Source organism: Solibacillus sp. GQ1 (assembly GCF_059758555.1).
In genome coordinates, this window is sequence record NZ_JCAXEX010000001.1 from 1 (window position 1) to 461,373 (window position 461,373).

General features: G+C 38.5%; 418 protein-coding genes, 2 tRNA genes, 3 pseudogenes, 2 riboswitches and 2 other annotated features (1 of these 427 only partly in view). Of the genes and pseudogenes, 313 read left to right on the forward strand and 110 right to left on the reverse strand.

Annotated features, from left to right (window positions below):
- The first annotated feature begins 75 nt into the window (after window positions 1–75).
- The 3 genes from AC6CH1_RS00005 (at window position 76) to AC6CH1_RS00015 (ending at window position 2,047) form a co-directional block, all read left to right on the forward strand.
- Window positions 76–151, forward strand: a tRNA-Asn gene (locus tag AC6CH1_RS00005).
- A 1-nt stretch (window position 152) separates the two neighbouring features.
- Window positions 153–224: transfer RNA gene (locus tag AC6CH1_RS00010), tRNA-Glu, on the forward strand.
- A 254-nt stretch (window positions 225–478) separates the two neighbouring features.
- On the forward strand, window positions 479–2,047 hold the full coding sequence (locus AC6CH1_RS00015) for an S-layer homology domain-containing protein (RefSeq protein ID WP_498315868.1): 1,569 nt from the start codon (window positions 479–481) through the stop codon (window positions 2,045–2,047).
- Window positions 2,048–2,390: 343 nt separating this feature from the next.
- On the opposite strand, the gene AC6CH1_RS00020 is transcribed toward AC6CH1_RS00015, so the two are convergent.
- Window positions 2,391–3,692 (reverse strand): S8 family peptidase, encoded by a 1,302-nt coding sequence (locus AC6CH1_RS00020; RefSeq protein WP_498315870.1) that lies wholly within the window; start codon window positions 3,690–3,692, stop codon window positions 2,391–2,393.
- Between the two features lie 140 nt (window positions 3,693–3,832).
- Here AC6CH1_RS00020 and AC6CH1_RS00025 point away from each other — a divergent pair, with 140 nt between their 5' ends.
- On the forward strand, window positions 3,833–5,047 hold the full coding sequence (locus AC6CH1_RS00025; RefSeq protein WP_498315872.1) for a tetratricopeptide repeat protein: 1,215 nt from the start codon (window positions 3,833–3,835) through the stop codon (window positions 5,045–5,047).
- A gap of 158 nt (window positions 5,048–5,205) precedes the next feature.
- On the opposite strand, the gene AC6CH1_RS00030 is transcribed toward AC6CH1_RS00025, so the two are convergent.
- The gene (locus AC6CH1_RS00030) at window positions 5,206–5,532 is read right to left on the reverse strand and encodes a DUF779 domain-containing protein (protein WP_498315874.1); all 327 of its coding nucleotides are present in this window, start codon (window positions 5,530–5,532) and stop codon (window positions 5,206–5,208) included.
- Between the two features lie 71 nt (window positions 5,533–5,603).
- Window positions 5,604–7,124, reverse strand: a complete 1,521-nt coding sequence (gene exaC, locus AC6CH1_RS00035; protein WP_014824816.1) for an acetaldehyde dehydrogenase ExaC — start codon at window positions 7,122–7,124, stop codon at window positions 5,604–5,606.
- A gap of 435 nt (window positions 7,125–7,559) precedes the next feature.
- Here exaC and AC6CH1_RS00040 point away from each other — a divergent pair, with 435 nt between their 5' ends.
- A complete protein-coding gene (locus tag AC6CH1_RS00040) occupies window positions 7,560–8,579 on the forward strand; it encodes an AbrB family transcriptional regulator (RefSeq protein ID WP_498315876.1) in 1,020 nt (339 codons plus the stop codon).
- Window positions 8,580–8,753: 174 nt separating this feature from the next.
- Window positions 8,754–9,650 (forward strand): heme o synthase, encoded by an 897-nt coding sequence (gene cyoE, locus AC6CH1_RS00045; RefSeq protein WP_498315878.1) that lies wholly within the window; start codon window positions 8,754–8,756, stop codon window positions 9,648–9,650.
- A 655-nt stretch (window positions 9,651–10,305) separates the two neighbouring features.
- Here cyoE and AC6CH1_RS00050 read toward each other — a convergent pair.
- Together AC6CH1_RS00050 and AC6CH1_RS00055 are read right to left on the reverse strand one after the other, a co-directional pair.
- Window positions 10,306–11,688, reverse strand: a complete 1,383-nt coding sequence (locus AC6CH1_RS00050) for a dipeptidase (RefSeq protein WP_251689975.1) — start codon at window positions 11,686–11,688, stop codon at window positions 10,306–10,308.
- 62 nt (window positions 11,689–11,750) lie between these two features.
- On the reverse strand, window positions 11,751–12,152 hold the full coding sequence (locus AC6CH1_RS00055; protein ID WP_251689974.1) for a histidine kinase: 402 nt from the start codon (window positions 12,150–12,152) through the stop codon (window positions 11,751–11,753).
- A 272-nt stretch (window positions 12,153–12,424) separates the two neighbouring features.
- Here AC6CH1_RS00055 and AC6CH1_RS00060 point away from each other — a divergent pair, with 272 nt between their 5' ends.
- The 3 genes from AC6CH1_RS00060 (at window position 12,425) to AC6CH1_RS00070 (ending at window position 15,440) form a co-directional block, all read left to right on the forward strand.
- Window positions 12,425–12,979 (forward strand): glycerol-3-phosphate acyltransferase, encoded by a 555-nt coding sequence (locus tag AC6CH1_RS00060; protein ID WP_498315880.1) that lies wholly within the window; start codon window positions 12,425–12,427, stop codon window positions 12,977–12,979.
- The gene (locus tag AC6CH1_RS00065) at window positions 12,966–14,483 is read left to right on the forward strand and encodes an aminotransferase class V-fold PLP-dependent enzyme (RefSeq protein ID WP_498315882.1); all 1,518 of its coding nucleotides are present in this window, start codon (window positions 12,966–12,968) and stop codon (window positions 14,481–14,483) included. The genes AC6CH1_RS00060 and AC6CH1_RS00065 overlap by 14 nt, the downstream gene beginning before the upstream one ends.
- A gap of 411 nt (window positions 14,484–14,894) precedes the next feature.
- On the forward strand, window positions 14,895–15,440 hold the full coding sequence (locus AC6CH1_RS00070) for an RNA polymerase sigma factor (RefSeq protein WP_498315884.1): 546 nt from the start codon (window positions 14,895–14,897) through the stop codon (window positions 15,438–15,440).
- A gap of 274 nt (window positions 15,441–15,714) precedes the next feature.
- Here AC6CH1_RS00070 and AC6CH1_RS00075 read toward each other — a convergent pair whose 3' ends face one another.
- The 5 genes from AC6CH1_RS00075 to AC6CH1_RS00095 form a co-directional block, all read right to left on the reverse strand.
- Window positions 15,715–16,140 (reverse strand): MarR family winged helix-turn-helix transcriptional regulator, encoded by a 426-nt coding sequence (locus tag AC6CH1_RS00075; protein WP_251689969.1) that lies wholly within the window; start codon window positions 16,138–16,140, stop codon window positions 15,715–15,717.
- 24 nt (window positions 16,141–16,164) lie between these two features.
- Window positions 16,165–16,566, reverse strand: coding sequence for a transcriptional regulator SpxA (spxA, locus tag AC6CH1_RS00080; RefSeq protein ID WP_008404676.1), 402 nt, complete (start codon window positions 16,564–16,566; stop codon window positions 16,165–16,167).
- Window positions 16,567–17,174: 608 nt separating this feature from the next.
- Window positions 17,175–18,755, reverse strand: coding sequence for an ABC-F family ATP-binding cassette domain-containing protein (locus AC6CH1_RS00085; protein ID WP_427711537.1), 1,581 nt, complete (start codon window positions 18,753–18,755; stop codon window positions 17,175–17,177).
- Window positions 18,756–19,009: 254 nt separating this feature from the next.
- Window positions 19,010–19,195: an SE1832 family protein gene (locus AC6CH1_RS00090; protein ID WP_251689967.1), complete on the reverse strand. Its 186-nt coding sequence runs from the start codon at window positions 19,193–19,195 to the stop codon at window positions 19,010–19,012.
- 92 nt (window positions 19,196–19,287) lie between these two features.
- Entirely contained in the window at window positions 19,288–20,322 is a 1,035-nt protein-coding gene (locus AC6CH1_RS00095) for a PseG/SpsG family protein (protein ID WP_251689966.1), read from the reverse strand.
- 111 nt (window positions 20,323–20,433) lie between these two features.
- On the opposite strand from AC6CH1_RS00095, the gene AC6CH1_RS00100 reads away from it, so the two are divergent.
- The 8 genes and pseudogenes from AC6CH1_RS00100 to AC6CH1_RS00135 all read left to right on the forward strand — a co-directional run.
- Window positions 20,434–21,234, forward strand: a complete 801-nt coding sequence (locus AC6CH1_RS00100) for an NAD(P)H-binding protein (RefSeq protein WP_498315887.1) — start codon at window positions 20,434–20,436, stop codon at window positions 21,232–21,234.
- A 165-nt stretch (window positions 21,235–21,399) separates the two neighbouring features.
- Complete coding sequence (locus AC6CH1_RS00105; protein WP_008404666.1) at window positions 21,400–21,954, forward strand: NADPH-dependent FMN reductase; 555 nt, start codon at window positions 21,400–21,402, stop codon at window positions 21,952–21,954.
- 280 nt (window positions 21,955–22,234) lie between these two features.
- Window positions 22,235–24,427, forward strand: coding sequence for an RNA polymerase recycling motor HelD (gene helD / locus AC6CH1_RS00110; RefSeq protein WP_498315889.1), 2,193 nt, complete (start codon window positions 22,235–22,237; stop codon window positions 24,425–24,427).
- Between the two features lie 49 nt (window positions 24,428–24,476).
- Window positions 24,477–25,292 carry an undecaprenyl-diphosphate phosphatase gene (locus AC6CH1_RS00115; protein WP_251689963.1) on the forward strand — a complete coding sequence of 272 codons (816 nt, stop codon included), beginning with the start codon at window positions 24,477–24,479 and terminating at the stop codon, window positions 25,290–25,292.
- 294 nt (window positions 25,293–25,586) lie between these two features.
- Window positions 25,587–26,003 (forward strand): MarR family winged helix-turn-helix transcriptional regulator, encoded by a 417-nt coding sequence (locus tag AC6CH1_RS00120; RefSeq protein WP_498315890.1) that lies wholly within the window; start codon window positions 25,587–25,589, stop codon window positions 26,001–26,003.
- A complete protein-coding gene (locus AC6CH1_RS00125; RefSeq protein WP_498315891.1) occupies window positions 26,000–27,187 on the forward strand; it encodes an MFS transporter in 1,188 nt (395 codons plus the stop codon). The genes AC6CH1_RS00120 and AC6CH1_RS00125 overlap by 4 nt, the downstream gene beginning before the upstream one ends.
- A 150-nt stretch (window positions 27,188–27,337) precedes the next feature.
- A complete protein-coding gene (locus AC6CH1_RS00130) occupies window positions 27,338–28,504 on the forward strand; it encodes an aminotransferase-like domain-containing protein (RefSeq protein ID WP_498315893.1) in 1,167 nt (388 codons plus the stop codon).
- 115 nt (window positions 28,505–28,619) lie between these two features.
- Window positions 28,620–28,748: pseudogene (locus AC6CH1_RS00135) on the forward strand (LytTR family DNA-binding domain-containing protein); the annotation flags it as partial.
- Between the two features lie 431 nt (window positions 28,749–29,179).
- Here AC6CH1_RS00135 and AC6CH1_RS00140 read toward each other — a convergent pair.
- On the reverse strand, window positions 29,180–29,380 hold the full coding sequence (locus AC6CH1_RS00140) for a cold-shock protein (RefSeq protein ID WP_008404655.1): 201 nt from the start codon (window positions 29,378–29,380) through the stop codon (window positions 29,180–29,182).
- A gap of 533 nt (window positions 29,381–29,913) precedes the next feature.
- Between AC6CH1_RS00140 and AC6CH1_RS00145 the strand changes: the two are divergent.
- Together AC6CH1_RS00145 and AC6CH1_RS00150 are read left to right on the forward strand one after the other, a co-directional pair.
- Window positions 29,914–30,938 (forward strand): annotated as a pseudogene (locus tag AC6CH1_RS00145) (methyl-accepting chemotaxis protein).
- Window positions 30,939–31,026: 88 nt separating this feature from the next.
- On the forward strand, window positions 31,027–33,216 hold the full coding sequence (locus AC6CH1_RS00150; protein WP_498315895.1) for a DNA topoisomerase III: 2,190 nt from the start codon (window positions 31,027–31,029) through the stop codon (window positions 33,214–33,216).
- Window positions 33,217–33,308: 92 nt separating this feature from the next.
- On the opposite strand, the gene AC6CH1_RS00155 is transcribed toward AC6CH1_RS00150, so the two are convergent.
- From AC6CH1_RS00155 to AC6CH1_RS00175, 5 genes are all read right to left on the reverse strand, one after another.
- Window positions 33,309–33,893, reverse strand: a complete 585-nt coding sequence (locus AC6CH1_RS00155) for an SET domain-containing protein (protein WP_251689957.1) — start codon at window positions 33,891–33,893, stop codon at window positions 33,309–33,311.
- Between the two features lie 244 nt (window positions 33,894–34,137).
- Window positions 34,138–35,403: a saccharopine dehydrogenase NADP-binding domain-containing protein gene (locus AC6CH1_RS00160; protein WP_498315897.1), complete on the reverse strand. Its 1,266-nt coding sequence runs from the start codon at window positions 35,401–35,403 to the stop codon at window positions 34,138–34,140.
- 144 nt (window positions 35,404–35,547) lie between these two features.
- A complete protein-coding gene (locus AC6CH1_RS00165) occupies window positions 35,548–36,738 on the reverse strand; it encodes an amidohydrolase (RefSeq protein ID WP_498315899.1) in 1,191 nt (396 codons plus the stop codon).
- Window positions 36,735–37,442, reverse strand: a complete 708-nt coding sequence (locus tag AC6CH1_RS00170; protein WP_251689954.1) for a small-conductance mechanosensitive channel — start codon at window positions 37,440–37,442, stop codon at window positions 36,735–36,737. Before AC6CH1_RS00170 ends, AC6CH1_RS00165 begins: the two co-directional genes overlap by 4 nt.
- 19 nt (window positions 37,443–37,461) lie before the next feature.
- Window positions 37,462–38,172, reverse strand: coding sequence for a DUF5058 family protein (locus AC6CH1_RS00175; protein ID WP_014824803.1), 711 nt, complete (start codon window positions 38,170–38,172; stop codon window positions 37,462–37,464).
- Window positions 38,173–38,314: 142 nt separating this feature from the next.
- On the opposite strand from AC6CH1_RS00175, the gene AC6CH1_RS00180 reads away from it, so the two are divergent.
- Together AC6CH1_RS00180 and AC6CH1_RS00185 are read left to right on the forward strand one after the other, a co-directional pair.
- Entirely contained in the window at window positions 38,315–40,132 is a 1,818-nt protein-coding gene (locus AC6CH1_RS00180) for a helix-turn-helix domain-containing protein (protein ID WP_498315901.1), read from the forward strand.
- 221 nt (window positions 40,133–40,353) lie between these two features.
- A complete protein-coding gene (locus tag AC6CH1_RS00185) occupies window positions 40,354–41,784 on the forward strand; it encodes an alanine/glycine:cation symporter family protein (protein ID WP_014824801.1) in 1,431 nt (476 codons plus the stop codon).
- Between the two features lie 107 nt (window positions 41,785–41,891).
- On the opposite strand, the gene AC6CH1_RS00190 is transcribed toward AC6CH1_RS00185, so the two are convergent.
- The gene (locus AC6CH1_RS00190; protein WP_498315903.1) at window positions 41,892–42,872 is read right to left on the reverse strand and encodes an SMP-30/gluconolactonase/LRE family protein; all 981 of its coding nucleotides are present in this window, start codon (window positions 42,870–42,872) and stop codon (window positions 41,892–41,894) included.
- A 314-nt stretch (window positions 42,873–43,186) separates the two neighbouring features.
- Here AC6CH1_RS00190 and AC6CH1_RS00195 point away from each other — a divergent pair, with 314 nt between their 5' ends.
- The 3 genes from AC6CH1_RS00195 (at window position 43,187) to AC6CH1_RS00205 (ending at window position 46,111) form a co-directional block, all read left to right on the forward strand.
- A complete protein-coding gene (locus AC6CH1_RS00195) occupies window positions 43,187–44,035 on the forward strand; it encodes an MBL fold metallo-hydrolase (protein WP_498315905.1) in 849 nt (282 codons plus the stop codon).
- A gap of 336 nt (window positions 44,036–44,371) precedes the next feature.
- On the forward strand, window positions 44,372–45,235 hold the full coding sequence (locus tag AC6CH1_RS00200; RefSeq protein ID WP_340797783.1) for a glycine betaine ABC transporter substrate-binding protein: 864 nt from the start codon (window positions 44,372–44,374) through the stop codon (window positions 45,233–45,235).
- 330 nt (window positions 45,236–45,565) lie between these two features.
- Window positions 45,566–46,111, forward strand: coding sequence for a histidine phosphatase family protein (locus AC6CH1_RS00205; protein ID WP_427711503.1), 546 nt, complete (start codon window positions 45,566–45,568; stop codon window positions 46,109–46,111).
- Window positions 46,112–46,184: 73 nt separating this feature from the next.
- Here AC6CH1_RS00205 and AC6CH1_RS00210 read toward each other — a convergent pair whose 3' ends face one another.
- Window positions 46,185–46,340 carry a DUF6143 family protein gene (locus tag AC6CH1_RS00210; RefSeq protein WP_231918695.1) on the reverse strand — a complete coding sequence of 52 codons (156 nt, stop codon included), beginning with the start codon at window positions 46,338–46,340 and terminating at the stop codon, window positions 46,185–46,187.
- Window positions 46,341–46,689: 349 nt separating this feature from the next.
- Here AC6CH1_RS00210 and helD (AC6CH1_RS00215) point away from each other — a divergent pair, with 349 nt between their 5' ends.
- Window positions 46,690–49,050, forward strand: a complete 2,361-nt coding sequence (gene helD / locus AC6CH1_RS00215) for an RNA polymerase recycling motor HelD (protein WP_498315907.1) — start codon at window positions 46,690–46,692, stop codon at window positions 49,048–49,050.
- 91 nt (window positions 49,051–49,141) lie between these two features.
- Here the strand turns inward: helD (AC6CH1_RS00215) and AC6CH1_RS00220 are convergent, their stop codons facing one another.
- A complete protein-coding gene (locus AC6CH1_RS00220) occupies window positions 49,142–49,621 on the reverse strand; it encodes a GyrI-like domain-containing protein (RefSeq protein WP_498315908.1) in 480 nt (159 codons plus the stop codon).
- A gap of 108 nt (window positions 49,622–49,729) precedes the next feature.
- Here AC6CH1_RS00220 and AC6CH1_RS00225 point away from each other — a divergent pair, with 108 nt between their 5' ends.
- The gene (locus tag AC6CH1_RS00225; RefSeq protein ID WP_498315910.1) at window positions 49,730–50,692 is read left to right on the forward strand and encodes a helix-turn-helix transcriptional regulator; all 963 of its coding nucleotides are present in this window, start codon (window positions 49,730–49,732) and stop codon (window positions 50,690–50,692) included.
- Window positions 50,693–50,740: 48 nt separating this feature from the next.
- Here the strand turns inward: AC6CH1_RS00225 and AC6CH1_RS00230 are convergent, their stop codons facing one another.
- The 3 genes from AC6CH1_RS00230 to AC6CH1_RS00240 form a co-directional block, all read right to left on the reverse strand.
- Window positions 50,741–51,556, reverse strand: coding sequence for a murein transglycosylase (locus tag AC6CH1_RS00230; RefSeq protein WP_498315912.1), 816 nt, complete (start codon window positions 51,554–51,556; stop codon window positions 50,741–50,743).
- 11 nt (window positions 51,557–51,567) lie between these two features.
- On the reverse strand, window positions 51,568–52,011 hold the full coding sequence (locus AC6CH1_RS00235) for a GNAT family N-acetyltransferase (protein ID WP_498315914.1): 444 nt from the start codon (window positions 52,009–52,011) through the stop codon (window positions 51,568–51,570).
- A gap of 107 nt (window positions 52,012–52,118) precedes the next feature.
- Entirely contained in the window at window positions 52,119–52,580 is a 462-nt protein-coding gene (locus AC6CH1_RS00240) for a staygreen family protein (protein ID WP_498315916.1), read from the reverse strand.
- Between the two features lie 170 nt (window positions 52,581–52,750).
- On the opposite strand from AC6CH1_RS00240, the gene AC6CH1_RS00245 reads away from it, so the two are divergent.
- Window positions 52,751–53,125: a hypothetical protein gene (locus tag AC6CH1_RS00245; protein ID WP_427711489.1), complete on the forward strand. Its 375-nt coding sequence runs from the start codon at window positions 52,751–52,753 to the stop codon at window positions 53,123–53,125.
- Window positions 53,126–53,248: 123 nt separating this feature from the next.
- On the opposite strand, the gene AC6CH1_RS00250 is transcribed toward AC6CH1_RS00245, so the two are convergent.
- Together AC6CH1_RS00250 and AC6CH1_RS00255 are read right to left on the reverse strand one after the other, a co-directional pair.
- Window positions 53,249–54,178: an EamA family transporter gene (locus AC6CH1_RS00250; protein WP_498315918.1), complete on the reverse strand. Its 930-nt coding sequence runs from the start codon at window positions 54,176–54,178 to the stop codon at window positions 53,249–53,251.
- 148 nt (window positions 54,179–54,326) lie between these two features.
- On the reverse strand, window positions 54,327–55,097 hold the full coding sequence (locus tag AC6CH1_RS00255; protein WP_350478564.1) for an SDR family NAD(P)-dependent oxidoreductase: 771 nt from the start codon (window positions 55,095–55,097) through the stop codon (window positions 54,327–54,329).
- A gap of 200 nt (window positions 55,098–55,297) precedes the next feature.
- Here AC6CH1_RS00255 and AC6CH1_RS00260 point away from each other — a divergent pair, with 200 nt between their 5' ends.
- Complete coding sequence (locus AC6CH1_RS00260) at window positions 55,298–55,930, forward strand: nitroreductase family protein (RefSeq protein ID WP_251689937.1); 633 nt, start codon at window positions 55,298–55,300, stop codon at window positions 55,928–55,930.
- Between the two features lie 67 nt (window positions 55,931–55,997).
- Here AC6CH1_RS00260 and AC6CH1_RS00265 read toward each other — a convergent pair whose 3' ends face one another.
- Window positions 55,998–56,858, reverse strand: a complete 861-nt coding sequence (locus AC6CH1_RS00265) for an EAL domain-containing protein (RefSeq protein ID WP_498315920.1) — start codon at window positions 56,856–56,858, stop codon at window positions 55,998–56,000.
- A 271-nt stretch (window positions 56,859–57,129) separates the two neighbouring features.
- Between AC6CH1_RS00265 and AC6CH1_RS00270 the strand changes: the two genes are divergently transcribed.
- The 4 genes from AC6CH1_RS00270 (at window position 57,130) to AC6CH1_RS00285 (ending at window position 60,241) form a co-directional block, all read left to right on the forward strand.
- Window positions 57,130–57,744: a hypothetical protein gene (locus tag AC6CH1_RS00270; RefSeq protein ID WP_498315922.1), complete on the forward strand. Its 615-nt coding sequence runs from the start codon at window positions 57,130–57,132 to the stop codon at window positions 57,742–57,744.
- A 127-nt stretch (window positions 57,745–57,871) separates the two neighbouring features.
- Window positions 57,872–58,360 (forward strand): Cys-tRNA(Pro) deacylase, encoded by a 489-nt coding sequence (gene ybaK / locus AC6CH1_RS00275; RefSeq protein WP_251689934.1) that lies wholly within the window; start codon window positions 57,872–57,874, stop codon window positions 58,358–58,360.
- 14 nt (window positions 58,361–58,374) lie between these two features.
- A complete protein-coding gene (locus AC6CH1_RS00280) occupies window positions 58,375–58,992 on the forward strand; it encodes a YczE/YyaS/YitT family protein (RefSeq protein ID WP_340799992.1) in 618 nt (205 codons plus the stop codon).
- 58 nt (window positions 58,993–59,050) lie between these two features.
- Window positions 59,051–60,241 carry a glycine C-acetyltransferase gene (locus tag AC6CH1_RS00285; RefSeq protein ID WP_251689932.1) on the forward strand — a complete coding sequence of 397 codons (1,191 nt, stop codon included), beginning with the start codon at window positions 59,051–59,053 and terminating at the stop codon, window positions 60,239–60,241.
- Between the two features lie 196 nt (window positions 60,242–60,437).
- Here the strand turns inward: AC6CH1_RS00285 and AC6CH1_RS00290 are convergent, their stop codons facing one another.
- A complete protein-coding gene (locus AC6CH1_RS00290) occupies window positions 60,438–61,622 on the reverse strand; it encodes a pyridoxal phosphate-dependent aminotransferase (protein WP_498315924.1) in 1,185 nt (394 codons plus the stop codon).
- Window positions 61,623–61,774: 152 nt separating this feature from the next.
- Between AC6CH1_RS00290 and AC6CH1_RS00295 the strand changes: the two genes are divergently transcribed.
- The 5 genes from AC6CH1_RS00295 (at window position 61,775) to AC6CH1_RS00315 (ending at window position 67,557) form a co-directional block, all read left to right on the forward strand.
- Entirely contained in the window at window positions 61,775–62,566 is a 792-nt protein-coding gene (locus AC6CH1_RS00295) for a carbon-nitrogen family hydrolase (protein WP_251690053.1), read from the forward strand.
- Between the two features lie 177 nt (window positions 62,567–62,743).
- Complete coding sequence (locus AC6CH1_RS00300) at window positions 62,744–63,997, forward strand: Y-family DNA polymerase (protein ID WP_251689930.1); 1,254 nt, start codon at window positions 62,744–62,746, stop codon at window positions 63,995–63,997.
- A 12-nt stretch (window positions 63,998–64,009) separates the two neighbouring features.
- Entirely contained in the window at window positions 64,010–64,330 is a 321-nt protein-coding gene (locus AC6CH1_RS00305; RefSeq protein ID WP_251689929.1) for a YolD-like family protein, read from the forward strand.
- 391 nt (window positions 64,331–64,721) lie between these two features.
- The gene (locus tag AC6CH1_RS00310) at window positions 64,722–65,672 is read left to right on the forward strand and encodes an L-threonine 3-dehydrogenase (RefSeq protein WP_251689928.1); all 951 of its coding nucleotides are present in this window, start codon (window positions 64,722–64,724) and stop codon (window positions 65,670–65,672) included.
- A gap of 271 nt (window positions 65,673–65,943) precedes the next feature.
- Window positions 65,944–67,557 carry a long-chain fatty acid--CoA ligase gene (locus tag AC6CH1_RS00315; RefSeq protein WP_498317724.1) on the forward strand — a complete coding sequence of 538 codons (1,614 nt, stop codon included), beginning with the start codon at window positions 65,944–65,946 and terminating at the stop codon, window positions 67,555–67,557.
- Window positions 67,558–67,591: 34 nt separating this feature from the next.
- Here the strand turns inward: AC6CH1_RS00315 and AC6CH1_RS00320 are convergent, their stop codons facing one another.
- The 8 genes from AC6CH1_RS00320 to AC6CH1_RS00355 form a co-directional block, all read right to left on the reverse strand.
- A complete protein-coding gene (locus tag AC6CH1_RS00320) occupies window positions 67,592–67,822 on the reverse strand; it encodes a sulfate permease (protein WP_251689922.1) in 231 nt (76 codons plus the stop codon).
- A 149-nt stretch (window positions 67,823–67,971) separates the two neighbouring features.
- Entirely contained in the window at window positions 67,972–68,751 is a 780-nt protein-coding gene (gene trpA, locus AC6CH1_RS00325; protein WP_427711471.1) for a tryptophan synthase subunit alpha, read from the reverse strand.
- The gene (gene trpB, locus AC6CH1_RS00330) at window positions 68,748–69,935 is read right to left on the reverse strand and encodes a tryptophan synthase subunit beta (protein ID WP_251689920.1); all 1,188 of its coding nucleotides are present in this window, start codon (window positions 69,933–69,935) and stop codon (window positions 68,748–68,750) included. Before trpB ends, trpA begins: the two co-directional genes overlap by 4 nt.
- Window positions 69,932–70,549, reverse strand: a complete 618-nt coding sequence (locus AC6CH1_RS00335; RefSeq protein WP_498315926.1) for a phosphoribosylanthranilate isomerase — start codon at window positions 70,547–70,549, stop codon at window positions 69,932–69,934. The genes trpB and AC6CH1_RS00335 overlap by 4 nt, the downstream gene beginning before the upstream one ends.
- Complete coding sequence (gene trpC, locus AC6CH1_RS00340; RefSeq protein WP_251689918.1) at window positions 70,546–71,340, reverse strand: indole-3-glycerol phosphate synthase TrpC; 795 nt, start codon at window positions 71,338–71,340, stop codon at window positions 70,546–70,548. Before trpC ends, AC6CH1_RS00335 begins: the two co-directional genes overlap by 4 nt.
- Window positions 71,337–72,374, reverse strand: a complete 1,038-nt coding sequence (gene trpD, locus AC6CH1_RS00345) for an anthranilate phosphoribosyltransferase (RefSeq protein WP_498315928.1) — start codon at window positions 72,372–72,374, stop codon at window positions 71,337–71,339. The genes trpC and trpD overlap by 4 nt, the downstream gene beginning before the upstream one ends.
- Before the next feature lie 5 nt (window positions 72,375–72,379).
- Window positions 72,380–73,363, reverse strand: coding sequence for a metal ABC transporter ATP-binding protein (locus AC6CH1_RS00350; RefSeq protein ID WP_251689916.1), 984 nt, complete (start codon window positions 73,361–73,363; stop codon window positions 72,380–72,382).
- 121 nt (window positions 73,364–73,484) lie between these two features.
- Window positions 73,485–73,699, reverse strand: a binding site (T-box leader).
- 178 nt (window positions 73,700–73,877) lie between these two features.
- Complete coding sequence (locus AC6CH1_RS00355; RefSeq protein ID WP_498315930.1) at window positions 73,878–74,363, reverse strand: QueT transporter family protein; 486 nt, start codon at window positions 74,361–74,363, stop codon at window positions 73,878–73,880.
- A gap of 6 nt (window positions 74,364–74,369) precedes the next feature.
- Window positions 74,370–74,414: riboswitch (PreQ1 riboswitch) on the reverse strand.
- Between the two features lie 289 nt (window positions 74,415–74,703).
- Here AC6CH1_RS00355 and AC6CH1_RS00360 point away from each other — a divergent pair.
- From AC6CH1_RS00360 to AC6CH1_RS00370, 3 genes are all read left to right on the forward strand, one after another.
- Window positions 74,704–75,720 (forward strand): ABC transporter substrate-binding protein, encoded by a 1,017-nt coding sequence (locus AC6CH1_RS00360; RefSeq protein WP_251689914.1) that lies wholly within the window; start codon window positions 74,704–74,706, stop codon window positions 75,718–75,720.
- A gap of 96 nt (window positions 75,721–75,816) precedes the next feature.
- Complete coding sequence (locus AC6CH1_RS00365) at window positions 75,817–76,857, forward strand: ABC transporter permease (protein ID WP_498315932.1); 1,041 nt, start codon at window positions 75,817–75,819, stop codon at window positions 76,855–76,857.
- On the forward strand, window positions 76,850–77,644 hold the full coding sequence (locus AC6CH1_RS00370) for an ABC transporter ATP-binding protein (RefSeq protein ID WP_079524586.1): 795 nt from the start codon (window positions 76,850–76,852) through the stop codon (window positions 77,642–77,644). Before AC6CH1_RS00365 ends, AC6CH1_RS00370 begins: the two co-directional genes overlap by 8 nt.
- 81 nt (window positions 77,645–77,725) lie before the next feature.
- On the opposite strand, the gene ilvA is transcribed toward AC6CH1_RS00370, so the two are convergent.
- Window positions 77,726–78,994, reverse strand: coding sequence for a threonine ammonia-lyase IlvA (ilvA, locus tag AC6CH1_RS00375; protein WP_498315934.1), 1,269 nt, complete (start codon window positions 78,992–78,994; stop codon window positions 77,726–77,728).
- Between the two features lie 357 nt (window positions 78,995–79,351).
- Between ilvA and AC6CH1_RS00380 the strand changes: the two genes are divergently transcribed.
- Window positions 79,352–80,101, forward strand: a complete 750-nt coding sequence (locus AC6CH1_RS00380; RefSeq protein ID WP_251689911.1) for an SDR family NAD(P)-dependent oxidoreductase — start codon at window positions 79,352–79,354, stop codon at window positions 80,099–80,101.
- A gap of 67 nt (window positions 80,102–80,168) precedes the next feature.
- Here the strand turns inward: AC6CH1_RS00380 and AC6CH1_RS00385 are convergent, their stop codons facing one another.
- The 4 genes from AC6CH1_RS00385 to thiD form a co-directional block, all read right to left on the reverse strand.
- A complete protein-coding gene (locus AC6CH1_RS00385) occupies window positions 80,169–81,524 on the reverse strand; it encodes a YjiH family protein (protein ID WP_498315936.1) in 1,356 nt (451 codons plus the stop codon).
- 281 nt (window positions 81,525–81,805) lie between these two features.
- Complete coding sequence (bshB2, locus tag AC6CH1_RS00390) at window positions 81,806–82,483, reverse strand: bacillithiol biosynthesis deacetylase BshB2 (protein ID WP_427711454.1); 678 nt, start codon at window positions 82,481–82,483, stop codon at window positions 81,806–81,808.
- Between the two features lie 13 nt (window positions 82,484–82,496).
- On the reverse strand, window positions 82,497–82,847 hold the full coding sequence (locus AC6CH1_RS00395; protein ID WP_008404569.1) for a YojF family protein: 351 nt from the start codon (window positions 82,845–82,847) through the stop codon (window positions 82,497–82,499).
- A 219-nt stretch (window positions 82,848–83,066) separates the two neighbouring features.
- The gene (gene thiD / locus AC6CH1_RS00400) at window positions 83,067–83,915 is read right to left on the reverse strand and encodes a bifunctional hydroxymethylpyrimidine kinase/phosphomethylpyrimidine kinase (RefSeq protein WP_498315938.1); all 849 of its coding nucleotides are present in this window, start codon (window positions 83,913–83,915) and stop codon (window positions 83,067–83,069) included.
- Window positions 83,916–84,077: 162 nt separating this feature from the next.
- On the opposite strand from thiD, the gene AC6CH1_RS00405 reads away from it, so the two are divergent.
- The 6 genes from AC6CH1_RS00405 (at window position 84,078) to AC6CH1_RS00430 (ending at window position 88,754) form a co-directional block, all read left to right on the forward strand.
- Window positions 84,078–84,761 carry a uracil-DNA glycosylase gene (locus tag AC6CH1_RS00405; protein WP_251689907.1) on the forward strand — a complete coding sequence of 228 codons (684 nt, stop codon included), beginning with the start codon at window positions 84,078–84,080 and terminating at the stop codon, window positions 84,759–84,761.
- Window positions 84,762–84,826: 65 nt separating this feature from the next.
- The gene (locus AC6CH1_RS00410; RefSeq protein WP_251689906.1) at window positions 84,827–85,009 is read left to right on the forward strand and encodes a uracil-DNA glycosylase; all 183 of its coding nucleotides are present in this window, start codon (window positions 84,827–84,829) and stop codon (window positions 85,007–85,009) included.
- Entirely contained in the window at window positions 85,006–85,278 is a 273-nt protein-coding gene (locus tag AC6CH1_RS00415) for a YwdI family protein (protein WP_498315940.1), read from the forward strand. The genes AC6CH1_RS00410 and AC6CH1_RS00415 overlap by 4 nt, the downstream gene beginning before the upstream one ends.
- A gap of 82 nt (window positions 85,279–85,360) precedes the next feature.
- Window positions 85,361–85,741: a DUF423 domain-containing protein gene (locus AC6CH1_RS00420; protein WP_498315942.1), complete on the forward strand. Its 381-nt coding sequence runs from the start codon at window positions 85,361–85,363 to the stop codon at window positions 85,739–85,741.
- Between the two features lie 134 nt (window positions 85,742–85,875).
- Window positions 85,876–87,072, forward strand: coding sequence for an amidohydrolase (locus AC6CH1_RS00425; RefSeq protein WP_498315943.1), 1,197 nt, complete (start codon window positions 85,876–85,878; stop codon window positions 87,070–87,072).
- A complete protein-coding gene (locus AC6CH1_RS00430) occupies window positions 87,069–88,754 on the forward strand; it encodes a methyl-accepting chemotaxis protein (RefSeq protein ID WP_251689902.1) in 1,686 nt (561 codons plus the stop codon). The genes AC6CH1_RS00425 and AC6CH1_RS00430 overlap by 4 nt, the downstream gene beginning before the upstream one ends.
- Before the next feature lie 188 nt (window positions 88,755–88,942).
- Here the strand turns inward: AC6CH1_RS00430 and gerQ are convergent, their stop codons facing one another.
- Window positions 88,943–89,263 carry a spore coat protein GerQ gene (gene gerQ, locus AC6CH1_RS00435; RefSeq protein ID WP_251689901.1) on the reverse strand — a complete coding sequence of 107 codons (321 nt, stop codon included), beginning with the start codon at window positions 89,261–89,263 and terminating at the stop codon, window positions 88,943–88,945.
- 409 nt (window positions 89,264–89,672) lie between these two features.
- On the opposite strand from gerQ, the gene AC6CH1_RS00440 reads away from it, so the two are divergent.
- On the forward strand, window positions 89,673–89,861 hold the full coding sequence (locus AC6CH1_RS00440; RefSeq protein ID WP_008404557.1) for a hypothetical protein: 189 nt from the start codon (window positions 89,673–89,675) through the stop codon (window positions 89,859–89,861).
- A 96-nt stretch (window positions 89,862–89,957) separates the two neighbouring features.
- Here AC6CH1_RS00440 and hemQ read toward each other — a convergent pair whose 3' ends face one another.
- Window positions 89,958–90,695 (reverse strand): hydrogen peroxide-dependent heme synthase, encoded by a 738-nt coding sequence (gene hemQ / locus AC6CH1_RS00445; RefSeq protein ID WP_251689900.1) that lies wholly within the window; start codon window positions 90,693–90,695, stop codon window positions 89,958–89,960.
- Window positions 90,696–90,860: 165 nt separating this feature from the next.
- On the opposite strand from hemQ, the gene lipL reads away from it, so the two are divergent.
- Window positions 90,861–91,688 (forward strand): octanoyl-[GcvH]:protein N-octanoyltransferase, encoded by an 828-nt coding sequence (gene lipL / locus AC6CH1_RS00450; RefSeq protein WP_498315946.1) that lies wholly within the window; start codon window positions 90,861–90,863, stop codon window positions 91,686–91,688.
- Window positions 91,689–91,711: 23 nt separating this feature from the next.
- Here the strand turns inward: lipL and AC6CH1_RS00455 are convergent, their stop codons facing one another.
- Complete coding sequence (locus AC6CH1_RS00455; protein ID WP_251689898.1) at window positions 91,712–92,353, reverse strand: RsfA family transcriptional regulator; 642 nt, start codon at window positions 92,351–92,353, stop codon at window positions 91,712–91,714.
- A 231-nt stretch (window positions 92,354–92,584) separates the two neighbouring features.
- Here AC6CH1_RS00455 and AC6CH1_RS00460 point away from each other — a divergent pair, with 231 nt between their 5' ends.
- Window positions 92,585–92,809, forward strand: coding sequence for a YuzB family protein (locus tag AC6CH1_RS00460; RefSeq protein ID WP_008404549.1), 225 nt, complete (start codon window positions 92,585–92,587; stop codon window positions 92,807–92,809).
- A gap of 123 nt (window positions 92,810–92,932) precedes the next feature.
- Window positions 92,933–94,240 carry an HD domain-containing protein gene (locus AC6CH1_RS00465; RefSeq protein ID WP_251689897.1) on the forward strand — a complete coding sequence of 436 codons (1,308 nt, stop codon included), beginning with the start codon at window positions 92,933–92,935 and terminating at the stop codon, window positions 94,238–94,240.
- 148 nt (window positions 94,241–94,388) lie between these two features.
- Here AC6CH1_RS00465 and thmT read toward each other — a convergent pair whose 3' ends face one another.
- Window positions 94,389–94,574 carry a 2-hydroxymuconate tautomerase gene (gene thmT / locus AC6CH1_RS00470; RefSeq protein ID WP_079524602.1) on the reverse strand — a complete coding sequence of 62 codons (186 nt, stop codon included), beginning with the start codon at window positions 94,572–94,574 and terminating at the stop codon, window positions 94,389–94,391.
- 65 nt (window positions 94,575–94,639) lie between these two features.
- Here thmT and AC6CH1_RS00475 point away from each other — a divergent pair, with 65 nt between their 5' ends.
- Both AC6CH1_RS00475 and AC6CH1_RS00480 read left to right on the forward strand, forming a co-directional pair.
- Window positions 94,640–95,152: a YwhD family protein gene (locus AC6CH1_RS00475; protein ID WP_498315949.1), complete on the forward strand. Its 513-nt coding sequence runs from the start codon at window positions 94,640–94,642 to the stop codon at window positions 95,150–95,152.
- A 156-nt stretch (window positions 95,153–95,308) separates the two neighbouring features.
- On the forward strand, window positions 95,309–95,455 hold the full coding sequence (locus tag AC6CH1_RS00480) for a hypothetical protein (protein WP_251689895.1): 147 nt from the start codon (window positions 95,309–95,311) through the stop codon (window positions 95,453–95,455).
- A gap of 6 nt (window positions 95,456–95,461) precedes the next feature.
- Here AC6CH1_RS00480 and AC6CH1_RS00485 read toward each other — a convergent pair whose 3' ends face one another.
- Window positions 95,462–97,519 (reverse strand): transglycosylase domain-containing protein, encoded by a 2,058-nt coding sequence (locus tag AC6CH1_RS00485; RefSeq protein WP_427711437.1) that lies wholly within the window; start codon window positions 97,517–97,519, stop codon window positions 95,462–95,464.
- Window positions 97,520–97,836: 317 nt separating this feature from the next.
- Here AC6CH1_RS00485 and speB point away from each other — a divergent pair, with 317 nt between their 5' ends.
- The 3 genes from speB (at window position 97,837) to AC6CH1_RS00500 (ending at window position 100,263) form a co-directional block, all read left to right on the forward strand.
- Window positions 97,837–98,709 (forward strand): agmatinase, encoded by an 873-nt coding sequence (gene speB, locus AC6CH1_RS00490; RefSeq protein WP_340717263.1) that lies wholly within the window; start codon window positions 97,837–97,839, stop codon window positions 98,707–98,709.
- Between the two features lie 142 nt (window positions 98,710–98,851).
- On the forward strand, window positions 98,852–99,049 hold the full coding sequence (locus AC6CH1_RS00495) for a hypothetical protein (RefSeq protein WP_251689892.1): 198 nt from the start codon (window positions 98,852–98,854) through the stop codon (window positions 99,047–99,049).
- 503 nt (window positions 99,050–99,552) lie between these two features.
- Entirely contained in the window at window positions 99,553–100,263 is a 711-nt protein-coding gene (locus AC6CH1_RS00500) for a GDSL-type esterase/lipase family protein (protein ID WP_498315952.1), read from the forward strand.
- A 47-nt stretch (window positions 100,264–100,310) separates the two neighbouring features.
- On the opposite strand, the gene AC6CH1_RS00505 is transcribed toward AC6CH1_RS00500, so the two are convergent.
- The 3 genes from AC6CH1_RS00505 to AC6CH1_RS00515 form a co-directional block, all read right to left on the reverse strand.
- Window positions 100,311–101,366: an acyltransferase family protein gene (locus tag AC6CH1_RS00505; RefSeq protein WP_498315954.1), complete on the reverse strand. Its 1,056-nt coding sequence runs from the start codon at window positions 101,364–101,366 to the stop codon at window positions 100,311–100,313.
- Between the two features lie 223 nt (window positions 101,367–101,589).
- Window positions 101,590–102,669, reverse strand: coding sequence for a diguanylate cyclase (locus tag AC6CH1_RS00510; protein ID WP_498315956.1), 1,080 nt, complete (start codon window positions 102,667–102,669; stop codon window positions 101,590–101,592).
- Between the two features lie 34 nt (window positions 102,670–102,703).
- Window positions 102,704–103,783 (reverse strand): GGDEF domain-containing protein, encoded by a 1,080-nt coding sequence (locus AC6CH1_RS00515; RefSeq protein ID WP_498315958.1) that lies wholly within the window; start codon window positions 103,781–103,783, stop codon window positions 102,704–102,706.
- A gap of 192 nt (window positions 103,784–103,975) precedes the next feature.
- Between AC6CH1_RS00515 and AC6CH1_RS00520 the strand changes: the two genes are divergently transcribed.
- The 16 genes from AC6CH1_RS00520 (at window position 103,976) to pyrG (ending at window position 126,176) form a co-directional block, all read left to right on the forward strand.
- Window positions 103,976–104,413 (forward strand): YwiB family protein, encoded by a 438-nt coding sequence (locus AC6CH1_RS00520; protein WP_251689887.1) that lies wholly within the window; start codon window positions 103,976–103,978, stop codon window positions 104,411–104,413.
- Window positions 104,414–104,415: 2 nt separating this feature from the next.
- A complete protein-coding gene (gene argS / locus AC6CH1_RS00525) occupies window positions 104,416–106,083 on the forward strand; it encodes an arginine--tRNA ligase (protein ID WP_498315960.1) in 1,668 nt (555 codons plus the stop codon).
- A 329-nt stretch (window positions 106,084–106,412) separates the two neighbouring features.
- Window positions 106,413–107,582 carry an acyl-CoA dehydrogenase family protein gene (locus AC6CH1_RS00530; protein ID WP_498315962.1) on the forward strand — a complete coding sequence of 390 codons (1,170 nt, stop codon included), beginning with the start codon at window positions 106,413–106,415 and terminating at the stop codon, window positions 107,580–107,582.
- 103 nt (window positions 107,583–107,685) lie between these two features.
- Window positions 107,686–107,875, forward strand: a riboswitch (cobalamin riboswitch).
- Window positions 107,876–108,017: 142 nt separating this feature from the next.
- Complete coding sequence (locus tag AC6CH1_RS00535) at window positions 108,018–108,965, forward strand: ABC transporter substrate-binding protein (protein ID WP_498315964.1); 948 nt, start codon at window positions 108,018–108,020, stop codon at window positions 108,963–108,965.
- On the forward strand, window positions 108,958–109,956 hold the full coding sequence (locus tag AC6CH1_RS00540; protein WP_008404523.1) for a FecCD family ABC transporter permease: 999 nt from the start codon (window positions 108,958–108,960) through the stop codon (window positions 109,954–109,956). The genes AC6CH1_RS00535 and AC6CH1_RS00540 overlap by 8 nt, the downstream gene beginning before the upstream one ends.
- On the forward strand, window positions 109,956–111,422 hold the full coding sequence (locus tag AC6CH1_RS00545; RefSeq protein ID WP_251689882.1) for an adenosylcobinamide amidohydrolase: 1,467 nt from the start codon (window positions 109,956–109,958) through the stop codon (window positions 111,420–111,422). The genes AC6CH1_RS00540 and AC6CH1_RS00545 overlap by 1 nt, the downstream gene beginning before the upstream one ends.
- Before the next feature lie 100 nt (window positions 111,423–111,522).
- Window positions 111,523–112,083 (forward strand): cob(I)yrinic acid a,c-diamide adenosyltransferase, encoded by a 561-nt coding sequence (locus AC6CH1_RS00550; protein ID WP_498315966.1) that lies wholly within the window; start codon window positions 111,523–111,525, stop codon window positions 112,081–112,083.
- A 197-nt stretch (window positions 112,084–112,280) separates the two neighbouring features.
- Window positions 112,281–114,554, forward strand: coding sequence for a (Fe-S)-binding protein (locus AC6CH1_RS00555; protein ID WP_498315968.1), 2,274 nt, complete (start codon window positions 112,281–112,283; stop codon window positions 114,552–114,554).
- A gap of 320 nt (window positions 114,555–114,874) precedes the next feature.
- Window positions 114,875–116,065: an acetyl-CoA C-acetyltransferase gene (locus AC6CH1_RS00560; RefSeq protein ID WP_498315970.1), complete on the forward strand. Its 1,191-nt coding sequence runs from the start codon at window positions 114,875–114,877 to the stop codon at window positions 116,063–116,065.
- A gap of 13 nt (window positions 116,066–116,078) precedes the next feature.
- A complete protein-coding gene (locus tag AC6CH1_RS00565) occupies window positions 116,079–116,933 on the forward strand; it encodes a 3-hydroxybutyryl-CoA dehydrogenase (protein WP_251689878.1) in 855 nt (284 codons plus the stop codon).
- 9 nt (window positions 116,934–116,942) lie between these two features.
- On the forward strand, window positions 116,943–118,079 hold the full coding sequence (locus tag AC6CH1_RS00570; protein ID WP_498315972.1) for an acyl-CoA dehydrogenase: 1,137 nt from the start codon (window positions 116,943–116,945) through the stop codon (window positions 118,077–118,079).
- A 41-nt stretch (window positions 118,080–118,120) separates the two neighbouring features.
- A complete protein-coding gene (locus AC6CH1_RS00575) occupies window positions 118,121–119,257 on the forward strand; it encodes an acyl-CoA dehydrogenase (protein ID WP_251689876.1) in 1,137 nt (378 codons plus the stop codon).
- A gap of 3 nt (window positions 119,258–119,260) precedes the next feature.
- Window positions 119,261–119,896 carry a TetR/AcrR family transcriptional regulator gene (locus AC6CH1_RS00580; protein ID WP_251689875.1) on the forward strand — a complete coding sequence of 212 codons (636 nt, stop codon included), beginning with the start codon at window positions 119,261–119,263 and terminating at the stop codon, window positions 119,894–119,896.
- A gap of 92 nt (window positions 119,897–119,988) precedes the next feature.
- Complete coding sequence (gene icmF, locus AC6CH1_RS00585; RefSeq protein ID WP_498315974.1) at window positions 119,989–123,231, forward strand: fused isobutyryl-CoA mutase/GTPase IcmF; 3,243 nt, start codon at window positions 119,989–119,991, stop codon at window positions 123,229–123,231.
- A gap of 515 nt (window positions 123,232–123,746) precedes the next feature.
- Window positions 123,747–124,334 carry a DNA-directed RNA polymerase subunit delta gene (gene rpoE / locus AC6CH1_RS00590; protein WP_251689873.1) on the forward strand — a complete coding sequence of 196 codons (588 nt, stop codon included), beginning with the start codon at window positions 123,747–123,749 and terminating at the stop codon, window positions 124,332–124,334.
- 237 nt (window positions 124,335–124,571) lie between these two features.
- Window positions 124,572–126,176 (forward strand): CTP synthase, encoded by a 1,605-nt coding sequence (pyrG, locus tag AC6CH1_RS00595; RefSeq protein ID WP_251689872.1) that lies wholly within the window; start codon window positions 124,572–124,574, stop codon window positions 126,174–126,176.
- Window positions 126,177–126,519: 343 nt separating this feature from the next.
- Here the strand turns inward: pyrG and AC6CH1_RS00600 are convergent, their stop codons facing one another.
- Complete coding sequence (locus AC6CH1_RS00600) at window positions 126,520–127,092, reverse strand: DUF2529 domain-containing protein (protein WP_251689871.1); 573 nt, start codon at window positions 127,090–127,092, stop codon at window positions 126,520–126,522.
- A gap of 279 nt (window positions 127,093–127,371) precedes the next feature.
- On the opposite strand from AC6CH1_RS00600, the gene AC6CH1_RS00605 reads away from it, so the two are divergent.
- The 43 genes from AC6CH1_RS00605 to AC6CH1_RS00815 all read left to right on the forward strand — a co-directional run bounded on the left by AC6CH1_RS00605 (window position 127,372) and on the right by AC6CH1_RS00815 (window position 163,795).
- Window positions 127,372–127,743: a response regulator gene (locus AC6CH1_RS00605; RefSeq protein WP_251689870.1), complete on the forward strand. Its 372-nt coding sequence runs from the start codon at window positions 127,372–127,374 to the stop codon at window positions 127,741–127,743.
- A gap of 187 nt (window positions 127,744–127,930) precedes the next feature.
- A complete protein-coding gene (locus tag AC6CH1_RS00610; protein WP_251689869.1) occupies window positions 127,931–128,785 on the forward strand; it encodes a class II fructose-bisphosphate aldolase in 855 nt (284 codons plus the stop codon).
- A 220-nt stretch (window positions 128,786–129,005) separates the two neighbouring features.
- Window positions 129,006–129,656: a fructose-6-phosphate aldolase gene (gene fsa / locus AC6CH1_RS00615; protein ID WP_079524628.1), complete on the forward strand. Its 651-nt coding sequence runs from the start codon at window positions 129,006–129,008 to the stop codon at window positions 129,654–129,656.
- Window positions 129,657–129,725: 69 nt separating this feature from the next.
- On the forward strand, window positions 129,726–131,003 hold the full coding sequence (gene murA, locus AC6CH1_RS00620) for a UDP-N-acetylglucosamine 1-carboxyvinyltransferase (RefSeq protein ID WP_498315978.1): 1,278 nt from the start codon (window positions 129,726–129,728) through the stop codon (window positions 131,001–131,003).
- Between the two features lie 156 nt (window positions 131,004–131,159).
- Window positions 131,160–132,125, forward strand: a complete 966-nt coding sequence (gene glpX / locus AC6CH1_RS00625) for a class II fructose-bisphosphatase (protein ID WP_008404484.1) — start codon at window positions 131,160–131,162, stop codon at window positions 132,123–132,125.
- Window positions 132,126–132,315: 190 nt separating this feature from the next.
- Complete coding sequence (gene rho / locus AC6CH1_RS00630; protein ID WP_251689867.1) at window positions 132,316–133,599, forward strand: transcription termination factor Rho; 1,284 nt, start codon at window positions 132,316–132,318, stop codon at window positions 133,597–133,599.
- A 252-nt stretch (window positions 133,600–133,851) separates the two neighbouring features.
- On the forward strand, window positions 133,852–134,052 hold the full coding sequence (gene rpmE, locus AC6CH1_RS00635) for a 50S ribosomal protein L31 (protein ID WP_008404481.1): 201 nt from the start codon (window positions 133,852–133,854) through the stop codon (window positions 134,050–134,052).
- 411 nt (window positions 134,053–134,463) lie between these two features.
- The gene (locus tag AC6CH1_RS00640) at window positions 134,464–135,036 is read left to right on the forward strand and encodes a thymidine kinase (protein WP_251689866.1); all 573 of its coding nucleotides are present in this window, start codon (window positions 134,464–134,466) and stop codon (window positions 135,034–135,036) included.
- 192 nt (window positions 135,037–135,228) lie between these two features.
- On the forward strand, window positions 135,229–136,305 hold the full coding sequence (gene prfA, locus AC6CH1_RS00645; RefSeq protein ID WP_251689865.1) for a peptide chain release factor 1: 1,077 nt from the start codon (window positions 135,229–135,231) through the stop codon (window positions 136,303–136,305).
- Window positions 136,292–137,155, forward strand: a complete 864-nt coding sequence (gene prmC, locus AC6CH1_RS00650; RefSeq protein WP_498315981.1) for a peptide chain release factor N(5)-glutamine methyltransferase — start codon at window positions 136,292–136,294, stop codon at window positions 137,153–137,155. The genes prfA and prmC overlap by 14 nt, the downstream gene beginning before the upstream one ends.
- Window positions 137,156–137,198: 43 nt before the next feature.
- Complete coding sequence (locus AC6CH1_RS00655; RefSeq protein ID WP_427711392.1) at window positions 137,199–137,813, forward strand: stage II sporulation protein R; 615 nt, start codon at window positions 137,199–137,201, stop codon at window positions 137,811–137,813.
- A 31-nt stretch (window positions 137,814–137,844) separates the two neighbouring features.
- Complete coding sequence (locus AC6CH1_RS00660; protein ID WP_498315983.1) at window positions 137,845–138,876, forward strand: L-threonylcarbamoyladenylate synthase; 1,032 nt, start codon at window positions 137,845–137,847, stop codon at window positions 138,874–138,876.
- A 112-nt stretch (window positions 138,877–138,988) separates the two neighbouring features.
- Window positions 138,989–139,486 carry a manganese efflux pump gene (locus AC6CH1_RS00665; protein WP_427711388.1) on the forward strand — a complete coding sequence of 166 codons (498 nt, stop codon included), beginning with the start codon at window positions 138,989–138,991 and terminating at the stop codon, window positions 139,484–139,486.
- Between the two features lie 10 nt (window positions 139,487–139,496).
- Window positions 139,497–139,955 (forward strand): low molecular weight protein arginine phosphatase, encoded by a 459-nt coding sequence (locus AC6CH1_RS00670; protein WP_498315985.1) that lies wholly within the window; start codon window positions 139,497–139,499, stop codon window positions 139,953–139,955.
- A 1-nt stretch (window position 139,956) separates the two neighbouring features.
- A complete protein-coding gene (locus tag AC6CH1_RS00675; protein WP_498315987.1) occupies window positions 139,957–141,249 on the forward strand; it encodes a methyl-accepting chemotaxis protein in 1,293 nt (430 codons plus the stop codon).
- A gap of 291 nt (window positions 141,250–141,540) precedes the next feature.
- On the forward strand, window positions 141,541–141,900 hold the full coding sequence (locus AC6CH1_RS00680; RefSeq protein ID WP_498317726.1) for a c-type cytochrome: 360 nt from the start codon (window positions 141,541–141,543) through the stop codon (window positions 141,898–141,900).
- Window positions 141,901–142,190: 290 nt separating this feature from the next.
- Window positions 142,191–142,631 (forward strand): ribose 5-phosphate isomerase B, encoded by a 441-nt coding sequence (gene rpiB / locus AC6CH1_RS00685; protein ID WP_008404461.1) that lies wholly within the window; start codon window positions 142,191–142,193, stop codon window positions 142,629–142,631.
- Window positions 142,632–142,645: 14 nt separating this feature from the next.
- Entirely contained in the window at window positions 142,646–143,200 is a 555-nt protein-coding gene (locus AC6CH1_RS00690) for a TIGR01440 family protein (protein WP_498315989.1), read from the forward strand.
- 67 nt (window positions 143,201–143,267) lie between these two features.
- Window positions 143,268–144,512, forward strand: coding sequence for a serine hydroxymethyltransferase (gene glyA, locus AC6CH1_RS00695; protein ID WP_498315991.1), 1,245 nt, complete (start codon window positions 143,268–143,270; stop codon window positions 144,510–144,512).
- A gap of 220 nt (window positions 144,513–144,732) precedes the next feature.
- Entirely contained in the window at window positions 144,733–145,362 is a 630-nt protein-coding gene (upp, locus tag AC6CH1_RS00700) for a uracil phosphoribosyltransferase (protein WP_251689856.1), read from the forward strand.
- 109 nt (window positions 145,363–145,471) lie between these two features.
- A complete protein-coding gene (gene wecB / locus AC6CH1_RS00705; protein WP_498315993.1) occupies window positions 145,472–146,626 on the forward strand; it encodes a non-hydrolyzing UDP-N-acetylglucosamine 2-epimerase in 1,155 nt (384 codons plus the stop codon).
- A gap of 613 nt (window positions 146,627–147,239) precedes the next feature.
- Window positions 147,240–147,611 (forward strand): ATP synthase subunit I, encoded by a 372-nt coding sequence (locus AC6CH1_RS00710; RefSeq protein ID WP_251689854.1) that lies wholly within the window; start codon window positions 147,240–147,242, stop codon window positions 147,609–147,611.
- Between the two features lie 30 nt (window positions 147,612–147,641).
- Entirely contained in the window at window positions 147,642–148,367 is a 726-nt protein-coding gene (gene atpB, locus AC6CH1_RS00715; protein ID WP_251689853.1) for a F0F1 ATP synthase subunit A, read from the forward strand.
- A 77-nt stretch (window positions 148,368–148,444) separates the two neighbouring features.
- On the forward strand, window positions 148,445–148,669 hold the full coding sequence (gene atpE / locus AC6CH1_RS00720) for a F0F1 ATP synthase subunit C (RefSeq protein ID WP_008404451.1): 225 nt from the start codon (window positions 148,445–148,447) through the stop codon (window positions 148,667–148,669).
- Window positions 148,670–148,836: 167 nt separating this feature from the next.
- On the forward strand, window positions 148,837–149,358 hold the full coding sequence (atpF, locus tag AC6CH1_RS00725; RefSeq protein ID WP_251689852.1) for a F0F1 ATP synthase subunit B: 522 nt from the start codon (window positions 148,837–148,839) through the stop codon (window positions 149,356–149,358).
- The gene (locus tag AC6CH1_RS00730) at window positions 149,355–149,891 is read left to right on the forward strand and encodes a F0F1 ATP synthase subunit delta (protein ID WP_008404449.1); all 537 of its coding nucleotides are present in this window, start codon (window positions 149,355–149,357) and stop codon (window positions 149,889–149,891) included. Before atpF ends, AC6CH1_RS00730 begins: the two co-directional genes overlap by 4 nt.
- Window positions 149,892–149,920: 29 nt before the next feature.
- Entirely contained in the window at window positions 149,921–151,429 is a 1,509-nt protein-coding gene (gene atpA / locus AC6CH1_RS00735) for a F0F1 ATP synthase subunit alpha (protein WP_008404448.1), read from the forward strand.
- 99 nt (window positions 151,430–151,528) lie between these two features.
- Complete coding sequence (gene atpG, locus AC6CH1_RS00740; protein WP_251689851.1) at window positions 151,529–152,386, forward strand: ATP synthase F1 subunit gamma; 858 nt, start codon at window positions 151,529–151,531, stop codon at window positions 152,384–152,386.
- Window positions 152,387–152,435: 49 nt separating this feature from the next.
- Complete coding sequence (atpD, locus tag AC6CH1_RS00745) at window positions 152,436–153,851, forward strand: F0F1 ATP synthase subunit beta (protein WP_008404446.1); 1,416 nt, start codon at window positions 152,436–152,438, stop codon at window positions 153,849–153,851.
- 23 nt (window positions 153,852–153,874) lie between these two features.
- The gene (locus AC6CH1_RS00750; protein WP_079524653.1) at window positions 153,875–154,282 is read left to right on the forward strand and encodes a F0F1 ATP synthase subunit epsilon; all 408 of its coding nucleotides are present in this window, start codon (window positions 153,875–153,877) and stop codon (window positions 154,280–154,282) included.
- Window positions 154,283–154,410: 128 nt separating this feature from the next.
- Window positions 154,411–154,653: a DUF1146 family protein gene (locus AC6CH1_RS00755; RefSeq protein WP_251689850.1), complete on the forward strand. Its 243-nt coding sequence runs from the start codon at window positions 154,411–154,413 to the stop codon at window positions 154,651–154,653.
- Window positions 154,654–155,019: 366 nt separating this feature from the next.
- Window positions 155,020–156,321, forward strand: a complete 1,302-nt coding sequence (murA, locus tag AC6CH1_RS00760) for a UDP-N-acetylglucosamine 1-carboxyvinyltransferase (RefSeq protein WP_251689849.1) — start codon at window positions 155,020–155,022, stop codon at window positions 156,319–156,321.
- A 44-nt stretch (window positions 156,322–156,365) separates the two neighbouring features.
- Window positions 156,366–156,506 (forward strand): hypothetical protein, encoded by a 141-nt coding sequence (locus AC6CH1_RS00765; protein ID WP_498315997.1) that lies wholly within the window; start codon window positions 156,366–156,368, stop codon window positions 156,504–156,506.
- 236 nt (window positions 156,507–156,742) lie between these two features.
- Window positions 156,743–157,645 carry a stage II sporulation protein D gene (spoIID, locus tag AC6CH1_RS00770; RefSeq protein WP_498315999.1) on the forward strand — a complete coding sequence of 301 codons (903 nt, stop codon included), beginning with the start codon at window positions 156,743–156,745 and terminating at the stop codon, window positions 157,643–157,645.
- A gap of 49 nt (window positions 157,646–157,694) precedes the next feature.
- The gene (locus AC6CH1_RS00775; protein WP_251689847.1) at window positions 157,695–158,348 is read left to right on the forward strand and encodes a M23 family metallopeptidase; all 654 of its coding nucleotides are present in this window, start codon (window positions 157,695–157,697) and stop codon (window positions 158,346–158,348) included.
- Between the two features lie 149 nt (window positions 158,349–158,497).
- On the forward strand, window positions 158,498–158,764 hold the full coding sequence (locus AC6CH1_RS00780; RefSeq protein WP_008404436.1) for a sporulation transcriptional regulator SpoIIID: 267 nt from the start codon (window positions 158,498–158,500) through the stop codon (window positions 158,762–158,764).
- A 191-nt stretch (window positions 158,765–158,955) separates the two neighbouring features.
- Window positions 158,956–159,948 (forward strand): rod shape-determining protein, encoded by a 993-nt coding sequence (locus tag AC6CH1_RS00785; RefSeq protein WP_251689846.1) that lies wholly within the window; start codon window positions 158,956–158,958, stop codon window positions 159,946–159,948.
- 70 nt (window positions 159,949–160,018) lie between these two features.
- Window positions 160,019–160,861 (forward strand): flagellar hook-basal body protein, encoded by an 843-nt coding sequence (locus AC6CH1_RS00790; RefSeq protein ID WP_498316001.1) that lies wholly within the window; start codon window positions 160,019–160,021, stop codon window positions 160,859–160,861.
- Between the two features lie 63 nt (window positions 160,862–160,924).
- Window positions 160,925–161,764, forward strand: a complete 840-nt coding sequence (locus AC6CH1_RS00795; protein WP_251689844.1) for a flagellar hook-basal body protein — start codon at window positions 160,925–160,927, stop codon at window positions 161,762–161,764.
- A gap of 28 nt (window positions 161,765–161,792) precedes the next feature.
- Window positions 161,793–162,083 carry a DNA-directed RNA polymerase subunit beta gene (locus AC6CH1_RS00800; RefSeq protein WP_498316003.1) on the forward strand — a complete coding sequence of 97 codons (291 nt, stop codon included), beginning with the start codon at window positions 161,793–161,795 and terminating at the stop codon, window positions 162,081–162,083.
- A gap of 200 nt (window positions 162,084–162,283) precedes the next feature.
- Window positions 162,284–162,721, forward strand: coding sequence for a 3-hydroxyacyl-ACP dehydratase FabZ (fabZ, locus tag AC6CH1_RS00805; protein ID WP_079524660.1), 438 nt, complete (start codon window positions 162,284–162,286; stop codon window positions 162,719–162,721).
- Between the two features lie 193 nt (window positions 162,722–162,914).
- On the forward strand, window positions 162,915–163,298 hold the full coding sequence (locus tag AC6CH1_RS00810; protein ID WP_087615657.1) for a hypothetical protein: 384 nt from the start codon (window positions 162,915–162,917) through the stop codon (window positions 163,296–163,298).
- Window positions 163,299–163,402: 104 nt separating this feature from the next.
- Entirely contained in the window at window positions 163,403–163,795 is a 393-nt protein-coding gene (locus AC6CH1_RS00815; protein WP_251689842.1) for a hypothetical protein, read from the forward strand.
- A 170-nt stretch (window positions 163,796–163,965) separates the two neighbouring features.
- Here the strand turns inward: AC6CH1_RS00815 and AC6CH1_RS00820 are convergent, their stop codons facing one another.
- Window positions 163,966–164,916, reverse strand: a complete 951-nt coding sequence (locus tag AC6CH1_RS00820; RefSeq protein ID WP_498316005.1) for a nuclease-related domain-containing protein — start codon at window positions 164,914–164,916, stop codon at window positions 163,966–163,968.
- A 123-nt stretch (window positions 164,917–165,039) separates the two neighbouring features.
- Window positions 165,040–165,483 (reverse strand): YwpF family protein, encoded by a 444-nt coding sequence (locus AC6CH1_RS00825; protein WP_413079018.1) that lies wholly within the window; start codon window positions 165,481–165,483, stop codon window positions 165,040–165,042.
- A 256-nt stretch (window positions 165,484–165,739) separates the two neighbouring features.
- Here AC6CH1_RS00825 and AC6CH1_RS00830 point away from each other — a divergent pair, with 256 nt between their 5' ends.
- The gene (locus tag AC6CH1_RS00830; RefSeq protein ID WP_498316007.1) at window positions 165,740–166,150 is read left to right on the forward strand and encodes a single-stranded DNA-binding protein; all 411 of its coding nucleotides are present in this window, start codon (window positions 165,740–165,742) and stop codon (window positions 166,148–166,150) included.
- A 173-nt stretch (window positions 166,151–166,323) separates the two neighbouring features.
- Here the strand turns inward: AC6CH1_RS00830 and AC6CH1_RS00835 are convergent, their stop codons facing one another.
- Complete coding sequence (locus AC6CH1_RS00835) at window positions 166,324–169,101, reverse strand: DEAD/DEAH box helicase (protein ID WP_498316009.1); 2,778 nt, start codon at window positions 169,099–169,101, stop codon at window positions 166,324–166,326.
- 29 nt (window positions 169,102–169,130) lie between these two features.
- Window positions 169,131–170,705: an SWIM zinc finger family protein gene (locus tag AC6CH1_RS00840; RefSeq protein WP_498316011.1), complete on the reverse strand. Its 1,575-nt coding sequence runs from the start codon at window positions 170,703–170,705 to the stop codon at window positions 169,131–169,133.
- Between the two features lie 317 nt (window positions 170,706–171,022).
- Here AC6CH1_RS00840 and AC6CH1_RS00845 point away from each other — a divergent pair, with 317 nt between their 5' ends.
- The 28 genes from AC6CH1_RS00845 (at window position 171,023) to AC6CH1_RS00980 (ending at window position 201,374) form a co-directional block, all read left to right on the forward strand.
- Window positions 171,023–171,502 (forward strand): IDEAL domain-containing protein, encoded by a 480-nt coding sequence (locus tag AC6CH1_RS00845; RefSeq protein ID WP_079524668.1) that lies wholly within the window; start codon window positions 171,023–171,025, stop codon window positions 171,500–171,502.
- A 382-nt stretch (window positions 171,503–171,884) separates the two neighbouring features.
- On the forward strand, window positions 171,885–173,153 hold the full coding sequence (locus AC6CH1_RS00850; protein WP_427711354.1) for a nucleotide sugar dehydrogenase: 1,269 nt from the start codon (window positions 171,885–171,887) through the stop codon (window positions 173,151–173,153).
- An 80-nt stretch (window positions 173,154–173,233) separates the two neighbouring features.
- Window positions 173,234–173,968, forward strand: a complete 735-nt coding sequence (locus AC6CH1_RS00855; RefSeq protein ID WP_498316014.1) for a WecB/TagA/CpsF family glycosyltransferase — start codon at window positions 173,234–173,236, stop codon at window positions 173,966–173,968.
- Between the two features lie 678 nt (window positions 173,969–174,646).
- Window positions 174,647–177,187: an S-layer homology domain-containing protein gene (locus AC6CH1_RS00860; RefSeq protein WP_498316016.1), complete on the forward strand. Its 2,541-nt coding sequence runs from the start codon at window positions 174,647–174,649 to the stop codon at window positions 177,185–177,187.
- A gap of 293 nt (window positions 177,188–177,480) precedes the next feature.
- On the forward strand, window positions 177,481–177,975 hold the full coding sequence (locus AC6CH1_RS00865; protein WP_498316018.1) for a tetratricopeptide repeat protein: 495 nt from the start codon (window positions 177,481–177,483) through the stop codon (window positions 177,973–177,975).
- Window positions 177,976–177,994: 19 nt separating this feature from the next.
- Window positions 177,995–179,572, forward strand: coding sequence for an O-antigen ligase family protein (locus AC6CH1_RS00870; RefSeq protein ID WP_498316020.1), 1,578 nt, complete (start codon window positions 177,995–177,997; stop codon window positions 179,570–179,572).
- Window positions 179,573–179,629: 57 nt separating this feature from the next.
- On the forward strand, window positions 179,630–180,442 hold the full coding sequence (locus AC6CH1_RS00875) for an ABC transporter permease (protein ID WP_498316022.1): 813 nt from the start codon (window positions 179,630–179,632) through the stop codon (window positions 180,440–180,442).
- On the forward strand, window positions 180,432–181,703 hold the full coding sequence (locus AC6CH1_RS00880) for an ABC transporter ATP-binding protein (protein ID WP_498316024.1): 1,272 nt from the start codon (window positions 180,432–180,434) through the stop codon (window positions 181,701–181,703). Before AC6CH1_RS00875 ends, AC6CH1_RS00880 begins: the two co-directional genes overlap by 11 nt.
- Window positions 181,704–181,717: 14 nt before the next feature.
- Entirely contained in the window at window positions 181,718–182,620 is a 903-nt protein-coding gene (locus tag AC6CH1_RS00885) for a class I SAM-dependent methyltransferase (RefSeq protein WP_498316026.1), read from the forward strand.
- 15 nt (window positions 182,621–182,635) lie between these two features.
- A complete protein-coding gene (locus tag AC6CH1_RS00890; RefSeq protein ID WP_498316028.1) occupies window positions 182,636–184,099 on the forward strand; it encodes a hypothetical protein in 1,464 nt (487 codons plus the stop codon).
- A gap of 17 nt (window positions 184,100–184,116) precedes the next feature.
- On the forward strand, window positions 184,117–184,956 hold the full coding sequence (locus tag AC6CH1_RS00895) for a glycosyltransferase family 2 protein (RefSeq protein WP_498316030.1): 840 nt from the start codon (window positions 184,117–184,119) through the stop codon (window positions 184,954–184,956).
- Window positions 184,957–184,966: 10 nt separating this feature from the next.
- Window positions 184,967–186,070, forward strand: coding sequence for a hypothetical protein (locus AC6CH1_RS00900; protein ID WP_498316031.1), 1,104 nt, complete (start codon window positions 184,967–184,969; stop codon window positions 186,068–186,070).
- A 39-nt stretch (window positions 186,071–186,109) separates the two neighbouring features.
- A complete protein-coding gene (locus tag AC6CH1_RS00905; RefSeq protein ID WP_498316033.1) occupies window positions 186,110–187,627 on the forward strand; it encodes a glucosyltransferase domain-containing protein in 1,518 nt (505 codons plus the stop codon).
- Window positions 187,624–188,568: a glycosyltransferase family 2 protein gene (locus AC6CH1_RS00910; protein WP_498316035.1), complete on the forward strand. Its 945-nt coding sequence runs from the start codon at window positions 187,624–187,626 to the stop codon at window positions 188,566–188,568. The genes AC6CH1_RS00905 and AC6CH1_RS00910 overlap by 4 nt, the downstream gene beginning before the upstream one ends.
- Complete coding sequence (locus tag AC6CH1_RS00915) at window positions 188,543–188,956, forward strand: GtrA family protein (protein ID WP_498316037.1); 414 nt, start codon at window positions 188,543–188,545, stop codon at window positions 188,954–188,956. Before AC6CH1_RS00910 ends, AC6CH1_RS00915 begins: the two co-directional genes overlap by 26 nt.
- 40 nt (window positions 188,957–188,996) lie before the next feature.
- The gene (rfbA, locus tag AC6CH1_RS00920) at window positions 188,997–189,869 is read left to right on the forward strand and encodes a glucose-1-phosphate thymidylyltransferase RfbA (RefSeq protein ID WP_498316039.1); all 873 of its coding nucleotides are present in this window, start codon (window positions 188,997–188,999) and stop codon (window positions 189,867–189,869) included.
- A gap of 11 nt (window positions 189,870–189,880) precedes the next feature.
- Entirely contained in the window at window positions 189,881–190,444 is a 564-nt protein-coding gene (rfbC, locus tag AC6CH1_RS00925; RefSeq protein WP_498316041.1) for a dTDP-4-dehydrorhamnose 3,5-epimerase, read from the forward strand.
- Between the two features lie 3 nt (window positions 190,445–190,447).
- Window positions 190,448–191,470, forward strand: coding sequence for a dTDP-glucose 4,6-dehydratase (gene rfbB, locus AC6CH1_RS00930; protein WP_498316043.1), 1,023 nt, complete (start codon window positions 190,448–190,450; stop codon window positions 191,468–191,470).
- Window positions 191,470–192,327: a dTDP-4-dehydrorhamnose reductase gene (gene rfbD, locus AC6CH1_RS00935; protein WP_498316045.1), complete on the forward strand. Its 858-nt coding sequence runs from the start codon at window positions 191,470–191,472 to the stop codon at window positions 192,325–192,327. The genes rfbB and rfbD overlap by 1 nt, the downstream gene beginning before the upstream one ends.
- A 55-nt stretch (window positions 192,328–192,382) precedes the next feature.
- Window positions 192,383–193,345 (forward strand): glycosyltransferase family 2 protein, encoded by a 963-nt coding sequence (locus tag AC6CH1_RS00940; RefSeq protein ID WP_498316047.1) that lies wholly within the window; start codon window positions 192,383–192,385, stop codon window positions 193,343–193,345.
- 14 nt (window positions 193,346–193,359) lie between these two features.
- Window positions 193,360–194,223 (forward strand): glycosyltransferase family 2 protein, encoded by an 864-nt coding sequence (locus AC6CH1_RS00945; RefSeq protein ID WP_498316049.1) that lies wholly within the window; start codon window positions 193,360–193,362, stop codon window positions 194,221–194,223.
- An 18-nt stretch (window positions 194,224–194,241) separates the two neighbouring features.
- Window positions 194,242–195,651: an undecaprenyl-phosphate glucose phosphotransferase gene (locus tag AC6CH1_RS00950; RefSeq protein WP_498316051.1), complete on the forward strand. Its 1,410-nt coding sequence runs from the start codon at window positions 194,242–194,244 to the stop codon at window positions 195,649–195,651.
- A 22-nt stretch (window positions 195,652–195,673) separates the two neighbouring features.
- Window positions 195,674–196,558, forward strand: coding sequence for a UTP--glucose-1-phosphate uridylyltransferase GalU (gene galU / locus AC6CH1_RS00955; protein WP_498316053.1), 885 nt, complete (start codon window positions 195,674–195,676; stop codon window positions 196,556–196,558).
- Window positions 196,555–197,529 (forward strand): UDP-glucose 4-epimerase GalE, encoded by a 975-nt coding sequence (galE, locus tag AC6CH1_RS00960; RefSeq protein ID WP_498316055.1) that lies wholly within the window; start codon window positions 196,555–196,557, stop codon window positions 197,527–197,529. Before galU ends, galE begins: the two co-directional genes overlap by 4 nt.
- A gap of 87 nt (window positions 197,530–197,616) precedes the next feature.
- Window positions 197,617–198,891 (forward strand): glucose-6-phosphate isomerase, encoded by a 1,275-nt coding sequence (locus AC6CH1_RS00965; RefSeq protein ID WP_498316057.1) that lies wholly within the window; start codon window positions 197,617–197,619, stop codon window positions 198,889–198,891.
- A 4-nt stretch (window positions 198,892–198,895) separates the two neighbouring features.
- Window positions 198,896–200,587 (forward strand): phospho-sugar mutase, encoded by a 1,692-nt coding sequence (locus AC6CH1_RS00970; protein ID WP_498316059.1) that lies wholly within the window; start codon window positions 198,896–198,898, stop codon window positions 200,585–200,587.
- A gap of 237 nt (window positions 200,588–200,824) precedes the next feature.
- Window positions 200,825–200,956: a hypothetical protein gene (locus AC6CH1_RS00975; protein ID WP_498316061.1), complete on the forward strand. Its 132-nt coding sequence runs from the start codon at window positions 200,825–200,827 to the stop codon at window positions 200,954–200,956.
- A gap of 22 nt (window positions 200,957–200,978) precedes the next feature.
- Window positions 200,979–201,374 carry a S8 family serine peptidase gene (locus AC6CH1_RS00980; RefSeq protein ID WP_498316063.1) on the forward strand — a complete coding sequence of 132 codons (396 nt, stop codon included), beginning with the start codon at window positions 200,979–200,981 and terminating at the stop codon, window positions 201,372–201,374.
- An 87-nt stretch (window positions 201,375–201,461) separates the two neighbouring features.
- Here AC6CH1_RS00980 and AC6CH1_RS00985 read toward each other — a convergent pair whose 3' ends face one another.
- Entirely contained in the window at window positions 201,462–202,352 is an 891-nt protein-coding gene (locus AC6CH1_RS00985; RefSeq protein WP_498317728.1) for a sulfurtransferase, read from the reverse strand.
- A 459-nt stretch (window positions 202,353–202,811) separates the two neighbouring features.
- Between AC6CH1_RS00985 and AC6CH1_RS00990 the strand changes: the two genes are divergently transcribed.
- The 3 genes from AC6CH1_RS00990 to AC6CH1_RS01000 all read left to right on the forward strand — a co-directional run bounded on the left by AC6CH1_RS00990 (window position 202,812) and on the right by AC6CH1_RS01000 (window position 209,986).
- Complete coding sequence (locus AC6CH1_RS00990) at window positions 202,812–206,348, forward strand: chitobiase/beta-hexosaminidase C-terminal domain-containing protein (RefSeq protein WP_498316065.1); 3,537 nt, start codon at window positions 202,812–202,814, stop codon at window positions 206,346–206,348.
- 194 nt (window positions 206,349–206,542) lie between these two features.
- Window positions 206,543–208,108 (forward strand): sensor domain-containing diguanylate cyclase, encoded by a 1,566-nt coding sequence (locus AC6CH1_RS00995; RefSeq protein WP_498316066.1) that lies wholly within the window; start codon window positions 206,543–206,545, stop codon window positions 208,106–208,108.
- A 312-nt stretch (window positions 208,109–208,420) separates the two neighbouring features.
- Window positions 208,421–209,986 carry a sensor domain-containing diguanylate cyclase gene (locus AC6CH1_RS01000; protein WP_498316068.1) on the forward strand — a complete coding sequence of 522 codons (1,566 nt, stop codon included), beginning with the start codon at window positions 208,421–208,423 and terminating at the stop codon, window positions 209,984–209,986.
- A gap of 50 nt (window positions 209,987–210,036) precedes the next feature.
- On the opposite strand, the gene AC6CH1_RS01005 is transcribed toward AC6CH1_RS01000, so the two are convergent.
- The 3 genes from AC6CH1_RS01005 to AC6CH1_RS01015 all read right to left on the reverse strand — a co-directional run bounded on the left by AC6CH1_RS01005 (window position 210,037) and on the right by AC6CH1_RS01015 (window position 213,761).
- On the reverse strand, window positions 210,037–211,512 hold the full coding sequence (locus AC6CH1_RS01005) for an S-layer homology domain-containing protein (RefSeq protein WP_498316070.1): 1,476 nt from the start codon (window positions 211,510–211,512) through the stop codon (window positions 210,037–210,039).
- Between the two features lie 138 nt (window positions 211,513–211,650).
- Window positions 211,651–213,081 (reverse strand): HlyD family secretion protein, encoded by a 1,431-nt coding sequence (locus AC6CH1_RS01010; RefSeq protein WP_498316072.1) that lies wholly within the window; start codon window positions 213,079–213,081, stop codon window positions 211,651–211,653.
- Window positions 213,081–213,761, reverse strand: a complete 681-nt coding sequence (locus tag AC6CH1_RS01015; protein WP_498316074.1) for an amino acid transporter — start codon at window positions 213,759–213,761, stop codon at window positions 213,081–213,083. Before AC6CH1_RS01015 ends, AC6CH1_RS01010 begins: the two co-directional genes overlap by 1 nt.
- 241 nt (window positions 213,762–214,002) lie before the next feature.
- On the opposite strand from AC6CH1_RS01015, the gene AC6CH1_RS01020 reads away from it, so the two are divergent.
- The 11 genes from AC6CH1_RS01020 to AC6CH1_RS01070 all read left to right on the forward strand — a co-directional run bounded on the left by AC6CH1_RS01020 (window position 214,003) and on the right by AC6CH1_RS01070 (window position 238,397).
- A complete protein-coding gene (locus AC6CH1_RS01020; RefSeq protein ID WP_498316075.1) occupies window positions 214,003–215,187 on the forward strand; it encodes a chromate transporter in 1,185 nt (394 codons plus the stop codon).
- 506 nt (window positions 215,188–215,693) lie between these two features.
- A complete protein-coding gene (locus AC6CH1_RS01025; RefSeq protein WP_498316077.1) occupies window positions 215,694–218,396 on the forward strand; it encodes an S-layer homology domain-containing protein in 2,703 nt (900 codons plus the stop codon).
- A gap of 112 nt (window positions 218,397–218,508) precedes the next feature.
- A complete protein-coding gene (locus AC6CH1_RS01030) occupies window positions 218,509–218,757 on the forward strand; it encodes a hypothetical protein (protein ID WP_498316079.1) in 249 nt (82 codons plus the stop codon).
- Between the two features lie 31 nt (window positions 218,758–218,788).
- Window positions 218,789–221,563, forward strand: coding sequence for an S-layer homology domain-containing protein (locus AC6CH1_RS01035; protein ID WP_498316081.1), 2,775 nt, complete (start codon window positions 218,789–218,791; stop codon window positions 221,561–221,563).
- Window positions 221,564–221,740: 177 nt separating this feature from the next.
- Complete coding sequence (locus tag AC6CH1_RS01040; protein ID WP_498316083.1) at window positions 221,741–224,656, forward strand: S-layer homology domain-containing protein; 2,916 nt, start codon at window positions 221,741–221,743, stop codon at window positions 224,654–224,656.
- A gap of 298 nt (window positions 224,657–224,954) precedes the next feature.
- Complete coding sequence (locus AC6CH1_RS01045; RefSeq protein WP_498316085.1) at window positions 224,955–225,614, forward strand: S-layer homology domain-containing protein; 660 nt, start codon at window positions 224,955–224,957, stop codon at window positions 225,612–225,614.
- Between the two features lie 593 nt (window positions 225,615–226,207).
- Entirely contained in the window at window positions 226,208–228,781 is a 2,574-nt protein-coding gene (locus AC6CH1_RS01050; RefSeq protein ID WP_498316087.1) for an S-layer homology domain-containing protein, read from the forward strand.
- A gap of 407 nt (window positions 228,782–229,188) precedes the next feature.
- Window positions 229,189–233,223, forward strand: coding sequence for a hypothetical protein (locus tag AC6CH1_RS01055; protein ID WP_498316089.1), 4,035 nt, complete (start codon window positions 229,189–229,191; stop codon window positions 233,221–233,223).
- Between the two features lie 251 nt (window positions 233,224–233,474).
- On the forward strand, window positions 233,475–234,536 hold the full coding sequence (locus AC6CH1_RS01060) for a CAP and S-layer homology domain-containing protein (protein WP_498316091.1): 1,062 nt from the start codon (window positions 233,475–233,477) through the stop codon (window positions 234,534–234,536).
- Window positions 234,537–234,820: 284 nt separating this feature from the next.
- Entirely contained in the window at window positions 234,821–235,762 is a 942-nt protein-coding gene (locus AC6CH1_RS01065) for a C40 family peptidase (protein ID WP_498316093.1), read from the forward strand.
- A gap of 658 nt (window positions 235,763–236,420) precedes the next feature.
- The gene (locus AC6CH1_RS01070; RefSeq protein WP_498316095.1) at window positions 236,421–238,397 is read left to right on the forward strand and encodes an N-acetylmuramoyl-L-alanine amidase; all 1,977 of its coding nucleotides are present in this window, start codon (window positions 236,421–236,423) and stop codon (window positions 238,395–238,397) included.
- Window positions 238,398–238,698: 301 nt separating this feature from the next.
- On the opposite strand, the gene AC6CH1_RS01075 is transcribed toward AC6CH1_RS01070, so the two are convergent.
- Together AC6CH1_RS01075 and AC6CH1_RS01080 are read right to left on the reverse strand one after the other, a co-directional pair.
- On the reverse strand, window positions 238,699–240,708 hold the full coding sequence (locus AC6CH1_RS01075) for an S-layer homology domain-containing protein (RefSeq protein WP_498316097.1): 2,010 nt from the start codon (window positions 240,706–240,708) through the stop codon (window positions 238,699–238,701).
- A 315-nt stretch (window positions 240,709–241,023) separates the two neighbouring features.
- The gene (locus AC6CH1_RS01080; protein ID WP_251689799.1) at window positions 241,024–241,287 is read right to left on the reverse strand and encodes a multidrug ABC transporter ATPase; all 264 of its coding nucleotides are present in this window, start codon (window positions 241,285–241,287) and stop codon (window positions 241,024–241,026) included.
- An 853-nt stretch (window positions 241,288–242,140) separates the two neighbouring features.
- Between AC6CH1_RS01080 and AC6CH1_RS01085 the strand changes: the two genes are divergently transcribed.
- Both AC6CH1_RS01085 and AC6CH1_RS01090 read left to right on the forward strand, forming a co-directional pair.
- Window positions 242,141–243,631, forward strand: a complete 1,491-nt coding sequence (locus AC6CH1_RS01085) for an O-antigen ligase family protein (RefSeq protein ID WP_427711304.1) — start codon at window positions 242,141–242,143, stop codon at window positions 243,629–243,631.
- A gap of 207 nt (window positions 243,632–243,838) precedes the next feature.
- On the forward strand, window positions 243,839–246,112 hold the full coding sequence (locus AC6CH1_RS01090; RefSeq protein WP_498316099.1) for an S-layer homology domain-containing protein: 2,274 nt from the start codon (window positions 243,839–243,841) through the stop codon (window positions 246,110–246,112).
- Window positions 246,113–246,922: 810 nt separating this feature from the next.
- Here AC6CH1_RS01090 and AC6CH1_RS01095 read toward each other — a convergent pair.
- A complete protein-coding gene (locus AC6CH1_RS01095; RefSeq protein WP_498316101.1) occupies window positions 246,923–247,867 on the reverse strand; it encodes a nuclease-related domain-containing protein in 945 nt (314 codons plus the stop codon).
- A 364-nt stretch (window positions 247,868–248,231) separates the two neighbouring features.
- On the opposite strand from AC6CH1_RS01095, the gene AC6CH1_RS01100 reads away from it, so the two are divergent.
- The 4 genes from AC6CH1_RS01100 to AC6CH1_RS01115 all read left to right on the forward strand — a co-directional run bounded on the left by AC6CH1_RS01100 (window position 248,232) and on the right by AC6CH1_RS01115 (window position 252,922).
- The gene (locus AC6CH1_RS01100) at window positions 248,232–249,374 is read left to right on the forward strand and encodes a polysaccharide pyruvyl transferase family protein (protein WP_498316103.1); all 1,143 of its coding nucleotides are present in this window, start codon (window positions 248,232–248,234) and stop codon (window positions 249,372–249,374) included.
- Window positions 249,374–250,462: a glycosyltransferase gene (locus tag AC6CH1_RS01105; protein ID WP_498316105.1), complete on the forward strand. Its 1,089-nt coding sequence runs from the start codon at window positions 249,374–249,376 to the stop codon at window positions 250,460–250,462. The genes AC6CH1_RS01100 and AC6CH1_RS01105 overlap by 1 nt, the downstream gene beginning before the upstream one ends.
- A 31-nt stretch (window positions 250,463–250,493) precedes the next feature.
- Window positions 250,494–252,011, forward strand: coding sequence for a murein biosynthesis integral membrane protein MurJ (gene murJ, locus AC6CH1_RS01110; protein WP_498316107.1), 1,518 nt, complete (start codon window positions 250,494–250,496; stop codon window positions 252,009–252,011).
- Between the two features lie 314 nt (window positions 252,012–252,325).
- On the forward strand, window positions 252,326–252,922 hold the full coding sequence (locus AC6CH1_RS01115; protein ID WP_498316109.1) for a TetR/AcrR family transcriptional regulator: 597 nt from the start codon (window positions 252,326–252,328) through the stop codon (window positions 252,920–252,922).
- A gap of 46 nt (window positions 252,923–252,968) precedes the next feature.
- Here AC6CH1_RS01115 and AC6CH1_RS01120 read toward each other — a convergent pair whose 3' ends face one another.
- Together AC6CH1_RS01120 and brnQ are read right to left on the reverse strand one after the other, a co-directional pair.
- On the reverse strand, window positions 252,969–254,339 hold the full coding sequence (locus tag AC6CH1_RS01120) for a S41 family peptidase (RefSeq protein ID WP_498316111.1): 1,371 nt from the start codon (window positions 254,337–254,339) through the stop codon (window positions 252,969–252,971).
- Window positions 254,340–254,534: 195 nt separating this feature from the next.
- A complete protein-coding gene (brnQ, locus tag AC6CH1_RS01125; RefSeq protein WP_498316113.1) occupies window positions 254,535–255,854 on the reverse strand; it encodes a branched-chain amino acid transport system II carrier protein in 1,320 nt (439 codons plus the stop codon).
- A gap of 305 nt (window positions 255,855–256,159) precedes the next feature.
- On the opposite strand from brnQ, the gene AC6CH1_RS01130 reads away from it, so the two are divergent.
- Both AC6CH1_RS01130 and AC6CH1_RS01135 read left to right on the forward strand, forming a co-directional pair.
- Complete coding sequence (locus AC6CH1_RS01130; protein ID WP_498316115.1) at window positions 256,160–257,152, forward strand: C40 family peptidase; 993 nt, start codon at window positions 256,160–256,162, stop codon at window positions 257,150–257,152.
- A gap of 317 nt (window positions 257,153–257,469) precedes the next feature.
- Window positions 257,470–258,018: a C40 family peptidase gene (locus AC6CH1_RS01135; RefSeq protein ID WP_251689788.1), complete on the forward strand. Its 549-nt coding sequence runs from the start codon at window positions 257,470–257,472 to the stop codon at window positions 258,016–258,018.
- Between the two features lie 560 nt (window positions 258,019–258,578).
- Here the strand turns inward: AC6CH1_RS01135 and AC6CH1_RS01140 are convergent.
- On the reverse strand, window positions 258,579–259,484 hold the full coding sequence (locus tag AC6CH1_RS01140) for an accessory Sec system S-layer assembly protein (protein ID WP_498316117.1): 906 nt from the start codon (window positions 259,482–259,484) through the stop codon (window positions 258,579–258,581).
- Window positions 259,485–259,487: 3 nt separating this feature from the next.
- On the reverse strand, window positions 259,488–261,848 hold the full coding sequence (gene secA2 / locus AC6CH1_RS01145) for an accessory Sec system translocase SecA2 (RefSeq protein ID WP_498316119.1): 2,361 nt from the start codon (window positions 261,846–261,848) through the stop codon (window positions 259,488–259,490).
- Window positions 261,849–262,197: 349 nt separating this feature from the next.
- Between secA2 and AC6CH1_RS01150 the strand changes: the two genes are divergently transcribed.
- The 3 genes from AC6CH1_RS01150 to AC6CH1_RS01160 are packed head-to-tail and all read left to right on the forward strand — an operon-like array spanning window position 262,198 to window position 263,764.
- Window positions 262,198–263,253, forward strand: coding sequence for a glycosyltransferase family 4 protein (locus tag AC6CH1_RS01150; RefSeq protein WP_251689785.1), 1,056 nt, complete (start codon window positions 262,198–262,200; stop codon window positions 263,251–263,253).
- Entirely contained in the window at window positions 263,250–263,438 is a 189-nt protein-coding gene (locus tag AC6CH1_RS01155; protein ID WP_498316121.1) for a hypothetical protein, read from the forward strand. The genes AC6CH1_RS01150 and AC6CH1_RS01155 overlap by 4 nt, the downstream gene beginning before the upstream one ends.
- A gap of 56 nt (window positions 263,439–263,494) precedes the next feature.
- Window positions 263,495–263,764 carry a hypothetical protein gene (locus tag AC6CH1_RS01160; RefSeq protein WP_498316122.1) on the forward strand — a complete coding sequence of 90 codons (270 nt, stop codon included), beginning with the start codon at window positions 263,495–263,497 and terminating at the stop codon, window positions 263,762–263,764.
- A gap of 39 nt (window positions 263,765–263,803) precedes the next feature.
- On the opposite strand, the gene AC6CH1_RS01165 is transcribed toward AC6CH1_RS01160, so the two are convergent.
- A complete protein-coding gene (locus tag AC6CH1_RS01165; RefSeq protein WP_498316124.1) occupies window positions 263,804–264,853 on the reverse strand; it encodes an LCP family protein in 1,050 nt (349 codons plus the stop codon).
- A gap of 144 nt (window positions 264,854–264,997) precedes the next feature.
- The gene (locus AC6CH1_RS01170) at window positions 264,998–265,630 is read right to left on the reverse strand and encodes a YigZ family protein (RefSeq protein ID WP_251689782.1); all 633 of its coding nucleotides are present in this window, start codon (window positions 265,628–265,630) and stop codon (window positions 264,998–265,000) included.
- A gap of 161 nt (window positions 265,631–265,791) precedes the next feature.
- Here AC6CH1_RS01170 and AC6CH1_RS01175 point away from each other — a divergent pair, with 161 nt between their 5' ends.
- The 15 genes from AC6CH1_RS01175 to AC6CH1_RS01245 all read left to right on the forward strand — a co-directional run bounded on the left by AC6CH1_RS01175 (window position 265,792) and on the right by AC6CH1_RS01245 (window position 278,703).
- A complete protein-coding gene (locus tag AC6CH1_RS01175) occupies window positions 265,792–266,955 on the forward strand; it encodes a sensor histidine kinase (protein WP_427711277.1) in 1,164 nt (387 codons plus the stop codon).
- A 22-nt stretch (window positions 266,956–266,977) separates the two neighbouring features.
- Complete coding sequence (locus AC6CH1_RS01180) at window positions 266,978–267,652, forward strand: response regulator (protein WP_427711275.1); 675 nt, start codon at window positions 266,978–266,980, stop codon at window positions 267,650–267,652.
- 297 nt (window positions 267,653–267,949) lie between these two features.
- Window positions 267,950–268,468 (forward strand): nuclear transport factor 2 family protein, encoded by a 519-nt coding sequence (locus AC6CH1_RS01185; RefSeq protein WP_498316127.1) that lies wholly within the window; start codon window positions 267,950–267,952, stop codon window positions 268,466–268,468.
- A gap of 175 nt (window positions 268,469–268,643) precedes the next feature.
- Entirely contained in the window at window positions 268,644–269,486 is an 843-nt protein-coding gene (locus tag AC6CH1_RS01190) for a DegV family protein (RefSeq protein WP_498316129.1), read from the forward strand.
- A gap of 354 nt (window positions 269,487–269,840) precedes the next feature.
- Entirely contained in the window at window positions 269,841–271,175 is a 1,335-nt protein-coding gene (locus tag AC6CH1_RS01195) for an ATP-dependent helicase ComFA (protein ID WP_498317730.1), read from the forward strand.
- The gene (locus AC6CH1_RS01200; RefSeq protein ID WP_498316131.1) at window positions 271,168–271,773 is read left to right on the forward strand and encodes a ComF family protein; all 606 of its coding nucleotides are present in this window, start codon (window positions 271,168–271,170) and stop codon (window positions 271,771–271,773) included. Before AC6CH1_RS01195 ends, AC6CH1_RS01200 begins: the two co-directional genes overlap by 8 nt.
- Window positions 271,774–271,842: 69 nt before the next feature.
- Window positions 271,843–272,253: a TIGR03826 family flagellar region protein gene (locus AC6CH1_RS01205; RefSeq protein ID WP_498316133.1), complete on the forward strand. Its 411-nt coding sequence runs from the start codon at window positions 271,843–271,845 to the stop codon at window positions 272,251–272,253.
- Window positions 272,254–272,422: 169 nt separating this feature from the next.
- The gene (gene flgM, locus AC6CH1_RS01210) at window positions 272,423–272,683 is read left to right on the forward strand and encodes a flagellar biosynthesis anti-sigma factor FlgM (RefSeq protein WP_498316135.1); all 261 of its coding nucleotides are present in this window, start codon (window positions 272,423–272,425) and stop codon (window positions 272,681–272,683) included.
- Between the two features lie 36 nt (window positions 272,684–272,719).
- Window positions 272,720–273,223, forward strand: a complete 504-nt coding sequence (locus AC6CH1_RS01215; protein ID WP_498316137.1) for a flagellar protein FlgN — start codon at window positions 272,720–272,722, stop codon at window positions 273,221–273,223.
- Between the two features lie 93 nt (window positions 273,224–273,316).
- Window positions 273,317–274,963 carry a flagellar hook-associated protein FlgK gene (gene flgK, locus AC6CH1_RS01220; protein WP_498316139.1) on the forward strand — a complete coding sequence of 549 codons (1,647 nt, stop codon included), beginning with the start codon at window positions 273,317–273,319 and terminating at the stop codon, window positions 274,961–274,963.
- A 31-nt stretch (window positions 274,964–274,994) separates the two neighbouring features.
- A complete protein-coding gene (flgL, locus tag AC6CH1_RS01225; RefSeq protein ID WP_498316141.1) occupies window positions 274,995–275,918 on the forward strand; it encodes a flagellar hook-associated protein FlgL in 924 nt (307 codons plus the stop codon).
- 87 nt (window positions 275,919–276,005) lie between these two features.
- Window positions 276,006–276,572, forward strand: a complete 567-nt coding sequence (locus AC6CH1_RS01230; protein ID WP_498316142.1) for a DUF6470 family protein — start codon at window positions 276,006–276,008, stop codon at window positions 276,570–276,572.
- A gap of 11 nt (window positions 276,573–276,583) precedes the next feature.
- Entirely contained in the window at window positions 276,584–277,021 is a 438-nt protein-coding gene (gene fliW, locus AC6CH1_RS01235; protein ID WP_498316143.1) for a flagellar assembly protein FliW, read from the forward strand.
- A 4-nt stretch (window positions 277,022–277,025) separates the two neighbouring features.
- Window positions 277,026–277,235, forward strand: a complete 210-nt coding sequence (gene csrA, locus AC6CH1_RS01240; RefSeq protein ID WP_498316144.1) for a carbon storage regulator CsrA — start codon at window positions 277,026–277,028, stop codon at window positions 277,233–277,235.
- 226 nt (window positions 277,236–277,461) lie between these two features.
- A complete protein-coding gene (locus AC6CH1_RS01245) occupies window positions 277,462–278,703 on the forward strand; it encodes a flagellin N-terminal helical domain-containing protein (protein ID WP_498316145.1) in 1,242 nt (413 codons plus the stop codon).
- 439 nt (window positions 278,704–279,142) lie between these two features.
- On the opposite strand, the gene AC6CH1_RS01250 is transcribed toward AC6CH1_RS01245, so the two are convergent.
- Entirely contained in the window at window positions 279,143–280,000 is an 858-nt protein-coding gene (locus tag AC6CH1_RS01250) for a DNA endonuclease (RefSeq protein ID WP_498316146.1), read from the reverse strand.
- A 323-nt stretch (window positions 280,001–280,323) separates the two neighbouring features.
- Here AC6CH1_RS01250 and AC6CH1_RS01255 point away from each other — a divergent pair, with 323 nt between their 5' ends.
- The 12 genes from AC6CH1_RS01255 to AC6CH1_RS01310 all read left to right on the forward strand — a co-directional run bounded on the left by AC6CH1_RS01255 (window position 280,324) and on the right by AC6CH1_RS01310 (window position 292,703).
- A complete protein-coding gene (locus AC6CH1_RS01255) occupies window positions 280,324–281,754 on the forward strand; it encodes a flagellin N-terminal helical domain-containing protein (protein WP_498316147.1) in 1,431 nt (476 codons plus the stop codon).
- Between the two features lie 193 nt (window positions 281,755–281,947).
- Window positions 281,948–282,127 (forward strand): hypothetical protein, encoded by a 180-nt coding sequence (locus AC6CH1_RS01260; protein WP_498316148.1) that lies wholly within the window; start codon window positions 281,948–281,950, stop codon window positions 282,125–282,127.
- 165 nt (window positions 282,128–282,292) lie between these two features.
- A complete protein-coding gene (locus AC6CH1_RS01265; protein WP_498316149.1) occupies window positions 282,293–282,649 on the forward strand; it encodes a flagellar protein FlaG in 357 nt (118 codons plus the stop codon).
- Between the two features lie 57 nt (window positions 282,650–282,706).
- A complete protein-coding gene (fliD, locus tag AC6CH1_RS01270) occupies window positions 282,707–284,794 on the forward strand; it encodes a flagellar filament capping protein FliD (protein ID WP_498316150.1) in 2,088 nt (695 codons plus the stop codon).
- Window positions 284,795–284,812: 18 nt separating this feature from the next.
- On the forward strand, window positions 284,813–285,172 hold the full coding sequence (gene fliT / locus AC6CH1_RS01275) for a flagellar protein FliT (RefSeq protein WP_498316151.1): 360 nt from the start codon (window positions 284,813–284,815) through the stop codon (window positions 285,170–285,172).
- A gap of 44 nt (window positions 285,173–285,216) precedes the next feature.
- Window positions 285,217–285,624, forward strand: a complete 408-nt coding sequence (gene fliS / locus AC6CH1_RS01280; protein ID WP_498316152.1) for a flagellar export chaperone FliS — start codon at window positions 285,217–285,219, stop codon at window positions 285,622–285,624.
- A gap of 627 nt (window positions 285,625–286,251) precedes the next feature.
- Window positions 286,252–286,794, forward strand: coding sequence for a competence protein ComK (locus AC6CH1_RS01285; protein WP_498316153.1), 543 nt, complete (start codon window positions 286,252–286,254; stop codon window positions 286,792–286,794).
- 238 nt (window positions 286,795–287,032) lie between these two features.
- Window positions 287,033–287,410, forward strand: coding sequence for a PilZ domain-containing protein (locus tag AC6CH1_RS01290; RefSeq protein ID WP_413077627.1), 378 nt, complete (start codon window positions 287,033–287,035; stop codon window positions 287,408–287,410).
- A 160-nt stretch (window positions 287,411–287,570) separates the two neighbouring features.
- Window positions 287,571–288,128, forward strand: a complete 558-nt coding sequence (gene hpf, locus AC6CH1_RS01295; protein WP_079524740.1) for a ribosome hibernation-promoting factor, HPF/YfiA family — start codon at window positions 287,571–287,573, stop codon at window positions 288,126–288,128.
- A gap of 155 nt (window positions 288,129–288,283) precedes the next feature.
- Window positions 288,284–290,794 (forward strand): preprotein translocase subunit SecA, encoded by a 2,511-nt coding sequence (gene secA, locus AC6CH1_RS01300; RefSeq protein WP_498316154.1) that lies wholly within the window; start codon window positions 288,284–288,286, stop codon window positions 290,792–290,794.
- A 277-nt stretch (window positions 290,795–291,071) separates the two neighbouring features.
- Window positions 291,072–292,176 (forward strand): peptide chain release factor 2 gene (gene prfB / locus AC6CH1_RS01305; protein ID WP_427711655.1). Its coding sequence is split into 2 segments (ribosomal slippage): window positions 291,072–291,143 and window positions 291,145–292,176, totalling 1,104 coding nucleotides; the frame shifts between segments, so codons are not numbered across the junction.
- Window positions 292,177–292,349: 173 nt separating this feature from the next.
- Entirely contained in the window at window positions 292,350–292,703 is a 354-nt protein-coding gene (locus AC6CH1_RS01310; RefSeq protein WP_498316155.1) for a YhjD family protein, read from the forward strand.
- Between the two features lie 5 nt (window positions 292,704–292,708).
- On the opposite strand, the gene AC6CH1_RS01315 is transcribed toward AC6CH1_RS01310, so the two are convergent.
- Window positions 292,709–293,200, reverse strand: a complete 492-nt coding sequence (locus tag AC6CH1_RS01315; RefSeq protein WP_427711227.1) for a competence protein ComK — start codon at window positions 293,198–293,200, stop codon at window positions 292,709–292,711.
- A 187-nt stretch (window positions 293,201–293,387) separates the two neighbouring features.
- On the opposite strand from AC6CH1_RS01315, the gene AC6CH1_RS01320 reads away from it, so the two are divergent.
- The 7 genes from AC6CH1_RS01320 to AC6CH1_RS01350 all read left to right on the forward strand — a co-directional run bounded on the left by AC6CH1_RS01320 (window position 293,388) and on the right by AC6CH1_RS01350 (window position 303,638).
- A complete protein-coding gene (locus tag AC6CH1_RS01320) occupies window positions 293,388–293,627 on the forward strand; it encodes an IDEAL domain-containing protein (RefSeq protein ID WP_079524745.1) in 240 nt (79 codons plus the stop codon).
- 353 nt (window positions 293,628–293,980) lie between these two features.
- A complete protein-coding gene (uvrB, locus tag AC6CH1_RS01325; RefSeq protein WP_498316156.1) occupies window positions 293,981–295,963 on the forward strand; it encodes an excinuclease ABC subunit UvrB in 1,983 nt (660 codons plus the stop codon).
- A gap of 5 nt (window positions 295,964–295,968) precedes the next feature.
- Window positions 295,969–298,836, forward strand: coding sequence for an excinuclease ABC subunit UvrA (gene uvrA / locus AC6CH1_RS01330; RefSeq protein WP_498316157.1), 2,868 nt, complete (start codon window positions 295,969–295,971; stop codon window positions 298,834–298,836).
- 86 nt (window positions 298,837–298,922) lie between these two features.
- Window positions 298,923–300,137: a DUF4097 family beta strand repeat-containing protein gene (locus AC6CH1_RS01335; RefSeq protein ID WP_427711221.1), complete on the forward strand. Its 1,215-nt coding sequence runs from the start codon at window positions 298,923–298,925 to the stop codon at window positions 300,135–300,137.
- A gap of 505 nt (window positions 300,138–300,642) precedes the next feature.
- Window positions 300,643–301,329, forward strand: a complete 687-nt coding sequence (gene ftsE, locus AC6CH1_RS01340; protein WP_008403596.1) for a cell division ATP-binding protein FtsE — start codon at window positions 300,643–300,645, stop codon at window positions 301,327–301,329.
- Window positions 301,319–302,215: a permease-like cell division protein FtsX gene (ftsX, locus tag AC6CH1_RS01345; protein ID WP_251689746.1), complete on the forward strand. Its 897-nt coding sequence runs from the start codon at window positions 301,319–301,321 to the stop codon at window positions 302,213–302,215. Before ftsE ends, ftsX begins: the two co-directional genes overlap by 11 nt.
- A gap of 121 nt (window positions 302,216–302,336) precedes the next feature.
- Window positions 302,337–303,638, forward strand: a complete 1,302-nt coding sequence (locus tag AC6CH1_RS01350) for a murein hydrolase activator EnvC family protein (RefSeq protein ID WP_251689744.1) — start codon at window positions 302,337–302,339, stop codon at window positions 303,636–303,638.
- A 24-nt stretch (window positions 303,639–303,662) separates the two neighbouring features.
- Here AC6CH1_RS01350 and AC6CH1_RS01355 read toward each other — a convergent pair whose 3' ends face one another.
- Complete coding sequence (locus AC6CH1_RS01355) at window positions 303,663–305,360, reverse strand: sensor domain-containing diguanylate cyclase (protein ID WP_498316158.1); 1,698 nt, start codon at window positions 305,358–305,360, stop codon at window positions 303,663–303,665.
- Window positions 305,361–305,385: 25 nt separating this feature from the next.
- Window positions 305,386–308,355 (reverse strand): EAL domain-containing protein, encoded by a 2,970-nt coding sequence (locus AC6CH1_RS01360; protein ID WP_498316159.1) that lies wholly within the window; start codon window positions 308,353–308,355, stop codon window positions 305,386–305,388.
- A 390-nt stretch (window positions 308,356–308,745) separates the two neighbouring features.
- On the opposite strand from AC6CH1_RS01360, the gene AC6CH1_RS01365 reads away from it, so the two are divergent.
- The 10 genes from AC6CH1_RS01365 to AC6CH1_RS01410 all read left to right on the forward strand — a co-directional run bounded on the left by AC6CH1_RS01365 (window position 308,746) and on the right by AC6CH1_RS01410 (window position 325,307).
- Entirely contained in the window at window positions 308,746–309,318 is a 573-nt protein-coding gene (locus AC6CH1_RS01365) for a peroxiredoxin family protein (protein WP_251689740.1), read from the forward strand.
- Between the two features lie 118 nt (window positions 309,319–309,436).
- A complete protein-coding gene (locus AC6CH1_RS01370; protein ID WP_498316160.1) occupies window positions 309,437–310,864 on the forward strand; it encodes a S41 family peptidase in 1,428 nt (475 codons plus the stop codon).
- Between the two features lie 220 nt (window positions 310,865–311,084).
- On the forward strand, window positions 311,085–312,254 hold the full coding sequence (locus AC6CH1_RS01375; RefSeq protein WP_251689736.1) for a PDZ domain-containing protein: 1,170 nt from the start codon (window positions 311,085–311,087) through the stop codon (window positions 312,252–312,254).
- A gap of 140 nt (window positions 312,255–312,394) precedes the next feature.
- Window positions 312,395–313,018 carry a TVP38/TMEM64 family protein gene (locus AC6CH1_RS01380; protein WP_251689734.1) on the forward strand — a complete coding sequence of 208 codons (624 nt, stop codon included), beginning with the start codon at window positions 312,395–312,397 and terminating at the stop codon, window positions 313,016–313,018.
- A 126-nt stretch (window positions 313,019–313,144) separates the two neighbouring features.
- Window positions 313,145–316,786 (forward strand): helicase-exonuclease AddAB subunit AddB, encoded by a 3,642-nt coding sequence (gene addB / locus AC6CH1_RS01385; protein ID WP_498316161.1) that lies wholly within the window; start codon window positions 313,145–313,147, stop codon window positions 316,784–316,786.
- A complete protein-coding gene (addA, locus tag AC6CH1_RS01390; protein ID WP_498316162.1) occupies window positions 316,761–320,480 on the forward strand; it encodes a helicase-exonuclease AddAB subunit AddA in 3,720 nt (1,239 codons plus the stop codon). The genes addB and addA overlap by 26 nt, the downstream gene beginning before the upstream one ends.
- Before the next feature lie 11 nt (window positions 320,481–320,491).
- A complete protein-coding gene (locus tag AC6CH1_RS01395; RefSeq protein WP_498316163.1) occupies window positions 320,492–321,670 on the forward strand; it encodes a DUF418 domain-containing protein in 1,179 nt (392 codons plus the stop codon).
- Between the two features lie 116 nt (window positions 321,671–321,786).
- On the forward strand, window positions 321,787–322,689 hold the full coding sequence (locus AC6CH1_RS01400; protein WP_251689726.1) for a fumarylacetoacetate hydrolase family protein: 903 nt from the start codon (window positions 321,787–321,789) through the stop codon (window positions 322,687–322,689).
- Window positions 322,690–322,900: 211 nt separating this feature from the next.
- The gene (locus AC6CH1_RS01405; protein WP_251689724.1) at window positions 322,901–323,269 is read left to right on the forward strand and encodes a YisL family protein; all 369 of its coding nucleotides are present in this window, start codon (window positions 322,901–322,903) and stop codon (window positions 323,267–323,269) included.
- Window positions 323,270–323,855: 586 nt separating this feature from the next.
- Complete coding sequence (locus tag AC6CH1_RS01410; protein ID WP_251689722.1) at window positions 323,856–325,307, forward strand: alpha-amylase family glycosyl hydrolase; 1,452 nt, start codon at window positions 323,856–323,858, stop codon at window positions 325,305–325,307.
- A 54-nt stretch (window positions 325,308–325,361) separates the two neighbouring features.
- Here the strand turns inward: AC6CH1_RS01410 and AC6CH1_RS01415 are convergent, their stop codons facing one another.
- Window positions 325,362–326,168: a Cof-type HAD-IIB family hydrolase gene (locus AC6CH1_RS01415; RefSeq protein WP_251689720.1), complete on the reverse strand. Its 807-nt coding sequence runs from the start codon at window positions 326,166–326,168 to the stop codon at window positions 325,362–325,364.
- A 102-nt stretch (window positions 326,169–326,270) separates the two neighbouring features.
- On the opposite strand from AC6CH1_RS01415, the gene AC6CH1_RS01420 reads away from it, so the two are divergent.
- From AC6CH1_RS01420 to AC6CH1_RS01430, 3 genes are all read left to right on the forward strand, one after another.
- A complete protein-coding gene (locus tag AC6CH1_RS01420) occupies window positions 326,271–327,035 on the forward strand; it encodes a prolyl oligopeptidase family serine peptidase (protein WP_498316164.1) in 765 nt (254 codons plus the stop codon).
- 61 nt (window positions 327,036–327,096) lie between these two features.
- The gene (locus AC6CH1_RS01425; protein WP_039966323.1) at window positions 327,097–327,405 is read left to right on the forward strand and encodes a metal-sulfur cluster assembly factor; all 309 of its coding nucleotides are present in this window, start codon (window positions 327,097–327,099) and stop codon (window positions 327,403–327,405) included.
- Window positions 327,406–327,578: 173 nt separating this feature from the next.
- The gene (locus tag AC6CH1_RS01430; protein WP_251689716.1) at window positions 327,579–329,708 is read left to right on the forward strand and encodes an ATP-dependent Clp protease ATP-binding subunit; all 2,130 of its coding nucleotides are present in this window, start codon (window positions 327,579–327,581) and stop codon (window positions 329,706–329,708) included.
- A gap of 308 nt (window positions 329,709–330,016) precedes the next feature.
- On the opposite strand, the gene AC6CH1_RS01435 is transcribed toward AC6CH1_RS01430, so the two are convergent.
- On the reverse strand, window positions 330,017–330,214 hold the full coding sequence (locus AC6CH1_RS01435) for a YjzD family protein (RefSeq protein WP_008403579.1): 198 nt from the start codon (window positions 330,212–330,214) through the stop codon (window positions 330,017–330,019).
- Window positions 330,215–330,672: 458 nt separating this feature from the next.
- Between AC6CH1_RS01435 and AC6CH1_RS01440 the strand changes: the two genes are divergently transcribed.
- Together AC6CH1_RS01440 and fabF are read left to right on the forward strand one after the other, a co-directional pair.
- On the forward strand, window positions 330,673–331,608 hold the full coding sequence (locus tag AC6CH1_RS01440) for a beta-ketoacyl-ACP synthase III (RefSeq protein ID WP_251689714.1): 936 nt from the start codon (window positions 330,673–330,675) through the stop codon (window positions 331,606–331,608).
- 134 nt (window positions 331,609–331,742) lie between these two features.
- A complete protein-coding gene (gene fabF, locus AC6CH1_RS01445) occupies window positions 331,743–332,984 on the forward strand; it encodes a beta-ketoacyl-ACP synthase II (RefSeq protein ID WP_251689712.1) in 1,242 nt (413 codons plus the stop codon).
- A 246-nt stretch (window positions 332,985–333,230) separates the two neighbouring features.
- Here the strand turns inward: fabF and trpS are convergent, their stop codons facing one another.
- Entirely contained in the window at window positions 333,231–334,220 is a 990-nt protein-coding gene (gene trpS / locus AC6CH1_RS01450; RefSeq protein WP_014824616.1) for a tryptophan--tRNA ligase, read from the reverse strand.
- Between the two features lie 63 nt (window positions 334,221–334,283).
- Window positions 334,284–334,500 (reverse strand) — a binding site (T-box leader).
- 467 nt (window positions 334,501–334,967) lie between these two features.
- Here trpS and spxA (AC6CH1_RS01455) point away from each other — a divergent pair.
- The 4 genes from spxA (AC6CH1_RS01455) (at window position 334,968) to pepF (ending at window position 339,646) form a co-directional block, all read left to right on the forward strand.
- A complete protein-coding gene (gene spxA, locus AC6CH1_RS01455; RefSeq protein WP_008403575.1) occupies window positions 334,968–335,366 on the forward strand; it encodes a transcriptional regulator SpxA in 399 nt (132 codons plus the stop codon).
- Between the two features lie 313 nt (window positions 335,367–335,679).
- A complete protein-coding gene (gene mecA, locus AC6CH1_RS01460) occupies window positions 335,680–336,333 on the forward strand; it encodes an adaptor protein MecA (RefSeq protein ID WP_251689710.1) in 654 nt (217 codons plus the stop codon).
- 322 nt (window positions 336,334–336,655) lie between these two features.
- Entirely contained in the window at window positions 336,656–337,783 is a 1,128-nt protein-coding gene (locus AC6CH1_RS01465) for a competence protein CoiA (RefSeq protein ID WP_498316165.1), read from the forward strand.
- A gap of 54 nt (window positions 337,784–337,837) precedes the next feature.
- Window positions 337,838–339,646, forward strand: coding sequence for an oligoendopeptidase F (gene pepF / locus AC6CH1_RS01470; protein WP_498316166.1), 1,809 nt, complete (start codon window positions 337,838–337,840; stop codon window positions 339,644–339,646).
- Between the two features lie 1,029 nt (window positions 339,647–340,675).
- Here the strand turns inward: pepF and AC6CH1_RS01475 are convergent.
- From AC6CH1_RS01475 to AC6CH1_RS01490, 4 genes are all read right to left on the reverse strand, one after another.
- Entirely contained in the window at window positions 340,676–341,497 is an 822-nt protein-coding gene (locus AC6CH1_RS01475; RefSeq protein ID WP_008403571.1) for a DsbA family protein, read from the reverse strand.
- Entirely contained in the window at window positions 341,494–341,892 is a 399-nt protein-coding gene (locus AC6CH1_RS01480) for a globin domain-containing protein (protein WP_008403570.1), read from the reverse strand. The genes AC6CH1_RS01475 and AC6CH1_RS01480 overlap by 4 nt, the downstream gene beginning before the upstream one ends.
- A gap of 321 nt (window positions 341,893–342,213) precedes the next feature.
- Window positions 342,214–342,996 carry a lytic transglycosylase domain-containing protein gene (locus AC6CH1_RS01485; protein WP_285848815.1) on the reverse strand — a complete coding sequence of 261 codons (783 nt, stop codon included), beginning with the start codon at window positions 342,994–342,996 and terminating at the stop codon, window positions 342,214–342,216.
- An 8-nt stretch (window positions 342,997–343,004) separates the two neighbouring features.
- A complete protein-coding gene (locus AC6CH1_RS01490; RefSeq protein WP_251689705.1) occupies window positions 343,005–343,592 on the reverse strand; it encodes a CYTH domain-containing protein in 588 nt (195 codons plus the stop codon).
- A 104-nt stretch (window positions 343,593–343,696) separates the two neighbouring features.
- Between AC6CH1_RS01490 and AC6CH1_RS01495 the strand changes: the two genes are divergently transcribed.
- From AC6CH1_RS01495 to AC6CH1_RS01520, 6 genes are all read left to right on the forward strand, one after another.
- Window positions 343,697–344,143 (forward strand): UPF0738 family protein, encoded by a 447-nt coding sequence (locus tag AC6CH1_RS01495; protein WP_498316167.1) that lies wholly within the window; start codon window positions 343,697–343,699, stop codon window positions 344,141–344,143.
- A gap of 155 nt (window positions 344,144–344,298) precedes the next feature.
- Complete coding sequence (gene yjbM / locus AC6CH1_RS01500) at window positions 344,299–344,976, forward strand: GTP diphosphokinase (RefSeq protein ID WP_251689702.1); 678 nt, start codon at window positions 344,299–344,301, stop codon at window positions 344,974–344,976.
- Window positions 344,976–345,770 carry an NAD kinase gene (locus AC6CH1_RS01505; protein WP_079524781.1) on the forward strand — a complete coding sequence of 265 codons (795 nt, stop codon included), beginning with the start codon at window positions 344,976–344,978 and terminating at the stop codon, window positions 345,768–345,770. Before yjbM ends, AC6CH1_RS01505 begins: the two co-directional genes overlap by 1 nt.
- Window positions 345,771–345,781: 11 nt before the next feature.
- Window positions 345,782–346,666 carry an RluA family pseudouridine synthase gene (locus AC6CH1_RS01510; RefSeq protein WP_498316168.1) on the forward strand — a complete coding sequence of 295 codons (885 nt, stop codon included), beginning with the start codon at window positions 345,782–345,784 and terminating at the stop codon, window positions 346,664–346,666.
- Window positions 346,667–346,842: 176 nt separating this feature from the next.
- Window positions 346,843–348,213, forward strand: a complete 1,371-nt coding sequence (mgtE, locus tag AC6CH1_RS01515; RefSeq protein WP_427711181.1) for a magnesium transporter — start codon at window positions 346,843–346,845, stop codon at window positions 348,211–348,213.
- Window positions 348,214–348,253: 40 nt separating this feature from the next.
- On the forward strand, window positions 348,254–348,580 hold the full coding sequence (locus AC6CH1_RS01520) for a 4-diphosphocytidyl-2C-methyl-D-erythritol kinase (RefSeq protein WP_498316169.1): 327 nt from the start codon (window positions 348,254–348,256) through the stop codon (window positions 348,578–348,580).
- A 99-nt stretch (window positions 348,581–348,679) separates the two neighbouring features.
- Here the strand turns inward: AC6CH1_RS01520 and AC6CH1_RS01525 are convergent, their stop codons facing one another.
- The gene (locus AC6CH1_RS01525) at window positions 348,680–349,207 is read right to left on the reverse strand and encodes a CotY/CotZ family spore coat protein (RefSeq protein ID WP_427711177.1); all 528 of its coding nucleotides are present in this window, start codon (window positions 349,205–349,207) and stop codon (window positions 348,680–348,682) included.
- A 162-nt stretch (window positions 349,208–349,369) separates the two neighbouring features.
- Here AC6CH1_RS01525 and AC6CH1_RS01530 point away from each other — a divergent pair, with 162 nt between their 5' ends.
- From AC6CH1_RS01530 to AC6CH1_RS01555, 6 genes are all read left to right on the forward strand, one after another.
- Window positions 349,370–349,771, forward strand: a complete 402-nt coding sequence (locus AC6CH1_RS01530) for a YhcN/YlaJ family sporulation lipoprotein (RefSeq protein WP_251689692.1) — start codon at window positions 349,370–349,372, stop codon at window positions 349,769–349,771.
- 1 nt (window position 349,772) lies between these two features.
- Complete coding sequence (gene spoVAC, locus AC6CH1_RS01535) at window positions 349,773–350,228, forward strand: stage V sporulation protein AC (protein WP_251689690.1); 456 nt, start codon at window positions 349,773–349,775, stop codon at window positions 350,226–350,228.
- Entirely contained in the window at window positions 350,222–351,217 is a 996-nt protein-coding gene (locus tag AC6CH1_RS01540) for a stage V sporulation protein AD (RefSeq protein WP_498316170.1), read from the forward strand. Before spoVAC ends, AC6CH1_RS01540 begins: the two co-directional genes overlap by 7 nt.
- Window positions 351,214–351,588: a stage V sporulation protein AE gene (gene spoVAE, locus AC6CH1_RS01545; RefSeq protein ID WP_079524798.1), complete on the forward strand. Its 375-nt coding sequence runs from the start codon at window positions 351,214–351,216 to the stop codon at window positions 351,586–351,588. Before AC6CH1_RS01540 ends, spoVAE begins: the two co-directional genes overlap by 4 nt.
- 63 nt (window positions 351,589–351,651) lie before the next feature.
- Complete coding sequence (locus AC6CH1_RS01550) at window positions 351,652–351,804, forward strand: YjcZ family sporulation protein (RefSeq protein ID WP_079524800.1); 153 nt, start codon at window positions 351,652–351,654, stop codon at window positions 351,802–351,804.
- Window positions 351,805–351,822: 18 nt separating this feature from the next.
- On the forward strand, window positions 351,823–352,071 hold the full coding sequence (locus AC6CH1_RS01555) for a stage VI sporulation protein F (RefSeq protein WP_008403555.1): 249 nt from the start codon (window positions 351,823–351,825) through the stop codon (window positions 352,069–352,071).
- 94 nt (window positions 352,072–352,165) lie between these two features.
- Here AC6CH1_RS01555 and AC6CH1_RS01560 read toward each other — a convergent pair whose 3' ends face one another.
- From AC6CH1_RS01560 to AC6CH1_RS01570, 3 genes are all read right to left on the reverse strand, one after another.
- A complete protein-coding gene (locus AC6CH1_RS01560) occupies window positions 352,166–352,594 on the reverse strand; it encodes a GNAT family N-acetyltransferase (RefSeq protein ID WP_498316171.1) in 429 nt (142 codons plus the stop codon).
- 3 nt (window positions 352,595–352,597) lie between these two features.
- Entirely contained in the window at window positions 352,598–353,113 is a 516-nt protein-coding gene (locus tag AC6CH1_RS01565) for a YjcG family protein (RefSeq protein WP_251689685.1), read from the reverse strand.
- A 168-nt stretch (window positions 353,114–353,281) separates the two neighbouring features.
- Window positions 353,282–354,001 carry an alpha/beta hydrolase gene (locus AC6CH1_RS01570; protein WP_251689683.1) on the reverse strand — a complete coding sequence of 240 codons (720 nt, stop codon included), beginning with the start codon at window positions 353,999–354,001 and terminating at the stop codon, window positions 353,282–353,284.
- A gap of 241 nt (window positions 354,002–354,242) precedes the next feature.
- Between AC6CH1_RS01570 and AC6CH1_RS01575 the strand changes: the two genes are divergently transcribed.
- The 10 genes from AC6CH1_RS01575 (at window position 354,243) to AC6CH1_RS01620 (ending at window position 363,587) form a co-directional block, all read left to right on the forward strand.
- Window positions 354,243–354,824, forward strand: coding sequence for a phosphatidylglycerophosphatase A family protein (locus AC6CH1_RS01575; protein ID WP_251689681.1), 582 nt, complete (start codon window positions 354,243–354,245; stop codon window positions 354,822–354,824).
- A gap of 20 nt (window positions 354,825–354,844) precedes the next feature.
- Complete coding sequence (locus tag AC6CH1_RS01580; RefSeq protein WP_251689679.1) at window positions 354,845–355,480, forward strand: thermonuclease family protein; 636 nt, start codon at window positions 354,845–354,847, stop codon at window positions 355,478–355,480.
- A 229-nt stretch (window positions 355,481–355,709) separates the two neighbouring features.
- Window positions 355,710–356,153: a type II 3-dehydroquinate dehydratase gene (gene aroQ / locus AC6CH1_RS01585; RefSeq protein ID WP_498316172.1), complete on the forward strand. Its 444-nt coding sequence runs from the start codon at window positions 355,710–355,712 to the stop codon at window positions 356,151–356,153.
- Between the two features lie 339 nt (window positions 356,154–356,492).
- Complete coding sequence (locus AC6CH1_RS01590; protein WP_498316173.1) at window positions 356,493–357,263, forward strand: NEAT domain-containing protein; 771 nt, start codon at window positions 356,493–356,495, stop codon at window positions 357,261–357,263.
- Between the two features lie 20 nt (window positions 357,264–357,283).
- Complete coding sequence (locus AC6CH1_RS01595; protein ID WP_498316174.1) at window positions 357,284–359,083, forward strand: S-layer homology domain-containing protein; 1,800 nt, start codon at window positions 357,284–357,286, stop codon at window positions 359,081–359,083.
- A 205-nt stretch (window positions 359,084–359,288) separates the two neighbouring features.
- Window positions 359,289–360,194, forward strand: coding sequence for a heme ABC transporter substrate-binding protein IsdE (gene isdE, locus AC6CH1_RS01600; protein WP_498316175.1), 906 nt, complete (start codon window positions 359,289–359,291; stop codon window positions 360,192–360,194).
- A 138-nt stretch (window positions 360,195–360,332) separates the two neighbouring features.
- On the forward strand, window positions 360,333–361,286 hold the full coding sequence (locus AC6CH1_RS01605; protein WP_251689668.1) for a FecCD family ABC transporter permease: 954 nt from the start codon (window positions 360,333–360,335) through the stop codon (window positions 361,284–361,286).
- A gap of 8 nt (window positions 361,287–361,294) precedes the next feature.
- Window positions 361,295–362,065 (forward strand): ABC transporter ATP-binding protein, encoded by a 771-nt coding sequence (locus AC6CH1_RS01610; RefSeq protein WP_498316176.1) that lies wholly within the window; start codon window positions 361,295–361,297, stop codon window positions 362,063–362,065.
- A gap of 1 nt (window position 362,066) precedes the next feature.
- A complete protein-coding gene (gene srtB, locus AC6CH1_RS01615; protein WP_427711156.1) occupies window positions 362,067–362,756 on the forward strand; it encodes a class B sortase in 690 nt (229 codons plus the stop codon).
- Window positions 362,757–362,762: 6 nt separating this feature from the next.
- The gene (locus tag AC6CH1_RS01620; protein WP_498316177.1) at window positions 362,763–363,587 is read left to right on the forward strand and encodes an imelysin family protein; all 825 of its coding nucleotides are present in this window, start codon (window positions 362,763–362,765) and stop codon (window positions 363,585–363,587) included.
- An 80-nt stretch (window positions 363,588–363,667) separates the two neighbouring features.
- Here AC6CH1_RS01620 and AC6CH1_RS01625 read toward each other — a convergent pair whose 3' ends face one another.
- Both AC6CH1_RS01625 and AC6CH1_RS01630 read right to left on the reverse strand, forming a co-directional pair.
- Window positions 363,668–364,096, reverse strand: a complete 429-nt coding sequence (locus tag AC6CH1_RS01625) for a hypothetical protein (RefSeq protein WP_251689660.1) — start codon at window positions 364,094–364,096, stop codon at window positions 363,668–363,670.
- Window positions 364,097–364,282: 186 nt separating this feature from the next.
- Window positions 364,283–364,435, reverse strand: coding sequence for a hypothetical protein (locus AC6CH1_RS01630; protein WP_008403534.1), 153 nt, complete (start codon window positions 364,433–364,435; stop codon window positions 364,283–364,285).
- Between the two features lie 320 nt (window positions 364,436–364,755).
- Here AC6CH1_RS01630 and AC6CH1_RS01635 point away from each other — a divergent pair, with 320 nt between their 5' ends.
- The gene (locus AC6CH1_RS01635; protein WP_498316178.1) at window positions 364,756–366,144 is read left to right on the forward strand and encodes an aldehyde dehydrogenase; all 1,389 of its coding nucleotides are present in this window, start codon (window positions 364,756–364,758) and stop codon (window positions 366,142–366,144) included.
- Window positions 366,145–366,197: 53 nt separating this feature from the next.
- Here the strand turns inward: AC6CH1_RS01635 and AC6CH1_RS01640 are convergent, their stop codons facing one another.
- Window positions 366,198–367,775: a two-component system sensor histidine kinase NtrB gene (locus AC6CH1_RS01640; RefSeq protein ID WP_498316179.1), complete on the reverse strand. Its 1,578-nt coding sequence runs from the start codon at window positions 367,773–367,775 to the stop codon at window positions 366,198–366,200.
- 355 nt (window positions 367,776–368,130) lie between these two features.
- Between AC6CH1_RS01640 and AC6CH1_RS01645 the strand changes: the two genes are divergently transcribed.
- From AC6CH1_RS01645 to AC6CH1_RS01655, 3 genes are all read left to right on the forward strand, one after another.
- Entirely contained in the window at window positions 368,131–369,600 is a 1,470-nt protein-coding gene (locus tag AC6CH1_RS01645; protein ID WP_251689654.1) for a UDP-N-acetylmuramoyl-L-alanyl-D-glutamate--2,6-diaminopimelate ligase, read from the forward strand.
- Window positions 369,601–369,676: 76 nt separating this feature from the next.
- The gene (locus AC6CH1_RS01650) at window positions 369,677–370,237 is read left to right on the forward strand and encodes a VanZ family protein (protein ID WP_498316180.1); all 561 of its coding nucleotides are present in this window, start codon (window positions 369,677–369,679) and stop codon (window positions 370,235–370,237) included.
- A gap of 66 nt (window positions 370,238–370,303) precedes the next feature.
- Entirely contained in the window at window positions 370,304–371,875 is a 1,572-nt protein-coding gene (locus AC6CH1_RS01655; RefSeq protein WP_251689652.1) for a peptide chain release factor 3, read from the forward strand.
- Window positions 371,876–372,327: 452 nt separating this feature from the next.
- Here the strand turns inward: AC6CH1_RS01655 and AC6CH1_RS01660 are convergent.
- Window positions 372,328–372,981 (reverse strand): annotated as a pseudogene (locus AC6CH1_RS01660) (NRDE family protein); the annotation flags it as partial.
- Window positions 372,982–373,197: 216 nt separating this feature from the next.
- Between AC6CH1_RS01660 and AC6CH1_RS01665 the strand changes: the two are divergent.
- The 3 genes from AC6CH1_RS01665 to AC6CH1_RS01675 all read left to right on the forward strand — a co-directional run bounded on the left by AC6CH1_RS01665 (window position 373,198) and on the right by AC6CH1_RS01675 (window position 378,854).
- The gene (locus tag AC6CH1_RS01665; RefSeq protein ID WP_498316181.1) at window positions 373,198–376,245 is read left to right on the forward strand and encodes an efflux RND transporter permease subunit; all 3,048 of its coding nucleotides are present in this window, start codon (window positions 373,198–373,200) and stop codon (window positions 376,243–376,245) included.
- A gap of 390 nt (window positions 376,246–376,635) precedes the next feature.
- Window positions 376,636–377,400, forward strand: a complete 765-nt coding sequence (locus AC6CH1_RS01670) for a TerC family protein (RefSeq protein WP_251689646.1) — start codon at window positions 376,636–376,638, stop codon at window positions 377,398–377,400.
- Between the two features lie 104 nt (window positions 377,401–377,504).
- Entirely contained in the window at window positions 377,505–378,854 is a 1,350-nt protein-coding gene (locus AC6CH1_RS01675) for a TrkH family potassium uptake protein (protein WP_251689644.1), read from the forward strand.
- 67 nt (window positions 378,855–378,921) lie between these two features.
- On the opposite strand, the gene AC6CH1_RS01680 is transcribed toward AC6CH1_RS01675, so the two are convergent.
- Window positions 378,922–379,209 (reverse strand): transposase, encoded by a 288-nt coding sequence (locus AC6CH1_RS01680; RefSeq protein WP_498316182.1) that lies wholly within the window; start codon window positions 379,207–379,209, stop codon window positions 378,922–378,924.
- Window positions 379,210–379,351: 142 nt separating this feature from the next.
- On the opposite strand from AC6CH1_RS01680, the gene AC6CH1_RS01685 reads away from it, so the two are divergent.
- Complete coding sequence (locus AC6CH1_RS01685) at window positions 379,352–379,516, forward strand: hypothetical protein (protein WP_427711138.1); 165 nt, start codon at window positions 379,352–379,354, stop codon at window positions 379,514–379,516.
- A 59-nt stretch (window positions 379,517–379,575) separates the two neighbouring features.
- Here the strand turns inward: AC6CH1_RS01685 and AC6CH1_RS01690 are convergent, their stop codons facing one another.
- Window positions 379,576–381,309 (reverse strand): B12-binding domain-containing radical SAM protein, encoded by a 1,734-nt coding sequence (locus AC6CH1_RS01690; protein ID WP_251689638.1) that lies wholly within the window; start codon window positions 381,307–381,309, stop codon window positions 379,576–379,578.
- A 165-nt stretch (window positions 381,310–381,474) separates the two neighbouring features.
- On the opposite strand from AC6CH1_RS01690, the gene AC6CH1_RS01695 reads away from it, so the two are divergent.
- Both AC6CH1_RS01695 and AC6CH1_RS01700 read left to right on the forward strand, forming a co-directional pair.
- The gene (locus tag AC6CH1_RS01695) at window positions 381,475–382,935 is read left to right on the forward strand and encodes an ATP-binding protein (RefSeq protein WP_498316183.1); all 1,461 of its coding nucleotides are present in this window, start codon (window positions 381,475–381,477) and stop codon (window positions 382,933–382,935) included.
- A 300-nt stretch (window positions 382,936–383,235) separates the two neighbouring features.
- Window positions 383,236–383,682, forward strand: coding sequence for a MarR family winged helix-turn-helix transcriptional regulator (locus tag AC6CH1_RS01700; RefSeq protein WP_251689634.1), 447 nt, complete (start codon window positions 383,236–383,238; stop codon window positions 383,680–383,682).
- A 44-nt stretch (window positions 383,683–383,726) separates the two neighbouring features.
- Here the strand turns inward: AC6CH1_RS01700 and AC6CH1_RS01705 are convergent, their stop codons facing one another.
- The 3 genes from AC6CH1_RS01705 to AC6CH1_RS01715 all read right to left on the reverse strand — a co-directional run bounded on the left by AC6CH1_RS01705 (window position 383,727) and on the right by AC6CH1_RS01715 (window position 385,400).
- Window positions 383,727–384,455, reverse strand: a complete 729-nt coding sequence (locus AC6CH1_RS01705) for a chemotaxis protein (RefSeq protein ID WP_498316184.1) — start codon at window positions 384,453–384,455, stop codon at window positions 383,727–383,729.
- A 62-nt stretch (window positions 384,456–384,517) separates the two neighbouring features.
- On the reverse strand, window positions 384,518–385,129 hold the full coding sequence (locus AC6CH1_RS01710) for a CPBP family intramembrane glutamic endopeptidase (RefSeq protein WP_251689630.1): 612 nt from the start codon (window positions 385,127–385,129) through the stop codon (window positions 384,518–384,520).
- An 85-nt stretch (window positions 385,130–385,214) separates the two neighbouring features.
- Entirely contained in the window at window positions 385,215–385,400 is a 186-nt protein-coding gene (locus AC6CH1_RS01715; protein ID WP_008403508.1) for a YkvS family protein, read from the reverse strand.
- Window positions 385,401–385,573: 173 nt separating this feature from the next.
- Between AC6CH1_RS01715 and ykzS the strand changes: the two genes are divergently transcribed.
- The 11 genes from ykzS to AC6CH1_RS01770 all read left to right on the forward strand — a co-directional run bounded on the left by ykzS (window position 385,574) and on the right by AC6CH1_RS01770 (window position 397,157).
- A complete protein-coding gene (gene ykzS, locus AC6CH1_RS01720) occupies window positions 385,574–385,762 on the forward strand; it encodes a protein YkzS (protein ID WP_251689628.1) in 189 nt (62 codons plus the stop codon).
- 88 nt (window positions 385,763–385,850) lie between these two features.
- The gene (locus AC6CH1_RS01725) at window positions 385,851–386,036 is read left to right on the forward strand and encodes an aspartyl-phosphate phosphatase Spo0E family protein (RefSeq protein ID WP_251689626.1); all 186 of its coding nucleotides are present in this window, start codon (window positions 385,851–385,853) and stop codon (window positions 386,034–386,036) included.
- A gap of 330 nt (window positions 386,037–386,366) precedes the next feature.
- The gene (locus AC6CH1_RS01730) at window positions 386,367–387,233 is read left to right on the forward strand and encodes an NAD(P)-dependent oxidoreductase (protein WP_498316185.1); all 867 of its coding nucleotides are present in this window, start codon (window positions 386,367–386,369) and stop codon (window positions 387,231–387,233) included.
- A 93-nt stretch (window positions 387,234–387,326) separates the two neighbouring features.
- Complete coding sequence (locus AC6CH1_RS01735; RefSeq protein ID WP_251689622.1) at window positions 387,327–388,232, forward strand: chemotaxis protein; 906 nt, start codon at window positions 387,327–387,329, stop codon at window positions 388,230–388,232.
- A gap of 200 nt (window positions 388,233–388,432) precedes the next feature.
- Window positions 388,433–389,974: a Ppx/GppA phosphatase family protein gene (locus AC6CH1_RS01740; protein WP_498316186.1), complete on the forward strand. Its 1,542-nt coding sequence runs from the start codon at window positions 388,433–388,435 to the stop codon at window positions 389,972–389,974.
- 1 nt (window position 389,975) lies between these two features.
- Window positions 389,976–392,147, forward strand: coding sequence for an RNA degradosome polyphosphate kinase (locus AC6CH1_RS01745; protein WP_498316187.1), 2,172 nt, complete (start codon window positions 389,976–389,978; stop codon window positions 392,145–392,147).
- A 364-nt stretch (window positions 392,148–392,511) separates the two neighbouring features.
- Window positions 392,512–393,279, forward strand: a complete 768-nt coding sequence (gene fadH, locus AC6CH1_RS01750; RefSeq protein ID WP_251689616.1) for a 2,4-dienoyl-CoA reductase — start codon at window positions 392,512–392,514, stop codon at window positions 393,277–393,279.
- A gap of 535 nt (window positions 393,280–393,814) precedes the next feature.
- Window positions 393,815–394,258, forward strand: a complete 444-nt coding sequence (gene cbpB, locus AC6CH1_RS01755) for a cyclic-di-AMP-binding protein CbpB (RefSeq protein ID WP_008403498.1) — start codon at window positions 393,815–393,817, stop codon at window positions 394,256–394,258.
- A gap of 72 nt (window positions 394,259–394,330) precedes the next feature.
- Window positions 394,331–395,230 carry a transcriptional regulator CcpC gene (gene ccpC, locus AC6CH1_RS01760; RefSeq protein ID WP_353056559.1) on the forward strand — a complete coding sequence of 300 codons (900 nt, stop codon included), beginning with the start codon at window positions 394,331–394,333 and terminating at the stop codon, window positions 395,228–395,230.
- Window positions 395,231–395,306: 76 nt separating this feature from the next.
- Window positions 395,307–396,020, forward strand: coding sequence for a 2,3,4,5-tetrahydropyridine-2,6-dicarboxylate N-acetyltransferase (dapD, locus tag AC6CH1_RS01765; RefSeq protein WP_498316188.1), 714 nt, complete (start codon window positions 395,307–395,309; stop codon window positions 396,018–396,020).
- A 15-nt stretch (window positions 396,021–396,035) separates the two neighbouring features.
- Window positions 396,036–397,157: an N-acetyldiaminopimelate deacetylase gene (locus AC6CH1_RS01770; protein WP_498316189.1), complete on the forward strand. Its 1,122-nt coding sequence runs from the start codon at window positions 396,036–396,038 to the stop codon at window positions 397,155–397,157.
- 49 nt (window positions 397,158–397,206) lie between these two features.
- Here AC6CH1_RS01770 and AC6CH1_RS01775 read toward each other — a convergent pair whose 3' ends face one another.
- Together AC6CH1_RS01775 and AC6CH1_RS01780 are read right to left on the reverse strand one after the other, a co-directional pair.
- On the reverse strand, window positions 397,207–398,394 hold the full coding sequence (locus AC6CH1_RS01775; RefSeq protein ID WP_498316190.1) for an MFS transporter: 1,188 nt from the start codon (window positions 398,392–398,394) through the stop codon (window positions 397,207–397,209).
- 247 nt (window positions 398,395–398,641) lie between these two features.
- Entirely contained in the window at window positions 398,642–399,565 is a 924-nt protein-coding gene (locus tag AC6CH1_RS01780; protein WP_498316191.1) for a DsbA family protein, read from the reverse strand.
- 142 nt (window positions 399,566–399,707) lie between these two features.
- Between AC6CH1_RS01780 and AC6CH1_RS01785 the strand changes: the two genes are divergently transcribed.
- Window positions 399,708–400,268: a TetR/AcrR family transcriptional regulator gene (locus tag AC6CH1_RS01785; RefSeq protein WP_498316192.1), complete on the forward strand. Its 561-nt coding sequence runs from the start codon at window positions 399,708–399,710 to the stop codon at window positions 400,266–400,268.
- 14 nt (window positions 400,269–400,282) lie between these two features.
- Window positions 400,283–400,744: an 8-oxo-dGTP diphosphatase gene (locus AC6CH1_RS01790; protein WP_498316193.1), complete on the forward strand. Its 462-nt coding sequence runs from the start codon at window positions 400,283–400,285 to the stop codon at window positions 400,742–400,744.
- 36 nt (window positions 400,745–400,780) lie between these two features.
- Here AC6CH1_RS01790 and AC6CH1_RS01795 read toward each other — a convergent pair whose 3' ends face one another.
- Genes AC6CH1_RS01795 through AC6CH1_RS01815 form a run of 5 tightly spaced genes read right to left on the reverse strand, consistent with a single transcriptional unit; the run spans window position 400,781 to window position 405,109 of the window.
- Window positions 400,781–401,857: an ABC transporter substrate-binding protein gene (locus AC6CH1_RS01795; RefSeq protein WP_498316194.1), complete on the reverse strand. Its 1,077-nt coding sequence runs from the start codon at window positions 401,855–401,857 to the stop codon at window positions 400,781–400,783.
- Window positions 401,854–402,654 carry an ABC transporter permease gene (locus AC6CH1_RS01800; protein WP_251689601.1) on the reverse strand — a complete coding sequence of 267 codons (801 nt, stop codon included), beginning with the start codon at window positions 402,652–402,654 and terminating at the stop codon, window positions 401,854–401,856. Before AC6CH1_RS01800 ends, AC6CH1_RS01795 begins: the two co-directional genes overlap by 4 nt.
- Window positions 402,654–403,457: an ABC transporter permease gene (locus AC6CH1_RS01805; RefSeq protein WP_498316195.1), complete on the reverse strand. Its 804-nt coding sequence runs from the start codon at window positions 403,455–403,457 to the stop codon at window positions 402,654–402,656. Before AC6CH1_RS01805 ends, AC6CH1_RS01800 begins: the two co-directional genes overlap by 1 nt.
- The gene (locus tag AC6CH1_RS01810) at window positions 403,450–404,550 is read right to left on the reverse strand and encodes an ABC transporter ATP-binding protein (protein ID WP_427711109.1); all 1,101 of its coding nucleotides are present in this window, start codon (window positions 404,548–404,550) and stop codon (window positions 403,450–403,452) included. The genes AC6CH1_RS01805 and AC6CH1_RS01810 overlap by 8 nt, the downstream gene beginning before the upstream one ends.
- Before the next feature lie 16 nt (window positions 404,551–404,566).
- Window positions 404,567–405,109, reverse strand: a complete 543-nt coding sequence (locus tag AC6CH1_RS01815; protein WP_427711107.1) for a helix-turn-helix domain-containing protein — start codon at window positions 405,107–405,109, stop codon at window positions 404,567–404,569.
- Between the two features lie 224 nt (window positions 405,110–405,333).
- Between AC6CH1_RS01815 and AC6CH1_RS01820 the strand changes: the two genes are divergently transcribed.
- Both AC6CH1_RS01820 and AC6CH1_RS01825 read left to right on the forward strand, forming a co-directional pair.
- Complete coding sequence (locus AC6CH1_RS01820) at window positions 405,334–405,762, forward strand: redoxin domain-containing protein (RefSeq protein WP_251689594.1); 429 nt, start codon at window positions 405,334–405,336, stop codon at window positions 405,760–405,762.
- Window positions 405,763–405,822: 60 nt separating this feature from the next.
- A complete protein-coding gene (locus AC6CH1_RS01825; RefSeq protein ID WP_251689592.1) occupies window positions 405,823–406,485 on the forward strand; it encodes a potassium channel family protein in 663 nt (220 codons plus the stop codon).
- Window positions 406,486–406,586: 101 nt separating this feature from the next.
- On the opposite strand, the gene rnjA is transcribed toward AC6CH1_RS01825, so the two are convergent.
- The gene (gene rnjA, locus AC6CH1_RS01830; protein WP_008403476.1) at window positions 406,587–408,254 is read right to left on the reverse strand and encodes a ribonuclease J1; all 1,668 of its coding nucleotides are present in this window, start codon (window positions 408,252–408,254) and stop codon (window positions 406,587–406,589) included.
- 5 nt (window positions 408,255–408,259) lie between these two features.
- Window positions 408,260–408,469, reverse strand: a complete 210-nt coding sequence (locus AC6CH1_RS01835; protein WP_008403475.1) for a DNA-dependent RNA polymerase subunit epsilon — start codon at window positions 408,467–408,469, stop codon at window positions 408,260–408,262.
- A gap of 340 nt (window positions 408,470–408,809) precedes the next feature.
- Here AC6CH1_RS01835 and AC6CH1_RS01840 point away from each other — a divergent pair, with 340 nt between their 5' ends.
- Entirely contained in the window at window positions 408,810–409,580 is a 771-nt protein-coding gene (locus AC6CH1_RS01840) for a Cof-type HAD-IIB family hydrolase (RefSeq protein ID WP_251689590.1), read from the forward strand.
- A gap of 329 nt (window positions 409,581–409,909) precedes the next feature.
- On the opposite strand, the gene def is transcribed toward AC6CH1_RS01840, so the two are convergent.
- A complete protein-coding gene (gene def / locus AC6CH1_RS01845) occupies window positions 409,910–410,467 on the reverse strand; it encodes a peptide deformylase (RefSeq protein ID WP_498316196.1) in 558 nt (185 codons plus the stop codon).
- A gap of 383 nt (window positions 410,468–410,850) precedes the next feature.
- On the opposite strand from def, the gene pdhA reads away from it, so the two are divergent.
- The 7 genes from pdhA (at window position 410,851) to AC6CH1_RS01880 (ending at window position 418,128) form a co-directional block, all read left to right on the forward strand.
- On the forward strand, window positions 410,851–411,966 hold the full coding sequence (gene pdhA, locus AC6CH1_RS01850; protein ID WP_079524913.1) for a pyruvate dehydrogenase (acetyl-transferring) E1 component subunit alpha: 1,116 nt from the start codon (window positions 410,851–410,853) through the stop codon (window positions 411,964–411,966).
- A gap of 3 nt (window positions 411,967–411,969) precedes the next feature.
- Window positions 411,970–412,947: an alpha-ketoacid dehydrogenase subunit beta gene (locus AC6CH1_RS01855; RefSeq protein ID WP_251689586.1), complete on the forward strand. Its 978-nt coding sequence runs from the start codon at window positions 411,970–411,972 to the stop codon at window positions 412,945–412,947.
- Between the two features lie 18 nt (window positions 412,948–412,965).
- A complete protein-coding gene (locus tag AC6CH1_RS01860; RefSeq protein ID WP_498316197.1) occupies window positions 412,966–414,339 on the forward strand; it encodes a dihydrolipoamide acetyltransferase family protein in 1,374 nt (457 codons plus the stop codon).
- 4 nt (window positions 414,340–414,343) lie between these two features.
- A complete protein-coding gene (gene lpdA, locus AC6CH1_RS01865; RefSeq protein ID WP_251689582.1) occupies window positions 414,344–415,756 on the forward strand; it encodes a dihydrolipoyl dehydrogenase in 1,413 nt (470 codons plus the stop codon).
- Between the two features lie 301 nt (window positions 415,757–416,057).
- Entirely contained in the window at window positions 416,058–416,642 is a 585-nt protein-coding gene (locus AC6CH1_RS01870) for a hypothetical protein (RefSeq protein WP_498316198.1), read from the forward strand.
- A 420-nt stretch (window positions 416,643–417,062) separates the two neighbouring features.
- On the forward strand, window positions 417,063–417,476 hold the full coding sequence (locus tag AC6CH1_RS01875; RefSeq protein WP_498316199.1) for a CidA/LrgA family protein: 414 nt from the start codon (window positions 417,063–417,065) through the stop codon (window positions 417,474–417,476).
- Window positions 417,439–418,128 (forward strand): LrgB family protein, encoded by a 690-nt coding sequence (locus AC6CH1_RS01880; protein ID WP_498316200.1) that lies wholly within the window; start codon window positions 417,439–417,441, stop codon window positions 418,126–418,128. The genes AC6CH1_RS01875 and AC6CH1_RS01880 overlap by 38 nt, the downstream gene beginning before the upstream one ends.
- Before the next feature lie 36 nt (window positions 418,129–418,164).
- Here the strand turns inward: AC6CH1_RS01880 and AC6CH1_RS01885 are convergent, their stop codons facing one another.
- The gene (locus AC6CH1_RS01885) at window positions 418,165–419,634 is read right to left on the reverse strand and encodes an aminotransferase class I/II-fold pyridoxal phosphate-dependent enzyme (protein WP_251689573.1); all 1,470 of its coding nucleotides are present in this window, start codon (window positions 419,632–419,634) and stop codon (window positions 418,165–418,167) included.
- Between the two features lie 126 nt (window positions 419,635–419,760).
- Here AC6CH1_RS01885 and AC6CH1_RS01890 point away from each other — a divergent pair, with 126 nt between their 5' ends.
- Together AC6CH1_RS01890 and AC6CH1_RS01895 are read left to right on the forward strand one after the other, a co-directional pair.
- Window positions 419,761–420,720, forward strand: a complete 960-nt coding sequence (locus tag AC6CH1_RS01890) for an NAD(P)H-dependent flavin oxidoreductase (RefSeq protein ID WP_498316201.1) — start codon at window positions 419,761–419,763, stop codon at window positions 420,718–420,720.
- A 22-nt stretch (window positions 420,721–420,742) separates the two neighbouring features.
- A complete protein-coding gene (locus AC6CH1_RS01895) occupies window positions 420,743–421,012 on the forward strand; it encodes a UPF0223 family protein (RefSeq protein WP_079524933.1) in 270 nt (89 codons plus the stop codon).
- A 200-nt stretch (window positions 421,013–421,212) separates the two neighbouring features.
- Here the strand turns inward: AC6CH1_RS01895 and AC6CH1_RS01900 are convergent, their stop codons facing one another.
- Window positions 421,213–421,836 (reverse strand): YktB family protein, encoded by a 624-nt coding sequence (locus AC6CH1_RS01900; protein WP_498316202.1) that lies wholly within the window; start codon window positions 421,834–421,836, stop codon window positions 421,213–421,215.
- A 176-nt stretch (window positions 421,837–422,012) separates the two neighbouring features.
- Between AC6CH1_RS01900 and AC6CH1_RS01905 the strand changes: the two genes are divergently transcribed.
- Window positions 422,013–422,210: a YkzI domain-containing protein gene (locus AC6CH1_RS01905; protein WP_008403454.1), complete on the forward strand. Its 198-nt coding sequence runs from the start codon at window positions 422,013–422,015 to the stop codon at window positions 422,208–422,210.
- 142 nt (window positions 422,211–422,352) lie between these two features.
- Window positions 422,353–423,150 carry an inositol monophosphatase family protein gene (locus tag AC6CH1_RS01910; RefSeq protein WP_427711091.1) on the forward strand — a complete coding sequence of 266 codons (798 nt, stop codon included), beginning with the start codon at window positions 422,353–422,355 and terminating at the stop codon, window positions 423,148–423,150.
- Between the two features lie 187 nt (window positions 423,151–423,337).
- Here AC6CH1_RS01910 and AC6CH1_RS01915 read toward each other — a convergent pair whose 3' ends face one another.
- Window positions 423,338–423,553: a DUF5325 family protein gene (locus tag AC6CH1_RS01915; protein WP_008403452.1), complete on the reverse strand. Its 216-nt coding sequence runs from the start codon at window positions 423,551–423,553 to the stop codon at window positions 423,338–423,340.
- A 128-nt stretch (window positions 423,554–423,681) separates the two neighbouring features.
- Between AC6CH1_RS01915 and typA the strand changes: the two genes are divergently transcribed.
- The 3 genes from typA (at window position 423,682) to AC6CH1_RS01930 (ending at window position 426,718) form a co-directional block, all read left to right on the forward strand.
- The gene (typA, locus tag AC6CH1_RS01920; protein ID WP_251689565.1) at window positions 423,682–425,532 is read left to right on the forward strand and encodes a translational GTPase TypA; all 1,851 of its coding nucleotides are present in this window, start codon (window positions 423,682–423,684) and stop codon (window positions 425,530–425,532) included.
- 24 nt (window positions 425,533–425,556) lie between these two features.
- Window positions 425,557–425,955: a YlaH-like family protein gene (locus AC6CH1_RS01925; RefSeq protein ID WP_435368066.1), complete on the forward strand. Its 399-nt coding sequence runs from the start codon at window positions 425,557–425,559 to the stop codon at window positions 425,953–425,955.
- Between the two features lie 124 nt (window positions 425,956–426,079).
- Window positions 426,080–426,718: a fucose permease gene (locus AC6CH1_RS01930; protein WP_498316203.1), complete on the forward strand. Its 639-nt coding sequence runs from the start codon at window positions 426,080–426,082 to the stop codon at window positions 426,716–426,718.
- Window positions 426,719–426,755: 37 nt separating this feature from the next.
- On the opposite strand, the gene AC6CH1_RS01935 is transcribed toward AC6CH1_RS01930, so the two are convergent.
- Both AC6CH1_RS01935 and AC6CH1_RS01940 read right to left on the reverse strand, forming a co-directional pair.
- Window positions 426,756–426,959: a YlaI family protein gene (locus tag AC6CH1_RS01935; protein WP_251689561.1), complete on the reverse strand. Its 204-nt coding sequence runs from the start codon at window positions 426,957–426,959 to the stop codon at window positions 426,756–426,758.
- Window positions 426,960–426,971: 12 nt separating this feature from the next.
- Window positions 426,972–427,472, reverse strand: a complete 501-nt coding sequence (locus AC6CH1_RS01940; protein ID WP_251689559.1) for a peptidyl-prolyl cis-trans isomerase — start codon at window positions 427,470–427,472, stop codon at window positions 426,972–426,974.
- Window positions 427,473–427,642: 170 nt separating this feature from the next.
- Between AC6CH1_RS01940 and AC6CH1_RS01945 the strand changes: the two genes are divergently transcribed.
- Genes AC6CH1_RS01945 through pyc form a run of 3 tightly spaced genes read left to right on the forward strand, consistent with a single transcriptional unit; the run spans window position 427,643 to window position 432,609 of the window.
- Complete coding sequence (locus AC6CH1_RS01945; protein ID WP_251689557.1) at window positions 427,643–427,924, forward strand: Fpa/YlaN family protein; 282 nt, start codon at window positions 427,643–427,645, stop codon at window positions 427,922–427,924.
- Window positions 427,925–427,984: 60 nt separating this feature from the next.
- Window positions 427,985–429,157: an FtsW/RodA/SpoVE family cell cycle protein gene (locus tag AC6CH1_RS01950; RefSeq protein WP_251689555.1), complete on the forward strand. Its 1,173-nt coding sequence runs from the start codon at window positions 427,985–427,987 to the stop codon at window positions 429,155–429,157.
- Between the two features lie 17 nt (window positions 429,158–429,174).
- Window positions 429,175–432,609 (forward strand): pyruvate carboxylase, encoded by a 3,435-nt coding sequence (gene pyc / locus AC6CH1_RS01955; RefSeq protein WP_498316204.1) that lies wholly within the window; start codon window positions 429,175–429,177, stop codon window positions 432,607–432,609.
- 164 nt (window positions 432,610–432,773) lie between these two features.
- Here pyc and AC6CH1_RS01960 read toward each other — a convergent pair whose 3' ends face one another.
- Window positions 432,774–433,685 carry a COX15/CtaA family protein gene (locus tag AC6CH1_RS01960; protein WP_498316205.1) on the reverse strand — a complete coding sequence of 304 codons (912 nt, stop codon included), beginning with the start codon at window positions 433,683–433,685 and terminating at the stop codon, window positions 432,774–432,776.
- Window positions 433,686–434,580: 895 nt separating this feature from the next.
- On the opposite strand from AC6CH1_RS01960, the gene coxB reads away from it, so the two are divergent.
- From coxB to AC6CH1_RS01990, 6 genes are all read left to right on the forward strand, one after another.
- Window positions 434,581–435,648, forward strand: a complete 1,068-nt coding sequence (coxB, locus tag AC6CH1_RS01965; RefSeq protein ID WP_251689550.1) for a cytochrome c oxidase subunit II — start codon at window positions 434,581–434,583, stop codon at window positions 435,646–435,648.
- 39 nt (window positions 435,649–435,687) lie between these two features.
- Window positions 435,688–437,628 carry a cytochrome c oxidase subunit I gene (locus AC6CH1_RS01970; RefSeq protein WP_498316206.1) on the forward strand — a complete coding sequence of 647 codons (1,941 nt, stop codon included), beginning with the start codon at window positions 435,688–435,690 and terminating at the stop codon, window positions 437,626–437,628.
- Complete coding sequence (locus AC6CH1_RS01975; RefSeq protein WP_251689546.1) at window positions 437,628–438,254, forward strand: cytochrome (ubi)quinol oxidase subunit III; 627 nt, start codon at window positions 437,628–437,630, stop codon at window positions 438,252–438,254. Before AC6CH1_RS01970 ends, AC6CH1_RS01975 begins: the two co-directional genes overlap by 1 nt.
- Window position 438,255: 1 nt before the next feature.
- Window positions 438,256–438,603 (forward strand): cytochrome C oxidase subunit IV family protein, encoded by a 348-nt coding sequence (locus tag AC6CH1_RS01980; RefSeq protein WP_251689544.1) that lies wholly within the window; start codon window positions 438,256–438,258, stop codon window positions 438,601–438,603.
- A gap of 412 nt (window positions 438,604–439,015) precedes the next feature.
- Window positions 439,016–439,927 (forward strand): cytochrome c oxidase assembly factor CtaG, encoded by a 912-nt coding sequence (ctaG, locus tag AC6CH1_RS01985; RefSeq protein WP_498316207.1) that lies wholly within the window; start codon window positions 439,016–439,018, stop codon window positions 439,925–439,927.
- Between the two features lie 86 nt (window positions 439,928–440,013).
- Complete coding sequence (locus tag AC6CH1_RS01990) at window positions 440,014–440,475, forward strand: DUF420 domain-containing protein (protein ID WP_251689541.1); 462 nt, start codon at window positions 440,014–440,016, stop codon at window positions 440,473–440,475.
- 84 nt (window positions 440,476–440,559) lie between these two features.
- Here AC6CH1_RS01990 and AC6CH1_RS01995 read toward each other — a convergent pair whose 3' ends face one another.
- Window positions 440,560–440,916: a YugN family protein gene (locus tag AC6CH1_RS01995; RefSeq protein WP_008403436.1), complete on the reverse strand. Its 357-nt coding sequence runs from the start codon at window positions 440,914–440,916 to the stop codon at window positions 440,560–440,562.
- A gap of 148 nt (window positions 440,917–441,064) precedes the next feature.
- On the opposite strand from AC6CH1_RS01995, the gene AC6CH1_RS02000 reads away from it, so the two are divergent.
- The 3 genes from AC6CH1_RS02000 to AC6CH1_RS02010 are packed head-to-tail and all read left to right on the forward strand — an operon-like array spanning window position 441,065 to window position 444,167.
- Window positions 441,065–442,114: a CAP domain-containing protein gene (locus AC6CH1_RS02000; RefSeq protein WP_498316208.1), complete on the forward strand. Its 1,050-nt coding sequence runs from the start codon at window positions 441,065–441,067 to the stop codon at window positions 442,112–442,114.
- A 58-nt stretch (window positions 442,115–442,172) separates the two neighbouring features.
- The gene (locus AC6CH1_RS02005) at window positions 442,173–443,672 is read left to right on the forward strand and encodes a UDP-N-acetylmuramoyl-L-alanyl-D-glutamate--2,6-diaminopimelate ligase (RefSeq protein WP_285848812.1); all 1,500 of its coding nucleotides are present in this window, start codon (window positions 442,173–442,175) and stop codon (window positions 443,670–443,672) included.
- Between the two features lie 48 nt (window positions 443,673–443,720).
- Window positions 443,721–444,167 carry a YlbF/YmcA family competence regulator gene (locus AC6CH1_RS02010; protein ID WP_251689535.1) on the forward strand — a complete coding sequence of 149 codons (447 nt, stop codon included), beginning with the start codon at window positions 443,721–443,723 and terminating at the stop codon, window positions 444,165–444,167.
- A 42-nt stretch (window positions 444,168–444,209) separates the two neighbouring features.
- Here AC6CH1_RS02010 and AC6CH1_RS02015 read toward each other — a convergent pair whose 3' ends face one another.
- Window positions 444,210–445,118 (reverse strand): glycerophosphodiester phosphodiesterase family protein, encoded by a 909-nt coding sequence (locus AC6CH1_RS02015; protein WP_340800302.1) that lies wholly within the window; start codon window positions 445,116–445,118, stop codon window positions 444,210–444,212.
- Between the two features lie 276 nt (window positions 445,119–445,394).
- Between AC6CH1_RS02015 and AC6CH1_RS02020 the strand changes: the two genes are divergently transcribed.
- A complete protein-coding gene (locus AC6CH1_RS02020; RefSeq protein WP_008403430.1) occupies window positions 445,395–445,667 on the forward strand; it encodes a YlbG family protein in 273 nt (90 codons plus the stop codon).
- Window positions 445,668–445,674: 7 nt separating this feature from the next.
- Here the strand turns inward: AC6CH1_RS02020 and AC6CH1_RS02025 are convergent, their stop codons facing one another.
- Window positions 445,675–446,064, reverse strand: a complete 390-nt coding sequence (locus AC6CH1_RS02025; RefSeq protein ID WP_251689531.1) for a DUF7147 family protein — start codon at window positions 446,062–446,064, stop codon at window positions 445,675–445,677.
- A 55-nt stretch (window positions 446,065–446,119) separates the two neighbouring features.
- On the opposite strand from AC6CH1_RS02025, the gene AC6CH1_RS02030 reads away from it, so the two are divergent.
- The 3 genes from AC6CH1_RS02030 to coaD are packed head-to-tail and all read left to right on the forward strand — an operon-like array spanning window position 446,120 to window position 448,627.
- On the forward strand, window positions 446,120–447,529 hold the full coding sequence (locus AC6CH1_RS02030; RefSeq protein ID WP_251689529.1) for an RNA polymerase II: 1,410 nt from the start codon (window positions 446,120–446,122) through the stop codon (window positions 447,527–447,529).
- A gap of 43 nt (window positions 447,530–447,572) precedes the next feature.
- Complete coding sequence (rsmD, locus tag AC6CH1_RS02035; RefSeq protein WP_427711653.1) at window positions 447,573–448,145, forward strand: 16S rRNA (guanine(966)-N(2))-methyltransferase RsmD; 573 nt, start codon at window positions 447,573–447,575, stop codon at window positions 448,143–448,145.
- The gene (gene coaD / locus AC6CH1_RS02040) at window positions 448,142–448,627 is read left to right on the forward strand and encodes a pantetheine-phosphate adenylyltransferase (protein WP_251689527.1); all 486 of its coding nucleotides are present in this window, start codon (window positions 448,142–448,144) and stop codon (window positions 448,625–448,627) included. Before rsmD ends, coaD begins: the two co-directional genes overlap by 4 nt.
- Before the next feature lie 126 nt (window positions 448,628–448,753).
- On the opposite strand, the gene AC6CH1_RS02045 is transcribed toward coaD, so the two are convergent.
- Window positions 448,754–449,632: a hypothetical protein gene (locus AC6CH1_RS02045; protein ID WP_251690040.1), complete on the reverse strand. Its 879-nt coding sequence runs from the start codon at window positions 449,630–449,632 to the stop codon at window positions 448,754–448,756.
- Window positions 449,633–449,840: 208 nt separating this feature from the next.
- Here AC6CH1_RS02045 and AC6CH1_RS02050 point away from each other — a divergent pair, with 208 nt between their 5' ends.
- Complete coding sequence (locus AC6CH1_RS02050; RefSeq protein WP_251689525.1) at window positions 449,841–450,890, forward strand: SepM family pheromone-processing serine protease; 1,050 nt, start codon at window positions 449,841–449,843, stop codon at window positions 450,888–450,890.
- Here the strand turns inward: AC6CH1_RS02050 and AC6CH1_RS02055 are convergent.
- A complete protein-coding gene (locus tag AC6CH1_RS02055) occupies window positions 450,887–452,095 on the reverse strand; it encodes a nucleotidyltransferase (protein WP_427711069.1) in 1,209 nt (402 codons plus the stop codon). The two genes, AC6CH1_RS02050 and AC6CH1_RS02055, sit on opposite strands and share 4 nt — an antisense overlap.
- 184 nt (window positions 452,096–452,279) lie before the next feature.
- Here AC6CH1_RS02055 and AC6CH1_RS02060 point away from each other — a divergent pair, with 184 nt between their 5' ends.
- From AC6CH1_RS02060 to ftsL, 12 genes are all read left to right on the forward strand, one after another.
- Complete coding sequence (locus tag AC6CH1_RS02060; RefSeq protein ID WP_498316209.1) at window positions 452,280–452,813, forward strand: YceD family protein; 534 nt, start codon at window positions 452,280–452,282, stop codon at window positions 452,811–452,813.
- 23 nt (window positions 452,814–452,836) lie between these two features.
- Window positions 452,837–453,010, forward strand: coding sequence for a 50S ribosomal protein L32 (rpmF, locus tag AC6CH1_RS02065; RefSeq protein ID WP_008403415.1), 174 nt, complete (start codon window positions 452,837–452,839; stop codon window positions 453,008–453,010).
- Between the two features lie 155 nt (window positions 453,011–453,165).
- The gene (locus AC6CH1_RS02070) at window positions 453,166–453,930 is read left to right on the forward strand and encodes an enoyl-CoA hydratase/isomerase family protein (protein ID WP_251689521.1); all 765 of its coding nucleotides are present in this window, start codon (window positions 453,166–453,168) and stop codon (window positions 453,928–453,930) included.
- A gap of 255 nt (window positions 453,931–454,185) precedes the next feature.
- Window positions 454,186–454,572, forward strand: coding sequence for a transcriptional regulator (locus tag AC6CH1_RS02075; protein ID WP_251689519.1), 387 nt, complete (start codon window positions 454,186–454,188; stop codon window positions 454,570–454,572).
- A 134-nt stretch (window positions 454,573–454,706) separates the two neighbouring features.
- On the forward strand, window positions 454,707–454,919 hold the full coding sequence (locus tag AC6CH1_RS02080) for an acetyl-CoA carboxylase biotin carboxyl carrier protein subunit (RefSeq protein WP_079524997.1): 213 nt from the start codon (window positions 454,707–454,709) through the stop codon (window positions 454,917–454,919).
- A 17-nt stretch (window positions 454,920–454,936) separates the two neighbouring features.
- The gene (locus tag AC6CH1_RS02085) at window positions 454,937–456,475 is read left to right on the forward strand and encodes an acyl-CoA carboxylase subunit beta (RefSeq protein ID WP_498316210.1); all 1,539 of its coding nucleotides are present in this window, start codon (window positions 454,937–454,939) and stop codon (window positions 456,473–456,475) included.
- A gap of 69 nt (window positions 456,476–456,544) precedes the next feature.
- On the forward strand, window positions 456,545–457,438 hold the full coding sequence (locus AC6CH1_RS02090; RefSeq protein WP_427711062.1) for a ketopantoate reductase family protein: 894 nt from the start codon (window positions 456,545–456,547) through the stop codon (window positions 457,436–457,438).
- Window positions 457,435–457,830, forward strand: a complete 396-nt coding sequence (locus AC6CH1_RS02095) for a DUF3397 domain-containing protein (RefSeq protein ID WP_498316211.1) — start codon at window positions 457,435–457,437, stop codon at window positions 457,828–457,830. The genes AC6CH1_RS02090 and AC6CH1_RS02095 overlap by 4 nt, the downstream gene beginning before the upstream one ends.
- A gap of 109 nt (window positions 457,831–457,939) precedes the next feature.
- Window positions 457,940–459,556, forward strand: coding sequence for a bacillithiol biosynthesis cysteine-adding enzyme BshC (gene bshC, locus AC6CH1_RS02100; RefSeq protein ID WP_498316212.1), 1,617 nt, complete (start codon window positions 457,940–457,942; stop codon window positions 459,554–459,556).
- 175 nt (window positions 459,557–459,731) lie between these two features.
- On the forward strand, window positions 459,732–460,163 hold the full coding sequence (mraZ, locus tag AC6CH1_RS02105; protein ID WP_014824545.1) for a division/cell wall cluster transcriptional repressor MraZ: 432 nt from the start codon (window positions 459,732–459,734) through the stop codon (window positions 460,161–460,163).
- Between the two features lie 121 nt (window positions 460,164–460,284).
- A complete protein-coding gene (gene rsmH / locus AC6CH1_RS02110; protein ID WP_251689509.1) occupies window positions 460,285–461,235 on the forward strand; it encodes a 16S rRNA (cytosine(1402)-N(4))-methyltransferase RsmH in 951 nt (316 codons plus the stop codon).
- Window positions 461,236–461,238: 3 nt separating this feature from the next.
- Window positions 461,239–461,373 carry the 5' end (the start) of a cell division protein FtsL gene (gene ftsL, locus AC6CH1_RS02115; protein ID WP_498316213.1) on the forward strand. The gene runs 246 nt beyond the window's last position, so 135 of the gene's 381 nt are visible here — the first part of the coding sequence; it begins with the start codon at window positions 461,239–461,241; the stop codon falls past the right edge of the window.

Sequence of the window (461,373 nt, forward strand, 5' to 3'; positions counted from 1 at the left end):
AGCTGGTTAGAGCGCACGCCTGATAAGCGTGAGGTCGATGGTTCGAGTCCATTTAGGCCCACCAAATACAATTATTCCGAAGTAGCTCAGTTGGTAGAGCATCCGGCTGTTAACCGGCAGGTCGCAGGTTCGAGTCCTGCCTTCGGAGCCATGGCCCGTTGGTCAAGTGGTTAAGACACCGCCCTTTCACGGCGGTAACACGGGTTCGAATCCCGTACGGGTCATTTCTAAGCATGTAGCAGAGGCTACATGCTTTTTTGTTTGTAAAGGAATTTAAATTTTAATTTCCAATATAAATCCTCGAACTAGGAATTATCAATATTAGGTTGTTTAGAAAAAGACAAATCCCACTTCTAATTTTGAGTAATCATGAAAAGGATGATCAATCCATTACTACCAAAAAGATTTATTAGATACTATTCGAAAATAACTTCCTTTCTTTATTAAAAAACCTATAATGTATAAGGGAGGTTAGAAAATGAAAAAAGTATTTAGTTTATTATTAGTGTTTCTTCTAGTTATATCCACAATGTTACATGTTACAACGACGAGTGCAGAACAAGTGTTTACCGACGTACCGCCAAAACATAGTAATTATCAGGATATAGCTTATTTATTGAATAAAGGGATTATTAGTGCTGACAAAAAGACGTACGGTGTGAAAGATATTGTGACGCGCGAAGAAGTGGCTGTCATGGTTGCAAAAGCTGTTGGTCTTGATGGGACACAACGAGCGACAAAATTTAAAGATGTTCCGAAGTCACATAAAAACAGCGGATATATTCAATCAGCTGTAGAAGCCGGTATTATTAACGGCTATACGGATGGCACGTTTAAGCCGACAACAAAAGTGACACGTGGTCATATGGCGGCATTTATTGCACGTGCATTTGATTTACCGAAGGGTACGAAAACATTTAAAGATGTAAAAAAAGGGCATACGGCATATGAAGCGGTAAGTCAATTAGCTGCAGCAAAAATTACAACTGGTTATGAAGACGGTACATTTAAGCCTGCGAATAATTTAACTCGTGCTCATATTTCTGCGTTTTTAGCACGTGCGGTGAAATATCAGGAGAGCTTAGGATCATCATCTTCTAAATTGAACGTACATTTTTTAGATGTTGGACAAGGGGACTCGATTTTCGTACAAGCACCAAATGGCAAAACAATGCTTATTGATGCAGGGACGAAAGAGTATGGGAATACGGTTGTTGCTTATTTGAAATCTAAAAATGTAACGAAACTTGATTACGTAGTTGCAACACATCCGGATGCCGATCATATTGGTGGATTGGCTGCAGTACTGGAAAGCTTTACGGTTGGTGAATTTATTAACAGCGGAAAAGTCCATACAACGGCAACGTATGAAAACTTACTGCAGATGGTAGCCGATAAAAAAATTCCTTATACAGAGCCGAAAGCGGGAGACTTGATTTCATTGGATTCAAATATGAAGACTCAAGTTTTAGCTGTCAATGCACAAGCAAGTGATATGAATGATGCTTCGATCGTCTTAAAGCTGACGTATCAAAATATGTCCTTCTTATTGATGGGCGATGCGGATGCAGGAATCGAAGAGCAAATTGCGAAGAAATATGATGTTTCCGCAACGATTTTAAAAGCGGGTCATCACGGTTCAAGTTCAAGTAGTTCGCTTGGATTTTTACAAAAAGTAAATCCGAAAGCGGTTATTTTAAGTTATGAAGAAGGCAACAGCTATGGCCATCCGCATAAAGAAGTGCTTTCAAACATTAAAACGGTTGGTACGAAAGCTTACGCAACTGCACAGGATGGAACAATTGTTGTGACAACGAACGGTCAATCCTACTCGATTAGTGCGAAAGAGTTCATCGTGCCGAATACGACACCTGAAAAACCAAAAGGTGATGTGAATTCTGGAACGTATGTTATTCCAGGAGCACCGACTGCATTTAAAAACTGTACAGAAATGCGGGTTTATTATCCGAAAGGTGTCAGCTCATCGCATCCCGCTTACGCAACAGCAAGAGACGGCGATAAAGATGGCTGGGCTTGTGAATTATAATATACGTGAAGCAGCTTAAGTGATATTTACTTAAGCTGTTTTTTTATTGGGCGTTTTTATTAGAACAATGTTGCGGGATATTAGAAAAGTTGTAGGGGATATTAGAAGAAATCAGAAGGATATTAGAAGTTGCGCCGGTTTCATCTATTTTTTAGTCTTGTATGCGGTCGAATTCGCAAAACTGTAATGCGATCAGATTTATATTAGAACATTCTCGAACATATTAGAACACTGCGACCAACCTTAAAAAGTTTTACCGTTAAGGAAAGGGGGAGGAAAAAATAAATGAAAAAACGAAACACCAGCAGGACGTCCGGTGTTTCGTTTTTTATTACATCCTTTATTACTGAACGCGGGCAAACCCGAATCCTGAAGCGTAGTCATCGCCTGTAGCGGCACCGTAACCGCCTTTAATATCTACAGCTTTTGCGCGTGTTTGTAAGTTAGAACGCAGTTGCGTGTGTGACCAAGACGGGTTTTGCGCCCAGATTTTTGCTGCTAAACCTGATACGTGAGGTGTAGCCATCGATGTTCCGCTAATTGTATTGTAGCCGCCGTTATACCATGTAGAATAAATGGCTGAACCAGGAGCTGAAATTTCAATATCACCTTGTTGAATGACATAATCGCCATCCGTTGAAGCATAACCGCGTGAAGAGTAGTCAGCTACACGGTAAGTGCCGTTTTGCTGTACATTTTCCAATGCAGCTACTGCAATGGCGTTCGGTAATGCACCCGGATAGCCGATTGTTCCTTGTGCATAGCCTGAGTTACCAGCAGCTGCTACTACAAGTACGCCATTGCTGTATGCATAGTTGACAGCACTTGAAATTAGGCTGTTGTTCGCTGAAGAACCTAATGACATGTTAATAACTGTTTTCGTACGAGTAGATGTTGCTTGATCAGCCGCATGGCGAATCGCAGCAGCAATATCATCCGAGTAACCAGAACCGCTGTCTGTTAACACTTTGTATGCCCAAAGATCTGCATCTGGAGCAACACCGTAGACGCCACCTTGGTCGCTTCCACCATCTGCCAATGCTGAACCGGCAACATGCGTACCGTGGCCGTTTCTGTCAGTACAGCTATTGTTTACAACAGTTGTTGCAGTCGTAAAGTCTTTACATTGCTCCACATTGTTGGCTAGGTCAGGGTGGGACGTGTTCACTCCCGTATCAAGTACGGCGATATTTACGCCGCTTCCTCCAGATGTAGATGTTAATGAACTATTATTATAAATCGCTTTAATTCCCCATGGTACTTGCTGAGAAGCTCTTGCGTAAGCTGATGTATCCGGCGTTCTATCTTCTACTGTATAATCCTCGCCCAATTCCAAATTGATCGGATCTAAAGAAACGACAGGAACTTTTGTGACTGTGAAATTTTTATTCTTTTGTAATGCCTGAAATTGCTTTTCATTCATTTCCGTTGAAAATCCGTTCTCTGTTAATTCCCAACGAGCCGAATATTGTGCTTTTGCTGATTGTTTTGCAGACTGGTTGTTTGCTTCAATGTACACACGGAACTTTTCTTGGCCGACATTGTTTGCCGAATTGTCTTCGCTACCCAAAGTTGCCGCATGTGCTGGACTCATCAATGACCCTGCAATCAAAAGACTAAATAATGTACTCTTCACTTTTTTCATTTTTCCTGACCCCTTTTCAAAATATATTTGGATTACATATTGAATTTATCACATTAATAGTTTTTTGATTATTGGGAAAATATTAAGTATACTAGATAAACTAACTAACAAACGAACTTTAAAAGGGGTGTGGTATTTGAATGAAAATAGGTTCTTTAATAAAGTACTACCGTACAAAGCTTGGAATGACTCAAAATGAGGTAGCAGCGGGAATTTGCTCGATTCCACATATAAGTAAAATTGAGAATAACAATAAAGAAGCAAACTGCGAGACAATTCGACTACTCTTGGAACGTTTAAATATTAATAGCCGTGATGTAGAAAATAGCGAACACCATATCATAAAGTTATTGAAAGACTTACAAAAACAGATCAATTACCTAGAAAATGAAAAAGCTATTGCGACAATGGGGCTATTAAAAGATTATGAAGAGATCATTGGTTTTACAGAATCAGTTTATTTATATGAACTTTATAAATTACGTTACTACGTGTTTATTAACGATTACAAAATGGCGGAACATCAGTTGAAGTGGCTAAATGCCCACCGTCAGAATTTTTCCCAACATGAGAGATATTTACATTCTTACTATTATGCATTAGTTTTAATAACAAGGGGTAAGTATGCAGAAGCAGCTGTAGAACTAACTAATATACTTAAGACAAGCTCGGAACTTGGATCACTGGAAGGGGAGTTTTACTATCACTTTTCGTTAATAAAAGGCCGGATGGATGAACCGAACCAGGCGATTCTTTATGGGAGAAAAGCACTGCATTATTATAAGGATCAGTTTAATTTTAAGCGGATTATTTATACTTCCATGTCGCTCGCTCTTTATTACGCGCAGGGGAAAGTATACCATGAAGCAATCGAAATTTATGATCATCTCCTGAGAAATGTGGAACTGATGCAGCAACAGCAGTTATTGCCTGCTATATATCATAACCTTGGGGATTTATATCAAATGAGAGGCGAATATGAAAGAGCCCTCGTTTATTTTGAGCAAAGTGCTTCGTTAATGGAAAATAACAGCGATAACTATCTATTTTGTTTATATAATTTGGGCATGACGCAATTTCGCCTTGATCAAAAAGTAGAAAGTTTCAAAACCTTTACTATGTTAAAGGAAGAAGCAAAAAGTAAGAGAAAACTAAGTTTTAATTTATTTGCTTCTTTTTATTTATATTTGCTAGGTGGACAAGAAAAGAAAGCAATGGAATTTTTGGAGGGGAGGTTAATTCCGTTTACGGCAAACAGTGAAGAGTTTAAAGAAATGCACCAGCAGTTTTCTTATTTACTGGGCGAGTATTACAGGCAAGAAAAGAAATTTGAAAAAGCAATCCAATTCATTTAATTATAAAGGAGACGAGGAATATGAAGAAAAACGTTAAATTATCGTTATTATTATTAAGTGTGGCATTGGTGACATTGTCTATCCCAATTTATCCCCCAGTTTTATCATAATAAAAAGCGCCATTCAGAAGCTTTTAAGCTGCTGGATGGCGTTTTGCATTATTTCATAACCTTTGATTTCATCAAAAAAGCAAAGCCTTCCGCGCTCTCCAATGAAAAAGATGCGCCCTGACCTTCCATTACATCAACAAGAACTTGCATATGCTTTAAATACTCCGACTGATGCTTATCAATATAATACGGAACATCCGCAATTTCCCCGAGAAGTACAAGCTGGCTGCTAATATAGTGCCCGTCCTTTGTAAAACACATTGGCACCGTACCATCGCAGCAACCGGAAGACTGCTCAAACACCAAGTTTCCATGCTTTGCCTTCAACAGCTCGATAACCTCAATCGCTTTTTCAGTCGCGACTAACTTTTCCATAAAGCATCCTCCTAAAAAAAGAGGATGTACTGTAAAAGCACATCCTCTAATAGTTCGCTTCTCGCTTCGGCTTAGAAGAAACCTTGAGCGTTTTTGTTATAGCTTACTAACATACATTTTGTTTGTTGGTAGTGATCTAACATCATTAAGTGATTTTCACGACCGATACCTGATTTTTTATATCCGCCGAATGCAGCGTGAGCAGGGTATTGGTGGTAAGTGTTTGTCCAAACACGACCAGCTTGGATACCACGTACAGCGCGGTAAGCTGTATCCATGTTACGTGACCATACACCAGCACCTAGACCGAATTCAGTGTCGTTAGCGATTTCCATAGCTTCTTCGAAAGTAGAGAAAGTTGTTACAGAAAGAACTGGACCAAAGATCTCTTCTTGGAAGATACGCATTTTGTTGTGACCTTTGAATACTGTTGGTGCCACATAGTAGCCGCCTTCTTGGTCAGCATCTAATTGGTTTTGGTAGCCGCCGATAAGTAGCTCAGCGCCTTCTTCTTTACCGATTTCGATGTAAGATAAGATTTTTTGTAATTGCTCATTTGAAGCTTGAGCACCCATCATTACTTCTGTATCTAACGGGTTACCGATTTTGATTGCTTTAACGCGCTCTAATACACGTTCCATGAATTTGTCATAGATAGATTCGTGAACTAATGCACGTGAAGGACATGTACAAATTTCGCCTGAGTTTAATGCGAACATTACTAAACCTTCGATAGCTTTATCTAAATACTCATCGTCATGATCCATTACGTCTGGGAAGAAGACGTTTGGTGATTTACCGCCAAGCTCTAATGTTACAGGGATAATATTCTCTGTAGCATATTGCATAATTAAACGACCTACACCAGTAGAACCAGTGAACGCCACTTTGTTAATACGTGGATTCGTAGCAAGTGGTTTACCAACTTCGATACCTAAACCATTAACAACATTGAATACGCCTTTTGGTAATAAGTCTTGAATTAATTCGATTAATACCATGATTGAAGCTGGTGTTTGTTCAGCAGGCTTCATTACGATTACGTTACCAGCAGCTAATGCCGGAGCAATTTTCCATGAAGCCATTAATAATGGGAAGTTCCAAGGAATAATTTGACCGACAACCCCGATTGGCTCGTGGAAGTGGTATGCTACTGTATCGTTGTCGATTTCAGAAATTCCGCCTTGTTGTGCACGAATCGCACCAGCAAAGTAACGGAAATGATCCACTACTAAAGGAATATCAGCGTTTAATGTTTCACGTACTGCCTTACCGTTGTCCCATGTTTCAGCAACAGCGATTTTTTCTAAATTTTCTTCAATGCGGTCTGCAATTTTATTTAAAATATTCGCGCGGTATGCAACAGAAGTTTGTGCCCAGGCACCTTTAGCTGCATGTGCTGCGTCTAATGCTAATTCAATATCTTCTTCAGTTGAACGTGCAACTGAGGTAAATACTTTACCAGTTACAGGTGATTTTACATCTAGGTATTGTCCTTTTACAGGAGCTACCCATTCGCCACCGATAAAGTTATCGTATTTTTCTTTAAAGTTAACTACTGCACCAGCAGTATTAGGGTTTGCATAGATCATCTATTAACACCTCTATTATTGTTTTAAAGTTATAGTAACTTTATGTCTTCATTATGCAACTAAGTAAGTAAAATAGCAAATGAAAATGCTTACATACTTAGTTATGTCGTTATACTTGTAAAATGAAATCGCATGAAAAAATCATTTTTGGTGAAATTGTTTGTGTACTGATACAGTGGTTTTAGGTGGGTTAGGTGATGAAAAAAGTGGATTAAACCTTATATTATTATAATGAATGGTTATTATATAACAAAAATATATAGTGGAACTATATGTATAAAAATTCATGAACATTTATAAAAATTTTTTATATATTATATTTTCTATTTAATTAGTAGCTTTATAAGGGGTGTATTACCAGTTTAATAAGTTGTTCGCATTACGAAATAATTTGAGTTAAAATGAACGTATTCATCAAAGAAAAGGGGAGAAGTTATGCTTCTTGTATTCGTCATTGCACTTATTGGGGCACTTCTATTCTCCGCGCTTTCACTGCCGATTCCATGGCTGATCGGTCCTATTTTTTCGGTACTGGTTGCCCAGTTTTTCATAAAAGATAGGCTGAGATGGCCAGCAGTTTTGCGTAATACTGGACTTATAATCGTCGGTGTCGCGATTGGACAGCAATTTGATTTCTCGCTATTTTCCGATTTCAAATCATTGCTGTTCTTTATGGTCATCGTCAATGTTCTATTGTTTGCGTTTTGTTTAGGTATTGCATGGATTATTGCCCGATCAACGGGTCTTACATTTAAAACAGCCGTCGCTGCCAATGTGCCAGGTGGATTATCTCAGCTTGTATTGTTTGCAGAAGAAGAAGGGGACGTCCATTTAACAGCAGTCACTTATTTTCATATTGTGCGTGTGTTGGGGGTCGTGCTGCTCATTCCGTTTTTAGTATCTGGTCACGTTGTTGGGGGGGCGAGTATTCCGTTAACATGGGATGTTTGGCAAGTGATCTTGGTCATTTTGCTTGCTGCTGTTGCCGTTCCGCTTGGCAGAAAATTAAAGCTGCCTGTCGCGCACTTTTTAACGCCAATCATCATTGTTATCGGATTAAAATTCTTTGGAATTGAAGCGCCGACAATGCCAAGTGATGTTCTTCATATTGCGCAAATTTTAATCGGTGCCTATATCGGGCTGTTATTAAAGCCGGAAACATTGCGTCTTCCATTGAATGTTTTGATCGGTGGGATTGCCAGTACGGTTGCGATGATTATTCTCACATACGGCACAAGCTTGCTCATCGCCCGGTTTTTAGATTTAAGTTTTGCGACAAGCTTTTTAAGTACAGCACCTGGTGGACTCGATCAAATGGGGCTTTTAGCGGCTGCGGTTAAGGCGGATATTTCCGTTGTAACGGTTTTCCAGCTGTTTCGTTTGCTGTTTATATTCTTATGTATATTACCTATTATTAAGTGGGTTTATCGAGAGCGGGAAGAGTCTGTACAATAATGAATGATAAGCCGTTTCGTTAATTGTCTGCCCAGCAATCCAATCATTAATTGTGACAGGATTATCACGACATTTTAAATGGGAAAATGAGAAAAAAAGCCTGGATGCTAACCCTTTACGTCCTGATTAGGTTATACTAGAGAAAGTGATTAATTAGGAAGTAGGATTAAGAACATGCAAACGCAATCGAATCGACAGTTGTGGGCGCAAGCAGTGAAGACCGGCATTATAAAATCTAACTTAATTCCGATGATCGCGGCATTAATGCTCGCCCTGTATACGTATGAATTAAATTTTATTGATCATATTCCCGCTATTATTTATGCAATTATTGGTTCTGCGGCCGTCATAGCTGCTGCAGGTGCATATAACAACGTATATGACCGGGATATTGATCAAATTATGCCCCGTACAAAAACACGTCCAACCGTTACTGGAGAACTTTCTGCGAAGTTAGTGCTAATTGTTGCGACGATTTTATTAATACTAGGATGTACGTCGCTTTATTTAGCATCACCGTTAGCTGCTTTGTTAGGGTTTTTAGGTGTATTTTTCTATGTTGTCCCTTATACAATGTGGACAAAACGCCGTACGATCTGGAATACAGAAGTTGGTAGTATTTCAGGCGCTATGCCCCCACTTATTGGATGGGCAGCCGTCGCTCCGGATCTTTGGCATCCGGCTGCATGGGCACTGTTTCTAATTATGGTCATTTGGCAAATGCCGCATTTTTATGCCATCGCCATTCGTAAAAAAGAAGACTACGCCGCGGCGAATATCCCGATGCTACCTGTAGCAAAAGGGGAGCAACGCACATATATTCAGTCGAATATTTATCTCGTGCTCCTAATTTTATCGAGCTTTTTATTTTTACCGCTTAGCTTAGGTTTAACAATCGTTTCTCTTGTCCTTGGTGTCATTTGGCTCTGCATGAGTATTGCGGCATCAAAAAAACAAGGTGAGAAGAAATGGGCGAATATTATGTTCGGCTATTCGCTCTTCCATATGATGGCTGTATTTGGGACAGTCTTTATTTATGCAACAGTTGGCATGATTTTAAATGCGCTTTAAAGTTGTAGAATTAAAAACTCATTCATTTTCTTATAGGGAAAATGGATGGGTTTTTTGTTTATAGAGGCTGAGCGCATGCATAGGTTTGTTCCTTTTTTTAGTGAAAAGTACTTATATATAATGAATTTCTCTTTTAAATTATAAAATTTCATCAAAAATCAACTAAATAATATCAAAATATTATTATTTTCTATCCGCTTGTTGAGAAATTGTGAACAGAAAATGTGAGCATAATATGACAATGAGAACCCTCGTATTTTTTGATGGAAGGGGACATGTTATTATTGGTTTATCAAGTAGAGCGGGTTGCATGGTAGGCAGACTTGCTCACTCATTGATATGCTATGTTACTCATAAATCTCGTACATGACTTCGACAACATATAAAACCCCCCTATTTTTTATATGGTCTCGTACGGATTACAAAAGACTCCAATGCTGTAGTGGGCATTGGAGTCTTTTTTGTTTAAGGCTAGGCTAAAGAGCCAACTCCTCGCAACATTTCGGTCCCTCGTGCAAAAGTGGTGAAGCATTTACTTTTGCACGAGGGCCCTCCAATGTCAGAGGCTCACATGATGTGGGTCATTATGGGAATGCCACAGGGACATGGCGTTTTGCCCACTAGGAGTTGGACTGGCGCTTTAGCACTTTTATCTTTAAAATTTAATTGTTGCTACTTCATGCATGTAATCGCCAAGTACTCGCAAGCCTTGGTCGAAGTTTTCAAGATGGAAGTGTTCGTTTGGTGCATGGAAGTTTTCACTTGAAAGACCGAAGCCCATTAGCACAACAGGCAGGCCTAAAATTTCATCGAATGCTGCAACAATCGGGATTGATCCGCCACCGCGCGTATAAGCTGTAGGTACTTCGTATACTTTTTCATATGAACGACCTGCCGCCTGAATTGCCGGGTGGTCAAATGGTGTTAAATAAGGTTTTCCTTTATCAAATTCAGAAATCGTTACTTCGACACCAGTTGGTTTATGCTTTTCAATATGCGCTTTCAGTAAAGAAACGATTTCTTCAGGGTCTTGATCCGGTACTAAGCGGCATGTAATTTTTGCACCCGCTTCAGCAGGTAATACTGTTTTAATGCCTTCACCAGAGAAGCCGCCAAATACGCCGTTCACTTCCAATGTTGGACGTGCCCATGTTTGTTCCAAGTAAGAATAGCCAGCTTCACCGAATAATTCTTTCACACCGACTTCTTCTTTTAATGCTTCTTCATCAAAGTTTAGGTCACGGTAAGCTTGACGCTCTTCTTCAGATAGGGGACGCACTGAATCATAGAAGCCTTCCACTTGAATTGTCCCGTGCTCATCACGGAAAGATGCTAAAATTTCGGCAAGTGCATGGATCGCGTTTTGAACACCGCCGCCATAAAGGCCAGAGTGCAGGTCACCTTTTGCACCGCGCACATCAATCTGCACACCTGTTAGTCCGCGTAAGCCATAGCATACTGCCGGTTTTCCTTTTGCGTATAGACCTGTATCGGAAATGACGATCAAGTCTGCAGCTAATTTTTCTTTATTGTCCTCAGTATACTGTGGAAGAGACGGACTGCCGATTTCCTCTTCACCTTCATAAATGAATTTCACGTTTACCGGTAATGTACCTTCTGTCGCAAATAACGCTTCGATCATTTTTAAATGCATGAACACTTGTCCTTTATCGTCCGAAGAACCACGTGCAAACAGTTTATTGTCGCGGATGGCCGGTTCAAAAGGAGGTGTTTCCCATAAGTTTAACGGATCAACTGGTTGTACATCATAATGACCGTAGAACAGAATCGTCGGTTTGCCTTCAGCATGAAGCCATTCCCCATAAACGACCGGATGACCAGCTGTTTCATCTACTGATACGTTTTCGATGTTTAATGATTTTAAGTGGTCTGCCAGCCAGTTTGCCGCTGACAACATATCTGCCTTATGCTCAGATAAAGCGGAAATACTAGGAATGCGTAAAAATTCGTTTAACTCCGCTAAATGACGTTCACGGTTTTCTGTGAAGTAAGCATCTAATTTTTCTAAATGACTCATATGATTGAGTGCCTCCCTTTATTTCGGTTGTAGAAATAATTATAGCATAGAACGAATGGAAATCAGCTTCTCATCTTTCCTTTTTTTGAGCCTGCGTCAAACACCCAATACATTGTCGCTGTCGCAATGGCAAAGACAATTCCGCCATATAAAGGCAAGTAAATGGATTCCATCATGAGGGAAATTGTCATTAAAAGCGTGAAGGAGATGAGTAGATGCGCAAAGTATTTATGGAACCGTTGATGCAAAGTTGTTTTTAATTCAATCAGGACATCGGATACCATGACAAGCCCAAACTCTATAATCCCGTAAATTAGGATGAACCCAATTAAGTTGCCCCAACCTTCAAATTCAATTCCGACAAGCAGTAAAATTCCTACTTCCACGGAAATTGCGATTCCGATGATCGCTATAAATAGTAATCCGATAAAAATAAAGCCGATAAAACCTCCGAAATTCTTCATATAAACTCCTAACAAATTTGAATAGATAATAGTTAGTATAAATGAATTTTAGAAAAAAGAGGGAAGCACGCTCCGTGAGAGAATATAAAAGCAAATTTTTTTCAATTGATTCTCTAAATGATTATATGGAGTACCCGCGAATAATCATTTTATAAACCCATTTAAAGTTAAGAAATACTGTATTGTGTTTTTGATAAATATGGAAAGCAATCGGTGCAACTTCTGCTCAAATACGCTACGATAAAAATAATAAATCCAAAAGGGTGATCAGGATGTTCTATATATTGCTAAGTTATTTATTCGGTACAATCCTTTTTGCGGTCGTTATAGGGAAAATAAAAGGAATTGATCTGCAACATGCAAATAGCGGCAATCTTGGAGCGCGAAATGCCGGACGCACATTAGGTAAGTGGGCTTTTATCCTCGTGGCAGTGGGGGATGGTATGAAAGGGCTGATCGTAGTAGAAGCAGGGCGTATGCTGGAGCTTCCTGAACTGACGATTGCACTTGCTGTCATTGCTGTAGTGCTTGGTCATTTGTACCCGTTTTGGAATCGCGGAAAAGGCGGAAAAGGAGTAGCAACGGTAATCGGAGCAATGGTCGCTTTTTCGCCGTTACTGATATTAGTATTTTTAACCGGCTTTTTATTGAGCCTGCTCGTAACAAAAAGTGCAACACTTAGTATGACAGGCGGATTCATCGTGTATGGACTAGTCTCGAGCGTATATATGGATGCAGGGTTTATCGTAACGATTGCACTTGTTCTCGTTATTTGGAAACAGCGTCATAGCATTGTAGAGAGGGTGAAACCAAATGTACTGGAGTAAAATTGCAGCAACAGATGAAGAGTTCGACGCAATTGCAGCATTAAATTATGAAACATTTGTGGAGGAAATTCCTCAACATGAGCACAATCCTTCGCGTCGTCTCATCGATAAATTTCATGAAGAAAATGTATATGTGATAGTTTATAAAAATACGGAAATGGTTGGTATGGTAGCATTCCGCGATACACGACCATTTTCAATCGACCGTAAAATCGGGGATGTAGAAAACTATTTGGATGCAGAAGTTTGCGAGCATTTATGCGAAATCCGGCTGCTCGCGGTGAAAAAGGATCACCGGAACGGACGTGTTTTTACAAAGCTTGCAACAGCGATCTACCGTTATTTTTATGATGAGGGTTATACGGCATGTGTCATTTCCGGGACGGTACGTGAAGAGAAAATGTATACACAAATGGGGTTCAGACAATTTGCTTCAGCCGTCGGAACAGAGGAAGCACGTTATTTGCCGATGGTTTTAACACGGCAGGAAAGTGCGGTTTTCCGTGAGCGTCTGCGTGAACAGAATATAGTGTTTTTCCCAGGACCGGTTGCATTGGAAAAGCCGCTCATTCCATCAACGATTTCTCATCGCTCCGTAAAATTTCAACAAGAGCTTGATGAGATGAAAAATGAGTTATGTAAGCTAGCAAAGGCAAATTACGTAATACCGCTTGTTGGTACAGGGACACTTGCCAATGATGCGATGTTTGGCCAGATGAAAAGTGAATTTCCTAATGAAGCCGGACTAGTATTGGTAAATGGGGAGTTCGGCCATCGCCTTTATAACCAGGCAAAACAGTGGGGTCTACATATTGAAAAAATCGATGTTGGATGGGGAAATTTATTCGATATTGCGCAAATTGAAGCATATTTACAAATGGGCGGTTATCGATACATTGTATTTGTGCATGGCGAAACGTCAAACAGTATATTGAATCCGCTTGACGAGTTACGGGAGCTGGCGGATAAATATGATATCAAGTTATGTGCGGACTGTATTAGTTCGTTTGGTTCTGTGCCATTTTCAATGCAGGGGCTTCAGTATGCAACAGCAGTTAGCGGGAAGTCGCTCGGTGCGATGGCGGGACTTGCTTTCATCTTTTGTAAGGAACGGCCGTTTTCGAGTGCTGCGCCGTTGTATTTAAATTTGCCTTATTATATAGAGAAACAAATTCCATTCACATTGCCGCATTATTTTGTGGAAGCTGTCAGTGATGCACTAAAGTTGTATCCGGAGCGCTTTGAAGTATTGGAAAAGCGGATGGCAACAATTAAAAATTCGGCATTTAAAGTAACAGCAACTTATCCGATGATTGCTACATGGGAACACCCGAAAATGGCTGAAATTCTTACCACATGTGCATTGAACGGCTTTTTACTGCATGGTGACAGCGCTTATTTAAAGGAACGCAACATCGCCCAAATCAGCACAATCCAGCCAAGTTTTGAAAAGGATTTTAAAAGATTACAAGAATTGCTTACTTATGTAATGGAAACGTTGTAGGGGAAATTAAGGGATAGTTGATTGGAATGGACGGGAGGAGACTCCTAGGGGGCTAGCCCGAGTGAGAGCGCAAGGAACAAAAGCTAAGAACGCCACGTCCTGTGGCAACGCTTTTGTGACCAACATCGTGTTGGCCTCGGGCGCCTGGAAAGCGTCCGACCCGGAATGGAAATCAACCATACTATAATGAAGAGGCGTTTACTATCATATAGAATTTTATAATGCAGAAACATTTATTTCGTTCAAATGATTACAACCAATCTTACAGCATTGTAAGGTAATTGAAAGCCAATCCGATAGAGTGTAATAGTTTAATTTGGCACAATAAGGTCATAAGGAAATTTAACATAAACATACGATGTAACTATGCCAAGGGCGCACTTCATATAAAATCTATCGGAGGACTTTCAAATGAATGAATTATTAACGACTATTTATGATGAATACAACCGCTACATTTACCATCTTTGCTTAAAGCTTACACGCAATCAAAACGAAGCAGAAGATTTAATGCAAGAAGTTTGGGTAAAAGTTGTACGCTATGAAGAATCAGTATCAAAAGTAGACCATGTAAAAGCATGGCTTACAACAATTACGATGAATACATTCCGCGACCGCTATCGCAAAAATGTACGTCGCAGTAAATACATGATCAATCAACCTGAACAATTAGACGTGCCGATTTTAGATTTGGTTCCCAACAATGATTTTACGACAGAAGAGCTTGTGGAAAAAACAGAAATCACAAAAATCGTCCAAGAGAAAATGGGCCAGCTTGATAGCATTTACCAAAAAACATTATGGTATTTCTATGTGGACCAATTCTCACTAGCTGAAATTTCCGAGCTGATGAAAGTATCAATCGGTACTGTAAAATCTCGTCTGTTCCGCGCAAAAGCACGCTTGAAAGAAATTTTATTATCCGACAATGGTGTCGCAGAAGCAGTATTGGCTTAGTAAATTATAGGACGAAAGCTATGGCAGAAAGTTGCCATGGCTTTTTTTCCGTCTATGAATGGCGAATAAAAAATAAAAGTGGCCAATATATCAGGAAGTGGCGAATATTATTTTAAAGTGGCTATTTTTTCTTTGAAAGTGGAGAATACAGAGGCAGTTGTGGCGAATACGAAAGAAGAAGCGGCGATTATCACACTAAAATCGGCGAATAAAGTAAAACACGATTAGCAGAAGCCAAACAAAAGAACACATGAGCATATGCTGCTCATGTGTTCTATAACTTCGTACATTTATCAAAAATTGCCGTTAAAGTTTTAATTTCATCTTCTGTTAACATGCCGAACAGGTTTTCGAAAAGATTGTCTACTTGCTGTTGAGAGCGTTCGAGCACTTCGATTCCTGCTTCGGTAATATGAATTTGCGAAGCGCGGCGATCCGTTTCATTTTGTGTTTTTTCAATGAGCCCCGCCTTAATGAGCTTCGTCGTCAAAACCGTCACGCCACCTGTAGTCACTTTCAGCTTTTCTGCAATGGCAGAAGGGCGCTTGGGGCCATCTGTATGCAAGTAAGCTAAAATTAAAATATGTGATTTCGAGAAGCCTAACTGATTTTGACTGTTCCATTGATTAGCAATTTTGCGTTCCAACGATGTCATCTTTTCAAAAAGTTCGGTTAACTGCTCGCGTTTATGCTCATTCATCAGTGTCAACTCCAAATGTTATCACTATTCTACGGCTAATTTCTGGAGGGCATTTAATTCAAATGCACGCACTTTACGAGGGATGAAACGACGAATGTCCATTTCGTTATAGCCGATCTGAATGCGTTTTTCATCAAGTAAAATAGGGCTGCGCAACATACGAGGATGCTGCTGTATTAAGTTGTACAGTTCTTGAATGGATAACTGGTCAATATCAATGTCCAGGTTTTTGAAATCATTCGAGTTTGTCGCAATAATTTCATCCGTACCATCTTCTGTCATACTTAAAATATGTTTAAACTCTGCTAAAGTCAAAGATTGAGATGTTGTTCTTTTTTCAGTATAAGTAATATTATTTTCGTTTAGCCATTTCAATGCTTTTCGTGATGAGGAACAGCTCGATTGTGTATAGATTGTTACTGTCATAATTAATTTCCTCGCTTTCCCATAATCAATAATTTGGTGATAGCTTAGTTGTAAGACATTTACTTATAATAATATCTTACCAGTAAGCTATTTATAATGCAATAAGTTTATTATATGTTTCCCTTTAACTGTTTACCCATTCTTCTAATAATTTATACGTATAAAACTATAAAAAGTTTCTAATTTAATATTACAGTTTTGTAAAGTAGAAACTAGAAGAGGGAGGGGACCTGCTGGGCGCGGTTAGTTTTGAACAGGAAATTATTCTAATATGTAGTGGGAGTGCTCTAAAAGACCGCGACTTTTTAATATATTCTTGAAATATTCTATATAGAACTTACTATTTAAAAATTTTTTCTCGAATAAAGAGGTTGACTGCGATTACCCAATAAAACAGCATTTGTTCCAATAAGTATGGCAGTTTTTAAATAAGTGCTCGAACAATTTATATATTCTTCAGCTATACTAAAAAATCCTTGCGAAGCGCTAATATATTAACGGAAAATTCTAAAATTTGCATAGGATTTTCAAATATTTGCCATAATTCTTCTAACGCACTAAAAAAAACAGCGCACTCCTAAAAAAAGAGTGCACTGCTTCATTAAAAACTATTTAAATTCGTTTAATTCCTTCGTTTCACGAGTCGTAAACCAGTCTTGCACGTTCCACACTTTTGTCGCTAAACCTTCATAGAACTCCGGCTCATGCGATACTAGAACGATTGTACCTTTGAAGTCCTTCATGGCGCGTTTAAGCTCTTCTTTCGCATCAACGTCCAAGTGGTTTGTAGGTTCGTCAAAGATCAGCCAGTTTGTTTGATCCATCATCAGCTTGCAAAGACGTACTTTAGCCTGCTCACCACCAGAAAGAGAATTCAGCGGACGAGTAATATGGTCTGTTTTCAGACCAGCACGTGCCAATGCTGCACGAACTTGTGCTTGTTCCATAGAAGGGAACGCATTCCACACATCATCGATCGGTGTGATTTTATCTGCTTTTACTTCTTGTTCGAAGTATGACGGCTCCAGATAGTCGCCTAAAATCACTTTACCATCCAACGGTTGAACTTTGCCTAACATTGTTTTCAGTAAAGTCGATTTCCCGACACCGTTCATGCCGACTAATGCAATTTTTTCACCACGTTCGATTTGGAATGTAAGTGGCGGCAATAATGGTTTTTCTTTATCATAGCCAATTACTAAGTTTTCTGCTTCCACTATATAACGGCCAGGTGTACGCGCTTCTTTAAAGCTGAACTCCGGTTTTACGGCAGTTTCCGGGCGATCGATACGCTCCATACGGTCCAGCTGTTTCGCACGTGATTTTGCACGGCCGCTTGTTGAGTAACGTGCTTTGTTGCGCGCAATGAAATCTTCCTGCTGCTTAATAAATTCCTGCTGTTTTTCATATGCATCTATATGCTGGCGCTTATTGATTTCCGCAAGCTCGATAAACTTTTCATATGTCGCAGTGTAACGCGTCATTTTCGTGAACTCTAAATGTAGAATTACATCAACAACATTATTCATAAATTCCGTATCATGCGAAATTAACAGGAATGCATACGGATAGTTTTTTAAATAATTTTTCAGCCAAGTAACATGTTCTTCATCAAGATAGTTCGTCGGCTCATCCAGTAATAATACTTTTGGTTTTTCAAGTAAAAGTTTAGCAAGTAAAACTTTTGTACGCTGACCACCAGATAATGCGGCAACATCGCGCTCCAGACCAATTGCATCCAATCCTAAGCCACGAGCGATCTCATCAATTTTCATATCAAGGCTATAGAAGTCACCAGCATCCAATGCATCCTGGATTTCAGACATTTCTTCCAATAGGCTGTCGTAATCTGCATCAGGTTCGCCTAACTCAACTGAAATTTCATTTAAACGCTCTTCCTTCTTATATAAAGGTGCAAACGCGTCACGTAATGCATCACGCATAGAACGGCCGGCTGTTAAAACCGTATGCTGATCTAAATAACCGTAATGTGTGCCAGGCAACCACTCCACTTTTCCTTCATCGTGAATTGCTTGCCCTGTAATGATGCTCATCAATGTCGATTTCCCAACACCGTTTGCACCAACAAGTCCGATATGATCGCCTTCAACAAGACGGAATGAAACCTCTTTAAATAACGTACGGTCACCAAATGAATGACCTAAATTTTCAACAGTTAATATTGCCATATATAATCCTCCGAGTGTTTTAGTGTTTCCTACTAATAACGTTGATTTCCGTTTCGGCGGACGCTTTCCGGGGGCGTGGCCTGACACGAACGTCTCAGGCGTCACGCTTTTCCACCAGGAAGCTTTGAGTGACTTCTTTGACTCCGCTTCGCTCTGCAACGAAAGGCGGAGCCGGCAGTTGCACTCGCCGCCTACACTCCAATCAACTAGATTCTTGTTTATAAAAAATTTTATCCATTAAAAAACCCGCAACATTAAAGTGCTGCGAGCTGTTTGTTTAGTTCTGCTAGCCGTGCTTCCATATTTTCAAGGCGTGCGAGCGCTTGTTTTACTGAGTCTGCATGGCCAAGTGATTCTAGCTTTTCCATATCGCCTTGAAGATTGATGTAATCATTCTTTAATTCGGCGATTTCCTGCTGAAGCTGGTCTTTTGTTTGCATTATTAATTACTCCTTTATTTTCGGAAATTAATCTTTTCATATTGTAACATAATGCATACATTTATGTGATGGGGAAAGCCTAACTTTTTAAGTTAAATATGTGCCATATTATGACGGGCATAAGCTAAATCGAGCAGCAGGTTTTTAAGAATATCATTGTTTGTCAAAATTTCAAGACTGCGCTGCTTTCGGACAGCACGTTCACGGCGCTGCTCATGAAGCAAGAGCTCCATTACGGCATTTTGAATAATGGACTGCTTCATTTTTCGACCTAACCCGATATGGATAAAGCCGTTCATCTCGCGTGTAAATGCATAATTCAGTTCATTATCCTGTTGGGCCGTTGTAATACAAGGAATTCCTGCTGCCGCCACTTTATATGGCGTATAGTTGGCATTGCAAATAATCAAGTCTGCTTGCGGCATCAACTCGAGCAGGGCATCAGGTTTTTGAACGATGACGGTATTTTTCCGGCTTAACGCCATCATTTTTAGACTATCGATGTCATGATGATAGTCATCATCAATCGCAACTGAAATCTTTAAGGGAATTTGAAGTTGGGTTAAGTGGCGTAAAGTACGGTAAGTCAGGTTGTTGCTATCCCCATCTTCAAATGCGACAACAATATGCGGAAGTGAATCTTTAATTGAGCTATCGGGTTTTTCAAGGATTTGATGTGCGACTTTTTCTAAATTTGGCGTTACGGCAAACGCATAGCTGCCGGCAAGCTCATGTGTATGGGTCTCTTCATGGGATTCACCAAACAACGAAACGATATGACAGTCGCTAAGCTGTGCACCCATGCCAAAATCATCAAAATGAACAATCGTCGGGCAAAACGGTTTAATCATTTCAATTTGTTCAACTTGGGTATCTTTGCCTTCATGGATGATTAAATGAGGTTCCAATTCACGAATTTTCTTTTTGAGTTCGATAAAACGTTCAAACTTTACAATATTTAAGCCTGTTTGGGCCAATTTATCAAGAAGCTGTTCGTTTGCAGTTTTCACAAAGAGAACGACCTCTTCTTCCTGCAACAGATTTGCCAATGTTACTGCACGCTCAAAAGGATAAGTTCCTTTAATCTCACAATGCTCGATAATCCATATAATTTTTCTTTTTTGCACGTAAATCCCATCCTTTCCACTATCTCTATAAAATATGGTGGAATTGCCGAAATTATGAATGAGAGAGTTTTCTACATATACATACATCAAAATAAAGAAAAGAGGAAACATATGAAAACGATGCGCTCGGCGTTGGTCGTAGGTGCAACAGGATTGGTCGGTTCTTCGCTTGTGAAGTTACTATGCGAGAGTGAGGAGTATGCTGCAGTCAATGTCATTTCGAGAAGACCGCTTGATTTTACGCACCCGAAGTTAGTTGTAAAGCTGTGTGAATTTGATCAGATTGCCGACAAGGATATTGAATTTGCTCATGAAGTATTTTGTTGTTTAGGAACGACGATGAAAAAAGCGGGTTCAAAGCAGCAGTTTGAAAAGGTCGATTTTGAGTATCCGCTAACGATTGCAGCTATTGCAAAAAACCGCGGGATCGGCCATTTTATTGTTATTTCTGCAATGGGAGCAAATGAAAAGGCACTTGCTTATTATAGTAAGGTAAAGGGAAAATTGGAGGCAGAACTTATTAAAATGGATTTCCCTCGACTATCCATCGTACGTCCATCACTCATTACAGGGAATCGCCAAGAATTCCGTCTAGGAGAAACGATTGGCGATAAAGTATTAAAGATACTTAATCCGATTTTATTCGGACCGCTGAAAAAGATGCATTCCATACCAGCAACACAAATAGCATTGGCAATGAAAGTAATTGCACTTCACGGGAAAGAGCAAAATGTGGCGATTTACTTATCAGATGAACTGCTGGAAATGCAAATGCCCATGATTGAAAAGAGAGAAGCTTTAGCAGAAGAAGAAGTGACCTTTAACTGGGATAAATACAAGGAAGACACATTGCCGCCAGTAAATATTGAGGAAGTAGAGGGAAATCGGAAAAATGAAGAGCGGGGTAAATAAGGCTTAACAATCCTCACTTTTAGTTGGGGAATTATTGAAATCCCTTTCCCGATATAACAATGTAAGACGAAAGACTGAAATTAAACTTTACTAAGCAACTACCTATTAAAAAGGAATGTTATTCTGATACAATATGAGTACAATGATTTACATGGAGGAACATTTATGAAAATATTACTTGTCGATGGAACCATTTTTGGTCGTAAAACCGGCGTTCTTTTGGAACAGGTTCAACAATATATTCAAGCTTTCAACCCTTCGCTAGAATTAGAGATTTTATACTTCTCAAAATTACAGCATCAAATTTTAGACGGCAGTCCGCTAAATGATGATATGAAAAAAATGATACAAAAATTTGAAGAAGCAGATGCTTACATTTTCGCATCACCGATTTTCCAGGCATCGATCCCAGGCGTACTGAAAAATGCCTTCGATATGATTCCACCAAAAGCGTTACGTTACAAGCCGGCAGCTATTATCGGCAATGGCGGAACATACCAGCATCATTTAGTATTGGAAAACCAATTGCGCCCGATTCTTGATTACTTCCGCTGCCTAGTTACACCAAACTATGTATACACACATGCGGATCACTTTGATAAAGAAAATAAAATTATCGATGAAGATGTGCACAACCGCCTGCGCGAACTTGCACGAGTATTCGTTCAATATTGCGAAATGACAAAAACATTATCAAAACAAGCAGTTGATATGCAATAACCATTAGGAGCCTCCATTAATATATGGAAGCTTCTTTTTTATTTCTTCGGCAAACGCCTCATTACCCCTCAGAAAATTCATGAATATAAATTGGCGTATAATAAATTTCTTTAATCATCATAATTTAAAGTTAGGAAGATGCTATAATAGAATTGTTAAATTTTGTAATGACGAGGAAACGGAAAATAGTTTCAATTGAATCCAACGTCATTTTGAAGTACCATGAATATTTATGTAAAGAGAAGATTTTACTTCCGGAGCATTTGGAGGCGAACCAATAGTGGAACAAACGATATGGCAACAGGAAGAAACACACTTAAAAGAAATTAGTGCTCTTCTAAAACAACAAATAAAGATTCAGTCCAATCATTTAAAAAAGCAAAAAGGAGACATTGTTGAGGAACGCTCACAAGCATCTTCGGAGTTTAACGATGTTTCAGGGGAAAGTGCCATTCAGTTTTCGCAAATGCTGCAAACGATGCAATTGCGCGAACGGGAGTATCTGAATGCCAGCGAACAATTGAGCAAAATGCAAATTTTATATAAAAGTCCGTATTTCGGGCGTATTTCAATTGAAAATGAAGAAGGCGAGCGGGAACATTTATATATTGGCTTATCAACATTCCGCGAACCAAAAACGGATGATGTGCTGATTTATGACTGGCGTGCACCAATTTCAAGCCTTTTTTATGAAAATAAAGTCGGAAAAGCACGCTATCAAATTCCGGACGGAGAATACATTTCGGTTACGATTCAAGGCCGCCGTCAGTATAAAGTAAAGTACGATGAACTGTTGCAAGTGTTGGACGCGGATATATATGTAGGCGATGAAGTGCTGCAAAGCCTGCTGTCGGATACGGCAAAAGAAAAGATGAAATCGATTGTCGCAACGATCCAAAGTGATCAGAATATCGTCATTCGTTCTTCGAATAAAGATAATTTAATCGTACTCGGACCGCCTGGCAGCGGGAAGACATCTGTTGCGATGCAGCGAATTGCTTATTTACTGTATGAGTACCGCCAAACAATGAATGCACGCAGTATTCTGCTTATTTCACCGTCCGATTTGTTCAATGACTACATTTCGAACGTGCTGCCGGAGCTCGGTGAGGATAATGTTCAACATACGACGTATTACCGTTTGTTGCGCGATTTAAAGTTATCTTATTATAAAGCAGAATCAAGCTACGAAAATATTGAACGTCTTCAAAAGGCGAGCAAAGAGGAACGCGAGCACTATGCATTTAAAGGTTCGCATGCATACGTAAAGCAGCTGCTGAAGTATATTGAAAGTCTAAAGAAGAGCGGCATGCCGTTTTATAATTTAAAAGTTGAAGGAAAGCTGTTCGTTTCCGCCAAGAAACTGACGGATCTGTTTTATGACAAGTTCGGCGCATTGGATATTGATTTCCGCTTGAAAAAAATCCGTACAGTACTGCTGGAAAAAATAGAGCAGGAAAAAACAAAAGACCGCAAAGTATTGATGAAGGAATTAAAGTCAGTCAATACGTATATCGGGACAGATAAGGAAATCGAGCAGCAGGCAAATGAAAAGCTTCAAAAAAGGTACGGCAAACTTGAAAGTGCGATTCATCAGCTAGGGTTTGTAAATTTAAATAAAATGTATCTGCATACGTTAACATACCAAAATGATAATTTAAAAACACAAATGATTCAGGCTGCAACGACTGAAACGCTGAAACAACGCATATTATATTACGAAGATTTGGCACCAATCATGTATATGCAAGCTGTTGTAAAAGGCTTGTATACAGATAATACGATTAAACATATTGTCATTGATGAAATTCAGGACTATTCGTATTTGCAGTTGCTGACGATTAAAGCAATGCATCCAAAAGCGCATTACACATTGCTGGGGGATAAAAACCAGGTCGTGCATCCGCAAATGAAGGACTCACTTGCAGGTCCATTGTCCAAGCACTTTAAAGCAGTCGAGTTAAATAAATCGTATCGCTCGACAAATGAAATTACCGATTTTATGAGTGCGATTTTAAACAACAAGACAACCGAATCGCTTGGTGTATCAGGGGATAAGCCACAAATTATCGAAACGAATACAGTGCGCAAAACAATTGCCCAGCTTGTCGGCTTGCATTATAAAGAAGAAGAAAGCTTCGTCATTTTATGCAAAAATAAGCTGGCATGTGAACAATTATACAACGAATTAAAACCGCTTCTTCCACAGCTTCAGCTCGTTACAGAAGAACAGAAGGTATATATGAAGGGGCTGCTTATCATGCCCGGCTATATGGCGAAAGGCTTTGAGTTTACAACAGTTCTTGTAGCGGATGCCAATGCCCATATATACAGGGAAGATATGGATGCGTATTTACTGTATACAATTGCTTCACGTGCGACACGTCACTTATTTCTAGTAACGGACGGAACATTACCAAAAGCGCTTGCACACATCGGAGAACAGTATTATCGTAAAGAAGTGAACATTTAGCCGCCTTAATGCGTCTAACCGAAGAGGACTACTTTTTTAGGAGATACAAATGGAAAATTTTGATTTGATTTTAGTGTTAAAGCATTTTATTATCGGTATTGTTCAAGGTTTAACTGAACCGATTCCGGTGTCATCAAGTGGGCATGTCATGATTGTAAGTGAAATTCTGGGAATGGGCGAACAGGGCTTTACATTCGCAATCCTAACGAATACGGCATCATTGATTGCAATTATGTTTATTTACCGTGAAGATATTATTCGGTTAATTACTGGATTTTTACTGTTTATTAAAACACGTAATGCGCGATACCGTAAAGACTTTAATTTTGCGCTTTACGTCATTATCGGCTCGATTCCAGCAGGTGTTTTAGGGGTTTTGCTAAGCGATGTTATTGCAGACAGCGTGAGCATGACGACAATCGCGATTATGCTGTTCGTGACAGGGATTGCCTTATGGTTAATTCGTAATTTACGCGGAACGAAACGCGACGGGGATTTATCAGCAAAGGATGCCTTATTAGTAGGTTTTGGGCAGGCAGTTGCATTAACACCGGGGATTAGCCGATCGGGTGCGACAATTATTTCGGCAATCGCTGTCGGAATGAAACAGGAAACAGCACTGCGTTTCTCATTCATGCTGTATATTCCGGTGAGTTTAGGCGGTGTCGTTTTAGGGTTTACAGACTTCCTCGATGAGCCAAACAAAATGGATTTAGCCCTTCCGTATACAGTTACATTCCTTGCGACATTGTTTATGACATATTTCGCCATGCGCTGGTTCATGGGTATTATGAAAAACGGAAAGCTGCATTACTTCACGTATTACTGCTTTTTAGTTGGTATTTTATTATTAATATTCTTTTAGCATGGATAAACACGCTTGTAGTCTTAAAGGCTATAAAGCGTGTTTTTTAGTTCAAAGTAAGGTAGGGGTTACCGGTAATTTTCCATTTATTTTCCCAAATAAAACGGAATTACTTTCTCTATTTTTTCGAGTATTTGCATAACCTAATTTATCAGCCTTCCAAACCAATTTAGCACTCTATTTTTTGTCAAATTCAACTGGTCCAGTAAAAAAAGATTGACAAATGAAGCAGATTTTTATTTAATTAGTTAGGTTAACTAACCATTTTAGCAGAAATAGGGAGGTAATATAATTATGACTTTCTTTTTACAATTGCACCGTTTTCATAAACGATATACGCAGCGTCTTACTAATATATTGGCAGTGCATGAACTGTCTAATGCCAACTGGTCTTTAATGCATTATTTGGCGAATGAAGAGCTGGCAACAATGAGCCAGATTGCGAAATATTGGGATGTTGAGAAGCCGACTGTTTCCGCAAATGTTAAGACATTGACGAAACAAGAGCTTATTCAAATGAAACAAGGCAATGACAGACGGGAAAAATATATAAGTTTGACTGAAAAAGGAGAAAGATTGTATAAAAATATTTCCCCGGAAATTAAATTTCTACAAAATCAGCTATTAAACAACCTGTCAGACGAACAACAGGAGCTTTTCAAAAAAGCACTGTCTGATATGGAGAAAATATTGAAAGAAGGGCTAGAATGAAGGGAACAAAAGAGCCAATCTGGACGAAGGATTTTATCATTGTATCGATCATTAACTTTATAGCAATCTTAATATTCTTCCTGCTAATGGTGACCATTTCAAGTTATGCAGTAGACACGTATCAAGTTTCTACAAGTATTGCAGGACTTGTTTCAAGTATTTTTATTATCGGATCATTGATTGGCCGAATAGGGGCGGGACGTCTCATCGGCAGTATCGGACCACAGAAGATGCTTTTAATTGGTCTTATTATATTTTTCGTAACAACAACACTTTATTTAATGGAATGGGGCGTTGTTTATTTATTGATTATCCGCTTATTACAAGGGATAGCTGTCGGAACGGTCGGAACAGCTACAGGTACGATTGTTGCTATGATTTTACCCGCATCACGTAAAGGGGAAGGGATTGGATACTTTAGCTTAAGCGCTATTTTGGCGACAGCAATAGGGCCGTTTGTCGGCATGTTTATGCTGAAGCTTGAAAATGGCTTTAATGTTATTTTTTATATGAACACTGCGCTTTCGCTTATATTACTAATCGCTTATTTCTTTGTTAAAATTTCCTTACCACAACCGAATAAACAAAGTGGAAATCAGGAAGAAAAGCTTTCGTTTCTGGAAAAATTCATTGAACCAAAAGCGCTTCCGATTTCATTTATTGCCTTATTAATTGGCTTTGCGTACTCGGGAGTTATGACGTTCATTACGTTTTATGCAAGAGAAATCAATTTAGTGGAAGCGGCAAGCTACTTTTTCTTAGCCTATGCGGGGGTTGTCATTATTTCTCGTCCATTTACCGGGAAATTGATGGATGTGCGTGGTCCGAATATTATTGTGTATCCATGTATTGCCGTTTTCGCGATTGGAATGTTGCTATTCAGTCAGGCATCAGCAGGCTGGATGTTGTTACTTGCAGCTGTCCTTATTGGCTTTGGCTACGGGAACTTCAATTCCATTGCCCAAACGATTGCAGTTAAAGTAACGGAGCCACATCGATTTGGCTTAGCAACATCCACATACTTCATTTTGTACGACTTAGGATTAGGTGTCGGACCATTTATTTTAGGGATGATTGAACCTTATACAACATACCGTACAATCTTCGTATCGATGATTCCGCTAATTCTTGTCTGTATTCCGTTATATTATTTATTAGTAGGAAGAAAGCGAAAGCTGGCATAAGTTCTGTTAAAGTAATTATTCAGAATGACAGTTTCATGTCATTAACTTACTAGCAATAAGCATGTATCTTCTTAAATGGTACATGCTTATTGTTTATTCGTTTAAAAAGTGATAAAATTTTGAAAATTACAAAAAGGAAGAGAGTCTATTATGCAATATTCTGATAGCATTTTAAAAACACCATCATCATTCATCCGAAATATTTTAAAGGTAACGGATGCATACGACGTCATTTCATTTGCGGGAGGCTTGCCAAATCCAATCTCATTTCCAATTGATGAGTTAAAGCAGTCGGTAAATGATGCGATTGATGCAAATGGTGCAAAGGTATTTCAATATTCTACGACGCAAGGTTATTTGCCGCTACGTCAGTATATTGCAGAAAAATATAATAACAAGCAATCGAACTTAAATTATAAAGCAGATGATGTACTAATTACGACAGGATCCCAGCAAGCATTAGAGCTTATTTCCAAAGTTCTGCTGAACAAAGGGGACGGGGTTGTTATTGAGGAGCCCGGTTATTTAGGAGCGATCCAGGCATTTACATTACGTGAACCAAGTTTCTACGGTGTAACACTGGAAACAGAAGGACTGAATGTAGAACAGTTGAAGGATGCACTAAAACAGCCGAATGTGAAAATGGTATACACAGTTCCGAATTTCCAAAATCCTACTGGGTTAACGTATACGAAAGAGCGCCGTGAAGAAGTATTTGAAGCGGTAAAAGATCAAGATGTCATTTTTATCGAGGATGATCCATACGGTGAGCTTCGTTTTACTGGGGAACACTTGCCATATATCGCAGCTGGGAAGATGACAAACAGTGTCGTATTAGGTTCATTTTCAAAAACGGTTACACCGGGTATGCGCCTAGGTTATATTTTGACGAAAAATCATGAACTTCTAAATCATGTCGAAACAGCGAAGCAGGCAACGGATTTACATACAAACATTTTCGCACAATACATTTTGCAGCAGTATTTAACGACAAATGAGTATGAAGCGCATGTTGAGAAAATTATAGCGCTCTACAAAACGCAAGCAGATGCGATGCTGGCTGCAATGGAAAAGTACTTCCCGCCATATGTGAAATATACAAAACCTGAAGGCGGTATGTTTGTATGGGTAACTCTTCCGGAAGGCGTAAATGCGCTTGATAAGTTTTCGGAAGCGATGGAGAAAAAAGTAGCATTCGTGCCGGGAAATCCATTTTATACGAATAAAGAATCAGTTAATACACTGCGTCTAAACTATACAAATGCAACACCTGAAATTATTGAAGAGGGTATTAAACGTTTAGCGGAAATTTTATAAGTAAATTTAGGGAAGCTATTGCTTGGAGGAATCCGAGTAATAGCTTTCTCTTATATTGTAAGTTTCTAGAAGGAAAAAAGGGGAATAATAATATAATTATATTAATTGAGAGCACACGTTGAGTGAACTAGAGAAGCAATTGCACCATTTCAGGTTTTTCCGCTGTCACCGGTCCTATATCGTCAATTTACATAAAGCAAGGGAAATCATTACGTGGACCTGCAACAGTTACAGCTTATCCCTTTAAGGTACAAACAAATCATAAGTACCATTATCACGCACAAAACTTACGGAGCTATAAGAAATTGTCGGAATATAGATTTCCTGGGAAATAGCCCGTGCAATTCATCGAATTTTAACACCAAACACCTTCAATTTGCGACAATTCACCCTCAAAATAATGCTGTCATTTCCATTCTCCCTTAAATTAAAGGTAACAACGAAACCAAGGAGGAACAAATGATGACAAACATTATTGAGGTTCAAAATTGGCAAATGAAGTTTGGGAATTATTCAGGAAACGTACGAAAGATGAATAGGCTTGGAAATAGAAATGGCTGTGCCGAAGTCTAAGTTTCGGCACAGCTGTTTTTTATCGTTATGAAACTATAAAAAGAAGCATACCCGATAGAGTATGCTTCTTGCAACTAACTATGTGAACTTAATTCCTTAGAATTAAAGTTTTGTTACGTTAGTAGCTTGTGGGCCACGGTTGCCTTCTTCAACGTCGAATTCAACTTTTTGACCTTCGTCTAAAGTTTTGAAACCTTCGCCTTGGATAGCTGAGAAGTGTACGAATACATCGTTACCGCCTTCAACTTCGATGAAACCGAAACCTTTTTCTGAGTTAAACCATTTTACTGTACCTTGTTGCATGAGAGAAAACCTCCAAAAAATTAATTAATTGAATTGCTAAATGTATAAAAAATTCACACATTAAAAAAGGGAGCGTACACGTTCACTTTTTTAATATGTGAATTGATCGTAAACAGCTTAAGCAATTTAATTAACTTTATTGTATAACAACATTATCCAAATGTCTACTAAAAATTCTCCAAATACAGAAGAAAATTTTGATTTTTCGTACAAATGAAGGGAAAGTACGATTATCAGGAAATAAATTAACAGTATTTTACTAGCTACTTTCGGAATAATAAGTAAATTTTTGTGAATTTATTAAATTTCATTTAGATAACTCGGTGTTTGTATAATTAAAATGAACTGAATGGATCAATTGGTTTATGGGAATTAACGTGTCCTGTATGTACTGCTTTCATCCCTGTATAATTAATTGTTCCCCCTATTTTGAAGTTTTAAACATCATTGTTGTAATTATTTTTATTGAAGTTACCTGAACAAAATCGAATGATTAGTTCATAATCTCTAAAAAAGTTGAACCAGTAAGCCAGGTGACGAAGGCTCAAATTGCTCAAGGAAACTTATCGATACAACCATTGAAAATTAAAAATAAAGACGAAGTGGGTATGATGGGGCAAAGTTTTAATGAAATGCTGACAGATCTTCGAAGTATTGTCTCGAATGTAAATGAGTCGTCTATGCAGGTGGCTGCAAATGCTGAAGAACTTTCGGCAAGCTCGCAACAAAGTTTGGCCTCATCACAGATGGTGGCAAAATCAGCCGAGAATCAGTTGACTACAAGCACAGAGCAAGCGCACCATATGAATGCATCGATTGGTTCAATGGAAGAGTTGCGTACAAGTGTTGATCAGATTTCAGGTGACAATGAACAAATGCTGAATGCCACTACTGATGTCAAAGATTTAATTGATCAAGGAGCGACAACGATTCAAAATGTTGTGGACCAAATGCAAACTATTCATACGACGTTTAAAGATACTACACAAATGATGAATACAATGTCCCAGCATTCGAGCAGCATTCAAAATATTACAGGTATTATTACAGACATTGCTGACCAAACAAATCTGCTAGCATTAAATGCTGCAATCGAAGCAGCGCGTGCAGGAGAGCATGGAAAGGGTTCGCAGTTGTAGCGGAAGAAGTACGGAAGTTAGCGGAGCAATCGAAAAACTCAGCGACAGAAATTGGCGGTATGGTACAGCAAATTCAACAGACATCGAGTACGGCAACGAAAACAATTGTGGACGGCGGTACAATGGTTGATGAAGGAATGGAGAAAACATCTGAATCACTACGTGTATTCGGGGATATTGAAAACGGTATTGGAGAAGTGGTTTATCGTGTGGAGTCTGTATCTGCAGCAATAGAAGAAATTCAGGCAATGATAGGCTCGGTAACAGAAAGCATGAGATCTGTTCAAGACCTTGCAGCAATAACAGCCGATAGTGCAAGCGACACGAGCGCGGCAACAGAAGAAATTTCCAGTAACGCTTATTCCCTATCTGAACTAGCTGAACAGCTGCAGCGAGAAGTTAGTCACTTTAAACTATAATTGGAAGGGGCCATTAGCTGATATCAGTTAATGGCTCTTTTAATTGTATGCTATAGTAAAAACAAGGATTTTTGAAAGGATGAAACATATGGTTAAAAGCTTAGTATTAGCAGAGAAACCTTCAGTTGCACGCGATATTGCGAATGTCCTGAAGTGTCATAAAAAAGGCAATGGATTTTTAGAAGGAGACAAATATATCGTCACATGGGCGTTAGGACATTTAGTAACGCTGGCAGATCCGGAAAGCTACGACGAGAAATATAAGAAGTGGGATTTAGCCGATTTACCGATGCTGCCGGAACGTCTGAAATTAACAACAATCAAGCAGACAAGCAAACAATATAATGCGGTTAAATCACAGCTAACGCGCAATGATGTTAATGAAATTATCATTGCAACAGATGCCGGTCGTGAAGGGGAGCTTGTTGCCCGCTGGATTATTGAACGTGCAAAAGTAAATAAACCGGTTAAGCGTTTATGGATATCATCTGTTACCGATAAAGCAATTAAAGAAGGCTTTGCGAATTTAAAGCCAGGGAAAGCGTATGAAAACTTATATTATGCAGCTGTTGCCCGAAGTGAAGCCGACTGGTATATCGGGCTGAACGCAAGTCGTGCATTATCGACGAAATTCAACGCACAGCTTAATACAGGTCGTGTACAGACGCCGGTTGTCGCAATGGTTGCGGCCCGCGAAGATGAAATTAAGCATTTTAAACCTCAAACGTATTATGGGATTGAAGCCCAAACGAAAGAGCTGAAATTAACTTGGCAAGATCAAAATGGCAATTCGCGCAGTTTTGATAAAGAAAAGATTGACCGAATCGTTAACACACTGGATAAGCAAAATGCGAAAGTAATCGACATTGAACGTAAACCGAAAAAGTCGTTTTCACCAGGGCTATATGATTTAACTGAATTGCAACGTGATGCAAACAAACTATTTGGCTATTCGGCAAAAGAAACGTTGAATATTATGCAAAAGCTTTATGAATCACATAAAGTGCTCACATATCCTCGTACCGATTCACGGTACCTGTCATCGGATATTGTCAGCACATTGCCTGAACGCGTGAAGGCATGTGCTGTTGGGGAATATCGCACATTAGCAAACAAAGTACTGACAAAGCCGATTAAGGCCAACAAATCGTTTGTTGATGATAGTAAAGTATCGGATCACCATGCCATTATCCCGACTGAAGAATATGTAAACTTTGCGAACTTCAATGATAAAGAGCGTAAAATTTATGATTTAGTCGTAAAGCGTTTCCTTGCGGTACTTTTCCCTGCACATGAGTTTGAGCAATTAACGGTTCAAGCCGAAATCGGGAAAGAGAAGTTCATCGCACGCGGTAAAACGGTAATTACTGCCGGGTGGAAAGAAGTGTACTCGAACCGTTTTGATGACGAGGAAACTTCAGAGGATGTAAAGGAACAGCTGTTGCCACGCCTTGAAAAAGGACAAGTGCTAAACGTGTCATTACTAGCCCAAACTTCAGGACAAACGAAACCGCCAGCACGTTTTACAGAGGCGACGATATTGACAGCGATGGAAAATCCGGCAAAATATATGAACACGCAAAATAGAGCTCTTGCCGATACATTAAAATCAACTGGAGGGTTAGGGACTGTTGCGACACGTGCTGATATAATCGATAAATTGTTCAATTCATTCCTTATTGAAAAGCGCGGAAAAGACATTCACATTACGTCAAAAGGCCGCCAACTGCTTGATTTAGTGCCGAATGAACTGAAATCACCGGAAACGACAGCACAGTGGGAGCAAAAGCTTGAACAAATTGCTAATGGCAAGCTGAAAAAAGATGTCTTCATTAATGAAATGAAACAACACACAAAAGCAATCGTTGCTGATATTAAAAACAGTGATAAAAAGTTCAAGCACGATAATATTTCAACGAAGACCTGCCCGGATTGCGGAAAGCCGATGCTTGAAGTAAACGGGAAAAAGGGCAAAATGCTTGTATGCCAGGACCGTGAGTGTGGTCACCGCAAAAACGTCTCACGCGTAACGAATGCCCGTTGCCCGCAATGTAAGAAAAAGCTGGAGCTGCACGGACAAGGCGATGGTCAGATTTTTGTATGTAAATGTGGTTACCGTGAAAAATTATCCGCATTTGAAGCACGCCGTAAAAAAGAAGGCGGCGGTAAAGTTGATAAGCGCAGTGTACAAAAATACTTGAAGCAGCAGGAAAAAGAAGTTGAGCCAATTAATAACGCATTTGCAGATTTATTAAAAGGCATGAAGTTTGATGAGTAATCATTTTGAATAATTAAATGCAAGATTGGAAAACCGTACTTTAAATAAGTGCGGTTTTCATGTTTTAAAGGGGTTCTGGAGTTTCTACTATATTAATCAATAAATAGCGTGAGAATGGAATCTATTGGAGCTTCACCATTCGCAACTGCCATCACTTTATCAACATACTGCTTGTCGATTAAATACTTTAACGGCTGCTCTACTGTATTAAAATGTTTGAATGTTTCCCGTGCTATCTCATCCCATTCTTTATAATAGGTTAAGTAGTCATTTGCCGTTACTTTTGTTCTTGATGTGCCTTCCTCAGGGATGCACTCAAAATCCTCATCATCTCCCAAAGTGCCGTAATCACATGTTAATTGCTCGCCAGGTTGAATGTCTTTTGCAGCCATTTGAAAATTATAAGCTGTATCGACACAATTTGGATTGAAACTGTGATTCATGTATTTTGCGTGATCCCAATGAAGAACATAAAGGCCGTCAGAATCTAAATATGCATATTTATAGACATCCGCTTTTTGCAAATCACCAAGGGTTTCAATGAATTCCTCTGTCAACATCAGGTCAAGGTCATCTTTAATCCAGACAATCGTTCCTTTAGGAATTAATTTTGTTGCAAAGACACCGACGCCTACCTCCTCACTGACGAATTGAATTTCTGTATCCGGGTGCATCATTTGTTATTCCTCCTAAAAAGTAATCCCATTCAAATGTTATGTTGGACGGGGGATAAGTCATTTCCTTGAAATCAGATTGTTTTAATATGTTTATGTCATTACTTTCTATTTGGAATAGGCTTTCGTCTTATTTAAAACGCTATGATGCACGTGAATTTCACGTTATATTGCGGAATCCATTTCATTAGAAAACCATGTAGAATAATTACTGTTCTACATGGTTTATTTCACAAGCCTAACGTGATTATTGAATTCTCTTTATTCTTTCGTGCAATAATCCATCCGAGCTGTTATTCTCACCAAAAACAAAATCCAGCATATAGTAAGCTAAATATTTTCCGTAATTACTTTCCGTCTTCATTAATAACTCATCGACATAATAGGCACCTAAAGGAATCGTATCTAATAGTAAACTTGCGGTACCTGCATATATTCCGCACGCTACCTGAAAGTATGTGGCACTTGTGTTGTATTTTTTGAATATATCTTCACTTTTCATCGTGTTATACATATAGATTTCCTTATCTTCGTAAACTAAAAGAACCCCGACAAGATCTTCTCCTTCAACTTCTCCCTCAGCAGGGTCGATTAACGCTTGATTCCAATTCCAAAGGTCATCCACATCATCTAAATTATTTCGGATTAATTCCGTTGTATGTTCATTAACCCGATAAAGAAAGCCCAACTCAAAATCAAACAGTTTTCCTAATGACAGTACTTCCTCATGGGGCATGAGACATCCATAAAATTCTCGATCTCTTAACGTAACCTTAAATTCGGTCGCATACACATGATCGTACATGTAGAGCGGAATCTGATCACGGACAAACATAGGATAGCTTAAAATAGCTTCATCGAGAAAACATTCAACAGACCATGTTGTATAGATCGTTTTAGGATCGACAAGGTTTTCGTCTTTATAAAAAGAACTGTCATGCTCAAAAATATAGCAAGCTAAAGGTGGGTCACTCGTATGTTCCTTCAATAGTTTAATTGCCATCCATTGCACGACACCGGGATTCATACCTGAGCCTATAATAGCTCTCGTATTGGTAATGGCATCTTTCTTTTTTTCGAACCGGGTATATCGTTCGGTAAGCGGAAAGCCATACAAGCTTTCGTCTAGATCAACTGCAGTGTTTTCTAAGGCTGAGTTTATATAATGAACGCCAAGCTTATTGCAGCATTCGACCATTTCGATGGTATCGGCCCAGGATACATCAATCACTAGTTTGGTGCTGGTTGATTGTAAATGTTCGATAAATTGATCAAGGTTATTCAAATCAAATTGAACGGTAATTATTTTATCCTTTAAATTAGGGAACAGTTGATGGTAGTAATGCATTGTTTTTTGTTTGATATCAATTAAGTAAAGCTTTGAAGTTACAATAAAATGGTGGATGGGATCATTTTTATCGGTAATCGAGTGATTTAAAATCGATAAGATAGACTTCGCAACACCACCCGTACTGCCAAGAATTGTGATTGTATATTCATTTAGTTGAACCATAGCAAAACATCCTTTACCTGTAATTCCTATAGCGTATGAAATTAAGGTGGGGGGTGTATGTATGACTAACTAGTTTAGAAAAATAAATTTAGTATGAAAAAAATACCATTTTCTCTTGTGGAGAATAATGGTATTTAAAAGGCTCTATTTTAAGCAATATTTAGCAACGACTTCAGCTCCAGCTTTTGCTGCAACTAATAGTGCCCGTTCGTCAATATCAAACTTTGGGTGATGGTTCATATAGGGTACATCTAAATACGTCGGTTGGCAGCCAATATAATAAAAAGTGGAAGGCTTTGTGAGTGCATAATAGGCAAAGTCCTCGGATCCGGAGAATAAAGGCGCTTCTTCAACGGCAATGATTTCTTCCTGTTCCGAAGCTTCCAGTGTTTCTACTACAAAGTTTGTTAAGTCTTCATCGTTTACTAATGGAGGGTAATCCTTTTCGTAAGTGAGCGTACAAGTAACACCAAATTGGATCTCCAAACCATCTACTAAACGTTTGATTTCCTGCTCAATCGTAGCGTGAACTGTATCGTTCATATATCGGACATCACCTTCAAGTGTTACCGCATCTTTAATAACATTGAACGTGCCTTTTCCATCAAAGGAACCGATTGTGACGACACCCATATCATACGGGTTTAACCGTCTGCTAATAACCGTTTGTACCGTTGTTACAAAATTCGAGGCTGCAACAATCGCATCGTTTGCCAGGTGAGGGGACGAACCATGCCCGCCTGTACCATGTACGACCAGTTTGAAAAATGAGCGACCGGCCATTGCAGCACCAGCACGGTAACCGATATGACCAACCTTAAATGTTGGAAATAAATGTGCTCCGACAATAATTTCACAGTCATCGAGCAAGCCGGAAGCCATCATACTTTTCGCACCACCAGGGGGTTTTTCCTCTGCATGCTGATGAATAATTTTTACTGTTCCGTGCAGTTCATCCTTTAATTGAATAAGGCAGTCCGCTAAAACAAGCAAATACGCAGTGTGACCGTCATGACCGCAAGCATGCATGACACCAGGGTTTTTCGATTTGAATGGGACATCTGTTTCTTCTTCAATTGGCAAGGCATCAAAATCTGCACGTATTCCGATGACGGGACCCGGATGACGGCCTTGAATTTCTACAATAATTCCGTACCCATTGCCGACATTGCGATGGACATTTACGTCTTTATTTTCATAGAAATCCGCGATATACTGCGCTGTTTGCTGTTCTTCAAAGGAAAGTTCCGGATTTTCATGCAAATGACGGCGAATTGCAATCATCTCATCGTTCCTAGTTGCTAACTTTTCCATTAACTGTTGTTTAATTGTCATGATGCTTGTTCACCTGCTTTCATTTTTTCAAGAATTACGGCAAAGAGTACTGTTCCTGCAATACAAATAAATGTTTGGAATGACGGCGGAACAGGACCAAGCGCTGCAAAAATACCTAACCCGATTGCACCGATTCCCCAAACAGGCTTTTTAAGGGCAAACTGTGCGAGCACGCCTCCAAAAATAGCTGGCAATACAAAGCTGAAGCTCGCGCGGATTGACTCAGGCAGCGCATTAATTAAGTAAGAACCACCTAAAATTACAGCAATTAGCATTGTTGTATTCACAATCGAAGCAGCAGAAATTGCTAATGTCGCTGTAACTTCACCTTTGCGTGTCCCTGGCTCTGCTTTTACGATGGATTGGGCAATAGATGCGCTAGGTAAGCACATATTTCCGATATTGCCTGTTAGAAAGGCCAAATACGTGCCCGACACACCTAAAATTGGGTAGTAGCTAATTGGCTCGACAAACCAGATGATCGATACAACGGCCCCGTAACTTAAAAAACCTGTTAAGATAACAGACCAACCTGGATGGTACCCTAGACCAAATGATAAATAGAGGGGAAGGGCAATCGTACAAATGATGACACTCCAAATAGTAAGACGCCCCCAGAAATGTGCCTGACTATGAAACGTTGCAAAGTTTTCCTCGCTTTTTGTAGGTGAAGCATCTGTTGTGTGACGCTCTAAAACGACCATTTTAATCATCCTCCTTCAATTAGATTAAGAAATACCCGACGCTCATACCGATTAAAATAACTAATCCTAGTGACCACTCACGGAGCCAATTCTGGTTAAAGCGTTGAGCTGCCCACATAATAACCGGCATTACAAGTAAAGCGACTATAAAAATAATCGTTTCATTCATACCTTTTGCGATCTGGCCACCACCAAAATATCCGAAAGCACCAATCATTGCTGCAGTCGAAATGACACTTAACCATTTTGCCCGATTGCCGCCACCGCTCGTTAACTTACTTTGAAGGCGACCAAGAGATTTCGTAAACAATGCTGTAACAATCAACCATCCCATGCCGCCTAAACACATTGTCCAAACTGCTGCTGTAAATGCTTGTGCTGAGAAGCTTTTGTCACTTAACTCTTCACCTGCTGCTTCGGCCCCAAGACTTGCTCCTACTGTTTCGATCGGTGCTGATCCGACAATACCAATTCGCATCATTGTCGTTGGTTCACCAATTAAAGTAATTAAAGAAATGGCCACGATAATAATGGCAAATGATGGACCTAATGAACTAATTGCACCTGTTCGAATAATTGAAGTGACTTCCTTGTTCGTTAAGCCTACTTCTGGTGCTACTTTCTTTGAAATCCGTATAAAGACAATGGCTTGGAAAATTACAATGAGTACAACGACAAATGCTATAACCCATAAAATCGGATGATCCATAATCTCTGATGCTAAGTTCATAAAACCCCTCCTTTAAATTGACGAACAATTCAGTTTTTTAATACTATACTTTGTTTTCTTGTTGCGAAACAATGTGTAATCCTCTATATTTATAAATAAAATTATGGAATATTCTATATATTTCAGAAAGAGGGGAATGTCTATGTCAGATGGACAAGAAGCAATTCTACGTCACTTAACACTTTCAAATAAACAGTTATCTATCCTCGTGGAAAGTATCCGGACAATCACTTCCAAACTTCATATTGATGAAGTATTACATACAATCATGCGTCATGCACTGAACGTTATTCCTGAAGCAGATGCAGGGTATTTAATGCTTTTTGATGAACAGAAACAGTGTCTAATTCCGAAAACCTATATTCATTTCCCACCACTTATTGAACAATTTCAAACAAAGCCGAATGAGGCCATTACTGGTCGTGTATTTGCGACAGGAATCGGTGAGTTCTTTAACAGTTACGATGAAATTATGGCTGCTATGTACCATCAAAATGTAAGCCCGCGTAATTTACAGACAATATTAAAGAGCGCACATGTTCCGCAAGCAGCTCTTTGTGTACCGATAACTGTTGATGCTAAGCCAATCGGCATCATGATCCTTCACCAACTTCGAAAGAAAAGAGACCTCACACAAGAAGATCTATTATTTTTTCAAGCCTTTGCCGATCAGGTAGGGGTGGCAATTCAAAAAGCCCAGTATTATGAACAGATGACTGAGAAAGTAAAAGAAGCGCACGAATTATCTCTGGCATTAGAGACAAAACATACCCTTCTTAAACAGCGCTATGATGTGCATGCTACATTAAATCAATTGCTCTTACAAAACGAACCGATCTCCGTCATTTTAAATGAACTAAAAAACTTAACACAATTACCAATTGGTTTTTATGATGCATATGATGATGTGTTTTTTGAAGATGACCAGTCCATTCCCCCTCACACAAAAGCTAAAATAAAAAAACAATTATTCTTGAAAATGAAGCCATTTGAGTATCGGCTTAAAAATGACCGCAGCTTTATTGTTTATCCTCTCTATAATTTGGATATTTGTTTAGGGAGTATGATTATTGAACAGAAAGGCATCATTTCCTACAAAGATCAGCAAACACTGGAGCAGGGGGCCAATATTTTAACACTGCAAATTTTACGCAATAAAAATGTTCTGGAGCACCATAACAAACGAATGCAGGAAACATTCCAGCATATCATCGATGCACCTAATCAAAAAACAGTTGCTTCTATGGCATATCAACTTGATCTAGATGTGCTGGACTACTACCGATTATGTATTTTCGAGTTCAAACAAACGGCCGACATGTTATCGATTGAACAATATTTACATCAGTTCATCTCCATGCTAAAGGAACAATTTACAGGTGAACGGAAATTACTTTTTTATGAAAAAAACAAAATCACTCTTTTAATCGGTGTGCCGTCACCAGCAATGCTTACAACATTAAACGAAACACTCTCGCGCCTACAAAAAAAGTGGCAATCACTGCATAAACCGCTTTTTCGGTGCGCAATTAGTAAACAATATAAAACCCTACAGACAGTTTCTTCTCTATACGAAGAAGCGCTGCAAACATTGCGCTTTTTACATGTACGTGATGAATGGACAATTACGAGCTACGATAAAATCGGTCTCAACCAGCTGATTTTACAAGTCCCGCCAAAAGACTTGGCAAACTTCATTCATGACCAAATCGGTGAGTTATTGACTAAAGCCAATAAAAGTCACCTGTATGAAACATTGTTGGCCTATTTCAGATTTAATCGCTCCGTTCAGCAAACAGCACAGCATTTACATATTCATACCAACACTTTGTACCAGCGATTAAGCCGAATTGAGCAAATATTAAATATCTCGTTTCAAATACAGGAAGATGCACTGAAAATACAATTAGCTTGTTATTTAAAAGAAAATTACTTAACACCTGTAAAAAAACGAGAGTAAATATAGGGAGTGAGGGGGATAACTGTCATGCTAGAAAATTAATACATCTTAATAAAAATGTATACTAAAATTTCAAGTGAGTATAAAATAGGACAAGTTAGCATGGGTGTAGGAAAGTGACTTTGTATTTAGGAGATGTTGGTGCAGAATTTTAATAGTTGACGAAGTAGCACGGCCTACATACCCACAGAAAAAGTTGAAAAAATAGAGGAAGTGAAACAATGGATTGGTTCGGTAATATATTGGGTGAAGTGAATACAATATTATATTCATATGTATTAATAATTTTATTAGTAGGAACAGGCATATTTTTAACAGTTAAAACAAAGTTTATTCAATTTAGATTAATAGGTGAAATGTTTAAACTTATAACAGAATCGGCGCCAACAGATAAGTCAGGAAAAAAAGGTATATCTTCTTTTCAGGCTTTTACAATTTCTGCTGCTTCTCGAATTGGAACAGGTAATATAGCGGGTGTCGCGACGGCAATTGCTCTTGGCGGTCCCGGTGCGATATTTTGGATGTGGATGATTGCGCTGATCGGAGCGGCATCTGCACTAATTGAAAGTACATTAGCACAAGTATATAAAGTGAAAGATAAGAGTACTGGATTGTTTCGTGGTGGTCCTGCTTATTATATGGAAAAAGGCTTAAATAAAAGATGGATGGGTATTCTTTTTGCTGTTGTCATTACAATTACGTATGGCTTTATTTTTAATTCTGTCCAGGCAAATACGATTTCCATTGCATTTGAAGAAAGTTTTGGTGCCAATCGATTTGTAGTAGGTTTAGTATTGGCTGCTTTAACAGGGATTATTGTTTTCGGTGGATTAAAGAGAATTGTTAGCTTTACTCAAATAGTTGTTCCTGTTATGGCAATTTTGTATATTATAATTGCTCTTATTGTTGTATTCCTCAATATTTCCGAAATTCCGAATGTATTTCTTCTTATCATAAAGTCTGCCTTTGGATTGGAAGAAGCCTTTGCGGGAATGATCGGGGCAGCAATTATGAATGGTATTAAACGGGGATTATTCTCAAATGAAGCAGGGATAGGTTCTGCACCCAATGCAGCAGCAACAGCAGCTGTTTCACACCCAGTAAAGCAAGGGTTAATTCAAGCCCTTGGTGTATTTATAGACACATTAGTCGTTTGTACAGCAACAGCGGCAATCGTATTATTAGGCGATGCATACCTTCAATCTGACGCAACTTCAGTCAATTTAACGCAAGCCTCTTTAGTCGGAAGTTTAGGTGATTGGGCAGGCAGCTTCTTAGCGATCATTGTATTTATGTTTGCTTTTAGTACGGTTATTGGCAATTACTATTACGGTGAATCGAATATTAGTTTTATAAAAGATTCAAAGACCGGTTTATTAGTATTCCGTATATTTGTCGTACTTTTTGTTATGTTTGGTTCCATTGCAAAGGTACAAGTTGTATGGGATTTAGCGGATCTGTTTATGGCCTTTATGGCGATCATTAACTTAATTGCTATTCTCCAACTTTGGAAAGTGGCCAAACCGGTTATTAATGATTATTTAACTCAACGGAAGCAAGGCAAAGATCCAGTATTCTATAAGAAAAACGTACCTAATTTAGGCGAGGTGGAATGCTGGGGCGAAGATGAAGAAATAGAAGGAAAACGTTAAATTTGAGCTTTCATTCAGGAATACTACTTCGTAAATAGCTATTAAAATTTAAAATGGGGCAATCACTAAATTGGTGATTGCCCCATTACATTATATTAGAAGCGAGTCTAGTTTAACCCGTATGGCTGTAGACCCTTCTTTTTTACTTGAATACGCCACACCTCGTTCTTTGATGATTCGGTTACGTACAGGTACCCATCATGAAAAGCTAAGTTTGTTGCGAATGTTCCTGCATCTCCAGGAAGGCGAATTGTTCCATATTTAAAACCATCTGCGTCAAGCACTACAACTTCTCCAGCTTGGAAATGGGCTACGTACAGATTACCTTCAGCATCTACAGCTAAACCATCCGGTCCAATTCCACCTTCAAAACGACCGAAAATAAAAGGTGATTCAGGAGAATTTTCAGCATTCACAGAAGGCACAGATAGAATTTGATTCTTATCAAACTCTGAAATATAGACGCGTTGGCCATTTGCTGAAATTGCGATACCATTTGGATAAGCGATATTCTCTGAGAAGAGGATTGCTTCAGTTTCGCCAGGAGGTAAGTAGAAGACACGACCTGTTGGATGAGTAGCACTAGAACCCATCGGCTCAGTAAAGTAAAGTCCGCCCGTTTCATCAAAAACAAGGTCATTTAAACCGTTTAAAGGTTTCCCTTCGTAAGAATTGACTACGGTTTTGCGTTCACCAGTTGCGGGATTGTAGGAATAAAGTTCTCCTTTCCCATCCGTAATAAATAGGCGACCATCTTTATGGAACTTTGCCCCAATTGGCATTAATTTATCTTTATCTCCTAAAACTGGTTTAACTTTATCTTCTTTTATTGTTAGAATTTCACCAGTTGTTGGGCTGACTAACCAGATATTTCCTTTACGATCAAAGTTAATACCTTCCATGAATCCACTACCTGTAGCAACCTTTTCCCATTTACTACTCTGATGAATGATTTCAGAAATGTCATGTCTTTCTTCTGCCGGCACTGGTTTTGTTTCATACAATGCCTTTGCACCAGTGAATGTAACCGTTATAAGGGAGAGAACAAGAACCAATATCCATACAAGTGCACCTTTTTTAGACCTCATAAATACCTCCTAAGTGACAGTGAATTTTTTTGAAACAGTATTCCTCAAGAAGAAAGAAGTAACTAATTTATTAACCTTTTTGAATATAAGCGCTTATATTCTTGGTATCATATCATTTGTTCAATGGTCTAAATAGCAGAAAAAGAACTCGAATGAAACTAATAAAAAGTAGTATTTTTAGCTATTTAGAAAATTCTTTATTTGTTATACTGGAAATTTAGACTATTATAAAAAATACTTGCTATATAATTGGACTTTTTAACAAAGAATGTAGTCTATATACATTTGACTAAAAAGAAAGGGGGACAACCTTTTTGCAATCTATACACAAATTAGGTAAAAGTTTTTGGTATATCACCCCAGTCTCGTTGACTGACCGCCCGATTTTAGGAATGGTGGTTGGCAGTAAAAAGACATTAATGATTGATGCAGGAAACTCGGAAGAACATATGCATTATTTTCTGAATGAACTTCAAAAAAGGGGAGTTCCTAATCCGGATTTAGTGGTCCTTACACATTGGCATTGGGATCATATATTTGGTCTTTCCGCATTACCCGATACTGTTTCTATTGCCTCCAAAGAGACTGAAAGGGAAATAGAGAAGCTTATTCCATTTTCATGGTCAGATGAAGCCATTGATGCGCGAGTAAATGAAGGCGTGGAAATTGAATTTTGTGCGAAAGCGATTAAGGAAGAATACACGAATCATCGAAACATTAAAATTACTTTGCCGGATATTACAATAGAAAAAAGGGCAGAGATAAATCTTGGTGATGTGACTTGTATCGTACAACAAGTTGGAGGGGACCATGCTGCAGATTCTGTCATTGTGTATATAAAAGAAGAGAAGATTCTTTTCTTAGGGGACTGCATTTATCCAAGAATGTATGCCGAAAAAGTACACTATACAATTAGTGAAACTTTACGGTTATTAGATGTATTAGAAACTTTTGATGCGGAAACCTATATCCCTTCCCATCAACAACCAATTTCAAAAGAAGCTTTCGATAAAGAAGTCGCCATGCTAAGAACGATTGCCAAATATACAGAGGTCTGTAAGGGAGATTTACCGATAATAGTGAAGGAATACGAAAACTATGTAAAAAGGGAACTTACCGAAGATGAATTAGAAACCATCTCCCATTTTGCCGATGGATACTAACTGATTGCGCTCCTTTACGAGAAAAATTATAATTTTGAAGAACCACCTAATTGTTGATATACAACGAATTAGGTGGTTTTTTCTAAAAAAACGTTGGACCAAAGAAAAATTAATAGAGAGAACATTTATAAGGTATTCTCTTTTTATTTCCCCCTATATAAGTCAGCTGTTTCCTGTACTGTGCAACCCAAAAACCCCTTTGATTCTTAAAATTTAAACCATCTGTATTAATTGCCAATTTGACAAAAGTAACAACCTATTTATAATTATAAGTTGTTAGATGTTAATTTTTACATATAACCCGCTCTCAGTAAAACAATCAGAAAGGAAGATTTTATGAAACTCATTAGTTTATCGAAGCTAGGATTAATTTTAGTATTAAGTTTATTATTAGCTGCATGTTCATCGGAGGCTGAAGGTACAGAAAAACAAGCTGTCAACTTAGCCTATGTTGAATGGGAGACTGAGGTTGCCTCCACTCATGTAGTAGGACAAGTTTTAGAAGATTTAGGATATGATGTAACGCTGACGCCTTTAGATAATGGAATTATGTGGGAAGCCCTTGCAAATGGAGAGGTTGATGGCATGGTTTCAGCTTGGCTACCGCAGACGCACGCCCCGCAAGTTGAGAAGTACAAAGGCCGTATAGATGATTTAGGTGAAAATTTGTTAGGCGGAAAAATTGGGTTAGTAGTCCCTAGTTATATGGATGTGGATTCCATCGAAGATTTAACAGATGAAGCGGGTAAAACGATAACGGGCATCGAACCAGGTGCAAATATAACAGGAACTACAGAAAAGGCGTATGAGATATATCCAAATCTTGAAGGGTGGACAGTACTAAGCTCATCTTCAGTAGCAATGACAGGGGCTCTTAAACAAGCGATTGAAAACAAAGAAGAAATCATAGTGACAGGTTGGTCTCCTCACTGGAAATTTAACTTATTTGATTTGAAGTATTTAGATGATCCTAAAGGGATGTACGGAACTGAAGAATATATCGGTACATTTGCACGTAATGGATTCAAAGAGGATAATCCTGAGGCATACAGTGTTCTAGATAATTTCCACTGGACTCCGGAAGATATAGAAAGTGTTATGTATGATATTATGGAAGGCATGGATCCGAAAGATGCAGCAAAAAAATGGATTGAAGAAAATGAAGCTAAAGTTGCCGATTGGACAAAAGATGTTAAATAAGTACCAAGTACCGGATGCACTCAATTTGCTTGTTTTCAGCATATAAGTATCATGCTAAGGAGCGCTGGTTAACGGGAATGCCTGCTAATCACATTTCTATCGCTTTTATTTTTACCTTAGCAGAAAACATACTCTTATCCCCATAAAAAACACCTCCATGTTGATTCTTGGTATTCAATACCCATTTTTCAACAAAAGGTGTTTTTTATTTGTATCATTATTTTAGGTCAGTGCAAAAATACATAAATTATTTCTGTTTGTTTTTTATTTCTAATAACCCATGTCATACATTAGGTGTATACTAGGATATTTATGGAAAGGAGACAAAACTTGAATAAAACCTTACTTAATGCACTTAGAAATGGGGGATTTATACTTTATGCAAGGCATGGAGAAGCGACTGTCGGAAGCGATTTAGCTAACTTAAACTTTCAAAACTGTTTAACTCAGAGAAATCTTTCTGAAATGGGACGTAGGCAAGCAATTTACTATGGAGAAATACTTCGGTATTTAAGAATACCATTCGAAATCCCTGTTTCCTCAAGTCCCTATTGCAGGACAATCGAAACAGCACAGTTAGCATTTGGTAGTGGTAATGTTCAAATTAATCCTTTTTGGGTTGAGATAAACAGGTTAAGCGAAAATTTACCAAGTAATGATAGGCAAATAATTTTGAGTAATCTTCAATCAATTTTAGAATATATTCCGGATAAGGGGAAAAATAAAATGATTGTTGATCACATTTTCCCTGCAAAGGTTGGATTAGGTCCAATCCCTTATATGGGGACAGTTATTATTAAGCCAAAAGGGCGAGGTAACGGCTATGATATTGTTGGTCAACTATCTTTAGAAGATTGGTCTACATTAGATAGTTAGAAGAACATTGTGTGAACAAAAAACCATGGAGACCTAAGCACGGTACTCTCGATTGAATGAACTGATTTACAAATTAGTTATCATCTATATTTAATTTTTCAAACCAGCCGAATGCAACTTCTGCTTTAACTATTTGATTATTAGGTGAAATTAAGAAAATTACAAATGAACTACCTGGTGGGAAAATAAATTTTCCATCTTCATCTAAATCTATATCTGAAAACCGCACTTAAATTTGTTACGGAAATGTACCGTATCATAAGTAAGTGCGGTTTTCTTTAATACCTTCAAGAAAATGAAATTTCTCCAATATAAATCTTAAAACCGATAATTTATGTAGATTTAGTAATGTACAGTAAATCTTCAATGTGTAAGCAATCGTTGTTTATTTTATTTCTGCTACTTTATTTAAGGCAAAAAAAATACACCTGCCAAATGCATTGTAAAAAATGCGGACACGTGGTAAGTTTATATAGATATACATAATTATTTGAACTTGTGTATATTATTCCTTACTTTAAGTATATATAAAAATTCTTTATTAGTCAACTCTTAAATATTTTCAAGGAGTGAATGTTATGAAAGCAGATTTCCTGAACGAACAAAAGAGGTTAAATAGCGTTGTGAACGTAATTAATGATCAAACACTTCAACTGGAATCAGAAACGTTAAAACTCCGAAATGAAGTAGTAAATACTCGTAAGCATTTTTGGGATGAAATAAAAGTTAATACGGATTCGTTTGATGACTTTTTGGAAACCGTGATTAACTTAAGACAAGAAGCACAGGCATTAGCTGTTGGCGAAAGTACGCACCATCACGCATCCAAAAGATTAGCTGTCTTGCATCGGATGAAGTCAGTCCCTTATTTTGGACGAATTGATTTTCTTGAAGAAGGTTTTTCAGAGCAGGAGAAAATTTATATTGGGATTTCATCTTTGATGGATGCAAGTGGTGAGGACTTCCTTATTTATGACTGGAGAGCACCGATTTCAAGCGTCTACTATGATTATGAGCCTGGTCCCGCACAGTATACAACGCCTGGGGGCAAGGTTTACGGTGATCTCAAGAAAAAGTGGCAATACGTTATTCGTGATGGAAAACTGCAATCTATGTTTGACACAAGTCTCACGATTGGTGACGAAATTTTACAGAAAGTGCTTGGAAAAGGCGCGGATAAGTATATGCAAAGTATCGTAGCAACGATTCAAAAGGATCAAAACCGTATTATACGCCATGATCAAGGGCGTATGCTCATTGTGCACGGTGCAGCAGGCAGTGGTAAAACTTCTGCTGCATTACAAAGAATCGCATTTCTATTATATAAATACCGGGACCGTATAAAAGCCGACCAAATTATATTATTTTCACCAAATGCTATGTTTAATAGCTATGTTTCCAACGTACTTCCGGAGCTTGGGGAAGAAAATATGCAGCAAGTTACATTTCAGGAATATTTGGATCACCGTTTAAGTAAAGATTTTCACTTAGAAAATCCATATCACCAATTGGAATATGTGCTGACTGCAGCAAATAGCCCTTCGTATAGCGCAAGAATAAAAGGCATTCAATTTAAAGCATCTGTTAAATATGTTGAGGCAATTAAATTATACCGTGAAACTTTGGAAAAATCGGACCTGCTATTTAAGGATATAAAGTTCAGAGGGAAAACAATCATATCAGCCCAGCAATTGTCAGAGAAGTTTTATGGGGATCATATTTCACTGAGCTTCCAAAGCAGACTTGAAAAACTGAAAGACTGGCTAATGAATAAAATTAAAGAAATTGAAAAAATTGAACGTTCTCAGCCATGGGTAGAGGAAGAAATTGAGCTACTAAGTGATGAGACATATCATAAAATTCACAAATATTTAGCGAAGAAAAAAGGCTTTGAACGAGAAGAGCAGGCAGATTACGAAATGGATCATGACGCACTTATTCAAGTAATCGTCCGCCTGAAATTGAAGGCAGTGAGAAAACAAATTCAAACACTCGACTTTATTGATTTAGAAGGCGTGTATAAACAGCTTTTTACAAATCCATTATTGATGCAACAGCGATTAAAAGTAGAAGTACCAAATAAGTGGGAAGCAATATGCGAAGATACACTGCAAATGATGGAGGCGGGAACGCTGTATTATGAAGACGCGACACCATTTCTGTTTTTGCAGGAATTGATTCAAGGCTTTCAAACGAACCGTTCGATCAAGCATATTCTCATTGATGAAGCGCAGGATTATTCGCCGTTTCAATTTGAATTTCTGAAGCGCTTATTCCCTTCTGCAAAAATGACAGTGCTAGGTGATTTTAATCAGGCTATTTTTGCTCATGCGAGTGGAGTGGTAGATTTTCAAGTACTTAACCACCTCTATGGAGAAGAAGAGACGGAAGTTGTCAACATGAACCGAAGTTATCGTTCGACAAAGCCAATTATTGAATTTACACGGAGTCTTATTGCAAATGGAGAAAAAATCATTCCATTTGTGCGCGCAGGCGAGTTGCCGGTATTAAACCAAGTAGAGAATCATACAGAATTGCATCAGCGTATTATGTCTAAAATTTCGGAATTGCAAAGTGAAGGTTATGGCAGTATCGCAGTTATTTGCAAATCAGCAGAAGAAAGTAAGACAGCATTTGAGGCATTAAATAAAATTGACGGGATTAAACTGATAAAAAGTGGTACAGCGGAATTCGAGCAAGGAATTGTTGTCATTCCTTCTTATTTAGCGAAGGGAATTGAATTTGAAGCGGTCATCATTTACGACGTATCCGAAAACGTATATGGAGACGAAAGTTTACGCAGAATTTTTTATACAGCCTGCACAAGAGCGATGCACGTGCTACAACTATATAGTGTAGGGAAACCGAGTCCTTTTATGCAAAAGCCTTTAAAAGAGAACCTTGTACAACTTGAGTTGAATTCAGAAAGCCTTAGGTAAACATAGTTGTTTCATTAAAACTTAAAGTAAACGGAGCCCGAGAGTGTACCGGGCTCCATTTTAATTTTGGGTCTAAAATCCATATTACCTGTTATTTCTTAATAACCGGAATCCACATTTCGCCGTATACCTGACCGTTTTGTTGATCCATTACAACTGCTGCGTTTGGACCTCCTACATAGGCATAATCTGTTGCTTCTTGTAATGCTTGTCCAAAGGCAATTCCAGTAACAGTATTGGCCAGCTCTTCTGCAGTAGGAGCTTCGCCTTTAACAACTACGTACTCACCTTTAGGAAATTGGATAACTCTAGTTGCCTCTGGTAATGTTTCATCAGTCAGAACCCCGGCATAATGCATCATCTTATTATTCACTGCTTCGTTCACGATAAAAATATAGTCGTTTGTGGCTACAGCCTTTAATGCATCCAGTCTTCCATCCTCACTGACCGCATGCCAAAAATCGGCCTTTTCTTTATTTATTCCCATATAGTCTGTGTAATCGCTCTTTAGTTCTGTTCCGAAACCTAAAACAACAAAGCTGTCCTTTTCTTCAATCGTGTAATTTGCCATATAAAACCCTTCTTTCAATTTTGTTTTAATCAAGATTTGTTTTTTTACTTGATAGGTTTATAATAGCCATAAATCATGTCAAAATATGATACTGTTTCGGAGGTGCCAATGAAAAAAGTTGAACGGATTAATACAATTATGCGGTATATCAACAACCGTGCTCACTTTACCATTTCTGAAATTATGCAAGAGTTTAATATCTCGCGTTCAACGGCTATACGAGATATTAGAGAAATTGAAACTATCGGGATGCCCCTTGTCGCTGAAGTTGGAAGAGAAGGGGGTTATAGTGTTCTGCATAATTCTGTGCTTCCAGCTGTTCGCTTTACAGATAATGAGATTAAAGCTCTTTTTATTGCCTTTATGGCGACAAGAAATCAACAGCTTCCATATTTAAAAAGTCGCCAGTCGTTAGCTGAGAAACTACTCGGTTTAATTTCAGAAAACCAGCAAGACGACCTTGTGCTGTTAAACCGAATCTTGCTTTTCGAAGGTACGAACCCTCACAATCCGGATTTGCTGGATTTATCCGATTTACCTGATCCTGTGATAGAAAAGCTTATACAAACACTTCTGATTGACCGCTATTTAATTATTTCAGTGAAAGAAGGGAAGTTAATAAAAACATATACAATTTATCTCTTGTATCTTCATCATAAAAAGGGGAACTGGCTGATAGAAGGCTTTGATGCAGGTGAGGAAAAGAATCGGATTTTTCCTGTCTCGCATCTTATCGATATAAAATCGGACGAGGGGAAAAATAGAATCAGTAAGAAGGAGATTTTAAAAAAGCTTAGTGAGCGGAGTAAAGAGAATAACCTTGTACTTGAGCTTGGTCCAAAAGCGATTGCGCAGTTTAAAAAATATCATCCTTTAAAGCTTTCTATTTCCTATACAAATCCTTACCAAACGACAGCCATTCTAGAGGCTTTCATCAATACTGAAAACGAGGAAGACATAGTAGAAATAACGAATTGGCTGCTGTTTCTGGGAGCGGATATAACAATTAGAAAATTGCCGGAAGAAGTGTTAAAAGGGATACAAGAGAGCGTGTCCGTATATTGCCGTTGAAAAACCCACTTAAACTGTATAAGTGGGTTTTATCATTGAAGACAAATTTCAATTTATATCTTTAACATATTGCTCCAGATCAGCGGGAGATTTTAGCTCATTCAGTTCTTTTACAGACTCCGCATCCTCTGATTCATACGAAAAATAAAATCGGGCAGTTCTATCATCCAAATGTTTGAAGTTAAACTCATTATAGGGTAGTTTGCGGTCCCTTTTCGTCAGCTGTTTTTGCACATCTTCATTAAAGAACACAATTTCAATGTTGAAGTAATTTAAATTCTGATTTTTAAAATGCTGAATCATCTTATAGGCTTTCTCCAGCTGGTCGTTTATATTGTTGGAGGATTCCAGAATAACATTTGCAAAGACAATATTTCCGATACCGTTAGCTTCTTTTTGCAAAATCTCTTCGTACGTGTCGTTATGGTCATATCGTGCTTCGATTTCATCCGAAAATGACACATTTACCATATAGGAGTATTTTTCAACCGTTCCATAAAGCTCTTCATACAGCAACCCGAATCGCGTATTCAGTTCATCACGCCAATGGATTTGCAAATACGTATCATAAAACGGCTCCATATCCTCATTTACCGAAACCGTAACTTCCAAATCAGGATTCTTTTTTGGATGAGCGATAATATGGTAATCCCCGAAATCATTGCCCAATGGTTTGGAGTAGGTAGATTCATCAATCACAAAGTCTTCGTTATATTTTTCTTCAAGAGAAGCTTCGGCGGCATTTTCTGCTTTGAAGCCGATAATCGGGTAGTAAAAATAATCAAATGAAGCAATCGTGAGTATTAAAATAAAGAACGCTGGAATCGCCAGTAACGCCAGTAACGCTATCTTTATTATTTGCATCGCTGTTTCTCCTAAAACGTATAGCGTGCTACTTGCTCACCATCAATAACAAGGCCGTCTATTTCCTGGAAGCCCATTTTTTTATAGATGCGCTTTGCATGCTCATTGTCAGGTTCATAGGAAAGGGTAATCGTTTGATGGTGAGGTTCTTTCATTTTCTGAATATCCTCTATAACGAGCTGAACCGCCTCTTTGCCATAACCTTTCCCCTGATGTTTTTGGTCAATCATCATACGGTAAATCCAGTGCTCATGGTCTTCTTCATCCAGACCATAAAGCGTGAACCCGACCATTTCCTCCCCATAGTAAATTCCTTTCGCATGGAAGTTTTGCAGAAAGTTCAGCTGTGCCAGTGATACCGCATTCGAGGCTACAAACTTCACTTGATCCTCCCGTACTTTTAGCGAGATCGCTTTTATCCAATTGTCTTTTGTAATCGTTTTTAAATGCAGCATTTTTTTCCCTCTCTCATTTAAAGTGAAGTATTGTGCGTTATACACTAACAATTAATACCATAAAAGGGAGTGGAGTTAAATATTACATTTTACCGCATTTCATTATATTAAAAGGAAGTGGAATAACTGCTGAAAATCCCAACAATCTCTTGTTTATATAACTGAGGGTATGTGGATATAAAGTTTACGATGATTAATCCATTGTCCAGAGCTGGATAGACATCGAATATAAAGCGGTCACCATACCGGATCGCCGTCAATGCAAGCGGCAATTCACGCCTGAATACTTCATAACGCCGCATTGCTGTATTAAAATCCTGTCCTTCTTTGTTAACCATTACATAGGCGTTGTAATAAATATAGTACCCATTCGTTTTCCATTCGCCAATTACTTCATCTCTCATATCATTATTCACTTTGTCCCACGCAAACTGTGTTCCGATTGTTAAAAATAATTCTCCGGTGTTATCAGAATGGGTGAGTGTATGATGTCTTGAAATAACAGGTTCTGTTGCGGTAATACCATCCCTGTATTCAACGGACAGCCTTTCGGGATTAAATTTGTTCATGTCATTGCTCCAATCTTTTTCTTTATTCATATGCATTCTTTTTATTGGGGGTGAAGGGGGCGTGACTATGAGTAATTAACGTTTCATCCAAGTATTTCAAATGTCTATATTGCGAAAAATCATGAACATATACTAGGTTAGAGTTCAAACTTAGTAGGGAGGTGAATCATATGCCATTTTTTGGGCAAAATTCTAGAGCGGGGATGTTTCCGCCAAATGGACAACAATTTGGTCCTCCACCGCAAATGGGCAGACAGCAGATGGGAATGCCTCGATCCAATGAATTTGCAAGACCGAGGGAAGCCTTTTATCCGCCATATCCAGTGAATCCTAGACAGGGGCGGCAGGGGCAACAGCAGTTCAATCCTTATCCCCAACAGCAGCAACAGCAGTTCAACCCTTTTCCCCAACAGCAACAACAGCAGGGGTCTCGCTTTAGCGGTCTATCTGATAATTTAAATACAATGATGGGCCATGTAGGGACATTAACTAATGGAATTAATACGATGAGACAAGTAGGCGCAATGCTGAATCTCTTTAGATAATTAAATATAAAACTCGAAATAACAACTTAGCCTATCAATAGAAAATTATTGATAAGCTTTTTTGTTTCTGTAAATAAAAAGACGCTAACCAACGGCTGTTTGCACAGTTGATTAGCATCCTAATTAATTTTTATTATGCTGATGAAGAATTGTTCTTTTTGATCGTTTTCTCATCCGAATGATGTTCGGGCCGATTTCATTTAATACAATCGCTATGAGGATCAGCACAATTCCGATCCATTGCAAAGCTGTGACCGTTTCAGCCAAAATAATGCTAGCCGATAAAATCGCGACAGGCAGTTCAACAGAAGTTAATATATTCGCCAGACCTCCTGAAATGAGTGGTGCACCGACTGCATAAAACAGTGGAGGCAATACCGCTCCAAACAATGAAACCCCGGCTGCACTCGTCAACAAGTTTCCTTCAAGAGGAAATACAGCAGGAATGTCCTTCATAAAGATAAGAAATACTAAAATCGTGGAACCTGTCACCATTAAAGATGTACGGGTTAATGGATGAACTTCAACAGCAACTTTCCCGCTGAAAAAGATAAAGGCAGCATATGTAAAGGCAGATAATATCCCCATAACAAATCCTTTAATCGGAAGGCCTTGCATATCGCCAGTTAAAATATTCGATGCGAAAAATACACCGATTAAAATAAGAACAATGGCCAATAGAGTAATCGGCGCGGGTTTAATTTTATTGAAAACCCATTCGAACAGAATGCCGATCCAAACGAACTGGAACATTAAAATGATGGCCAGTGAAGCAGGTAAATACTGCATCGCACCATAATAAAAAATACTTGTTAAACCGATAAAACATCCGGTAATCATAATTGGAATGATATTCTTTTTAGTCAGTCCTTTAATTCCGTCGCCTTTTAAGAAAGTGATTGACCACAAAAGCAAAAAGGAGATGATCATTTGGACAAGATTGATTTGTCCAAGTGAGTAACCGTGCCCAAACCCTAACTTAGCGAACACAGGTGTAAAACCAAAGCATCCTGCACCTAGCAGTACAAAGAATACGCCTTTATTTATCTTCATTTCTATAAACCTCCGATAGTGCTTGAGAATAACGATTTTATATTAACATATATAACTTACGGTGGCAGAGTTAACGGGTTTTGTAGGGAATAAAAAACTGGGAAAAAACCAAAAGAATGGGCTCTTTTGGTTTTCCTTTTCTTTACATTTAAACATTGTATAAAGCGCCGTCAATTGTGAACGAAGAAGAGCTTACATAAGAGGCTTCATCTGAAAGTAAGAAAGCAATAACATTTGCTACTTCTTCCGGTTCACCATAGCGTTTCATCGGTACAGCATCATTGTAGGCTGCTTGAGCTGCCTCAGCAGCGCCCGGCGCAACATTTGATTCAATTTTACGCATCATTTGTGTATTGATCACACCTGGATTTACCGTATTTACGCGAACATTATACGTTGCTGCTTCTAAAGCGGCTACCTTATTAAGACCCATTACAGCATGTTTAGAGGAATTATATAGTGCCATACTTGGAGAACCGATTAAACCGGCTACAGATGAAGTATTGACTATAGAACCGGATTTTTGCTCTTTCATTACCGGCAATACATATTTCAAACCGAACAGAACACCTTTTACATTAATGCCATATACAAAGTCGAATTCTTTTTCTGTAATTTCTTCAAGAGGTTTTGCTGGGCCTTCAACACCAGCGTTATTCACAAAGCCGTCGATCCGGCCGAATTTCGAAATCGTTTGATCCACATAGTTTTTTACATTGTCTTCTTTTGACACATCTGCTTTTACGATTAAGCTGTTTTCATCTGTAAGTGAGAGTTCTGTTTGAACGGATTTAATCGCGTCTTCGTTTAGATCGACCAATACAACTTTTGCTTTTTCATTAACCAGTTTTCTTACAACCTCTTTACCAATACCTCCTGCTGCGCCAGTGACAATGATGATTTTGTTTTCGAATTTCACTTTCTTCGTCTCCTTTTTCTTTCAAATATTTTTTATAAATAAAAATAATTGAATTCCTATAGAAAGTATGGACTTTCTACTACTTCTCAATCGACTAAAAGAAATGAAATTATTGACAACTAAATTTATAATATGGTAAATTTATCTCGAAATAAAGATACTTTAATTTGAAATAAATTACAAGGAAGAGGTAGCACAATATGAACTTTGAAGAATTAGTAAAATCTCGCCATTCCGCAATGAACTTTATTGAAAATGAACAAATGACAGAAGAGGATTTTAAAAATATATTTGAGCTGACAAAGCTGGCTCCAAGCGCATACAACCTTCAGTTTACGAATTACTTGGTTATTACAGATCAAGAGAAGAAAGAAAGAGTAAAAGAATTAAGCTACAACCAATATAAAATCCATACATCAAGCGGTGTTGTTATTGTTATGGGGAATAAAAACAGCATTGAAATGCCGGAAGTCGAAAAAATCTACAGTCCATTAAAAATGCTGAAAATGATGGATGAAGTGGAATATGATATGACGATGGAATTGATTAAAGGATATAGTGACGGGTTAAAAGACAACCCGCATGAATTAAATTTAGAATTGATGCGAAATGCAGGGATTCACGCCATGCTTTTTATGATGAGTGCCAAGCATTACGGATTTGATACATGTCCAATGCATGTCCATAATGTTGATGAATTAAGAAAAGAGTTCAATATTCCAGATCATTTAGAGCCGGTTATGATGATTACGATTGGAAAAAGCGTTGATAAAGTACGCGCACGAGGTTACCGTAAACCGGTTGGAGAATTTGTGAATTTCAATGGGTATTAGTTAATAAAAATTAGGCGACTGAACATCCGATAAGGGATATTCAGGCGCCTTTTATATTGTCCGGATTTCATTCAGAACTCGGATTTATTCCTTCTATTAAATCCGAGTGAGGGCGCCCGATTGCGTAGCCTTGCGCATAATGAACGCCAACTGATTGGATGAATTCATATTCCGCCTTTGTTTCAATGCCTTCAGCAATTACTCTTGTCCCCGATTCGATTGCATAATTTAAAATAACTGTTAAAAGCTGCTGCTGTGCTTTATGCTGATCGATATTTTGAATAAGTGAGCGATCCAGCTTAATGAATTCCGGCTTTAGATAAATTAATGTTTTTAAACTATTGTAGCCTGAACCGACATCATCAACCGCAATACGATAGCCTTGTGACCGGTAGTGGGAAAGGACCCGTGCAAATTCCTCGAAATCTCCGACAGCACTGCGTTCCGTCAGCTCAAATACAACTTGCTCAGGGGAAATATTCAATTTTTCCAGTAAAGCCCTTGTTTCGCCGCTATGATATTTTTTATCGAGCAAAACATTTGGATGGATATTGATAAACAAAGTGAAATCTTTCGTCGTATTGTAATTGAGCAATTTTTTGTGATAGCGCACGAGCGAAAGATTCCGGCAAAAGCATTCAAACAAAAATACTTTATCCGTTTGTCCAACAAATTCATAGAAAATATCGGCCGTTTGAAAAAGCTTTAGCGCAATAGGGCGGTTCAATGCTTCAAAACCAAATGTCGTGTTGTATCTTACATCATAAATAGGCTGAAAATATGTACTCATTGCCTCCTGTGCAATAATATTTTTCAATGCTAATGACCGGGATAGATGACGGATTGTTTTACTCTTTAACAGAAACCGCTGCATCACTTCCTTGAAATCAATTGAATTGTTCGGCTTTGAATTTACGGATGTTTTCATGGAATGCTCCTACCTGTAGTAATGATTCTTAATTTTAAACGGAGATTGTTTCCATACTATAAAGGCAGTGTAAAGATTGGTTTTTTTATTATAGGTAATGGGTACTTGAATTAAAACTAACAGATAGTCCATTTTGTAGATTGAGAGAGCAGAGAAGGTTGGTAAGAAAGTTCTGAATATGAACAATCGGTGAATATCTTCTATATAAAAGTGGTATATGTTGGTATATTAATAAAAAATTAATGCAACTTTTACAAAAGGGGTGAAGAAGATGAAGATTAGTAGCTTGGCACGAAGATTTAGTCCAGAGTTAGATGATAGAAAACGCTCCCAGCTCCGCAAAGAGGCGGGCGAAGCATATAAAAAGCATGCACAGTATACGGATCCAAGTAAAAATCCACTGCTAAAAGTGCTGGAAAACCTCCTTTCCGGTAAAACAGAAAAAGATTTGCTAACACAGGATAATGCCAATCTGGCCGAAAATCTTGCAGTGGTAAATGACTTCACGTATAAACAAACACCAACATTGGATAATGTGCGTCCAGCATCAGCTGTCCCTTCATCTCAAGATTTACTTACAGCAGCAAATGTATCAACTTCCATTCCGCAAATGCCGGCAAACACTCAAAACCAACATTCAGAGCAAGTACAATCAGAGGAAGCAATCTCGTTGGCTAACGAAAATCTTTCCTTTACAATACCGGAAAAGTTCCAACAAGATTTTGCACGTAATCCAGACGAGCAAACAGTATTTGGTCGAGGGTTGGAAAAGCAGTTATTTCAGCGTTCATTCAATATAGTTGCAGAAAAGTATAACTCACATATTGCAATGGTGAATAACGGTTACCGTTTGACAGAGGAATCGGTTTTCTCCCAAATTGCATGACACTAAGCCCGCTCATATGGAGTGGGTTTTTTACATTTAAGTAAATTATAAAATTGCTTTGAAGCAGCACTTAGCAAATCATTCAGTGGTATAATATTTCCAAAGTTGAGAATATGGAGTGGTCTTTTTGGCGAAGAAGCAAGCAAAAACAAATGCAGTTCGTTTAATAGAGCAGAAAAAAATCGCACATGAAATTTTTGAGTATACGATTAACGACGGGGAATCGGTCGATGGATTGACCGTTGCCGGCAAAATAGGCCAGCCTGTCGAACACGTCTATAAAACATTGGTCGCGACTGCAGGAAAGGGCAATTATTTTGTTTTCGTCATTCCGGTTGATGCGGAATTAAATTTAAAGGCTGCAGCAAAAGTGGTAAGGCAAAAGAAAATCGAAATGCTCCCTGTTAAGGAGCTGCTTGGCTTAACCGGTTATATTCGCGGAGGCTGTTCGCCGATCGGGATGAAAAAGCTGTTTCCGACTATTATTGAGGAAGCGGCGACTGCACTAGATTATGTGATTGTCAGTGCAGGCAAAATCGGGATGCAGATCAAGCTTGCACCGGAAGATTTACAAAAGGCAACGAACGGGCAATTTGCATCGATTGTCTCATCATAGAAAGAAGGATTGTTGTGTCGAAGAAATTTAAATGGCAATGGGGAAGTTTTTTTGTAGGAATGATGATCATGGCGCTTGGTATTACAATGACGATTAAAGGGAATGTTGTGGGTACAGCTCCATGGGATGTTTTCCATATTGGTCTTTACAAGCAAATTGGATTGACGATCGGTTCTTGGTCCATTTTAACGGGTCTGACGATTATTATCGGGACATCGATTTATTTGAAACGCATTCCGAAGCTTGCCACGTTTTTAAATATGCTGTTCATCGGTTCATTTATTGATTTGTTCAACTGGCTCTTGCCAGAGACGAGTATTTTTGTACTGGAACTTGCGTATTTTACAGCAGGATTTTTTGTAATGAGCATTGGCTGTGCACTTTATATTGCGGCAAGTCTTGGAGAAGGGCCGCGTGATACGATTATGATGATTATTGCGAGTAAAGGCTATTCTGTGAAAACAGGGCGGCTCGTAATGGAGGTATTTGCGACAGGTGCCGGATGGCTGCTTGGTGGTCCTGTTGGTTTCGGGACGGTTATTTTAGCGCTCGGCACAGGTTATGTTATTCAGCCTTCCTTGTTTTTCTTTAAAAGAAAGCTTGAGGAAATAATCGGAGAGCCGCTTACATAAAATTTTCATTCTCTGTGCTAAAATATAGTGGAAATAGATATCGAAAGGATGAACGCGCATGTCAAACGTATTAAACACCTTTTTAGATGAAAACTTACTGGCACTACAAGCACAAGGTTTATACAACGAAATCGATCCGGTAGAAGGAGCAAACGGCCCGATCATTAAAGTTGGGGGCAAACAGCTTGTAAACCTGTCATCAAACAACTACTTAGGTTTGGCGACGAACGATGAGCTGAAAAAGATTGCTCAGGACACAATCGCCTCATATGGTGTTGGTGCAGGTGCTGTTCGTACAATTAACGGTACGCTCGATCTACACGTAAAACTGGAAGAAACATTAGCGAAATTTAAAGGTACAGAAGCAGCAATCAGCTATCAATCAGGCTTCAATTGTAATATGGCGGCAATTTCTGCTGTTATGGACAAAAATGATGCGATTTTATCGGATGCATTAAACCATGCTTCAATTATCGACGGCTGCCGTTTATCTAAAGCTAAAATTATTCCATTTGCGCATGCGGATATGGATGATTTACGTGCAAAAGCAAAAGACGCAAAAGAATCAGGCCTTTACAATAAAGTAATGGTTATTACAGACGGTGTTTTCTCGATGGATGGCGATATTGCCAAGCTTCCTGAAATCGTGGAAATCGCAAAAGAATTTGATTTAATTACGTATGTAGACGATGCACACGGTTCAGGCGTTACAGGTAAAGGTGCCGGAACAGTGAAGCATTTCGGTCTGCAACACGACATCGACTTCCAAATCGGTACATTGTCAAAAGCAATCGGTGTTGTCGGCGGCTATGTAGCAGGGAAGAAAAATCTGATCGACTGGCTAAAAGTTCGCTCTCGTCCGTTTTTATTCTCAACAGCATTACCACCAGGGGATGTTGCGGCGATTACACGTGCGGTAGAGATGATTATGGAATCAACAGAGCTGCATGACAAGCTTTGGGAAAACGGTCAGTATTTAAAAGATGGCCTAGCAAAACTTGGCTTTAATATCGGGGAATCGGAAACACCGATTACACCATGTATTATCGGCGAAGAAAAGCTGACACAACAATTCTCGAAACGTTTACTTGAAGAAGGTGTGTACGCAAAAGCAATCGTGTTCCCGACAGTACCAAAAGGAACAGGTCGCGTGCGCAATATGCCAACAGCGGCACATACGAAAGAAATGCTCGATGAAGCATTAGCGATTTACGAAAAAGTAGGCCGCGAGTTAGAAGTAATTAAATAAGCGACGTTAAGCTCAGCACTGATTTTGATGGTGCTGAGTTTTGTTATGTTGAGTATTATAAATAGTAAACTGAGGATTAAGTAAGGGTAAGTGAGGATTATTGAGATGAGTTTGAGGATTATTTAACTGAAATTGAGGATTAAATAAAAATGCGGCGAATAAAACACCGCATTTTCGATAGCAGAGCATTCAAAAGTCATTTCAAAACCGTCTGCGCAAACAGACCAAGCTTCGCGACACGCTGTATGGCTTCGCGCAAACGTTCTTCATCGACGAGCAGCCCGACACGAATATAGCCTTCGCCGTATTCACCAAAACCATTACCGGCTGCAACGGCAATATCCGCTCTTTCCAGTAAAAAGTCAGCAAACAGTTCACTCGTATATGGTGCAGGTACATGGAGCCATGCAAAGAACGAGCCTTTTGGTGCTGTGATTTCCCAGCCGATTTTATGGGCTTCTTCAACGAGTACATTGCGGCGGCGCTCATATAATGCACGCAATTCTTCTACACAAGATTGCTCTTCATTCAGTGCAACTGCGGCTGCATGCTGGATCGCAGGGAACTGGCTGCAAAACAGATGGTCCTGAATAATATTGATCGCTTCAATCATTTTTGCATTACCGACAGCAAAGCCGATACGCCAGCCTGCCATATTGTACGATTTGGACAATGTATAAAGCTCAATGCCGACTTCTTTTGCACCGGGTGCCTGAAGGAAGCTTGGCGGGCGTTCACCATCAAAGCCTAGTGCCCCGTAAGCGAAGTCATGGGCAACTGCAATGTTATTTTCTCTAGCGAACTGTACGGTCTGTTCAAAAAAATCATGCGTTGCGACACCGCCAGTCGGGTTGTTCGGATAATTTAAATACATCAATTTGGCCCGGTTTTTAATGTCTGTGGACAATGCTTCGTAGTCTGGCAAAAAGTGATTTTCCTCTTGAAGCGGCATCGTATCAAACTTTACATCTGCAAGTGTGACACCGGATAAGTAATCCGGATAACCCGGATCTGGGAGGAGCATATAATCGCCAGGATTCAAGAGTCCAAGCGGAAGTTCGACTAAACCGATTTTTGTTCCGCCTAAGACGGCCACTTCTGTAGCGGGATCAATGTCGACATTATATTCACGTTTATAGAAGTCCGCAGCTGCTTGCTTGAGCTCTGCAATACCACGGAACGGAGAATATTTATGTGTTTGTGGATCATTTGCCGCATTTTGCAGTGCTTCCACAATATGTGCCGGTGTTGGCTGGTCCGGGTTTCCCTGACCTAAATTAATCACATCGCGCCCCTCAGCAAGCGCTTCATTTACTTTGTTTACAAGTGCTGCGAAAAACTGTTGTGGTAATTGCTGAAGCTTTTTCGAGAATTCAATCATTCTTTATCACCTCTGAAAAATAGTAAGGTTAATGTTAGTCTAAAACTTCACTTAAGTAAAGTGAAGATTTTGACAACTTGAAGTGAGATGTTACAATGAAGTACGAATATGCGAAAATAGATTCGCACGGAATTTTTAAGGCGGTGGCAGTTATGAAAATCGGTTGTATTCAATTAAATGTTGGTTTTGGCAAGGTAGATGAAAACTATGAACGCGCGGAGAAATTTATTCGCGAAGCGGTAGCAGGCGGTGCTGAAATCGTTGTATTACCGGAAATGTGGAATACAGGCTATGCGCTCGAAAAACTGGAAGAGCTGGCGGACGAAAATGGAGAACGTACGAAATCATTTTTAAGCAGTCTTTCAAAAGAATTGGCGGTACATATTGTAGGTGGATCGGTATCGGTGAAACGTGATGATAAGTTTTTCAATACGATGTACACATTCAATCGCGATGGTGAATTAGTCGGCGAGTACAGTAAAGTGCATTTATTCCGCTTAATGGATGAGCATTTGTATTTGGAATCCGGCAGTGATATGAACCGTTTCGCATTAGGTGAGCTCGAAGCGGGCGGAGCAATTTGCTATGATATTCGCTTCCCTGAATGGCTGCGTTCCCATGCGTTGGATGGTGCTAAGGTGCTGTTTGTACCAGCACAATGGCCGACACCACGTATCGATCACTGGAAAATATTACTGCAGGCGCGAGCGATTGAAAACCAGTGCTTCGTCGTTGCGGTAAATCGTATTGCCCGTAAAGTGGAAAATTTCAATGGTCAGTCAATGATTATCGGGCCATGGGGTGAAGTGCTTTGGACAGGTGCAGAGGATGAGGAACTGGCGATTATTGACGTTGATTTTTCAACAGTCGATGAAGTGCGCGGCCGCATTCCTGTATACGAAGATCGCCGTCCGGGTCTTTATGAAAAAGTAATAAAAGAATAAATTTTAAAAGCGTACCGGATGAATGTCGGTGCGCTTTTTTTGCATTAAGCAGCAAATTAACTCACTGATACAATAAAAAAATCCCTCTCAACCAAAACAGCCACTACTTTCCACTTGCCATCTCACACGTCTCATTTTAATATAAGAACAAATGTTCGATATAAGGAGATGAGCTTTATGTATGAAAATGTGCCGGAACGTTCGATTATTTGTATTGATATGCGCAGTTTTTATGCAAGCTGTATTGCATCGGTTGAAAATTTAAATGTAATGGAAGTACCGATTGCGATTGTCGGAAATTTTCAGCAAAAGGGAAGTGTTGTACTTGCAGCGTCCCCTCCGATGAAAAAGCGCTTTAATATTCGCACAGGTTCACGATTATACGAAATCCCGCCACATCCGGATATTCGTCTTTTTGAGCCGCGGATGTCATTATTTATACGCATATCAATGGAAATTACACGTCTGTTCAACGAGTTCGTTCCAAAAGAGGCCATTCATGTATATAGCGTCGACGAAAGTTTTATCGATTTAACCGGAACCGAAAAATTATGGGGGCCGCCTGAAGAAACGGCAAAATACATTCAGCAGCTCGTTTACAACCAATTTGAAATTCCATGTGCAGTCGGTTTTGGCCCAAATATGCTGATGGCAAAACTGGCGCTCGACATCGAAGCAAAAAAGACGGGATTTGCGAAATGGACATATAATGATGTACCGGAAAAACTGTGGCCGATCATGCCGCTGTCCACGATGTGGGGAATCGGCAGCCGTACGGAAAGAACGCTGAATCATATGGGCATTTATTCTGTCTACGATTTGGCGCATGCCGATTTAGCGTTACTTGAAAAGCGCTTCGGAATTCTCGGCAATCAGCTGTATTACCATGCATGGGGAATCGATCATTCGACAGTCGGTGCGCCGATTATGCAAGGGCAAATCAGCTTCGGTAAAGGGCAGATGCTGATGCGCGATTATCGCAGTAGAAAGGAAATTTTAGTCGTATTGCTGGAAATGTGTGAAGACGTGGCAAGGCGGGCGCGGGAAGCGAAGAAAATCGGTCGGACGATTTCATTAGGGCTTAGCTACAGTAAAGATGCCTTCGGGGGCGGATTTCATCGTTCACGTACAATCGATGAGCCGACAAACGATACACTGAAAATTTTCGAAGTGTGTAAGCAGCTGCTCGATGAATTTTATGCCGAACGGCCGGCACGCAAAATTACGATTACATTAAGCAATATTGAAAGTGAATATTCGATGCAGCTCAGCCTGTTCGATGAGATGCGTTGGCGTAACCGCAAGCTCGGAGAAACGATGGACCGTTTACGTACAAAATACGGTACAACAGCGATATTGCGTGCGGTTTCCTATACGGAAGCAGGTACTGCACTGACACGGGCTGAATTAGTAGGCGGGCATAAACAATAGGGAGTGAAGGCGATGAACAGAGATAGAGGAACAATTAAATGGAGCGCAATGATGTTGCCGGAGCATGTCCAACTATTGCGTGAATGGCAGGAAGAGGACGCAATTGTTACCCAACCCCAACTTGACGAAGCCCAGTTAGAACAAATTAACATCAATCTGCAGCGAGCCTACACAGAGCATTGCCCGATCCAACTAAAAGTATGGGAGCAAACTGGCCTCTATACAGTTTCCGGGGCAATCCAAAAAATCAATATCCACGAACAATATGTCAAACTGGCAAACAGCGAAAGAATTCAGTTCCACCATATTTATGAAGCACTCTTGGATGAGTAGACTTTCCAGTTGTCCAATAAAAATATTGAAATGGGGGAGGCAACTCCAGCGGAAAGCGTCCGACCCGGAATGGAAATTGACCCAATGTTAGAAAGAGAAATTAAATTTCACTTGATTTTACAACCAGAGCCACTCGTATAAAAGTAATCTTTCTATTCGAATATTTCACACGTACAAATGTATTGCTGAAAAAGAATATTTTTAACATATTGTTTTTTAGAAAAGAACACCATATAATAAATTTCATGAAAATGTTTGAACATCAATATTTTTGGATGGTTATATGTATTTTCCACAAGGACATTTGTTTTAATAGATGAGAAATAATAGACGGTATATTCAGCGGTAACAGGCTGAAAACATGTCTTTTAAAGGATAGGGAGGCTTCAGATTGAAGAAAATTATGGTGACCGGTGCTTTAGGTCAAATTGGTTCGGAATTAGTAGAGAAATTACGCCATACGTATGGCACAGATAATGTATTGGCAACAGATATTCGAAAAATTGATCAGCATGAAGGTCCATTTGAAGTATTGGATGTAACAGATGGGAAACGCATGCACACACTTGCCCATGATTTTGGTGCAGACACGATGATACACATGGCTGCATTACTCTCGGCAACAGCAGAAAAAAATCCGGTATTCGCCTGGAATTTAAATATGGGCGGTTTAATGAATGCACTTGAAGTGGCACGTGAACTAGATATGCAGTTTTTCACGCCAAGTTCAATCGGCGCATTCGGTCCTTCTACGCCAAAGGACAATACACCACAAGATACATTACAGCGTCCAACAACGATGTACGGTGTCAATAAAGTAGCTGGCGAATTATTATGCGACTACTACTACACACGCTTTGGACTGGATACACGCGGTGTCCGTTTCCCGGGGCTGATTTCTTATGTAACGCCACCTGGTGGAGGAACGACGGACTATGCCGTAGATATTTATTATAAAGCTATTGCGGAAGGACGCTACACATCGTATATTGCAGAAGGTACGTATATGGATATGATGTATATGCCGGATGCACTGCAGGCCATTGTTGATTTAATGGAAGCAGATCCGGCAAAGCTTGTGCACCGCAATGCATTTAATATTTCGGCGATGAGCTTTGAGCCGTCACAAATCGCAGCCGAAATTAAAAAGCATATTCCAAGCTTCACAATGGATTATGATGTGGACCCGATCCGTCAGGCAATTGCCGACAGCTGGCCAAATGCAATCAACTCATCGGCAGCGATTGAAGAATGGGGCTTCAAAGCTAACTACGATCTGGAAAAAATGACGGTCGATATGCTGGAAAAACTAAAAGTACGATTAGCACAAAACGCGATTTAACTTATAGAAGCGAGTGAAACTGTTGAAAAGCAGTTCACTCGCTTTTTTATATAGGTGCCTGTGGAAAGCCTCGAGGTGGGAGACCCTAAAAGCAAAATTTTGTAATATTCGTTTCTCTAGTAAAATGAAATCGCTGCATTATTGACAAAATATTTTCATTTTTCAGTATATTATATTAGAATGGTATTGTGGGAGAAATTAGGAGGTGTTTTATTGGTAATGGGGATTGCCGGTAAAGATAATGCCTCATAAAAGGGGGAAATATATAATGATGATGCAAACACCACTCGTTTTAACAGATATGGTCAAGCGTGCAGAGACGTATTATGCACACAAAGAAATTATTTCACGTACAAGTGAAAAGAAGGTTCATCGCCTTACATACGGGCAATGGGTAAAGCGCACAAGAAAGTTAGCGCACGCATTAACAAAGCTGGGCATGGAGCGCGGTGACAAAATTGCGTCATTTGCCTGGAATCAGCACCGCCATTTAGAAGCCTATTTTGCGGTTCCATGTACAGGCGCAATTTTGCATATGGTCAATATCCGCCTGTCACCGGAACATATTGCGTACATTATTAATCATGCAGAAGATAAAATAATTTTAATAGATGAAGATTTAGTACCGCTCATTGAAGAAGTGCAGTCGGAACTGAAAACAATTGAACATTATATTATTATGGCGGATGGGGAACTGCCGGAAACAACATTACCGAACGTACTGTCATACGAGGCATTGCTGGAAGGAGCAGATGAAAACTTTGAGTTCCCGGAAGATTTGGATGAAAATGCGCCGGCAAGCATGTGCTATACAAGCGCAACAACGGGAAATCCAAAAGGGGTCGTGTATACACATCGTTCGCTTGTGCTGCACTCCATGTCAATTTCAATGGTGGATACGATGGCAATCTCGGAACGTGACACAATTTTACCGATTGTTCCGATGTTCCATGTTAACGCTTGGGGGATGCCGTTTGCAGCAGTGAATGTAGGGGCTACGCAAGTATTGATCGGTCCTCAGTTTACACCGGCATTAATATTGGATTTCATTGAGCAATACAATGTAACGAAAACGGCAGGCGTCCCGACAATCTGGCTCGGTGCATTGCAGGAGCAAGAAAAAAGAGCACGTAATTTATCGACATTACAGGAGATTTTCTGTGGAGGATCGGCTTCACCAAAAGGCCTTATTAAAAAGTACGAAGAAATGGGCATCAACTATATTGTGGTATACGGCATGACGGAAACTTCACCGATTGTTTCGATGTCACGTGATATGTCACATATGGATGACTGGTCATTGGATGAAAAAATTGAAACACGCGCGATGCAAGGTTTAACGGTTCCGGGGATTGAATCAAGCATCGTCAATGAAAATGGTGAAGTACCTTGGGATGGTGAAACAATGGGCGAGCTGCGTCTGCGTGGTCCATGGATTGCGGCAGAATATTATGAGGATGAGCGTACAGCGGAAGCATTTTCTGATGGGTGGCTATATACAGGAGATATCGCGGTTCGTTCAAAAGAGGGATTCATTAAAATAACAGACCGAACAAAGGACCTGATCAAATCCGGTGGTGAGTGGATCTCGTCCGTTGATTTGGAGAATGCACTTATGTCGCATGAAGCGGTATTTGAAGCGGCAGTCATTGCCATTCCCCACGCGAAATGGCAAGAGCGTCCGCTGGCATGTGTTGTTCTGAAAGAGGGAGCAAATGCAACTAAAGAAGAGCTGACGGCATTTTTGGAAGGACAATTTGCGAAGTGGTGGCTGCCGGACGATATCGTTTTCTTAAAGGAAATTCCGAAAACATCTGTCGGGAAATTCTTAAAGGCAAAGTTACGTGAAAATGTGAATGAAATTTATCCACAGCTTCAACTATAGTGTGGAATGAAATAAAAAACGGGGACGCATCGGATTACCGAGCGTTCCCGTTTTTCGTCGTCCCGCCTACGAAAAAGCGTTTCATAAGGGAGAGTCCTAAGTTGAAAAGGAAAATAATGAGTGCAACACGAAAGAATGCGACAAAGTATTGCCAAGTCGTTGTACTGTCTATGAACAGCTTTGGCATGCTATCTACTAATACATACGTAAAATAACCGGCAATCGCGATAAAAAACAAACCACCAAAAAAGTCCTTTACATTCATCTTGAACCCCCACTAAATAGATTTAATCAAAGGATACCATATAAAGGGAATATAATATATATAGAAGAAAGTGGGATGTAAAGGTACTGAAAGGAAGAGATGGGGTCCTCCAATTCTTCAAGTCGTTGCATCCTCTTAATAAGTAGTGATTAAATCGCGGCCGATTTCTTCGTCGCCTGTACAAGCGCTTCGATTGTTGCCCAGTCTTGCTCGACGAGTGCCGTAACAATTTTACTGCCGACAATTACTCCATCTGCGATATCGCCAAAGCTTTTTACATGTTCAGTCGTTGAAATACCGAAACCTGCTAACACGGGAATATTGCTCGCTGCTTTCAAGTTTGCAAAATGCCCGGCAAGTTCCGCGGCAAAGCTTGCACGTTCACCGGTAATGCCATTTACCGTTACAGCATAAACAAAGCCTTCACTTGCAGCGGCTAATTTCTTAATACGTTCAGGGGGGCTCATCAATGATACGAGCTGGACAAGCGCAATGCCATTTACCTTTAAAGCGTCATGCAATAAAGCACTTTCTTCGTAAGGCATATCCGGTACAATCAGTCCTTGAACACCACTGCGTTTTGCATCCTCTGCAAATGCTTCAATCCCATAAGCTAAAATCGGGTTTAAGTAAGTCATGACAACGAGCGGAATATGGATTTCCTGTGCAAAGCTTTGCAGTTCATCCAGTACTTTTTTCAATGTCACACCTTGTGCAAGTGCACGTTCACCAGCTTGTTCAATCGTTGGTCCATCTGCTACAGGATCGGTAAATGGAATGCCGACCTCAATTGCGGAAACTCCGATTTGCTGAAGCTTTAGTATAGTAGGTTTTAATGTTTCAAGCCCGCCATCGCCTGCCATAATATAAGGAACAAATGCTTTATCTCCTGCTGCTAATACGTTTTCAAGCTGTTTTTGCAATGTCATTTCGCGCCACCTCCAAGTTTATCCATTAATGTGTGAACATCTTTGTCTCCACGACCTGATAAGCAAACGACAACAATTTCATCAGCAGGTCGGTCCTTGGCAAATTGGCTCGCATAGTAAACGGCATGCGCGCTTTCCAATGCCGGTAAAATTCCTTCCGTTTCACATAATAGCTTTACACCTTCAAGTGCCTGTTCATCGGTAACAGAAGGGTAGGCAGCACGACCTGTTTCATGTAAATGACAGTGCTCAGGTCCAACTCCCGGATAATCAAGTCCTGCTGAAATTGAATGGGCTTCTTGAACAAAACCGTTGTCATCCTGTAGTAAATACATGAACGCACCATGTAGGACACCTGTTTTCCCTACGTGAATTGCTGCCGCATGCTTGTCGGTATTGACACCTGAACCTGCAGCTTCCACTCCATATAATGCTACATCCTGATCTTCTACAAACGGATAGAACATTCCGATTGCATTACTGCCGCCACCGATACAAGCAATAACTGTATCCGGAAGACGTCCTTCCTGCTGTAAAATTTGGGCACGTGTTTCATCCCCGATGACACGCTGGAAATCACGGACAATTGTAGGGAAGGGGTGGGGTCCAAGTGCCGACCCTAAAATGTAATGCGTATCTTCTATATGAGTGACCCAGTGACGCAACGCTTCATTAACCGCATCTTTCAATGTAGCAGAGCCTTTTTCTACCGCAACAACTTTTGTCCCGAGCAACTCCATACGGAAAACGTTCAGTTGCTGACGGCGTACATCTTCTGCCCCCATATAAACGATACATTCCATATCAAGCAATGCACACGCAGTTGCCGTTGCAACACCGTGCTGACCTGCACCAGTTTCAGCAACAATTTTTTTCTTCCCCATACGCTTTGCTAAAAGTGCCTGGCCGATCGCATTATTTATTTTATGTGCGCCAGTATGATTTAAATCTTCACGCTTTAAATAGATTTTCGCACCGCCGACTTTATTCGTTAAACGCTCCGCAAAATATAGGGGAGTTTCACGTCCGACATATTGCTTTAAATAATAGTCAAGTTCTTCCTGGAAAGAGGGGTCTTTTTTTGCTTCCTCATATGCAAGCTCCAATTCCTCAAGTGAAGTCATCAATGTCTCGGGCACAAATTGACCACCGAATCGCCCGAATCGTCCTTTTACTGTCGTCATAAAATCAACTCTCCTTTTGCTGTTTCAATAAAATTCGTAATCGCTGCTAAATTTTTTCGACCATCTACTTCTACACCACTTGAAACATCTACTGCAAATGGCTCGACAAGCATAATCGCCAGTCCAACATTTTCTTCATTTAATCCACCTGCCAAAATAACCTTTTCAAGCGGGATTTTTACTTTATCAAGCAGCATCCAGTCAAAGGATTTTCCGCTTCCTCCACGAAAGTCAGTTCCAGGCGCATCGAACAAATAGTAGTCCACATCATACGTCGCTGCTCGTGTCACATCCTCTTCACTTCGAATCGAGAACGCTTTAATTGCCGGCAGCCCGATTTCTTGAATCTGTTCGGGTGTTTCATCACCGTGATACTGGATATAATCGAGTCCGACTTCTTTTACAATTTGACGAATAGTGGCTGGCTCTTCATTGACAAAAACCCCGACTTTTTTGACCGTACTCGGAATTGCCTTTGCCAGTTCCGCTGCTTCCTCTACCGTAATGCGTCGTTTACTGGGCGCAAACATAAATCCGATAAAATCAGCACCTGCTTTGACCGCTGTTTCTACATGTTCAATTTCTTTTAATCCGCAAATTTTTACTTTTGTCATCGATTTTCGCCAACCTTTGCTGTTATGTCGATTTGTAGTGCTTTTAGTGAATTTTTGACATCTCCGCTGCGCATTAAGGCTTCGCCGACTAATATTCCTTTTGCGCCAGCATTCGCCACAAACTTTGCATCTTCCGGACCTAAAATTCCGCTTTCACTAATAAATGCTATCGGTGATGGAGGAAGAAGCTGCGCAATTTCAAGTGTTGCTGATAGTGAAACATCGAATGTTTTCAAATTCCGGTTATTCACTCCGATAATGTTTGCCCCAATGGCAAGGGCACGCTTTAATTCATCGGCATCATGTACTTCAACGAGCACTTCCAGCTGTTGTTCTGTCGCATAGGCGTAAAGGGATTTCAGCTGGTCGTCTGTTAATGCTGCAACAATCAACAGGACAACCGATGCGCCGGCAGCCTTCGCGTAGTCGATCTGTACTTCATGAATGATGAAGTCTTTACATAAAACCGGTATGTTTACGGCATTGGCAACGGCATTTAAATCCGCATAGCTTCCTTTAAAAAATGCGCGTTCTGTCAATACGGATATACAGGCAGCACCTGCTTCTTCATATTGTAAAGCTTGCTCAACAGGGTCGACTTCTGTCGCAATATCGCCTTTAGAAGGGGAGGCACGCTTCATTTCCGAAATGACTTGCAATGAATTTGCTGATATTAATGTTTCGTATAAAGAAGGGCGGACCTTATCAATTGTTAAAAACACAGGCTTTGTCGAAAGCAATTGTGGCAGCTCAGTCTTTTTTTGGTCAATAATACGGTCTAAAATCGTCATTTTACGGGTTCCTCCTGCATCTGTTTTTGGCTATAAGCAATGATATTCTCTAACTTTTCATAAGCGCGTCCGGATAAAATGCTGTCCTTCGCCATATCGATACCTTCTTTCATTGTCTCGGCAAGCCCATATGCAAAGAAGCCAATGCCGGCGTTTAAAAGAACCGTATCAAAATACACGCTTTGTTTTCCTTTTAGTAAGTCACGCATAATATCCGCATTTTCTGCAGGAGTGCCGCCGCGAATTGCAGAAAGTGGCTGTGAGGCTAAGCCAACATCTTCAGCGCGCAGTTTAAATGGAATCATGTCCCCGCGGTCTAACAGTACAAAAGTGTTTTCACCATCCAGTGATGCTTCATCCATTCCTTGTGCACCAGATACGACGATTGCACGCTCACGTCCTAACAGATGGAGCACTTCTGCATAATCGGTCGTAAAGTTTGGTCGGTTAATGCCGACAAACTGTGTTTTTAGCGGAACAGGGTTTGTTAGGGGACCGACTAAATTGAAAATCGTCGGCTTGCCGATTGCCTGTCGTACTTCACCAATCCGTTTTAACTTCGGATGCATATTCGGAGCATGTAAGAAGGCGATACCGTGCTGTTTAAGCAATTCGGATGTTTGCTCGATATTCGGCAACAGCGTAATGCCAAGTGCCTCCAACACATCCGAACTTCCTGAAGCACTCGATACTTTCCGGTTGCCGTGCTTAGCTACTAAAATGCCGCCGCCTGCCAATACAAAAGCGGATGTCGTACTAATATTGAAGCTTTGAAGTCCGTCGCCGCCCGTGCCGCAGTTATCGATATAAATGCCTTCCGGTACGTCGACAGCAACTGCATGTGATTTCATAACAGAAGCTAAGCCTGCCACTTCATGTGCCGTTTCTCCTTTTGCACTCATCGCCGTTAAAAATGAGGCAATCTGTTCTTTCGGTGTTTGCTCATTAAAAATAAGCTGTGCCGCCTGCTGCATTTCCTCAAAAATTAAGTGCTCTTTTCGCTCAATCTGTTCAATGTATGGAAGTAAAGACATGTTCATCATCCTTTCAGTAAAGAGTGGAATGGCGCTTCTTCATCTGTCTCCGAGTGAAGCTGTGCGACATTTCCTTGAATTATTATTGTCTGTTCAGGTGTTGTGAAATCGACCTGACCATTAAAGCCGATATAGCCGATCAAGCCTTGTGCTGGTAATAGCCCTTTCACGACATCAATGGCATGAAGGGTAGGGCTTAACGTACTTGTTGTAACATTTGCAAGCTGCTGCACCGAATTTTCTGTACTATAGCGTTCGATTGACGGTGCATCATTTGTAACGGAAATATTCCCGTTCCTTACTTGCATGTAGTTTGATTTTGATGTACCGATTACTGTGCAATCATCAAATTCGACATAGTACATATATGGTGCAGCGTGCTCAATGCGCATTTTTCGATAAAGGGAAAGGGCCTCTCCGGAAAATTGTGCGCGATAACGTCCATTCCCCTCTTTTTCGACATGTTGTAATATATAGGAAGATTGTTCAGGTGTTGGTGTTGCAAACAGCTGTTCAATCAATTGATCAATGTTCGGTTCTACTTGCTCTGCTTCAATATTTGTATGGAAAACAGCGATTTCATCTGTTAAATGATCAAAAATAATGAGTGTATCGTAAACATGAAACTGCAGTTCAGGCAATGGCTTTTGCAATGCATGAATATAGCCAATTCCGCCACCTGTAAACGGATATTCCGTATGTGATGAGACACGAGGCATCACTTGCTTTAATAGTTGAACCAGCTCGCCTTCATATGTGTAGGCTTTATTGGAATGATGTGCATGATCTAAAAGTTGATCACCTGTCCCGATATACGTTTTACGAGGGTTGACCCCGATGAACGAATAGCGTCCATTCCCGTCATACTTAGAGGAACTTTCCAATAAAAACTTCCGTTCACCTTGCAGTCGCTGGAAAATAGAAATTGGTGTTAGTAAATCCCCATTTACTTTTTTCATTGATGTACGAAAATGTTGCTGAACTACCATATGAACAACTCCTTTTTTGAAATAAATTACGCCTTTACGATTCAGATTATTTAGCAATCTTGTAATTAATTTAAAGCTTTGCTGAACAAAAAAATCGCCCTCAGCAAAAGAATTAACTTTTGCTGAGGACGATCTGCACCGCGTTGCCACCTCGTTTGAAGCAAACCAAAAAAACCTTGCTTCCACTTAAACCTGATAACGGCAGGGTACCGTCCGCCGACTAACGCCAGCAGCTTTCATAAGGCCCATTCACATTTACCTTTTGGCGTATTTTCACCAGCCATACGCTCTCTTTACAAAACGGTAAATGCTACTCTTCTTATTCAACAATTTACTCAACTAAGCTCAACTAAACGAAAACGGTGGTCACGCTCCCGCAACCTGCTACCGTAAATAATAATTTGAATATGCTTTATTCTAACACTGAAAAACGAAATGTCAAACAATTCTAAAATATTTTCGCTGAATAAAAAACCAGCTGACGTTTTAAAACCAGCCGGTGAAAAAATCGATATTAAATTAATTTTTTGAAATTCAATCGTTTATTTAAAGTGTACATAATCGGTGCTCCAACCGCCAATACAACAAATTCGCCAAATGCTACAAACAGCCAAGTTTCCCAGAACGGGAAGCCAAGCACGATATTCAGCTGTGCTGCAATGATAAACATTGTAAACGTAAATAGTGTTGTATTAATAATCAGACGAGCCCAAATATTTTTCACAAACTTACAAATGAATATGAAAATTCCGAGTGTAATAATCGTATGTCCGACACCAAATACTAAATCAATTGGACCGATCGAAGACATCAGGAAATTGGAAATAAATACACCTAAAACAACACCTAACATATAGCGCGGGTTAAATGCGACTAAATGGTTAAAAATTTCGGCAATACGGAACTGTACTTGCCCAAAGCTAATTGGCGCAACAAGCATTGTGACAGCAATATATAATGCTGCAATAATGGCACTCGCTGCAATAAACTTTACCTTCATATGAAATTCCTCCTAGTTTTTTAACGTGGGATGGTTACGAACCACGCAAAGCAACTGCAATCATAGCAATATTGAAAATAAAAGTAAAGATTTATAGGACTTTTTTTTCAATAAATACTCAAAAAAATTCTAAAGAGTAAAAACTTCAACAAACCGCGTTGCTTAGCGGTTTGAAGTGTATCAACTAAATTCCGAAATGAGGCACATTACCTAGAATAAATTCAGAAGATTCTAAATGTTATTGACTATCTAAATACGACGCGGTAATATTATTTCAACACACTTCATCCAAATGAAGTTCGGTGCTTTAAATCGATAAAGTGAACTAGGGGGAAATAAGATGAGAAAAAATTTAATGAAGCTGTCCTTTTTATTATTCGGGCTTCTTTTATTATTAGCTGCTTGTGGCGGGGAAGAGAGCGAGACATCTTCGAACGAGACGTCAAATGGCGAGGCTGTAGATACAGCTAAAGCAGATAGCGATAAAACATTTAAAATCGGAACAACACAAATTGTTGAACATCCATCATTAGATGCAGCAAAAGAAGGATTTAAAAAAGCAATTGAAGATGCAGGTATTAAAGCAGAATACGTAGACAAATCTGCGAACAACGATAACAGTGCAAACATGACAATCGCCCAGCAGTTAGTCGGGGATAATGTAGATTTGATTTTCGCAAACTCAACACCTTCAGCACAGGCGGCAAAAAGCGCGACTTCTGATATCCCGGTTATCTTTACATCGGTAACGGATGCAGTAGGTGCGGAATTGATCGAGTCAATGGCAACACCTGGTGCCAACGTAACAGGTACGATTGATTTACATCCGGAAACAATGCCGAAAACAGTTGCCTTCCTAAAAGAATTAGGGGCAAAAAATGTAGGGATGGTATATAACGCTGGTGAGCAAAACTCAGTTGCACAAATTGCGGCAGTAAAAGAAATTGCAGCAAAAGAAGGCGTAACAATTGTGGAAGCAGCGGTATCTGCTTCATCTGAAGTACGTCAGGCAGCAGAATCACTAGTAGGAAAAGTAGATGCATTTTATATTATTACAGATAATACGGTCGTATCGGCACTTGAATCTGTAATCGAAGTAGCAGATGCAAACAAATTACCGCTTGTTGTCGGTGAGCTTGATTCAGTGGAGCGCGGCGGTTTAGCAGCTTACGGTTTCGAATACTACGATATCGGCTATGAAGCAGGGCAAATGGCAGCACAAATTTTATTGGAAGGTAAAACACCTTCAGAAGTTCCGGCTGCGTACCCGGCTAACTTAAAACTAGTAATCAATAAAGCTACTGCAGAAAACTTAGGCCTGGAAATTAAGCCTGAATGGGAAGCAGAAGTACAATAATTCATTATTTTTTATAAAAAAGCAGGTCAGCCTAAACAGGTAAATGTTTAGGCTGACTTGCTTAAAACTTTTGAAAAAGTCAGGAGATGATTCGAGATGTTTACAGCTATGTTTGGGTCAGTGGAGCAAGGGATCATCTATGCAATTATGGCACTTGGGGTTTATTTAACATTCCGTGTGCTGGATTTTCCGGATTTAACGGTTGATGGAAGCTTTGTAACGGGGGCAGGTACGGCAGCGATGATGATCGTGCTTGGCTATAACCCGGTCTTTGCCACATTGGTCGCAACAGTTGCTGGATTTATTGCTGGATGTATGACAGGAATTTTACACACTAAAGGGAAAATTAATCCTCTTCTTGCAGGGATTTTAATGATGATCGCCCTCTATTCGATTAATCTTCGAATTATGGGATTAAGCTCAGATACCGGTGTAACACGACCAAATATTCCACTATTAAATTCAGAAACAGTTTTTTCGACGTTCGGTTCATTCTGGTCGAATTTAGGTATTGATTCAGCAATTACAAATGTACTGAAATCAATGGGCTTAGCTTCTGTTCCAACAACTTGGGGAATTTTAATTTTAATGGTTGTTGTTACAACGATTATTAAACTAGTAGTAGACTGGTTCTTAAAAACAGAAATCGGTCTCGCGATTCGTGCAACAGGTGACAATAAACGAATGATTCGCAGCTTTTCGGCAAATACCGATTCACTGGTCATTTTAGGACTGGGAATTTCAAACGGTATGGTAGCATTATCGGGTGCATTAATTGCCCAATATACAAAGTTTGCCGATGTCGGATTAGGTATTGGTATGATTGTTGTCGGTTTGGCATCTGTAATTATCGGTGAAGCAATTTTCGGAACAAAGTCGATTGTTCGTGTCACATTTGCAGTTATTGCCGGGGCAATAATTTACCGAATGATTTACGCATTGGCGTTACGTGTAAAATGGCTTGACTCGGGAGATATGAAACTAATTACGGCGGTTATCGTTATTTTAGCGCTAGTAATCCCGCAAATCGTAGGGAAATATAAAGAGAAAAAGAGAAAAGCAAAACGTTTGGAAGAACGTCTCGCATTACAACAGGCAAAAGTAGATATTGAGCAGGGAGGGAAGAGCCTTGCTTAAATTAGATGGCATTAATAAAGTATTTAACGAAGGAACACCCGATGAGAAAATTGCACTGGACAATATTAATTTGCATTTGGCACCTGGTGATTTCGTTACAATTATCGGCAGTAACGGAGCCGGAAAATCGACAATGATGAATATGATTTCAGGAGCGTTAACACCAGATTTCGGCTCTGTCGAAATTAACGGCAATGATTTAACCCGCTTGCCGGAATATAAGCGTGCTGTACATATCGGCCGCGTATTCCAAGATCCGATGGCAGGAACAGCACCAACGATGACTATTGAAGAAAACTTGGCGATTGCCTATTCACGTAACACAAAGCGTTCATTGCGTTTTGGTGTTGATAAAAAGCGTCGAGAGTTTTTCAAAACGTCATTGGAAAAGCTGCATTTGAATTTGGAAAACCGTTTATCGGCTAAAGTCGGGCTATTATCGGGTGGGGAACGCCAGGCATTAAGTTTATTAATGGCGACATTTACGAAGCCTTCAATTTTACTGCTTGATGAACATACAGCAGCTCTTGATCCGTCCCGTGCAGAGCTTATTACAAAGCTGACAAAAGAGCTTGTCGAGGAAAGCCGGCTGACAACACTGATGGTCACGCATAATATGCAGCAGGCGCTCGATTTGGGGAATCGCCTCATTATGATGGATAAAGGGCAAATTATTCTGGAAGTCGGTGAAGACCGTAAACAGGACTTGACGATTCCGGATTTAATGCACGAGTTCGAACAAATCCGCGGTGAAAAAATGAATTCAGACCGCGCGTTATTAGGGTAAATGAAAAGTTCCGGAAAGATAAAGCAAAAACTCGATTTTCTCTGAGAGAAAATCGAGTTTTTTATATTTCAATAAAAGTATTTATACTAGCAACGCAAACAGTGTACTGTCATTATTTACTTCTTTATACTCGAAACCGTTTGCACGCATACGTTCAATTAATCCTGTGTGGTCTTCTCGATGTGCAAGCTCTATGCCGACCAATGCCGGACCACTTTCTTTATTGTTTTTCTTCGTATACTCAAACGTCGTAATATCATCATTCGGACCAAGCACTTCCGTTAAAAATTGGCGTAATGCTCCTGAACGCTGAGGGAAACTTACGATGAAATAGTGCAGTAGCCCTTCATAGATGAGTGAGCGTTCTTTAATTTCCTGCATACGCCCGATATCGTTATTTCCTCCAGAGATAATGATGACAACCGATTTTCCGCGAATTTGCTCTGCGTAAAAGTCAAGTGCTGCAACCGACAATGCTCCAGCAGGCTCGGCAATAATAGCATGCTTATTATAAAGATCTAAAATAGTCGTACATACTTTACCTTCCGGAACGGCGATAATATCATCCAAATAGTGACGGCATACTTCATATGTATCATGCCCAACACATTTTACAGCAGCGCCATCAACGAATTTATCGATCGTGTCCAGTGAAACCGCTGCTCCGTTTTGGAAAGCAGATTTCATACTTGCCGCCCCTGCAGGCTCTACACCGATAACTTTACTCGAAGGGGACAAGTTTTTAATGTAGGAAGAGACGCCTGACATTAATCCGCCACCGCCGATACTGCCAAATACATAATCGATCGGTTCTTCGATGTCATTCATAATTTCGACCGCCACGGTTCCTTGGCCAGCCATTACATCCGCATCATCGAATGGATGGATGAAAATGCGGTTCTCCTGCTCACAATAGGCAAGTGCGCTTTCCGCAGAGTCGTCAAATGTATCTCCTGCCAGTACAATTTCTACAAAGCTTCTGCCAAACATCCGCACTTGATCGATCTTTTGTTTCGGAGTTGTTTTCGGCATAAAGATTGTCGCTTTAATTTCCAGCTTTGCGCACGCATACGCAACACCTTGTGCATGGTTGCCGGCACTTGCACAGACGACACCTGAAGTACGAGCCTCATTTTCGATTTTTTTAATTTTATAATAGGCACCACGTAATTTAAATGAGCGAACATGCTGCAAATCTTCACGCTTAAAGTAAATTTTTGCCCCATACTTTTCTGATAAATATTCGTTTAATTGCAGGGGTGTATGTACAACAACATCTTTTAAAAAATGATGTGCGATTAATACGTTTTCGACTGCAATCGTATTCGGTTGAGTAACTCCCATTTCCATGTAACCTCCGTCATCTGATTAAAGATTATATTATTCTATCATAAATTTATGTCGTAATGGCGTAAAAATTCTGTAAATTATGAAAATTCATCAATACGTCATAATGAAAGCGGTTTAATAGAGAAATCAGGCATCGATTCAGACAAGATTTCCTTAAAACTGAAACGCGCACTATATCTCTTTGAAGTGCATATCAACGAACGGAACAGGAAAAGCTTATGTATGAACCAAGTCTTAAGTCACCTCCCAATGTTTATTTGAAAAACAAAGGGGAAAAATAAATTATTGTGGCAGGAAAATTTTGCGCATAGGAAAAACTTATTGGCAACGTCCAAAATCATTTTAGGAGGAATAGCTATGACTAAAACAGCGATTATTACAGGTGGAGGCAGCGGGTTAGGACAAGCAACAGCTATCCGTATGGCACAGGAAGGTATTAATATTGCGGTAGTGGATGTCAGTGAAAAAGGCGGAAACGAAACAGTTGAACAAGTGAAAGCACATGGCGTAGACGCTATTTTCATTAAAGCGGATGTATCAAAAGCTGAAGAAGTAAAAAATTATGTTGATGAAACAGTTAAGCATTTTGGAGCGATTGATTACTTCTTTAACAATGCAGGAATTTCCGGCAGCGGTAAATTCTATTTAGATACGACGATTGAGGAAATTGAACAAATTGTCGGTATCAACTTGTTAGGGGCACTTTATGGTGTACGCTATGTGGCCGAAGTAATGCTGAAAAACGGTGGCGGTTCCATTGTAAATACGGCATCAAGTGCCGGTGTAATTGGACAGGATTCCGTTGTTACATATTCAGCAACGAAACACGGAATTGTCGGGTTAACAAGAAGTATGGTAGCGGAATACGCAAAAGACGGGCTACGTGTAAATGCGATCGCACCAGGCCCGACTGAAACACCAATGGTAAAAGCCTTTTATGAAGCAAATCCGCAAATGAAGGAAAATGCTACTGGTGGAATCCCTCAAAAACGCTTAGGTACACCAGAGGAAGTAGCAGAGCTTGTAACCTTCCTGCTAACTTCAAAAGCAGAGTATATTAACGGGGAAGTCATTCGAATCGATGGCGGCTTCACAAGCACGAAGTAAATAGTAAAAAGGGCTGCCCGGAACGTCAGTAGAGAATCTGACTTTCCGGCAGCCCTTTAATGTTTAATTAAAATAAAAGATGCGCAATTGCTGCGATAATTGGAATTGAAATGATTGTACGGATTAAGAAAATGATAAATAGATCCCAGATTTTTAATGGAAGCTTCGTACCTAAAATCAGTCCGCCGACTTCTGACATGTAGATTAACTGTGTAACCGATACTGTCGCGATGAAGAAACGTGTCATTTCTGATTCAATGCCAGCACCTAAAACTGAAGGTAACAGCATGTCCGCAAAACCGACAATCATCGTTTGTGCAGCTTCACCGGCTTCAGGAATTTGCAGAAGCGCCAAAATGGGTTCAAATGGCATTCCTAGTATACGGAAGAAACTTGTAAACTCTGCTAACACTAATGCAATTGTTGCGAACGCCATAATAATCGGTGTAACCGCAAACCACATTTCCAGTACATTAATAAAACCGTTTTTGATCATTTTACCTAAGTTACGGTTAGAATCGGCTTTCGATAAAGCATTGTGCAATCCAAAAGAAAATACATTATATCCATCTTGTACATCTTCACGGTTTGCAGGCACTTGAGAGCCATCAATTAAAGTATCCGCTTTTTGTTTTAACGGGTAAATACGAGGCATAATGAATGCTAAAATTAAACCACAAATAATGACAGAAGCATAGAACTCGATGAAGTAATCACCAATGCCGATTGTTTCAACTACAACTAAACAGAAAGTAATTGATACGACCGAAAAAGTTGTTGCGATTGTTGCAGCTTCACGACCTGTATAATTTTTTTCTTCATATTGCTTGCTTGTAAGCAATACGCCGATAGTACCATCACCAACCCAAGAAGCAAGACAGTCAATGGCAGAACGCCCTGGGATCTTGAATAGGGGACGCATAACTTTCACCATCATTGAACCGAAGAACTCGAGTAAACCGAAGTCTGTTAATAAAGGCAACAACAAACCGGCAAATAAAAACAGTACAAACATGAAAGTTACAAGACCGGATGCCGGATCAAGCAGCACGCCTGTTGTAACGTCACTTGTTAAACTCTCAGGTCCGATTTGGAACACATACATACTTGCAAAAATGACTGCAAGCACACGCATAATTGTCCAGAACCAGTTTACACGGAATAATGAATCAGCGAGTGTACGTTGCTCTTTTTTTTGCGGAATAAACTGCATTACGACAGATCCTGCCGCCGCAATAATAAATACGATGAATGCGAACCAGTGAATGAATGGCTCCACTTTACCTGCCAAAAAGTTCGCAAGGATCGCAATTGGTACTTTTATGCCGTCTTCTGTATTAATCGGTGTAATAAATAAAAACACACCAAGTGCAGAAAGGGCAATAAACAGAAACCAAGTATAAGAAGAAAATTTTGTTTTCATATATGATAACCTCTTTGATTGTTAGTTTGAATATTTATACACTATAAAACGTGTTTATTCATTTGTCTACTGTTTTACATAAAGATTAATATTTCTGAAAACTATACCGATTAAAAAATGAATATAATTAGGCGGGCGAAAGGTTTAAACGTAATAAACATCATATTTTTGAAGAAATAAGCTAAAATTGAACCGAATAAAAATACAAGAAATGAATACGAGAAAAAAGGACGCCTGCAAATTCCAAAATATGCAAACGTCCTTGAAATTATAAATATACATTAATCATTGAATGTTACAGTATAAAATCTTTCGTGGCTTAACCAGTTATCTAGTGAGACATCTCCGGTATCTACCCGTTTTTCTGCGTCTTGTATCATCCAGGCAGTTTGAGAAGCATGCGCTTTTAAAGCTTTTAACTTATCTGCTTTGACAGACGAGATTTCGATTGTAACATCCGGCTCACCGTTTTTCTCGACTGTGTCATTCGCAAATGCACAAGCTAAAATACGAGGGCGATACTGTTTATCGATACGACGTACCGCTTCGACAACAGCGCGCCCAGTTGCTTCATGATCGGGATGGACAGCAAAGCCAGGTAAAAATGTGAAGATTAGTGATGGATTCAGCTCGACAATCAAATCATTAACGAGCTTGACCATTTTCTCATCGTCTTCAAATTCAACTGTTTTGTCACGTAAACCCATCATACGCAAATCACCGATACCCATTGCCTCACACGCTTCCATCAACTCTTTTCTGCGTATTTCCGGCAATGACTCGCGCGTTGCAAATGGAGGATTTCCTAAGTTTCGTCCCATTTCGCCTAATGTTAAACAAGCATATGTAACAGGAACTCCCATGTTATGGAATAAGCGTAGTGTACCTGCGACTGAAAAGGCTTCATCATCCGGGTGCGGATAAACGACTAAAACGTGACGTTCTTCTTTTAATGTCATATAAGCGACCTCCTTAATAAGCAAATGGCGTTTCGCTGATTTCTAATGCAACCGCCAGCTTTCCAGTATTATCTAAACCAGCCATTAGTAATCGGCCCTGATCGTCCAGTTCAAAATGTGTAATTCCTTGTGCGTAAACCCAGCCATGCGGCATTTTAAGTCCGACACGGTGTGGGGCGTCTCCTACAACTTTTCCCAATTCATAGCGGATTTGTACATTGCGGATAAATGCGCCTGCATTGAAAAAGCCTTCATTGTAATGTGTTGCATAAGAGCCGTTTGTAGTTTCTAGATGAATAAAAACGTCTTTGTTCGCAAAAGAATTAATTAACTCCTGGAGCTCGTTAGTATTTACTTCCTTCATCACTCTTATTAACTCCTTTCGAATCTTTCTATTAATAGTATAGTCAAATATATTCGACTGTGAAACGAAAAAGTCACACAAGAATTGAGTTCTTGTGTGACGCCAAATCAATTACGCCTCAGCGTAATTGCGTCCGGATTCGGCTTTGCGCTGACGCAAAGACCTCATTACCGGATCTGTGACATCCGCCGGAGGCAAAACTTCTACGTGTAGAAGTTTTTATGCATGTAGATAGTTTGGAATTGTTGTAACAGTAATTTCAGGTGCACCGAAACGTGGTTTTGCCCCGTGCATTACTGGTCCAACATGTTCATTTAAAGCCCATCCGTGTTTAATCGCCGCTGAAACGAATTCTTTCGCTTCAATAACCGATTCCTCAACAGAAAGACCATTTGCTAAGTTTGCACAAATACTCGCTGCAAAAGTACAGCCTGCCCCATGATTATAAGTAGAAGAAACTTTTTCTGTTTCTAATAATTTAAATTCTACTCCATTATAGAACAAATCAACGGCTTTATCATGTACTAAGGCTTTTCCACCTTTAATTACAACATTTTTTGCGCCAAGCTCATGAATTTTCACAGCGGCAGCTTGCATTTGCTCGATTGTTTTCGGCGTTGTTGTGCCTGCCAGCTGTCCTGCTTCGAAAAGGTTAGGTGTGACAACTGTTGCATAGGGTAATAAATATTTAATCATTGCTGTCGTGTTGCCAGGGTTCAATACTTCATCTTCGCCTTTGCAGACCATTACAGGATCGATGACAATTTTATCTGTGCCGGAAGCTTGAATCGCTTTTGAGGCCATTTGAATAATTTCTTCAGTTGAAAGCATGCCTGTTTTAATGGCATCGACACCTGTTGAAAGGGCTGTATCGATTTGCTTTTGTAATAATTCTGTCGGTAGCGGTGTGACTGAGTGGCTCCAAGTTTTCGGATCCATTGTCACAACTACTGTCAATGCGACCATTCCGTATGTGCCATGTTCTTGAAAGGCTTTTAAATCGGCCTGCATACCTGCGCCTGCAGAAGTATCAGAACCTGCAATTGTTAAAGTTTTTTTAAGTGTCATATAGCATATCTCCTTAAAGTGAAAATTCGAATTATAATTAGGTTAAGTATAACGCCTAGCTGACTATATAAAAATAGTCAGAAAACGAAAAATCTATAATGCCAGATAAATCACTTGAACTTCTGCAGCAAATTCACTAGCGTATAAAATGAGGTGGAAATTATGATGGAACAGTTGACGAATAGTTGGAAAGATTTATTGGCTCGAGAAGCAGAGCAGCCGTACTATAGACTTCTTGAGACATTTTTAGAGAGACAATACAGGGAAGAGACAGTTTATCCAAAGAAGGAGAATATTTTCAATGCCCTCCAGTTAACGGATTACGAAAATGTAAAAGTAGTCATATTAGGACAAGATCCGTATCATGGTCCGAATCAGGCACATGGATTAAGTTTTTCAGTTGAAAAAGGGCAAAAATTGCCGCCGAGTCTAAAAAATATGATGAAGGAACTGCAGCAGGACATTGGCTGCGAAATCCCGGAACATGGGGACTTAACGTCGTGGGCAAAGCAGGGTGTATTATTATTGAACACCGTTTTAACTGTACAGGCAGGCAAAGCCAATTCCCATAAAGGCCAAGGTTGGGAACAGTTGACGAATACTATTATTGAACATCTCGCAAAACGTGAACAGCCAATTGTATTTTTATTATGGGGAAAACCGGCGCAAAGTAAACGGATTTTAATTGAACAGATTTCAGATAAACATATTATTTTGCAATCGCCTCATCCGAGTCCATTAAGCGCACACCGCGGCTTTTTCGGAAGCAAACCTTATTCAAAAACAAATAAAGCACTACTGTCTTTAGGACAGCAGCCTATTGACTGGTGCTTAGCGAAGAAATAGAGAAACAAGCTAAACTTTTGCCTGAAAGCATGGTAAAGTAATGATAGAAAGAGAGGGAACGGCAAATGAAAGTAGATTGCTTTAAATGCCAGCATTTTCGTGTGACATGGGATCAGTTTAATCCGCGCGGTTGCACAGCATATGGCTTTAAAACGAAGCAGCTGCCATCTCTCGTTGTAAAACAGTCTTCGGGAATGGACTGCTTAAAATTTGTACCGAAAAATAGAGAAGGAGGGCAAATGCGATGATTACGTATGAATCGATTGTTAAGCAAATTGAAAAATTGACAACAGAAGCAGCACATGCGGCAACGGAACAACAAGCCCGTGAAAAACTTGCGGCAATTCGTGCGCTATGTGATGTCGTTTTAGACGAAAAAATCATTTCGCCAAAACCTGCTTCCATAAATAGCATGAGTACAACGATCTCGTCACCCGTATACACGCAACCGGTCGCAATTCCTGCACAAAAGCTTGAAGAAGACGATGCAAACGGCGACTCATTGTTTGACTTTTAACAGAGAGATACGCCTGTTCGGAATGAAATCCCCCTATTTATAGGGATGAAACTTGTATTAGAAAAAGAAAGAGGTAAAAGAAATGAAAGGTTCAATTATATCTGGCGCAATTCACGGTTTTTTAGCAGTTGCATTAGGCGCATTTGCAGCACATGCACTCGAAGATTTACTGGATGATTACAGCGCCGGTATTTGGGATACAGCGATCCAGTATCAAATGTTTCATGCAACAGCACTTATTTTGGTCGGTATTTTAATGTCAAAAGCTATTTTCGGTGAAGTGAAGCAGTTGAAAATTGCGATGTTCTGCTTTAATGCAGGTATTATAATCTTCGCGGGAAGCTTGATGGTATTAGCTTTAACAGGAATCGGTGTACTAGGCGCCATTACTCCTATCGGTGGGGTATTCTTTTTAGTGGGCTGGATAATGGTTATAACAACAGTAGTAAAAAAGACTCAATAAAATTTATAGCATATACTTCTTAAAAAGGAAGTATATGCTTTTTTTATTATTTTATTAGGAAAATTAAATCTTTTATCTAAATTATTTGAATTTATTGTATAGTTATAAAGTAAGAGAGTAAAGGGGTAAGGAAAATGGACCAATTATTATTAAAGTTAGAAGATAATTTTGAAGAGATGGTAATTATTCGACGCTATTTACATGAGCATCCGGAACTATCCCATCACGAAGTACATACACCTGCATACATTGCCAAGTTCCACCGTGAATTAGGCTTGGAAGTTCGAGAATATGTTGGAGGGCGTGGAGTTGTAGCCACATTAAAAGGGGCAAAATCTGGAAAGACGGTAGCATTACGTGCCGATTTTGATGCATTGGCAATTCAGGAACTAAATGATTTTCCTTATAAATCAAAAAATGATGGAGTGATGCATGCATGCGGTCATGATGGTCATACGGCAACATTACTCATTTTGGCGAAAGCATTGACAGAAATGCGGGAACATCTATCCGGCAATATCGTGTTTATCCATCAGCATGCAGAAGAGCTTGCTCCAGGAGGGGCAAAGGCAATGATCGAAGATGGCTGTTTAGACGGTGTGGACGTAATTTTCGGAACACATTTATGGGCACCGACTCCTTTAGGAGAAGTGCTTGTACGAGAAGGAGCCATTATGGCAGCGGCAGATCGATTTGAAATTGTGATTCAAGGAAAGGGCGGACACGGTGCAGAGCCACAGCATTCGGTTGACGCAATCGTTGTTGGTGCACACTTTGTCACTCAGTTGCAGACAATTATTTCGCGCCGTATTGCACCGCTTGAATCAGGTGTAGTGACGGTCGGACAATTTGAAGCGGTCAATCCGTTTAATGTCATAGCCGATACAGTGAAAATTCAAGGAACTGTACGTGCATTTGATGAACATGTTCGAAAACAGATGAAAGAGGAAATCGAATTATTATTGAAAGCGACATGTTTAGGAATGCATGCTGACTATCGTTTTGAATACTTCGATGGGTATCCGCCCGTAGTCAATCATGTATCGGAAACACAATTTGTTGCACAAATTGCAAAGGAAACACCAGGTGTTGAAAAGGTCACAGTCTGTCCTCCATTTATGATTGGGGAAGATTACGGCTACTATATGCAGCATGTTCCAGGAACTTTCTTCTTTACAGGAGCAAAGGATCCGGAATGGGAAACAGTTTATCCGCATCATCATGCCCGGTTTGATTTTGATGAACGGGCAATGCTTATCGCTGCAAAAGTTTTAGGACAGGCAACAATGGAATTTCTTTTAAATGAACAACGAGAAGAGGAATCAACATGAGTGTAGGGAAAAGGTTAAATGCTGCACTAATTATAATGATCATATTAATTATGATTACAGTAGTACTTAACTATATGAGTTTGAAAAATATACAGGGAAATATGGAAGAAGCACTCGACTACAGGGTAGAGCAGATTCGTTCCGTAGACAAAATCCGTTTTAATGTCGCGATGCAAGGAATGTATGTGCGGGCACTTGTTTTTGATGGAAAAGAAGAATCTGCCGAAAGCTTTAAGCAGTACAACGAATTACTGGATCAGGAGATTGAATATTTAAGTACGCTAGTATCAAGTGATACGATGACAGAACAGATGGAACAAATCATTAAGTACCGAGATGACTTTAATTACGGTTACCTTGATATGATGGATGCTTTCGAACGGGGCGATCAAATACTCGCAAACGGTTTTATAAATACAAAACTGCGCGCAGCAAATGACGGAATGTTCGATGCAACAGCTCAAATGGTTGAGCATCAGGAAAAAGAACTTGATGCAATTAAAACGAAAGCCGGTGATGCGATTGGCTTCTCCGTTTTAGTTGCAGGAATTGCTTTAGCAATCAGTGTTCTTATTGGCGTACTTGTTATGATTTATATTCGTAAAACAATCATTTCTCCATTAAATGGTATTGTAAATGAAGCGAATCTTATTGCAGCAGGGGATTTATCGCAGCAAGATATTCTAGTGAAAACAAAGGACGAAATTGGCCAGTTAGGCAACGCGTTCAATTCGATGAAAAATAATTTATCGAATCTGATTAAAAATATTCAGGTTAATTCAGAGCAAGTAAATGCGGCAGCACAGGAGCTTTCGGCAAGTACCGAAGAAATATCGGCGACGACGGAAGATGTAACGGTGCGTGTAAATGATACAGCTGAAAGAGCTCAAATTTCTGCACATGCATCAAATGAAAGTGCACGTGCTATGGAAGAAACAGCAGCAGGTGTACAACGAATTGCGGAATCAACGCAAAAATTGCTTGGGAATTCGGTTGATGCGACACAGACAGCTAAAGACGGTGGGCAAATTATTTATGATGCCCAACAACAAATGAGCATTATTAGTTCATCCACAAACTCTGTAAATGCTCTAGTGCAAAAACTGGCACAACAAACAGAAGAAATTAATAACATTTCCCAACTAATCACATCGATTACGGATCAGACGAATTTATTGGCATTAAATGCAGCGATTGAAGCCGCACGTGCCGGAGAACATGGAAAAGGGTTCGCTGTTGTAGCCGATGAAGTGCGGAAGCTGGCAGAGCAATCCAAATCATCCGCCAACTCAATTGTTAACTTAACACTTGAAATTAAAGCGGATACAGAAAATGTTGAACGCGCCGTATCGGATTCGTTAGTTTCTGTGGAAGATGGTGTGAAGATTATTGCAAATGCAGGGGAATCATTTACAACGATTGTAGATGCAGTGACACAAATGTCGATGCAAATCCAGGAAATTTCAGCTACTTCCGAAGAGCTTTCTGCAAGTGCAGAGCAGGTGACAGCATCGGTTAATGAAATTGCCCAAAGTTCAAATGAATCAAGCGGAAATTTGGAGATGATTGCGGCAGCAGTAGAGGAACAGACCGCTACAATGCAGCAAGTAAATGCAGTTGCCGTGACATTAAGCGATAATGCACAAACACTCCAACAGGAAATTTTGCAGTTTAAAGTATAATCCATTCCATAAGGGTGAAATGAGTGGAAACCTGCTTGAAAAAGAGTTAAGTACTCGTAGTAAGAAGCTAATATTTTTATTTACAGCAAAAACGTCATTTTTCTCCTGAGAAAAATGACGTTTTTGAGTTATGTCTGCTGCTTTTCTGCAACAAAAAAAAGGCGCTTTAAAAAAGGCGCCTTACTTATTTAAGGTTGTTGTGTGAAATAACTTAATTCTTCATCGAATTCCGCATAGTCAAAGTAAATCATCGGGAACAGGAATCGGTGGTTATTTTTTAAATCACGTAAAATTACATGGTCACGGCCGGCTGCTTCCACAACCCCACGGACCGCCCGTGTATTACTGCCAGCTACCGCATTATCAAATGAAAAATAAAACGTACCTGGTTTACCTCTGTTTAATCGTAAAATATTCTCGATATAGGATTCCTCACGTGGAAAGCCTACTCCTTGCATACCTGGTATACCCGAAGTCATCGGAACCGTCGCAGGATTCATTTGTTGCATTGGAGACGTCCAATAATAAGTCAATTTTGCATCCTTTCATAAAGAAATTTAATATACTGCAGTCATCGGCGCAAGAAACAGTAAACGAAGAAATGGCTGCTGTTTCTCTGTGTTCACAATAAGCAGGACACTTGCTTCACCTTCTGCCGCACTGTAACCGAAGAAAGAAGGGCGGCATGTAAACCTTTTATTTGAAGTTTAGGCGTTCGATGTGACCTCCTTTTTCGACTTAGTATATGCATAAATAAAAAAGTTGAACACCAAAAACAGTGTTGTTTTTTGAACAGGCGACATACTATAGGTTAATTAGTTCGGATATATGTAATAAATTTCAATGTATTGGGAAAGATAAAGTAAATAAATAAGAGATTGTTGCCGGTGTTGACGAAAAGCGCAGGAGTGGAACATCATGAAAATAGGAGTTTGGTTAGGCATAATAATTAGCGCATTATTGTCTTTTGCGGTTGCAATATTTTATGAACAGCCGATTCATTGGTATTTATTGGTTCTTCTAATCATCATCGGTTTCTTCATTAATACAATCATTATAATTTTAAAGTTGCAGGATGAATCAAACGTAAAAGATGAGCCGAAATAAATCGGCTCATCTTTTACGTTTCAGGAAAAAATAAACCCGTTCCACACTTTTGAAATTGGTTAAGCCAAACATCAAGTGGGGGAACGGGTTAAGACATTAAATTGCTAACAGTTTTTCTAGTTTTTCATTGTCCAGCAAGTTTCCTACTAGGAACTCACCGAATTCGCCGTAACGAGCTGAAACTTCATCAAAGCGCATTTCATAAACGATTTTCTTGAATTGAAGCATATCATCAGAGAATAATGTAACGCCCCACTCATGATCGTCTAAGCCGACAGAACCAGTTATAATTTGTTTGATTTTACCTGCATAGCTGCGGCCGATTAGACCGTGGTCATACATCAATTTTTTACGATCTTCCATTGAAAGCATGTACCAGTTGTCATTGCCTTCACGTTTTTTATCCATTGGATAGAAGCATACGTATTTTGATTTTGGCAGTTCAGGATATAAACGCGCACGAACATGCGGGTTTTGATATGGATCTTCATCTGACTTACCAGCTAAATAGTTCGATAATTCGACTACAGAAACGTAAGAATACGTTGGAATTGTAAAATCGGCAATCGCCAATTTCGCGAATTTTGTTTCGATTTCATTTAGTTCTTCAGGTGTTTCACGTAAAGTCATAATCATGAAATCCGCTTTTTGGCCAATAATTGAGTAAAAAGCATTCGAACCTGTATCTTTATTTAAGTCTTCTAAAAATGCGATAAATTCTTTTGTAGCGGCTTCGCGTTCTTCGGCCGAAACCAATTTCCATGATGCCCAGTCCATTGAGCGGAATTCATGTAATGCGTACCAGCCGTCTAATGTAATTGCTGCTTCATTCATCTGTTCAAACACTCCTTGTAAATGAAAATGATTCACAAGTAGTGTAGCATAGTTTCAGGAAAAAATATCATTTCAAAACCGTAAATTCCGTCAATTCACCAATTTGACATGACTTTAAAATACGGTATGCTAAAGTGAGGAAAAATTAGGCTAGGAGTATAAAATATGAATGATATTTTGCAGCAAACAGTGTGGCGTTTTATCGATCAGTCGATCAGCGCGAATAAACGCTCGCCATTAGAGTCCTTTGCAATGGATGATACACTATGTCATCTAGTCGGTCAGAAAATGACCAATTCGACAATACGAACTTGGGTCCATCATGATGCAGTAGTTCTCGGAATTCAAGATCATCGCTTACCTTATATAGAGCAAGGAATGGAAACATTGAAGAACAGTGGTTATGAGCCGATTGTCCGCAATTCTGGAGGACTGGCTGTCGTATTGGATGCAGGGGTTTTAAATATTTCAATTGTATTAAATGAGGACAAGCCTCTAAGTATTAATAATGCATTTGAAATGATGGTTGCATTGATTCGTCAGTTATTCCCTGAAATTGCAACCAAAATAGAAGCATATGAAATTGTTGGTTCTTATTGTCCAGGTTCATATGATTTAAGTATAGATGGTCAAAAGTTTGCCGGTATTTCACAGCGTCGCATGAAAAACGGGATTGCTGTTCAGATTTATTTATGTGTTGAAGGCAGCGGCAGTGAACGCGCGGAACTGATTAAACATTTTTATGAAAGTGGTCTGCAAGGCGAGAAAACGAAATTCGAGTATCCGGATATCAAGCCGGAAGTCATGGCTTCACTTCAACAACTGACAGGGCAAAACCTGACAGTATTTGAAGTGAATGAAAGACTTCGCAATCTATTGAAGCAAAAGAATGGCCAGCTATTTGAACTGCCATTGCAGCAAGAGGAAATGGAATTGTACAACTTCTATTTAGACCGCGTGTTCAAGCGCAATGAATCAATGCTAAGTAAATAATTAAATAAAAAGCAGGCGAGGTGCTAATATAGCGCTTCGCCTGAATCATTTAACGATGTTTGGGAAATCAAGTTGCCGTTACGCTCCATTTTGAATGTTGGCGTGGCCTCAGTATCTGTTTCTAGTGCTACAAGTCGTCTTGCGCGGTTCATAATAGAAACAAACTGCTCGTAATCTTCTTTAATCGCTTTATTCTCTTTTTGCAGTGCTGCAAGCTGTTGCTCGAGCTGGTTTTTCTGTTCCGTTAATAGTGATGTCAATTTGCGCCATTTCAATAGATCCTGCTCATTTGAATTCGAATGCTGCAGTTGTACTAAGTATGCAATGACGATATCGAGTGATAATGCCGATAATGGTATCGATGTTGGCTGATTTTCATTTGACGGCAGTAAGTATACTGGTGTAGTTCTGCGTTTTGTAGCCGTATTCATCATGCGCATACGTTCTTTACGTTCTTTTTTTGCTTGTGCCAAATCTTCTTCATAAATACGTCGGACTACGGCATTCCAGCGAAATCCGCAAGCTGCTGCTGTTCGATTCAGTAAATCCCCAGCTTCCTCAAATGCATTTAATTGTGTACTTCCTTCTTTTACATGGCGTAAAACAGCCTCTGCTAACAGCTCATCATTCTCTTTCACCCATGCATCTTGTCTTGTTTTTGTCATCAAAAACTCCCCCTGATTAATAATAGTTTTGTTGTTGTAAATCTATCATGTCCAAAGGGGAAAACATTTATTCAATATATCGTAAATTGTTGCTAGAATGATGAGAAATATGTTCCTAGCAGAACTTTGACCGGAATTGCTAGGATAATGCTTGAATGAAATAAGCAAAATGAGATACAATAGCAAATAGGTTAAAACAGCGAAAATAGCTCATAGAGAGGTGTTGACACTATGGCAAACTTATTCCACGTTTGCGATGAATGTCAGGCCGTTAATTTAAAGACGTTAATTCCAAAATTAAAGGAAATTGATCCAGAAGCAACGATTGAAATTGGCTGTCATTCATACTGTGGCCCAGGCCGCAAAAAAACATTTACATTTGTAAATAACCGACCAGTCGCCGCATTAACTGAAGAGGAGTTAATGGTAAAGGTACTGGACAAATTGAAAAAGTAACAGCGTAAAAAGGACGCGTTCTGAAATATATTCAGAACACGTCCTTTTTGCGTTTTCGGCGGATTCATTTCTATTTCAATGACAACTCACTTATAATGATGTTAAGAGATAAGGAGGTGGGCTATGTTGATGACATATGCAAAAACAAAACTGCAAGAGGAAAAAGTTTTTAAAGACCCTGTCCATCGCTATATTCACGTTCGGGATCAAGTCATCTGGGATTTGGTCAAAACAAGAGAATTTCAAAGACTGCGCCGTATCAAGCAGCTTGGTACGACGTATTTAGTGTTCCACGGAGCTGAACATAGCCGATTCAATCACTCATTAGGAGTATATGAAATTGTCCGTCGTATTGTGGATGATGTATTTAAAGGAAGAAAAGAATGGGATGAGTCTGAGCGGTTACTCGTATTATGTGCCGCATTACTGCATGATTTAGGGCACGGTCCGTTCTCCCATGCATTTGAGAATGTATTTGAAACAGACCATGAATATTTTACACGTCAAATTCTGCTGGGGGATACAGAGGTAAATGCCGTACTCCGTCGAGTGGCGGATGACTTCCCTGAAAAGGTTGCACAAGTAATTGAAAAAACGTATCCAAATGAATTGGTTGTCAGCCTGATTTCCAGTCAGATCGATGCTGACCGTATGGATTACCTGCAACGCGATGCGTATTACACAGGCGTCAGCTACGGACATTTTGATATGGAGCGCATCATGCGTGTTATGCGTCCGCGCGATAATGGAGTTGTTATAAAAGAAAGCGGAATGCATGCGGTCGAGCACTACATCATGAGCCGCTACCAAATGTATTTGCAAATATATTTTCACCCGGTATCAAGAAGTGCGGAAGTCGTGCTGAACCATATTTTGAAACGGGTAAAAGTGCTGTGCAAAAATGATTATCCATTTAAATATGAACCGACGCCTTTCGTATCTTTTTTCAGAGGGAATGTTACATTGGAAGACTATATTGCACTTGATGAAAACATCATGATGGCGTATTTCCAATTTTGGATGGAAGAAGATGATGAGATTTTACGGGATCTATGCCGAAGATTCGTCAACCGGAAACTGTTCCAATATACGAATTTGAATCCTTACAAGCAGCCGGAAGTATATGCACAGCTGCAACGACTATTTTTACAGGCGGGCATTGACCCGGAATATTATTTAGTACATGATTCTACATCAGATTTACCGTATGATTTTTACCGCCCTGGTATTGAAGGGACGAAGAAGCCGATTTATTTACTTATGCAGGACGGGATGCAGCGTGAACTATCGGAAGAAAGCCAAATTGTTGAAGCAATTGCCGGTCGTATCAAGGTGGACCATAAAGTGTATTATCCGGAAGAGCTATTTACAGACGAGCGGATCCCGGCCACGTTGCGTAATGAAATTAAGCAGCTTATTGAGGAAGTATAATGTAAGCAGAATGGCCGGCACATAGCCGGAAAAAGCCCGCTAAGTTACAGAAATCAATACCCGCAAAATTAAAAACACCTCATTTTCCATAGGGAAGATTGAGGTGTTTCATATTTATTAATTAACTGAAATTCACGCTACTCAACCATTATTGGTCACTATAGCGTACGCCACCTTTTGCGAAGTGGTTTTTAGACATTTCTTCAATAATAATTGATACATTTTCTACTGGTGCGTCAACTGTTTTAGAAACAGCTTGTGTAACTTCTTCAACGAGCGCGCGTTTTTGTTCATCTGTGCGGCCCTCAACCATTTTAATTGTAACGATTGGCATATTGTCGCCTCCTAGTTAAAATATAGTGTATAGTATTTATATTAGCGTATTTGGAGGGATTTACAATGGCAAATGAAGAAAAATCGAAACCGAAAATGGGTTTTACAATAATAAAAAATGATCCTACCGATGGGCATAAAGGATTCGGTATTGGTTCACTTTCTTTGGAAAACGTTTCACCGGTCATTGTCGATGTCACGGAAGGAACAGCAATTGTTGATATCGGAGCAATGCATGCGAAAAGTGAAGTAGAGCGCGGCATTAAGTTTACGATGAACCGTGAAGACTCAGCAGGCGGAAAAGATTACTGGCTCGTATGGGTTACAATTGACCATAAAGAGTCAGGTGCTTATTTTGCGGGGGTAACGGCTTGTGAAATGGTCGTAAATCGTGAAAAACGTCGTGGCTACAAAATTTTGGCAGAACATGTAAACAGAATGGATAAATCGATGAAGCGCCACATAATTGTGGACCATATGGATGCGCCATCAAAGAAAATACTGGCTGACTTCCTGAAAAGCCACAATGACGAAATGTGGAACAACAGTGAAGAAAAATTAAAACAGGATTTGGCATAATACTGCAATATTTAACGGAATCTATATTTTATTAGAAATATTACGCAATTCAGTGAACAATATGTGACATTTCAAAAACTACAAAAATCCATGGTTGAAACTGGTTCTAAAAGAAAGTAAACTGAATTTAAAGCTTGCGAAATAGTAGGCTAGGACATGTGGGAAATGAAACAGGTTGAGCAGTATGCGGCATTTGAACCTTCCCAAGCCGAATGCCCCATGGTTCTCAACCTTTCATTCACCACAAATAGAAAAGCTCTTTCGTGTCACGGACTAGAACCGGATACGAAAGAGCTTTTTTAATTAAATTTATTCCCAAAAGTTGCGCAATGCTTCAAAAGGCAATGATTCAAAGAAATTTCCCCAAGAATCCTGATTGAAGAGATCAAATGATGCACAAGATTCTTTTGGTATATCTTCTGTTTTCATGTAAATAATGCGCTGGCTTGAGCATGACTCATGCGCCAGTTTACCTGTACGAATATCGACAGTCACAGGCTCTACACCGCTTGGCATTGTAAATGTTTCGTTCGCCTTTCCATCAAGTGCTGTTTCCATAAAATCAATCCACACTTGCTTAGATGCGGCCATATCTGCCTGAACAGATAAAGTTTTACCTTGGTCATAGCCATTCCATACACCTGCAGTTAAACTCGGTGTAAAACCGATCATCCATTGGTCACTGTTTGTCGTTCCTGATTTGGCTGCATATGTGTGACTCATACGTGAACGCAATGATAACCCGGTTGCCGGAGAGTAATCACTGAATACAGGATCGAACATACCTGTCATCATTTGCGTTAAAATGAAAGCATCCTGTTCGGAAATGACTTGTTCTTCTTCAGGTTTCTTATATTTGTAAACGACTTTTCCTTTTGCATCGGTAATGGACAATACAGTAGTCGGTTGTCGTTTCTCTCCGCCCGCAGCAATGATGTTATAGGCATTTGTTAAATCATACAACGAGTTTTCTGCTGTTCCAAGTGCAATGGATGGTACATCTTTTTCGGAATAGTTTAGCCCGAAACGTTTCTGAACATCGCGGAAAGACCGGTAGCCGATGTTTTCCAGTGCTTTAACAGCATAAATATTGTCGGAAATCGCCAATGCCTGCGCCAGGGAAAGTTCGTGATCAGCGTATTTTTTATTAACGTTTTGCGGTGTATAAGTTGCTCGTCCACTATCATACGTAAAAGTTGTTTCACTTACATCTAGGAAGGACATCGGATTGAAATCCTTTTCCAGTGCTGCCGCATACAGTATCGGCTTGATGGCAGAACCCGGCTGACGGTTACCTAACGCAACACGGTTAAACGAACTTACACTGTAATCACGACCGCCGACAAGTGCTGTAACAAAACCTGTATCAGCTTCCATGCTTACAAAGCCAACTTGCAATTCGCTGTTTGGCATATTCGTTTTGATCGCATTTTCCGCCGCGCGTTGATGTGCCTGGTTGAGTGTAGTTTGAATCGTCCAGCCACCTTCACTAATACTCAGGTTTTTTTCTTCTAAAATATCGCTTGCTTCTTCCCATACAACATCCAGGAAGTAAGGAGCAATTGATTTTGTCGCAATCCACTCATCGCTTTTTAGGGCAACCTGCTCAGAAGTGGCACGGGTTTTTTCATCGTCTGTAATTTTCCCCTGATCATTCATTAACCGCAAAATCACTTGCTGACGATTTGTCGCCTTTTCCAAGTTATTAAGCGGCGAATAATACGTCGGTCCTTTTGGCACGCCTGCAAGCATTGAAGCTTCGGCCAATGTCAGATCCTTTGCGGATTTGCCGTAGAAGTAACGGCTTGCTGCTTCGGCCCCGTACATTCCGTGTCCGTAATAAACCGTATTTAAATAGCCTTCTAAAATTTCTTCTTTTGAATAAAATAACTCCAATCGATATGCAAAAAGGGCTTCGTTTAATTTCCGGTTCCAAGTTTTTTCATGGGTTAAATATAGATTTCGTGCATATTGCTGTGTCAGCGTACTGGCACCTTGCACTTTACTGCCGGCTTTAATATCCGCCAAAACGGCACCTGCAATCCGGGAAAAGTCAAAACCGCTGTGCTCGAAGAAATCTTTATCTTCTACCGCAACAGTAGCATCAATTAGGTAAGGCGAAATTTCATCAAGGTCTGTCCAGTAACGACGCTCCTTTGTAAAATAGTCACCTATCTGATTATGATTGCTATCTAAAAAAATTGAAGCTTTCGGAACGGTAAGTGGCGGTGCTCCGGCAACTTGTGCATATATACGTAATGAAAGGAACATAACAGCGAAAAAACATAAAAGGGCAATCATAAAGAGTCCGATTTTTTTTGCGAAATTTTTTCGCTTTTTTCGTTTTTTAAATTGCTGTCTTTTCAAGTTTTTCCACCTCATTTCTTATTTAATTGAGAGCAAAATAAATTTAACGAATTACAAAAAGTAATGAAAATTCTATTGCACTTTTAATGAAAACAACTATACTTTTTCGTAGCGTATATTACGTGTTTGCAGCTATTACAAAAGCAATTCATAATGTCGAATTATGTCAGTTGCACTTAATTATACGAAAATAGCGAAACAAAAGTTTCATATGTTAGATTTAGTATGAGCAACTTCTTCTATCGCTATGCATTCTAAATTAAGAAATCGATTTAAAATACACAATTTAAAATAGAGAAAGGTATGGGTGAATGTAAATGAGATTTGATGAAACTTATGCAGGGAATATGTTTATTAAAAGCCACCAAAACTATGAAGAAAGTAAAGCTGTTTTATACGGCATGCCAATGGACTGGACAGTAAGTTACCGTCCCGGCCAACGTTTTGGTCCGGCCCGAATTCGTGAAGTATCGGTTGGTTTAGAGGAATATAGCTTTTATTTGGACCGCGAGCTGGCAGATGTACCTTTTTTTGATGCGGGAGATATTCCATTGCCTTTCGGTAATCCGGAAAAATCATTAGCAGAAATTAAGACGTTTGTCCGCCAAGTACTGGCAGATGATAAAATTCCAGTAGGGATGGGCGGGGAGCATTTAGTATCACTGCCGGTTATGGAAGCTGTCTATGAAAAGTATGAAGATTTAGCGATCATTCATTTTGATGCACATACAGATTTACGTACAGATTATGAAGGGGAGCAATACTCTCACGCAACACCAATTCGTAAAATCGCGGATACAATCGGACCTGAAAATGTTTATTCATTCGGAATTCGTTCTGGCTTAAAAGAAGAGCTGCAATGGGCAAAAGAAAACGGCATGCACATTTCATTATTTGAAGTATTCGAGCCGTTAAAGCAAGTGCTGCCTACATTAAAAGGACGCAATGTTTATGTAACGATCGACATTGACGTACTGGACCCTGCACATGCACCTGGGACAGGCACTGTTGATGCTGGTGGTATTACACCTAAGGAACTATTAGCATCAATTCATGAAATCGCACGCTCTGAAGTAAATGTTGTTGGCTTTGACCTAGTTGAAGTGGCACCAATTTATGATCACTCAGAAATTACAGTAAATACTGCTGCAAAATTAATTCGCGAAATGATTTTAGGCTGGGTGAAATAGCAGGGGTTTAAGTTCATAATTTACACAAATAAATATCATATCAAAGTCGTTGGCGATTGCTGGCGGCTTTTTATTATTAGGAATATAGTAGTGACAATTATTTCCATGCACATTATGATTAGTGTGGAAGGGAGGTATAGTTATGAGTTTAATTTTACGTTTAAGTAATGGTGAAAAGATAGAGATGAAAGCCAGTCTTAAGGAATTTGAAGAAATGTATTTACAAGATGACGGTTACTTTCATTATGGTTTTATAAGATTCGTGTTAAATGATGGAAAAGAAGAGCAGTCAGAATTAATATTTACAAACCACATTGTTTCTATAGAAGAAGTAAAGTGATATTCCAATCGGTTGTGGCTTTTTATTATCAAAATCGTATTATGTCTCATTTTATATATGCTTACAATTGTAGGTAGATGGGAGGTGATATTATGGTTGATAAAGTATGGCTTGAAGCATTGAAAGAAGTTAATACTCAAGCTTAACCGCTAATGTTAATTTAAAGGTACTCGACGGAGTATCTTTTTTTGTAGAAGTTTCATTTAGACAAATACTGTAAGTTTGAAAAAATGTACCATGTTACAGTTCGATATTTACAGGGTAAAGAATAGTATGATGCCGCATGATAAGTGCTTCCGTTGATTCGGGTATTTCAAAGTATCCTGCTAGTGCATATATATTTTTAATAAAACAGAAAATAATACATAGGGCGTTGCATTATTTACGGGGGGCAACTGCCAGAGCGAGCTTCAGAAGGAAGGGTAATAAGGCGCTGTAACATTATGTGGAGAACTTTGCATTTTGTTCGGCTACTCAGAGCCAAGTTAGAAATAGGAGTGTTTATGTTGGAAAAGGGTTATTTTATATTAATTATTTCATTGATCTTCAATGTACTGTTATTAGGAACAGGAAGTTATGTGGTGAAAAATATCGGCGGATTAGAATTTATTAAAGCGAAAATGCAGTCAACGCCTTCTCCCAAAACGGATTCCGCCTATTACTTTACGAAAAAAAGTGTCTTTGAACAGTCATCAAGTACTAATATTGATAAAGTGTTCATAGGTGACAGTATTTCCGATTATGGAGAATTCCAGGAATACTTTCCCGATGAAGTTGTGCTGAATCGAGGAATTCGGAATGATTGGACAGGAGGGGTATTAAACCGTATTCAGGAAGTAGTGGACCGCAACCCAAAAGAGGCTTATTTAATGATCGGTGTCAATGATCTCCGTTACAAAACAGAAGACGAAGTATATAAACGTAATGTCGAGAAAATCGTGAATTCGTTTGAAGGAAAAGATACAAAACTCGCGATCCAATCAATCCTGCCTGTGAATAATGGGTTGTTCGGAAATGAAGTGGCAAATGATCAAGTGAAGCGGTTTAATATTATTTTGCAACAGATCGCGGAAGATAAAGGAATTGAGTATATCGATCTGCACTCAAGTTTTACTGATAATAACGGGCAACTGGATAAGCAATATACAGGAGATGGGCTCCATTTAAATGGGAAAGGATATAAAGTTTGGGTCGATAAGCTTCGCTCAAAATAAAATGAAATATATATAAAGCTGGACCTCGTGAGATGAGGTCCAGCTTTTTACGTCGATATAGGGGTCCTTTTTTTCTGGATTGAAAACCCACCAAGCAGTATTGTCCCGTTCGGTAACCACTTTTTTATTAAAATTGAAACAATGATAGGAATGAATATCCCAATCGTTGTGTAACCAATAAGCCCGTACGTCAAATAATCATTTAAAATAATATCTGCAAATATATGCAAATACATAATGGTAAGCGAGTGATTTTCTATTTTCTGCAGCCAATTGAGCGATAGTTTTGCTGCAAGCAACTGGAAGCAACCTACTAATACGATTGTAAATGATATAGGAATGACCAAATCCAATATAAAATGCTCATACCGTAAGAACTTCATACTCAGTCGATAATCGATGATATTGAACCGATCAAGCAACAACGTCGTCGCACTCATGAATACGGCCGCACCCATCCATCGTTTTGATATATCCATCCAAAATTCTTTGAAATAATATCCGATTGCAAAATAGACGATTGCCATCATCGCAACATCGATGTTCCAAATCATTGGAATCGATTGCGCTGCTTCAGAGGGCTTGCCGCTGATGACTTTCATAGCGATGATGCTCTCAAAATGTGCGATAACATAAAAGAGTCCTAGAATTATAAACTGTTTCACCCGAGTGAAGTAAGTTGTCAACCACATGAATAATAAATATGTGAAGAATAATGTCGTTACAAACCAGAAAACACCATATGCTCCGCGAATAAAACGCCCCCCTATGGCAAGTGTCCATAAGTCATTAAGATACCATTCTATATCCCAATTGCCTGAAAAGATCTCCATTCCATAACGGACTAGTGTAATACTGACAAGGAAAAATAGGTAAGGGAAGATTAATTGCATGAAACGCTTGTGAATTGTCAGCTTTATTTCCTTTTTATCTAAAATCGGCTTAAAGAATAAACCACTTAATATGAAAAATGCCGGCATATGAAACCAATAAATATATTTTGCGAGTGGAAATTCAAGCTCTCCTGGATAATGCCCGATGACGACAAGAATCATTAAGAATCCCTTCGCAATATCCACCCACGTTATCCGTTTTTTGTTCATCAATAACACCTCTAAAAAAATATGCTGTTATTATATACCCTTTACTAATGTTAAAAGTGGAATGTAACAGTAAAGATATGTAATTGATATATAAACGGGAAATCACGGATATAAAGGATTCTTGTGGTGTTTGAATTCATAAATTTTAAAAACTGGAAATCTTAGGTATGGGTAAATAAGAAAAAGGTGTGTTAAAAGTTACTTCGACTTTTAACACACCTTTTTAATTTCGCTGTTTAATTTGATTATAATGGCAGATTGGAACATTTGCCTGATGTTTTGCTTTCAATAAGGCTTTATTTGAAAATCGGTAAAGCTCTTTAACAGTTTGTCCGTTTTGCGGAAATGAGCAGATTCCAATCGCAAGAGTCAGTTGACAGGATGGATAATTTTCAAAAGTAAGCTGCTGTACAGTTATATTAATTGAATAGGCTAAAGTAATCGCTTCTGCAGGTGCCATTTGTGGCAGCACTACATAAAACTCATCACTATCAATTCGTCCGATAAGTGCCTTTTCCGGAAGCTGGTCTTTTATTAGTTGAGAGATTTGTACAAGTATTTCATCGCCGGCTTTATAGTGATACATATAATTCAATTCGCGAAACTGGCGAATATCGATATGAAGCAGTTCAAAAGGTATTTTTGCATTCACATAAGACAATAACTTCTGTTCAATCGCAATATTATTAGGCAGTTGTGTAAGCAAATCCGTTTTCTTTAGCGCATAGATTTGTTTAATTTGTTTATTTTTATCGTCAAGCTGCATTAATATTTTTCGGACTGCATAAAAAGTGAAGGTAGAAACAACAAAGTAAAGTATTAAATAGAACAGATTATTTACTTCGAATCGGTCATAAATAAGTAGGATGATAATGTGTTCGATTGTTATGATGAAAAAATAAATCGGTAAATTTTGAAACGTAATGGGACGTTTTAATGTAAAATAGCATGCAACGACGCTCATTACTAAAGTATTCAGCATGATAATGAAAGACAATATTGATGTGTACAATAAAACATACCGACTAATTACAATCATAAAACCTGTAATGAAAATTGAAACAGGTCCCCCAAGCAAACCACTGAATAGCACAAAAATAATCCGATTGTTTATTAGCATGCCGTGTGCATAGGGAGTAGCCAGTGCAGTCAAAATAAAGGCGGCACATCCGAATGTCACACCGACGATGATGGACTTATATTTATGGATGAAAGGGTTATCTTCATATTGAATGAAAGGCCAAAAAATTAAAATCGTAAAGCAAAACAGAATCGAAAAGTTGATTGTCAGCTCAAAAAACATGGCATCACCCACCTTGGTAATATAACACTACCCGTTATTTTAAATTATTTATATGGAAATAAGAAGATAGTTTTGTTTTTGCCTGCTGTTTTGCTGTAGATACATTTTCCAGGAGTTCCAAAGATGTTTGTCCATTATCAGGATAGGAACTGATTCCTACAGTTACGGAAATATGAATAGATAAATCTTTGGATACTTCGAACTGCTGTTGGGCAATCATATTAATTAGATTATTGGCCTCTACAATTGCTACAGCAGGAGGCACATCCTTTAAAACGAGAAGAAATTCCTCACCGCCCAACCGGCCAACATAAGCCCCATTCTTATTTGCATATTCCATCAAGTGTTGGGCAAGTTGTTTAATAACAAGATCACCTGTAGAAAAACCATACTGCAAATTGAGCATTTTAAAATTCCGAATATCCATGAGCATTAAATTGAAATTGGATTTCTTTTTAATCATGTTTTTAATATGCTTTTCATTCTCTTTATTGTTCGGCAACTGTGTTAAAAAGTCGATCTTTTTCAAATGAGTCGTCTGTTTTACCGTATCATTGGCAATTTTGACTTGGCGAATAACAATGTAAATGAAATAAAATGAAAAAATCGTAAATATGCCATAAAGCAATAAATACTCAAAGCTTTTATTATGGAAACAAAACCCGAGAAATAATGCAATTAATGTTTCAATAAAACAAGCCCAAAAAAATAAAAATATATTTTTATTGGTCATTTTATATTTCCTTGTGATAAAGAACAATGTCAGAACAAGAACAAGAAAATTAATATTCAGGATCATCGGTACCAATTCCAGATATGGCAGGAAAAACAATCCGATTCCTATGATCAGACCACTGATCAGAATAGCAAATGGCCCGCCTAATAGACCACTGTACAACACCGGAATGTACTGAATGTACATCATGAAATCATTCGTAAGGTGAACTGCCGAGAATGTCAAAACAAGGCCTGTTATACCAAATTTCACTCCGATTACATAAGGACGTGTGCGATGAATGAACGGTGTTTGTTTAAAGTGGTTAATAAATGGCCAATAAATTAAAAGTGTAAACGTAAATAATATACAGAAGTAAGATAATATTTCAATTAACATAATAAGCTCCTTTATACTTTAATCATTACAGTTCTGAACGAAAATTACTATAAAAATAGTGGAATTAAATAAAAATTGTTCAAATCAAGTTGATTGTAGGAGTAAGCGCAAAGTTAAGTTCGTTGTTGCTTAAAGATAGTTACTTATCCTATAATAAAAAGGTTATAGAAATATGTATAGGAGCTGACTGCTATGGCGAACGAGAGCGGGAAAACAGTCAAAATCAAACTAGTTTCCTCAATCATTCCAACCGAGGGCGAGCTTGAACAATATGAAATGTGGCTTGAAGGCAGTTGTGTAGAAAAAGGGAACAGTCATTATTTGCGCTATGAGGAAGTTCAGGAGGATCTGCAAATTCAAACGACGATCAAACTCAATGAAGCGAATTCGTTTATTATGCGAAAAGGCGGTGTGAACATGCGGTTGCCTTTAAATCCGGACTTACGCGAGAATGGTCATTATGATAGCCCATTCGGTTCATTACCTCTTGTTACCGATACACATCAGTTAGCCATTGAAGTAGTACAAAGCGAAAAAGTGTCAGGGCAATTTAAAACGCAATATGACCTTATCATAGGTGGCAATTCAGTTGGCCATTACAAATTAGACATTGAATTTACGGAGGTATAACTATGAATGCAGTAGAACAATTACAGCAATCGATTAAAGCAGCATTAAAAGCAGCAATCGATCAAGCAGGCCTAGTAGAAGCAGGCACGGAAATCAACATCCATTTAGAAACACCAAAGGATAAAGCAAACGGTGACTTTGCAACAAATATCGCAATGCAATTAACTAAACTGGCGAAAAAGCCGCCACGTGCAATTGCAGAAGCGATTTTAGAACATTTAACGACTGAAGGCACAGACATCGAAAAGATTGAAATTGCAGGACCAGGTTTCATGAATATTACAGTTCGTAAAGACTTCTTGGCGAGTGTTGTTACAGCAGCATTTGAACAAGGCGAAAACTATGGTCGTTCAACTGCAGGCGCAGGAGAAAAAGTACAGGTCGAGTTCGTTTCAGCTAACCCGACTGGCGACTTGCATTTAGGCCATGCGCGCGGTGCATCTGTAGGGGATTCATTATGTAATGTATTGGATTTTGCTGGTTTTGACGTATCACGTGAATATTATATTAATGATGCCGGCAACCAAATTAATAACTTAGCGTATTCTTTGGAAGCTCGTTATAAGCAAGCATTAGGAATGGAAGCTGAAATGCCGGAAGACGGATACCACGGTCCTGATATTATCGGAATTGCCGGTAAGCTGGCTGAAGAATTCGGTGCAACAATTTTGGACAAATCTGATGAAGAACGCTTTAAATTTTTCCGTGAGCACGGCTTGAAACTGGAATTGGCGAAACTGCAAAATGACCTTAAAAACTTCCGTGTTGAATTCGATGTTTGGTATTCAGAAACTTCTTTATATGAAAACGGTAAAATCGATGTAGCATTAGACAAACTAAAAGCAAATGGCCATGTTTTTGATGAAGAAGGCGCGACTTGGTTCCGTTCAACAACATTCGGTGATGACAAAGACCGCGTATTAATTAAAAACGATGGTTCATACACATATTTAACACCGGATATTGCTTACCATGAAGATAAATTACGTCGCGGCTTTGATAAGCTGATCAATATTTGGGGTGCTGACCACCACGGTTATATTCCACGTATGAAAGCGGCAATCGAAGCACTTGGCTATGACCGCGGTACATTGGAAGTAGATATTATCCAAATGGTACAGCTGTACAAAAACGGCGAGAAATTCAAAATGAGTAAACGTACAGGTAATGCTGTAACGATGCGTGAATTAGTAGAAGAAGTAGGCTTGGATGCTGTACGTTATTTCTTCGTTAAAACAGCAGGGGATTCACATATGGACTTCGATTTAGACTTAGCGGTATCACAATCCAACGAAAACCCGGTATATTACGCACAGTATGCACATGCTCGTATTTCATCAATTTTGCGTGCAGCAAACGAGCAAGGTTTCGAAGCATCATTGGTAAACCTGAACTTGCTAGTAGCAGAAAAAGAAGAAGATGTGCTTAAAAAAGTCGGCGCATTCCCGCAAATCGTGGCAGATGCAGCGAAACACCGCACACCACACCGTATCGCAAACTATATTCAAGACTTGGCTGCTGCATTCCATAGCTTCTACAATGCAGAAAAAGTATTGAACCAAGATAATAAAGAGCTGACAGAAGCTCGTTTAGCATTAATCACAGCTGTTAAAACTACATTAGCGAATGCACTGAAACTAATCGGCGTAAGCGCACCGGAAAAAATGTAATTTAACTTTTTAAAGCACTCTATTTCTATTTAAGGGAATAGAGTGCTTTTCATTTGAAATTGCTGTTGTCTACTTGAAAAGCGATTCGTTCTACTTTAGATGCAACAGTTCGCCTTTCGCGTCGTAACTTTTCACATTATGGCGAATAGGTTCTCCTTTTTCCCGCAAACGTTCCACTTTCGCCGGCAAAACTTTCAATTGTCGCGAAAATAGACCGCATGGAATCCCTATAAGGGGACTGGGGATATCTATTGACTTGTAATTTTCCGAAACGTACTATTAAATTTGACTTCTATATACAGGACAATAAATATGAGGTGGTGCTTTTCGTGAGCAAGGAATTATTTATTCAAACAGACGAGCAGCAACAATGGCTGAAAAAGCTCGAAATAATATCAGAGAGCGTGAAAGAACATGCTCAGCAAACGGATGAACAAGCGACATTTCCATTTGAAAATTTCCGGAAGCTGAGAGAAATCGGCTATACAAAAATAACATTGCCAAAGGAATATGGCGGAGATGGCTTTACAGTATATGATGCGCTGCTACTGCAGGAAACTTTGGCGAGCTATTGCGGAAGCACGGGGCTGGCTGTATCGTGGACAATTCAAAATGTAGGCGAGATTTTTGAAAATCGCTACTGGGATGAACAAAAGCTCGACTGGTTTGGCAAAGAGATCGCAAATGGAGCGACAGTCAATCGCGCGGTAAGCGAGTTTGCGATGGGAAGCCCGGTTCGTGGGGGTCGTCCGGGGACTTCAGCAAAACGTGATGGTGATTATTATGTAATTAATGGACGTAAAAACTATACGAGCGGTGCACCGGACCTCGATTATTTTTTAGTGTCTGCATGGATTGAAGATGAGGGTCAGTTAGGATTTTTCCTCGTTCCGAAAACGGCGGAAGGGGTATCGGTCGAAAATACGTGGGACGTTGCGTCAATGCGCGGTACGGGAAGCGATGATTTAGTACTTGATAATGTACGTGTTGATCAAACAAACTTAGTGGAAATCCCGAATTATTCAACCGGATTTAAACTGAACGGCTGGCTGCTCCTCATCCCGGCAACTTATTTAGGGATTGCCCAGGCTGCCCGCGATTACGCGGTCGACTTTGCGAATAGTCATTCCCCGAACAGTATTCAAGGAACAATTGCCCAGTTGCCAAACGTGCAAACGCTGATCGGAGAAATGGATTTGGCGTTGACGAAAGCACGCTTTACAATTTACGGTGTTGCGGGGCTTTATAATGATCCGATTAAAAAGTCGACATTAGTCAATGAAATCAATATTGCGAAACATGTCGTGACAAATACAGCAATCGAAGTTGTAGATAAAGCGATGCGTCTAGTTGGGGCAAAAAGCCTGCAAAGATCTAACCCGCTGCAACGTTATTATCGTGATGTACGGGCAGGTCTGCACAATCCGCCGATGGATGATATTACAATTAAACGATTGGCTGAAACGGCAATTGAAAAAAACCTGAAAGAGAAAGAATAAGCTGTTCTTTTATTCGTGATTTCAACAAATTAAGACAAATTATCAGAAATTTTAGCGAACGAGCATACATTTTACCGCATATCAGCTATAATAGAGCTATTAATTTTATATGGACGATAAAGGTTCTTACTCGTTGGATTGAGTAAGGAGTAAAAGGGAAATCGGTGCAATTCCGATGCGGTCCCGCCACTGTAAATGCTAGTTGAGAGCAGCATGCCACTGAAAAACTTTCGGGAAGGCGCTTATCAACGTTATGCATAAGCCAGGAGACCTGCCTTTATAATGCCCTAAAATAAACCTACGAGGATAGGATGTGGCGGATAAATTCTTTTTCTATTGAATTTTATTTGCATACGTAAAGCTTCCTTCATTTTTAGTAGGAAGCTTTTTATTTTTGTAGAAAATTATACAACGAAATTTTTGGAGGTTATTATTTTGAAAAAATGGCAACTGTTATCTTCCGCAGCATTACTTACATTAACATTGGCGGCATGCAACTCGGAAAAAGCAACAGATGAACAATCAGCAAAAGGCAATACAGAAGTAACTGAAGCAGCACAATTCCCGGTAACTATAAAAGATGCCTTGGACAAAGAAATCACGCTTGAAAAAGCACCGGAGCGCATTATTACATTGGCTCCATCCAATACGGAAATTTTATTCGGACTAGGGTTAAACGATGAAATTATCGCTGTGAACGACAATGATACATATCCTGAAGAAGCATTATCTAAAGAATCAGTTGGCGGCATGGAATTTAATCTAGAACAAATAATCAGCCTGCAGCCCGACTTAGTTGTCGCACATGAATCGGGATTGTACAGCTTCAATGAACAGGCGATTGCTCAGCTTGAATCAGTAGGAATTCCTGTATTTGTTGTAAAAGATGCGAAAACATTTGAAGAAACGTACGAAACGATCGAACAAATCGGGCAGCTGACAAATAAAGAACACGCAGCCGAAAAAATGATTGCATCAATCAAAGAGGGCATCGAAGAAATTGAAGTGAAAGTAGCCGACCTGGAAGAGAAGTCCGTATTTGTTGTTGTTGGGACAAATCCGGAACTATATGTTGCTGGACAGGAGACGTTCATTAGTGAAATGCTTGAAGTATTAAATGTTGAAAATGCTGTTCCGGAACTCGATTGGCCGCAGTACAGCTCGGAGCAATTTGTAAAGAGCAATCCGGATATCATTTTAGTAACATATGAAAACGACTTGGCAGCAATCGAGGAAAATGATGCATATGCAGAAATGGATGCTGTGAAAAACGCCAATGTGAAATTAGTCGATAGCGATACGACAAGTCGACAAGGTCCGCGTATTGTAGAAGGTATTGAATCAATTGGGGAAGCAATTTATCCAGAGGTATTCAATGAATAAAAAATATTCAATCGCCTATGTACTATCGATTGGATTGCTTTTAAGCAGTATATGGATTGGCATTTCGTTCGGGTCTGTTAATATTCCGTTTTCGACATTGTGGGATAAAACAACAGATCCGGTTGCATACAGTATTTTGTGGAAAATCCGAATGCCACGCGTCATTTTAGCCGCATTAATCGGGGCTTCTTTAGCAATTGCGGGGGCAGCATTCCAAGGGTTGCTTAAAAACCCTTTGGCAGATCCATACACATTAGGTATTTCATCAGGGGCCTCGGTAGGTGCGGTAATGACAATCTTTTTAGGCATTTCCATACCGGTGCTCGGTGTATTCACATTGCCGGTTTTCAGTATGGCTGGAGCTGCATGTACGATGATCATCGTCCTGACATTTGCCAGACTTGTTGACCGCTCGATGAAAATGGAGACGCTGATTTTGACGGGAATTATTTTCAGCTCGTTTTTAGGGTCCTGTATTTCCTTAATGGTCGCACTTACTGGTGAACAGCTACGAGAAATCATCGGCTGGCTTCTAGGAAGTGTATCGATGCGAGGGTGGCCATATGTCCGGATGGTTCTGCCATTTATGGTGCTTGGTACAGCAATTATTTGGCTGACTCGCCGTGAATTGAATGCGATGATTTATGGAGAAGAGCGTGCCCAGTATTTAGGGGTAAATGTTAAGCGCAGCAAGTATATGATATTGGCGGGTGGTTCCATTTTAACAGGAGCGGCTGTTGCTGCATCCGGGACAATTGGATTTGTCGGATTAGTAGTACCGCATATGATTCGCCTGCTAATCGGAGCAGACCATCGACATTTATTGACATTGTCGTTTTTGAACGGTGCAAGCCTGCTCGTCATTTGTGACTTAGTATCACGTACAATTATTTCCCCTATTGAACTGCCGATTGGTGTTATTACTTCCTTTATTGGAGCACCTGTCTTTGCCTATATCTTCTTCAAGCAACGTAGAAAGGTTGTTGCATAATGTTAAAAGTAAATAATCTATCCGGCGGTTACGGTGGGAAAACGGTTGTGAAAAATATGACGTTTCACGTGGAAAAAGGAAGAATTCTCGGGATTCTTGGTCCAAACGGCAGCGGAAAATCGACATTACTGAAGATGATCAGTGGTGTGCTGAAATGTGAAACAGGCGAAATTTTTATTGAAGAGAAACCGCTTAAAAGCTATGATAACAAGCAATTAGCGAAAAAGATGGCCGTACTCCCTCAATTAAATGCAAGCGCATTTACGAACAGTGTATATGATGCGGTTTCGTTAGGACGTTATCCCCATCAAAGCGGCTTCTTTTCTTCCTGGACCGAAGAAGATGAAAAGACAGTTCAGCGGGCGATGGAAAGCACAGGTGTGTCGCAATATAATAATCAGTACTTGGAGTTTTTATCGGGAGGCGAGCAGCAACGGGTATTTATTGCCCAGGCACTTGCACAAAATTCGGAACTGCTTCTATTGGATGAACCGACTAATCATTTGGATATCGCTCATCAAAAGCAGATTCTGGATATGATTCGGATGCAAGTTGAATTGCAAGGGCTGACAGTTGTCTCGATTTTTCATGATATTAACTTGGCATCGCTTTATTGTGATGAACTCCTTCTGTTGGAAAATGGTGAAGTACGTGCGTTTGGCGAGCCGCACGAAGTCGTGTTGCAAGAACAGATTGCCGATGTATATCAGGCTAGAATTGCGACATATCCTCACCCGGAGCTGCCAAAGCCGCAAATTACGATGTTGCCAAAGAATGAAATGGGACGAAAAGCTACGACAATCCAAATGGACCAGTTTCAAATAACGGAAGACTATATCGAATATCAGGCCCAGGCACCACTGAAAATAATTTCTTCTGCTGTGCATAATGCCGGCATAGGCTGGTATGACACATTACTCAACCGTTCCATTGCTCCAGAATACGATATTTATAATGTGAAGGAGGAAACGGAGCAATTTTTAATAGAGCGTAAATTTTCTCCAACAAATACAGTCGTGATGCTTACAGCAGTGGAAACAAGCTGTGCAGTAATTCGGCATTTCTCGAAAAATAATGTAGAAATCCTTGTCATGGTAACAGCAGGTGTAGGAAATAGTGTCGATGTTACGAAAACATATTTGCGGGAAGATGAGCCACATGTCGGTACGATTAATACATGGGTTATCGTTAATGGTAAGCTGACAGATGAAGCATTTATTCAGGCGATGATTACAGCAACAGAAGCAAAAACGAAAGCATTGGCAGATCAGCAAATAAAAGATTCAGTGACAAATACAATTGCAACTAGTACCGCTACCGACAGTCTATTGATTGCGGCTACCCAACAAGGGGATGAAATGCCGTATGCCGGACCTATTACGGAAATCGGCAAACTAATCGGACGGGCTGTTTTCGAAGTTACAATAGAAGCAATTAAAAAATATAAACAGCATTATAATAAGTAAAGTGGCTGGAAAAACGTCAGCTAAAAAAAGAGTGTAATTATACTAAAAGGGAATTTTTAAAAAACCTAGAAATACTATTAAATCGAAAGGGTGATTATTGATGAAATTATATACAAAGTCAGGCGATACAGGGAAAACGAGCATTATTGGAGGACGTGTCGATAAAGACCATCTGCGCGTTGAAGCATACGGCACAATTGATGAGCTGAATTCATTTATCGGTAAAGCTGTCAGTGAATTGGATCAGGAAAAGTTCAAGGATTTGATTGAAGATTTAACTGCCATTCAACACGAATTGTTTGATGGAGGCGGGGACTTGGCGAATGTGATGAAAGAACGTCATTATAAACTTACGGAAGAACCGATCACTGTTTTGGAAAACCGAATCGATGCACTTTCTGAAGAAGCACCACCATTAAAACGTTTTATCTTACCGGGTGGGGCGCCTGCAGCTGCTACACTGCATATCGCCCGCACTGTTGCCCGCCGCGCGGAACGGGAAACTGTATCTTTAATGAAAGAAATTGAAGATGTTTCTCCAGTTGTACAGAAATATTTAAACCGGTTATCGGATTATTTATTTGCTGCAGCACGTGTCGTAAACTACCGATTATCAATCCAGGATGTCGAATATATCCGTAGTGGTGACGTATTTAAATAAACGAAAAATGCTAGTTAAGACGATATATTTGTCTAACTAGCATTTTTTATATTTTGATTTAATTTTCAGAATTAATAACGAAATCTGTTGACTGAATGCTCATTCATAACTACAATGGGTTTATAGATTCATATAGTTTATCGGGGTGAATTGGATAAACAAAGGGGTAAAAACTTCGTATTCCAGGGGGGAAAACAATGAATACATTTTTAATTATTAACTGGATTGCATTCATCGCCGTGTTACTTTATGCGCTAGGGTTATTCGCATATTTATTAAAAACACGTTATGACTATATTCAACTTGGTCGTAAAGAAGAGTTCAATCATAAATTTTCTGAACGCATAGAAGATATCGTTGAGAAAGTATTTGGTCAATCAAAACTATTAAAAGATAAGAAGATGGGACTTGTACACGTTCTGTTTTTCTACGGATTTTTAATGGTTCAATTTGGGGCTATCGATTTAATCTGGAAAGGGCTCGCACCGGGATCACACCTTCCGCTAGGTGGTCTGTACACAGTATTTACATTTACACAGGAACTTGTTGTATTAACGATCTTAATCGCGGTAGCGGTTGCATTTTACCGTCGTTATATGGAGAAACTTGCACGTTTAAAGCAAGGTTTTAAAAATGGTTTAGTTTATATGTTTTTAGCTATTTTAATGTTTGCTACATTATTTGGCAATGGATTTTACTTAATTTGGCATGATCATGGTTTAACAGGATCAGAACCAGTAGCTTCTGCAGTTGCCTGGGTATTCCAATGGATGGATCCGACGATTGCTGCTGTTATGTTCTTCGTTATGTGGTGGGCACACTTGTTGGCATTATTAGCATTCCTTGTTTATATCCCGCAAGGCAAGCACTTCCACTTAATTACATCGATTTTCAACGTTTATTACAACCGTCAAGACCGTATTGGCACATTACGTCCAATCGATTTTGCTGCATTGGAAGAAGCGGAAGATGAGGAAAGTATGCCGCCGCTTGGAGTCGGAAAAATTCACGATTTCACGCAAAAGCAAATGCTTGATCTGTATGCATGTGTGGAATGTGGACGTTGTACGAATATGTGTCCGGCAACAGGAACAGGAAAAATGCTGTCACCGATGGACCTGATCGTAAAATTACGTGATCATTTAACATTTACTGGTGCAGTTGAGCTAAAGAAAAAGCCATGGGTGCCATTCTCATTCTTCAATAATACACAAGGTAACCAATTGGCAATGGCTGCTGGTGCTGAAGGTGCAGTAATTGAAGACATTTACAGCCCGTCATTAATCGGCGACGTTATTACAGAAGAAGAAATTTGGGCTTGTACAACATGCCGTAACTGTGAAGATCAATGTCCGGTAATGAATGAGCATGTTGATAAAATTATCGATTTACGTCGTTATTTAACGATGACAGAAGGTAAAGTGAATCCGGATGCTCAACGCGCAATGACGAACATTGAGCGACAAGGGAATCCATGGGGATTAAACCGTAAAGAAAAAGAAAACTGGAGAGAGCTTGACGAAACAGTTCACGTTCCAACAGTTAAAGAATTGAAAAAATCGGGCGAAGAAATGGAATATTTATTCTGGGTCGGTTCAATGGGTTCATTTGATAACCGCTCACAAAAAATTGCATTGGCATTCGCTAAACTAATGAACAAAGCAGGCGTAAAGTTTGCCATTTTAGGCAACAAAGAGAAGAACTCAGGGGATACACCGCGTCGTTTAGGTAACGAATTCCTGTTCCAGGAGCTTGCAACAGCCAACATTGATGAATTTGAGAAAAATGGTGTGACGAAAATTGTAACGATTGACCCACACGCATACAATATTTTCAAAAATGAGTATCAGGATTTCGGTTGGAATGGGGAAGTACTTCACCATACAGAATTGCTGTACGATCTGATTCAAGAAGGCCGTTTAACAATGGATCACCGTGTCGATGAAACGATTGTATTCCATGATTCATGTTACTTAGGACGCTATAATGATGTCTTCGATCCGCCACGCGAAATTTTAAAAGGTATTGCAGGCGTGAAGCTAGTTGAAATGGAACGTAATCGTGAAGACGGCATGTGCTGTGGTGCCGGCGGTGGATTAATGTGGATGGAAGAGCATGTCGGAAACCGTATTAACGTTGCCCGTACAGAACAGGCAATCGCAACACAGGCATCAGTAATTTCTTCAGGCTGTCCTTACTGTTTAACAATGCTTTCGGATGGAACGAAAGCAAAAGAAGTGGAAGATACAGTCGGTACTTACGATATTGCAGAAATTTTAGAGCGTGCGGTATTCGGAACACCGGAAAAAGCACAAGTTCAAGTTCAACAAGAGCAACAAGAAGTAGTGGAAGAAACAGTTGTAGCACCTGTAGAAACAATTGAAGCTGAGAAACAGGCATCACCTGTTGAATCTTCAACGCTTCCAGAAGAGCAGCAAGTAGCAACAGATGCAGCACCCGCTGACGATTAAAATAACGAACAAAACAAATAATCTATGAATTAACGAGAAATAAATTTATAGTCAGTATATTTGAATAATTGTTGCGAATTCAAAGAGGATTTAATACAATGAAAGTAAGCGAAGAAATGAGAGTAGTAAATACTCTCATTTTTTTCTAAAGAATGATTGAGCGAGCGTTCAGTCGAATTATTAATTACAGCCTGCAAGCAGTGTTTTTATTAGTAAGTGATGGGGATCGTTACTAATAGATTAATAGTCTGCAGCAGAACTTCACAATACGGATGGCGATGTATAAAATTCGGATTAATTCAAACAAAGGGGTGTATGGATTGTCGAGAACAGTCATTTTAGACGGCGCACGAACACCATTCGGAAAATTTGGTGGCGCATTAAGTTCATTAACAGCAAGTGATTTAGGCGGAATTGCAATTAAAGAAGCATTGGTGAAGGCCAATGTATCAGCAGATGAGGTAAATGAAGTCATTATTGGAACCGTATTACAGGCGGGGCAGGGGCAAATCCCTTCACGGCAAGCTGCGACAAAAGCGGGAATTTCGTGGAATGTGAAAACGGAAACAATTAACAAAGTATGTGCTTCAGGTATGCGCAGTGTTACTCTTGCTGATCAGCTTATTCGATTAGGGGACGAAGAAGTGGTCGTGGCAGGTGGAATGGAATCGATGTCAAACGCACCGTACTATATGCCAAAAGGTAGATTTGGTTTGCGTATGGGAGATGCGAGTTTAGTAGACGGCATGATTTATGACGGTTTGTCTTGTGCCTTTCATCCGAAACAAGTGCATATGGGCGTTTACGGTAATGACACAGCGAGCAAGTTTGAGGTTTCCCGTGAACAGCAGGATGCATGGGCAGTTCGCAGTCATGAAAAAGCACTTGCAGCAATTGACTCAGGTAAATTGGCAGAGGAAATCGTAGCAGTGGAAATTCCACAGCGAAAAGGCGACCCACTTCATATTAAGACGGACGAAGCACCACGAGCAGGAACTACTTTGGAAACGCTAACAAAATTAAAATCGGCGTTCAGCAGTGATGGCACAATTACAGCCGGAAATGCTCCAGGTGTGAATGACGGAGCGTGTGCACTTGTTTTAATGAGTGAAGAAAAAGCACAGCAGGAAAACCGTCAGCCGCTCGCAACAATTCTTGCACATGCGGAAGTTGGGGTAGCACCGGAAGATTTCCCTCAAACACCGGGACTTGTAATAAATGAGTTGCTTAAAAAGTCAGGTAAAACATTCGCAGACATTGATCTAATTGAAATTAATGAGGCGTTCGCAGCGGTTGCTCTAGTTAGCAATCAAATTAGCGGACTGGATGAGAGTAAAGTAAATGTTAACGGTGGTGCCGTAGCTTTAGGCCATCCGATTGGAGCAAGTGGTGCCCGAATTATTTTAACGCTCGCTTATGAACTGAAACGTCGTGGAGGCGGTTTAGGAATTGCGGCTATCTGTTCAGGCGGCGGTCAAGGGGATGCGGTATTAATCGAAGTTACAAACTAAGGGGATGAAATAAATGGCGATTCAAAAAGTAATGGTCATCGGAGCTGGGCAAATGGGTTCCGGGATTGCGCAAGTTTGTGCACAGGCAGGCTACGATGTCATTTTAAATGATATGAAGGAAGAGTTTTTCGAACGCGGTTTAAATACAATCACGAAAAACTTGGCACGTGATGTTGAAAAGGGCCGTAAAACAGAAGAAGAAAAAACGGCTGTGTTAGCTCGTATTACTAAATCATTGACGATTGAAGACGCGAAAAACGCGGACATTATCATTGAAGCGGCAGTCGAAAACATGGACATTAAACAATCGATCTTCAAGCAGCTTGATGAAATTGCACCAAAGCATGCGATTTTAGCAACGAATACATCAAGTTTACCGATTACTGAAATTGCGGCAGTGACAAAACGTCCGGAGCAAGTAATTGGTATGCACTTTATGAATCCGGTACCGGTCATGAAACTTGTGGAAATTATCCGTGGTTTGGCAACATCTGATGAAGTGTACGAAAAGGTTGCAGATATGACAAAGCAACTGGGTAAAACAGGTGTGGAAGTGAATGACTTCCCGGGCTTTATTTCAAATCGTATTTTACTGCCGATGATCAATGAAGCAATTTATGCATTGTATGAAGGGGTAGCAACGAAAGAAGCGATTGACGATGTAATGAAAATGGGAATGAATCATCCAATGGGACCATTAACATTGGCTGATTTTATCGGATTGGATACATGCTTGTCGATTATGGAGATTTTACACGAAGGACTTGGTGACAGTAAGTATCGCCCATGTCCGTTATTACGCAAATATGTGGCAGCCGGCTGGTTAGGCAAAAAGAGCGGTCGAGGATTCTACATATACGAAAGCTGAGGGACTTCTATGAATTTACAATTTACTGATGAGCAGTTGATGATGCGTAACATGGTCCGTGATTTTGCCAAAACCGAAATTGAGCCGTTTATCGAGCAGATGGAAGCGGGCGAGTTCCCGAGGCATTTGCTGACGAAAATGGGTGAGCTTGGGCTGATGGGAATTACGGCACCTGCTGAATATGGCGGGGCGGAAATGGATTTTACTTCTTATATTATCGCGATCCATGAACTATCAAAAGTAAGCGCGGTAATGGGCGTTATTTTGTCAGTGCATACTTCTGTCGGCACAAACCCGATTTTATATTTCGGCAATGAAAACCAAAAGAAAAAATATATACCGAAGCTGGCAAGCGGAGAATCGATCGGAGCATTTTGTTTAACGGAGCCTAGTGCCGGTAGTGATGCTGGTTCATTGAAAACGAAGGCAGTACGAGACGGCGATCATTACGTAGTGGACGGTGCGAAAGTGTTCATTACAAATGGCGGGGAAGCAGATGTGTACATCGTTTTTGCATCTACAAATCCGGAAGCCGGTTCACGCGGGATTTCAGCATTCATTGTAGAAAAAAATACACCTGGTTTAATAATCGGGAAAGATGAACGGAAAATGGGACTGCACGGTTCACGTACGGTTCAGCTAACATTTGAAAACATGCGAGTGCCTGCAGAGAACCTGCTCGGGCAAGAAGGAGACGGCTTTAAAATTGCGTTGGCCAACTTGGATGTAGGTAGAATCGGAATCGCAGCTCAAAGTTTAGGAATTGCCGAAGCTGCATTGGAAGCGGCAACTGCCTATGCAAAAGAGCGTATCCAGTTCGGAAAACCAATCGCCAAGCAGCAAGGGGTTGGCTTTAAGCTTGCCGATATGGCAACAGCAGTGGAAGCTGCGAAACTACTCGTTTACCGGGCTGCAAACATGCGCAGTGAAGGATTGTCATGCGGAAAAGAAGCATCAATGGCAAAACTGTTCGCATCTCAAACAGCAATGGATACAGCAATCGAAGCCGTACAAATTTTCGGCGGCTATGGCTATACTGAAGACTATCCGGTAGAACGGTATTTCCGCGACGCAAAAGTAACACAAATTTACGAAGGCACAAGCGAAATCCAACGCATCGTTATTAGTAAGCATGTGATTGGTTGACGTAAACCTTCTACTATATTTAAAAAAGGGGACATGGGGAAATGAACTTTCAATTATCAGAAGAACACCAACAATTACGCGAAATGATTCGCGATTTTGCAATCAATGAGGTAGCACCAACAGCAGAGCACCGCGACGAGCACGAAGAATTTGACCGCGGTATTTTCGATAAAATGGCCGAGCTTGGCTTAACAGGTATTCCTTGGCCGGAAGAATACGGCGGAGCAGGGTTTGACTACTTGGCATACTGTATCGCAGTTGAAGAATTATCACGTGTTTGTGCATCGACAGGGGTAACACTGTCAGCACACACATCACTTGCAGGCTGGCCGATTTTTAAATTCGGCAACGAAGAGCAAAAGCAAAAATATCTTCGTCCAATGGCAGAAGGTAAAAAAATCGGTGCTTACGGCTTAACAGAACCAGCTTCGGGCAGTGATGCAGGCGGAATGAAAACCTATGCAGTAAAAGACGGCGACGACTATATTTTAAATGGTTCGAAAATCTTCATCACAAATGGCGGGGTTGCAGATATTTATGTAGTATTTGCGGTTACTGATCCGGAAGCGAAAAATGGCACGACTGCCTTTATCGTTGAAGCGGACTTCCCGGGATTCTCTGTAGGGAAAAAAGAGAAGAAACTAGGAATTCGTTCATCTCCAACGACAGAAATCATCTTTGACAACTGCCGTGTACCGAAAGAAAACGTATTAGGCGAAGAAGGTCAAGGTTTCGTTATCGCTATGAAAACACTTGATGGTGGACGTAACGGAATTGCAGCTCAAGCAGTAGGTATTGCACAGGGTGCATTGGATGCAGCGGTTGACTATGCAAAAGAGCGTGTTCAATTTGGCAAGCCGATTACAGCAAATCAAGGTATATCATTCAAGTTAGCAGATATGGCAACAGAAATTGAAGCTTCTCGTTTATTGACGTATCAGGCAGCATGGCTGGAATCAAACGACTTACCATACGGAAAAGCATCGGCAATGGCAAAACTGCTTGCAGGTGATACAGCGATGAAAGTAACGACAGAAGCTGTTCAAGTATTCGGCGGCTATGGCTATACGAAGGATTACCCGGTAGAGCGTTATATGCGCGATGCGAAAATCACGCAAATTTATGAAGGTACACAAGAAATTCAACGCCTCGTAATTTCGCGTATGATTACGAAATAGCCTATGGCAAAAAATGATAAGCTGCACGTCCAATCGTCAATAAAAGATGAAAATAAAATTATCGCACGCCGTCAGCAAATTATCGATGCCGGTGTAAAGCTTTTCAAGGAAAAAGGATTCCATCGTGCAACAACAAGAGAACTTGCAAAAGCGGCCGGTTTTTCTATCGGGACTTTATATGAATATATTCGTACGAAAGAAGATGTTTTATTTTTAGTATGTGACAATATTTTCAATGAAGTAACGAAATGCTTAACCGATTTCCCTTCCGATACAGGTACAATCGAAGGTTTGAAACAGGCAATCCGTCAATATTATTTGCTTATTGATCAAATGCCTGAGGAGTTTACGATTATGTATCAGGAAACGAAGTCATTGCAAAAAGCTGCGATGCATTACATTCTCGATAAAGAGCTTGAAATGGTCGCAATCTTTGAACGTATATTAAAAGACTGTGTTGAAGCCGGTAATTTAACGCTGTCTGAAGATGCAATCTATTTAGCGGCAAATCACATCGTCGTACAAGGGCAAAGTTGGGCATTCCGTAAGTGGGCACTACAAAAAAGATATACGATCGATCAATATATAAAATTGCAAACAACAATGTTTTTACAAGGCATTATGCAGTTTGAAAATTAGGAAAGGAGAATCGCCATGTAGAGCAACTAGTTAAACAGTTTGCTTCGCATGGCTATTTTTCATTATTCCAACATAACAAAGGGGTTATTAAAATGGGGAAAACTGAAGTATACAAACCAAAAAATCATATTCGCTTTGTCACAGCATCGAGCCTTTTTGATGGGCATGATGCTTCAATAAATATTATGCGCCGAATTTTACAGTCAAGTGGGGCTGAAGTCATTCATTTAGGCCACAACCGTTCTGTAGAGGAAGTGGTTAATGCTGCAATACAGGAAGATGCGCAAGGGGTGGCACTATCTTCATATCAGGGCGGTCATATTGAATATTTCAAATATATGTACGATCTGCTTCGTGAAAAAGGGGCACCACATATTAAAATTTACGGTGGCGGCGGTGGTGTAATATTGCCGCGCGAAATTAAGGAACTGCATGATTACGGCATTGCCGGCATTTTTTCACCGGAAGATGGGCGCCAATTAGGTTTACAAGGGATGATAAACAAAAAGCTTGAAGGTGCAGATTTTTCTACACTAAAAGGAAATTACAAAGAACTTTTGGAAAAACTTTCGACCGATACGCCGGAAATTTTGGCGAATTTAATTACAGCTGCCGAAGTTGGCGGGGATCCAGAAATTGAAGAAATGCTGCAGCTTGCACGAACTAAAAGTTTAAACACACCGGTAGTTGGGATTACAGGTACAGGCGGTGCAGGGAAATCTTCGTTGACAGACGAACTGATCCGCCGATTCCTGCAAGAATTTCCGGATAAAAAACTTGCCATTATATCGGTTGACCCGACAAAACAAAAAACAGGCGGGGCTTTATTAGGTGACCGTATCCGTATGAATGCCATCTTTAATAACCGTGTTTATATGCGCAGTTTGGCAACACGCGGCTCGCATACGGAATTATCAAGTTCGATTGGTGATGTACTCGATGTTGTACGCACAGCAGGATTTGATTTAATCCTTGTTGAAACAAGTGGTATCGGGCAAGGCGATGCTGAAATTACGAAACATACAGACCTTTCGATGTATGTAATGACGAGCGAATTCGGTGCCCCGACACAGCTTGAAAAAATCGATATGATCGATTTTGCGGATTTGATTGCGATCAACAAGTTTGAACGAAAAGGCTCTGAAGATGCATTGCGTCAAGTTCAGAAACAATACCAGCGTTCACGTGAACTATGGGAAGAACCGCTTGATCATATGCCTGTATTCGGGACGATCGCTTCACAGTTCAACGATTTAGGTACGAACTCATTATTTGCGGCTCTTGTAGCGAAAATTAATGAAAAGTTCGGTTTAGATTGGGAAACTTCGTATGAGCAATTTGTGAAAACACAAAAGCAAAACATTGTTATTCCGAATGACCGTCGCTATTACTTGCGCGAAATCTCGGAAACGATCAGAAATTATCATAAGCATGCGGAACAGCAGGCATTACTGGCAACGAAGTGGTATCAGCTTGAAGGAACGAAAGCACTGCTTCCGGAAAGTGAAACAGCATTAACTGCATCAATTGATTCTTTACTGGAAGGCGTTCAAAATGAATTAACTGCGGAGTCGAAGCGTATACTGAAAAATTGGAATGAATTAAAAGAAGCTTACGCTGGCGACGAACTTATTACGAAAGTGCGTGATAAGGAGATTAAAACAATTTTACGTACCGAATCGCTTTCAGGCTTGAAAATTCCAAAAGTCGCGCTGCCGAACTTTAAAGATTACGGCGAAGTTTTACGCTGGGTGTATAAAGAAAATGTACCAGGTGAATTCCCGTATACAGCAGGGGTTTTCCCGTTCAAACGAGAGGGAGAAGATCCGAAGCGTCAATTTGCTGGTGAAGGAACTCCAGAACGTACAAATAAGCGTTTCCACTACTTATCAAAAGATGATGATGCGAAGCGTTTATCGACGGCATTCGATTCGGTAACATTATACGGGGAAGATCCACATACACGTCCTGATATTTACGGAAAAGTCGGGGAGTCTGGTGTAAGCATCTGTACATTGGATGATATGAAGAAACTTTATGCGGGCTTTGATTTATGTGCACCTTCTACATCTGTATCGATGACGATTAATGGACCTGCTCCGATTATTCTGGCAATGTTTATGAATACAGCAATCGACCAGCAAGTACAAAAGCGTGAACTGGAGTTGGGCCGTACTTTAACGGTGGAAGAATTTATAGAAACGCGTGAACAGACATTGCAAGTGGTGCGCGGTACCGTACAGGCAGATATATTAAAAGAGGATCAGGGGCAAAATACTTGTATCTTCTCAACTGAATTTGCGCTGCGTATGATGGGCGATATCCAGCAATATTTCATCGATCATAAAGTAAGAAACTACTACTCGGTATCCATTTCGGGCTACCATATTGCCGAAGCCGGGGCGAATCCGATTTCGCAGCTTGCATTTACATTGGCAAACGGCTTTACGTATGTTGAATATTATTTAAGCCGCGGTATGAATATCGATGATTTTGCACCGAACTTAAGTTTCTTCTTCTCGAACGGTCTTGACCCTGAATATACAGTCATCGGTCGTGTAGCACGTCGCATCTGGGCTGTTGTCATGCGTGAAAAGTACGGCGCAAATGACCGCTCGCAAAAGCTGAAGTATCATATTCAAACATCGGGCCGCAGTCTGCATGCACAGGAAATCGACTTCAATGATATTCGTACAACACTGCAGGCATTAATGGCATTACAGGATAACTGTAACTCACTGCATACGAATGCGTACGATGAGGCAATTACAACGCCTACAGAAGAATCGGTACGCCGCGCGATGGCGATTCAAATGATTATTACAAAAGAGCACGGCTTATCGAAAAACGAAAACCCGTTACAAGGGGCATTCATTATTGAAGAGCTTACACAGCTGGTGGAAGAGAAGGTGCTGGAAGAGTTTGATCGCATGAATGATCGCGGCGGGGTACTTGGTGCGATGGAAACACAGTATCAGCGCGGAAAAATCCAGGAAGAATCGATGCACTATGAGCATTTAAAACATTCAGGACAACTGCCGATTATTGGCGTGAACACGTATTTAAACCCGAATCCGCCATCTGAAGAAGCAATCGATAACATGGAGATCGCACGTGCTTCTAAAGAAGAAAAAGATTTGCAAATTGCAAACTTGGCAAGCTTTAAAGAATCAAATGCGGACAATAGCCAAAAAGCGCTTGATCGATTAAAAGAAGTAGCTAAAACAGGTGGCAATATTTTTGAAGAATTAATGGAAACGGTTAAAGTAGCGAGCCTTGGCCAAATTACACAGGCCCTCTATGAAGTAGGCGGCCAATACCGCCGAAATATGTAGGGGATAACAGATTTATTGTTTGTAGCATGCGGAAAACAACTTAATAACTAGCCTTATTTACTTAGTTATTAGTAAAAAATGCAAAAAAATGAACTTAGAATACCACGAGTGCGGAAATTTTCGTTATACTAGTAAATACATGGACGATCTGATGAAGGAAGGTGCGCAATAGTGCAACAGTATGTACATTATATTTTAATTTTAGCATGCCTAATCGCAACCTTCTTTTTATATAACCGACAACTAGCAGCAATCCCTTTGCTGCTTTTATCCTTCATTTTATTTTTTGTTGCCTATAAAAAAGTAACAAATTTAAAAAACAAGAAATGAAACTAGCATAGTGATAGCATGTTTGTATATAATGGGTATTATGCTTATATCCATCCAGTTGTTGTACAAGCAACGACAAGAGCGGGTATAAGATCTTCGGCAGATGTTAAGGATTTGGAAGACGAATCCAAACGCAATTACGCCGAGTCGTAATTGATAAATAGACATGTAAGAATGGAAAGGACGTGCACGATTTGAACTTTCGTGGTATGACAGATGAACAATTAGCAGAAGAGTCATTAATCGACTTAGCATACGCACTATTAGAAGATAAAAAACAAGCAATGCCGTTAAATGAATTATTAAAAGGTATTCAAGCATTAAATGGTATTTCGGATGAAGATTTAAAATCCCGTTTAGTACAATTTTATACTGACTTAAACGTAGAAGGCCGCTTTTTATTAAACCAAGAAAATGGCTGGGGTTTACGTGAGTGGTATAAAGTAGAAACAATCGAAGAAGAAACAGCGCCAACAATTAAGACACGTAAGAAGAAAGCAAAAGCTGTTGACGACGAAGATGAAGATGAAGTTATCGACCTTGAAGAAGAGGATGTATTATTCGAGGAAGATTACGATGAATTCGTTGACGACGAAGAAGAGGAAGAAGTGGATGAGGAAATCGACTTCGTAGAAGAAGATATTGAAGAAATCGATCCTGACATCGATGAAGAAATAATCGATGAAGATGATACATTTATTATCGAGGATGATGAAGAAGAAATAGACGAAGAGTTAGATGAGGAATTAGAAGAAGACGAAGATTTAAAGTAATCAATTTTCACATTGGAAATTGAAAGTGCTTGACTTCTATTTCAGTTCCGTATAATCTTTTACTTGGGCTCCTTTAAAGAGGAGATTGACCGTATAAGTTATACGCTCCCCCTGCAAAATAGTGCAGGAGGAGCGTTTTTTATTTTTTCATGCGTTTTTAATTAGAAAAACATTCCCTTGCATTTAGGAAGCAATAGAGTGTTTTTCTAATTTGTTTTAAAAGAAGGAGGAATTTGTATGACAAAGTATATTTTCGTAACAGGTGGGGTAGTTTCATCACTTGGTAAAGGGATTGTAGCAGCATCTTTAGGTCGTCTATTAAAAAATCGTGGATTGGAAGTAACAATTCAAAAATTTGATCCATATTTAAATATTGATCCAGGTACAATGAGTCCATACCAGCATGGTGAAGTATTCGTTACAGATGATGGTGCAGAAGCGGACTTAGACTTAGGTCACTATGAGCGTTTCATCGATATTAATCTTGGTAAACACTCAACTGTTACTTCAGGTAAAGTATATCAATCGGTACTAAATAAAGAGCGCCGCGGTGACTACAATGGTGGTACAGTTCAAGTAATTCCTCACGTAACAAATGAAATTAAAGAACGTGTACAACGTGCTGGCCGTGAAACTTCTGCTGATGTTGTTATTACGGAAATCGGTGGTACAGTAGGTGACTTTGAATCACTTTCATTCCTAGAAGCGATTCGCCAAATGCGCCGTGATTTAGGCCATGAAAATGTAATGTACATCCACTGTACATTAATGCCTTATATTGCAGCTGCTGGTGAAATGAAAACAAAACCGACACAGCACTCTGTTAAAGAGTTGCGTTCATTAGGTATTCAGCCAAATATTATCGTATTACGTACAGAACAACCAGTTCCACAAGACATGAAAGAAAAAATCGCGTTATTCTGTGACGTAAAACCTTCTGATATTATCGAATCACGTGATGCAGAACATTTATATGAAGTGCCATTAAATCTTCATGCACAAGGTTTTGACCAAATCGTTCTTGATCATTTCGGTATTACAGCGCCAAAAGCGGATATGACAGATTGGAAAGAGCTTGTACATTTAGTGAAAAACCTGGAGCACAAAACACGTATCGCTTTAGTAGGTAAATACGTAGAATTGCAAGATGCTTATATTTCAGTTGTAGAAGCGTTAAAACATGCAGGTTATGTATACAATTCAGATATCGCAATCGACTGGATCAATGCTGAGCACGTTACAGCGGAAAATGTTGATGAATTGCTAGGACAAGCAGACGGTATTTTAGTGCCAGGTGGTTTCGGCGACCGTGGTGTTGAAGGAAAAATCGAATCGATCCGTTATGCACGTGAAAACGATGTACCGTTCTTCGGTATTTGCCTAGGTATGCAAATGGCGACTGTAGAATTTGCACGTAATGTTATGGGCTTGGAAGGTGCACACTCAACAGAACTGGACAAAAACACGAAGTATCCGATTATCGATTTCTTACCGGATCAAACAGAAGATACAGATATCGGCGGAACATTACGTCTTGGTCTATATCCATGTAAATTAAAAGAAGGATCTCGTGCACGCGCGGCTTACAATGGTGAAGAATTAGTATACGAACGTCACCGTCACCGTTACGAGTTCAACAATGAATTCCGTGAAGCAATGGAAGCGGAAGGTATGGTATTCTCAGGATTATCTCCTAACAATAAATTAGTAGAAATTGTTGAGTTACCGGAAAAGAAATTCTTTGTGGCTGGCCAGTTCCACCCAGAATTAATTTCACGTCCACAACGTCCACAACCATTATTCCGTGAGTTTGTTGGCGCAGCGTTTAATAATAAAAAATAAAGAATTGGGGCAAAAGTAGCTCCAAAATTAAAAGCAGCTCAATTTTACGATAGTAAAGTTTGAGCTGCTTAATTTGTATACCTACTTTGTATCCGTTGTTCTCCGTTACGGCGGACGCTTTCCTGGGGGCACGAGGCCAACACGATGTTGGTCACAAAAGCGTTGCCACAGGACGTGGCGCTCCTAGCTTTTGTTCCAAGTCTCTCCCACGTGCTTGGCCCCTGGGAGTCGCCGCCTTCACTCCGAACAACTAATTTACCTTCTAATCAAAGAGAGGCACATATAAATTTAAAAATATAAAAGACGACCCCCATACCAGTATGGATTAAGAGTCGTCAATAAATTATGCGAATGGAGACGGATGGCTGTCCATTAATTCGTCGTCCTCTTCATCATCGTCCACGAGCATTTCGTCGAATTCCATCTTAATTGCTTCATAAATATATAAAGCTGCAATAAGATGTGGAAATACGATGCGTTCGCCGAGCTTTGTAGGATGCGGCAAAATGCCACCGCGCACTTTCAATGAAATATACGTATAAGCAAGATCGCTTAACGGATTTTCATCGCCGGCCATTTCACTTGCGACAGCCGCAAATGGGATAAATTCTGCATGCAGTTGCTGAGCAAGTTTTAATGCTTGTTCATCTGTTGCGTGTCGAGTAAAAATAATTACACGGTCAGCAGGCAAAAGTTCAACATTTTCTGTATAGCGTGCAAACTTAGCAAATTTACCTTCACCAAGCTCTGCATTTATTGCAACAGCTTTCATTTCACCAAATGCCGCAAAGTAAATTGTTCCTTGCCCAATTGCTGCCTGTGCCAATAATCTTGCAGTTTCTTCAATAGATTCTTCTTCAGTTTGCTGAATGCGCTGTAGAAGACCTGTTAATTGCGTAGTTAAAATTTTAGACATATTAACACCTCAAAGTTATTATAAAATTGTGCACATAAAAAAGCAAAAGCACAAACTCTCTCGATAAAAGAGGGGAAATCAATTTAGTAATAGAATGTAACTTATATAAAGTGAAACTTCAATCAGTGGGGGGTTCTTGCCCACTGATTGTTAGTTGAACCAATCGGGCATTTATGGGTAGTTGATCTCCCGCCTATCCTTTTCGCCCTTGATAAGTACAGAGGCGGGAGTCTTACTACCCGTTAATCCGGGAAATTATTATTATAATGGGGGATCACATTGAAGGGGATACTAATAGTAGATGATCAGCAGGGAATAAGGATGCTTCTAAATGAAGTATTTAAAAAAGAAGGATTCACAACTTATCTAGCGGCAAATGGATTTGACGCAATAAAAATTGCACAGGAAAATGCTCTCGATTGCGTCCTGCTGGATATGAAAATACCCGGAATGGACGGACTGGAGATTTTAGCCCGTTTGAAAGAAGATCACCCGGAGCTACCTGTAATGATGATGACTGCTTATGTGGAACAGCATATGATGGACAGAGCGAATGAATTAGGTGTGATAAAATACTTTACCAAACCTTTTAATATTTTTGAAGTACGTGATGAAGTTAATAAACTAGTAGAAAAGACTGAAAAAATATAAATGAAACAGGCGAGCAGGCAGTAGCGCATACTGTCTGTTTTTGTTATGATTAATCTAAATGTTTTTGTCAATTCATGTGATTTTGCATGGAATAGACGATGAAAAAAATACTTAAAAAAAGCATTTTGCGCAAACTATGTTTTTCTAGCAGCAAACTATTTATGTATCTTCGAGGAGGATTTTAATAATGGCATTAGTTTCAATGAAAGAAATGTTAATTAAAGCAAAAGCAGAAGGTTATGCAGTAGGTCAATTCAATATTAACAACCTGGAATGGACACAAGCCATTTTACAAGCAGCAGAAGAAGAAAAATCACCGGTAATTCTAGGTGTTTCTGAAGGTGCCGGAAAATATATGGGCGGCTTCATTGCTGTAGTAAAAATGGTTGAAGGCTTAATGGAAAGCTACAAAACAACTGTTCCAGTAGCAATTCATTTAGATCATGGTTCAAGCTTCGATAAATGTAAAGAAGCAATCGATGCTGGTTTCTCTTCTGTTATGATTGACGCTTCACACCATCCATTCGAAGAAAATATTCAAACGACTAAACAAGTTGTGGAGTATGCACATGCAAAAGGTGTATCTGTTGAAGCGGAACTTGGTACTGTAGGCGGCGAGGAAGACGGTGTCATTGGCGGCATTATGTACGCAAACCCACAGGAATGTAAAGCACTAGTTGAAGCTACAGGTATTGACTGTTTAGCTCCAGCATTAGGTTCTGTTCACGGTCCTTACAAAGGCGAACCAAACTTAGGATTTGCCGAAATGGAAGAAATCTCAACGTTAACAGATGTTCCGTTAGTATTACATGGTGGAACTGGTATTCCAACAAAAGATATTCAACGTTCAATTTCTTTAGGTACAGCAAAAATTAATGTCAACACAGAAAACCAAATTTCGGCTACGAAAGTAATCCGTGAATTTTTAGAAAATGATAAGAAAACATATGATCCACGTAAATATTTAGGTCCAGCTCGTGAAGCCATTAAAGCGACAGTAATCGGTAAAATGCGCGAATTCGGCAGCTCTGGAAAAGCTTAATTGATAGAGTGAACCTTCTTTCACGGGAGTCTTCATCTGCCGATACGTTTTCAAGGCAGAAATTCTACCTATTAATGCGGAATAATGAATCCACAAAAGAAAAGTGCACAAAATAAGCGTACTTTTCTTTGTGAACACGTGTTTTTCAACATAAGACATCTCGTTCACAAATTGAGCGAGATGTGTTTTTATAATCAAATGTAAATCGGAGGCTATTATAATGAAATTTTTTATCGATACAGCAAACTTTGACGAAATTAAAGAAGCATACTCTTGGGGGATTCTTTCAGGTGTAACGACAAACCCATCATTAGTTGCAAAAGAATCAGGCGTGAATTTCCACGACCGCTTACGTGAAATTGCTGAGCTGGTAAACGGCTCGGTTTCTGGTGAAGTAATTTCTTTAGATGCTGAAGGAATGATTCGTGAAGGGGAAGAATTGGCTGCGATTCACCCGAATATTACAGTAAAACTTCCAATGACACCGGAAGGATTAAAAGCATGTAAACACTTCTCTGAAAAAGGGATTAAAACGAACGTGACATTAATTTTCTCTGCTAACCAAGCATTGATGGCAGCACGTGCAGGCGCTTCTTATGTATCTCCATTCTTAGGACGTCTAGATGATATTGGTCAAGATGGCGTAGAATTAATCCGTGAAATTGCGGAAATGTTTGCAATCCACGAAATTGACACGGAAATTATTGCCGCATCTATTCGTCATCCGCAACATATTACGCAAGCTGCACTAGCTGGCGCACATATTGCAACAACTCCATACAAAGTTTTACAGCAACTGTTTAATCATCCATTAACAGACAAAGGAATTGAAGGATTTTTAGCGGATTGGGCAAAGCGTGAAGGGAAATAATAAGAATACCTCACAGCAGTTGCAGTCTACTTTACTGTGAAATTTGTCCAATGTAAGGGAGAACACAAAATGGATGTTTATAAAATACAAGGCGGAAATCGTCTAAAAGGTAAAATAACCGTTAGCGGTGCAAAAAATAGCGCAGTTGCTTTAATTCCTGCATCAATTTTGGCTGATTCTTCCGTTACCATTGGAGGAATTCCAGAGATTTCAGATGCATGGACGTTAAAGGCACTACTTGAAGAAATTGGCGGCGAAGTAACATTCGAAAATGGCAAGATGAAGATTGATCCATCAAAAATGGTTGCGATGCCGCTGCCAAACGGCAATGTTAAAAAATTACGTGCTTCCTATTATATGATGGGTGCCATGCTTGGACGTTTTAAACAAGCGGTAATCGGCATGCCAGGCGGATGTTTTTTAGGGCCGCGTCCAATTGATCAACATATTAAAGGTTTTGAAGCTTTAGGAGCAAAAGTAACAAATGAGCACGGTGCCATTTATTTACGCGCAGAAGAACTAATCGGTGCGAAAATTTACCTGGATGTTGCAAGTGTCGGCGCAACAATTAATATTATGCTGGCAGCAGTGCGTGCAAAAGGGAAAACTACAATCGAAAATGCAGCGAAAGAGCCTGAAATTATTGATGTTGCAACACTATTAACCAATATGGGTGCCAACATTAAAGGGGCAGGAACGAGCGTTATTCGTATTGAAGGTGTCGATGAGCTAAAAGGTACAAAACATACAATTATACCGGACCGGATTGAAGCAGCCACATTTATGATTATGGCTGCAGCAATTGGTGATGGTGTACTCATCGATAATGTTATTCCGCTTCACATGGAAGCCGTCACAGCGAAACTTCGCGAAATGGGTGTAACTGTGGAAGAGAATGAGGAAAGCATCTTTATTTCCAAGCAAACGAAACTGCAGGCAATTGATGTGAAAACACTTGTCTACCCAGGATTCCCGACTGATGTTCAACAGCCTTTATCTGTATTAATGACACAGGCAGAAGGTACTTCGATGATTACAGATACGATTTATTCTGCTCGTTTCAAGCATATAGATGAACTGCGACGTATGAGTGCAAAAGCTCGTGTTGAAGGCAATACTGCCATCATTCAAGGACCTGCATCTTTGGAAGGATCCACGGTAACGGCAACAGATTTACGCGCAGGTGCCGCATTAGTATTGGCTGGACTTATCGCAAAAGGTGAAACAGAAATTCACGATATTTACCATATTGAGCGCGGCTATAGTTCGTTAATCGAAAAGCTGTGTGCAATCGGGGCAAATATTCATAAAGAGTCCATTGTCATTAATACAAAGAATAATGCATAAATTTGCTATAATTCGTGATCAGAATCGCGTAACGATGAGAGTATGATAATATATATTTGGGTAATGAAAATATGTTAGTTCATAATACAATTCAAAAAAGCAGTTAATTTAGGCTGTTAAAATCGGTTTTAACCGATTACAGGAGGCAAACACAAAATGGAACGTAGTTTATCAATGGAAGTAGTACGTGTAACAGAAGCAGCAGCGATTGCATCAGCGAAATGGATGGGACGCGGACTTAAAAATGAAGCGGACGACGCAGCAACAACAGCGATGCGTGTTATGTTTGATACAATCCCAATGCATGCGACAGTTGTAATTGGTGAAGGAGAAATGGATGAAGCACCGATGCTTTATATCGGTGAAGAATTAGGGCTTCGAAATGGCGGACCTGAAGTTGATATCGCAGTAGATCCATTAGAAGGTACAAATATCGTAGCAAAAGGTACAAATGGCGCGATGACAGTACTGGCAATTGCAGACCGTGGCAATCTATTAAATGCGCCTGATATGTATATGGATAAAATAGCTGTAGGACCGGAAGCAGCAGGAAAAGTTGATATTAACGCTTCTGTTACGTACAACTTATTGCAAGTGGCAAAGGCAAAAAATAAAGATATTTCCGATGTGGTAGCAACACTTTTAGACCGTCCACGTCATCAGCATATTGTCGATGAAATCCGTGAAGCGGGTGCACGTATTAAATTCATCCAAGACGGTGATGTAGGTGCAGCGATTAACACAGCATTCGATGAAACTGGTATCGATATTATGTTCGGTATGGGTGGTGCCCCAGAAGGCGTTATTGCGGCAGTTGCATTAAAATGTTTAGGTGGCGATTTCCAAGCGAAACTAGTGCCTGAAGATGAAGAACAGCTTGCTCGTTGCGTAAAAATGGGAGTCGACGTAGATAAAGTATTAATGATGGAAGACCTAGTTAAAGGCGATGATGCTATTTTTGCAGCAACAGCTGTAACAGATTCGGAGCTTTTACGCGGTGTTCAATATAAAGGTTCCTATGCACTTACACATTCAGTTGTTATGCGTGCAAAAACAGGAACAGTACGCTTTATCGAAGGACGCCACAGCATTGATAAAAAACCAAAGTATGACCAAATTTAACTTCCCGTATAATGTAAGTAGCCTCAGATAGAAAATGCCCATTTTCAAATTACTTGCACTATAATATAATAAATGCCCAGTGTAAAAACTGGGCATCTTTCAAATAAAGTGTAGTATACTTCTCTTACACAAATTCCTAAACAATAACTTAATTTTTTCAAATTAAATTTTAATAGACTGGAGAAAACGTATGACAGCATTAACAATTGCTCAATTAGAAAGCATGACATTAAAAGAATTATATGCTTTAGCGAAGCAATACAAATTATCAAATGCTAGTAAGCTAAATAAAAAGGAACTAATTTTTGCAATCTTAAAAACCCGCTCTGAACAAGAAGGCTTCTTTTTCATGGAAGGTGTTTTGGAAATTATTCCTACAGACGGCTTCGGATTCCTGCGCCCGATTAACTACTCTCCTTCAAAAGAGGATATTTACATTTCTGCTTCCCAAATTCGTCGCTTCGATTTACGAAATGGTGATAAAGTTTCAGGGAAAGTTCGTCCACCAAAAGAAAATGAACGTTACTATGGCTTATTGCAAGTTGATGCTGTAAATGGCGAGGACCCTGAAGTTGCAAAAGAACGTGTGCATTTCCCTGCATTAACGCCGCTTTACCCGAATCGCCATATCAAATTGGAAACAGTTCCTACAAAACTTTCGACGCGTATTATGGATTTAGTAGCGCCGGTTGGTTTTGGTCAGCGTGGTTTAATTGTTGCGCCGCCAAAAGCCGGTAAAACATCTTTATTAAAAGAAATTGCCAATGCGATTACGACAAACCATCCGGAAGCGGAACTGATCGTACTACTTATCGATGAGCGTCCGGAAGAAGTAACGGATATCGAACGTTCAGTTAATGCAGACGTAGTATCTTCAACGTTTGATGAAGTGCCTGAAAACCATGTAAAAGTAGCGGAAATCGTTTTGGAACGTGCACGACGTCTAGTAGAACAAAAACGCGATGTTATTATTTTAATGGATTCGATTACACGTTTAGCACGTGCCTATAACTTAGTAATCCCGCCAAGTGGCCGTACACTTTCAGGTGGTATTGACCCTGCTGCATTCCACCGTCCGAAACGTTTCTTCGGTTCTGCCCGTAATATCGAAGAGGGCGGCAGTTTAACAATTTTAGCGACTGCTCTTATTGATACAGGCAGCCGTATGGACGAAGTAATTTATGAAGAATTCAAAGGAACGGGTAACCTTGAACTGCACTTAGATCGTAGCTTGGCAGAACGCCGTATTTTCCCGGCAATCGATATCCGCCGTTCAGGTACACGTAAAGAAGAGCTTCTTATTCCGAAAGACCAGCTTGATAAATTATGGGCAATCCGTAAAACATTCAGCGATTCACATGACTTCGGTGAAAAGTTCTTACGCAAAATACGCACAACAAAAACAAACGAAGAATTCTTTGAAAAGCTTGATACAGATATGAAGAAAGCTACGAACGGTAAAGGGTTGTTATAGAATTTTAGAAGATTGACCGGAATGAAAATCAAGTTCTTGATTTAGTGAGGAACTACATACATTCAATTTCGTAAAATAATATAAAATAGTTGCAACCTTTTTTAAAACTTGCTATACTTCTTTAAGTATGAAACGTGCACATATATAGCTGACCTCAACACATTACGTATGTAGTGACATATTCGGGCTATGTAAGGTGCAGTTCGAAAATACTCTGTTCCGGATGGTTCAGGGCGAGAGGAGAAAACGAATATGAAACAAGGTATCCACCCAGATTACAAAGTAGCAACAGTAACTTGCTCTTGTGGTAATTCTTTTGAAACAGGTTCAGTTAAAGAAAAGATCTCAATCGAGTTCTGTAACGAATGTCACCCATTCTATACAGGTCGTCAAAAGTTCGCTTCTGCAGACGGACGTGTAGATCGCTTCAACAAAAAATATGGTATGAAATAATACCTCTGCCCATTTCCGGATTTCCGGAAATGGGTTTTTAATTTTTGTAGAGCATTAATTTTGTTTTATTAGAAGATATTGCGCAGTTATTAAAAAAATTTTGCAGGTTATTAGAAAATCCGAAACGTTTATTTGAAAACCGCAATGCGATATTAGAAAATGTACATATTATATTAGAAGTTCAAACTTATATTAGAAGAAATAAAAATATATTAGAAGAAATTAGAAATCTTTCGCACATGTTTTTCTAAAGAGAAAGATTCTAATAAATAGAGCACCTTTTACAATAGACGAATGACAAAAAACTAGCTAAGATAAAAGAAGTAAAAGTTGACCTTGAGTTAGATACTCAAGGTTTTTTGTTGGTGAAAAAACGAACTTGCAATTTTAATTAGAAATGAGGAAATAGAAATGGCGCAATTATTTTATAAGCATGGGGCGATGAATAGCGGGAAATCGATTGAAATTTTAAAAGTTGCCCACAATTATGAAGAGCAAAATAAAGCGGTACTGATTTTTACTTCAGGAATTGATACACGTGATGAAGTCGGAACAGTTTCAAGCCGAATCGGTTTAAGACGTCCGGCGATTGCGGTGTTTGAAGATACAAACATATATGAAATAGTAGAAAAACACGAAGAAAGATTATATTGTGTACTTGTAGACGAAGTACAATTTTTATCAAAAGAACATGTATTGCAGCTGACTCAAATTGTCGATGAGCTGAACATTCCTGTTATGGGCTTTGGCTTGAAAAATGACTTCCAGAATGAGCTGTTTGAAGGCAGCCGTTATATGACGATATACGCGGATAAAATTGAGGAAATGAAAACTATTTGCTGGTTCTGTCATAAGAAGGCGACGATGAACTTACGAGTAGATGAAAATAAAAAGCCGGTCCGTACAGGTGATCAGATTCAAATTGGGGGTAATGATAGTTATTATCCTGTTTGTCGCAAGTGCCATTCCAATCCGCCACTATAATTTAGAGTGAACGGCACAACCAAATTTAAATATATGAATGCCAATGTGTAAATGATATGAAGAAAGTTCAACATAGATGTAGCAACAACCGTAAAATTTCTTTATACTAGTAAAGGTGCATTTTAACGTGACTCGTGAGAAGACGAGTGAAATACAACTAATAACAAAATAACTTTTAGAGGTGAAATATAGATGTTTGATCGTTTACAGGCGGTTGAAGACCGTTACGAAAGATTAAATGAATTACTAAGCGACCCGGATATCGTCAGCGATTCCAATAAGCTTCGCGAATATTCGAAAGAGCAATCCGATATTCAGGAAATGGTAGAAGTATACCGTGAATACAAATCGGTGAAAGAGCAACTGGCAGATACACGCGAATTAATGGAAATTGAAAAAGATGCAGATATGCTGGAAATGATGAAGGAAGAGTTTAACGATTTAAACAAACAAGTTCCAGAGTTAGAAGATCGTCTGCGTATTTTATTAATCCCTAAAGACCCGAACGATTCGAAAAACGTAATTATGGAGATCCGCGGTGCTGCTGGTGGTGACGAAGCCAATATTTTTGCTGGTGACCTATTCCGTATGTACACACGCTATGCGGAAACGCAAGGCTGGAAAGTGGATGTAATGGAAGCAACACCAAACCCGGCAGGTGGATTTAAAGAAGTAATCTTCATGATCAACGGTCAAGGTGCATATTCAAAATTCAAATATGAAAATGGCGCTCACCGTGTTCAACGTGTACCTGCGACAGAATCACAAGGCCGTATCCATACATCAACTGCTACGGTAGCATGTTTACCGGAAGTACATGTAGAAGATGTAGAAATTCATGAAAAAGATATTCGCGTTGATACATTCGCTTCATCTGGTGCAGGTGGTCAGTCAGTAAATACAACGATGTCTGCTGTTCGTATGACCCACTTACCGACAGGTGTTGTCGTTTCGATGCAAGATGAACGTTCACAAATTAAGAACCGTGAAAAAGCGATGAAAATTTTAGTAGCACGTGTAGCGGATAAACACCGTCAAGAAGCACAGGCTGAAATCGATGCAACACGTAAGACAGCAGTAGGAACAGGCGACCGTTCTGAACGTATCCGTACTTACAACTATCCACAAAACCGCGTAACAGATCACCGAATTGGTTTAACGATTCAAAAACTTGACCAAATCGTTGAAGGTAAGCTGGATGAAATCATCGATGCACTTATTTTAGATGAGCAGGCAACACGCTTATCAAATTTAAATGAAGATGCATAAAACCATTTTTGAGGCCCTGAATGGGGCTTCTTCTTTTTTAGAGGAAAACGGTCGCGAAGGAAATGCCGCACGGATTTTATTGCAGCATATTTTACAGACAAGCTATTCAGGATTAATGATGAAGATGCACGATATTCTACCCGAAGAGCAGCAACAGCAATTTGATGCTTTTATTCAAGAGCATGTGAAAGGGCGTCCTGTACAATATATAACGGGTGTAGAAGAATTTTACGGACGCTCATTTATAGTTGATGAATCGGTACTGATCCCTCGTCCGGAAACGGAAGAACTGATTGTTGGAACGATTGAGCGGATCCGCAAGTTATTCGGAGACAAGCAAAATCTGAAGTTTGCCGACATTGGGACTGGCAGTGGTGCCATTGCCATTACAATGAAAAAGGAATGTCCGCAGCTTGATGTAACAGCAACGGATCTTTCACCTGCAGCACTTGCAACAGCACAAAAAAACGCTGAGCAGCTGCAAGCGGAAATTGAATTTAAGCTAGGCGATTTAACAGAACCGATTGCAAATGAAAAATGGGATGTTGTCCTTTCTAATCCGCCGTATATCGCATATGAGGAAATGGAGGATATGTCCGATGTTGTCGTAGCGCACGAACCTCATCAGGCATTGTTTGCCGATGAAGAAGGACTCTTGCTTTATCGTAAACTAGCAGAAAATTTACCGGCTCTTATGAAGAGGCCGGCATTAATTGGGCTGGAAATCGGTTATACACAAGGAGAAGCCGTAGCGAATTTTTTCAAAAAAAGCTTTCCAAATGCCCATGTATCAGTCATTCAAGATATAAATAAAAAAGAACGTATTGTTTTTTGTGAGATTAGTGAATAAAAAATAGATTCCTTGTAAACAATGTTTGCAAGGGGGAATGATTATGTTACATGATTACGATATTCAAAATGAATCCAATCTATTTTTAGCGATTGCTAAATTACTAATAAGTGTTCTATTTTTATATTGCGCTGCTACGTTTATACCTACTTTCGTAGATGAGGTACGCATTGATCAGGGAGAAAGCAATGACCAGTTAAAGTTCCGTGTTATTGCAAACAGTTCGACAAATGCCGACCAGCTTATCAAATATGAGGTTGTGGAAACAATTCAAACTTATTTGCAAAATACACCTGAATTTTCAGAAGATATCCACAGTGTGGAAAACATGTATCAGGAAATTCAGAAAACTTACCCACAATTAAAAATCGCCTATAAGTTTGGGGATAACTTAATTCCCCCGAAATGGGTGGCTGGTCAGTTTTATCCGCAAAAAGAGTATTATTCTGTTAATTTCATTATTGGACAAGGTCGAGGCGAAAACTGGTTCTGTGCAGTGTTCCCAACGCTTTGTATAGTTAATGAGCCGGTGGAAAATGAACGGCCGCCATTTTTTATTGCTGAATGGTGGGAAAAACATATGGAAAAAAGTGATCCACAAAACACAGAAGAACTTGTAGAAAATGATCCAACTTACTCACAATTTGTGGATAGTTAACTCAAACATTTACAGAAAGGAGGAAAAAGTAATGCACACTTTCCAATTAAATGTGGATGAATTTGTGGATAATTCAGAAAATTATACACAGGCTGTGGATTTATTAAATAACGGCGAAATAGTCGCATTTCCGACAGAAACCGTATATGGCTTAGGTGCTGTTGCGACAAATGAGCTGGCCGTGAAGAAAATATATGCTGCAAAAGGACGACCTTCGGATAATCCCTTGATTGTACATATAGGAACAGTGGAAGAAGTATCGTTATATACAACAAATATTTCGGAAGTTGCCCAAAAATGTATGGATGCTTTTTGGCCTGGTCCATTGACACTTGTCATGCATGCAAAGCCGAATGTTTTAGCGTCAAGTGTTACGGCAGGATTAGATACGGTTGGTATTCGTATGCCCGATCATCCAGTAGCACTGGAACTTCTTCAAACATTAAAGAAACCGTTAGCAGCGCCTAGTGCAAATCGCAGCGGTAAGCCTAGTCCGACAAAAGCCGAACATGTATTTGAAGATTTGCAAAACATTATTCCTTGTATTTTGGATGGAGGAATGACGGGGATCGGACTTGAATCGACCGTTTTGGATGTCACACTGGATACACCCGTTATTTTGCGTCCGGGCGGGGTAACGAAAGAAATGCTCGAAGCGGTAATCGGACCAGTTATTGAGCCAAGTCTGGAACAGCAGAAAATTGAATCGACACCGAAAGCGCCTGGTATGAAATATACCCACTATGCACCGGAAGCTCCCGTCTATTTAATAGACGCAAATAAGGAAGCGATTGAAACGGCTATTGCCGAATTAAAACCGGAACATAAAGTTGCCTTATTGGCTCCGGAAAGCTTTAAAGAAATTAAGGCCGATTATTATTTCTCATTCGGGAATGCAAATGATCTTGAACAAATGAGTGCTTCGCTATATGATGCATTGCGTGCATGCGATAAAACGAATGCCACGATTATTCTAGCGACGGCAACATCAAAAACAGGTGTTGGTACAGCTATTATGAACCGTCTGGAAAAGGCGGCAGGCGGCAAATGGTACGCACTATAAGAATAAAACCACATCTTGCAACATCGGGATGTGGTTTTTGTGTATAAACAAAAGGATATTTCCCGGCCTAAAAGCATAAATTACAACAGCGCTTAGTGGAAGAGGGGAATAGATGCAAGAAGTAGTTGCCGGGATCTTAATGTCGTTCGATGTCGTTGCACTGTATTTAATTGCTACAAATGTTAAGGCAAAATGGTTATTAGCTTTATGGACGGCATTTTTACATATGCTTTTTCCATTACTCGGTTACCGCTTTGGGGAATGGCTTGCCGTCTATTTAACAAACTGGGCATCAGGCCTTTCTACACTGTTATTGTTTTTTGTTGGACTGCAATTACTGCTCTCGAAGAAAGATGAAAGTTTTCCGGCAATGTCTTTACCGATAATTGCGATTTTTGCAAGTGTTGACACCTTTTCAGTTAGCCTTTCTTTTGGTATGCTAAATTTACAAAAATATGTTTTTATTATCAGTGCTGGCCTATCAACATTTATATTGTCATATGCGGCATTGATAATAGCGCAAAAATCACCAATTTTTAAAAATAACGCATTAAAAAAAGTAGCAGGAATCCTCCTGATTATTATGAGTGTAATGCTACTAAAATGGTAAACTAGAGGGTGTGAGGAACATTAATATTTATTTTATTTGTACAGGCAACACATGTAGAAGTCCTATGGCAGCAGCAATTTTACAAGCAAAAAACTATGAGAATATTACTGTGCGTTCAGCAGGTATTTATGCGCACGAAGGCAGTGACATGTCCCTGAACGCAAAGGAAATATTACACAGAAAAAATATTGTGCAATCGCACCGTTCATCTCAATTTACGGTAGAAGATGCACAATGGGCGGATTTAATTTTAACGATGACGACCGCTCATAAAGAAATGGTCATCCGTTTAGTAGAAGAAGCGGCACATAAAACGTTTACGTTAAATGAATATGTTGCGATGGAAACAGGACTTGATATTCAAGATCCATTCGGTGGAAACCTGCAAGTATATGAACAAACATATGAGCAATTGAACGAAACAATTAACAAGCTGGAAACTAAATTGAAGTTGGAGGATAAAATTTAACATGGACTCTCAGAAAAAGATCTTTAGTTTGCGCCGGAAGCTCGTATTGTTTGTCGGGATATTAGCGCTAATTACCTACACTTGCAGTTTTGTATTTATCGAATATTTACACCCAATGTTTTTTGAAACGACTAGCACAAGCGTATTTCAGATTATTACCTATTTATTAGGAATCTTTTGGTCATGTGCATTGGCAGCTGTATTTGGTTTAGTCATTGTTCGCCCTTTACAGCAATTGGAGCGCAGTGCAAACCATGTAGCGGAAGGTAAAATCGGACAAGATGTCGAAATGCCGAAAACAAATGATGAAATCCGCTCTGTAGCAGAGGCATTCCAAACAATGGTGTTTAATTTGCGTAAAATGGTAAACGGCATCGAAGACAATTACAAGTCAACCGATGAAACGATTTTAAAATTGTCGGAAGAAAGTATCTCTGTTACGAACAATGCCGAGCAAATTACAAGCAATATTAGCCAAATTTCATTAGGGGCTGAATCTTCGGCAGTTGCCATTCAAGAAACAGTAGAAGCAATTGAAGAGGTTCGCACATTAGCCGCGGAAGTGAACAATAAAGCACTACATACGGCAAGTCGCTCAAAAAATCTTTTGACAAACTTAACATCTACAACGGATTCGATTCATGGTGTTGTAAACAGTATTAAAAAAATCGCAACCGATAATGAAAATTCATTAGTAAATATTCGCGAGCTGGAAAAAAATGCTGAGCAGATTGAACGGATTATAAGTTTAGTAGGCGATATCGCAGGACAAACAAATTTACTTGCTTTAAACGCATCGATTGAAGCTGCACGAGCAGGTGAGCATGGGAAAGGCTTTGCAGTTGTTGCAGAGGAAGTCCGTGGTTTGGCGGATGAAAGTGCAAGTGCTGTGCAGGGGATTACAACATTGATCCACACGATGCAGCAAAATGTTTCGGTAGTAGTAAAACAGATGAACGAACAAGTATCATTTGCGGTAAATGAATCATCACGTGTTTCTGAAACAACGTCAGCAGTTGAAGGTATGACAAAATCTGTTTATGAAATGGCCGATGATGTTGTCCAAATTTCAGAATTAGTCGCACAGCAAATGAAAAATATTGAACATACGTCACATCAATCACAGGAAGTGGCGGCAATTGCAGAGCAAACTTCTGCAAGCGCACAGGAAGTAACATCCGCTTCACTGGAACAGGCCGAAGCGATCAAGCAAGTAGAAGAACTGGCGAGCAATTTGAAACAACAGTCTGCAGAGCTGTATCGAATGATTCAACAATTCGACCGCACACAGTAGATTGGAATATAGGTTTAAAATACCTGATGGATAAACGGACATGTTTATCTGTTGGGTATTTTTATTTCGTTCGTGAGTGCATTTCAATGAAGTTTTCTAATATAAAGGGAAGATTGTCTAATAACCGTGTTAAAGTTCTAATAATATGTCGATCTTCTAATATCCGAAGCGAATGTTCTTATAAACAATACCAAGCTTCAAAATCATGTACACGTTTCGAAAACAAAAAGCCTGGGTATGGTACACTATTGTTTACAATAATTAGTCCTGGGGGGATTTATATTGAACAAAATGAAGTACTGGCTACTGATGGGTGTAGTCGTAGCTGGTCTTGCTGGATGTGGAGACGCAGAGGATGCGGATACGACAGATTCAGTTGACTCAACACCGGCCGAATCCACTGAATCAACAGGAGGAACGGACTCAGCTGAAACTACAGATGTCTCAGCAGGTGAAAAAGTGGCAAATGCCAGCTGTGTAGGGTGTCATGGCGGAGATTTAACGGGAGCAATGGGGCCGGACTTAACGAAAACTTCTTTATCAAAAGAGGAAATTGTTGATGTCCTAGTCAATGGTAAAGGTGCAATGCCGCCGGGTACAGCAGATGGGGAAGAAGAAGCGGTAGCCGAATATATTTTATCATTACAATAACTGTTGAAGACCTGCTCTAATCTGAGCGGTCTTTTTTATTGGGGACTAATTGCTCAAAAGCCTTTTTAACTTAACAAACTTACGTAAAGCTGAACATTGAAGTAATTTATAATAGAAAAATAAGAGAATAACATCCAAATGTTAACGATAAGGTACGATTATTCACTTAATATTCGTCTTTATGCATGTATTTTGAAAGTTATTCGGAAAAGACGTGTTATTCTTCCGGAATAAATGGTACACTGATGGTGAATATAATAAGTAATAAAATCGAGGCAGGAGGGATCTTCATGAGAATTGCAATTTCTTCAGATCACGGCGGTAATAATTTACGTAAAGAGATTATGTCACTACTTGATGAAATGTCAATCAGTTATGAAGACTTTGGTCCACAAACGGACGAGTCAGTAGATTACCCGGACTATGCACGTCCAGTAGCTGAGAGAGTAGCTGCAGGGGAATTTGACAGAGGAATTTTAATTTGCGGGACTGGAATTGGGATTTCGATTGCTGCAAACAAATTTAAAGGGATTCGTTGTGCACTTGTACATGACGTGTTCTCGGCAAAAGCGACACGTTGTCACAATGACTCAAACGTTTTAGCAATGGGTGAGCGTGTAATCGGTCCAGGGCTGGCACGTGAGATTGTTGCAACTTGGTTGGATACACAGTTTGAAGGTGGTCGTCATATTCGCCGTGTTGAAAAGATAACTGAAATCGAAGAAGGGTAACAGATGGTGATTCAATGACAAACTTACACGATTTGCAAAGAGATTTAGCGCAAGCATTATCCGAATTTGAGCAACAAGTGAAGTTTTCTGAAGGTCAGCTATTTGTCATCGGCTGTTCCACATCGGAAGTGATGGGTGAGAAGATTGGAACAGCTGGTGCATTCGATGTAGCGCAAGTTCTATACAAAGAATTTTCAATATTCGCGCAAAGACATAAAATTCACTTAGTTTTCCAAGGCTGCGAGCATATTAACCGAGCGCTGACACTCGAGGCTGCAGCTGCTAAAATGTACCATTTAGAACCTGTTTCGGTCATTCCGGTCCGTACAGCAGGTGGCTCTATGTCTGCATACGCTTTTACACAAATGGATGAGCCTGTAATTGTGGAAACCATCCAAGCACATTACGGGATTGATATCGGTCAAACATTAATCGGCATGCACTTAAAAGCGGTTGCTGTGCCTTTACGAACATCTGTTAAGCAATTAGGCGATGCAGTCATTACGTTAGCGACAACACGTCCGAAACTTATCGGTGGAGAACGTGCGCAATATACTGTAACACCTTAACGTTACATATATCATTTTGAATTGGAAACTCCGATCTAATCGGAAGTACATTTAGGGGGATTTGAAAATGGCATTTGAAAAATTAGCAGGACAAGACAAGGCGATTTTAGACGCAATTTTATTAGAGAAAAAACGTCAAAACACAAACATCGAACTAATCGCATCAGAAAACTTCGTATCGGAAGCTGTAATGGAAGCACAAGGTTCATATTTAACAAATAAATATGCAGAAGGTTACCCTGGCAAACGCTATTATGGCGGTTGTGAACATGTAGATGTAGTGGAAAACATTGCGCGTGACCGTGCAAAAGAATTATTCGGTGCAGCATATGTTAACGTACAGCCACACTCAGGTGCACAAGCGAACATGGCAGTTTACCATACAATTTTAAAACCGGGTGATACAGTACTTGGTATGAACTTATCACACGGCGGTCACTTAACACATGGTTCACCAGTAAACTTCTCAGGTATTCTTTATAACTTCGTAGAATACGGTGTAACTGAAGATACTAACTTAATAGATTATGAAGATGTTCGCCAAAAAGCGTTGGAATCGAAGCCGAAATTAATCGTTGCTGGTGCATCAGCTTATCCTCGTGCGATCGACTTTGCAAAGTTCCGTGAAATCGCGGATGAAGTTGGCGCATATTTCATGGTTGATATGGCGCATATTGCCGGCTTAGTAGCAGCAGGCGAGCACCAAAATCCAGTACCGTATGCAGATTTCGTAACGACTACAACTCATAAAACGTTACGTGGTCCTCGTGGCGGTATGATTTTAACTAATGATGAAAAATGGGAAAAAGAATTAAATAAATCAGTATTCCCGGGTATTCAAGGTGGTCCATTAATGCATGTCATCGCTGCAAAAGCAGTATCTTTCGGTGAAGCATTACAACCGGAATTTAAAGATTACGCAAAACAAATTAAAGCAAATGCAGCTGCACTTGCAAAATCTTTAGTTGATGAAGGTGTTGAAATCGTTTCAGGCGGTACAGACAACCATTTACTTCTATTAAATGTGAAATCTTTAGGTTTAACAGGTAAAGTTGCTGAGCATGTACTGGATGAAGTAGCAATTACAACAAACAAAAACACTATTCCATTCGATACAGAATCACCATTCGTAACATCAGGTATCCGTGTAGGTACAGCAGCTGTAACTTCTCGCGGTTTCAAAGAAGAAGATGTAATCGAAGTAGGTAAAATTATCGCTTCAGTTCTTAAAAACCATGAAGATGCAGCAGTAAAAGAAGAAGCACGAAAACGTGTTGAAGCTCTTACAGCAAAATATCCTTTATACGCATAATTGAGTTTAAGCCTTCTATTTACAATATGTAGATAGAAGGCTTTTTTATTAGAAGAAATAACGAATAGATAGGCTACTAAAGCAAATCCTAATTGAAGATATATTTGTTCTATTTTTGTATTATAAAAAGGGCAATTTTTAAAACATTCCTATCATAGTTTTCGTTAACTTTATTTTCTGTTATACTGTTTTAGATAAACAACAGTTAGGAGATGTCAACGTGAGTAAAGTATACGTATTTGACCACCCATTAATCCAACATAAGTTAACTTATATTCGAGATAAAGAAACAGGAACAAAAGAATTCCGGGAGTTAGTTGATGAAGTAGCAACATTAATGGCTTTTGAGATTACTCGGGATTTACCGCTGGAAGAAATTGAAGTGGAAACACCTGTTACGAAGGCGAAAGCGAAAGTATTATCTGGGAAGAAAATGGCGATTGTCCCAATTCTACGTGCGGGTATCGGAATGGTAGATGGCGTATTAAAATTAATTCCTGCTGCAAAAGTAGGTCATATTGGTCTTTACCGTGATCCGGAAACATTAAAGCCGGTAGAATATTATGCGAAACTTCCAGCAGATGTTGAAGAACGTGACTTCATTATTGTTGACCCGATGTTAGCAACGGGTGGTTCAGCTGTAGAAGCGATTAATTCACTGAAAAAGCGTGGCGCTAAAAGCATTAAGTTTATGTGTCTGATCGCAGCTCCAGAAGGTGTAGAAGAAATTCAAAAAAATCACTCAGACGTAGATATTTACATCGCATCTCTAGATGAAAAATTAAATGATCATGGCTATATCGTACCAGGCTTGGGTGATGCCGGGGATCGTTTATTCGGAACAAAATAATAAATAAACGAGACGTCCGTAAGCAGTTGCGGGCGTTTTCTATTAATACGGCAAGTATACTAAACACTTGCAGAAAAAATTAATTATAGATTAGACAAGGAGAAGAATAATGACGAAGAAGTTTAAAGTTATGACGATTTTTGGAACACGTCCGGAAGCAATTAAAATGGCACCACTTGTACTGGAACTGGAAAAGCATCCGGAACAAATTGAATCGATTGTTACTGTAACGGCCCAGCACCGTCAAATGCTTGACCAAGTGTTGGAAACTTTTGAAATTACACCGGATTATGATTTAAATATTATGAAAGACCGTCAAACATTAGTAGATGTAGCGACGAATGCACTTTTAGGACTTGATCGAGTAATGAAAGAAGCGAAGCCTGATATCGTGTTAGTACATGGTGATACGGCGACAACTTTTGTTGGAAGTCTGGCGGCTTTCTACAATCAAATTGCAATTGGCCATGTGGAAGCAGGACTTCGTACAGGTCAAAAATATTCACCTTACCCTGAAGAGATGAACCGTCAGTTAACAGGTGTAATGGCAGATTTGCATTTTGCGCCAACTGAGCAATCTCGTGCAAACCTGTTAAAGGAAAATAAACCGGCAGAAGCAATTTTCGTAACTGGTAACACGGCAATTGATGCATTAAAAACAACAGTCAGTGATCATTACACACATCCTGTTATTGAAAGAATCGGTTCAGATCGAATGATTTTACTAACAGCACACCGTCGTGAAAATCTAGGTGATCCAATGCGCAATATGTTCCGTGCAATTATGCGTCTATTGAACGAGCATGATGATGTTCAGGTTGTTTACCCGGTGCATATGAATCCTGCAGTACGCGAAGTTGCAAATGAAATTTTAGGGGACAACCCACGTGTTCATTTAATTGAACCGTTGGAAGTATTTGATTTCCACAATTTCGCTGCCCGCTCTTACATGATTTTAACGGATTCTGGCGGTGTTCAAGAAGAAGCACCATCGTTAGGGAAGCCGGTGCTGGTTTTACGTGATACGACAGAACGTCCTGAAGGGATTGCAGCAGGTACATTAAAACTTGCGGGAACAGATGAAGAAGTTATTTACAAGATGGCAAAAGAATTGCTAGTAAATGATGAAGCTTATGAAGCAATGGCACATGCATCGAATCCGTATGGAGATGGATTTGCATCAGAGCGTATTGTGGAAGCATTATTGAAATTTGCTCAAAAACAGTTAGTAGAAGAAATTATCGAAAAAGCAGAGACTCGATAATCCAAAAAATTACTGAAATTTACTTAAAAATGAAATTGACAACAGGAATTAGCGTTTTCCTCCTGTTGTCAAGTATTAAATTCGCTATTATTGCCAAAAAATTTTTTCTTGGATATAAAAAATGAAACGACATGGAAAAAACGCATGAAATAGCGAATTTTAGCGTTAGTGAAAAAATGCAAAAAATATTTGTGCATAACTATACACAAATTTGTCAACAATTTGACAAGGAATGTATCTATGTGAAGTTTTTCACCATTACTAATTGACATCAAAAACCCCCTATTGTATGCTTACAAAGGGTAAGAATGATAAGAGTTTCGCCTAGTCAAAAGACGTTGAAACGCTTGTTATATCAAGTTTCTACTAGATTGACAGTTGAAACGAAACTCGTCAATTTGCAACGTTCTATGCGCCTGGATGAAGTCCGTTAAGATTAAGAGACATTTAGAAGTATGAAATGAATGTTCACTATGGAATTTTCCTGAGGTGGAAATTATTTACTACTTGTAACGGCCTCTAATTTTGTAGTGCATTTACTACGTTTTAAATTCATTTAATGGTCGATGAACACTTTCTTTACTCGAAAAAAGTTTCAGGAGATTAACTGCCAATGCTAAATTTGCATCACGTTTTTGCAATGCAGAAGAAAGCGTTCTTTTTTTTGCTTGCTGTTTGTACGTTAGGCTGGGGATTTTCGCCATATGATTCGATATTTGCTGGTATAGCCCTAGGTGCGTTCTTTGGTACGTATAATTTTTGGATTTTACTTCGACGTATGGAAAAATTTGACCGTTCCATTAGTGAAGGGACAAAAGTAGCATCTATCGGTACAGCGCTTCGCTTTGGATCAGGTGTTGCCGCAGTCGCAATCGCAATATCGTTGCCACAATATTTTCACTTAATAAGCACGGTCATTGGGCTGATGATTCCGTACATCTTTTTAGTAGTAGAAAGAGTAGTACATCATATAAAAAGCCACTAAGGTGCATTTGAAAGAGAGGTGAATGCAAAAATGGATCATACAGCTCCAGAGCTACATTTGGATTTAGGCTTTATGACGCTTACTTTCAACTTATCTACAGTACTAACTCTCTTAGTAGCTGCAGTCATCGTATTTATTATCGCGTTTGTTTCAACACGTACACTTGCGTTAAAACCGACTGGTATGCAGAACTTCATGGAATGGGTTATGGATTTCGTGAAAAATATTATTAAGAGTAACATGGACTGGAAAACTGGTGGACGCTTCCACATTCTAGGGATTACATTAATCATGTTCATTGCAGTGTCCAACTTACTTGGTTTACCAATGGGTGGTATTGCTTACGGCAGTGATTTATGGTGGAAATCACCAACAGCCGATCCAGTCGTAACAATGACATTAGCTTCGATGGTTCTAGTATTAACACAGTATTACGGCGTGAAAATGCAAGGTACAGGCGGTTATGCTAAAACATTCTTCCAACCAATGTCGTTTATGTTCCCGTTAAAAGTTATTGAAGAGTTTGCAAATACGTTAACTCTAGGTCTACGTCTATACGGTAACATTTATGCCGGCGAGATTTTACTAACGTTACTTACTGGTTTAGCAGTTTCAAGTGCGTTTGGTTTCTTCGGTGCAATCGTACCAATGATGGCGTGGATGGGATTCTCGATTTTCATCGGGTTTATCCAAGCTTTCATTTTCACTATGTTAACGATGGTTTACATGGCTCACAAAGTGAGTACAGACCATTAATTATAAGTTTCCGCATTCAATGTAGTGCGGTAATTTGAACCAAAAAAAATTACAACATCCAAGGAGGATATTATCAAATGGTAGGTTCAGTAGGTTTATTAGCAGCAGCAATCGCAATCGGTTTAGCAGCACTAGGTGCAGGTATTGGTAACGGTTTAATCGTTTCAAAAACAGTAGAAGGTATCGCTCGTCAACCAGAAGCACGTGGCGCACTTCAAACTACAATGTTCATCGGGGTAGCGTTAGTAGAAGCATTACCGATCATCGCAGTAGTAATCGCATTCATCGTAATGAACCAATAGTCTTCATTAAGATTATTAAATCCAGTGGCGAAGTAGACTTCATTTGAAACCCTTCGCCATTAGTTTTGTGTATAAAAGATATACCCTTTTTATTTAATATTAAATATGAACAAAAAGTATGACAAAATATAGATTTTATTCAAGCTCTTGAAGGGAGTGAAACAATCGTGTTTTTAGACTATCTTGTACTAGGTGCAGGCGCTAGTGGCATTAACTTAGGTGATGCTCTTGCGACTTTAGTGATTTTCTTAGGTTTAATGGCACTTCTTAAAAAGTTCGCTTGGGGTCCTTTAATGGGTATCATGCGCGAGCGTGAAGAGTTAGTTGCGAGCGGTATCGATGCAGCTGAAAAAGCTAAAAAAGAAACACAAGCACTATTAGAAGAACAAAAGAGCCTTCTTAAAGAAGCTCGCACTGAAGCGCAATCAATTATTGAGAACGCTAAAAAGCAAGGCGAAGCAACTCGCGAAGAAATCGTGGTAACTGCACGCGCTGAAGCGAACCGTCTAAAAGAATCTGCTGTTCGTGATATCGAAGCAGAAAGAGAAAAAGCAATCGCTGCTGTACGTGAAGAAGTAGTTTCATTATCAGTACTTGCTGCGTCTAAAGTTCTTGGGAAAGAAATTTCTGAAGCAGACAATAGCGCATTAATTAAAGAAACGATTGCGAAGGCAGGCGAAGCGAAATGAGTCAATCGACTGTAGCAAATCGCTATGCTCAAGCAATTTACGAATTAGCATTAAGCAACAACCTTCTTGCAGAAGTAGGTGCAGATTTACGTGAGATCAAAACAGTATTGGCTACAAACGAAGAGTTTATGGCTTTACTTACTGCTCCGAAAATTTCTACTGATCGTAAGAAAGAGCTTATCGCTCAAATTTTAACGGGTGCACAGCCAATCGTTGTAAATATGGTTCAATTCTTAATTGAAAAGAAACGTTTAAATGAATTAACAGCTGTAGCAGACCAATATCAAGCATTATCAGCTGCCGCTCAAGGCACTGCAGATGCAAAAGTATACTCAACGCGTGAATTAACAGATGGCGAACGTGCAGAAATTTCTGCTGCTTTCGGCAAGTTAGTCGGCAAAGGGCAACTTAACATTACAAACATTATCGATGCGTCATTAATTGGTGGCGTACGCGTTCAAATCGGCAACTATATTTTCGACAGTACTGTAGCGTCTAAGCTAGAGGACTTAAAACGAACATTAGTTGGCTAAATCTTAAGAAATGTGAGAGGTGAACATACATGGGCATCAAAGCTGAAGAAATCAGCAGTCTGATTAAACAGCAGATTGAAGGTTATCAATCGGAATTAAAAGTAAGCGAAGTAGGTACAGTTATCACTGTTGGTGACGGTATCGCTCGTGCTCATGGCCTCGACAACGCCATGGCTGGAGAGCTTTTAGAGTTCTCAAACGGTGTTATGGGTATGGCACAAAACCTAGAAGAAGGTAACGTTGGTATCGTAATTTTAGGAGACTACCTAGGCATCAAAGAAGGCGATGAGGTTCGTCGTACAGGTCGTATTATGGAAGTACCAGTTGGTGAAGCACTAATTGGCCGTGTTGTAAACCCACTTGGTATGCCAGTGGATGGATTAGGTCCAATCAACACAACAAAATCTCGTCCAATCGAAAGTCCAGCTTTCGGTGTAATGGCACGTAAATCAGTACATGAGCCATTACAAACAGGTATCAAAGCGATTGACGCTTTAGTACCAATCGGTCGTGGTCAACGTGAGTTAATCATCGGTGACCGTCAAGTTGGTAAAACATCTGTAGCGATTGATACAATCTTAAACCAACAAGGCGAAGATATGATCTGTATCTACGTTGCAATTGGTCAAAAAGAATCAACTGTACGTAACGTAGTTGAAACTTTCCGTAAGCACGGTGCATTAGATTACACAATCGTTGTAACTGCATCTGCATCACAACCAGCTCCATTACTATACCTTGCTCCTTTCGCAGGTGTATCTATGGCAGAAGAATTCATGTTAGATGGTAAGCACGTATTAATCGTGTATGATGACTTAACTAAACAAGCATCAGCATACCGTGAACTTTCACTTCTTCTACGCCGTCCTCCAGGTCGTGAAGCATACCCTGGTGACGTGTTCTACTTACACAGCCGTCTACTTGAGCGTGCTGCGAAGTTAAACGAAACATACAAAAACGGTTCGATTACAGCGCTTCCATTCGTAGAAACGCAAGCGGGCGATATCTCTGCATATATCCCAACAAACGTAATCTCAATCACAGATGGTCAAATCTTCTTACAATCTGACTTATTCAACTCTGGTGTACGTCCTGCGATCAACGCTGGTTTATCAGTATCACGTGTAGGTGGTTCTGCTCAAATCAAAGCGATGAAAAAAGTAGCGGGTACATTACGTCTTGACTTGGCAGCATTCCGTGAGTTAGAGTCATTCGCTCAGTTCGGATCTGACTTAGACGCAATCACACTTGCTAAATTAGAGCGTGGTAAACGTACAGTTGAAGTTTTAAAACAAGACTTAAACAAACCACTAAAAGTTGAAAAACAAGTTGCGATCCTTTATGCATTAACTAAAGGTCACTTAGATGATATTCCAGTACAAGACATCGTTCGTTTCGAAAACGAATTCTTAAGCTGGTTAGATACAAACCACACAAATGTTTTAGATCATGTTCGTACAACTAAAGAACTTGCTCCAGACGCAGAGTATGTTGAAGCTATCAATGCGTTCAAAAAGACTTTCGCTAAATCTGAGTAAGAATTGAACGGTTTTTCACGCACAATACTGTAGCGTGAAAAACTGGACAACTCTTTTTTAATAAGAGCTTGATAAAAATCTAAAGGTGGTGAAATACCAGTGGTAAACTTACGCGAAATTAAAGGTCGTATTAACTCTACAAAGTCAACGAAACAAATTACGAAAGCGATGCAGATGGTTTCTTCTTCAAAGTTACGTCGTGCAGAGCAAAACGCTAAGTCTTACGTTCCATACATGGAAAAAATCCAGGACGTAGTAGGCGCAATCGCAACAGGTACAAAAGACAGCGGACATCCAATGTTAACTTCTCGTCCTGTTAAGAAAACAGCTTACTTAGTCATCGGTTCTGACCGTGGTCTGGCAGGTGCTTACAACTCAAGCATCTTACGTCAAGTTCAAAGCACTATTGATAAACGTCACAAGTCTAAAGATGAGTACGTAGTTTTAGTAGTAGGTCGTGTTGTTCGTGATTACTTTGTAAAGCGTGGACACAATGTTATCGCAGATGTCGTTGCTCTACCGGACCAACCGTCATTTGCTGATATTAAAGAAATCGCTCGTAATGCTGTTGGTATGTTCATTGATGGTACGTATGATGAACTTTATATGTACTACAATCACTTCGTATCTGCAATTCAAAACGAAGTGACTATGAAAAAAGTTCTTCCTCTAACTGATATTGCACCTTCTTCAAGCAATGCTTCTTATGAATTTGAGCCATCAGGCGAAGCCATTTTAGAAGTATTACTTCCACAATATGCGGAAAGCTTAATTTACGGCGCAATTTTAGACGGAAAAGCGAGTGAACATTCAGCGCGTATGACAGCAATGAAAAACGCTACAGACAATGCAAACGATCTTATTGCAGACCTTTCTCTACAATATAACCGTGCACGTCAAGCGGCGATTACACAAGAAATTACAGAAATCGTTGGTGGAGCTGCTGCCTTAGAATAGGGCGCACTCACCAATGTCGTATAAGAATACGATAGGAGGGTACAAAGTAATGAACAAAGGACACGTTCTTCAAGTAATGGGTCCAGTAGTAGACGTAAAGTTTGCTAATGGTCAATTACCAGCAATTTATAACGCATTAACAGTTACAATTGAACGTCCTAACGAAGCTCCGACTACTCTTGCATTAGAAGTAGCGCTTCACTTAGGTGACGATTCTGTTCGTACGATTGCCATGTCATCTACTGACGGTTTACAACGTGGAGCAGAAGTAACAAACTCAGGAGCACCAATCTCAGTACCAGTTGGTGAAGCTACATTAGGTCGCGTATTTAACGTACTTGGTGAAGTTATCGACTTAGGTGAAGAAATTCCTGCTGAAGTTCGTCGTGATTCAATTCACCGCGAAGCTCCAACATTCGATGAATTATCAACTACTGTAGAAATCCTAGAAACAGGTATCAAAGTAGTAGACTTATTAGCACCATACATCAAAGGTGGTAAAATCGGTCTATTCGGTGGTGCCGGCGTAGGTAAAACTGTATTAATCCAAGAATTAATCAACAACATCGCACAAGAGCACGCAGGTATTTCTGTATTCGCAGGTGTAGGTGAGCGTACTCGTGAGGGTAACGACTTATTCTTCGAAATGACAGATTCAGGCGTAATCAAACAAACAGCGATGGTATTCGGTCAAATGAATGAGCCACCTGGAGCACGTATGCGCGTAGCTTTAACTGGTTTAACAATGGCTGAGTTCTTCCGTGATGAGCAAGGTGCAGACGTACTTTTATTCATCGACAATATTTTCCGTTTCACACAAGCAGGTTCTGAGGTTTCTGCCCTATTAGGTCGTATGCCTTCAGCGGTAGGTTACCAACCAACACTTGCTACAGAAATGGGTAAATTACAAGAGCGTATCACATCTACTACTAAAGGTTCTGTAACTTCGATCCAAGCGATTTACGTACCAGCCGATGACTATACTGACCCGGCTCCGGCTACAACTTTCGCCCACTTAGATGCTACAACTAACCTTGAACGTAAATTATCTGAAATGGGTATCTATCCAGCGGTAGACCCACTAGCTTCAACTTCTCGTGCATTATCACCAGAAATCGTTGGACCAGAACATTACGCAATTGCTACTGGTGTTCAACGTACAATCCAACGTTACCGTGAACTGCAAGATATCATTGCTATCTTAGGTATGGATGAGCTAGGTGACGAAGATAAGAAAACAGTTGAACGTGCTCGTCGTATCCAGTTCTTCTTATCTCAAAACTTCCACGTAGCAGAGCAATTCACTGGTCAAAAAGGTTCTTATGTACCTGTAAAAGAAACTGTTCGTTCATTCAAGGAAATCCTTGATGGCAAATGGGATCACTTACCAGAAGATGCTTTCCGTCTAGTTGGTTCTATTGATGAAGTAGTAGCGAAAGCTAAAGAAATGGGCGTACAAGTCTAATTAGCTGACGAGGAGGAAAAAATATGAAGACAGTTACAGTCAATATTGTCACTCCCGACGGCTCAGTATACGATTCAGAAGTAACGATGGTAATCGCTAAAACGACTTCAGGTGAAATTGGTGTCTTAGCTGGCCATATTCCTATGGTAGCTCCACTTACAATTGGTTCTGTGAAGCTTAAAAAAGCAGACGGCACTACAGATGTCGCAGCGGTTAGCGGTGGTTTCATTGAAGTTCGCCCTGAAAAAATCTCGATTTTAGCTCCTTCTGCAGAAGTTGCTTCTACGATCGATGTTGCCCGTGCTAAAGAAGCTTTAGCTCGTGCTGAAGGTCGCCTTCAAAAGAAACAAGATGACATCGATTTCCAACGCGCGGAATTATCTTTAAAACGTGCGATGAATCGTATCAATGTTCATGAGGGTAATATCTAATGTTTAACAAGCGGGCAGATTCTTTCTGCCTGCTTTTTTTATAGTCATGAAAGAATTATAAGAAGTTAAACAGTTTGGAACACAAATCGCCATCATTTGGGATAAGGTGTTTAAAAGGAGCGGGGAAAATGGATTTATATGTCGAGGCAGGCCAACAAGCAATCGTTAATGTGTTAGCATATATTATATTTATAGGAATTGCCCTTTATGCATTACAAGGACTAAGAATCGAACAATTATTTAAAAAAGGTAAGACTTTTCAAATTCAGCTCTTTTATATTTTGTCGAGTATTGTTATTGGTTCAATTGTAGCGGATTTCTTTTTAAACTTTTTAAGCTGGTCGCAAACGATTCCCTATATTTTTAATTAGTACAGGAAATAGATGCGGTTTTATTTCTTGTAAAGGGGAATAAACGTTTGTTTTCCACTACAAGAAATAAAAATTTCCTAGGAAATAAGAGGTTTGTAAAGTTACATGATTTGGGTAGTTATTTTTAGGAAAGTACTTTTTTGTGAAAATTTGTCTATTCACACTAAATAGTTGCGCTGCGTATTATAATTTAATAGCCTTTTCAAACAAATTAGATTAAAATAGTAATTTGGGTGCTTGAATTACCGCCCTAATAAATGTAGTATATTTTTGTGTGTAAATTGAGTCAAATGAAGTTTAAAATAATTTAAGTTTAATTGAACTTATTCCTTTATTATATGAGAATTGAATTCGGAGGGACGAATTGTGGAGAGAATTATTGTTACTGGAGGTCAGACACTAAAAGGCACAGTACGCGTTGAAGGCGCAAAAAATGCTGTATTACCGATTTTGGCTGCTTCTCTATTAGCTTCTAAAGATAAAAATATGATTAAAGATGTACCAAACTTAGCAGATGTCGGTACGATTGGTGAAGTGTTAAAAAGTTTAAATGCGATTGTCGAATATGATGTCGAGAAAAACGAAATGATGATTGATGCCTCTATGAAGCTATCTAGTGAAGCACAATTTGAGTTTGTAAGTAAAATGCGTGCATCCATTTTAGTAATGGGTTCATTATTAGCACGTAATGGCTATGCACGTGTAGCATTACCAGGCGGCTGTGCAATTGGATCTCGTCCAATCGAACTTCATTTAAAAGGCTTCGAAGCTATGGGTGCAGAGATTTCCTTTGGACATGGTTATGTCGAAGCAAAAGTAAAAGGTGAATTAAAAGGCGCAGAAATCTATTTAGACTTCCCAAGTGTTGGGGCTACTGAAAATATTATGACAGCAGCATCTTTAGCAAAAGGGACGACTATTATTGAAAATGCAGCGAAAGAACCTGAAATAGTAGATTTGGCAAACTTTATTAACGCAATGGGTGGCCGTGTCATTGGTGCCGGTACTGATACGATTCGTATCGAAGGCGTTAAAGAATTAAAAGGTTGCGAACATTATATTATTCCAGACCGCATTGAAGCTGGAACATTTATGGTAGCGGCAGCAATTACTCGCGGAGATGTATTAATTGAAAACGCTGTACCAGAGCATATGACAGCACTAACTGCAAAAATGCGTGAAATGGGCGTAGAAGTTATTGAAGAAGATGAAGGCATCCGTGTGCGCGCAAATGACCCATTAAAAGCGGTTGATATTAAAACAATGCCACACCCAGGTTTCCCGACAGATATGCAATCACAAATGATGGCATTAATGTTAACGGCAAACGGAACAAGTATCATCACAGAAACAGTTTTCGAAAATCGTTTTATGCATGTTGAAGAATTCCGTCGCATGAATGCAGACGCAAAGATCGAAGGGCGTTCTGTATTCATTGAAGGCGGCAAAAAACTTCAAGGTGCCGAAGTATCAGCGACAGATTTACGTGCAGCAGCAGCATTAATTTTAACTGGCCTTGTATCTGAAGGAGTAACTCGTGTTACAAAGTTACATCATTTAGACCGCGGCTATGTGGATTTCCACAAAAAACTAGCTTCTTTAGGTGCAATGATCGAGCGCATCGATTTAGAAGAAGAAGTGTTACAAGAAATCGTTGTGACAGTTTAATAACTAGATTCATATAAACATATAAAGCATTCAGGAAGCGAGATTTGGGCTTACCGGATGCTTTTTTGTTTATGAAGGATAGGGTTTCCGGGGAATTAGAAGGTTTTGACGAGAAAGTAGAACGGTTAGTGCTGAAAGTAGAACAAAGCGCTTTGAATGTAGAACGTTTACAGGGAAAAGTTTAATGTTTCCGTTTGAAAGTAGAAAGGCGCCGTGAATTAGAAAGTCCTAGCGCGAAAGTAGAACAACTCCGTTGGAAAGTAGAACTCGCCGCTATTAAAGCAGAACGATTCCTTCCGAAAGTAGAAACCTTGCACCGCTCTATCATCCGAGAACCCCTCCTAAAACCCCATTCCTCATAAACTAGAAATTCTCTCTCCAAATGAACTCATATTCTTATTGCAAGCTCATATACTGTCTCATGAAAAAAATTATCATTTATTTTATCATTGGCGTCCTATTGTTTTTAGTCCCTTTCACGTTAAAGTCTAAGAAACAAAACTCCATTACTGAATCAACGGAATCTACTACTTGTCCTTTATTTATTAAAGTGAATAATACTGACGTTCCGATTGAAGATTATTTAATTGGTGTAATTGCGGGGGAAATGCCGGCAAGTTTTCATGTGGAAGCATTAAAAGCTCAGGCGATAGCCTCCCGGACTTATGTATTGAAGCAGACCGATTATGGGAAAAAGCCGATCCTCACAACGACAGCGCATCAAGTCTACAATGATCAGGAACTACGAGAAGAAAAATGGAAAACTACTTTTGCAGAAAATGAAGAGAAAATAACAGAAGCCGTCAATCAAACTGCCAACCAAATTCTTACTTATAATGATGAACTGATTACAGCCATGTTTCATGCATCATCCTATCAATATACCGAGTCTGCGGAAAACTATAGTGGAAATCCAGTTCCCTACTTAACAGCAACCACTTCATCTGAACAATTAAATCAAGAACAGATAACGTATACATTTGAAGAAATAAATAAAAAACTCAAACAGAATTTCTCGAGGGCCCAGCTTCAAAATGCGAAGCTGCAGCGAAACGATACGAACCGCATCGAGCAAATTACCATCCATAAAAAAACATGGTCGGGTAGAGAACTGCGCACACTTTTAAACTTACGCTCCACGAATTTCACATGGGAACCGACAGCGACCGGTATAACGATTAAAACTTATGGATACGGGCATGGGGTAGGGATGAGCCAGTATGGAGCAAACGCGATGGCACAGGGGGGATTAACGGCGGAAAATATCCTTTCTCATTACTATCCATCGACAACATTAAAATCGATAAATTATTGTAAAAAATAATGTTTAACTTTCCAATTTCTTGTACACACTTCCATTTGAGGTGATGAATATGAGAGAAGTTAAACAAAAGCCTTCTCAGAAACCAGTTATGCAAAGACGGTGGTTTTGGCCGGCTGTATACGGTGGTATGGCAGTAATGATTGTGGCAGTTATTTTTAGTTTTAATGCATTGTACGAAAGTCAAAATGAGCAGGAACTGATGGAAGAAGTTTCTGCCCCAGCCGACCAGTCGATTGTTCCAACAACAGCGACTGTTACGGAAACTTTGAAGTATCCATTCAAAGAAGAATACTTAAATGAAGTAACGGTTTTGCAGGATTTTTATGACGTCTCAAAAGATGAAGCTACACGCGAAAACTCATTGCTTGTATTTAATCAAGTGTTCACAACATCTACAGGGGTCTCTATCGCAATTAACAGCGAGCCTTTTGAAGTTGTTGCTGCAATGAGCGGAGAAGTGACAGAAGTAAAAATGGATGCATTTACGGGCAACAGCATTACTCTTACACATCCAAATGGTATGCAAACACGTTATAACTCCGTGGCAGATATTCTTGTAAAACAAGGCGATCAAGTTTCACAAGGCGATCAGCTTGCTACTTCACAAGAAAATGAATGGAATCCAAACATTGGCGTTCATTTACACTTTGAAGTAATGGAAGATGGTGTACTGGTGGATCCGAACAAATATTTATCCTTTTGATTATTTAGCAAAATGGATGAATTCGGATATATTTTTAGTAAGTTAACAACGAATCCTGCAAACTACTCCGAATAATTAAGAGCCTATTCACATAAGGTGAAATATTAAGAAGCAAGGCTCTTTAGATTAGAAGTGGAGAGGGAGAGGACGTGCACGAACATATTCGGCAACGCTGCGTTCGTTTGGGTGAACTGTTGGTAGAGACAGGTGAAACCGTGCGTGCACTCGCGAAAATGACGGGATTCTCTAAAAGTACTGTACACAAAGATTTGACAGAGCGGCTAAAACAAGTGAATGAACCACTTGCGCTACAAGTACAACAAGTTTTAACCTATAACAAATCGATTCGCCATTTACGCGGTGGTGAAGCAACACGTAAAAAGTGGATTACAAAGCAACAAGAAAAAAGCATTTAGTCTGTTTTTATAACAACTAAATGCTTTTTTTAGTGATTATTACTTTAGATTTTTACCATTTTAAACCATTATAAAGGAAAATCCTTCCCACAATATTGATGTAATTCAACACTGTATATGATAAAATAACTAAGATAGACATATATAGAATCGTATACATGTTCAAATGGGCGGAAGGAGAATAATGAAACATGTTTTCTAAAGATATTGGGATTGATTTAGGTACTGCGAATGTGCTGATTCATTTAAAAGGAAAAGGGATAGTTTTGAATGAGCCATCTGTAGTAGCAATCGATAAAAAAACAAATAAAGTATTGGCAGTCGGTGAAGAGGCACGTCAAATGGTGGGACGTACACCGGGGAATATTGTCGCAATTCGTCCATTAAAGGATGGCGTAATTGCAGATTTCGATGTAACAGAAGCGATGTTAAAACATTTTATCAATAAATTGGACGTTAAAGGTTTCTTATCAAAGCCACGCATTTTAATTTGCTGTCCGACAAATATTACATCGGTAGAGCAAAAAGCAATACGTGAAGCTGCTGAAAAATCAGGCGGCAAAAAAGTTTATTTGGAAGAAGAGCCAAAAGTAGCTGCAATTGGCGCAGGTATGGATATTTTCCAGCCAAGCGGTAATATGGTCGTTGATATCGGTGGAGGTACAACGGATGTAGCAGTATTATCAATGGGCGATATCGTAACGAGCGAATCGATTAAAGTTGCTGGAGATGTATTCGATAATGACATATTGCAATACATAAAGAAAGAATACAAGCTGTTGATCGGTGAACGTACAGCAGAAAATATAAAAACTACAATCGGTACAGTATTCCCTGGTGGACGCGATGATACTATGGATATCCGCGGCCGTGATATGGTTACAGGCTTACCGAGAACAATCGAAATCAATTCAGAAGAGATTGAGCACGCATTACGTGAATCAGTTAGTATGATTGTACAGGCAGCCAAAGACGTACTGGAAAAAACACCACCTGAATTATCGGCCGACATCATTGACCGAGGCGTTATTTTAACAGGCGGCGGTGCGTTACTGCATGGGATTGATCAGCTGTTAATCGAAGAGTTGAAAGTACCTGTATTTGTTGCTGAAAACCCAATGGACTGTGTGGCAGTTGGGACTGGAATTATGTTGGACAATATTGATCGCGCGGTAAATAAATAAGTTATATTACTTATAATTATCAGTTTTTTGCCGATAAATGATAAATACGGCATAATTTGAGGTGAATTGAGTGTTTAAAGGTTTTTATACAGTAGCTACAGGAATGGTTGCACAACAACGTAAAACTGAAATTTTAACGAATAATATGGCCAATGCCAATACACCTGGCTTTAAATCAGACCAAACGACAATTCGTTCTTTCCCGGATATGTTGATGTCGGCAGTAAATTCGACAACAATTCCGACTGAAAACGGGTTTACAGTAAAGAATCTTAATCCGGTTGGTGCGGTGAATGCGGGTGTTTATTTACAGGAAACAATGCCGAACCAAACGCAAGGTCAGATTTATTCAACCGGTTTAAATACAGATATCGCGCTTATCAATAGTTCGATGCCCACTGACGAAACATCGGGAAATTCAGGACAAATATTCTTCCGCTTAGAAAATGAATCCGGAACAGAAAGCTATACACGTAACGGGAATTTTACGCTGGACGGGCAGGGGAACTTAGTAAACCCCCAAGGACTATTCGTATTGGATGCAAATGGGGAACGACTGCAATTTGATAACGACAATATTCGCATCAGTTCGGACGGGGCGATTTTTGACGAAAATGATATGCAGATCGGAACATTAGGTGTCGCATTTTCTGGAAACCCTGACGTACTTGTGAAGCGTGACAATGGGTTATTTAATACATTGGATGGTGTCGATCTACCATCTGCCTATGGACAGGCAAATGTACAGTTTTCTATGCAGCAGCAATATTTAGAAGGCTCCAATGTCGATGCTTCTAAAGCAATGACAGATCTATTAACTGCATACCGTGCATTTGAAGCAAACCAAAAAGTGCTGCAGGCCTACGATAAGAGCATGGAAAAAGCAGTTAATGAAATTGGACGAGTTAATTAAACAAGGAATAGCGATTATTTTCATTAGCTGACGAATTTTCGTATAATTAAGGAGGTGCGGGAAATGTTACGTACAATGGTGAGTGCGACAAATACATTATCTCAACTACAGCATCAGTTGGACACAATCAGTACAAATATCGCAAACAGTAATACAACAGGCTATAAAGCACAGCAGGCAAATTTTACGGAAATGCTGTATCAGCAATTTAATAATGATGAATTAGACCGCACTGTCCGAGACACACCTGTAGGCATTCGTTATGGTGTCGGTGCACAGATCGGATTAATCCAATCAAATCAGACACAGGGATCATTGCAAGTAACAGACCGCGATTTAGATTTTGCATTAACAACAAAGAATCAATATTTTAATGTGTTAATGCAAAGTGAAGAAGGCGATGTGCGAACTGCATATACCCGTAACGGTAGCTTCTATGTTACACAGACAGAACCTGGCATTCTTTCACTTGTAAATAGTGACGGATACCAAGTTGCAGATGCAAATGGACAGCCAATTACATTCCCGGATAATGTAACAGGCTTTACGATGGATTCAGACGGTTCGTTAGTGGCAAGCTATGAAAATGGCACACCGCTAAAGTTCCAGCTTGGAATTTCTGAACTGCAAAAACCAAATGTAATGGAAAAACTGCAAGGCGGGACATATATTGGCTTACCGGAAAATCTGGATGCACTTGGCTTCACGCAAGCGCAGGTACTGACAGATCTGCAAGGTGCCAATCGTCAAGTGGGTATTCAAAAAGGTGCACTTGAAATGTCGAATGTAGATGTATCAAAAGAGATGACAAATTTAATTCAAGCACAGCGTTCATATCAATTTAATACACGTGCGATTACAATTGCAGACCAAATGCTTGGGTTAATTAACGGTATTCGCTAAACGTGCGACATTGTTAAGGAGAAGTTTTATGACGAATGAGTTAGAGACACAGACAGAGCAAAAAGAGCCTGCAGCCAAAAAGGCGAGACGCCGCGTAAAGAACGTTTCGGAGCCGCAAACGGATCAGCCTATTGGTAAGGTTCGGCTTCGACTGCTTCCAATCTGGCTACGGATAATAATCGTAATTCTATTATTTTTAGTAGCAGTAATTGTAGGACTGGTTGTGGGCTACAGTGTTTTAGGGGACGGCGCAGCATCGGATGTTTTAAAGTTGGAAACATGGCAGCATCTTCTCGATATTATAAATGGTAAAGAGTAGAGGGATTGTCGGGAAAGCCATTTCCGAGCAATCCCTTTACAGCAAATATGCAAAAATTTAGTTTACTAATTTTTATTGGAGCAAAAAGCCGGCTGAAATTCCAGGTTCTTTCTCCAATATTTGCATCGCTTTACCAGAACATACATAAAAATAAACAATTATCTACATAATATTATAGAGGAAACAAGGGGGATTTTTTAATGTTAAACGCAGAGCAAATTCAAAATATTTTACCACATCGCTATCCATTTTTATTAGTTGATCGCATTCTGGAAATCGAAGAAGGAAAGCGCGCACTTGGATTGAAAAATGTATCGATCAACGAAGAATTTTTTAACGGACATTTCCCTGGCTATCCAGTAATGCCTGGTGTCCTAATTGTTGAGGCACTTGCGCAAGTAGGTGGTGTTGCATTATTAAATGCACCAGAATATAAAGGGCGTCTAGTATTTTTAACTGGGATTGATAGTTGCCGTTTCAAGCGTCAAGTCGTACCGGGCGATCAGTTGAAGCTTGAAGTGGAATTTTTGAAATTGCGCGGGCAAATGGGGAAAGGCCGCGGTACTGCGACAGTAGATGGCGAGCTAGTTTGTGAGTGTGAGATTTTATTTGCAATTGGACCTGTACAGCCAAAATAAGGCGATTTGCAATTGGAACTCAAAGATTATAAAATATAAAGGTTGAAGAAAATCTTTAACTTCTTTAAGCAGAAGTCTCCCAATGAGATAAGATAGGTGTGGGACGATTGCCAGTGTTCACCTTTTATGGGTTTTCATTTGCCTGTAAACAATGAGCGAAGTTTGGCTTTAAACGTAGGAGGTTTTAAAATAGATGTATAAACAACTGTCTTCAGGCGTAAAAATTAGTATTACACGATCAATATCGACGTCGTTTGAAGCTTATTTAGCAAGCATTGGTTGGGATGAAGAAAAATTTTCGATGGAAGACTATATGGCAAGCTGGCAAACGTATTTTAAAGAAAATGCCGCTTGGATTGATAAAATACCGGCAGACATTTTACTTAGCCCTGAATTTCATGAAGAAATTGCTAAGAAAATGGATGAAGTCATTGCTAAAATTTTAAGTGAAGAGCCAACAGAAAAGCAAAAGAAGGAAATTGCTGAATTACAGAAACAATTAGGTACAAATTACAAATTCGACTGTAAAGCAGAAGCCGCTTATGTTGAACAGCTCTTAAAAGATAAATTGAAATAACCTCAATTTTTTGTAGGATAGATCCTTCTTTTCCCGGGCACTATATGTACGATCACACGAAGTGATTGACTCATGATTGCATATGGGAAAGGGGGGAATTTTTTATGCGAAAATCAGCACTACTTGTCGCACTTTCGCTTGGTTCACTGTTATTTCTCTCAGCGTGTAATACAAATGACAACGCTGGAGATGACAATCTAGGAAACGATGTTGAAAACGGTGTTAACGATGTAATGGATGACACACGTGACGTTATTGACGACACGGTTGATACAGTCGATCCAGACACAGATGGGCGTAGCGGTCAAAATGACATGAATGGACAAACAAATGAGAGCACGATTGACAACAATCAGAACTCAAATGTCCCGAATGGTTCAAGCGGACCAAATGGTGATAATGGCGCAACTGCACCAGGAGCTCCATCGGTAAACCAGGAAGATATCATCGAAGACCGTGATGATCGAAAGGATAAAGACCACGTAGATAATCACTAGTCTAAAGAGGGAATCAGTGTTCACTTTATGTGGGCACTGGTTTTTTTAATTTGGCGTGGCAAGTTATTCCTCACTTGAGTCAGGTTAATACAATATTTAAACCTCAAAACGGAGCAGATAATCCTCACTTAGTATGGGATGATCCTCATTTCAGATTAAATAATCCTCAATCACAATTTTTTCTTTGACCAGGATAAAATGTTCTCCGGAATAATGTAGTATGCTCCTCTTTTTGAGCCATACTTTTCGAACCCTAGTCTTGATAAAATACTCGAACAGGTTTTAATACTTGCTATTCCAAAAAACTCACGGAATTGCCGGTTAGAAATTTTAGCGCCTGTTAAGACTCGGTAATGATAAAGGGTTTCAAAGATGGCATCCCGACTTTTAGCCCGACAAATATTGCATGTAAACGTTCCGTAATGATAAACCATAAAATTTTCATAGTCACACTGTCTACAAAGAACACCCTTTTTTAACCTATTCGAACTAATGGAACTACGAAGGGGAAGGGCCTGATAAAGCTGTTTCAGTTTGGCAACGATCAGACTCATATTTGCATTGGAGTTTGCAGTATTACGATATAGGTTTTCAATAAAATTTGGAACACCGCTAATATGAAAAATCGGAAACTTCTCCAAAGATTCATCTAAAATAGCTTGTTGGTTTGCGATGACGACAGCAAAATACACTGGGATAGTGAATTGCCATTTTCGCAAACATTGTTCCAAAAATAGCTGATGCCGGTAAACTTGATCAAGGGGGTTTCGGAAGTTTTCACGTTTTTCGTTGTGGATGCGGTAAAATTCATGCTGCGCGGATTTATAAAATAAAACTCCGGACAGCAGTTTTACTTCAAAAATTACTATAAAATCTGGCGTCATTAAAATAGCGTCTATCTGATGGGAAAAGCCATTATCATTCATGCATTCAAAATTGTAGAAGATATGATGGTCTGTTTTAAAGTAATAATCGGATAGAGCCTGCTTCAACTTCATTTCGCCTGCAAATCCAACCTCCAAGCGCCGAAACTCTTGCTGGATCGCACTTGCTTCCATATCAACGGGCAAAACCCTTTTAGCTAATACTTCTATATATAGATGATGCTGCGATTTCTGCATAAACTTCACCTCCCCTTGAATATACGATACAGGGTGAGGAATGACAAATGCTCCGAAAGCGTTAATTCTACAAAGAAAACTGAAGTAAATGACCCTTTATAAATCAATTTAAATATCAAAAAACTACTTTCCGTCCTCTTCATTATTTTTCTGTAATGAAGGGCGATTGCGCATCCCTTGGTCAAATGCCTCTAGCAGCTCATCATTTCTCAAACCATCTTCAAGCAGCTGTGCCAATAATAACTCGGCATATTTTTTGCGCTGAGCTTTTAAACGGCCTTTAATAAGTACCGAAATTTTATCTCCTACTTTTGTAATCGAATGTACGACAACAGCGAATGGGGCAGGCTCGTTGTCCGGTAGCGAAATGATGGCACGCGCATCCAGCACTTCACCGGAAGTAACAAAGTTTTGGAAAAAATCGTAATATGTATCTGCTGTAAACAATTCTAAAATCCACATTTTATGGCTATTTTCCTGATTAATAATAATGCCGTCTGTTAAAGGAATTTCTTTTATTTCATCGTTTAGTAATAAATCAAAAGCAAGCATTTTAAAGGTTTTCACTTCTAAATCCCTCCTCAATTTTCTTATGTAAAAGTATAACATACAAAAAATGTGAAACTGCCAATTTCAGCAAATTGTAATATTATCTACAAGTCCATTTACATCAGCATTCTCATTAAAATGAGTGAAATACCATATAGGCGAAAAGGTATTTTTGAATCAATATTTTAGCCGAAAAATTTAAATTCGGTTTTTGCTAAAAAAGGCAGGGTTCGGCTATGCTTTAGTTAATTTTCGAAAGAAAGGAGGTCAATGAATGAATCAAGTTGGGATTGTAGGGCGAACGACGAAAGATTTGGAACTCAGGCACTTATCTGAAGGCAGGGTTCGGGCATATTTTAGCATTGCTACTAACCGTCCTTTCAAAAATAGTGAAGGGAAGGTTGACGTTGACTTTGTGCAATGTGTCGCATGGGGGAGAACTGCTGAGCTGATGGCAAAATATTGCGGGAAAGGCTCGCTCGTCGGCATTAAGGGACGCTTGCAGACAAGGACATATGTGAATCGTGAAAATCAGAAAGTATACACGATGGAAGTCCAAACAGAAGAAGTGCAGTTTTATGCTTTAAAAGCGCCGGGTGAAGCAGGAAAGCTCCAGACAACGCCCCCGATTGCCGAAGATTTCGTGCTTCCAGAACAAGAAATCAAACTCGTGCACCAACCGTAAACTTTTCCCTCTCCGATAAAACAAAAATACCCAGGAGGTGAAATGCCCAAATCTGCTGTTTGACCGCGCAGTAGTAATCATTCTTTCTCACAATCCTATAACAACTGAATAAAGTAGTGAAGTAAGCATAAAAAAGAGTCTACTTCATGGCGTAAAAGTAGACTCTTTCTAATTTATTTTATATTGCCTGTATCAAGAACAAGTAAATCCATGAGTTCTGAATCATCAAGTTCAGTCAACCATTTGCTTGATTGAATTAATTCTTCAGATAGCGCGGATTTCATTGCAATCATTTTATCGATTTTTTCTTCAATCGTCCCGATCGTCACAAACTTATGCACTTGCACAAATTGTGTTTGTCCGATACGGTATGCCCGGTCTGTTGCCTGATTTTCGACCGCGGGATTCCACCAGCGATCGGCATGGAGCACATGCGTAGCTGCTGTTAAGTTAAGACCTGTTCCGCCAGCTTTAAGCGACAGTAAAAATACAGGGAACTCTCCTGCCTGGAATTGATCGACTAAATTGTCGCGCTGATTTTTTGGCATACTTCCTGTTAAAAACGGTACATCAACATTATAAAGCTCTGTTAAACAATGCTGAATTAAATTACCCATTCCGATATACTGTGTAAAAATTAAGCATTGTTCGCCATTATCTATAATTTCCTTTGTCATTTCAATAATGCGCTTTAGCTTTACAGAACGGGAAACCATTGAATTGGCATCTTCAAAAGGTTCTTTTAAAAACAGGGCAGGGTGGTTGCACAGCTGTTTTAATTTGTTGAGCATTTTCAAAATACGTCCCTTTTTCTCAAAGCCAGTGAGCTCTTCAAGAGTAGCTAAAGTATCCTGAATATAGCCTTCATAATGTGCTGCTTGCTCAGGTGTAAGAGCACAAAATTCAAGGGATTCCTGTTTATCAGGTAAATTCAGCTGAAGCTCGGGATCGCGTTTTGAACGACGCAATAGGAACGGACGAATTTTCATCCGCAAAACACGTTTATGGAATTCCGATTCTTCACGTTCAATTGGTGTAATAAAGTTTTCGGTAAATCTTGTGAAGCTTCCTAAATATCCTTTATGGATAAAATCAAAAATGGCCCACAACTCGGAAAGACGATTCTCAACAGGTGTTCCTGTTAATGCAATATGATGCTCGCCTTTTAATTTCCGTATTGCACGGGATTGCAATGTTTGCATATTTTTTATATTCTGCGCTTCATCCAAAGCGACCGTTGCCCAGTCGATAATCTGTAAGTCATCTGCATCCTGAGTGACCGTACCATATGTCGAAAGGATAACATGCGGCCGCTGTGTTGCAATATAGCTCGTCAAGTCATCGCCTTTTAAACGACGGGGCCCGTAATGTGTATAAACTTCCAGATCAGGAGCAAAACGAGCAAGTTCCTTTTGCCAGTTGCCGACAACCGATGTAGGGCACACAATTAAGGTCGGTTTATCGATTTGCAGAACTAAAACAGTATGGAGCATATACGTAATAAGCTGAACAGTCTTACCAAGTCCCATATCATCTGCCAGACAGGCACCGAATTTCTGGTCACGCATGAAAACAAGCCATTCAAAGCCTTCCTGCTGGTATGGACGTAGCTCGGCATGAAGTTTTACAGGTACAGCTACTTTCGGCAGACCTTTTTTATTTTGCAGCTGCTCGATATACGTCTGCAGGGATTGCTGCATTTCAAATGCAAATAACGGATCATCACGCTCGGCATCATCTTCCATATCGTCTTCTATGGGAGCTGTTAAAGTTTCAGGCAGCTCACGGAACAGTAAATCGCGTACTGTCCAATTTTCTTCCTTTGCCTGATCCATCAGTTCACGCATTTCATTGAGCCATTCTGCATCAATACGGAACCATTCCGTGCCAATACGGACAAATTCACGTTTTTCATCAACGAGTTTCTGGAAGGCTTCAGCGGAAATTTCCTCACCATTCATGGAGAACTGCCATTTGAATGTCAAAATATCGTCCAGTCCTGCAACACTGCGGGCCGACTGGTTATTTGCACTGACACGTACACGCATTTTCGATTGGCGGAGTTCTTTAAGCCAAGCCGGTAAAATCACATCAAAGCCTAAAGCTTGTAACTTAGTAAGTTCGAGACGTAAAAATTCACGTACTTCCTGATCATTGAATTGTGTATGAATAAACTGCGCACTTTCAGCATTTAATTGAATTAAATCAACTATTTGATTTTGCAGCTCTTCAATGTCATTAGCAATCGCACTCCATTTTTTCGGCAGTGCATCCGATATTGGCAGTTTTAGTTTTGATGAAGCAGGTGTCCAATGTTTTGCGGCATTCGGACTAATAAGCACCGTTTCCAACAGCCAGTTTTCTTCATTTTCCTCTGGCTCACTTAAACGCAGTGCTACCTTCACACCATCGAAAACATGGGAAGTTTGCATCGGCCAGCCGCCATTTTGGAAAAATGGAATCAGTGCAAGCGTATCGTCTTTAGAAAGCCCGGCATCCATCAGTTTTTGTTCAACTGCATGCTGTAATAGGTCATTGGAAAATGAAAAGCCTTCTTCTGTTACAGTTACCTGCTGCCAAAGCTTTGGGTCATTCCAAAGCGGCAATGTCGTTTGGATTGTTTGAAAGTGATTCACAGTTTCATCATCATACGCAGCGAAATCCAAAAACGGATGACGATTTGCAGGTGACAGAACGTCTAGCAAATGAGATGCCGATATGATTAAATCACGCTCTTCCAATGAAGTGTGCAGACCGTAAAAACTTTGCTCAAATTTGAAAAAGAGTGACGGAGTCCAATTGGCTGTCGGTAAAATTAAATCATTTTTATTGTACGCAGTAGCGCGGAAGTAACCGGGACGCAGCGCTGAAAGCTTTATGCGAAAGACTTTTAGAAAGGGTAGCTTCGTATTAAATAAATATTGCATTGTATCGTTGCGCGGTAAACGCAATGTCACCTCCTATTAGCAAAATACATAATCTAGATGAGTAAATTGCTTTTATTTATCTCTTCTTGCAGTGCACGCAAACGTTTGTACTGCTGCTGCACGGCTTCAATATATGCTGTAAAGTAGTCGAGTTTTCCGGCTTTTTTGGAAGCCGATTTCATGGCACGCCAAATGCGGACTGCCTGCTTATAATTTTGCCGCGATTTCTGCTGAATTTCTTCCATCGCATAAAAATGGTAAAGAGGAAGCGCAGTTTCAGGTGACTGTGCAACAACATCCTTTAAACCGCACTGGTCTAAATAAGGAATCGATGAAGGATATAGCTGATGCAGTGCTACCCACTCGTCCAAACGATTTTGACGCAGTAAATAGTTTGAAAACGACTCAATCCCATATCTGCCAAACGAAGAGTACAGTGTGAGCTCCTCATTTTCACGTAATTGAATTTGACCGTATAAGTGATCGAGTTTACGCGTAAATTTTTGGCGACGAATCGGCAATAAGTTATCCTGCACAAACGTCTGTAAAAAAGGAAGGGCCTTTTTTAAAATAACAGTCGCCTCATCAACAAAGTCTTTCTGTAATGCATATTGGGCTATGTCGATAAACCCTTCCACATTATGTTCACTCATTGTTTCGACTGCTTGTTCCAGTTGTGGCGGGGAACTTAATAAAATATAAAAAATGGATTTTACTACATTCAATTCGATATCTGTGTTGCTATCATCGCTTTGTTCCAAAAGAGCCAGTTCATTTTTTAAGCGCTTTTGCTCATTAAATAGCTTAGTCCAAAATTGCAAATACAATGACAACCGGAATGCTGTTGCTCCTTTTTCGATAAAAAGAATCTTATGGACATTCTTCTGAATTGCATCAAAAAATGGTTCTGTTGCAAACAGCCTTGTTGTTTTACTTAATGTATCAATCGATCGCTGTATGCGGCTTAACGTATTTTCCAAAAAGAACTGAACATAATGATGGCTCAGATCTGTTTTCGTTTTGACTGCGTGTAACAGAAAGTGATTCGAAACAGCGATATCCATAAACAAGTTAAACAGCTCCTGCCATTCCTGCTCATAAGGGCGGTGGCGCTGAAGCTTAGTACGAATATTCTCAATTAAGCCCGATAACGTATACGGCTCCAATGGCTGCGGACCTTTAATTGCATAATTAAGCACTTCGTCAGCCATCATCTGCCAGTTTTCCGGACTGCGCTCTGACGCTAAAGACTGGAGCGGAACGGATCTTTTAGAACGCCAAATAGATAGCCATTGCTGCAGTGAAATAAAATACTGCGACAGCTTTAAAATAACCGCAAGTTGATGTCGGCACAGCTCCTTTTTAGGGCAGCTGCAGCTAATCTGCCGATCCGGAAAATTAATTGTCACTTCCGCTGTATTGACATCCTGGATTTGGCATACCAGTATTTGACTGAATCTTGAATAGTGCGGAGGCTTGATTGCCTGATTACGGACAGAGAACATGGCGCGTGTCACCAATTCTGCATCTTCATTTGCTGAAGGGAGAAGCTGTTCTTCAAAGGATTGTAATGTATGTTGAATAAAGTCTTTATGTGCATGGGCAATCTCGGAAAAAGATAAACTCAAAACGGGTTTCCCCTCCCTAATAATTAATTGCATTGGAAATTTTAACATCCTTCAAGGTGAAGGAAGAAAAAAAGTCGTTCCTTCCATTATAATACGAATCCGGACAAATCGGTAATGTGAAGAGACATTGAATAAATTTTTTAAGCGAATAGCACTTTTTAAAAGGTTTGAAATGTGGAAAGTGTGGGGAAACTATAAGCAACAGAGAAATTGATTTAATATTCAAGAACACCTGAATGATTGCACCCATATGATAAATGAAATTAGGTCTTATGACTCGGATAAATGCCAACAAAATAAGTGAAGGAGGAATTCCCATGATTCAAGTACAATTTATGAAGCCTTTTTATACAAAAATGACAGGCACGAAATTACGCTTAGTCTTTGCTTATCAATACTTTTCGATTACAAAAGATGAGGAAGTTTTTCATTTCATCCCGATTGAAGGGAAAGAAATGATTATTGACTTAAACTCACTGCAAGTCGAAAACTTATCGGAAGTTTTTGTATTCCAGCGCGGCAACCGTTTCGTGCGTCTCCCGCTTTATCAGCTTTTACTCGTATCAAATGTACATGAGTATTTAATGCCGATTATTGAAAATGTATCAAGTAACGTAACACCATTAAAAAATGAAACGTCACCGGTATTCGATGAAGAAGTGGAAGGAATTGTTCGGGCTTTAGAAGAAAACAACTTATCCCGTCTAATCGATGAAGCGCTCGAATCACGTGATGAAGCATTGTTCCACAATTTAATTGCGGAAAAGGAACGATTAACTGGAGGCTACGCATCGTGAGTGCCCATTTAAACTAAACCCTGTTAGCTGATCTTAGCTAATGGGGTTTTTGTTTATTACAGATCATTTCTCACCAATTAGTATAACAATCCCTTTCAAAGGCAAAATTAATAGGAAAGCTTTCACCAAACTGCTTGAAAAAGAAAAACTATTTCACACAGCGAGCAGAAAGTTGTATACTGTAATGCAGGACTAATTTTCAAGCATTTACAGGCAACCATTTGAACAACCATTCCGTCTTATAAAGGAACGGAATTTTGAAACTGTATTAAATGAAGTTAATCATTTTATTGATAGCGAATGCAGGCAAAATGCGTGAAACAAATTATACAATAATCAAACAATGAGATATAGCTTTTTTGAAAGTGAAGGAGAAACGATCATGACAAAATCAATCTGTGTCGTTGGATTAGGATACATCGGTTTACCAACGGCGGTAATGTTCGCAAATCACGGCGTAAAGGTACATGGTGTTGATGTGAATCCAGCAGCTGTGAAAAGTATTCAGGATAAACAATTACATATTGAGGAGAACGGCTTACAGGAGCGCCTGGACAAAGCGGTAGATGAAGGCTTTTTAACAGCATCAACTACACCTGTCGCTTCGGATGTGTATATTGTCGCGGTACCGTCACCGATCAATCCGGACAATACAGCGAATTTAGAATATGTTCGTCAAGCAACAGCTTCAATCGTACCTTTCGTGAAAAAGGGCGATTTAGTTATTTTAGAATCAACAGTACCACCAAAAACAGTAGAAAATGTAATGCTGCCTGAATTAGTGAAGTCTGGTTTAGAGATCGGGACAGAACTATTTGTAGCCCATTCTCCAGAGCGTGTAATTCCAGGACGCATTTTTGAAGAGCTTGTAAACAATGACCGTATTGTTGGCGGGATTTCACAAAAATCAGCAGAACTTACAAAAGAACTATATGAAACATTTGTTAAAGGTACAATTCATTTAACAGATGCAACAACAGCTGAATTAGTAAAAGTAATGGAAAACACATATCGTGATGTAAACATTGCATTTGCGAACGAACTGGCTAAAATGGCTGAGAAATTAGATGTGAACATTTGGGAAGCAATTAAATTTGCGAACTATCACCCACGTGTAAACGTCCATTTCCCAGGACCAGGTGTAGGCGGTCACTGTATCGCGGTTGATCCTTGGTTCTTAGTTGAATTAGGCGGGGAACAAGCCCAAATCATTCATTTATCACGTAACACGAATGATTCTATGCCAAGCTTCACAGCACAAAAAACACAGGCGATTTTAAACAAAAACGGTATTGCAGGTGCAACTGTTGCTGCATTAGGTTTAGCATTCAAAGGAAATGTTGATGATATGCGTGAAAGCCCATCGACAATCGTAATCGATGAGTTAGAGAAACTAGGCTTAACTGTCGTTTCACATGACCCACACATTAAGCAAAACAAACATAAAACACAAACACAAAGCATGCAGGAAGCGTTGGAGCAAGCTGATATTTTAGTGTTCCTGACAGATCACAAAGAATTCAAAGAGTTGGATCCGTCAACATTAAATGCAAAAAGCAAAATCGTATTCGATACGAAAAACTGTCTAAACCGCGAAGCATGGGAAAAAGCAGGCTTCCAGTTCCACTTACTTGGAGATGCGAAGAACTAATAATGTAAATTTGGCAGTGCGTCTAAAGCGTACTGCCTACTGTTTTTTATAGATGAATTATAAAGAAGGGAAGACTATATATGAAAGAAACCGTACTCGGCATTCAAGTAAATACCGAAAGCTATGATGAATTACTTCCAAAAGTATTTGATCAAATCGAGAAACAGCAAAAATCGTTAATCGTAGCTATTAACCCGGAAAAAATAATTAAAGCAAAAGAAGACCCGGCATTAAAAACACTTCTTAATAACGCGGAGTTTCAAATTCCGGATGGCATAGGGGTTATTTTAGCTTCGAAAATCCAGAAGGGTCAAATTACATCACGTGTAACAGGTGTCGATATGATGCTGCGTCTATGTGAAGAGGCAGCACAGCGTAAAAAACCTATTTTTCTTTATGGAGGGAAGCCGGGAATTGCAGATCAGGCCGCTAAGAAATTACAAGAACTCTACCCATCTATCCAAATTGCCGGCACACAGGATGGATATGAAAAGGATAATCATAAAGTCGTGGATAAAATTAATGAAGCGAAACCTGATTTATTGTTTGTAGCAATGGGTTCACCAAAGCAGGAGAATTGGATTAATGCGAACCGTGATCAGCTTCATCCAACAATTTACCAAGGTGTTGGTGGTTCATTTGACGTATTGGCTGGTAATGTGAAAAGAGCACCAGAAGCTTTCCAGAAAGTTGGAATGGAATGGTTTTATCGATTGATGAAGGAACCACACCGAATAAAACGCCAAATGGCTTTGCCTTTGTTTTTATTGGAAGTAGCACGAGGTCGAAAGAAGACAAGTAAACGAAAAAAATAATGTAATCTTTGTAATATATGATTGTGTATTTGTAATGTTAATGATACACTAAATTCAGTAGTGAGATTTCCTCTACGATATATTTTAAATTTTAACTTTTCCCTGCAAGGAAAAACTCGGTTGGTAGCCCGAGAAAAAGGCTTTAGCATCTAAATGCTAAAGCCTTTTTCTTTTTTTATTTTTGTCGAATTTTAGCGAACAGGTTCTATTAATTCGTACTGTTCATACACTAACCAGGTAGGAAAAAATATGGTCACACAAATAATAACTATATTACAAAAGTAATATATTAGTAATAATTGTAATCTATAAATTCCATATTAACCCTTGGTATAACTGCATTTTATATCCAATTATAACTCTTGTTTTTACAATTAAAACCAATATTTACTACTATCTTTAACTATATTCAAATAATATATGGGATTTATTGGTGAAGAAAATGTTGTCTTTATGAGTATATGTATGTCATAATTAAAGAAATTTTAAGTTATCTGAATATATTTACTGATTAATATCTTGGAATCTCGTAAAACAGGTTAAATGTGGTTTTATTGGTAAAAAAAGATTGACATAGTAAATGTATACTAATAGAATTTATGTGTAGTTAGTTTTTCTGCACATTTTTCGTGTGGGTAACTAAAATATTATTTTCACTTATGAGGAGGAAATTTTTCAATGGCTAACCAACCAAAGAAATACACAAAATTCGTAGCAACAGCTGCGACAGCTACATTAGTAGCATCTGCAATCGTACCAGTTGCATCTGCTGCATCATTATCGGACATCTCAGGTAACACACACGAGGAAGCGATCACTGCTTTAGTAAGTGATGGCATCATCTCTGGTTACCAAGATGGCACATTCAAGCCTAACAAAGAATTAACTCGTTCTGACGTAGTTAAATTATTAGGTAAGTTCTTAGAAACTAAAGGTTATGAAGCTGCTGCTGACTACAAAACTCGTCCAGCATTCGCTGACTTAACTACAAAAACTAACGAAGAATTATTAAAATATGCTTCAGTAGTTAAAGAAGCTGGTGTATTCGTAGGTTCTAACGGTAACCTTTTAGCAGGTGATCCAATCACTCGCGAAAACATGGCTATCACTTTAGTACGTACAGTTAACACTGTTAATGATATTAGCTTAGAAGAGTATATTGCTACTCAAGATTTCAAAGGTGATGTAACTGACTTAAACCAAGCTAAAGCAGAAGCTCGCACAGCGATCTCTGTATTAGACTTCTATGACATTACAAACCCAGCTGCACCTGCATTCAACCCAAAAGGTAATACGACTCGTGGTCAATTTGCATCATTCTTATACAAAACAATTAACGCAGACTACACAGCTGCTGGTCAAAAAGATGAAGAAGCTTCATCAGTATTACCATCTGCTATCGCGTTTGAAGAAACTTCAATCCAAGGTACTTATGGTACAACAGTAACTTTAAAAGCTAAAGTAACTGTAGCTCAAGGTGAATCTGCAGCTAACATTCCAGTGAAATTTGATGTATTCCATGCTAAATTAGCTAACGATACAACAATCGTTCCTCAATTAACTGAAACTGTTAAAACAGACGAAAACGGTGTTGCAACTTATACTTATACTCGTTCTCAAGGTGAAACTGATACTGTTAATGCATACGCAACTGGTAAGCCAGCATTAAAAGCTGCTGCAAAAGTTTACTGGGATACAACATTAGCAATTAAAGATGTAACAGAAGGTACAACTTTAGCTAATGGCGAACAAAAAGTTTACCAAATTACTGGTGACGCAAACGAAGAAGTATACGTAGCATTCAAAGAGAACTTAAATGTTGCTCCTGAGAAAGCTGTTCGTGGAGTTGAATTCTTAGGTTTACGTACTACTGGTGATACTGCTTCTGCAAAATATGCTTATGAATATACAACTGGTGGTTACGCTGTAGGTGTTCTTAAGTTAGATGCTACTGGTAAAGCTAACTTAGTATTAACTGGTGACGATGCATCAGTAACACCGATTGCCTTCGTAAACAACCCAGGTACAAACGCTAAGTATGATGCTACGGCTTTACAAGCTGTAGGTTCAACAGTAACATTTGCTAAAGAATCAGTATTTGACTTATCAATTAAAGCTGAAGGCAATCAAACTGCTGCTGTTTACTTAAACGATGACCAAACTGGTGGACGTGACTATGTTGCAACACTAAAAAATAAAGATGGTAAGGTATTAGCTAATTCAGAGCTTTTAGTAACATTTGATAGTGAAACTACAACAGAACGTGGTCTTGTAGAAGTATTTGATGTGGATGGTAAACCAGTTGATCCAACTACAGCTGATTCAGTAACTTTCCGTATTGTTACAGATAAAGATGGCGTTGCTAAATTTACAGTTTCTCATCCTAATGCAGATGCATTCGTAACTCCAATTGCATTCATTGACAATGGTACGGGCACTGGTTCTGAACGTGGAAAATTAGATAAGAAAGATTTACAAGTTACAGGAGAAATCACTTACTTCCGCACTACTAAAGCTGCTGATTACAGAAGTGAATTAGTAGTTACAAATGATGAAGATAAGGAAGTTACAACATTTGGTAGTGACACTGTTGCAGAATTTGCTTACCAATTATCAGATCAAAATGGTAAAGCGCGTTCATATTCTTCTGATACACCAGTACAATTCACTGTACGTGCCGGTGCACAGGCTGTTGAGTTAGTAGATGCAGCTGGTAATCCTATTGTAGAAAATGGTGCTGCTGTTGTAATTCCAGCTTATACTTCAAAAACAGTATTAAACCGTTCTGTAGTTGCTGGTCAAACGAATGTATCTATTTTCTTGAAATCTAACGGTTCAGATGTACGTGTTACTGCAACACCAACAAATACTGGTTTATCAGGGTTAACATCTGTTACTAAAACAGTTACATTCTTATCAGGTGCAAGTACTTCTTACTTCTCAATTACAGAAGTTGTACAAACACCAACTACTAAAGATGCAGCTGCAATTACATTAACATTTAATGAAGCTGTAGCAAGCACTAGCATTGCTGTATCTGTAAATGGTACTACTGGTTCTGCTACTGTAACTACTGATTCATCAAACAATAAAGTTTTATATGTTGGATTTACTTCTCCAGTGGAAGTTGGCGAAACAGTTACTGTTTCTTATAAAGGACGTAACTATAACTTTGACTATGTAACTGAAAATGGTAGAAAATTCTTTAAAGCACAATAATATCTTTATTTTAAACGAGAAGTGAAGAAATTCACTTCTCGTTTTTTGGGGTTTTATAATACTACCTAGTAATTTAAAGCGAAAAGGTTAACATAAAAATTAATATAAAAGAATTGATTTTTATTCAATGCTTTTCAAGAAGAATGAAGGAGAATTTGGGTTTAAACAATTTTAAAAGTTTTGATTAATAATCTATAATAACCTATTGGTATTTCTATTAATATAAGGAAAATACATCAAAATTAGTGTATACTAATATATGAAATTTAAAAATGATTAAAGGATTGTGAGCAATGCATATATCTGAGAATAATAGAAAATACATATTATTAGGGGTAGTTATTTTTATAGTATTAGGACTGATTGCTTCTAAGGTTTTAGCAAGCAAGCAAGACGAAAAATTTCTTGAAGAAGATATGATTTATCAACAGGTCGGCCAGTTATACAATGAAGAAGAATATGATGAGGCTTCTTTATATGTAAATGAAATGCTAAAGAGACAACCGAAATCAGAAGTAGCGAATTATTTAGGTGGATTAGTATCTGCAAATATTGGAGAATATCAACAGGCTAGTATATTATTGCAAAAAACTTTAGATATTAATCCTTATAAGGCAGAGGATCCAATGTTTATGATTCAGTTTGGTGAAATATTATTTTATGCCGAAAGATATAATGATTCAAAAATTGTATTGGAAAAATGTCGAGAGTGGGGATGGGTACCTGAACAGTACCCTAACTATCAGGAACGTATAACAGAATTATTAACTCAAATTGAGAATATGTAATAAGGCAGGGAAATACTAAATGGCTTCATTTTACGAAGAACTTCAAAAATCTGATTCGATAAGTGATGAAAAAGAAAATAATGAATCAAGAGCAAATGTGGATAAATGGATATTTAGGCTATTTTTAGTACTAATGGGTGTAATGCCTTTAATTGTAATGGCTGATATTGTAGAAGTTGTTAGTCCTTTAATTACTAATCTTGATATTTTAACATCCGGCTTAAAAGGTGAATTATTTACAAGTTTTAAAACACTAATGTTATTAGTAATGACTTTAGTTATAGCTATCTTATTTCTAATAAAAATATTTTTTATGAATGGATCTATTCGAAAAACATTTTTAAATTATGTACTAGGAATTTTTGTTATGGTGATTGTTATCTCTACTGTGTTATCACCGAATATTTCGATTGTATTAAACGGGCAATATAACCGTTCTGATGGTGCTATTGCGTGGCTATGCTATGTAACTTTATTATTTGTAGCTTTAAATATTGAATACCCTAAAAATGTGGTACGTTCAGTAATGTATACAATGTTACCGTTTATTTTTATTAATTTATATATAATTACAATGAACTTCGTTGGGAAAGATTTACTACAACAAACTTGGCTTCAAAAGTTAGTTACACTGATGTTACCAGAAGGTGCAGATATTAGTGAAGGGTCAACTCTAATTGGTACTTTAAATCATGGTAACTATATGAGTGGAATGTTTGCTATTATGGCTCTTATGTATTTTGTTTGGGCTGTTTTAGAGAAAAGAACACTAAATAAAATCTTAGGGCTAGTAGCTGCAGTTGCTTCAATGTATGTAATTTTTATGGCTTTATCAACGAGTGGATTTTTAACGGTTGTATGTATTACACCGTTTTTAATATGGATTATTATTAAAGCAGAAAAGAAGGTCCTGGCTGTAGCATTCTTTGCTATTTTCTTAATTACATCTGGTGCTGGCTTACATTTGTTAGCAAAAGAAAATTCAAAAGTGTGGGATGAAACTTTCGGTTTCTTTGGAGCTTCAAACCCATATGTTGAAGAAACTGTTCAACCGCTTTCAAATTTAAATAATAACCAAAGTCCATTATCGATGATTTTTGGAAATAAAGCTTATGCCTCAGAACAGGCGATTGAAATTCCAGAATTACCTCAAACAGGTGTAGGTGCTGGTTCAGGGCGTGTATATATTTGGTCATATATATTAGATTTAGTAAAAGAGCGACCGATTCAAGGTTATGGAATGGATTCTCTAATGTATAACTTCCAACATTATAATATTGATGCACGTGCTAATTTAGAAACAGAGACAGTAATTGTAGATAAACCGCACAACATGTATATAGGTGTGTTGTATGGTACGGGTATTGTTGGTTTTATCGCCTTTATGGTATTGGTATTAATAAGTACTTGGATTTCGTTAAAACAAATTTTTAAGTATATGCCACAAAATATTTTAGCGACAGTTTTAGCAGTTGGGGTTTTAGCATTTTACTTCCAGGCTATTTTTAATGACTCATTGCCGGGGATTAACGGAGTAATGTGGATACTATTAGGGCTATTTTTGGTGAACTTTAAAGGCCAATTTAAAAATATATAATTAATAGAATGATTAAGCATCTTATTAAACGAATGAATAAGAATTAGAGGTTAGAGAATGATAAATTTAGCAAGAAATCATATTAAGTATCTTTTGGCTCAAAGATCATTAATTTCTCAGTTTACCAAAAGAGAAATAGCTAATAGATATAAGGGATCGTATTTAGGAATCATTTGGTCATTTGTGACTCCTATTATGATGTTGACTATTTATACTTTTGTATTTAGCGTAATATTTCAAGCAAGATGGGGAACTGATGGAGAAACAAGTAAATCTGAATTTGCCTTAATACTTTTTACAGGTTTATTTATCTTTAATATATTTTCTGAAGTGGTATCGCAAGCACCAAATTTAATAATTGCTAATAGTAATTATGTGAAGAAAGTAGTTTTTCCACTAGAAATTTTACCAATCGTAACATTGGGTTCAGCGTTATTTCAAGCTACGATAAGCTATATAATTTTAATGGTAGCAATGTTAGTTCTAACTGGAACAATGCATGTAACGGCTTTATTGTTTCCGATAATTATTTTACCTTTAATTTTAATATCCTTGGGGTTAGCATGGTTATTGTCTTCATTAGGAGTTTTTATAAGGGATATAGGCCAAATAGTAGCGATTATTATTCCGGCGTTAATGTTTATGAGTCCGATTTTTTATCCTAGGTCAGCAATACCTAGTGAATTCCAGTTTATTTATTCATTTAATCCCATTACATATGTAGTTGAAGATATGAGAAAAATAATCATCTTTGGAGAGCTACCACATTGGGATTGGTGGTTAATAGGAATGAGTGCAGGGATAGTAATATCTCTAATAGGATATGTATGGTTTAGGAAAACTAGAAAGGGATTTGCAGATGTCTTATGATAATGTAGCAATTGAAGTTAAAAATTTAACTAAAATTTATCAAATTTATGAAAAGCCAGTGGATCGTTTGAAACAGAGCTTAACAATTAGTGAAAAAAAATATTATAGAGAGTTTAGTGCTTTGCAGGGAATCAATTTTACAGTACAAAAAGGACAAACTTTTGGTATTGTTGGTCAAAATGGTTCAGGTAAAAGTACTTTATTACAAATGTTAGCGCACACATTAAATCCGACTAACGGTGAAATTAAAGTGAACGGAAGAGTGGCAGCTTTATTAGAATTAGGAAGTGGTTTTAATCCTGAATACACTGGGAGAGAAAATGTTTATCTAAATGGTTCTATCTTAGGGGTTTCTAAAGAGGAAATGGATAAGCGTTTTTCTGAAATTGAGCAGTTTGCTGATATTGGTGATTTTATTGACCAACCGGTAAAAACTTATTCAAGCGGTATGTATGTTCGTTTAGCTTTTGCAGTTGCTATTAATGTAGACGCAGATATTTTAATTGTTGATGAAGCTCTTGCTGTTGGAGATATGATATTTCAAATGAAGTGTTATAAGAAAATTGATGAGTTTAGAAAAAAAGGTAAAACAATACTGTTAGTAACTCATGATTTAGGAAGTGTTATTAAATATTGTGATAATGTTTTAGTTTTGAATCAAGGACAATCATTAGGAATTTATCCTGCTAAAGAGGCAGTAGATGTATACAAAAAGGTAGTTGTAAAATTACATAGTCCTCAAGGAGAGGTTAATAAGAAGGATAATTATATTTCAAATCAAGAAGTGTGGAAAGACTTTTACAGATTAAATGATGCTATGCTTGAATATGGTAATGGCATGGCTGATATTATCGATTTTGGTATTTTTGATAATGAAGATAAATTAACAAACACGATAACTAAAGGCAGTAATTGTAAAGTTAAGATGAAAATTAGATTTAATCAGTCAATTGAATCTCCGATATTTGCATTTACAATTAAGGATTTAAAGGGCACTGAAATTACAGGTACGAATACAATGGTAGATAATTTTGATACTGGTAAAGTTGAAGCTGATAAGATTGTTGAAATACAATTTGATTTCAATATGAATTTACAAGGGACAAATTATATGCTGGCATTAGGGTGCACAGGCTTTGATAAAGGTGAGTTTGTTGTATATCATCGACTTTACGATATAATTGCATTTCAAGTAATTTCTTCGAAAAATACTGTTGGCTATTTTGACTTAAATGTACAAATTGCCATGTCTAATAACTAGGAGTTTAAAAAATTATGATTGAAAACATTGGTAATCTGAAATTGAATTTAAATTACTATAGTGGAACGGATTTATATACTGATGGAGAGATTGAAGACGAGCTATTAAAATTAGTTAAAGAAAATGATAATTATGAAAAAATTATTGCTAATGATAATCGTTGGCCGATTTTATATCATCTTTCCAATTTCAGAGGAAATATTTTAGAGTGGTATCCATTTAATAATGATGCTAATTTGTTAGAAATTGGTGCTGGTTGTGGTGCAATCACAGGTACATTAGCAAAAAAAATTAGAAAAGTTACCTGTGTTGAACTCTCTAAGAAAAGATCGTTAATAAATGCACACAGAAATAAAAAATGTGACAATATAGAAATTATAGTAGGCGATTTTAACAAAATAAAATTTGATAAAAAATTTGATTATATTACATTAATTGGCGTTTTAGAGTATGCACCGGGATTCTCTGATTCAAATGAGCCTTTCCATGAATTATTAAAATATGTGAAAAGCCTTTTAAGTGAAAATGGTAAATTATTTATTGCTATCGAAAATCGTTTTGGTTTGAAATATTGGGCAGGTGCTAGGGAAGATCATACGGGTAACTATTTTGAATCATTGGAGGGTTATTTTGGTAATGAAAGAGTGAAAACTTTTTCAAAAAAAGAATTAACAAATATTCTTTCGGAAGTTGGTTTTGATGAAATAGAAAACTATTATCCAATCCCAGACTACAAATTACCATTTCAAATTTTTTCAGATGATAATTTACCAAAGGTTGGGGAGTTAAGAAATTTAATCCATAATTACGATCAGCCTAGATTGGGATTATTTGATGAACAAAAAGTATCAGATGCAATAATAAAAAATGATGAATTTAGCTTCTTCGCAAATTCATTTCTATTTATTTGTAAGTGAGAGGTGAAATTATTCATGTATATAAATAGTGTTCGTTACAGTGTAAATAGAAATGAAAAGTTCCAAATCAAAACAATTATTTTTAATAGTAATAACGAAAAACTAGTGAAGAAAGAACCTTATTCTATCTCAGCGAAGCAACATGTTATGAATATTATTAGAAATTATAGTTGGCTTCAAAATTCAAATTGGTTTTATGTCCCAGTTGAAAAAGAAGGAGATTCTGTAATATTCCCTTATATAGAAGGTAAAAGTTTCGATGATGAGTTATTAACATTTATAGAACGTAATAATGTTAATGAATTTAAGAATGGTTTAATGGCTTACTATAAGAAATTAGTATCAGATAAACTGATTGATTTCGAGATAACTTCTGAGTTTACAGATATTTTTGGAGCGGAAAATTCAATTGACAACCAAAAGTCTTTGATAGTATCAAATATTGATGTCAATTTTGATAATATCATTATAGATAGTAATGGAAAATGGAATGTAATTGATTATGAATGGGTTTTTGACTTCCCAGTACCGGTGAATTTTTTGTTTTATAGAAGTATAAGTGGTTTTATGTCTAAGTATGAATTAGAGCTTAAATATCGCAACGTTATAAATGAAATTTTTGAATCTCTGAATTTAACTAATGATGTACTAATTAAATTTGATAGTATGGAAAAATATTTCACAAATTATATAGGTCACAATTCAAATAAATTTAGCCATTATCTAAATGAATATAACCCCTTAGAAAAAAATAAAAAGGGAAGTTTGAACTTAATAAATGATTATCTTGAAATTTTTTGGGCTAATTCTGAAATATTTACAGAAGAAAATAAGTTGAAATTTACAATTGAATCACATCAGGAAAATACTATTCTAAAAATAGAATTACCTGATTTACCTTTTAAATTTCTAAGAATCGATCCAACTACTTTAAAAGGAATTATTAGTTTAAAAGGCCAATTAGAATATCAAGACAGCTATATTAATTTAAAGGATATGATTTTCTCTACTTTAGATGTATATCAAATGGAAAATTCAGATTCAGATTTTATAAAATTTGCAAGTGGAAGTAATGATCCACAGCTGTTTTTAAAAAATGCTTTTTTCCAAGAAAACGGAAAAAAGGTATTGAGTTTAGAAATTATGCCGGTTCAAAATTTAAATCAAGATTTAGCAGATATCTTTAACTCTACAACACAAAAAATTAAACAATATGCAGAAGAAAGAAATGCTTATAAAAAAATAATAACTGATATGAAAATAGATATAAATAATTTAGTTATTGTTAGAGATGATGCTGCACAAACAATTGAAAATTATGTTAATGATAATTTGAAGTTACAAGAAACTAATAATTTACTAATTGCTAGTAAGGCACATTTGGAAGATAACTTAAATCAAAAAAATGAATTACTTATTAAAATTCAAGCAAATAAAATCTTTAGCCTTCTTAAAAAGTTTGGGTTAATTAAAATTTGAATTAAAAGGAGATTGTAATGCCTAAAGTAAGTGTTATTATGCCTTGTTTTAATGATGGAGAATATATTGAAGCCAGCATTGAATCGGTATTAGGTCAAACATTTAAGGAAATAGAGTTAATAATAATTAATGATGGATCTACTGATCTGAAAACAATAGAGATTTTAAAAAGTATATCTAATCCGCAAATTAAGATATTAAACACTGAAAATTATGGTCCTTCAGCAGCAAGAAATTTTGGTATTGAACATGCAGTAGGTAACTATATTTTACCATTAGATGCAGATGATAAAATTCATCCAGATTATATAGAAAAATGTGTGGAACAGTTAGACAATTACCCTAATGTTGGGATTGTGTATTGTTTTGCGGAACTGTTTGGTGAGCAAAGCGGACGTTGGGATTTGCCTGAATACTCATTCGAAGCAATGCTTTTAGATAATGTTATTTTCGTTACTTCAATGTTTAGAAAAAAAGATTGGGAAGATATTGGTGGCTTTAACCAAAATTTGATTCATGGAATGGAAGACTATGATTTTTGGCTTTCAATTCTTGAGAAAGAACGGGAAGTTGTTCAATTAAAAGAGGTATATTTCTATTATCGAATTAAGAATATCTCTAGAACATCTAAATTTATGGATAATTCTTTAAATGTAAAAAGTACTTATAGAGAATTATACTTAAATCACCCGGAATTTTATGGGAAATATCAGAAGGAATATGCAATGGTATTAAGAGATGCACTAATCGAACAAATTTATCTAAATAAAAAACTGACAAGCTTGGGACCTATGTTAGATAAAGTGAAAAAGATTGGTATTATTAGGAACTTGGCAAAAAAAATATTAAAGGGATAAGGTAAAAACTATGATTATTTTTACATCTATATGTGCGAATTATTTACATAAGACTAGAACTTTAGCGAAATCTGTAAAAGATAATATTCCAGATGCTAAATTTATTGTTTGTTTATTAGAGAAGGAAATGCCAAATACAGCTAACTACGAATATTTTGATGAAGTAGTCCTTGCAAAAGACTCATGGAAAGGTAACTTTGAACAGTTTATTTATAAACATTCTATAGTTGAAGCCTCTACATCTGTGAAGGGGAATTTTTTCAATTATTTATTTGATAAATATGATGAAGAGTCAGAATTTGTATATTTAGATCCAGACATCTATGTATATTCAGATTTTTATGAGCTCAAGGATATTTTGAAAACACGGCCAATCGTACTGTGCCCACATCTATTGCAGCCAGGTAATATTGATATGGAGTTATCAAGCACTGCCCATGGAGTATACAATTTAGGTTTTTTAGCTGTTAACAAAGATTTTGAGGAAGCTAGAAAATTTATTAACTGGTGGGCTGATCGTCTTTACATATTCTGCTATGATGACAAAGAGAATGGTATTTTTACAGATCAAAAATGGATTGACTTAGCTCCATCATTTTTCGATGTTGAAGTCTTTAAACATAGAGGATATGATTTTGCACCTTGGTCATTGCTGGATTGTGGAATGACAGAAGAACAAGGAAACTTTTTTATAAAAGGTGATGCATTGAGGTTTATACACTTTTCTGGTTATGGGCGTACAGCTGAGAAATGTATGAGAGATTGGCTACCTGAAGGAAGCCACCCATTCAAAAAATTATATGAAGAATATTCTATATTACATGATGCTAATAATTATGATAATGTTTCTAAAACAAAATGGACGTATGATTATTATGAAAATGGTGAAAAGATAGATGATACATTACGTGTACTTTATAGAAAAAATCATGATGTAATGTTTAATACTGACAATCCATTTAAATATTCAAATGATTACTTTAAATCAATCTTAGGTAATAAAACTTTCGTAGGCGAAGGTAATTTCGAAAAAGTACTGAGAGTGTATAGGGAAGAAGGATTTATTAACTTATTGAAAAAGGTGAAAGAACATTTAAGTGTAAAATATAATTGAGTTCAAAAATTTATGATTGATACCAGTAAAAGGGGAAAAATGAGAGCAGTGGAAAATATAAAAAAGTATACAATTGAAAACAAATGGACATTTGTAATAAGTTTTGTAGTAATCTTAATTATTCATTTGTTTTTTGCGACAAGTGGGATGTTGAACAATGATAATTTGACACAAATGTATAATAATCAAGATATGAGTGTATCAGGAAGGTTCACCTTAACATATTTAGCTGGAATTAGTAGTTATTTCGACTTGCACTATTTAAATACACTATTATCAATAATTTACATTGCATTAACAATAGTAATATTAGTAGATTTATTTAACGTAAAAAATAAATTTACGATATTCTTAATAGCGTTAATTTATGGTAGTTTTCCTAGTGTTGGTGGGACATTAACGTATACATTTACGGCAGATGCCTATTTTTTAGCCAATCTTTTAATTGTAATTTCAGTTTATATAATATATAAAAGAAAATTTAATTTATATTTATCTATATTAAGTCTATTTTTAATTTATGTCTCTATTGCTACTTATCAATCAAATTTAGCTTATATAGGAACATTGATTTTAGTATTATTTTTAAGAGACATATTAAAACAAGAATTAAATATTAAAAAATATATAAATCTGGCAATTATCTCGATTTTTGGTTTATTAATATACATTGTTAGATTTAAAATATATGAATACAATAATACTTTTACAAATTATCAAGGAATTGATAAAGCGGGAGAAATGAGTCTTAAAAGTATTATTGAAGCTATAAAAAATGTTTACATACAATTTATTAAAGACGTATTTAATCCTTTAGAAACTTTAGGCTTATATGAGATACTAAATTGGGTGTATTTGGTTTTAATTATAGCATTAACCTTCTTTATAGTACTAAAATCAAAGAGATATTTTTCATTACTAATAATATGTATTTCTTATGTAGTACTCCCTATATTCGTATACTGTATATTTTTTATTTCGCAAGATGTTATGTACCATATTTTAATGATTCAACATCTGGCTTTTATGTATATTTTTGGATTATTAGTGTTTGAAGATTTTAAAATGTACTTCAATAAGAATCTACTAAGTGATATGGTAAAAAATCTTTTATTCTTAGTTATTGTTTTAATTTCATATAATTTTATTATAATCACAAATATATATTATGAGAAACAAGAACAAGTTAATAATCAAACCGCTACATCAATATCACATATTAGCTATGATATTAGAAAGATAGCGAATTATTCTAGCGAGAAGCCCATTTATATAATTGGTAATTTCAATGATACTTTGAATTTAAATGGTATCTATGATTTAAAAACTCCCTTTTTAAATCCAGGAGTTTGGTCAATTATTGAACATAATGTAGAATTTATAGCGTATTTAAATAATATAACTGGATTAAAGAATACAGAATTTATGCCTGAAGAATCTTTTATCAGTAAAAATAGAAATGAATTCGAACAGTTAAATATTTGGCCTTCATCTGGTTCAGTAAAAGAAATTGATGGTGTAATTGTTATCAAGTTTTCAGAAGAGGTGGAAAATTGATTTCTTTAATGAGTATTATACTGCCTGCTTTTAATGAAGAAAAAAACATTATTTTATCTTATAATAAGATAATTAATATTTTACAAGATGAAAACATTGATTTTGAAATCATCTATATTAATGACGGATCTACTGATGATACTTGGAATGAGATAATGAAATTAAATGATCCAAGGTGTAAGGGAATAAGTTTTTCAAGAAATTTCGGTAAAGAAGCCGCAATAGAAGCTGGTTTGAAAACAGCTGTAGGTGATTGTGCAGTAATTATGGATTGTGATATGCAACACCCACCAGAAAAGATAATTGAAATGCTAGAACTATGGAAACAAGGTTATGACGTGATTGAAGGTATTAAAATACATAGAGGAAAGGAAAATCCCATATATAAGTTTTTTTCAAAGGTCTTTTATAGCACACTTTCAAAAGTTACTGGTATGAATTTGAAAAATACTTCAGACTTCAAATTATTAGATAGAAAGGTAATTGATGAATTAAACTCTCTAACAGAGAAAAAAAGGTTTTTTAGAGCCTTATCTTACTGGGTAGGTTTTAAACAAACAACAATTCATTATGAAGTAAATGAAAGAATAGAGGGTACTTCAAAATGGTCAACTTATTCTTTAGTAAAATATGCAATTAATAACATTGTGGGATTTACGATTGCTCCTCTACAAATTATTATGCTAATTGGAAGTATCTTTCTCTTACTATCAATAGTACTGTCATTTAGAGTAATTATCCAATTTTTACTTGGGGAATCTTTAGAAGGTTTTACAACAGTAATATTATTACTATTAATTGTTGGAGGAAGTATTATGGTATCCTTGGGGATTGTAGGGATGTATATAGGAAAAATATACGAAGAAATTAAGAATAGACCAAATTATATTATAGAACAAATTAAGGTGGAAATTAGTGATAAAGCTAAAATTATCAAGTAGTTTTTGGAGATTTTTTTTAGTTGGTATAATAAATACTATAGTAGGTACCTCTATTATGTTTATTTCATACAATATTCTACATTTTTCTTATTGGATATCAACATTCTTAAATTATTTTTTAGGAAGTATTTTAAGTTTTTTCTTAAATAAATATTATACATTTGAAAATAATGACAAAAGTATCAAACAAATTATTTTTTTTGGATTAAATATTATTATATGCTATGCAGTTTCCTTTGGAATTTCAAAAAGAGTTGTGAATTTCCTTAATATCAGTAATTCAGAAATGATTAATGGAAATATTTCGATGTTTCTAGGTATGATTCTTTTTGTAATATTAAACTTTTTTGGGCAAAAATTGTGGGTTTTTAAAACAAAAAATATCTAAGTTAATTATTAAAATTAAATTGCATAAGGACGTGTTCGTGTTGAAAGGAATTATTTTAGCAGGGGGCAGTGGGACTAGATTATATCCACTAACTCGTTCAGTATCGAAACAACTATTACCTATATATGATAAACCGATGATTTATTATCCTCTATCAGTATTAATGTTAGCAGGCATTAAGGACATCCTAATTATTTCAACACCTGAGGATACCCCACGTTTTGAGCAATTGCTCGGAAATGGAGAAGAATTAGGTATCCATTTAGAGTATGCTGTACAACCTTCTCCAGATGGACTAGCTCAAGCGTTTATTATTGGAGAAGATTTTATCGGTGATGATTCCGTAGCATTAATTTTAGGCGATAATATTTTCTACGGCCACAAATTCTCAACTATGTTAGAACGTGCAGCTAGTCGTACATCTGGTGCTACTGTATTCGGATACAATGTCAAAGATCCTGAACGATTTGGGGTAGTCGATTTTGACGAAAATGGTATTGCCCAATCTATTGAAGAAAAGCCGGAAAACCCTAAATCTACATATGCCGTAACAGGCCTCTATTTCTATGATAATGATGTAGTAGAAATTGCAAAATCAATAAAGCCATCCCCTCGCGGTGAACTTGAAATTACTGATGTAAACAAAGTTTATTTAGAACGTGGCAACTTAAATGTAGAATTATTAGGTCGAGGCTTTGCTTGGTTAGATACAGGTACACATGAATCATTGTTAGAAGCATCGATGTTTATTGAAACAATCGAGCGTCGTCAAAGTTTAAAAGTAGCTTGCCTGGAAGAGATTTCCTATCGTAAAGGGTATATTACTAAAGACCAACTACTGCAATTAGCACAACCTTTAAAGAAAAATAATTACGGTCAATACTTAATCGATTTAGCAAACCGTAAACTGTAAGGAGAATCCTCATGGGTTTTATTAAAACAACACTACAAGATGCCTATTTATTTGAACCGAAAGTTTTTGGAGATCACCGCGGTTTTTTTATGGAAACTTATAATCAAAAGATGTTTGAGGAAGCTGGATTATCATTTAATTTTATTCAAGATAACCATGCGATGTCAGCGGAAGCTGGCACGTTACGCGGCATGCACTTTCAATTAGCCCCGTATGCGCAAACGAAGCTTGTACGTGTAATTAAAGGTGCAGTCTATGATGTTATTGTTGATATTCGTAAAGGTTCTCCAACATATGGTCAATGGGAAGGTTTTATTTTATCTGAAGAAAATAAACGGCAATTACTTGTTCCACAAGGCTTTGCACATGGCTATTGTACGTTAACCAAAGATACAGAATTTGTATATAAAGTGGATAATTATTATTCTCCTGAATGTGATCGAGGTTTGGCTTGGGATGACCAACAGTTAAATATTCAATGGCCAACCACAAGTCCTATTCTTTCTGAAAAAGATAAGAAGCAACCTCTATTTAAAGATTTAGATTGCCCATTTATTTATAAAGGTGAGGTATAAACGATGAAAATTTTAGTAACAGGTGGCGCAGGCTTCATCGGTAGTAACTTTGTGAACTACATGGTACGCACGTATCCAAACTATAACATTATTAATCTGGATGCATTAACTTATGCAGGTAATTTAGGAAATTTAAAAGAATCTGAAGATAAATTAAATTACCGTTTTGTCAAAGGTGATATTACGGACCGAAATCTTGTAGACTCATTATTTGAAGAAGAAAATTTAGATGTAGTTGTTAACTTTGCTGCGGAGTCTCATGTTGACCGCAGTATTACAAATCCAGATGTGTTCGTTACAACAAATATTCAGGGTACACAAGTTTTACTTGATGCAGCGCGTAAACATAAAGTGAAAAAATATGTCCAAGTTTCTACGGATGAAGTATATGGTTCTTTAGGTTCTGAAGGCTATTTTACAGAAACAACACCGCTTGATCCTAATAGTCCGTACAGTGCGAGTAAAGCTGGGGCAGATATGCTAGTAAAGGCATATCACGAAACGTATGGCTTACCGACTAATATTACACGCTGTTCAAATAACTATGGGCCATTCCACTTCCCGGAGAAGTTAATTCCTTTAATGATTATTAATGCATTAAATGATAAGCCGCTTCCTGTTTATGGGGATGGATTAAACGTACGTGACTGGTTACATGTTGAAGATCACTGCCGTGCGATTGATTTAGTACTGCATAAAGGTAAAGTAGGCGAAGTATATAATGTTGGTGGTCACAACGAAAAGACAAATATCGAAGTGGTAAAAGAAATATTAAAACAGCTGGATAAGCCAGAAACATTAATTAAATATGTAGAAGATCGCTTAGGCCATGACCGCCGCTATGCTATTGACCCTACTAAATTACAATCAGAGCTTGGCTGGGAACCGATTTATAATTTCAAAACAGGTCTTAACGATACAGTTCAATGGTATTTAGATAATAAATCTTGGTGGGAAAATATTATTTCGGGTGATTATCAAAATTATTATGATAAACAATATTCAAGCAAATTGGAGAATAAATAATGAAGATTTTAGTAGCAGGTGCTAATGGTCAATTAGGCCAGGAATTAGTTAAACAACTACAACAAATAAATGTTGAGTTATATGCCTTTACTAAAACCGATTTGGATATTTGCAGCTTAACCAATGTACAACAAGTCGTAAATGAGATTCAGCCGCATGTTATTATTAATGCGGCTGCGTTTACAAAGGTAGATTTAGCTGAAACAGAGCAGGATTTAGTGTTCAATGTAAATGCCTATGGACAACGTAATTTAGCGGTAGCTGCTGAACAAGTCGGAGCTAAAGTTTGTTATGTAAGTACAGATTATGTTTTTGATGGTAATGCAACTGAGCCTTACGAAGAGCATGCACTTGTTAATCCGCTTGGTGTATACGGTAAGTCGAAATATGCAGGTGAACAACTAACTCAAACATTAAACTCGAAGTACTTTATTGTTCGTACAGCTTGGGTATATGGTGAATTTGGCCCAAACTTTGTAAAAACAATGCTTCGTCTTGCAAAAGACCGAGACGAGCTGGGGGTTGTAAGCGATCAAATTGGTTCTCCTACTTATACAGTAGATTTAGCAAAATTCTTAATTGAATTAGTTCAAACAGAAAAGTACGGTATTTACCATTGTACAAATAGTGGATTTTGTTCTTGGTATGAATTTGCTCAAGCAATTTTTGAAGAGTCAAACATAGAAATAAAAGTAAATCCCCTAACAACAGATCAGTACCCAACTCCTGCTAAAAGACCTAATTACTCGGTCTTAAGTGATAGAGCTTTAAAATTAAACGGGTTTCAACCAATTCGTCATTGGCGAGATGGTTTGAAGGCATTTTTAAATAATACCAAAAATAACAATCTTTTATAGATTGTTATTTTTATTTGGCTTACAATAGAAGTTGAGGAATTTTAAGGAGATACTTATGAAACCAACTGTTAGTGTTCAAATTGTTACTTTTAATAGTGAGGATGATATTGAAAACTGTCTGAAAGCGGTAAAAAACCAGTCTTATCCTATTCATAGATTGATAGTTATTGATAATAATTCAAATGATGAAACAGTATTAAAAGTTCAAGGTTTTGAAAATGTAGAAATAATTGAAAATGAAAATAACGTTGGATTTGCTAAAGGTCATAATCAGGGAATTATTATGACAAATACCGACTATGTACTTGTGTTGAATCCTGACGTACAACTTCATGAAAATTATATTGAATATATCGTTGAAGCTCTAGAAAATAATTCTGCTGTAGGAATGGCAACTGGGAAACTTTATAGAGATATGGGAAGTCGAATACTGGATAGTACAGGGATTCAAATAAAAAAAAACAGACGAGCGATTGACCGAGGAGCCGGTGAAATTGATACGGCGCAATATGACAGTAAGAACTTAATTTTCGGGGTATCTGGTGCAGCCGCTGTTTACAAGAGAGAAATGATTAATAATATATCTATTAATCAGGAGTTTTTTGATGAAACTTTTTTTGCTTATAAAGAGGATGTAGATGTCAGCTGGAGAGCGCAAATTTTAGGGTGGAAAAGCCTTTTTGTACATCAAGCAATTGCAATGCATGGTAGAGGTTGGAAAGAAGATAAAAAGAGGTCTGAGGTACCTGTATATATTCGTCAGAAATCCTATATTAATCGCTATTTTTATATCGTTAAGAACGATCAATTGTCGTATTACGTGTTACATTTACCATTTATTTTATTTTTTGAGCTGGCTAGTTTCTTTTATACGGTATTAAAAGAAAGAGAATTACTTTCTTCTTGGAAATTTTACAAACAGCAATGGAAAAGTTTAAAGAAAAAAAGAACTTTCATCATGTCTAATAAAAAGTCATCTAATAAACAAATTTACTCTTTTTTTAAAGGGATATGGTGAAGAAAGGTTTTAAAATGGATTTATCAATTATTATAGTGAATTATAATACAAGAGAATTAACATTACAGTGTATTAGTTCCATTTATGAATCTAATATAGATAATAGTTTCGAAGTTTTTGTGGTGGATAATAATTCATCAGATAACTCTGTTGAAGCTATAAGGCAGCAATTTCCGAATGTTATACTAATAGAAAATACACGAAATGTAGGTTTTTCAAAAGCAAATAATCAAGCGATTAAACAAGCTACGGGTGAATTCGTTTTATTGCTGAATTCTGATACAATTGTAAAAGAAAATACACTTTCTATTATGTTACAATATATGAAAGAAAATGAAGATGTAGGGGCTGCAGGATGTGAAGTGCTTTTACCTGATGGAACTTTGGATAAGGCATGTCATCGAGGATTTCCAACACCGAGTGCTTCATTCTATTATATGACTGGGTTAGCAAAAAAATACTCAAATAATCCTAGATTTAATCAATATCACAAAAGCTATCTTAATATGGATGAAATACATGAGATTGATTGCTTGGTAGGGGCTTTTATGATTGTACGAGCAAAGACAATCCAGGAGGTAGGTATGCTAGATGAAACCTTCTTTATGTATGGTGAAGATATTGATTGGTGCTACCGGATAAAAGAATCAGGATGGGATATTATTTATAACCCTACTGTATCAATTATTCATTATAAAGGAGCAAGTAGTCGAAAAAAGCCTGCAAAAATTGTTTATGAATTCCACAGAGCAATGTATTTATTTCATAAAAAACATTATGCAAAAAAACATTCTTTTTTTACTAATGCAATAGTTTATACAGGAATTACTGTAAAATTGAGTTTGGAACTTTTAAAAAATAAAGCGAAAAATAATTAACAAAATGTAGGGGATAATATGATTAGAGGAAGAGAACGATTTTTAACTAAACTATACATGCTTGTCGATTTTCTGATTATACAAGTAGGTTTTTTTGTTGCTTGGTATATTCGATTTTATATTTTAGATGAACAAGGTACAGTGGGTACTCTACCGTTTAATGATTACCTACTTTGGAATGTCGTGTATTCTATAGCTTATTTAGTTATAGCCTTTTTATTAAGGGTATATGTTCCAAAACGGAAGGCTAAGTTTGCAACGGAATTGTTTAAAATTAGTCAAGCACATCTTATTAGTATTTTTGTATTATTAAGCATTTTATTTGTCTTAAAAATTATTGATATATCACGAGGATTTTTAGCTATTTATGTTGTAACGGCCATTGTTATAAGTTTAATTTATCGATTTAGCTTAAAACAAATATTGCGAAATTTAAGAAAAAAAGGATATAATCAACAATTTGTTTTAGTATTAGGTGCTGGTTCGGTTGGTAAAAAATATGTGGAAAATTTACTGAACCATCCGGAATATGGAATGGAAGTATTAGGATTTTTAGATGACTATCGCACAGAAGAAACAAAATGTGACTATGCTAGATTTAGAATCCTTGGGGAAATAGGAGAATTAGCTAAAATCTTAGAAGAAAAAATTATTGATGAAGTTGTAATAGCATTACCTCTAACAGCCTTTTCTAAATACCAAAATATTATTACAAACTGTGAGAAAGCTGGTGTGAGGGTAACAATCGTACCGGACTTCTTTGATATTTTACCAGCAAACCCTCATTTCGAGAAATTTGGAGAACTGCCAATTATTAATATACGTGATATTCCTTTAGATGAAGTAGTAAATCGTGTAGTTAAGCGTGCATTTGATATTGCTTTCTCGTTAATTGTATTAATTTTAATTTCACCGCTGCTATTATTCTTAGCTATTGGTATAAAGTTAACTTCACCAGGACCAGTGTTTTTCAAACAAGAGCGAGTTGGTTTGAATAGACGTACATTTATGATGTACAAATTCCGTTCGATGAAGATAGTGAACGATTCTTCGTCTGATACACAATGGACAGTAGAGAACGATCCACGTCGTACAAAATTTGGGACGTTTCTACGTAAAACTAGCTTAGATGAATTTCCGCAATTCTTTAATGTGTTATTAGGCGATATGAGCGTGGTAGGACCAAGACCAGAACGCCCTTATTTCGTAGATCAGTTTAAAGAAGAAGTACCAAAATATATGATTAAACATCAAGTAAGACCTGGGATTACTGGATGGGCCCAAGTTTGTGGTTTGCGTGGAGATACTTCGATTGAAGAACGCATTAATCATGATATTTACTATATTGAAAATTGGACACAGCTTTTCGATATAAAAATAATCTTTAAGACAGTGGTTAATGGATTTGTAAATAAAAATGCCTACTGACTTGTAAACGGGGGAATAACTTTTGAAAAAAATAAGAAAAGCGATCATCCCGGCAGCCGGGTTAGGCACTAGATTCTTGCCGGCTACAAAGGCAATGCCAAAAGAAATGCTACCAATAGTTGATAAACCTACTATTCAATATATTGTAGAAGAAGCAATTGCAGCTGGAATTGAAGATATTATTATTGTGACGGGAAAAGGAAAGCGTGCAATTGAAGATCATTTTGATAATGCATTGGAACTTGAGACAAACTTGATCGAAAAAGGGAAGCTAGAAATGTTAGAAAGGGTTCAAGAATCTTCAAATGTTGAAATTCACTATATTCGTCAAAAGGAACCACTTGGTCTTGGGCATGCAATATGGTGTGCAAGGAAGTTCATTGGGGATGAGCCATTTGCCGTATTACTGGGTGATGATATTGTAAAAAGTGATGAACCTTGCTTAAAGCAATTAATTCAACATTATGAACAGACGAGTTCAAGTGTAATCGGAGTGCAAAAAGTAGCAGATGGAGATGTCCATCGTTACGGTATTATTGACCCTATTGATACAAAAAATCGATTAATGCAAGTGAACCAATTTGTTGAAAAGCCATCTTTAGAAGATGCACCATCAAATTATGCGATTATTGGTCGTTATATTTTGACTCCTGAAATTTTTAGTTTTTTAGATGAGATGAAGCAGGGTGCCGGTGGAGAAATTCAATTGACAGATGCAATTGAATCTTTAAACAGTATACAACATGTTTTTGCATACGAGTTTGAAGGGCGTCGCTATGATGTAGGTGAACAGTTAGGGTTTATCGAAACAATAATTGAATTTGCATTAGAGCGAGAAAACTTAAACGAAGATCTTAAAAAATATATTTTAGATAAAGCAAAACAATTGAGTGGAGAAGTTTTATGATTTTAGTTGTTGGCGGAGCAGGGTATATTGGTAGTCATTTTGTTAAAGAATTGGTGCAATCTCATGATACAGTCGTTTTAGATAATTTAAGCACAGGCCATCGTTGGGCTGTAGATGACAAAGCAATTTTTGTTCAGGGGAACTTAGGTGATTCCCAAGTAGTTCAAAGGCTGTTTGATAGCTATAGAATTGAAGCAGTACTGCATTTTGCTGCATTTAGTTTAGTGGGGGAATCAGTTCAAGCTCCTCTTAAATATTATGAAAATAATGTAGTAGGTACATTCAATTTATTAAAGTTGATGAAAGAAAACAATATTAATAAATTTATATTTTCATCAACGGCAGCTACGTACGGAATCCCACAAGTGGAGATAATTGATGAACAAACATCAACTTCTCCGATTAATCCTTATGGACATTCTAAATTAATGGTAGAACAAATGCTTCAGGATTTTTCGAAGAGCTATGGCTTAAATTATGCGATACTTCGATACTTCAATGCTGCAGGTGCAGATGAGAGTACAATAATAGGAGAAAGTCATACACCTGAAACGCATTTAATTCCTTTAATATTACAGCATTTATTAGGTCAACGTGATTCTATATCGGTATATGGTACGGATTACGATACGCCAGATGGTACATGTATTCGAGATTATATTCATGTAACGGATATTGCTAATGCACACATGATAGTTCTTGATCAATTGTTAGCTGGGAAAAAATTAAACACTATTTATAATTTAGGAAATGGCAATGGCTATTCTGTAAAGCAAGTAATTGATATGTGTGAGAAAGTTACAGGGAAAAAAGCAAATGTACAGTATGTGGGTCGCAGAGAAGGCGATCCAGCAAAGCTGGTTGCTAATGCTCAAAAGATTTATAATGAATTAGGTTGGCAAGCCCAACAGGATTTAAAAAGTATAATAAAAAGTGCATATAATTGGCATTCATCTAATTCATTAAAGTAACCAACTCGTATTTACTCCGAGTTGGTTTTCTCTGTTATATATGTAATAATAGACCTATCTGAATTTACCAGAATTGGAGACTACAGAATGATTAAAGAAATTGTAAAAACAACTTTACTAAATTGTGCTCTTGAAAATAGTGATATTTTAAAATATAAAAACCAAGTAAAGGATATTCATTATGCATTACCCAAATTTGAGTTAACAGGTTGGTTAGAAACTCCTGTACAAATTCAAGATGATTTACTTAATTCTATTGAGCAGGTGGCTAATGAAATTCGTGCCTGTGCCGATGTACTTGTTGTCATTGGTGTTGGTGGTTCATTTTTAGGTGCACGAGCTATCCAGGAAGCATTAAAGCCTTATTTTGGTTTAGCTGAACATGGAATTGAGGTTGTGTATGTCGGTCTCAATATGAGTGGTGCTTATATTAAGGAGCTTTTATCTTATTTGGATAAAAAGCAAGTATATGTGAACGTTATTTCAAAATCTGGTGGTACAATGGAACCTGCACTTGCTTTTCGTGTGATGCGTCTTTATATGGAAGAGCGATACGGGGAAAAATCGACAGAACGTATTATTGTTACAACGGATGCTGAAAATGGGATATTAAAAAAGATTGCTAATCATGAAGGGTATCGTCAATTTGTTATTCCATCCAATATAGGTGGTCGCTATTCTGTATTAACACCAGTAGGTTTATTACCTGTTGCAGTGGCAGGTGTAGATATTCGCGCTTTAATGGCTGGTGCTAAGCAAGCAGCAGAAGAACTTTCGGTACCGGATTTAGCTAATAACGATGCATATAAATATGCTGTTATGCGTCATATGTTATATGAACAAGGCTATTCGATTGAATTGCTTGCGTCATTTGAGCCCGGTTTAAATAAATTCCATGAGTGGTGGAAACAACTTTTCGGTGAAAGTGAAGGGAAGGAAAAGAAAGGCTTGTATCCTTCAACAGTTAATTTTTCAACGGACTTACATTCAATTGGTCAATTTATTCAGGATGGCAGTCCAATTATGTTTGAAACACTACTTCATTTTCATGAAATCGAAGGCGACCTGTATGTACCATTTGATGAGCGTGATGAAGATGGATTGAATTATTTATCCCATCGAACATTTAATGAGATAAATGCAATTTCTAAACAAGGAACCGCATTAGCTCATGCAGAAGGTGGCGTTCCAGTTATTCAATTAGAGCTACCAAAACTTGATGAATATCATCTGGGCTATTTAATATATTTCTTCATGAAAGCTTGTGCAATGAGCGCCTGCTTATTAGAAGTAAATCCATTTGATCAACCAGGTGTAGAAGCATATAAACGTAAGATGTTAGAGTTATTGAAGGAGAAATAGAAGTATGAGTATAGAAGTCTATAGACAATGGCAGCAACAGGAACTATCTAACGAATTAGCAGGCGAATTATTAAAGATTGCTCAAGATGACAAAGCAATAGAAGATCATTTCTACCAATATGTATCATTTGGAACAGGTGGCATGCGAGGAATTCTCGGCGCAGGTACAAACCGGATGAACATCTATACTATCCGTCGAGTAGCAGAGGGCTTGGCACGCTATATCTCCTCGAATGGAGAAGAAGCGAAAAAGCGTGGTGTTGCTATTGCTTACGACACACGTCATTTTTCATATGAATTTGCAGTAGAGACAGCTCGTGTATTAGGTGCACATAGTATTACTTCCTATGTATATAAAGAGGCACGTCCAACACCGCAATTATCTTTTACAGTTCGTGAGTTAAATGCTTTTGCAGGGGTTGTCATTACGGCGAGTCACAATCCAAAGCAGTATAACGGTTTCAAAGTTTACGGTGAGGACGGTGCCCAGCTAGTGCCGACTGGAGCAAATGCAATTATCGAGCACATGAATCAAATTAGTGATATTTTTGCAATTGAAGTGGCAGAGGTTACCGGGCTAGAACAAAAAGGACTAATTAATTGGATTTTGGAAGAGTTGGATGAAAAATTCATGAATAATTTATTAACTTTAAAAAATAACAATGCCATTGATTATAATATGAAACTTGTTTACACGCCTTTACATGGGTCAGGACTGGTCCCGGTAGTAGAAGGTTTAAAGCAATTTGGATTTAATGAAGTGCATGTTGTTGAGGAACAAGCCGTACAAGATGGTGCTTTTCCAACAGTTCTGTATCCAAATCCGGAAGAAGCGGCCGCCTTTTCAATGGCTATCGAGGTAGGAAACCAAGTAGGGGCAGACTTATTATTGGCGACCGATCCAGATGCAGATCGTTTAGGGGTAGCTGTTCGAAAAGGTGAATCATATGAACTGCTTACAGGGAATCAGCTCGGTTCGCTATTATTAAATTATATTATGCAAACAAAGCAAGAGACTGGAACACTCCCAGCCAATGGAGCAATATTAAAAACGATTGTTACATCAGAGCTAGGTGCTGCTATTGCTGCTAATTACGGTGTTGCAACAGTTAATACTTTAACTGGCTTTAAGTATATCGCAGAAAAAATTGCTGAGTTTGAAATGACGAAAGCTCATACATACTTGTTTGGGTATGAGGAAAGCTACGGTTACCTAATAGAGACATTTGCTCGTGATAAAGATGCAGTCCAAGTCGCTTTAAAAGTTGCAGAAATGGCTGCCTATTATTCGACACAAGGAAAAACATTACTTGATGCATTAGAAGATTTGTATGAACAATTTGGCTATTATAAAGAAGCCTTAGTCTCCAAAATATTTGAAGGCAAAGACGGTCAAGAACAAATGAAAGCAATTTTGAATAACTACCGCTTAAATATGCCCAGTGAAATTGCAGGGGGAACGGTTGTACGTGTTGAGGACTACTTAACAGGTATCGCAACATTACAGGACGGTACTACTGAGCCAATCGAATTGCCAAAAGAAAATGTATTGAAGTTTATATTAGAGGATAACTCTTGGATTGCCATTCGACCTTCAGGAACAGAGCCGAAGTGTAAGTTTTATTTTGGCGTTGTGAAGGAATCTAAGGAACAGGCGGAAAAAGCGATGGAGAAATTGGTTAATTATCTTTTATAATGATGCAACCATCACATATCTTTTAACTTGTTCTAAATTTATAGCAGTAAAAACCCAATCGTTTGCAAGATAAACGATTGGGTTTTTTATTGGGGAATAATATAGGGTTTGAGCTTTTTATAGGGATATTCCTGTAATTTCCTTGCCTACAACAGAAGCATCTTTAGCAAAATCATGTCATGGCTATACAGCTAAAGGCGTTAAAATAGCCATTATTGATTCGGGGTAGCAAACCATTTGGACCTGACGATTGCGGGTGGCAAATCATTTGTAGGGGAAAGCTATGATGATGAACATGGCCATGGAACCCATGTTGCAGGAGTTGCACCAAAAGCTGAAGTATATGCAGTAAAGGCGAATAAAGAGTGATGGGGTTGGTGATGTTCGAGTTGTGTTGCAGGCAATTGACTGGGCAATTGATAATCATATGGACATTATTAATTTAAGCTTTGGAGATTTGGAATATGCTCAATCCTTTCATAAAGGGATTAAGAAGGCATCTGAACATGGTTTACTGATTGTTACAGCGAGTGGCACTGAAGGAAATGACAACGGGACGGGAAATACGATTAATTATCCGGCACGTCATGAGGAAGTAATATCAGTTACGGCAATTAATCGTTATTTCAAGCGTTCTTCATTTAGCGGCACCAGGAGAAGAAATTTACAGTACATATTTGAACGGCCAATATTCTACATACAATGGTACACGATGGCAACACCACATATAACGAGAATGCTAGCATTGTTAATGGAACAATATCCATATGCATGCAACACCTACTGAATTGCGGGAAGGTTTGCGTTATATTATGGGGCTTTTCTTTTTACTCTTCATTTTCCAAGACTAATTATAAAGAGACTTATACATTTATTATCCCGTTACCAACGGACAACTCTCATCCGCCGCCCACTCATTCAATGACCCATCATACACCGCCACATTTTCTTGGCCCAACTTGTTCAACAACAAAGCATTCCATGTCGCAGCAATTCCGCCACCGCAATAAGTAACCACTTTTTTAGAAGGATCAAGTGCGCCTAACTTTTCGAAGGTAGCACGTAGTGTGGCTTCATCTTTTAGTAAACGTGTTTCCGGATTTGAATGTGATCCGAAAAAGGCGTGCTTGCTTCCCGGAATATGACCAGGTCGCGGGTATGTTGTTGTTTCACCTCGGAAGTCTGCCTCTGACAAACTGTTTATTAATACAATATTTTCATCTCCTAAAGCTGCTTTTACCTCTTCTTTTGAAACGATTAGATGCTCGCGGCGTTCTCCTGGAAACGGCGCAGGTTCATAGTTGGAGATTCCTGATTCTGTTGTACGACCATCAAGCTTCCACTTGCGAAATCCACCATCGAGTACTGCTACATTATCAAAGCCTTCATATTTTAATTGCCAGCGTAAACGTGCTGACCAGTCGGATGCTAATATGTCTACATTTACCAGTGGTCCGCGGTCATAAATTACTATATAAGTTTCTTCGGTAATTCCTAAAGGTTCCACTGCTTTTAGAAATTGCTCTCTTGTTGCAATTGTAAATGGTGCCTTTCCTTCAGAGTTCGTGAAATCTTTCAGTAAATCAGCATAAGCTGCTCCCGGGATATGCTCTTCCTTGTAAGCTTCGAAGCCGGACCATAGCTCTGGAAACCCTTCTCCTTCAGGAATTTTTAAGAAAGTAGATGCATCGATTAAGCGCAAATTCGGATCTTCTAGACGTGCTTCCAACCAGTCACCATCTACTACATAAGGAATATTTCTCATCATTATCAAGCTCCTTTTGAATTATTCTTACTGAATTACTCTGTATAAATTTTACTTTAGCACAAATTATTAGTGAGTTCTATTTGCTGCTTTGGTAAATAGAATAAATGTAACTGAATTTAGATTTACCAGCTGTAAAAGTAGAACAATTCGTATGAAATGTAGAAATTATGAGGGATATGTAGAATTAACTATATACGAGGTGAATACTATTTATGAGGAATAAGACCCTAATTAATATAATAGGAGAAATTCCTCTACTGGATATTTCTGAAATTTAATAAAATTTAAACACTAGATAAATATAACTTTAATATTCAAATGATGTAATGGAGTATGCAAGCTTTTCTAGTTTTTAAAAGTAAGACTGTATTCATCGAATCTCTCAAAGCAAATCCTTTATTAAAACTAAGAAGGATTTGCTTTTTTTAAGATAAAAAAATTTAAGGAGCTAAACAAATGAAGAATAGTGGACTCAATTATGTTTCCAAAATTGCTTTATCATTTTTACTTGTAATATCCATGATTTTACCTTACGTTGCAGTTGTAAAAGCAGAGACGACAGGAGCTATCGGAGTGGAGGAAGCGATCAGCCAGTTCGATCCGGCTTCCGTTAAGTCTGATGTAACAGTAGAGGGTTATATAGTAGGGTTTGCAAAAAGCGAGACTTCCTATGTAGTAGAAGCAGAAACCGATACGAATATTGCCATCGCGGACACTCCAGGTGAAACCGATGTAACGAAAATGCTCTTCGTTCAATTGCCAAATTCACCTGCTTCAATTAGAGCCGAATTTGGGTTAAAAACGAATCCTGGAAATCTTGGTAAAAAAGTAGTAATAACAGGTTCGCTGGAAAAATACTTTGGAAACCATGCAGGATTAAAATCACCAACTTATATAGATTTTGTTGGGAATGATACACCCGGTCCAGAAGAGCCAACTCAAGCAGCAACTGTCAAAGCTTCCCCGACATCCGGCGAAGTCTATGCAGGAACAAAAATAACACTATCAACGGCTACATCAAATGCAACGATTTATTACACAACTGATGGGTCTGAACCGACGACAGAGAGTATGGTTTATGATTCATCATCAAGTATTGTTATTAATGAAGCAACGACGATTAAAGCATTCGCAACAGCAGCAGACCTGGATGATAGCGAAGTTACCACATTTGCCTACACGATAAAAACAGCGCCAACAGCTATTTCAATTGAAGAAGCACGCAATAAAGGAATCGGCGAAGAAGTCATCGTATCGGGGATTGTCACGGCAAAACTGGAAACAGCGACAGCACATATCCAGGATGAAACGGGTGCAGCGATTGCAATTTACCCTGCGGACAGTCTTTCCGCAAAAGTAGGAGACCTTGTTACTGTTCAAGGAGAAGTCGCTGAGTACAGCGGACTGAAGCAATTAACGAATATTTCACTTGTTGGTACACCGACAGCGGTATCTTTACCAGAGCCGCAAGTGATTACAAGTGAAGGAATTGCAGAAGACAATGAATCACGATTAGTAACTTTGAAAGATGTCGCGATTACCGGTTCAGGGCAAAACTTTACGGGATCAGATGCAGCAGGTACATTTGCAATTTATGATAAATTAAGAGATTCAGGTTTAGTAAGTGGAAAAACATACGGAGAAATTACAGGGATTGTTGGACAGTTTACAAACCATCAGCTGCTTCCAATCCGTATTATTGAAGATACGACAAAAGTACAGGATATTCAAGCATCACATTCAGGTTACGTATCAGCCGGCACGAGTGTAACACTTTCAACACTTACAGAAGGTGCGAAAATTTATTACACAGTGGATGGTTCACTACCAACTACAGCAAGCACTGTATATACGGATCCTATTACTGTCATTGATTCGATGACGATTAAAGCTATTGGAGTTAAAGAAGGCTTAACGAGCAGCGCAGTCGCAACATTCGTTTATGAAATTATTAATCTGGAAAATGCGACAATCAGCGATATTCAAGGGGCAAGTCATACTTCTCCATATGCTGGATTACAAGTAAACGATGTAGATGGAGTCGTAACATTTGTAATTGACGCTACAAACTTCATCATGCAGGGAAATACGCCGTTCGATGGTGTGAAATCGACTGCGATTAAAGTGAACAAATCATCACATGGTGTAACAGCAGGAGATGTAGTGAAAGTAACGGGTACTGTAAATGAGGTTGGAGGCAATACGCGTTTAAAAGATACACAAATTGCAGCCGTAACGGTTGTAAAAACAGGAACGGATACTGTTCCTGAAACACTTGTGATCGGTGAAGATTTAATCCCACCGAGCAAAATAATCGATAATGACAGTTTTGCAATTTTTGATCCAAAAGAAGATGGAATCGATTTTTGGGAGTCAATCGAATATATGCTTGTGTCATTCCCTAATGCAAGAGTAGTAGGACCGATGTATAACAATGATTCGCCAATCGTCGTTCCTAATACAACAAACAATACATTTAACGATAATGGCGGCTTAAATATCGCTGCTGATGATTACAACCCTGAAAAGATTATGCTAGAAGGAGTATCAGCGAAAAACTATGAATCAGGCGATCGCTTTAATGATGTACTGATCGGTTTTGTGGAAAACTTCTCTGACGGTTACCGACTGAATACGAATAAAATATTCCCGGAAGTTACAAAGGCGAATATTCAGCAGGAAGTAACACATCTTGAACCAGTAGCGGACAAGCTGAACTTTGCATCTTACAATATTGAAAACTTTTCGAATAACAAGGATAATACATCCGATGAAAAAGCAGCAAAAATCGCTTCAACATTTGTGAATAATATGAAGTCACCGGATATTATTACATTAGTGGAAGTACAGGATAATGACGGTCAAACAGATTCAGGAAATGCCGATGCATCAGAAAGCTACTTGCGATTAATTAACGAAATTAAAGTAGCTGGTGGTCCTCAGTATGACTGGATTGATGTTATGCCAATCAATAATACAAGCGGTGGTGCACCAGGCGGAAATATCCGTGTAGGTTACTTGTACAATCCGGAACGTGTTTCCCTTGTTGAAGGGGCAAAAGGAACAGGTGAGCAAGCGAATGCGTGGACAGAAGAAGGCAGCCTTGCATTAAATCCAGGTTTTGTGAATCCTTCAAAATTTGAAGATACACGTAAACCAATTGCGGCAGAATTTGAATTCCAGGAAGAACGCGTTGTTGTTATTGGAGCACATTTAAATTCTAAAGGTGGAGACGATTCATTATGGGGTCCAAAACAGCCACCGGTTTTAGGGTCTGAAGCTGAGCGTATTGAGCTTGCACAGGTAATCAATGACTTTATCGATGAAGGTCTTGCAAAAGATCCGGACGTGAACATTGTTGTAGCGGGTGATATGAATGATTTTGAATTTACACCGGCTCTTGAAGCATTAAAAGGCGACGTTTTAACAAATATGGTGGACAAGGCACCTGTGGAAGATCGTTTCAGCTACTACTTCCAAGGGAACAACCAAGTGCTGGATCATATTTTAGTTTCTAACAATCTTGCAGAAGTAACAGAGATTGATATGATTCATATTAATGCGAACTTTACTGAAGCACAGGGCCGTGCATCTGACCACGATCCGGTATTAGTCCAAATTGATTTGAAATCTGGTAAAGAAGAAACACCGGAGCCAATCGTACCGGAAAACGAGTACAATTATAAAAACTATAAAACCGGCAAGCTAATTATGAACCGCCCAAGTATTTCACTTACATTAGGTGAAAACACCGATATTAAAAACGGGATTGCGGTATTCAGTGAATATGCCGAATTCCATGGAACAGGGTTTGCAGACAAAACTGTAACGATCAGTCCGAAAAAAGGAAATGCGATTATTGATTTTAAAGGAACAAAAATCAATCAAATCATTATTGAAGGTAATCATGTAAAAGAAATACGTAATCTGCCATCCAATGCGAATATTACGTATACAAAAGGGGCATCACCAGAAACAATTGAGTTTAAATAATAGATAACGGGGAGCATCACCAAATTGGGAAATGGATTTGGTGATGCTTTTTTACTGGTTCAATACATAAATTTCTAACAAGATTGTCATAAATATGTTGCATATGCTGATATGGAATTAGTCCTGCTATGTTATAATACTAGCAATTATATTAAATCAAATATATCTGCCTATATTTGGACTAGGAGATTGTAATGTTTTCGTTACGAAATTTCATTAAATTAAAATATTTATTCATATTAGTCATTGCCCTTGCCTTTGTACTTTCAACGCTAATCAGTGTTTACAGCAACTACAAAGGAAATATGAAATTAATGCAAGAACAGACACTGGAAAATAATCGGGTTTACGCGCTGAAATTAGCGGAAACAGTCGATAAATTTATTGTTAATTCAACAAACACGATGCGTTATAGTGCAGCAGAGATTGCCTATGACTTTGAAAATATAAACAAATTGCAGGAAGTAGCAAACCGTCTTTATTTACAAGGCGATACATTTAGTTCTGTTCTCATTGTTGATGCGGAAGGCAATATTATGGTAAATGCACCGCAATCTCTCGGTGAAGCAGGTAAGAAGGTTCCATCCATAAATGGACTGGAAAACTATGATAAACATGAACCTTTTGTTTCAGATCCATATATTTCACCTACAGGACGTAAAGTCATTACCATTTCGATGCCTATTTATGATGAATCGGGAAAATTTAAAGGAGTTTTGAGCGGCACGATTTATCTGTATGATTCCAATATTTTTGAATCGATTCTAGGTGAACATCCTTATGAAAACGGATCATATGTGTATGTTGTCGATACTCGAGGGAAAATTATTTATCATCCTAGAAAAGAAAGATTAGGGGGAGATGCTTCCAGAAGCGAGGTAGTTGTTCAATTATTAAAAGAAAAACGTGGTGCTTTAGAAGCTGTTAATACATTTGACCAGCCAGTACTCGCAGGGTATAGCCAAAGTGAAAAAACACGGTGGGGGATTATTGTCCAAACACCATATGATGAAGCGCTTAGTATGGTAGGGCAACAAGTGCTAAGTGTGTTTAAAATTGGTTTACCTTTTATTATATTCTCAACAATTGTCGTATTCTTATTGGCCAGCCATATTGTTCGACCTCTTGAAAAAATAGCGGAAATCACAGAAAACAGTGTGAAAGATCAAGAGATGAAAAAGCTGAAGGGAATCCGGGCCTGGTATTACGAGGTGTATAAAATACAGGAAGCACTCATCAGTAGTTTTTCGGTTTTACATGGGAAAGTGAATACACTGAAAGAAGAAACATCAACAGATTCACTAACAAAGCTATTGAACCGCCATACTTTTGAAAAGAAAATCAAAGTACTGACTGAGAAGCAAAAAGACTATACGCTCGTTATGTTGGATGTAGACTGGTTTAAATCAATAAATGATATGTATGGTCATATTGCAGGGGATGAGGTACTGCAAGTTTTAGCAAGTAAACTAAAAGAATCGTTACAAGAAGATGATTTAGCATGTCGTTGCGGGGGAGAAAAATTTATTCTTGTCTTTACAGAAACAACGATTGAAGATGCTTATGACCGCGTTGAATCGCTTCGAGCAAATGTTCAGCAAAGTATCAGTCCTGAAGGAAAACCTCTTACATTTTCAGCTGGTATGGCAAATTATCCGCTACATGGTGACGAACTAAAGGCTATTATTGCAAAAGCTGATGAAGCCTTATATAAAGCGAAAGATAACGGGCGCAATCGTGTAGAAGTCACAAATGCATAATTTAAAAATCCAGTCTTCTTTAAAAATTAAGTGGAACTGTTTACTCTACATGGCTTTGCTGGGTAGAGTTTTTTATATTATAGGGATTGAAAAATCTGTACAGAAGAATGGTGAAAATTATTCAAATTTATAAAGGGTGTTCTAGTTAATTGATAAATCACTAAAGAATGGTATGCTAAAATTATACAAATTTTTTTAAGTGTTAATTAAGCTTTTTTATGTTTTAACTAGTTTTATTCTGCTTAAGTATAAATTTTGATCAAAATATAGGTGTTTAAAACTTAAAATTATTCTATTCTTTAGGAGAAATGCATGATCTCTTTAAAAAAATATATGAAACTAAAATACTTAATAGTCGCGGTTATTTCCCTCGCCTTTTTTCTTTCTGTAATTGTTAGTACATATTTTAGCTATCAAGGAAATGTGAAGTTTATGGAAGAACAGGCATTGGAAAATAACCGGGTATATGCCTTGAAATTATCTGAAACTATTGACCAATTTATCGGGGATACAAAAAGGGTTATGCGTTATAGTGCAGCAGAAATTGGTGAGGACTTTAATAATATGGAAACCCTGCAACAAGAGGTTAACCGTCTTTATTCGCAGGAAAACACATTTAGTTCTGTCGTTGTTGTAGATGCGAATGCGAATATTTTAGTCAATGCGCCACAAAATCTTGGTCTGGCTGGTAGTAAGGTAACATCAAATGAAGGGCTTGATGTGCTAAAAAGGCGTACGGCTTATATTACCAATCCTTATATGTCGCCGACCGGTCGTGAAATTATTCTTCTTTCCATGCCAGTCTATAATAAAGAAGGTATATTTAAAGGGGTTGTGAACGGGACGATTTATTTGCATGAGTCGGATATTTTTGAAATGGTTTTAGGCAGGCACCCTTATGAAAACGGTTCTTATGTATATGTTGTGGATACAAATGGAAAGATCATTTATCATCCGGATAAAGCACGACTAGGGGAAAATGTCTCACAAAATGAGGTTGTAGAAAATCTGATAAAGGAAAAAAGCGGTGCAAAGGAAATTGTCAATTCTCTTGATCAGCCAATGCTTGCTGGGTATAGCTCCACAGAAAGAACTCGCTGGGGAATTGTTGTTCAAACCCCGTATGATGAAGCAATAAATGCCGTTGGAAAACAAGTATCGGAAGTCTTTGCACGAGGTTTGCCATTTATTCTTCTCTCAACTATTTTCGTCTTTATACTGGCAACACGTATTGTACGTCCGCTTCAAAGTATGGCGGAAATAGCAGGGAACAGTGCACAGGAGCAGGAGATGAACAAGCTCAAAGACATTCGCGCATGGTATTTTGAAGTGTTTAATATTCGGGAAGCTCTTATTCAAAGCTTTTCAATTTTGCATGGACAAGTTAATACACTTAAAGAAGAATCCTCTACGGATCCGTTAACAAAGCTTTTAAATCGCCGTACTTTTGACAAAATAATTCACTTATGGACCGAACAGCAAAAACCATATACATTAGTCATTTTAGATGTTGATTACTTTAAAAAAGTTAATGATTCCTATGGTCACACTATAGGAGACGAGGTATTGCAATTTATAGCTAGTAAATTAAAAGAAGTTGTTGGTGAAGAAGATTTAGCTTGCCGTTATGGTGGGGAAGAATTTATACTCCTGCTTTCTGAAGAGACGGTAGGTAATGCATATAGTCGGTTAGAAGCGCTCCGCAAAGAAATTTCCCGGCTTATTAGTCCGACAGGGGAAGTAATTACATTCTCAGCCGGAATCGCAAATTATCCGTTGCATGGGGATCAGCCAAAAATTATATTGGAAAAGGCGGACGCAGCACTATATGAAGCGAAAAAGAACGGGCGAAACCGTGTGGAAGTAACAAATGCATAATTTAAAAATCCAGTCTCTCTTTATAATTAAGAGGGACTGGATTTATTAGTTTAATAGAAATTAATCGTAAAGTAAGGGCTTTTTTTGCTGCTGTACTCCAAGCCTACAATTGCGTTTTTATAGGCAGTCTGTAATAAATTATCTCGATGTCCTTTACTATTCATAAAGCCTTCATGTGCATAAATCACATTGTAGTGACCATACGAAATATTTTCGCCCCAAGTTCTAAGTTCGGATTTGCTCATACCGCCGCTGATCATACGGTCATACGGTGTTGTTCCTGAAAGACCTGTATGAGAGAAATAGTTGTTATCGATCATATCTTTGCTGTGTTTACGTGCAATCGATGCCCATTGCGGTGAATGTGTAAGCGGATTAACCCCTTCAGCAGCACGTGCCTGGTTCATCAGCTCAACCATCAGCTGTTCAGAATGTTTTTGCGTATCCGATATATCACCGTAATAGCCATCTTTATTCACTTCATAGTCTTTATGGACATAAAGGATTGAGCGAATGACGTTCTTTTTATGAATATCATAGAAAAATGTTACGTAATAGTCATCTATTAAATAGAAATTATATTCATTGGAAGCAGGTGTATTATAGATTACATTTCCGCGACGCACATCTGCATTTTTCGTTCCGTACTTTGCTTTTACATCGCTTGCATTATTTTTGCCGATTTGCAGATCTTGTGCAGCAAAGAAGCTTTTTCCTTGTTTTGTCATATATCGTGCAACTATCTTATTGTTGTCGACACCTTCTAATTCAAAGTCCAGATTTGTGCCTGTTTGTTTCCAAGCGAAGTCATATTCACTATTGTAATTTGCTATAGCTGTGTCGGGTTTTTCAGCAGCTGGAGGTGTTGGTTCGCTGATTACTTCACCGGTCGTTTTGAAACTGAGTGCCCGATATAGGAATGTTGCTATTTGTGCACTTGTGACATTATTATTCGGTAAAAACTGATTTTTTTCATTGCCGGTCGTAATACCGTGGCTCGCTAAAATATTTACATAGTCATAGTACCAGCTGGATTTTGAGACGTCTTTAAAGCTGACTGTCGTACCGCCGTTTAATTTCAGGCTTTCTACTAATATCTTTGACAGATGTGAGCGTTTTACTGACTGATCCGGATTGAAATTGCCGTATTCATCCCCATCAAAAATGCCTGATTCATATGCCCAAATAATCTCTTGTGTAAAAGGAGTGGAGTTCGTTACATCTTTAAACTTTCCATCATAAGAACGAACTTTTGGAATGGAAAGGGCCGAATCGCTTGAAAGAATCGTCTGGAGAATTTTTGATGCTTCTGCGCGTGAAACAGGTTTACTGAAATTAAATTGGTTGCCGGATTTATAATCATACACATTTAAGTTATTTAAATATTGGATAGCTTCCGTATGGGTATTATGGCTGTTTTCTACATCATAAAACGTCTTTTTCGCAAAGACGTCATCACTTGCAACAAATAATGCGGAAGCGAACAGAGTAGTAGCTATGAAACTTTTTGTAATTCTTTTTTTCATTTGTTTCGACTCCTTTAGTAAAATTCTATATTCCATGTCTATTATTTTTTGTCTTTACCCGTACTGAAAGACAACAAAACACGGTGTTATGTATCATAATAAAACGGCGGGAAGAGCATGTTCCCGCCGTTTCATATTTTATTTAATTAAATACCAAAGAGCATCTTTCCATGTCGCATCAACATATGTCCATTCAAACGTATGTAATGGGTACGGTCTGAATGTAGGGGCGAACAGATTCTTTTCGTCGCCGTCAATAAAGATTTGCTGTGGTGCGATAGGAGCTGTAAATACAGCCGTGTCCTCTAAATCTTCATCTTTAGCAGCGTCCTCTTTCTTGGAATCTTCCAGCTCAACAGTTTGGATGCGCGGTTCAGTAACTACGGCATCCTCTTCAAGGCCTTCTTCTTCGATATTTTCCTCAATCGGTTCGCCGTACATGAACTCTTCTTGTTTTATTTCCGCTTTATGCTTGAATAGTAGGTCAACCGGTTCTAATCTTGTCTTCCCATCTTCTCCGACTGTATAGATAAGGTTTTCTGAATTGTCTTGTTCATATTTTACAAGCCAATTCTCGTTTACTTGGAAGCTGTCATTTGCTTCAAATGTTGTAATTGTCGCATCTGCAAGTATTCCAATCGGTGTTTCCGTTAACAAGTCAGTTGGTTCGATGCTAACTTCATAGACCGTATCATCCGGCTTTACTTTATCGTTCTTTTTCATTTCATTAAACGCAATGGAATCACGTGCTGGTATTTGCTGTTTCTCCAGTACATCTCCATCAATGACCAGTTCATCTTCTTTGCCTTCATTCAAAATAACAGAAGCCTTTTGACCGATTTCGACTTCCTTCCAGTCTTCATGTTCCACATAGGCAACAAATTTCTTTTCAAGTGATTGAATTTGGAAAATAATCGAATCGCCTTCAAGAACAATTTCCTTAACAATTCCGTCCACTGGTGTAGTTAAAGAATTGTTGTTACTTAACTGGGAAATCATACTGTCCAAAATGCTAATTTGACGCTCCGTTTCCGCAATGGAACGTTGAATAATCGCAATACCTTCTGCTGTTGGCGTACTTTGTTCAATACCCAGCTCCAGTGTTAAATTAATATTCCATAATTCATTATCGCCAAGTGTTGTTGAGTCTGTTGCTGTACTCGGTGAGGAAGAACTGTTTTCGGATTGTAAGTCTGAAACGATTCTTTCCAATTCTGATAGCTCGTTTTGATAAGCGTCGCGATCTGTCTCAAGACGTGAAATTTCACGTTCAGCTTCTTCCGGTTTATAAATGGCAAGCTCCGTTAACAAGCTAACACTTTGTCCTTGTGTAACGAGCACCTCGCTAATTGATTGTACAGGCGCTGCGATGAAATGTTCCTGCTTCGCTGCAACAACAGCATCCGTTTCCAGAACTTTTTCATGATAATCGGCTACTGCAAACTGCACATTGTTAATATAGTAGTTTTTCATAATAATATCATTGTCTTTTAACAGTAAATAACCATTCACCAAAACAAACACAAAGGCAACTGCGCTAAATATCTTTACTTTTTTTGTCATACGCATTACAGACCAAGCCACCCTTCGATCCAAGTTAAAACAGGAAGAATGCTATATAACGCAACAAGCGATGCCAATACGATTTGAATAAGTATTAACTTAAACAGCAACGCTTTCGGTCGATCTGTCCAATTCGACAAAAATATGTATTGAATCCATACCGCTATTATCGATGCGACTGTTAGCTGATTCAGGAAGAACAATAAATAGTCATGATAATATACGTATGCCATCATAGGTGCCAATGAAAACATAGTGAACTGTGTAGAATATCCTGCTATTGCAAAGATAATCACCGTCAGCAGTTTTTCAAGAACAATGAAAAAGATGACATATAGCTGTATCTTTCGAATCCAGCCGTAATCGATATTTGTCAATAAATGAATCAAATATGTAATGACATAATAATGAATGATAAAAAATAAAATACCTGCCAGAATCGCACCGATTAATGACATCAGTCGAGCGAAACTATATAAATCTCCTTCACCATTTACCAGCAATGCTGTTAAGTCGGTTGTATTCATCCCCCAGAAGTTGCGGACTATAAAAAACAGTAAAGTAAAACCAAAAATAGCCAGCAAAATTTTCCGATACCCTATAAGTCTTTGATCTTCGCTACGTTCAATATTATGTATGAGTTGCGATGGGTGTGAAAGATGATGCCAAAACTTGTACTCGAACATAAATTCACCTCAATATTTTTATTAACATATGCTTAATACCCTAATTTGGAGTAAATCACACATATATTAACAGTGTAATAGAAAATATAGTTTCATTATAAACCTTATTGCAAAGTAAGTGTAAAAAGTATGTAAATTATGAGAAATAGGCTATATGAAGCGAGAGAGAAGTGCTACTTTTAGAAAAGGTAAAGATTAAATATAGAAGAGTACACTAAAAAAGAGGCTTAAGGAGTTAGCAATGAATTCTATGAAGCAAAATCGAATCAAATCACTTCTCGAAATATTTTTGGTTTCAACACGATTAGGGCTGACATCCTTTGGGGGACCGACTGCTCATCTAGGATATTTTCATGAAGAATATGTACGAAGAAGAAAGTGGATAGATGAAAAAAGCTATGCGGATTTAGTTGCGCTTTGTCAGTTTCTGCCCGGGCCTTCGAGCAGCCAAGTGGGAATCGGCATTGGAATTATGCGCGCTGGAATACTGGGGGGAATTACATCATTTATAGGGTTTACATTTCCCTCGGTTGTAGCACTTATTGCATTTGCATTACTCATGACAGGGTTTGATGTCGGAAATGCGGGGTGGATTCATGGTTTGAAAATTGTGGCGGTAGCGATTGTTGCACATGCCATTATCGGGATGGCTAAAAGTCTGACACCTGATTTGAAAAGGAAGGCAATAGCCATTTTTGCTTTGCTTGTGACACTTTTTTGGCAAACTGCTTTTAGTCAAGTCGGGGTAATTATAATTGCCGCATGTATAGGGTATTTATTGTTGAAACAGAAGAATGATGTGGTAGGGATACAGTCGCGCTTTCCTGTTTCTAAACGGGTTGGAGGGTTTTGCCTTCTTTTGTTTATAGGCTTACTGGTGGCTTTGCCTCTATTGAAAGAGGCCACAGGTTCTTATTGGTTATCGGTGTTTGATAGTTTTTACCGCTCAGGGTCTTTCGTTTTTGGTGGGGGGCATGTGGTGCTGCCCTTACTGGAAAGGGAATTTGTCCCAACAGGCTGGATGAGTGAAGAAGCATTTTTAGCGGGATACGGTGTCACGCAGGCCGTACCAGGTCCACTATTTACATTTGCTGCTTATATAGGAACGGTAATGAACGGCTGGCAAGGTGGGGTAGTCGCGACATTTGCGATTTTTTTACCAGCGTTTCTTTTAATTATTGGTGCACTGCCGTTTTGGGATCAACTACGTAACCATCCGAAAATTACAGGTGCTATTATGGGCGTAAATGCGGCCGTAATTGGTATTTTAATTGCAGCGCTATATAATCCTATCTGGACTAGTTCTATATTGGGGGCAAAGGATTTTGCGTTAGCTGTTGTGTTATTCAGCATGCTTGCTTATTGGAAAATGACGCCTTGGATTGTCGTTGTTACCGGGGCTGTAGCTGGGTTGTTATTTTTATAGGTAAAGGGGAAGCTGTCTCTGGCATTCGAGATGGCTTTTTTCGTGTTTATCAGGCCAGATTCTACTTTATACGTATTTTGTTCTACTTATTATAGAAAAATTTCTACTTCTTTAACTAGGTATTCTACTTTTCTTCGCTAACTTCCACATTTGGGCTTAAACGTTCTACTTTCATTGGAAGGTATGGGAACTCTAGTTCTATATTTGTAATTAATATACTAATTAGGAAATCATAAAAATACCATTTTTATACCATTTGTAAAAATATAAAAATTATATTATAAAACTAATTATTACCATGTAAATTAATTATTACCAATAATAATACTTAAAGTTCTGAAAACTAAAGCATTGGTAATATTAGTATTGGTGGGTTTCCTTTATATTTCCTAAAATAGCATTGACATTAAAAAACCTTACTAATATACTAGATAATGTTATCGTAATATACGAGACAATGTTTATTGAAATGATAAAAAAATGTTTTTATTGGAGGAAATCATTCTATGGCTAACCAACCTAAGAAATATACAAAATTCGTAGCAGCTGCTGCTACAGCTACTCTTGTAGCATCTGCAATCGTTCCTGTAGCTTCTGCTGCTGGATTCTCAGACGTTGCTGACACAAACTCACATGCTGTGAACATCAACGCATTAGTTGATGCTGGCATTATCCAAGGATACCCAGACGGCACATTCAAACCAAACCAAGAATTAACTCGCGGCCAAGTTGTAAAAATGTTAGGTAAATGGGTAGAAGCGCAAGGTTTCGAAATCCCAGCTGACTACGCAACAAAAGCTCGTTTCAACGACATTAAAGTAGATGCTAAAGACCAAGAATTAGTAAAATATGCTGCATTAGTAGCGGATACTGGTGTATTCAACGGTTCTAACGGTGCATTAAACGCATCTGGCAAAATCACTCGCGAAAACATGGCTCTAGTTTTAGACCGTGCTTTCAAAGCAATCAATGATACTACTTTAGTAGAATTAGCTACTGAAATTGAAGATGTTAAAGTTGCTGACTTAGCAACTGCTAAAGCAGAAGCTCGCGAAGCAATCCAAGCTTTACGTGACTTAGGTATTACTGTAGTTGAAAACTTTAACCCTAAAAACACAGTAACTCGTGGTCAATTCGCTTCATTCTTAAACAAAACAATTAACACAGCAGTTGAGTTAACTGTTAAAGAAGCAGTAGCAGTAGATGCTAAAACTTTAAACGTTACTTTATCTGATGATTCTACTCATGTAGTTGCATTAGAGAAAGCTTTAGAAGCTAATGAAGCAACTAAAGTAACTTTCACAATCGACGGTAAAGAATATACTGCTACAGTAACTTTCAAAGTTGAAGCTCCAAAAGTAATGTCAGTTAACATTGTTGACGGCGTAACTGTTGAAGTTAAATTCAGTGAAGCAGTATTAAAAACTGATATTAACAACAAAGTATCGATCCAAGGTACAACTTTAGATACAGCTTCTTTATCTGAAGATGGCAAAACATTAACATTAAACTCAGATTCAGCAATTGACGTTAAGGATGCTGCTGTAGTAGTTGAACCAATCCGTACTGCTAAAGATCGTTTAGTAAAAACTGCTAAATATGTATCTGTTGTAACTTACAAAGATGAAGTTGCTCCATCAATCGTTTCAGTTAAAGCTGTAACAAAAGGTAAAGCTACTGATGCAGTAGTAGTTACTTTAACTGAAGCTGCAACAGTAAATACTGCAAAAATCAACGGTCAAGAAGCTACAATTTCTAAAGTTGAAGGTAAAACAATTACTTTAACTGGTGTTACAGTTGAAGCAGGTAAAACTCACACTGTTGAATTATTCAATGTTGTAGATGCTGCTAATAACAAAACAGTTAAAGCTTCAAAAACATTTGAAGTAACTGTAGACACTGTAGCTCCAACAGCAACAATTGAAGCTGCTGGCGACAACGCTATTTTAGTAACTTTCGATAAAGCAATGAACGTTGAATCAGTAACAAAAGCTTTAGTTAACGGTATTATTAAAGACGAATTATTAGGTGCTGTAACAAGTGATACTGCAACAGTTGTAGAAAAATCTGACAACAAACAATTCTTAGTAGAATTAAAAGACAACGCAGTTTTCGCTGACAAAGATTCTCGTACATTCACTGTAGTATTAGGCGGTACAATGACTGATGCTTTAGGCAACAAGTTTGCTGCTACTACAAAATCTGTTACATTAACAAAAGACGCTGTTAAACCAGTTGCTACTGGCTATGACATCATTGTTGATGAAAATGGTAAAGTAGAAGAAATCGTTGTAGAATTCAACGAAGCATTAGCTGCTAACGATGAAATTGATTTTAAAGATATTGCTACTGTTGTAAACGCTGAAGGTAAAGTTGATGATAAGCTAAACACATTAACTGGTTCAGTTGAAAAAGGTTCTAAGAAAGTATCATTCAAGTTTGCTTCTCCAGTTTTAGTTGAAGGTAAATTAGCTGTAACATTTAACAAAGACTTAGTAACAGACTTAGCATTAGCTGCTAACAAATCAGATGCATTCAACATGACATTTGACTTCGGTACTGCTAAAACTTCAACTGAATTTAAAATGGATGCAGGTGCATTCGATACAACTACTGCTGACACAATTAAAGTTACTTTCCCAGAAGCTGTTAAAGGTGGCGCAGTAGCAGGTTCTGCAACTGATTTAGCTAACTACACATTAGACGGTAAAGCATTAACAGGTGCTACAATTACTATCTCTTCTGATAATAAAGTAGCAACTATTAAATTAGCTGAAGGTACAATTACTGCTGACAACGAGACAGCTGTAATGAAAGTTTCTAACGTTCAAAACTTAGCAGGTACAAAAACTGTTAAAGCTTATGAGCAAACAATTGCTGTTCAAGATACGAAAGCTCCAGAATTAACTTCTGCTGTAATCGTTGATAACGAAACAATCGAATTAACATATAATGAAGCAGTTCTACCAGGAACTTCATTCGCTTCTGACTTCTCATTAATCGTAGATGGTCAAGTAGCTGAAGCTACTCTAGCTACTGCTACACCAGTTGCTGGTAAAGAAAACACTATCCGTGTAACTCTTTCTAAAGAGGTTAACTTCTCATTAGTAGATACAGTAGCTGTAAAAGTTATCGGTAACGCATCTGTTACAGATAAAGCTGAACGTAAAAACGCTCAAAAATTAAACATTGAAGTTAAAGCTAAATAATATTAGTAATTGCGATTTTGGCTCCCTCTATTTAATAGAGGGAGCTTTTTTTGTGAGAAAATTTGTAAATTCATATATAATTCTATACAATATTTACTATGGAGGGATTTATATGCATTTTTTTAGTCAATTGAAAATAAATGGACGTCTACTAGATGTTCAAGGCTATTTTCAAACGAAAATGAATGTCCTGGAGATTAATTGTAAGGAAGTAATATCGTTGTTTAAAAATTGGAAATATGAAGAAGTAATAGTTGAGGAATTAGCTTTTATCGATAAGGAGCAAACCGTTTATTTGGACAGTACAAATCTAGTAATCGCTGAAGTTAGTCATAATCAAATAAAGTTTCTACATATATAAAATAATAGAATAGAAATTGGAGGCGTTACATATGAAAAAGTATTCTAAGTTTCTAGCATCTGCAGCAGCAGCCGTTGTAGCAGCAACAGCTATTGTTCCAGCAGCTAGTGCCGCATCGTTTTCAGATATTAAAGGCAGCGGGCACGAAAATGCGATTACGATTTTATCAGAACAGGGCATTATCGGAGGATATCCAGATGGCACGTTTAAACCGAATCAAAATTTGACGCGTTCAGATGTAGTAAAACTCTTAGGGAAATATTTAGTTTCATTAGGACATGAAGTACCGAAAGATTATAAAACGAAAATGCGCTTTACAGATTTAACGGCAAAATCTCAGGATGAATTGTTGCAGTATGCGGCATTAGTAAAGGATGTTGGGGTTTTCCAAGGTAGTAATGGGGCACTTATGCACCGTGACCAGTTACGCCGCGACCAGATGGCGACTGTTTTAGTGCGCGCGTTTAAAGTGATCAATGAATTTGATTATGTGGAAGCAATGAAAGAAACTGACTATAAATCGAATATTATTGATTTAAACAGGACATCTACGGAACATCAGGAGTCAATTGAAACATTGGCTTACTATGCGGTGACAAAGCAAAAAACATTTAATCCGAAAGATCCGACAAAGCGCGGTCAGTTTGCTACGTTCCTCTATAATATGCTGCAAATTGAAGTACCAAAGCCTGAACTGGAAAAACCGGTTTTAACAATTAAAAAAGTAGAAGTACAAGCAGCAGACAAACTGCGTGTAACGCTTTCTGATGATAAGGCGTATATTGTGACATTAAAAACGCCGTTAGTGGAAAATGTGGAAACTGAAGTTACATTTGATGTTAACGAACAAACGTTTACAACGAAAGTGAAATTTGAAGTGCCGGATTTGAAAGTTTCTTCTATTACAAACCCTAATGGCGGGCAAATCGCGATTTCATTTAATCAGCCGGTGAAACTCGGGGCTGAGTTAAATACAGCGGCCATTAATAAACTCGTTGCAGTTACAGGTGTTGATCGTCTTGGACAAGTACAGTTGTCAAAAGGCCAATTAAGCGAAGATAAGCGCACATTGACGGTGACAATTAATGCAACAACTGGGCTAGAAGGACGATACCGTATTGTAGTTGATGGTATCGAATCAGCAACATCGAAAAAGCTTGTTAAATACGATGATATCGCAACATTCGTACCTGATAAAACAGCACCGGGAGTTTTAAAAGTAGAAAATGTTTCGGCTACTAAAGTAAAAGTAATTTTTACAGAGCCGGTTACAAATCCTATTGGCGTTACCCAATTTAAATTAGCAAATGGTACAGTAGTGTCAGGAATTCAAGGAACAATTGAAAAAAACGCAACAGAAGTTATTTATGATCTATCGGCGGCGATTGCAAAAGGGCAAATTTTAGCACCAGGCACAGCAATTTCCATCACATTTGGAACAATCATTGATATTTCGAATAACTTATCTTCACCAAACCCGTTAACTACGTATATTACAAAAGGGGATAAAGATGGGGTTGTACCAACGTTAACAAATGTAACGCAACTTGGTGCAAAAAAGTTCAAGTTAACATTCTCGGAAGAGGTCCGTACAATCGTGCCGGCAGACATTACAATTTCTCAAAATACGTACTCACCGGGAATTACTAGTATTGTAAAAGATAAAGATGATGCTAATTCCTATATTGTTACGACAAATGGCTCATTAAACGGCTATACAACAATTACAACGACACCAGGACGCTATATTACAGATGTTTCCGGAGAAGTAAACGTATTCTCAACTGCTTACAACTTTGTTGCTGATACAACAATCCCGTCTGTTGTTAGTACTAATGTTGTAAAAGATAAAGGAATCGAATATTTAGAGTTTACATTTGACCGCAATGTTGAAACAGCAGTCTTTGCACAAGTGACACTAACGGGCAGCTATATTTTAAACGGGTATACGTATCCATTAAAGGACTCTTTAGTAGGGCAACTTGAAAAATCAGCAACGAATGATAAAACAATCCGTGTTCGTCTAAGTACATTAACTGGGCTGACAACAAATTCCGGCTACACTTATTCTGTAGGTGCTACATTTACAGGGGTAACGAGTGAGTATGGTCAAGCGGTAAATCCGGCCTACCAAGTGAATTTTGTGCGAGGTTCGGATTTTGCACAAAATGAAGAAAAGCTTTCTGTTTTAAGTGTGGAAACGTCGTATAATGCTAGACAAGGAACGGTAATTGATAATAAAACAATTGTTATTACGTTCTCAACATATGTGGATGGTGTTACGGCATCAAACCTGCAAAATTATGTATTGGACGGTATGACAATCCAGCGTGCAGTAGTAAATCACAATGAACCTCATAAAGTGTATTTAACGGTTAAAGAAGGCGATATTGCCTACCCGCGAGGGACAAATTTGACAATCAGCAATCTCCGGGCGTTAAATTCAATTGTAACGATGGAACCTAAAACAGAATTGGTTTATTTGAATGAAAATATCGCACCACAATATGTGTACCACAATATTACTGGTACTGATACGATTACCCTTTCATTTAATGAGGCGGTAAAAAATGCGTTAAATCATTCGTTTGAAGTAAAAGTAGGTGATTTAGCTGTGCCGATTTCACAAATTTATTCATCTGGTACAAACAATGAACAAGTTGCAATCCGATTAGCTCAGCCTTTGAAAGCAAATCAAGTTGTCACTATTTCACAAACAGCCACTTCGACAGTTAGTGATTTGGCAAATAATAAACTTATCTTCTCTCCGCTTCAGTTTACTGTCCCTACGAATATTAACTACTAATTTTTGGAGCATATCTATCTCGATAGATATGCTTTTTTATATATTTATAATACTTTTTAGTCATTTTAACTAAATTATGTTTATATTCAAATAATTGGTGGAAATGCAAAGGTTGTAAGCAAGTTTGAAGAAGAGGCAATATATTTAATTGTTTTACAAACTAGGAGGTTAATAAAGATGCAGAAAAAGTATAAGAAGTTTTTGACGACGGCAGCTACTGCGACATTAGTAGCTTCAGCAATTGTTCCGGCGGCAAGTGCGGCCAGTTTTTCGGACACAGCAGGAAATACTCATGAGCGTGCAATTGATTCACTTGTAAGCCAAGGCATCATTTCAGGATATCCGGATGGCACATTTAAACCAAATCGTACATTGACACGTTCGGATGTTGTAAAACTATTAGGTAAATACTTAGTGTCACAAGGTTATAAAATTCCTTCAGATTATAAAACAAATATGCGCTTTTCAGACTTGCGCAGCACATCACAGGACGAGCTATTGCAATACGCGGCATTAGTAAAAGACAACGGTGTATTTAACGGAAGTAACGGAAACCTGTTACCGGCCGATCCGATTACACGTGAAAATATGGCGGTTGTTTTAGTGCGCGCTTATACGAATATTAATAATTTTGACTTCCTAGGACATGTTATGAATCAAGATTTTAAAGAGGATGTCATTGATTATAATAGGGCTAAGGCAGAGGCACGTTCAGCAATTAGAGTATTAGATTTCTATAATGTAACAGGTGTACCGAACTTCAATCCGAAAGGTAACACAACACGTGGACAGTTCTCTTCATTCCTGTACAAATTGCTACAAGTGGCAGTACCGGGTGAAGGGTTGAAAGCGATTGAAGTCGTTGACGCTTCAACATTAAAAGTTACACTTACGGACAATACGGAACATACAGTAAAATTGGATACTCCTCTGGAAGCCGGTAAAGAAACACCGGTTAAGTTTACGATTAACGGTAAGCAGTATGCAACTTCCGTAACGTATAATGTTGTGTTAACAGTTAAATCAGCAGAAGCTACTGCAGCAAATAAATTGAAAGTCACATTAAGCGACAACTCCGAACATGAAGTTACTTTAGAAAATAATCTTCCTGAAAATGAGGAAACAACTGTTGAATTTAAAATTGACGGTAAAGATTATTCAGCGAAAGTAACGTATGTGGTTACAGAAGTGAAAGTCGCATCGGTGAAGGCACTGAATGGTGGACAAATTGAAGTGAAATTCAATCAAAGAGTAGATTTGCCTGCCAGCTTAACATCTGCACAATTGGCAAACTATGTAACGGTTTCGGCTGTAGATAATAGTGCCGTTACTCTTTCGAGAGGGCAGTTAAGTGAAGATGGCCGTACATGGACAATTTCTACAAACGGGTCTGCAGCTTTATCAGGACGCTATCTTGTAAAAGTAAACAATGTAAAAAATACAGCCGGTACAACGGTTACTCCATTTGATGACGTCGTCAATTTTGGTACGGATACAGTGGCACCAACGTTAATTAGTACAGTAAACCGAGATGCGAAAACTGTTCGCGTTACGTTCTCAGAGCCTTTGCGCGCATTTAGTAACAGCAGTATTACATTCAGACTTGCCAACGGTACGAATGTAACAGGTATTACTGGAGAAATCGCTGCGGGTGCTACGTATGCAGACTTTGATTTATCAAATGCGATGGTAAATGGTCAGCCATTAGCCGCAAATACACAAGTGACTGCCTCATTTGCAGGACTGCGTGATATTGCCGGAAACTTCAGTACACCAAACCCGTTAACGACAAGCTTTGCAATGGGCGGGGCTGATGGAGTTAAACCAACGCTAACAAGCATTTCACAAACAGGCCCGAAAACATTCAGGCTGACATTCTCGGAACGAATTCAAAAACCGGCTGTAGGTGATCTGGAGTTACGTTTAGGGAATTCGGCAAATGCGATTACTAGAATTGATGCAGTCGCTGGGGATGATCGTTCATATATTGTAACTGCTACAAATGATTTAACCGGTGTATATAATATTGGCACAGCAGCAGGTAAAACGATTACCGATATTTCAGGTGAAACGAATACCTTTACGACTACTCATTCGTTTACGCTTGATACAGCGGCACCTGAAGTAGCGACAACTTCTGTAACACGAGAAGGTAATTTCGAGTATTTAAATATTACACTAAACAAACCAGTGGATTTAGTGAATGCATCTCGTGTAACCGCTTCCGGCACCTATGTAAAAGGCGGAGTTACACATTCATTCAACGGAACAGCAACAGCGCTAGAGTATAGAGAAAACGGCAATCGTACTGTAGTGCGTGTAAAACTGGACGATTTACTCGGAACAGGTGATGCGGATAATGCAACGTACAATGTGACATTATCATTCACAGAAGTAGATAGTGCATATGGCGTAAATACGGCAAATAAATTAGTCACTTTCCAACGTACATCGGATTATTCAAACAATGAAAATGTATTGAATACGCCGACAGTTACAACTTCCGTGACGGATCCAACATTGACGAACAATCAAGTAAGATTGAAGTTTAACCATGATTTAGATGCAACAACAGCATCTGTTGCAAGCAATTATTCTATTCCAAATGCAAAGATTGCAAATGCGCAAGTTCTGAATAATGCATTGGATACGGTTATTCTGACACTATCGCCAAATGAAACAACGACAACTGGACCGCGTGAATTAACGATTAGAAATGTGAAAGCGAAAGATTCAATTGCAAATCAGCCGAACATAACAACTGAAGTCAATTTGAATGAAAATATTCGCCCGGTATTAAATTCCGCTGCATTTACATCAGCAAACCAAATTGAGCTTACTTTTAGCGAGAATGTAAGCGGTCTTGATACAGATTCATTTGTAATTGTAAATGCTGCAGGAGCAACGGTCGGAATTGCATCAGTAGCAGGATCGACGTCAGGCAATATTGTAAAGGTTACTTTGTCTGCAAATCAAGATGTAGGTACGACCGTTACGATTACCCCAGGTGCAGGAATTGAGGATGTAGTTGATGAAGCAGGCAATGCGGTAGTCGATACATTCACTTTAACTCCAACATTAAGAACGAATTAGGTTGCAGGTAAGGGCATACATGCTAGATTGCATGTATGCCTTTTATGATGATTTAGTCTTCTAATAAATAGACGCGGTATGGGCTTAGATATAGTTGAACTTACAGCAAAAATACATGAAAATGCTAATATCGCTATCGGAAGTTCTAATAAAGGGTAGAAATCAGCGAATATGTTCAATAATCTTTCTAATAAAATTGGTTAAGGTTAATGAGATGCCTACTGTAAGTTCTCATCTACACAAAAGTAAAACTATTGTATAATTATGCTAACTAGTTTTAGAGGAAGGGTTGAAATAAATGAATAAGTTTTTCTATGGCTCAATTCTTACTGCGGTACTTGTTATTATTTCGAGTGTTATAATAAGTGGCCATTCAGTACAGGCATCTACAAATCCATTTACCGACGTAAAAGAAACGAATTCACATGCAAACGCAATATTTTCTTTATATAATGAAGGCATTATTTCAGGCGTAACGAGTCAAACTTACGAGCCAGGTAAATCGGCTACACGTGGGGACGCGGCATTATATTTAGCGAATGCATTAAATCTGCAAAATAGTACAGCACCCAATCCAGGTTTTAAGGACGTTCCAACATCAAGCAAATATTACAAGGCCATCTCTGCATTAAATAAAGCGGGCATTGTAAACGGCTATGGCAATGAATTCCGTCCTGACGCAACATTGACTCGTTATCAGTTAGCAAAAATGTTATCGATCGGCTTTGAGTTGGAACAATCTACTACTACAAAGACGAAATTTACCGATGTCAATAAGTTAACGGATACTGCAACGAAGAAATACATCCAGACATTAGTAGATTACGGAATTACAAAAGGTACGACTGCTACAACATTCAGCCCGAATATGAAATTAACACGCGCCCAGTTAGCAACATTTTTATATAATGTTATCGAAGCGACTTCAGATGACTTTATTGTTATTGGAGTAGAATAAGGAAGCGTTTTGACGAATGCACTTGAGTTTTGAATAAGCTCAAGTGTATTTTTATGGGGAAATTTAGAGATTAAAATATTGAGATAGAGGGCAGAGAAGAAATGGAAAGTTCTTATGCAAAAGGAGAAAGTTTGTGCTTGAAAGTGGCCCCCGTAAAAGATATTAGCCGGTTGCCGTCAGAACGTAGAACCTTAGAAGGGAAAAGTAGAAAGTTCCGGCTCGAAAGTAGAACCTGGAAAAGATAATCGCCACCACCTGCCCTTCGAAAGTAGAACCACCATGGTTAAAAGTAGAACAAATCACTCTAAAAGTAGAACCTAAATACAGAAAAGTAGAAAGCCCCCGCCGGAAAGTAGAACCTTTTTGTCGAAATGTAGAATCATGACGCGCAAAAGTAGAACTGCCTCACCCGACACCCCAAAAAAGAAATACCTACTAAAGAAAGCGAGAATTACCATCGCTTCATAACAAGTAGCGTGCTACACTTAATTTGATTGCTATTATTCTATTAAATATTGTACATTTCAGTGAAATATATGGCGATATTCGGTATAATTTATACGTTATTGAAATAAAAGGAGGGAATCTGTCGAATGTTGAAAATAAAATCAGCACTGTTAGCCTCGCTACTATTTTTATCCACAGCGCTACCAACCGCGACGTATGCAAATGTACAAGGCACAGTTGAAGCTGAAAATCCAACAGCACAAAATTCAAACACTACTATGACTCAAACTACGGATTCCGGTAATATTCCAGTAGTTCAAGAGGAAACGGTTACAGATGAAAAGGAAGCGGAATCTACTTCTGCTGATGAAAAAGCTGAACAAACAACAACTACACCTGCTCAGCAAGAACCACAAACAGAAACATCTTCGGAAAAAGAGGAATCAGTAGAGCAAGAGCAAGAGTCTCCGGCACAAACTGAACAGCCTGCAACAGATGCAGAACAAAACGAGTCATCAGAGGAGCCAGCTAATCAGCCGCAAACAGGTGAAAAGTTAACGGTTAAGCAGAAGCTTGCGGATGTACCTGATAGTTTCTGGGCTAAAAATGAAGTAATGCAGCTTGTAGAAATGGGCGTTATCGGTGGTTACCCGGATGCACAGTTCCGTCCCAATCTAAATATTAACCGTGGTCAGGCGGCAAACCTATTTAAAGGTGCGTTAAAGCTTCCGGTCGGTAAATATCAAAATAAGTTTTCGGATGTAAGTGCGAAATCTAGCTTTTTACAAGGTGTATTTTCTACATATGAAGCTGGTATTTTTGGTGGTAAACCAGACGGACGTTTCGGTGTAGCGGATGCGTTAACACGTGAACAGATGGCAACGACTTTAGTGCGTGCATTTGATTTGAAAGATACAGGTAAAGAACTGACGTTTAAAGACTGGAACAAAATCAGTGAATCACATCGCGAAAATGTTAAAATTTTAGCGCAGCACGGAATTACAACAGGGCGTGAAGACGGTACTTACGATCCGAAAGCAACAGTTAACCGTGTTACGTTCTCGGTCATGCTTCACCGTGCATTAGTTGCAACAAATCAAATTGCAAAAAACGAATATAAAGTGCAAGCAGCGGAAGTATCCAGTAATTTTAAAAACAATCGTGAAGAAATGAACTTTGCACAAGTAACATCGGATGCAAACCCGTTATATCTTCGTTCAACAGCTACGATTGTATTTAAAGGAACAACGACTGAAACTTACGGTGTTGCAAAGGATACAGTTTATAATTATGCAGTCGGAAACCAAGGGGCAACTGTAAAAGTAACGGTTCGTTCATTGGAAAACGGCGATGACTTTGTATTTACAACATTGACGAACAAGGGAAAATCAAAGCTGACTGTGGATTTATTCCATAAAGCGACAAATGTAACGAATTACCGTTTGTACCGCTATGATCGTTTCCCAATTGAAAAAAATTCAGCCGATGTATTTGGCTTTGACTCGTCATCATACCCGACAGGATTATTACGCATTATGGAGAACGAAAAGCTGGCGACAGATCGTATGGTCGGAAAGGCATATCGTTCAAAACAATTAACACAAAGCTATAAAGATACTGGTGGTACAAGTTATATGCGTGATCTGGAATCGGAGTATGAAGCGTATTCACAAGCATGGCTTGGCGAAGATTTATTCAGCTACTATACACTTGTTTCTAATGGCAATGATATTGTTGACACATGGTATATGAATTCAAATGAACGTTTATTTAAAACAGATGAAAATATGAATGGCTGGATGCTTGAAACTGCGCTTAACTATAAGAAGCGTAACAACTGGTACACAGCAGAAGGTCCATACAATAAAATGGCGACAACTACAGAGCCAATGCCGAAATCTTACCAAGGGTTCGGGCGTAATCTATTGTTGGTAAAAGAAGACCGCGCACTTGTATTATTAAAAGAACAGGGCGACCGTTATTTTGCAAACTTAGTGAAAAACTCGTTCATTAACTTGAATAAGTTCAAAGGCGACGCGACTTACTGGAAGACAGAAGTAACGAGTACGTATTTGAAAAACTTATTTGGCATTACTGCACCGTTTATCGACACACGCTTCAATGAGCAGATTGCGTTATTCTACTATAATTCCGGGGCCGAGTTTAATATGCCGAACTATAAAGAGCCATTACGCAATTATGCGGACCTTTTAGCATCGCGTAAACAGGCGGGGCATGTAATCAATGTTGCTAAAGATGCTTATTATATTTCAGATTACTTCCCTGTGAATCAGCAGGTGACAACACATGCATCGATGAACCATGTACTTGGTGGCATGAATGTATTATTATTGGCATATAAAGAATTCCAGGATCCTAAATATTTAGAAGCGGCCAAATCGATTAGCCGTGCATTGCAAATTGAAAAGAACAAGTGGATCCGTTCAAACGGTGATATTTGGTACCGTGTGAATCCAAAAGGTGAATTTGCCGGTGACGATTATCAGCACTTAACGCTTGAAGACTTGATTAACTCTTATAAATACTGGAAAGATGTAGATCCATCACAATTGCCGGTATTTGAAGAGATGCTGATTTCGAAAGCGAATTATTTATCTAAAAACCGTTTAGGTCACACATACAAAATTAAAAATGGTCTGGAAGAAATCGGCATGTCCGAGTATTTACCGGAAGGCAAATTATATACAGACGCATTGTAATAAAAAATCACTCTATTCTTTATTGAATAGAGTGATTTTTTGTTTTTAAAGAAAATGGTGGATAAATATAAAAAAAGTTTATTAAATATAGAATTGCCGATTATTTGATATTGAATGACTAAAATACTAATGAAAATGACTAATAAGCTCACAATTTCGACTAATATGAATAGATAATTGGCGAATAATGTTGTCAGTTACGGACTTTGCAACTTTACAATGCATTTTGACGAATAAGGATTTTCTTTAGGCGAAAAAAGTATGTAAAGTGCCGAATATTCATTGGGCTCACTATCCCTAAATCCTTTTCCTTATATATCAACTAACAAACTGTGAGAATATGCCGATAATTAACCTAGGATTATGAACCATATTTAAGCATGACCCGTGAAGGAAGGGATAAAACGATGAAGAAAAACTTGAAGGTTGGTCTGATGGCAGGACTCTTGATCACTCCGGCAATCGTCGCGCAGGCTGGAGAGGCAGAAGCGAGTGAAACACCGACTCCGTTTAATGTCGTAGCTTCAGTTACTGCAGAAGGATTATTGAACAGCTTTAAAGCTGCCAATGAAGAGTCCACAAGTGCGACATTAACTCAGGAAAGAACAATTTACGATACATATAAAGATGATGAAACATTTGCGGATATCATGCCGCTGATAAATGCTAAACTGATATATTTAGAAAAATACATGCAACTTAAGCAGGATGCAGCACAAGTAAAAATTTTAATTTCAAAGTTAATGAATACAAATAAAAACTTAGTTGCAGACAGACAAGCAGCACTTGAGGCACTTGAAAATCTAAATGTAAATTTGGATAATGCCGCCACTGAGTTAAGCAAAACTGTAAACGGTAATGCAGGTACGTTTTTGGAAACATTACTGTATTACGATGAAAACGGTCAAACGGATTTCATTAATAAATACGTGACTGAAGTATCTTTGAATCATTTACAATCTTTTGAAGAACAAACGACAGCCATTGAGCAATTTATTGAAAATTATATTAGCCCCATCACGACATTAACGGCTCAGGAGTCATTTAGTAAGGGGAGCTTTATTAGCGTTGTAGCTAATGCACGAAATGAATTTAATGACATAACAGATCTTGCCTTTAAAAATGTATTGAAAGTTCAATTGGCAGAAAGTAATACAGGGATTGAACAATTTATAAAAAATGCAGAAGCTGATATTAAAAAGGCACAAACGGTTGAAGATAAAATTAGAGATTTAGTTGGTAACCCACCAACTGCAACAACATTTAATTCAAAAGTAAATGCACTTGTTAAAGAATATGGACAATTAACAGATGTTCAAAAAAAACTGGTACCAAACGCGGATGAATTAAAACCATATGAAAATGTATTAAACGTAGTAAATGAAATTACGAGAATTTCTAAGTTACCAGCAAATACTGAAGAATTCCGTGAAGAGGCGGAAAATGCAGAGAAACTATATAATGCCCTCGATCCATTGGATACACGATTTGTAGTGAATTATGACAAATTACTAGAAATGCAAGCGGCAATTGAAAATGCAAAAAAAGTTGAAACTGAAATAGTAAAGATTGATTCAGCAAAATATGAAGAGAAAAGCTCAATCGTTGCAGATGCAAGAGCAGCGTACAATGCATTACCAACAACTGAGCGCAAATATGTTTTAAAAGAATTATTGGATCTCCTTACATCATGGGAAAAATCAACTGCAACTGCTGCAACGATCAATAAACAAATCGATGCGATTAAAACAGATGTATTTGCAAATCTGGATGATGAAAAGCTGACAGATACGAAAAAGCGCTCAACAGCCACTTCATTTATCACAAAAGTGCGTACTGCGGAATCTTCGTATGCCAAAATTGAAGAGCGGGAGCTTGTTCATAAACGTGCTCGTCTTGAAGCTTTAATACCGATAACAAAAATTGCCGATCAAGTAGTGAATTTAAACGTCACGAGTACTACTTATGCAGAGGATTTAGTATCAGCGGAAAATAAGTTAAACGAATGGAATTCATTAAAAGAAGTGATTCCTCCAAATGAAGCAGCAAATGTCGAAAAGCTTCATCAATTTTTAACGTCCTATTTGCAACTACAAAAAGAGGAACAATCTAGCGCGGCAAAATTGGATGCTGATATTCTTATCTTTCAAAATGCTGAATTAGTTGATTTGCAGCAAATTGATGCAGCTCGTGAAAAATATAATTCATTATCTGCAAACGGCAAGCGGTTAGTAAAAAATATTAAAGTATTAACAGAAATCGAAAAGGCGAACAAGGCAGTATTAAATACAATTCAGGCAATCAGCAAGATAGATGTAATGGCAAAAGATTTTACACGTAAAACGACGGCAGCTGAAACTTCTTTTAATAAACTGGCAGAGCCTATGCAAGGGCTTGTTTACAATAGAGATAAACTAGTAGAGCTGTTGCCGTTCGCAAAGCTGATGCTGGAAATTGATGCAATTCGCCCAACGGCAGCTGAGTTCAAAGTTAGCCTTTCAACTCTACAAAATGATTTTGAAAAAATATTAAAGGATTATACTGCACCTGTAGAACCAATTACGGATTTAGAAAATATTCAATTAAGGCTTTTTACCGAATACGGGAAAAAATTAACGGACTATGAAGTGATTGTTTCAGATTCTTTTTCAATGGAAAGCCGAATTGATGCACTGCAAACGAAATCCGGTGAAGCATTCATCACCGATTTAGCGGAAGTATCGGCAGCTTACAAAAAATTGGATTCAGCAACAAAACGCAATGTCGGGAACTCAAAAGTTTTAACGGGGCTTGAACGGGACTACAAAGCATCATTGAAAGTAATCGATCTTATTGAAAAACTGCCTGTTCATACAGACCGTAATTACCCTTCAAAAGTATCTGCAGCTCAAAAAGCGTATGAACGGCTAACCGATAAGCAAAAGCAAGATGTTTATAACTATGGCTCGAAGCTGGACAATATTTTAAAAGTAGCGGATTTAATCAATCGTATTGAAAAACTGCGTGTCGGTTCAAAAACATATGAAGCGGATGTCACGGTAATTCGTGCGGAATATGCAGCATTAACTGGTGCGGAACAAGAACTCGTGCATAATATTACGAAACTTTCAGCTGCAGAACAAGGTGTTTCCGATGCCAAGCAAGTAATTGCACTCATTGATGCAGCGGTTCCTATGACAGAGAACTATATCCAAAAACTAGTCGATGCGCGAAACAGCTATGATAGTCTGGCTAAATCAGATCAGCGTTTAGTAACGAACTACAAAGACTTAACGACTCGTGAGCGTGGTGTAAAACCGGTACTAAAATTGGATAGTGATATATTAGCGTTGGATCCATCGAATGCACGTACTTTTATTTCGAAATTTAAATCGGCTGAAAAAGCATATGAAAAACTAACGATGTCTGAACGTTCACTGCTCATCAACAGCGAAAAGTTATTAGGAGATCTTACGACAATTTATAATGTAGTAAATGCAATCAATTCAATTAAGCCATCGAGCAAAACGTTTGTAGAAGAGACGGCGGCAGCGAGAGCATTATATAACGAACTGCCGGATGAGTTAGCGGTACAAGTGTCTAATTTACCGACATTGCAGGAACATGAACTGAATGTGGAAGGCGGCGCAAAGGTAGATGCGATGATTCGTGCATTAAATGCAGCACCGTCAAATGAATTTATCACCAAAATAAAAGAAGCGCGTGAAGCCTATAAATCGTTAAGCTCGGCCAACAAAAAAGGTGTGACACTCGAATTTGAATTAAAAGAGCAGGAAAAGTACATTAAACCAATCGAAGCGGCAATTAAAGCAATTGATGGCTTAAGCGATCCAAGAAATGATTTGAGCCGTCAATTTAATACAGTCAATAATGCTTTGAAAAAATTGGACGATAAACAAAAAGAGTACGTAACAAATATGGACCAATATTCGAACTTGTCCAATGTAATCCATGTCTATACACTGATTGCAGGGTTAAAGCCAAGCGACAAGTACTATCAAGGAAATATGGAAGCCGCAAAGCTGGCATATGACAAATTGTCGGAAGAGGAAAAACTGAAGATTACAAACTATTACAAGTTACAGCAGGCTGTACTCGATGTAACGGAAGTCCAAAAGGTAACGTCAATCATTGCCTCATTGAATTCTTCTTCAAGCAATTTTGATACAGATGTTACGAATGCATTGGCTGCATATAAAGCACTTCCTTCCGGTTCTAAGCGCCAAGTACTGAACTACTCGGTACTTCAGCAAGCCGAAAAAGATTTAAAAGCGGCGGAACGTGTCATGAAGCAAATAGAGGATTTGGATCCATCTTTAAGAACGTATGCTTCAAGAGCGAAGTCTGCGAAAACAGCTTACGAACGCCTGACTATCAACCAAAAGACTTTAGTGAAAAACTACAATAAACTGCAGGCTGCTATTTTTGAATTAGGCTTGTAATTTTATTGAAAATACTATAATTTAATTACTGTACCCCAAAAGGTAGAATGGAAAGTCTGCCTTTTGGGGTATTTTTTAGTGTAAACTTAAATTAAAGCGAGACGCCTAATTATAGAATATAAGAAAGATTTCTGTCGAATTTGGCGTAAAATTTCTATTTCGTGGCTTTTAAGTTAGTTGCAAGTTTTTCTGTTAAGAGAAAAGTAATTAATCCATTGTATAATAAGTTATGGACTGATAGGGGGGGTTTGATGAAACGGGTTTTAATTATGGGGTCCATCATTGCGTGTTTATTACATGCACCATCTTCTGAGGCATATGCAAAAACGACTCCAACTTTCACCGATGTGAAAAGTACGTATTGGGCGGCACCTGTAATATATGAGCTAGTTGAAAAAGGTTTTATGGAAGGCTATACAGACGGTACATTCAAACCGAACAGTACGACGACTCGTGCTGAGGCGGCAAGTATTATTGCAAGAACGATGGGCGTACAACTAACGACTGATTTTGTTCCAAAATTTACGGATGTTCCTACAGATCACCGTTATTATAAAGAAATTTGTAAACTAGCAGAATTGGGGATTATTCAAAACGCTAGTGAGTTTCATCCTGAAGCCCCTTTAAAGCGCGCACATATTTCAAAAATGATTGCTCTTGCCTATGCGGTTGAAGTGGATCAGAAAAACAAGACATCGTTTAAGGATCTGCCTAAAAACTATTGGGCAAAAGATTATATTGAATCACTGGCAGATGTGGAAATTGTAAAAGGAAAGACTGCCAAAACTTTTGAACCGAATGAATTTGTTACGCGTGCTCATGTAGCTGCACTCACTATGCGCGGAATGGAGTTTAAGGAAAAGGTTAAAAATTTGGATGTAATATATGACTTTTTGCAAAAGGATTATATTGATACAGTGAATCATCATAAACAGTGGGAGAAAAAAATATTGGAGCTTGTTAACAAGGAACGGGCTGCTAAAGGACTTTCGCCACTTATGCAAGATAAGAAATTAGCACAGATCGCCATTATTAAAGTGAAGGATATGCTAAAACGCAATTATTTCGAACATAATTCACCTTTTTACGGCAACCCGTGGGATTTAGCGACGTTATTTGATTATGAGTATACAAGCTATGGAGAAAATTTAGCCCGTAACTTCGAGTCACCGGAAACAACGGTAAAGGCTTGGATGGCTTCACCGAAACATCGTGACAATATTTTAAAAGAAGTATATACACATATGGGTATCGGCATTGAGCAATCTAAAAATGGGAAATATTATGTAGTTCAACATTTTTCTAGTAAATGAACTGGTAAATACTAGTACCTTACATTACAGTAATGTTACAAGTTTTATTTCATTAATATAAATATTCTATAAAAAACACCGAATCTCTGCGTAAATGCTGAGATTCGGTGTTTTCTGTTTTTATATCAAAATACTGCAAACTGTTACACAAGTGAAAAATAATATCACAATTATATATGTTACCCTGTTATTAGGTTAAATAAACATGAACAAACAAGTTTTACGTTATGTTATACCTCGAATATTCATCGCGAGGCCTATTTTGAAGGGAGTTCCATTTTAAAGTGAAAAAGAAAATCTTATTACCGATCTTTGCAACTTTCATGATTTTTTCAGGTGTAGGGATGGGTTCAAATAATACAGCACAAGCAGCATCAGTTTCAGAATTAACAGCAACAGCTTCTAAATATATCGGTGTACCATACGTTTACGGAGGAACAACAGCAAGCGGGTTAGATTGCTCTGGATTTACTCAATTAGTATTCAAGCAATTAGGCTTTGACTTAAACCGTACAGCAGCTGCTCAATATAAACAAGGTAGTGCCGTTTCAAAATCAGATTTACAACCAGGCGATTTAGTATTCTTTAATACAACTGGTAAAACCGCTTCTCACGTTGGTATCTCATTAGGAGGAAATAAATTCGTTCACGCTGGTACAAGCACAGGCGTTACTGAAGCAAGTTTAAATTCTTCTTACTGGGCGAAGCGTTATAACGGAGCAAAACGCGTAGCAAGCTTTGGAGAAAGTCAAAAAGTAGTTGCAGCAGTTTCTTCAGTTGAAAAAGAAGAAGTAAAAGATTCAGCAATCGATTTCACTGTTTATGCATCTCGTGGTGAAGTAGCAATTCAATTAGCTAAAACATTAGGTTTAGATACATCTGATACAAATTCACCATTCACAGATATTAAATCATCATCTAAATATGCAGGTGCAGCAACTGCACTATATAAATTAGGCGTTTTCACTGGTGATGAAGGTAAATTCAATCCAGCTTCACCATTAACACGTGCTCAAATGGCAAAAGTGTTAGTAAAGGCATTCGACTTGAAAATGAAGCAGGATACTTTAAACTTCACAGATGTACCAACATCTCACTGGGCACATAGCGACATCTCGATCTTAGCATCGAACGGCATCACAGTAGGTAAAGGTGACGGCACATTCGGTACAAACGACAACGTTATGTTAAAACATTTAACAGCTTTCATTAACCGTTTACAATAATAAGATTGGCAATACCAATACTTAATGAATAAAAATTAGTAACTTCTACATATCTCAATAGATATTCACCTTGCAGGGAAGTACTTACTAATAGTAGTTGAAACACAGACAAATTTGTCTGTGTTTCTTTTTTGTTGTGGGACTTGGGCTGTGTGCTGCTTTATAGCCAATGGGGGAGAGAAAGTGGAAATAATTTCGACTGAAGTAGAAAGCTGAAATTTAAATAGAAGATTTCCGAATGAAGGTAGAAACTTTTCCATCAAAAGTAGAACGTTTGCCAGGGGAAGAGGAAGCTGCAGTTCATAATGTGGAACAATTCAGATCGAAAGTAGAAAGCGGTAACCTTATTAGAAGTTCTCTAAATAAAGGTAGAAACTTTCCTATCAAAAGTAAAACGTTTGCCAGTTGAAGTGGAAGCTATAGCTAAAAATGTAGAACATTTCATACCTAAAATAGAACGCGCACATATATTAGCCAATTCCAGACTAAAATTAGAACCACTTTCATCTAGAACAGAATCTCTCATCTCTTATATGGAAAATATCACATTCTACTTCCTGTAAACTAGAAAAATATTAAGTTTCTTGCTTTGTACATATTAATTTTATGAATAATTTGGTAAAATGGGAACTATCTAATAGAGGGGAGGATTTTAACATTGTCTTTGCGTAATTTTGTCGTGACGGTGACAATCATCTTCATGGCAATGTTCCAATTGAATACGGCCTATGCTAGTACAAGCTTTGCCGATGTCCCTTCTTCAAACGGGGCGTATAATGAAATAAATTATTTAGTAAATGCGGGTGTCATAAAAGGGTATACGGAAAATGGTAAAACTCTTTATAAACCGAACGCCCATGTAACCCGTGGACAAGCTGCTAAAATGGTCGTTGTGGCCACAAATAACAAGCCTTTAACTGTAAAAAAGTCTTCTTTTTCTGATGTTACATTGGGAACAGAACTTTCGGGTTATGTAGAAAGTGCGTTGGAATTAGGGTTTTTCTCTGAGCAATCTAAAGGGAAATTTGGACCGAACACACCTTTAACACGAGAAGAAATGAGTAAAGTGCTGGCCATTGCATTTAAATTAAACACAGCTCAAACGGAAAAGCTGGAAATTCCTTTTAAGGATATTAAACCGACGTATGGCTACTATCCTTATATCGCGGCGATTTACTTTAACGGAATTACAATGGAGGCCGATAAATATAATCCGAAAAATTCAGTAACACGTGCGCAGTTCGCTTCATTTATCGCTCGTGCATCTTCCGAAAAGTATCGTTTACCGTTGCCAGTACAAGGGGTGAACGTTCCGGATGTTTCAGCAGCAATTGCTTCTGTTAAAGCAAATGTTAATAATTTAAATGTCCGTACATCTGCCTCTTCTTCAAATGCATCGAATATTTTGGCGAAAGTAAATACAGGTGCATCGTTTGCCGTATTTGATATCCAGAAAGACGGTTGGCTGAAGGTTTCACATGAGGGACGCTATGCTTATGTTTATAAGGATTATGTAGATTTTATAGATGAATCCGGCAAGCTTCTTAACAAAGTCCAAAAACATGTTTACGCATTGGGCAACATTCAAGCATATGAAAAGCGTGATGTTGGTTCAAATAGTGTAAGTTCAATAGCAGCAAAAGAGAAAATTGCAGTTTATAATACGATTGGCAATTGGTATGTTACGTTAGTAAATGGTTTACCTGCCTATGTACGAGTGTCTCAAACCGAGGATTCATTACAGACAGAACCAGTAACTCCGCCAGCAGTGGTACCGGAAAAACCGGAAGTGGAAGAGGAAAATAATGTACCGAACCCTCCTGCGGAAAATAACGGAGAAAACGAACAACCAGTAACGCCGCCGCAACAGCTATTGACGAATACTGTAGGTAAAGCGACAGTTGATGCCTTGCAAATTCGTGAGTCGGCTTCAGGAACTTCACGTTCGCTTGGGCAAATTAAGCGAGGAACATTAGTGGAAGTCCATTCGGTATCCGGAAGCTGGGCTAAAATCACATATAACGGTATTAACGGTTATATTAATAAAACTTATTTACAACTTCTTAATCAAAAAGGACCTGCTGTAAAAGATCGTATTATTGTTCTTGATCCAGGTCATGGCGGTAAAGACCCTGGTGCTGTCAAAAGTAATGCACGTGAAAAGGAAATCGTTCTAAAAGTTGCGAATCTAGTGAAGCAGAAGCTTGAAAAAGATGGTGCGATCATAAAAATGACGCGTACTGGTGATACATATCCTAGCTTAGAGGATCGTGTTCGATACGCTAAAAATGAGAACGGTGAAATTTTTATCAGCCTTCATGCAAATGCAGCAGCAAAGGAATCAGCGAATGGAACAGAAACATTCTACAGTGTTACTTCCAATGCAAATGAAAAAGAGGATTTAGCGTTGGCAACAGCTATTAATAATGAAATCGTTAAAAATGCAAAAATGTACAACCGCGGTGTAAAGCGTGCAGACTACGTTGTTATTAAAGGAAACGTAATGCCTGCTGTTTTAGTGGAGCTCGGCTTCATTACAAATACTGCAGATAGAGAAAAGCTTGTATCTGACGAATATGTCGAAATTTTTGCCCAGTCTATTTACAACGGCATTGTGCAATATTATACGAAATGATTGGATGAGCGGCTTCCTGATTGGGGGGCTGCTCAGTTTTTTATTTATGTATGATTTTCTAATATGATCCGCAGAAGTTCTAATATTCTGTGAAATGTTCTAATAAAAGTGCCAAGTTCTAATATAATAGCCATTTCTTCAAATATGTCATTCAGATGTTCTAATATCATACCCCGAAGTTCAAATATTCTAACCCAATCTTCTAAAAACCTTCCTAACTTTTCTCATAAACTGTCACTCCGGAAACCCCAGGCCAAAACTAAAAAAAACCAGCACTTCCGTAGAAGTACTGGATTAAAAGTTAATTTCCTGGAATTAATTGAACTAAATCAGAGCGTACCCAACCGTGTTTTGCAGGAGGGTTATTGTCTGACAAAATTTTGTACCATACATAGCCGTCCGTACCTTTCGTTTCTTCAACGATTGCGACAGGATAGCCGAACACGCCTGTTTCACCTACATATTTCGCTTTATAAGTGAAGTGAATTGGCGATGATGTTGTTGGTTCATTACGCACATTTACAAGATGGCCGTTTTCATATAATACGAATGCCAAGTTCGCTTGCTTGTAATCTTTTTTACCGAAGCGGTTGTCCATGCGATACATATGACCGGCAATTTTACTGCCCCAGAATGGATCTGATGCATAGTGAACATTCATGCCGGATGTTTTATTCCCCGGTACTGCACCTTTTGCGTAAGCACCTGATTGAGGCACGTACTTCAAATTGACATAGCGGTTAATAAACGCAAGTACACTATCATCACGGTTTTTATATACTTGACCTAATGTTGGATCAGTGTCGAACACTTCAATACCAAAAATGTTGTTTTTCGTCAGTGCATTTTTACTTACTCCGTAATCACCTTCATGCATTGCTGCAGCTAAAATGAATAAGGCATTGACATGATATTGTGATTCCACCTGCTTTAGGAATTTCCCCATCCCGATTAAACGAGATTCAATCGTCGCTTTGGCATATTGAGGGGAAGTTTTGATTGCCTGGCGCTCTTTTAATAATGTCATAATCATATTGTCCAGTTCTTCAGCTGTATAATTAGATGGCTGACGAATCGACTGGAATTGGAAATACGGATAATGTGTTCCTACTTTTTTCGTTAATAGAACATCAGAGTAGAAGTTTACACCATCTTGGCTATAATATTGTGACCCCGGTTTTATAAAGGCCGGTGCTTCACTCACTACATAATTCCCGTAATACTTTTGTGTAATATGGTTATACGTACGATGTGTTAAGTAACCGCCTTCAGCAAAATAGTAGTCTTGTCCTTTAATTAAGCTTGTTGGTGTTAATGTTACTTCATCAATTTTCGCATAGCCTTTTGTATCTGCTAATTGAACGATTGCATACTCATCATTGCTTCCAATATATTTAAACTGAGAGCCTTCTACAGCATACGATAACGACTTCGTGAAGTTTTTATCTGAATAAATTGTTACAGTGTTTGCTTTCGTATCAGCTGCTGAAGCGATACCAGAAGACATTTTAATGATTTTGTCGCCTTTAATAATTATGTTTGAACCAGAACTTTTTAACGCTGACTCTGCTTGTTCGTAGTTAAAATAAACAGTAGAGTTTTTCGTTATTACTCCATTTGAAATTTTACCAACATAATAAATATTAGGGTTCGGAGCTGGCGTTTCCGTCGGTTCTTCACCTTCTTTTACAGCAAATGTTTCGATTGTCGTTTGCATACGGAATAAAAATGCTGCGGCATGCGCGATTGTCGCATTGCCTTGAGGTTCAAAAAATACCCCATTTTTCGTATGTGACCCACGGATAATATTGTAGTAAACGTTTGTAGCTACTGCCGGTTTGAACTGATCGCTAATTTTGTTGTTATCCTTGAACGTTAGTGGTTGTCCTTCCAACGGCACGTTTGAATAACGCAATGCTTTTTCCAAAAGTGCTGCCATATGCTGGCGCGTAATTTTTTCGTTTGGACGGAATGTGCCATCAGGATAACCGCTTAAAATGTTTGATCCGGCAGCTGCCTGGATTTCACGTGTCAGTTCATTACCAGCTTTTAAATCCTTAAAAGTGTATGTAGACGAATCTGGTAATTTAAGTGCGCGGGTAATATAAGAAGCAAATTCTCCACGTGTAACGGCACGGTTAGGATTGAAATTTCCTTTGCTGTCTGGTCGAATGACATTTTGATTAGACCAATATGTTAATTCATTTACCATTTGATGGCCATTTATATCATTTGCATGAGATGTTGATTGTGTTGTGAAAGACAGAGCAACGACTAATGCGAATGCTAGTCCAACTATTTTTTTAAACACAGATTCACGCTCCTTTCCTATATGATGATATTTTACCAATATATGAGCGAGAATCATAGATGAATCCTAATACTTTAGATGTTTGTAATATAAATGTAATTAAAAAGTCCTTTGAAACCTAGTTTAAAGATAGGGAAAAAAGAGCTCTGTAATATAAGAGTTGAAGATATAAAAAAGAGTGAGCCAGATTGAAGCTCATAAAAAAATTTAATGTGAAAAATAAGTGGGGGTTTTGTGATTGAAGGATAGGAGTGAATGAGAAGGAAGCAACTTAAAAAAGTTTCTTGTTTTATCTTTCTAATAAACAATTAAGAATTATAAGTTTAATGCTTTCGATATTTTCTTTACTTCCTTTGTTAAGTAATGAAGCTGTTCATGAACTTCCTGGAGGTCCACATTATTTTGGCTGTAGTTACTGGCCTGCTGTTGTGCTTCCTGCAGTGCAAGAGCGGAAGCAAATGTTGAAATCCCTTCCGCTAACGTAGCTAATAAACCGGCCAACACCTCAAGTGAAGCGGCTTGAATTAATGGATTGTTATCGATTGGCGGTTCATTGTTTTTCTTACGGTTATTTTGCAATACTACGACCTCCAAAATAGTGATGTATATATTTTATGGTTTTTAGGAGTAATTATGAATGGCTAGGTGGAATTTGTTTCGGAAAGTTTTAAATCTATCTAGTCTATTTAATGGTAAAATTTAGATATATAGATAGGAGGTTGGGGGGACCTTTGAAAATGAATAAGGCTTTTAAAATCATTAAATATATTGTGGATACAGCACTTTTCCTTATTTTAAGCTTTTATACAGCGCTTTTTTGTTTCATATTCCATTTAGGATGGGCTGTAGATATCATTACCGTCGATACACCGCATGAAGAACATGTGACTGTACCCTTCCAAGATTATATAATGCACTTTTTAATAGGTAGTTTTATATTAAGTGTTTATATTTACAATTTGTTCGGAAACCAATTCTACAAAAAAATAAAAATAGGTATATTTACTTTCATACTTGGTTTATCAATGCTGCTCAGTACAATCGAGCTGTTTTCAATGTTAATCCTATTTAGAACGATGCCAGTAGAATTTTATATTTCTCAACTTACGGTCCTTATTTTTCCTTTCTTATTATTGATGGTTATAATCAAAAAACATCGGGAGTTATTTAAATGGAAAAGTAAGGGGTTCTCGAATATGAAGATTTGAAGAGAGGCAAAAATTTTGTCTCTTTTTTTTGTCCAAATATGGTTCCTATTTATTTAGGACCGAAAAACCATTGATCTGACAATTATTCTAGTAATTTAGGGTGTGTTTTATACTCTCATTGAATTATAATTGTAACCATATTATACTTAAGTTCGTCTTAATCCACATGAGCAAAACTCATCTAAAAATAGAGAACTTCATATAGGAAAGGGTTTGGGACTTCTATGAATGACATTTCTGTCAAAATGAATAAAAAAGAGTGGCTCGAAATTTTTGGGGCAATTCTTGTACTTGTGGCGGCCATACTGCTTCCGCCTTCGATAGCGCAAATCAGTACAGCAATTTTCTTTGTACTCTTCGCATTTTTTAAGCCATTTCAAAGTTTAGTAATTTTAGTACCGTACGTTATTTTCCGTACATTCTTTATTGAACTCAACCCTGGTCTTAAACTCATCGGCGATTTAATTACGATCGTCGTATTGCTGCGTTTATTTTTATTAAATACGAAGAAATTTAAAACTTGGTTTCATTTCAAACCATTTGAATACTTCTTCTTCGCCTTTTTAATCTTCGGTGCAATCATTGGATACAAAAACGGTGTATCACTAGGTGCAATTGTCTTCCAATTACGTACATTCGGTGTTATGTATTTACTGTATTACATTCTAAGCCGCAGTGAATTGCCGAAAAACTTCCTTGTGAAATTGGCATGGGTTACAGTATTTTCAGGTGCTGTTATTTTCATTCAGGGGATCGTCGAAAAACTGTCGATGCGTCAATTATTAATGCCGGAAGTATGGACGGAAAAAATACTTTCTTCAACAAACTTCGTGCGTATCTACGGTATGCTGAACAATCCAAACTCCTTGGCATTAGTCATGTTCTTTGCAATTGCCGCAGTATTTTTCCTGCGCTGGGCATATAAAGACAATGAATTTAAATGGACGTTCCGTATTGCACAGGTCGCATTCTTTGGAATGCTGTTATTGACACTTTCACGTGGTACATGGATTTCTGCTTTCATGCTTGTCTTGTTCTTTATGTTGCTATCTCGTAATTGGCAGTTATTGAAGAGAATTGCCATTTCATTTGTTGTAGCGATCGCGCTTATTTATTTCCCTGTAAACTGGGGAGTATCATTTTTACAAAACTTAGGTGTGGAAAACACGGTAGCACCTGAGGAAATTTCAGGTGGGATCAGCAATCGTTTCACGGAAACATTTTCGGACGACACGTTGGAGCTTATGCAGGAAAGTGGTCGTATGTTCTATATTAAAAAAGGATTTGAAGTGCTGAAAGATTATCCGATTACAGGTGCCGGCTTTGGTACATTCGGTGGTTCGGCTACTTTATCATATGACTCACCAATTTATGAGGAGTACGGTATCCGTTCTGATATTTATGGAGGCAAAAACTTCTATTCGGATAACCAATACATCCAGGTTATTGCGGAGACAGGAGCAGTCGGCGTTCTATTATTTGCCGGATTCCTTCTTGCGATGGTATGGATGTACTGGAAAGAACGTAAAACAGTCTTTGGACAATATTTATTCGGGCTATGGTTCGCAACAGGTGTAGCCGGCTTCTTCTATAATATTTGGGAATTAAAAGTTTATGTATTGTTCTACTTTATTCTCTTTGGAATATTTGCGAGTATGCGCACAATGTATCCAATGCTCAAGCTTAGCGATTACGAAAAACAAAAAGCAGAATAATTCAAGGAACTATCTTCTTAGGGGGATAGTTCTTTTTTATTGAAATTAAAAGACTCGAAGCTTATGTAACTTTATGTAGGAAAAACCTGTATTTTGTAAAATGTAACAAAAGATTAATAGTCTCACACGCGAAAATTTGTTAAGGTTAGAGATAGGACATTAAGAGAGGAAGGTGACTTGCTTCAAGTTAACTAGGAAGCACAAATTATGAAAACAAATAAATCTCTATTTATTGCAGTGCTAATGGTGTTTGCACTTATTTTCAGTACACCGCAATTTGCAAGTGCAGCACAATCGACAAATGACTCATACCCGCTTTCAACAGGGGTAACATATTCGAACTATACTCATAAAGGTTCTAAAACAAGTATAGTTAATCATTTAGAAGTAGATTTAACAGACTCTTTCACAAAGATTGGGTTAGGCTTACCAACTCCGGTTAATACACTAATGACAACAACGCAACATGCGAACAGTCATACGAAGGAAGGAAATCGTGTAGTTGGGGCAATCAACTCTAACTTCTACAATATGGGGGATGGCTATCCTTTATATTTAATTTCTCAATATAATACTATCGTTACACCAAGCGTTATTTCAGACTCAAGTTCGAACTATGTCAGCCAACCGATCGCATTCGGTATTACAAAGGACGGATATGGAGAGATTGCTTACTACAATAGTAAGATTAACGTTACATATAACGGTCAAACGAATGAAGTAAATGGTCTTAATGTAAAGCGCGGAACAGATGAGGCGGTTGTTTATACACCGCAAAACCATAGTTCTATGACGCCGAACAACGGAAAAGGTATGGAGTTTATCGTTGAAACTGGCAACACAATCGGTGCAACGAAATTCGGACAAACTTTAACAGGTAAAGTAACTGCAATCCGCGGTTATGATGATGAAACAAAAACGAAAATTCCGCGTAACGGTTTCGTGCTTTCTTTTAACGGATCGGCATGGGGCGATAAATACCGTGGAATTAAAATCGGCGATGAAATTTCAGTAAACTTTGCTATTGATGATCGTTGGATGGATGCACAGTTTATGATGGCAAGTGGTCCATTACTAGTATTGGACGGCAAAAAAAACCTGACAATCAATGAATCAAGCTCACGTGCTAGAGAAGTTGCACCACGTACAGCTATTGCAATCAGCAAAGACAAGAAGAAAGTACACTTAGTTACAGTGGACGGACGTATTAACTCTAGTGCAGGTATGACCTTACCACAGTTTGCGGATTATCTAGTAAGCCTTGGTTTTGACCGTGCGATTAATTTAGATGGCGGCGGTTCAACAACAATGGGTATTCGTAAATACGGCAGCAACACTGTCGTTTTAGCCAATACACCGTCTGGAGGTACACAACGTCGCGTATCTGCAATTATTGAAGCAATCAGTACAGCACCAACAACAAATGCACCTAAATATATTCAAGTAAATCGTGATAAAGTAGGTACGTTATTAGTCGGTGCAACAGTGAAACTTACACCAAACTATGTGTTGGACGAGTATTACAATCCATTGGCAGTAAATGCAAGTGATTTTGTGTTAACACCGCAAAATAATATAGTAACAGTTAACGGCTTAAGCTATACAGCTGTAGCGCCTGGCTCAGAACGTCTAACGGTTTCAAATAAAGGCGCAACACAAACAATTAGCTTCAATGTAGTGGATGCACCGGCAGGGCTTTCTATTTCAGGAGTATCAGGTCCAATTGAACCAAATGCATCACTTCAATTAAAAGCAAATGTAACAGGGTCAAATAATGAAACACTAATTTATAACGACTCGCAAATTAAATGGTCTGTTGATGGAAACATTGGTACAGTATCCGGCTCAGGTCTTTTCAAATCAAATGGTAAAGAAGGCACTGCCCGTGTAACGGCGACATTAGGAACAAAATCCGTTTCTAAAGAAATCGTTGTAAAGGCGGTAGAAAAACCATTATTCAAAGATATTTCTGTAAACAATGTTTATAAAACAGAAATTCAATATTTAGTTGATAATAACTTAATCAACGGGTATCCGGATGGTACATTCAAACCGGAATTAGCATTAAACCGTGGTCAAGCGGCTGTATTGCTGACTCGTGCATTAGGCTTATCGACAAAAGATGTGCCAAACCCTGGATTCAGCGATCTATCAACAAAGAGCACATATTATGGTGCAGTTGCTGCGATTGTACAAGCAGGCATCATGAGCGGTACTGGTGATGGCAAGTATGAGCCGGGCAAACCATTAACTCGTGCTCAAATGGCGAAAATCCTAGTTGAAGCATATAAGTTAACGGGTACTACTTCTACGAAATTTAAAGATGTAAGCACAAAGCACTGGGCATACGATTATATTCATACGCTAGCAGCAAATGAAATTACGACAGGTTATGAAGATAATACTTACAAACCAAGTCAAGAAGTATCACGCGTGCACTTCAGCTTATTCTTATACCGTACAATTACACAAAATAAATAAGTGAGAACCTTTGTAAAGTTGCAGCGAGGAATCGCAACTTTTACAAAGGTTTTTTTATGGAGAGCAGAGGGCTTTGGAGAAGAGAGGGGGGAAGGGCAAGTGAAGTGAGACTGGCACGAGGGATTTTATTCCGAAGAGTGGGTTTTATAGATGGGAGTGTAAGTATAGACCCAGGTGCTGTGGTTGGAAGTAGAATATTTTGGCGCGGAAGTAAAACTCTTGGGCTGGAAAGTAGAATTTCGCGCCAGGAAAGTAGGATGTTTACAGGGTAAAGTAGAATGTTTCATTCGAAAAGTAGAACCGGTTGTAAGTATTCGCTAAGATGTCGGAGAAAGTAGAAGATGTTGGCGCGGAAGTAGAATTCCGCACCAGGGAAGTAGAACGTTTCTCGGGTAAAGTAGAAAGATTCATCTGAAAAGTAGAACCGGTTGTAAGTATTCGCCAAGATGTCGGAGAAAGTAGAATTTTTTGGCGTGAAAGTAGATCTCCGCGCCAGGGAAGTAGAACGTTTCTCGGGTAAAGTAGAAAGATTCATTCGAAAAGTAGAACCGGTTGTAAGTATTCGCCAAGATGTCGGAGAAAGTAGAAATTTTTGGCGTGAAAGTAGATCTCCACGCCAGGGAAGTAGAACGTTACTAGGTAAAGTAGAAAGATTCATTTGAAAAGTAGAACAATTTGATATCAAATGAGAACCTCAAGCCATTAAAGTAGAACTGTACCCGAGAAAAGTACATTCGTATACTTCGTAAGTAACTCCTCACCTCCTTTAAGTAGAAATATTCAAATATGACTTACAGATACATAAGGAAACTACCTTATCCGTTCTAAAACGTCTTCAGGAATTAAATAATAAACACCACGTCCCTTGCCGAATTGTTCAAAGTTTAAGCGTTTCAACAGCTTGGAAGCAACTGCTTTACAGTCGATCCCGACAAATGCCCTTAATTCACGATTGGTAATACGATCCCCGATCAATACGCGATATTGATGTAAAGCTAAAAAGATAGCCTCTTTACTTTTCTCGCCACAGTGTGGGCAAATCCATAATCCGTGATGATAATACATGACATGTTGAAATTCGCACTTTTCGCAAAGGACGCCATCACGTATACGATCTCTTTCTATTTTTCTTCTAACAGGAAGCCGGCTAGAAATCGCCAGTAATTTACTTTCCAATTGATCTAAATTCACTGTTGTTTCAGCATATTTTGCATATAATTTCTCTAGAAAATTTGGCAAGCCGCTTAAATGAATAATCGGAGAGCCGTTTAAGGAGGAATCCAATTTCGTTCTAATATTAGCGTTGACCACAATATATAAAACAGGCAGCTGAATTCTCCACTTTGATAATAAATGAGATAAAAATAACTGGTGCCGGTATGCCTGGTCAAATGGATTTGGGAAATTTTCTATAATCCCCTCCTCGGTTTGACGTGCAAATTCATGAAATGCGGGTTTATAAAATAACGTACCGGAAATTTGTTTAACTTCGACAACGAGGAGAAATCTTGTCGTTATAATAAGGGCATCAATTTGATGAGAAAAACCCTTTTCATTTACACACTCAAAGTTATAAAAAATTTTATAGGGGCCAGGAAAATGATAATCTGCTAATGTTCTCTGCATTTTTAATTCGCCTGCAATTCCAGCTTGAACGCGATAATAAGCCTCCTGAATTGAAGTAAACTCTTCGTCGTTCGTTTGTAATCTGCTCACAAGCGCTTCTAAATACATAAAATTTTCAGATCGATACAATAAATCACCTCTACTCGGGCATTGAGACAAAAACTCTATGACAGCAATTTATCCGAAAATCCCCTAGCATGCAAATGACCTCGAAAAGTCATTTATTGCATAAATTCCTCTTTAAAAAGTAAAAATGAAACTAATCTTGTATACAAACCGTCTCATTAACGAAAAACTATAAATTTAGAGTTAATTTTCTTGTTGGGAAATAGTGTGATCTTGCCCTCGGGAATATCGTTTCAAACTGACATTATGCTATACTAAAAATACGAGTCATAACGCAGAACACATCTACTTCAGATGTGTTTTTCAAATGAAAAATGAAATAAGCCAAGCATACTCAAAACGCTTGATTCAAAGGATGAATGAATAAATGAAAATTGGTATTGTAGGAAATTACGGAAATGATAATAACGGAGACGAGGCGATTTTACTAAGTATTATTCGCCAGCTGCAGAAGGTATTTCAAATAGATACAAAAAATATTACGGTATTTAGTAATAATCCAAAACAAACTGCTGAACGTTATACCGTGCAAAGTTACCCTTTATACTACAAAAATGGTAATGCCGTGAAAACGTTCATGAAGACATACAAAGAGAATTCCAATGTCGTGAAAAAACTTGATTTTGTCGTAATTGGCGGCGGTGGTATTTTAATGGATCTTTATAAGCGTGAAGCACCGTTATATGGTTCTTATGCGATGATGGCCAAAAATAATAATGTACCTTATGTTGTCTACGGCTGTGGTGCGGGTCCCCTTAACACAGGGTTAGGGAAATGGTTTATCCGCTATATGGCCAAGCATGCGCAAAACATTTCAGTGCGTGATCCGCAATCAGAACAGTTGCTTAAAACAATTGGTGTAAAACGTGATGTTCATGTTATTGGAGACCCGGCATTTAGTTTAGAAGTAGAACGTACAAATTATAGTGATAAACCAAAATCGGTTGGGGTTACAGCAGTCCCATACTATAATGCTTCATATTGGCCAACTGGCGATGAGGCAAAATACGAAAATTATATTGATGGCATGTCGAAAAACCTGGACCGTTTAATTGAAGAGCATAATGTAGATGTGACATTTTTTGCGACGAAATATCCGCAAGATGCTGATGTGACTAAGGATATTCAAGCTAAGATGAAGCATCCGGAAAACACAAAAATCATAGATGAAAATTTGCCGCCACAACGTATTTTACAAATTACGTCCACATTTGATGTGTTAATTGGTACAAGACTTCATTCATTAATATTGGCAACGGATGCAAAAACGCCGATTATCGGTGTGTCGTATCATGTGAAGGTTAATGACTTTTTACAAATGGCAGGACTTGGAAATTATTCATTGCCGATCGATTCGCTTCATGAATCAGACGAGAAGTTTGCAATGCTTTTTAACGATATGGCAGTAGATTGGAACGGTGCACAAAACTTAGCGGCTCGTACAAATGCGTCATTTAAAGAAAAATCAGCATTAGGAGAGCAGCTTTTAAAAGAAGGTGCTAAAAAGTAATGAAAAAAGTATTCGTCATTAGCAATATGTATCCATCTAAGGAACATTTAGCTTACGGCATTTTCGTAAAAAATCAGGTCGAGCAGCTGGAACGAGAAGGAATCGAGACAGTGCTCGCAGTTAATACGAATCCCGCGACAGGGAAGAAAAATGTTATTTTGAAATATTTAAAATGGGCGCAGCAGTTTATGCGCGTTTTTCGTGCAAACAAGCGGAATATTTCGCTAACACATAGCCATTACGTTTTTCCGAGCGGGATGTTCAGCTACTATTTAAAAAAGCGTCACAATATCCCGTATATTGTGACAGCACATGGTGGTGATATTAATAAAATGGCCAAAAAGGGCGGGCAAATCCGTGAGTTTACGGAGAAAATTTTACAGTCTGCAGATCATGTCGTTGCAGTAGGAGAAGAGCTTGCTACAACGATTGAAACAACATTCCATGTTAAAAGCGATAAAATATCGGTGATGAGCATGGGGATTGATCGTACGGTTTTCAAAGAAGCGGAAGCTAAAAAACAACTTGCAAAAGAGTTGGGAATGGATCCTAATAAAACAAACTTTTTATTCGTAGGCAACATCATACGGGAAAAAGGCGTTACAGAACTTGTGCGTGCATTCAATAAAGTATCGGAATCTCTTCCGGAGCAAGCCGCTCTTTATTGTGTTGGTTCGACAAAAGACAGCAATTTTACTAGTAAAGTAAAAGAACTGGCTAAGGACAATACAGCAATTCACTTTATCGAACCGATGCCGCAGCAGGAGTTGGCAAGGTATTTCCAGGCGGCAGATGTTTTTGTACTGCCTTCTTATATTGAAGGACTGGGATTAGTAGCTTTAGAGGCAATGAGCTGCGGTACGCCGGTTATCGCGTCGGACGTCGGAGGACTGCATTATATGCTGGCGGATGGAGCGGGGGTATTAGTACCTCCTAAAGACGAGATTTTACTTCAGCTTGCACTTGAAAATGCAGTGAAAGACGGAATCGCAGTGAATGAAGCGCGTGTAGCCGAGCTGCTTCATACACATGATGCAAAAAATATTATTGTACGTTTAAAAGAGCTCTACACAACACATGCGAAATAAAGTAATTGTAATTAAAGGATTGTGATAAGCGTTGAAAGGAATTTTAAAAATAATAGGGGCCGTCGCGGTTATTAATATTTTAGCGCGTCTGGTCGGCTTTGCCCGTGAAACATATATCGGGATTGAATTTGGTACAACTGTATATTCAGATAGTATTATTAATGCTTATACAATTCCAAACTTTTTATATTTAGTCATTGGCGGAGCGTTTACGACGGCGTTTATATCCATTTACCATAAGACATCATCGAGTATCACTGAATATATACAGCGAACGTTTACAACAATTGTTGTTTCGATTACGCTCATTGTCATTTTATTTATGGCGTTGGCTGATCCGATATTAATGAAATTTTTTCAAGTTGAGGATCAGGCGGAATATGAAATGCTGCGCTCGCTATATTACTGGATGATGCCTTCGACGATTATGCTAGTTTTATCGACTTGGATGAGCGGTATTTTAAATGTCCAGGGCCGGTACCATTTATCCGCATTTTCGGTGCTTATTTATAACGGATCATTTTTAATAGTCTCGGTAATATTGTCTATTACGATGGGACCGATTGGAATGGGGATCGGGGCATTAGTCGGGGCAATTTGTATGTTCTTGTTCCTTGTATTCGGGGTTCGGAATGTGAAAGAAATGTCTTTCAAGCCGAACTTTAAACAGGCTGAAGATCAGAAAATGTTATGGAGAGTTGCGTTGCCGATTATGCTTGGCGGTGCGACTGCACAGCTTTATATTTTAATTCAGCGATTTTTCACAAATATGCTGGAAGCCGGTGTTCCGTCAGCGATGAACTACGCGACAAAAATGTCCCAGTTCCCGCAGGCAATTTTAATGACTGCTGTAACGACCGTTATTTTCCCGTTACTCAGTAAAAAAGAGGGGGAAGGGGACACAGAGTCGGTAAAACAACTTTATGTTCGCGGGATGCGTTTATTATATTTACTCGTATTGCCTATTTCGGTGTTCTTCTACTTCCAGGCAGAAGGTGTTATTCGTATCGTCTTTGAATATAAAGAATTCAATGCCGAATCAACAGCGATTACAGCGCCATTGCTGCAAGTATTCAGTACAACGATGTTCTTCCTTGCCGCGAACACGTATATTACGCGTTTCTACTATGCAAAGGGCAATTCCGTATTACCGATGATTTTCAGTATTTTAACGGTCTTCGGTGTAAATATAGCGGTCGTAATGGCGACAATCGATGGAATGGGTGCAAATGCGGTTGCCTTAGGAACATTGATCAGTGCCATTGTAAACTTCCTGTTGCTTGTCATTGTGCTGCAAAGTAAATATCAGTTAAAACTTTTGGACAAAAATGTTGGTCAGCTATTTAAGTTAGTTATTATTGGATTAATTTTTGTTGCAATTAACTGGGCGATTGCACAATGGATTGTAATTGATCAGAAATGGATTCATGTAATTGTTACATTTATAGTTGCATCGATCAGTTATCTTGTATTGTTGTTTGTTTTCAAAATGGATGAGCTGCAGCAAATTACAGGTAAAGTAAAAGGAAAGATTTTACGAAAAAAATAACATGATTTAGCGCGTATCCTTGAATTTAATAGGATACGCCTTTTTTAGTACATACTATTTAAGCATATTATTAATAAGAGAAATTTTCCCTTTTCGCTTATGTCCATTATCCTTATAACGGGACAATTTAACGGGAATGTTTTTATAATAATTGCTAAGTTATGTCAATTGGTTTCTGATATTAATAAGAAATGTTAGTTATATGACAGAAAACTTTATTTTAAAAAAACTTTACTATATAATCATAAGTGGAATAATTGGAATTTAATATATAATTTACTAAACATCTAAAATAGAGATAAGGGTGGAGAAGTATGGCAAGAGGACGACGAGTAAATTCATGCGGTGAAAAAAGTAAAAAGTTATTATTGGAAAAAGCAATTGAGCTATTTTCTACATATGGTTATCATCAAACAAAAATCAGTGATATTGTGAAGTCGGCAAATTTAACACAACCGACATTTTATTTATACTTTCAAAGTAAAGAAACATTATTTAACGATCTAAATGAGAAATTCCACAATGAATTAACTGATATTTTTTCTAGTTCAGCAAATGACATAAATGACGGGAAATTTGGAATCGATCTAATTCAGGGAAGTTTAACACATATATTCAATTATTTTATCGAAAATCCTAACTTAACGAAGATCGGTTTTTATGAAGCAGAGCAATCAACAGCAGTAAAGGAAATGCTCGTTTCGAAATTAATACATATATTAAACACGCAATTAAAAGATTCTAACGTTGTCAAGCTGGTGGATGCTAATATTCTGGCAGAAAGTCTCGTTGGTTCGGTGGAACGACTAACATTGACAAATTTACTGACGAATAAATCTAATCCGGAACAGTTAGCAAAAGAGATTTGCATGATTTACTTTGCAACGGAACTAAGTTTAGTACATTCATAAAATTGAAATGAGACGATTGCCATTGTGCAAATCGTCTCATTTATGTTTACTGTTTTGTTGTTACATGTAAATAAACACCGGCTTTTAAATTTTTGTCTTTTTCGTTTTTTACTTTAGGATGAATGATAAGGGCATATTCTTTACCGGCCGTTAACTCTTTTGAAGGGGTAACAACTAGCTGTTGACCCGATAATTTGTACGTTGTTTTGACAGTATCCGCACCTAGCTCGACTAGTTCAACGGAAGAAGAAGCAAGCTCTTTCGCCAGTTTAGCAGAAAACTTGATTGTAAATGTTTTGTTTAATGGAACATTCTTTAATGCAGCAAGTTCTTTATAGTTTTTTAAGTTTGAAGCGATTGTATCGTAATGTGCTTTAAAGAGCGGTTCACTTACTGTTTTAATATGAGGTTTAACCCCAACTTCATTTATTTTCGTGCCGTTTGGACCATAAAAATGACCAACTGTTAATTTTAGAAAACTTCCATCTTCAAGCTCATAAAATGCCTGCATGGAACCTTTACCATAAGTTGTTTCCCCGTATAGCGTAACTGCTTTTTGATCAGCAAGGGCTGCTGCAGTCATTTCCGATGAACTTGCACTATATCTATTTACTAGCATTTTCGTATTTTCAGGGAATGTTGTCGATTGCTTCATCGAACGTACAATAGATGTCCCCGAAGTTTCCTTCAGCTTGTAGGCATAGGTGGCGTTCGGGAACATACCGATAAGCTGTTCTGCTGCTGTTACATAGCCGCCTCCGTTATTTTGTAAATCGAAAATAAAAGATTTTGCCCCTTGATTTTTCAAATCACGAATGGCTTTTGATACGAGGCTTGCCGTGTCGTTTGAAAATGAATTCAACGAAATGTAGCCCGTATTACCGTATAAAAGCTTTGTTTCCACATTAGGCAATGAGAAAGCTTTACGTGTTAATTTTTTCGTTAATATTGTACCATCTTCACGTAAAACCGTTATAGAAACCGTTGTATTTGCTGCTCCTTTTATACGGGTAGAAGCCTGGTCGATTGTCAGCCCTGCAACCGGTTTTCCATCAATCTCTGTTATGATATCGCCAACTTTTAAGCCTGCATTTTTTGCACTGCCCCCATCGATCAGCTCGGAAATTTGAATACCGCTTTCTACCTTTTCGATGACCACACCGATACCTACAGTAGTAAGGTCCACACCATTAATAAACTCATCGAATTCTTCCGACGTAAAGTAAGCCGAATACGGATCAAGCATTTCTGCCAGTTGCTCGAGGCTTGTGGCCCGGTTGATGTCACCGTTAACATTCCCTACATAGTTTTCCTTAACAATCTGTTTTGCTTCATCTAAAGGAGCACCTAGTACCGTCAAAGGAACAGCCAGGCACATGATGAAAAACAGCATTGCTGATAAATGTTTTTTTAGCATGAGTCCACCTCATCAATTTTATTTTTCTATAATGTAATGCGTAATGCCATGATAGGGATATTACCATATTTTATCATGAAAGCTTCCCAAATTTATGGTAAGGATAAAAAATATTTTAAGCTATTTTTAGTCAATAAAAGAGGGTATATTACAAGTTTTTACACTTGTAACATACCCTCTTTAAAGTAATTAAACTTACTTCCGTTTTGCTAAATACATGATGTAGCCGATGACACCACCGACTAATGCAGGTACAACCCATGCGATGCCTTGCTCATAAAACGGGAAGACTGATAAAAATTTATCGTATGCTGCAATTTCAAAGCCGGCAGTTTTGATTCCGTCATAGATTGCAACAATACCTGTGAAAATTAAAGCCATACCATATACGCTCGGTGCGTGGTTGAATAAATTTCCGAATAGTGCAAAAATCATAAGCACGATTGCGAACGGATAAATTGCAACTAAAACAGGCAATGATAGATTAATTAAATCCGATAATCCAAAGTTTGAAACACCGAAGCTGAATAGCGCAAAAATTACTAAGTATACTTGGTAAGAAACTTTCGGGAAAATCTTATGGAAAAATGTTGCGTTTGCAGATAAGAGACCTACAGATGTTGTTAAACAAGCTAAAATGATAACGGCAGATAAAATAATCTTACCTGCTTGTCCATATAGTTGCTGTGCTGCTAAAGAGATAATTGTACCGCCATCTTCATGGAAGCCGATAGCCGATGTACTTGTTACCCCAATATAACCTAATGATACATAAACAAATGCTAAACCAATTGCAGCGACAATCCCTGCGAAAATTGTAATTTTAACTTGTTTTACTCTATCAGTTACGCCACGTGCAACTAATGATTGAACGATAACAATTCCGAAAACCAATGATGCGAGTACATCCATCGTTAAGTACCCTTGAATGAACGATTCACCAAAAGCGTTATTAATATATGGACCCTGTGCTTCACCAGGTTCACCTAACGGAGTAATAACGGCTTTAATCGCAAGTAAACAAATAACGATTAAAAGAGCAGGTGTTAAAATTTTTCCGACACGGTCAACGATTTTTGTCGGGTTATAAGCTAAGTAGAATGTAATTCCGAAAAAGATAAGCGTTGTAATGAATAATGGAATCCAGCTACCTTTCATTGCTTCTGTTAAAAACGGTTCCACACCGATTGAATAAGATACAGCGCCAGTACGCGGAATTGCAAAGAATGGTCCGATCGACAAGTAAATAATCGAAGTGAAAATTATACCGAAATATGGATTAATGCGGCCAGCCAATATTTCCAGGTCTCCGCCGTTCTTTGCAACGGCAATAATACCTAGTAGAGGCAAACCGACTCCTGTTATTAAAAATCCGATCATGGATATTACAATATTTTCCCCAGCCATTTGACCTAACTGTGGTGGGAATATGATATTACCTGCACCTAGAAATAATGCAAATAACATAAAACCTACCGCGATATTCTCACGAAAAAAACTTGACTTGCTATTCATGTTGATAAACTCCTTTAATTTGAAAATACAAAGTTTTCTAAAAATTTAAATCTTTTAACAAAAATTAATTCTATCATAAAATTATTAAAATACAAGCATATTTTCAGAAAACAATTATCGCTAAACCACTACCTATGAAATGTTATTGAATTTCTATTACATGATATTAATATGTGAGTATAATATTAGGGAATAGATATAACTATCTGAAAAATTTTCTCATAAAAAGAGGGTTGTATACTCTATTGAAAATTAAGTAAAATAGAGTAAAAAATAGTTTCATTTAAATGGGGGGAGTTTTCATATTGAATAATAAATGGAAGGTAGTGCTGACAGGTGCAACGTTTTCACTTGCACTATTCATCGCACCAGATGCCCAAGCATCCACCTATACGGTGAAACATGGCGATACGTTAACAAAAATTGCGAAAGCCCACAACACGACGATCAATCAGCTTAAACAATGGAACAAACTATCTCAAGATCGCATTTTTATCGCACAAAAACTTGTTATTGCGCCAGCAAAAAGTGCAGTAAGTGCAGTGAGTAAATTACCGGTTGCAACTAAAACGACAGCGACGACCAAAACGACAGCTGTTTCAGTTGTTGAGGAAAAAGTCGAAAGCCCGCAAAATGCAGTTTCCCATACTGTTATTAAAGGGGATAATTTAACAAAGATCGCTAAAAAGTATAGTATATCGGTAGCGAGTATTAAACAGTTGAACAATTTGAAAACTGATGCAATTAAAGTTGGCCAAAAATTGACAATTAGCCAGCAGTCGACGAAAGACTTAGCTGTTGAAGCTCCTTCTGCAAAAACAGTAGAAGCAGAAATTAATTTTAATCAAACAGCTGACGAAGAGATTGAAAAACAGTTAAAGAAGGAAGTTGCACTGCCAGGGAAAGTTTCGCAACAAACAGAGAGCCTTTATGGACAAGCTATCCAAGCGGCTAACGCAGTATTAGGTACTCCTTATAAATATGGCGGAACGACAATAGATGGATTTGACTGCAGCGGCTTTGTAAACTATATATTTAATTCTGTTGGTGTCCCAATGGATCGTAAAAGCAGTCTCATGTATTTCGAGCAAGATACGACGAAAGTAACGCAACCAGTACCGGGAGATTTAGTATTTTTCAAAAATACATTTATCCCTACGATTTCCCATATGGGCATCTATTTAGGAAACAATGAATTTATCCATGCTGGCTCAAAAGGGATTACAATTTCAAATATTGGGGAAAAGTATTGGTCGGAGCGCTTTGTCGCATATAAACGCATTAATAATTTAAAATAAAATATTGAAGAACTAATAAGTGTCGTTAAAAATCCGCTTATTAGTTCTTTTTTGTTACATAAATTCGTGATAATGTTACAAATATTACAAGGAAGGCTATAAATATTAGTTAATATTACAATTAATAACGGTAATTGTTTGGTCGATAGTTTAAAATCCCTATTTAAAATAGGTTCTTTGGCAATGTTTGAAGTTATTTGAAAGCGGGTAAATGTAACTTTGTTGTTACATAAATGTAATGTTATTAAATATAATCTCGTGTTAACCTAATATCAGTTAAGTTTTCAGAAAATTTATTGATTGGTTGGAGGAACACGATGGATTACTTGAAATTAATACGCAATACCGTACTAACTTTGGCAGCTGCCTTCGTAATTTTCTTCGCACCGGTGAATGAAAAGGAAGCTTCTGCAGAATCAGCTTACTCAATTGATGAGTTAAAAGAAGTCTCTTCAAAGTATTTAGGAGTTCGCTATTCATACGGCGGCACATCAGCAAAAGGCTTTGACTGCTCAGGATATGTACGTCACGTATTTAAAGAACTAGGCATCACATCACTGAATCGCACATCTTCAGAAATGTATACACAAGGTACGAAAGTTAAGAAAAGTGACCTTGAGCCAGGCGATTTAGTATTTTTCAACACATCAGGCAAACGCATCTCTCATGTAGGGATTTACATTGGTTCAGGAAAATTCATCCACGCTTCCACAAGCAAGGGTGTTATTAAAACAAGCATTAACGACAAATATTACTGGGGTAAAAAGTACGTAGGTGCTAAACGCATCGCTAACTTCTCAACGGCAGAAGCCCTAGTTGCAGACGCAGACGATTCAGATGTAGACAACACACCAGAAGAAGAATAATACATAGCTTATACACACTACTACATACTGCAAAATTCGTAATTACAATCTCTCACCATTTATAGGGTGGGGGATTTTTTAGTGCAGTTTGGGCAAGGGTATGGGGCTGAATGATAGTTTGGGTTTCTATTTTTGTAGAGGGGAAGCTAGGTTGTATGGGAGTTCTACTTTTTGAGAAAAATGTTCTACATAAGTTTCGACGCCATCCACATTATGAGCGCTTTATTCTACATTAGTGCTGAAATTTTCCACATTTGGCTTGGAACGTTCTACATTTACTAATTAAATGGTGAATAAAAAGTCGATGTTCTACTTTCTATGCGGAACTTTCTACATTCCAAGTGAACCGTTCTACATTGGCAGTGAAAGTTTCCACATTAGATCCGAAACATTCTACATTTCAAGACAGAATAGCGAATAAAGAATCGGCGTTTTACTTTCTACTTTTCCCAAAAAATCGGCAAATAAAAGCTAACCACGGATAGAAACGATTGCCTCAAACAAAAAAACAGCAACCGGAAGCTAGTAATGACTTTCGAATGCTGATTTTTCATATAAAACTATTGTGGAACGCGAGCTGTCCAGCGAGAAAGGTCAATACCTTTAACTGTTACTAATTCTTTAGGGAAGATAAATGTCCAAGGTTTAGTCGTATTAGGCTGTACTGATAAGACAGGGTCTAATTTAAACGAACCTTTTGCTACTACGACATTGCGTGCATCCATAATTTCAAGGGGTAACTGTTCCAGGTTAATGGCTTTATCATGACCGTTACGGATGAAAATAGATGCGTGTAAGCTGCCATCATTATTCATCTTAGCTTGCAACCCTGTAAAGTTTACTTCTGTTTTTCCTAATTTCGGTAAGCTTTTCACGATTTCTGCTAATTTTTCTTGTTGATCTTCTGGTAATTGCTTTTTCCATGTTTCATCCAAGTCTAATTGGTGACCGCGTAATGAAAGTAAGTTGAATGAAATTTTCCAACCTTCTTCAGGTACTTCGTCTGCTGTAATTGAAGAAGCAGGGAAGGTAAAAATCCAAGGACGTGCACTTTCTGCCGGAATGACACCAAGTTCCTTAAAATCAAAGTAATGTGAAGCAATGCGGTTATCATCTTTATCCAAAATTAATAATTCGATTTCGCCTAATTCAATAGCTTCAGATAATGATGAGCGGAGAAATGCCTTTACATTCCAAGAACCGTTTGCCAGTGATGGTTCGATATTAATTGCTGCCAATGATAATTGATTTGGCTTTAATGGTGCTAAATCATTTGCCAGGAAGTTAAATACATACTTTTGCTCTTGTGGAACATCCCATTCTGGATGGAATGACAATTTTGTAATGACATCACGGTCAGCACCTTTTTTAGAAGTTTCACCAGATGTTTTTACAACAGATGATGAATCTACAGCACTGTCTTTCCCTACTTTGTCACCTTTTTTAAATAAATCAAATAAACCCATATGCTATTCCTCCACATTTAACGTAATGTTTTTCATAAATGTTACAAGTTCTTCTACAATTGTGCGGCGAAGTTCTTGGTAGTTCTTTCCGAATAGTTCTAATCCTTCACGTTGATAAATACGCATAGGATCTTCTTGCTGATAATGACGTAAACCGATTCCTTCTTTTAAATGAGCCATTTGTTCTAAATGTTTTACCCACATATGGTCGATGAAACTTAGCATTACCTTTGGAATAACTGCCATAATTTGGTCATTTTCCTCAAAGCTTTCGATTACCACTTTTAATTGCTTAACTGGAGGATCCATTGCATCCAGTAAATTTTTGACCTTTGTTTCATCACGATTTACTAAGATTGGTTCCATAAATAAGGAATTGACGGTTTTCTCCATTTTATCGAAGTCCCACTCAGCAACATCTTTATCCTCAGGTGCATTTTCACGAACAGCAAAGTCCACTGTTTCATACATCATTCGAATTAATAGAGGGATAATATCTTCATTTTTCAAGACTCTGTCACGTAAATCATAGACAATACGACGCTGCTCATTAATAACATCGTCCAGTTTTAAATTATATTCACGCATAGAGAAATGAGCGCCTTCAACGATACGTTGTGTACGTTCAATCAGCTCTGACACTTCTTTGTTTTGAATAAGACCGATTTCGTCAGTTGTCATTTTCTTGCGGAATTTCTCTACATCATCTTTTGCGAAACGCTTGAACATATCGTCTTCAATCGAAAGGATGAATCGAGTTTCACCTACGTCACCTTGACGACCTGAACGTCCGCGTAACTGGTTATCGACACGACGACTTTCGTGCTTTTCAGTACCGATTACAAATAAACCGCCAAGATCTTCAACGCCTTCGCCTAAGACGATATCTGTACCACGTCCAGCCATGTTTGTTGCGACAGTTATACGATTTTTTTGTCCGGCTTCCGAGATTAATTCAACCTCTTGCTCGACTGTTTTCGCATTTAATAATTGGAATTGTAAGCCATGCTTTTTCAAGTAACTTGCTACTGTTTCTGATTGTAAAATAGAAGTTGTCCCGATTAATACCGGCTGTCCTTTTTCATGACGGCGCACTGCTTCCTGTGCCACATATTCGTATTTTTGCTCGATGTGTTCGAATACGATATCCGGCTGATCCAGACGTCGACGTGGACGGTTTGTGGGTATTTGAATAACACGCATACCGTAAACTTCTAAAATTTCTTTTTCCTGAGTTTTCGCAGTACCTGTCATCCCTGATAATGTCGGATACATACGGAAATAGTTTTGAATTGTAACTTGTGCCTGTGCTTTGTTTTCCTCGGTGATTGTTACGCCTTCTTTCGCTTCAATCGCCTGGTGTAAGCCATCAGAAAGTGAACGACCTTCCATAATGCGGCCTGTAAACATATCGACCAATTCGATTTTGTCATCACGAACGATGTAATCAACATCACGCTCAAACATCACGTGTGCACGCACGGCCTGAATTACGTAATGGTACAACGTTTGATGTTCCAAATCGTATAAGTTGTCGACACCGAATGCCGCTTCAACTTTCTCAATACCTTGATCTGTTAATGAAGTTGCTTTTGTTTCATCGTCGAAATCATAATCTTCTTCAGCTTTGAAACGCTTCGCAAGCATTGCAGCAATACGGTGCAGTTCTTCGTTTGCACCCATTTTACCAGCAATGATTAACGGTGTTTTCGCTTCGTCAATTAAGACAGAATCCACTTCATCGATAATCGCAAAGTGATATGGTCGCTGAACTTTATCACCAATTGTATGTGCCATATTATCACGTAAATAGTCGAAACCGAATTCCGTTCCAACACCGTATGTAATATCAGCATTGTACGCTTCCTTTTTATCTGCAGGTTCCATCATTGGAACATTCAATCCAACTGTTAACCCAAGGAAACGGTGGATTTGACCGATTAATTCGAAGTCACGTTTTGCAAGGTAATCGTTTACCGTAATAACGTGTACACCTTTACCTTCCAATGCACGAACGTAAGAAGGAAGTGAGGCAACAAGTGTTTTACCTTCACCAGTCGGCATTTCGGCAATATTACCTTCAGTCAGTACTAGACCGCCGATTAACTGCACATCAAAGTGGCGCATGTTTAATACGCGTTTAGAAGCTTCACGGACAACAGCGAATGCATCAGGAATAATATCAACTAGCTGAGTTCCGTTTTCTAAACGCTCTTTAAATGTAAATGTCATATTTCGAAGTTCTTCGTCAGACATGGGACTATATGTTGCTTCGAGGCTATTAATTTGCTCTACCGTTTTGTAGTATCTTTTTAGCTCTCGAGCACTTGTTTGCTCTTTATTACGTTTGAAAATTGAGAACATTATTTTACTCTCCTTTGAAATTGGCTACTTTAATATAGTAGACACTCCGTTATTTTATCAAATAATGCACAAAAAGACTACTGACCAAAAGGGAATTCATAGGAACAATATAAATAAATTGGATGAGCTTTCTATTATATTAATAATTATTTGATAGGTTTGAAATATACTAGAAGAATGATAGATGTAAAATTTATGTGAGGTGAATAAATAGTGGAAGGAAATTAAGCTATATTTTATGTTTTGTTCATGCTATACTTATGGTGAATAAAAATGTAGAGTTTTTAATGAATCTCCAAAAGGCGATTTATTGTAATGCTTAATACTACAAAAATTAAGGAGGAGAGACATGATTTACGTGTCTTTAATCGTAGCTTTTATTGCTGCAATTATACTAACTCCGCTTGTGAAGCGATTGGCTTTTCGCCTTGGAGCTGTAGATGCCCCGAACTATCGTAAAGTGCATGCTCGCATTATGCCACGATTAGGCGGTTTAGCAATTTTTGGTGCGTTTATGATCGGGATATTACTTTTAAAATTTGTCACGAACTTCGAAAGTGACTACTTATACGCGATTTTAATTGCCGCGACAATTATCGTAGCAACAGGTATCGTCGATGATATGCGTGAAATTTCCGCTAAAGCTAAATTGCTTGGCCAAGTGATCGCTGCCTGTATTGTTGTATTTGTCGGCGGTATTCAAATTGACAATATTAACTTACCGTTTGGTGGGGAACTGGAATTCGGCTGGTTAGGAATTCCGTTCACAATTATTTGGATTGTAGGTATTACAAATGCAATTAACTTAATCGATGGTCTTGATGGACTAGCTGCGGGTGTATCAACAATTGCTTTAATGACATTAGCTGTAATGGCAATGATCATGGGGAATGGTATTGTTATCGCAATGGCTGCAATTTTGGCTGCTGCAACAATCGGTTTCCTGTTTTTCAACTTCCACCCTGCGAAAATTTTCATGGGGGACACAGGTGCACTGTTTTTAGGATTTATGATATCAGTGCTCGCACTTTTAGGATTTAAGAACGTAGCGGTTATTTCGTTCGTTATCCCGGTTATTATGTTAGGAGTTCCGATTTCCGATACATTCTTCGCAATCGTGCGTCGTTTGCGTAGCGGTAAAAAGTGGTCAGATCCGGATAAATCGCATTTACACCACCGTTTATTGGATTTAGGATTCTCACATCGTCAAACCGTGACGATTATTTATGCGATGGCTGCAATGTTCGGTCTCGCTGCTGTCATCTTCTCGATGGCAAAAGTGTGGGGCGCAATTTTACTCATTGCTGTTATATTAGTAGCAATTGAGCTGTTCGTAGAAATTATCGGCCTTGCCGGCAAAAACTATAAACCGCTGCTCAACCTCGTAAGAATATTTAATAAGTGAAAAGATCGAAACAAGTAAATGGCTTAGTGCTGTTTGCTTGTTTTTTTATTTTTGGGGAGTTTTTGGCTGATTTTAGGTGGAAAGTAGAAAGTTTGGCGGTTAAATTGAAAAGGTATGAAGTGAAAGTAGAAAGTTCAGAAGCTAAAGTGGAAACTGTACGTAGAAATGTGGAACGGGCCGGCTAAAAAGTAGAACGGGAGAATTTATTAGCAGATTAGCGGGGAAAGTGGACCGGAATGAAGTGAAAGTAGAAAGTTCAGAAGCAAAAGTAGAAGCTTCTCATGGAAATGTAGAACGAATATCCGAAGAAGTAGAACTCGTAAATTTATTAGCAAATTCCCGGGGAAAACTGGACCGGAATGTAGAGAAGGTAGAAAGTTCAGAAGCAAAAGTAGAAGCTTCCTATGCAAATGTAGAACGGATCCTCGAAAAAGTAGACCCCACAATTTTATTAGCAAATTCCTGGGGTAAAGTAGAACACCCGTTTATTATAGGTAGAAACCCCAAATAAAAAACCAACCTCCGCATCACTCGCGGAGGTTGGCTCATCTTATTGTGTATCTGTATCTGTTCTTGTTGTATAAGCTGAATTTGATTGAGAACTTGTGCCAGAAATATTTGTCGATTCCGGAGTAAGTCCTAAATGACTTTTTAAGATATGGCTTGTTTCTGCAAGCGCTTCTTCATCAAGTTTGTAATAGTAAACACCTGTTGACATGTCGTCATAGCCTTCCAACGTCAATGTGTCAATTCGAGGCATGCCGTTTGTTAAATAGCTGAAGAAAGATTTCATTTCAGTGAACGTCATATCTGTCTTCATATTGTTTCCTACAGCAGATAAAATATCATCGTATTTTGAGATGGATGTAAATGATGCTGCTTTAGTTGCGATTGCCTGAATGATTTCCTGTTGGCGTTTACCGCGTTCAATATCATTGTCCTGTTTACGTGTACGGGCAAGGGCCAATGCTTCACGGCCACCCAATGTTTGCAATCCTGGCTGCAAGTTGACAGTATTGCGGTCGAACTCGTCTTTTTCAAGCATTGCGTAAGGAACTTCTGCTTCAATGCCGCCTAATGCATCGACAATATCGATGAAAGCATTAAAGTTTACACGTAAATAATAGTCAATTGGAATATCAAATAATTCTTCTACAGTTTCAATTGAAGCAAGTGTTCCACCGCGCGCATGCGCATGATTGATTTTATCGTTATATCCGATATGAGGGATGTAAACATATGAATCACGTGGAATACTTACTAGTTTAACTGTTTTTGTTTTATTGTTTAAAGTGGCAAGCAAAAGGGCATCTGTGCGGGAATTGTCTGCACCTTGATCGCGCTTTTCACTATCATCGACACCTAAAATTAAAATAGAAACATTATCTTGGGCAGGCTCAACTTTTACTTCTCGCTGGTCCGACATTTCTCGGTTCTCGATTACTTCATATGCACTGTCTGCAGCATGTTCGGCTTGCTTCGTCAAATAGACACCGTATGCTGTTGCACAAATTACGAGCGAAAGAGTCAGAAGCATCGAAACTTTAAGAAACAATCTGAATTTCGATGAGCCTTTCTTTTTATTTTGCCTTGTTTTCATAAAGATTCTCCTCTAGGTTAGGGATAGGTTACTATATTAACTGGTATATTATAGCTACTTTGTAATCTTATCTAATATACTACAATCTACTTTTGTCGTAAAGTAACGATATCGTGCTTTCTCATGACAAATATTTCGACACGATTACTTCGGAAATTCGATAAAAAGCGCGTCTTCATTTGTAATGACCGCCTGGCCGTTTGTCAGCTCAGTGATCCAGTCAATAAAAGTTTGCTCTTCCTCTTTTAAAACGTGTACATAAATTTCTACATTTTCAGCATACTGAATATCATGAAGAGGGTAGTGGGAACCGCGTATCTCATTTTCTAATTTCCCTAACCACACATAATCAATCCCGATTTTCATTAAATAATGCAGTTTTCGCTCAACAACTTGAGCAGCTGTAATACCTTCTGTTGTTGCTTTACTATAGGCGCGGATCAAACCGCCACCGCCAAGTTTAATCCCGCCGAAATAGCGAGTGACGACAACAACCGTATCTTTTAAACCTTGTTTTTTAAGTACTTCTAACATAGGGACGCCTGCAGTACCGCTTGGTTCCCCGTCATCATTCGCTTTTTGGATCTGATCATGCTCCCCGATCATATAGCAGGAGCAGTTATGGGTTGCCGATGCATGCATCTTTTTTATTTTATCAATAAAGAGAATCGCCTCTTCTTCTGTCTCAACGCGTTCTACATAAGTTAAAAAACGTGATTTGGATATGATGATTTCTGATTCTCCGTAACCTTTTACTGTAATGTAGTTATTTCTCATTATCGATTCTCCTTAATATTACAATTTGATTTCAAATTTGTGGTTATAATTTAACTTAAAAAATGATTTACTAATGATATAATATGTATGTACTATATTAGTAGGTTGCAAAGTAAAAAGATAGAGTAGTTCGCATTCTGACTAAGTAAGGTGGGGAAAAAGTGCTAGAAAACAATCAAATAGACATCGCCTCGCTTGATGTAATATTTAATCGAATGTTGGAAACTATTACAAGTTCGAAAGATGATGTATTTATTATAAGCGAACAAAGCCGCAGAAACTTTGAAGAAATGCAACAAGAGCTGGAAGTTGTGCGTCATGAAATAAAGATTATAATAGATGAAAGTGATAACTTGGAAAAGTTGCTTCAATTATCTAGACAGCGATTAGTCGTTGTAAGTAAAAGTTTCAATAATCATTCAGAAGAGCAAATACGTGCAGCTTATGAAAATACAAGTAATTTACAATTAAAGGTTTCTCTTTGCCGAGAGCGTGAAAAGCAACTAAGAGATAAGCGTGACGATTTGGAAAGACGCCTGCGCACACTTTATGATACGATTGAAAGAGCGGATCATATCGTGAACCAAGTGAATGTTGTTATTAACTTTTTGACGACCGATCTGAAAAATGTCGGGGCAGCACTTGAACAGGCGAAGATCAAACAGGATTTTGGTATACGTATTATCGCAGCCCAGGAAGAAGAACGAAAGCGTTTATCGCGTGAAATTCATGATGGGCCTGCACAAATGATGGCGAATGTGCTGATGCGTTCTAATTTAATTGACCGCACTTTCCGAGAAAAGGGAGCCGACGCCGCTTTAAAAGAAATTCATGACTTGAAAATAAGCGTTCGCAACGCCTTATCCGAAGTACGCCGCATTATTTATGATTTACGTCCAATGGCACTCGATGACCTAGGTATTGATCCGACATTGAAAAAGTATTTATCTACGATTATGGAATATAATCCGGGTGTTGAGATTCAGTTCCTTTCATATAATAACGAGCGCAGAATCCCTTCAGATTATGAGGTGGCTGTTTTCCGTTTAGTGCAGGAAAGTGTAAACAATGCATTGAAACACGGAAAACCAAACCTGATTATTGTTAAACTTGAATGGTTATGTGACGAAATTAATGTTGTAGTAAAAGATAACGGAGTTGGATTTGATACAGAAAGCGTTCGTGAAGGATCTTTCGGTATTATAGGGATGAAAGAAAGAATTGATCTGCTGAAAGGTTCTTTGAAAATTAGCAGCAGCATCGGTAAAGGAACAACTATTTTAATGAAAATTCCATTGCCGACAAAAGATGAAGAGATAAGATAGCAGAATTCCAGGGGGTTTCAAAATGACAAAAATTATTATTGTAGACGATCACCAATTATTCCGTGAAGGGGTAAAACGTATTTTAGATTTTGAAGACACATTCGAGGTTGTTGCTGAAGGTGATGACGGCACAGATATCGTAAACTTATATGAACAAAACGAACCGGATGTTGTATTAATGGATATTAATATGCCGGGCAGAAACGGTGTAGAGGCGACAGCTGATTTAATTGCTGTACATCCGGATGCAAAAGTAATGGTTTTATCGATTCATGATGATGAATCATATGTAACACATGCATTAAAATCAGGTGCACTTGGCTATATGCTGAAAGAAATGGATGCCGATGAAATCGTTGAAGCGATCAAAGTTGTTTCTAACGGTGGTTCTTACCTGCACCCGAAAGTAACGAAAAATTTAGTTGCGGAATTCCGTCGTCTATCAGAGCACGAAAACAAAGGTAATTTCCATCAAACAGAAATTCGCCGTCCATTCCACTTATTAACGAAGCGTGAATGTGAAGTGCTGCAATTATTAACAGATGGCCAATCAAACCGTACAATCGGGGAGACATTATTCATCTCGGAAAAAACGGTTAAAAACCATGTATCAAGTATCTTACAAAAAATGAATGTTAATGACCGTACACAAGCAGTAGTAACAGCAATCAAAAACGGCTGGGTAGAAGTACGTTAATTACATATTAAATGTTAAAACAAGGATTCGATTTTCGTATCCTTGTTTTTATTTTTACATAATATTACCGATTAATAAATAGTTTTAGCCGTGTATTCTATGAAACATCTGTGAACAAGTTTCGTCCTAATGTTTTGAAGGCGATAGCAAATAATTCGAATATCGAATTTTATGTTGATAAGGAAATTATCGGTCTTTAATGATATTTGTATAAGAAAAAACATCATCACATGCTAATTTGTACGAGATGGGTTTTTCCAATATTGTGTGCTAAAATGTTTTGCGGGAGGTTGTAAAATGATGAAAAAATGGTTGGTAGCTCTACTTGCGGTTTTTGTACTGGCAGCTTGCGGGGATAAACAAGAAGCTTCACCTGAAAATCTGCAGAAAACGATCGACGAAGGTACTGTAGGGTTTGAAATGATGGGTGATTCAATTCAGGAAGAGGCAGATGTCCCGGAAGCAGAAAAAAATAATATTATATCTGCTTTTAATGAATATATTGCAGCCTTTAATGAAAAAGATTTAGAACGTTATAAAAATATAATATCAAAAAATGCGACAGGTTTTAATTATGATGAAGATATCGAAGCGGTTTCCGACGTGTTTAATCAATATGATGTGAAACGCACGGCTGAAGATATTACGATTGTAAAATATAGTGGTGATGAAGCCCAAGTATTTTCCAATTTAACAACAGAAACGAAAGAAATCGATACAGGTGCAGAACTATCCGGTGTTGGCCGCCAAGTAACGGTATTGAAGAAGGAAGACGGTTGGAAAGTTTCGAGCATCTATTATATCGGCAGTGAATAAAAACTTAACTTCTATAATATATAGTAAAAACATCTTGCATAAATTGATGCCAAGATGTTTTTTCATATAGCAATAAAGGCGTGAAAGTGCGGAGTTCCCTATAAGAAAGGCAAATTACCGTTCACAATTATAGTGAGTTCATGTAAACTAGTGAACATAGGAGAGTGGGAGAGCGATGAAAACAGCAATTGTTACAGATAGTACAGCCTATTTAACACTTGAAGAACGAAATTCGTACAATGTCCATATGATTCCTCTAAGTGTTAACATTGAAGGAACATTTTACGATGAAGAAATCGATATTACAGCTTCAGAATTTTACGATCGAGTGCGCGGTGCAGCAGAGTTTCCGAAAACAACGCAACCGTCTGTCGGAAAATTTGTCGAGCTTTTTGAAACTTTAGGAAAAAATTATGATGAAATTGTAACGATTCACTTATCAAGCGGAATCAGCGGAACTTTCCAAGGTGCTGTCCAAGCGGGCGCAATGGTGGAAGGCGTAAACGTTCACGCATTTGATTCGGAAGTTGCCGCCTACTTGCAAGGTTTCTATGTAAAAGAAGCTGCTAAACTAGCATCGGAAGGCGCTTCAGGCGAGCGAATAATGGCGCACTTGAACGATCTGAAAAATACAATGGATGATTATATTATTGTAGACGATCTACAGCATCTGCAGCGCGGCGGTCGCTTATCAGCAGCAGCAGCATTAATCGGCGGATTACTTCAAGTAAAACCGATTTTAACATTCAAGAACAAAGTCATCGTGCCATTCGAAAAAATTCGTACACGCAAAAAAGCATTACGCCGAGTAGAAGAGCAACTCGCTTCAGCAGTCGAAAAACACGGCGCTCTTCAAGCAACAGTGATTCACGCCAATTGTGAAGACGAAGCACGTGAATGGATGAAGTCTCTGGAAGCGGCTTACCCAACAGTCGATTTCACACTAAGCTACTTCGGTCCGGTCATCGGCACACATCTAGGTGAAGGTGCAATGGCGATGGGATGGATTAAGAAATAATTTTTTAGGCTTAACAGTCACTACTTCTGAGGGAGTTAGTGGCTGTTTTTTGTTTTGTAGTGGGGCGGCGGGGATATTAGAAGTTTGGGGGTGGAAAGTAGAACACGAGGCGTGGAAAGTGGAAATCTTTGAGTTGAAAGTAGAATGTGGCGGAAGGGAAGTAGAATTTTTTGAATGAGAAGTAGAAGAGCCTCTATATGGTTAGCCTACAAAAAATAAAAATCAAATTAAGGAGTGAAGATTATGCCAAAAACAATAAAAAAATGCTATCGGCTATTCAGACCCTACAGTATTTCAAGCAAATCAAATTCTCCAACCCATATCAGTTACTATGGCCTTATCCCGGAACCGGCAATCGTAAATTTCTTCACCGGTCGAATATGGTCCCGCAACCACACGCCATTTCCTCAGCAGAAAATCGACACCTATATCAACCGTGGCTATTTTGAAACGGTTCCTGCGGTCATTATAAAACCCAAACTAATTTGCCGGCGTTGTCAAAATGAACAAGCACATAAATTTGTTTCTTTTCACTGTGCGAAGTGTCAAAAAGTCTGTCACTATTGCCGGCACTGTATTACGATGGGGCGAATGTGTAGCTGTGATGAGTTGATTATCTGGAAAGGAACGGACATCCGAAAACAGAAATCGCAAGTTCAGTTTGTATGGAGCGGCAACCTCACTCCTCACCAGAAAAAAGCTGCGGATGAACTTGCACTTAGTATTTCACAAAATCGGAATCACCTTGTGCATGCGGTTTGTGGCGCAGGAAAAACGGAGATTCTTTTTGCAGGAATATATGACTCACTTAAAGCTGGTAAGAGAGTTTGTGTGGCAACACCAAGAACAGATGTTGTCTTGGAGCTGTATCCACGTTTTCAGCAAGTGTTCCAAAAGATTACGATTCATGCGCTTTATGGTGGCGCAGAAATTAACACTCAGTTCGCGCAACTTGTTCTAGCAACAACACATCAGTTGTACCGGATCGAGCATGCATTTGATGTCATGATTGTCGATGAAGCGGATGCCTTTCCATACACTTATGATGAGGCGTTGCAGCGTGCAGTACTGAAAGCGAAAAAACCGGATGCCCCGATTGCATTGGTTACAGCCACCCCATCAAATAAATTGCTCCTACAACAAAAGAAAGAAAACTGGGGATACTCATTTATCGCAAGAAGATTTCATGGTCATCCTTTACCAGTTCCGAGGTTCCAGTCACTCTGGAATTACGAAAAAGCACTTCAGAAAAATAAAATCCCACAAAAACTCCAAGCCTGGCTCTACGAAAGACTTCAACAAAACGAACCATTTCTCGTCTTCTTCCCGACAATCGAACTAATGGAACAAGCAACACCGCTGTTTCAAAAAATAGAATCTACTATTGAAAGTATCCATTCCGAAGACCCGGATCGAAAAGAAAAGGTCCTGGAATTGCGCAATGAACAACGAAAAGGCTTACTGACGACGACTATTCTAGAGCGTGGAATCACAATTGAAAATGTCCAGGTTGCCGTAGTCGGGGCTGAAAATCCTGTCTTTACATCGAGTGCGCTTATTCAAATTAGCGGAAGAGTTGGTCGAAATGTTCAGCACCCTACTGGTGATATCGTATTTTTCCACCATGGCATCACGATGGAAATGGACCAGGCACGCAATAAAATATTGGAAATGAACCGCCATGATTAAGCAAATCCTGAATTGCCTATTATGTGATAGCGAGCTGCATCAAAGTATTGGCTGGAAAGGAATGTTCCTAAATACACTACCTCAAACCATTTGTCCTCGATGCGAAAAACGCTTTCAACGAATCGAGAGGCAACAGGAAGAGGGAGTCATATCTTTATTTCATTATAATGAAGCAATGAAAGATTATTTGCATCGCTATAAGTTTCTGCATGACGTACTGCTTGCAAACGTATTCAATAAAACCATTCATGAACAACTTAAATACGAAACCCGCCTCATAATCCCGATTCCAATGCATCCCGAAAACTTGCGACTAAGGACATTCGCGCATATCGATGAATTGCTAAAAGCAGCAAATATTCCGTATGCTCATCATTTAACCAAGGTTTCGAATGAGCTGCAATCACTTAAAACAAGAGAAGAACGTCTAAAAACCCCGCAACTATTTAAAGTCATCAACCCACTTGCAATAAAAGATAAAAATTTACTTGTAGTGGACGATATTTATACTACAGGGACAACATTAAACCATGCGAAAAAGGCATTACTCGAAGCCGGTGCCAAGTCTGTGGACGGATTCACATTAATCCATGGGTAAAAATTTAACCTATAAAGTAATTAAGATGAACAAAGCATTTTTAAAGTGAACGAATGAGGAGGGCTCAAAATGGCTGAATTAAGAAATTGCCCAACGTGTAACGGTTTTTTTAACTATACGGGTATGAGGGAAGTTTGCCATAACTGTGCACAAAAAGAAGAGGACCAATATCAGGAGGTGTATCGTTTTCTGCGTAAGCGTGAAAACCGTGCAGCAAATGTAGACCGAATAGTTGAGGCGACAGGGGTTGAGCAGGAACTGCTTTATAAATGGGTTCGAAAAGGACGTCTGCATCCGGCAATGTTTCCGAACCTTGGCTACCCATGCGATAACTGTGGACGTATAACAAATTCAGGGAAGCTATGTGAAAAGTGCCAAAATGAATTGAAATCAGAATTGCGTACTTTGGAAGCAGCACAGGAATTCCGTGATGAGATGAATCGTCAAAATCGTGGGACGTATCTCTCTGAAAAAAAATAAATTCGTAAAACGAAGTCGTTTGAATAGGACTTCGTTTTTATTTTTCGTAAAATGAGCATAATAAAATACTACATAAGTCCAGTTTTTTGCGATAAAGCATAAACAATTGGCTAAAGCAGTCGAAATATAAAATAGACGAAGCTTTTAATTTGAGAGGAGGTCTATAAAGATGAAGATTAATCCAATCGGTTTGCAGGCGGTCAATCCTTACAACAAACAGGCACGCACATTAAAAAGTGCAGAAATTCAAAAAACATTTGCAGACCAGATCGAAATTTCAAGTAAAGCGAAAGAGATGCAAGCGAATTCGACCTATGCAAATGAGCGTGCAGAACGTGTGAAAAAGATTAAGGAAGATATTGATTCTGGAAACTACAAAGTAGACGCAAAGCAGGTTGCTGAAGACATGCTGAAATTCTACCGAGACTAATAACAGAAATTTTACAAGCAAGGGAGCGCTAAATACATGTCAATTGCCACGATTGTCGTCACGCTGGAGAAGCTAGAGAAAATGCATAAAAGTCTGCTGGAACTAGCGCTTGCGAAAACGGAATACATTAAGCAAGGTGATATGGAAAAGCTTGATCAGCTCATCAAAAATGAGCAGGCACATGTAGCGGCGATTAACACACTTGAACAACAGCGTCAGTCGATGGTAACGGATTACCTCCGAGCAAAAGGAATTGCTCTCACTGACATACCCTCTGTTGCCGATGTGATAACGGCTGCTGAAAACAGCGAGTCTACAGAAAAATTGGTCAGTGTGCGTGAACGATTAATCGCTTTACTGAATCAATTAAAGATGCAAAACGATTTAAATCAGAAATTGGTTATGAATTCACTGCAGTTTATTAACATTACATTGGATGCAATGCGCCCGCAACGTACCGAACAGTTTAATTATTCTGGTGCGGAAGTGCGTGGAAATGCAGAAGTAACGAAACGGTCATTCAATGAATTTAAAGCCTAATCGCATGTAAGCTTCCGCATGCTGCGGGAGCGATACATGCGTTTTTTATTGATACTTTATTTGATATAACACACTTAAAAGGGAGGTCCTACAATGCGTTCAACATTTATGGGACTTGAAGCAAGCAAGCGCGGTCTTTTCACACAGCAATCAGCGCTTTATACAACAGGACATAATATTTCTAATGCCAATACAGATGGCTATTCGCGTCAGCGCGTTAACATGGAAACTACACCGGGATTCCCAAGTCCGGGTTTAAATACAGGTAAATCGGCGGGGCATATCGGAACAGGGGTACAGGCACATTCTGTACAGCGAATTCGTGATGAATTCGTAGACCGTCAATATCGCCAAGAAACAAATAAATTAGGCTATTGGCAATCAACCACTCAATCTATTTCCCAAATGGAAGATGTTATGTCAGAGCCATCAGAATTCGGAATCAACCAAGCGTTTACAGAATTTTGGAAGTCGATGGAAGATGTAGTAGCAGATCCGAAAGATACGGCGGCTCGCCAGGTAATGATTTCAAAAGGTCAATCATTAGCTGAGTCGTTCAATTATATGGATACACAACTTAAGCAAATCCAAGGCAATATCGGAAATGAAATTAATGTTGTGACAAGCGAAGTGAATAGCCTACTAAAACAGATTGCTGATATAAACAAACAAGTGCAGGCAATTGAGCCGAATGGATATATGCCAAATGACCTTTACGATGCTCGTGACGTTTTACTAGATAAATTGAATGATATTATTCCAGTGTCGATTTCATACGAGAAGTCAGGAGGTGCTGCATTAGCGATTGCTGAGGGAAGCATGACGGTCAGCTTTAAACCGGCTGATGGCAGTGACCCTGTTATTCTTGTACATGGCAGAAATTTTGCTGAACTAAGCACAATGGATGCAAGTACACCAAGCAAAGTTATTGATGGAGATGTCGATGATGATGCGACAAATGGTTATTCTGCTTTTTCGCAAATCACAATTAAAGGCTCTATTAAAAAAGAAGCTAACCCTGATTATGACAGTATTAACAACCCGAAAGTGCCTGCGTTTTTATATAGTGTTGATTCAGATGAAAAGAACATTAACTATGATCAACTTGAAGCATCTAAAGGGAAACTGGTCGCTTTAATTGATGCATATGGGAATGAAGATACAGCAGGTAATGTAAATGGAATTTATCCAGAAATGCTAAGTAAATTGGATGAGCTGGCTTCAACGTTTATTGAGAAATTTAATAATATTCATAAAAGTGGAAATATGGATGGAACAGGTAATGCTGCATTTGATCTTAATGGAAATCCGGGTGAAGCATTTTTTACAGGTACCACTGCTCGCGATATGAAAGTTGTATCTGGCATTCGACCTGAAGATTTGGCTGTATCAGATACACCTAAGGAAGAAGGTAACAATAAAAACATTATGGAACTTGCGAAACTTCAATCAACTGTAATTGGTGAGTTGCAAGGTGGTACGTTCCAAACTTTCTACAAATCTCTAATCGGTGAACTGGGCGTAAAAGGACAGCAAGCGGCAACATTAGAATACAACTCAGCAACAATCCGTTTACAGATTGAAAATAACCGTGCTTCCCATAACTCCGTGTCATTGGACGAGGAAATGACAAATATGATTACATTCCAGCAAGCTTACAATGCGAATGCGCGAATGATTACAGTAATCGATGAAACGCTGGATAAAATCATTAATGGCATGGGCCGTGCAGGATTATAGTAAGCTTTAAAGTTTGAAAGGAGAGTCCTTAATGCGTGTTACACAATCGATGTTATCGAGCAATATGCTTCGCAACTTAAATACAAGCTATAATAAAATGGCAAAATACCAGGAACAACTGAATTCAGGTAAAGTAATTAACCGTCCTTCTGACAATCCGGTAGTGGCAGTTAAAGGTATGGGCTACCGTGTAGATTTAGATAAAAATGAACAATACCAGCGAAATATGGGTCAAGCCCATTCTTGGTTGGATTCTACAGATGAAGCGTTAGGCCAAGCTGGTAGTGTGCTTATTCGAGTAAAAGAGCTTGTTATCCAAGCAGCAAATGGTACAAATACATCAGATGACCGCGAAAAGATTAATCAGGAAATTACGCAAATCAAGCAGCACCTTCAGGATTTGGCAAATACCAGAGTGGGAGAAAACTATATTTTCTCCGGAACAAATACAAATAGCCCGCTCTTTAAAGCAGATGGAACAATTCAGTCAAGTACAGATTTAACGGGCCTAAAAAAGCCTATTGAAGTAAATGTATTCGACGGTATTAAAATGCAGATTAATACAGAAGGTGTCGATCTGTTTAATGATATTGACACATTTATGGGCGAGCTTGAAGATTTATTAACTTCAGGTGCGACGGGTAAAGAAATTGGTGATAAATTAGGTGTTAATAGTACTGACGGAACAAATCAAACAATTTTAGGTCTTGATTCATTAATGGAAAATGTACTAGCAAAACGTGCTGAAGTAGGGGCTAAGCAGAATCGTGTCGAGTTGATGGAAAACCGTTTACAACTTCAAGAAGTAAATGTAACGAAGCTTATGTCAAAAAATGAAGATACAGATTATGCAAAAACAATTACAGAAATGGCAACAGCTGAATCCATTCACCAAGCCTCACTATCAGTAGGTGCCAAAATTATTCAGCAAACATTAGTAGATTTCATCCGTTAGATGAAATCTACTAATGTTCTATATTGAACGCAAAGCGACAGGTACAAACAGCAATGAATCGTACATTTCAAGAGGGGGGGTCTTTGAATGCGCATACCACGTATGGAAATTACGCAACAACAGATTCAATTGGATATGAAAACAATTCCTGCCGAACAGCTAATTGAGCAGCGCCCTGCAGATATAAAAATTGAACAGCCCGCCGCAATTCTCGAAATAAGTACGACAAAACCTACGCTAGATATTAACTTAGATCAATTTTGGGCAGATTTAGGATTTAAAAAAACAGGTGTATTGGTAGAGGAGTATGCCAATCGAGGGCGTGAAGAAGTAATGAATGGAATTGCAAGGCGTGCGCAAGAAGGCAGGAAGTTAATGTTAGGTGCCGGAAAAGGGCAAGGTGCACTAACAATACAGGCCATTGCGAAGGAAAACTATGGACCAAAAAGACCTGGTCCTATTAATATTAAATTTATCCCCTCGAATCAATCGGTTAAAATGCAGTATGACCCTGGTAATATAGACATTCAAGTGCAACCAAAAAAACCAAAAATAGAAGTAGCAATTCAAAAACCAATACATGAGTATACAAAAGGTAAAACACAGATTGATGTTTTACAATATCCATCCCTTAATATAGATTGGACCATTTAAAGGAGAATTCGATGAAAATACAAACAGCATATATGGATGACATCGAAATAAATGAAACAGACATTATCCATTTCCAGCATGGAATTCCTGGATTTGAGGAAGAACGACAATTCATCTTGTTACCGATATCTAGTGAAAGTATTTATCAAGTGCTACAATCGGTCAATACAAAAGGGCTTGCGTTCATTGTGGCGAGTCCATTTATTGCAATGCAAGATTATAACTTTGAACTGGACGAAGCGACTGTTGAAACGTTGCGAATAAATGAGGAAAAAGAAGTCGCTGTTTTAGGAATTGTGACGCTAAAAGAAACATTAGCTTCATCGACGATCAATTTAAAAGCACCGATTGTTTTAAATATGAGAAACAAAAAAGCGAAGCAAGTTATTTTAGATAATAGTTCATTTACTATTCATCAACCGTTAAGCAACCCGAAAGAAGTGGGGTGAATCAATGCTAGTATTATCACGAAAAGTCGGCGAGACAATATGGATTGGCGATGACGTAGAGCTTGTTATTACTGAAGTAAAAGGTGAATATGTAAAGGTAGGTATTCGCGCCCCTCGTACCATTGACGTTGTTCGTGGAGAATTACGAGATGATATAAGTGATGCGAACAAAGAAGCAGTCGTAAAATCAATTGATTTATTAAAGGATAAATAGTTTAAAACTTCCCGCATAGATAGCGGGTATTTTTATGTTTCACACAAATGGACCCATTGTAATCTACGAGAAAATATTTTTAAAAAAGTATTAAACTATCTATATTTCGTACGATAATAGTAATGTAAGCAAGAGAGGCTAGTCCGGCCGGATAGAATCTCTTCTTCGAATAATATACAATCGCTCACAAGGACGTGGGCGGAAACATTCCAAGGAGGAAATTAAAATGAGAATCAATCATAATATCGCAGCACTTAACACACACCGTCAATTGAACGCTGCATCAGCTGGACAATCTAAATCAATGGAGAAATTATCTTCAGGTTTAAAAATCAACCGAGCTGGAGATGACGCAGCAGGTTTAGCAATCTCTGAAAAAATGCGTGGACAAATTCGCGGTTTAGACATGGCTGCTAAAAACGCGCAAGATGGTATTTCTTTAATTCAAACTGCTGAAGGTGCTTTAAACGAAACACACTCAATCCTTCAACGTATGCGTGAATTATCAGTTCAATCAGCTAATGACACAAATACTTCTGAAGATCGTACTAATATTCAGGATGAAGTAAATCAATTAAGTAAAGAAATCGATCGTATCGCTAATACAACTGAGTTTAATACTAAGAAATTATTGAATGGTAGTTTAGGTAGCGCTCAAACTGCAGCAGCAGGTACAATTACAAACACAGGTAATTTAGGTACAGCTATGGCAGATGGTACAGCGTTAAGTGCTTTAGTAGATGCTAATGGAAATAATCTGGGATTAGCTGTTGGTGATGTTGTAACAGCAACTTGGTCTGTAAATGGTACGCAACAAACTGCCACTTATACAGCAGCGGATTTATCGAAAACATTAAAGGATATTAATGACGTTATTACGGCTAACCCAACTGTAGCATCTACAGCTACAGCAGCAGGTGTAACTACTATTACAGCAGCTGTAGCCGGGACTGCAGCCCAAATCAATGGTTTCTCTATCGAAGTTAAATCTGCAACAGGTGAAAGAAAAGAAGCTGCATCCAATGCATTATCTAACTTTGAAGTAGGAACAAAAGCAACTGACACACGTACTGATGGTTCTGCAACGTTCCATATCGGTGCTAATAATGGTCAAACAATGAATTTATCGATTGACGATATGCGTGCTACAACTTTAGGAGTATCAAATATTCAAGTGGGAACTCAAAGTCAATCTGAGACAGCAATCAAGGTAATTGATGAGGCAATTCAATCAGTTTCCAAAGAGCGTTCAAAACTTGGTGCTACTCAAAACCGCTTAGATCACACAATTAATAACTTGAACACTTCTTCTGAAAACTTAACAGCTGCTGAGTCTCGTGTACGTGACGTAGACATGGCGAAAGAGATGATGGAACAAACTAAGAATTCAATTCTTTCTCAAGCAGCACAAGCAATGTTGGCTCAATCGAATCAAATGCCTCAAGGAGTTTTACAACTACTGAGATAATGATAAGAAGGGCGTCTTACTTGGTAACGGGTAAGAGCATCACTGGGTGAATTGCTGGAACTTCCTAAAGCTTAATCAACTACAACGTAACTGGAAACGGTCGGCGTGAATGTCTGAAAATGATTGAGATATGACAATGGATAATCAGCAGCCAAGCTCCTGTAAGGAAACTTTGGAGAAGGTTCAACGACTAGGATATACAGTCTAAGGCATAGCTATGACAATGAAATCCGTAGGGCAGCAAAGGCTGTTCGAAGTGCCCAGCCCCTAAAGATTTAGGGTGAAGATATAGTCTATTCTGTACGTGAAAGCTGCAGTCGCAAAGCAAGCGAACCAACAACCACAAGGCGTATTACAATTATTACGTTAATTTTCATAATAAAGAAGACTCTAGCCATGCTAGGGTCTTTTTTTAATAGACAAAAGAAAAAATGAAGACTTATAGTAAGTTATTTTTTCGGAGTTCTTTGATTTTATAAACGACTGACCAATACGAGCGACCTAAGGCATAAGCGATCGATTGCTGTGTTTTTTTTTCATGGACCAAAGAAATAATCTTAGCGATTTCATCGTCACTATAATTTCTGAATCGTTCGTGGCTTGATGTGCGTACTTCATAATGGGGGTATATCTTAGTGAGCAATTCTGTTTCTTGCTGTAAACGCCACACCCAATCGAGTTTATATTCCATGCCATTACAAGATTTCACATATGGTTTTATTAGTTTAAAAAAATGAAAAGTCTTTTCAACAGATGTAAAACGCAAAATAGAACCATGACCGTCTTTCCGTTTATTAATTGAGAAGTCGAGATGAAATCGTTGAGTAATATGTTGTTGCAATTGTTCAAGCTGTTCTTTTGGATAGTTTTGTAGATACAGAAAAATATGAGGTGTTAAATAAATAAGTTTCTTATTATGATTAATCCGTTTGGAAATTGATAAAGACCCATCATCCAAGTAAAGAACAGCCAAAAATAAGGGATGCGTACAATAAGTTAACAATTCGGTAGGAATTTTTTTTGAGCCCGTTGCGTCATAAAAATATGGATATAATTTTGTAAACATAGGAAGAGATGCAGACCGTAAAGTTTGACTTTTAGGAGTGATATAAAGGATTTCAGGTAACAAAGATTGCTTCCAATATCTATAAGATTCCTGCGACTTACCATAGTGTTCCCTATAGCTATTATTTTTCCGTCTAGTGCCCGGGTAACATTTTGTAATTTTCCCATCAGCTATGATACTAGCAATTAAAACATTGCGTTGGATATCAGTAAGCGTTTCAAGCAATTTCATAAATAACACCTCACTAAAAATTGCGAATAGGAACATATATTCTATTATATGATATTATAAAAGGGTAATCTATTAATCTATAAGCTAATTATTCCCTAATCAATCTATTTCTAAAAACTTAATATTTTTACACTTTGAAGTGAAGAGAGCTTCTTTTGTACTGCCTCATAAAGAAAATGAAGTAACTATTTTCTAGCATTAATTCAACAATTAAACCAATTAATTCCCTTTTATAGGGCCTTTATACTTGGTTTTGTGATATACTGATCGTGTGCTTCATAATTTTTTCAAATTGTTAATTAATTGACTAGAGGTGTACATCATTGCGTATTAATCACAATATAGCTGCTATAAACACATATAATAATAGTCTAAAGGTCAATAACGGATTACAAAAGTCTATGGAAAAGATATCATCGGGGAATAGAATTAATCAAGCAGCTGATGATGCAGCCGGTTTGGGAATATCAGAAAAGATGAGAGGACTCATTCGCGGTTTAGATATGGCAGAAAAGAATATTCAAGATGGTATCTCGCTAATTCAAACTGCTGAGTCGGGTCTTGGGCAAATTATCAATCCTAATCTTCAACGTATGCGTGAATTAGCTGTACAAGCTTCAAATGGTACTTATACTTCCGAAGAACGACAAGCAATGCAAAAGGAACTGGAACAAATTAAGCAAGGAATTGATGACATTGCCAATGATACAGAGTTTAATACCCAAAAAGTTTTAAGACCGCCTGTTGAGATGACACTCCCGAGCCAAGGTTCTGGAACGGCAGATATTGTTTTTATTATTGATAATACAGGAAGCATGGCTCCCATTCAGCAAACTGTGGCAAATAATATTAATGATTTTGTTGCAACTGTGGCAGGTAAAGGTGTTTCGGATTTCCGTGTAGGTATAGTAGAATATCGGGATTATATTATAGCGGAGAGCGACTTTTCAGGGAGCAAGTGGACAAGTGACTTACAAGCAATAAGTGATGAAATAAATAGAATAGCCACTACCAATGATGGTGGCATCGAACATACGATGGGTGCTATAAGTAAAGTAGCAGATTCCTATGATTTTAGAGAGAATAAGGCTGGTTTACAAAATAAGCATATTATTTTCGTTACAAATGAAAGCGGAAACGATAATGCTTTAAAAGATTCTACAATGCAGAAGTTGAATATAAAGGGAATTCAAGTACATGGAATTCATGATTCGGATTTTACTGATTTACTGGAGCTGTCTTCAAAAACAGGTGGAAAATCTATTGATCTACGTAATGCAAATTGGGGTAATGAACTGAGTACAGTCATTGGTGAATCAATCGGTGGAGCTGCTGGAACGATTATAGAGGAAGAAAAAATGGCAACACTGTCTTTACAAGTAGGTGCTGTAGAAGGGCAGACGATGAAGATTGAATTGTTTGACGCAAGAACACATAAATTAGGTATTGATGATCTTCAATTAGACCCGTACACAGAGGCACAGAAAGCTATTATTAAAATAGATGAAGCAATTCAATTAGCCTCATCACATAGAAGTAAATTCGGTGCTTATCAAAATGCATTGCAACATATCGAAAAAAATGTGTCCAATTATAAAATAAATTTAACGAATGCGGAATCACAAATTCGAGATGCCGATATTTCCAAAGAAATTTTGTCACTCACTAATCAGCAAGTGCTTCTTCAGGCTTCGACAGCGATGCTAGCGCAAGCCAATCAATTAACAAGTTCTATTCTGCAATTTTTAAAATAAAATCGGAAGGTTATACTGAGTAGAATCAATATTAATAGCTCGAATAATAATTTACCTTAGTCTCCTTAAAGAAAAGTCTCGTAGGGGGACTTTTTTATTTTAACCCTTTATAAATAAAACTGCCTTAAGATAGATAAAAGACTACAGATTATTTTTGTTATAGTAAAGAAAACAAGTTTGAACGAAGTATCTCATGAGTAATGAAAATCAAGAGCAGGCAATTTTAGAAGCCCAGTTACAGTGGGTAAAAAAGCGTGAAGCCTTACTTGCACAAATTGAAGGCAAATTATATGACATGAAACATATAGCTGAACAAGTAGCATCAGATGAAATATTTATTTTTGAAAACCAAAAGGAACGGCTAAATGAATAATTTCCTAACTGAAGAAGGATGTGGCTGAATTAGAAAATCAACTACGAATTTTCTATAATTAATGAACTCTAGTAAAATTATTTAATCATCTGTCCATCCACCATAAAAAAAACAAATCTCCAGCCGATAAAATACATAACAAGGAAAGTAACCGGAGGGGTATAAATGCGAATTGAAGGAACAAGTATTTCAATGCCAAACACGACACAGCAGTCGGCAGAAGGACAAGCACCTCGCTCTGTTCAGACGGATGTAATTACCCAACAACAAAATCAACCGACAGTAGATGAAAAAGACACAAAAGAAAAACTAGAGCAGGCGATCGATTCTTTAAATGAGTTTTTCACAATTAATAACAGTGAATTGAAATTTGTATTCCATGAAGGATTGGATACGTATTACGCACAGCTCGTGAATTCAGAAACAGATGAGATTATACGGGAAATTCCTTCCAAAAAAGTGCTTGATGTTTTTTATGAAATGCAAAAGCTCGTAGGAATGATTGTCGATAAGAAAATTTAGTGCCAGCCATAATATTGCTGGGCAAAATTAATGGATAAGTAGTTTGGAGGAGATTATATGTCAACGATGCGTATTGGCGGTCTAGCATCAGGGATGGATATAGATAGTATTGTAGAAAAACTAATGGTTGCTGAGCGAATGCCGATGGATAAGCTCGAGCAGCAAAAGCAAATTTACGAATGGCAGCGCGATGCCTACCGTGACGTCAATAAAAAGATGACAACACTGGATACGTATATTGCCGATAATTTTATTTTAAAAAGTTTAAATACAAAAACGGCGACAAGCTCAAATTCAGATTTAGTGTCGGCGGTTGCTACTGGTTCTGCTTCAGGATCACTGTCGATCGAAGGAGTTTCACAGCTGGCGAAAGCGGCGCGGGGCATCGGCGGACCGATCAATGCAACGGGTAGTTCAAAGGTGAGCTCCCTGTTTGACGATCCGACAAAAATGCCGAAGTCTTTTACGCTGAGTGCCATCGACAGCAAAGGGAAGCTCGGGGAAGCCATTTCAATCGGGATTGATGGAAATACGACGATCAATGACCTCATCACGAAAATAAACGGCAGCAATGCGGGCGTATTGGCGTTGTTCGAAAAGGGCCGATTATCTCTGACAGCGAAAAACACCGGGCAAGAAATAGACGGCAAAGCAGCCATGGAAACGAATGACAAAGGGAAAGAGCTGTTTGCCGCAATGGGGCTTACGGAGCTTGTCAAAGAACCCGGGCAAAATGCAAAATTCCAAGTAAACGGTATCGCCACGGAGCGCACAACAAATTCCTTTTCGCTGAATGGCTACAATATTACGCTAAAGTCGGTGTTCAACGAGGGAACGGCTGCAAAAAGCGCGTTGACAGCTGCTGAGGACGCGGAAGGATTTGCCGAGGATAACCTGACGAAGGAGCTTAATAGGCTTGATGCCATTTATGGAGCGAACACAGCAGATTCGCTGAAAGACCTGGTTGAAGCAATGCAGGCGAAAATTACGGAAAAAATAGCAGCGCTTCAAACCAAAGTGGACGAGACGACGGCTGCTTTGAAAAGTGCACAGGATTTTGAGGTAGGCGGAGAAAAGGCCGGTGAGCTATACAGCGGATTATCGGCGGAGGCCAAAACAGCCATTGCCGGAGCAGCAAGCTATGAGGACCTTATCGATGGCAAGTCAGAGGAGGAGCTGGAGGCACTGGCTTCGGTGAATGCTACAAATCTAGATGCATTGAAAGAAGTGCATGTAAAAGCAGCGGAAGTGGAAGCGGAAAAGCAGCAGATGAACGGTCCACAGGCGGATAAAAATTCCCTGGGAGCACTTTATAGTACTTACACAAATGCACAGACGGCAGTGGTAGAGGCACAGAAAGCTGTGGATAATACTAAATCGGCAGCCGACAAAGGTCCAGTCACTATGACATCTTCCACAAACGTCGACGAAATCATGACGAAGGTAAAAGAATTCGTTTCAACATACAATGGCTTCATCAAGGATTTAACTGATCAGACAAAACAGCCAAAATACCGCGATTATCAGCCATTAACAGAACTACAAAAGAAAGAAATGGATACAAAAGATATTGAAAATTGGGAAACACGTGCAAAAAGCGGTTTATTGCGCAATGATTCAATTATTACAAGCGGTCTTTCATCACTTCGCGGTCTTGTATACCAGACAAACCATGCGGTAACAAATCAAAAGTACAATGCCCTGTACACAATCGGAATCGGGACTTCGAAAGATTACATGAGCGGCGGTACCCTTGAAATCGATGAAACAAAATTGCGTAAAGCATTGGAGGAAGATCCGGATGCAGTTGTGCAGTTACTAACTATGAGCGGTGAGAAATCTGCTACAGTAACAAAAGCAGATGGTACAACAGTCCAAAGTGATACACGTGGCTTCATGCGTAAAATTCGTGATGAAATGGATGCGATCGAGAAGAAAATCGATGAGCGTGCAGGCCGTGGTTCGATGACGGAAACGCAATATACATTAGGGAAATATTTGCGTAATGTCAACCAAAGTCTAGATGCGTGGAAAGATAAATTGATATCGATTGAAGACCGCTACTGGAAGCAGTTCGGTGCGATGGAAGCGATGATCAACAAAGCAAACAGTCAATCGGCATCATTAATGAGTCAGTATTACTAAAAGAGCGGAGGCAAAATCATGGCGGTAGTACAACAATTACTTCAAGTTTCCGCAAAGCTTTTTAAGCAACTTGGGGAAGTGGCGCAAACAGAAGACCGCGATACGCTTTTAAAAACGGTTGATGAGCTACTGGAAGAGCGCGGCCAGCTGATTGCCTCTCTTCAGCAGGAAAATATTCAGCTATCCAAAACAAACCCGCAGCATGCGCTGTTACAAGAGCTGGACAAAGGGATACAGGAACGCCTTTCATCGATCATGGGTGAAATTAGACAGGATATGAAAAATGTCCAGACAGCAAAGAAAAGCGAAGTGCAGTATAATAACCCGTATGCGTCCGTTCGTGTTATGGACGGGAAGTATTACGATCAGAAGAAATAACAACGTGCCGATATGCGCGTTTTAACTATAGAGGAGTGTGTATGATGACAGTTCAAACAGCAGCTGCTTTTAATGCATATAAACAAAACAGTGTGACAACGGCGTCACCGGGTGAGCTTACTTTAATGCTTTACAATGGCTGCCTGAAATTTTTAACGAGAGCTAAAAAAGCGATTGAAGAAAAAAATATCGAAGAAAAAAACACAAACATTCAAAAGGCACAGGCGATTATTTCGGAACTGATGTCGACTTTAAATAAAGATCTTGAAGTATCCAAGCAAATGATTCCTTTATACGACTATATGAACCGCCGTTTAATGGAAGCGAATATCAACAACGACTCTAATATTATTGTAGAAGTCGAAGGCCTAGTAACCGAATTCCGCGACACATGGAAAGAAGTTATCAAAATTACACGCCAGCAGCAGTATGGTACAGCTGGACAAGTATAAAATATAGAAGCCGATGTGAGAAGGCTACAATCTTCTCGCATCGGCTTTTTCATATGTAAATTTTCTCTCTAATTCGACTTCTTTATTTATTAAATTTAAAATAGTCAAAATAGTATTGATTATATTGTACTATTTTGTATAATGTAAATAATTAGCAAATCTTACTTGAAAACATCTAGTTTAAATTAACCATACATAACCGATAAACCTACATTAATCTAAAATCATCCTACGATCATCAGCATCCATAAATTAATATTCGCCTTTTACTAAAAAGAAAACGGTAATATTAAACCCCAAAATGCCACTACATCCTATGGGTCCGAAAATTTCATCCGTTTTCCCAATACATAATAAATCGATTTGTCATCTATCACAATTCTGTTCCATTGCGGTATTGTTTTTGGCTGGAAAAATTCTATACTTTTATTCATCGAAGAAAGCGGTTACCAGATCTTGTTAACCGGTAAGGGGGTGAGTGAGTATGTGAAAGGGCAAAATAAAAACCCCAAGTGAAGATCCTGCATAAACATCACCTGAGGTTTGAGCGCCGGAGTATACCGACATATAGTTAGTATACTCCTTTTTACTAAAAATAATAACTATAAATTGGAAGGAGTATAGAAAATGTTTAGAAATTCCTTGTTAGATGCGTGTGTACTAAAACCTCAATTTGATCAGTTCAATAATCTTTATACGCTTATGATTACTCCGAATGGTTATAAAAAAGTCCCATTTACACCGATGCAATTCCTGGATATGGAGCTGAAACAACATGGGTCAAGCTTAAAAGGGGCGAAGGAAGCGGCAAAAGCGATCCTTAAGTCCAATTCGGTCAACCCAATTATGATTCCCAGGTCTCCGCTTGTTCATATTTGGTTTCCGACAGAGGCGATGCGCAATAGTGGGCATTGTATGTACTTTGCATTGCATCATGTCGAAGATGTTAAACCGTATATGGAAAATCGTTCTATTGCCGTTTTAACGAATTACGAAGAAATAAAAGTTCCTGTACCGCACAGTAAACTGAAAAAACAATGGAGTAAGGCGAAAGATTACTTATCGACTGCCTTATTAAAACAATTTTACAAGGATCCTTTATATTCTAAAGCCGAGCAACAAATTATGTTGAAATGCGCAGAAATAAATGAAGAGTATGTAATCAATTAACAAGCATAGAGTTTTACGCAACGGAGCATCCCAATGTGTGAAACTCTTTTTGTTTCTCAATTTTTTATCGATTGCACAATCTTTTATTGCAATAAAATAAAATACTGGTTCATTGGTAATGAGTTTGAAGTCACAAATTCTCCTTAAATTAGCAATTAAGCACATAGACATTTAATCGTGTATTGCATCATAATGTGGGTATATAAATTGTAGCACTGAATGGCTAGGGGGAACAGTTATGGCGTTTAAACGCACAGAAGGATTTCGCTTTACTTTTGGGGTCCCGATCGAAGCAAATTTTACTGAATTGATTAATGGAAAACAGGAACAATTAGAAGTAGTAAAATACCCTTGTGAAATCATCGATGTGAGCCCGCATGGAATGAAAATGTTTTCTTCTCGGGAAATTGGTGAAAATAATAATAACCTGGTGCAGTTGGAACTGGAATTCATTTTAGACGAAGTATTGATTAAGGCCATTGGAGACATCGTATGGAAGAAGAAGTACGGCGGTAAGTTTCAATATGGTTTGATCTTCGAAAATCAGCCAGGTATTGAAGAACTGATCGTCAGTGAATTAAAAGTTCGTCGCAAAAAAGAAGTCGGACGTAATTAAATTGGTTGGTTACCATTGATTCTATATAACGATACGGTGTCTTTCTTATCAATATGTAGGACAACTTGTCGAATAATGAAAAAAGTTTCAAGTCGTAACAGGATTTTATTGATGTATGTAGAATTAGATTAGTAAGAGCAGTAATGAAGGAGGAGTTCACATGCTAAAGTTTAACATTCGTGGTGAAAATATTGAGGTAACTCCAGCGATTCGTGATTACGTGGAGAATAAAATTGAAAAGGTAGAACGCTATTTCAATGAAGATCTTAACGCGAACGCTAACGTCAATTTGAAGGTTTATAATGATAAACAAACAAAAGTAGAAGTGACGATTCCGATGAAAAATTTAACGCTGCGTGCCGAAGAGCGTCATAACGACATGTATGCGGCTGTTGACTTAATTGTCGACAAGCTTGAGCGCCAAATCCGTAAACATAAAACAAAAGTAAACCGTAAATTCCGTGATCGCGAAGGTACAGGTATCTACTTTGCCAATGTGACATCCCAAATGGAAGCGAACGCTGAATCTTCAGAGGATGAATATACAATCGTTCGTACGAAGCAATTTGATCTGAAACCAATGGATCAGGAAGAGGCCGTTCTACAAATGAACATGCTTGGCCATGATTTCTATATCTTCACAGATGCAGAAACAGACGGCACAAACATCGTTTACAAACGTAAAGACGGTAAGTACGGTTTAATTGAAACAAACTAAATGATTGAGTTACAAGCGGATTGCCTGAGATAGGCAGTCCGTTTTTGAGTTGGATCGTTCCTAAAATTACCATTTTGCATCAGTCCATTTGCACCACCGGTATATATAATGCTAAAATATACTTTGAGACTATTTATTGGGAAGTGACCAATTCGATGGCAAACATATTAAATAAATTATTTGATTTCAATAAAAAAGAAGTAAAGCGTTTAGAAAAGATTGCAGATAAAGTAGAAGCATTGGCAGGGCAGTTTGAAAGCTTGTCTGATGATGCATTAAAAGCGAAAACAGAAGAATTTAAAAACCGTTATCAAAATGGCGAAACAGTGGACGCATTGTTGCCTGAAGCATTTGCGACAATTCGTGAAGCATCTCGCCGTGTGCTTGGCATGTTCCCGTTCCGCGTTCAGATTATGGGGGCGGCTGCATTAAATGAGGGTAATATCGCGGAGATGAAAACCGGTGAAGGTAAAACTTTAACGTCGACAATGTCCGTTTATTTAAATGCCCTTACTGGTAAAGGTGTTCACGTCGTAACGGTCAACGAATATTTAGCAAGCCGTGACGCGACTGAAATGGGAGAGTTATATAATTGGTTAGGCCTAACGGTTGGTTTGAACCTGAACAGCCTGTCAAAAGAAGAAAAGCGTGAAGCATATGCTGCGGATATTACATATTCGACGAACAATGAGCTTGGTTTTGACTATTTACGTGACAATATGGTGCTTTACAAAGAAGACCGTGTACAGCGTCCGCTTTATTATGCGGTAATCGATGAGGTTGACTCAATTTTAATCGATGAAGCACGTACACCGTTAATCATTTCCGGACAAGCAGGGAAATCTGCACAGCTATACGTACAGTCAAATGCATTTGCCCGTATGTTAAAGCAGGATGAAGATTACAACTATGAAGAATCAACAAAAGGCGTAACGCTTACAGAGCAAGGGATCGAAAAGGCGGAACGTGCATTTGGCATCGACAACTTATTCGATTTAGCACATGTTCGCTTAAACCATGCGATCAACCAAAGCTTAAAAGCACATGCATCAATGCATAATGATGTCGACTATGTTGTGCAGGATGGGGAAGTTGTAATCGTTGACGGCTTTACTGGTCGTCTAATGAAAGGACGTCGCTATTCAGATGGTCTACACCAGGCGATTGAAGCAAAAGAAGGTCTTGAGATTCAAAATGAATCGATGACAATGGCGACCGTTACATTCCAAAACTATTTCCGTATGTATGAGAAACTTTCTGGTATGACAGGTACAGCGAAAACAGAGGAAGAGGAATTCCGCAACATCTACAATATGCAGGTTGTAGCGATTCCTACGAATAAGCCGATTGCCCGTGATGACCGTCCTGATCTAATTTTCGCAACGATGGAAGGCAAGTTCAAAGCAGTTGCGGAAGATATCGCAGAGCGTCACCGTTTAGGACAACCGGTACTGGTTGGTACGGTTGCAATCGAAACATCAGAAATCATTTCAAAATATTTAACGAAATTTAAAATTCCACATAACGTTTTAAATGCGAAAAACCATGAACGTGAAGCGGAAATTATTTTAAATGCCGGTCAAAAAGGTGCCGTTACGATTGCGACAAACATGGCTGGTCGTGGTACAGATATTAAACCGGGTGAAGGTGTACTTGAAATTGGCGGTTTAGCGGTAATTGGTACGGAGCGTCATGAATCACGCCGTATCGATAATCAGCTTCGTGGTCGTTCTGGTCGTCAAGGAAACCCGGGGGTAACGCAATTCTATCTTTCCTTAGAAGATGAGTTAATGCGTCGCTTCGGATCAGATAAAATGAAGTCGATGATGACAAGACTTGGTATGGACGATACACAGCCGATTCAATCAGGCATGGTTTCAAAAGCAGTAGAATCAGCACAAAAACGTGTTGAAGGTAATAACTTCGATGCGCGTAAACGTCTATTACAATACGATGATGTACTTCGTCAGCAACGTGAAGTGATTTACAAAGAGCGTGAAGAAGTTTTGGATTCGGAAAATATGCGTGCATTAGTTGAATCAATGATTTCTCAGGCAATCGAAAATCAAGTGGCCCTTCATACACAAGGCGAGAAGGAAAACTGGACACTGGATGCGTTAGTTGACTATATCGCGGCAAATCTACTGGATGAAGGCGATATTACAAAAGAGCAGCTTGAAAATAAATCTCCAGAAGAAATGATTGCATTCATCTCTGAAAAAGTGACAACTCGCTATGATGAAAAAGAAGAAGCAATGACACCAGAGCGTATGCGCGAATTCGAAAAGGTTATTTTACTGCGTTCAATCGATTCAAAATGGATTGATCATATCGATGCAATGGATCAGTTACGTCAAGGGATACACTTACGAGCTTACGGTCAAAACGATCCATTACGCGAATACCAGCAAGAAGGTTTCGCAATGTTCGAGGACATGGTCGCAGCAGTACGTGAAGATGTGGCGAAGTACGCATTAAAAGCGGAAATCCGCAGCAACCTGCAACGTGAAGAAGTAGCAAAAGGCCAGGCTGTTAACCCGAAAGAAGAAGGCGCAGCCAAACCGAAAAAACTGCCAACACGCAAAGCCGAAAACATCGGACGCAACGACCCATGCCCATGCGGCAGCGGCAAGAAATACAAATCATGCCACGGCGTAGGCCAATAAAAGCAATAAAACCGAGGTCATTGATACTATGCTCAATGACCCGGTTTGTTTTTTACTAAATTATATTTATTAAATAGTGTTGTAAGTGAATACTTGGTGTTTAGTGTGACACTAGTTGATTGGAGTGAAGGGCGAGGACTCCTGCGGGAACAGCACGACGCTCGAGACTACAGGCTCGAGCCGTGCCCGCGGAAAGCATTCGCCCGGAACGGAAATCAACGGGATACACAAGCCACAAGCCTTTACTTTAACACCCAAATACGGAGGAAAATATATGATGGAATTAGCAGATGTGCGTAATGCACTCGAAAATACAGCTACAAAACTAGCGGACTTCAGGGGGTCTCTTTGACTTAGAAAACAAAGAGGCTCGTATCCAGGAACTAGATGAACTTATGCTTGAACCGGAATTCTGGAATGACCAGAACGGCGCACAGGCAATTATTAACGAAAGCAACGGCATTAAAGCAGTTGTCAACGAATACAAAGAATTAGTCGATACACAGGAAAACCTTGAAATGACGCTCGAGCTTTTACGTGAAGAACCAGACACAGAATTGCAGGAAGAACTAGGCAAAGAACTTACTGAATTCCAATCAAAAATGGAAGATTTCGAACTGCAAATGCTGTTATCTGAACCATACGATAAAAACAATGCCATTTTAGAACTGCATCCAGGTGCTGGTGGTACTGAGTCACAGGACTGGGGCTCAATGCTATTACGTATGTACACACGCTGGGCAGAGAAGCGCGGCTTTAAAGTAACGACAATCGACTACTTGCCTGGTGATGAAGCCGGCATCAAATCGGTTACATTACAAATTTCAGGTCATAATGCGTACGGCTATTTAAAAGCGGAAAAAGGTGTACACCGTCTAGTACGTATTTCACCGTTCGATTCATCAGGCCGCCGTCATACATCGTTCGTTTCATGTGATGTTATGCCGGAGTTCAATGATGAAATCGAAATCGACATTCGAACAGAGGATTTAAAAGTCGATACGTACCGTGCAACAGGTGCCGGTGGTCAGCACATTAACACGACCGACTCTGCTGTACGTATTACCCATCTTCCAACAGGTGTCGTTGTACAATGTCAGTCAGAACGTTCACAAATTAAAAACCGTGATGCAGCAATGAAAATGCTTAAATCGAAGCTGTATCAGCTGGAAATTGAAAAGCAGCAGGCACAGCTGGATGAAATTCGTGGTGAGCAGAAGGAAATTGGCTGGGGTTCGCAAATTCGTTCATATGTGTTCCATCCGTATTCAATGGTAAAAGATCACCGTACAAGTGCAGAAACAGGGAATGTAGGCGCCGTAATGGATGGCGATCTCGATGTGTTCATTACTGCCTATTTACGATCAAAAATCTCATATTAAAATCTTTCAGCGATCATCGGTTGAAAAATTGAAAGCCGTGCCTTAGTAAAAAGCTAAGGCACGGTTTTTTTAGTGAAATTTAAGCTAAGTAATAATTTTCCTCTTGTCAGATTTTAAAAAATATGTGAAAATACTAATACGAACAAACGTTCTTATTAATTGGAGGTATTCGTATGCTGCAAATTCCTTCTAAAACGATTCCGTATTATGAGGCTGGGATTTATTTGCCATTGCTGTTAATTATTCTTGGGAAGGATTACTCAATAGTGGAGCAAAGTCCGTTCAAATTTAAAAATCCCTATTTGCAATTAATCGATGCTGTACGTATCAAAATAGAGCATGACTTAAAAGAAACGAAGGACTATTTTCAACTTCATCAGATGCGCTTAGTGAGAGGCAAGACGGATGATTTGTTTACCGAGTATCATTTTTACTTTGGGGGAATCATGGAGTGTAGAAGATATTCGAATATTCGCCTTCGTAATCAAAGTGAGTTACTTCTTGCTGAATATTTTCAAAAAAACTGATGCTCTTATAAGATCCTATTGCGCTGTAAAAGCAGATATTTATAGTACATCGCAGCGCGTACATATTGCTGGTTGAATGATTTCATATTGATATCCAGACTAATCTCAGTATTATCCACAAAAGTTACGAGCGTTTTATCACCATCTTCACTAATATTAATAATAGGATTCAAGGATAACCAAATATTTTGAGGTGAAAACGGCGAAAATAGCGGGAATAAAATGCACGGATCCCCGAAATCATAGGCCACCATTATCGGCAACTTATGTTTATTCTCTCCGAAAAAGCTTCTCGCCTGATATTTGCTGGCGTCATAGGAACTTCCATGCAGACGACACGTATCTCGAATAATTTTTAAAGGTTTATACGGAGATGTAGATTGGCCGTACTTGTCCAAAATGGCAGTGTGAATTTTATCTCGATGCTGATAGGACCTCAAACAGAAGGTAGAGTTAGAAATAATGTAATTGGATTTTTGTGTTAAATTACTAATCATTTTGTATCCCCTATCTTTCCTACTTTTTTAATTGCTTAAATTTTCACTATACATCTAAACTACTGCATAATTTGCTAAAAATCAACATTATATTTAGAAAATTCTGTCATATGATAATTTTTCAGAATATATTGCAAATTGTATGATTTTTAACTTATAATGGTTAAAAGAGGTCGAGGTGATATCGATGGATAAATATTATTCGTATACAGACTTTTTAAAAGCGGTTAGTCAGCAGTCCACTGAACATCATGCAGAGAAGCTATTGAATGAAATTTATTTAGATTTATTTATTAGTCGGTTGCAGCGGATGCAACGTATTGAACAATTAAAGCTACTTATCGATACATCGTTAGATCAAAAGAACGAACAAGCATTTCACAGCTATACTACAGAGTTAAAAGAGTTATTGGAAACAGTTTCTTAAAGGCCATCCTATTCAGGTGGCTTTTTTTTATGGGCAAGCAGCGGGTTCCGGTTGTTTTCTAATAAGTGAAAGAAAGTTTCCAATAAAATTAAAATAGTTCTAATAAATTGGTTAGTTTCTAATAAAAAGGATAATTCTTCTAATAAGTGAGATTTTCGAATAACTGGTCCCAACCTTCAAATAAATCACCAAACTTTTCTAATACCCGCCACCAAAGTTCTAATAAAACCAGCCCATCCAAAAAGACACACAACTACATTAAATTCGAATGTACGTTCGCAATTTTATCGTAAATTAAAAACGGGTATGTTAAAATAGAAGATAATATAAGCGACAGAAAGGACAATCTGAATATGACAGAAACTTTTACAATAAAGTCCGCCTATCAGCCTGCCGGGGATCAGCCGGAAGCGATTAAACAGCTCATACAAGGGGTTAAAGAAGGCAAGCGTCACCAGACTTTGCTTGGGGCGACAGGTACGGGTAAAACATTTACGATTTCCAATGTAATTAAAGAAGTGAATAAACCGACGCTCGTGATGGCACACAATAAAACACTGGCCGGCCAATTATATAGTGAGTTTAAAGAATTTTTCCCGGACAATGCGGTTGAGTATTTCGTCAGCTATTATGACTATTTCCAGCCGGAAGCGTATGTACCGCAAACCGATACGTACATTGAAAAGGATTCCAGTATTAATGAAGAAATCGATAAATTGCGCCATTCGGCAACGACTGCGTTATTTGAACGGAAAGACGTCATTATTATCGCGTCCGTATCGTGTATTTACGGTCTCGGTAATCCGGAGGAATATCGTGAAATGGTCGTTTCCATCCGTACAGGGATGGAAATCGAGCGCAATCAGCTACTTCGGAAACTGGTCGACATTCAATATGAACGGAATGATATTAACTTTACACGCGGTACGTTCCGAGTACGCGGGGATGTTGTCGAAATTTTCCCGGCATCACGTGATGAGCACTGTATCCGTATTGAGTTTTTTGGTGATGAAGTCGACCGGATCCGTGAAGTGGATGCACTGACAGGCGAAATTTTAGGGGATCGTCAGCATGTAGCCATTTTCCCGGCATCCCACTTCGTAACACGCGAAGAAAAAATGAAAGTTGCCATTGAAAATATCGAAAAAGAGTTGGAGGAGCGTCTTGCCGTCCTGCGTTCGGAAGACCGTTTACTGGAAGCACAACGCTTGGAGCAACGGACAAATTACGATTTGGAAATGATGAAGGAAATGGGCTTCTGCTCAGGTATCGAAAACTATTCGCGCCATCTGACATTGCGTGAAGCAGGGGCAACGCCGTATACATTATTGGATTACTTCCCGGAAGACTTTTTGCTTGTCGTTGATGAAAGCCATGTTACATTACCGCAAGTACGTGGTATGTATAATGGAGACCAGGCACGTAAAGGGGTACTGGTCGAGCATGGCTTCCGTCTCCCGTCCGCATTGGATAACCGTCCGCTTATGTTTGACGAGTTTCAGTCAAAAGTAAGCCAGGCGATTTATGTGTCGGCAACACCGGGTCCATATGAATTAGAACATACACCGGATATGGTGGAGCAGATTATTCGTCCGACAGGGCTGCTTGATCCGACAATTGATATCCGTCCTATTGAAGGGCAGATTGATGACCTGATCGATGAAATTCATGAGCGCATCCGTCGTAATGAACGAACACTCGTCACGACATTAACGAAAAAAATGTCCGAAGATTTGTCGAGCTATTTAAAAGAAATGGGCTTGAAAGTCGAATACTTGCACTCGGAAATCAAAACGCTGGAGCGGATTGAGATTATCCGGGAGCTTCGTAAAGGAACATATGATGTGCTGATCGGCATTAACTTATTACGGGAAGGTCTTGATATTCCGGAAGTATCCCTTGTCGCGATTTTAGATGCGGACAAGGAAGGATTCCTCCGTTCCGAACGTTCACTCATTCAAACAATTGGACGTGCTGCACGTAACTCGAACGGACATGTCATTATGTATGCCAATAATATGACAGATTCGATGACAAAAGCGATCGGTGAAACGAAACGCCGTCGTGAAACTCAAATGGCATACAATGAAAAACATGGTATTACACCGAAAACTATTATTAAAAAGATTCCTGAAATTATCCGTGCTACACAAGCTGCGGAAGGGGAAGAAACATATATTACAAAAGTGACAGGCGGCAAAAAGCTGACGAAAAAAGAGCTGGAGAAGCTTGTTGAGACATTGCAAGTTGAAATGAAAGAAGCCGCAAAAGCGCTGGACTTTGAACGCGCGGCAGAACTACGTGACATGATATTTGAATTGAAAGCAGAAGGGTGAACAATGTGAAAAATACAGAAATTGTCGTACAAGGTGCACGAGCGCATAATTTAAAAAATATTGATGTCACAATTCCACGCGATAAAATTGTCGTTGTGACAGGGCTTTCAGGTTCCGGTAAATCATCACTGGCATTCGATACGATTTATGCGGAAGGGCAGCGTCGTTATGTCGAATCATTGTCTGCATATGCACGACAATTTTTAGGACAGATGGACAAGCCGGATGTCGATACAATTGAAGGTTTGTCACCGGCCATTTCGATCGACCAGAAGACGACGAGCCGAAACCCTCGCTCGACTGTCGGGACAGTAACGGAAATTTACGATTATTTGCGCCTGCTTTTTGCGCGTATCGGAAAACCGTACTGCCCGACACATGGGATTGAAATTACATCACAGACGGTTGAACAGATGGTTGACCGCCTGATGGAATATCCGGAGCGCACGAAAATGCAGCTGCTTGCTCCTGTTATTGAAGGGAAAAAAGGAACGCATGTAAAACTGCTTGAAGACTTGAAAAAACAAGGCTTTGTTCGTATCCGTGTAAACGGGGAACTGCGTGATCTCGATGACAATATCGAGCTGGATAAAAATAAAAAGCACACAATTGAAGTAGTTGTGGACCGTGTTGTCGTAAAAGAAGGCAATGAAACACGTTTAAGTGATTCCCTTGAAGCAGCGCTTAGAATTGCGGATGGCCGCGTTCTAGTCGATGTGATCGATCATGAGGAGCTGTTATTCAGTGAGCATCATGCATGTCCGCTATGCGGCTTTTCGATTGGTGAACTGGAGCCGCGCATGTTTTCATTCAACAGTCCATTCGGGGCCTGCCCTACATGTGACGGGTTGGGAAGTAAGGCAAAGGCCGATATCGACTTAGTCATTCACAACTGGGACTTAACGTTGCTTGAAAATGCGATTGCACCATGGGAATCCGTATCGTCCAACTACTACCCGCAGCTGTTGGCATCTGTATGCAAGCATTACAATATTCCAATGGATGTGCCGGTAAAAGATATTCCTAAAGAGAAAATGGATAAAATTTTATACGGTTCGGGTAAAGAGAAAATTTTATTCGAATATACGAATGACTATGGTAGTGTGCATAAGAAAAATATCGAATTTGAAGGTGTCATCGCGAATATCGAGCGCCGCTTTACAGATTCTTCTTCGGACTATGTTCGTGAATCGATGCAAAAGTACATGACTGAACAGCCTTGTGCTACTTGTAAAGGGCACCGTCTGAAAAAGGAAACGCTGGCAGTAAAAATTAAAGACCAGAATATTTCGGAAGCGACGCGTCACTCCATTCAGGAAATGTATGAGTTCTTTAGTTCAGTAGAATTAACAGAAAAAGAACGCCAGATTGCGAATTTAATTATTCGTGAAGTTATTGAACGACTGAAGTTCTTATTGGACGTTGGTTTAAATTATTTAACGCTTGCACGGTCTGCTGGAACATTATCCGGCGGGGAAGCACAGCGTATTCGACTGGCGACACAGATCGGCTCCCGTTTAACAGGCGTCCTTTATATTTTGGACGAGCCGTCAATCGGCCTGCACCAGCGTGACAATGACCGGTTAATTAATACACTTGTAAATATGCGTGACCTCGGTAATACATTAATTATCGTAGAGCATGATGAAGATACAATGATGGCAGCGGATCATTTAATCGATATCGGTCCGGGTGCCGGTGTACATGGTGGTCAAGTCATTGCGCAAGGGACACCAAAGCAAGTAATGAAAAACAAAGAGTCGATTACCGGCCAATATTTAAGCGGAAAGAAATTTATTCCGCTGCCGCTTGAACGCCGTAAATCAGATGGCCGAAAAATAAAGATTAAAGGTGCTTCTGAAAATAACTTGAAAAATGTCAGTGTCGATATTCCATTAGGGCAGTTCATCGCCGTTACAGGTGTGTCGGGTTCCGGGAAATCAACATTGGTAAATGAAATCTTATATAAGTCGCTCGCATCAAAACTGAACCGGGCAAAAGTGAAACCGGGTAAGCATAAAACAATAGAAGGTTTAGAACAGCTGGAGAAAGTAATCGATGTGGACCAATCGCCAATCGGCCGTACTCCGCGTTCAAACCCGGCAACGTATATTGGCGTATTCGATGATATTCGTGATGTTTTTGCGATGACGAATGAAGCAAAAGTGCGCGGCTATAAAAAAGGACGTTTTTCGTTTAATGTAAAAGGCGGACGTTGTGAAGCCTGCCGCGGAGATGGCATTATTAAAATCGAAATGCACTTCTTACCGGATGTTTATGTGCCGTGTGAAGTTTGTCACGGGAAGCGTTATAACCGTGAAACACTGGAAGTAAAATATAAAGATAAAAATATTTCCGACATTTTGGAGATGACGGTAGAAGATGCGTTGGAGTTTTTCGGGAACTTGCCAAAAATCCAGCGTAAACTGCAAACGATTGTCGATGTCGGTCTTGGTTATGTGAAGCTTGGTCAGCCGGCAACAACATTATCAGGCGGTGAAGCACAACGTGTAAAATTGGCGTCGGAATTGCATCGTCGTTCAACCGGCAAGTCATTTTATATTTTGGATGAGCCAACGACCGGTTTGCATGCCGATGATATTTCCCGTTTATTGATTGTACTGCAGCGTTTAGTTGAAAACGGGGAGACCGTGCTTGTTATTGAGCATAATCTTGATGTTATCAAAACTGCCGACCATATTATTGATTTAGGTCCTGAAGGCGGCGAAGGTGGCGGTACAATTTTAGCGACAGGTACACCGGAAAAAATTGCCGAAGTGAAAGAAAGTTATACAGGACGTTACTTAAAACCAATTCTGGACCGTGATCGTGAGCGTATGGAATCAAGAATTAAAGAAGCGCAAAATAAATAGATTGAAAAACTAAGAGCGCAAACGAAACTTTTCGTCCTCCCTCCCCGTATAATAACTATATACGAAGCAGAGGGAGGAATTTTTTTATGCAAGAAGAACGTAAACGCATTTTGAAATTAGTTGAAAGCGGTACAATTACGGCAGAAGAGGCGATTGTATTACTGGAAAAATTGTCGTCGGAAAAGGAATCCACTCCATCACAAGCAGCACCAATCGAGCAACCGGTTTTAGAAAAAAAGTATGAGGAAGAGCCGCATAAGGCAGAACCAGTATTTGAAGAACAAAAAGAAAAACGTAAAACATCAGGATTTGAAGATATTTTCGGCAAGTCATTTAACGATAAAGAATTCAATAAAAAAATGGACGAGTTTATGGGCGATATTAAGCAGGATTTATCGCAATTCAGCACACGCATGACAGGATTAGTCGGTGCAGCTTTGTCAAAGTTTAAAGAGCTTGATATCGATACACCGTTCGGAGAAAAAGTAGAATTCACAAAAACGTATGCTTACCCTGTAGCTGATGTTAAAGGGGTAGAGCTGGAAATCGCAAATGGTAAAGTCGATATTGTACGTGCTACGGATGATTTAGTTACTGTGAATGTGACAGGGAAAACACCGTTAAAAGGTACTGAGGAAGAAACGATTGCACAGGCAACAGAAAACATGTCGAAGCTGACAAATGACAAATTATTTATTCAGTCAACAAATAAATTTGCACAAGTGAAAGTACAAGTTGCTATTCCAGAAAAACATTATGATGTAGTCATTGCGAAATTATTAACAGGTAGCGTTTCAATCGAACATATCGACGCGAAGCTTGTTAAAGCGCGTACGCATAACGGTTTAATCCGTCTGGAAAATGCAACATTTGATCATGCAGAACTGCAAACGAGCAATGGTGCAGTAGAAGCCCGTCATATTAAAGGTGAAGATTTGGAAATCGGTACAGCCAATGGACGTATTTACGTTGATGGCGAATTAAATGAAGTCGAAGCTGAATCGATGAATGGACATGTTGTTATCACAACAACAAGTGCGGAAGCGCATAAAATCAAGGCACGTGCACTAGCAGGTTCAGTAGAAATTTATGTTCCGAAAACAGTCGCACTGGATGGTCAGGTTTTCTCAAACTTCGGAAAAGCAGATATCGGTTTAAGTGATGTACTGGTTACAGAAGAAGAGGAGCAATTCCTGTCAAAATCAGTCCGTTTCACAAAAGAACTGGAAGGTGCGAAACTCCTGAAATTAGTAGGGGAATCTCGCACAGGAACAGTACTAGTACGTTATACACTGCAATAGGCGTAGGATTTACCAGGGTTTCGGTAAACTCAAAGCAACAACAAACGCATTAATAAAATCAGGCATCCATCTTCTCATAAAGAATTTGGATGCTTTTAATTTTGTTTTCCGCCAAACCTCCAATTAAAAGTCACAAACTGCCGCATTCCTACATAGAAAAATGTAGTTTCTGAAAAACCACCCACAAATACCATAATAATCCAAATAATGAGAAGGGTTTTCACTGAAAACGTCGAATAATTAAAGATAGTGTAGAGTATTTTATTATATTAAGAACATTTCATACTTTAACAAATACATTACGAAAACCAAAAAATAAGTGTATTTCTATGAAAATTTGACGACAATTGATTTCTTTTAATGTTGTCATGGCGGTGCAGAGAGTTTGAAAACGAGGCGGGGCTTACATTGAAAAGAAAATGTAATAAAATTTGAGCCTGAAAATGCTATAATGGGTAAGACTAAAATTTAAAATACTAGATATTGAGCTTAGGTGGTTTCGTGAATGATTGAAATGAATAATGTAGTGAAGAAGTATCCTAATGGGGTCGTCGCCGCAAACGGGATTACGGTTCATATAAAAAAGGGTGAATTTGTGTATATAGTTGGCCCGAGTGGAGCAGGTAAATCGACATTTATTAAATTGATGTACCGTGAAGAAAAACCGACTTCCGGCGATGTCATCATTAATGGCATTAACTTGAGAACGCTAAAAAATAATCGCGTACCCCATTTACGCCGTCATCTTGGTGTCGTCTTCCAGGACTTTAAATTATTGCCGCGCTTAACAGTATATGAAAATGTAGCGTTCGCGATGGAAGTAATTGAAGAACAGCCAAGTGTCATTCGTAAACGGGTAATGGAAGTACTCGAACTGGTGGGATTAAAGCATAAAGTGCGAATGCTGCCGAATGAGCTGTCAGGTGGAGAACAGCAACGTGTTGCAATTGCCCGCTCGATTGTGAACCGTCCGAAAGTGATGATTGCGGACGAGCCTACAGGGAATTTAGACCCGGAAACATCGTGGGAAATTATGAATATTTTTGAGGAAATCAATCGCCAAGGTACGACGATTTTAATGGCAACACATAACCGTGAAATCGTAAATACTGTGCGTAAAAGAGTTATTGCCATTGAAGGCGGAATGATCGTCCGTGATGAGTACGGAGGTGACTACGGCTATGAAAACTAGAACAATTGCCCGTCATTTCCGTGAAAGTTTTAAATCATTAGGCCGTAACAGCTGGATGACACTCGCTTCAATCAGTGCTGTAACGGTCACATTATTATTGGTCGGTGTATTTGCAGCGATTATGATGAATTTAAACAAAGTCGCTTCCGATTTGGAAAACGATGTTGAAATTCGTGTCATGATCGATATTATTCCGGAAGCGGAAGAAGCGAAACTGGCAGAAGAACAGCTTCTTGACGAGATTCATAATATGCCGGATGTCGAGGAAGTTACATATTCTTCAAAAGAACAAGAATTAAGCAAGTTAATCAAAGATTTTGGCGATGAATTAAGTTTATTCGAACAGAACAACCCGTTATACAATGTATTGTATGTCAAAGCTGTCGATCCTTTGAAAACAGCTGATGTCGCAAAACAGATTGATAGCTTAGACAATACTTTTGAAGTAAAATATGGCGAGGGTAAAGTAGAAAAACTATTTAACTTCTTAGAAATCGCTCGTAATGTTGGACTCGTATTGATTTTAGGACTGCTGTTCACAGCGATGTTCTTAATCTCTAATACAATTCGCATTACGATTATTGCACGTAAAGATGAAATTGAAATTATGAAGCTTGTAGGGGCTACAAATTCTTTCGTCCGCATTCCATTTGTATTGGAAGGAATGTGGCTTGGTTTGATTGGATCTATTATTCCAGTCGCAGCCGTTACAATTGCTTATTACAATATTTATGATTTATTGGCACCTCGATTAAAAGGGGAATTATTCCAATTGTTAGAAGTAACACCACTTATGTACCAGGTGAACGGTTTAATTATTTTCATCGGGATGTTCATCGGTATATGGGGAAGTTTCATGTCAGTTCGTAAGTTTTTAAAAGTATAACTTCTTTCAGCGACTGTCACACATTGCCAAGGCAAAATTGACAATGACGAAAATAGTGGGAAGTGGCTCGTTTTGAGACAAAAAGAGCCACTCTTACCCATGCATTTAGGGGGAAAAGTTTTTGAAGAAGCTAACGACGCGTTCATTTAAAACAATTGCAGCAATACTTGCGCTAGTGCTATTTGTTCAAATACCGGCAGCATCTGCAGCAACATTAGATGAACTGAAAAAAGAGCGCAGTCAACTCGAAGCAGAAAAGAAAAACATTAATAAATCACTTGAACAAAAAACAAATGAGATTCAAACAAACCAAAACAGACAGCAAAAAATCATTTCACAACTAGAGCAACTTGGTGCTGAAATTAATGAAACGAACCATAAAATTGCCGTTGTTGAATTGGATATTGAAATTGCAAACGAAGAAATTTCTATTTTAGAAGATGAAATCGCAGAATTAAAAGAGAAGATCGAACAGCGAAATGAGCTATTGCGCGAACGTGCTCGCGCGATTCAGTCATCAGGTACAGTAAGTTACCTTGACGTATTGCTTGGAGCAAATAGTTTCGTAGACTTTATCGATCGTTTTTCTGCTGTAAGCACACTTATGGACGCTGACCGTCAAATTATGCGTGAGCAAAAAGAAGACCAGGAAAAGCTTGAAGTTCAAAAGCTGGAGCTTGTGAAGAAAAAAGAAAACCTTGAAGCGAATAAAGCGAAATTAAAAAGTTTGATGGCTTCATTAAATCAACAAAAGAAAGAAAAGAAAAAATTAGTAGCAGAGCTTGAAAAAGAAGAAGCGAAACTAAGATCTGAGAAAACAGAACTTAAAGCTGAATACGATGATAAAGTAGAATTAAGTAAAGAGCTGGAAGAGAAGTTTCTTAAAGAACAGCGCCGATTAGCGGAAGTTGCCCGTCAAAAGGCATTGGAAGCTGCGGCTGCTAAAAAGAAAAAACAAAACAGCAGTAGCAATAGTGCTGTAAGTTCCGGAAACTTGCCGGTTGTTTCGGCAGGAAATTGGACAAGACCTGCAGCAGGCCGTTTTACATCAGGGTTCGGCAGACGTGATATTGGTCCAATCGGAAGTAAAAATCACTTAGGAATTGACATTGCCAACTCAATCGGTACACCGGTTGTTGCAGCAGCGGATGGTGTTGTTTCGTATGTTGGTTCGATGAATGGTTACGGTAACGTAGTAATGGTTACTCACTCGATTGAAGGACAATTATTCACAACAACGTATGCCCATTTAAGCGGATTTAACACGAGTGTTGGGGCATCGGTTTCAAAAGGTCAGCAAATTGCACGACTTGGGAATTCAGGTAACTCAACAGGACCTCATGTACACTTTGAGATTCATGTCGGTGAATGGAACGGCAGTCGTTCAAACGCCGTAAACCCATTAAATTATATTTCACTGTAACATAGAGAAAAGACCAAACTTAAATTAAAGTTTGGTCTTTTTATTTGTGTACGAAGAAGGGTTGGGAGAGTTACCGTTATATAATTTATAGCAATTTTTCCCGCTTTCTTTAGCCTCGTATAAGGCAATATCTGCTTTTTTTATTAAACTGGATTCCGTAAAATTCAATTGACTAGATGCCGTTGCGATTCCCATGCTTGTTGTAACCGTTAAGGTATGCCCGTTCAGTTTCCATGGCTGCTGGATAGCGTGGTTGATTCTTTCTGCAATTTCTATTGCATTATAGCTTTGAATGTTTGAGAGTAGAATAACAAATTCATCTCCGCCTAATCTTGCTACCATGTCATGATCACGGATAGTTGATTTAATACGAGAACCAAATTCTTTAATAACCGCATCTCCTGTATCATGGCCATAAGTATCGTTAATCAGTTTGAAATGGTCAATATCTAAAAGTATTAGAGCAAGAGGTGTATTATTTGTTAGAAACTGCTCTTTTGCAAACGCAAATTGTTCTTTAAAAAATAAACGATTTGGAAGATCTGATAAACTATCGTGATAAGCAAAATATTTCAATTTGGATTCATATTCTCTTCTTAAGGTAATGTCTCTAGTGAGTACAACCAGATGCTGAAAAGTATTTTTTTGGTTGAACACCGGATTTCCGATGGATTCACACCAAATCATATCTCCTTTAGCATTTTTTTGTCTAAATTGAATAGTAAAAGGTTCACCTGAACTGATCGAATTACGGACAGTTTCTACTAAACGTTCTTGATCATCTGTATGGACATTATGAAGGAAACTTTTCTTAAGATATTCCTGATGGTAGTAACCTAATATATTTTTATAAGATGGGGAAACATATGTGATTTCTCCGTCTTTATTAACAAGTGTAATTAAGTCATGGGCGTTCTCTGCAATAATACGAAAACGTTTTTCACTTTCCTCCAGCTTGTTAATGCTTTGTAACTGTTCAGTGACATCTTTCAAAATTCCGTATAATCCAATGATTTTCTCATCGATGAAAAGCGGGATGATTTTAAAAATGATGTTAATTTGCTCGCCATTTTTATTTTTAAAGATTAAATCTCCACTTTGATTAGTTCCTTTAAGTGCTTCGTTTATCAAATTATCAAAGTTGCCTGTATCTTCTTTGTCTAATAACTCTTTAAGCGGTTTTCCAAATAATTCTTTTATTTTATAACCGGTAATATGTTCAGTCGCTTCATTTCCATCTGTAATATAACCCATTTTATTTAAAATAAAAATGCCGTCTGTATTATGAAAAAATAAAGAATGATAACGCTCATTACTTTCAGCCAGTCCACTTATCATTTCCATTGCATCTGAAAGCGCATTTCTTTCATGTGTAATATCGCGTACAACCGCTATGATTCGATCAACTTTACCTTTTTCATCATAAAAGGGACTTAAATCGGTTTCGGCATAATACTTCTTACCATTCTCTTCGTAAACATCTTCATAAGTATAACTTTTTTGACTTTCAACAACTTTGCTGTATTGCTTATATAAAAATACTGCCTTTTCCTTTGGTTCAATATCCATAATGCTTGAGCCAATAATCTGGTTAGACAAATTTAAACGTTTCATTGCAGCGGTATTAATAAACTGAAAACAAAAGTCATTGTTTACAACTTTAAGAATAAAGACCATATCTTTAATACCGTTCATTAAAACTTCTTGATAAAATTTCTCCATAAAAGTTCCCCTTGTTTTAACTGGACTAAAATTTATTTCTTCTGAAGTAAGTATGGGCATCTTCATAGATAAATTCAGTGTTTGGAATTTTTTCATTATTCCTAATTATGGTACTTAATTTATTAATAATAGAAGCTAATCGATTTTCCGTCAATTGATTCACTTTAATGGGTACTCCGTAAGAATAGACTTCCGCAAACTCTTCATTTATCCATCTTAACTCGCTATTTAATTCAAATTCCTCATCCAGAAGGGTGAAACTAATATGAAATTTCATATCCATATTGATGGGAAGTTTTAAATTTGATAATATATTCAAACCGCCAAGGCTTATATTTCTAATCAAAATAGGAGTTTTACCTAATTGGACCGGTTTACCGTTCAGTTCAACTATAGATAAGTTACCCGGTATAGGAAACGGGAATTCCAGTCGGAAAAACTTTCTTCGCTCTTCAATAATTTGCGTAGTATTTGATTTTAGCGGTTTTAAATAGCCACTTACTAGAAATTTTTCAAATTGATCGATTTTAACGGGTTTTGAAAATAGGTAACCTTGAATAATGTCACAATCAATTTGTTTCAGGAAATTTAATTGTTCAAGTTCTTCTACACCTTCAGCAACGATATTTAATTCCAACAATTTCCCTAAGTGTAATGTAGCCGAGATGATGGCATTATCAATTTCATTTTTGTAATGGATATTTTGAATAAATAGTTTATCTATTTTGATTGTGTCGGGTTTAAATTGACGTATCGAAGCAAGTGAGGCATAGCCTGTACCAAAATCGTCAATGGCAATTCGTATACCCATCTCTTTTAGCCGTTGAATAATGGAGTAAGTTCCTATTTCGGAATTTACTATCGTATTTTCAGTAATTTCAAATTCAAGAAATTGTGGTTCAATTTGATACTTCTCAATTTGAGCTTTAACAAAATCAAATAAATCGGTTTTCATAAATCGAATTGGTGGAATATTTATAGCAATCGGTTTAAGGGGCAGTCCTTTTTCCTTCCACTCATATAGATAAAGACAGACTTTTTCAATGACCCAATCGGTAATTATATTAATCATATGGTTTTCTTCCGCAAGTGGAATAAATTCTCCCGGAGAAATCATACCCCACTCTTTATGATTCCAGCGTATTAATGCTTCAGCTCCATATAGTTTTCCATGTTTCGGTTCAACTTGGGGCTGAAAGTATAATTCAAACTCTTCATTTATAATTGCTTTACGCATGTCTCGACCTAAAACATATTTTTTATAAGAAGAAATGTCCGCTAAATGAGAGGAGAGTTGATAGGTGTTTCGGCCTTCTTTTTTGGCTTGATAGAGGGCTGTATGTGCATTTTCCAATAAAACATTTTTCTCTTTACCTTCCTCTGGGAAAAAGGTAATGCCAATACTGGTAGAAATATTTATTTCATAGCCTTGAATGATAAAAGGCTCGCAAATTTTATTGATAATGTTTTTGGCTAACTCGTACACGTTTTCTTTGTCGTCATAATTTTTAAAAATCATTATGAAATCGTTACTGCTTAAACGTGCTAAATAGCCGTCTTTCGGCAACAGTTTGCCAAAGTTATTGGCAATAAACTTCAATGCCTGGTCACCGATTGAATAGCCTAATGAACCGTTAATAATATTAAAGCGATCTAAATCTAAACAGAGAACTGCAAAACCTTCATCATATTTACACATATTATCGAGTTGTTCAAAGAGTGATTTCTGATTGGGAAGTCCTGTTAGTGCATCGTAATTTGCTAAATAATCTAGTTGTGCTTTCAGTTCCATTTCTTGAGTAATATCTGTAATTAGTCCAAAAACATATGAAATTTCCCCGTGTATATTGATTTCCGGGACCACTTCTTCCAAAAGCCATTTAATTTTGCCGCTTCCACTAATAAATTGGTATATAGTTTGTAAACTTTCTCCAGCCTCTACTTTTTTTATCGCACTATCTAGTTGGGAAACAGAATTTGGATGGACCATTTCATACCAAGTATCCGGATTATCGTACAATTTAGAGATTGGAATATCGACTATAGTTTCCAATCCTTTAGAGGCAAATACAAAACTCCCGTCACTGGCATCGCGAACCCAAATACCCGAGGAAAGATTATTGAAGATTTTTTTGTAGTTTTCGTTTTGTTTTACTATTTGATTCTCCAGTTCTATTTGCTGAGTTATATCCCTAATAACACCGATAATTTTATAAGGTTTTTGATCCTCAAATAATACTTCAGCACGAACTTTAATAAACTTTATCTCGTTAGTCTTACCGTGATAAATCCTAAATTGATTTGTATAGTTTTTTCCAAATTTAATTGCTTCATTAATTTTTTGATAGGCATGTTCGTAATCATCTGGATGAACTAACATATAAGGATCACCCATATGCATATATATATCAGGTTCTAGTCCAAAGATATGATAAAAGTTTTCTGAACAAAATAAATGATCGTTTTCAATTAAATACTCCCAGCTTCCTATTTTTGCAATCTGCTGGGCATGCTTTAAATGATTTTTATGTGATTCCAACTGTTCCGTTAAAATAATCTGATCCGAAACATCAATAGCGCTTAAATAAACTCCCTCTACTACTTGATCAATTGTTATAGGGATTAAAGTTAGGGCTAGCCTTGATTTTTGATTGTTATTATTTTTTATTTCAATCATGCACTTTTCGGAATTGCCACTTAATGTTTGTTTGAAAACATCCGATAAAATTTTAAATGTAGGTTCAGTTAAAACAGTTTGGAAATCCTTTAATGTATTTACCGTTTTTCCAAAAAAAGAACTTACTCTTTTATTATCTGAAGTGACTATTTCTGCATTATTTGAAAAGATAAAAATAAAGTCAGGATGATTATCTACAATAGATGTAAAGTAATTTAACAGCTCATTATTTTCCGTTTTGATATTAGCATAATTTTGGATAGACTCACTCTTAGAAAAAAATTGTTTAAATTTATTTATTTTATTATCATTATTCATAAAATCCCCCTTTAAATTCTTGATTTAACGATACGACCTGTATACAAATAGTATTGATAAAAAACTCTGCAATAAAACGAATTAATATGCCTGTTATTTATTAAGTATATGTACATATAAAAATTCAAAAATTCAACTGTCTAATAGGCTTCCATTGATGATTACGGGACTATTGTATTAAGACTATGTATTCAGAACAAAATATGTATATTTTAAATACCCGTTTTTTATAATAAATAATCACATTTGGTAAAATAAAATTTATATAGGTTTTTAAATGATTCATTAGATTAATAAATCAATGACGATTCAAAAGAAGTTTTTCAGTTTGAATAATTACCTGAAACTTATGATAATGTACTAAGAGGAAGAAATAGTGGGGTGATGTTGATGAAAAAAAATATTGGAATCGGTATTATTTTAGTGCTTGTCATCACAATGCTTGGCACTTACATAAAAGCTGAAATCAATCAAAGTACGGCAATCAACGAAAATGCAATAGGAAAAGAAGTTGAACTGGGCGAAGAAGTGGGCCTCGAAAAAGGTCAGTTTGCACCGGATTTTACATTATATAATTTACAAGGCGAGCCACTGACACTTTCTGAGCTGAGAGGAAAGCGGGTCGTGCTGAATTTCTGGGCAACGTGGTGTCCGCCTTGCGAAGCTGAAATGCCGCATATGCAAAAATACTACGAAAAATACCGTGAAGAAGACAATGTGGAAATTGTCGGTGTCAATATGACGTATGCAAACGAAAAACTGGAGCGTGTGGAGCAGTTTTTAAAAAGCTATGAGATCACATTCCCTATCGTACTGGAACAAACAGAAGCAGTCGCCTATCAATATGAAATTATAACAATGCCGACAACGTACATGATTGATACAGAAGGGAAAATACAAAAGCAAATCATTGGCCCGCTGGATTTGGATGCATTGCGTGAAAATGTCATGCAACTAGATTAAGCTTGGAGAATGCGCAGACCGCCATCTTAAATATCTTCATTTTGTGACGTTTAAATTCGACTTTATAAGTATGATTCTTTCATTCGCTTCATAAATTTTATGGAACGGAGGAGAATTCGTGCGGAAAAGTCGGATTTTTTTATTAATTGTTGTAATGGTGTGTATCGGTGTAATTGTTTATGGTGTTATGAAAATCAATGCGCAGCCAAAAGAGGAACAGGCGGGTTTTGCGGTAGTCAATGAACTGCATGAGTTAATTACGAGCGAATCAGTTTATGATGTCAACTCTGAAAAATTGGTGGAAGGTGCACTGCGAGGGATGGCAAATGCAATAAATGACCCCTACAGTACTTATTATTCGGAGCAAGAAGCAGCATTACATAAACAGACGCTCGCAAGTGAACGAATCGGCATTGGTGTGGAATTGGCAGAAGCAAATGGTAAGATTATCGTCGTAGCTCCTATTAAAGCATCGCCTGCAGAAAAAGCGGGTATTCGACCATTGGATGAGCTTATACAAATTAATGAAGTGCGACTTGACGGAAAATCTATGGGGGAAGTTCGTAAGCTGATGTATGGTAAGGAAGGGGAAGCTGTGGAGCTTGTCATTTATCGACCGGAAATGGATCAGCATTTAAAGTTAGTCATGAAAAGAGAACGTTTGAAAAATGATACGGTGGAAGCAGAAGTTCTCGAAGTAGAAGGGAGAAAACTTGGCTATATAACGATCAATCTTTTTGGTGAAAAAACAGCAGACGAATGGAAAGAGGCTCTTGATGAGGTAATTAAGGAGGAAGTGGAAGGTTTAATTATTGATGTGCGGGACAATCCAGGTGGCTATTTACATAGTGTTGCCCAAATGATGAGCATGTTCGAGCAAAAAGAAAAAATCTTTGCGTATATGCAAAATCATGATGGTGTAACAGAGCCACTGAAAACAAAGAAAGTGGAACAGTTCCAGCCTTACGCAAATTGGTTGCGTGACACGCCTTTAACTCTTATCCAAAATGAAGGAAGCGCATCAGCCAGTGAAGTGTTTGCAGGTGCCCTACAGGACTGGAAACGTTCGGTCATTATTGGAGTGACAAGCTTCGGTAAAGGAACGGTCCAACAAACATGGGATCTTCAAAACGGCGGAGAAGTAAAGTTATCAACGAACAAATGGCTTACCCCTTCTAAAAAGTGGATCCATGATGTAGGAATAGAGCCGGATGTCGAAGTGACACAGCATCCTCTTTACAGTGTGGAAACAAAAATACTGAAAGGGCGCTATGAAGAGGGAGAATACAGTGAAGAAATTGCCTACAGCCAGCGTATTTTAAGTGAGCTGGGCTACGCTATCAGCCGGACAGATGGATTCTTTGATAAGGATACAGCACAGGAAGTAGAAAGCTTCAGACACAAGCATGATATTGCAGAAGGAAGCTATATGGATGAAGTATTTTTCAATGAATTAACGAAAGAACTGCAAACATTCAAACAGTCGAAAGTTAACGACATGCAGCTGCAGATGGCGATTAGTTATATTATGCATCAGTTTGAATAAGGGATAGTGGAAAAGATATTGAAAGCTCGTTTCTTAACGAAATGGGCTTTTTTTATTTGATTAACATTTTATTTAAAAGCGATCTGAAAAAATTCCACCTTATTTACCTCCTCCATAAATCTCCGAATCTTCCACCATGCCTTTATTTCATTTCCGGTACAAATGGGACTACGCATTCCGTAAAGGATTTGGTACAATTATTCGTACGGTAGGTGAGAATATGGATGGAACAGTTTTGATTGAAATTTTAAAAGGGATTGGCCGATTTTTTATAAATCCTTTGTTTTATATCGCCATCATTTCCGCAGTTTATTTAGGATATCGCCGAGTGAAGCGCGAACGAAGGTATTTTAACCGACGGATACTAGGTGGCTGGTCCGAGCTGAAAAATATGCTTGCGATGGGCTTTATGCTGTCCGTTATTATTTCCTTATTTAGTCTTGTAATAGGCTTAACAGTATCACTCGAATTATTGACAATTGTATTTATTGTAAGTTTCGTAGGTTTGATCATTTATATGTATCAATTATTATCGCCGGCAATTGTTATGGCGGTTGCTTTTTGCGGAATCGTTTGGATGCAATGGCAAGATTGGTCATATACAATCGGAACTATTGAATTGGCAGGGAGAAATGTTACGGACGATCTTGTTATGACCGTTCCGATTATGACAGGACTCTTGCTGATGGCAGAAGGAATTTTAATTCGCCGGTATGGTGCCCGTTTTGCTTCACCGATTGTTGAGAAAACAAAGCGTGGATTAAATGGAATAGGCTATTTTAGTAAACAGCTTTGGATTTTGCCTGTCTTTACGATTATTCCAGGTGAAGGCATTCAAAATTTTGCGCCTTATTGGCCACAGTTTACGGTCGGAGCAGAACAGTTTTCGATCATCGTTTTCCCGTTTATTATCGGATTCCAGCAAATGGTGCGTCAAAAGCTGCCGATGAATGTTTATCCTCAAATGGGACGTTCAATTATTATGATCGGGCAATTTGTGCTGATCGTCGGATTGGCTGCATATTTTCTGCCGGTACTTGGTGCTGCTGCATTAGCATTAGGTGCGATTTCACGCACAATTATCGGCATTCATTATAGTCGTTCAGAAGACCGCAATAGTTATGCTGTTGTACGGAGTGATAAAGGTGTGATGATTGCCGGCATTTTACCGGATTCTCCTGCAGAGAAAATGGGACTTGTTGCAGGTGAGATTATTAAGCGTGTAAATGGACAAGATGTTTTTACAGAAGAAGATTTGTATAAAGCATTGCAGATCAATGCTGCCCATTGTCGTTTGGAAGTGCTTGATCATTCAGGCGAATTGCGTCTTGCCCAGCATGTTGTCCATCGTGATGATAATCACAAAATCGGGTTATTAGTTGTTAGTTAATTTCAAAAGAATCTCGGTAATACGAGGTTCTTTTTTTTGGCTGAAACGGGTATAAACAAATTATGTTAAGATTAAATTGTACTAGACAGCATTGGATAACTTCAGGAATTTTTATCGTTTTTGGTAGGGGTGATTGATTTATGTTAGATTGGCTGACAATCGATAATTTAGAAACAATTGTAGAGAAATATAAGTTATTAGGTCCTTTTTTCGGAATTTTATTAACATTTTTAGAATCATTTATACCGATATTGCCGCTGTTCGTAATAATTATTGCCAATGCCGCAGCATACGGTTTATTTTGGGGATTTTTACTGTCTTGGCTTGGAACGGTAGCAGGATCATACATGTTCTTCCTCATGATTCGCATGTTCGGAAAGTACCGTCTCTTCCGCCGGATTAAAGAACAGAAACAAGTAAAAAAACTGATTAACTGGGTGGATATTAGAGGATTTACCCCATTGTTTGTGCTGCTGTGCCTGCCGTTTACACCTGTTGTTGTTGTCAATACTGTTGCGGGTTTATCCAATATTAAAAAGAAGTATTATTTTTTGACACTCCTTATTTCAAAACCCATTTTAATCTTTTTAATTAGCTATTTAGGCAGTGATTTGCGTGATATTTTAACCTCTCCTGTAAAACTTATTATTTCAGCTGTCATTATTTTAATCATTTGGGGAATCGGAAAATTGATTGAACATATTTTAAATAAGCGTGTGGAAAGAGATTTGCGAGAGATTGGAAAGCTACGAAAACATAAATAAATTCTACGAGTCTTGTCTTTTAACAAATTGTGAAAAGACAGGGCTTTTTTGTATGATTGCAATTAATGCGCGAACATGTATTCTTATATTATAATAGAAGAAAGAAATAAAAGTGAGGTGGGATTTGTGACGTTACGAGTTATATCAGGACGGGCAGGCACGGGAAAAACAACATTGATTCACCGTGAGATTGTTGAAGATTTAAAAACAAATATATTTGGACATCCAATTTTTTTATTAGTTCCTGACCAAATGTCGTTTACAGCGGAATATGAGCTGACGACGAATTATGACATTGAAGGAATGATGCGTGCACAGGTAATGACATTCAAACGGCTTGCCTGGTTTGTGCTGCAAAATGAAGGCGGTATCGCCCACGAACGCATTGACGGCACAGGGTACCGCATGCTGTTGCGACGTATTTTGGAAGAACATCAGGAAGAATTCCTACTATTTAAACGAGCGGCAGGTAAACCTGGTTTTACGAAGGAAGTCGAGCAGATTTTAAAGGAATTCAGTCAATATCATATCGATGTGGAAACAATTGACCCGCTAATCGAATCATTAAAATTAAACGGTGCAAGTGAAGTACTGCTTCATAAATTGCATGATCTGAATATTATTTTAAAGCAGTTGCATGAGCGAATCGGGACTGAATATATTGATGGCGATGGCTATTTTCCGCTGTTAATTGAGCGCATTCCGAAAATGGAAAGCTTGCGCGATACCCACATCTATTTGGATGGGTTTGTTTCATTTAACGGACAGGAATTTGCCATTTTAAAAGAGCTTCTTATTTATGCAAAGCGTGTCACAATTGTTCTCCCGATGGAAAACCCAGAAATGGATGTACTCGAAGGATCGGTATTTTACAGAGCTGCGGTGACGTACGACAAAATAAAGAATGAGCTGCAAAAATTACGTTTCGAACGAGGAATTGATATTGAAGAGGAGGCGCGTGTTCATTTAGAAGTAAACTACCGTGCGACAAATCGGGATTTACTGCATATTGAACATTGCTTCGACAAAATTACGGATACACCAGTCGAATCAACGGGACATACGAAAATATTGGAAGGTGTAAACCCGCGCGCAGAAGTGCAAGGTATTGCCCAGGAAATTAAACAGCTCGTTCTGGAAAAGGGGCTTCGCTATAAAGATATCGGGATAATGTACCGCCAGGCGGATGTATATGATGCGATTATTGGAACGACCTTTACCCAATACGAAATTCCGTTTTTCTCAAATGAGAAGCGTGCGATGCTTTACCATCCGCTTATCGAATTCAGTCGATCCGTACTGGAGATTATTACGACAAACTGGAAATACGAGCCGGTTTTCAGAAGTATTAAAACCGATTTGTTTTTCCCTTACGGAGCCAATTTAGTCGCAATGCGTGACAGAGCGGATATTTTAGAAAACTTCGTCATCGCAAAAGGAATTGTCCATGACCGCTGGATGAAAGATGAAGTATGGCATTATCGCCGTTTTAAATCACTGGAAAAAGTAAATGCCGTTCAGACAGAGGACGAGCTGGAGCATGAGCAACTTTTAAAATCCGTCCGTGACTTAATCCGGGAGCCGGTACTGGCATTGCAGAACCGGTTGAAAGGCAAAAAAACAGGCCGTGAAATTGTAGTGGCACTGTATGAGTTTATGGAGCGGCTTGATATTTATAAGAAGCTGCTAAAAATGCAGGAACAGGAAGAGCAGGCCGATTCACTCCATCAGTCATTGGAGCATGAACAGGCTTGGAATGGCTGGATCCATATTTTGGAGCAATTTGACCTTATGTTCGGTGATAAAATTATGCCGTTGGAAGAAGTAGCGCAAATTTTGGATGAAGGCTTTGAAACAATTGAGTTTGCAAGTGTCCCGCCGACATTGGATGAAGTGACTGTTTCGACTGTCGAGTTTGCACGTTTTGACAATAAAAAGGCAATTTTCGTAATCGGTGTTAACGACGGAGTATACCCGATGCGTATGGAAGCGGGAGGACTGCTGTCTGATGACGAGCGTGAAACATTTGAGAAAATCGATGTGGAATTGGCCCCGGGTATAAAAAGCAGGCTTCTGCAGGAAAGTTTCCTATTTTACCGGGCGATTTCTTCATCGACACAATATTTATATATTACGTATGCAAATGCAGACGAGGAAAGTAAAAGCAAGCTTCCATCGCTTTATATTAACCGCCTGCACAGCATGTTTGAGATTACCGAAAACCAGGGTACTCCCGAGGAAAAAACGGTTCGCACACTGCCACATCGGCAAATTGCAATGGACCCACTTGATGAACTCCAAAAAGATAATGTGCTCAATTATTTACAGCATCCGTCACCGGCAATCGGCTTCTTAATGACCCAGCTGAAGCAGGCACAGCACGAGCGACGTCCGCTTACCGAAGAATGGGCGGCGTTAAAAGCATTTTATGAACGGGAACAGCGATGGAAAGATGTACTGAATATCGTGGAAAAACCTTTGTATACGACGAATGAAGCAGAACCGCTAACGGAAGACGTAGCGACAGCATTGTACGGGGAAGACTTTTTGGCAAGTGTATCGCGTATTGAGCGCTTTTACAGCTGTCCATATTCACATTTTGCATCCTATGGACTGAAACTGCAGGAGCGTACGGAATTCAAGCTGGAAACATTCGCGATGGGCGATCTGTTCCATGAGGCAATCCGGACAATTTTATCCGAGAAAGAGCCATCGATCCCGCTTACGACATATGTAGCGTGCTATAAAAAGGCGGATGAAACCATTTCAAAACTGGCGGATTATTTCTCGTACAGTATTTTAAAAAGCAGTCACCGCTTTGAATATATTAAAACGAAACTTGTGAAAATCGTGGCACGTACAATTTATGCGCTCATTAATCAAAGTGAGCTGTCGAAGTTTAAAGCGATTGCCCATGAAAAGCCGTTTGGGAAGCGCGACGACAAAAATACGGAACAGGATGACCGCAACCCGCTGGAAGCATTGAAAATCGATCTGGAACATAACCGGAAAATGTATGTACGCGGGCAAATTGACCGTATTGATGCATATAAAGATGCGGAAAATCTGTATTTGCGTGTTATTGATTATAAATCTAGCGGTCGCAAGCTTGATTTTACCGAAGTATATAACGGGATTTCGCTGCAGCTGTTGACATATTTAGATGTAGCGATGAAAAATATTCCGATTATCGCACGTGAAGGAAAGTTCATCCAGGACTTATCGGAGCTGGAGAATATCATTGTCCAGGCGGCTGGGATGTTCTATCTGCATGTGCATAATCCGCTAATTCCTACAGAAGATTATGAGCAGTATGATCGCGTGGAAAGTTTACGTCAGGAGAAGTTCAAGTTAAGCGGCTATATGGTAAAGGATGTGGAAGTGGCGCAACTGATGGACAAGTCACTTGAGCCGAGTAAAACATCCATTATCGTACCGGCAGCGTTTAAAAGCGGAGAGAACCCTGAATTTAACAGCCGTTCCTCAAAAGTGATCGAACAAGACCAGATGGAAAACCTGCAGGAATTTGTACACTATAAATTCCGTCAGGCGGGCAATGAAATTTACCGTGGTAATACAGAAATTAAGCCGTACAGCCTGGGCAATCAAAAAGCTTGTACGTATTGCAGTTTTAAGTCGGTTTGCCAGTTCGACCAGTCGGAAACAGGCAACAGCTTTAATGAAATCAAGAAACAGCCGGAACAGGAAGTATTTGAAAATATTAAAAAGGTGGTATGTGCAGATGACAATTCCAGAGAAGCCGAGTGATGTTCAATGGACAGATGTGCAGTGGAAAGCCATCTACGCATCCGGTCATGACATATTAGTATCCGCAGCGGCCGGTTCAGGAAAAACGGCCGTATTGATCGAGCGACTGATCCAAAAGATATTAGCGCCTGAAGACAAGCGCATAGATGTTGATGAGCTGCTCGTCGTAACGTTTACAAATGCCTCGGCTGCGGAAATGCGCAACCGTATGGCAGAAGCGCTCGAAAAGGAGCTTGCCCAAAATCCGAGCAACCAATTTCTGCGCCGTCAGTTAAGTTTATTGAACAAAGCGCAAATCTCCACGCTGCATTCATTCTGTTTATCAATTTGCCGTGAATTTGCATACACCATTGATTTGGACCCGGGTTTCCGTCTGGCAAGTACAGAGGAAGCTTCGTTATTGCAGGATGATGTGCTGATGGATGTGCTTGAAAAGGCATACCGGGGCGATATGGAAACTTTGTTCACAAAAGAGGAACTTTACACATTAGTCGACAGCTTTGCATCTGACCGCAGTGACCAGGCGATTGAACTGTTGCTGCAAGAAATGTATAAAGTATCGCGTGTACAGCCAAACCCGTATGAATGGCTGCGCGCATTGCCGGAGAAATACGATATTGATCCGGAAAGTCCTATTGATGACCTGGTTATTGCGCAGGAAGTCCGACCGTTTATTATCGGAAGCCTGAAAGAAATCGCCACTCGTCTTGAAAAAGGGTTGCAAATCGTGTCTGTTACACCTGTTTTAGAGAAAAACAAGCCATTGTTTGAAGCTGAATATACAGGGGTTAAGCATGTACTTGAAGCAATGGAGGGAGGCTCATGGGAACAGGCATATGAGCTGATCCCTGCAGTCGAGTTTGGACGCATCAAGCCGTTGACGAAAAAGGATACCGAGGAAGATAAGCAATATTATGCGTTAGCGAAAAATCATCGTGATACGGCAAAAGAAATGCTGACGGATTTAAAGGAAACATTTTTTGCGCGTCATCCGAAGTTGTATGTCCAGGAAATGGCGGCGACGAAGCCAATTTTGGAAACGCTCGTAAAACTGACGATTGAATACAGTGAAGCGTTTAAAAAGGCGAAGCAAGAGCGCGGCCTGCTTGATTTTTCAGATTTGGAGCATTATGCACTCGAAATTTTGACAGATGAAGAAAGCACGTCAACACCACCCCAGCCATCTGATGTGGCATTGAATTTCCAGAAGCGTTTCAAAGAAGTGCTTGTTGATGAATATCAGGATGTCAATTTCCTGCAGGAAACAATTTTGCAGCTTGTGAAAAACGGCGGTGAGCAGGACGGGAATATGTTTATGGTCGGTGATGTAAAGCAATCAATCTACGCGTTTCGTCTTGCAGAGCCACGTCTTTTCCTTGATAAATATAAGCGCTTTGAAGAGAACCCGTCCGGAACAGGGATGAAAATTGATTTGAATGCCAATTTCCGCAGTCGTTCGGAAGTTCTGGAAGGTACGAACTATGTATTTGGGCAAATAATGGACGAAGAAGTTGGCGAAATTGCGTACGATGAACAGGCAAAACTTAAATTCGGGGCGAGCTATGATGAGCAACAAGTACCGATTGAATTAGTTTTACTGGAAGGGGATTCGAAAGCACAAATCATTCCGGGAAGTGAAGATGGTTCCGAGGAAGAAAGCATCAGCGCGGCACAGCAGGAAGCACGCTACATTATCCAGCGCATCCGTGATTTAGTCGATCATGGCGGACAAGTGTACAATCCGAAAACGAAATCGATGCGCCCTGTCAGCTACCGCGATATTGTCGTATTGATGCGTTCTCGCACATGGTATACGACGTTTGCAGAGGAATTCAAATTGGCCGGCCTGCCGCTCTATGCCGAAACGGACGGCGGTTATTTTGAATCTCTTGAAGTGATGATTATGATCAACACATTAAAAGTCATCGACAACCCGTATCAGGATATACCGCTCGCTTCTGTACTGCGTGCACCGTTTATCGGTTTAACGGAAAACGAACTGGCGAAAATCCGTTTAATTAACGGGAAAGTACCTTTTTATGAGGCATTGAAGCAGTATAAAGAAGAAGCAGCGGGTGACATGCCAATCGAAACAGAGGCTAAGCTTGATAAGTTCTTTACGATGCATCAAAAATGGCGCCAGTTCTCCCGTCACGGGGCATTGGCCGATTTAGTATGGCAAGTGTATTTAGATACGAATTATTATGAAATGGTCGGTGCAATGGCGAACGGCAAGCAGCGCCAGGCGAACTTACGGGCACTGCATGACCGTGCATTAAGCTATGAAAAATCTTCATTCCGCGGATTATTCCGCTTCCTGCGATTTATCGACCGGATGAGTTCACGTGGAGATGATTTAGGAATTGCGAAGTCGACGAGTGAAGCAGACGATGTCGTCACATTGCTCACAATCCATAAATCAAAAGGATTAGAATATCCAGTCGTATTTGTAGCGGGCATGAGCCGTACATTCAATACGAAAGATTTAGGCAGCCGCTATATTTTCGATCAGGATTTCGGGTTGGCAATTAAATCGGTGAATCCGGATTTAAATATTATTTCGACTTCTTTACCGCATTTATATGTGAAGGAGAAAAAGCTTGCGAAGATGAAGGCAGAAGAAATGCGCGTCTTATATGTGGCGATGACCCGTGCAAAAGAGCGTCTCATTTTAGTCGGCTCGATTAAAGATTGGGAAAAGCAGAAGGAAGAATGGGCATTTTATCAGGAATTGGAGGATACAGTGCTCCCTGCATACATTCGTTCAAAAGCGAACAGCTATTTAAGCTGGGTCGGTCCAGCTGTTGCACGTCATAATGATTTCCTGTTTGCCGATTACGGCTATTCGAATGAAGCGGCAACAACGAAAGAATGGACTGTACGCATCATTCCAAATCGTGACTACTTGCTTGCCAATGAAGCGGAAACGGAGGAGCATGTAGTGGTTGAACAGGCAGTGAATGAAGATATGGTTCAGCTGCTGGCGAAACGTTTCACGACACCGTATCCATATGCAAATGCGGTTACGAAGAAATCAAAAACGTCGGTATCGGAGCAGAAGCGTCTTGAAAGTTTGCAGCGGATGGAAGAAGAGCAGCTTTACAATATGGAAGCGAAGCGCTATGTAAAAACCGATGTACCAAGCTTTATGCTGAAAGGGAAAAAAGAACGCAAGCTTTCGGCAACCGAAGTCGGTACAGCTGTCCATGCCGTTATGCAGCATATCCCGCAACAAGGGTTTACAACGATGGAAGAGACGGAAAGTTATATCCAATCGCTTGTAAAACGTAAGCTGTTGCAGCAAATTGAAGCTGATGCAGTTTCAGCGGAAAAAGTATTTGCCTTTTTCCAAACAGAAGTCGGTGAGCGTTTTAAAAAGGCGAAGCAAGTACTAAGAGAAGAACCGTTTACCCTTAGTTTGAAAGATCAGGAAGGGGATGCCCAAATTGTACAGGGGGTCATCGACTGTATTTTTGAAGATGAACAGGGTAATTGGGTACTTCTGGATTATAAAACGGACTATATCGAACAGTATTTATTAGGCGATTTTGAGAAAATTAAACAAAAAATGACAAAGTCGTACCAAATTCAATTAAACTATTATCAGCATGCTGTCCAATCAATTAAGCGTATTCAAATAAACGAACGCATTTTATATTTATACAGTATTGGACAAGAAGTGAAAATAGATTAGGGGGATGGACGGTGGATTTTCGCCCAGTAGGTACGAACGAGCGTGTTGCAACACTCGATATATTGCGCGGGGTAAGTTTACTCGGCATTTTATTAGTTAATATGTTTGGGTTTTATTTACCGATGCCGCATATAACCGATTTGAGCAGCTGGTTTAATGAAGTTCAGGATATAATACTCCAACAGCTTTTGGATATTTATGTACAAAGCAGCTTTTATCCGTTATTTTCTATGCTGTTCGGGTATGGATTAGCAATGCAATTTGTAAAAGCAAATGAGTCGGGCGCAGATTTTTACCGATTTGCGCCAAAGCGTCTAATTTTATTATTTTGCATTGGAATGTTGCATGCGATTGTCATTTGGTGGGGCGATATTTTGGCCACGTACGCATTTTGCGGAGTATTTTTAATCGCGCTAATTCGTATTAAGGCAAAATGGCTCCTGCTTGTGGCGGTTGCGGTGAATGCTTTGTATCATGGTTTTAATTTAAGTTTATATGTCGCGGCAGGTTTTTTTTCGGCATCAATGGATAGTTTCCCTGTCGATATTGAAGCAATGCAAAGTGCCTTAACAGCATATGGTATCGGGAACTGGACGGATGCATTTATGCAGCGTCTTGATGATTTATCGATTCAGATGAGTGTCATGATGTGGATTTCGTCTTTATTTACAATATTACCTTATATGCTGTTTGGCGCAGCACTTGCAAAATGGCGTATGATCGAGCGAGCAAAAGAAAAAATCATAGTTTGGATCATTTTGGCTGTTGCTGGTATAGGCGGCGGACTTTATATGAAGAGCTTGCCGATATCAGGTGACCAAACATTGGGCAATGAATACTTGCAAGTTTATATCGGCGGACCGCTGCTTGCGATTGGCTATATGGCAGCCATAACATTGCTGACACAATTACCGGTCATAGTAAAACTGCTGACGCCGATTGCAAAGGCTGGCCGTATGTCTCTCACGCTTTACCTGATGCAGTCCGTTATTTGTACGGTGCTGTTCTACAATTGGGGCTTCGGTTTATACGGAAAAGTGGATGTGCAAATGGGGATTTATATGGCGGTCGGAATTTTCGTTATCCAAGTACTATTTGCGGAAATCTATTTCTCGAAATATAAACAAGGACCGATTGAAGCATTACTGAAAAGATTTACTTACGGCAAACCTGCAGAACGTAAAACGTGAACAAAGATGCACCGAAAGCTTAGTTTTACGAATTAAGCCCCTTTTTGTCAGAAAAGTAAGGCAATTGTTTATATTTTAATGTATGATGTAAAAAAACAGAAGGAGTGCTCCACGTTATGAAATTGTTATCATTTAAAGTAAACGAACAAGTAAAGTTTGGCCCAAAAGTAAAAAAAGAAGAGGCAGTTTGGGATGTTATCGAAATCCAAAACCAACTTAATGTACTAAAAGACTTTCCGAAAACAATTATTGACGGGATTGCACATGGCTATGAATTTGTTGAGCAAGTTCGTAAATTAGTAGAGGCAGCTCAGAATCATGAAGGTGGAGCTCAGTTCAAACTGGCTTATTCTGATATTGAGTGGCTGTCGCCAGTTCCTCGTACACCGAAAAATATTTTATGTGTTGGTAAAAATTACAGTGATCATGCCCGTGAAATGGGTGCAGAAAAGGCACCGGAACATATCGTTGTCTTCACAAAGTCACCAACTGCAATTGCCCCGGATGAATCAACATTACCTGTGCATGCAGAGGTGACGGATTCTCTTGATTATGAAGGAGAGTTGGCTGTTGTAATCGGCAAGCGCGGAAAAAATGTTCCAAAAGCAATGGCATTTGACTATGTGTTCGGCTATACAATTGCCAATGATCTTACAGCCCGTGATGCACAGGAGAAGCATAAACAGTTCTTCTTAGGCAAGAGCTTGGAAGGCAGCTGTCCAATGGGGCCGTATTTAGTAACAAAAGATGAAATTCCTGATCCGCATACTTTATCGATTGTGACGAAAGTAAATGGTGAAGTACGCCAAAATGGATCGACGAAAGATATGTTGTTCTCTGTTTCCGAAATTATTGAGACAGTTTCAAAATATGTAACGTTAGAGCCAGGTGATGTTATTTTAACAGGTACGCCTGCCGGAGTCGGAAAAGGGATGAACCCGCCTCAATTTTTAAAAGCAGGCGATGAAGTGAAAATCGCAATTGAAGGAATCGGGACTTTAGCAAACCGATTTGCTTAATTAAATTAGGATATTCATAGCTGCAGATTGCTAGATTCGCTTTTAATAGGCAGTAGATTTTCTGGTGGAAGGAAAATCTACTGCTTTTTTGCGGAAAAGTTTCGTTTTTTTATGACAACTCATAGAACACTTGGCAGATTCAATTGAATTTATAGGGCTTTACATGGTAGGATATTGCCTGTAGAGAATAAATAGAAGAGGTGGAAAATTCGTGGATTTCTTAACTAGTACGACGCATATGCACATCACGACTTGGGTAATAGCATTAATATTATTCTTTATCGCTGCATTATCCGGCAAAAAGATGAAAGCAGTACACATGATCTTACGTGTAATGTATATTTTAGTAATCGTAACAGGGTTGTCTTTATTCCTGGAATGGCGCGATAAGATTACTGAAAGCGGCATGAACTATGATATGAAAGTGTTATTTGGTATTTTAGTAATCGGCTTTATGGAAATGGTATTAGTACGCAAAAGCAAAGGCAAATCTGTCAATATGTTCTGGGTACTATTCGGTATCGTTCTATTAATCACATTATACTTAGGCTTAAGCATGGGTATCGGTGTAAACTTCTAATAAAGATTGAAGCGTGTAAAAAGTGGAGGTGGCTTTTTACACGCTTTTTTGTATGGAGAAGGGAGGATTCTACTTTTAAGGGGATTCGTTCTACTTTTATAGTGTTTTGTTCTACATTAGGGGAGAGGTGTTCTACTTTTTGGTTTCCTCTTTCCACATTACAACCTGAAAGTTCTAATATCTCCGGGTGTTCTACATTCAGATGCATACGTTCAACTTTTGAGGAGAGACGTTCTATATTAGGTCGTCAGTGTTCTACTTTCCTGACTCAACGTTCTACATTTCACCTACAAGGTTCTAATATCCCAGCAGTTTCTACATTCGCCAAGATTCGTTCTACTTTTAGAGTAAATTGTTCCACATTAGATTCAGGTTGTTCTACTTCATCCCCCTCAACGTTCCAGATTCCACCTGAAACCTTCTAATAAAACACAACGCGCCGTCAATACCTAACCATATTAAACACTCTATACACATTTCTGACACGTATTTGTTGAATTTCCTATAAATAACTATTTAAGCTAGCTACATTTATACCTTTTTTGGTAAAATGACGATGGACTGTATATGAAAGAGAGGGAAATGAATGGGATTTAATAAATGGTTTCGTACATTAGCTGCGGGTGTGCTGCTTTCGACTTCATTGTCAGTTGCTGCTGTTGCAAATGCGGAAGAGCGTACAATTGCAGATGAAAGTATATATGATGTTTTAGTGGACCGTTTCTTTAATGGTACCGGTAAAAATGATGATGATACAGTAAATGCGCAAGACCCGACGATGTTTGCTGGCGGGGATTTCAATGGATTGCTGAAGAAAATCGATTATGTTGCAAATATGGGCTATACGATACTGTCAATTGGCTCTGTATTTGAGACTGAAAAATATGATGGGTCGATGCCTACGAGCTATACAATGTTCGACCACCGTTTTGGAACAGCAGAGGAATTTAAAAACATGGTCGAGGCGTATCAAAAACGTGAAATCAAAATGATGGTTGATTTCCCGATTTCCAATGTTAGTCCAAACCATGAACTTGCTGAAAAACAAGGATTTGTGGCATCTGAAAATGATGGGAAAATACAGTGGGACTTAACGAATGAAGAAGTACAGAATGAGCTCATCAACAGTGCTGTACAATTTGTAAATACATATAAACTAGACGGGGTTCGACTGACGAATATTGAACAAGCCGATACTGCTTTTTTAAATCGCTTTATTGAACAGTTAAAAGCAGCAGGTGCCTATGTTATTGCGAATGCAGAAAGTGATGCAGATTTTGACGCGAAATTTTACAGTGATACTGCGGCCAACTTTACGAATGCATTTAAAAATGTTGATTTAAATACGACAGTACTGGAGCCTCATATCGAGGAAATGCTTTCAGGGACTCCGGTATTATCGATGACCGATACTATCTGGTCGAACCGCTTCACATTGGCGGCAACAGAGGAAGGTATGTATCCACCGACACGCAGTAAAATTTCCATTGCGAGCACGCTTTTACTTCCAGGTGTGCCAATCGTACAATATGGATCTGAAATTGCGATGAATGGGGAAGCGGGTGTTGAAGCACACCAGTACTACAATTTTAAAACAGACTCGGAATTAGCCGATTATGTCGGGAAGCTCCAGTCATTAAGAAATGATTCCGATACTTTGCGAAACGGAGAATTTAAATGGCTAGAAAATAAAGACGGCTATGTTGTATTTGAACGCAAATCCGATGAAGAAACATGGATCGTTGTCATTAATAATAGTAGTAAAACAAAACGAGTGCATATTCCTGTGGCTGAGCTGGGTGAAGGAAAAGAAGTTCGCGGAATGTTCAACAGTGAAATCATCCGTGAAAATAAGGACGGCAACTATGCGATTATTTTAGACCGTGAAATGGTCGAAGTGTACCAAGTAATTGAAGCACGTGGCATTAACACCTCTTATATTGTGGCACTTGGATTGGTCGTTGTTTTATACACAGCATTTATGGTTGTGATTATGAAGCGCGGAAAAAAACGCCGTGCCGAGAATTCAGCGCACTAAATAAAACAGCCTGGAGAAGCAGACAACATGCTTTTCCAGGCTGTTTATATTTTATTATAGTTTTAATCGGTCCTGCAAAAATTTCCCTATGCCGTCTTCGTTGTTCGATAGCGTAATTTCATTGGCGATTGTTTTCAAGTCGTCGATACCGTTACTCATCGCAACGCCAACGCCTGCGTATTCAATCATTTCCAAGTCGTTGTCCTCATCGCCAAATGCAATGATGCGTTCACGGGGAATGCCCATTTCTTTTGCAATATAGTCGATGCCTACTGCTTTACTTAACCCTTTATGGACAATTTCAATAATCGGGAATGGAGCTCCCCAACGTCGGTGCTCGATCAGTTCAGCGTGAACATCCTGCAAATGTTTGCGGATAATCGGTGTATTTACATCATCGGCTTGAATAAGCAAACTTGTCGGGTCTTCTTTTAATGTATTTTTCAGATCGCCTGTTAGAATATTCGGGTTGCCCATATGCAGCAACTGAAGCACACCTTCATCTTCACGATGGAGATACACGTCATCCATTACTTCGGCGATTAAGTTGTCGTATTCATATTTATGAACAGATTCTACAACATCATGGACTACACTTAAATTGACTGTTGTATGAATCGTTTTCCACATCGGATTTTTAGGGTGGTGGATGAGGGCTCCGTTGAAATTGACAATCGGAGTTGTTAAACTCAGCTCCTGGTAATAAAGCTGACTCGCACGATACGGACGTCCTGTCGCGATCATCACCTGATGACCTGCTTCTTTTGCTTTTAACAAAGTTTCCTTTGTCAGCGCAGAAATTTTTTTCTCGTCCGTCAATAAAGTGCCGTCTAAATCTAATACAATTAAATGTTCGTTCATAAGAGTAAGCCTCCTTTAGCCTGGGTATAATTGTAACGTGCAAAAATAGCATTCGTCAAAGTTTTGAAACATTGACCAATTTTTGCTAATGTAAACAAAGAGGTGAGAAATTTGATAGTTGACAAAGAACAATGGAAGTCCATTCCATTACTGCATGTATATGATGAAACGATGGATGAGCAAACACCGGTCGTTATTTTTCTTCATGGTTTTTTAAGCGCAAAGGAACATAATTTACATTACGCTTATCAGTTTGTGCAACAGGGTGTACGCGTTATACTACCGGATGCGTTAATGCATGGTGAGCGCTCGAATCAATTGACGGAAGACCAGATGAACTTTAACTTCTGGAAAATTGTATTAAAGTCAGTGGAAGAAGTACATACTATTTATGGAGAATTGAAGCTGAAAAACTTGGCAGGAAACAAGGTTGGGATTGCCGGAACTTCAATGGGCGGAATCGTCACTTCAGGCTGTTTAGCGATCTATCCATGGATTGAAACGGCAGGTATTTGTATGGGTACAACAAGCTATACGAAACTGGCCCTCCATCAAGTAGAGGATCTAAAGCAAAAAGGCGTAACATTTCCGTTGTCTGAAGAACAGCAAACAGGCTTGCTTCAAATGCTGCAAAAATTTGATATGGAGCAGCATGAGGAATTATGGGCAAACAAACCGATTATTTTCTGGCATGGTGAGCGCGATACGGTCGTTCCTTATCATATGAGCCGAGATTATGTTGAACAACTGGAAAAAGAAAAAAAAGCGGAACATATTACTTATTTGGCAGAACGAAAAGCTGGGCATGCGGTATCGAGAAACGGAATTTTGCAAGTCACGCAATTTATGGCGCATTGTTTGGCATAAATCATGCGTTCTGCTATGATTAACATTAACACCATGGCGAAAGGGGAAATTTAAAATGGCAATTGATCACGATATGAAAGAAAGTATGTTAGGTGCATTGGAAAACGTAATTGACCCTGAGTTAGGCATTGATATCGTCAACTTAGGCTTAGTATATGAAGTAGATTTAACAGATGAGGGCTTAGCAATCGTTACGATGACATTAACATCAATGGGCTGTCCGCTTGCTCCAGTTATCGTTGACCAAGTAACAACTGCACTTAGCGAATTACCGGAAGTAAAAGAAGTAAAAGTAGATATCGTATGGCAACCGGCATGGTCTAAAGACAATATGTCCCGCTATGCAAAAATGGCATTAGGCATTCGTTAATTAATAAGTGAATAAATGAATTGAAATTCGGTCATTTTGCGTATAGGCAAAGTGATCGTTTTTTATTAGGATCTTTGCGAAGGAAACAGAGCTTAATTATTTGTTGTTTGACCAACTTTGACTTATAATTAAATTAATCAAAAAAGGTCAAACTAAATGAAAGGGTGCACTTTATGCAATTTAACCAAACACAAGATAATCGTCCTCCATTAGAGCAATTTGGACGAAACTTAATTGAACAAGTAAAAAACGGTAAGATGGATCCGGTTATTGGACGAGATGAGGAAATCCGGAACGTCATTCGTATTCTGTCACGTAAAACAAAAAACAATCCGGTCCTCATCGGTGAGCCAGGTGTTGGTAAAACAGCGATTGTCGAAGGGCTGGCACAGCGTATCGTAAGACAGGATGTTCCGGAAGGATTAAAAGATGCGGAGCTTTATGAATTGGATATGAGTGCACTAATTGCCGGTGCATCGTATCGCGGGCAGTTTGAAGAGCGGCTGAAATCGGTATTAAAGCAAGTGAAAGAATCAGATGGACGTATTATTTTATTCATCGATGAGATCCATACAATTGTCGGTGCAGGCAAAGCGGACGGAGCAATGGATGCAGGAAATATGCTGAAACCAATGCTTGCACGTGGTGAACTGCATTGTATTGGAGCAACAACATTGGATGAATACCGTATGTATATCGAGAAAGATCCTGCATTGGAACGCCGCTTCCAGCAAGTAATGGTGAGAGAACCTTCTATTGAAGATACGGTTTCCATTTTACGTGGAATAAAAGACCGTTTTGAAGAACATCACCGTGGTGTCCGCATTCATGACCGCGCGATTATTGCAGCGGCCCAACTGGCGAACCGTTATATTACAGACCGCTTTTTACCGGATAAAGCAATTGATCTTGTCGATGAGGCATGTGCGATGATCCGCATAGAAATCGATTCAATGCCACAGGAACTGGATCAGTTAATGCGCCGCCTCACACAGCTGAAAATTGAGCAGCAGGCACTGAAAAAAGAAAAAGATGATGCAAGTAAAAAACGTCTTGAAATAATTACAGATGAAATTGATACATTGGAAGTTTCAATAAAGTCAATGAAGGAACAGTGGGAACTCGAGAAAAACGGTTTACAGATTGTACGCGATAAAAAAGATGAACTGAAAAAAATGGAAGCCGAGCGCGACGATTTATTTATTTCAGGCAGTAATTTAGCACGGGCAAGTGAGCTTCAGTACAGTAAAATACCACAGCTTGAAAAGGAAATCGCCGAACTGGAACTGCAGTTGAAACAGTCGGAAGGTAACCGGATGCTGCGTGAAGAAGTGACTGAAGAAGAAATCGCTAAAATTATTTCACGCTGGACAGGGATTCCGGTAACGAAGCTTGTTGAAGGTGAACGCGATAAACTGCTCCGTTTAAAAGATACATTGCATGAAAGGGTAGTCGGTCAGGACGATGCGGTAACTTATGTAACGGAAGCAGTTTGGCGTGCGCGTTCCGGTATTAAAGACCCGAATAAGCCGATTGGAAGCTTCCTGTTCCTTGGGCCAACCGGTGTCGGAAAAACGGAATTGGCCAAAGCATTGGCCGCACAACTTTTCGATTCGGAAGACCATTTCATCCGTATTGATATGAGCGAGTATATGGAGAAGCATTCTGTATCCAGACTTGTCGGAGCTCCTCCAGGCTATATTGGCTACGAAGAAGGTGGTCAGCTGACAGAAGCGGTACGCCGCAATCCGTATGCTGTAGTACTGCTGGATGAAATCGAAAAGGCGCATCCGGATGTCGCGAATATTTTACTGCAAGTACTTGATGATGGCCGCATTACCGATAGCCAAGGACGGATTGTCAATTTTACGAATACCGTTATCATCTTGACATCGAATATCGGCTCACAGTTTTTACTGGAAGCATCAGAAGAAGCGGAACAGCTTGTTCAAGCAGCATTACGCCAGCACTTTAAGCCGGAGCTGTTAAACCGGATGGACGATATTATTATGTTCCATGCATTATCGAATGAGCACTTCCATAAGATTGCCTGGAAATATGTAAAGCAGCTTCAAGATCGGGTCGCAGAACAGGAAATTACGCTGTCTGTTGATGGGGAAGTTGTGGACTGGATTGTGAAGCACGGGATTGACCCGCAATTTGGTGCACGTCCGCTCAAACGCTTTGTCCAACGCCATTTGGAGACGATTGTTGCCCGTGAACTGTTAAAAGGGGAAGTCACAGCAGGTGGAAGTTTATCGATTGCATTGGAAAACGGAGAGTTAGTAATAAAATTAAATTAAGTTTGAAGACAGCTTGTGCGTGAATACGTACAAGCTTTTTTTGGTGGTTTGAAATGTTCTAATAAGGATGGTTAAAGTTCTAATATAAATGAAAAAGTTTTAATAAAAGCCGGAAATTCTAATATAAATGTCACTTGTGCTAATAAGAGGTGCTACTGTTCAAATAAACGTGGCGACTTTTCTAATATCAAGTATAAAAGTTCTAATATGTATTGAATTTATCTAATAAAGTCAGCGCCCCCCACAAAAGTGGGTGTAAATAACAAGGGGCTGTCCAGTAGTTTTACCGGACAGCCCCTTGTTATCTATTAATGATGCTCTGCTTCTGCTTCTGGAGTTGATTCGTTTGGAATGATTGCAGCGATAATAATAACTAATACGCTGAATACTAATGATACGATTACGCCATTCATGAAGTTAAAATCTACACTTAATACAGAACTTACTACATAGTTTAGCATTGAAACTAATAAGAATGACCAAAAGAACGTAATGATATATTGCATCAAATTCACCTCATTGAACTTATTTATAACGTTATTGTGAAATTACATCTTCAATATCATACCACAAGCATTCATCAAATTAAAAGGGCGAATCAAATTATTCTTCAAGTTGTCATAAATGCTTGTTTTTATTGCTTTTTCAAGTAGGAATTAACACGGAAAAAGAGAAGATTAGCTCGAAGTTGTTTGTCTAATAATGGAACGTTTTTTACATTCGCTCTTTAAAAGTTTAAACGTAAGAAATGAACGAATACTGCTGTCCGTTATTCAATTTTCATCCAGATGTTTTATCAATTAGTATAGCCATTTTAATTGAAAGAAAAAACAAGAATAAATCCCCAATCCCTCTTTTTCCGGAAATTTTAATTGTGTTAAAAATAATTATGTTCTATAATTAGTACCAACTACTAATAATTAGTTATATTTTTTGATTTATGAGAAAACAAGGGGGCTATTATATGAATGCCGGTATTATAGGGATGGGGAAATATGTTCCGGAAAAAGCTATAGCAAATAAGGATTTTGAAAAAGTTTTAGATACATCAGATGAGTGGATTCGTTCTCGGACAGGTATTGAAAACCGTTTTATCGCTGAGAATGAAGAAACATCGGATTTAGCATATAAAGCAGCAGTGCAAGCTATTGAAAATGCAGGTATAACACCAGATCAAATTGGTCTAATCGTTGTTGCGACGGTTACACAGGATCAGAATTTCCCGAGTGTAGCGTGTCAAATTCAAGAACGACTTGGAATATCGGGATGTGGCGCAATGGATGTGTCCGCTGCATGCTCAGGATTTATTTATGGAACGGCTATTGCAAAACAATTTATTGAGAGCAATAATTATGAATATGTATTAGTAGTAGGTGTTGAAAAACTGTCGAAAATTGTGGATTGGGATGACCGCAACACAGCTGTCCTATTTGGCGATGGTGCAAGTGCGGCTGTTCTCGGCAAAGTTTCGGAAGGCCGCGGAATTCTTGCGTTCGAACTTGGAGCTGACGGAACAGGCGGAAAGCATCTTTATTTAAATCCTAAAAACCATATTGCGATGAATGGTCGTGAAGTATTTAAATTTGCAGTTCGTCAAATGGGCGAATCAGCAGTAAATGTAATCGAAAAGGCAGGCCTGACGAAGGAAGATGTCGATTATTTGGTACCGCATCAAGCGAACATCCGCATTATGGAAGCCGCGAGAGAGCGTCTTGACTTACCAGAGGAAAAAATGTCGAAAACAATCCAAAAATACGGCAATACATCAGCCGCTTCAATCGGTATTTCAATCGTTGAAGATTTGGAATCAGGAAAAATCAAAGATGATGATATCGTTGTTTTAGTAGGTTTCGGCGGTGGCCTTACATGGGGAGCACTTGCATTAAAGTGGGGTAAATAAGCACGTTGATTGGAATGTTGGGGAGGATGGAACGAATACTAAAATCGTCACCGACATCGTATTGGCCAAAGACCCGAAATGAAATCAACCTTTAAATAGGGAAAAGAATTTAACTTAGAAAAGGGTGTTAAATAATGGAGAAAAGAAGAGTTGTTGTTACAGGAATCGGTGCAGTATCGCCAGTAGGAAACAGTGCAGAGCAAGCATGGGAAAATGTAATTGCAGGCAAGTCTGGTATTGGACCATTAACACGTGTAGATGTGAGCAAATTTCCAGTCTCTGTAGCCGCTGAAGTAAGAGATTTTAATATAGAAGAATATATTGAAAAGAAAGAAGCACGTAAAATGGACCGCTTTACACATTATGCGGTCGCTGCTTCAATGATGGCTGCAAAAGATGCCAACTTGACGATTACCGAAGAAATGGCACCGCGCGTAGGTGTTTGGATCGGTTCTGGAATCGGCGGAATGGAAACACATGAACAGCAGTTTCTAACATTCCAGGAGCGCGGTGTTCGCCGTGTAAGTCCATTCTTCGTACCGATGATGATTCCGGATATGGCATCTGGACAAGTATCGATTTATCTAGGGGCAAAAGGAGTAAACTCTTGTTCTGTAACGGCTTGTGCATCAGGAACAAACTCGATTGGGGATGCGTTCAAAGTAATCGAACGTGGAGATGCGGATGTCATGATTACAGGCGGGGCAGAGGCACCAATCGTAACAATGGCGGTTGCCGGCTTCGTTGCAAACACAGCGTTATCGTTAAATCCGGACACGGCAACTGCATCACGTCCATTCGATAAAAACCGTGACGGCTTCGTTATTGGTGAAGGCGCAGGGATTTTAATTTTGGAAGAGTATGAACATGCAAAAGCGCGCGGTGCGAAAATTTACGGTGAAGTTGTTGGATATGGTTCAACTGGGGATGCCCATCATATTACAGCACCGGCTCCAAACGGTGAAGGTGCAGCACGTGCGATGCAAATGGCAATCGATGATGCACAAGTATCGCCTGACCAAGTTGGTTACATTAACGCACACGGTACGAGTACACCATATAATGACTTATTTGAAACACAGGCAGTTAAGACTGTTTTTGGTGACCATGCCTATAAATTAGCGATGAGCTCAACGAAAAGTATGACAGGCCATTTATTAGGTGCAGCAGGCGGTATTGAGGCAATCTTTACGGTACTTGCGTTGAAGGAAGGTATTTTGCCGCCGACAATGAATTTACACGAGCCGGATCCGGAATGTGATTTGGATTATGTACCAAATGCCGCACGAAAAGCGGAAGTTGAATATGCGTTAAGCAATTCACTCGGTTTCGGCGGACATAATGCTTGTTTATTATTTAAAAAATTTACAGATTAATAAAATGACAAAAAACGAACGTGCTTCTTCTATCGCACGTTCGTTTTTCGTATAGTTGTACGAAGGATGGTGTTTTGACACGTTTCGTACTTTTTTTATTTTTTTATGGGCTCAGTGTCATGTCGATCAGTAATATGATTTTATACTTGAATTACCGCACGCTCGGTTATTCATGGCATGCTGTATTAATGTACATTGTACACGGAGCAGAGTTGTATATGCTGCTTGTTGCTATTGGCGGGATGTTTAGCGTCGTTTACGGCCTAAGCCCATCGCGTTCTCCATTTTCTTGAGTGTTTTAGAGGCAATGGCATTCGCTTTTACTGCACCCTCATCCAAAATTTCATCAAGTTCAGGTGAGTCAATCAGTGCATAATAGCGTTCTTGAATTGGTGTTAAGTGGTCAATAACAGCCTGTGCTACTCCAGCTTTAAAATCACCATAGCCTTTGCCTTCATACTTTGCTTCTAAATCTGCAATTGCTGTTCCGGATAAGGCAGATTCAATAATAAGCAAGTTTGATACACCTGGTTTGTTTTCAATATCAAATTTAACGATTCCCTCAGAATCCGTTACAGCAGATTTGATTTTCTTCTCGATTTCTTTTGCTGTATCAAGCAGGCGAATCGTCGCTTTTGAGTTCGTATCCGATTTGGACATCTTTTTAGTCGGCTCTTGCAATGATTTGATACGCGCGCCTTCTTTCGGCAACTGAATATCAGGAATCGTTAATACGTCATTGTAGCGCTTATTGAAACGCTCAGCTAAATCGCGTGTTAATTCAATATGCTGCTTTTGGTCTTCGCCTACTGGTACGATGTCTGTATTGTAAAGAAGAATATCGGCAGCCATTAACGGCGGGTATGTTAATAGTGCGGCAGAAACAGACTCTTTACCTGTTGATTTGTCTTTGAACTGTGTCATACGTTCTAATTCACCTATTGAAGCGACGCATTGCAGCATCCAGCCGGCTTGGGCGTGGGCAGGGACTTCTGACTGAATAAATAAAATCGATTTTTTCGGATCAATGCCACATGCAATATACATAGCTGCCAAAGAGCGGATATTTTTACGCAACTCCAGGCGATCCTGTGGCACAGTAATTGCATGCTGATCCACGATGCAATAAATGGCGTTGTTGTTTTCCTGTAAAGCAGGGAATTGTTTAATCGCTCCGATATAGTTCCCTAAAGTAATAGTTCCTGTTGGTTGTACACCTGAAAAGATTGTTTTCATTGGGTGTTCCTCCTTAAAATCAAATGAAAATAAAAAAACATCATGCGTCCTCTATTCGAAAATAGAAGGGACGAATGATGTTAAAATCCGCGGTACCACCCAGCTTGCCTTAATCGGCCACTTTGCTTCGTAACGTGAAGGCGACGAGCTGGACTACTAATAGAAACGTTCATCAAGCTAACTCGGAAGTCCATTCCATTTAACGAATGATCTGTTTACACCAACCACAGACTCTCTAGGCATTCTCATTAAATGTACTACTCTTCGTCATCGTTTTTTATAATCTTGAAAGGATTATAACTTAACCATTGAAAAGAAAGCAATCGTTTTATTTTAAAGAAACAGGAATAAAACGAAGTGAAAATGGAAATAGTAGTAAATAGATGATTGTATTATATGAAATGACATTGTATTTTCTGATTTTTTTCTCAATTACATTTTGTTAAATGAGAAAAAATATCGAAAATCAGGACGTTTTATTTTTCTATTATACGGGTAAAATTTGTTATGGCACAAAATTATAGAAAGTGTGCCTATTAGAGAGAAATACGTAATAAAATTTATTACGTAAGTTGAATTATTTGTTGACATTGTATATTCAAACATGGGTTATTCATGTATAATGGGAACAGAATCTTAAATTAAATTAATTCTAAATTGAGTTTTACTTATACATTTGTGCTTCTTTAATAACAGGAAGCAACATCTAGCAATTGAATTGAAATCAATTAGAGAGGGAGTGAGCCAATGTTAGTAACATTATTTACTTCACCAAGTTGTACTTCATGTCGAAAAGCAAAAGCATGGTTAGAGGAACATGATATCCCATATACAGAACGTAACATTTTTTCCGAGCCACTTACAATTAGTGAAATCAAAGAGATTTTACGAATGACAGAAGATGGTACAGATGAAATTATCTCAACGCGTTCGAAAATTTTCCAGAAGTTGAATGTCGATGTTGAAACATTGCCGTTACAACGATTATATGAGCTTATTCAGGAATATCCGGGACTATTACGTCGTCCGATTATTTTAGATGAAAAACGTCTGCAAGTTGGTTATAACGAAGATGAAATTCGTCGATTCCTGCCTCGTAAAGTACGAGCATACCAGTTGCAAGAAGCCCAACGCATGGTTAACTAAATAGACCGCTCATGATGTTACGGATGCATATTGTGCAATTGTAGCATCTTTTTTTTATTTTAGAACATATTAGAAAGACACCTTAATTACTTGATTTAAATGGAGTGGTGCAATACAATTTCAATTATTCAAATTATTTATCCTGAATAATGTTTTTCCTTTTCATTTTAATCCATTCCATCATACAATAGAGTTATAGATACTTCTAATATTTAAAAGTATCTCAGTTCCGATGCAATAGAACGCCATATTGTATGCCACTTGGAAATAAAGCGACGTTCTATACAATGACTGTGAAGGGGGTTGAGGTCTAATGGACATCGAACGCATTAATGAAAATACGCTAAAATTATTTATTACGTATAGTGATATCGAGGACCGCGGTTATACTCGTGAAGAAATATGGTACAATCGCGCAAAAGGTGAAGAGCTTTTCTGGGATATCATTGGTGAAATAAATACAGATGATTATTTCGATTTAGATGGTCCAATTTGGATTCATATTAACGCTTCAGAAAGTGGATTGGAAGTCGTTGTTACACGCGCGTCTGTAGGTAATGACTCCGAAACTTCTTCAATGACAGGCAACTTTGAAGATGACCTTCATATATCAGATCAATTAAATGAAATGGAAGAATCGATCTTCAATGCGATTGGCAAAGCTGCAAAAGAAGAAGAACAATCGCTTGAAAATGCCCGATTCCGATTTAAAGATATTGACGAACTAGTACCTCTTGCAAAACGCGCAGCACCATTAGGATTAGAATCTGTGTTGTATAAATGGGAGGATTACTACTATTTATATGTAGATTTGAAAGATTTGGAAAGCCAGGAAGCGAGAAATATCATCGCTTTATGTACTGAATATTTAGCTGCTTCCAAAATTACAGCGCACCGCCTTGAAGAGTACGGGGAAACAATCATTGCTGAAGACTGCTTCGAAACAATCATTACGTATTTTGATTAGGACAGCAGTTTACGAAAGTCACCTGATTTCAGGTGGCTTTTTTGTGTTTGTGCTGGGGGATATCTGGTTGAAGGAAGTAGAATATAGAGCAGCAAAAGTAGAATATTGGTTGAGGAAAGTTGAATATAGTGCGTGTGAAGCAGAATAGGGCATCGAGATAGTAGAACCTTGTGACGGAAAAGTGGAAAGTTCGTCTATAAAGGGGGGACGGTAATCAATAAAAGTAGAAATCCATTGAAAAAACCAGTTTCCAATAGTTACTATTTACAAGTTGAAAATGAATATGCATTTCATTAAGATGGTTAAAAAGGAGTGGAAGCAAATGCTGGTCGCAATGACCGAACAACAGCAATTATTCCATTTAACGTCGAAACTACCGCTGGATGAATTACAAAGAATAAAAAAGCAGCAGTCCTTTTTCTGCCCTCAATGTAAAGAACAGCTTTTATTAAAGGCTGGACAAATAAGAATTCCCCACTTTGCACATGAAAAAAATAGTGAATGTGATTCCTTGTTTTCTGAAGGGGAATCTGCTGAACATCTCCTTGGGAAACAACACCTCTTTGAACTTTTTACGAGCCTTCAGCTACGTCCCGTCCTGGAACCGTATTTGCCGCAGCTTCAACAGCGACCGGATATTCTCATCACAATAAAAAATCATCAATATGCAATCGAATTTCAGTGCAGTCCAATCGCGCATCCATCTTTTCAACAGCGTACTAGAGGCTATTTGCAAGCTAAAATAACGCCGATCTGGATTTTGCATACTCCCGATAAATTCAAAGGTACCGGTATCGTAAAAGTTTCAATCAATCATACACATTCCCAATTTATGCAACAGTATAAAGAACAGAAATTCCTCATCACCTATGATGTAAAAAGCAAAACCTTCTACTATATTAGCAATTTAATTCATCTTCATAAATGGCAGTATTTCGCTGTTGTTAAGCCATTGCCCCTTAGTCAACAACGTTTTCCGCTGTTGGTTCCTGAAAAAGTATCAAAATCCCAATTTCATCTGCTCCTGAAAAACTACAGGAAATATCGAGAATACTATATCCATCCCCGTCTTTTATTAAGCAAAAAAGGGGTAAACGATCAATTTTTCCGTTCAATTTATGAATTAAGGCTAACGATGACGGAGTTCCCGATTTTTTTAGGGATTCCTGTTTACAATACGCATGCTTTTAATCAATTTTGTATAGAATGGCAAGTAGGGCTTTTTCATTTTATGGACTACCATGCGCTCACTCCCAAAACGATGAATGTACATGCAATTCCTTATTTTTTCAAATGGAGTCAATTGAAGTTGACGGATGAGCGAAAAGCGGCGGTGGAACACTATTTAGCAATTTTAAGACATCTCAATATTGAGCAACTGGGTGAGAATATCGCCGAGGAACAACTTTTTAATGTTCTGTACGACGAATTGGTTGCATTTGGATGTTGAAATTGTTTAAATAGATTTATAATTTCGAATATCGGAATAGTAGGAGGCAAATAAATGGCAAAGCAAATTTTAACGCGTGAAGAAGTACCTGAGCAATTAACATGGGATTTAACAACAATTTTTGAATCCGATGAAGCTTGGGAAGCTGAACTGAAAGAAGTGGAACAATTATCAAAAAAAGCTTCGGATTATAAAGGGAAAGTAGCAGATAGCGCGGAAAGCTTATACAATACATTGCAGTTTAGCGATGCATTATACGAGCGTCTGAGCAAGTTATATGTATATTCTCATTTGAAGCATGATCAGGATACGACGAATAGTAAATACCAGGATCTTGATGGTCGTATTCGCTCTGTTCTTACAAATGCAGGAGCAGCGTGGTCATTTATTACACCTGAAATTTTGGCATTGGATGAAGCGACTTTAAACAGCTATGTGGAAAGTTATGAACCACTTTCACTATATGAACAAAGCCTAAAAGAACTAAACTTGGGCCGTCCTCATATTTTATCTGCTGAAAAGGAAGAGTTGCTGGCACAATTTTCTGAAGTGACATCGACAGCTGGCAAAACATTCAGCGCTTTAAACAACGCGGATTTGGAATTCCCGAAAATTATAGGGGAAGATGGAGAAGAAGTACAAATTACGCACGGTAACTATATTACAATGCTTGAAAGCGACAATCGTGAAGTACGTGAGGCAGCATTTAAAGCCGTTTACAAAACTTACGGCCAATATAAAAATACATTTGCGACAACTTTAGCTGGGAATGTAAAAGCGCATAATGCTAATGCAAAAGTTCGTAATTACAATTCTGCGCGCCATGCAGCATTAAGCAATAACTTCATCCCTGAAAAAGTGTATGACCAGCTTGTTTCAACAATCCATGATTACTTACCGGCATTACACCGTTATGTAGAGCTTCGCAAAAAAGTACTTGGTGTAGATGAGCTGCATATGTACGATCTGTTTACACCGCTTGTTAAAGAAGTGAAAATGGAAGTAACATATGACGAAGCAAAGAAAACGATGGTAGATAGCTTTGCACCACTTGGTAAAGAATATCAGGAAATCGTCCAAAAAGGTCTGGAAAGCCGTTGGGTAGACGTGCTTGAAAACAAAGGGAAACGCAGCGGTGCCTACTCTTCTGGAACGTTCGGTACAAATCCGTATGTTTTAATGAACTGGCAAAATAATGTGAATAACCTTTATACATTGGCACATGAATTCGGCCACTCGATGCACAGTTATTATTCACGTGCCAACCAGCCGTATCAATATGCAGATTACTCGATTTTCGTTGCGGAAGTGGCTTCAACGTGTAACGAAGAACTATTATTTGATCACTTAATGAAAACATTGGATGATGATAAGCAGAAAATCTATTTATTAAATCAATGGCTGGATGGTTTCCGCGGTACGGTATTCCGTCAAACAATGTTCGCTGAGTTTGAGCATATGATTCACGAATTAGATGCAAAAGGCGAATCGATCACATCGGAAAAATTAACATCGATTTATTACGATTTAAACAAACAATACTTTGGTGATGCAATGACAGTAGACGAAGAAATCGGTCTGGAATGGGCGCGTATTCCACACTTCTACTACAACTATTACGTATATCAGTATGCAACAGGTCAATCAGCCGCAACAGCATTATCTAAACAAATTTTAGAAGAAGGCGAACCGGCAGTTGAGCGTTATATTAACAACTTCCTGAAAGCAGGCTGCTCGGACTTCCCGATTGAAGTATTAAAAGCTGCAGGTGTAGATATGGAATCTCCGGAACCGATCGCATTGGCATGTAAAGTATTCGAAGAGAAGCTAGAAGAGCTTGAAAAATTATTATTGAATAATTAATAGTTTGTGAAAACGCATCTGTTTCAGGTGCGTTTTTTGCTTGAAAAAATGGAAATTTACTTTGTTTGGGTAAAGTTTGATGAGGATTTTTTAACGGTTATAGTTAGAAGAAAAGGCTTTCTGAGTGTTGATATATCGGCGTTTAAGGCAGATAATTAAAGAAGAATTTATGACATTTTACTTTAAACCTCATTACTTCGCTTGGAAACGCTTACTATATGACGAATTTGTGAAATTGTGAAAGATACATTGCAAGAAATATTATTCCATGATAGAGTAATACTCGTGAAATAAATCACATAACAAACATACACCCCTTTGTTTGAACGTGAACATTTCTCCCATCCCCTTTGTGAAAAAGAGGCGTCTTATTTCTCGAGAATAAGGCGCCTCTTTTGTTTTTGTTCTCCATTATTCGTGTATTCGGGTTTAATGGGGGAGGGCGTTCTACTTAATCAGGCAAGTGTTCTACATTCCGATGAAAAGTTTCTACATACTAGGAGCAACATTCTACTTTCACCTCAAAAGATTCTACTTTTCCAATCCAAAAGGCGAATATAGACGGAGCAATCTACTTAAGCTTGAAACTTTCCACATTTCAGGGCAAATGTTCTCCATTCACCTCGGACGATTCTCCTTTCTCGATCGAAAAGGTAAATAAAGGAGGAGTGTTCTACATAAACAGAAATACTTTCTACATTTCATTCGAACTTTTCCACATTCCAAGGAGAACATTCTACTTTTCCAATCCAAACGGCGAATAAAATAAAGATTACTGCACTTCATCCAAAACGCCTCTAAATCCCTCACAATTGCTTCCGCATTCCACCTGACTTAGGCTAGCAAGTTCTCCTTTCACGATGGCCTGAACGAACACAGGGGCAAATTTACCTATGTCTATCCTCATATCATCAAAAAACTCTATTGTACTTATTGAATTTCAAATATCCTGCAGAAAAACATAAAAAAACCAGCCTGCATGAATGCATAGCTGGTGAAAATATTGTATAAGTGCGTTTTATAAATTATTTAGTAGGTCGTGCGTTCTTTTGCACGCCATAGTGTAATTTCGTCGGTCATGATGCGTTCTACTTTTTGCTGTAGCATACGTTTCTTTAATTCACGTTCTGCCAGTTGTTCATTGATTGAGTAGATTTCGGCTACTTCAGCTGTTGTAAGGGTGCTGAATCGATCGAATAACTCGTCTAATGCGGGAACCGGTTGGCGAATTAATTCTTCTCCTAGCAATTCTGCTAAAATATGCTCGTAAACTTCATAATTATAAGAACCGCTTACTTTCAGGCCTTCATCTTCAATGCACTCATTGAAAAATACGATGCTTGGAATTTCTTCAACTTCCATTTCACGTGTTAAGTATAAATCACATTGGAAGGCGCGAGCTGCTTCTTTTGAACCAAAGTCGGACACGAACTCATCCATATCCAGGTTAACTTGCTGTGCGATTTCAATTAACGTCGCATGGGAATTGATATTGCGTGTATTAAGTGTCGCTACTTCCTGAACTTTGTTTAAATAGCGGAAACCTGCTCGCTTTCCTTGAAGTTCAGCCGCTTTAATTGCAATTGAAGGTAATGCTGGATGTGTAATATCCAATTCCGCTCCGGAAACACAGCCTTTCATCCGGCTCGTCATGCTGTTGAGAGCAGAGAGTTCCGTACTAAGGACATATCGACATGTAAAGTAATGACCATATTCTACTTGCAGTTTACGCATTGTCGTTTGAAGAGATAATGCTTTTTCGCAAAGGGGGTCAATAAAAATGTAAAGCTCAATCGGTTTATTACATGTGGATGGTGCAACAGGTTGCTGTAAAAGTTGGATATTATTCACTCAAATCCCTCCTCATCATTTGGGGCGTTGACCATATGGTGAGCAGTCATTACGAGACGCTTATAGTAAACTTCACGGAATTTCCCGTCCAAGCCCACTTCGTCCATCGCCTCTGCCATACATTCAAGCCATGCCTGGGCACGATCGGGTGTAATTTTAAAATGCATATGTCTAGCACGCATCATTGGATGACCATGTTCTTCAGAGAAAAGGTTAGGCCCCCCAAGATACTGCGTTTGGAATTGTATTTGTTTACGAATTGTTTCCGTCAGATCTTCAGGAAAAATAGGAATTAATAAAGGATGCTTCGCCACTCGAGAGTAGAACGCGTTAATTAATTCAGAAAGCTTTTCAGCACCGAGTTCCTCATAAGGAATCGTATATTTTCGATTCATTAGTTATACTCCTTTGTGTCTTTCTTTGCCAGTATATGAAATATGAATGTCATGTAAGTAATGTAAATTTCATTTAGGCGATACAATCATTCTAGCAACGTAGGGCCATTTTAACAAATAAAGTGCCCTGCCAAAAAATTTGAAGGGCGTTTCACATCTATTATCAGAACGGTGGAATTATTGATTTAATAGGTGTTCACAACGATTTTCCAACTAATCCAAAATACAGCATTTCAGGAGCATAAACAATAAAATCTCAAAATCCCTTTTGGCTTTCGTCTTCAAATTTTCACGACAAGTTCACCGCTATTTATAAATAATTTACACATTCATATAGTTCATTATTTTTTTGACATAGTTTTGAGTTTCTTGGAAAGGAGGGATACCTCCGTATTTTTTTACATTTCCAGGACCTGCATTGTACGCAGCAAGCGCTGTTTCCACATTATTATCAAACTGGTCGAGCATTTGGCGTAAATATTTTGCGCCACCCATAATATTTTGGGCAGGGTCAAAACGATCAGACACCCCTAAATAGCGCGCAGTTGCAGGCATGAGCTGCATTAAACCGGATGCACCGGCAGCACTAGTGGCAGATGCTTTAAAGTTCGACTCCTGTTTAATAACGGAAGTAATCAGTTTTTCAGGTAAATTGTATTTCTTAGCGGCAGCAGCAATTTCTGCTTGATAAGTTTCAGCACCGGCAAAGAAATTTGCTACATCGGTCTTTCTTGTAAAATCCGTCATATACTGTTCAATTGTGGATGTTTCATTACTTGCTGAAAGGCTGTTGAATGTACCCGGTAAATTCGTTAAGTTAGTTGAATTATTCAACAAAAATGTTGCGATATAGTTTTGAGCAGCCGAGTTTTGCTGCTGCGAATTAGAAGTTTGTTCGGAATCCGTTAACTGCTGGAAAGTGCTCACATCACCAAGTCCAGTTAGCGAACTTGATAAAGATTGTCCGCCTAAAATGTCGCTCATTAAATCGGAAAATAAAGTCGACGTAGATGATGATAATACACTTGCGCTTGACTGATTGGATGTATTTAAATTCTGCATTGCCTGAAGTTCAAGCAATGTTTTCATTGATGAAATATCCATCACAGCACCTAGCCTTTCTGATTGTTTAAAGCCGTCATAAAGCGCACAATTTTCTTTTGCGCAGGCTGTGGCTCAATTTCATGATGTGCCAAAAATTCGGAGAAAATTTCTTTTCCGACTGCTTCATCATGTGTCTCATATTCTACCTCATAATCGTCGCAGTGCAAATAGAAAGAATGGTCAAACACGAGCAAACCACCTTTATATGGGATTTCCACACGGTCGGTCGTCAATGTACCGTAACAGTGCAAATCGCCAACCGGAATATTAAATAACGCCAGTCTTTCGCTTACAGAATACGGGGGCACTCCATCACCGGCCAGCATACGATCTGCTTCCTCACGTGCTAAATAATCTGTCGTTTCTAGATGCTGGTGTTTGGAAGCTTTTTCTTTTAACGTAAATTCAATCGAATCTTCCACGACACGAATTCGAAGAGCGCTGTGAATTTGTTTTAGATGGTTTTCTTTTGTATCAAAGTAATGGTTAACTTGACGAATAATTTGTTCGCTTTTTATGGAGAATGTTTCAAGAAGCTGTTCATACTGTGACTTTGTTAGTATATTCTTGAATTCTATTTCAATTTGCTGTGTCATTTTCATCGTCCTTTTTAGTAATAGTTTTCAATTAAATCCAATGGCTGAAAGAATTAAACGTTTCTGCACCAAATGAGTGTCCTATGGTAAAATGTGAAGGGTAGATGAATCATCAATTTTATCATCCGACATTTTCCGGTGATGAAAAGAAAAAGGAGATTAATTCATTGCGAAACGTATATTTAATTGATCATGTTGAAGTAGTACATAATGAAATCTATTTTATTTTAAATGAAAAGAAACAACTTAGCCAATTGCAATCGACAGGGCAAGTGATCGTCGATTCGGATAATGAGGCGTTTCTTTATATCATAGAAGAAAATGAGGCATACAGTTATATTAGCTTTTCAAAAAATGTATGGCCGCAACTATTACAAATGTTATTGGCAGAGCAAAAAACATACTTGAAAGTGGAAGATGGTCTGCTGCCGCTTCAACAATTTGCTGATGAATTACAAGGATTGCTTTATAATATTGAAGGCAACAGCAACTATGGAGATCAATTTGTTGATAATATCGAAAAGGCATTTGCCGAATTCTTGAATAAATAGTAATAAACTTAATTATCACAAGAAAAACGGTCATTTCACGTGATTTAGGTGTGAAATGTGTATTTCTCGTCTACAAGAAGTATAATTGTTTGAAACAACGTGTTGATGAAATAGTGTGACAGGTATGAACTATTTCTAGTTGGGGGGTTTTTAAATTGGGGCAGTGGGAAGTATTTTTGAGTCCATATCGACAAGCTGTGGATGAACTTAAAATAAAATTAAAAGGAATGCGTTCGCAATTTGGTATTATGAGTGCCAATTCGCCGATTGAATTTGTGACAGGTCGTGTAAAACCACTTGCTAGTATATATGACAAATCGCTTGATAAAGGGATACCATTCGAACCGACTGCGCGTTTAGGAAATGAATTGCAAGATATCGCCGGTGTACGGATTATGTGTCAGTTCGTTGATGATATAGCAACAGTAACCGAACTGATCCGTCAGCGTAATGATATGAAAGTTATCGAGGAAAAAGATTATATTACACATAGTAAACCGAGTGGCTATCGTTCACACCATATGATTATTGAGTATCCGGTAGAAACGATTCAAGGTCGCATCGTAGTTGTGGCAGAAATACAAATTCGTACATTAGCGATGAACTTCTGGGCATCAATTGAACATTCCATGAACTACAAGTATAAAGGGATTTTCCCTGAAGAAATAAAAAATCGACTGCAAAGCGCAGCTGAAGCAGCATTCCGATTAGATGAAGAAATGTCCTCAATTAGAAGTGAAATTCAAGAGGCACAGGCATATTTCAGTGAAGTGAAAGAAGCAACGAATACAGCTATCCATAAGTCAACTGACAAAGAGGAGCGTGACAAATAATGAAGTTTTCAATACAATCACGCAGAGATGACCAATCAAATGAATTGATGGAGCTCGCAAAATCTTATTTAATTGATTTCGGTTTACAATTTGATGAACAAGAGCCGGAAATTGTTCTTTCGATTGGCGGCGATGGAACATTATTGCATGCTTTCCACCGCTATTTGCACCGTTTGGATAAAACAGCATTTGTCGGGATCCATACAGGCCATTTAGGCTTTTATGCCGATTGGAAACCTTCAGAGCTAGAAAAGTTAGTATTGTCGATTGCCAAAAAGGAATACAATGTCGTGGAATATCCGTTATTGGAAGTGCAGGTTCATCGCCAGCATTCCGAATCCAGTACGTTTCTTGCGCTGAATGAAGCAACGATTAAATCGCCGGACGTAACGCTTGTAATGGATGTGGAACTGAACGGCGAGCATTTTGAGCGCTTCCGTGGAGACGGCTTATGTATTTCGACACCGTCGGGCAGTACAGCATACAATAAGGCGCTGGGCGGAGCGATTATTCACCCGACATTGCAGGCTTTGCAAATAACAGAAATGGCATCGATCAATAACCGCGTTTTCCGGACGGTCGGATCTTCTTTAGTATTGCCGGCACACCATAACTGTGTATTAAAACCCGTACATGAGCAGCAATTTAATATGACGGTCGATCATATTAGCATGACGGAAACCGATGTAAAATCGATTACTTTTAATGTGGCAAATGAAAAAGTGCGGTTTGCACGTTTCAGACCATTCCCGTTTTGGGAACGTGTGCACGATTCATTTATCTCGAATGAATAGAATGAGGGTATATGGATAAACGATTTCAATTACAATTTATCAATACGGTCGATCAGGAGCTTTTGCGAGATGCAATTGCTCACTGGGGCATTTCAAAGCGTGCATTAACCGCCATTAAATTTGATGGTGGGGCACTTTTGGTTAACGGAGAAGAAAGAAATGTGCGGCATCGTTTGGCAGAAGGCGATGTTGTGACGATTATTTTCCCGGTAGAAGAAGCAAGTGAAGGACTGATTCCCGTACAAGGAGAATTAGCTGTTGTGTATGAGGACGAGGCAGTGCTTCTTGTCGACAAACCGGCCTTCATGAGTTCGATTCCTTCCCGGGAACACCCGAATAATTCGCTTGCAAACCTTGTATATGGCTATTTTGAACAGCAGCAGCTTGCTTCCACTGTTCATATCGTGACAAGACTTGACCGCGATACATCCGGGTTGATGCTTATAGCGAAGCATCGTCATATCCATCATTTAATGAGTGAACAGCAAAAAAAGGGACAAATTCACCGTGAATATGAAGCAGTTGCAGAAGGTATCATTGAACAAGCTCAGCAATCCATCATTGCTCCGATCGGACGGAAAGATACGAGCATTATTGAGCGTGAAGTACGTCCAAACGGGCAATTTGCCCATACGGATGTAACTGTGCTAACACGCAAAAATAATATGACACATATTCGTCTGAAGCTCCATACGGGAAGAACTCATCAAATACGTGTTCATATGGCTTATATTGGCCATCCATTAGTAGGGGATGAATTATATGGAGGTAATCATACATTAATTAACCGCCAGGCACTCCATTGCCGCTACATTGAATTTGAACACCCGTTAACGAAAGAAAGAGTACACTTTGAAAGCAAGTTGCCAGAAGAGATTTCTACATTGATTAACTAATGCAAGATGCCAAGATTTCATTGGCATCTTTTATTTTTAGGGAAATTGGGAATATACTGTTGAGAAGGAATTTACGTGATACGAAAAAGTTATGGTAAAACGTAATTAGCCTTGACGAGGGATAGCAATTAATCATAAAATAACTCGTTATGAAAAGTCGAAAGGAGGGGGCAAGCATGATAGAGGAAAAAAATGATGAAGTCCAGTACGATGAAGCGTTTTTACGAATGCTGCTTGATGAAGAAAACATCGAGTCGTTCCGTGAACATTTCCTTGTACTCCATCCATATGATCAAGCACAGTTTTACGAAGAGGTGGGCCCGGATATACGGCAAATTATTTATCGTTACTTGTCTCCTCAGGAAATGGCCATCATTTTTGAAACAACTGAAATTGAAGACGATGAATATAAAACTTACTTAGATGAGATGGATCCATCATACGGTGCGGCCATGTTCGGCTTCATGTATACCGATAATGCGGTAGATATCCTCAATGAATTGGATACCCAGCAACGGGAAAATTACTTGGATATGATGGATGAAGAAACCGTCGATGAAATTAATGAGCTTTTAGGCTACGAAGAATATACAGCCGGTGCCATTATGACGACAGAATATGTATCGGTCGTTGAAAGCGCAACGGTTCGTGAGGCAATGCGAGTGCTGCGGCAGGAAGCCCAAACCGCCGAAACGATTTATTATATTTTTGTAGTGGATCAGGAACATCGATTACTTGGTGTCATGTCTTTAAGGGAACTGATTGTTGCAGAAGGGGATTTGTATGTCCGAGACATCATGAGTGAACGTGTCCTAGCTGTAAAAGTGACGGATGACCAGGAAAATGTCGCGAACTTGATAAAGGACTACGACTTATTGGCAATTCCTGTTGTCAACGAGAGCCGTGAACTTCAAGGGATTATTACGGTCGATGATATTATCGACGTTATTGAAGAAGAAGCAGAGGACGACTATTCCAAGCTGGCAGGTATCGCGGATATGGATGATAATGATGCAGGTCCTTTACGGGCGGCAGGAAAGCGTTTGCCATGGCTCATTATTTTACTGTTCTTAGGTATGCTGACATCGGGACTTATGGGGATATTTGAAGCAACACTCGACAAAGTCGCCTTGCTTGCAACATTTATTCCGCTTATTTCAGGTACATCCGGTAATAGTGGCACCCAGGCATTGGCTGTAGCGATACGAGGGATTGCAACAGGTGATATTGGCGGGAAAAGTAAATTCAGGCTGATCCTGCGGGAATTAAGTACAGGGCTTATTATGGGAGTGGTAAGTGGTGCCATAGTTGTCGGAATCATATTCTTCTGGAAAGGTACATTGATAATCGGTCTGCTTGTTGGGGCATCGATTTGCTGCTCGATTATTGTCGCGACACTGGCTGGATCGTTTATTCCAATTTTAATGCATAAGCTGGGTGTTGACCCTGCAGTTGCATCAGGACCTTTTATTACAACGTTGAATGACGTCACAAGTATTATTATTTATCTTGGCCTAGCATCGACGTTTATTAGCCGGATTCTGTAAGTCACGATTTGAAAAGACTTTGCATATTGTATGAAAAAGGATGTGGAATGTGGAAATTCACCCATTACTTTTTATTGCAAGTCCGGTTTATATACAAGAAAAACGAGTCGAAATAGAGGAAGAAAGTACATCAATTTATGTACGACCTACTACTGAAAAAATTGAAAATGCCCTTATTGCACGACAGCTCCATTATTTTTCGAAACCGGCGAAAGAGCCAAGGTTATTGGTATTTATTTTGCAATCAGGTGAAAAAATACACGGATCAATTGATAAAATAAGTGGTAGTCAAGTATTGCTGAATTGCCAAGATACAAAACGCTGGATAAAAGCTAATGAGATTGTGTTAATTCATAATACGTTATAAAAAGGAGGAGCCAAATTAATGGCTCCTCTTTTTTAGTTCTTTCATGAAAGAAAATACAGCATCTCGCGCTATATGCGCGAGATGTGTTTTTCATATGAATTAGTCACAAATGCCAAGGTCTACATCATCGATACATTGAACAGCACAGAAGCAATCTAAATCAACTGTGATACAGCTGTCTGAAGCTTCAAATTGTGTTACTTTACATACTTGACGGAAATCAATACCTGTTCCGTGATCATTTAGTAAATCAACTGTATGTTCTTTGTCATCTTGTGGTACAAGAACACGTAATGTTGCACAGCAGCCATCAAATACATCTTCAACACGGAAATAAATCGATACACAAGGACAATCATGGCCATCTGCTGTAGTGAATGTAGCGAAGAATGGAGAACCATCCTTGTTTAATAAAGTAAATACACGTGTGTCGACATTGTTACGAGCCGGGTTAACAATTCCACCAAGCGGCTCTAGGAAACAGTTTGTTGTACAGCGACTGCATTCATCCTGTACTGCTGCATTTTGAATTTCTAAAATCGCACGGACAACCTCACAAACACAACCACGTGATTGGTGATGTTCACCTGCTCCACCTACATCATTATTACCTCTTCCACAACCCATTATTTTTTCACCTCCGGTTTACTTAACTCTTACTAATAATATGAACCGGTTCTCAAAAGAATCGGGCTAATGAACAGGTTTCACCAAACTTCTTTGGGCGATGAATAATTCAAAATACGACAGGTTATACTTGGAGAAAAATGGACAAAAGGGGGGACTGCTATGTGGAAAGCACTTATGACATTGAGTTTGCTTTTAATTCTTGCAGGCTGCAATGACCGTGAGAAAGTTGTGACGTATGAGCTGACAGATAATGTACAGAATCAGCAGGAAATAAAAAAGCTTTTAAAGGAAGATGATGCAATTGAACAAGCGAATCTGTTAGTAATTGAAGATGAATTATTTGTCGCAATGCAATTAAAACCGTTGAAAAAATGGAACCGCGAAAAAATTGAGCAAGATTGGAAAAAGAAGTTGGAAGATAAATTTTCCGATAGTAAAGTCAATGTTTCCGCAGATTTTAAAATGTTTTGGGAATCGACTAAATTAATGGAAGAAAAAGACCAGAAAAAAATGCTGAAAGAATTGCATGCATTAAAAAAGCTTGCTAAGGAGGAAACGTAACTTGAAAGAGCAACAATACAATACATTAAAAGATCAAATTACACCGAAAACGCCTCTTGCCATCAATTGTTTAAAAGCATTTGTTGTTGGCGGTGTCATTTGTTGTGTAGGACAAGCGATTTCCTTTTTTTATATGATGTTTTTTGATTTTACGGAAAAAACTGTAGGTAACCCAACAGTGGCAACAATGGTGTTTATCGCCATGCTTCTGACTGGGTTCGGACAATATCGTAGACTAGGCCAATTTGCGGGAGCTGGAAGTGCAGTTCCGGTAACGGGGTTCGGTAATGCTGTTGTTTCTGCAGCAATTGAAGGGAAATCGGAAGGACTTGTATTAGGTGTCGGCAGTAACATGTTCAAGCTTGCCGGCTCGGTTATTTTATTTGGAGTAGTCTCGGCCTTTTTTGTAACCTTGATTAAATTAATACTAGTATCGGTAGGTGTCGCGGCGTGGTAATTGTTTTTCAGTCAAAGCCATCCATTCTTTCTTCAGGTGTTGTAGTAGGGCCTTTGGAAAAACGGAGTGTCTTTCAAACGTATTTTGACAAAATATCAACCGATGAACGGTTGCAAAAAGATTCGAATGAAAAAGGGAATGCCGTTCTCATTTCAGATGCATGTCAGACAATATTAAAAAAATCGAATTTAAATAATTTGGATATTGATTATTTACTGGGCGGAGACTTAGTTAATCAAATGACACCCACAAACTTTGCGGCACGGGAACTGGCTGTTTCGTTTATCGGTCTTTTTTCTGCCTGTGCAACATCTGTCTCTTCTATAGTTATAGCTTCTTTATTGACAGAACTGGGTGCCAGCGATTTTTCCATTGCAGGTGCTTCAAGCCAGCATAACTCGGTCGAACGCCAGTTTCGCTATCCGGTTGATTATGGAGGTCAAAAACCTGCAACTGCTCAGTGGACTGTAACAGCAGCAGGATTTGTATTAGTTGGTAAGCATCAGCCGAAACTTCCATATGTAGAAGCCGCAACAATCGGAAAAGTAATTGATTACGGAGCAACAGATCCATTTCATATGGGTGGAGCAATGGCACCGGCAGCATTTGATACGATTCAGGCACATTTAAAAAAGCGTTCGCAAACAATAGAGGATTACGATGTCATAATGACAGGTGATTTAGGGAAAATCGGATTGAAAATTTTAATTGCGATGTTTGCCCAAAGTGGTGTGAAAAAGGAAGATTTATCAAGATTCCGTGATGCCGGTGCAGAATTTTACGGTGAAGATACAGCATTTTTGGCAGGTGCGAGTGGTGCGGGTTGTTCTGCTGCAGTCTATAGCGGCTATATGATGGAACAATTTAAAAGTGGTCGTTACAAGCGCGCATTATTAGTGGCAACAGGTGCACTTTTATCGCCGCTTTCTTTTCAACAAGGTGAGTCAATTCCGTGCACAGCACATGCAATTGAAATCGGGATGGGGTGAGTACAATCGGCTTTACATTTTTAGTGGCATTTGTCGTTGGTGGATTAATTTGTGTAATTGGTCAGTTATTAATGGATGTAGGAAAGCTGACACCTGGTCATACTTTATCCATTTTAGTTGTAGTAGGAGCAATTTTAGATGGACTTAATTTATATGAAGCCTTAATAAACTTCGCCGGTGCCGGTGCGACAATTCCAATTACTTCATTTGGAAACTCATTGACACATGGAGCAATGGCTGAAGCTGAAAAGCACGGCTGGATTGGCCTCTTGACAGGTATGTTCGAGGTGACAAGCTCTGGAATTAGCGCTGCGATATTGTTTGGCTTTATCGCGGCATTAATATTTAAGCCTAAAGGAAAAGTAGATTAGACGAATACCCTCCTTTTTTTTGAGTGTTTGCATACACTACAAAATAGAAAGGGGGGTATAAGTATGTCTGGATATGGTTGGCAGCAGCAAGGTTGGCAACAAGGTGGTTGTGATTATGGTTGTTCCCCAGGCTATGGCGGTAATAACAGTATGACATTCGTATTGATCGTTGTACTCTTTATTTTACTTATTATCGTTGGTAGCGCATTTATTTAAGGGAGGTAAGTAAACATTATGGATCGTTCGTTTTTTAAAAAAGTGGAGCGCAAAACCGGCGTTGATTTCGATGAAATTATGACGCTTGCAAATGCATTAACGTATGCAGATTTCTCGGATGAAAAACAAGTTCGAAAAATCGTTAAAAAAGTGAGCCGTCTTGCAAATAAACCGATTACGAGTGAACTTGAAGACAAAATTGTCCAATCAATCATTCAAGACGGTAAATCCTTGGATTTTTCGAAAATCGAGAAAATGATGAAGTAAGTCGGAACTTAAAAAAGTGGCGTAACAATACGAAAAACATCCATTTTCTTCGGCGGAAAATGGATGTTTTTCTACTTTTATGAGATTAAAAGAATTAGATTATCTTCTCCATAGCGCGATGCGGAATGCCAGCATCCATAAATTCCGGGGAAGTGACAGTGTATTCCAGTTTTTCATAGAAAGGAACTGCATAGCTTTGGGCATTCAATTTAAGCTTTTCAAAAGCTGCATTCTTTGCGTATTGTTCAACAGCTTCCATAATTAATGCACCAAGTCGTTTACCGCGATAGTTGTTCAAAACGCAAACGCGTTCCACTTTTCCTACTTTCGGTTCTACTTCTCGAAGCCGTGCTGTAGCAATTGAACTTTCACCTTCATTTACTAAGAAATGAATGGCTTTCTCATCGTATTCATCTAATTCCAGACTTAGTGGAACTCCTTGCTCTTTAACGAACACTTCTTTACGTAGCGCAAATGCATGTTCGCGATCTTCTTCAGTTGTAACTAGTTTTACTTCAAACACGTATTACTCAGCTCCAGTCAATTTGTATGTTTCATAAGTTGTCCATGAGCCGTCTTCCAATTGGTAAAGCAAGTGGAAACGATCGATCGAATCTTTTTCATCTACTCCAACCATACGCAACTGACCATAAATATCATCATGCTCCGAAGCGCTCATTTTTTGTGCAATTGTAATATGCGGCATAAACACATGCTTTGGCGCACCCAAGTTGATCTTTTCCTGAATTAGTTTTTGAATATTTTCCAACTGTGGTGTTGGCTCAATTCGGAAGTAAATGGCATTCGTCGTCGGGTAAAATGAACTGATTCGAGAGGCATGAATTTGTAAAGGTGCAAACCTTGATGCCACTTCCTGCAAATGCTTGGAGATTTCTCCGATTTCAGATTCACCCGCATCAAACGCATCCTTCAGCGTAAGATGAGGTGTGATTAAAGCATAATGCGGGTCATAGCGTTTGCGATAAGTGTTCGCTAAATCTTGTAATTTTTTAGATGGAAAAGCAACAATACCGTATTTCAAATTCATTACCCCCTAAAAATAATATAAATAATTTCATATAGCACCGTGCTAAATGATTGTGAGACGTCCTGTAAATGGCATAAAAAAATCTAGATACAGCCACACCAAGGCGTAATTGTTTTAATTATAACAGAAAAATTTGTGAATAAACATTTCCAGCATACCGTATTATCCGAAAATTTCAATTAGTGCACGTTTTAGATCAGGTTTCCAGTAAGTCCATGTATGATTTCCATTGAATTCTTCATAGAATGTATCAATACCATGTTGAACGAACATTTGATGCAGCTCACGGTTCGGTGTTAACAGATCTTTTACCGTACCATCCTTTAATGCCACTTGATCTTCCTGGAGGCCGATAATATGGTACAACGAAAGAATATTGACATTTTTCGCATCTTTAACAGCCTGCAATACAAGCTCATCTACATAAGGTGATTGTAAAATAGCTTTACCGAAAATATTTGGATAATGGAATGCAGTCATTAATGAAATGGTTGCAGCCATAGAATCACCTATTAATGCACGCCCACCGCCGACTTGTGTAGTTGAAAATTCATCATCTAAATAAGGCACGAGCTCATGTGCCAAAAATCGCATATACGCTTCAAATTGATCCCCTGCTGGTGTATATTTTCTCTTTCGATCTTCATAATTTTTGTATGGCACACCAACAATAATTGTATTTTCAATTAAATAGCCATCGATCAGTTCATCTGCAAGACGCGGAATGCCCCCTAGCTGAAAATAGTCTTTACCATCGGATGCGATTAAAATGTTATATTCATATAATGGTGAATAATTTGCTGGAATATAAATTAGTAATTCTAACTCTTCGTTTAATGCATTGCTAAAAAAAGTAACATCTTTTACTGTGCCTCTCTCCAATGTTGTCACCCCTGTATTTTGATGTATGTAAAATTGTATCATATAGTAAAATAAAGGTGTAATATATAAAGAAAGCCATAAAGTGAAACCTAAATCAGTGGGGAGTTTTTCCATCCCCTGGTTAGCAGGAACACAAGCTAATACTGGAAGCTGATTTTTACTGGTATTTTTACTGGTATTTTTACTATCCGTTAATGCGGGAAAAATGAGTGCTTAAAATAAACTGAAGTGAGGATTTCTTATGCATAATAAAAATATTCGTGTACATTCAGACGAAGTGACAAAAGCTACGTATAACGCGTTGGAACGACGTCATGTAACAATTGAAGATATTGCTGAAATCGTGTTTACGATGCAATCACCATATAATGAAGGCTTAACAATCGAACACTGTATTCAATCGGTTGTTCGTGTATTAAATAAACGTGAAGTGCAACATGCTGTACTAGTAGGAATTGAGCTTGACGAACTGGCAGAAAAAAGACTGCTGTCGGCACCGCTTCAAGCAATTATCGAGGCAGATGAAGGATTGTTTGGTGTTGATGAAACTTTGGCATTAGGGTCAGTATTTACGTATGGAAGTATTGCTGTAACAACTTTCGGTCATTTGGATAAGCAAAAAATCGGGATCATTGAAAAGCTTGATACAAAAGCGGGCGAATCGGTAAATACATTTTTAGATGATCTAGTCGGGAGCATCGCAGCTTGTGCAGCTTCACGATTGGCACACCGTATGCGCGATTTAGAAGAAGAAGGCGGCACATTCGCAGATATTCCTCCGGTAGAATTAGGACCAAATCCTAAGTCAAACACGGACATTTAGAAAGGATTTTAATATAAACGATGAAATTAAAAGATGTAAAAACACTAATTACGAGCGGTACTATTATTATTGCAGTAGGTTTATACTTAGCATTTAGCGAACCTAAAAAAGATACAGAGCAAACAACTTCCCCTGCCATTACGGAACAAAATACAGAATACAAACTTACAACTGATGTTGCGATGGACAAAACAGGCAATCAATTAATCGACGTGAAATATTTGAATGCCAATGATGGCGATACATTCAATGTCGAAATAGATGGTAAAAAAGAGCGTGTACGTCTTCTTATGATTGACACTCCTGAAATGAACTATAACAAAGGCGAACCTATGCCATACGCAGAAGAGGCAAAGGAACGTACGATCGAACTGATGGAACAGGCGGAATCCGTTCAACTTTTATTCGATAAAGGCCCCGAGACAGATAAATATGACCGATTATTGGCATATGCTTTTGTAGACGGTGTTAGTTTACATGAAATTTTATTAAGTGAAGGTCTGGCAGCAGTGCGTTATGTCAATAAACCGAACGATACTCTGGAAGATGAGCTTTTGGAAATTCAGCAACAAGCTGAAAAGAAAGAGCTGAACATTTGGGCTCATGACAATTATTTACAGCGTGACGGGTTCCATCCGGAAGAAGTAAGCAAGTAATTCTGATACAACTAAAAATTTGTTAATAAACCGGACTTGAAAATAACTTTTCAAGTTCGGTTTATTACGTTTTGCCTCATAAAGGAAGATTTTGTTTCTCTTTTAGCTCATGTTGAAGAAGCAGGTTGTATATAAAACGATGGGATTGGTATGATGGTATGGCAAGAATCTTTAGGATTTAAATTACTTATATCTTTCGAAAGTATATTTATTTTAAGGGGGAAGAATGATGACAAAAATTTTAATGTTGCACGGTGTTAACCACAACATGTTCGGAAAACGCGATCCTGAACATTATGGAAAGATTACTTTAGAGGAAATTAATCAAACGATTCAGGAACTGGCGAACGAGCTAAATGTTGAAGTAGAGACTTTCCAGACAAACCACGAAGGTGAATTTGTGGAGAAAATTCACGAAGCGTTCCTTTCCGGAGTTGACGGTATTGTTCTAAATGCTGGTGCCTGGACCCACTACAGTTATGCAATTCGAGATGCTTTAGATATTTTTACAGGTCCAACCGTTGAAATACATATGTCCAATATCCATGCACGTGAAAGTTTCCGTGAAAAATCTGTGTTTGCGGATATAGTGACAGGTCAAATCTCTGGTTTTGGCAAAGAAAGCTATTTGCTGGGCATTCGTGCAGCAGTACAAGCAATAAAAAACAATTAATAATGGTAATACTAAAATTATTCAACATGTTTCGGATAAACTATTAAGCGATTTCTATTAATGGAAATCGCCCGAATCCCTTGATATTTATATTTCCTACAGGGCATACCTCCCATTCCAACGCATTGCCTTTTTATTGGAAATATATGAAATGTAATATTTTGTTACGTTGCAAAAACGACAAATTAATGAAGTTTGCCATCAAAAGAAGTAAATTTATTATAAATGAGAATATCATCAATTGAGAAACAGGTAATTTTATGGCATGCTATATAGTGGTATTGAGAAATATTCTCTATTAGGAATTGGAATAATTTATAGAAAAGGAGGAGAAATGGTGTGAGAAAAAGTTTCTTCATATTTTTTGCTGCTCTTTTTTTGGTAGCGTTTACTTTACCGAATAATTCATCTGCAGCAATTGCTGATGGTACATATGATGTTAGTTATCAAGTAAATAAACCCGGGAGCAATTCGGCATCTATGGCGAATGACTATTTTTTAAAGCCAGCCAAATTAATTGTAAACAACGGAAAAATGACAATGCAGCTTACGATTAAAAACAGTAGCTGGGTTACACAGTTTAATCCTCCGGGTGGTGCGAAAGTAATCAGCTCAAGTGCAGACCAGCGCACAGTGCAATTTCCTGTTTCCAATGCAAATTTAGTGACTATAGCGATGAAAATCGACATTGATGATATCGATTACCATCATAGCTATAGTGTAGATTTTGTATTTAATAGCGGGGGGTTACCTGAAGCAAAAGTCGAGGAACCTAAAGAAACAGTAAAGCAGGAACCGGCAAAAACAGCTCCGGCACCTAAGGAAACACAGACAAAGTCGTCAGGAAGTAATACTTCTTCAAATACACCAGCACCATCAACTGAAAAGCAGAATACAGGTTCATCCGATCAGCAAGCGACAACAGAAATAACAAAGACAGATGATTCAACAAAATCTGATGAAGAAATTGCGTCTGAAACGAAGCAAGCTGAAGATTCTGAGGTAGTAGAAAATCCAGAGACGAGCGATGAATTACCGTTAATGGCGATTATTTTATTTTTCATAGCTGCCGTTGTATTCATTCGCACTAAGAAAACAAAAACTATATAGACAGATAGGGGAAATAAAGAATGGCTAACAAATCAAAAGCAACTAAAGCAGTATTAGCATCATTACTTGCTACATCAGCTATCGTACCAGCAATGGCAGTATCTGCTGATACAACTACAGAAACGAAGGCAACAGAAGCGGCAATTTCTACAGCAACTAAAACTATTGACTTCAAAGTTGACGCGGAAGATGCACTAAAACGTTTTATCCCAACTTCAGGTGAATTAGTTGAGCGTAATGGTCAAAAATTTATCAATATTGAATTATCAGATGCGGTACTAGCAATGGTAAATAGCGTAACAGTGGCAGGACAACCTGCAATGGCTGAATATAATGGTAAAAAACACATTAACATTCCAGTAACTGCAGATTATACTCCTGTAGAAGCTACTCTAAATATGACAATTACTTTCGTTGGTAAAGATCCGGTTGATTATAAAGTGACGTTAACACCTGACGCAAAATCAATTAAAGAAGTAACGGAAACAACAAAGCCAGTTGAAGAAGTGAAAGAAGAGAAAGTATATACACCTGGTAAAACTTTTGAGTCGGTGGCGGATGGTACTTACGATATTGTTTGGGATGCATATAATTCAGAAAAAGTAGGTAACTACAAAGCAATTACGAACCACTTCACACCTAAAGCGAAATTAATCGTAAAAGACGGCAAATATTCTGTAGAAGTATCTGTAGCGGCAACTTCAAAAGAAATGGTAGCTGGATTTAAAATTGCGGGTAAAGAAGCAACCGAAAAAGATGGCGTTTATACAGTAGAAATTCCTTCAATTAGTGAATTACATGAAGCAGGTGTACATGTTGTTGTTCCTGCAGCGAAGATGGATAAATGGTATGACTTCGGTTTCGCTATCGAAACAGCTGACCTGGAGTTACCAAAAGCTGAAGTAAAACCTGCGCCTGTTGAATCTGTAAAAATGGATGTTACAGCATTAAAGAACGGAACTCAGGAATTGTCTATTATGCATAATAAATATTTAGACGATGAGGTAACAGTGACAACAACTGAAGGGGGCTATGATGTAGAATTAACATTCCCTGAAGGTCAACACTTATTAGGCTTCGATGTTGAGGGCGCAACAGTTGCATTAAAGTCAGAAGAAAAAGTTGGCAATAATACAGTAAAAATCTACACGTTATCAGTTAAAGATTTAGAAAAAATCTATACAGCAACAGCAGATTTAAAAGTAGTTCTTAATGGGAATGTATTATATGAAACTGCACATGACTTCCAAATGAAGTTTAGCGATAAGAACTCAACAACTGTTCCATTTAAAGATATTGCAAACAACGGTAACAAAGATGCGATCATTAACCTTTATAACAAAGGGATTTTCAAAGCTGCAGATAAGTTCAACCCTGGAAACAACTTGAAACGCTCTCAATTCGCATTAATGCTAAACCGTGCATTAAAATTGGATGTACCAGCAAAAGCGAATTTCTCTGATATCGCAAAATATGATGCTGAAACAAAAACAGCAATCAATGCATTAAACGGTTACGGTATTATTAACGGTAAAACAGCTACTACATTTGCACCTGGACAAGATATAACTCGTAAACAAGCGGCTTTAATGATTTACCGTCTATTAGAGAAAAACGGCTATAAAGCATCAGGAGAAGCAGCAAAATTCTCTGATATGCCAAAAGAAGTTGAAGCATCAAAAGCAATTTCTGAATTAAATAAATTAGGTATTATTTCTGGTTTTGAAGGGAAATTCAATCCGGAAAACAAATTAACACGTTCTCAAATGGCAAAAATCTTAAACAATACATTAACTGTTGTTGACGGTTTAAATAAATAATTTAATGTAATGTGAATGGCTTATAACAAACAGCCATTGCTAATACTATTTTAGGTAGGGGTGTGTTAAAAGCTGAGGCTTTTAATACAGCCCCAATCCTATTTTTAAGCAACGACAGTTAATACGCTACGCTTAAATTGAACTAAACTTCCATCTAGTACGGGATGAAATTTTACTTCAGTTTAAACAGCTAGGAGGAAAATAAATGAAGAAGTGGTTAATCGGACTCGCATTGAGTATGGCGGTACTTGCGGGATGCGGAAATAGTGAACAGAAAGCAGCGTCATCCACTAACGGAGATGTTAACACTGCATCAGAACAGGCCCCGGTTGTTGAAGAGGAGCATCGTATTATCGCTGGAACAGTAGTCATTGCACAAATTCTGGACCGGCTGGATCTTGATGCGGTCGCAATTCCGGATACGGTGAAGGATTTACCGGCACGATTTGACGATCTGCCGAATATCGGGAATGCGATGGATCCGGATGCGGAAATTATTAAATCGCTCAATCCTACTGAAGTGCTGTCCGCGTCAACATTGGAATACGATTTAAAGGATAAATTTGAGCAATTGAAAATTCCGGTCGATTTTGTTGATTTAACAAGTATTGGATCGATGATAGGCGAAATTACAGCAATTGGTGAACGCTACAACCGTGTGAACGAGGCAAAAGCTTTAAATGATGAATTACAGGCAGAAATTGATGCGGTAGAGGTTGCAGCAAGTAATGAAGAAAAGCCTCGAGTACTCATTTTACTTGGAGTGCCTGGCAGTTATTTAGTGGCGACGGAAAATTCATATGCAGGTGATTTAGTACGTCTTGCAGGCGGTGAAAACGTTATGGCTGGTCAGGATGCAGAATACTTGCCATCCAATACAGAACATTTATATTCATCAAACCCTGACATTATTTTACGTTTATCGCACGGTATGCCGGCTGAAGTTATTGAAATGTTTGATGAGGAATTTGCCGAAAATGATGTTTGGAAACATTTTAATGCTGTCAAAAATGGACAAGTATATGATTTAGAAGAAGAACTATTTGGGACGACAGCCGCATTGAATGTACCGGAAGCTCTCAATGAGTTAGTAGAAATATTTTATCCATAAGACCTCTGCCTTCTAGACTTAAGAAGGGAGAAGAGGATATGCGGGACATAAACTCCCCGTTCTCGTTATCAATAACAATGTTGGAAAAGCAAAGTCTTGAGGGAGGTTTTGCTTTTCATCATATAAAGGATGTTTTCTGTGACCAAAAAAATTTTTAGCTTTATCGCTGTCACTGTATTGCTTGTTATAACAATCATTTACGCAGCGACAACAGGAAGTATAAAGATGTCGTTTATCGACTTTATCACGAATTTCTTCAATGCCGATAATGCGGATATGGCAGCGATTAAAGATTTGCGTTTCCCAAGAATCATCGTAGCGATATTTGCCGGAGCGGCTTTATCGGTTGCCGGTGTTTTATTGCAGGCAATTATGCGAAATCCATTAGCGGATGCCGGGTTCATCGGAATATCCGCGGGGGCTGCATTTACAAAATTATTTATCGTAAGCTTTGTACCGACACTATTTTTCTTCACACCACTAGCAGCATTTATCGGAGGAGCGCTCGCATGTTTCTTTGTTTTCCTGCTTTCCTGGAAGTCAGGGCTGAATCCATTAAAGTTAATTTTGGTCGGGATTGCGATCAATGCCATGTTCTCTGGGCTTACAGAAGCGATGATCAGCTTTGGTGCTTCGGCAACAGGTGCGATTACATCAAATCTTTCCTTAAAAACTTGGGATGATGTAACGCTGATTGTTACATATGGTTCTATTGGTTTACTTCTTGCTTTTATTTTATACGCTTCATGTAATGTGCTCGTGTTATCTGATAAAACCGCAAAAAGTGTCGGTTTTAATGTAACAGGTGCACGCATACTCATTGCGACGGTTGCTGTAATGTTAGCAGCTTCATCTGTTGTAGTGGCAGGGGTCATTTCATTTGTCGGAATTTTAGTGCCGCATATCGCACGTCGACTTGTCGGTTTTGATCATAAAGTGTTAATTCCGTTTACGGCACTACTGGGCGCATTTATTATATTATTGGCCGATACACTTGGACGTACAATGTTCAGCCCGATGGAAGTACCGGCATCAACGATTATGGCCATTATCGGAGGACCATTCCTCATATTCCTACTTAGAAAAGAGTGACAACCAATATGGAAATTAAACAAGTAGTCGTTTCCCATGACGGGACGACCCGTCATTTAAATGCAGTATCGACTGCTATTCCAAAAGGGAAAGTGACGACAATTATAGGACCGAATGGCTGCGGAAAATCCACCTTGCTAAGTGTCATGTCACGAAACAACAAACCGCTCGAAGGTCAGGCGATGCTCGAAAATCGGGACTTGGTGGAATATAAGCCGAAAGAGTTTGCGAAGAAATTGGCGATTGTATATCAGCAAAACAATATTCCATCAGATTTGACGGTGGAGAAGCTTGTTATGTACGGACGGATGCCGCATACTTCATTATTCAAAAAGAGAGCGGAAGAGGATGAGGAGGCAGTTACATGGGCGCTTACTTGTACGAACCTGCTTGAAAAACGGCATAATGATTTATCGGCACTATCCGGTGGGGAACGCCAGCGTGTATGGATTGCAATGGCACTTGCACAAAAGTCTGAAATACTGTGCTTGGACGAGCCGACAACGTACTTGGATATATACTATCAGCTGGAACTGCTGGAGCTCGTAAAGCAGCTGAATGAACAGTACGGCTTGACGATTGTTATGGTGCTACACGACATTAATCAGGCGATTCGTTACAGCGAACACATTATTTTGATGAAAGCCGGTACAATTATCGCTGAAGGTGCACCACGAGATGTTATTACAAAAGAAGTAATTAAGGACGTATACGGGGTCAATTCCGTGTTTCATGAAGATGAACAGCTCGGGTTATATATGATGCCGTTAAGTATTTAATATGCGTAAAATTGTTCAAATTTTAAGCGGCATCGTGATGATTATTTGTGCAGGGATTATTATCCGTTATTTTTTTAGCTATGAGAAAGTGGAAAAAGAGCTTGAAAATGCTCAGCAAATTGTCGAACAAAGTGAGCTTGCCGCACTTCAACAGCAAAACGATCATATTATCGGCTGGCTCACACTGGAGGATACCCGTCTTAATAATCCTGTTCTGCAAAGGGATAATAACGAATTTTACTTAACTCATAATTATTCGGACGAGAAAAGTCGCGGCGGGAGCATATTTGCCGATTTTCGAAATGAGGTAATGGAAGACCGGCATACGATTTTTTACGGGCATGTTTTACGCAATGGTACGATGTTCGGAGATTTGCCTAAGTTTAGCGAGCAGGCATATGCAGAAGCCCATCCTGTTTTTTACTATGAAACAAATGACAAGCGCTATGCATTGCATGTGTTTGCCGCCTATGAAACAACGACCGACTTTTATTATATCGAAACACAATTTACAGACTACACGTATACGCAGTTTTTAGAGGAAGTTCAGCGACGTTCCGATATAAATTTGCCAGTTCACGTAACGGCTACCGATAAAATCGTTACATTGTCGACATGCACGACATCCCAAAATGACAAAGAGCGTTTCGTCGTTCATGCAAAAGTAGTCGAACTAGAAAATAAGAGGTGAATTATGATGAAAAACAGTAAAAAATTAATGACTGCTTTACTTGCTGTTTCTGTATTGGCAGCATGTGGGCAAAAAGAAGAAGAAAAAATAGCAGAGCCTGTAGAACAGCAGGAAACAACGATTGATGTCAGTGCAGAAGCAGAGCAGTTTAAATCGCTTTCAGCAGGGCAAATGGACAGCTTTGTAACAGATACTGAGCTTTTAGCAATTGCTATTAAAGAAGGTAAGCTGGAAGACGCACAGAAGCTGTATCCGTTAGTAACGATGTATTATGAAAGACTACAGCCGCTAACTCCGAGTTTCCAGGAGCTTGACGAAAAAGTAAACGGTGACATTGTTGAAGGAAAAGAAACGGACACAGCAGGCTTTCAACGTATAGCATATGGATTATTTGCTGAAAAGAAGACAGCAGGTTATGAAAAAATAGCTGATGAACTTGTTGCAAATGTAAAATCACTTCAAGCTGATTTTGCGACAATTGATGTGACGGAAAATAATGTACTTGCTTCAGCTGTAACTATGTTTCAGGATATGACCAATACCAGACTTACTTCACCGAGCATTGCAGGAAATGAAGTATATGCAGTGAAAGCACAAACAGAAGCAGCCGAAGATTTAATGGAAGTTTTTGTACCACGTGTTTCAACTGAAAGTGCGGATGCTGCATCAAAAGCAATTACAGCATTAAATGAAATTGTAGCGTACTACGAAGTGGGAAAGGAAGATTACGTAAACTATACTCTCTTTACGACAAAACAAGAGCAGGAACTCATTACAGCAGTAAAAAATGTCGAAAAGGCATTACAGCAAATGAATGATTCGATTAAATAACGGGATAAACAGACATAAAAATAAGGCGGTTCAAAATTTACATTATGTAAAGTTTGAACCGCTTTTTATATTAAGGATTTTTAATCCAAATGCTCATGCTTTATATATTGTGTGGCTGACTGGGGAATGTCTTTATACGAAATTTCATTGAAAGTAACTAGTGCCTCATCATCAAAAGTGACAGTTAGAATTTCCGTATCTTTATTTTTTACAGGCACAAACCATTTTAATGTAATATTATTTATCTCTTCCACGTGCTGGATTTCGTTAAGTAAGTTATAACTATCTTTCAGCAATGTTGTTTCACTAAGAAATTCTGATGCCCTTAGTGAGACGATAACATTTTGTTTCTCATCAACCGGTATAATTTCGATATTCAGCATTATATTTTCAACAAACTGTTTCAGCACGATTTCAGTCAACATCAGCATAGTGTGAGTTTTTAATTGCTCCTGAGTCATCGATGCTTTTGCTTCAATGATTGTTTCTTCCTGATCGGAATTCTTCATTTTTATAATATATTGTACTGAAACGGCGCAAACAAAAATAAGTAAGGCGATTAACATAGATTTCAGTAATTTATTTAAAATAAGGATAACCTCCTATGAACTTAGCGTCATAATCACTATTATATAGTCATTATGCCACAAAAAAATACTAAAAAGGACTGTCAATTGTGACAGTCCTTTTAAAAATTAAGTATTTTGTTCTTCATTAGGAATAGTAGCAACAAATTCGTCAAAGTATAAAAATGATTCATCCTCAAGTTGTTTAACTTTCTGTTCGTTTAATCCAATAGATAATGGCCCGGAAAAAATCTCGCCCCACCAAGTTTCAGTAATAATCATTTTATATAGCCTCCTTGTACGATTGTTTTACATTACTTATTATGTTCGATTATTAATTTAATTATGAAATTCCCATATGCCTTAATTTATAAACATTTCTTTAAGAATTAAGACAATTTAATCATGAAGCCTCCTTTTTTTAGCAGGATATTTTTAAAACTTTGTAGTAGTTATTACTATAGTTAATATGTGTGAACAGCTATAATTTATGCATACATTTATCTTCATTCAATAAAAATGATTATTTTCCTTAGCCATTGACGAATGAAGCTGGAGTTTTGTATAGGTCACGGATATTAATTTCGGGAAGGATGAAAAAAATGAATTTTACTGCAAATGATGTTGAACAAATGATTGAGAATCAACGCGCTTTTTATTTTACGGGCGCTACAAAAGATGTGGAATTTCGTAAAGAACAGCTTGTAAAATTAAAAGAAACAATAAAAAAATATGAAGAACAAGTAATAGAAGCTTTAGCATTGGATTTAAGAAAAAGCGAGTTTGAAGCATTCACAACTGAAATCGGTATTGTTTATGATAGTATTTCCTATTTTTTAAAAAATATAAATAGCTGGATGGAACCACAGCCTGTCAAAACTCCGCTTCATTTCCAGCCCGCAAAAAGCTATGTTGTACGTGAACCATATGGAGTGACATTAATTATTGGACCATTCAACTATCCATTCCAATTGATTATGGAGCCATTGATCGGGGCGATTATCGGAGGAAATACAGCAATCGTAAAACCATCGGAATCTGCCGAAAATACAGCATTTATTGTGAAGAAAATTCTGGGAGAAGTATTCTCTCCTGAATATGTACGTGTTGTAGAAGGTGAAAAGGATGAAGTAACAGCATTAATTCACGCATCTTTTGATTATATATTCTTTACGGGAAGTGTGGCGGTTGGAAAGGTTGTTGCAAAAGCAGCAGCAGAACGTCTTACACCGATTGCATTGGAATTGGGTGGAAAGAGTCCGGCAATTGTCGACCACACAGCAGATTTGGATGTAGCGGCGAAGCGGATTGTATGGGGGAAATTCAATAATACAGGCCAAACATGTGTGGCGCCAGATTATGTTCTTGTCCATACAAGCGTTGCGAAAAAGTTTACGCGACTTCTTAAGAAAGCAATTAAAGAATTTTACGGTGATGATCCACAGCAAAGTCCGGACTACGGGCGTATTATTAATGAACGCCAATTCGACCGTCTACAGACTATTTTAGATAATGAACGGGATACTGTCACATTTGGTGGCCGGACAGACCGTGAAGATTTATATATGGAACCGACCGTGCTGGAAAATATTACGTGGAATCGACCTTCCATGGAAGACGAGCTGTTTGGACCAATTTTACCGGTTATGACATATGAAAATTTACCAAGAGCAATTCATGAAATTCGTCAATTGCCAAAACCATTAAGTGCCTATTTGTTCTCGGAAAATGAAAAAGCCATCGCATACTTTCTAGAAGAGCTTCCGTTTGGCGGAGGCTGTATAAATGATGTTATTACACATGTCGGCAATACTCATTTACCGTTTGGCGGAGTAGGACCTTCAGGTGTGAAAGCATACCACGGGAAAGCAAGTTTCGAAAACTTCACACACCCGAAATCGATTATGCACCGTTCTAATAAACTGGCAAATAGTTTACTATATCCCCCGTATAAACAAAAAGTAAAGCTTGTTCGAACAATTATGAAATAAGAAAAAAGAAGGCTTTCCCGAACAGTGAAACTCAGGAAAGCCTTCTTCTTCTATTATTCTGTCATGATCGGAAATGTTAATAATATTTCAGTACCGACATGCTGTTTACTTTTAATTTGGATGGTCCCTTGATGATCTTGTACAATTTTATGGATAATCATCATGCCGAGCCCTGTTCCATTTGTTTTCGTCGTATAGAAAGGCTCAAATATCCGATTCAGTACATTTTGTGGAATACCGCATCCAGTATCAATAATTTGGATATAAATATCCTTCTCATCTTTACTTTTGCATACTTGTAATGTAATAGAACCATCTTCAATAATCGCTTCAATCGCGTTTTTAAATAAATTTATAAATACTTGCTTTAGTTGATTTTTATTTCCTAAAATTGTAATGTTCAAAAATTCATTAATAATTTTCAAGGAAATCGCTTTTGACTGGAACTCATATTGAAGAAACTGGACGACTTCCGATAAAGCTTCCGCCAAATTAATTGGGGCATATTGGTTTGCTTGAGGTTTAGATAATACAAGAAACTCCGATAAAATTAATTCGATTCGCTCTGTTTCATTTTGAATGAGCTTTGTATACTCATAGTAAGGTGAATCAGGATCTTCATTCATCATTTGTACATAGCCGGAAATGACCGTCATCGGATTGCGGATTTCATGGGCTACACCCGCAGCAAGCTCGCCGACAAGCTTTAACTTTTCCGATTGTAAAATCAGATTTTCATTTTCTTTAATATAGGATATGTCTCGCGAAATGACAGACGATCCGATAATGTCACCATGCGGACTTAAAATAGGCGACAATGAAATTTGTGCATCAAAAAAAGTGCCGTCTTTTCTCATATCGGTCGTTTCATGCAGACGATATTTTTTTCCGAGCATCAAATCTACTTTCCTTTGCTTTGACTCTTCCTCATTTTCTGGGGGAATGAGCGGTAAAACACGCCCTAATGCTTCCTCCTTAGACCAACCATACAATTTCTCAAATGCAGGATTGACTGCAATAACACGGTCCTCCAAATCGAAGACAGCAATTGCATCATTAGCCTGTTCGAAAAACAAATGTAAGTATGCATGTTTGGAATTCAGATAATATTCACGGTCGATTGCATTTTTCTCAAGCTTTAACCAAATCTGTTTTATTAAAAAGCTTTGACCAATACTCATAATGCAGACAGCAATTAGAAAGCTGAAGAGTAAAAGATGATCTTCAGATTTAAAACTGTGATAGGGTATCATTGATAATTTATTTAATATAAAAATTTCAATGAAGACTAGTACTATGTTGATGATGGAAATAATATATGAACGGTAAATTGTTAAAATCGCTATAACCCAGATAAAAGTATAAAACGAAATTATATTTACATTTTGATAGTTGAATAGGAATACGATTATATGCCATGTACAAATCAAAATAATTTGAAGTACTTTTGGAGGCGTTTTTAAATAATACAAAGCAATGAGTATAATGCAACTTCCAATGCTAATAACTAAAAATGAATAAGGATGCTTGAACAGCTGTGTAACAATGACAGTAGTAAAAATAAGCGTTGAGAAAAAATAAGTAATAACCATAAGCAAATTTCGCTTATTCAGAATTTCATGTTGCTGCATAAAACACCTCGGATAAGTAATATTAACTATAATGATACAGTAATTCATGATGTCGATAAATGGCGAATTTTGATATGATATATATATCGTATAAATAAATTAAATAAGGGAACAAAGTGGAATCTTTATTTTAATATAATTTTAGTTCTTAAATCCTGTATATTGTGTCAATAGCGAGAAAAATGAACTTATGTATTATATGTCCAAAGTCCTTGTATTGCAAACATGTTTATTTATACGGATACATTACAGTTAATGAAAAGCGTGGAAATTTCATTCTATGCACAGTATGATGATTAGTACATAGAAGAAAATTATCATTCGCAATTATATTGCAATTGTGGGGGAAAGAATTATGTATGCAGAAGAACTTTTAAGTACACTGATGCAAAAAAAAGTTGTAGGTCAATTACCGAAACTGATTACCGATATTGCGATTGACTCGCGCAGTGTACAGCCAAACAGTTTATTTATTTGTATAAAAGGTTTTACGGTGGACGGGCATGACTATGCTCAAAAGGCAGTTGATGCAGGTGCAACTGTAATCGTTACGGAACGTCTATTACAATTAGATGGAGAAATTGCACAAATAATCGTAAAAAATACGACTCGTACACTTGGAATTTTAGCGGCAAAGTTTTTTGATTATCCATCGAAGGATATTATGATGATTGGAGTAACAGGTACAAACGGGAAAACAAGTGTATCTGGAATTATCCACAATATATTAATCGGACTTGGCGAAAAATCGGCATTGTCGGGAACAATCGGCTTCAATTTAAATGGAGTGCTATATGAATCGGCAAATACGACAAGTGATTCATTAAATACACAACAGATGATTTTCCGTGCTAAAAGCGAGGGCTGCCGTGCAATGGTGATGGAGGTTTCGTCACATGGTTTAGCGTTAGGCCGTTTAGCAGGTGTTGATTATGATGTGGCGGTATTTACGAATTTAACGCATGACCATTTAGATTTCCACGGTACGATGGAAAACTACGGCAACACAAAAGGTTTGCTGTTTTCTCAACTTGGACAAGACTTGGAGAAGAACAAGCATGTCGTTTTAAATGCTGATGATCCATGGTCTGAGCGCTATGCGGAAATGACACCATATCCAATTTGGACTTATGGATTGCACAATAATGCGATTTTCCGTGCAGTAAACTGCAATTATGAAAATGGAATGACGCAATTTGATATGGAAACACCGGAGGGTACATTCCCGGTATCAATGCATTTACTAGGTGAATTCAATATTTACAATGTCCTTGCAGCAACAGCCGTATTTTATGCTCGCGGTTTCCCGATTGATGTCATTATTGAACAAATTGAAATGCTGCCGCCGGTGAAAGGGCGTATGGAGAAAGTAGATTCAGATTTACCGATTCAAATGTTCATCGACTATGCACATACACCGGATGCAATTGAAAAGGCGATCAATGCGGCAATGCCATATAAAAAACCGGAAAATAAATTGATTTTCCTTGTTGGTACAGGTGGCGGACGCGATAAAACGAAACGTCCGACGATGGCAGAAAAAGCATCTGTTGCAGATTATGTTGTCCTGACGACGGATGATCCGCGCTATGAGGAATTTGACAGTATTACGGGTGATTTGGCGAAAGGTATGAAACATAAAAATTATGCCTGTATCGGTGACCGTGCGGAAGCTGTTAGACATGCAGTAAGCGTAGCAAATCCTGGTGATATTATTATTTTCGCAGGAAAAGGTCATGAGGACTACCAAATTATCGAAAATACGAAATATCCGCATAGTGATGCGAAAATTGCGATTGAAGCTGGAAAGTTAAAATTTGTATAGATTATGCAATAATTTTTTCAAATCCACCGTGTTAACGTAAAAGCGTTAGCGGTGGATTTTTTTGGAGGTGACAAAGATGATCCATTCATTTTTACTTAGTATGATTGCATATTGCACTGTGAGCTTCCCGATTTATTGCATATTGCGAATGTTCTATATAAAAAATAAAACAAAAAATGCGAGGCGTGAATTGGTGATGCTCGTATTCTTCTTTTACAGTGTCAGTATTTTTTCACAAACGATTATCCCTAACTTCCAAATCTCGAATGGACAGATCATTTTTGATACTTCGACCGCATATGTGCGCAGCAATTTTACCCCATTACAAACAATTTTGCTGTATTATGACCAATTGAATGGACCATTGGCAAATATCGCATTTTATAATTTGGCAGGCAATATTGTCCTGTTTATTCCTTTTGGCTTCTTTATTCCGCTATTATGGAAAAAGTACAGAGGATGGCGCATCATGCATATCGTTGCATTTGCCATCCCATTATTTATTGAAGGGACACAATATTTTATTGGTCGTAGTATTGATGTCGATGATGTATTATTAAATGCAATCGCCATTGTAATCGGCTTTATGCTCTTCAAAATATTTCGGAGATTACGTAAAATGAGCACGCCAAAGTAAAAAAGGTTGTAACAAATGACTGTTGTCTTTTAAAATAAGAAAGTATGAAAAAAGGAGACGAAATTAATGACTTTAGAACAAGATATATTATCGCGTCGTACATTCGCCATCATCAGTCACCCGGATGCTGGTAAAACGACGATTACAGAAAAACTACTATTATTCGGTGGTGCGATTCGTGACGCAGGAACAGTAAAAGGAAAGAAGTCAGGAAAGTTTGCGACATCTGACTGGATGGAAATCGAGAAACAACGTGGGATTTCGGTTACCTCTTCTGTTATGCAGTTCGATTATTCAGGCTGCCGTGTAAACATTCTGGATACACCGGGACACCAAGACTTCTCGGAAGATACGTACCGTACGTTAATGGCTGTAGACTCGGCTGTCATGGTAGTCGATGCGGCTAAAGGGATTGAGGCCCAAACATTAAAGCTATTCAAAGTTTGTAAAATGCGCGGTATTCCGATTTTTACTTTTATCAACAAATTGGACCGTCAAGGGAAAGAGCCACTAGAGCTTATTGAAGAATTGGAAGAAGTGCTTGGTATTAATGCATATCCAATGAACTGGCCGATCGGTATGGGGAAAGAGTTCCTAGGAATTTACGATCGTTACAACAAACGTATCGAGCAATTCCGTGTAGAAGAAGGCGACCGCTACTTACCACTTGATGAAGAAGGGCATTTAGCCATTGATAACGATATGAAAAAAACATCGTATTATTCACAGGCTATTGACGATATCGAACTTCTGAATGAAGCTGGCAATGAGTATTCGGAAGATAAAATTGCACGTGGTGAATTGACACCGGTATTCTTCGGTTCGGCATTAACGAACTTCGGTGTTCAAACATTCCTTGATACGTATTTAAAATTTGCACCGATTCCTCAGCCTCGTATTACGGAAGAGGAGCAATTTATCGATCCTGTAGACCATGGCGAATTTTCTGGTTTCATTTTTAAAATTCAAGCGAATATGAACCCGGCACACCGCGACCGTATTGCATTCGTGCGTATTGTATCGGGTAAATTTGAGCGTGGTATGAACATGACACTTTCACGTACAGGTAAATCTTTCAAAGTGACACAGTCAACACAATTCCTTGCAGATGATCGTGAAACAGTAAATGAAGCGGTTGCCGGTGACATTATCGGTCTTTATGATACAGGTACGTATCAAATTGGGGATACAGTAGTCGGCGGTAAGAAAACATTCAACTTTGAAAAATTACCTCAATTCACACCTGAAATTTTCATGAAAGTTTCGGCGAAAAACGTAATGAAAGGGAAGCAATTCCAAAAAGGCGTTCTGCAATTAGTTCAAGAAGGCGCAATTCAGTACTTCAAAACTCTGCATACTGAAGAAGTAATCCTTGGTGCGGTTGGTCAATTACAGTTTGAAGTATTCCAGCACCGAATGATTAACGAATACAATGTAGATGTAATTATGCAGCCGATTGGCAGCAAGATTGCACGTTGGATTGAAAACGAAGAAGATGTGAAAGATTCAATGCATTCTCAACGTTCTATGCTTGTTAAAGACCGTTTCGATAATAGAGTATTCTTATTCGAAAACGAATTTGCGATGCGCTGGTTCTCTGAGAAAAACGAAAATATTCATTTATACAGCTTGTTATAATCTGATATTTATAAGCCCCGGTGATTTTCTGTGAAGGAAAATCGCCGGGGTTTATTGTGCTTTAATATATAGTGATAGTAGATACCGGAAATTTATCAGAAATTTCCGATTTAAATGTAGGAAGTAAAGAGAGAAAAGGAGAATGTTTTACGTTGAAAGTGGAACGATTCACCCCGAATGTGGAACAAAAGCTTGAGAAAAGAGAACCGAGGCCGGATATTAGAATACTTGCGATATAAAGTAGAACGCCAGCCTTTAAAAGGAGAATATTTCAGGTGAAAAGTAGAACGATTCACCTGAAAAGTAGAACTCCTCCCCGGCCTCAGCTCGCTGAAATTCACTCACTCTCCCGCATCTATACGGTAAGCCCGGTCGAATTTATATTTCCCGTCCTCATATGTCCGCTCAAGAAAATCAATCTCCCCTTTATTGTGGAAAACAATGGCTGTTGAGCAGCGAGTGCCGTAATTAGGAAGTTTTACAAATTGAGCGGATAAAGACCGTTCCAGATGGATACCTACACCAGTATTTGGCAATACTTCATCTTGTGCGATTTCGTCATTTGCCAATAGCGAAATTAAGGTATTCACTTCGATTGCCTCGTTTTCGAATGTATTTTCCAGTACACTCTTTGCCGAATTTACTTTTGGCCATGGTGTATTGATAGTAGCATTACTTACACCGTGAATTCCGCTTTCTACAATGCGGTGTTCATCGTAAATATTATTGTAATGATGCATATCTTCGCCGTCATAAAGCAAAACATTGAAGCCGCCGTACAAATCTCTTTTTGAACGGAGTGACTGGATAAATGAGTCTGTCGATTCCGTAGAAGTTAAAAATAACCGTACAATTTCTCCACGTGACAATTGGCCGGTTTCAGGAAGACGCGGATCACGGTAATTTGTGATGGCAGCAAAACGACCATTTTTCGACACACCCATCCAACTTCCTTGTTGTCGTAAATCTCGTCCAGCTAATATATCAGGTTCATCTTCCCAAAAATGGGCGGCTGCTGTCGGACGGTCATAAAATTCGTCACGATTTGCAACGATGATGAGTGAATATGATGGATGGACTTTATAGGAAAATGCAATTAAACACATAAATGGACCCCCGTAGCTAATGTAGTAGGCATGACAATCCAGCAAAAAAAATCACTGAATTTTACAATAAAAACTGCTAAAACCTGCCTACCTTGTATGATTTTTTGTAACATTTTGCTGTAGTAACGTAAGTTTTTGTCAAATGATAAAAGGGAAAAAGATAGCTCTACACGAATTTTAATTAATATAAAGACAAAATGAAAGGACTTTCCACCGATGAATATAAGCAAGTTTTCTATAAAACGCCCGGTTTTTACAATTGTTTCAATGATTTTCGTGCTAATACTCGGCGCAGTTTCATTATTTAAAATACCAGTTACGTTAATACCCGATTTAAATCCGCCGATTGGAGTTGTTGTGACAAGCTATCCGGGTGCAAGTCCGATAGAAGTAAACGAAAAAGTGACAAAGCCGCTTGAAGCTTCCCTGGCGACATTACCGGGGATTAAACGAGTGCAGTCGACATCGCTGGAAAGCTCCAACTTGATTATATTGGAATTTGATTGGTCAACGAATATGGATGATGTTCAAACGGATATCTTACAGCGTATTGATCTTGTCCCACTTCCTGAAGATGCAGGAAGGCCAAGTTTTTTGAAGTTTGATCCATCGCAATTTCCGATTATTCAATTGGCATTGTCAGCAGAAAGTGAAGAAGTCGATATCCGACAAATCGCCGAATCACTTGAACAGGAATTGCAACGTACTGAAGGGGTAGCCAGTGTAACCGTCTCTGGTGAAATAGTAGAAGAAGTACAGATTGAGCTTGATGCGCAGAAGCTTGAGCAAAATAATTTAACGCAAAATGATGTTATGCAAATTATCCAGGCGAGTAATATTTCAATGCCGGGTGCAGAGCTAAGTACAAAAGAGAATCAGTTGTTAACGACTCGAGTAGTCAGCTTGTTTACAAGTCCGGAAGAAATAGCAAATGTTGTGCTTTCTGTCAATCCATTAACAGGTGAAGAAATAAAAGTTCAGGATATAGCAAACGTAGAACGAAAAGAGCAGGAAACGAACACAATTACAAGGGCCAATAACCAGCAGGCTGTACTCATTTCGGTTTTGCAGGAGTCTGGAGCAAATACTGCAGATGTTTCCGAAACTTTTCAGAAGGAGCTTGGACAATTATTAGATGAACCCCAATATGATGGAATCGAAGCGACCATTTTATTTGACCAGGGGGACTATGTACGCTTGGCGATTGGTAATATTAGCTCCTCGCTTATTTTTGGCGGGCTGTTTGCAATGCTTGTGTTATTCGTCTTTTTATCCGGAATAAAAAGTCCGCTTATTATTGGGATCGCGATTCCTTTTTCGGTCATTGTAACTTTTGTGCTAATGTTCTTTGCGGACTTTTCTTTAAACATTATGACACTGGGTGCCCTTGCACTTGGAATCGGGATGCTAGTGGATAATGCCATCGTTGTAATAGAAAATATTGAGCGCCATCTAGAGCTTGGGGAGAATCCTAAAGATGCGGCAGTCAATGGAGCTAAGGAAGTGGCTTTGGCAATTACCGCTTCTACTGTCACGACGATTGCGGTTTTTGTCCCGGTCATTTTTATAAGCGGGTTAATCGGTCAAATATTTTTAGAGTTCGCGTTAACGATTTCATTTAGTTTGATTGCTTCACTATTTGTGGCATTAACAGTTGTTCCGATGCTAGCCAGCCGTTTCTTACGTACAAAACCTTTAATTGTAGTGAAGAAGCGTCAGGAATCTTGGCTGTATCAAAATTATTCGAAAGCACTTAAATGGAGTTTAAAGAGACGGGCCCTTATTTTAACAATCACAATCGTCTTGGTAGGTATATCTGGATTTACATTATATAAAACAGGTACTGAGTTTTTGCCGCCTACAGATGAAGGGTTTGTGTCCTTGTCTGTCGAGCTTCCAAACAGTGCAACTGTTGAGAAAACAGAACAAATTGTTTCGGAAATCGAAGAGATGGCGAAACAGTATGAAGAAGTTGATGTAGTGGTCAGTTTAATTGGAGGAAATCAGCAATCTTTATCCCGAGGTACTAGTGAACAAAATGAAGGGGAGATTTCAGTCAAGCTTGTTGAATTATCAGAACGAGATCGCTCCATTTTTGAGTTTGTTGAACAGTTTGAAAAACAAGTACAGCAGGAAATCGGAGAGCGTGCAGAAGTGACGTTTTCATTGTCATCTTCTTCTGGATCAACACCGAACTCTTTAACATTTCGTGTGACAGACAGCAATGAGCCTCAGCTGAAAAAAACGGTCGCTTCTATTCAGCAACGTGTTGCACAGATTGATTCAGTTATTGAGGTAACCACTGATTTGGATGAAGTGAAAGAGGAAATTCAAATTGAAGTAAATCGTGATGATGCACTTCAATATGGGTTAATGCCCGCACAAATCGCACAAACCGTCAATATGATGACACGAGGCGCATTTACAACACAGATCATAGCCGAAGATGGTGAAGTACTTGGAGTATACACTGGTTTCGGAAAGGCGTACCGTGAAGATGTAGAAGCACTTAAAACGATGAAGCTTCGAACAAATGCCGGGGTATTTGTCGAACTGCAACAGCTGGCATCGGTCGAAATAAAAGAAACCCAAACCGCTATTCGGAGATCGGATCAGGCATCGGCCGTTGCAGTTTTTGTAAAATACAATACGTCCGAATCCCTTAGCGGCATTTCCCGAAAAGTGGATGAAGCGATTGAAGAAGACGGCATTCCTGCAACATCGAAAGTTGTTTTTGGCGGTGACCGAGAACTATTCGACAGTGCAAAACAAGATATGATTTTGGCTATTCTGCTGGCGGTCATTCTTATTTATTTAGTTATGTGCGCTCAATTCGAATCATTTAAGCTGCCGTTTGTTATGATATTCAGCGTTCCGCTAATGATTATCGGTGTCGCTGTTTCATTGTTTGTAACAAATACATTGCTCGGTGTCACAGCTATTATCGGAATCCTTATATTAGTAGGGATTGTCGTGAATAATGGCATTGTTCTCATTGACTATATTAATCAAAAACGACAGCTCGGATTAAATATCTACGATGCTATTATTATTGGCGCGCAGGATCGCATGAGACCGATTTTAATGACGGCTCTGACGACTATTTTAGGGTTGGTGCCATTAGCGTTGGGAATTGGCGAAGGGACAGAAATGAATCAGCCAATGGCGGTTGTCGTTATTGGAGGGTTGATGAGTTCAACAATTTTAACGTTATTTATCGTACCAATCATTTACAGCCTGATTGAAAAGGAAGCAAAAAAATAGACTGAAAAGAAATATTTACCGCGCGTTAATGTAAAATTTTGATGAATTATAGAAGAATCGTTTGATTTTTCGGGACATTATCGGTAAAATAGCAATATAAGAATTGAATTGAATATCCAATTGACATTTGTCAAAGGGGAGTAGCTATAAGAGATTTAAATAGCAGCCTATCGTTTTAGATAAGCGCTATATTTAAATGTACTTACTTCACATTCGTCATTACATGGTTAGGAGCCATCGGGTGTGATAGCATTATGTGCTTAGCAAGACCTTTGCCTATTTACATAGGCAGAGGTCTTTTCTTTTTTGGCAAAAAGGATATTTTTTCAAATTTATATTATTAACACCTAATTTATTGGGTACAAGTAAATAATAAGGAGGAGAAATTTCATGGAAGCAATTTTATTAGAATACGCATGGGTCTTACTTGTATTAGTATTCCTTGAAGGGCTGTTAGCTGCAGATAATGCAGTGGTAATGGCAGTAATGGTTAAACATTTACCGAAAGAACAACAGAAAAAGGCATTATTTTACGGGTTATTCGGAGCGTTTGTATTCCGGTTCATCGCATTGTTCCTTATTACGTTCTTAGCGAAATACTGGGAAATTCAGGCGCTTGGTGCAGCGTATCTATTATTCATATCCATAAAACATCTATACGATAATCACTTTAAAAAGCAGGATGAGGAATCGGATATCAAAGAAGGTAAAGGCTCTGGCTTCTGGATGACTGTATTGAAAGTAGAGCTTGCGGACATTGCATTTGCGATTGACTCAATGCTTGCAGCAGTAGCTATTGCCATGACATTACCGCATATTAGTGATTACCACATTGGCGGGATCAATGCCGGTCCATTTGCTGTTATGTTCCTTGGTGGTTTTATAGGGCTTGTCATTATGCGTTTTGCTGCGCAAATGTTTGTTAAGCTGTTAAACGACTATCCGACATTGGAAACAGCGGCCTTCTTAATTGTAGGCTGGGTAGGTGTGAAATTGGCTGTATTGGCGTTAGGACATGAGAACTTGGCCATTATCGACCCGCACTTCCCGCATTCGACATTGTGGAAATCCATCTTCTGGGTCGTGCTCCTTGGACTTGCTGTAGGCGGATATATTGTAAGTGTGTACAAAAACAAAAAAGCAAAAGCGGAATAACAAAAGATTTAGGAGATACTTCAACTATTAGAAGTATCTTCTTTTCATTTTCAAGGTTATTAATTATACTAGAAAAAATGTAATTAATTATCGGAGGCCAATCTATGCCTTTAAAAAAGTTCGAAAGTCGGAAAATTACGCCTTTCCAAATTTTAATCACTTATTATTCTGTTGCCATTTTAGTTTCCTTTTTACTGCTGCGTCTTCCAGGGGTTCATTTGGAAGGGGTACACGTATCGTTTCTGGATAGTCTGTTTACAGCGGTTAGTGCAGTTAGTGTAACAGGTTTAACAACAGTTACTGTTGCAGAAACCTACAGTAGCTTTGGACTTGCTATGATTTTGCTGATCCTGCAATTTGGTGCAATCGGGATTATGTCCATAGGTACGTTTTTATGGCTGTTGTTTGGGAAGAAAATCGGTATGCGTGAACGTCAGCTCATCATGATTGACCATAATCAGTATAATTTATCGGGTGTTGTTGCATTAATTCGTCAAATTACCAAGCTGCTCTTTATGATTGAATTTACCGGTGCCTTTATATTAACGGTTCATTTTAAGCGTTATTTTGCGACATGGGAAGAGGCGTCGATCAATGGATTGTTTGCAGCTATTTCTGCGACAACAAATGGAGGCTTTGACATTACCGGAATGAGTTTGCAGCCGTTTCACCACGATTATTTCATCCAATTTGTTTGTATGATTTTAATTTTCCTGGGAGCAATCGGTTTTCCTGTATTAATTGAAGTGAAGGCCTATTTAACGAAGAAGGATCCGGCATTTCGCTTTAGCTTATTTACAAAGGTTACGACATTCACGTATGTTGCCTTGTTTATTTTCGGTTCAGTTGTTATTTTTATTATTGAATCCTTCCAGTCGTTTAAAGGGATGCGATGGCATGAGGCGGCGTTTACGGCCATGTTTCAATCGGTTTCCACTAGATCGGCCGGTTTAACGACCTTTGACGTAACATCGTTTAACGAAGCGACACAGCTCTTTATGAGTGCGCTAATGTTTATCGGAGCGTCACCAAGTTCTGTTGGAGGCGGAATTCGCACAACGACATTTGCGATTGTCATTTTGTTTTTAATCGCATTTTCCCGCGGGCAGTCGGAGATTCAAATTTTTAACCGGGAAATTCATGTAATCGATGTATACCGTTCGTTTGCGGTGCTGATTTTTGCGATTATTATGGTACTCGGCGCTGCAATGGTATTGTTTATTACAGAATCCCGCGCAACGATGATGGAAGTTATATTTGAAATTACTTCAGCGTTCGGAACTTGCGGGATGTCGCTCGGCATAACAGGGGACTTAACGGCATTCGGGAAAATGGTCATTATGGTTCTCATGTTTGTAGGACGTGTAGGACTCATTTCTTTCCTGTATTCAATCGGCGGGTCTGCACAGAAGAAGAAGTACCATTACCCGAAGGAACGAATCATTATCGGGTAAGTATTTTAAAACAATACGTAAAAACGTCCATTTCCTTTGAGGGAATGGGCGTTCTTTTTAAGCGCAGCTATTTTTCATGCAATGTGAGAATCATCAGTCTGTAAATAGTAAAAACTCCGATATAGGCACCGGAAATTAAAAAGAGTTCCTTTAAAAATAAACCATGGATTTTTGTCATAAATACAGCATCATCAATAATGATCTGATAAATGGAAGTAGAAGCAATACTGCCAAAAATGATGACAAAAATAACAGCGAGTATATTGAAAACAAGAGCGGACTTACTAATCTTCTTTCTTAGAACAACCATAATAAGCGGAACAACAATGCTTGAAATAACTAAAAAGATTTTCAAAAAATAGCACTCCTTTCTTCTTATTTGAATTATGCCCTCTTTTTTGGGGTATAAAACGAGTAGGCTGCTGCAGCTCTGTTTAACCAGTTCGGCGGAATAGATAATAGCCGAATGGTTAATTTATAGGATGGAGGTGATCTATATGGAGAAAAAGAAAGGGAATGACCGTCAAAACATGAAAGAAGAGGTTGGGCCAGAATTAAACCCGGATGATTTGGATCTTCGTGAAGACAATGATTTAACAGAAGAACAATCTAATAATAGTCCGGAAAAAAAGCAGACGGATTCTAAATCGAATAAAAAATAAGTTTTCAGTTCATAAAAAACGCTGCACACTCTTTATTAGGAGTTTGCAGCGTTTTTGAATTAATTAAATGTGCTGAAGTAAGGCTGTTGTCCATTGCGGAAATAGGTGAATAAATAGCCCGTTTTCTTTTGTGGTGCACCGACTTCGTAGTTTTGTAAATCGATGTGGAACGGAATAATTAAAGAGTGCTTGAATAATTCGCGTTCAGTAATCTGCATTGCTTCAAATTCTTCACCTACTAGAGAAGGGTTTTCTTTGATACGTGCATAGACATCTTTCATCTCTATTTCAGAAAGGCGATCATTCCACCAAAGTTTACGCGGCTGGAACTGCTGACCTTGCAGGAAGTCGTACTTCATTAAGCTTGTAATCACTTCTAAGTCGGCATGCTCGACTGTTTGAAGGAACTCGAGTAAACGGCGGAATAAATCTTCAAGCTGATGGCCGATACGTGACCAGCCTTTTGTTTCCCAGTATGTGCCGAAGCTTTGGAAGAAGTCGAATGGCGTTTCGAATACTTCTGTCACTAAATATTCAATTGTATTGTCCATACGATGTGCATTCCAATACTTTTCCAGTACGTCTTCCGCATGTTTAATACGGACAATATCATCAAAAGTTAATACATTATTTGAGAAAATTTCATATGGCGAAATATCAACATATGTGTAACCGTACTTTTCGGCTTCCAATCGTAAGCCTGTCCCGCGAAGCAGTTTCAGGAAGCCAAGTTGCAGCTCTTCTGGGCGCATCGCAAAGACATCATTAAATGTTTTACGGAATGATGCATAATCCTCTTCAGGCAATCCGGCAATTAAGTCCAGATGCTGATCGATTTTCCCGCCTTCTTTTACCATTGTGACAGTACGAGTAAGCTTCTCGAAGTTTTGACGACGTTTTACAAGGTCGTTCGTTAAGTCATTAGTTGACTGGACACCGATTTCAAAACGGAACAGCCCTTTAGGTGCATTGTCATTTAAAAATTGGATGACTTCAGGACGCATAATGTCCGCCGTGATTTCGAATTGGAATACGACACCTGGCTGATGTTCATCAATTAAAAACTGGAACATTTCCATCGCGTAGCTGCGACTAATATTAAAGGTACGGTCTACGAATTTAATCGTTTTTGCTCCGTTATTCATTAAGTAGCGAATATCTTCTTTAATCTTCTCGCGGTTGAAATAACGAACCCCTACTTCAATAGAAGATAAACAGAATTGACAGCTAAACGGACAGCCACGACTCGTTTCGATATATTGAATCCGCTTCCCTACATGAGGTAAATCTTCTTCAAATCGGAAAGGGGAGGCAATTTCTCGTAAATCGATTTTCGGTGGCTGTGCATGGATTTTTAATTTGCCTTCTTCTAAATAGCAAATGCCCGGCACTTTTTCAAGTGGAATCTCACCATTGAAGTGGCGAAGCATTTCTTTAAATGAGACTTCACCTTCACCCATAATGATATAGTCAATTTCTTCATGTTTGCGAATCCATTCATGGACATCATAGGAAACTTCCGGACCGCCTAATACAATTTTGACATTCGGTAATACCGTTTTTAGCATACGGATTACTGCAATCGTCTCATTAATATTCCAAATATAACAGCTGAATCCGACAACATCCGGTTTCTTTTGGAAAAGGTCGGATACAATGTTGAAAGCCGGGTCTTTAATTGTATATTCAGCAAGCTCACAGTCGAATTCAGGCAGTGCAGCTGCTTTTAAATAGCGTATCGCTAAATTAGTATGAATATATTTTGCGTTGAGTGTACTTAATATAATTTTCATAATTTTATTCTCCTCTTCATAAAGTCTATTGTAGCAGTGTAAAGAGATACAAACAATATGGGAGAATATGCCCATTTTATTCCAAATAGTAATGTGAAATAATATACGGTAAGTATACAATTCTGAAAATTCTATAATATTTGAAATTGGGGGGTAATATGTGTAGTGGAAGGCCAATTGAATTATATGTTAAAAGAGCTTTTTCAACAATCCAATGAAAAAATCATTATATTGAACCGCCAAGGTAAAATTGAATTTATGAATAGTAAGGCGGAAGAAATATTGCAATCTGTTCATTTACCAGCGCGCTTTTGGGAAAGTGCGGATAAACTTAGTGGTGAGTGGGAGCGATTTATAAGTTCTGTAAATGAAAATTCAACATCTACTGCTACTTTTACATTAATAAATAAATACCATCAAAAAATACCGGTACAAGTTTGGGGTCATTATCTAGAGCATAAACAACTAATCTTTACTCGATTAAATGTAAAACCTTCCAATGTCATTTCATTTGAAGAAAAGAGCAACACACTTATGTTTCAAAATTTAATAGATGGAATGGCACAAGGTGTAATATTGACGATGTTGAACGGAAAGATTATATCAGGTAATGCAATGGCATTACATTTACTTGATCGAAAAGCAGCTCAAATAGAAAATAGAAGCTATGACTATCTATTTGAAGATTGCCAGTACGATTCCCAAGTCATCACTCAATATTATAAGAAGATTTCAAACAGGGAAATGGCCAGTATTTTTGTTATGAGAAAAACTGAAGATGGAAATACAGTCTATCTGAATTTTATTAGCAAAGTAGATGAAAATTTAGGAATATTAGTCACAACAATTATTGATCAAACAGAAGAGATGATGCTGTTAAAAAGAATTGAGCATCAGCAATCTTTATCGTTTATTGGTCAAAATATTGCATCGATTGCCCATGAAATACGGAACCCAATGACATCAATCCAAGGTTTTATTCAGATGATTAAAAGCAGCTTAAATGAGCAGGAATATCCTTACTTTAAAATTCTCGAATCCGAATTGAAGCGGATGGATGATTTGCTTGGAGACCTTCTGAATATTTCTAAACCAAAGAAACAAGTATTACAAATGGTTGATGTGAAGGAAGTTGTAGACCAGTCAATTCAGCGTATGCAGCCTCTAGCATTGAAAACAAATGCTATGATTTTATTTGAATATGACGAAAAAGTAGAATATCGGATGAATGGGGACTTTAATCGCCTGATGCAAATGATTATGAACTTGCTGAAAAATGCAATCGAAGCTATGGATACGAATAATTACATTGTCGTACGTTTACTTTACCGAGGCAAAAATACTCTTCAGCTATCAGTTGAGGATAGTGGAAAAGGGATGAATGCGGTCGATATTGAAAATGCGTTAAATCCTTTTTATACGACAAAAGAAACAGGATCTGGATTGGGATTAATGCTTGTACAAGCTGTCATTAAAGAGCATAATGGGACTCTCCACATTGAAAGTGAGCAAGGTGCAGGATCTAAGTTTTTAATTGATTTTGATTTGCGAAATGAAATTGAATATTTAAATTCTTCTCCTTCTTATTCAATGAGAGTGGCTAGAATGGCGGCAATTTCGAAGTGATTTTGACAAAACTTCCAATCCATCGCTATAATATGTACATCTTCAATTAGCAGATTTCGCAAACAATAGCTGAAATCTGAAGAATTCATTGTAAGAGCACTGCTTCCGACTGAGTACTTATCTCAACGTTGGCCATGCTTCTTGCAGATGTCACAGATTATTAAAGGGAATTTAAAGAGGAAGTTTGCCTATAGTTGTCGCATTACGGACAACAGCTGACAGTCCCATCCAGTGGGTCTCCTTAAATTCTACGCAATTGCGCACAGCGTAATTGATTATTTAAAATAGAGGATGGTTTTTATGGCTTCAGAGGAAGTAAAGCAATCGTTAAAATTATTTATCGTTTTATCAAGAGCGCATAAAGCGATAAGTGAAGCTACGAATCAATTTATACAAGCAAATGGTTTGAATCCTACAGAATTCGCGGTTTTAGAACTTTTATATCATAAAGGTCGTCAGCCCCTGCAGCAAATCGGGAACAAAATTTTATTAGCGAGCGGGTCGATTACTTACGTAGTTGATAAGTTGGAAAAACGGAATTTTTTAGCACGTGTTTCGTGTCCAACCGATCGTCGCGTCACATACGCGGAAATTACCGATCCTGGTTCCGAGTTTATGGACAAGCTGTTTCCTCAGCATGAACAGAAAATTCATGAACTTTTAGGAGCGTTATCGGTTGAAGAAAAACAGACGGCAATTGAGCTATTAAAAAAATTAGGATTATCTATCAAAGACCTATCCTATTAAACAAGAAAAGGACGCCCCTAATTTACGGGCGTCCTTTTTGGGGATTATTGAATTGTTAAGCCCATTTGTAAAAAGGCGTCTGTTAAGTCCGCTTGGACATTATCGTAAATTGTTAACGTAACAAACAAGTTTTCACGTTCAATTACAACTTTTACAACCTTTTCATCCTCTAATAAAGCTTCATATCCAACAATATTTAAAATTTCCTCACGTTCCGACAAAGTTGAAGCTAAATCCAGATCTTTCGTGCTTTCAGGTGCAATGGCAGAAATTGTTTCTTTTGCAGATTCCTTTAACTGATCAAAAGTTACATCTTCTTTTTTTACAACTTCAATCTGCATTGACGTAGCTTCATCAGCATTATTTAATAAACTATCGACACCTGGCTCTTCTGAAGTAAGTGTATAGTTTTCTAAATGCTGAATCGTGTAATTCATTTCATCACTTGTTGAAGTTACTACTTTTTCTTCAAACGGCTGGCCATTTGAAATGTATGTCAATGTAGTATTATCAGCTTTATCTTCTTGTTCAGCTTTTGTTTCTTCTGATGTCTCAGTAGCTTCTTCTTTTTGGTCTGTAGAAGAGTCATCCGATTCGATTGTCTCGTCCGTCTCGTTTGTTTCTTGCTGTTCTTCGTTTTGCACTTGTTCTGTTTCGGTTGGTTCTTCTTTTGCTGCATTTGATGTTGTAGGCTCGTCTGTATCCGTATTACAAGCTGCCAAAAATGCAGATAAAATAACTACGGCCCCGACTTGATAAATTTTTTTCTTCATATGGATCCCCCTTTTACATGTATAGACGGAATTTAGAAAGATAAGTTTCTGCTTTAATTGTATCAGAATAATGGTAAAACTAAAAATAATAGTAAAACAAAGACAATATGGGTAACGATAATTAATGGTAAACTTTTTTTCCATTCATATAAAGCTCCCCAAAGCATACCAGCGATAATAGCTGCAAGAGCACCTGGAAGGAACCCGCTAATAGCTAGAGACAGTGAAAATAACATTGAAGTGATTACGACAGCCCAGAAAGGCGATGTGAACTGTTTTAATTGCTGCTGAACATAGCCTCGCCAAAACATTTCTTCCCCAACGGCTACGATAAAAATTAGCATTAAGTAATGGAAAATATTTTGAGGACCATATACATCCAAAAATTTCGTTATATCCTTTGCTGCGCTTTTATCGAGATAAGGCATTAATATGTAACCGAGTTTTACAATACCATACGTAATTGTCCCGTACCCAATACCGTAAATCAAATATTGCCATGTTGGGATTCGGTCTTCAAATTTACCCGCCACTAAGCTGATTGCAATTCCAACTAGTAATGTAAAGGCATATAAATACCAAAAAATCGATTTTTCATAAAATGTAAAAAACATCATGCTGAAAATAAAAACTAATGCCAGAAGGAGTGTAATGATTTGTTTTCGGTTTTTCAATTGCTTCAACCTCCCCTTACGTATCGTAACAAAAATTACCCTTTTTATCATCATCTCAATGTTAAAAAGGGTAATTTGCATTAAATTATTCGTTATTAGCTAATATTTTATACCGTTTGTGATTAACAACTGTTTTTTCTTCCATTTCTAAATCATGAAAATTATCCATAATCGTTATATCAACGATAACGGAATTCTCATTCACTTTTTCAACGACTCCTTTTAAGCCGTCTTTAAACTCGATTATATTTCCAACTTCCGCAATTTTCATACACAGTCAGTCCCTTCATCGACTACTAATTAACAGTTTGCTTGAAATTATACTACAAAATTCAATTAGTTTGAATAATTTTATTAATTTACTAGGGTTTATTTGGAATATATTTTCGATTAAGAGTCTGATATATTGGGTTTATACATATAAAAATGGAAAGAGGGATCCATATGACAGACTATAAAAGTATTATCGATCAGTTGCGTAATGGTGAATTACAATCTGTAATTATAAAAAAAGAGGAATTTCTTCAGTTTCGCGAACATCTTATTAAAGATGAACAATTTAAAAACTTCCGTGGTGAGGCGAAACAAGGTGGGGATGTAGTTTATACATTTTCCGAAAATTCAAGATCATAACAAGTGTCGAATTTTGAAAATAGATTATTTTGTAAGAAGATTACAAAATGGGTATAATAATGGCAAATGACAAAAAGGAGGAAATAAATTGGGTAGACCTATCTCGAATGAGGCACTACTTTTGGCAATTGAAGAAAAGCGTAAACAAATGATTCAATCAGGTTTAGAAAATGGTTTACGAAGTGACAAAACGCTCCAGCTAAGCGTCCAAGTAGACAATCTAATGAATGCTTTTAATCAATCGAGAAGTGCACATCTGTTTTATAAACATTAAATTAAAAATATTTATAAAGTTTATGTTTAAAACAGTGATGAGAAGGGAAGAGTAATTTTGAACACAGCAACATTCTCATTTCCCCCTTTAGAGTAGAAGCGGACCAACGCTACTGCTCTCTTTTTTTATATATGCACGAATATCTAATTTATTCATACAAACCTTTAAATACTTCTGACAAAAACTCTCAAAATGATGAACGTATCCATGTATAAAATTATCCTAATTAGTAAAGATGAATATATTTGATTTTGAATTATTGAAATACACTGACATTGAAGTTCTCTCTGATTTTGTTAAAATAAAAGAAAATACTAAAGGGGCATACATATGGAATCAAAAAAAATAGGGTTTATCGGTACTGGTGTAATGGGGGCAAGCATTGTCATGCATTTGCTGAATGCGGGTCATGAAGTGACAATTTTTACAAGAACAAAAAGCAAAGCTGCAGATCTTCTTGCTGCTGGCGCGAAATGGGCGGAAACACCGGCAGAAGCAAGTAAAGAGCAGGAGATTATCTTTACCATGGTTGGTTATCCAAAAGATGTAGAAGAAGTTTATATTGGTGAGAACGGCATTTTCTCTGCTGCGAAACAAGGGGCGATTGTCATTGATATGACGACATCCGAACCGACGCTTGCAAAAAAACTTTATCACGAAGCTAGCGGACGTGGAATGCATAGCCTTGATGCCCCCGTATCAGGAGGAGACGTTGGTGCAAAAAATGGTACATTATCGCTTATGGTGGGTGGCGACAAAGATATATTTGAAAAACTGCAGCCGATTTTCGAACTGTTTGGACAAAATATTGTTTACCAAGGTGTTGCAGGCAGCGGGCAACATACGAAAATGTGTAATCAGATTGCGATCGCATCCGGCATGATTGGTGTGTGTGAATCAATTGCCTACGGATTAAAAGCAGGACTAACGATGGAAGAAGTTCTTCGTTCGATAACAGCAGGGGCAGCAGGATCATGGTCTCTATCAAATCTTGCCCCGCGTATGTTGAAGGGGAATCTAGAGCCGGGCTTTTACATTAAACATATTATTAAAGATATGAAGATTGCGCTTGATGAAGCAGAGCGCATGAATCTCCAATTACCAGGCTTAACCTTGGCGAAATCTATGTACGATCAGTTACTTGCAGAAGGCTATGGGGACAATGGGACACAAGCATTAATCAAGTATTATGAATGAGTACAAAGGGCATAATAATAGATAGTAGTTAAATAGTTCTTATGATACAATTGGGTTATTGTAAGCGTGGCAGTTTGGAAGGAGAGACATGTAGTGGAAAATCATAAAGGGATTTTACTAGAAAGTGGAACAAATGAGCTTGAAATTGTTGAATTTGAGGTGGCGAATAATAAGTTCGGTATAAATGTAATAAAAGTAAAAGAAATTATTCAGCCAATACCAGTGACATTTATTCCGCATGTACATCCACATGTTGAAGGCATAATTCAATTGCGTGGGGAAGTATTGCCGGTTGTTGATATGTTAAAAGTTTTAGGCATACCTACAGAAAACCGAAACCCACAGCAAAAATATATTGTGGCAGAATTTAATAAGCAACGTGTTGTATTCCATGTTGATAATGTTACTCAAATTCACCGTATTTCCTGGGATCAGATTGAAAAACCTTCGGATATGTATCAAGGTGGAGCATCTCAGGTAATTGGCGTAATCAAGTCTCAAGATGAAATGATTTTACTACTGGACTTTGAACGAATCATGGTTGACATTAATCCTGAATCTAGTATTAGTGTCGATGCTGTTAAGAAACTTGGCAAGCGTGAACGCACTGAAAAGAAAGTCATTATTGCAGAAGATTCACCGTTATTGCGTAAACTGTTATTCGATACGATGAATGAAGCAGGCTATGTGAATACGGAGTTTTTCGAAAACGGGCGTGATGCATACGAATATTTGGAAGCGTTGGCGAAGGCAGACAAACAAATTGAAAAACATGTACAGCTAGTTGTTACAGATATTGAGATGCCACAAATGGACGGACACCATTTAACGAAGAAAATTAAATCACATCCTGATCTGAAAAAGCTGCCGGTCATTATTTTCTCAAGTCTGATTACCGATGATTTACGCCATAAAGGCGAACAGGTAGGAGCGGAAGAGCAAATTTCGAAACCGGAAATTGCAGAGCTGATTTTACGCATGGATAAGTTAATTCTGTAAAAAAATTATCTAATAATTGATGCATTGTTTTAAAATGTATAAAATAATGAGAAAGCCGGATACTTGAAAAAGTTATTCCGGCTTTTTTGTAAACTAAAAAGGAAATTAATTGAAAATATTTTAAGTAGCAACTCTTTTTGAAGTCGCTAATAAAGAGGGTAAAAGAATACAAAGGTATTCAGAAGGAAGTGAAGCGTATTATGAAAAAAATCAAGACAGCCATTATTGATATTGGTTCTAACACGATTCGACTTGTACTATACTCCTATAATAAAAACGAAGGGCTAAAGGAATTCGGAAATATTAAAACCGTAGCCCGCCTGCGCACATATTTATTGCCAAATGGGGAAATGTCCGAAGAGGGCATTCAGTTATTGGCTGAGACGTTAAAATCGTTCCGTTTAATATTGGCGGATTATCAGGTAACAGACGTAAAAGCGGCTGCTACTGCTGCAGTACGTCAGGCGATCAATAATGATGTAATTATTACCCGTATGAAAGAAGAAACGGGTATTCTGATTGATATTTTAACCGAAGAAGAAGAAGCCTACTACGGATTTGTTGCAGTTGCCCATTCAATGGATACTCCATCTGCAGTGACGATTGATATTGGCGGTGGTTCGACGGAAATTACGTTATTCATCAATAAAAAGCTCCAAAAAACGATCAGCTTTCCATTTGGTACTGTTTCTTTAAAGCAAAAGTTTGTAAGCGGAACGATGATTAATAAAAGCGAGCGTGAGAAGCTGCGAGCGTTTGTAAAAGAACAATTTAGCTCATTGAAATGGATAGTTGATGTAGGATTACCGGTTATTGCAATTGGGGGGAGTGCACGTAATATTGCCCAAGTTCATCAGCAGAAAATTGGCTATCCACTGTCTGGTGTACATCAATATGAAACGAATGTGAGCGATCTACAACAACTGCGCGACTATTTAACAGAATTTTCGTACGATAATTTAAGGCAGCTAGATGGTCTTTCTTCAGACCGGGCGGATATTATTGTTCCTGCATTGGAGGTTTTTATGGCGCTCCTGTCTACTGTAAATTCGAATTCTTTCCAGGTCAGTAAAAAAGGGTTGCGGGAAGGTCTCATTATTAGCCGTGTTTTGCAAGGGAATCCTCAAGCATATGACAAATACAATGTTTTTGAAGAAAGTGGCCGGCAGCTTGCATTAGCCTATGGGCGTACGGAAGAGGAAGTAAAAACACTGGAATTTTTGACAGAACAATTATACCGAGGCTGTATTAATTTAAAGCTATTTGAATATAGTGAAGTAGATTTACAGCTAATAAAGAAAGCCGCAAAAGTTTATGGAATCGGAGAATATATCGAGCTGGATTCCTCCAGCCAGCATACATTTTATTTGATCTCCAATCAATCAATACCAGGCATGTCCCATATTAATCGGGTTAGACTGGCATTGCTGGCATCTTATAAAAACCGTGATTACTTTTTACGTTTTGCACGTCCGTTCGATTCCTGGATTTCAAAAGAAGAATTTAAAAAGCTGCGCGATTTTGGCGCAATTTTGAAATTTGTATACGCCTTGAACATGACGAAGCGCAATGTCGTTAAAAACATTGCAATTGAAAAGGTGAACAACCAATTTCACATAGAAGTACTGACTTCTGAACGGGCAATAGCTGAAATGGCTCAGGCGGAAAAACAGAAAAAGCATATCGAACGTGTTTTCAAAGGCGATGTAAAACTTAATTTCAAGGAAGAAAGGCAGGGTTGATATGACAATGAATATGGAAAAGGATCCGCTTTTTGATCCGGAGCATGAAGACTTTGAAAATAGTCCGGATTTCAGCATCGAGCATGAGGAAATTGCTAAGCCACAGTATTACAACAACCGTGAACTGAGCTGGCTCGCATTTAATGAACGAGTATTGGAAGAAGCTGAAGATACAAATAATCCGTTGTTGGAACGGATGAAATTTTTGGCAATTTTCAGTTCCAATTTGGATGAATTTTTCATGGTCAGGGTTGCGGGTTTGCAAGACCAAATTCGCGCAGGGTATCATAAGCCTGAAAATAAGTCGGGTTTAACTCCGAAAGAACAGCTTGCTAAAATTGCTGAACGTACGCAAGCGTTGGTAAGACGCCAAACGGAAGTGTACCGCCATTTAGTGCATGAACTTTTACCGAAAGAAGATGTGCATATTCTTGATTTGAAAATGCTGAATGCGCAAGAAAAAAGTTATATCAATGAATTTTTTGAAGAAACGATATTTCCTGTCCTAACACCTGTTGCGGTCGACGCCTATCGTCCGTTTCCCACATTGTTGGGACGTACACTCAACTTATTTGTCATGCTGGAAAACAGCAGTGAGGATTCGGAAAACCATATGGATAAAGTAGCAATTGTTCAAGTACCATCCGTATTGAATCGTTTTATTAAAATACCGTCAAATGGCAATAAGACGTTGTTTGTATTATTGGAAGATGTCATTTCAAGTAATATCGACCGTTTATTTTTAGGGTATAAAGTGAAATCGACCCAAGCATTCCGGTTAACACGAAATGCAGATTTGACCATCCATGAGGAAGGCGCACAGGACCTGTTAGTGGAAATAGAAAAGGAACTGAAAAAGCGTAAATGGGGCGTCGGTTCACGTTTGGAAGTACGTGACGGTGAAATGAATGATGATGTGCTGGATTATTTACTGGAAGAATTTGAACTGGGAGAGTCCGATGTTTTCAAAATTGATGGGCCGCTCGACTTAACGGCAATGTTCAGTTTTGTAAAAGAGATTTCGGTAGGACGGGAACATCTGGAGTATGAAAGTTTTATTCCGCAGCCTCCTCATGATTTACAGTCGGACGAAAATATTTTTGAAAAAGCGTTAACCCAGGATATATTTTTCCATCATCCATACGAATCATTTGGACCGATTGTTGATTTTATCGCAGAAGCAGCAGAAGATCCGAGCGTTTTGGCAATTAAGCAAACGCTGTATAGGGTAAGTGGTAATTCGCCGATTATTCAAGCTTTAAAGCAGGCTGCAGAAAACGGTAAACAGGTGACAGTTTTAGTAGAGTTAAAAGCACGTTTTGACGAAGAAAATAATGTGCATTGGGCGAAACAGCTTGAACAAGCAGGATGCCTTGTTATTTATGGAATGAACAATTTAAAAACACATTCAAAAATTACACTTGTTGTCCGTCGACGCAACGGGAAAATTGAACGCTTTGTTCATTTAGGGACGGGCAATTACAATGATGCTACAGCAAAAATCTATACGGATATGGGGATTATTACATCGCATAAGGAATTTGGAATTGATGCGACAAACTTCTTCAATTATTTAAGCGGTTATACTGACAAACCTGAATTCCATCATATTGTCGTCGCGCCTTTTGATATTCGTGATGAATTCCTTGATTTAATCGATAAGGAAATTGCATTACATAAAAAATATGGAAACGGGTTTATACGGGCAAAAATGAATTCTTTAACCGATAAGGATTTAATGATGAAGCTTTATGAGGCGTCGATTGCAGGTGTAAAAATCGAGCTGATTATTCGCGGTATTTGCTGTCTGCGTCCAGGCATCCCGGGAATTTCCGTTAATATAACCGTTTTGAGCATCGTTGGCCGTTTCCTTGAGCACTCCAGGATTTTCTGGTTCCATCATAATGGGGAGGATAATCTATATTTATCTTCTGCAGATATGATGACACGGAATATGATTAAACGAGTGGAAATTCTGTTTCCGATCTATTCACCAGAAATAAAATACCGGATTCAGCGCATTATGCTGCTCCAAATTAAAGATAATCAAAAAGTACGCATTCAGGATTCAAATGGGAAATACCACTATAAAGAGGGCCATCAAAGTGATGTCCGAATTAACAGTCAGGAAATCTTTCTAGCCGAATCACTCGGTCCGATTATGGAAGAATAGTAGAAGAGATTAAGCTATGGACGAAATGTTCATAGCTTTTTAAATTTGTCTGGGAGTGGGGCAGGGGATTTATTAGAACAACTGAAGGCGAAATTAGAGCAAAGCAAATACATTTTAGAACATGTTGAAGATATATTAGAACTTCGCAATTTTATTAGCACAAATAAATTTATATTAGACAATTAGACAATATATTAGAAAATCAGAATTCTCCTATATACCTTAAATAAGAAATTAGATTATAATTCCAGGGAATTATCGAACAAAACAGAAAATTTTATATTTTAGTATTTATTTCTCCTCTATTATAGTAAACTCTATTTATGAATGACTGTTCATTTTATAGACGAAGGGGATGGATAAAATGTTACAAGGCAAGACGATTATAATTACAGGCGGCTCTAGCGGGATGGGGCTCGGAATGGCAAAGCATTTCGTGAAAGAAGGGGCAAATGTTGTGATTACCGGGCGTGACTTGGAGCGTTTAGCCAATGCAAAGAAGGAAATAGTGGAATTTGGTTCTTCTATCGAAACATTTCAAATGGATGTTCGCGAACCGGAACATGCACAGGCAATGGTTGCATTTGCTGCAGAAAAATTTGGACAAGTAGACGGCTTAGTGAACAATGCGGCAGGAAACTTTTTAGTGCATGCAGAAAAATTATCGCCGAATGGATGGAAGGCCGTTATTGATATTGTGTTGAATGGATCATTTTATTGTACTTCTGCAATTGGTCGCTATTGGATTGAAAATGGCATAAAGGGGTCGATTATCAATATGGTGGCTACATATGCTTGGGGTGCAGGAGCTGGCGTCATTCACTCGGCTGCTGCAAAAGCCGGGGTGCTCTCATTGACACGATCGCTTGCGGTCGAATGGGGCGGCCAATATGGGATTCGCGTAAATGCCATTGCACCAGGGCCAATTGAGCGTACAGGCGGGGCAGACAAACTATGGGAATCGGAAGAACAAGCGAAACGTACATTGGATTCTGTTCCATTAAAGCGTCTTGGCACGCCTGAGGAAATAGCCGATCTAGCGGTATTTATGCTATCGGATAAGGCAAGCTATTTAAACGGAGAATGCATTACTCTAGATGGTGGGCAATGGCTAAATCAGCATCCGTTTTAACTTTTTCAATTGATATCATAAAAGAATAAATTCCAAATTGTTGCTGCATACTATCGCTAACTGTTAAAAGGAGGCGATTGCAATCGGAATATGGCTTTATCCAACGATTTTCGTTGTCATCATATTATGTTTTATAGGCTATTATTTAACGGTACGTGTTGGACATAATATCGAGGGCAGCGGTCAGGAACGTGATTCGGAAGTGCCTGAAGAAATTCAGAAGCATCCTTTTCTGCTCAACCCGATTATTTTATCGTATGCAGTTTTTGGAACATTTACAGGTATCATTATCTTCTATTATTGGGCAAGGGGTTACTGAAATTAATGCATAATGGGACGAATCTTCTCGTCTTATTATGCTTTTTCTTTTGTAATCATAGGCGCCTTTCATAGTCATAAAAATGATCCATATGGTATGATAGAGATTAGAGAAACTGTTTTGTCGAAAGACAGGGCAAAGAATAACGGCAGTAAGTTTTCAGTTTGTTTTAGTATGGTGCTGCCCGTTATTAGCGGGATAAAGGAGTAGAATGTCATGATTTCAACAAATAACAGAGCTTTACTAGATATGCCTATAAAAGATTTTATTATTTCATCTGAGAAGGTTGCCCATGTACAAAGTGGAAATAACGCTGAACATGCATTATTAGTTTTAACAAAAACGGGGTATTCTTCTATTCCGGTTCTGGATGTAAAGTATCGTTTAAAAGGATTATTAAGTACCAAAATGATAACGGAGTCTATTTTAGGATTAGAGCGAATTGAATATGATAGATTAGCAGACATTCGTGTGGATGAGGTCATGAATCAGGAAGTTGTATATTTAAAAATTACCGATACATTCCAACGTGCACTCGATCTAGTAATTAACCACGCCTTTTTATGTGTAGTCGATGAAGAAGGCACATTTGTCGGTATTATGACCCGAAGAATTATTTTAAAACAATTAAAGAAATATATTTACCAGCACAACGCTTAAAATAAAAGTCGACAAAGTCCTAAAGGGATTTTGTCGTTTTTTAACCGTTTGTTCGGAAAGGAAGGGTTGTCAGTGACAGCAACAGAAGCAGAGATTATTAAAGTGTTGGCAGAAGAGAGAAATATGCGAAAAGCGGCAGAGCGCCTTTTTTTAACGCAACCAGCACTGTCACAGCGACTTCAATCAATTGAAAAAGAATGGGGCGTTCAAATATTTATTCGTTCCCAAAAAGGATTAACTCCAACGCCTGCGGGAGAACTGGTCATTCAGTATTCGAATGATTTGATTATAAAGCGGGAGGAAATTTTTGAAACGATTCACTCGTTGAATACAAAAGTGCACGGTACATTAAAAATTGCCTGTGCTTCAATTGTCGGTCAAAATTGGCTGCCAAAAGTATTAAAAGACTATGTAACGAAATATCCGGATACGAAAATTTCGTTAATTACTGGATGGAGCTCTGAAATCATAAAAGCTCTTTATGATGGGGAAGCACATATTGGCATTGTCCGTGGACAGGCAGAATGGAAAGGGAAAAAAATTCATTTGTTCCGCGATACGATGTATTTAGTAGATAAGGAAATTCAGGATATGGAAGATATATTGACATCCGATCGCCCATTTATTCAATTTAAAAGCGATTCGAATTATTACCAGGAAATTCAGCAATGGTGGCAACGTCATTTCAACTACAATCCAAAACATCAAATCATTGTGGATCAAATTGAAACGTGCAAGCAGATGGCACTAAATGGTATCGGCTATGCAATTTTGCCTTCAATTACATTGAACGGTGAAGAAAAAGTTCATAAAATTCCTTTGTCTAATAATGGAGGAGACGATGGATTAACTCGCGATACATGGCTGATCGGATATGAATCAACATTCGAACTACGCCAAGTGGAAGCTTTTGTCGACTTAGTACAAGACCATGCACGCTGCCTGTACGATTATCCAAGTGAAACCAGCTAAAAAAATAGTTTTAATATTACTGAAAATTTAGTACAATTATTCATGTTAAAAAATCTAACACGCAGCGAGGTGTCATATGGAAAAATTAAATGCACAACAAATTATTGATTTTATTTCAGAAGCAAAAAAGGTAACACCAGTAAAAGTTTATGTAAAGGGAATTGGTGTTGCGGATTTATCATTTGGTACCGAAAGCAAAGTGTTTGGTGAAGGAAATAATGCGGTAGTGTTTGGCGAATGGTTTGAAATTGAAGCATCACTAAAAAAATATGCAGATCTTATCGAAGACTATGTAGTAGAAAGCGATCGTCGTAATTCAGGTGTACCGCTTTTAGATACGAAAAAAATAAATGCACGAATTGAACCAGGTGCAATTATCCGTGATCAAGTTACAATCGGTGACAATGCAGTAATTATGATGGGTGCCATTATTAATATTGGTGCAGAAATCGGTGCAAAATCAATGATTGATATGGGCGCGGTACTAGGTGGTCGTGCAACAGTAGGAGCAAACTGCCATATTGGTGCAGGAACTGTTCTTGCAGGGGTAGTAGAACCACCGAGTGCGTTACCGGTTGTTGTAGAAGATGATGTTGTCATCGGCGCAAATGCCGTAGTATTGGAAGGTGTTCGCATCGGTAAAGGTGCAGTAGTAGCAGCTGGAGCAATCGTTATTAAAGACGTTGAGCCATTCACAGTCGTTGCAGGCGTACCAGCTCGTCAAATCAAAGTATTGGATGAAAAAACAAAGTCGAAAACAGAAATTATCGATTCACTGCGTAATTTATAAAAAGGCGGGAACGACATGAGGCATCTTATTGAAGTAAGACGAGACCTACATAAAATTCCTGAAGTAGGCTTTAATGAATTTAAAACACAGAGCTATTTACTCCAATTTATTTCAAACCTAGATCAGCAGCATTTGCAAATAACAACGTGGAAAACAGGAATTGTTGTATTTATCCAAGGAACAAACCCGTCAAAGCTGATTGGTTGGCGTACAGATATAGATGCACTTCCTGTACAAGAAGAAACGGGACTCCCGTTTGAGTCGGAGTATGCCGGATTTATGCATGCTTGCGGTCATGATTGTCATATGTCTATTGCGCTTGGACTTGTCGAGGCGTTTTCAAAACAGCCGCCTGTTCAAAATGTCGTTGTATATTTCCAGCCTGCTGAGGAAGGTCCAGGCGGGGCAGAACCGATGCTGGAATGGCTAAAAGCAGAACAGCCTCATCTTGTTGCAGATGAAATCTATGCTTTACATATCGCTCCGGAATATCCGGTAGGTACGATTGCAACGAGACCAGGGCTTCTGTTTGCCAATACTTCCGAGCTGTTTATTGATTTGAAAGGGATTGGCGGCCATGCAGCCTATCCGCATAAAACAAGGGATATGACCATTTCGGCAGCCAATTTAGTGATGCAGCTGCAAACAATTATTAGCAGGAATGTCAATCCAATGGATAGTGCAGTCATTACGATCGGGAAAATGACTTCTGGTACAGTTCAGAATGTCATTGCAGAAAATGCGCGTCTTGAAGGAACAATTCGAACATTGAATGCACAGGCAATGGCAGAAGTGAAACGTCGTATTGAAGCAATATGCAAAGGAATTGAAGCCGCATTTGAATGCGCTATCGCTATTGATTACGGCTCAATGTATTATGAAGTAAACAATGATGCAAACTGTGCCAATGCCTTGCTGGAGTTTGCCGAACAGTTTGAAGGGACAACCGCTTATGAATGTCCTGCTGCAATGACAGGTGAAGACTTCGGTTATTTCATCAAGGATTTGCCAGGTGCGATGTTCTGGACAGGAGCCGATTCAAACTACGGACTCCACCATGCTAAAATGGCACCGGACGAATCGCTCATTCCTCTAAATTGCCGCTTCGTCGAACAATTTATCCGCCAGCTTGTTTAACATATAAAAAGGGCTATCCAATTTAATTTTGGATAGCCCTTTTTGATTTTTAAGAAGCAGCTCTCATTAAATGAGGCGCTTTTTTGACTGTCCATAAATAGGCAAGCGTGAAACAGCCGACAAGCACAAAGGTACCTAAAATGTATGGCGAATTCGGGTTCCAATCGAACAGGACACCGGCAAGCGCTGGACCGAACATATTGCCAAGACTCATATAAGCATTGTTCATACCGGCAGCAAAGCCTTGTTCATTACCAGCAAGCTTAGAAATGAGTGTATTTACTGCAGGACGTATAAATGTTGTGGCAATCGAGAACAGTGTAGCGACAACTAAAATGATGAAGAAGCCACTAATGTAAATAACGAGCAGCATCATTGCGGCCGCCAACAATAAGTTGACTAAAATAACCTTCATTTCCCCGAAGCGTTTAAACAATTTGTTCACGACAAACATTTGCAGCACTACACCCGCAAACCCTCCGACTGTTAAAATTATGGCGATTTCTGATGGAGAATAACCGAATTTATGGTCTAAATAAAGTGTTAAAGTTGCTTGGAAATTGGAAATACCAAAACTGAATGTAAAGACGATGATTAAAAAGACAAAATAAGATGTCTTCACGGACTTGGCCAATTGCCTTGCTAATTTTTCCCTTGGTGCGATAACCTCACGAACATTTTTTATATTAGGTAAGTAAATGGCAGATAAAATGGCTGCAATATATGCTACAACCCCCGCTAAATAGAAAGGAAACGTCAGGTTGACTTCAGCTAGAAATCCGCCGATACCCGGACCGACCATAAAGCCTAAAGACATCGCAGCACCGATCATGCCCATCCCTTTTCCACGTTCTTCATATGTCGTAATATCAGCTACAAATGCCATTATCGGAGCCATAATAAATGCCGCACCTGTTCCGCTTAAAAATCTCGCTAAAAACAATATCCATACTTCCGAAGCGAGACCGAATAATATTTGTGCAGAACCATAGACAATTAGCCCACAAATAATAAACATTTTTCGTCCGTGACGGTCCGATAAGTCTCCTGCAATCGGAGAAAATAAGAACTGTGCGAGTGCGAAGCCTGCAACTAAGAAGCCCAGCACCTGCCCACCGACACCAAATACTTGTAAATAGGAAGGCATAACAGGAACAATAATCCCGATACCGCCCATTGTAATGAACATATTAAACATTAATAAATAAAGCGCTAACTTATTGGATTTCTCTGTCATATAATGCCAGCCTTCCTGTTTAGGTATTTCGATACTAGAAATATATATTTATACTAAATATCATACTCTAATAATTTCAAAATTGCATTTAATCATATCATATCTAAAAAAAGAAATTGTTACTAAGATCTATTTGCATGCAGCTGATAGAAGTCATGAACTATCGGGTATTTATGCTAAAAAGTATACCCCTTACACATAATACTTTTGTGTAAGGGGTACATTAAAATTCAGTATTTAATGAACATTATTTCGTTACGATATAGGATTCACCGAGAATTTCATGCAACGTGTATTCGTTTGATGAAAGTTGCTGATTAATAAAAGATTGAACAACCGATTTTTCCAGATCGTACATCACTTCAATTTCTTTAGAAAAAATTAACTTTTCCGTTTTTAGAAGTGTAGGTAAGGATGGTCGTTCTGTTGGTTGAAGTTCCTCGGTATCAATAACTTGTTTTAAACCGTCAATATAGGCCTGTAACGGCTGACCACCAACAATTTTGAAACCTTTATTTTCCTTGTTCACTATGACGATCGTTGGGAAACCTCTAACTCCGAGAGTTTTCACAAGGTCGAAATCTTCATTTAATAATTGTTGTCCGATTGGTTGCTCTGCTTCACTTACAATTGATTCGCCATCAAGTCCTAGCTGATTGACAAGTTCCACTAAAACAGATCGTTCAGAAATATTCTCGTTAAAAACAAAAAGGGCTTCTCTTGCACGACGTAAATATTCGGATGCAATATTTTCGCTATAATACTTTTGGAGTACTTTGAAAACATGAGATGGAGGATAAGATGATTGAACAGGATTATCCACCATTAAAGAACCATCAATCGGCATTCTTGAATACTGACCTACTTCCCGCCAATGTCCTGCTACGTCAGCTGGCTTATATATTCCGTTTGCAGGATCAATAGGTCCGTCATGCCATTTTTCCAGCAAGCCACCCATTACTGCATGGAAGTTGAAATGCTTTCCATACTGTTTTAAAAAACGTCCAATTACAGGTTCAATTGCCCAGCAATGCGAACAAATAGGATCTGTAACATAATAAAGGTCCACTGATTTTTCCTGTTTGTTAAAATCAATTAGTTCCAATTCATTTTCCTCAGCCACACCACAAACCCCAGTTACTAAATCACAAACCATATTATTATTTTTCAATGTCAATTCCTCCCTTAAGTGATATCTTTGTTCTATAATTGAATTGTAAAATATGTTAAATACATTGAGTACCGATAGTTCGGGCGATATGTTGTATATTCAACACATTCGAAAATCTGTATAAAAAATAGGAGGGATAATAATGAAGGAAGTAAAAGTAGATCCTAGAATACGTCGTACACGTAAACTAATAATGGATGCTTTTATAGAACTTTCAAGTCAGAAGGAATTTAAGGATATAACGGTGAAGGATATTACAGCTGAGGCGATGATTAACCGTGCAACTTTCTATTATCATTTTGAAGATATTTACGATCTTTTGGATAAATCATTATCGGAAGTATTATTAGTTAATTTAGACTGTGAGACGTACAAAAGCAGTGAACTAAATGAAGAAGTGGTATGCAGCATTTTCAAGGCTATTACAGATTTCCAAATGTCACTATCTACACGCTGCCATCGGGGGTATGAAGATACGATTGCTCGAATTATCAGGGAACAGCTTGAAATTATTTTCTATCAAATGCTCCTTAAACAGCGTGCCAATGAAGATATGCAAGCATTAAAGCTTACAGCACTCATGTTGAGCTGGGGGATATACGGAGCTTCTGTGGAGTGGAAAAGAAGCGGTGAAAAAGTTGAACCGGAAACCTATATTAAATCAGTAATACCATATATCATGTCTGGAATTAGCGGCATTTGAAAGGGGAGGTATAGATGAATTATAAATTTTGGACTGTTGTAATGATACAAAAAGAGGATCGTGTGTTATTGCTCAATCGCCAGCATGATCATTTCAAAGGCTATATTCCACCAGGTGGTAAAGTGGACTTTCCTGAAGGCTTTGCTGAAGGGGCAATCCGGGAAGTAAAAGAAGAGACAGGACTGGATGTACAGTCTTTAGTATTTAAAGGAATCTCCCATTATACAAATCCGGAACTGCACGATCATTTTATTATTTATAACTATTGGACGGATCATTTTACAGGCGAAGTTTTAGGCTCCTGCAATGAAGGGGAGCTGGAGTGGGTAAAAATAAGCGAAGCCAGGAATTACCCGATGCAGGAAGACATTCAAGTGCGCTTCGATTTATTCTTTGAGCCAGGGACATTTGAAATTCATACAATGTGGGATGAACGAAACAATCAACTCGATAAGCGAATCATACATAAGCTATAAAAAAGCGTGACCAAAAATTTTGGTCACGCTTTTGTTCTATCTCAAACTCATCTTAAATTCAAGGAAGTATTCGTTATATTTACCTAACCATTCAAGGCCAAGGTTTTCATAAACTTCCAATGTTTCACGCTGGTCATGTGACGGATAGAAACGTTCGTCGTTAATAACTTCCTCGTCCATGAGTTCCCATGCTGCTTCATTCGGTGTTGAATAGCCGACATAGTCCGCGTTTTGCGCAGCATTTTCAGGATCAAGCATAAAGTTAATAAATTTATGGGCACCTTCAATATTTTGTGAAGTTTTTGGAATGACCATATTATCAAACCATAAGTTGGAGCCTTCTTGCGGTACGGCAAACTCCAATTCTTCATTTTCCCACATCATATCTGCGGCCTGACCGGAGAATGTTAATGCTACAGATGCTTCATTATTTATCATAAGCGGTGTAATTTCATCACCGATAATTGCCTTAATATTTGGCGAAAGGTCAATTAAGTGATCTGTCGCTTCACGCAATAAATCTTCATCTTTCACATTAAGCGATTCGCCGATTGAGTTCAGTCCCATTCCGACTACTTCACGTGAACCATCAACCAGAAATACTTTTCGTTTTAATGAAGGATCCCATAAGTCTTCCCAAGTTTCGAATGTTAAATGGTCTTCGATTAAATTCGGGTTATAGACAACCCCAACTGTTCCCCAGAAATAAGGAATGGAGTATTCATTGCCCGGATCGAACGGCAGATCCATAAAGTCTGCATTAATATTTTTCAGATTGGGCACTAAACCGTGATCAATCGGAATGAGCAGGTCATCTTCCTTCATCGATTCGATTGTATATTCAGAAGGGACCGCAATATCATAGGCAGAACCGCCTTGCTGTACTTTCGTCAACATCGCTTCATTTGAATCAAATGTTTCATATGTTACCTTAATTCCAGTTTCGTCTTCAAACTTATCGATTAATTCCGGGTCGATATATTCCCCCCAGTTATAAACCGTTAAAGTATCTTTACTTCCTGCAGAACCAGCTGATTGCATACGGTCAACTGTAAAAAACAGCAGGGCACATACAATGACAATGGCAGCCGTTGCTTGAATTAATTCTCTCATCGTTGTCCCCCCGTTGCTACTGATTTTGAACGTTTGTTAATAAAGTAGTATCCGATAACGATTAATACCGTTACAGCAAATACTAATCCTGAAATAGCATTGATTGTTAATGAAATACCGGCACGGGCCATTGAGTAAATTTCAACAGATAATGTGCTGAAGCCATTTCCTGTTACGAAAAATGTAACTGCAAAGTCATCTAGTGAATACGTCAATGCCATGAAGAAACCGGCGAATATCCCTGGTGAAATATAAGGTAAAATAACACGTGTCAATACATCGCGTTTAGTAGCACCTAAGTCTCGTGCAGCATCGATTAGGGAAGTATTCATTTCAAACAATTTCGGTAAAACCATAAGAACAACGATCGGTACACTGAACGCTACATGCGATACAAGTACTGAAGCGAACCCTAGTTTTACACCGATCATCGTAAATAAAATTAAGAAGCTTGCACCGATTACAACATCAGGTGAAACAATTAATACATTATTTAACGAAAGCAATGTATTGCGCATCTTTTTGTCTTTCAATGAAACAATACCGATTGCCCCTAGCGTTCCGATAATCGTTGCGATTAAACCTGATAAAAGGGCAACGAGTACTGTGTTCAGCAAAATGATAATTAATCTTGAATCTTCAAATACAGCCGCATAGTGCTCAAGGGTGAATGACTCGAAGTTATTCATGTTGCCGCCACTGTTAAAGGAGTAGAAAATTAAATAAAATATTGGTGCGTAAAGGATCGCGAATACGAAAAGTAAATATACTTTCGACATAGCGGACAACTTTTTCATCAGACACGTCCTCCTTTAGATTTTTGTCTAGTAAACAGCATTGTAAGCACCATGAATAAAATTAAGAACACGGCAATTGTCGAACCCATACCCCAGTTTTGGGAAACGAGGAATTGCTGCTCGATCGCCGTACCTAAAGTAATGACCTGGTTGCCGGCGATTAAACGTGTAATCATGAACAGTGATAATGCCGGAATGAACGTTACTTGAATACCTGATTTTACGCCGTCGATTGTCAGCGGGAAAATGACACGGCGGAAAGTTGTCCATGCATTTGCCCCTAAGTCACGTGAAGCATAAATAAGTGAAGAATTCATTTTGTCTAATGAGTTGAAAATCGGAATAATCATAAACGGAATGAAAATATAGACCGATACAAATACGAAACTAAAGTCTGTAAATAAAATTTGCTTTGGATCAAAACCAAATACTTCGATCAGTGCATTGATCGGACCGTATAAACCGAAAATGCCGATAAATGCGTATGTTTTTAACAGCAGGTTAATCCAAGAAGGGATAATGATCAGCATAAGCCATAGCTGTTTATGCTTCGTTTTTGTCAGTAAGTAGGCAGTAGGGTAGGCAAATAATAATGTGAATAATGTAATTAAAAACGCATACCAGAAACTGCTCAATGTCATTTTCAAATAAACCGGTGTAAAGAACTTCGCATAGTTGGCCAATGTAAAGTTCCCGTTCAAATCAAGAACAGAATAATAGACGATTAACGCAATTGGTGCGATAACGAATAAAATTATCCAAAATACGTAGGGGATTAAAGGTCCTTTAGCTGCTTTATTCATGTTCTTCATCCCCATACGCTTCCAGACGTTTATCAAAATCTTCTTCCGTTTCGTTTAAACGCATTACGTGGATTGCTTCCGGATCAAAGTCCAATCCGATTTCCGCTCCAACTTCCGCTTTTTTCAATGAATGAACAAGCCATTCATTGCCGTCTTTATCATATGTCGATAATTCGTAGTGCACGCCGCGGAACAGCTGTGTATCTACTGTTACGATTAGCTTGCCATTTTCGGGTGTAGTAATTTCCAGGTCTTCCGGACGAATAACGATATCGATTTTTTCGTTCTTCTTCATCCCGGCATCGACACATTCAAACTCTTTTCCGGCAAATTTCACACGGTAATCTTCAATCATGATGCCGTCCACAATATTGGATTCACCGATAAAGTCTGCAACAAAACGGTTGATTGGCTCATCATAAATATCAACAGGTGTACCGGATTGTTTAATTTCACCTTGAGAAAGAACAAATATTTCATCACTCATCGCAAGCGCTTCTTCCTGATCATGCGTAACAAATATAAATGTTTTGCCAAGACGCTGCTGCAGTTCGCGAAGCTCATACTGCATTTCTGTACGTAATTTTAAATCAAGTGCAGATAAAGGCTCATCGAGTAAAATTACATCCGGATCATTGACAATCGCACGGGCAATCGCAACACGCTGACGCTGACCACCAGACATTTCCGAAATTTCCCGGCTGCCGTAGCCTGCCAAGTTAACGAACTTCAATGCTTCCTGTACACGTTCTTTCACTTCAGCTTCTTTTACTTTTTTGATTCTTAAGCCAAATGCTACATTTTCAAAAACATTCAAGTGGGGGAAGAGCGCGTAATCCTGAAATACTGTGTTTACTTGGCGTTCATTTGCAGGCACATCGTTAATCCGTTTTCCGTTGAAGAAAACATCACCCGTAGATGCATCGGTAAACCCGGCAATAATACGTAAAATCGTTGTTTTCCCGCATCCGGATGGTCCGAGTAATGTATAGAACTTACCTCGTTCCAATTCAAAGTTAATATTTTTTAATACTACTGTTCCGTCATCATATGATTTTGTGACATTTTCAAAGCGAATAATTGTGTTATCCATTTTGCATCCTCCTAATTTATAAATATGATTGTGTCGCGACAAGGAGCAATTTTGTTATGCCACTGTGCGCATTGAAAATTTGATGGTTGGAAGATGCTTCGTAATATACGGCATCACCTTCACTTGCTATGTATTCATCATTGCCCAAAACGACTCGAATCCGTCCGTTTTGAACATAGATGAACGTCTCTGCCAGTGACGGCTCAAATGCTTTAAATTCTGCATCTTTTTGCAATGTAATGAAAACAGGCTCCATTTCCTTTTCATTTGAAGTAGGAATAAGCCACTCGATTTCATATTTTTTATCCTGATCAATAAAGCATGTTTGATCATCTTTTGTGAAAACAATTTTTTCATTTTCTTGCGTATCATCAAAAAAGTCTCGCGGTGTACACCCGAGAACTTCCAGTAAGTTAAACAATGTTTCAATGGAAGGGGAATTTAAGTCTCGCTCCAATTGCGAAATATAACCTTTCGTTAAATCAGTACGTTCCCCAAGCTCTTCCTGGGTAAGCCCTTTTTTTATACGAAGGGCTTTAATTTTTGAACCAATTTGCATATAGTCACACCCCTTATATTTTTCGCTCAATAGTTTACTGTTTATAAACCTTGAGTAAGGAAGTTTACTTTTACATTACTTTAAGTTTACGAAAGCAATAATAATTATACCTAATAAATATGTATTTTCAAGGGTATTGTCCAAATATATTGATATACGTATTGGGGCATTTGAATGGTACCGAAAAATCCGTCATTACATATGTTACAACGAGGTGAATATAAATGAGAATTCGAACAATAATGCCATCGCTAAGTGGCGCGACGAAAATATTAAATCGGGAGAATACTTACGAAGAAAATGCTAAAGCAACATTGGTTTATTTCTGGTCAATGAGCTGTTCGGAATGTGCCCATTCCATCAAAAACTTGAAGGAATTGGAGCGGATATTTGGGGATCGGTTAGCGGTTCATGCGATTCATATGCCAAGAGAAGAGTCGGATTATTCGGAAGCCCTTGTAAAAGAGAAAATAAAGCAATTGGAATTAATATACCCTGTTTACCTTGATAATGAACTAAAAATAAGCGACAGGTTTGGAAACAAATTCGTACCTGCTTACTATATATTTGATCAACAGCAGCAATTACGCTTTTTTAAGGCGGGCTATTTTGCATTAAAATTACTGCAACAGAAAATAGAACGTATAATTTAATGACAACAGCTGTTTTGATACGTTAAACTAGTTGCAACTGGATGTTCGGAGGAGAATAGTATGAAAAAAGAATTCGTAGTAATAGGGCTGGGACGTTTTGGGGGAAGTATCGTACGTGAACTCGTTAAACAGGGAGCCAATGTAATGGCAATCGATACAGATAGTGAACGTGTCGATGAATATGCCCGTATTGCAACACAGGCTGTAGTAGCGGATACGACAGAAGAGGAAACGATCAAATCACTAGGTTTATGGAATTTCGAACATGTTATTGTAGCGATTGGAGAAGATATCCAATCGAGTATTTTAACGACGCTTATTTTGAAAGAGCTCGGCGTTCCGCAAATTACAGTAAAGGCGCAAAACGACTACCATGAAAAAGTATTGCTGAAAATCGGTGCGGATTTTGTTGTGCATCCTGAACGTGATATGGGTATCCGAATCGCTAATAACATGATGTCAAACAGTGTTCTTGATTACTTGGAGATTTCAGGTGAACATTCAATCATGGAAATTAAAGCAAATGAAAGCATCGCCGGCCAATCGTTAATCGAGCTGGATGTACGGGCAAAATACGGTTTGAACATCGTCGGCATTACACGCGGTGATGAAATCATGATTTCCCCAAATGCAACCGAACGCATTCAAGTAGGGGATGTCCTGCTCATTATCGGTGCGGATGTCGATATTAACCGATTTGTGAAGAAGGTTATTCAGAAGTAAGTTAGACCGTTGTTGACGATAATAAATTTGGATATAACTAAAAATCCATCATCTTGCGAAAGCAAAATGATGGATTTTTTATATTGAGGACTAGTCCCGTTTTATACTTCCATAATGATCGGTAAAATCATTGGACGACGTTTCGTTTTTTCATATAAATATGGGCCTAATACATCGGTAATTTCATTTTTCAAATCATTCCATTGTGTATCTTTTTCCTGAATCGTGCTGTTTAAATGATGGTTCAGCATTTTTTGTGCTTCATTGATCATCATGCCTGATTCACGCATATACACAAATCCGCGAGAAATAATATCCGGACCAGAAACAATTTTGTTTTTAGCCATATCGACACTTACGACTACGATGACTAAACCTTCTTCTGAAAGAATTCGTCGATCGCGTAATACGATATTGCCGATATCCCCAATTCCATTACCATCGATATACACATCGCCTGAAGGAATGCGTCCTGCCACATGTGCTTCATTTGCACTTAATGCAAGAACATCACCATTTTCCATAACGAATGAGTTTTCCAATGGAACTTCACAAGCTTCAGCTAATTCAGTATGAATTTTCAACATGCGATATTCACCATGAATCGGCATAAAGAATTTCGGTTTCATTAAACGAAGCATAAGCTTTTGTTCTTGTTGAGAACCGTGACCTGAAGTATGGATATTATTTAATGCGCCATGGATAACTTCAGCACCAGCGCGGAATAATAAGTTGATGATTTTGTTTACGCTCATCGTGTTACCAGGAACCGGAGAAGATGAGAATACAACTGTATCACCAGGCTGGATTTGAATCTGACGGTGTGTACCGTTAGCAATACGTGATAATGCAGCCATTGGTTCACCTTGAGAACCGGTACATAAAATCATCACTTCATTTGCAGGTAAACGGTTTAAGCTTTGTATATCAACAAATGTTTCTTTAGGTGCTGTAATATAGCCTAATTCACGGCCGATTGTAATCGCATTATCCATTGAACGACCGAACACAGCAACTTTACGACCATATTTCACAGCTGCGTCAGTTGCCTGTTGTAAACGGTGGATATTCGAAGCGAATGTTGCAAAAATAATACGTCCGTCAACTTTACGGAAAATTTCGTCAATGCTTTTCCCGACTGTACGTTCAGACATTGTAAAATCAGGCTTTTCGGCATTTGTACTATCCGATAGTAAACAAAGGACGCCATCACGGCCGATTTCTGCCATTTTCGTCAAGTTAGCAGGCTCGCCTACTGGAGTAAAGTCAAACTTAAAGTCACCAGTATGCACAATATTACCCGGTGGTGTCTTGATGACAATACCATATGCATCTGGAATACTATGTGTTGTACGGAAGAAGCTAACAGCTGTTTTACGGAATTTAATGACATCATTCTCTTTAAATTCAATCAGTTTTGTTGTACGTAATAAGCCATGCTCTTCTAATTTGTTGCGAAGTAGACCTAGTGCAAGTTTTCCGCCGTATACAGGAATATTAACTTGACGTAATAAATAAGGAATACCACCGATATGATCTTCGTGACCATGTGTTATAAATAAGCCTTTGATTTTGTCTACGTTTCGAACTAAATACGTATAGTCTGGAATTACATAGTCAATGCCAAGCAAATCGTCTTCAGGGAATTTAATACCTGCATCTATTAGTATGATTTCATCTTGGAATTGTACTGCATATGTGTTTTTGCCGATTTCGCCCAGTCCGCCGAGTGCGAATACAGCCGCTTGATCATTCTTAACGAATTTCATAACAATTAAGCGTTCTCCAGACGGAAATTCGGGCTATTTTGTTCATATTCTAAATAGTTGCCTTCTAGAAGTTGAACAAGTTCGATATTGTAGTTACGGTCTTTTAAATAGTGACGTACTTCACGTTCAGATGACGCCTCTAAATAAAGTGTTTTTGTGTTTTCGCGAACTGGAATCTCAGAAATGTTTTCTTGATAATAGACTTTGTAAATCATAGTTACTCTCCTTTAAGTACGAACATTATTACTGCACTTCTAACTTGTAGAAAAATGCATTTCCTTTATATTATCACGGGACTCCTTTAAAATAAAGAAAAGCCCTTCAAATTTCGTGAACAGTAAAGTGGCCACGAATAAAAAAAATGGCACGTCCTGTAATCGGGCGTACCACTCTAAATGAAGTGTTAGGCAATTAATTTTTTTCCGAGGATGCCATTTAATCGTTTTCGCCATTTCTTTTTGAGACGTTTTAACATAGGTCATCACTCCTCAAACTCATTATACTAAATATTCAGATTTTTGTAAAGGGCCTACAAAAATAAAGGAGCGTTATAAATTGAAGAAAATATTATTTTTTGATGTAGACGGTACTCTATACAATTCAGATAAAAACTTACCTGCTTCAGCGAAGGAAGCGATATTCAAGGCGCGCGAAAACGGTCATGAAATTGCGATTGCAACAGGACGTGCTCCATTTATGATAAAAGATATACTGGAAGAGCTTAAAATCGATACATATGTGACATTTAACGGGCAATATGTCGTTTATCAAGGTGAAGTCGTTTATACAGATCAAATCGCCAACGAAACTTTAACAGAAATTCTGGAATTTGGCGCACAGCGAAACCATCCGTTAGTTTTCCTGAATGAAAAGGAAATGATCGCTAGCGAAAGCGACTATGAAAGTGTGGAAAGCAGTTTAGCAACACTTCAATATCCGTATCCGCAAATTGATCCTCAATACTATTTGCATACACCGGTTTATCAAACACTTGTATTTATAGAAGAAAAAGATCAGCCTATTTATGAGCATCAATTCCCGCAAGTGCAATTTATCCGCTGGCATCCTTTCTCTTGTGATGTGCTGCCAGATGGTGGTTCAAAGGCAAATGGCATTCGAAAATTGCTGGAACATATTAATTTTCCGGTAGAGGATGTTATTACATTTGGCGATGGATTAAACGATATTGAAATGCTTTCGGAATTTGGCTATAGTGTTGCGATGGAAAATGGTCATGAACGGGCAAAGGAAGTGGCTTCAATGATTACGGGGCATGTGGACAATGACGGCTTGGCTGACGCGATGAAGAAGTTGAAGTTGATATAGTTAGGTTAGGAAAAGCGTTGTGAAAATATATTTTTCACAGCGTTTTTTGTTTGTCAAATGGGAATTTGCTTTATTTGAACAATGTTAATGTTTATTAGAAAATTGGATGTCGATATTAGAAGGAATGGCAAGGGTTTTAGAACATCGCACGGCCATTTTAGAATGGACAGTTATATTAGAAAATCTCATTTTTATTAGAACATTTAAAAGGATATTAGAACATTTACGATTTTATTAGAACATTCAAAAGCTAAAATGACTTTCTTCTATAGTAACTGATCAAAAAAAGAACCCAATTTCGCTAATAACGAAAATGGGTTCCGCAGAAGTTAGTCTCTTCCAAATGGAATGCTGTTTTCTAATTGGACAAACGGGTCTTTTTCATCGATTCGATCGTAAAACATGACTCCGTTTAAATGATCAAGTTCGTGCTGGAACGCGATTGCAGGAAGTCCTGATAAACGCATTTTCTTTTCTTCTCCGTCTACTGTCATAAACTTCACAGTGATACGTGCATAGCGATAAACATAGCCAGGCACGGCACGGTCTACAGATAAGCAGCCTTCGCCACTTGTTATATAAGTCTGTTCAACAGAATGGCTTACAATTTTAGGGTTAACTGCGACAAAACTGATCTGTTCGCCTTTTTCATCTTCCAAATGCAGTGCAAACATACGTTTTAAACTGTTTACCTGGTTTGCAGCTAAGCCGATGCCACCGCGTAAATTATATTTTTCAGCAATTTCAGGATTTTGGCTATTAATTAAATATTGCAGCATATCATCTGCGAGTTGTCGATCTTCTGCAGATAACGGAAAAGTAACTTCCTCCGCGCGGGTACGTAAAGTAGGGTGTCCTTCACGGATAATATGTTCCATTAAAATCATGTGAAACTTCCTTTCAGTTCAAACTTATATGTGTAAGTATACACGACTCTCCGGAATCGAAGTAAGAAAAAACCTTTTCCAAAAGAAATTTATCATAATTTCAGATTTAACAATTCATTATAAGGGAATGAATAAATCGTGCGGTGTTATAAATTAAATAATAAAATTTATTGGATGTTTTTTCTATTATAGTACAGAGGTGATTCCGGTGTAATACAGGTAATGTAACTGTATCAGTTTCGTTAGATGTGAGGAAAAATCTTTAATTAAGATGATAAACAATGATTGACCGATAGAATTTTATTCTTTATACTCGGGTTATAGAAACGTTGTACTAGTAAAAAATGAATTTTTTTTAATACAGTTCAAAGGGGATGTAAACAATGGCAGAAAAAATGAAGAATCAATTGGACCCAGCTGGAACGTTACAGGAAATTGAAAGTAAGTTTGAGATGTTCCAAATTCTAAACGAGCAGGGTGAAATAGTAAATGAAGCGGCAATGCCGGATTTAACGGACGAGCAATTAGTTGAATTGATGGAACGTATGGTTTACGTACGTATTTTAGATCAACGTTCGATATCGTTAAACCGTCAAGGACGTCTTGGTTTCTATGCACCGACTGCGGGTCAGGAAGCTTCACAACTTGCATCACATTATGCTTTGGAAAAAGAAGACTGGATTTTGCCGGGCTATCGTGATGTTCCACAAATCGTTATGCACGGTTTACCGTTATGGAAGGCATTTTTATTCAGCCGCGGTCACTTCATTGGTAACCAAGTACCGGAAGGCGTTAATGTATTGGCACCACAAATTATTATCGGTGCACAATATATCCAAACTGCTGGTGTAGCACTTGGTTTACAAAAACGTGGTTCAAAAACAGTTGCGATTACTTATACAGGTGATGGTGGTTCATCACAAGGTGATTTCTACGAAGGAATTAACTTTGCAGGTGCATTCAAATCACCGGCGATCTTCATCGTACAAAACAACCAATATGCAATTTCAACACCGCGTGAATTACAGACATCTGCTAAAACAATTGCACAAAAAGGTGTAGCGGCAGGTATTCCATGTGTATTAGTAGACGGAATGGACCCATTAGCAGTATATGCAGCGACAAAGGATGCGCGTGACCGTGCAGTTCGTGGTGAAGGACCAACATTAATCGAAACAATGTGTTACCGTTATGGGCCACATACGATGGCGGGGGATGACCCGACACGTTACCGTACAACGGATATCGACAACGAATGGGCTGCGAAAGATCCATTAGTACGCTTCCGCACATTCCTTGAAGGTAAAGGTTTATGGGATGAACAAAAAGAAGAAGCAGTAATTGAGCGTGCTAAAGAAGAGATTAAAGATGCTATTAAACAAGCAGACCAAGCACCAAAACAAAAAGTTACTGAATTAATGGAAAATATGTACGCTGGAGAAATGCCGGCGAACTTAAAAGAACAGTATGCGATTTATAAAGAGAAGGAGTCGAAATAAGCCATGGCACAAATGACAATGATTCAAGCAATTACAGATGCATTACGTTGCGAATTAAAAAATGACGAGAACGTTTTAGTATTCGGTGAAGACGTTGGTGTAAACGGCGGGGTATTCCGTGCAACTGAAGGTCTTCAAAAAGAATTCGGCGTTGATCGTGTATTTGATACGCCACTTGCAGAATCAGGAATCGGTGGTTTAGCAATTGGTTTAGCGTTAACTGGATATCGTCCAGTACCTGAAATTCAATTTTTCGGCTTCGTATTCGAAGTAATGGATTCTATCAGCGGGCAATTGGCTCGTATGAGATACCGTTCAGGTGGTACGTATAATGCACCAGTAACAATCCGCTCTCCATTTGGCGGTGGTGTTCATACGCCTGAAATGCACTCGGATTCTTTAGAAGGGTTGATGGCTCAATCACCAGGATTAAAAGTTGTTATTCCCTCAACACCATATGATGCAAAAGGTTTAATGATTGCTTCGATTCGTGATGATAATCCGGTTATTTTCTTAGAGCATTTAAAACTATACCGTTCATTCCGTGAAGAAGTTCCGGAAGAGTCATATACAATTGAATTGGGTAAAGCAGATGTAAAGCGTGAAGGAAAAGACCTTTCTATCATAGCTTACGGCTTAATGGTTCACGAAAGTCTAAAAGCGGCAGAAGAATTGGAAAAAGAAGGATACTCAGTAGAAGTAATCGATTTACGTACAATTCAGCCGTTAGATATCGAAACAATTATTGCGTCTGTTGAAAAAACAGGCCGCGCAATTGTTGTTCAGGAAGCGCAAAAGCAAGCAGGTATTGCGGCAAATGTAGTCGCAGAAATTACAGAACGTGCGATTCTATCATTGGAAGCGCCAGTATTACGTGTTGCTGCACCAGATACAATCTATTCATTCCCGCAAGCGGAAGGTGTATGGTTACCTACGTATAAAGATGTAATGGAAACTGCAAAGAAAGTCTTAACATTCTAAGAATTGAGGGTGAGATAAATGGCATTTACGTTTCGTTTACCAGATATCGGAGAAGGTATTCATGAAGGTGAAATCGTCAAGTGGTTCGTTAAACCTGGCGATCAAGTAAAAGAAGACGATATTTTAGCAGAAGTTCAAAATGATAAAGCAGTCGTTGAAATTCCGTCACCAGTTGATGGTACAGTAGAAGAAATCTATGTAGAAGAAGGAACGGTTGCGATTGTCGGGGATGCCTTAATCCGCTTTGATGCACCAGGCTATGAAGATTTAAAACTAAAAGGTGATGACCACCACGAATCGAATGAATCAAACAAAACAGAAGCACAAGTACAGTCTACTGCTGAGGCTGGCCAAAATGTGAAAAAAGAAGAAACTAAATCACATAAAAGTGCAGACGTTGCTCAGCCGGAAGCTCCTGCTGAAACAGAAAAAGCTGCATCGCCATCTGAAACAGAAACTTCAGGCAAACGCATTATCGCAATGCCTTCTGTTCGTAAGTATGCTCGTGAAAAAGGTGTCGAGATTCAGCAAGTTTCAGGCACAGGCAAAAACGGCCGTGTGTTAAAAGAAGATATTGAGAGCTTCCTAAACGGAGGTCAACAGTCGGCTTCTGAAACAGAAGAAGTAAAAGAGACACAACAGCCACAAGCAGAAACAAAACAAGCTGCTCCTGTCGCACTTGAAGGCGAGTTCCCTGAAACACGCGAAAAAATGAGCGGTATCCGCAAAGCGATCGCCAAAGCGATGGTTCATTCTAAACATACGGCTCCGCACGTAACGTTAATGGATGAAGTGGACGTAACAGAACTTGTTGCACACCGCAAACAATTCAAAGATATTGCAGCAGAACAAGGTGTTAAATTAACGTATTTACCGTACGTTGTGAAGGCTTTAATCTCGACTTTACGTAAATATCCTGATTTCAACCGTTCGCTGGATGATGCGACACAAGAAATTATTCAAAAACATTATTATAATATTGGTATTGCGGCTGATACAGAAAAAGGTTTATTAGTTCCAGTAATTAAGCATGCTGATCGTAAGTCTGTATTTAGCTTATCACAGGAAATTAATGAATTGGCTGTAAAAGCACGTGATGGTAAGTTAGCAACGCATGAAATGAAAGGTGCGTCAATGTCGATTACAAATATCGGTTCAGCTGGTGGACAATGGTTCACACCAGTAATTAACCATCCTGAAGTGGCAATCTTAGGAATTGGCCGTATTTCAGAAAAACCAGTAATAAAAAATGGTGAAATTGTAGCAGCACATGTGTTAGCATTATCATTGAGCTTTGATCATCGAATGATCGATGGAGCGACTGCACAAAACGCTTTAAATCATTTAAAACGTTTATTAAGTGAGCCGCAACTATTATTAATGGAGGCGTAAAAAAATGGTAGTAGGAGATTTTCCAATCGAACTAGATACTCTTGTAGTAGGTTCTGGCCCTGGTGGTTATGTAGCAGCAATTCGTGCAGCACAAACAGGTCAAAAAGTAACAATCGTTGAACGTGGAGCATTAGGCGGGGTATGTTTAAATGTAGGTTGTATCCCTTCAAAAGCTTTAATTTCTGTAGGTCACCGCTTTGAAAATGCCCAACATTCAGATGATATGGGTGTTACAGCATCTGAAGTGAAATTAGACTGGTCTAAAGCACAAGCATTTAAAGACGGCGTTGTTAAAAAATTAGTAGGCGGCGTTGAAGGCTTATTAAAAGGAAACAAAGTAGACATCGTAAAAGGTGAAGCATACTTCGTGGATGCAAACACTGTACGTGTTATCGACGGCGACAATGCTCAAACTTATACATTTAAAAATGCTATTTTAGCAACAGGATCTCGTCCAATCGAAATCCCAACATTTAAGTTTACAAAACGTGTAGTAAGCTCAACTGGTGCATTGTCTTTCCCTGAAGTACCAGGTAAATTAGTAGTTATCGGTGGCGGTTACATTGGTACAGAGCTTGGTTCAGCTTATGCTAACTTAGGTTCTCAAGTAACAATTATCGAAGGTGGTAAAGATATTTTAGCTGGTTTCGAAAAACAAATGACGCAAATCGTTAAAAAAGGTCTTAAGAAAAAGGGCGTTGAAGTTGTAGTAAACGCATCTGCTAAAGGCGTAGAAGAAAACGAAAATGGCGTAGTTGTTACTTATGAAGCGGGTGGCGAAGAAAAAACTGTTGAAGCAGATTACGTATTAGTAACTGTTGGTCGTCGTCCGAATACGGATGAAATGGGCTTAGAAGAAGTAGGTATTAAATTCGCAGAACGCGGATTATTGGAAGTAGACAAACAAAGTCGTACTTCAGTATCGAACATCTATGCAATCGGTGATATCGTTGCAGGTCCACAACTTGCTCACAAAGCTTCTTATGAAGGTAAAGTTGCTGCAGAAGCAATCGCTGGTGAACCATCAGAAGTTGATTACTTAGCAATTCCAGCAGTATGCTTCACAGATCCAGAAATGGCAACTGTAGGCTACTCTGAAGAGCAAGCAAAAGCGGAAGGTTTAGAAGTGAAAGCTGCTAAATTCCCATTCGCTGCAAACGGTCGTGCTTTAGCATTAAACGAAACGGAAGGTTTCGTGAAACTAGTAGCGCGTAAAGAAGACGGCTTATTAGTTGGTGCTCAAATCGTTGGTGTTGGTGCTTCTGATATGATCGCAGAAATGGCAACTGCTATTGAAGGCGGTATGACTGCAGAAGATATCGCATTAACTATCCACGCACACCCAACTTTAGGTGAAATTACAATGGAAGCTGCTGAAGTTTTACTAGGCAATCCAATCCATATTGTAACTAAATAATTAAATTAAAATTTACACTGTCCATTTAAAATGGGCAGTGTTTTTTTGTGGTTATGAATAACTAAGGGACAACTCATGAAAAAGAAAAATTGCATTATAATGGAAGAGAAAAGTTTCCCCTCCATTATAAGGGATGTTTTTAAATTGTAAAAAATGGTTATATATAACTAAAAGATTCATTTGAAAAATAAAAAAGTAGAGCAAACAAACTAAATGAAATTCGGCACAATTGTGAAATAAGCTCTAATTATTGGGGATGGACTGCTTGTAGGATTTCATTGATTAAGGGAGTTGTCACGATATGAATTATTCAAGTGAAAAAAAGAAACTGCAAAGTGAATGGATATCATCGACAGTTGTATTATTACTGGAGTTAAAAGAAGAAAAGCATGAGTGCCAGACAGATCGTTTTGCAACAATTGCACTAGATATATTAGTAAGGAAACTGCTTGAAGTGCAAAATGAAGATTTTACAATAGACTCTTATGAGTTGTTACGGCACGCTATATTCGATGCTATCAATATTAGGTCTACTGATATAGCGCAAGCTTATGACGGGCTGATTACAGCGGCAGGGAAACTTCAATCAAGCCATTTAATAATGGAATCACATTATCCATATAAATATATTAACAGGGAAAATTCGATCCAAAATGCCGAATCCGTTTTACGGGGGACATTGCAGGCTATTCTATTCAATATAAACCAATTTCCATTCAATGAAATGACAGATCAATCTGTCGATCAAATAAATCAGACAATGCAATTTGCAAAAGAGGCTATTGATGAAAATGCAACGGCACATGAACTGATTTTTGCTTTAAGAAGTGTTTTAGGATCACTAATGGATGTACAGCTAAAACAAAAAGCTAAAATGAAAAATTAATGATAACGACCTTTCAATTATTAGGAGTAGTTTGATGATTAAGTACATTTTAAATGAATATAACTGACTGAGGCTATCTTGTATACATTTAAACAAGGTAGCTTTTCATGTTTTCTTAAATACAAAGTAATGAACCAAATTATAGTAGGAAAATAAAATAGACAGAAATTTCTAATGGACGTACAATAAAGTAAAACTTCTATCAGTGGGGCATCCCTATGATTAGAAGGAACACAAGTTAAAACCGTCACTTCCTGTGACAACGCTTGTGTGACCCACATCGTGTTGGCAAGAACCAATCGGGCTTTTACGGGTAGTTGATCTCTCACCTATCCTTTTCGACCTATTTCCGTTTAGAGGCTGGAGAGTTACTACCTGATAATGCAGATGTGGGTAAAACTGTGTAAAGGGGTTTAGCTGGTGGAGATTATTCGTACTATTGCTCAAATTGGTATTATCATTTTGTTTTATCTCATTGGAGAATTTATCGTTTCGGTTACCGGTATTATTATACCTGGAAGTATTATCGGGTTAGTTATATTATGGCTTGCTCTTTACTTTAAAATTTTAAATGTGAAATACATACAAAACGGTGCCAGTTTTATGCTAACATTTTTAACATTGTTTTTTATTCCTTCAACAGTGGCAGTCATTAATTATCCGGAACTGCTCACGCTATCAGGAGGGCTTTTTGTTTTAGCTGTTATTATCAGTACAATTTTTGCGCTTGTCGTTACGGGGAAAATAAGTAAATTGATAGAAAGAAAGGAACGCAAAATGAGGGAGGAAGAGAGTATTGCTGCATCTACTGCTAATTCTATTCATCATAAGTAGCACTGTTCTTCTTTTTATATTACTGAACAGGCTGTACTTGAAGGTTGGCCACCCATTATTATTGCCTATTTTAACGGCGACTTGTATTACAGTCATTATTTTACTAGTTTTTAATATTCCCTATGAAACATACATGGAAGGAGGTCAATGGATATCCAAAATGCTCGGTCCTGCAGTCGTAGCGTTGGCATTTCCTTTATACAACCAGCGGGAACTTATATTTAAATACAAATACTCGATTATTACGAGCATCATTGTCGCAATGCTCGCGGGTCTAATTAGCGTTGTAGCATTACTTTTACTTTTCGGGTCAAGCAAAGATTTTATCCTCACTTCATTACCGAAATCATTAACAACACCTATTGCAATGCAAGTAAGTGATATTGTTGGCGGGATACCGCCGCTGACTGCTGTAATGGTAATGGTGGCAGGGTTTACTGGTGCCATATTAGGTCCGGTACTTTTTAAATTATTTAAAATTGATACGGCGATCAGTCGAGGAGTCGCTATGGGAAGTGCCTCGCATGGTGTCGGATTGACAAAATTAAAGGAGTATAGTGAAGAAGATTTATCGATTGGCTCACTATCTATGGGGCTTAGTGCGGTTGTAGGGGCCTTTATTATTCCGCTTATATCGATTTATTTATTTTAAAAAAGACAGACAGCATTTAGCTGTCTGTCAGAAATATTAATAAATCGCTTTCCGCTCTTTAATAACACGAATATTTTTTAATGTACTGTCTTCAGGTCCTTGAACAGGGAGACCTGCTTCAATATTCATCTTAATAAAATCGATATTGCTTTGCGTAATTATTTCCCCGGGAATAAATATTGGAATGCCCGGTGGGTACACCATTATAAATTCTGCGCAAATATATCCTTCTGCCTGTGCAAGAGGAATACTTTCCGTTTGTGCATAAAATGCATCACGCGGCGTCATGGCAAGAGCGGGAATTTCAGGTATTTGAACATTTGTTTCAGTAATCGATGCTTCCGATTCGAAGTTTTTCGACATACGTGTCAAAGCATTGACAAGTAAATTAATTTCTTTTTTCGAATCTCCAATTGTTACTAAGCATAAAATATTGTATAGATCGGACAACTCTACTTCTAAGTTAGCGTTATGACGTAACCATTCTTCTGCAACATGGCCGGTAATGCCTAAATCTTTAACGCAAATTAACAGCTTTAACGGATCCATATCAAATGTAGCCGAAGTTCCGAGTTTTTCACGTCCTACACAATGTAGATGCGGAATTGCATTAATGCGTTTACGGGCATCTTTTGCCAAACGGATTGCTTCGTCCAATAAATCATATCCATGGACAGCAAGCTGGCGACGTGCCGTATCTAAAGACGCCAGTAAGGGATAGGAAGTCGATGTCGTTGTTAGCATGGAGAATACAGCCTGTACTCTTTTGGCTGTTACAAGGCCTTCTCTGACGTTTAAGACAGAACTGCCTGTCATGGAGCCGCCAAGCTTATGTGTGCTCGTAGCAGCCATATCCGCGCCGGCCTGCATTGCAGATAACGGCAACTCATCATGGAATTTAATATGAACGCCATGAGCTTCATCCACAATTACTGGAATATTACGTGCATGTACAATTTCGACAATGCGTTTTAAATCTGCTACAAAACCGAAATATGTCGGGTTGATGACAAGTACGGCTTTCGCATCTGGATATGTCGTCAATGCGCGCTCAACGGACTCTGGTGAAATACCATGAGAAATGCCGAGCTCACTGTCAACTTCCGGATGGATAAAAATAGGGATAGCACCTGCAAAAACAATCGCTGACATAATCGATTTATGTACATTCCGCGGTACTATAATTTTATCGCCTGGGCCAACGACAGTCATAATCATCGTCATAATGGCGCCACTAGTACCTTGCACGGAAAAAAATGTATGGTCAGCACCAAAGGCTTCAGCAGCAAGGTTTTGTGCTTGCATAATCACACCTTTAGGAGCGTGTAAATCATCTAGTGGAGCAATATTAATTAAATCAATTGATAAAACGTTGTCGCCTACAAATTCTCTGTAAGCTGGATCCATACCTTGCCCTTTTTTATGGCCTGGGATATGAAACTGGATAGGGTGTCTGTTGCGATGCTTAAGTAATGCATCAAACAAAGGAGTCTCTAACTGTGACAACGCAGGTACCACCTCACTATATAGTATTTTTTAAAAACAAATGAATTATAGCACCTATTAAAGTTGCTGACTATATAAATATTTTAATCAACTGAATTGACAGTTATTATTTTAGGAGGAATAACAATGAAATGGCAAACAAAAGTAACTGATTTACTACAAATTCAATACCCGATTATTCAGGGGGGATTAGCATACCTGGCCTACTCGGAGCTTGCTGCAGCGGTTTCAAATGCAGGAGCCCTAGGACAGATTACCGCAATGAGCTTGCCGTCACCGGAAGCGTTAAAAGAAGAAATAAAAAAAGTGAGAGAAATGACAGATCGGCCATTTGGAGTAAACTTTGCGATAGGAATGCATGGAAAAGGATACGAAAAGATGATCGAGGTGGCTGGTGAAATGGATGTACCTGTAGTAACAATTACTGGGGGAAATCCTGCACCGATATTCGAAATATTAAAAGATGCATCATGTAAAAAACTTGTACTCGTTGCTGCGAAACGACAAGCTCAGAAAGCTGAACAGCTGGGAGCGGATGCAGTTATGGTAGTTGGACAAGAAGGCGGTGGCCATTTAGGAAGAGATGATGTCGGAACAATGGTGCTCGTACCGCAAGTAGTCGATAGTGTATCGATTCCGGTTATCGCTTCAGGGGGAATTGGAGATGGTCGAGGATGGATGGCAGCACATGCATTAGGGGCGGAAGGAATTGAAATGGGGACACGCTTTATTGCGACAAAAGAATGTGTACACGCTTCTCTAGCATATAAACAGGCACTGATTGAAAGTGAAGAAACGGATACGACGATTATTAAACGCTCGATCGGTGCACCTGCCCGAGTAATCCGCAATGCATTTACAGATGAGATTTTAGAAGTAGAGCAAAAAACGCCTACATATGAAGCGCTGAAATCATATATTAGCGGTGAAGCAAACAAAAATTTCATTTACGGTGGCGATGCGACAAAAGGTTACGGCTGGGCGGGTCAAGTAACGGGATTAATTCAAGATGTACCGACAGCTGAAGAATTAATTCAGCGTATGGTTGTACAAGCGGAAAAAATCCGTTTAAAATGGGGTCAGTAATAATTAAAGGCAGGTAATAACTATGGAATATTCATACCCGTTATCGACGGACTGGACAACCGATGAAATGGTCGATGTCGTACGCTTTTTTGAAGTGGTGGAAATGGCTTACGAAAAAGGGGCAAAGCGTGAACTAGTCATGGCACGCTACAAACGATTTAAAGAAATTGTACCTTCCCAGGCGGAAGAAAAAACAATCTGCCGTGAATTCGAACAGGCAAGCTCTTATGTACCATACCGTGTCGTAAAGCTTGCAAAAGAATTAGCGGACGGGCAAATTGTGAGAATGTAATAAAAACGAAGCTGTGACAGAAGAAGTTCTTGGATAAGGCAAGGCATATAAAAAAATGTATCTTCTGTACAGTAAAGAGCAGCATTTTTCTCCACGAGGAAAATGCTGCTTTTAGTTTAATTTTAAGAATTTTTAAATTATTTTTAAATTGTTGGAATGTTTAGCAGTCTTTTGTACATATTAATAATAAATGGATGCAATTAACCTTTGATGACTTCATAAACAGGGAGAAGCTCATCAAATGTTTGTTCAGCCAATTGCAGAAATTGTTCTGCAGACATTTTAATTGCTTCATCTGCAGGTATACGACGCCCAACAAGAAATTCTCCTTTTTTTACATCACGCAGGCGTATAAGGAGCTGTTCAAGCTTTTCGGTGCGCGCTTCTTTTAAAGAGATCGTATCTGGTTGCATATGATCGCCGGAAAGTACGTAATCATCGGATAAATCTTTAATCACTTGCATATTTTTCAGTAAGCGCTGTGCCATTTCCTCTTTTTTCGGCGCTTCATAAATCACTGCAACAACGATGAAAAGGTGCGTACCCCATAACCCAATCTGGAAATGCGGCAGAGCTTTATAACCACGCTTATAAGGAGCAAATGCAACCCAGGAATCTTTTGGCGGGTTTACAGTACGGCGGGCATGTTTCGCAACATGACCGAAAAACTCTTCACCTGTTTGTGCACTGAAATACCCTGTAAACGTTTCTGATAGTTCATTAAACTTCGGTCGGATAATTGTTGTTAAAGCTTCCATACGTTCATCTAGACCGTCAATATCAAATACTTGGAAGTCTGCTTTAGTCCATTTGACAATACTCATTTTTATAATTCCTTTCGATTTAATGTTTATTTTATTAATTTTTTGGGAAAAAATCTTGTAATAGAAACTTTATACCAATGGAAAACATTAAGGGTGAGGCTAGAAGTCTTAATGAATTACTCATATTATCCAGTTTGGTTAAAGTCTGAAAAATTATGATGAGGAAGTGATTTATTATGAAACAGATGATTAAGATTATACGCAAAGTTGATATTGAAAAGCAATACGAAGAGATTTTAATGTTGGAAATGGATTATGAACTAGCAACACTCTATGCGGCGATGAATGACAAAAATCAATCTGAAATTGATAAATCTAAAAAACGATTAACAGAAATTCAAGAGGAATTAAAGGGTTTACATGCATATGCGTAACAAAAAAACTTTTCCAAAATAAAAAATCACTTGCCGACGTAAGAAAGCAAGTGATTTTTTGTTATAATAAGGATACTTTAGAAATGCTCAACATTTTTACATATATATAAACTAGCGATTGTTGTCGGAAGGTGGATGAACGATGGATATAAGAAAACTGGATGAATTTGCAAAAGAAATTATTTTTGAAGCAGGAAAAAATATTCGAGCAGCATTTTCCTATAATATTGAAATCGAAACAAAGTCGAATCCCAATGATTTAGTAACGAATATAGATCGGGAAACGGAATTATTTTTTATTGAAAAAATAAAGGCATTTAATCCGGACCATCGTATTTTAGGTGAAGAAGGAATGGGCGAAAAGGTTGAAAATCTGGAAGGTGTTGTATGGATTATTGATCCGATTGACGGCACGATGAATTTTGTGAAGCAGCATCGTCATTTCATGATTACAATCGGTATTTATGTTGATGGTATCGGGGTACTAGGTTACATATTTGATGTAATGAGGGAAGATTTATTTAATGCAATTGCAGGTGTAGGGGCATGGTATAATGATTCTCCCCTGCGTAGATTGCAGCCGGTGAAAATCGAAGAGGCGGTAATCGGCATCAATGCAAACTGGGTTACGCCGAATAGTCGCATCAATCATGAAAAAATTATCGAACTTGTTCGTACGGTGCGCGGTACACGTTCTTACGGTTCGGCTGCTATGGAAATCGCCTTTGTTGTAAGCGGGAAGCTGGATGCCTATATGTCCATGCGCCTTGCACCTTGGGATATTGGCGGGGGAGTCATTATTGCAAAAGAAGTAGGGGCCATTGCGACAAACTTAGAAGGCAAAGATTTCGATTATTTATCGAAAGATACATTCCTAATCGCCAACCCTTCTATTCATCAGTTAATTTTGAATAAATATATTGAAGAAAAAAATAAATAAGTAGGTATGACAGAAGTAGAAATTAATTGGACCTCCAGCGGGAATAACGTGACGCCTGAGACTATAGGCGTCACGCCCGCGGAAAGCGTCCAGGAATGGAAATCAATTTTGAAGTACAGCAAAAAACCCCCATTTTTCTCGCAGAGAAAGATGGGGGTTTTGGATTATGTCACCGAAGTTTTTATTTCTATAGTAAACCTTGATCTCGGAATTTACGTTTTGTCTTAAATGCCATACCGAAAATTCCACACATAACGATAACACCTAAAATAACACCGATCCAGCCTGTTGTTTCATATTTTGGCCCTGTCATGAAAACAAGTGAAAATGCAAAACCAATACTAATCATTGAAAGAATCGCAGCTAATGCGTAAATAAACATTACAAATTTTGCTTTATTCATCGTTCATACCTCCATATACTTTTTATATGTGACAATAAATGTAATTAATTATTGTGAAAAGACATTTAATCTTTCATGTGCTATAATATCACAGTTAAACAATTGAAAAAAGAATATGGAGTGGAATAATGACAAATTTACGTCAAGATATTCGTAATATCGCAATTATTGCTCACGTTGACCATGGTAAAACAACGTTAGTAGACCAATTATTAAAACAATCAGGGACTTTCCGTTCAAACGAACGTGTTGAAGAACGTGCAATGGACTCTGGTGACATAGAGCGCGAACGTGGAATTACGATTTTAGCAAAAAATACTGCAGTAGATTATAACGGTACTCGTATCAACATCCTTGATACGCCTGGACACGCAGACTTCGGTGGAGAAGTAGAACGTATCTTAAAAATGGTGGATGGCGTTTGTTTAGTTGTCGATGCGTATGAGGGTTGTATGCCTCAAACACGTTTTGTATTAAAGAAAGCATTGGAACAACGTTTAACACCAATCGTTGTAGTAAACAAAGTAGATAAAGATTCAGCTCGTCCACTGGAAGTAGTAGATGAAGTTTTAGAATTATTAATCGAGCTAGGTGCAGATGAAGATCAATTAGAATTCCCAGTTGTTTATGCTTCTGGTGTAAATGGTACAGCATCTTTAGATCCAGACCCAGCAAATCAAGAAGAAAACATGACTTGCCTATTCGAGAAAATCATTGAAGCAATCCCAGCACCAATTGATAACTCAGAAGATCCATTACAATTCCAAGTAGCATTACTTGACTATAATGACTTCGTTGGTCGTATCGGTATCGGTCGTGTATTCCGCGGTAAAATTTCAGTAGGTCAACAAGTTTCTCTAATGAAATTAGACGGTACAGTGAAAAACTTCCGTGTAACAAAAATCTTTGGTTTCTTCGGTCTTAAGCGTGAAGAAATCGAAACAGCAATAGCTGGTGACTTAATCGCGGTTTCAGGAATGGAAGATATCAACGTAGGTGAAACAGTTTGTCCAGTTGACCACCAAGAAGCGTTAACACCATTACGTATTGATGAGCCAACATTACAAATGACATTCTTAGTAAACAACTCACCATTCGCAGGTCGCGAAGGGAAATGGGTAACTTCTCGTAAAATTGAAGAGCGTTTACTTGCACAATTACAAACAGACGTATCTTTACGTGTAGAAGATACAGAATCACCGGATGCATGGACAGTTTCTGGTCGTGGTGAGCTTCACTTATCGATCTTAATCGAAAATATGCGTCGTGAAGGTTATGAATTACAAGTTTCTAAACCACAAGTAATCATCCGTAACATCGATGGCGTTAAATCTGAGCCGATCGAGCGCGTACAAATCGATGTACCTGAAGATTCAGTAGGTTCTATTATTGAATCAATCGGTACTCGTAAAGGTGAAATGCTAGATATGATTAACAACGGTTCTGGACAAGTACGTTTAATCTTTAACGTACCAGCACGTGGTTTAATCGGTTATACAACTGAGTTCATGTCAATTACAAAAGGTTTCGGTATGATGAACCATACATTCGATCACTACGCTCCAGTAGTAGCAGGTAAAGTTGGCGGCCGTCACCAAGGTGTATTAGTATCTATGGAAAACGGTAAAGCTACAACTTACGGTATGATGGGAGTAGAAGACCGTGGTACATTATTCATCGAGCCAGGTACTGAAGTATACGAAGGTATGATTGTTGGTGAAAATACACGTGATGCTGATATTACTGTTAACATTACAAAACAAAAACAAAAAACAAATATCCGTTCAGCGAATAAAGACCAAACGAATGTTATTAAAAAACCTCGTATTTTATCACTTGAAGAAGCATTAGAATACTTAGGTGATGACGAGTATTTAGAAGTAACTCCAGAATCAATCCGTTTACGTAAACAGATTCTTGATAAAGGTGAACGTGAACGTGTTGCTAAAAAGAAAAAGAACGCTGAGTTAGAAGCTTAATTGGCGTCATTAAGGAAAGGTTGAGTGATGTTGAATATTACGGCTGTGTTTGGTAGCTATTTAAATTTAGTATTACTGGCAACGGTATCTACAAATGAAAGTGATTACGTGTTTAATCGTATGTCTGGAATTACAAGATATTTATACGAAAATTTACCGAGCTACGAAATAGCTGGCTATGCAACATTCGTTCTTGTATTCCTTATGTCGGCAATTGTATACAAACTTGGTTTTGCAAAAAAGCTTTCATTCGGCAGAAATGTCATCATCTATACTTTCCTGTTTATAGGGTGTATGGTGTTAACGTTTTTAGCTCTATTTTTACCGATGATTGAAGGTTTAATTGTAGCTGCGTTAATTCTGATCATTTATAAATCACGTTTATGGCGTGAAAAACGAGAAGAAGCGAAACAGCTAAGTTAATAGAGAGGGGGATGTGTTAATTTGGACACATTCCCTTCTTTTTTAAGTCGGTTTAATTGAAAACACTTTATTCGGAGCGTTATAATTCATTACTGGGGATAATAACTAAAATGGAGTAGAAAAAATGAACTTTACTAAAAAGCAAATTTTTATCATTGTTGGATTAGCGCTAATTATTATATCTTGCGTTATTTTTATACCTGCAGTATTATCGGCGAAAAATGAAGATAATGCAGCAGCGGAATTAAGTGAAATTTATAACGATCAATTTGTCGTTACAAAATCTACGGCACCTGCAATCGGTGATGATTTTGAAGTGACGGTCCAGTCTGAAACATCAAAAATAGTGTATGATTTTGAAGTAAAAGACGGTAAATATTTTGGCGAATATTTTGGTGAAAATGTAAACATGCAGGTGAATGAACTGATTCAACCAATCGTTGGGGAAGAGATATTAGTTATGTCGAATGTCTTCCAGGAAGGCTTGGAAGAACAGACAGCACTTGAAAATGTGAAAGCGGAAAAAGCTACTGTGCACTTATTAGTGGACGCTGAAGTTTCAGAAGCAACATCACAGCAAATTGCAGATGCTGTAAAAGCACAATTCGGCGAAATACCAGTGACTGTTGAAGCGTATGTTGTTGATGAAGAGCGTGTTTTTGAAGGGGTAAAAACAGAAGTATTAAACTTCTTCCAGTTAAGCAAAATCAATGGAAAAAGCTTTGTCGACTTTAAATTCCACGAACAGTCTTTTGAATATTAATAAAAATGCGACGAGCTCTTTATGAGCCCGTCGCATTTTAAAATTCTTCATCAAATTTCGATGATGTTCGGAAAAAGCGGAATTTTCCTGTTGCTATTCGTTTACGGGTGTTCTCGGAAATACGTTCCGAACATGTTGGGCACATAAACGTATGGATTGGACGATTGCGTAATTTTTTTGCTAAAGGTAAATCGTTTGGTAGTTCATGTAGTGTATCGCAAATGACACATTTTACACGCATGACGAAATCCTCCTATTGAATACGAATCGCACGCACATTTTTTATTGGATTTTCAACATTTGAACCATCAGCAAATAGCACATGTACTGGTCCATCTTCTAAAAGTGGCTTTCCTTCTTGGCTGAATTTAAAAATGAAACTTTCAGCCTGCTGTAATGGAAATGCAAATTCCTCGTCTGTTGTACATTCAAAAACAACTTCATTTGCTCCATCAGCAAGTTCGGCATTTTTCAAAAATGGTTTGATTTCCATTCCGAATGTGCCCGTCATCATGCCTTTACGGTCAAATTTACGTTCTGTTTTCAATGTAGGCGGAAATACTGCACCTTCCATAATTTCACGCGACCAGTGTGCACCCATGTCACGTAAATATTTTTCGTTATTTTCTTCAACTTTTTCTGAAACAAAATATGTATTCAGATCCAGTTTACGATCATCAAAAATCCATACAGTAGGATCTAATGTTAGTTCAAATTTAACCGCGCCTTTAATTGGAATGATTGTTTCGGTCATTTGTAAGTCCCCCTTCACTATGTTCCTTCATAATTATAACGCGATTCCTCATAGAAAGAAATATAATTGAATTGAATGCAAAACATACAAAGACACTTGCATTTTTGAATGTAAAAAGATACACTTTACTAAGATAGAATCGAAGAAATATCATAGATGGGGGCGTCCTCATGGATACGAAAGCACAAGCTTCCTTTCAGGAAAAAGCATTAGAGCTGTTAACTGCGGATGCAGATAAAATTGCTCGATTAATTCGCGTACAAATGGATAATCTGACAATGCCATCTTGTCCGTTATATGAAGAAGTTTTAGATACACAAATGTTTGGTTTATCGCGTGAAATTGAATTTGCCGCGAGACTCGGGCTGATCGAACGTGAAAAAGGCAAGCAAATTCTTGATTCGTTAGAGAAAGAGCTTTCTTTATTACATGATGCGTATACAGACAAATAAAAGAAAACTCAAACGCTACATTGCGGTTTGAGTTTTTTTTTCAAAGATGAGGTTTATAACATGAAACAATATTTTAAAAATTATTTTCGCAATTTTGATTATGGGTTGATGTTCGTTTACATTTTGTTAATGTTATTTGGACTTGTCATGATCTACAGTTCGAGTATTTGGGTTTCTATTATTCAATATGATGCAAATCCGAACTTTTATTACAATCGGCAGCTCGTCAATATAATTTTAGCGCTGATTTTGTTTACGGTCGCTGTCATTACGCCATATAAAAGATTATCCAATAAATCTATATTAGGTCTTTTGCTGGCAATTATGTTTATACTAGAGTTATGGCTTTTAATAGCCGGCAAAAATGTTAATGGTTCCAGAAGTTGGATCAGCCTGTTCGGCCTTATGAATTTCCAGCCGTCAGAATTTGCCAAACTCTTTATTATTATTTTCTTTGCGGGAACTTTTTACCGTAAAAGTATGAACCGGGGTTCGATGCAGCTGTTAACATTTGATGATGTGTCGTATCCGTTGGGCATGTGGTTATTTATCGTACTTGTTGTCGGTTTTGAAACCGATCTCGGTGCACTAGTTATTATTGTAGCCATTGCACTTGTTGTTGTAATTACGAGCGGACTTAGAGGTAAGACGCTCGGCAGAATTTTTGGACTGCTTTCGGCTTTAGGGGTTGTCGGAATAATCGGGATTTTAATCTTTAAATGGGACACGGTTTTTAACGCAAGTCGAAGAGGCCGTATTACTTCCTTTATAGACCCTTTCAGTGATCCGCTTAATTCCGGTTATCATGTAGTCAACGGATATTATGCAATCGGAGCAGGAGGTTTGGAAGGTCGGGGGCTCGGGCAGTCGATTCAAAAGCTGGGGTATGTACCGGAACCGCAAACCGATTTCATTATGGCAATCATTGCCGAAGAGTTAGGGATTTTTGGTGTATCAATTGTTATTCTTGGTTTAGGCTTTATTGTGATGCGCGGTTATTATATCGCGATGTCAACAAAAGATCCGCTTGCACGAATGTTAGCGGCGGGCATTTCTACATGGATAGGATTACAGACTTTTATTAATTTAGGTGGATTATCGGGACTTATCCCGTTAACCGGAGTAACGTTACCTTTTATAAGCTATGGCGGTACTTCTATATTATTGCTCTCAGTGGCAATGGGGATACTTATTAATGTATCCACACATCACAAATTGGAAAAAAGAAAGTAATTGGGGGTTAAGGAGAAATGAAGTCGATTCAAAAGATTTTAGTTGCAAACCGAGGCGAAATTGCAATCCGTATTTTACGCGCCTGTAATGAGTTACATATTAAAACAGTGGCAATTTATTCTCGTGAAGATAGCGGATCTTATCACCGCTATAAAGCAGACGAGGCATATATCGTTGGCGTAGGTAAAAAACCGATTGATGCTTATTTGGATATTGAAGGCATCATTAAGATTGCGAAAGAGGCAAATGTGGATGCGATTCATCCTGGTTACGGTTTTTTATCGGAAAATGTTGATTTCGCGCGCCGTTGTGAAGAAGAAGGTATTCAATTTATTGGACCGACTTCTAAGCATCTTAATATGTTTGGCGATAAAGTTAAAGCGCGTGAACAGGCAGTTTCTGCGCAAATTCCGGTTATTCCGGGTACAGACGGTCCTGTAGTAAACTTGGAGGAAGTAGAACAGTTCAGTGAAACATACGGCTTCCCGATTATGATTAAAGCGGCTCTTGGTGGTGGCGGACGTGGAATGCGTTTAGTAAATTCCAAAGAAGAACTGCAATCGGCTTATGATCGTGCAAAATCTGAAGCAAAAGCGGCATTTGGCTCGGACGAAGTATATGTGGAGAAGGCGATTATTAAGCCGAAGCATATTGAAGTTCAAATTATCGGAGATACACACGGTAATATTGTGCATCTATATGAACGTGACTGTTCAATTCAACGACGTCACCAAAAGGTAGTGGAAATTGCACCTTCAAATTCTATTTCTGAACAGCTCCGCAATGAGATTTGTGATGCAGCTGTTAAGTTGATGAAAAATGTCGGCTATATTAATGCAGGTACTGTAGAATTTTTAGTTGCAGACAATCAGTTTTATTTCATTGAAGTAAATCCGCGTATTCAAGTTGAACATACGATTACAGAAATGATTACCGGACTTGATATTGTGCATGCACAAATTAAAGTAGCAGAAGGGCTTGACCTTCATTCGAAAGAGGTCGGAATTCCTGTACAGGACAAAATTCCGCTGTTCGGTTACGCGATTCAGTCTCGAGTAACAACGGAAGATCCTGCAAATGACTTTATGCCGGATACAGGGAAACTGATGGTATACCGTTCAAGTGGCGGTTTTGGTGTTCGTCTGGACGCAGGAAATGGTTTCCAGGGCGCTGTTGTAACACCATACTATGATTCCTTGCTTGTAAAAATTTCGACATGGGGAATGACGTTTGAAGAAGCAGCGGCAAAGATGGACCGTAACTTACGTGAGTTCCGTATTCGAGGTGTGAAAACGAATATCCCGTTTTTGGGTAATGTTGTAATACATGAAAAATTTATAAAAGGTGAGTTTGATACGAGCTTTATTGATACGACACCGGAATTGTTTGAATTCCCGGAACGTAAAGACCGTGGAACAAAACTATTAAACTATATTGGAAATGTCACATTAAATGGATTCCCGGGTGTTGAAAAACGTACAAAGCCGATTTTTGTACAGCCTGATAAGCCAAAAGTAGATATTCTAATTCCTTCACCAGAAGGTACAAAACAAATTCTTGATGCACGAGGTGCAGACGGACTTGTGAAATGGATTAAAGAGCAAGAAGATGTTTTACTGACAGACACGACATTCCGTGATGCCCATCAATCATTGCTTGCAACGCGTGTGCGTACGCAGGATATGCTTGAAATTGCAGACGAAACATCTCGTCTAATGCATGACTATTTCTCACTTGAAATGTGGGGTGGGGCAACATTTGATGTTGCGTACCGTTTCTTAAGCGAAAATCCTTGGGACCGTTTGGAAAAACTTAGAAAGAAAATTCCGAATGTTCTGTTTCAAATGTTGTTACGCGGAGCGAATGCGGTAGGTTATACGAACTATCCGGATAATCTGATTCGTGAGTTCATTCAGGAATCTGCATCTTCAGGTGTGGACGTTTTCCGAATTTTCGACTCGCTTAACTGGATTAAAGGAATGGAAGTAGCAATCGATGAAGTGCGTAATAGCGGAAAAGTAGCGGAAGCGGCAATCTGTTACACAGGCGATATTTTAGATGACAGCCGCGCGAAATATACGGTTCAGTACTACAAAGATATGGCACGTGAACTAGAAGCGACGGGCGCTCATATTTTAGCAATTAAAGATATGGCGGGACTGCTTAAACCACAAGCTGCATATCGACTTATTTCCGAGCTTAAAGATGCGACTAGTTTGCCAATCCACCTGCATACACATGATACGAGCGGAAACGGCATTTACTTATATGCGAAGGCAATTGAAGCAGGTGTTGATATTATTGATACAGCACTAGGTTCAATGGCCGGTTTAACATCACAGCCAAGCGCCAATTCATTGTACTATGCAATGAAGGGCTCTGAGCGTACTGTACGGGCAGATATCGATAGCCTGGAAAAATTGTCTTACTACTGGGAAGATGTTCGCAAATATTATGTTGATTTCGAAAGCGGCATGAATGCACCACATTCTGAAATTTATGTACACGAAATGCCGGGCGGTCAATACAGTAACCTGCAGCAGCAAGCAAAAGCAGTCGGTTTAGGCGACCGTTGGGATGAAGTGAAGACAATGTATTCCCGTGTAAATCTAATGTTCGGTGATATTGTAAAAGTAACACCGTCATCAAAGGTAGTAGGGGATATGGCGTTATTCATGGTACAAAATGATTTAACGGAAGATAATATTGTTGAGCGTGGACAAACGATTGATTTCCCTGAATCTGTTATTGAATTTTTCCAAGGTTATTTAGGACAGCCGCATGGCGGATTCCCGGTGGAAATTCAGAAAGTTGTATTAAAGGATCGTACGCCTATTACAGTTCGTCCTGGAGAATTGTTGCCGCCGGTTGATTTCGATCAGCTGACAGCAGAATTAACTGAAAAGTGTGGACGAGCACCGTCTAAACAAGACGTTCTCGCATATGCGCTTTACCCGAAAGTATTTGAGCAATATACTGATGCTGTGAATGCATTCGGCGATGTTTCTGTACTCGATACGCCTACATTCTTCTATGGATTGAAAATTGGTGAAGAAATTGAAGTAGAAATCGAAAAAGGAAAGACACTGATTGTTAAGCTTGTATCAATCGGCGAACCGCAGCATGATGGAACACGCATTATTTATTTTGAACTGAATGGCCAATCTCGTGAACTGGTAATTCAAGACTTAACGGTAGAAGTAGACGGCAGCATTGCACTGAAAGCCGATCCGTCAAACCCGAACCAAATCGGTGCAACAATGCCGGGTACTGTTCTAAAAGTCGTTGTTAATAAAGGAAGCACAGTAAAACGTGGCGAGCACTTATTAATTACTGAAGCGATGAAAATGGAAACAACAGTCCAAGCGCCAAAAGACGGTATTGTAAAAGAAATCTATGCAAAAGCAGGAGATGCAATTTCAACAGGCGATCTGCTTATTGAATTAGAATAGGATAAGTAACCGAGTCTAAATGAAAAGAGCCGGAAATTTTTAATTTAAAATTTCCGGCTCCTTATTTTATATTTACTTTATCGACGTGAGCTTTACAGTGGAACAACAAAAGGGAGAGTGCTAAGTGCATTCTCCCTTTTCTAGTAACTATAAACCTAATTAATTTATTTCGACCTTGAAACTAGCATAATCAAATAACATAATAAACCGAATAGAAGTGTAATTAATAACGAGTGCATTAATGAAACGAATAAGTGAAGTTTTAACAGGACTACAAGCATGCCGGCAATCACTTGTAAAATTACAAGTGAAAGAGCGATTGTCCAGCCCCAGAAAATAATCCGCTGGTTTTTGTAGTTTCTGATAACATGGATAGCAATATAAGCAATCCAAATCACGAAGATTAACACTGCAAAACGGTGCCCCATCTGAACCCACTCATACATATTGTACGGCATCGTCATTGGTTGATCGTTACGGCAGAACGGCCAATCTGGACAGACTAGACTAGCATCGGTATGACGTACAAGAGCCCCGCTATAAACAACTATATATGAATATAAAGTAACGCAAATAGTATGTATTTTTAATTTCCTGCTCATGTACAATCGATCGGCATCAAACTTTTTGTCGACTTCAAATACAATCAAGGTAAGCAGCAGTACAGCCGCAAATGAGATTAATGAAATCCCGAAATGTAACGCTAAAATAAAGTCACCTTGTCCCCATAATACTTGGGCAGCCCCAATAAGTGCCTGAAGAGCAAGGAAGAACAGTGCTAAAAACCCTAAAAGCTTAACTTCACGAATATGGCCTAGTGAGCGCCATGTCCAAATAACAAGAATTAGGATAAAAATGGATACTGATCCTGTTACAAGACGGTGAGAAAATTCAATTAATACTTCTGTTGTAATTTCTTTCGGTATTAATGAACCGTTGCAGTCCGGCCAGTTTCTTCCACAGCCCAAACCGCTATCAGTCTTTGTAACAAGTGCTCCACCTTGAAGGATGAGCAACATGCCGAGGGTAGACAAAACAGCAAACCATTTTAGAAATTTGTAATATTTTTGATGCATAAAATGAGCTCACCTACTTTAATTTTCGCTTCGCTACAAAGAGCGTCTCTAATTTTAGATAATAGCGAAAATAACTGAAAAATACAACCATAATAGGGATTAGGTTGTAAACGCAACCATTTTTTCACAAATTGTTCATAAATTCGTCTTCTTGTATTCACAAATATTGGCAAAAAATACATTACTATATAGTTGTTGATAAAGATTTCTGCATGTTTCGTCAAGTTTGTCGTGAAGTAGTTTGAAATTTCATGAAACGTCTAGAAATCCTATCCAAATTTAGATATAGTTATGGTAACGGAATATGCTTACAAATTTGAAAGGAGAAGTAAGTTATTGGACCTTTTTGCCAAAACCCCGTCGAACTATAGATATTTTTAGCACAATTACTCTTTAAGTTTTCTTGCACTTATAAAGATAGGAATCTGTACTTCACATTACTGAAGGCTTAAAGAAGAATCGAAGTTTTCTAGATATTTTGCTTATTTTTCTAGCAAAATAGTATAAACTAGAATTTAGTAGTAAAATGGGATATAAGTAAAAATGTCTCAGTAATTTCAAAATCCTACTATTGCGTAAGCGGGTTTTTGTAACCGATAGCAGTGACTGCTGTCAGCATGTGAGGACTTATAAATTTCTGAACCGTATCATTTAAGTGAAACTTTACTCAAATATATTAGAATTTTTCCAATCGAATCTGTATTTGACTTAACACGATTAGAAGAACAGGAGACTAATCAATATTTGAATATAAAGGGAAGCAGCAAATAGTGGGCGGCTAAAAGATCGGGATTCTTTCCAGTACAGTATTGCACTGTACAAGAATTCACATAGACATAACCGCAGTCATGGTTACACATGAAAATACAACAAAGAAAGAGGGGTTTATTAAGCTATGATGAAAGGGCTTAAAAAATGGCGTTTATTCTCGTTATTAACAGTAATGACAGTATTCCTTTCAGCATGTGGTGAAGAGTATATCTCGACGCTTCGTCCATCTGGTCAAGTCGGTAAAGAGCAATTAAACATCTTATATTTATCCATAGCTATTATGGCATTAGTCGTTATTGTCGTATCGACAATTTATTTAGTTGCTTTCTTTAAATTCCGCCGTTCAAAAGTTGGCGAAGACCATATGCCAAAGCAAGTGGAAGGCAGCCATACTTTAGAGGTGATTTGGACAGTTATTCCAATTATTTTATTATTAGTCTTAGCTGTTCCAACGCTGCACTATACGTATAAATTTTCGAATGTTGCTGCAATGGACGAAGTAGACGAAAGCGGTAACAATACTGCACTTACAGTAAATGTTACGGCAAAGTTATACTGGTGGGAATTTGAATATCCAAACCAAGGAATTATTACAGCACAGGAACTGGTTGTTCCAACTGATGAAAAAGTATACTTCAACTTAATCGCATCTGATGTAAAGCACTCATTCTGGATTCCGGCTATTGGCGGAAAGATGGATACAAACGTTGATGGCATTAACAAATTCTATTTACAGTTTGATAGAGAATCAGCCGGTTTAAACGATGGTGAAGGCGTATTCTATGGTAAATGTGCGGAGTTATGCGGTCCTTCACATGCTTTAATGGACTTCAAAGTAAAAGCACTTGAGCCGGAAGCATTCAACGCATGGGTTACAGCAATGCAGGCTACTGAAGGTGCCACAGCAGATAAAGAGTCATCTAATTTAGGTGAAGCAACATTTGCCAACTCTTGCTTAGGATGTCACGCAGTGTCCGGAGTTGCAGGCAATGGATTAGGTCCTAACTTAACAACTTTCGGCGACCGTAACCGCGTTGCTGGTTACATGGAACATACAGTAGAAAATACGGCAGACTGGATTTATGAACCTTCTAAATACAAACCAGGAAATACGATGCCGGATAAACTTGTGACAGAAGAAGAAGCACAAGCAATTGCTGACTATTTAATGTCATTATCAGTTGAAAAGTAATATTTACATTAGAGAGAAACATTGAAGGAGGTTAAAGGTGTGAGCTCTGTTACACAGAAAAAGGGCTTTGGAGCACATGTATGGGACTATTTAACAACGGTCGATCATAAAAAGATCGCAATCATGTATTTAGCAGCCGGTACTCTGTTCTTCGCAATTGCAGGATTTGAAGCGTTACTGATGCGTATCCAATTAATGTTCCCTGAAAGTACATTCATTTCTGCAGGCCTATTTAACGAACTATTAACAATGCACGGCACAACGATGCTATTCTTAGCAGCAACACCAATAATATTTGCCTTTATGAATGCGGTCGTACCACTTCAAATTGGAGCGCGTGACGTTGCATTCCCGTTCTTAAACTCATTAGGATTTTGGCTATTCTTTATTGGTGCAGTATTCCTTCACCTTTCATTCTTTTTAGGTGGAGCACCTGATGCAGGTTGGACTTCTTATGCATCATTATCTTTATATTCACCGGGCCACGGTATTGACTTCTATATTCTTGGTCTGCAAATTTCGGGTGCAGGTACGTTAATTTCAGGTATTAACTTCATCGTAACAATCATTACGATGCGAGCACCTGGTATGACGTTCATGCGTATGCCTTTATTCACTTGGACGACTTTAGTAGCAAGTTCACTAATTTTATTCGCATTCCCTCCACTTACTGGCGGATTGTTCTTAATGTTAGTTGACCGTATGTTTGGGGCAAACTTCTTTGATCATACAATGGGTGGTAATACAATTATTTGGGAGCACTTATTCTGGATTTTCGGTCACCCTGAAGTATACATCTTAGTACTGCCGGCATTCGGTTTATTCTCGGAAATCATTCCGGTTTTCGCTCGTAAACGTTTATTCGGATACTCATCAATGGTATTCGCTACAATTTTAATCGGTTTCTTAGGGTTCATGGTATGGGCCCACCACATGTTCACAGTTGGTTTAGGTGCTACTGCGAACGCCATTTTCGCTGTTGCTACAATGGCGATCGCTGTTCCGACTGGGATGAAAGTCTTCAACTGGATCCTTACAATTTGGGGTGGTTCGATTAAAGTAACGGTACCGATGCTGTATGCACTTGGATTTATTCCTTCATTCGTTGCTGGTGGGGTTACAGGGGTAATGCAGGCAACTGCACCACTTGACTATCAGCTGCATGATTCATACTTTATCGTAGCGCACTTCCACTACGTAATCGTAGGTGGTATCGTAACAGGTTTATTCGGTTCAGCGCATTTCTACTGGCCAATTATGTTTAACCGTGCATTAAATCCTAAACTGGGAATGATTACTTTCTGGATGTTCTTTATCGGATTCCACTTAACGTTCTTCATCCAGCATTTCTTAGGATTAATGGGTATGCCACGTCGTGTATTCACTTACATGGAAGGTCAAGGTTGGGATTTTTTCAACTTTATCTCGTCAATCGGTGCTATTATGATGGGAATCGGGGTAGTATTATTAGTAATTGATGCAATATTATCGATTAAATCAGAACCGGTTAACCGCCGTGATTACTGGGGCGATGGTCGTTCACTTGAGTGGGCGCTTGAAACACCGCTGCCATTCTATAACTTTAAACAAACACCACTAATTCGTGGTTATGATCCTTATTGGATTGAAAAAGAAGAAGGCAACAAAGAAGGTATGGTTTATGCTGAGCCGTTAGGTGAAATCCATATGCCAAATAATTCAATTCTGCCATTTATTATGTCAATCGGAATGATGATTGCCGCATTTGGTGCTCTATACAGCCCATGGGGAGATCAAGTTCAGGCTGGTACAGCGACAGGAACAACACCTGCCATTTCTTTAGCATTGATTATTGGTGGTCTAGGATTAACAATTGCATGTATGATCATCCGATCGTTCAAAGACGATTTAGGATTCCACGTAACAGTTTCTGAAATTGAACAGGTGGAAGCGGATTTAGCTCACTACCGTGCAACAGGTAATAAAGGGGGTAACAAGTAATGGATCTTAATCAAAAATTTACTCCACAAACTTGGCCGAAACACCCTGAACAAGCTACTTTAGAAGGGAAAAACAAGTTAGTTGGACTTTGGATTTTCCTGGCATCGGATACAGTATTATTCGCGAGTGTATTTGCTACATATATCGCGCTTAAAGATAGCGGTCCGGCAGGGATGGAATTCTCGGCAAAGGAACTTTATGAATTACCGTTGGCGTTTGTAATGACAATGTTATTATTAACATCTTCATTAACTTCTGTATATGCGATGTACCATATGAGAAACTTTAACTATTCCGGTGTTCGTACATGGATGGGGATTACAGTTTTATTAGGGTTAGGCTTCCTTGCATTGGAAATCTATGAATTCCAGCACTATATACACATCGGGTTTGGTTATACACAATCGGCGTTCTCTTCTGCGTTCTTTACGCTCGTAGGGATGCACGGTTTGCATGTTATTATCGGTTTAGTTTGGATTACGGGATTAATCATCCGCAATAGTAGCCGTGGATTGAACCTATACAACGCACCGAAGTTCTTTGCAGCTTCACTGTATTGGCACTTCATTGACGTTGTATGGGTATTCATTTTCACAGTAGTCTATCTGATGGGAGTGGTTGGATAAAATGGGACACGAAACTCATGTAGAAGTACGTACTCAGGCACAATTCGAATATGACAGAGAACATGCCAAAGCGCATATGCGTAAACAAGTAGTAAACTTTGCGATCATGATTTTCTTGACTTTTATCGCATTTGCCGCTGTACTGGCTGACTTTGCTCCAACATTTATCATTCCGATTATTTTATTATTGGCTGGAGTACAAGTAGTACTGCAACTTTATGCTTTTATGCACTTGGAAGATCGCACAACACATATGGTTGGTGTAATTGAGTTCTTCATCTGGAGTGCAGCCTTCATCGCGTTCACGTTCTTCCTGGCGTTTACGACAATTATTTGGTGGGGGAATTAAACGCATAACAATTGACGTCCTTAGCAAATGCTGGGGACGTTTTTTGTTTATAGGTATGTTTGCAAAGTGAGCTATATAGTTACATAAGAAATTTGGGAGTTTGAGCGGAAGGTGCAGACTCCTGAGAATCAGCAAATTTAAATTTATGACGAAAGCAAAAGACACAAGCGCCTAGCGGAAAATCTACTTAATAGGGACGAGTCCCAATGCCCACGGAAAGCGTCCACCCACCATGGAAATTAACCTTCTTAATTAGATGGGAAGGTTGACTTAGCTTCATATTAAATAATGTACGGTCTAACCTATATGTAAAATACATGTTTGATTCAAGCAATTGTCATAGTTCTTTCATTGATGTTGGAGAAATTGCCATCTATAATAAACTTACTGATGTTTAAAGGAGCATGGTCATATGCCAATAAGTATATTCGGTTTTCAAGCATTATGGAGCCCATATTTATTCGGGTGTTTACTATTTGTAACAGCTTTCTATTTTTTACTGACTGTTACATGGCGAGATAAGTTTAAATTGAGTGAACCGTTAAAGAAAAGTGAAGCAGCTTATTTTGTACTGGGAATTATTTCTTTTTATATAATTAAAGGATCTCCAATTGATTTGCTTGGTCATATTATGTTTACGATGCATATGACGCAAATGGCATTTTTATTATTATTAGTGCCGATATTCTTTATTAAAGGAATTCCTTGGTGGGTTTGGAAAGTCGTTGTGGAAGCACCTGTTATGCGGACAATTTTTAAAATTTTTACAAAACCGCTCGTTTCGATTATCGTCTTTATTGGCTTATTTTCGGTATATCATTTACCATCTGTATTTGACACGATTAAATTAAACGAAATATACCACCTGGCTTATACAGCGATTTTGTTTATTTCAGCTATTTTTATGTACTGGCCATTATTGAATAATGTTGATGGACAGCATGAAATGAAGAATATGACTAAATTGGCGTATATTGCCTCGAATGCAGTGTTAATAACACCAGCCTGTGCGCTTATTATATTTGCTTCGAGCCCAATGTACGGTACATACAGTGATAGTGACATGTGGCTGAAGGCGATGGAATTATGTGTTCCTTCCTCTACATTATCAGGACTTACATTATCTGGTCCGGAGTTGTTCTCAAGTATGGATTTATTGAGCGATCAGCAGGTTGGCGGAGTATTGATGAAAATTATTCAGGAAATTATATTTGGCGTTATCTTATTTAAAATTTTCCGTAAGTGGTGGAATACAGAGCGTTCAAATCAGCAGGAAATTACAGATAATGCTTTAAAAGAGTTTCAAAATAGAACACAGTACTAATAAGATGTTAAACTGTGTACAAATGGAGCAATCAACATAGTAATGTTGTTCATATTGATAGATTAAGTAAGAATGGAGATTTGAAAATGAATTTACCTATATTACCCACTATAAGCACGACGTTTATTGTCCTTAGTGCAGTGCTCGTAGCAATTGGCTGGGTATTGATCGCGAAGAAAAATGTGGAAGCACATAGAAAAGTAATGTTGGCAGCGGGTGTTTCGGCACTGGCATTCTTTATCATTTATGTATCACGAACTGTGTTCATTGGTAATACGGCCTTCGGTGGACCGGATGAGCTAAAAATATATTACACAGTCTTTTTAGTTTTCCATATTACATTAGCAACAGTTGGGGCAGTATTCGGTCTGACTAGTATAATTTCGGGTCTTAAATCAAAGCTGAAATTACACCGCAAAATTGGTGCGATTACAAGTATTATTTGGTTCTTCGTAGCGATTACTGGGGTTATTGTATATTCACTGCTTTATGTTATTTATGAAGGCGGCGAAACGACGTCTGTCTTTAAAGCAATTTTAGGATTTTAAATTTGAAGGCTTCCTATATTTAGATATAGGGAGCTTTTTTGGCAAATAAAAAAAGCTGGGTTGGGTTGCCAGCTTTTAAAGGGATTAAATACCGTATGCTGATAGCTCTCTGCGAACATCTGCCAGTACTTTTTCACACTCTTTTACAAGATGTCCCGGGAATACCTCATCTGTGTATTCAACACCGTGTGGATAATAGTATTTTCCAATTGCAGGTTTGTTGATATTTAAAGTTGCATTATGTGCACCTACATCACCCGATACTGCATTACAAAAAACACGTAAATAAAAACGACCTTCACGTACATCATAGCAGCGGTCAAATGTCATTCGGTCATAGTCCCATGCACCGTGGCACTCTAAACCGAATTTGCCCATTACTGTCGTTAAAACTTCTTGATCAACTTTAACATGTTCGAGTTGTGTGTTTTCAAAATACATTTCTTTATCCTCCCTTTGCCTATCGTACATAAGTTTACGGTCAATTCTAATAATAGAACAAAATGGTAATCGATGCAATGACAACATTGTGTCATAGTGTCCAAAATTGGTATAATTATACTACCCAAAATAATGGTGGAGGATTTTAATGAAAGTTTTATTTCGCATATTAATTATTGCAACTTGCATCGGGATTGTTCTTTATTATTCAAATGAAGAATCCTCTCAAACCGAATTATTGGAAGGCCCGCCAAGCATTACGAAACCTGTAGTCGAACTGGAACCTTCCATGCCGACTGAACAGTTTCTTCCGCGACCAGCTACCGGTATTTCTACACTAATAGGGAAAACATCGAAGGAAGTATTGGAAACATATAGTACTCCGAAGCGAATCGATCCAACGGAATATGGGTACGAATGGTGGATTTACGAGACAGACAATGGGCTGTTAATGGTCGGTATGAAGGAAGATCGAGTAAATCAGATTTATACAAATAATGGTGAATTTGATATCACACCGTTTGTAATCGGTGAGCCATTGGACGATATTTATCGTACGACAGTATTGGGGCAGGAAATAACAGTTGAACTCGAGGAGAATATTTATATATTTGCAATGAATGAACAAGATTTACATGATCGCATTCTAGTAAAATATGATAATCTGTATGTGCAATTATACATTGATCATGAAACGAATCAATTATACAGTGTCCGTTTTCTCGATGGGGAAACACTCGTATTACATAAGCCGTATGAAATGCAATTTATAGGAGAGCTCTTTGAAGCAAGTACCCCTTCCAGCTATATGCAAATTGATATTAATTTGGCGAACCGGAGACAATTGACGGATTTGGCAAACTCCTTGCGTGTGCAATTTGGATTGCCTGCTTTACTCCCATCAGATACGCTCGCTTCCTTGGCGGATTATAATAGTGAACGTATGTTTATAGGGATGATGGATTCTCAAGTGACAGATGATGAATATAAGATTGAAGACCAGTTGAATGAAATGCAGCAGGGTTATGAGCAGCATGGTGTCAATGTGGCAACAAATTATAAAGATGCCATTGAGGTGATTCACGGCTGGATGAACTCGAAAGAACATCGCACATTGCTTACGGATGAAGAATTTACGCATATCGGTTCTGGAGCATTTATGAATTACTATACACAGCTGTATGTGAAACAAAAATAAAAATAAATAAAAATTAAACGTTGCGATATGTAGCGTTTTTTTTTTGTCTTCATAAAGTATGGTAAGGAGTGAAACCGTGCAAATTGGAGAATTGATTAAAGATTGGCCGTGCACTATGAAGGGCTCCATTAGAGTGGAAATAAAACGAGTGGAAGACGATGCGAATCTTATTTTGCCTGGAGATGCTTTTATCGCCAGGAAGGGAAATAAGTCGAGTGGTATTTCGTATATTGATAGCGCTTTGGAGAAGGGCGCAGCAGCAATTGTAGTAGATGATGAAAATTACTTTAATGAAGCCGATTTACCTGTACCGATTATTTGGGTACCGAATTGTTTGAGTTTTATCGCCTATGCGAGTGCAAAAATTTATAATTTCCCCGCAGAAGCATTGACCGTGATTGCGGTAACAGGCACAAACGGCAAAACAACTGTTACGCATTTTATCGGACAAATTCTAAACCAGTTAGATAAGCGCACTATGGTAATCGGTACGAACGGTGTTTTTATCGACCAGGAAAAATGTTATCCGGAAATGGAAGCATTGACAACATTACAGGCGAAAAATATTCAATTTTTGTTTAAAGAAGCAATCCGTCTTGATGTACCTTACGTTGTTCTGGAAGCTTCGTCCATTGGTCTGGAAAAGCACCGTCTGGATCATTGTGATATTGATATCGGTATTTTCTTGAATGTGACAGAAGATCACATTGAAGACCATGGTAGTTTTGAACGCTACAAACTATCCAAACAGATTTTATCGACCTTGGCGAAAAAAAATATTATAAACAGTGATGACAGTGTTTGTCGTTCCATAGGTTTGGCGACGAAAGGCAAGCGTATTTTTTTCGGCAAGGGGAGCCATGTCGACTACTTTTTCCAAACGCTAGTTGACGGACCAGCATCAACAACTTGTTGTATTCAGCATAAGAAAGAGAAGCATATAGTGAACATACCGTTAGTGGGGGATTATCAATGCAGCAATGTGCTTGCAGCGATAAGCTGTGTTGCACAGCTTGATTTTCCGTTAATTAACATATGCAAAGCAATCGGGAATTTAGAATTGCCTGAAGGGCGGTTTGAGCATGTGCAAAATCAGTTAGGCTTATCGATCGTTGTCGATTATGCCCATACACCGGATGCGATGAAAATGATTTTGCAAACATTAAAAAAACATACAAAGCGCAGGCTAATTGTCATGTTTAGCTGCGGTGGTAACCGAGACAAGGCAAAACGACCGAAAATGGGAATGATCGCATCGATATATGCGGATTATATTATTTTAACGACAGATAATGCGCGCAGTGAAAGTCCGCAACAGATCAATAAGCAGATTCGTGAAGGCTTTTCTTCTTCACAGGAGTATATTGAGTGTCTCAACCGAAAAGAAGCGATTGAACATGCACTTAATTATGCGGAAGAAGGCGATACAATCGTACTGCTAGGAAAAGGTCATGAAAAAACACAGCAAATTGGAGACAAACAAAAATACTTTTCCGATTTAGTATTTGTTCGGGAGATGGTAAGGCAATTGGAAAAACGTCGGTTGAACAATCATTGATTTTCCCTTCAATTCTGTTATGATAAAGTGAGATTGGAGGAATAAACAATGCTCATGACTTCTGATTGGGTTTTTATTTTAGATGAGGTCGATGAATTAAATGCGATGATCCTTTCCTCTGAGCAAGCCGAAAACCTTCGTCTTGCGAAAAAGGCAGTCTACGAGGATGCGGAATTAAGCGCACAAATTATGGCCTTTCAACGATTAAAAGACCAATATGAGGATGTACAACGCTTTGGCAAATATCATCCTGATTACAATATAATTATGAAAAAAATTCGAACAGAAAAGCGTCTGATCGATATGAATGAACAAATTGCGGCACTTAAGGTGGCGGAGAATGAATTTCAGGATTTACTTGATGAAATCAGCCTGCTCATCGGCCATTCTGTTTCGGAAGCTGTAAAAGTTCCGGTAAGCAACCCGTTTTTTGCAAGCAGCTCTTCTTGTGGCAGCGGATGCGGTACAGGCGGCGGTTGTTCGTGTTCAGCTTAATGTAATAAAAAAGCTCCCGAAAAATTTCGGGAGCTTTTCTTGTTATTGCGATACTTTTTGAATGAGTACTTCTGCGATATCCGGACGGTTGGTCACGATTCCCATTGCCCCTTGTCGGATGACACGGTTCATTGTTACGAGATCATCAATGTCGCTGTAAATCGTCGGTACATTAAGTTCCGATAAAAACTTAACAAAGCGCGGTGAATCATAATTGAAAACACCTTGTTTTAATGGAACGATGAACAAATCTACTTTTGGGTGATACAAATGACCGAATTGACTTGTGAATGAAGTCATCGCCTTTTTAATGTCGCCTTCACCGGCACCAAGAGCGATACGGTTTTGTGCATATAAGTTGAAGCGGTCGATTTGTTCGCTATACGGACTTGTAACGATGACCTGGTATTGAATATTCAATTCTTCGATTAAACGCCATAGTTTAGAAGGCATTAAACTACCTTCATATGTGTCTGGGCTATCTTGAATGTTTACGATAAATAGTTTATCTGGATAAGTTTCGATTAATTGGCGTAATGTCACGGCCAGTATATGCTGTTCTCTGTAAGGGAAAGCACCTTCTAAATCTTCAAAGTTATAGCCGATATTGAGTTCTTTTAATTGTTCAAATGTAAAGTCTTTAATAAAGCCAGAGCCATTTGTTGTGCGGTCTACCGTTGCATCATGAAAAGCGATAATTTCTTCATCTTTTGAAAGGCGGACACTTACTGTAAAGCCATCCACACCGATTTCCGCTGCTCGTTCAAAAGCAAGTAACGAATGTTCAGGTGCCAGACCCGCGCCTCCATGTTGTGCGATAATAATTGGACGTTCAAATTGTAATGCTTCTTTTGATTCACGTTTTTGCGGCTTTGAAATCGCTTTTGTTCCTGCCCATGCCGCCGCACTAGCCGCCGCGATTGCTAAAGCTACTTTTGTTTTCTTACCCATTAAATTCGTCCTCCTCTAACCGTACATTGTTTCGTTGAAAGCTATGTGCAATAAATGAGTTTTGAAAGCTTAAAATAGTATGAAGTGTATATCTCACTCTACTATTTTCCATTATAACGGAAAAGAAGTGGAACTGTCTAAACTCTGTTGCTAACAATTTGCACATTTGGTATGCTTTTAGTGAAAAAGACGGCATGAAACTGAGGAAATTTACAGGAATTTGTTGCATGATTTAGCTGAATATAAATTTTTTTATGAAGAAACGGGGAGTTTTCCATGAATGAAAGACAAGGTTTAATTATATACGTTCATCAATTAAAACATGCGAAGTCGTTAAGAAAGTATGGTCACGTAAATTTCATCTCCAGGAGATTAAAATATGTTGTGATTTATTGTAATCGAGACGAGATCGAAACATTGAAAAATAAAATACAACGCCTTCCATTTGTGAAAGACGTTGTTGAATCGTACCGTCCATTTGTTAAAAATGAATTTGAAAATGCAAAGCCGGATAAAGCAAAAGAGTATGATTATAAAATAGGTTTATAATTTTTACTTATTGCATCGGTGGTATGTAACGATTTAATCTCAAAATACCAATTAAGTATTGATAATATTGATTTTTTTCCGAAAAAACAGATGAGTGTTTAATTTCAAGAATGTTTTCTTGCTGCTTAACATCTTGAATCGTTTGTTTAAATATCTCAATTCGCTTTGACAGTTTTTCCTCGCTATATGGAATCCCTTCGCGGCAAATATATATTGGCATGAATTTGCTTTCACCTGATGGTTTAAAAGCCACGGCTATTGAAGCGACTGAATTGCCATCATGAGTTGCAGTGAAAATAAATGCATTATGGAATCGATGCTCATTTGTTTTTACCAGTTCGCAAAGCTCATATATATCGCCATAGCCTTGACCGAGTTCGATAAATTGTTGAATCATTTTTTTTAGCACATCCTTTCTTTATAATAGTAACATGATGCAGGAGGTCAGGCACTTGAAAATTGCCGTTAGTATTTTTTCATTTTTAACGATACTAATCGGAACTATACTTTTTATGCAGTTCCAAGTTTATTCGGATAAAGTGGACTCGACTGAAAAAGGCTATCGTTATTCTCAGGAAATTGAAATCGTGTATCATGGCGAAAGCTTGGACATTCGCCAGCATTTCAAAAATTTGCCGAATGAGGAACTGACGATTGAATGGCCGAAAGCATCCATTAATCCTGATTGTTTTATAGAAAATGAACATAGCTGTGCACGTTTAAGTGAAGATTCCAATAAGTTTGAAGCCGGAGAAACACGGGCACAATCGATTTCCTATGTCATTCCATTAAAGAACGGCTTACAGTCTCGTAAGCTTATGAAAAATGTCTTTGCTACATTAAAAAACGGTGATGTTCAGTTCTCTACGGTGCATATTTCCACTGAAAAAGAAGTGAAAGGGCAGTGGGTAACAGGTTTGCCGTTAATCGGTGAGCAAAATTTGTCACTTGTCAACTATTCAATGTTTAGTGGGGAAGGCGCGGTGAAAGATCTGTTTTGGCAAGATGGGGACTTTGCGCTGCAAAATGAAGCGGGCGTTGTTTCCATTTATTCAAGAACCCCATTAAAAACAGCATTTTATGAAAAGCTTGAAAAAGTCAACTTTTTAAGCGATGAACATCTTGCAATCATTAACGGTACAAATATAGATGGGATCGATGGGTTCCGTATGCTTTTTGTGCCTAATGTAACGGTGGCGAAAGTGCAGCGGAATGTCCTGATTTCACAACTGGAAGAATCCTATGATTTTGGTGACAGTCCGTATTGGCTGAAAGAATTAATGGCATCATTTTTGACGGGTACGGTATTTGGTGGCGAGAAAACAAAAGAAGTCACTGCAACAATTACAGCCCAACTAACGGATGTGCAACTGACGGATTGGCGAGAACGTTTACGGGCATTGGAAGGTAAAAAGATCAGTGGAGAACTGCTCGACAAGGAGCTGTCTGAAGTATTGGGAGCTTCTACGAAATATATTTCAATGAATGCACAATCAGAAAAGTCCTATCCGTTTTTATATAATGACTCACGGAATCTTTACGTCAATTCGGAAAAGCAGCCTGCCGTTCAAGTTGTATTAAAGGATGGCGAAGTATTGTACGGGGCAGATTTGCTGCTGGAATCGATCGGTTATGATGTAAGTATAGGAAAACATGGGTATTATGCAGTAAGTGAAACGCGTGAATTCAGATTCCCAAATGAACCTGGTTTTTATGTATTTAATCAGCGACGCTATGATACGGCATCTTTACCGGTTAAACAAGTTGCGGGCCAATATTTCATTGAAGAATCATGGTTAAAGCGTTTGTTTATAGTTGAAATTGAAAAGACGGAAGACCGAATTAATATTTCGGCTCCTTAAAAAAATTACGAACACGATGTAGTAGGAAAGTTTGGTGAAAATCATGCGCGTTGTTGCAGGAGATAGAAAAGGGATGCCTTTAAAGGCGATTACAGGAAATACAACACGACCGACAACAGATAAAGTAAAGGAATCCATTTTTAATATGATTGGGCCATTCTTTAATGGTGGTTTGGCGGTTGATTTATTTGCCGGGAGTGGCGGGCTAGGGATCGAAACACTAAGTCGCGGTGCAAATCATGCGCTGTTTATCGAGAAAGATGCCCGTGCTTTTCAAGTGCTTCAGGAAAATATAAAAAAATGCCGTTATGGGGATGTATCTGAACTTTTCCGGACAGATGCGACGCGTGCGGTGAAGGCTTTATTAAAAAGAGATATTGTCATTGACTATTTATTTCTGGATCCGCCTTATCACAAAAAAGAATATTATGATTTAGTCGAAACACTTGTTGAAGGCGGGAAGCTGGCGGATGACGCAATTATTATGTGCGAACATTCAACTGAAGTCACATTGCCGGAAAACTACGGCCGCTTTAACCTAGTAAGACAAGAAGAATACGGCAGTACGATCATTTCAATTTATCGTCATGAAGAGGAAGAGGGAGAAACCGTTTGACAGAAAAAATCGCAGTAGTACCTGGAAGTTTTGATCCGATTACGAATGGTCATATTGATATCATTCGTCGGGCAGCCGATGTTTTTGACACAGTATATGTCGCAGTATTAAATAACTCAGCTAAAAAACCATTGTTTACAATTGAAGAGCGAACAGCCTTAATTAAAGAAGTGACAAAAGATTTGCCGAATATTCAAATCGAAACTTCTTCGGGACTGCTGATCGATTATGCCCGTGAAAAGAAAGCGAAAGCCATTGTACGTGGTTTACGCGCAGTTTCCGACTTTGAATATGAAATGCAGATTACTTCGATGAACCGAGTGCTTGATGAAAATATTGAAACATTTTTCATCATGTCAAAAAATCAGTATTCATTCTTAAGTTCAAGCATCGTTAAAGAAGTAGCCAAATACGGCGGAAAAGTAAGTGAACTCGTACCAGCTCATGTTGAAAAAGCACTAAACGAAAAATTTGCCAAATAAAGAAGAGCTTCTGTGAAGGATAACGCCCTTACACAGAAGCTCTTTTCTGTATTCACACTGGAACTGTACCCGTAACAAAGCGTCTGGCCGTAACGGTAATTAACGGACTTCATTAAAATACTTATTCTACAAAAACAGCAGGAAAAATAATATTGGAATGACGATGCTGTAAACAACACGTGTGAAAATATATGGCCGAATCGCAATATTGGCAGATCGGGCAATTACGATTACTTGCAGGTGAATACTTAAACTCTGAGTTGTCAAAAATACGACAGTGAAAAATATGAGCATGTCGCCATATAGTTGCTGGTGAAGCAAATGTAACCCGTTCGTCACTTCAAGAAAGCTGGCAATTCCAATTTCTAAATAGGTAGGAATTGATTTAAAAACCATTTCGACACTATGTAGAAACACTTGGTAAATCGTCGTAAAAAAAATGATCGTTGTTGCCACAATTAATATTGTAGGGGCACTTTCCTTGATACTTGACGTAAATGGTGTCGGGTCTTTAGGTGTTCTATGCACTTCTTTTGAAAGCGGAGGAGAAAATTTATATACGGCAATCAGTAAAATAAATGAAAAGCTATGTAATAAAATTAAATATTGCCAGCTGAATGTTGTAGAGTTTAATAAATCGCTTCCGACAAAGCCGAATAAAAAAAGCGGGCTTGGACAATGGCAAATGCCGAGCAAATAGGCGGCTTGCTGCTTTGTGATTGAATTACGTTTCACGAGTTGCGTAATTGTAGCAGCACCTGTAGGATACCCTCCGATTGCACTAATTCCATAAGTTTGTAAAAAAACGATAAAGGGTGAATTATTATAAGAATGCGTCAATTTTAAAAGCCATGTTGTCAATACTAAATACGGCAGTAAATATGGAAATAAAGCTTCCATAAATAGCGATACACCAATGTCTGCACCTACATGTGTCATTTCCGGGAAAAATAATAATAAACTAATTAATGTGATACATAAAAGGATTGTCCAAATATTTTTCATCCTTTTCAATATTTTGTCATTCGCTCGTTCAAATGCTACACTAATTGTATGCAATTGAAGTTTAAATTAGTATTTCAACTAATCGGCATGTAATTTTTAAGGAACGAATTTTGACATAAAACCGTCTTATAATTTGGTAGCTGACAGAAATTAGTCCTGATACAATTACGCCAATGCGAAATCGATTAATTATAGAGGAGTCTAAAAAATGGGGAATAAAGGGAAAATAGCATTTGGTCTGTTTCTAATTATATTAATGGGTTTGTCTTTCTATAGGTTGGATTATTATATTACAAAACCGGGTGGTACATATAATGTAAGCGAATTTTTGGCGATACAAAATGGGGACCGGGATGATGAAGGTTCATTTTATATGACGACCGTTGCAATGGGGCAGGCAACTCCGTTAACTTATGCAATGGCAGCTGTTGCGGATTATTATGATATTGTAAAATTAACAGATGTACGCCAAGAGGAAGAGGATGACGAAGAGTATAATGTTCGGCAATTGAAATATATGACGGACTCCCAGTTTAACGCAACGTATGTAGCGTTCAATCGCGCAGGGCTTGATTATCAAGTGACGTACAAAGGACTCTATGTATTGAATGTGCTTGCAGATGGTGCTGCAGACGGACATTTAAAGCCGGGAGATGAAATTGTGGAAGTGGATAATGAGCGTATTGATAGTTTGGAAACGTTTCTTACTCTCATTACGCCGAAAGTAAAGGGAGATACGATTAATCTAGTTGTAAAACGTGAGGATAAACTTATTGACGAAACGCTGGAGATTAAAGAAATACCCGGTTCTGAAGGGCGTATTGGTATCGGTATTACCTATTCAGAAAGTAAGTCAATCAAAACCGATCCGAAAGTTACCGTCAAAACAGAAGATATTGGCGGACCGTCTGCCGGATTAATGTTTACATTAGAGCTGTTAAATCAGCTAATCGATGAAGATTTAACAAAAGGCTATGAAATTGCAGGTACCGGTGAAATGCTGGAGGATGGAACGGTAGGTCGAATTGGCGGTATTGAGAAAAAAGTTGTTTCTGCGGATAAGGAAGGCGTTGATATTTTCTTTGCACCGGATGACGAAATTACAAAAGAAATGCTTGAGTATAACCCAAGCATTACTTCAAATTATGAGGTGGCAGCCCAAACAGCAAAAGCCATTGATTCCGACATGAAAGTCATTCCTGTTAAAACAATAGACGATGCTCTGAATTATCTAAATCAACTACAACCGAAAAATTAATAGCGAATAGGCGGAGTTTTATAATCTTCGTCTATTTTTTTATTTGAAAATTGCTGTATGCCTAATTGGTACATTTGCGTAGCGTGCAGATCGATGGCCAATATAGGATCACTGACAGCTGCAACTCGGCTGATGAGCGGCAGGGAAAGGCACTTTTTAATACTTGAAATATATTGTTGCCCTGCAGATGTCATGCCCAATATCCGAATATATGTAGGGCTTGAATAGGCATGCAACTGCTCTTTCGTGACGCCTGTATAAATATGTGTCAGCATTCGCTGGAGTCTTGTCCATGTATAGCGCTTCGATTTCAATGCGTTCATAAATTCCTCAAAGTCCGAACTCGTTCTTGCATATTTTATGAGTGAGTTTTCAAGCCCTTCTGATACGTCTGCATACAGTTTTAACTGCTGTGGGGTATGTCTTAAAATAGCATACTGTAAAAGCGGCCAAAAGCCTTCCCAGCTTGCAAAACGACCATGTTCTGCCTGCCATTGTCCAAGTTGATCAATACTTGGCTCGGGTAAATATTGTGTAACCTGCTCGAGAGACTTACCGCTGAACAATGCCTGACGTATCCCGGTAGCGCTGGCAATTTCGCTGTCTGTATCTATCGCGTCATGATATCCTGCAGCAATTCGCTGAATGGTAGCAGGTCTCATAACCGTCTGTAGCTTCTCCATTGCTTCGACGTAATGGAAGCCTAGTATATTATTTGGTTGCCCTAAATCAATGTATGCATTCGGGGAAAGTTGTTTAAGCTGTTCATATGCCGTAAAAAGAGCTTGCGGATAGCTTTTGCCTTGCTGAATTGTTTCTTTAATAATGGAGTTATAGAGTGTACGGTTACTTTCAATTAAGTGATAAGTGTTGAGAAACGGTGTGATGCTTCCTTGTTCGCTCCCAAATGCTAATGTCGTGCATTGCATTGCTTCCAATAGTTGTACAGCACCTGAAGCAAAACCTGTTGCCTGAGCGGTGCTGAAAATATAAGGAAGTTCGATTACGACGTCAACTCCGCTTGCGAGTGCCATCTTTGTCCGATGCCATTTGTCGACGAGTGCGGGCTCTCCTCGCTGTAAAAATTGACCGCTCATAACAGCAACCGCAACATCACTGTTGGTTGTGCGTTTTGCTTCATTTACGTGATGCAGATGGCCATTGTGAAATGGATTATATTCAACAACTATACCGACGGCTTGCATAAACTTCCCCCTTACGCTAAAATAGTTTTTTGTTCGCATCAATACGTTCGAAATGAATGTATCTATGCAATATGTTAGAATTAATTTGATTATAAGCACGTTTTGTAATAGTGACAAGAAATTATCTTGACATCTTTTTTTATGGGCTATATAATAAACAGTGTTGTCTCGAGGTGATTAACGAATGAAATGGTCAATTCATCAATTATCAAAGTTTCGAAAAGACGGAATGCCGATTGATACAGTTGTTCAGTTGGATGAAGTAAAAAATCGTAACACCGATATACGTAACGTTTCACCCGTTCATGTAAAAGGGCTTTGTACTTTTGGTGCATCGCAAATGACTTGTCAATTAACGATTAGCACTACGTTGACGCTTCCATGTGCACGCACGTGGGAAGATGTTGAATATCCTGTGAACATTGAAACGGTAGAAGTTTTCAGTTGGACCGATGAAAGAAATCGCGGGGATGTTGAGAGCGAAATCCATTATGTTGATGGTGACGTTGTTGATATGAAACCAGTCCTGGAGGAATTAATTCTTCTGGAAGTACCGTTGCAAGTATTCAAAGAGAATACCGAAGGACAAGTGCAAGGCGGTAAAGGCTGGGACTATTCAACGGATGAAGATGTAGAAAATGCTAAGGAAGTTGACGAACCAAAATTGGATCCAAGACTGGCTGCTTTAGCTAAGTATTTTGATCAAACAGATGAATAAATATCTGTAAGGAGGTGCCATCAATGGCTGTACCATTTAGAAGAACTTCTAAAACTGCAAAAAGAAAGCGTCGTACGCATTTCAAACTATCTGTACCTGGTATGGTAGCTTGCCCAAACTGTGGAGAAGCTAAACTATCTCACCGTGTTTGCAAAGCTTGCGGACAATACAAAGGTAAAGAAGTAGTAGCGAAATAATTCAGTATTTGCGCTATATAAAGACTAGTTAAGAGACCATGGCTCTTAACTAGTCTTTTTTCTGTTTTTACATAGAAGCATTGTCAAAACAATAGCGCTCAACTATTATTAGAATAGTTTGATATATCGAAATAACTACTAAAGGGGATGGGCAAGTGGATTACTTAATTCAGAATGAAGATGGGATTCTAACATTTACGATTAATCGCGAAGAAAAAAGAAATGCTATAAACTACGCGGTGATGGATGGTTTAAAGGAAGTTATTACATACATAAAAGAACATAATGATGTGCGCTTCTTAGTTATTACAGGTGCCGGGGATAAATCGTTTTGTTCGGGCGGGGACTTGTCAGAGTTTCATAGTTTGGAAACGGAAGAAGAAGCGTTTGGCATGCTGAGTAAAATGGGGAATATTTTATATGATTTAGCGACATTGCCTGTACCGACAATTGCTTTAATAAACGGAACGGCTGTAGGAGGGGGTTGTGAAATTGCAACAGCTTGCGATTTTCGCCTGATTTCCTCACATGCAAAAGCCGGATTCATCCAAGGGACACTGGCGATTACGTCTGGATGGGGTGGAGGAACTTATTTGTTTGAACGTGGTCTGCGCCATGACCGTGCATTAAAAATGCTCGTAGATGCAAAACCATATGACGCGCAAACGTTATATGAAATTGGTTGGGCGATGCGTGTCTATATTGAAGGAACGAAAGAGCAGGCTCTTGAGGAATTCATTGAGCATATGGCAAAAATCCATCCTTCTGTCCACCAGGCGTATAAAGAAATTGAATTAAGAAAATGGCGTGAGCGCAATATGTACGAGCGAGTGATGGAAGAAATCGGACTATGTGCAAAGCTTTGGGAATCCGAAGCCCACCACAAAGCAGTACAGAATTTCCTCGAGAAGAAAAAGTAATCCGTTAACAGATTGCTTTGCTAATAATTTATATGAAGACTGTTGATGGGAATGAAGGGAGATGGAGTGAATACTAAAATCGTTCCTTTCTGTAATAGCGTATTTGTGACCAACATCGTGTTGGCCACTGAACCGCACTGAAAATCAACTTCCCCTAGTTACGATGAAAACTATTTTTCTCGTAACTTTTTTTGTTTTTAAGTCTATTTTGTTCATCATGGCATATAGTAGTAAAAAATATGAGGTGGTGCAACTGTGGAGCAAAAAAGAAGGAAAGATCAATGGACAATTGCAGATGATGAAAAGTTAGCTGAAATTGTGATTCAAACAGTTCAAAACGGACGTACACAACTAGAAGCTTTTGAGCAGGCAGCACAGGAATTAAACCGGACGAAGCAAGCTTGCGGCTTTCGCTGGAATAAAACATTGCGGGCGCAGTATGGACAGGTTTTGAACAGCGTCAGAAAGCGCCCGAAGCAGTTGATGCGCAGTCACTTAAAGTTGGCGTTATCTAGTTTTGAAGAATTGACAGAAGCTTATAACGAACTAGAAATGAAATATTCGGAATTACAATCAGAGTACGACAAAATTGCGAAGTGGTTACAACAAGGCGTAGCCTTAACGAAAGGGAAACCGAGTTAAAGAAAAAATAACTATAAATAGAAATAAAATAATTTTTCGAGAAAATAATTGTAATTAATTTTAAGGCTACTTACAATAGAAGTAGAAACATAGCGCGAGTAGCGCAAATATCTTCTAACAAGGGGGCCTTTTGCATGGCAGAAGTAAAAGCACAGATGGCAGGGACAGTATTTGAGGTAAGTGTTAAAGAAGGGGACAGTGTGACAAAAGGGCAAACACTCATCATTTTGGAATCGATGAAAATGGAAATCCCGCACGAGGCAGAAGCGGATGGGACAGTAGCAAAAATTACTGTTGCTGAAGGAGATTTTGTTGAAGAGAATGATATTTTAGTAGAATTAGCTTAAGTGATGGAGGAAAGATAATGACACAGCCTACTTATAACGAGCACTTACAGCAAAAAATAGAAGAAATCTACGCGGGCGGGCAACCAAAATATCACGAAAAGTTAAAAGAAACGAATAAACTTTTTGTCCGGGATCGCTTGAAACAATTATTTGATGATGGAATTTATGAGGAAGATGCCCGTTTTGCAAATTGTGAGGCCGGAGATTTGCCTGCAGATGGCGTTGTAACAGCTATTGGGCAAATTGATGGTCAAACCGTTTGCGTTATGGCAAATGACTCTACTATCAAAGCTGGGTCATGGGGTTCGCGAACAGTTGAAAAAATAATCCGTATTCAAGAAACAGCGGAAAAGATGCAAGTACCAATGCTTTACTTAGTCGATTCTGCAGGGGCGCGCATTACAGATCAGCTTGAAATGTTCCCTGGGCGACGAGGGGCAGGCCGGATTTTCCATAATCAAGTACGTATGAGCGGAATGATTCCTCAAATATGTATTTTATTCGGTCCATCTGCTGCAGGAGGAGCCTATATTCCGGCCTTTTGTGACATCGTTATAATGGTGGACGGAAATGCTTCAATGTACTTAGGATCACCGAGAATGGCTGAAAAAGTAATCGGTGAAAAAGTTTCGCTCGAAGAAATGGGTGGAGCGCGTATGCACTGTACCGTTAGCGGCTGTGGAGATGTATTGGCTGCAAACGAAGAAGAGGCAATACGTGAGGCGAGACGTTATATCAGTTATTTCCCTGCAAACTTTGCAGAATTCCCGCCGATTGATGAAACGAAGGCACCGAAAAGCGGGAGAACGCTGGAAGAGATTATTCCGGAAAATCAAAATGCACCATTTGATATGTATGAATGTATCGAAAAGCTGATTGATGAAGACAGCTTCTTTGAAATTAAAAAGCTTTTTGCTTCCGAACTGATAACAGGGCTAGCCCGCATTGATGGGCAAGTTGTAGGAATTATTGCCAATCAGCCGAAAGTAAAAGGTGGCGTATTGTTTATCGATTCTGCCGACAAAGCGGCGAAGTTTATTACGCTTTGTGATGCATTCTCGATTCCGCTTTTATTTTTAGCGGATGTACCGGGCTTTATGATCGGTACAAAAGTAGAAAAGGCGGGCATTATTCGACATGGTGCGAAATTTATTTCGGCGATGAGTTCAGCAACAGTACCGAAAATTTCAGTTATCGTTCGTAAAGCGTATGGAGCTGGCCTTTATGCGATGTGCGGACCGGCATTTGAACCGGATGCAGTCATTGCATTACCAACTGCCCAAATTGCAGTAATGGGTCCGGAAGCGGCTGTAAATGCTGTTTATTCAAATAAAATTGAGGCGATTGAAGATCCGAAAGAGCGAATGCAGTTTGTGAAACAAAAAATCGAAGAATACAAAGAAGAAATCGATTTATACAAATTGGCTTCCGAAATGGTAATTGATGATATTGTCGCACCAAATCAACTGCGACATACATTAATTCAACGCTTTAATTACTATAATTCGAAACAAATTGTTTTACCATATCGAAAACATCCGGTATATCCAGTATAATAAATTTAGCTAAAGGTCTGTCTTGAAGGCAGACCTTTTTAATTCGAAATAAATTTGAGGTATAATATAATGCGAATTGAAATCATTGGTGCAGGTGCAGTTGGTTTATTAGTAGCAAGCTATTTTGCTGAAAAGAATATGGATGTGTACATTGTCGGGAAACCTGCAGAGGAAACTGTATTTAAGGACATTCAGATTGCTAGAACAAATTTGAATCAATCTGTTACGACCGTCAACGTTAAATATATTTCGGCACTTTCAAATGATGCGAATTTAATCATTGTAGCTGTAAAATATGGACAACTTTATGAAGTGTATGCAAGTATGGAGCATGTAAAGGAATCTATTCCGTTATTATTTTTGCAGAATGGTTTAGCGCATTATGAGGAAGCTCTTGCATTAACTAAAGCCCATATTGCATTTAGCTCGGTTCAATTCGGGGCTCTTAAACTGTCGCAGAATCATGTCGCCCATAAAGGGGAAGGTTTGATGAAAGTTGCTGTAGCAAAAGGGGATCACAGCAAGTTTGATTTCCTGAACGAACTTTCATCGTCCGGACTGCCGATTGTATTTGAACAGGATGCCGAAACGATGCTGATGGAGAAAGCACTGCTGAATTGTTTTATCAATCCGTTAACCGCGATTTTGCAAGTGAAAAATGGACAGCTAATAACGCATAGCTATACATTGCAATTATTGAATAATTTATATAACGAACTCATGACGGCATTTCCGCAATTTAAAGAATCGTTCCAATTTGAACAAGTTGTTGCACTTTGTGAAAGAACTGCAGAAAATACATCGTCTATGCTGGCGGATCGTCTCGCAAATCGCAAAACCGAAATTGATACGATAGCGGGAGCGATTTTAAAAAAAGCGGAGCAAAATGAGAAAGAATTACCTGTGTTACAAACACTTTATCATCTAGTGAAAGCATTTGAAGAGAGCGGTGAACAACTGTGATATTATTTTTTCAATATTTGGTGGCAGCAATTATTGTATGTCCGATTATTGCTTTTATCACTGTGCTGCTCATATGCCGTAAGCTTCGAATAAAAAAACATAAGGCGATTGGCATGGCGGCGGATATTACAACATTTCTTTTGTTTTTTTCGATACCAATTGCGTTACAAGGACTATGGAATATTGGTATATTAATGCCGATGCTAATTATCGTACTCGTAATTGCGATTGTTTTTACATATGTTGATTGGCGAACGAAAAAAGAAATTGAAGTAAAGCCATTACTGAAAAAAGTTTGGCGCTTTTACTTTTTATTGTTCAGCATCACTTATTTTATAATTTGGATCGTTGGAATTACCCATTCAGTTATGATGTTTATGATGGTTGATTAGGTGGCTAGACTTTTCTTTTACTGTAAACTAGTATCCGGAGAAAAATAAAGCAACGCAGTGATAAAGGTAATTTTCAAAATTGAGTAAAGAGAAGTAGAGGAGAATTTTCATGGAGCTAGAACAAATAAATTCACCAGTAACGAATAAGCTATTAGCGGACTATTGGTCGGAGAATGCCGATATCCATTCGTTTTTTGAATATAAATATAATGAGGGAGCTTTTGATCAACGCTTTGCCTATTTAAAAAATCGTTCATATCGTTCGAAAGAGCTTGCTCAAATTATACGCAGTTATATGGAGCAGTATGGCATCTCGGAAAAAACGGCGCATCATTTAGATGAACTTGAACAAGGTGCTGTAGTTGTAGTAGGTGGTCAGCAAGCTGGTTTGCTGACAGGACCTCTCTATTCTGTTCATAAAGCGATTACAGTTATTCTGCTGGCGGAACAACAAAGAGAAATACTAAATGCACCGGTCGTTCCAATGTTTTGGATTGCGGGTGAAGATCACGACATAGAAGAGATCAATCATACGTACACAATGGCGAACGGCGAAGTGAAAAAACGAGGATACAGTGAACGTTCTAAGCTGAAGAAAATGGCTTCGACTACAGAATTGAATAAAGAAGCGCTACAACAGTTTATTTTAAATGTATTTAAAGATTTTGGTGAAACAGAACATACAGCAGACTTACTGAACAATGTTTTGAATCATGCAGAAAATAGCGAAACATTTACAGATTTCTTTACGCTGCTGATGAAAGATTTATTTAAAAAGCACGGCTTATTAATGCTGGATGCAACATATGGGCCATTTAGACAATATCAAAAAAACTATTTTGTACAATTGATTGAAAACAACGAATCGATTGCAACAGGTGTTGTAGCGCAGGAAAGAAAGCTTGCCGAGAAAGGCTATGCAATGCCTATCGAGGCTACGGAGCAAAATGCGAATTTATTTTACATTAAAGAAGGCGAGCGGTTTCTGCTGGAGCGCAGGGGCGACCATTTTAAAAATGGCTCAGCCCATGCGAATTTTTCAAAAGAGGAATTAGTGGCTATTGCGAATGAGTCTCCTGAATGTTTAAGTAATAATGTTGTTACCCGACCATTAATGCAGGAAATGGCTCTACCGGTACTGGCTTTTGTTGGCGGTCCTGGTGAACTTGCTTATTGGGCTACATTAAAACCTGCATTTGATACGTTGCAACTGCAAATGCCGATATTTGCACCAAGGCTCAGCATTACGCTTGTAACACGTCAAGTTGATGCATTAATGGAACAAAAAGAGCTGTCTGTAACGGATGTGCTGACAGGCAAGGTTGATGATCATTTAACGCAATTTGTGGAAAGTGTGAAAGACGAACAAGTAACGCGCGCAATTGAGCAAATGCAAAAACAGATGGAAGAGCAGTATGAACAGCTGACGAGCTATCTGCAGCATGGTAACTATCATGTAGAAGATTTATTGGAGAAGAATAAAAATTACCATGAACGTCAATTCCAATATTTACGCTCGAAACTGGAACAGCAAAATATAGAAAAGCATGAAGTTGCAATTCGCCAATACAAAACGATCCAGTCGCTATTGTATCCAAATCATAGTTACCAGGAGCGCTTGTACAACCCTTATTTATTTCTAAATACCTATGGGGAAAAGCTGATTGATGATTTATTAGAGTTACCTATGAGTATTTCCATGAAACACCAACTTATTACCTTATAAAAAACAAGAGTTATCTCATATGCAGATAACTCTTTTTTGTGTCTTTTGGCACCGAACGTATGTGTGAGAATATGCTCATTTACGTAATTTCGATTTATTGTTATGAGAAGCAAGGAATTTGGTGGTAGAAAGTGGGGGGATGTGGTACATTATTTATTAAAGTGGGGTGAGTAGCATGTTCATGGGAGAATATCAACATTCTATCGATGCAAAAGGCCGTATGATTGTCCCAGCAAAGTTTCGAGAATCACTTGGAGAACACTTTGTAATAACTCGCGGGCTAGATCAATGCATTTTTGGATATCCTATGGATGAATGGCGAAAACTCGAAGATAAATTAAAGGATTTACCGATGACCAAAAAAGATGCACGTGCATTTGCGCGATTCTTTTTTTCGGGGGCAACAGAAGTAGAAGTGGACAAGCAAGGCCGAATTAATATTCCGTCTACACTGATTGGATACGCTAATCTTGAAAAAGAATGCGTGATATTAGGTGTATCGAGCAAAATTGAAATTTGGGCGAAAGAATCTTGGCAGCAATACTTCGAGCAATCGGCAGAATCATTTGATGAAATCGCAGAAAATCTGATTGGCTTTGATTTTTAAAATTAGTAGAACTTGAAAAATTTAAACCAATGGTCACTATTACAGAACCGACATGAACTTTTAATCCGGGTGTAATAGTACCGACACGTAATTGAATTAATATTAAGAGGTGCTTCAAACTATGTTCGATCATACAACTGTATTATTGCAAGAAACTGTTGATGGGTTGAACATCAATCCGGATGGTATTTATGTAGACTGCACATTAGGTGGTGCAGGCCATAGTGAGTACCTTGTACAACAATTGTCAGAAAAAGGCCGTTTAATTTGCTTTGACCAAGATACAACGGCTATTGAAAATGCAAAAGTACGATTAGCCGATTATTTGGATCGCATTATATTCGTACACTCAAATTTCCGCTATTTAAAAGAAGAATTACACAAACTGAACATTCATCAAGTAGATGGGATTTTATATGATTTAGGTGTTTCATCACCACAACTTGATACACCTGAACGCGGATTTAGTTACCACCATGATGCACCGCTCGATATGCGAATGGATCAGACTGCAGAACTGAGCGCATATCATGTTGTGAATGAATGGTCATACGAAAATCTTGTTCGTATATTCTTCCGTTACGGAGAAGAAAAATTTTCGAAACAAGTTGCGCGCAAAATTGAACAAGCCCGTGAAATTGCTCCTGTCGAAACGACGGGTCAATTAGTAGAGCTTATAAAAGATGGTATTCCAGCCCCAGCACGTCGCAAAGGTGGACATCCTGCAAAACGAATCTTTCAGGCTATTCGAATTGCTGTAAATGATGAATTAGGTGCAGCGGAAGATTCTTTAGTAGATGCAATCGATTTATTGAAAATTGGTGGTCGTATAAGTGTGATTACATTCCACTCATTAGAAGACCGCTTAACAAAAACACTTTTTAAAGAGGCTTCATCATTGCCGGATTTACCGCCAGGATTACCGGTTATTCCAGAGCATATGAAACCAATACTTAAATTAGTGACAAGAAAACCGATTTTACCATCAGACGAGGAGTTAGCTGCGAATAATCGTTCACGTTCAGCAAAATTGCGCATCGCTGAAAAAATTAACGATAAAGGACGTGGGTAAAAAATGGCAGTAAGAGCAAGACAAACTTATATACAACAACAGCCAGAACTACCTCAACATCAGCAGCAGGAACAAAGACTGCCGGTCCAGCCGAAAAAACGCAAACCAAAGTATTTTTCGGCACAGGAAAAGTTTTTG

Excerpts from the sequence above, each read along its gene's own strand:
- AC6CH1_RS01005 (WP_498316070.1), bottom strand. The coding sequence starts at position 211,512 with ATGAAAAAAAGAATTACAAAAAGTTTCATAGCTACTACTCTGTTCGCT.
- AC6CH1_RS01310 (WP_498316155.1), top strand. The coding sequence starts at position 292,350 with ATGCTGCAAATTCCTTCTAAAACGATTCCGTATTATGAGGCTGGGATT.
- AC6CH1_RS00415 (WP_498315940.1), top strand. The coding sequence starts at position 85,006 with ATGATTACGTATGAATCGATTGTTAAGCAAATTGAAAAATTGACAACA.
- AC6CH1_RS00015 (WP_498315868.1), top strand. The coding sequence starts at position 479 with ATGAAAAAAGTATTTAGTTTATTATTAGTGTTTCTTCTAGTTATATCC.
- AC6CH1_RS01785 (WP_498316192.1), top strand. The coding sequence starts at position 399,708 with ATGAAGGAAGTAAAAGTAGATCCTAGAATACGTCGTACACGTAAACTA.
- AC6CH1_RS01320 (WP_079524745.1), top strand. The coding sequence starts at position 293,388 with ATGGATAAATATTATTCGTATACAGACTTTTTAAAAGCGGTTAGTCAG.
- AC6CH1_RS00775 (WP_251689847.1), top strand. The coding sequence starts at position 157,695 with ATGAGAGAAGTTAAACAAAAGCCTTCTCAGAAACCAGTTATGCAAAGA.
- AC6CH1_RS00830 (WP_498316007.1), top strand. The coding sequence starts at position 165,740 with ATGAATCAAGTTGGGATTGTAGGGCGAACGACGAAAGATTTGGAACTC.
- AC6CH1_RS00755 (WP_251689850.1), top strand. The coding sequence starts at position 154,411 with ATGGATTTATATGTCGAGGCAGGCCAACAAGCAATCGTTAATGTGTTA.
- AC6CH1_RS01745 (WP_498316187.1), top strand. The coding sequence starts at position 389,976 with ATGACAATGAATATGGAAAAGGATCCGCTTTTTGATCCGGAGCATGAA.
- AC6CH1_RS00875 (WP_498316022.1), top strand. The coding sequence starts at position 179,630 with ATGATAAATTTAGCAAGAAATCATATTAAGTATCTTTTGGCTCAAAGA.
- AC6CH1_RS01990 (WP_251689541.1), top strand. The coding sequence starts at position 440,014 with ATGAATTTACCTATATTACCCACTATAAGCACGACGTTTATTGTCCTT.
- AC6CH1_RS00190 (WP_498315903.1), bottom strand. The coding sequence starts at position 42,872 with ATGAGGTCTAAAAAAGGTGCACTTGTATGGATATTGGTTCTTGTTCTC.
- AC6CH1_RS00855 (WP_498316014.1), top strand. The coding sequence starts at position 173,234 with ATGAAAGAAACCGTACTCGGCATTCAAGTAAATACCGAAAGCTATGAT.
- AC6CH1_RS01435 (WP_008403579.1), bottom strand. The coding sequence starts at position 330,214 with ATGCAATATATCATTACGTTCTTTTGGTCATTCTTATTAGTTTCAATG.
- AC6CH1_RS00555 (WP_498315968.1), top strand. The coding sequence starts at position 112,281 with ATGAATACATTTTTAATTATTAACTGGATTGCATTCATCGCCGTGTTA.
- AC6CH1_RS00140 (WP_008404655.1), bottom strand. The coding sequence starts at position 29,380 with ATGCAACAAGGTACAGTAAAATGGTTTAACTCAGAAAAAGGTTTCGGT.
- AC6CH1_RS01930 (WP_498316203.1), top strand. The coding sequence starts at position 426,080 with ATGAACTTTACTAAAAAGCAAATTTTTATCATTGTTGGATTAGCGCTA.
- pdhA (WP_079524913.1), top strand. The coding sequence starts at position 410,851 with ATGGCAGAAAAAATGAAGAATCAATTGGACCCAGCTGGAACGTTACAG.
- AC6CH1_RS00420 (WP_498315942.1), top strand. The coding sequence starts at position 85,361 with ATGAAAGGTTCAATTATATCTGGCGCAATTCACGGTTTTTTAGCAGTT.
- AC6CH1_RS01805 (WP_498316195.1), bottom strand. The coding sequence starts at position 403,457 with ATGAATAAAGCAGCTAAAGGACCTTTAATCCCCTACGTATTTTGGATA.
- AC6CH1_RS00440 (WP_008404557.1), top strand. The coding sequence starts at position 89,673 with ATGAAAATAGGAGTTTGGTTAGGCATAATAATTAGCGCATTATTGTCT.
- AC6CH1_RS00300 (WP_251689930.1), top strand. The coding sequence starts at position 62,744 with ATGTATGAAAATGTGCCGGAACGTTCGATTATTTGTATTGATATGCGC.
- AC6CH1_RS00160 (WP_498315897.1), bottom strand. The coding sequence starts at position 35,403 with ATGGTTCAACTAAATGAATATACAATCACAATTCTTGGCAGTACGGGT.
- flgK (WP_498316139.1), top strand. The coding sequence starts at position 273,317 with ATGCGTTCAACATTTATGGGACTTGAAGCAAGCAAGCGCGGTCTTTTC.
- AC6CH1_RS01105 (WP_498316105.1), top strand. The coding sequence starts at position 249,374 with ATGAAAAAAGTATTCGTCATTAGCAATATGTATCCATCTAAGGAACAT.
- AC6CH1_RS00550 (WP_498315966.1), top strand. The coding sequence starts at position 111,523 with ATGAAATTATATACAAAGTCAGGCGATACAGGGAAAACGAGCATTATT.
- AC6CH1_RS00900 (WP_498316031.1), top strand. The coding sequence starts at position 184,967 with ATGATTATTTTTACATCTATATGTGCGAATTATTTACATAAGACTAGA.
- AC6CH1_RS01915 (WP_008403452.1), bottom strand. The coding sequence starts at position 423,553 with ATGAATAAAGCAAAATTTGTAATGTTTATTTACGCATTAGCTGCGATT.
- AC6CH1_RS00285 (WP_251689932.1), top strand. The coding sequence starts at position 59,051 with ATGTCAAACGTATTAAACACCTTTTTAGATGAAAACTTACTGGCACTA.
- AC6CH1_RS00020 (WP_498315870.1), bottom strand. The coding sequence starts at position 3,692 with ATGAAAAAAGTGAAGAGTACATTATTTAGTCTTTTGATTGCAGGGTCA.
- AC6CH1_RS01400 (WP_251689726.1), top strand. The coding sequence starts at position 321,787 with ATGAAATTGTTATCATTTAAAGTAAACGAACAAGTAAAGTTTGGCCCA.
- AC6CH1_RS00730 (WP_008404449.1), top strand. The coding sequence starts at position 149,355 with ATGAGTCAATCGACTGTAGCAAATCGCTATGCTCAAGCAATTTACGAA.
- trpS (WP_014824616.1), bottom strand. The coding sequence starts at position 334,220 with ATGAAAACAATCTTTTCAGGTGTACAACCAACAGGAACTATTACTTTA.
- AC6CH1_RS01100 (WP_498316103.1), top strand. The coding sequence starts at position 248,232 with ATGAAAATTGGTATTGTAGGAAATTACGGAAATGATAATAACGGAGAC.
- AC6CH1_RS00655 (WP_427711392.1), top strand. The coding sequence starts at position 137,199 with ATGTTACATGATTACGATATTCAAAATGAATCCAATCTATTTTTAGCG.
- AC6CH1_RS02005 (WP_285848812.1), top strand. The coding sequence starts at position 442,173 with ATGGTAAGGAGTGAAACCGTGCAAATTGGAGAATTGATTAAAGATTGG.
- AC6CH1_RS01675 (WP_251689644.1), top strand. The coding sequence starts at position 377,505 with ATGCCTTTAAAAAAGTTCGAAAGTCGGAAAATTACGCCTTTCCAAATT.
- AC6CH1_RS00690 (WP_498315989.1), top strand. The coding sequence starts at position 142,646 with ATGACAAACTTACACGATTTGCAAAGAGATTTAGCGCAAGCATTATCC.
- AC6CH1_RS00515 (WP_498315958.1), bottom strand. The coding sequence starts at position 103,783 with ATGTTAATTGAAATATTATCTTACTTCTGTATATTATTTACGTTTACA.
- AC6CH1_RS00130 (WP_498315893.1), top strand. The coding sequence starts at position 27,338 with ATGCAATATTCTGATAGCATTTTAAAAACACCATCATCATTCATCCGA.
- AC6CH1_RS01960 (WP_498316205.1), bottom strand. The coding sequence starts at position 433,685 with ATGCATCAAAAATATTACAAATTTCTAAAATGGTTTGCTGTTTTGTCT.
- AC6CH1_RS02085 (WP_498316210.1), top strand. The coding sequence starts at position 454,937 with ATGACACAGCCTACTTATAACGAGCACTTACAGCAAAAAATAGAAGAA.
- AC6CH1_RS01905 (WP_008403454.1), top strand. The coding sequence starts at position 422,013 with ATGAAACAGATGATTAAGATTATACGCAAAGTTGATATTGAAAAGCAA.
- AC6CH1_RS01795 (WP_498316194.1), bottom strand. The coding sequence starts at position 401,857 with ATGAGAGAATTAATTCAAGCAACGGCTGCCATTGTCATTGTATGTGCC.
- AC6CH1_RS01185 (WP_498316127.1), top strand. The coding sequence starts at position 267,950 with ATGATGAAAAAATGGTTGGTAGCTCTACTTGCGGTTTTTGTACTGGCA.
- AC6CH1_RS00260 (WP_251689937.1), top strand. The coding sequence starts at position 55,298 with ATGAACTTTGAAGAATTAGTAAAATCTCGCCATTCCGCAATGAACTTT.
- AC6CH1_RS01150 (WP_251689785.1), top strand. The coding sequence starts at position 262,198 with ATGATTTACGTGTCTTTAATCGTAGCTTTTATTGCTGCAATTATACTA.
- AC6CH1_RS01730 (WP_498316185.1), top strand. The coding sequence starts at position 386,367 with ATGGAATCAAAAAAAATAGGGTTTATCGGTACTGGTGTAATGGGGGCA.
- AC6CH1_RS01950 (WP_251689555.1), top strand. The coding sequence starts at position 427,985 with ATGAAACAATATTTTAAAAATTATTTTCGCAATTTTGATTATGGGTTG.
- AC6CH1_RS01135 (WP_251689788.1), top strand. The coding sequence starts at position 257,470 with ATGGATTACTTGAAATTAATACGCAATACCGTACTAACTTTGGCAGCT.
- AC6CH1_RS00675 (WP_498315987.1), top strand. The coding sequence starts at position 139,957 with ATGGACTCTCAGAAAAAGATCTTTAGTTTGCGCCGGAAGCTCGTATTG.
- AC6CH1_RS00820 (WP_498316005.1), bottom strand. The coding sequence starts at position 164,916 with ATGCAGAAATCGCAGCATCATCTATATATAGAAGTATTAGCTAAAAGG.
- cyoE (WP_498315878.1), top strand. The coding sequence starts at position 8,754 with ATGCAAACGCAATCGAATCGACAGTTGTGGGCGCAAGCAGTGAAGACC.
- AC6CH1_RS00360 (WP_251689914.1), top strand. The coding sequence starts at position 74,704 with ATGAGAAAAAATTTAATGAAGCTGTCCTTTTTATTATTCGGGCTTCTT.
- csrA (WP_498316144.1), top strand. The coding sequence starts at position 277,026 with ATGCTAGTATTATCACGAAAAGTCGGCGAGACAATATGGATTGGCGAT.
- AC6CH1_RS01715 (WP_008403508.1), bottom strand. The coding sequence starts at position 385,400 with ATGAAAATTGCGGAAGTTGGAAATATAATCGAGTTTAAAGACGGCTTA.
- rho (WP_251689867.1), top strand. The coding sequence starts at position 132,316 with ATGACAGCATTAACAATTGCTCAATTAGAAAGCATGACATTAAAAGAA.
- atpA (WP_008404448.1), top strand. The coding sequence starts at position 149,921 with ATGGGCATCAAAGCTGAAGAAATCAGCAGTCTGATTAAACAGCAGATT.
- srtB (WP_427711156.1), top strand. The coding sequence starts at position 362,067 with ATGCGTAAAATTGTTCAAATTTTAAGCGGCATCGTGATGATTATTTGT.
- AC6CH1_RS01685 (WP_427711138.1), top strand. The coding sequence starts at position 379,352 with ATGGAGAAAAAGAAAGGGAATGACCGTCAAAACATGAAAGAAGAGGTT.
- pyrG (WP_251689872.1), top strand. The coding sequence starts at position 124,572 with ATGACAAAGTATATTTTCGTAACAGGTGGGGTAGTTTCATCACTTGGT.
- glpX (WP_008404484.1), top strand. The coding sequence starts at position 131,160 with ATGGAACGTAGTTTATCAATGGAAGTAGTACGTGTAACAGAAGCAGCA.
- AC6CH1_RS00865 (WP_498316018.1), top strand. The coding sequence starts at position 177,481 with ATGCATATATCTGAGAATAATAGAAAATACATATTATTAGGGGTAGTT.
- AC6CH1_RS01360 (WP_498316159.1), bottom strand. The coding sequence starts at position 308,355 with ATGAATAATGATAATAAAATAAATAAATTTAAACAATTTTTTTCTAAG.
- AC6CH1_RS01665 (WP_498316181.1), top strand. The coding sequence starts at position 373,198 with ATGAATATAAGCAAGTTTTCTATAAAACGCCCGGTTTTTACAATTGTT.
- speB (WP_340717263.1), top strand. The coding sequence starts at position 97,837 with ATGAGATTTGATGAAACTTATGCAGGGAATATGTTTATTAAAAGCCAC.
- AC6CH1_RS01610 (WP_498316176.1), top strand. The coding sequence starts at position 361,295 with ATGGAAATTAAACAAGTAGTCGTTTCCCATGACGGGACGACCCGTCAT.
- AC6CH1_RS01495 (WP_498316167.1), top strand. The coding sequence starts at position 343,697 with ATGAATCATCAATTTTATCATCCGACATTTTCCGGTGATGAAAAGAAA.
- AC6CH1_RS00965 (WP_498316057.1), top strand. The coding sequence starts at position 197,617 with ATGATTAAAGAAATTGTAAAAACAACTTTACTAAATTGTGCTCTTGAA.
- AC6CH1_RS00795 (WP_251689844.1), top strand. The coding sequence starts at position 160,925 with ATGTTACGTACAATGGTGAGTGCGACAAATACATTATCTCAACTACAG.
- trpD (WP_498315928.1), bottom strand. The coding sequence starts at position 72,374 with ATGTCTTTACTTCCATACATTGAACAGATTGAGCGAAAAGAGCACTTA.
- AC6CH1_RS01740 (WP_498316186.1), top strand. The coding sequence starts at position 388,433 with ATGAAAAAAATCAAGACAGCCATTATTGATATTGGTTCTAACACGATT.
- AC6CH1_RS01140 (WP_498316117.1), bottom strand. The coding sequence starts at position 259,484 with ATGGGTTTATTTGATTTATTTAAAAAAGGTGACAAAGTAGGGAAAGAC.
- lpdA (WP_251689582.1), top strand. The coding sequence starts at position 414,344 with ATGGTAGTAGGAGATTTTCCAATCGAACTAGATACTCTTGTAGTAGGT.
- AC6CH1_RS00305 (WP_251689929.1), top strand. The coding sequence starts at position 64,010 with ATGAACAGAGATAGAGGAACAATTAAATGGAGCGCAATGATGTTGCCG.
- isdE (WP_498316175.1), top strand. The coding sequence starts at position 359,289 with ATGAAGAAGTGGTTAATCGGACTCGCATTGAGTATGGCGGTACTTGCG.
- AC6CH1_RS02020 (WP_008403430.1), top strand. The coding sequence starts at position 445,395 with ATGAATGAAAGACAAGGTTTAATTATATACGTTCATCAATTAAAACAT.
- AC6CH1_RS01440 (WP_251689714.1), top strand. The coding sequence starts at position 330,673 with ATGAATGCCGGTATTATAGGGATGGGGAAATATGTTCCGGAAAAAGCT.
- AC6CH1_RS01045 (WP_498316085.1), top strand. The coding sequence starts at position 224,955 with ATGAATAAGTTTTTCTATGGCTCAATTCTTACTGCGGTACTTGTTATT.
- AC6CH1_RS00465 (WP_251689897.1), top strand. The coding sequence starts at position 92,933 with ATGTTGATGACATATGCAAAAACAAAACTGCAAGAGGAAAAAGTTTTT.
- AC6CH1_RS00405 (WP_251689907.1), top strand. The coding sequence starts at position 84,078 with ATGATGGAACAGTTGACGAATAGTTGGAAAGATTTATTGGCTCGAGAA.
- rnjA (WP_008403476.1), bottom strand. The coding sequence starts at position 408,254 with ATGAAATTCGTTAAGAATGATCAAGCGGCTGTATTCGCACTCGGCGGA.
- secA (WP_498316154.1), top strand. The coding sequence starts at position 288,284 with ATGGCAAACATATTAAATAAATTATTTGATTTCAATAAAAAAGAAGTA.
- ftsE (WP_008403596.1), top strand. The coding sequence starts at position 300,643 with ATGATTGAAATGAATAATGTAGTGAAGAAGTATCCTAATGGGGTCGTC.
- AC6CH1_RS01190 (WP_498316129.1), top strand. The coding sequence starts at position 268,644 with ATGAAAACAGCAATTGTTACAGATAGTACAGCCTATTTAACACTTGAA.
- AC6CH1_RS00185 (WP_014824801.1), top strand. The coding sequence starts at position 40,354 with ATGGATTGGTTCGGTAATATATTGGGTGAAGTGAATACAATATTATAT.
- trpA (WP_427711471.1), bottom strand. The coding sequence starts at position 68,751 with ATGACATTGCAAAAACAGCTTGAAAACGTATTAGCAGCAGGAGATAAA.
- AC6CH1_RS00885 (WP_498316026.1), top strand. The coding sequence starts at position 181,718 with ATGATTGAAAACATTGGTAATCTGAAATTGAATTTAAATTACTATAGT.
- AC6CH1_RS01415 (WP_251689720.1), bottom strand. The coding sequence starts at position 326,168 with ATGAACGAACATTTAATTGTATTAGATTTAGACGGCACTTTATTGACG.
- AC6CH1_RS01055 (WP_498316089.1), top strand. The coding sequence starts at position 229,189 with ATGAAGAAAAACTTGAAGGTTGGTCTGATGGCAGGACTCTTGATCACT.
- AC6CH1_RS01775 (WP_498316190.1), bottom strand. The coding sequence starts at position 398,394 with ATGACAGAGAAATCCAATAAGTTAGCGCTTTATTTATTAATGTTTAAT.
- AC6CH1_RS01365 (WP_251689740.1), top strand. The coding sequence starts at position 308,746 with ATGAAAAAAAATATTGGAATCGGTATTATTTTAGTGCTTGTCATCACA.
- AC6CH1_RS01200 (WP_498316131.1), top strand. The coding sequence starts at position 271,168 with ATGATTAAGCAAATCCTGAATTGCCTATTATGTGATAGCGAGCTGCAT.
- pyc (WP_498316204.1), top strand. The coding sequence starts at position 429,175 with ATGAAGTCGATTCAAAAGATTTTAGTTGCAAACCGAGGCGAAATTGCA.
- AC6CH1_RS00945 (WP_498316049.1), top strand. The coding sequence starts at position 193,360 with ATGGATTTATCAATTATTATAGTGAATTATAATACAAGAGAATTAACA.
- AC6CH1_RS00870 (WP_498316020.1), top strand. The coding sequence starts at position 177,995 with ATGGCTTCATTTTACGAAGAACTTCAAAAATCTGATTCGATAAGTGAT.
- AC6CH1_RS01165 (WP_498316124.1), bottom strand. The coding sequence starts at position 264,853 with ATGAAAACAAGGCAAAATAAAAAGAAAGGCTCATCGAAATTCAGATTG.
- brnQ (WP_498316113.1), bottom strand. The coding sequence starts at position 255,854 with ATGAATAGCAAGTCAAGTTTTTTTCGTGAGAATATCGCGGTAGGTTTT.
- AC6CH1_RS01115 (WP_498316109.1), top strand. The coding sequence starts at position 252,326 with ATGGCAAGAGGACGACGAGTAAATTCATGCGGTGAAAAAAGTAAAAAG.
- fsa (WP_079524628.1), top strand. The coding sequence starts at position 129,006 with ATGAAATTTTTTATCGATACAGCAAACTTTGACGAAATTAAAGAAGCA.
- AC6CH1_RS00520 (WP_251689887.1), top strand. The coding sequence starts at position 103,976 with ATGGCGAACGAGAGCGGGAAAACAGTCAAAATCAAACTAGTTTCCTCA.
- AC6CH1_RS00075 (WP_251689969.1), bottom strand. The coding sequence starts at position 16,140 with ATGAATGAGCATAAACGCGAGCAGTTAACCGAACTTTTTGAAAAGATG.
- AC6CH1_RS01995 (WP_008403436.1), bottom strand. The coding sequence starts at position 440,916 with ATGTATTTTGAAAACACACAACTCGAACATGTTAAAGTTGATCAAGAA.
- AC6CH1_RS01525 (WP_427711177.1), bottom strand. The coding sequence starts at position 349,207 with ATGGGTTGTGGAAGAGGTAATAATGATGTAGGTGGAGCAGGTGAACAT.
- AC6CH1_RS01025 (WP_498316077.1), top strand. The coding sequence starts at position 215,694 with ATGGCTAACCAACCTAAGAAATATACAAAATTCGTAGCAGCTGCTGCT.
- AC6CH1_RS01800 (WP_251689601.1), bottom strand. The coding sequence starts at position 402,654 with ATGAAAAAGTTGTCCGCTATGTCGAAAGTATATTTACTTTTCGTATTC.
- rpmE (WP_008404481.1), top strand. The coding sequence starts at position 133,852 with ATGAAACAAGGTATCCACCCAGATTACAAAGTAGCAACAGTAACTTGC.
- AC6CH1_RS00320 (WP_251689922.1), bottom strand. The coding sequence starts at position 67,822 with ATGAATGTAAAGGACTTTTTTGGTGGTTTGTTTTTTATCGCGATTGCC.
- AC6CH1_RS00940 (WP_498316047.1), top strand. The coding sequence starts at position 192,383 with ATGAAACCAACTGTTAGTGTTCAAATTGTTACTTTTAATAGTGAGGAT.
- AC6CH1_RS01820 (WP_251689594.1), top strand. The coding sequence starts at position 405,334 with ATGAGAATTCGAACAATAATGCCATCGCTAAGTGGCGCGACGAAAATA.
- AC6CH1_RS00065 (WP_498315882.1), top strand. The coding sequence starts at position 12,966 with ATGTACTGGAGTAAAATTGCAGCAACAGATGAAGAGTTCGACGCAATT.
- AC6CH1_RS00500 (WP_498315952.1), top strand. The coding sequence starts at position 99,553 with ATGTTGGAAAAGGGTTATTTTATATTAATTATTTCATTGATCTTCAAT.
- AC6CH1_RS00545 (WP_251689882.1), top strand. The coding sequence starts at position 109,956 with ATGTTAAAAGTAAATAATCTATCCGGCGGTTACGGTGGGAAAACGGTT.
- AC6CH1_RS01900 (WP_498316202.1), bottom strand. The coding sequence starts at position 421,836 with ATGAGTATTGTCAAATGGACTAAAGCAGACTTCCAAGTATTTGATATT.
- AC6CH1_RS01410 (WP_251689722.1), top strand. The coding sequence starts at position 323,856 with ATGGGATTTAATAAATGGTTTCGTACATTAGCTGCGGGTGTGCTGCTT.
- thiD (WP_498315938.1), bottom strand. The coding sequence starts at position 83,915 with ATGACACTTAAAAAAACTTTAACAATTGCAGGTTCTGATACTTCTGCA.
- AC6CH1_RS01530 (WP_251689692.1), top strand. The coding sequence starts at position 349,370 with ATGTGGAAAGCACTTATGACATTGAGTTTGCTTTTAATTCTTGCAGGC.
- AC6CH1_RS01940 (WP_251689559.1), bottom strand. The coding sequence starts at position 427,472 with ATGACCGAAACAATCATTCCAATTAAAGGCGCGGTTAAATTTGAACTA.
- AC6CH1_RS01810 (WP_427711109.1), bottom strand. The coding sequence starts at position 404,550 with ATGGATAACACAATTATTCGCTTTGAAAATGTCACAAAATCATATGAT.
- AC6CH1_RS01980 (WP_251689544.1), top strand. The coding sequence starts at position 438,256 with ATGGGACACGAAACTCATGTAGAAGTACGTACTCAGGCACAATTCGAA.
- AC6CH1_RS00800 (WP_498316003.1), top strand. The coding sequence starts at position 161,793 with ATGACGAATGAGTTAGAGACACAGACAGAGCAAAAAGAGCCTGCAGCC.
- AC6CH1_RS02045 (WP_251690040.1), bottom strand. The coding sequence starts at position 449,632 with ATGAAAAATATTTGGACAATCCTTTTATGTATCACATTAATTAGTTTA.
- AC6CH1_RS01815 (WP_427711107.1), bottom strand. The coding sequence starts at position 405,109 with ATGCAAATTGGTTCAAAAATTAAAGCCCTTCGTATAAAAAAAGGGCTT.
- AC6CH1_RS01945 (WP_251689557.1), top strand. The coding sequence starts at position 427,643 with ATGGATACGAAAGCACAAGCTTCCTTTCAGGAAAAAGCATTAGAGCTG.
- AC6CH1_RS00055 (WP_251689974.1), bottom strand. The coding sequence starts at position 12,152 with ATGAAGAATTTCGGAGGTTTTATCGGCTTTATTTTTATCGGATTACTA.
- AC6CH1_RS00895 (WP_498316030.1), top strand. The coding sequence starts at position 184,117 with ATGCCTAAAGTAAGTGTTATTATGCCTTGTTTTAATGATGGAGAATAT.
- AC6CH1_RS00365 (WP_498315932.1), top strand. The coding sequence starts at position 75,817 with ATGTTTACAGCTATGTTTGGGTCAGTGGAGCAAGGGATCATCTATGCA.
- AC6CH1_RS01625 (WP_251689660.1), bottom strand. The coding sequence starts at position 364,096 with ATGAAGAATTCCGATCAGGAAGAAACAATCATTGAAGCAAAAGCATCG.
- AC6CH1_RS01035 (WP_498316081.1), top strand. The coding sequence starts at position 218,789 with ATGAAAAAGTATTCTAAGTTTCTAGCATCTGCAGCAGCAGCCGTTGTA.
- AC6CH1_RS01670 (WP_251689646.1), top strand. The coding sequence starts at position 376,636 with ATGGAAGCAATTTTATTAGAATACGCATGGGTCTTACTTGTATTAGTA.
- AC6CH1_RS00100 (WP_498315887.1), top strand. The coding sequence starts at position 20,434 with ATGAAAACGATGCGCTCGGCGTTGGTCGTAGGTGCAACAGGATTGGTC.
- AC6CH1_RS01520 (WP_498316169.1), top strand. The coding sequence starts at position 348,254 with ATGTGGAATGTGGAAATTCACCCATTACTTTTTATTGCAAGTCCGGTT.
- AC6CH1_RS00025 (WP_498315872.1), top strand. The coding sequence starts at position 3,833 with ATGAAAATAGGTTCTTTAATAAAGTACTACCGTACAAAGCTTGGAATG.
- AC6CH1_RS00785 (WP_251689846.1), top strand. The coding sequence starts at position 158,956 with ATGTTTTCTAAAGATATTGGGATTGATTTAGGTACTGCGAATGTGCTG.
- AC6CH1_RS01335 (WP_427711221.1), top strand. The coding sequence starts at position 298,923 with ATGCAAGAAGAACGTAAACGCATTTTGAAATTAGTTGAAAGCGGTACA.
- AC6CH1_RS00070 (WP_498315884.1), top strand. The coding sequence starts at position 14,895 with ATGAATGAATTATTAACGACTATTTATGATGAATACAACCGCTACATT.
- rpiB (WP_008404461.1), top strand. The coding sequence starts at position 142,191 with ATGAGAATTGCAATTTCTTCAGATCACGGCGGTAATAATTTACGTAAA.
- rfbD (WP_498316045.1), top strand. The coding sequence starts at position 191,470 with ATGAAGATTTTAGTAGCAGGTGCTAATGGTCAATTAGGCCAGGAATTA.
- AC6CH1_RS00540 (WP_008404523.1), top strand. The coding sequence starts at position 108,958 with ATGAATAAAAAATATTCAATCGCCTATGTACTATCGATTGGATTGCTT.
- AC6CH1_RS00050 (WP_251689975.1), bottom strand. The coding sequence starts at position 11,688 with ATGAGTCATTTAGAAAAATTAGATGCTTACTTCACAGAAAACCGTGAA.
- AC6CH1_RS02055 (WP_427711069.1), bottom strand. The coding sequence starts at position 452,095 with ATGCAAGCCGTCGGTATAGTTGTTGAATATAATCCATTTCACAATGGC.
- AC6CH1_RS01180 (WP_427711275.1), top strand. The coding sequence starts at position 266,978 with ATGACAAAAATTATTATTGTAGACGATCACCAATTATTCCGTGAAGGG.
- fadH (WP_251689616.1), top strand. The coding sequence starts at position 392,512 with ATGTTACAAGGCAAGACGATTATAATTACAGGCGGCTCTAGCGGGATG.
- AC6CH1_RS00105 (WP_008404666.1), top strand. The coding sequence starts at position 21,400 with ATGAAAATATTACTTGTCGATGGAACCATTTTTGGTCGTAAAACCGGC.
- icmF (WP_498315974.1), top strand. The coding sequence starts at position 119,989 with ATGGGGAAAACTGAAGTATACAAACCAAAAAATCATATTCGCTTTGTC.
- fliT (WP_498316151.1), top strand. The coding sequence starts at position 284,813 with ATGGCGGTAGTACAACAATTACTTCAAGTTTCCGCAAAGCTTTTTAAG.
- trpB (WP_251689920.1), bottom strand. The coding sequence starts at position 69,935 with ATGACGACAGTAAAAGGACGATTCGGGCGATTCGGTGGTCAATTTGTG.
- AC6CH1_RS01430 (WP_251689716.1), top strand. The coding sequence starts at position 327,579 with ATGCAATTTAACCAAACACAAGATAATCGTCCTCCATTAGAGCAATTT.
- AC6CH1_RS00640 (WP_251689866.1), top strand. The coding sequence starts at position 134,464 with ATGGCGCAATTATTTTATAAGCATGGGGCGATGAATAGCGGGAAATCG.
- AC6CH1_RS01910 (WP_427711091.1), top strand. The coding sequence starts at position 422,353 with ATGGATATAAGAAAACTGGATGAATTTGCAAAAGAAATTATTTTTGAA.
- glyA (WP_498315991.1), top strand. The coding sequence starts at position 143,268 with ATGGCATTTGAAAAATTAGCAGGACAAGACAAGGCGATTTTAGACGCA.
- rfbB (WP_498316043.1), top strand. The coding sequence starts at position 190,448 with ATGAAAATTTTAGTAACAGGTGGCGCAGGCTTCATCGGTAGTAACTTT.
- AC6CH1_RS01485 (WP_285848815.1), bottom strand. The coding sequence starts at position 342,996 with ATGGATATTTCATCAATGAAAACATTGCTTGAACTTCAGGCAATGCAG.
- typA (WP_251689565.1), top strand. The coding sequence starts at position 423,682 with ATGACAAATTTACGTCAAGATATTCGTAATATCGCAATTATTGCTCAC.
- helD (WP_498315907.1), top strand. The coding sequence starts at position 46,690 with ATGAAAGCAGATTTCCTGAACGAACAAAAGAGGTTAAATAGCGTTGTG.
- AC6CH1_RS01030 (WP_498316079.1), top strand. The coding sequence starts at position 218,509 with ATGCATTTTTTTAGTCAATTGAAAATAAATGGACGTCTACTAGATGTT.
- def (WP_498316196.1), bottom strand. The coding sequence starts at position 410,467 with ATGATTTTAATGGAACATATTATCCGTGAAGGACACCCTACTTTACGT.
- AC6CH1_RS00395 (WP_008404569.1), bottom strand. The coding sequence starts at position 82,847 with ATGAAGGAAGTAAATACTAACGAGCTCCAGGAGTTAATTAATTCTTTT.
- uvrB (WP_498316156.1), top strand. The coding sequence starts at position 293,981 with ATGACAGAAACTTTTACAATAAAGTCCGCCTATCAGCCTGCCGGGGAT.
- AC6CH1_RS00495 (WP_251689892.1), top strand. The coding sequence starts at position 98,852 with ATGAGTTTAATTTTACGTTTAAGTAATGGTGAAAAGATAGAGATGAAA.
- AC6CH1_RS01825 (WP_251689592.1), top strand. The coding sequence starts at position 405,823 with ATGAAAAAAGAATTCGTAGTAATAGGGCTGGGACGTTTTGGGGGAAGT.
- AC6CH1_RS01895 (WP_079524933.1), top strand. The coding sequence starts at position 420,743 with ATGGAATATTCATACCCGTTATCGACGGACTGGACAACCGATGAAATG.
- AC6CH1_RS02090 (WP_427711062.1), top strand. The coding sequence starts at position 456,545 with ATGCGAATTGAAATCATTGGTGCAGGTGCAGTTGGTTTATTAGTAGCA.
- atpD (WP_008404446.1), top strand. The coding sequence starts at position 152,436 with ATGAACAAAGGACACGTTCTTCAAGTAATGGGTCCAGTAGTAGACGTA.
- AC6CH1_RS00295 (WP_251690053.1), top strand. The coding sequence starts at position 61,775 with ATGAAAATCGGTTGTATTCAATTAAATGTTGGTTTTGGCAAGGTAGAT.
- murA (WP_498315978.1), top strand. The coding sequence starts at position 129,726 with ATGGATGTTTATAAAATACAAGGCGGAAATCGTCTAAAAGGTAAAATA.
- AC6CH1_RS01640 (WP_498316179.1), bottom strand. The coding sequence starts at position 367,775 with ATGCAGCAACATGAAATTCTGAATAAGCGAAATTTGCTTATGGTTATT.
- AC6CH1_RS00240 (WP_498315916.1), bottom strand. The coding sequence starts at position 52,580 with ATGAACAAATTTAATCCCGAAAGGCTGTCCGTTGAATACAGGGATGGT.
- AC6CH1_RS00510 (WP_498315956.1), bottom strand. The coding sequence starts at position 102,669 with ATGTTTTTTGAGCTGACAATCAACTTTTCGATTCTGTTTTGCTTTACG.
- AC6CH1_RS01490 (WP_251689705.1), bottom strand. The coding sequence starts at position 343,592 with ATGACACAGCAAATTGAAATAGAATTCAAGAATATACTAACAAAGTCA.
- AC6CH1_RS01480 (WP_008403570.1), bottom strand. The coding sequence starts at position 341,892 with ATGAATCGAAAATATACGATTCCTTATGAGGAACTCGGTGCTGAAAAG.
- AC6CH1_RS00335 (WP_498315926.1), bottom strand. The coding sequence starts at position 70,549 with ATGACAAAAGTAAAAATTTGCGGATTAAAAGAAATTGAACATGTAGAA.
- AC6CH1_RS01510 (WP_498316168.1), top strand. The coding sequence starts at position 345,782 with ATGGATAAACGATTTCAATTACAATTTATCAATACGGTCGATCAGGAG.
- AC6CH1_RS02010 (WP_251689535.1), top strand. The coding sequence starts at position 443,721 with ATGCTCATGACTTCTGATTGGGTTTTTATTTTAGATGAGGTCGATGAA.
- AC6CH1_RS00120 (WP_498315890.1), top strand. The coding sequence starts at position 25,587 with ATGACTTTCTTTTTACAATTGCACCGTTTTCATAAACGATATACGCAG.
- pepF (WP_498316166.1), top strand. The coding sequence starts at position 337,838 with ATGGCAAAGCAAATTTTAACGCGTGAAGAAGTACCTGAGCAATTAACA.
- AC6CH1_RS01645 (WP_251689654.1), top strand. The coding sequence starts at position 368,131 with ATGTATGCAGAAGAACTTTTAAGTACACTGATGCAAAAAAAAGTTGTA.
- AC6CH1_RS02025 (WP_251689531.1), bottom strand. The coding sequence starts at position 446,064 with ATGATTCAACAATTTATCGAACTCGGTCAAGGCTATGGCGATATATAT.
- AC6CH1_RS00115 (WP_251689963.1), top strand. The coding sequence starts at position 24,477 with ATGGAAAATTTTGATTTGATTTTAGTGTTAAAGCATTTTATTATCGGT.
- AC6CH1_RS02050 (WP_251689525.1), top strand. The coding sequence starts at position 449,841 with ATGGGGAATAAAGGGAAAATAGCATTTGGTCTGTTTCTAATTATATTA.
- AC6CH1_RS02060 (WP_498316209.1), top strand. The coding sequence starts at position 452,280 with ATGAAATGGTCAATTCATCAATTATCAAAGTTTCGAAAAGACGGAATG.
- AC6CH1_RS01705 (WP_498316184.1), bottom strand. The coding sequence starts at position 384,455 with ATGAAGAAAAAAATTTATCAAGTCGGGGCCGTAGTTATTTTATCTGCA.
- AC6CH1_RS01835 (WP_008403475.1), bottom strand. The coding sequence starts at position 408,469 with ATGATTTACAAAGTCTATTATCAAGAAAACATTTCTGAGATTCCAGTT.
- fliD (WP_498316150.1), top strand. The coding sequence starts at position 282,707 with ATGTCAACGATGCGTATTGGCGGTCTAGCATCAGGGATGGATATAGAT.
- AC6CH1_RS00845 (WP_079524668.1), top strand. The coding sequence starts at position 171,023 with ATGATTCAAGTACAATTTATGAAGCCTTTTTATACAAAAATGACAGGC.
- rfbC (WP_498316041.1), top strand. The coding sequence starts at position 189,881 with ATGGGTTTTATTAAAACAACACTACAAGATGCCTATTTATTTGAACCG.
- AC6CH1_RS00475 (WP_498315949.1), top strand. The coding sequence starts at position 94,640 with ATGGCAAATGAAGAAAAATCGAAACCGAAAATGGGTTTTACAATAATA.
- AC6CH1_RS00880 (WP_498316024.1), top strand. The coding sequence starts at position 180,432 with ATGTCTTATGATAATGTAGCAATTGAAGTTAAAAATTTAACTAAAATT.
- AC6CH1_RS00455 (WP_251689898.1), bottom strand. The coding sequence starts at position 92,353 with ATGACAAAAACAAGACAAGATGCATGGGTGAAAGAGAATGATGAGCTG.
- fabZ (WP_079524660.1), top strand. The coding sequence starts at position 162,284 with ATGTTAAACGCAGAGCAAATTCAAAATATTTTACCACATCGCTATCCA.
- exaC (WP_014824816.1), bottom strand. The coding sequence starts at position 7,124 with ATGATCTATGCAAACCCTAATACTGCTGGTGCAGTAGTTAACTTTAAA.
- galE (WP_498316055.1), top strand. The coding sequence starts at position 196,555 with ATGATTTTAGTTGTTGGCGGAGCAGGGTATATTGGTAGTCATTTTGTT.
- atpB (WP_251689853.1), top strand. The coding sequence starts at position 147,642 with ATGGATCATACAGCTCCAGAGCTACATTTGGATTTAGGCTTTATGACG.
- AC6CH1_RS00350 (WP_251689916.1), bottom strand. The coding sequence starts at position 73,363 with ATGGTAGTTCAGCAACATTTTCGTACATCAATGAAAAAAGTAAATGGG.
- AC6CH1_RS01020 (WP_498316075.1), top strand. The coding sequence starts at position 214,003 with ATGAATTCTATGAAGCAAAATCGAATCAAATCACTTCTCGAAATATTT.
- AC6CH1_RS00410 (WP_251689906.1), top strand. The coding sequence starts at position 84,827 with ATGAAAGTAGATTGCTTTAAATGCCAGCATTTTCGTGTGACATGGGAT.
- AC6CH1_RS01090 (WP_498316099.1), top strand. The coding sequence starts at position 243,839 with ATGAAAACAAATAAATCTCTATTTATTGCAGTGCTAATGGTGTTTGCA.
- AC6CH1_RS01935 (WP_251689561.1), bottom strand. The coding sequence starts at position 426,959 with ATGCGTGTAAAATGTGTCATTTGCGATACACTACATGAACTACCAAAC.
- AC6CH1_RS01120 (WP_498316111.1), bottom strand. The coding sequence starts at position 254,339 with ATGCTAAAAAAACATTTATCAGCAATGCTGTTTTTCATCATGTGCCTG.
- trpC (WP_251689918.1), bottom strand. The coding sequence starts at position 71,340 with ATGACGATTTTAGACCGTATTATTGACCAAAAAAAGACTGAGCTGCCA.
- AC6CH1_RS00220 (WP_498315908.1), bottom strand. The coding sequence starts at position 49,621 with ATGGCAAATTACACGATTGAAGAAAAGGACAGCTTTGTTGTTTTAGGT.
- AC6CH1_RS00200 (WP_340797783.1), top strand. The coding sequence starts at position 44,372 with ATGAAACTCATTAGTTTATCGAAGCTAGGATTAATTTTAGTATTAAGT.
- AC6CH1_RS00950 (WP_498316051.1), top strand. The coding sequence starts at position 194,242 with ATGATTAGAGGAAGAGAACGATTTTTAACTAAACTATACATGCTTGTC.
- AC6CH1_RS00890 (WP_498316028.1), top strand. The coding sequence starts at position 182,636 with ATGTATATAAATAGTGTTCGTTACAGTGTAAATAGAAATGAAAAGTTC.
- hpf (WP_079524740.1), top strand. The coding sequence starts at position 287,571 with ATGCTAAAGTTTAACATTCGTGGTGAAAATATTGAGGTAACTCCAGCG.
- AC6CH1_RS00505 (WP_498315954.1), bottom strand. The coding sequence starts at position 101,366 with ATGAACAAAAAACGGATAACGTGGGTGGATATTGCGAAGGGATTCTTA.
- AC6CH1_RS00970 (WP_498316059.1), top strand. The coding sequence starts at position 198,896 with ATGAGTATAGAAGTCTATAGACAATGGCAGCAACAGGAACTATCTAAC.
- fliW (WP_498316143.1), top strand. The coding sequence starts at position 276,584 with ATGAAAATACAAACAGCATATATGGATGACATCGAAATAAATGAAACA.
- rsmD (WP_427711653.1), top strand. The coding sequence starts at position 447,573 with ATGCGCGTTGTTGCAGGAGATAGAAAAGGGATGCCTTTAAAGGCGATT.
- AC6CH1_RS01580 (WP_251689679.1), top strand. The coding sequence starts at position 354,845 with ATGAAATTAAAAGATGTAAAAACACTAATTACGAGCGGTACTATTATT.
- AC6CH1_RS01000 (WP_498316068.1), top strand. The coding sequence starts at position 208,421 with ATGATCTCTTTAAAAAAATATATGAAACTAAAATACTTAATAGTCGCG.
- AC6CH1_RS01040 (WP_498316083.1), top strand. The coding sequence starts at position 221,741 with ATGCAGAAAAAGTATAAGAAGTTTTTGACGACGGCAGCTACTGCGACA.
- AC6CH1_RS00265 (WP_498315920.1), bottom strand. The coding sequence starts at position 56,858 with ATGAAAACATCCGTAAATTCAAAGCCGAACAATTCAATTGATTTCAAG.
- AC6CH1_RS00425 (WP_498315943.1), top strand. The coding sequence starts at position 85,876 with ATGGACCAATTATTATTAAAGTTAGAAGATAATTTTGAAGAGATGGTA.
- AC6CH1_RS00315 (WP_498317724.1), top strand. The coding sequence starts at position 65,944 with ATGATGCAAACACCACTCGTTTTAACAGATATGGTCAAGCGTGCAGAG.
- AC6CH1_RS01355 (WP_498316158.1), bottom strand. The coding sequence starts at position 305,360 with ATGGAGAAATTTTATCAAGAAGTTTTAATGAACGGTATTAAAGATATG.
- prmC (WP_498315981.1), top strand. The coding sequence starts at position 136,292 with ATGAAGATGCATAAAACCATTTTTGAGGCCCTGAATGGGGCTTCTTCT.
- AC6CH1_RS00245 (WP_427711489.1), top strand. The coding sequence starts at position 52,751 with ATGCCATTTTTTGGGCAAAATTCTAGAGCGGGGATGTTTCCGCCAAAT.
- AC6CH1_RS01290 (WP_413077627.1), top strand. The coding sequence starts at position 287,033 with ATGGCGTTTAAACGCACAGAAGGATTTCGCTTTACTTTTGGGGTCCCG.
- AC6CH1_RS00230 (WP_498315912.1), bottom strand. The coding sequence starts at position 51,556 with ATGCAAATAATAAAGATAGCGTTACTGGCGTTACTGGCGATTCCAGCG.
- AC6CH1_RS00570 (WP_498315972.1), top strand. The coding sequence starts at position 116,943 with ATGAATTTACAATTTACTGATGAGCAGTTGATGATGCGTAACATGGTC.
- AC6CH1_RS01245 (WP_498316145.1), top strand. The coding sequence starts at position 277,462 with ATGAGAATCAATCATAATATCGCAGCACTTAACACACACCGTCAATTG.
- AC6CH1_RS00600 (WP_251689871.1), bottom strand. The coding sequence starts at position 127,092 with ATGTCTAAAATTTTAACTACGCAATTAACAGGTCTTCTACAGCGCATT.
- AC6CH1_RS01205 (WP_498316133.1), top strand. The coding sequence starts at position 271,843 with ATGGCTGAATTAAGAAATTGCCCAACGTGTAACGGTTTTTTTAACTAT.
- AC6CH1_RS01050 (WP_498316087.1), top strand. The coding sequence starts at position 226,208 with ATGTTGAAAATAAAATCAGCACTGTTAGCCTCGCTACTATTTTTATCC.
- AC6CH1_RS00610 (WP_251689869.1), top strand. The coding sequence starts at position 127,931 with ATGGCATTAGTTTCAATGAAAGAAATGTTAATTAAAGCAAAAGCAGAA.
- AC6CH1_RS01260 (WP_498316148.1), top strand. The coding sequence starts at position 281,948 with ATGAGTAATGAAAATCAAGAGCAGGCAATTTTAGAAGCCCAGTTACAG.
- AC6CH1_RS00480 (WP_251689895.1), top strand. The coding sequence starts at position 95,309 with ATGTGGGAAATGAAACAGGTTGAGCAGTATGCGGCATTTGAACCTTCC.
- AC6CH1_RS01015 (WP_498316074.1), bottom strand. The coding sequence starts at position 213,761 with ATGTTCGAGTACAAGTTTTGGCATCATCTTTCACACCCATCGCAACTC.
- AC6CH1_RS00355 (WP_498315930.1), bottom strand. The coding sequence starts at position 74,363 with ATGAAGGTAAAGTTTATTGCAGCGAGTGCCATTATTGCAGCATTATAT.
- AC6CH1_RS00030 (WP_498315874.1), bottom strand. The coding sequence starts at position 5,532 with ATGGAAAAGTTAGTCGCGACTGAAAAAGCGATTGAGGTTATCGAGCTG.
- mecA (WP_251689710.1), top strand. The coding sequence starts at position 335,680 with ATGGACATCGAACGCATTAATGAAAATACGCTAAAATTATTTATTACG.
- lipL (WP_498315946.1), top strand. The coding sequence starts at position 90,861 with ATGAATGATATTTTGCAGCAAACAGTGTGGCGTTTTATCGATCAGTCG.
- ctaG (WP_498316207.1), top strand. The coding sequence starts at position 439,016 with ATGCCAATAAGTATATTCGGTTTTCAAGCATTATGGAGCCCATATTTA.
- AC6CH1_RS01380 (WP_251689734.1), top strand. The coding sequence starts at position 312,395 with ATGTTAGATTGGCTGACAATCGATAATTTAGAAACAATTGTAGAGAAA.
- AC6CH1_RS00905 (WP_498316033.1), top strand. The coding sequence starts at position 186,110 with ATGAGAGCAGTGGAAAATATAAAAAAGTATACAATTGAAAACAAATGG.
- AC6CH1_RS00225 (WP_498315910.1), top strand. The coding sequence starts at position 49,730 with ATGAAAAAAGTTGAACGGATTAATACAATTATGCGGTATATCAACAAC.
- AC6CH1_RS00575 (WP_251689876.1), top strand. The coding sequence starts at position 118,121 with ATGAACTTTCAATTATCAGAAGAACACCAACAATTACGCGAAATGATT.
- AC6CH1_RS02080 (WP_079524997.1), top strand. The coding sequence starts at position 454,707 with ATGGCAGAAGTAAAAGCACAGATGGCAGGGACAGTATTTGAGGTAAGT.
- AC6CH1_RS00580 (WP_251689875.1), top strand. The coding sequence starts at position 119,261 with ATGGCAAAAAATGATAAGCTGCACGTCCAATCGTCAATAAAAGATGAA.
- AC6CH1_RS01890 (WP_498316201.1), top strand. The coding sequence starts at position 419,761 with ATGAAATGGCAAACAAAAGTAACTGATTTACTACAAATTCAATACCCG.
- AC6CH1_RS01595 (WP_498316174.1), top strand. The coding sequence starts at position 357,284 with ATGGCTAACAAATCAAAAGCAACTAAAGCAGTATTAGCATCATTACTT.
- AC6CH1_RS00250 (WP_498315918.1), bottom strand. The coding sequence starts at position 54,178 with ATGAAGATAAATAAAGGCGTATTCTTTGTACTGCTAGGTGCAGGATGC.
- rpmF (WP_008403415.1), top strand. The coding sequence starts at position 452,837 with ATGGCTGTACCATTTAGAAGAACTTCTAAAACTGCAAAAAGAAAGCGT.
- wecB (WP_498315993.1), top strand. The coding sequence starts at position 145,472 with ATGACGAAGAAGTTTAAAGTTATGACGATTTTTGGAACACGTCCGGAA.
- AC6CH1_RS00990 (WP_498316065.1), top strand. The coding sequence starts at position 202,812 with ATGAAGAATAGTGGACTCAATTATGTTTCCAAAATTGCTTTATCATTT.
- ilvA (WP_498315934.1), bottom strand. The coding sequence starts at position 78,994 with ATGGAAATGGGAGTTACTCAACCGAATACGATTGCAGTCGAAAACGTA.
- AC6CH1_RS00680 (WP_498317726.1), top strand. The coding sequence starts at position 141,541 with ATGAAGTACTGGCTACTGATGGGTGTAGTCGTAGCTGGTCTTGCTGGA.
- AC6CH1_RS01860 (WP_498316197.1), top strand. The coding sequence starts at position 412,966 with ATGGCATTTACGTTTCGTTTACCAGATATCGGAGAAGGTATTCATGAA.
- rsmH (WP_251689509.1), top strand. The coding sequence starts at position 460,285 with ATGTTCGATCATACAACTGTATTATTGCAAGAAACTGTTGATGGGTTG.
- AC6CH1_RS01315 (WP_427711227.1), bottom strand. The coding sequence starts at position 293,200 with ATGATTAGTAATTTAACACAAAAATCCAATTACATTATTTCTAACTCT.
- AC6CH1_RS01010 (WP_498316072.1), bottom strand. The coding sequence starts at position 213,081 with ATGCGTATGACAAAAAAAGTAAAGATATTTAGCGCAGTTGCCTTTGTG.
- flgL (WP_498316141.1), top strand. The coding sequence starts at position 274,995 with ATGCGTGTTACACAATCGATGTTATCGAGCAATATGCTTCGCAACTTA.
- atpE (WP_008404451.1), top strand. The coding sequence starts at position 148,445 with ATGGTAGGTTCAGTAGGTTTATTAGCAGCAGCAATCGCAATCGGTTTA.
- AC6CH1_RS01250 (WP_498316146.1), bottom strand. The coding sequence starts at position 280,000 with ATGAAATTGCTTGAAACGCTTACTGATATCCAACGCAATGTTTTAATT.
- spoIID (WP_498315999.1), top strand. The coding sequence starts at position 156,743 with ATGAAAAAAATTATCATTTATTTTATCATTGGCGTCCTATTGTTTTTA.
- AC6CH1_RS00060 (WP_498315880.1), top strand. The coding sequence starts at position 12,425 with ATGTTCTATATATTGCTAAGTTATTTATTCGGTACAATCCTTTTTGCG.
- AC6CH1_RS01060 (WP_498316091.1), top strand. The coding sequence starts at position 233,475 with ATGAAACGGGTTTTAATTATGGGGTCCATCATTGCGTGTTTATTACAT.
- AC6CH1_RS01575 (WP_251689681.1), top strand. The coding sequence starts at position 354,243 with ATGCATAATAAAAATATTCGTGTACATTCAGACGAAGTGACAAAAGCT.
- AC6CH1_RS01635 (WP_498316178.1), top strand. The coding sequence starts at position 364,756 with ATGAATTTTACTGCAAATGATGTTGAACAAATGATTGAGAATCAACGC.
- gerQ (WP_251689901.1), bottom strand. The coding sequence starts at position 89,263 with ATGCAACAAATGAATCCTGCGACGGTTCCGATGACTTCGGGTATACCA.
- mraZ (WP_014824545.1), top strand. The coding sequence starts at position 459,732 with ATGTTCATGGGAGAATATCAACATTCTATCGATGCAAAAGGCCGTATG.
- thmT (WP_079524602.1), bottom strand. The coding sequence starts at position 94,574 with ATGCCAATCGTTACAATTAAAATGGTTGAGGGCCGCACAGATGAACAA.
- AC6CH1_RS01085 (WP_427711304.1), top strand. The coding sequence starts at position 242,141 with ATGAATGACATTTCTGTCAAAATGAATAAAAAAGAGTGGCTCGAAATT.
- AC6CH1_RS01620 (WP_498316177.1), top strand. The coding sequence starts at position 362,763 with ATGAAAAACAGTAAAAAATTAATGACTGCTTTACTTGCTGTTTCTGTA.
- AC6CH1_RS00270 (WP_498315922.1), top strand. The coding sequence starts at position 57,130 with ATGAAGATTAGTAGCTTGGCACGAAGATTTAGTCCAGAGTTAGATGAT.
- AC6CH1_RS00090 (WP_251689967.1), bottom strand. The coding sequence starts at position 19,195 with ATGCAAACAAAAGACCAGCTTCAGCAGGAAATCGCCGAATTAAAGAAT.
- AC6CH1_RS01855 (WP_251689586.1), top strand. The coding sequence starts at position 411,970 with ATGGCACAAATGACAATGATTCAAGCAATTACAGATGCATTACGTTGC.
- AC6CH1_RS01555 (WP_008403555.1), top strand. The coding sequence starts at position 351,823 with ATGGATCGTTCGTTTTTTAAAAAAGTGGAGCGCAAAACCGGCGTTGAT.
- AC6CH1_RS01870 (WP_498316198.1), top strand. The coding sequence starts at position 416,058 with ATGAATTATTCAAGTGAAAAAAAGAAACTGCAAAGTGAATGGATATCA.
- AC6CH1_RS01550 (WP_079524800.1), top strand. The coding sequence starts at position 351,652 with ATGTCTGGATATGGTTGGCAGCAGCAAGGTTGGCAACAAGGTGGTTGT.
- AC6CH1_RS02000 (WP_498316208.1), top strand. The coding sequence starts at position 441,065 with ATGAAAGTTTTATTTCGCATATTAATTATTGCAACTTGCATCGGGATT.
- AC6CH1_RS01465 (WP_498316165.1), top strand. The coding sequence starts at position 336,656 with ATGCTGGTCGCAATGACCGAACAACAGCAATTATTCCATTTAACGTCG.
- AC6CH1_RS00150 (WP_498315895.1), top strand. The coding sequence starts at position 31,027 with ATGGTTAAAAGCTTAGTATTAGCAGAGAAACCTTCAGTTGCACGCGAT.
- AC6CH1_RS00665 (WP_427711388.1), top strand. The coding sequence starts at position 138,989 with ATGCAAGAAGTAGTTGCCGGGATCTTAATGTCGTTCGATGTCGTTGCA.
- secA2 (WP_498316119.1), bottom strand. The coding sequence starts at position 261,848 with ATGTTCTCAATTTTCAAACGTAATAAAGAGCAAACAAGTGCTCGAGAG.
- AC6CH1_RS01375 (WP_251689736.1), top strand. The coding sequence starts at position 311,085 with ATGGATGGAACAGTTTTGATTGAAATTTTAAAAGGGATTGGCCGATTT.
- aroQ (WP_498316172.1), top strand. The coding sequence starts at position 355,710 with ATGACAAAAATTTTAATGTTGCACGGTGTTAACCACAACATGTTCGGA.
- AC6CH1_RS00085 (WP_427711537.1), bottom strand. The coding sequence starts at position 18,755 with ATGGCAATATTAACTGTTGAAAATTTAGGTCATTCATTTGGTGACCGT.
- ykzS (WP_251689628.1), top strand. The coding sequence starts at position 385,574 with ATGACAGACTATAAAAGTATTATCGATCAGTTGCGTAATGGTGAATTA.
- AC6CH1_RS00985 (WP_498317728.1), bottom strand. The coding sequence starts at position 202,352 with ATGAGAAATATTCCTTATGTAGTAGATGGTGACTGGTTGGAAGCACGT.
- bshC (WP_498316212.1), top strand. The coding sequence starts at position 457,940 with ATGGAGCTAGAACAAATAAATTCACCAGTAACGAATAAGCTATTAGCG.
- AC6CH1_RS00810 (WP_087615657.1), top strand. The coding sequence starts at position 162,915 with ATGTATAAACAACTGTCTTCAGGCGTAAAAATTAGTATTACACGATCA.
- AC6CH1_RS01230 (WP_498316142.1), top strand. The coding sequence starts at position 276,006 with ATGCGCATACCACGTATGGAAATTACGCAACAACAGATTCAATTGGAT.
- AC6CH1_RS00165 (WP_498315899.1), bottom strand. The coding sequence starts at position 36,738 with ATGACAATTAAACAACAGTTAATGGAAAAGTTAGCAACTAGGAACGAT.
- AC6CH1_RS01505 (WP_079524781.1), top strand. The coding sequence starts at position 344,976 with ATGAAGTTTTCAATACAATCACGCAGAGATGACCAATCAAATGAATTG.
- AC6CH1_RS01215 (WP_498316137.1), top strand. The coding sequence starts at position 272,720 with ATGTCAATTGCCACGATTGTCGTCACGCTGGAGAAGCTAGAGAAAATG.
- AC6CH1_RS01690 (WP_251689638.1), bottom strand. The coding sequence starts at position 381,309 with ATGAAAATTATATTAAGTACACTCAACGCAAAATATATTCATACTAAT.
- AC6CH1_RS00385 (WP_498315936.1), bottom strand. The coding sequence starts at position 81,524 with ATGAAAACAAAATTTTCTTCTTATACTTGGTTTCTGTTTATTGCCCTT.
- coxB (WP_251689550.1), top strand. The coding sequence starts at position 434,581 with ATGATGAAAGGGCTTAAAAAATGGCGTTTATTCTCGTTATTAACAGTA.
- cbpB (WP_008403498.1), top strand. The coding sequence starts at position 393,815 with ATGATTTCAACAAATAACAGAGCTTTACTAGATATGCCTATAAAAGAT.
- AC6CH1_RS00850 (WP_427711354.1), top strand. The coding sequence starts at position 171,885 with ATGACAAAATCAATCTGTGTCGTTGGATTAGGATACATCGGTTTACCA.
- AC6CH1_RS00565 (WP_251689878.1), top strand. The coding sequence starts at position 116,079 with ATGGCGATTCAAAAAGTAATGGTCATCGGAGCTGGGCAAATGGGTTCC.
- AC6CH1_RS00380 (WP_251689911.1), top strand. The coding sequence starts at position 79,352 with ATGACTAAAACAGCGATTATTACAGGTGGAGGCAGCGGGTTAGGACAA.
- AC6CH1_RS01975 (WP_251689546.1), top strand. The coding sequence starts at position 437,628 with ATGGATCTTAATCAAAAATTTACTCCACAAACTTGGCCGAAACACCCT.
- AC6CH1_RS01790 (WP_498316193.1), top strand. The coding sequence starts at position 400,283 with ATGAATTATAAATTTTGGACTGTTGTAATGATACAAAAAGAGGATCGT.
- AC6CH1_RS01655 (WP_251689652.1), top strand. The coding sequence starts at position 370,304 with ATGACTTTAGAACAAGATATATTATCGCGTCGTACATTCGCCATCATC.
- AC6CH1_RS02015 (WP_340800302.1), bottom strand. The coding sequence starts at position 445,118 with ATGGGTAAGAAAACAAAAGTAGCTTTAGCAATCGCGGCGGCTAGTGCG.
- AC6CH1_RS00460 (WP_008404549.1), top strand. The coding sequence starts at position 92,585 with ATGGCAAACTTATTCCACGTTTGCGATGAATGTCAGGCCGTTAATTTA.
- AC6CH1_RS00660 (WP_498315983.1), top strand. The coding sequence starts at position 137,845 with ATGCACACTTTCCAATTAAATGTGGATGAATTTGTGGATAATTCAGAA.
- AC6CH1_RS01285 (WP_498316153.1), top strand. The coding sequence starts at position 286,252 with ATGTTTAGAAATTCCTTGTTAGATGCGTGTGTACTAAAACCTCAATTT.
- AC6CH1_RS00860 (WP_498316016.1), top strand. The coding sequence starts at position 174,647 with ATGGCTAACCAACCAAAGAAATACACAAAATTCGTAGCAACAGCTGCG.
- AC6CH1_RS00710 (WP_251689854.1), top strand. The coding sequence starts at position 147,240 with ATGCTAAATTTGCATCACGTTTTTGCAATGCAGAAGAAAGCGTTCTTT.
- spxA (WP_008403575.1), top strand. The coding sequence starts at position 334,968 with ATGTTAGTAACATTATTTACTTCACCAAGTTGTACTTCATGTCGAAAA.
- AC6CH1_RS00995 (WP_498316066.1), top strand. The coding sequence starts at position 206,543 with ATGTTTTCGTTACGAAATTTCATTAAATTAAAATATTTATTCATATTA.
- AC6CH1_RS01700 (WP_251689634.1), top strand. The coding sequence starts at position 383,236 with ATGGCTTCAGAGGAAGTAAAGCAATCGTTAAAATTATTTATCGTTTTA.
- AC6CH1_RS00125 (WP_498315891.1), top strand. The coding sequence starts at position 26,000 with ATGAAGGGAACAAAAGAGCCAATCTGGACGAAGGATTTTATCATTGTA.
- spxA (WP_008404676.1), bottom strand. The coding sequence starts at position 16,566 with ATGACAGTAACAATCTATACACAATCGAGCTGTTCCTCATCACGAAAA.
- argS (WP_498315960.1), top strand. The coding sequence starts at position 104,416 with ATGAATGCAGTAGAACAATTACAGCAATCGATTAAAGCAGCATTAAAA.
- AC6CH1_RS00180 (WP_498315901.1), top strand. The coding sequence starts at position 38,315 with ATGTCAGATGGACAAGAAGCAATTCTACGTCACTTAACACTTTCAAAT.
- dapD (WP_498316188.1), top strand. The coding sequence starts at position 395,307 with ATGGAAAAATTAAATGCACAACAAATTATTGATTTTATTTCAGAAGCA.
- flgM (WP_498316135.1), top strand. The coding sequence starts at position 272,423 with ATGAAGATTAATCCAATCGGTTTGCAGGCGGTCAATCCTTACAACAAA.
- AC6CH1_RS01170 (WP_251689782.1), bottom strand. The coding sequence starts at position 265,630 with ATGAGAAATAACTACATTACAGTAAAAGGTTACGGAGAATCAGAAATC.
- hemQ (WP_251689900.1), bottom strand. The coding sequence starts at position 90,695 with ATGAATGAAGCAGCAATTACATTAGACGGCTGGTACGCATTACATGAA.
- AC6CH1_RS00175 (WP_014824803.1), bottom strand. The coding sequence starts at position 38,172 with ATGAACTTAGCATCAGAGATTATGGATCATCCGATTTTATGGGTTATA.
- AC6CH1_RS00430 (WP_251689902.1), top strand. The coding sequence starts at position 87,069 with ATGAGTGTAGGGAAAAGGTTAAATGCTGCACTAATTATAATGATCATA.
- AC6CH1_RS00815 (WP_251689842.1), top strand. The coding sequence starts at position 163,403 with ATGCGAAAATCAGCACTACTTGTCGCACTTTCGCTTGGTTCACTGTTA.
- prfA (WP_251689865.1), top strand. The coding sequence starts at position 135,229 with ATGTTTGATCGTTTACAGGCGGTTGAAGACCGTTACGAAAGATTAAAT.
- AC6CH1_RS00040 (WP_498315876.1), top strand. The coding sequence starts at position 7,560 with ATGCTTCTTGTATTCGTCATTGCACTTATTGGGGCACTTCTATTCTCC.
- AC6CH1_RS00235 (WP_498315914.1), bottom strand. The coding sequence starts at position 52,011 with ATGCTGCATTTAAAAACGATTACAAAAGACAATTGGATAAAAGCGATC.
- ftsX (WP_251689746.1), top strand. The coding sequence starts at position 301,319 with ATGAAAACTAGAACAATTGCCCGTCATTTCCGTGAAAGTTTTAAATCA.
- AC6CH1_RS01650 (WP_498316180.1), top strand. The coding sequence starts at position 369,677 with ATGATCCATTCATTTTTACTTAGTATGATTGCATATTGCACTGTGAGC.
- fliS (WP_498316152.1), top strand. The coding sequence starts at position 285,217 with ATGACAGTTCAAACAGCAGCTGCTTTTAATGCATATAAACAAAACAGT.
- AC6CH1_RS01630 (WP_008403534.1), bottom strand. The coding sequence starts at position 364,435 with ATGATTATTACTGAAACTTGGTGGGGCGAGATTTTTTCCGGGCCATTA.
- AC6CH1_RS01770 (WP_498316189.1), top strand. The coding sequence starts at position 396,036 with ATGAGGCATCTTATTGAAGTAAGACGAGACCTACATAAAATTCCTGAA.
- bshB2 (WP_427711454.1), bottom strand. The coding sequence starts at position 82,483 with ATGACATTAAAAGAAGAACGTCACGTTTTAGTCGTTTATCCGCACCCG.
- AC6CH1_RS00750 (WP_079524653.1), top strand. The coding sequence starts at position 153,875 with ATGAAGACAGTTACAGTCAATATTGTCACTCCCGACGGCTCAGTATAC.
- AC6CH1_RS00155 (WP_251689957.1), bottom strand. The coding sequence starts at position 33,893 with ATGATGCACCCGGATACAGAAATTCAATTCGTCAGTGAGGAGGTAGGC.
- AC6CH1_RS01265 (WP_498316149.1), top strand. The coding sequence starts at position 282,293 with ATGCGAATTGAAGGAACAAGTATTTCAATGCCAAACACGACACAGCAG.
- mgtE (WP_427711181.1), top strand. The coding sequence starts at position 346,843 with ATGATAGAGGAAAAAAATGATGAAGTCCAGTACGATGAAGCGTTTTTA.
- AC6CH1_RS00290 (WP_498315924.1), bottom strand. The coding sequence starts at position 61,622 with ATGATTGAATTCTCGAAAAAGCTTCAGCAATTACCACAACAGTTTTTC.
- addA (WP_498316162.1), top strand. The coding sequence starts at position 316,761 with ATGACAATTCCAGAGAAGCCGAGTGATGTTCAATGGACAGATGTGCAG.
- AC6CH1_RS00170 (WP_251689954.1), bottom strand. The coding sequence starts at position 37,442 with ATGGTCGTTTTAGAGCGTCACACAACAGATGCTTCACCTACAAAAAGC.
- fabF (WP_251689712.1), top strand. The coding sequence starts at position 331,743 with ATGGAGAAAAGAAGAGTTGTTGTTACAGGAATCGGTGCAGTATCGCCA.